Origin of the sequence: Streptomyces showdoensis (assembly GCF_039535475.1) — a bacterium.
GTDB lineage: Bacteria > Actinomycetota > Actinomycetes > Streptomycetales > Streptomycetaceae > Streptomyces > Streptomyces showdoensis.
In genome coordinates this window covers 1,468,755-1,916,509 of sequence record NZ_BAAAXG010000026.1, presented here as the reverse complement: position 1 = coordinate 1,916,509, position 447,755 = coordinate 1,468,755, and the positions used below count along the sequence as shown (strand labels likewise).

Genomic DNA, 447,755 nt, shown 5'->3' with positions numbered 1-447,755 from the left:
ACTCGCGGGTCCGCTCGATCGCCACGACGTCCTTCGGCTCCTCGACCACACAGATGACCGTGAGGTCGCGGCGCGGGTCGCGGCAGATGTTGCACTGCTCCTGCTGCGCCACGTTGCCGCAGACCGCGCAGAACCGGACCTTCTCCTTGACCTCCAGGAGCGCCTGCGCGAGCCGCCGCACGTCCGTGGGCTCGGCCTGGAGGATGTGGAAGGCGATCCGCTGCGCGCTCTTGGGACCGACGCCGGGCAGCCTGCCCAGCTCGTCGATGAGGTCCTGAACCACGCCTTCGTACAACGGAACGCCCTTCTCGGGAGTGCTTGATTCTTACGGTAGTGGCTGGAAACCGGCCTTTGAAGGTGTACGGGAAAGCCGGCCGGGCCGGGGACGGGGCCGCGGGCCCGCCGTCCGGGTCAGAAACCCAGCCCCGGCATGCCGCCCAGACCCTGCGCCAGCGGGCCCATCGTGGCCTGCTGCAGCTGCTGCGCGTTGTCGTTGGCGGCCTGCACGGCGGCCACGATCAGGTCGGCCAGCGTCTCGGTGTCCTCCGGGTCGACCGCCTTCGGGTCGATCACCAGGGCGCGCAGCTCGCCGGCGCCGGTCACGGTCGCCTTGACCAGGCCACCGCCCGCCTGGCCCTCGACCTCGGTGCGCGCGAGCTCCTCCTGGGCGCGGGCGAGGTCCTGCTGCATCTTCTGCGCCTGCTGGAGGAGCTGCTGCATGTTGGGCTGGCCACCACCGGGGATCACGGTCACTCACTCCTGCTGGTCTGCGTACGCGGATACGGATGCGGATGTCGGTAAGCCGAGCCTACGTGGTCCCCGACCGGGGTGCCGACACAACACTTTCGGGTGAGAAACTGCGGGCTCCTCTACCTGATCAAGACCCTCTTGAGGGCGGAAATCCCGGGATTCCGGGCCCGCGGCCCACCATTCGGCGGTAGGAAGGGCAGGCACCACGTGCACCGCACGTCACAGAAGGACACGAGCGCTGAGCTGAACAGAGGAGTTCCCCGGTGAGCCAGCAGCCGGACATGCAGCCGCAGCCGGGGAATCCCGAAGGCCCGGGCAAGGGCGGAGGTCCGGCGCCGGACCGCGACCTGACCGGGGCCCCCTTCCCCCTCGGCGACTGGGGCGAGCCCGCCGAGCGCCTCGACGAGCTCTACCGCTGGGTCGAGTCGAACGCGCTGCGCACCGCCGAGTGGTACCTCTCCGACCGCGTCTGGAAGCGCCGCAGCGCCCGGGCGCTGCGCGTGGGCACCGCCCTCGGGGTGATCGCGGGCGCCGCGCTGCCGCTGCTCGACCTGACCGGGGCCGCCGAGGGCACCGCCGGCTGGGGCTACCTCTCGCTGCTGCTCGGCGCGGCCTGTCTGGCCTGCGACCGGTACTTCGGGCTCACCTCGGGCTGGATGAGGGACGTGGCCACCGCCCAGGCGGTGCAGCGCCGCCTCCAGGCGCTCCAGTTCGACTGGGCCTCGGAGAGCGTGCGCGAGGTGCTCGGTCCGACGGAGGGCACGGCCAGCGAGGCCGCCGAGCGCTGCCTGGGCGTGCTGCGCCGCTTCTCGGAGGACGTGACGGAGCTGGTCCGGGCGGAGACGGCGGACTGGATGGTGGAGTTCCGCTCGGGCCCGGCCCCGCTGGCCCTGCAGGCCGTGGGCACCTCGGTGGCCCGCCCCGAGAGCGGGCACCCCTCGGGCCGCTTCCCGCTGCCCCCGGGCACCCGGCCGAACATGCCGCGGCAGCGGCCGCCGGAGCCGCGCTGAGGCCCGTACGGGGGAATTCCGTACGGGTGGCGGCGGCCCCTGGCCGGATGCCTGCCCGGTGGGGGGTGGGGCGACGCGTGGGGCCGGGTCGGGACCCGTCAGCTCAGGACGATCATCGAGCCCTGGCCCAGGCTGCGGGTCGCCGCCGCGTGGAGGCCGAGCCAGACGTGCCGCTCGCGGGCGAAGGGGCTGTCGTCCTGGTACGGGACGGGGGCGGCGGGCTCCTCCAGGGCGGTGGGCCGCTCCGGGGCCCGGGGCGCGGCGGGCGGGTTGGCCGGGTCGATGCCGATCGCGGGCGCGACGAACTGCAGCTCGCGCAGGAGACCGTGCGAGGAGCCCAGCGGGCCGCCGCCCTCCAGGAGCTCGTCGTTGGAGAGGGGCGCGGGGAAGTCGACCGGCACGTAGGCGCCCGCGTGGTCGTAGTGCCAGACCAGGTGGGACTGCTGCGCGGTGGCCTCGAACATCTCCAGGAGCTGCTCGTAGTCGCCGCCGAGCTCCCCGACCGGCTCGACCGGCAGCCCGCACATCTGGAGCAGGTAGGCGCGGCGCAGGAAGTGCAGGGCCTCGTAGTCGAAGCCGGCGACCGGGGCGACGTCCCCGGTGAGTCCCGGCATGTACGCGTAGACGGGCACGGTCGGCAGGCCGGCCGTGGTGAGGGCGTGGTCGTAGGCGGCGATCTCTTCGGCGAAGGGATTGTCGGCGCTGTGGCACAGCACGTCGACGAGGGGGACCAGCCACAGGTCACAGGCCAAGGGAGGCTCGCTCTCCGTCAGTTGCGGGGTCGGTACGGTCGGTTTGCAGGGACGGCCAGGGTAGTCGGGCCCTCCGCCCGCGCACACCCCGCCCGGGAACTGCCCCCGGAGGAACCGCCTCAACCCGGCACGGACCCCCTCGGCCGGGCCCGACCCGGCCCGGATCCGCCCTGTGCCGGCCGGACCCGCCCGGCTCGGCGCTGCTCGGTCCGGATCAGCCCCGGATCCGCCCGGATCCGCCCGGCTCGGCGCTGCTCGGCGCTGCTCGGCCCGGATCCGCACCTCAGCCGGTGCGCCGCTCCGGGCCCTCCTGGTCCGCCAGCAGGTCCGCCCACTCCAGCGACCGCGCGTTGTACTCCCGTACGACCGCGACGGCGGCCTCCGCGTCGCCGCGGGTGATCGCGTCGACGAGCTCCACGTGCCCGCTCCACAGCCAGCGGGTGAACTCGCGGTCCGCCCGCAGGCGGGGCACCGAGAAGACCCAGGCCTGGACGCGCAGCCGGTGCAGGAAGTCGGCGATGTGGTCGTTGGCGGAGACCAGCCGCCCCAGCTCTCGCCAGTAGCGGATGTCGTAGCCGATCAGGACCTCGAGCTCGCCGGCGCGGGCCGCGCGGGCGGCCGCCTCGCCCCGGCGCCGTATCGAGACCAGCGTGACCCCGTACGACAGGTCGGGTTCGGCGGGCGGGGTGCGGGGGGCGGCGCGGCGGAAGATGCCGTCCACGACGAGCATCCGGGCCTCGACCATGCCCCGGTAGTCGGCCACCGAGAACTGGTGGACGCGGAAGCCGCGGTGCTGGTCGGAGTCGAGGAGGCCCTGGGCGCAGAGGTCGACGAGGGCCTCGCGCACGGGGGTCGCGGACACCCCGTACTGCTCGGCGATCTGTTTGACGGTGAATTCCTCACCGGGCTGCAGACGCCCCGCGAGGACTTCGTCACGCAGCGCGTCCGCGATCTGCTGCCGCAGGGTGTTGCGGGTGACAGCTCCGCTCGCGGGCATGGTGGTCGGCCCCCTCCGTCCGGCTCCCGGACACCCTAGTCCAGTGGAAGGAGGGGGCCGGTCACGTTAGACCGTGTGGGCGTCGGCCACGGTCAGCGCCGCGTCGAGGGCCGCCAGGCCCTCCTTGGCCTCCGCCTCGGAGACGTTGCAGGCGGGGACGGCGTGGGTGCGGTTCATGTTGACGAAGGGCCACAGGCCGTTCTTCTTCGCCTCGGCGGCGAAGGCCGCCATGGGCGCGGCGTCCGCACCGGACGCGTTGTACGGGACGAGCGGCTCGCGGGTCTCGCGGTTCTTGACCAGCTCCAGCGCCCAGAAGACGCCGAGGCCGCGCACGTCGCCGACGGACGGGTGGCGCTCGGCGAGCTCGCGCAGGCCGGGGCCGAGCACGTTCTCGCCGATGTGGGCGGCGTGCTGGACGACCTTCTCGTCCTCCATGACCTGGATGGTCGCGACGGCGGCGGCGCAGGCCAGCGGGTGACCGGAGTAGGTCAGACCGCCGGGGTAGGGCCGCTTGTCGAAGGTCGCGGCGATCTTCGCGCTGATGGCGACGCCGCCGAGCGGGACGTAGCCGGAGTTCACGCCCTTGGCGAAGGTCAGCAGGTCGGGCACGACGTCGAAGTGCTCGGCGGCGAACCACTTGCCGGTGCGGCCGAAGCCGGACATGACCTCGTCGAGGATGAAGACGATGCCGTACTTGTCGCAGATCTCGCGGACGCCGGCCAGGTAGCCGGGCGGCGGGGTCATGATGCCGGCGGTGCCGGGCACGGACTCCAGGATGATCGCGGCGACGGTGTGCGGGCCCTCGAACGCGATGGTGTCCTCAAGGTGCTGGAGGGCGCGGGCGCTCTCCTCGGCCTCGTTCGCCGAGTAGAACGGCGAGCGGTAGAGGAACGGCGCCCAGAAGTGCTTCACACCGGCGGAGGCCGTGTCGGAGGGCCAGCGGCGCGGGTCGCCGGTCAGGTTGATCGCGGTGTTGGTGCCGCCGTGGTACGAGCGGTAGGCGGAGAGCAGCTTCGTCCGGCCCGTGTGCAGACGGGCCATGCGGACGGCGTTCTCGACGGCCTCGGCGCCGCCGTTGGTGAAGAAGATCTTGTCCAGGTCGCCGGGGGTGCGTTCGGCGATCAGGCGGGCGGCCTCGGAGCGGGGCTCCACGGCGAAGGCGGGCGCGAAGGTCGCCAGCTTCCCGGCCTGCTCCTGGATCGCCGCGACGACCTTCGGGTGCTGGTAGCCGATGTTGGTGTAGACGAGGCCGCTGGTGAAGTCGAGGTAGCGGTTTCCTTCGTAGTCCCAGAAGTACGAACCCTCGGCGCCGGCGACGGCGAGCGGGTCGATCAGGCCCTGGGCGGACCAGGAGTGGAACACGTGCGCGCGGTCGGCGGCCTTGACGGCCGCACCGGCCTGGGGGTCGGGCTCGACATGAGGGGTCATGGGGCGAGGGTAAGGAACCGCAGGTGGGGCGGGCCATGGCCATCTTGTCCACCGAGACCGGGACGGACGAGACAGGTTGCCGGACGTTGCCGCGCGGGTCCACGGACGGGTCTGCGGACGACCCCTCTCATTGACAGCAAGCTGTCATAGTGACAGTCTGCTGTCATGGATGCGATGACGAACAGCCCCGAGGCCCCGAAGACCGTCCACCTCGCCGTCTACGACACGCTCGCCGACTGGGAGACGGGCCACGCCACCGCCTGGCTCGCCCGCGCCGGCTACACCGTCCGCACGGTCGGACCGGCCGCCGACAAGCCCGTCACCACGATCGCCGGGATCCGGATCCTCCCGGACCTCTCCCTCGACGCGCTCGACCCCGCCGACAGCGCCCTGCTGATCCTCCCGGGCGCCGAGAAGTACGACGAGGGCGAGGAGCTCGCCCCCTTCACCGCCAAGGCCCGGGCCTTCCTCGACGCCGGCGTCCCGGTCGCCGCGATCTGCGGCGCCACGGCCGGGCTGGCCCGCGAGGGCCTGCTCGACACCCGCCCGCACACCAGCGCCGCCTCCTTCTACCTGGCCGCCACCGGCTACGCGGGCGCCGCCCACTACACCGAGGCCGACGCCGTCACCTCCGGCGACCTCATCACCGCGGGCCCGACCGAGCCGGTGGCCTTCGCCCGCGAGATCTTCGCCCGGCTCGGCGCGTACGAGGGCAGGCGGGACGCCTGGTACCGCCTCTTCCACGACTCGGATCCGGCCGCCTTCGCGGAGCTGAACGCGTGAGCCGCCGCGAGCAGGACGCCCTCTCGCGCACCGCGCTCGGCGTCTTCCGGCTCAACGGCCAGTTCCTCGCCGTCTCCGAGAAGCTGGCCGAACCGGCCGGGCTGACCGCCGCCTGGTGGCAGGTCCTCGGCGCCGTCCTGCCGGAGCCCCTCCCCGTCTCCGGGATCGCCCGCGTCATGGGCATCACCCGCCAGAGCGTCCAGCGGATCGCTGACCTGCTGGTCAAGGAGGGCCTCGCCGCCTACGAGCCGAACCCGGCCCACCGCCGCGCCAAGCTCCTCGCCCCCACCGAGGCCGGCCGCGCCGCCGTCCGCCGCATCGACCCCGGACACGCCGAACTGGCCGCCCGGCTCGTCCGCGAACTGGGCGGCCAGGACGCCTTCGACGAGACCGTACGGGTGCTGGAGCGGCTGATCGGGGCGATGGACGCGCTGGAGGCGGCCGCCCCGGACGGGCCCCCGGCCCCGGACGGCCCCGCCTGATCAGCGCCTGATCCGCGCCCGGTTCAGCACCCGTTTCAGCGCCTCTTTCAGCGCCCCTTTCAGCGCCGGACCATCCGGTCCAGGACCTCGCCGAGGCGGGCCTTCACCGCCTCGGCGTGGCCCAACGGCTCCGGCTCCGCGCCCGGCTCCCCGGGCGCGCGGACGCCCCGGTCCGCGAGGACGTACAGCAGACGGAGGGTGCGCAGGCAGTTGGAGAACTGGGCGGGCACCGGCGTGACGAGCCGGTCGGCGCCGAACTCCGCCTCGACCGCGTCCAGCCAGCCCGTCGCGTCCCGCACGCTCAGGTCGGTCCGGGTGAGCACCCGGGCCACCGCCCGCGCCAGCCGGTCGTCCTCCAGCTGGTCGAGCACGTGCCCGGTCGGCGCCGTCAGCCGCGCCGCGGCCAGCTCCAGCATCCGCACCGGGTCCACCTCGGCGTGCCGCCCGAACCGGTCGAGCAGATCCGCACCGTGCGCGACCGCGTGCAGCCAGCCCAACTCCTCGTCGTGGCCCCGGAGATCCCTCTCCTGCGGGTACCAGCGCGCGAACGCGTCCACCCACTCCGCGCTGAACCCCCCGGCGCTCACCACCATGTCGAGGACGAGCGGGGCGAAGGTACGGGCCTGGACCTCCGGGTCCCCGAACCGGACCGCCATCTCGTCGCCCAGCCCCTGCCGCCGGCGCTCGTCGATCACCCCGCGCCGGAGCCAGGTGGAGAGGACCGCGTACGGCGCCCCGTCACGGACCTCCGGGTCCGGGTCGGCGAGGGCCCGGGACAGCTCTCCCACCAGTTCGCCCAGGTCACGGTCGGCGGGCACGGCGTAATCGGCGTCAACGACGCTGCTCCAGTCGGTCACGCGCGCACGATAATCGGACGGCGTCCGGCCGCGCCGGGAATTACCACTCGGCGTACGGGTCGGCGAAGAGCTCCGTCACCGCGCTCCTGAGCAGTAACGGGTGCACCAGCCGCCCGGGCTCCGTCGGCGGGAAGCGCCACGAGAGCGGCCAGGTCTTCCCCGTCAACGCGGGCACCGGCACGTAACTCACATGGGCCGGAGCCGCATTGAACCGCGTCACGCCCCGCGGCCACGACCGGTGCGTCGTCGAGCCCGGCGGCAGCAGGAAATAGACCCCGCGCCGGCCGTTCGCCTCGACCACGGCGGGCCCCGGATCCCCTCCGGTCAGGGATTCCATCCAGTCGGCGAGACGCCGGCCCTCGTCGCCGTCGACGCGGATGGCGTCGAATTGCACGCCCGCCTTACGAAGCTGGAATCCGGAAAGCGGAATCCAATCACAGGGCACGGAGTTTCGCTCGCTCTTCGAAGCATTCACAGGGACATGGTGGCGGCTCGACGCTAGCGTTTTCCACGACTGCGAGGGCGCGTCGGCAATCCTTTGACCTGCGTCAACACGGCTCGCACGCAGTCGAATTCGGCGGGGAGCGGTTGAGACCGGTTGAGTCCGGTCGAGTTCGATCGAGGAGCTCGAATGGCGCGTGAGGAAAACAGGGAAATCGTCGGCCCGATGGCCCGGATGGCGGCGACACTGGCCAAAAAGATGCGGTTGCGAAAGGGGCTCACTCAGGAGCGGGAAGGGGCGCTCATGGGGTACACCGGCGCGGCGATCAGCGCGATGGAGCGCTTCGTTCACCCGGTGAGCGACGAGATGCTCGTGCACTTGGAGCGCGTACTCGGAGACGGCCTCGGCATCTTCGAGGAGCTGCGGGTGCCGGTGCGGCTGGAGAAGCTGCCGGAGCAGTTCCGCAACTACGCGCTGATCGAGCAGAAGGCACTGGCGCTGTGGCTCTACGCGAACCACATCGTGCACGGGCTGTTCCAGACGGAGGCGTACGCGCGGGCGCTGATCGCGGGCGGGTACCCGAAACCGACACCGGAGCGGGTCGAGGAGCTGGTCCTCGGTCGGATGGCCCGCAAGGCGCTGTACGACCGGACGCCGACCAGCGAGATCGAGCTGGTTCTCGACGAGTCGGTGCTGCTGCGCCCGATCGGCAGCGAGGAGATCATGCACGACCAGCTGCTGTACCTGGCGGAGTGCGCACGGAGGAGCAACGTGAACCTCCAGGTGCTGCCGCTGGATGCCGCCCTGGGAGGCGCGTACGCGGGAGCGCGAGGCGAGCTGAACGTGGTCGAGGGCCCGGACCACAACCACTCGGTGTACCTCGAAATCCAGGACGAGAGCGTGCTCGTGACAGACCGAGCCAAGGTGAGTACGTACATGCAGCGGTATGCAAAGATCCGGGCACAGGCCCTGGACCCGCGCACGTCACTGGGCCTCATCGAGCAGTTGGCGGGAGTACAGAGATGAGCGGCACCCTTCACTGGTTCAAGTCCAGCTACAGCAGCGACAGTGGCGGCAACTGCATCGAGATCGCCTTCGCCTGGCACAAGTCCTCGTACAGCGACAGCGGTGGCGGCGCGTGCGTAGAAGTCGCCGCCTGCCCCCACTCCGTCCACCTCCGTGACTCCAAGGTCCAGGACGGTCCCACCTTCACGGTCGAGCCCTCCGCCTGGAGCTCGTTCCTCGACTGGCAGGGCTGACCTGCCGGGACGGACGAGGGTGCCGTCCGGGACACGTCCCGGACGGCACCCCGCCTTCCGCGGCCCGGTGGCCGCGACAAGAGTGGCGCCCCGTCAGGCCCCGGAGACCCGGGGTCCTCTCACGACGGAGGAGCCATCATGCGTATCCGTAAGCTCGCCGCGGCCGGTGTTCTCGCCGGCGCCATGCTGTCCGCGACCGCTGTGGTGCCCGCCCAGGCGGCCCCCACGGGGGAGACCGCCGGGTGGGTGATGTCGATCGGCGGACCGATCAGGACCTGCGAGAAGGCCAGTTGCGGCGTCGTCTACCAGACCTCGTACGGTCAGGACGTCTACTGGGACTACAGCAGGGTGAACTCCGCGGGCAACCGCTGGTACCACGTGACCTCGCCGGCGTCCGGCTGGATCTACTGCGGCAACGTCAGCGCCCCCTGCTGATCAGCAGGACAGGTTCGCCCCGGCCGGGACGCCCAGGATCTGGGTGAACTGCTGGTACTTGGTGACCCGGCTCTGCACCTGGGCCGGGTTGCCGCCGTTGCACTCCAGGGCGCCGTTGATCGCCCAGATGGTCTGGCCGAAGCCCGCGCCGTTGACCATGGCGTTGTGGGCGGTCATGGTGCCGGGGCCCTTCTGGGTGTTCCAGTACCAGAGGCCGGTGGCCATCGCGATGGCCGGCTCGCGCTCGACGCGCCAGGGGTTGTTGAGCAGGTCGATGCCGAGGGCGTCGCCCGCGGCCTTGTAGTTGAAGTTCCAGGAGAGCTGGATCGGGCCGCGGCCGTAGTAGGCGGCCTGGCCGGCGGGGCAGCCGTAGGGCTGGGTGGCGTCGCAGTAGTGGGGGTAGTTGGCGGTGTTCTGCTCGACGATGTAGTAGAGGCCGCCGGTCTCGTGGCTGACGTTGGCGAGGAAGGCCGCGGCCTCCTGCTTCTTCACGGTGTCGCCGCCGGTGGTGGCGAAGGCCGGGTACGACTTGAGGGCGGCGACGAGGCCGGCGTACGTGTAGAAGGGGTTCCGGTTCGGGAACATCTGGTTGAACTGGGCCTCGGAGACGACGAATCCGGACGGGTCGGGGTTGCCCGGGTCGGTGCCGCCGTCACCGCAGACGCCCTGGTCGGCCCAGACGCCCCACTGCCCGGTGGTACCGGGAGTCTCGTTCTGGGTCCACCATTTGGCCTGCCAGTTGTGGCCGTTGTGCGAGGCGGTCATGCCGCCGGTGTAGACGGCGCCGGAGCTCCAGGGCGCCGCGCACGCGGGAGCGGCGGCGGCCGATGTGGCGGGGAGGAGGACGGCGAGGCCGACGACCGTACAGATCGCGGCGAGGACGGTGAGAAGACGTCGCAGCATGCGCTCTTCCTTCCGGTGGGGGAAGGGCCAGCGAAGCGCGATTGGTCTGGACCTGTCAAGGTCTAGACCAGACGTGATTTTTCTCCGTCCGGGCCGCTTGAACGGGTTCGAAAGTGGCCTTCGGTGTGACGATCACACTGTTACGCTCGCTCTCCGGCCTGCCCCGGGGAACGGGCAGGGGGAAAGAAACGGGGAGGAACCCAGGTGGTTCGCACTACCCTCGCGCGGAGGGCTTCCATCACCGCGCTCGGACTCTCGGTCGCCGCAGGTGGCTTGATACCGATGGCCGCGCCCGCGGCCGCGGACACTCCGGGGGTGCCGCAGGAGCTGGTCGTCCCGGCCGCCGTCAAGAACAACCCCCTCTGGGAGCGGGTCTACCAGGCGGGGCAGGCGGAGTTCGGCGACGCCGACAGCGTCGGCGCCGAGGGCGTCTTCGTCCGCGAGGACGGGCGCACCCAGCCCGTGTGGACGCGCTTCAGCGACGGCAAGACCTTCGACATCCCCGGCATCGCCTCGGCGACCGGCTCGGGCCGCGGCACCGGTACGGACGCCCTCGCCTTCGTGTCCGACGACCGGGTCGAACTGCGCCACGCCGACGGCAGGGTGGACACCCTCACCCTGCCCGCGGGACTGAAGGGCACGAACGTCTACGGGCTGCGGGCGGTCGCGGACGACGCGGCGGGCCGCACCCACATCCTCTCCGCCACGGCCGACGGCGGCACCGCCGACGTGATCGTCGAGGAGCCGGCCGGTGTCGAGTACGGCCCGGCGGTCGCGGGCGACGCGTCCACGATCGTGCTCCAGGGCCCCGACCAGAGCGGCAAGCGGGTCTACACCCTCGTGGACGCCGCGACCGGCAAGGCCCAGGGCCGCCTCCCGGCCGTCCCCGCGAGCTTCTCCCGGGTCCGGATCTCCGGCACGCACCTCCTGCTCGACGGCGACCACCGGGACGGGCGCGTCCTCGTCGCCTCGCGCGCGAACCCCTCGGCCCCGCTCGCCGAGCTGCCGCTCACGGTGTACGGCAACGACGTGGCCCTCGTCGGCGACTGGGTCGTGCACCTCCCCAGCGGCCCGTTCGGCAAGGTCCAGGCCGTCCCGCTCAAGGGCGGCGCGCCCGTCGACCTGCTCACCGGCCAGACCTGGGGCGGCATCGGGCAGGGCGGCGACAGCGCGGTCGTCGTCGGCGGACCGGACAACTCCGACTGGGCGGTCCGGCGCATCACCGCAGGCCCCGACGGCAGGCCCGTCATCTCGGTCCTGAAGAAGGTCCCCGGCAAGACCGTCCCGGTCGAGCGCCTCGCGCTCGCCCAGGGACAGCTCGCCGTCATCGACCGCAGCGACGACTCGTCGGCGAACGGCCGCGCCTGGAGCCGGAACCTGAGCACGAGCGGCGCCCTCACCTACGGCAAGCGCTCCGCCGAGAGCCTCTGGGTGGACCCCTGCCCGGCGGACGACACCGCGTGCGAGGAGTACTGGCCCACCGGCGACGGCGGCTTCCTGACCCACATCGGCGGGAGCGACGGCTACCTCACGGTCCAGGGCTGGGAGGAGGGCGCGTTCCGCTCCACGTACCCCGGCGGCACGGCCCGCGTCCGCGACCTCAGCGGCCCGTACGTGGTCGTGGACGCCAAGAAGGGCACCTCCACGACCCAGCGCGTGCTGCGGATCGAGGCCGACCACGAGAAGACCCAGGTCCTGGAGGAGCGCGCGCCCGTCGCGTCCGCCCTGTGGGGGTCCTGGCTGTGGAGCGCCGGCGCCGACAAGGGCGCGGTGACCGCGAAGGACCTGAAGACCGGCAGGACCGTCGAGACGCTGAACACCGGCGCGCCCTGCGTGCCCGAGGAGCTCCAGGCCGTCGGCCGCTGGCTCTACTGGTCCTGCGGCGCGAGCGGCCCCGCCGGCGTCCACGACCGTACGGAGAAGACGGACCGGACCGTGCCGTCCGGCGAGGCGCTGCTCGGCGACGGCTATGTCGTCACGCACGACAAGGCGGCCGGGAAGCTGGTCCTGACGGGCACGGAGGCCTCCGGGTCCTCGCGCGTCGTCGGCAGCCTCCCCGACACCGGGCACCCGCAGCGGCGGATCACCTGGACCGTCGACAAGTTCGGCGGCCACCTCGCGTACGCCGACGCCGAGGGCCGCGTCCACGTCGTGCCGAGCGGCCTCGCGCGCCAGCCGCAGACGCTGCTCTCCCGGGAGGACGCCGCGAACCCGGTCGTCGACGGCCAGAAGCCCGAGAAGCCGGTCGTCCTCAGCTCGCTGGTCCCCTCCCGGCCCTTCGGCGACTGGACCCTGACGGCCCGCCACCACGGCACCGGCAAGGTCGACACGCTGGCCTCCGGCACGGACGGGCGGGCGCTGCGCCCGTCGTGGAACGGCAAGGACAAGGCCGGCACGCTGATGCCGAACGGCCGCTACACCTGGACGCTGACGGCCCGCCCCGACGGCGCCGCGGGCGCCCCGACGACGGTGACCGGCGATGTCGTCCTGCGGGGCGGCGCCTCGCCGGCCGAGTCCAGCTTCACCAGCCTGCCGCCGCGCCGGGTGCTCGACACCCGTAACGGCACCGGCGTCGCCAAGGCCAAGGTCGGCCCGGGCCGGACGATCACCGTCGACCTCACGGGCACGCCCGGCGTCGACGAGGACACGACCACGTCCGTGGCCCTGCACGTCACCGCGACCAACCCGACGGCCGGCACCTTCGTCTCCGCGTACGACGGCTCCCTCGGCCGCTCGACCGCGTCGAACCTCAACGTGGCGGCGGGCAGGACGGTCTCCAACCTGGTCGTCGTCCCGGTCGACCACGGCAAGGTGACCTTCTACAACCACGCGGGCACCGTCGACCTCGTCGCCGACCTCGCGGGGGCGAACACGGCCCACGACGAGGACGCGCTGTACCGGCCGATGACCCCGTGGCGGGCGCTCGACACCCGCGCCGGGCTCGGCGTGCCCAAGGCGAAGGTCACGGGCGGCTCCCGGGCCAGGCTGTCCTTCAAGGGCACCGAGCTGGACGCCCCGGGCGTCACGGCGGTCGTCCTCAACGTGACGGCGACCAACGTCTCCGCCGGCACCTTCGTCACCGCCCTGCCCAAGGGCGCGGCGGTCGTCGGCTCGCACCTCAACCCCGGTGCGGGCGAGACCCGTTCCAACCTGGTGGTCGTGCCCGTGAAGGACGGCGGCGTCGACCTCTACAACCACGCCGGCGCGGTCGACCTGATCGCCGACGTGGCGGGCTACTACACGAGCGAGCGGGTCGGCTCGCTCTACTCCTCCGTCTACCCGCAGCGCCTGATGGACACCCGCGCCGGCACCGGCGTCGCCAAGGCGAAGCTCGGCGCGGGCGGCACGGTGACCCTGACCGTGGCGGGCAGGGCCGGGGTCCCGGCGACGGGCGCCACGGCGGTCGTCCTCAACGTGACCGCCACGAACACGACGTCGAACACGTACGTCACGGCCTACCCGTACGGCACGACCCGCACCGCCGCGTCGAACCTCAACGTCCCGAAGGGCGCGACGGTCTCGAACCTGGTGATCGTGCCGGTGAAGGACGGGAAGGTGACGTTCTACAACCACGGCGGCACGGCGGACCTGATCGCCGACGTGCAGGGATTCTTCGCGGAGTAGCCCGCCCGTGGTACCCGTCGGGGCGGATCGGGTCCGACCGGACCGGACCAGACCGGACCAGACCAGACCTGGGAGATCGAGCCAGGTCGAGCCAGGTCGGGTCAGGTCAGGTCAGGTCAGGTCAGGTCAGATCAGATCAGATCATCAGGACGATCCGCCCCGGCCGGTGCCCCGACTCCGCCCGCTTGTGGGCCTCGGCCGCCTCCTCCAGGGGCATCACGTCCGCCACCCGGGTGATGAGCTCGCGGGCCGAGACCTGTTCCAGGATCCCGGCCAGGGCGGCCGCGTCGGGGCGGCCCACGACCGTGTGGACCTCGATGTCGCGTTCGGCCGTCGGGGTGCGGTCCGGGGCCAGGGAGACGAAGCGGCCGCCGTCCTTCAGGGCGGCCAGCACCGGGGTGCCGATGAGGGCGCCGTCGAAGACGCCGTCGAAGCGTTCCGGGGCGTGGGCCAGGACGTCCGCGAGGACCTTGGCCGGTTCCCCGCGCGGCACGACGTGCTCGGCGCCGAGCACCTTCAGCTCGCTCTCGTCGCCCTCGTAGGAGACGCCCGTCACCCGCAGCCCGGCCGCCGCCGCCAGCTGGACGGCGAAGCGGCCCACGACGCCGCTGGCGCCCGTGACCAGCAGGGTCGAGCCCTCCGGGAGGTCCAGCTTCGCGAGGCCCTGGCGGGCGGTGATCGCGGCCAGCGGGACCGAGGCGGCGGCCGTGAAGTCCACGTCCTCGGGGATGGGGGCCAGCCACGCCGGGTCCACGCGGACGACCTCCGCGTAGGTGCCCTCGCCGGTCAGCTCGTCGAACCAGGGCATGAAGCCCGCCACCCGGGTGCCCGCCTCCAGGGTGCCCGTCGGACCGGGCGCCGGGTCGAGGAGCCGGCCCGCGAAGTCCGTGCCGAGGACGAAGGGGGGCCGCAGCCCGCCGATCGCGTCGACGTACCGGCCCGCCCTGATCCTCAGGTCCGCCACGGTCACACCGGCCGCCTTCAGCCGGACCCGCACCTTTCCCGGCACGTCCCCGGCCTCGGGTTCCGGGCGACGGGCCATGCTCAGGACCTCGGGTCCGCCGTAGGCGGTCACTTCGACGACACGCATGGGGTCTCTCCTCCTGCGGCAGCCCCCTCGTGGCCATTACACCCACGCCCGGCAGCCCCGGCAACAGGTGTGGGCCCGGACGGCGGCCCCGGCAGGTGACGGAAGGACGAACGCCGGGTGGCGGGCGGACCAGGTCCCGGACCCGGTCGCACGTACGTCCGTACCGTGGCGGCCGTGGACTGGGTCAGCCCCGAGAACGTCATCGCCGTCGTCACCGCGCTGCTCGGCGTCGTGGTGACCTTCGGCGTGCTCGTCATCGAGCGCCGCGTGCCGCGGCGCAAGCGGATCGGCTACCGCGTGCAACTGGACACTCCCGTGGGTGAGCGGGACAACCCCGACGTGGGTCTCTTCCACGGCCAGCCGGACATGGCGGACGCCACCCTCGTGCTGCTGCGGATCGAGAACGACGGCGCCGTCTCCATCGGCCGGGAGGACTACCAGCTGGAGGAACACGGGCTGACCGTGGAGTTCGGCCCCCGGCGGGTACGGGCCGTCGCCGCGACCGAGGCGCCCTTCACCGGCGCCGCCCTGAGCCACGGCGGCAGCCAGGTCCGGCTCCCCAAGGTGCCGCTCAACCGGGGCCAGTACTTCAAGCTGCTCGCCCTGCTCACCGGCGGGCCCGTCGACACCCCCGTCACCATCTCCGGCGGCATCCGCGACGGCGACATCCACACCAACCACAGCACGACCCTGGACGACACCCCGCCCACCTTCAGCCGGGCCGCCCGGGCCGTCACCGTCGTCCTCACCGCCTGCGTCATGGTCCTCGCCACGATCATCGTGATCCGCGACGACGCCCCGCCGCCCATGGGCTGCGCCCACGGCACCCTCACCGTCACCGGCTCCACCGCCTTCGCGCCCGTCCTGCGCGACCTGGCCCGGCAGTACGAGGAGGACTGCGAGGACGCCACCGTCCTCGTCGACGTGCACGGCTCCACCGCCGGCATCCGGGAGCTCGCCGAGCGGGGCGCCGAGGCCGGGAAGACGGCCCCGTCCCTCATCGCGCTCTCCGACGGGCGCAAGCCCGACGGCTACCCGCAGCTGCGGGAGAACATGGTCGCCGTCTCCCTCTTCACCCTCGTCCTCAACGACGACGTGCCCGTACGCGACCTGTCGCTCGACGCGGTACGGCGGATCTACCGCGGCGACGTCGTCAACTGGAGCCAGCTCGGCGGCCCCGACCTCGCCGTCCGGCTGGTCAGCCGCGACGCCAACTCCGGCACCCGCGAGGTCTTCCAGCGGCGCGTCCTGGGCCGCAACGAGCCCGCCAACTCCTCCCGCGACTGCACCCACAAGGACGACACCGAGGCCACGGTGGTGCGCTGCGAACTCGACAGCACCGACCAGGTCCTCGCCACCGTCGCCGCGCTCCCGGGCGCCATCGGCTACACCGAACTGCGCTCCGGCAGCGGACTGAAGGGGCTGCACCGGATCGCCATCGACGGGCGCCACCCGAACGTGGACGAGATCGGCTCCTCGCCCTACCCGTACCGGGAGATCGAGTACGCCTACACCTGGGGCGTGCCACCCGCCGACTCGCTGACCTCCAGCTTCCTCACCTTCCTCAGCAGGGGCGGCGGGCAGAGCGTCATCAGCACCCACGGGCACCTGCCGTGCGCCACCCCCAAGGGGCTGAAGATCTGCGGCGAGGGGTGAGCCGGGGGACCCCGATCGGCCCCCGGTCGGGGTCCCGTTCGCCCCCCGGCCGGGTCCCCGGACGGCCCCCGTCCGCCCTCCCGTCTGGCATTCTCTGTCGACGTGGATCCCTTGAACGCGGAAGACCCGGTCACCATAGGCCCGTTCCGGCTGATCGGCCGGCTCGGCGTGGGCGGCATGGGCCGGGTGTTCCTGGCCCGCTCGGCGGGCGGACGCACGGTCGCCGTGAAGGTCGTGCACGCGGAGCTGGCCGCCCAGGACGAGTTCCGGCGCCGCTTCGCCCGCGAGGTCGCCGCCCTGGAACGGGTCGGCGGCACCGGGACCGCGCCCGTGCTCGGCTCCGACACCGGGGCCGAACTGCCCTGGGTCGCCGTCGGATACGTGCCGGGGCCCTCGCTGCGGACCGTCGTCGGCGACGACTACGGCCCGCTGCCGTCCGACAGCGTCCGCACCCTCGCCTCCGGGCTGGCCCGCGCCCTCGTCCACGTGCACGCCGCGGGGCTCGTCCACCGCGACCTGAAGCCCTCGAACGTCCTGCTGACCGTCGACGGACCGAAGATCATCGACTTCGGCATCGCCCGCGCCGTGGACACCGTCACGGACGGCGGCCTGACCAGCACCGGCGCCGTCGTCGGCTCGCCCGGCTTCATGTCCCCCGAACAGGTGCGGGGCGAGAAGCTGACGCCCGCCTCCGACGTCTTCTGCCTCGGCTCCGTCCTCGCGTACGCGGCGACCGGGCGCACCCCGTTCGGCGGGACCGACAGCGGCGTGCACGCCACCATGTTCCGCATCGCGCACGACGAGCCCGACCTGACGGACCTGGCGCCCGAGCTCAGCGGGCTCATCCGGGCGTGCCTCGCCAAGGACCCCGCCAGGCGGCCCTCCGCGACCGAGCTCGTCGACACCCTCCAGGTCACCGAGCCCTGGCTGCCCGCCGACCTGCTGGCCCGGCTCGGCCGGCACGCGGCGCAGCTCCTGGAGACGGAGGCGGAAGCCACCACCGCGCCCCCGCGCGAGCCGGCCGCCGCGCCGGACCCCGCCCCCACCGCCCCGACCCCCCGGCGCCGCCGCCGGGGCCTGACCGCCGCCCTCACCGCCCTCGCCGTCGCGGGGGGCCGCCGCCCTCGGATACCTCGCCTGGCAGGGGACGGGCGGCGGGACCGGCGGCCCGGACGGCAAGGGGCGCGGCACGGGGAGCTCCGCCTCCGCGCGGCCCGCCGGGATCGTCCCGGCCGCGTTCCTCGGGGCCTGGGAGGGCGTCCTGCGGGGCGCCGCGGACGCCCCGTACGAGACCAGCCGGATCGAGATCGGCCAGGGCGCGGCGGGCAGCAGGACCGCCGTCTACACCCATGTCACCGGGGAGCGGCTGTGCATCGGCCGCGCCGTGCTGCTCTCCGCCACCGATTCCGAACTCGTCCTGGGCGAGGCCGAGATCACCGCGAGCGTCCCGGCCCAGCGCTGCACGCCGGCCGCCCGCCAGACGCTGCGGCTGCGCGCCAACGACGTCGTCGAGTGGAGCTCGGGCGTCGCCAAGAGCACGTTCCAGCGCGCCAGGACCGGCGCGGCCGTCGTCCCGGCCGCGCTGCTCGGCACCTGGAACCAGGTGCCGCTCGGCGGGGTGGCGCCCCCGGAGCCCGACCGCTGGGTCAACCGCCTGACCGTCTCCCAGGGCCCGGTCGGCGCCCCCCTGGTCCGCGTCGAGCAGTCGTACCCGCGCACCGACTCCAACGGCGACAACACCTCCGAGAACGTCCACTGCACCGCCACGGCCCTCGTCGCCGCCGCGGGCCCCCTCCTCGTCGTCGGCCCCCAGACCCGCGACCCGGACAGCTGGGACCCGGACTGCGTCGAGGACGGCTCCACCAACCTGCGCATCGTCCGCTACCAGGGCAAGGACCGGCTCCTGGTCTACGGGATGTCCGCGGACGGGGAGCCGGGGGAGTACCAGCGGGGGTAGGGGCTACGAGGCCGGCGCCGCCGCCGCCGCGGTCGCCGCGCGGGCGTAGTCGTGGACGGCCCGGCGGGGGTCGTCGGCGCGCCAGGCGAGGGCGAAGCGGCATTCCGCGATGCCGTCGACGGGGCGGGTGACGACGCCGCCGCGGGTGAGCAGGGGCGCGTTGCCCGCGGCGACCAGGCAGACGCCGAGGCCGTCGACCAGGGCCTCGTACGTCTCGTCGGTGGAGGCGATCTCGGCGCCGATCCTGGGCGGGCGGCCGCCGCGGGCGTCCACGGCGAGCCAGTGGTCGCGCAGTTCGGGGCTGCCCTCGGGGAGCGCGAGGAAGGGCTCGTCGAGGAGGGCGGCGAAGGGGACGCGGTCGCGGGCGGCGAGCGGGTGGGTCTCGGGGAGGGCGAGCAGGCGGGGTTCGGTGGCGACGACGACCCAGCGGTAGCGCTCGGCGTCGGCGAGCGGCAGCCAGACGAAGGCCACGTCGCTGGTGCCGTCGGCGAGCCCGGCCGTGGGATCCTCCCAGCCCACCTGGCGCAGCCGCAGCCGGGCCTCGGGGTGCCGTTCGGTGAAGCGGGAGCGGATCGCCGGGAGCAGGCCGCCCCGGCCGGGGCTGGTGGACATGCCGATGACGAGCGTGGACCGCCGGGCCGCCAGGGCCTCCCGCAGCGCCGCCTCCCCCTCCGTCCAGGCCGCGAGCACCGCCCGGGCGTGCGGCAGCAGGGCCGTACCGGCGCCGGTGAGCCGGACGGTGCGCCGGTCGCGGTCGAACAGGGCGGTGCCGAGCTGCCGTTCCAGGGCCCGGATCTGCTTGCTGAGCGCGGGCTGGGAGACGTAGAGCCGTTCGGCGGCGCGGGTGAAGTGGAGCTCCTCGGCCACGGCGACGAAGTAGCGCAGGTCCCGGCCGTGCACGTCGAGCGTCGTCATGCCCCCTGGCTATCACGAAGGATCTTGGACGGGCAACGCCCTTTGCCCGCAGTCTTGTTGACAGAGTTCGGACGACGAGGGGAACGGAACACCATGAGCAGGGTCTGGTTGGTCACCGGGGCGAACAGCGGCTTCGGGCGCGCCTTCGCCGAGGCCGCGGTCGGCGCCGGCGACGTCGTGGTCGCCGCCGCCCGCCGTACGGGCACCCTGGACGACCTGGTCGCCGCCCACCCCGACCAGGTCGAGGCGGTCGCCCTGGACGTCACCGACCACGCGGCCGTCGAGCGGGTGGTCCGCGGGGTCGCCGAGCGGCACGGGCGCATCGACGTCCTGGTCAACAACGCGGGCCGGACCCACGTCGGCTCGGTCGAGGAGACGGACGACGCGGAGCTGCGCTCGCTCTTCGACGTGCACGTCTTCGGGCCCGCCGCGCTGACCCGGGCCGTCCTGCCGTACATGCGGGCCCGCCGCTCCGGCGCGATCGTGCAGCTCAGCAGCGTCGGCGGGCAGATGTCGATGGCCGGATTCGGCGCCTACAGCGCGACCAAGTTCGCCCTGGAGGGCCTGTCGGAGGCGCTGGCCGCCGAGGTGAACCCGCTGGGCATCCGGGTCCTGATCGTGGAGCCGGGCGCCTTCCGGACCTCCCTCTTCGGCAACGGCAGCCTCAGCACGGACACCGTCGCCGACTACGCCGACACGGTCGGCGCCACCCGCGCCTTCGTCGAGGGCGGCGACGGCGGGCAGGCCGGCGACCCGGCGAAGGCCGCCGCCGCGGTCCTGGCCGCCCTGGCCGCCGAGGAGCCGCCGCTGCGGCTCGCGCTCGGCCCCGACGCGATCGACGCGATCCACGCGCACCTGGAGCAGGTGCGGGGGGACCTGGCGGCCTGGGAGAAGGTCGGGCGGGAGACGGGCTTCGACGCGTAGGGGCACGGCGACGCGGGACAGAGCGGAGCAGGCCGGGCCAGGCCGGGCCAGGCCGGGCCAGGGCAGGGCAGGGCAGGGCAGGGCAGGGCAGGGCAGGGGAAAGGGCCCGCACCCCTCGGGGTGCGGGCCCTTCCGTCATGCCTGGAGGCCCCGGAGGACCCGGATGGGCCTAGAGGAACGAGTTGATCTCGATCGTCTCGGTGCGGCCCGGGCCCACGCCGATCGCGGAGATCGGGGCGCCGGACATCTCCTCCAGCGCCTTCACGTACGCCTGCGCGTTCTTCGGCAGGTCGCCGAAGGTCTTGGCCTTGGTGATGTCCTCGGACCAGCCCGGCAGCATCTCGTAGATCGGCTTCGCGTGGTGGAAGTCGGTCTGCGAGTAGGGCAGCTCCTCGACGCGCTTGCCGTCGATCTCGTACGCGACGCAGACCGGGATCTGCTCCCAGCCGGTCAGCACGTCGAGCTTGGTGAGGAAGAAGTCGGTCAGGCCGTTGACACGGGTCGCGTAGCGGGCGATGACCGCGTCGAACCAGCCGCAGCGACGGTCACGGCCGGTGGTCACACCGCGCTCGCCGCCGATGCGCCGCAGGGCCTCGCCGTCCGCGTCGAAGAGCTCGGTCGGGAACGGGCCGGCGCCGACGCGGGTCGTGTACGCCTTGAGGATGCCGATGACGCGGCTGATCTTCGTCGGGCCCACGCCCGCACCCGTGCAGGCACCGCCGGCGGTCGGGTTCGAGGAGGTGACGAAGGGGTACGTGCCGTGGTCGACGTCGAGCAGGGTGCCCTGGCCGCCCTCGAAGAGCACGACCTTGTCGTCGTCGAGCGCGTTGTTCAGGATCAGCGTGGTGTCCGCGACGAACGGCTTGATCTGCTCCGCGTACTGGAGCATCTCCTCGACGATCTGGGCGGCGTCGATCGCGCGGCGGTTGTAGAGCTTGGCGAGCAGCTGGTTCTTGCCCTCCAGCGCCGCCTCGACCTTCTGGGTGAGGATCGACTCGTCGTACAGGTCCTGGACCCGGATGCCGACGCGGTTGATCTTGTCGGCGTAGGTCGGGCCGATGCCGCGCCCGGTGGTGCCGATCTTGCGCTTGCCGAGGAACCGTTCCGTCACCTTGTCGAGGGTGACGTTGTACGGCGTGATCAGGTGGGCGTTGCCGCTGATCAGGAGCTTCGACGTGTCGACGCCGCGCTCGTTGAGTCCGCTCAGCTCGGAGAGCAGGACCGCCGGGTCGACGACGACACCGTTTCCGATCACCGGGGTGCACCCCGGGGAGAGGATTCCGGAAGGGAGAAGATGCAGCGCGTACTTCTGGTCGCCTACGACGACCGTGTGGCCGGCGTTGTTGCCGCCCTGGTAGCGCACCACATAGTCAACGGATCCACCGAGGAGGTCGGTGGCCTTTCCCTTGCCCTCGTCACCCCACTGAGCACCGAGCAGCACAAGTGCGGGCACAGGCGTACACCCCTTCCGGGTGGGGCATGTCCAAGGTCAGGGGGCGTACGCCGCCTCACCGGTGTGCCCCGGAATAGACGAAGCCCCTGGCGCAATAGCGCAAGGGGCTCTTGCACAAAGATGCTACCCGAGGAAGGACCGAGGTGTCGGATACCGACCAGCTGCTGGTCATCATCGACCCGGTCGCCCGCCGATTGGACGGCGAGTCCGTGCGCATCGCGAAGGATGTGCTGTCAGCCGGCGCGGAAACGAAGATCTGCCTGCCGGACGGTCCGGAGGAGTTCGCCCGGCTGCTGGCCAGGCGGGGTTCCCGGCGCCCCGTGGTGCTCGGCGACGACCGCGCGCTGCTCCGCACGGTGACCCTGCTCCACCGGGAGCGCGACCCCTCCCGCGCCCCCCTCGCGCTGGTCCCGATCGGCGTCCCCGACCACCTCCGGGTCGCCCGCGCGCTCGGCGTGCCGCCGGGCACGGTGGCGGCCGCCCGGACGGTCCTCGACGGCGTGGCGCGCCGCCTGGACCTGCTCGTGGACGACAGCGGCGGCGTCGTCCTGCACCGCCTGGACGTCCCGGCCTCCCGCGTCCTGGCCACCGCGCCGCCGACCGTCTGGGACACCTGCCGCTCCCTGGTGCGCACGCTGGTCCGCCCGGCGCCCGCGCCCGCGCACGCCGTCGACCGCGCCCACCGGCTGCGAGTGGAGGCGGACGGGGTGCTGCTCAGCGACGTGGACACCCCGCTGGAGGGGCTGACCGTGCGGGCCCTGGGCGGCTCGGCCGCGCTGACCCTCGCCCCCGCCGGCGCCCCGGCCGTGCACGCCACCGCCCAGGTCCTGACGGTGACCGGGCCCGACTTCCGCTACCGCGCCGACGCCACGGTCTCGGGACCGGTGCGGCGGCGGGAGTGGACGGTCCGGGCGGGGGCGTGGGCGCTGACGCTTCCCCGGGAGGCGGGCGCGGTCTAGCCTCCCCGGAGGCACGTGATCATGCGGGGAGCGGGGGGTCGTGGTGGGGTGCGCGCTGGACCGGGAGGAGACCCGGCAGGGGCTGGGGCGGTACCGGGGACAGGCGGTGCGGGGCACGACGGCGGGGGCGGTCCTCACCGCCCTCGGCCTGGTCTTCGCCCTGCTGCCCGTCGAGGCCTCCTGGTCGTCGGAGCCGGCCGCCGGTCTCGGCACGACCGGTCTGATCCTGCTGGCCATCTCCCTCAGCGCCCTGCGGAACGCCGGGCGGATCCGGCGGGCGCTGGCGGCGGGCGCGTGGTCGGCCCACCCCGCCGTGGCGGTCGTCCGCGGGGGCATGGTGCCCCCGTCGGTCGTCCTGGGCGACCGGGCCGCCGGGCGGGCCTGGCCGGTGGACCTGGCGGCGTCGAAGCACCGGTACGAGCGGGTCCTGCCGGGTCCCGACGGCGTCCTGTGGTGGTGCGGCGATCCGGACCGGGGCGGCGTGCTCGCGCCGCCCGGCGGCGGGGATCCGGTCTGGGCGCGGCCGGTACGCGGCCACCACACCCGGCAGCGGACCCTCCACCTGGCAGCGGCCGCGGGCCTCTTCGACCGCCCGTCCCCCGCCCAGCCGCAGGGCCCGGGGACGCGGGACGCGGCAGCGCGGGCCGCCGGGCCGCTCGACACGGACGCCGAGGCCGGGGCCGGGGCCGGGGCCGGGGCGCAGGGCCCCGGGGCCGGGGCGCGGGCCGCCGGGCCGCACGACGCCGCCGAGGCCTGGACCGGCGCCGGCGGCGGGGCCGGGGCCGCCACAGCGGGCACGCCCGGCACCACCGGCACCACCAGCGCCGAAGACTGGGTCCGGGGCCCTCGCCCCCTCACGTACGCGGTCCTCTCCGCCGCCGCCCGGCGGCAGGTCCTGCCCGGGACCGGCCGGCCGCACCGCGAGGCGGACGTGCGCGCGGTGCCGTGGTGGCGGGTGCGCTCGCTGCGGTGGGTGGCGGGCGTGCCGAAGCTGCTGGGCGCGCCGGTCCTCGTGGGGACCGGGCTGCTGATGCTGCTGAGCCGCTCGTCCGACTACCCGGCCGTCGTCGCGTACGCCGTCATCGCGTTCGGCGCGGGCTTCCTCCTGCACTCCGGCCACCGCTTCCTCACCGCCGGCCGCCCGGCCGCCCGGCTGCTCGCGCGGGCCGCGCGGGGCCCCGTGCCCGTGCCGAAGCGGTACGCGCTGCTGTTCGACCCGCACGGCGGCGCTCCGGTCCTGGTGCTCTTCCCGGGCGGCGACGGGGCGGCCGACCTGCCCGAGGCGGTGCTCCCGCTGCGGCTGCCCGGCACCCTGAAGCAGCCCCGGCGCGGGGTCCCGTCGGCCCCGGCCGGCCCGGTCGAGCTGCGCGGCGTGACGGACGGCGCCGGGCGGCCGGTGGTCGTCCCGTGGATCGAGGGGCGCCCGCTGTGGCCCTCCGGGCCGTACGAGGAGCTGCGCGCGGGTGATCGGGCCGCGCGGGAGTACCTGGAGCGGCTCGCGCCGCCTCAGGAGGCGCGGGTCGTCCCGGGGTCCCCCGCGGCCTGAGCCTCCTTGTGGGCCCGCCAGCGGTCCATCAGGCCGAGCATCTCCTTCTGGAGGAACTCGAAGAACTCGGCCGTCTCCGCCGTCCGGGTGCCCGCCGCGGTGTCCGGGCCGAGGATCTCGGAGCCGTCCCGCAGGACCTTCTCCCAGCGGGTGAGGACCTGGTCGCGGCGGGTGAAGGTCTCGTACCAGAGCTCGTTGTGCAGGACGTAGCGCTCGCGGCGGGTCCCGGGGTCGCGCTCGCGGCTGACCATGCTGACCTGGGTGAGGTAGCGGATCGCGCCCGAGACGGCGGCCGGACTGATCTTGAGCTGTTCGGCGAGCTCGGCCGAGGTCGCCGAGGCCGTCTCCGAGGCCAGCAGGGCCGCGAAGACGCGGGAGGCCATGCGCTGCATGCCCGCCTCGGTGAGCTCGGCGGCGAAGCGCTCGACGAAGCGGGAGACCGCCTCTTCGTTGGTCGTCGTCATGCCCTCCACTATGTCACTGACTTTCTATGGTTCCTTAACTTCACAAATTTGTGAAACCCGCGTACGTTCTGAACCATGACGAAGGCAATCACGATGGCCGGGCTCCGCAAGGCGTTCGGGCGCACCCACGCGCTGGACGGCCTCGACCTCGACGTCGCGGCCGGCGAGGTCCACGGCTTCCTCGGCCCCAACGGCGCCGGCAAGTCCACCACCATCCGGGTCCTGCTCGGACTGCTCCGCGCCGACTCCGGGGACGTGCGGCTGCTCGGCCGGGACCCCTGGGCCGACGCCGTCGAGCTGCACCGCCGGATCGCCTACGTACCCGGCGACGTCACCCTCTGGCGCAACCTCTCCGGCGGCGAGGTCATCGACCTGTACGGACGGCTGCGCGGCGGCCTCGACCCGGCCCGGCGGGCCCGGCTGACCGAGCGCTTCGAGCTCGACCCGACCAAGAAGGGCCGGACCTACTCCAAGGGCAACCGGCAGAAGGTCGCCCTGGTCGCCGCCTTCGCCTCCGACGCGGAGCTGTTCGTCCTCGACGAGCCCACCAGCGGACTCGACCCGTTGATGGAGGAGGTCTTCCAGGAGTGCGTCGGCGAGGCCCGCGAGCGCGGGGCGACCGTGCTGCTGTCCAGCCACATCCTCAGCGAGGTCGAGACCCTCTGCGACCGGGTCAGCATCATCCGCAAGGGCCGCACGGTCGAGTCCGGCTCGCTCGCCGAGCTGCGCCACCTCACCCGCACCAGCGTCGTCGCCGAACTCGCCGGCCCGCCGGACGGACTCGCCGGACTCCCCGGCGTCCACGGCCTCGACGTGCGGGGCCACCGGGTGCGGCTCCAGGTCGACACGGACCGGCTCGACGCGGTGCTCCGCTCGCTCACCGGCGCCGGGGTCCGCAGCCTGACCAGCACCCCGCCCACCCTGGAGGAGCTCTTCCTCCGCCACTACGAGGAAGACGGGGCGATGGCCCGATGAGTACGGCCGCCCTCACCGGCACCGGGGCCCTCACCCGGCTCGCCCTGCGCCGCGACCGGCTGATGCTGCCGGTCTGGGTCCTGGTCACCGGCGGCATGGCCGCCAGTGGCGCGGGCTCCCTCGAAGGCCTCTACGGCACCGCCGCCCAGCGCGCCGAACTCGCCGCCTCCATGACCGCCAACAGCTCGATGCGCTCCCTGTACGGCCCGGTCTTCGACGACTCCCTCGGCGCGCTCGTCGCCTGGCGGTTCGGCACCTTCGCCGCCGTGCTCGCCGCCGTCATGAGCCTGATCATCGTCGTCCGGCACACCCGCGAGGAGGAGGAGACGGGCCGTCAGGAGATGCTGTCCGCCGCCGCGGTGGGCCGCCGCGCCCCGCTGACCGCCGCGCTCCTCACCGCGCTCGCCGCCGACGCGGCCGTCGCCCTCGTCGTGACCGCCGGGCTCGCCGGACAGGGCGCGGCCGGGGCGCTCGCGCTCGGCCTCGCGATCGGCGGGACCGGCATGGTCTTCGCGACGCTCGCCGCGATCGTCGCCCAGCTCACCGAGAGCGCCCGGCTCGCCAAGGGCCTGACGGCGGGCCTGCTCGGCCTCGCCTTCACGCTCCGCGCGGCGGGCGACGCGGGGGACCCCTCGGGCGGGGCCGTCCTGACCTGGCTCTCCCCCGTCGGCTGGACCGAGAACGTCCGCGCCTTCGCCGGCGAACGCTGGGGGGTGCTGCTGCTGATCGCCGCGGCCGTCGGCGTCCAGACGGCCGTCGCGTACGGCCTGACGGCCCGCCGTGACGTGGGCATGAGCTTCCTGCCCACCCGCCCGGGCCCCGCCTCGGGCCGGCTCGCGACGGCGGGCGCCCTCGCCTGGCGGCTCCAGCGCGGCACGCTGCTCGGCTGGTCGCTCGGCTTCCTGCTCGGCGGCCTGGTCTTCGGCGGCATGGTCGAGGGGGCGGCCGAGCTCGTCGGCGACAACGAGAAGGCCCGGGAGATCTTCGAGCGGATGGGCGGGCAGAGCGCCCTCACGGACGCCTTCCTCGCCACCATGGTCGGCCTGTTCGGGATGGTCGCCGCCCTGTTCGCGGTCGGCTCGGTGCTGCGGCTGCACGGCGAGGAGACCTCGCAGCGCGCCGAACCGCTGCTCGCCGCCCCCGTCGGCCGGCTGCGCTGGGCGGCCGGTCACCTGGCGGTCGCCTTCGGCGGATCGGCGCTGATCATGCTCCTGAGCGGGCTGGGCCTGGCCCTCGCGTACGGGCACGGCCTCGGCCCGGTCCTGGGCGCCTCGCTCGCCCAGCTCCCGGCCGTCTGGACCCTGGCCGGCCTCGCGGTGCTGCTCTGGGGCGCCGTCCCGAGGGCCGCCGTCGCCGCCTGGGGCGTGGCCGGGGCGTGCCTGGCCCTCGGCTGGATCGGCCCCGCCCTCGACCTGCCGCGGGCCGTCCTGGACCTCTCCCCCTTCGCCCACCTGCCGAAGCTGCCCGGCCAGGAGCTCGCCTGGACCCCGCTGCTCGCCCTCACGGCGCTGGCGGCGGCCCTGACGGCGGCCGGCCTGGCGGGGCTGCGCCGGCGGGACCTGACGAGCTGAGCCGGTACGTACCCGCGAGGACCCCCGCCGGGCCGATCCGACGGGGGCCCTCCCGTACGCCCGGGTGCCCGGGGTCCCGGCCTCAGACCTCGACCAGCAGCTCCTCGAAGCCCCTGATGACGTACCCCGGCTTCCACACCGGCTCCGCGACCAGCCGGAGGCCCGGTGCGCGGCGGAGGAGTTCGCCGAAGACGGCCGTCAGCTCCAGGCGGGCGAGCGGGGCGCCGAGGCAGTAGTGGATGCCGGCGCCGAAGGTGAGGTGCGGGTTGTCGGCGCGGGTGAGGTCGAGCCGGTCGGCGGTGGGGCCGAAGCGGGCCGGGTCGCGGTTGGCGGAGCCGAAGAGCAGGGCGACCTCGGAGCCGCGCGGGATGACCTGGCCGCCGAGCTCGATGTCGTCGAGGACCCAGCGCTCGAACATCTGGAGCGGGGTGTCGAAGCGCAGAAGTTCTTCCACAGCTGTGGACAACTTTTCGGGATCGGGCTCCGGACCGGGGCCGAGCTCCGGGCGGACCCCGTGCGACAGCAGCGTCCACCAGCCGTTGACCGTGGTGTTCACGGTGGCCTCGTGGCCGGCGTTCAGGAGCAGCACGCAGGTGGAGACCATCTCCTGCTCGGTCAGCTCCGCCACGCCGATCAGCGCCGAGATCAGATCGTCCCCCGGGTCCTCGCGGCGCCGGGCGATCAGCTCCCGCAGGTAGTCGGAGAACTCGATCGAGGCGCGGACCGCGCGGCGGGCCGTCTCCTCCGAGGGGTTCAGCTCGAACATGCCGCAGATGTCCGCGGACCACGGCCGCAGCATCCCCCGCTCCTCGTCGCCCTCCGGGATGCCGAGCATCTCGGCGATCACCGCCACCGGGAGCGGCTCGGCGACCGCCGCGAGCAGGTCGCCGCCCCCGTCCGCGACCAGCGCCCCCACCAGCTCCGCCGCGAGCCGCCGCACCGTCGGCGCCAGCCGCTCCACGGTCCGGGGCGTGAACGCCTTGGAGACGAGCCGCCGGATCCTGGCGTGGTCGGCGCCCTCCAGGTCGAGCAGCCCGTGGTCGTTGAGCGTGTGGAAGGGCTCGTGGGCGGCGTCCGGGGCCTCGCGCCCGAACTCCTCGTGGCTGAAGCGGTGGGTGTACGTACGCCCGAGGCGGCGGTCCCGCAGCAGCGCCGACACGTCCGCGTAGTGCGGGACCAGCCACTGGCGGGTCGGCGCGTACCAGTGGGCGCGCCCGGCGGCGCGCAGCTCCGCGTAGGCGGGGTAGGGATCGGCGACGAACTCCGGGGACCAGGGGTCGAAGGCAGCGTCCATGACCGGACGCTACCGGCCCCGCGGCCCCCGGGCCCCCCGTACGGCCTCAGCCGCCGACCTGCACCAGCCGTGCCTCGTACGCGAAGACCGCCGCCTGCGTCCGGTCGCGCAGGCCCAGCTTCACCAGGATGCGGCTGACGTGGGTCTTGATCGTGGACTCGGCCACGACCAGGTGGTCGGCGATCTCCACGTTCGACAGGCCCTGCGCGATCAGCACCAGGACCTCCGTCTCGCGCTCGGTCAGCTCGCCGATCTGCGCCATGGCGGGCGGCCGCGGCGAGACCGCCGAGCGGGCGAACTCGGTGATCAGGCGCTTGGTGACGGTCGGCGCGAGCAGCGCCTCGCCGCTCGCGACCACCCGGACGCCGTCGGCGAGCTGCCGGGCCGAGGCGTCCTTGAGCAGGAAGCCCGAGGCCCCGGCGCGCAGCGCCTGGTACACGTACTCGTCGAGGTCGAAGGTGGTCAGCACGAGCACCTTCGCGTCCGCGTCGGCGGCGACGATCTCGCGGGTGGCCTCGATGCCGTTCAGCTCCGGCATGCGGATGTCCATCAGGACCACGTCGGGGCGGAGCGCGGCGACCTGGGCGACGGCCTCGCGCCCGTTGACGGCCTCGCCGACCACCTCGATGTCCGGCATCGCGCCGAGCAGCACGGAGAAACCCTCGCGGACCATCATCTGGTCGTCGACGATCAGGACCCGGATCGTCATTCGACGACCTCCTCACGGGGGACGGGGATGTACGCGGTGACGGCGTAGCCGCCCTCGTCGGTCGGCTCGGCCGTCATCTCCCCGTTGAGCATGGCGACCCGCTCCCGCATCCCGGTGATGCCGTGCCCGGCACCCATCGAAGGGGGCCGGCGCAGCCCTCCTTCCGGGGTGGTGGCCGGGTGACGGGTGGGCTTGACCAATCCGCGGGCCGGGCCGTTGACGATCCGCAGCCCGATCCCGCCGAGGACGTGGCTCACCTCGACCTTGGCACCGGCGCCGGGCGCGTGCCGCAGCACGTTCGACAGCGCCTCCTGGACGATCCGGTACGCCGAGAGTTCCACGCCCTGCGGCAGCTCGCGCACCTGCCCGGTCACCGTCAGCTCGACGTCCAGACCGGCCTCGCGGACGTTGCCGACCAGGCCGTCCAGGTCGGCGAGGGTGGGCTGCGGGGCGTCCGGCGCCTCGTAGTCCTCCGCGCGGACGACGCCGAGGACGCGGCGCAGCTCGGTCAGGGCGGCGACGGCGTTCTCGCGGATGGTCGCGAAGGCCTGCTCCAGCTCCGGCGGAGGGTTCTCCACCCGGTACGGGGCGGCCTCGGCCTGGATGGCGACCACCGACATGTGGTGGGCGACGACGTCGTGCAGCTCGCGGGCGATGGTGGTGCGCTCCTCCAGGAGCGTGCGCTTCGACCGCTCCACGGCCGTCACCGACTGCTGGGCGGTGACCTCGGCGGCGGCCTCCCGGCGGACCTGGCGGACGGTGACGACCAGCAGGATCAGCGCGGAGAAGAACAGCAGCTGGGGGGCGTCGTTGGTGAGTCCCACCCCCACCCCGAACAGGAAGCTGGCGAAGAAGGCGTAGCCGGCGGTGATCAGCCACATCCAGGCGGCGGTGCGGGGGCGGGTGCGCAGGGCCACGATGGTGAGGACGACCAGGTGGCCGGCGAGCGAGTTCGGCTCCCAGGGCCACATGCCCGAGAACCCGACGTACGCGAGGAACGGGGTCGAGACGAGCGACACCCAGAAGGCGAAGACCGGCCGCACGAGGGTGAGCAGCACCGTCGCGGCGGGGAAGCCGGCGAAGAGCAGTCCCCGCAGGCCGTAGTGGCCGCCGGTCGTGTAGCCGATGCCGAACACGATCACGGCGAGGCCGATGACCAGGGCGTGCGGCAGCAGGCCGGCGTAGATCCGTATCCGCTCCGGCAGGAAGCGGGTCAGGCCGCGCTCCACGTTCATGCGGGGCAGCGGGCGGTAGGCGTTGGCGTCGTCGAGAAGGTCCGCCCGCAGACCGCCGAGCGCCTTCATCGTCAGGCGGAGCTCGGGGCTGCCGCTCGTTTCGGAGGTCCGGGTCGTCGAAGTCACACGAACACCGTACGGGCGGGGCCGCCCGGCGGGCGTCCCGCTGGATACGGATCCTGGCAGGTCCGCCTTGAGGACTACGGCGGCCCCGGGGGCTACCAGGCGAGCTGGGCGATCTCCTCGGCCACCACCGCGCAGGCGTCCGCCGACGGGTCGATCAGCGGGAAGTGGCCCGCGTCCTCGAGCAGCGTGAAGCCGACCGTCTCGCCCGCCCTGGCCGCCGCGTCGACGTAGGCCTCGGCGACGGCGGGCGGGACGACGATGTCCTCGCGCCCCTGGACGACGGTGGTGGCGATGCCGGTCGGGAGGAGCAGCGAAGGGTCGGCGTGCGCGGCACGCGCGGAGAACTCTGCTTCCTCGCCCAGGAGTTGGCCGACGGCGCCGCCGCACACCGCCAGCTCCACCGCGCTCCCGAAGTGCGCGATCGGGGCCAGGGCCACCACCCCGCGCAGGGCCGGCGGGGCCGGCAGGCGCCACGGGGAGCCGGCGGGCAGGACGTGCCGGGCCGCGGCCCACAGCGCCAGGTGGCCGCCGGCCGAGTGGCCGGTCAGCACGATGCGGCGCGGGTCGGCCGCCGGCAGGGCCTCGGCGGCCAGGTCCGGGACGGCGTCGAGCGCCGCGGCCACGTCGTCGAAGGTGTCCGGCCAGCGCCCGGCCACCAGGCCCCCGTTCCCCCGCCGGTACTCGACGTTGGCCACCGCGAAACCGCGGCGGGCCAGGAAGTCCGTGAAGGGCGTCAGGTGCCGCCGGTCGTAGGGGGCCCGCCAGGCGCCGCCGTGCAGGGCGACCACCAGCGGGGCGCTCCGGCGGCCGTCGCGCGGGGCGTAGAAGTCGACGACCTGCTCGGGGTGCGCACCGTACGCGGCGGAGGCGTCCGGGGGGACGGCCGGGTGCGAGAAGGCCGATGCCTCTTCGGCGGCGTCGCGCGCGGCGGGGTCCGGCATGCTGCTTCCAACCTCTCGGATACGAGGCCGAATTGGCCTGACCTGCGGGGACGGTACCAGGAGTCCGGCACCCGCAGATCAGGCGATCATCAGACCTGTGCCGGAGGCAGGTGTGCGGGGACGTCCGCCAGGACCTCCGCGAGCACCCGGGCCGCCCGCTCCGCGTCCGCGAAGCCGACGTACAGCGGGGTGAAGCCGAAGCGGAGGATGTCCGGGCGGCGCAGGTCGCCGACGACTCCGCGCCGGATCAGCTCCGCCATCACCGCGGGCGCCTCGGCGCAGCGCAGCGCGACCTGGCTGCCCCGTTCCCCGTGCGCCTCGGGCGTCACCGAGACGACCCGCCCCGCGGGGACGTACGCCTCGACGCACTCCAGGAAGAAGTCCGTGAGGGCGAGGGACTTGGCCCGTACGTCCTCGATCGCGACCCCGTCCCAGACGTCGAGCGCCGATTCCAGGGCGAGCGTGGACAGGATGTCGGGCGTGCCGACCCGGCCCCGCAGCGCGCCGTCGGCGGCCTGGTAGCCCGGGGTCATCCCGAACGGGTCGGCGTGCGAGTTCCAGCCGGGCAGCGGCGAGTCGAAGGCCGCCTGGTGGCGCTCGGCGACGTACAGGTACGCGGGCGAACCGGGGCCGCCGTTCAGGTACTTGTAGGTGCAGCCGACGGCCAGGTCGACCCCGTGCTCGTCCAGCCCGACCGGCAGGGCGCCCGCGCTGTGGCACAGGTCCCAGACGGCCAGCGCGCCCGCCGCGTGGAGGGCGGCGGTGAGCCCGGGCAGGTCCTGGAGCCGTCCGGTGCGGTAGTCGACGTGGTTGACCAGGGCGAGGGCGGTCCGGGGGCCGGCCGCGGCGGCCATCTCCGCCGGGTCGAGGGGCACGATCCGGTGACCGGTCAGGCGCGCCGCGGACGCCGCGATGTACCCGTCCGTGGGAAAGGTCGTCGCGTCGACGAGGATCTCGTCGCGTCCCTCCCCGGCCAGCCGGGCCGCCGCGACGACCGCCTTGAAGACGTTCACGCTGGTCGAGTCGCCGACCACGATCCGTCCGGGCGCGGCGCCGACGAGCGGGGCGATCCGGTCGCCGATCCGCTCGGGCGCGGTCCACCAGCCGGACTCGTCCCAGGAACGGATGCGCAGCTCGCCCCACTCGCGGGCGAGGACGTCGGCCATCCGGGCGGGCACGTGGGCGGGCAGGGCGCCGAGCGAGTTGCCGTCCAGGTAGACGCCCTCGTCGAGCACGAACTTCTTCCGGTGCACGCCGAGTCCGTCGGCCCGGTCGAGCTCGGCGGCCCGACGCGCGTAGGTGTCAGACATGGCTGCGCGCCGTCCACAGCTCGGGGAACACGTTCTTCTGCGCCCGCTTCTCCAGCCAGGCCACCCCGGCCGAGCCGCCGGTGCCGGTCTTGGCGCCCATCGCGCGCCGGGTCGCCACCAGGTGGTCGTTGCGCCAGCGCCACACCAGCTCGGCGACGTCGCTCAACGCCTCGCCGAGCCGCACGAGTTCGCCGTTCTGGTCGGGGTCGGCGTAGATCCCGGCCCAGATCCGCTCGACCTCGGGGTGCGGCTCGTAGCGCAGCGCCAGGTCGCGGCCGAGGACCTCGGCCGGGACGGGCAGGCCGCGCCGGGCGAGCAGCCGCAGCGTCTCGTCGTACAGGCTGGGCTCCTGGAGCGCCTTCTCCAGCTCGGCGTGGACCCGGGGCGCGCCCCGGTGCGGCACCAGCATGGAGGCCGCCTTCTCGCCGAGCAGGAACTCCATCCGCCGGTACATCGCCGACTGGAAGCCGGAGCCCTCGCCGAGCGCGCCGCGGTAGGCGTTGAACTGGGCGGGGGTGAGCTGGGCGAGCGGCCGCCAGGAGTGGTTCAGCGCCTCCAGCTCGCGCACGGACCGCTTGAGCGCGTCCCTCGCGACGGCCAGGTCGTCCTCGCGCAGAGCCCGGCTCGCGGTCTCCCACTCGTGGACGATCACGGTGAACCACAGCTCCATGACCTGGGTGGTGACCAGGAAGACCATCTCGCCCGGGTCGTCGGAGCGCAGGTGCTGGAGGTGGGTGAGGACGTCCGCCTGGACGTAGTCCTCGTACGGCGTGGTGCCCGCGAAGTCGAGATTCGGCGCATCGGCGACCGAACCGGCTCCGGCATCGGGGAAGGTGGACATTTCTGTCTCCTCGATACGTACTACCGGGTAGCGGTCCGCTCGTCGCCTTCCGGCACGGGAGCCCCGGTCCCCTCGGGAGGCGCGCTTCGTCGCACGGGCTCCCACGCGCATCATGACACGATCGGCCCGGAGATGTAGATCCCCTCTTCGTCATACGGAAACGCGTTCGATCGGCAGCCGTTCAGCCCCTTGATCTGCTGCATCATCACGGGGGCCGGCCTGCCCGGTCCCGGGCAGCCGAGGTGGTTCCGGAGGCCGATCTCGTGACCGACCTCGTGGTTGATGATCAGATGCCGGTACTCGGCGGCCTCGCCCGCGAAGGTCGGGGACCCGAGCACCCACCGCCGCAGATTGACCACGACACCGGCGGTGGTCTCGCAGTTCAGCTCCCCGTGCGTGTCCATGCCGTTCTCCCGGCAGAGCCGGTCGGCGGTGTCCGGGGTGGCGATCCGGATGACGAAGTCGGCGTCCTCGGAGACCAGCTGGAACCGGCCACGTCCGTGCGCCGCCCAGCCGCGCGGGTGCGCGAGGATCCGCTGGATCTCGGCGGCGGCGGCGCGCGCGGAGACGGCGACGCCGTCCTCGACCTCCACGCGGTAACGCCGCAGGGACCCCCCGCTGCCGACGGCGGCACCGGAGGCCCGCGCGACGGTGAAGGTCCCGGTCCCGGACCGCGGCACGGACCGCTTCCCGGAGGCGGCCTCGGGGGTGCGGGTGGGCCCGGGCCTCACCGTGGCCGGAGGCGGCGCGGCGGTCGCACGGCCCGTGGCGGTCCCGGCCCCCGGAGCCGCGGAGCCGGTACGGCTCCCCCGCTCACCGCCGTAACGGGCGAGGGCGACACCCCCGCAGAGCGACACGAGGACGAGCAGGAGCACGGGAAGCCGCACCCCCCGTCCGTTCCGCGGACGGCTCCGCGAGGCGACGCGCTTGCCCAAGACAGCCTTCTCCCCGTGCGTGGGCCGGGACGGGGGGAGAAGGACGTGGGGGGCCTCCGCACCGGCCGCCGGCTCCTGCGGTCCGGAGGATGCTACCGACCCTTCGAACACGCCCGAACACATCGGGCACGACGGCCGGATCTCCCCCGTCCCGCGAGCGGAGGGGGAGATCCCGGCCCGGGGGCCTCAGCCCAGGGTGTCGGCCGCGGTCTGCGAGGAGTCCCGCAGGAAGGTGGCGCAGCGCTCGTGCTCCTCCTTCTCGCCGATGTCGCCGGCCGCGCGGGCCAGGGCGTGCAGGGCGCGCAGGAAGCCGCGGTTCGGCTCGTGCTCCCACGGCACCGGACCGTGGCCCTTCCAGCCGTTGCGGCGCAGCGCGTCCAGCCCGCGGTGGTAGCCGGTACGGGCGTAGGCGTACGACTCGATGACGTTGCCGCGCTCGTACGCGTCGTCGGCGAGCTGCGCCCAGGCGAGCGAGGAGGTCGGGTACTTCGCGGCGACGTCCGCCGGAGCGGCCCCGCCGGCCAGCAGCTCGCGCGGCTCCGGGTCGTCGGGCAGGTGGGTGGGGGCCGGTCCCCCCAGCAGGTTCTCGTGGATGGCCATGCGCCCCAGTCTGCCTCAGGAACCACGCCCGGGAGTCAGCGGCCGACGGGCGCGAGGGGGCCGGGGGCGGAGCGGGGGCAGGGGTGTCCGGACGTGGCGGCGCCCGTAACGAGCGAAGCGAGGTGAAGGTCGCAGTCCGGACACCCCTGCCCCCGCGGAGCCCCCGGCCCCCGGCCCCCGCCGCACCACCGGCTTCAGGCCTTCGCACCGCCCCTGGTGATCAGGCGCCCCCTCCCCGGTGATCAGACCTCCTCCCCCGGATCCAGCGGCGGCGAGGCCATCGCGCAGTGGTACCGGCACTCGGGGTGGCAGCTCAGCCGCGGCGGCGGACGCACGAGGACCCAGGCCAGGACGGCCCCCGCCGCCAGCAGCCCGGCGAGCAGCGGCATCGCGGTGCGGAAGGTGGCGCCGAACTCCTCCGCCGAGCGGTACGCCTCCGGGCTCATCCCCGTCAGCGCGGGCAGCGCGGCCACCGCGAGCAGCCCGGCGGCCCGTGCCGCCGCGTTGTTGATGCCGCTGGCCAGCCCCGCCCGGGTCACCGGCACCGAGGCCAGCACGGTGGCCGTCAGCGGGGCGACCAGCGTGGTCATGCCGAGCCCGAGGACGAGCATCGCGGGCAGCACGTCCGTCAGGTACGAGACGTCCTCCCCGACCCGCAGCATCAGCAGCATCCCGGCCGCGCACAGCAGCGGCCCCACGGTGAGCGGCAGCCGCGGCCCGGTGCGCTCGCCGAGCTCGCCGGACTTGGCGGAGCCCAGCAGCATCAGGACCGTGGTCGGCAGCATGGCCGTGCCGGCGGCGAGCGCCGAGTAGCCGGAGACCACCTGGAGCTGGAGCGCGGCCAGGAAGAAGAACCCGCCGAACGCCCCGTACACGCACAGGGTGACCAGGTTGACCGCGGTGAAGAGCCGGGACCGGAACACCGAGGGCGGCGCCATCGCGTCCTCGCCCCGCCTGCGCTCCACGCCCACGAACGCGCCGCCCAGCACGGCCCCGGCCGCGCCCGCCCACCACACCTGCGCGATCAGCGCGTACGTCACGAGGGCGAGCCCCGCCGCTCCCAGCACCGCCCCGAGCACGTCGAAGCGCCCGTGGGCGGTCTCGTCGCGCGACTCCGGCACGTGCCGCAGCGCCACCGGCACGCAGACCAGCGCGAGCGGCACGTTCAGGAAGAAGACCCAGCGCCAGCCGGGCCCGTCGACCAGCCAGCCGCCCACGAAGGGCCCGACCGCGGCCCCCACCCCGCCGAAGCCGGACCAGAGCCCGACCGCCTTGGCCCGGTCGTCCTCGTGGAAACTTGCCTGGATCAGCGCCAGCGAGCCGGGGGTGAGCAGCGCCCCGCCGACGCCCTGGAGGGCCCGCGCCGCGATGAGGACGCCCGCGTTCGGGGCCAGCCCGCACAGCAGCGAGGCCACCGCGAACCAGACCACGCCGATCACGAAGATCCGGCGCCGCCCGTACCGGTCGCCGAGCGAGCCGCCGAGCAGGATGAGCCCGGCGAGGGTCAGCATGTAGGCGTTGACGGTCCACTGCAGGTCGGCGATGTCGGCGCCCAGGTCCTCGCCGATGTGGGGCAGGGCGACGTTGACGACGGTGGAGTCGAGCAGCGCCATGCCCGAGCCGAGGACCGTGGTGAACACGATCCAGCGCCCCGTGCCCGAGGCGAGCCGGATGTCCATGCCTGCATGGTCCCGCGAACGCGGGAACCCCGCCCACCGGAACGGTGGACGGGGCCCCTGCGAGCTCAACGCACTCAGCGAGTGAAGTTGAAGTACTTCCACGGCCCGTAGACCGTGCTGTTCACGTTGTCGCCCGAGGCGCCGTCGATGTACGACGAGCGGACGCGGAACTTGTAGCCGGCCAGGACCGGGTCGCCCTGGAAGCGCACGTACGCCTTGCCGTACCGGTCGAGCGCGAACCACTCCGGACCGAGGTCGCGCCAGGCGCCCTGGATCCACATCTGGGCGTCGTTGCGGGTCAGGCGGTTCGGGTACGCGTTGTGCCAGGTGGTGATCAGCACGTAGTTCGACGTCCGGTACGTCTGGTAGTTGACGTTGCCGATCTTCGTCCACTTGTAGTGGCGCGAGAGCGTGGTGGACACGCCGGCACGGGTGTAGACGCCCGACACCGCCTGCGCCCAGCCGTTGCGCGCGTCACCGGCGAAGACCGCGGTCACCGTGGTGTCGCGGGACATCCACATGGACGCGGAGAGCTTGCCCTGCGCGTTGACCGTGCCCCGCTTGAGCAGGCGCTTGGGCTCGTAGCCCCACGGGTCGGCCCAGATCTCCACGACGCGGTTCTTGTAGGTCGGGCCGAGGGTGGCCGTGTACGTGACCGTGGTCGCGTAGTTGTGGATGCTCTTGTTCTTGTCGAGCGTGATCGAGGTCTTGTTGTGCGAGACCTTGACCAGCGCGGTACCGGACGCCGCCGAGTGCTGCGCGTCGCCCGCGTACGCCACCTTGTAGGTGACGTTGCCGGCGACGGCCGGGGTGTCGGTGAAGGAGAACGCGCCGTTCGCCCCGAGCGGCTTGGTGCCGAGGGACTTGCCGGCCGGGTTCTCCACGTCGAAGCGGGTCACCGCGAGCGGGGTCCCGGCCGGCAGCGCCAGGGTGGCCGCGACCGAGCCGCTGACCGTCAGCGCCTTCTGCACCGGAGCGGTGGCCGGGACCCGCACGGTGACCGCCGGGGCGGACTTGGTCGGCTCGTCCAGGACGTGCAGGCGGACCATGCCGTTGTAGTTGTTCGTCACCGCGAACAGACGGCTGCCGTTCGGCTCCCAGGCGAGACCGCCGTCGGCGAGGTCGTCCCCGCCGCTGCTGGACCCGGTGCTCGGGAAGTCGTACGTGCGGACCGCGGTCTTGGTGGCCGGCTTGTAGACGAAGACGTCCTTGCCGTACGACGAGTCGGAGCCCGCCGCGACGGTGCCGTCCGGGGCGATCGCCACGGCCGCGCCGTGGTAGTCGCTCGGGAGGGTGTCGACCTCGGTGAGGTCCGAGGTCTGCCACACGTGGTGCACGTTGCCGGCGTTGGCCGTCACCAGACGGGTGCCGTCAGGCGTGAACGCCAGGTCGTTGGTGACGCCGGACAGCGTGCTGTCGTTGCGCGCGGTGCGGTTCGCCGTGCCCGAGGTCACGTCGTACGTGGCGACCTTGAAGCGGTTGTAGTACGAGGACGCCGCGGCGATCGTGTTCGGGTTGCCGGGCGAGGCGACGAGCCTCGGGGCGCCCGAGTAGTTCGTCTCGTCGTCCTGGGCGAGCTTCACGACCGGGTCGGTGCCCGAGAGGTCGAGCGAGCCGATGTCGCCGTGGTCGGTGCCGGTCGGCTCGTAGCCGAACCAGATCTTGCCGCCCGCGAGCGCGAGGTGCTTCGGGTCGGTCTTGTCACCCGTCGCGTAACGGGCCGTCTCGGTGACGGTCGTGGTGTCCACGGCGACGACGGAGTCGGCGCCCGGGACCGCGGCGTACAGGCTCGCGCCGTCCGCGGAGAGCGCGAGGCCGGTGACGCCCGGCAGACCGGTCACGGTCGCGAGCACGCGGCCCGCGTAGTCGGTCGCGACGACCTTGCCGTAGGCAGGGTCGCTGATGAAGATCTTCTGGTGGACGCCGTCCACCACGAGGTCGCCCACGGACGACACCGGCAGGAGCACGCTGCTGTCCGCAGCCGCCGAACCCGCCGTACCCGCGACCAGTGCCGCGGAGCTGAAGAGGACCGCGAGCGACGTCGCGGCCGAGAGAGTGCGCTTACGCACGATGAAGAGACCCCCCAAAAATGGCCTCCGGCCCCCAGAAACGGGGCACGGTGATCCGCAGCCTAGATCACGCCCCCGACAGCGCGCCTCCCGGTATCCGTCAAGCGCTCAACTTCACCGAATGTCGACTTGTCGCCCCTTTCAGCCGCGCAGCCGCGTCGCCGCCCGTACGAGCGCGTCCACCCCCCGCTCGGCCTTGGCCCGGGGGCAGCCGACGTTGAGCCGGACGAAGCCGGGGGTGCCGTAGACCCCGCCCGGCATGATGGCGACCCGCTCGACGGTGACCAGCTCCTCCTGGAGCGCGGACTCGTCGATGCCCAGCGGACGCAGGTCGATCCAGGCGAGGTAGCCGGCCTGCGGCGGGGACCAGACGACGCCCGGAAGGCCCTCGGCGATCCGCTCCTCCACCAGGCGCATCGTCCCGGCGACATAGCCGCGCAGCGCGTCCAGCCAGGGCGCGCCGTGGCGGTAGGCGGCGATGTGGGCGGTGAGGGAGAGCACCGCCGGGGAGGCCAGGCCCTCGCCCGTCTCCATGCGGCGGACGAACGCGACCCGCTCGTCCGGGTCGCCGAGAAAGCCGTAGGAGCCCGAGAGCGCGGGGAAGTTGAAGGCCTTCGTTCCGGAGGTGACCATCGCCCAGCGACGGCCCCGGCCCGGCTCCGCGACGGCCGCCCACGGCACGTGGCGGTGGCCGTCGGCGGTCAGGTCGGCGTGGATCTCGTCGCTGACGACGGCGACCTCGTACCGCTCGGCGAGCCGTGCGAACTCCTTGAGCTCGGCCGCCGTCCACACCCGGCCGGTCGGGTTGTGCGGGGAGCAGAGCAGCAGCATCCGGCTGTCGGGCCGGGCCAGCTCGCGCTCCAGGGCCTCCGGGTCGTCGAGCGGCACCCCGCGCAGCTCGCGCCCGAGACCGGTGACGGCCTTGCGGAAGCCGTCGTAGGTGGGGGTGTGGACGACGACGCCGTCACCGGGCCCGGTCCACATCCGCAGCAGCTGGGAGAGCTGGTTGAGCACCGAGGGCGCGTAGACCATCGCCTCGGGGTCGACGACGGTCCCGTACCGCTCCGCGTACCAGTCCCGGACGGCCTCCCGGAACGCGCCGAGCCGCCAGTCGGTGTAGCCGAAGACGCCGTGGCCGACCCGCTCGCGCAGGGCGTCGAGGACGGCCGGCGGGGAGGCGAAGTCCATGTCGGAGATGGTGAAGGGCAGCAGGTCGGGGTCGCCGAAGCGGTCCGCTATGCCGTCCCACTGCACGGACCAGGTCCCGCGCCGGTCTATCTCCCGGTCGAAGTCGAACTCGGACACCCTGCCTCTTTTCCGGATACGACGAGGGGCCCGGCCCCGTCGGAACGGTGCCGGGCCCTCGTGGACTGCCTGACTGCTGCGGCGTGGTGCCTACTTCAGCTTGGTGCCGGCCGAGCGCAGCGCGACACAGGCCTCGCCGACGCGGGCGGCCATGCCGGCCTCGGCCAGCTTGCCCCAGGTGCGCGGGTCGTAGGTGTTCTTCTTGCCGACCTCGCCGTCGACCTTCAGGACACCGTCGTAGTTGCGGAACATGTGGTCCACGACCGGGCGGGTGAAGGCGTACTGGGTGTCGGTGTCGAGGTTCATCTTCACGACGCCGTTCTCCAGCGCGGTGGCGATCTCCTCGGCGGTGGAGCCGGAGCCGCCGTGGAAGACGAAGTCGAACGGGGAGGCCTTGCCGTACTTCTCGGAGACGCCCGCCTGCAGGTCCTTGAGCAGCTCGGGGCGGAGCACGACGTTGCCCGGCTTGTAGACGCCGTGGACGTTGCCGAAGGACGCGGCCAGCAGGTAGCGGCCCTTCTCGCCCAGGCCGAGGGCCTCGGCGGTGCGGATGGCGTCGTCGACGGTGGTGTACAGCTCGTCGTTGATCTCGTGGGTGACGCCGTCCTCCTCGCCACCGGTCGGGGTGATCTCGACCTCAAGGATGATCTTGGCGGCAACGGCCTTCGCCAGCAGCTCCTGGCCGATGGCCAGGTTGTCGGCGAGGGTCTCGGCGGAGCCGTCCCACATGTGCGACTGGAAGAGCGGGTTCAGGCCGCGGGCCACGCGCTCGGCGGAGATGTCGAGCAGCGGGCGGACGTAGCCGTCCAGCTTGTCCTTCGGGCAGTGGTCGGTGTGCAGCGCGACCGTGATGTCGTACTTCGCGGCGACGATGTGCGCGAACTCGGCCAGGGCGACGGCGCCCGTGACCATGTCCTTGTTGTACTGGCCGCCCAGGAACTCGGCGCCACCGGTCGAGATCTGGATGATGCCGTCGCTCTCGGCCTCCGCGAAGCCGCGCAGGGCGGCGTGGAGGGTCTGGGACGAGGTCACGTTGATGGCCGGGTAGGCGAACTTGCCTGCCTTCGCCCGGTCGAGCATCTCGTTGTAGACCTCGGGGGTTGCGATGGGCATTCGTCCGCTCCTTGTGATGTGCGGGTGTGTGCGTTGCTAGGCCCTGACCTGGGGGCGACGTCATCGTCGCCGTCCATCTTTCCAGACTCCTGTGCGGGCTCCCACGGGCCGTACGGACACAAAGGCGGGGTGTTTCACGTGAAACACCCCGCCTTTGGATAAAACTGCAGGTCAGGACCGTATCTCCGGGGGTCCCGGGACCTAAGTCACGACTTGACGGCGGTTAGGCCAGTCCGAGATCCGAGAGCTGGTAGCCGGTGAGGTACGTCAGCCCGGCCCCGGCGATCGCGTCGGCCGCGCCCCGGTCCACGATGGTCGCCACGGCGACGACCTCGCCGCCCGCCTCACGGACCGCCTCGACGGCGGTCAGCGGCGAGCCGCCCGTGGTGGAGGTGTCCTCCACCACCAGGCAGCGACGGCCCTTGACCTCGGTGCCCTCGATGCGGCGCTGCATGCCGTGGGCCTTCTGGGCCTTCCGCACGACGAACGCGTCCAGGCGCGCGCCGCGCGCGGCCGAGGCGTGCAGCATCGAGGTGGCCACCGGGTCGGCGCCCAGGGTCAGACCGCCCACGCAGTCGAAGTCCAGCTCCGCGGTCAGGTCGAGCATGACCTGGCCGACCAGCGGCGCGGCCTCGCCGTCCAGGGTGATCCGGCGCAGGTCGATGTAGTAGTCGGCCTCACGACCCGAGGAGAGGGTCACCTTGCCGTGCACCACGGCCTTGTCCTTGATCTGCTGGAGCAGCTCAGCGCGTACGTCAGTCATGCTGACGAGCTTAAAGCCGCTCGCTCAGAGGCGACGCCAGCGCCAGGTGGTCGCGAGCTCCAGGGGGTCGATCGGGGTGACCAGCCGCGGGTCGGTGTTGAGGCCGTTCGGGGGGCCGGACTGGGGCTCGACGCAGACCGCGTCCGCCGGCTCGTCGTAGATCACCAGCCACTCGGCCCGGCTGGTCAGGCGCAGCTCCAGCTGCTCCGGCCAGGTGAGGGTGATGTCGACGCCCCCGGGCATCCCGAAGCAGTCGTCCCAGGGCCGGGGCGTCGGCGCGATGCGGCGGCCGGTGGGGAGGTGGTCCTCGCCGCGCTCCTCCTGCCAGCCGGGGGTGAAGTCGAGCTCCACCTCTCGGCCGCCGAGCGTGCGGTGGAACCAGGGGTGCCAGCCGACCTGCGCGGGGAAGGAGTCCGTCAGGGTCTCGATGCCGAGCTGGAGGGTGAGGGAGTCCTCGGTCAGCTCGAAGGTCTGGGTGACCCGGCCGGCGTACGGCCAGGGCTCGGCGAGCTCGGTGGTGAAGGCCGCGGTGGTCTCCGTGACGTGGGCGGTCTTCCACGGGACGTCGCGGACGGTGCCGTGCAGGGCGTGCGGGGCGGCGTGCTCGCTGACGGGGAGCTGGTGGACGGTGCCGCCGTTGCGGAAGCGCCCGTTCGCGGTGCGGCCCGCCCAGGGTGCCATCACGAAGGCCCCGTAGTGCGCTCCCTGGAGCAGCAGTTCGGTGCCTCCGATGCGGAGGCCGTCGATGCGGCAGCCGTGCTCGGGGTCGATGGTCAACTCGGCGTCGCCGGCCGTCAGTCGCGTCAGAGTGCTCACGTCACGACCTTATGGCCTGGCCCGACGCGGCGTCAGCGGCGCCGCCGCCAGGCCCGGCCGACGACGACCGCGGAGGCGATCGCCAGTGCGGCGGCGGGGGCGATCCAGCGCAGCGTGGCGGTGGCGCTGGAGGTCTCGGGGGCCGGGACCGGGGCGTAGCGGCCGCGCGGCGGGGCGTGGTCGACCTCCTCCGCGCTGCGGCCGATCATCGTGCGGCGGGCGTGGGCGGCCTCCGCGGCGGGCGGGGCCAGGGGGTCGGCGTCGGTGCGGGCGGCGCCGCCTTCCAGCGCCTCCGTGATGTCGAGGGCGTCCAGCGCGTCGAGGGTGTCCGCGGGCGGGGGTTCCTCCGCGCCGTCGTCCACCCCGTCGTCGTCCGTGTCGGTCTCGGCGGCCAGCTCCGCCTCCACGTCGGCCACGGCCACCAGCGCCTCCGCGAAACGGTCGAGCAGCCGGGCGCCCGCCGCGCCGCGGGCCTCGGGGTCGGCCTCGGCCAGCCGGCCGGCCGCCTTGACCCGGCCGGTGAAGGTGAGCGTGGTGCCCTCGGCCACCGGGGTGAGCGTGAGGGTCAGCTCCAGGGCCGCGGAGCCCTTGCCGCGGACCTCGCTGCCCTCGCCCTCGACGGCGAAGGCGCCGCCGTCGCGTGCGGTGAGGCGCAGGGCGCCGCGGTAGGTGATGGTGTTGCCGCCGACCCGGACCTTGAGGCGCCCGGCGAGCGGGTCCGCGTCCGTTTCGGCGTCCTGCTGGAGGCCGGGGACGCAGCGCGCGACCCGCGCCGGGTCCGTCAGCGTGGCGCGCAGGACCTCGGCCGGGACCGGGACGAACACCTCATGCTCCATGGGAGCCGAGCCTACTCAGGCGCGGGCCGCCCGTCGCCTGTTTGCGTCCCACCGGGGGCCGGGGCGGCTTCGGGCCGTGCTCAGTAGCGCGGGTGCACGAGGGTCGACGGCGGGAGGCCGGTCCGCTCGGCCGTGCGGGTGCGCTCGATGCGGGTCTCCGCGGTCGTCAGCGAGCCGGGGGTGAGGGAGCGGAGGCGGGGCGCGGTCGGGGACAGGGCGAGGAGCGGGCGGTGGGGGGTCCTGGCGGCCAGCAGGTAGCCCCAGGGGCTCGCGGGGCCGGCCGGGGGCGGGCCGGCGGTCCGCGTCGCCCGGGCGGGCGGAGCCGCGGCCGCGTACGGACGGGTGGCGAAGCCCGCGGCGCGGAGGGTCGCGTCGACGGTCCAGTAGGTGCGGGGGCGGGCGGCCGCCGAGCCGGCGTGGACGACCAGGCGGCCGCCGTCGGCCAGCCGGGCGGCGACGAGGCCGTAGAACTCCGCCGAGTAGAGCTTGGCGCCGGCGGTGAGGCCGGGGTCGGGCAGGTCGGAGATCACCACGTCGTACCGTTCCTGCACGGGCCCGGGCGGCCGCAGCAGGCGGAAGGCGTCGCCGTAGACGACGGTGACGCGCGGGTCCCGGAAGGCCTGCCCGTTGAGCGCGGCCAGTTCGGGGTCGGTGCGGACCAGGTGGACCACTCCGGGGTCGAGCTCGACGACCGTGACCGCGCGGACGTCGGCGTAGCGCAGCACCTCGCGGGCGGCCAGTCCGTCGCCGCCGCCGAGGATCAGCACGCGGGCGCGGGGCCCGTTCATCGCCGGGTGCACCAGGGCCTCGTGGTAGCGGTACTCGTCCCGGCCGCCGACCCGCAGGCGGCCGTCGAGGAAGAGGTCGGGCGGGCCGCCGTGGCCGCCGGTCACCACCACCTCCTGGAGCGAGGTGCGGACGGCGACCCGTACGTCGGGGCCGTAGACGGCGCGGCGCGCGGCCTGCTCGAAGTCGTCCGCGAGGGCGGTCGCCGTGCCGAGGACGGCGAGCACGGCGAGGTTGGCGCCGACGAGCAGCCACCGGGAGCGGGGGGTCAGGTCGCGGCGGAACAGCCAGAGCACGAGGGCGCCGCCCGCCACCGCGTTGACCGCGCCGGTGACGAGGGCTCCGGTGAGCTGGCCGAGCCAGGGCAGGAGGAGGAACGGGAAGGCCAGGCCGCCGACCAGGGCGCCGACGTAGTCGGCGGCGAAGAGGTCGGCGACCGTGCCTGCGGCGTCCTGCTCCCGCCGGGCACCCCGCTGGATCAGCGACATCAGGAGCGGGATCTCCGCCCCGATCAGCACCCCGATGGCCAGCGAGAACGCCACCAGGACGTACCGCGCCTCGCCCAGCCAGGCGAAGGCCGCGTACAGCACCATGGCCGAGCAGCCGCCGATCAGCGCGAGGCCGCACTCGACCAGGCCGAAGCCGACCGCGGCACGGCAGCGCAGCCGCTTGGCGAGCAGGGAGCCGACACCCATCGCGAAGACCATGACGGAGAGCACGACGGACGCCTGGGTGACCGAGTCGCCGATCAAGTAGGAGGCGAGCGCCACCAGTTCCAGCTCGTACACCAGACCGCAGGCGGCGCACACGAACACCACCGCCAGGACCGGGTACCGCACCGCCCGCGGCCGTTCCGGCGGCAACCGCACCGCCCGCTGGGGTGGCGGGGGCGCGGTCACGGGCGGGTCGATCATGCCCGTAACGCTACGTCACGGATCCGTTGCCACTTGTCACCCACACGAGTGCATCCGGGGTGAACGGACGGCGCATCGGAGTGTCGCGGGCTTCGCATCAGAGCATCGCGGGCATACGGGCGCCGATCCGGGTTCTGGTGACCACCAACTGCCCTTCCTGCGGGTACGCGTGCCAGGTGCGCCAGCGCACCTGGCCCTCGTGGCGCTGCGCCAGCATCGCCGTGAAGGCGTGCGGCGAGCCGGGGAAGGTCCCCGCGAGGCCGTGGGGGTGGTCGGCGACGAGCGCGAGCAACTCCTGCGCGCGGCCCGCGAACGAGCCCTGCGTCAGGGTCTCGACGCGCGCCGCGAACTCGTACTCCCACTCGCCCACCCGCTTGGACACCCCCAGCGGCAGTGGCGTGCTGCTGCCGGGCATGCAGGCGACGGTCTCCGAGCAGTTGCGTTCCGCCTCCTCCAGGAGCACCTGGTGGGAGGCGCCGAGCAGCCGCAACTGCAGCTTCGCGCCGGATAGTTCGAGGTCGAGCACGGCGAGCGCGGGCAGCGGGTCGCGCCCCAGCGCCCAGGCCAGGTCGGCCGCGCGCGTGTCGGTGTAGGAGGTCTTCAGGGTCGTGAGCATGGGTCGGCTCCGCAAACACGGTTTGACGGGTGGGCCGGGGGGCGTCCCGGCGAAGGGCTTCGACCGGGAGTGGGGATCGCCGGCTCGGGTCCACACACGGTCCGAGGGCTGGATGTTCTCAACAGCGAGGGAATCATGAACCGCGGGCAGCTCACAGCGTTTTTACCCAACTTGGCGTGGTTTCCATCCCCTCGGGGGCCCCTCGGTTCAACTGTTCAGTCGGAATCGATCGCGTGGTTCCCACACATGCCCAACGGAAGCGCGTACGACCGCCGTTGCGCGCGTCAGCTCCCGCCGCCGCAGCCACCGCCGCCGCCCCCGCCACAGGACGACCCGCAGGAGGACGAGGAGCCGCAGGAGGAACCGGTGCCGCAGCCGCCGCCGCTGCCCCCGCTCGACCAGCCGCCGCGCCGGCGCCGGCGCCGCCTGTTCGACCCGCTCCCCTTCACCGCCGAGGTGAAGCCGATGACCACGATCGCGAAGGCCACGATCAGAAACGCTTCCATGTCGTCCCCCGTACTGGTGTGCCGTTGTCGTGCGCCGTTTCCCGGCGTGCGAGGGGGATTCCCGGCCCGAACCGCGCCCAAAGCACACTTGAGCAAGTCCAGAGCTTCACCCGAGGATGACGGGCATGACACGACCGCTGCTCAACCGCCGGCTCGCGGAGTTCGGCACGACGATCTTCGCCGAGATGTCCGCGCTCGCCACCCGCACCGGCTCGATCAACCTGGGCCAGGGCTTCCCCGACACCGACGGCCCCGAGGAGATCCGCGAGGCCGCGGTCCGGGCCCTGCGCGAGGGCCACGGCAACCAGTACCCGCCGGGCCCCGGCGTCCCCGAGCTGCGCACGGCGATCGCCGAGCACCAGCTGCGCCGGTACGGCCTGGAGTACGACCCCGACAGCGAGGTCCTGGTCACCGCCGGGGCCACCGAGGCGATCGCCGCCGCGCTGCTCGCCCTGGTCGAGCCGGGCGACGAGGTCGTCGCCCTGGAGCCGTACTACGACTCGTACGCCGCCTGCATCGCCATGGCCGGCGGCACCCGCGTGCCGGTCACCCTCCGCCCGCACGACGGCGCCTTCGCGCTCGACCTGGACGAGCTGCGGGCCGCGGTCACCGAGCGGACCCGGCTGATCCTCCTCAACACCCCGCACAACCCCACCGGCACCGTGCTCAGCCGCGCCGAGCTCACCGCGATCGCCGAACTCGCCCAGGAGCGCGACCTGCTCGTCGTCACCGACGAGGTCTACGAGCACCTGGTCTTCGACGGCGCCGAGCACGTGCCGATCGCCTCGCTGCCCGGCATGCGGGAGCGGACCGTCACCATCGGCTCCGCCGGCAAGACGTACTCCTTCACCGGCTGGAAGGTCGGCTGGATCACCGCCACCCCCGAGCTGACCGGCGCCGTCCGCTCCGCCAAGCAGTTCCTGACCTACGTCTCCTCCGGCCCCTTCCAGTACGCGGTCGCCGAGGCGCTGCGCCTGCCCGACGCCTACACCGACGGGCTGCGCGCCGAGCTCCAGGCCAAGCGGGACCTGCTGAGCGAGGGCCTCGCCGCCGCGGGCTTCGGCGTCCACCGGCCGGCCGGCACCTACTTCGTCACCACCGACATCCGCCCGCTCGGCGAGACCGACGGCTTCGCCTTCTGCCGGGCGCTGCCCGAACGCGCGGGCGTCGTCGCCATCCCCAACGCGGTCTTCTACGACCACCGGGAGGAGGGCGCGCCCTTCGTGCGGTTCGCGTTCTGCAAGCGCGTCGATGTGCTCCAGGAGGCGGTGGACCGGCTGAAGGGGCTGGCCTGAGGACGGTCCCGGTGCGCGGGTAGGGTCCCCCTCGCCCTGATCGCGAACGATCACGGCGCCATGACCATGGGGGGTACCCGCACATGTCCACACCGAAGTCCTCACCCAGCCGCAGGGCGACGCTGCTCGCCTTCGCCGGGGTCGCGGCGGGCGGCGCGCTGCCGCTCGCCGCGACGGCCCCGGCGGCCGCCGCCCCGGTCCCCACGGCCGACCCGCCGCTGGTGCCGTCGCCGCTGCCCGGCCTGCCCGACCCCCGGCGCCCGCTGCACACCGATCCGACCGACGCCTGGCACTTCGCCCCGCACCCGGCGGGGCCGCTGACCACCCGCGCGATCGCCGGCGGCCTGGAGGTCAGCGACGGCGCGGGCGTGCTCGCCACGCTCACCACCGGAGCGCGGACGGTGACGGTGCGCGGGCCGAAGCGCTGGTTCACCGAGCAGAAGCAGCCGGTCCTGGACGACTTCGGCCGGGTCCCGCCCAAGGGCGGCTGGGGCATGTCGCCGGGCGGCGGCGGCTGGTCGCACATCAACGGCGCCGACGCCGACTACACGGTGGAGGGCGGCCAGGCCGTCATCACGTTCACCGCCGCCGACAGCAGCCGGTTCTCGCTGCTCCCCGACTACGCCATCGGCGATGTGAACGTCCGCGCCCGGTTCTCCTTCGACAAGCGGCCGGTGGGCGCCAACGTCTCGCTCGGCCTGGTCTTCGGCGCCGAGGACGTGAACAACCACTACCGGGCCCGGCTGGTCCTCACCCCCGCGGGAGAGGTCCAGCTCGTGCTGGAGAAGGAGCTGGCGGACCAGGCGTCCACGCTCGGCGCGGCCGTCACGGTCGGCACCGGCTACGCCGCCGGCGAGCAGTGGTGGGTCCGGGTCGAGCGGACCGGCGACCTGATCCGGGCCCGGGCCTGGAAGGACGCGACCGAGCCGGCCGCCTGGACGCACACCGTCACCGACGCCTCCTTCCCGGTCGGCGCGGTCGGCGTCCGGGGGCTCGCCCACAAGAACGCCACCGTGCCGCTGCGGGCCCGGGTCGACGCGTTCCGGATCGAGACGGCCATCTGGCCCGACCCGCCGCTCGTCACCCACGACACCTGGGTACGGGTCCTCCCGGAGCCCTTCGCGGGCGCCTGGACGACGGCCCTGGAGCAGCGGATCACCGCCTGGGCCGGGGACACCTCGCCCGACGCCCTCGCCTACTGCGCGATGTACCAGCCCTACGCCCCGGCCGTCACCCGGGACGGCCGGCAGGTGCTCGGCACGTCCGAGTACAGCAAGGCCGACCCGGCCACCGGGCTGCGCACGGTCGGCGCCGACTTCCAGGAGTACCTGGGGATCCCCTGGTCCTTCCCCGTCTTCGGGGAGCGCGACCCGGAGCCCGAGTTCTTCCGCTGCCTCGACTGCTCGGGCTTCGTCCGGATGGTCTTCGGCTACCACCTGGGCCTGCCGATGCTCCACGAGTCGGCGGACGCCGGCAGCAGCGGCCTGGCCCGCACGTCCTCGAAACTGGCGGTCGCCGCCCCCGGCGTGAAGATCGCCGAGAGCGCGGTCGGCGAGACCCCGCCGCTCGACGGGCTGCGCATCGGGGACACGGTCTACTTCGACACCGACACGACGACCGACGAGCCGGGCGGCCACGTCGGCATCTACCTCGGCCCGGACGCGTACGGCAAGCGCCGCTTCGTCTCCAGCCGCAAGTCGCCGAACGGGCCGACCCTCGGCGACGTCGGCGGCAAGTCGATCCTCGACGGCCGGCCCAACGTCGTCGAGAACGGAAAGATCGTGAAGAAGGGCGACGTCTACACCGTCACGCTCCGGGTGATCCGCCGCTTCTGACCCGCGCGCCCCCTCCGTGCCGCGGCGTTGATCCGGTAAACCGACTTGTCGGGTATGAACGGATTCCCCGCGCGCACGGAGGTGCCCCCTGTCCGCCGAGACCCTCGACCGCCCGGTGTCCGCCGCCGTCCCGGTGCCGACCGTCCGGCGGGTGCCCCGCTGGCGGGCCTCGCTGCACCGGGCGGCGCCCGCGCTCGGGCTGTTCGCGGCCGCCCGGCTCACCGGGACACTGGTGCTCGCGCTGTGGGCCTGGCACGTGGGGCGGTCGCCGCGGGCGCTGCTCGCCAAGTCCTGGGACTCGGACTGGTACACCCGGATCGCCGCGCACGGCTACGGGCGCACCCTGTTCTGGCCGGACGGGGGCGCCCAGTCGGACCTGGCCTTCTTCCCGCTCTACCCGGGACTCGTGCGGGCCGTGGCGAGCGTGCTGCCGGTCGCGTACGGGACGGCGGGGCTGCTGCTGTCCTGGCTGGCGGCCGGGGCGGCGGCCTGGGGGATCTACCTGGTCACCGAGCGGATCGCGGGGCGGCCGGCGGCCGTCGTGCTGGTGCTCCTGTGGGGGTTGCTGCCGCACGCGGTGGTGCTGACCATGGCGTACACCGAGCCGCTGATGACCGCCTTCGCCGCCTGGGCCCTGTACGCCCTGCTGACCCGCCGCTGGCTGCTGGCCGGCGCCCTCGCCTCGCTCGCCGGGCTCTCCCGGCCGAACGGGGTGGCGGTCGCCTGCGCCGTCCTCGCGGCCGTCGCCCTGGAGCTGTGGCGGCGGCGCGGCCGGGCGGGGTGGCGGCCCTGGGCGGGCGCCGCCCTGGCACCGGTGGGCTGGGCCTCGTACGTGCTGTGGGTGGGGGCGCGGCGGGGCGATCTGCTGGGCGGCTACTTCGCCGTGCAGGAGGGCTGGACCTCGCGCTTCGACTTCGGGCGGGGCGCGCTGCGCTTCGTACGGGACATGGTGGCGAAGGGCCCGACCGAGTTCGGCTTCGTGATGGCGCTGGTGATCACGGGCGTCGGGGTGCTGCTCTTCGCGCTGCTCGCGCTGGTGGAGCGCCCGCCGCTGCCGGTGCTGGTCTACACGGGCGTGCTGGTGCTGATCACCGTGGGCGGTTCGGGCTTCTTCGAGTCGAAGCCGCGCTTCCTGCTGCCGGCCTTCCCGCTGCTGCTGCCGGCGGCCCTGGCACTGACGAGAGCCCGGCCACGCGCCGCGATCCTGGTGGTCGCGGGCCTGGCCGGGCTCTCGTTCGGCTACGGGGTGTACGTGCTCACGCTGGCACGCATGGCCCTGTAGGAGTCAGGAGCGGCGATTCACTCGCCGGCCTCGCCGGACTCCTTGCCCTCCGGGGCCTCCAGACCGAACTGCTCGACGACCCACTTGTCGAACTCGATCGACGCGCGGACCCAGCTGACGGTGGAGGACACGAAGTGCTCCAGCGACACGCCGGTGCCGATCAGCATCTGGGCCTCACCGATGAGACGGAGGGTGGCGGAGCCGTCCTCCTCCTCGTGCAGGTGGGTGTAGACCTTGGGCCACAGGGTGCGCCGGTTCCAGTCGTCGATCGCGTCGAGGACCTTGGCGCGGTCGTCCGCGGCGTGCGGACGGTCGTAGAACGTGCGGACGGAGAAGACCTGCTGGTCGTCCTCGCCGCGGAACATGAAGTACGTGCGGAATTCCTCCCACGGCGCCGCGAGGTCACCCTCGTCGTCGACGACGTACTTCAGCTCCATCTGGTCGAGGAGCTGCTTCACCAGGTCCTGGTCGGGAACGACGGGGCCCGCCGGTCCTGCGGCCTGAGGCTGGGGCTGTCCCCCGAAATTCGGAATCGAGGACGGGTCGATGCTCACCGGGATTTCCCTTCGTACGGATGTGGCCATCCTCCCTCATGCCGGGCGGGGCGTGGCAAGCCCCCACGGCGCGTATCCGCTGCAAGCTGATCCGCGCCGCGGGGGCCGCCCCCGAGGGGCCGCTCAGACCGAGGCCCGCCCCACGATCAGACCGTCCTCGAAGCGGTCCACCCGGACCGTGTCCCCGTCGCGGACCTCGCCGGACAGGATCTCCCGGGCGAGCCGGTCGCCGATCGCGGTCTGGATCAGGCGGCGCAGCGGGCGGGCGCCGTAGGCCGGGTCGTTGCCCTCCTGGGCGAGCCAGGCCAGGGCCTCGGGGGTGACCTCCAGGGTGAGCCGGCGGTCGGCGAGGCGGCGGGCCAGGCGGTCGATCTGGAGCCGCGCGATGCGGCCCAGCTCGTCCTGGTCCAGGGCGGAGAAGACGACGATCTCGTCGAGCCGGTTCAGGAACTCGGGCTTGAAGCTGGCCCGCACCACGTCCAGGACCCGCTGCCGCTTCTCGTCCTCGGGGGTCCCCTGGTCGACCAGGTACTGGCTGCCCAGGTTGGAGGTGAGGATCAGGATCGTGTTGCGGAAGTCGACCGTGCGGCCCTGGCCGTCGGTGAGGCGCCCGTCGTCGAGGACCTGGAGCAGGACGTCGAAGACCTCCGGGTGGGCCTTCTCCACCTCGTCCAGGAGCACCACGCTGTACGGGCGGCGGCGGACGGCCTCGGTGAGCTGGCCGCCCTCCTCGTAGCCGACGTAGCCGGGGGGCGCGCCGACGAGGCGGGCGACGGAGTGCTTCTCGCCGTACTCCGACATGTCGATGCGGACCATGGCCCGCTCGTCGTCGAAGAGGAAGTCGGCGAGGGCCTTCGCCAGCTCGGTCTTGCCGACGCCGGTGGGGCCGAGGAAGAGGAAGGAGCCGGTGGGCCGGTCGGGGTCGGCGATGCCGGCCCGGGTGCGGCGCACGGCGTCGGAGACGGCCCGGACGGCCTCGCTCTGGCCGATCAGGCGGCGGCCGAGCTCGTCCTCCATGCGCAGCAGCTTCTGCGTCTCGCCCTCCAGCAGGCGGCCGGCCGGGATGCCGGTCCAGGCGCCGACGACGTCGGCGATGTCGTCGGGGCCGACCTCCTCCTTGACCATGGTGTCCTTGGCGGCCTCGCGCTCGGCCTCGGTGGCCTCGGCCAGCTCGCGCTCCAGGGTCGGGATCTCCCCGTAGAGCAGCTTGGAGGCGGAGTCGAAGTCGCCGTCGCGCTGGGCGCGCTCGGCCAGGCCGCGGAGCTCGTCGAGCCGCTCCTTCAGCTCGCCGACGCGGTTGAGGGACTGCTTCTCCTTCTCCCAGCGGGCGGTGAGCCCGCGCAGCTCCTCCTCGCGGTCGGCGAGGTCGCGGCGCAGCTTCTCCAGGCGCTGGAGGCTGGCCTCGTCGGTCTCCTTGGAGAGGGCGAGCTCCTCCATCCGGAGCCGGTCGACGGAGCGCTGGAGCTCGTCGATCTCGACGGGCGAGGAGTCGATCTCCATGCGGAGCCGGCTGGCGGCCTCGTCGACGAGGTCGATGGCCTTGTCGGGCAGGAAGCGGGAGGTGATGTACCGGTCGGAGAGGGTCGCGGCGGCCACCAGCGCGGAGTCGTTGATCTGCACCTTGTGGTGGGCCTCGTAGCGTCCCTTGAGGCCGCGCAGGATGGCGACGGTGTCCTCGACGCTCGGCTCGGCGACCAGGACCTGCTGGAAGCGGCGCTCCAGGGCGGGGTCCTTCTCGATCCGCTCGCGGTACTCGTCGAGGGTGGTGGCGCCGACCATGCGCAGTTCGCCGCGGGCCAGCATCGGCTTCAGCATGTTGCCGGCGTCCATGGCGGAGTCGCCGCCGGCGCCCGCGCCGACGACGGTGTGCAGCTCGTCGATGAAGGTGATGATCTGGCCGTCGCTCTCCTTGATCTCGGAGAGGACGGTCTTCAGCCGCTCCTCGAACTCGCCGCGGTACTTCGCGCCGGCGACCATCGCGCCGAGGTCGAGCGAGACCAGCCGCTTGCCGCGCAGCGACTCGGGCACGTCGCCCTTCACGATCCGCTGGGCCAGGCCCTCGACGACGGCGGTCTTGCCGACGCCGGGCTCGCCGATGAGGACGGGGTTGTTCTTGGTGCGGCGGGAGAGGACCTGCACCACGCGCCGGATCTCGTGGTCGCGGCCGATGACCGGGTCCAGCCTCCCCTCGCGGGCGGCGGCGGTGAAGTCGGTGCCGAACTTCTCCAGGGCCTTGTACGAGCCCTCCGGGTCGGCGGTGGTCACCCGGCGGGCGCCCCGGCTCTTCTCGAAGGCGTCCTGGAGCCGGGCGGCGGTGGCGCCCTGCCCGTCGAGGACCTCGCCGGCCCGGCCGCCCTTGGCGGCGACGCCGATGAGCAGGTGCTCGGTGGAGACGAAGTCGTCGCCCAGCTTCTTCGCGCGCTCGGCGGCGTCGGCGATCACCGCGAGGAGCTCGCGGCTGGGCTGCGGGGGCGCGACCGTGGACCCGGTGACGCTGGGCAGGGCGGCGAGCAGCCGCTCCGCGCCGGAGCGCACGGCGGCCTGGTCGGCCTCGACCGCGGCGAGCAGGTCCGTGAGGTTCTCGTTGTCCGTGCCTGCCAGCAGGGCCAGCAGCACATGTGCGGGGGTGAGGTCGGCGTGCCCCTGGGACACGGCGCGGCTGCTCGCCGCGTTCAGCGCGTCCCGGCTCCTGTTGGTCAGTTCGGCGTCCACGTGCGGTGTCTCCTCCTGCGAGCTCTGTGTTCCTTGCCTGACGGTGTTGCCTCATCCAACATACACAAAGTTGAGCCTATTCCGCTCAAGGTATCGGCAAGGGTCTCCGCGGAGGTAGTTTCCGGGCATGGCGACTGACCCGAGGAACCCCGGCGACTCGTATCTCAGCTTCTGGCGCGAGTACCACATGTGCACCCTGACCACCCCCCGGCCGAACGGCACCCCGCACGTGGTGGCGGTGGGCGTCACGTACGACCCGGAGAACGGGCTGGCGCGGGTGATCACCAACAAGCACAGCCGCAAGGTCGCGAACGTCCTGGCGGCGGGCCCGGAGGGCGCGAAGGTGGCGGTCTGCCAGGTCGACAAGGGGCGCTGGGCCACCCTGGAGGGCGTCGCCGTGATCCGCACCGAGGCGGACGTGGTCGCGGACGCGGTGGACCGCTACGCGGAGCGCTACGGCCGGGTCCCGGCCCCGAACCCGGACCGGGTCGTCATCGAGATCGCGCTGACCCGCGCGATGGGCCGGGCCTGAGGCGCGGCCGGGGCGGGCGAGGCGCGCCCGGCACCCGGCACACCCGGCACCCGGCACCCGGCACCCGGCACCCGGCACCCGGCACCCGGCACCCGGCCGGAGATGCACAACGGCGCCATCGCGTTTCAGGTCCGCGATGGCGCCGCTGTGTGGGGGAAGTACCTGAGCGATCTACAACGACGGGGGAATCGCTCAGGCACTGCGGGGGGTGGCGGTGATGGTCTCGGGTTCGACCAGCTGGTGGTCCCGCTGGTCGAGGTTGACGAAGATCATGCCGTACCGGATGGCACAGCGGACGGGCTGCGGGGCGCCTCGGGGCCGACGCAGGCACCGGTAGGCACGGACGTCCTCGTCCTGCTCCCGGGCCACGACGATCGGTTCTCCGAAGAGGGTGACCATCAGCGAGTCGCCACGGTGGGGGATGGCCGTGACGAGATCGACGAAGTGCCACCCGGACCGGTAGGCCGAAGCCATCTCCCGCCGGAAGGTCCGGTCGTCCGGGGGCACGGTCATGCGTCCGCGTCCGCCGGGCTGGAGTCCCACACGGGGTCGAGCTGGCCGGCCGGGGCGAAGTCCCAGACGGGGTCGATCGGTGCCGCGACGACCTTGGCGGGCGTGCTGTCCCACACCGGGTCGCTGACGGCCAGCGCTCCTACTGCCGCCGCCCCAATGAAGACGGAAGCAAGTATCGAGCGAAGCAGTTTCGTGGACATGAGCGGCTTCGACCTCACTTGATGGTTTCCTCTCCCCCGCGTACAAGACGATGGCTCAGTCTTTGCGCTGGCACCACTGGGGCAATGCATCATGTTCCTGAAATACAGGATCCTGGGGGGTGTGCATATGCCGCAGAAACCGACAGACCCGACACATCCTCACGGGCATGTCGACCTCTGTGCAGCCGGAACGGACTTGTACGCAAGTGCGTTGCGGATCGGACGAATAACCAGGAGTGAGGCAGAAGCCGCACCCTGCCTCATGGATCTCGACCTGTTGCATCCGGATCCGGACGATCCGTCCTGGCTGCGACCCGTCCCCCCCTCCGCGGCGCTCGCCCGGCTCGTCCAGCCCCTGGAGCGCGAGATCCAGGACCGCCGGGCCATGGCCATGGGCCTGTCCAGCACGTTCGAGCCGTTCATGGCGATCAGCGCCCAGGACCCCTCGACCACCCACGCCATCACCGTGCTCGAAGGCATCCACCGCATCGACGCCGTCCTCGGCCGGGCCACCGCCGAGTGCTCCCAGGAGCTCCTCACCGTCCAGCCCGGCGGCGGACGCAGCGAACACACCCTCAGCACCGCGCTCAACCGCGTCCAGCCGCTCCTCGACCGCGGCGTGCGGGTGCGCACCCTCTACCAGCACACCGTCCGCCACAGCCCCGGCATGCAGGTCTACCTCGAACGGGCCGGCATGGACCGGCTCCAGGTCCGCACCCTGGAGGAGAGCATCGAGCGGCTCATCATCATCGACCGCTCCGTCGCCCTCATCCCGGCCCGCCAGGACCGCCAGGTCGCCCTGGAACTGCGCCACCCCGGCCTCGTGGAGTACCTGGCGACCGTCTTCGAGCAGTCCTGGGCCCGCGCCACCCCCTTCGGCGAGCAGGTCCCGGGCGCCCAGCGCAGGGACGGCATCAGCGGCGTCCAGCACTCCATCGCCAAGCTCCTCGTCGAGGGCCACGTCGACGAGGCCATCGCCCGCCGCCTCGGCATGAACGTGCGCACCTGCCGCGCCCACATCGCCAAACTCGCCGCCACCCTCGGCAGCGGAAGCCGCGCCCAGCTCGGCTTCCTCATCGCCCAGTCCGGCATGCTCGACGAGGCCCCCTCCGCCGATGGGGAGGGGGCCTCGGGAGCGCTCTGAGGGCGCCGGGAAAAGGCCGCGGAGGGCTGCGAGGGGCTACTCGCCGCGCTTGTGGCCCGGGCGCCAGACGACCAGGGCACTGGCCTGCTGGACGTCCGTGTACGGCACCAGGTCGCGCCGGTACGAGGCGTGGACCTGGGCCTCGCGCTGGCGCATCGCCGCCGCCGCGCCCTCGACCGCGGTCGACAGCTCGGCGATCCGGCTCTGCAGCGCCGCGACCTGGTTCTCCAGTTCGATGATGCGCTTGATGCCGGCCAGGTTGATGCCCTCGTCCTGCGACAGCTGCTGCACCTGGCGGAGCAGCTCGATGTCGCGGGCCGAGTAGCGGCGCCCACGGCCCGCGGTGCGGTCCGGGGACACCAGGCCCAGGCGGTCGTACTGACGCAGGGTCTGCGGGTGCAGGCCGGAGAGCTGGGCCGCCACCGAAATGACGTACACCGGCGTCTCGTCGGTCAGCTGGTACGGGTTGCGGCGGCGGTCCATGTCCTCAAGCTCCCTTCGCGGCCTGGAACAGCTCTGCCCTGGGGTCCTCGTCCGCGGTGGCCTCGCGGTAGGTCTCCAAGGCCTCGCGGGCCTTGTCGTCCAGGTCCTTCGGCACCGCGATCTCCACGGTCACGAGGAGGTCGCCGCGCGTGCCGTCCTTGCGGACGGCGCCCTTGCCACGGGCCCGCATGGTGCGCCCGTTGGGCGTGCCGGCGGGCAGCTTCAGGGTGACCGGGGGGGCCGCCCAGCGTCGGCACCCTGACCTCGCCGCCGAGCGCCGCCTCGTCGAAGCTGACGGGCACCGTGACGGTGAGGTTGTCGTCCCTGCGGCCGAACACCGGGTGGGCGTCGACGTGCACGACGACGTACAGGTCGCCGTTCTGCCCGCCGCGCTCGCCCGGGGCGCCCTTGCCGCGCAGCCGGATCTTCTGGCTGTCGCTCACGCCCGCCGGGATGCGGACCTGCATGGTCCGCGAGGACTTGGCCCGGCCGCTGCCCTTGCAGACCTCGCAGGGGTTCTCCGCGATCAGGCCGCGCCCCTTGCAGTCCACGCACGGGTCGGTCAGCGAGAAGCCGCCGCCGCTGCCCCGCGAGACCTGCCCGGTGCCGACGCAGGTCGGGCACACCCGGGGGGTGCCGTTCTTGTCGCCGGTGCCCGAACACGCCTTGCACGGCTGCTGGCTGGACATCCGCAGCGGCACGGTCGCGCCCTCGATGGCCTCGGTGAAGCTGAGCGTCACCTCGGACTCGATGTCCTGCCCGCGGCGCGGCTGCGTGCGGGTGCCCGCACCGCCGGCGCCCCGGTTGAACAGACCGCCGAAGACGTCCCCGAGACCGCCGCCGCCCCCGAAGCCACCGGCTCCGCCGGGGCCCTGGGCACCGCCGAAGAGGTCGCCCAGGTCGAAGTTGAACGAGCCGCCCGCCCCGCCGGGGCCGGCGCGGAAGCCGCCGTTGCCGAACAGGGCGCGGGCCTCGTCGTACTCCTTGCGCTTCTTGGGGTCGCCGAGGACGTCGTTCGCCTCGGAGATCTCCTTGAAGCGCTCCTCCGCCTTGGCGTCGCCCTTGTTGGCGTCCGGGTGGTTCTCGCGGGCGAGCTTCCGGTACGCCTTCTTGATCTCGGCGTCGGTGGCGTCCTTGGGGACGCCGAGAACCTTGTAGTAGTCCTTCTCGACGAAGTCCTTCGTACTCATCGACGTCCCTCCTTCCGGACGGTCACTGCGTCACCCCTCTTCGGGGGCACCGCTCTCCTCGTCGGCCTTCTTCTCGTCCTTGCCGGCCGGGGCCGCGCCCGGCTGGGGCTCGGCGACGGCCACGCGGGCGGGCCTGATGGTCCGCTCGCCGATCCGGTACCCCGGCTGCAGGATCGCCACGCAGGTCGTCTCGGTGACGTCCGGCGCGTACGAGTGCATCAGGGCCTCGTGGATCGTCGGGTCGAAGGGCTCGCCCTCCTTGCCGAACTGCTGCAGGCCCATCTTGGCGGCGACGGTCTCCAGCGACTCGGCGACCGACTTGAAGCCGCCGAGCAGCTCGCCGTGGTCCCGGGCCCGGCCGATGTCGTCGAGCACCGGGAGCAGCTCGGTCAGGAGGCTCGCCACGGCGATCTCCTTGACCGTCACCCGGTCCCGCTCCACGCGGCGGCGGTAGTTCTGGTACTCGGCCTGCAGGCGCTGGAGGTCCGCCGTGCGCTCGGTGAGCGCCGTACGGGACTGGTCCAGCTGTGCCAGCAGGGCCACATCACTCGCGTCCCCGGCCGGGGCCGCCCCCTCCGCCTTGTCGGCGGGGGCGGCGGCAGCGGCGGTCTCGGGCTCCTCGGGCGTGCCGTCGGCGGGGACTTCGGGCTTCTCCTCGAAGCCCGGGGTCTCCTCCGACATCAGGCAGCGCCGCCCTTCGGCTTCTCGTCGTCGACGATCTCGGCGTCGACGACGTCGTCGTCGGCCTTGGCCTGCTGGGCACCCTCGGCGCCGGCGGCACCCTGGGCGGCCTGGGCGTCGGCGTACATCGCCTGGCCGAGCTTCTGGGAGACGGCCGCGACCTTCTCGGTGGCGGTGCGGATCTCCGCGGTGTCCTCGCCCTTGAGCTTCTCCTTCAGCTCGGCGACGGCGGTCTCGACCTCGGTCTTGACCTCACCGGGGACCTTGTCCTCGTTGTCCTTGAGGAACTTCTCGGTCTGGTAGACGAGCTGCTCGCCCTGGTTGCGGGTCTCGGCGGCCTCGCGGCGGCGGTGGTCCTCCTCCGCGTACTGCTCGGCCTCCTCGCGCATCCGGTTGACCTCGTCCTTCGGCAGCGAGGAGCCGCCGGTGACGGTCATCTTCTGCTCCTTGCCCGTGCCCAGGTCCTTCGCGGTCACGTGCATGATGCCGTTGGCGTCGATGTCGAAGGCGACCTCGATCTGCGGGACGCCGCGCGGGGCCGGCGGGAGACCGGTCAGCTCGAACATGCCGAGCTTCTTGTTGTACGCCGCGATCTCGCGCTCGCCCTGGTAGACCTGGATCTGCACGGACGGCTGGTTGTCCTCGGCCGTCGTGAAGATCTCGGACCGCTTGGTCGGGATCGTGGTGTTGCGCTCGATGAGCTTGGTCATGATGCCGCCCTTGGTCTCGATGCCGAGGGACAGCGGGGTCACGTCGAGGAGCAGGACGTCCTTGACCTCGCCCTTGAGGACACCGGCCTGCAGGACGGCGCCGATGGCGACGACCTCGTCCGGGTTCACGCCCTTGTTGGCCTCGTTGCCGCCGGTCAGCTCCTTGACGAGCTCCGCGACGGCCGGCATGCGGGTCGAGCCGCCGACGAGGACCACGTGGTCGATCTCGGACAGCGCGATGCCGGCGTCCTTGATGACGTTGTGGAACGGGGTCTTGCAGCGGTCCAGGAGGTCCGCGGTCAGCTGCTGGAACTGGGCGCGGGTGAGCTTCTCGTCCAGGTGCAGCGGGCCCTCGGCGGAGGCCGTGATGTAGGGCAGGTTGATCGTGGTCTCCGTGGAGGAGGAGAGCTCGATCTTGGCCTTCTCGGCGGCCTCGCGCAGACGCTGGAGGGCCATCTTGTCCTTGGACAGGTCCACGCCGTGGCCGTTGGCGAACTGCTTCACCAGGTAGTCGACGACGCGCTGGTCCCAGTCGTCACCACCGAGGTGGTTGTCACCGTTGGTGGCCTTCACCTCGACGACGCCGTCGCCGATCTCCAGGAGGGACACGTCGAAGGTGCCGCCACCGAGGTCGAAGACGAGGATCGTCTGGTCGTCCTTGTCGAGGCCGTAGGCCAGGGCGGCCGCGGTCGGCTCGTTCACGATGCGCAGGACGTTGAGGCCCGCGATCTCACCGGCCTCCTTGGTGGCCTGGCGCTCCGAGTCGTTGAAGTACGCGGGGACGGTGATGACCGCGTCGGTCACCTTCTCGCCCAGGTACGCCTCGGCGTCGCGCTTCAGCTTCTGCAGGATGAACGCCGACATCTGCTGCGGGTTGAAGTTCTTCCCGTCCAGCTCGATCTTCCAGTCGGTGCCCATGTGGCGCTTCACGGACCGGATGGTCCGGTCGACGTTGGTGACCGCCTGACGCTTGGCGACCTCGCCGACGAGCACCTCGCCGTTCTTGGCGAAGGCGACGACGGACGGCGTGGTCCTGGCGCCTTCGGCGTTGGTGATGACGGTGGGCTCGCCGCCTTCGAGAACGCTGACGACGGAGTTAGTGGTGCCCAGGTCGATGCCGACCGCACGTGCCATTTCGATTCCTCCAGCTGACTGACTTGAGTGGAACTGACTCAAGGATGCACGAGGACCCGATCCGAGTCAACAGACCTGAGTGGGGTCGACTCAACTCTTCGCCCTCTACATCGCTCAAAGACCCCACTCGAAGGGTCTCAGAGGGCGCGTCATTCCCCGATAAGCACGGGTGGGCCGTGAGAGAGTCCGGACATATCCCATGATTCTCGCCGGAAGGTGTGAGTGCATGACGGCGAAACGCGCGGTCGACGTGGCGGGCGGGCTGACCCTGCTGGCCGTCCTCTCCCCGCTGATCGCCCTCGTCGCCCTCTCCGTCGCCCTCGGGACCAGCAGCACGCGCGGAGTGCTGCGCCGCCGCCCGGTCGCGGGCCGGGGCGGCCGGACCTTCACGATGCTGACCTTCCGCACGAAGAGCCCGCTGGCCACGCTGCCCCTGCTGCTGCACGTCGTACGGGGCGAGATGTCCCTGGTGGGACCGTGCCCGCTGACGCCCGGACACCGGGAGTCCACCGGGGACGGGCGGCGCCGGCTCTCCGTACGCCCGGGGATGACGGGGCTGTGGCAGATCAGCGGGCGCTCGGAGCTGCCCTGGGAGGAGCGCGAGCTGCTCGACCTCCACTACGTGGACCACCACTGGCTCGGCATGGATCTGGTGATCCTTGCGCGTACGCTTCCTGCAGTCCGACGCCGCCGCCACGCGGAACCGGCGGCAAGGGTTGCCTGAGCGACACAGATCACCGTGAGCTCCGCTACAGTGCGGCGTCGCGAGCGGGTAATCTCGGCACGGACTGAATAAGTTACCGCTTAGTAGGCCCGACTGGCCCCCCGCCCGAGGAGCCCCTCATGCAACTCGCCGCGATCATCGTGTCGCTGGCCCTGACCGTGGTCGGCGTTGCCCTGCTCGCTCGCGCCATCGGTCAGTTCGTCCGCTACTTCAAGCTCGGCCAGCCGGTCCCGGCCGGCACCCGGACCGACAACCCCTACCAGCGCAGCGTGACGCTCGTCCGGGAGTTCCTGGGCCACACGCGCATGAACCGCTGGGGCATCGTGGGCTTCGCCCACTGGTTCGTCGCCGTCGGCTTCCTGACCCTGCCGCCCACCCTGGCGCAGGCCTTCGGCCAGCTCTTCCAGGCCGACTGGACGCTGCCGGTCATCGGCGGCTTCCTGCCGTTCGAGCTGTACATCGAGTTCATCGGCGTCATGACCATCCTCGGCATCGCCGTGCTCATGGTCATCCGACTGCTGAGCCTCCCGGGCCGGGCCGGCCGCAAGTCGCGCTTCGCCGGCTCCAAGGCGGGCCAGGCGTACTTCGTCGAGTACGTCATCCTCACCATCGGCCTCGCGATCTACGTGCTGCGCGGCCTCGAGGGCGCGATCCACCACGTGGAGCACTACGAGGCCGCGTACTTCGCCTCGTACCCGCTGGTCCTCGCCTTCAAGGGCCTGAGCGTCGCGACCCTGCAGAACCTGATCTACTTCACCGCCATGGTCAAGATCAGCACCTCGTTCATCTGGATGATCGTGGTCTCGCTGAACACCAACATGGGCGTCGCCTGGCACCGCTTCCTCGGCTTCCCGAACATCTGGTTCAAGCGCAACGCGACCGGCGAGACCGCCCTCGGCGCGCTCCAGCCGATGACCTCGGGCGGCAAGCCGATCGACTTCGAGGACCCGGGCGAGGACGACGTCTACGGCGTCTCCCAGGTCGAGCAGTTCTCCTGGAAGGGCCTGCTCGACTTCTCCACCTGCACCGAGTGCGGCCGCTGCCAGTCGCAGTGCCCCGCCTGGAACACGGGCAAGCCGCTCTCCCCCAAGCTCCTCATCATGTCGCTGCGCGACCACGCCCACGCCAAGGCGCCGTACCTGCTCGCGGGCGGCGGCAAGACCATGGAGGGCGAGGAGAAGGCCTCCGAGGAGCAGCTGAAGGACGTCCCCGCCGCGGCCCTGGCCGAGGCCGAGCGCCCCCTCATCGGCACCGCCGAGGAGAACGGCGTCATCGACCCCGACGTCCTGTGGTCCTGCACCACCTGCGGCGCCTGCGTCGAGCAGTGCCCGGTCGACATCGAGCACATCGACCACATCGTCGACATGCGCCGCTACCAGGTGATGATCGAGTCCGCGTTCCCGTCCGAGGCGGGCACGATGCTCAAGAACCTGGAGAAGAAGGGCAACCCCTGGGGCCTGGCGAAGAAGCAGCGCGTCGAGTGGACCAAGGAGGTCGACTTCGAGGTCCCGATCGTGGGCAAGGACGTCGAGGACCTCTCCGAGTTCGACTACCTCTACTGGGTCGGCTGCGCCGGCGCCCTGGAGGACCGGGCCAAGAAGACCACGAAGGCCTTCGCCGAGCTGCTCAACATCGCGGGCGTCAAGTTCGCGATCATGGGCGGCGACGAGAAGTGCACCGGTGACTCCCCCCGCCGCCTGGGCAACGAGCCGCTGTTCCAGCAGCTCGCGCAGGAGAACGTCGCCATGCTGAACATGGCGTTCGGCGAGGACGACGAGGACGAGTCGACGAAGAAGCCGAAGTCGGCGAAGAAGATCGTCTCGACCTGCCCGCACTGCTTCAACACCATCGCCAACGAGTACCCGCAGCTCGGCGGCGAGTACGAGGTCATCCACCACACCCAGCTGCTCCAGCACCTCATCGACGAGGGCAAGCTGGTCCCGGTGACCCCGGTCGACGGCCTGATCACGTACCACGACCCGTGCTACCTGGGCCGTCACAACAAGGTCTACACGCCGCCGCGCGAGATCATGTCCGCCGTCCCCGGCCTGCGCCAGCAGGAGATGCACCGCCACAAGGAGCGCGGCTTCTGCTGCGGCGCCGGCGGTGCCCGGATGTGGATGGAGGAGCGCATCGGCAAGCGCATCAACACCGAGCGCGTCGACGAGGCCCTCTCGCTCAACCCGGACATCGTCTCCACCGCCTGCCCGTTCTGCCTGGTCATGCTCACGGACTCGGTGAACGGCAAGAAGAACGACGGCAAGGCGAAGGAGAGCCTCCAGGTCGTCGACGTGGCCCAGCTGCTCCTGGAGTCGGTGAAGACCCCGGTCGACCCGGAGCCGGCCGCCGAGCCGGAGCCGGAGCCCGAGCCGGCCGCGTAGCTCCCGTACGAGAAGGGCCGCCCCCGCAGCAGATGCGGGGGCGGCCCTTTCCCGTGTCCGTACGCGGGTCAGTCCCGCTGCGCGCGGCGGTGGTGGAGGGCGAAGCCGAGCCCCGCGGCACCGAGGGCGGCCATGCCGCCGCCCGCGCCGAGCAGGGCGGCCTGGTGGGAGCCCTCGGCGACGTTCTCGGCCCCGGCCCGCACGGCGCCCTTGGGCACGGTGCCGCGCGGCACGACGACGGTGTCCCCCTGCTTCGTCTGCCCCTTGTACGAGGCGACGAGCCGGCCGTCGAAGTCGTACACCCAGCTGTTGCCGCCCTGCTTCGGGGTGTCGACGACGACGAGGCGGTGGACGCCCTTGCCCTGCGGGACGAGCTTGTAGGTCCAGCCGTCGTGGCTCAGGACCGGCTTCTGCCGGTCGAGCGAACCGAACCGGAACTCGACGCGGGGCCCCTTCCTGTAGAGCCTGGCGACGTTCCCGTCGGGCAGGGTGACCCGGGCGTCCGCCTGGTGCGGCGCGGGCTTGGGCTTCGGGGTCGGCTTCGGGTCCGGGGTGGGCTTCGGGTCAGGCGTCGGCTTCGGGTCCGGGGTGGGCACCCGGTCCGTCCAGGAGCGGACGGAACCGTCGGGGTTCAGAACGACGTGCAGCCCGTTGTTCTCGCCGTACGCGGCCCGGCCGCCGGTGCTGGTGAGGGTGTCGAGCAGGGTCCCGCCGGACCGGATCTCGGCCGTGAAGGCGTCCGGGCCGGTCTGGTAGACCTTCGCGACCGACCCGTCGGCGAGCCGGTACGACTGGACGAAGACGCGCTGCCGGCCCTGGTCCTGGTCCTGGTCCTGGCCGACCGGCGCCGGCGCCGGGGCCTCGTCGGCGAAGGCGGCGGCCGCGGGGAGGGCGAGGGCGGCGATGGTGCCGGTGGCGAGGGCGGCGGTACGAAGGGTCCGACGGGCGATGCGCATGGAATGTTCCTTTTGCGTAGCTTGTGCGGCGACATTTCGAAGGTAGGACCCTCATGTGTGGGCATTCCGTCGGATATGTAACGACCCCCGCAGGGCTGTCCATCGGCTCGGTAACCCCTAGGGGATGTCACAGCTCTGCCGCACTCCGGCTCCGAGGAGCGAACGCCCGTCGGGACCGGGTACGTTCATGGACGTGGCTGGATTCAGGAACGGACGCGGCCGGGCCGGTGGCCCCCCGCAGCAACCGCAACAACCGCAGCGCCCTCAGCGCCCGCAGCAGGCTCCGTACGGGTACCAGGCGGCCCCGCCGCCGTACCCGCAGCAGCAGTACCCACCGCAGCAGCAGGCGTACGGCGAGCCCGAGTACTTCGGCGACCCGCACGCGCACCCGCAGCAGCACCAGCAGCCGTACGCGGCGGCGAACAACCCGGGCCACACCCAGATGTTCAGCGTCGACGACCCGTACGCGCAGGGCGGGCCGGCACCCGCGCCCGTGCCGACGGGCCCCCGGCTCCCCTGGAAGCAGCTCCTGAGCGGCATCGTGCTCCGCCCGGCCGACACGTTCCTGCAGATGCGGGACCACGCCGTGTGGGGTCCGGCGCTGATCGTCACGTTCCTCTACGGACTCCTCGCGATCTTCGGCTTCGAGAAGACCGGCGACGAGACGGTCGACCCGACGGTCTCGGCCGCCCTGATCACGGCCCTCGCCTTCGTGCTCGGTGGCCTGATCCTGGGATCGGTGACCCACACCCTCGCGCGCCAGCTGGGCGGCGAGGGGGCCTGGCAGCCGACGGTCGGCCTGTCGATGCTGATCATGTCGATCGCGGACACGCCCCGCCTGGTCTTCGCGGCCTTCCTGGGTGGCGAGAACGGCCTGGTGCAGGTCCTCGGCTGGGCGACCTGGCTGGCGACCGGCGCGCTGTTCACGGTGATGGTGAGCCGCTCGCACGACCTCCCGTGGCCGAAGGCGCTGGGCGCGTCGGCGATCCAGCTGGTGGCACTGCTGAGCCTGATCAAACTCGGCACGCTGTAGACGAGAGAAGGCCCCCGCCGCGATCGGTGGGGGCCTTCTCCATGCCAGGGGGGCTCAGGCGTCGAGGACCTGGCCCTCGCGCTTCACGACGGGCGGCTCGACGCTCCACGGGAAGTTGATCCACTCGTCCGTCTTCTTCCACACGTACTCGCACTTCACGAGGGAGTGCGACTTCTCGTAGATGACGGCGGAGCGGACCTCGGCGACGTGGTCGACGCAGAAGTCGTGGACGAGCTTCAGCGTCTTGCCCGTGTCGGCGACGTCGTCGGTGATGAGCACCTTCTTGTCGCTGAAGTCGATCGCGTCCGGCACGGGGGCCAGCATGACCGGCATCTCCAGGGTGGTGCCGACGCCGGTGTAGAACTCCACGTTCACGAGGTGGATGTTCTTGCAGTCGAGGGCGTAGGCCAGACCGCCGGCGACGAAGACGCCGCCGCGGGCGATGGAGAGCACGATGTCGGGCTCGTAGCCGTCGTCGGCGATGGTCTGGGCGAGCTCGCGGACGGCGGTCCCGAAGCCCTCGTACGTCAGGTTCTCGCGTACTTCACTCATGCCTGCGGCCGCCTCACACCTGGGTCCGATGGAAGTTCATGTAGGAGCGGGAGGCCGTCGGCCCCCGCTGGCCCTGGTACCGGGAGCCGTAGCGCTCGCTGCCGTACGGGAACTCGGCGGGCGAGCTCAGCCGGAACATGCACAGCTGCCCGATCTTCATCCCCGGCCAGAGCTTGATCGGCAGGGTGGCCAGGTTCGACAGCTCCAGGGTCACGTGTCCCGAGAAGCCGGGGTCGATGAACCCGGCGGTCGAGTGCGTGACGAGCCCGAGCCGTCCCAGGGAGCTCTTCCCCTCCAGGCGCGAGGCGATGTCGTCCGGCAGGGTGATGACCTCGTAGGTCGACGCGAGCACGAACTCGCCGGGGTGCAGGATGAACGCCTCGTCCCCCTCCGGCTCCACCTCGCGCGTCAGGTCCAGCTGCTCGATGGCGGGGTCGATGTGGGGGTGGCGGTGGTTCTCGAACACCCGGAAGAAGCGGTCAAGCCTCACGTCGATGCTCGAGGGCTGCACCATGGATTCGTCGTACGGGTCGATGCGCACCCGTCCGGCGTCGATCTCGGCCCGGATGTCCTTGTCTGAGAGAAGCACGCTCCCACGATACGCAGAGGGTGCGGAGCTCCCCCAATCGGGAAGACCCCGCACCCTCCGGACAGGTCAGCGCTGCCCGATCTCCACGGGCACCGCATGCCGCAGCCGCGCGCATCGCGGACACCGGACGAGCCGCCCGGGCCCGATCCGTCCCGCATCGAGATGCTGCAGCGGGAACGAAGCGGTGCTGAAAACGTGCCCCTCGGCACAACGGACGACGGTGCGCTCCATCGAACCCATCAAGTCCCTTCCCCGACAAGTGGTGGACGAGACAGCCACATTAGGGGATCAACGGGACAGCGCTCCACGCGGCACTCCGCGCGGCGGAAGGGGCGCGAGCTTCGCCTCGAGTGGCGCATGGGGTACAGTGTGCAACGATGCCGCACCGATCTTCGGGGCGACCATGCGGATGTAGTTTAATGGTAGAACATGAGCTTCCCAAGCTTATAGCGCGGGTTCGATTCCCGTCATCCGCTCGTGAACGAAGCCCCAGGTCAGCGACCTGGGGCTTCGTCGTTGTTCTCGGGGCCGCTGCTCACCGGCACTCGTCGCCCCCGCGGTGCGTCGGGTCGGGGGCGCACAGCCAGCCGTTGACGGCGAAGCGGCTGTCCTCGTGCTGCTTTCCGGGGCATACGACCGGGCGCACCTCGTGCCAGGCGGTGGGCAGGAAGAAGACGACGCTGTCGTGCTCGGGCTCCCAGTCCCGCCAGGTACGTTCCTCCCACTCCCCGGTGGTCTCGGTGTGCAGCGGCAGGGCGGCGTCGAAGACGCGCAGCTCGCCGCCCCCGAACGGCCGGGGCGTGCGGTGCAGGTAGTACACGAAGGTGAGCAGACGGCGGGGGGAGTACGCGACGCTGGTGTCCTGGTGCGGCCCGTAGAAGTCACCGTCGTTGTGCACGTTGAGACCGTAACTGGGCTCGGCGCGGCGGCAGTCGACTCCCAGAACGTGCTCGACTGCCTCTCGTACGTCGTCGATGGCCGCCAGTAGCTCGGGTGCCTGAAAGTCCGAGCACGACCGGGATCTGCGCAGGTCAGGGGCCAGCTCCCGGTCCCGGACCAGGGAAGGCTTGAGCCGGTCGCCGGTGGAGGCGATGGCACGCTCCAACAGGAGGCCGGCCGTCCTCTCGCCCAGGAACCCGGTGATGCGGCAGACCGTCACCGGGAGCCGCCAGATCGCATCCGTGGACACCGGCGACAGACCCTGCGCCGTCATCGCCCCGCCCCGGACGGAGTGCCCGCCACGGCCTCGCGCAGCACGGCGACTTCGGCCCTGAGATCCTCCACGTGGCGCTGGAGCGCCTGGATGCAGACCAAGGACACGCCGAGGCCGTCGACGACGGGGATCCTGGTGTCGTCCGGGTTGAAACCGAATGCGGCGTGCCAGTCCTGGGCCATCGGCCCGAGGTGACGGACGCCCTCGGGCTCCCAGAGGTAGCGCCAGGTGCCGACCGGCAGCGCGGCCACGGCGTCCAGGACGGCGAAGCCGTTGACCGCGCCGACCGGGGACACGACGATGCTGTCCCGTGGACCTGCCGCAGAAGGGTCCGGAGAGGCGTCGCCGGCCGCCCGGGGCCGCCTGCTGAGGATCCGGATCCGCATCGTCACCGGCTCCAGTCGACAGGGACCACGTCCTGCTTGAGCCCACGGTCACTGCAGAGCGAACACGGGGAGCCCGGCACCCCGGGCCCCTGGTCGGTACCGACGGTGATCGCCCCGTGGGCCCCGACGGGAGCGTGCACGCCGTCGCCGACGAGCGCGGCTTCGTAGCCGCCGAGCAGCTCCTGAAGGGTTCCGGGACCCAGGTTCTCCGGGGCGGTGATCGAGGCCACACCGTCGTAGTCGGTGAAGGCGGCCCCCAGCGTCCGGCCGCCGACGGTGGCGAACACGATCTTCGCTCCCCGGACGGGCTCCCCGGTGATGGCGTCGGAAGCCATCGCGTGGATGTTCTCCAGTTGCATCTGGGTGACGTTCAAGGTGGCCTGGCTGGTCGTGAGCCTGACCGGCTTGAGGCTGGGGCATTCCGCGCCGCTGCACGGCGCGGGCGACGAGGGGGTCGCGGTCGCGGCGACACCGCTTCCCGCCCCCATCGACGCCAGAGCGGCTGCCATCACCGCGACGGTCCTACGACCGACAGAACCCATGTCCACTCCCTGGGAGCCGCTCGGGCGCGCTCCGCACCGGCGTGAAGGCCGGGACGGTCCTGGCGCATGCGGCACTCGACCGATGCCGCCCCCGTGGGACGACGCGAACGACCGTAGCCACACCCGTCCGGCGTGGGTGCCCGATGAACACGAGTACGCACCATCTGATGAATCGCCGACGGCGCCGTGACGAACGCGGACGATTCATACCGGCCGACGGGGGGCCGCCCTGAGCACCGGTCCTGAACCGACGTGCCCCGTGGTTTCCCGCCGCGGGCGTCCCGCACGCACCGGCCCCGCCGTCGCTCCCTCAAGGAGGACGGACACCGGGCGTTGCCGGGTGGGGAGGCCGGCGCGGACCGTGGCCATGGCCGGTTCGTCGGTGCTGGTGTCGACGTAGACGGATTCCAGTTCGCCGATCCCGTGGTCGCCGGGGTCCACCACGTCCTGGTTGCGTCGCTCGCGGATGTCCGCTGCCCGGATCATGCCGCTCCTCCCCGCTCGGTCGCCGACGGGGGAAGCGTGGCACCGAGGAGCTCGGTGGCCTGCGTGATGTTGTCGGCGTGGACCGCGCGGGCCATGGCCGCGCGGGCGGCCTCCGGTGGTGTGTCCGGCGGGACGACCATCAGGGAGAAGTGGTCGTTGTCGCCGCGGGTGATCAGGACGGTGTCGTCGCCGACGGGGAAGGAGTCGAGGTGCACGACCCGGCCGTCGACCACCAGGCGGGTCGGGATGCCGTTCCAGGCGGAGGCGTCCAGGCCGACCCGGGTGACGGGCCCGAGGTACTCGGTCAGGGCGGTGAGCAGCGACGGGAGCTCCCGCTCGACGTCACGCGAGCGCGGCCACCACGCGCCGTCGAGGAGGCTCTGCCGGGATCCCGTCGTCTCCATCCGGAGCAGCGCGGTGCCCGGCCCGACCGACCGGTGGATCTCGTCCGGCAGGAGGCGCTGGGGCGCCGGGACGTGGTGGGGGGAAACGTTCGCGTCGGCCATGGTGGTCCGCCCGTCCACGGGTGTGCCGCTTCCGCCCGGGTCGGTGCCACGGCGGACGCCGGGCCGGCGGGCGGGGCGACGGCCCCGCACTTTCACCGTACTCCGGGAGGACGCGCGGACGCGCAGCTCTCCGTCGGGGAACCGATCGGCTCCCGGGCTTCGGACGTACCGCGGACGTATGGGGCGTACCCGCCTCACTTCGGTCGCCCGGGCAGGCCCCGATGGGAAGGACGGTGACGTCCTGGACCGCAACGAGCCGGACGCCGGAGCCCCGTCGCCGCCGGGGACGCCGAAGTCAGGATCGTCTCCGCCTCCACGGACGCCGCCCGCAGAGTGGCCGACACCCTGCGCCACCGTCTCGCCGACGGTCAGCGGTGCGGCTGACCCGCCCCGGGCAAGGGCACCCGCCTGCGTCTCGCCGTCGACACCACCCGCACCGCCGGGCCGGTCCTGGCTGACCACCGGCCGTCCCCAGCGGGGCACCGGGCCCCACGCCGAGGGACCCTGACCGGGCAGCCGGAGTCGGCGGACGCGCGTGGCGGCCCCGGCCTCCGCGAAGCATCCTGGAAGCCGCACCGCGATACCGCCGGATCGGCCCGTCGGCACCGGTCCACAGTGTCGCCCCGCCGCTCGCCTGGAGGCCCCGGATGACCGTCGGACGGTACGAGGACGGGGATCCCGACCGCTCGGAGAGCTTCGGGGAGATGCTGCTGGGCGGGCTCCTGGACCACGCCCACGCGCTGCCGCCCGACCGGGTGGGGCCGGCTCTCGCGGACGCGATCGTACAGATCGGGGGCCGCGAGGTGCGGATCCTGCTCCAGGACTACGGCCAGCGGAATCTGGTCCCCCTGGCCGGGGACGGACTGGCGGACGGCGATCCCGTGCCCATCGACGGTTCGGCGGCCGGTCGCTGCTTCCTCACCTCGCGTCCGGTCGAGGTACCGGTGGTCGAGGGGGTGCGGGTCCACGTCCCGCTGCTCGACGGCGGCGACCAGGCCGGCGTCCTGGCCGTCACCCTCGACGCGGTCGACGACGACACCCGCCGCCTCCTGCGCAGGCTGGCGGCCCTGGGCTCCGACATCATCCGGACCAAGAACGGCTACACCGACCTCTTCTTCCGCACCCGCCGCGGCGAACCGATGAGCGTCGCCGCCGAGATCCAGTGGTCGCTCCTGCCGCCGCTGGCCATGACGATGCCCCGCGTCGCCGTCGCCGGAGTCCTGGAACCCGCCTACGACGTGGCCGGCGACAGCTTCGACTACGCCCTGAACGACGACGTCCTCCACCTCGCCATGATCGACGCCATGGGCCACGGCCTCGACGCCGCGACCATGGCGACCGTCACCATCGGCGCGTACCGGCACGCCCGCCGCACCAGCGTCGAACTCTCCGAGATCTACCTCTTCATGGACCGGGCCGTCGCCGAACAGTTCGCCCCCGACCACTTCGCCACCGCCCAGATGCTGCGGCTCGACACCGGCACCGGCCGCCTCCAGTGGGTCAACGCCGGGCACCCCGCCCCCATGCTGATCCGCCACCACCGCGTCGTACGCCGCCTCGACAGCCCCACCACCCTCCCCGTCGGCTTCGGCGGAGACCAGCCGCAGGTCAGCGAGGTGGCACTCGAACCCGGGGACCGGATCCTATGCTTCACCGACGGTCTGGTCGAGGAACACGAGAGCGGGCAGGAGGAGTTCGGCGAGGACCAGCTGATCAACTGGGTGAATCAGCTGGACAGGGCGGACCGGGAGGTACACGCGGTGGCGCGGGACCTGTCCCACACCCTCAAGCGGGCACGCGGCGAGGCCACTTCGGACGACGCCACGCTCCTCCTGGTCGAGTGGCGCGGGTGACGGAGGGACGTGCCGCGAGCTGAGGTCACCGACGCCGACCGGGCGGATGCTCCCGGCCCGGGAAGTCGGCCGGACGGACACCACTCGTCCGCCCCCGGCGCGGAGTAGGCTGAAGGTACCGGGAGTAACTCGAACACCCGCTCCCACGCGGACGTCGTTTCCGGCGATCAAGACACTGGGCCGCCCTGCAGGGCGGCCCGGAGACGGGTCTGGCGATCATGACCGCCACCCTCGCACCCTCGTATTCGGCGCGCCTGTCGCTGACGCCGAAGACCACACTCGCCGGTCTCCTGGACGGCGCCTGGTGGCCTCGCTCGCGTGACCTCGCCGCTGAGCTTCCGCCCCTGGTCGACGCGCTGGAAGAGTGCTTCGGACGCATCACACGGGTGACGGTGAACCCCACCCGCTGGCCCGTCGTCCCGCACAAGGTCGCCGTCGCCGGGCACACCGTGCACGTCGGCTGGTTCACCGAACAGGATCCCGACAAGATGATCCTGCTCTCCTACACCGTCGGCCGCGTCGACCTGCTGGTGATACCGCCCGAGACCGAACCCGCCGCGGCCACTCGGCTCATGGCGGCCGCCGCCGTCCCCGGCAGCGTCCTCACCGCCGGTGTCCTGATGTCCGACGAAGCAGCGACCGGCCGCCGCATGCGCGACGCCCGCAGCAGCGAGGACGTCTGGGAGACGGACGGAGGAGCCGCCCTGCCGCCCCTCCGGCACCCGGTCGTCGGCGCGCGGATGATTCCGCTGCCGAAGAACACGCGGTGGTGACGACATGGAGACCCTGATCGCACTCGCGGCCGTCGCCGTGCTGATCACGCTCGGCGCGCGCCTCGTCCACCGGCTCAACGCCCAGCACGACGCACGCATCGCCGCCCGCCACTACAGCGACCCCTTCCCGGCCATCTTCCGACCGCCCGGTCACAGCCCCCAGACGCCGACAGAGCAAGCCGCCCGCCGCAGGGTCATGGGCACCTGGCCCTGACCGCTCCAGAGACCACTCCTCCGGCCGAAGGCCGCGGGTGGGGCACCCGACATCCGGGACAACCCACCCGCCGGCCTCTCGCTCACCCGTGAAGGGACCACGCCCCTTGTACCGCACCGACGCCATCACCCCGCCCTCGGCCGGACAGGCCGAGATCCGCATCGTCGCCGCCACCCCCGAAGCCGCCCGCGCGGTCGCCGAGGTGGTCCGCCGCTCGTTCGCCGGGACGGAACAGCGCAGCTACCCCGTCCTCGACGGCGGCACCCGGCTCCACCTCACCGTCGACACCGAAACCGCCGCAGAGCCCGCCCGCTCCTGGCTCACCGCCAGCAGATCGTCTCCTCTCACCGGCACCCACGTCGACGAAGTCTGAGCGGAATCGGACCTTCACACGACGAAAGGACCCGGTCATGGCCACACTCCACGAGCGACAGCTCTACCGCGAGCGGGTCCTGACCGCCCTCTACGAAGCCACCGAAGGCAACCGCCTCCTCGGCATCACGGGACGGAAGCTGCGCAACGACCTGCGCATCCCGGAGGAAGACCTGGCCGCCGCCTGCACCTACCTCACCGGCGAGGGCCTGATCAGCGTCGACTGGGAACCGGGCAACACACCCGCGATGGTCTCCCTCACCCACCAGGGGATCCTCCGCATGGAGGCCGAAGAACAAGAGCGCGGCTGAGCCGGACCACCCCGACGTCCCGCTCTCGCCCGGCCCGCCCGGGCGAGAAGTCGTACGATTGAACATGGATCGAGCACGCTCACGTGTGGCGATCCGGAAGGGCGGCCCCGACGGAGTGAATGCGCCGGGGCCGTTGTGACGACCGCCGCCAGGCCCGCGCACCCGGCGTCTCGGACGTGGCGCCGGCAGGTGCGTCGGCGCCCGTCGTCCCTCGCGACGCCAGTCCGTCGGTCCGGAGATCCGCCGTCGGGGCCCGCGCGCTGTCGCGGGCCCCAACCCCTTCCGTCGTCTATTGCATGGCGCAGTGGAGCGGGGGCGCCAGGCGGCAGTGGATCAGAGTTCTGCGAGGTGCGGGGCGCGGAGGCGGGGCGGGACGGCGGTGCCCTGGTTCGCACGGTTCCCCGTGTGCAAGGAGAACCGCTGCGAGCATCGGGACGCAGGTCAGGAGCAGGAACGTCATGACCGGCCTGCCGCCGTCAGGGAGCCTGCATGGGCCCGCTGCCGTCGTGCTGGTGCAACGGCGTTCAGAAGGTGCTGAACGGCCCGGGAGGGGTTCGCGAGTCTGAGACGACGTCCCTGCTGGGGCCACCAGTCGAGGACGGCCAGGAAGCCGGAGTCGCAGAAGGTGACCCGGGAGGCGTCCAGGACGAGCCCGGTGCAGCCGTCGTCGGCCGCCGAGGCCAGCAGTGCCCGCAGCGGGGCGGCGGTGAAGTGGTCGATCTCTCCGGCGAGGCGGACGACCAGGGTGGTGCCGAGGGTGGTGCAGGAGTCGACGACTATGACGCCGGGCGCGGTGTCCGCGCCCGAGTCGTGCACGACGGGAGGAGCGGGGGCGGCGAGAGCGGCGGACAGTATCGGTGCGGCGCTTGAAGTACTCACGTCCCCATCAACGCCTCCCGCCCGGGGCCGGGGAACGAGCCACGCGACCCTTTCACCCCATGTGACCAGCACTGATCCCCGACAAGGGGGAAAGATTCCATCCGAACGAGGCAGGCGGACGTCCATGACGCGACCGCTGTCCTCCGGAATCGCCGCGACAGCGCCCCGAGTGGGAGCGGCTGTGAGGGGGAGCGTCTCCCCGGGCACCCTGCGACTGGAGTCCTCGATGGACCGTGGACTTCGGCCGGAGACCTGTTGCGTGCCCCATCCGTGCCCTTCAAGGCGGTGAACAGCGGTCACCAGGAGGCGGGGGGGCGGGCGGAACCCCTCGGAACACCCTGCGAAGATGCTTGCCCGCAGGTCAGAGGCCATGTGGGCGGCCAAGGCGACGGTGATTCCCAAGCTTATAGCGCGGGTTCGATTCCCGTCATCCGCTCTTGCAAGAAGGCCCGGGTCAGCGACCTGGGCCTTTGTTGTTGTCTAGACCTCTCGGGGCCTGGCGCGCCCTCCGCGTGGGAGCCAGACGCCGCCACAGCGGGTCGGGACGCCAGGGCACGGTGGCGCCCCGACCAGCCCATTCCTCGGCGAGCCGCGCGTACAGGGGGGTGTCCGCATCGGCCAGGAGGGCACCCCGAGCCTCCCGGGGCGGGACCAGACGAAGGGCATCGACGTGGGCGTCGAGCCGGGTGAGCCGGCGCTCCAGGAACAGCGCTCGCCAGATCCCGGCGGGTGATTCGTGACGCGGTACGGGGTCAGTGATCGGAGTAGCTGAAGTCGCCCATGGTCCAGGCGCTCACGTCCGCGATCGAGACGCGGTACATCCCGCCCGTCTCCGGGATCCCCACCGTGCCCTGAAGGATCCGCGCCAGGTGGAAGTGCAGATGGGTGGGCGGTCCGTCGTTCCGGGTGGGTGCGGTGAAGACGGCGGAGAACTCTCCCAGGCGGGCGGAGTCCGCCAGGACCTCCGAGACCCGCTGCCTCCATACCGCTTCGGGCGCCAGTCGGCCGGTGATGACCGTGCCACCGACGACCACCGTCAAGGACATCTGATTGCTCTGCCCGGACTCCACCAGGGTGGCAACGTCCACGAGCAGCTCGTCAAGCTTCGCCATGAGAGCCGATACTATTCACGGCTCGTCCCGTCCCCTCAACGGGTCATGCCTTCCGGAGAGAAGGGCCGCCACCGCTTTCCCTTCAGCGGACGTCATGGCCTTCAGGCTCCTGCACCTGCGCCCCGTCCCCGCGACGGTTCCCCCGTCCCTCGCCTGACCATGGGCCACCCGAAGCCTCCAGTTCCGCCGTCGAGGCCGGGGGTACGCATGCGCGGGGCATGGGGGCTGGGGTCGTGCACGGCCACCATGCCGCCCGGACGGGCGGCCAAGTCCAGGACGCAGATGCCGCCGCCGTGCCGCAGGGCATTGGTGACGAGTTCCGAGACCACCAGGACCACGGTGTCGGCGGCCTCGGACGCGAGCGCCGGCATGAGCCCGTCGAGGAAGGACCGGGCCCTGTCACGCGCCCGGGCGATGGAACCCGCAGGGTGGTCGATCGCGATGCCGACGCTCATCGTTTCCATCGGATCCCCCTGGTCTGCGGATCACTCATGCCCGTTCCTCCCCGCCCGCCGCATCTGCCCCGAGAAGCGGCGATCAACCAGGTGCGACCGCCCTGCGCCCCACCCGCGTCATTGCCCGAAGCTGATTACCTCACTGCCAGGCTCGCGAAAATCTATATTGGCCAGAGTAGACATTGGGCAGTGGCGTAGCTATGGTTTCTTCCGTAGCCGAGAAGGACAGCAGGGCCTGGCAGAGACGAACTGCCGGCAAGCAGTACCAGCAGTACAGGTAGTTGCAGTTCGCAGGACGGTGCGGCGGCGGAGTTTCGAAGCCAGGGTTGTTGCAGGACGGCGACGGGACTGGCGGCCGGACCGGGTGGCCCGCAGTGATCAGGGGCCGCCATGAGCGGGACCGCGGTCATGGCAGACGCGGTACCCGTGCGTGCAGTACGCAGTACCCCGCAGTGAAGTCAGTGAGCAGTACCCCTGGTGAAGGCGTCGGCTGCGGGCGCGCGCACCGGGACGTTCGGCAGTGGGGTTCCAAGCCAGAGCAGACGCAGGACGGGCAACGGGGCTGGCTGCCGAAGAGTGGCGCTGACACAGGCCACTGAGCAGTTCGCATCACCAGCAGTACCAGCAGTACCAGCAGTACCAGCAGTACCAGCAGTAGAGCAGTACCAGCAGCACGTAGTACCCCAGTGGTAGGTAGTTGATCACCGAGGGAAGAACGGAGGAACGAAGCACCATCAGGATCGCCCGGACGGAAGACTCGAGTCCGGGTACCGCAGGACATCGATAGTGAGGTGGTCTCCGGTCAAGCAACCGCGATCCCCGCACGCCCGACAGCTACTGGGTCGGGCACGCGGACACGGAAGGCCGACGCAGTATCACGGTCGGCATGTGGTGTAGAAGTTCCTTCGGGGCCCCGGTGCCAGTACGGCACCAGGGCCCCTCCACGCGTTCCAGAGAGAGGTGCAGATGACAGCAGATGACTCGTACGACCGTCTCGACGACGACGACTATCCCGCCTACACGATGGGCCGGGCCGCCGAAATGCTCGGCACCACCCCCGCCTTCCTGCGGGCCCTGGGTGAGCACCGTCTGATCACCCCGCTGCGCTCCGAGGGCGGCCACCGCCGCTACTCCCGCTACCAGCTGCGCATCGCCGCCCGCGCCCGGGAACTCGTCGACCAGGGAACCCCGATCGAAGCCGCCTGCCGCATCATCGTCCTGGAAGACCAGCTCGAAGACGCCCAGCGCATCAACGCCGAATACCGCCGCGCCATCGAAACGGTCCACCCGTCGGCCGCGGCTTGAGGGGGTTGGACCGCGTGGAAGACCTCGTGGAAGCCGAACCAGCGAGGCGAGGGGTCGGGGCGCTGGAGGGCGTAGACGACCGCCCCCGCGCTGTAGAGAAGCCCGCCGGCCCGGCGTGGAGCCAGCCCCTCATCCCACATGGTCTGTCCGGTCGCGTCGCGGTTCCGGTCCTGGTGCCGGCGCCTGGCCGTCCTTTGAGCAGCTCACCTCCTGGAACGGACCCGTCACGGACGTCATGTCCGCCACCGGCGTAGCCCACTCGGCACGGCCCTGTGCGGACCCTTTCGGCGAGCCCCTTCTCGGCTACCACGCGCTGCGGACATGAACAGCCACAACTGATACGCGTGGGCGCATACTGGCAGCAATGACAAAGCCCAGTGCACCGAAGCGCTTCTTGCCCACCAGCCCCTTCAAAGCCCCGGTTACGCCGCCCCCCAAGCAGTTCGCCGTAGGCGACCAGGTCACACACGACGTGCACGGCCTCGGCCGGGTCACCGGCATCGAGGTCGGGATAGCGGCGGTCGTGGATTTCGGCTCAGTGCAAGAGCGGATCCCGAGTCCGTACGCCAAGATGAGCAAGTTGTAGGGCCACCCTGCCCGGTCACAGCGCACCAGATCCATTCACGGACCCCCATGAAGAGGACCCCTGTCATCGACCTGACCTCGCCGTTCTCCGCTCCGGTAGAGACGTCCCCCTGCGCCGCCACAGCATCGCCGCACCCCACCACACATCTCTTCCAGGCGCCCGACTTCGGGGAGATCGAAGCGTTCCTGTTTGACGAGGACGCGCACGTGTCCGCCTCTGGCACGAGTGCGGCTCGACGCGAGGCAGGCTAGCCCCCACCCGTGACGACGGCTTCGGCGTCGGGCGACGAGGCGTATCCGTTTCCGTCTCCACCTGCGGCGTGCGCCGACCGGCTCCGCGCGGGCCCGGACTCTGATGCGTCACCAGACGAGGCGGCGGTTCGCGGGTTCGATTCCCGTCATCCGCTCTTCAATGAAGGCCCAGGTCAGAGACCTGGGCCTTCGTCATTGTCCAGACCTTTTGGGGGCTGTCGTGCCCCGCGGCGGTTCGAAGGGTCGGCGACCCGGGGCTTCGTGGTCGTCCGGGGACGCACTGCCCGACGGGGCTGCGGCGTGGGGGAGTTCGGCGAGGAGGATGTCGGCGGCCCGGGTGACGTTGTCGGCGTGGACCGCGCGGGCCATTGCCGTGCGGGCGGCCTCGGGCGTGGTGGCGGGCGGGACGACCATGAGGGAGAAGTGGTCGTTGTCGCCGCGGGTGATCAGGACGGTGTCGTCGCCGACGGAGAAGGAGTCGAGGTGCACGACCCGGTCGTCGACGGTCAGGCGAGTGGGGAGGCCGTTCCAGGCGGAGGCGTCGAGGCCGACTCGGGTGATGGGCCCGAGGTGTTCGGTCAGGGCGGTGATCAACGGGGGGATCTCCCGCTCGGCGTCGCGCGAGCGCGGCCACCACGCGCCGTCGAGGAGGCTCTGCCGGGATCCCGTCGTCTCCAGCCGGAGCAGCGCGGTGCCCGGTCCGACGGCCCGGTGGACCTCGTCCGGCAGGAGGCGTGACTGCTTGGAGGGAATGCCTGTGTCGGTCATGACCGGTCCGCCCGTCCACGGGTGGTGCCGCTGCCGCCCGGACCGGTCCCCGGCGGACGCCGGGCCGGCGGGCGGGGCAACGGCCCCGTTCTTTCACCGTACTCCGGGAGGCCGCGCGGAAGCGCCGCTCCCGGCCGGGGAACCGGTCGGCGCCGGCGGCTTCGGACGCACCGTGGGCGTACCGAGGCAGTGCCCGCTCCGGGCGTGCGCGGGCGGGTCGCAGCGCAGCCGCACCACCCCGGCGGTGGCACCCGCCTCCCGCGGTCGCTCCTGCCGCCGCCGGCCATGAACGGACACCCCGCCCCCCATGGCCCGGCCGACCGGAGCGTACGGCCGTGACACGCGATCTGTCCCACACGCTCGGACCGGGCCCGCGGCGAGGCCGCCGCCCCCGTCCGGCTCCGGCGCAGAGTACGTTGGAGGTACCGGGATCACCTCGTACACCCGCTCTCACGCGGACGTCGTTCCCGGCGCTCACTAGGCCGGGGCGCCCCGCGCGCCCCGGGGACGGGTCCCGGTCTCATGACCAGCACCACCGCTCCCACCCGCCGGGCCCGCCTGGCCCTGACCCCGAACACCTCCATGGCCGGCCTGCTGGACGGCGCCTGGTGGCCGTACTCACGCGACCTCGCCACCGAGCTGCTCCCCCTGGTGGAGGCGCTGCGGGACCGCTTCGGACGCGTCACGCGCATCACTGCGAACCCGGCTCCCTGGCCTGTCGCCCTGCGCAAGGTCCCCGTCGGCGGCTACGCCGTGCACGTCGGCTGGTTCACCGGCCAGGACCCCGACACGATGATCCTGCTGTCGTACGGCCACGACCGCTGCGACCTGCTCGTGATCCCCCCGGAAACCGGGCCCGCCTCCGCCACGCGCCTGATGGCCGCCGCGTCCGCCCCGGGCAACGTCCACACCACCGGCACCCTGATGTCCGAGGAGAACGCGACCGGTCGGCTCCTTCGGGAGGCAGGGGCCGGTGAGGACGCCTGGGAGACGGACGGCGGCGCCTTCCCGCAGCCCCGTCCCCGCCCCCACCCCGTCGTCGGGGTACGCATGATCTACCCGCCCCAGGGCATGCCGAGATGAGGCCCACGCGGTCGACGAGGGCGCCGGCCCTCCGGAAAACTCCGCTCAGGGTGAATCAATATCTGCGCCCGCGGACCGAGAGTTCAACGACTCCCGCAGGGAGAGTATTTACTCCGACACCCAGAGCGGGAAATTACTTCCGCACCGAATCCCCGTGGCGTGCTACTGTCGATCTCAGTTGCAGTTTTGGTACCCGAAAATCCAGGCATCCCTGTTCGATCTTCATGCGATCTGCGTGACACAGGAGATGCTTTGCACTTCCGGTCATCTTCCGGTCAGGGCATCATCGCGGCGACACCGAGCCCGCACAGTGCGGACTCCGGCGTAATGCCCAAGGGAGAAATAGCATGGCTAATGGCACCGTGAAGTGGTTCAACGCGGAAAAGGGATTCGGCTTCATCGAGCAGGACGGTGGCGGCCCCGACGTGTTCGCCCACTACTCGAACATCGCCGCCCAGGGCTTCCGCGAGCTGCTTGAAGGCCAGAAGGTCACCTTCGACATCGCGCAGGGCCAGAAGGGCCCGACGGCCGAGAACATCGTTCCCGCCTGAAACTGACGCGCAATTCGTAGCTGGGGCCCGCATCCCTCGGGGTGCGGGCCCCAGCTGCACGCATTTTCCGGCAGCGTTCCACCGGCAGGGCGTCCGCCGAAGACCGCTGCCCACGGGCCCGGGGACGACGCCGCTTCGCACGCGTGTCCCGCGGTCGCCCCGGAACCTCGACACCCGTTCGACGGAACTCCTTTTCGCATTTCAGCGCCTGTGCGCCGGCACGAATCACAGGCTCACGGAATTTTTTCCCCATTCCCATCGGCCCGTTCTTGCGGTTCCCCGCACTGCTCCGATCCTGGGGGAATTCCTTGGTGACGTGCCGCATCAAGGAAGGTTCTGGATGAACCCCACCCGTACGAACAGCCGCTCCTCGCGCGGCCGCCGACGCACCGGCGGCTCCGGGTTCGGTCCCACCGCCGCTCCCGTCCGGGCCGGCCGCTTCGGCTCGTCCGCCCTCGGCCGGGCCGGAAGTCCGAGCCGTTCGGGCGGCCACAGCCGACGACCCGCCGCGGTGCAGGGCGAGTTCGCCCTCCCGAAGACGATCACTCCCGCGCTGCCTTCCGTCGAGACCTTCGGCGAACTCGGGATGCCCAGGGAGCTCCTGGCCGAGCTCACCGCGCAGGGCGTGTCCGTGCCGTTCCCGATCCAGGGCGCGACCCTGCCGAACTCCCTCGTGGGTCGTGACGTACTGGGCCGCGGCCGGACCGGCTCCGGCAAGACGCTCGCCTTCGGCCTGGCGCTCCTGGCCCGCACCGCCGGGCAACGCGCCGAGCCCCGTCGGCCGCTCGCCCTGGTCCTCGTGCCCACACGCGAACTGGCCCAGCAGGTGACCGACGCCCTCACGCCCTACGCGCGCGCCGTCAGGCTGCGCCTGGCGACCGTGGTCGGCGGCATGCCCATCGGACGCCAGGCCCGTGCCCTGCGCGAGGGCGCCGAAGTGGTCATCGCCACGCCCGGCCGCCTGGGGGACCTCGTCGACCGGGGCGACTGCGCGCTGAGCCAGGTCGCGGTCTCGGTCCTGGACGAGGCCGACCAGATGGCCGACATGGGATTCATGCCCCAGGTCACCGCCCTCCTGGACCAGGTGCGCGCCGAAGGCCAGCGGATGCTGTTCTCCGCCACCCTGGACCGCAACATCGACCTCCTGGTCCGCCGGTACCTCACCGATCCCGTCGTCCACTCCGTCGACGCCTCCCAGGGCGCGGTCACCACGATGGAACACCACCTCCTGCTCGTGCACGCCGCGGACAAGCACCGGGTGACAACGGAGATCGCGGCGCGCGAGGGACGGGTGATCATGTTCCTGGACACCAAGCACGCCGTGGACCGGCTCACCCAGGACCTCCGCGACAGCGGGGTGCGCGCCGCGGCGCTCCACGGCGGCAAGTCCCAGCCCCAGCGCACCCGCACCCTCGCCCAGTTCAAGACCGGACACGTCACCGTCCTGGTCGCCACCAACGTCGCCGCCCGCGGCATCCACGTCGACAACCTCGACCTCGTCGTCAACGTGGACCCGCCCACCGACCACAAGGACTACCTCCACCGCGGCGGCCGCACCGCCCGTGCGGGCGAGTCCGGCAGCGTCGTCACCCTGGTCACCTCCAGCCAGCGCCGCGGCCTGACCCGCCTCATGGACGACGCCGGCGTCTCCCCCCGGATCACCCAGGTCCACTCCGGCGAGGAAGCCCTCCACCGGATCACCGGCGCCCGGACCCCTTCCGGCGTCCCGGTCACGATCACCGCCCCGGCGCCCGCACCCTCGCCCGAGCGGCGCAAGCGCGGCCCGGTGTCCCGCGGCCGGAGCGGCGCCGCCGCAGCCCGCCGCGCGAGCGCGCAGCGGTCCGGCACGTGAGTCGACGGCGGTCCACGACCGTCCCGGCGGTCCGCGCACCACGTGATCAGGTAACCGACCCCTCTCCGCAGGAGGCATTGTGACGCTCGTTCAGACGCGGTCCCACCCGGTGGACGCCACCCCCGCGGACAGGGAGGCGGACAGGAGGGCGGACTGCGCCACGGACACGGCCGCACCGCGGGTCGGTGACGACATGACCGTGGAAGTGGCCCTGTCCGTCGTGATCAGTGCCCGCACGGAGCATCTGCTCATCTGTGACGACGACGGCCTGTGCACCCGGCTCGTCACCCGGGCCCAGCTCGCCACCGTCCGTGACAGCAGCGCGTACACGGATCGCATCCGGCTGCGCGACATCCCCGGCGACCGCGGGCCGTCCCCGGCGCCCCACACCCCGACGGCCTCCGCCGGACAGCCGACGGGAAACGGCCGGAGCGGCACCCCGCCCGCGTCGGCCGGCCAGGGCCGCGCTCCGGTCGTCCTCGCCCCCGTCTGAACCGACCTCCCTCAGCCGGTCCCCTCTCCCGCTCCTCCTCCCTCTTCTCCCCCTTCTCCCTGTGAGGCAGCATGCGTTGTGTCATCGCCCGGTACCCGTTCGACCTGACCAAGGGCGGCGTCCTGGAGTCCATGAAGGGCGTCAAGCCCGAGCCGGTCACCGGCGCATCCGTGATCATCGGCCGCCGCGCCTACCCCGCCATGCAGGTCGGCCAGGTCATCACCCGCCAGGACCGCCGCGACTTCAGCGCCGGCGAGGTCCTGAGGGCCATGGCCCGGCTCGGCTTCACCTGCCGCGGGCCCCACGAGGCCGGAGCCCCCGCTCCCGGCCTCACCCCGGTCCAGCAGGCATCCACGCTGCTCGGCTCGCCGGCCGTCGCCTGACCGGGCGGCGCGCCACGGCCCGGACCGGTCACGAAGGACTCCCTTCCCCCGCCGTGCGTGAAAATCTATGTCGGCCAGAGTAGACATCCCTGTGTCCCGCGAGTACGGTTTTTCTCGTAACCGAGCGAGACAAGAAGGCTCGGCAGAGATGAACTGCCGGGCAGCAGTACCCGCAGGTGCAGTTGGCAGGACGGTGCGGTAGCGGAGTTCCGAAGCCGGGATCGTTGGAGGATGGCGACGGGACTGGCGACCGGACCGGGTGGCCCGCAGTGATCAGGGGCCGCCGCGAACGGGACCGCTTCATGGAGATCGCGGGCCCGCGAGTGCAGTACGCAGGAGAGCGGGACCAGCAGGACGCCCGCTGGAAAGAGTCGAACGCCGAGGGAAGAACGGAGGGACCGAACGCCATCAGGATCGCCCGGGCGTAAGCCTTGAGCCCGGGTACCGCAGGACATCGATAGTGAGGTGGTCTCCGGTCAAGCAACCGCGATCCCCGGATGCCCGACAGTTTCTCGATCGGGCGCACGGAAACACAAGGCCGGTGCAGTACCGGTACCGGCAGATGGTGTAGTAGTTCCTCGGGGCCCTGGTGTCAGTACGGCACCAGGGCCCCTCCACGCGTTCATCGGAGAGGTGCAAGTGACAGCAGACAACTCCTACGACCGTCTCGACGACGACGACTACCCGGCCTACACGATGGGTCGGGCCGCCGAGATGATCGGCACCACCCAGGGATTCCTGCGCGCACTCGGCGAAGCGCGCCTCATCACTCCGCTCCGCTCCGCAGGCGGCCACCGCCGCTACTCCCGCTACCAGCTGCGCATCGCGGCCCGCGCCCGGGAGCTGGTCGACCAGGGCACCCCCATCGAGGCTGCCTGCCGCATCATCATCCTCGAAGACCAGCTCGAGGAAGCCCAGCGCATCAACGCCGAGTACCGCCGCGCCGCCGAATCCTCCTCCACGCCGCCCTCGGACTGAGTCGAGCGGGCCGGCCGGTACCGCCGAGCGGCCCCGGACAGTCCGCCTCCCCCCTCGGCGTCCGTTCTCTTCGGGCTCGCGCACCGCTGGGGCGGCCGCGGGCGGTCAGAACTCCAGGACCTCGCGGTCGAGCGGGTAGCGCGCACGGTGGGGTCCGTCGTACGGGGAAGGCGTGATCGGGAGGACGCCGGTGGGCTGCAGGCCCAGGTTGTCGTCCCAGATCCGGGGGTCGACGTGTCCGACGACGCGGAACCTCCGGAAGGTGAACGGGGGGCTGTCGGTCGGGAAGAACTCGGGCGTGGTCATCACCTGGAAGTGCAGGTGCGGCGTGGTCGAGTTGCCGCTGTTGCCGATCAGCCCGAGGACCCGGCCGGGTGCGACGTGGTCGCCCTCCCGGACCCTGAGCGAACCGGGCTTCAGGTGCGCGTAGAGGAGGTAGCGGCCCGGGCCGACCTCCACGGTGACGTGGTTGCCGACGGTCTCCTCGATCGGGGGGACCGGCGGCGTGACGGGCGGCGTGTTGTCCGGGATCCCGTCCTGGACCTCCACCACCCTGCCGCCGGCCGCCGCCACGACGGGCTGCCGGTAGCTCAGGTAGCTGGTGAGCCGCGCGGGGTCGCCTTCCCAGGTCCGCCCCCGCTCACCGACCCGGTACCAGTCGATCGCGAAGCGCTGCGGGACGTAGAGGCGTCCGTCGATCGGGCCGAGGCCGCGGCGGTGGTGGGTGTTGCCGCAGCACGACTCGCTGGAGTACCAGGTGCCGGGGCGGACCGGCGCGTTCAGGTCCATCGGCGCGGTGCGGTCGGTCGGAGTGACCTGAACCGTCTCCTCGAACGGGGAGGGGCCGGAGGCCGTGAGGACGGCGCCGGTGAGGTGGTGCTCGAGGAGCTCGGGCACCCGCCGGCCGCGGTCGAGGGCCAGGTCGATCCAGACGACCCACTGCTGGGAGCCCGGGATCACGGTCGGCGTCGGCCCCGGCGGCGCCGGCGTGTACCCGTCCGCACCCGGCAGTGGGTCGCCCACCGGGTTGGCGGCATCGGCCAGCGCCTGCCCGCTCAGCGAGCCCACCACCCGGTGGGTGCGGGCGTCCCGGACCTCGACACGGTCCAGCCGCACCCGTGCGCTGCTGGGCAGCGCGTTCGTGGTGAGCAGTTCGTACGAGAGGTGCGTCGTGCCGTCCGTGGCGTCGAACGGCGCCGGTTCGGTCATCACGGCCGCCGTCAGCGGCGTGAACCGGGGTCCGGGCACCGGCGCGGCCTCGCCGAGGCCGTATCCGGGTGGCGTCGAAGCCGTCAGCAGGCCGACCGCGAGCACGGCGGCGGCGAGCCCGCGACGTAGCGGGCGGCGGCCGGTGCGGTTGCGAGGGTGGCGCTCTGCCATGGTGCTCTTCCAGTCGTCGGGTCCGGGACCGCGAAGGGCACCGGCACGCCCCGCGCCGAGGCGCAGGCCCATGTAATCCGGCGACCCGGCACACCCGGCGCACAGCGCCGGGGCAGGTGCCGAACTACACCCGTCCAGCCGCACCGGCCCCCGGGCCTCGCCTCGCGGAACCCTCGGCCCCGGGTCGGCGACGGCCTACCGCACGCGGGCGCCGGACCTTCATACTGGCGCCCTGGTTTCCGGGTGGGGGAGGCTTGGATGGCGTCGGAGCGCGGTACCGCACGGGTCCCGGACGCGTTACGCGTCGTGGCGCGGGAGCACGGACTGGGGGCCCGCAAGGGGCTGGTGCAGAACGAACCGAAGCGCTTCCCGTGGGGTGGCGTGCTGCCCGTGGGCGTGCTCGGCGCGTTCCTGGGGTGGCTGGCCCTGTCGTACGCGATCGAGGACCAGCGGGAGCAGGGCGCCTGGTACTACTCGCTTCCCCTGCTCGTCCTCGCGGCGATCCCGCTGGGGTTCGTCGGGTACGTCCTCTTCGCCTGGCTGTTCCGTCCCCGGCCGCCCCAAATCTGGGTGGCCTGGTACGAGCACGGCGCCCTCTGGCACGTCGACCGCGGGGGGACGTCGGCGTACACCTGGGACGAGATCGCCTCCGTCACCCGGCAGGACGTCAAGGTGACCAACGGGGTCACCAGCGCCACCACGCACCGGCTGACGGTGACGTCCGAGGACGGTGCCGAGATCGTGGTGGGGGACGAGTTCAGCGGGATCGTCCCGTTCGCCGAGGGGCTCGTCGACGCGTTCAGCCGCGCGCGGGTGCCGCGGGACGCCGCCCGGCTGGAAGCCGGGGAACGGATCGGCTTCGGCGCGGTCGACATCGACGTCTCCGGCGTCGGGCAGGGCAGCCGCCGGATCGGCTGGCGGGAGGTGGAGCGGATCGAGGTGAAGCAGGGCCGCGTGGAGATCCGCCGTCGCGGCGAGCGCAAGCCGTGGATGACGCTCGCGGCTCCCGGCTTCCCCGACCTGCCCGTCTTCCTGACCCTCGCCGACGCGCTACGGCGGCAGCACGAGTCCTGAGGAGCCGTCACGCCCCATCGTGCGCGGGCTTCACGCGCCGACGAGCCGCCGGACCGGTCCGGGCCGGCCCTGCCCCGCGCCGGCCGAGGGTCAGCTCTGCGCGGAGCCGTCGTCCGTCTGCGCGGCCTCCTCGGCCGCGCGGGCCTTCTCGCGCATCTTGCGGACCAGTTCCGCCTTCTGCTCGGCGGCGCCCCGGCGGTCGAGGTTGCGGTGCGGGCCGTTGTTCTGCCGTTCGGCGCGGGACTGCCGCTTGCGCTGGCCGCCGCCCTGGCCCACGGGGTTGTTGATGTTCTTGCTGTCGGTCACGGGTTCTCCCGGTGGTGAGGTGACGTGAGTGCCCTTCGGAGCGGTCGGCAAGGGTCACCGCGGGTGTGGGAAGTGCGTACCGCCGGACCGCCAGCTTACGGCCCGGGCTCGCGCCTGGACGCAGCCCCAGGTCAGCGGCCTGGGGCTACGTCCAGCCCCGGACCTCAGGAGGTGGCGGCCCACCAGGTCGCGGGGGCCGCGACGGCGTAGCCCAGGGACTCGTACAGCGGCCTGCCCAGCTTCGACGCGGTGAGCGTGACCGGCAGGTCCGCCAGGTGGGCGAGGGCGCCGAGCATGACGGCCCGGCCCACGCCGCGGGAGCGGAAGTCCGGCGAGGTGCCGACCCAGTAGTGGCTGCCGACGCCGTCGTCCACGACGCTGACGCAGGCCCCCGCGGCCACGCCCTCGTGCAGGGCGACGAAGACGTCCACGCCCGGCTCCCCGATCAGGGCCGCCGGGAAGAGCTCGCCGGGGCGGTAGGGCTCGAAGCCGGTCAGCTCGAAGCCCGCGATCACGATCCGCTCGGCCGCCCGGAGGTCCTCGGGCCGCCGCACCCGGATCACCTCCAGCGCCGGTTCGGCGACGGGCCCCGGGGTGCGCAGCATCACCGGCATCTGCCAGCTCCGCATGCCCAGGTGGCTCAGGTCGGTCGCGCCGAACGGGTCCTCGGCGTTCACCGGGCCCGCGGCCCGGCGGACCAGCTCGCCCAGCTCGGCCAGCTCGCCCGGGTCCAGGTCGGGCTCCTGGACCAGGACCCGCGTCCCGGCCCGCTCATCGCCCTCGACCGCGACGAACCCGCGGCGCCGGACGACCTCGTGCCCCCGGCTGCGGCCGGTCGCGGTCCAGAGGGCGGCGGAGTTGCGGGCCTGTCGGGTCGGGGCCTCGGCCAGGGACACGGATACGGGGGCGGGGGCGGGGGCGGGGGCCGGTGCAGGGCCGTCAGGAGAAGTCGATCTTGTTGTCATCTCGCCTACGGTAGTGCGCAGTTGACCTCCCCCACAGGCCGATTCCCCGCGAAGCGCCTGGGCCACCCGGCGTTATTGGCCCGGTCTTGGACGTCCGCTGTACGCGGGCTGGACGGGTGCTTGCCCACGGGACGTGAGGCTGGGGACGTTCCGTCGGTCCCTTCCCCCTGGAGTTGCCTTGAGCCGTCGTACGTTCAGCAGGAGTGCCGTCCTCGTCATCGGGGCCGCCGGCCTCGTCGTCGGCACCATCGGTACCGTCGTGGCCACCGCCGAGCCCGCGGAGGCCGGGTCCAGGCCCTCCGAGAAGCAGATCGCGGGCCTCTTCGACACGTGGAACAAGGCCCTGCAGACCGGTGACCCGCAGAAGGTGGCCGATCTCTACGCCGCGGACGGGGTGCTGCTGCCCACCGTGTCCAACCAGGTCCGCACCGACCGCGCCGAGATCGTCGACTACTTCGAGCACTTCCTGCAGAAGAAGCCGGTCGGCAAGAAGGTCGAGACCATAGTCGAGGTGCTCGACAGGAACTCCGCCATCGACACCGGCGTCTACGAGTTCACGCTCACCGACCCGAAGACCGGTCAGAAGAGCACCGTCGCGGCCCGCTACACCTACGCGTACGAGAAGCGCGGCGGCGCGTGGAAGATCGTCAACCATCACTCCTCGAAGATGCCCGAAGGGTGATGACCACCCACAGGCCGCCGCCCGGGGCGTCCCGCAGGGTCACCGTGCCGCCGTCGTCCGTCACCAGCTGCTTGACGACGGCCAGGCCCAGGCCCGAGCCCGAGCGGCCCGTCAGGCCCTGACCGCGCCAGAAGCGGTCGAAGGCGCGGGACTTCTCCTGGTCCGGCATGCCGGGGCCCTGGTCGAGCACGGAGAGCCGCATCGCGGCGTCCCCGGGGTCGATCCGGACGGTGATGGTGCCGCCGTCCGGTGAGACCTCCAGCGCGTTCGAGAGCACGTTGTCCAACACCTGCTCCAGGTGGCCGGGGCCGGCCAGCACCTGCGGCCGGCCGCCCGCCGTCTCGATGAACTCGATGGTGACCGCCCGCTCCTCGGCGGCCGCCCGCCACACCGAGAGGCGCTCCTCCACGACGTCCAGGAGCGGCACCGGCTCCGCCGCCGTCACCTTCGCCTCCGCCCGCGCCAGCACCAGCAGGCCGTTGACCAGGCGGCTCATCCGCACCACCTCCGCGGTCGCCAGCTCCACGTCCTCCCGTACGAACTCGTCGTCGACGCCGTCCGCGATGTTGTCCAGCGAGAGCCGCAACGCCGTCAGCGGGGTGCGCAGTTGGTGCGAGGCGTCGGCGACGAAGTTGCGCTGCGAGGCGATCAGGGTGTCCAGGCGCTCGCCGGCCTGGTTGAGGGTGCGGGCGAGGGTCTGCGTCTCCACGGGGCCCTCCACCGGGGAGCGCGCGGTCAGGTCGCCGTCGCTGAACTTGCTCGCCATGTCGTTGAGCTGGCGCAGCGGCCGGGTCAGCCGGCGGGCCACCATCGCGCCGATCAGGGCGGCCACCCCCAGCACCACCACGGCCAGGCCGGCCCGGAAGCCCCAGATCGTCCACAGCCGGTGGTTGAGGCTCTCGGTCGGGTAGACGATGCGGACGGCACCGACGATCCGGTCCCCGTCCTTCGCGGGGACGGTGACCACCAGGTCGCTGCCCCAGATGAAGTCCGAGCCCCAGTCCGCCGTCGCCCGCCCGTCGTCCAGGGCCCGGTCCAGCGCCGTGCCGGGGGCCGGCTCGGGGAGGTCCGTCGCGCAGGCCGCCGTGGGCGTCACCCGCACCCGGGCGCCGGTCTGCCGCTCGTACGCCCGCGCCATCTCCTCCAGCGCCCGGCAGGAGCTCGCGTTGCCGTTGCCGGCCAGCAGGGCCATGGTCGTCGCCTCGCGCTTGGCGAACGCCTCGGTGTCGTTGCGCAGCTGCGCGGTGAGCGTGAAGGCCACCGGCACGGTGAACAGCAGGATCGCCACGGCGACGAGCAGGATGTAACTGACGATGAGCCGACGGATCATGAGGCGGCGTCGCCCCGGCCCTCGTGCCCGCGCTCGCTCCCGCCCTCACGCCCGCCGTCGGCCCCGCCCTCGTGCACGACGAGCCGGAAGCCGACCCCCCGCACCGCCTCGATGGAGATCGCCCCGGCGAGCTTGCGCCGCAGCGCGGCCACGTGGACGTCCAGGGTCTTGGTCGGGCCGAACCAGTTCGCGTCCCAGACCGCTTCCATGATCTGCTCCCGCGACATCAGCGCGCCGGGTTCCTCGGTGAGGAAGGCCAGCAGGTCGTACTCCTTGGGCGTGAGCGCGACCTCCTCGCCGTCCAGCCGCACCCGGGCCGCCCTGCGGTCCAGGGTGAGCCGGGCGCCGTACCGGTCCTGGACGGCCGCCGCCTGGCCGCCCGCCGGGATCGACGGCCGGGGCTGCGCGCGCCGCATGACCGCCCGTATCCGGGCGATGACCTCGCGCACCCCGAAGGGCTTGGACACGTAGTCGTCGGCGCCCAGCTCCAGGCCGACCACCCGGTCCGTCTCGTCGCTGCGCGCGCTGATCACGATGATCGGTACGTCGCTGCGCTCGCGCAGCGCCCTGCACACGTCGAGGCCGTCGGTGTCGGGCAGCCCGAGGTCGAGGAGGACGACGTCGTACGGGCCCTCGTGGTCCAGCGCGGCGCCACCCGTGGTGACCCACTCGACGGCGAAGCCGTACCGGTTCAGGCCGCGGAGCAAGGACTCGGCGACCGGCTCATCGTCTTCCACCAGAAGTACGCGCACACCGCGCACCATATGTCAGCGCGTCGGCGCGACCCGGGCCGTGGCGGAGACCGTCCCGCCCACGGTCCCCGTCGCCGTCCCGGTCGCCGTATCGGCCGCCTTCGCCGTCCCGGTCGCCAGCCGGGCCGTCGCCGCCGCCAGGAAGCACAGGCCGCCGCCCGCCGCGACGGTGAAGGCCAGGACCGAGGCCGCCGAGGCCAGGAAGCCCGCCAGGACGGCCGCCGGCGCGAGGCGGGCGGCGAGGGCCCAGCCGCGGTGGCCGCGGGCGGCCAGCGGCCGGGCCAGGACCGGGAACGCGGCGCACAGCGCGAGGTAGCCGACCATGCCCGCGGCCATGTGGGCGGCGCCGTGGCCGCTCATCGTCGTCGCGTCGGGGGCCCCGGCGGGAAAGCCCGCCCCGGCGTCGGCCGGGAAGAGCGCGGCGGCCCAGAAGGAGAGGGCGAAGACGCCGACCAGGACCGGGCCCCACGTGCCGCCCGCGGTGCGGCGCAGGCCGGCCGCGCCCACGAGCAACAGGGCGCCGGTCACGAGGAAGTTCACCGTCTGGACCCAGCCCGCGTCGCCGAGGGCGAGCTGGCTGAAGGCGTTGCGCGTGAAGTCGAAGCCGTCCCGGGAGAGCCCCTGCGCGACACCGGCCGCGAGGAAGAGCGGCCCCGCGACGACCAGGCCGAGCACGGGCCCGCGCCGGGCCGGCCGCGCGGCGCGGGGGGTGTCGGTGTCGGGGCGGGCGGTGAGGGTGGCGGGCATGGCGGGCCTCCGTGTTCGGGTCCGGCGGGGCGGTCGGGGCGTACGTACGTATGACCGGCGCCGGACCGCGAACTCATCGGCCGGGAGCGGAAGATCCGGACGGGGCCGAGGGGCGGAGGGGGCGGAGGGGGCGGAGGGGGCGGAGGGGGCGGAGGGGGCGGAGGGGGCGACGGCTCAGACGAACGCGAAGGCGACCGCGGTGCTCGCGCCGAGGGCGGCTCCGGCGATGGTCTGGGCGACCGTGTGGTAGGTCAGGGCGACGCGGGACCAGCACACGGCGATCGTGAGGACGTAGGCGAGCAGCCACCACGGGGAGTGCACCGCGGCCAGCAGGGCGACCACCGCGGAGGCCACGGCGGAGTCGACCGAGATCTTCCAGACGGTGTTCACCGCGAGCAGCCCGATCGTCATCACCCAGAGCGCGAGCATGGCGACCAGGATGGGCGTCGGAGCCCCGCCGAGGAGCATGACCAGCGAACCGGTGCCGAGGGAGCCGAGGATGACGAGGAAGATCGGTGCCCGCTGGGTGCGGTCGACCACGTGCCGGTCGCCCCAGGTGCCCCGCTTGCGCTCCCACTCGATGTAGCCGGCCGGGATCAGTCCGGCGCACAGGGCGCCCAGCAGGCCCCACAGCAGACCGGTCCAGTGGCCGGCCGCGGCCAGCCCGAGGCCGAGCATGCCCGCGAGGAGGGCGTTGCGGGGCTGGAGGACGTCGGTGACCACGCGGGCGACGGTCGTGACGGTGGCGGTGGCGGTGTTCGTCGGGTTCACGCGGCCGGCTCCAGGGCCGCGCCGAGGACCAGGCGGGTGCGCTGTTCCGGTATGCCCTTGTACGCGGCGGCGACCCGGACCAGCCAGGCGACCTCGCCGTCCTGGTCGGTCGCGGGCTTCGTCTCGAAGGCGGCGGCCTTCCCGGCGGCCGCGCCGTCGGCCTTCGCGGCCAGGGCCGCCTTGATCCAGTAGGCGTCGGCGAGCGCGTCGGCCTTGCCGGGGTCCGCGGCCTCGCCGGCGGCGGCCTCCTTGGCGGCGGTCAGCAGGCTGTCCGGCACGTAGTGGCGCAGCTTCTCGACGGCGTCCGCGATGTCGGCGGCCCAGCGGTCGACGCGCAGGTCGGCGGGGGTGTCGAAGCGGGTCAGCTCGCGGGCCAGCGAGGCGGGCGGGGCGAAGGGCTGGTCGGGGAAGGCCGTCATGAGCTCGCGCCACAGGGGGTGCAGGTTGACCTGGGCCCGCCACAGCCTGGCCCGCCGCCAGCCCTTGCTGAAGGCCGGGAGGGAGGCGCCGAGCGCGAAGAAGGCGAAGAGGACGACCTGGGCGGCCTCGGTGGCCTCGTCGAAGGCGAGCGCGAAGCCCTCGCTGGGCTGGTCGATCACGCTGATCCAGAGGAACAGCGTGCGGCTGAGGGTGTAGAAGACCCCGATGAACATCGCGAAGGTCATCATCCCGAGGCCGACCCGGAGGTGGAGCAGCTTGGCGTCGGCGGTGGCCAGGGCCCACTGGTAGGCACAGACGGCGGAGGCGGCGCCCAAGTACAGGTAGAAGACGCTCATGTAGAGCGTGGCGCCCCACTGGCCGGCGTGCTCGGCCACGAAGCGGTCCGCGGGGACGGAGCGGTCCACCACCGTGAAGAAGAGCACGGTGAGGAGGACGAGGGTGACCACCGAGGCCTTGGCCGCCACCTGCTGGACGAGGCGGGCGAAGCGGACGTGGCGGGGGACGGGGCCGCCCTCGGGGAAGTGGCCGTATATGGCGACGATGTAGCTGAGGATCGCCAGGATGGCGATGGTCGAGGTGTAGTGCTTGATCAGCACCGCGAGGTCCACGACCGGGCTGTTGTTGAGGCCGGTGCGGACCACCTGGGTCTTGGTCCACAGGGCGGCGGCGAAGCCCGCGTAGCAGCCCCACAGGGCGCGACGGCGCTTGTCCTCCTCGTCGCCCCAGAGTGCGGCCGGCATCCGCCACAGGGCGACGGCGGTCATCAGACCGGCGATGAGGTAGCCGGCGAGGTCGAGCGCGGTCACGTGGGTTCCTCGGGTGTTCTACGGGGTCGGGGGGCGGAGGTGCGGCGGTGCGGGCGGTGCGGGCGGTGCGGGCGGTGCGGATCGAGGTGGAGTGGGGCCGGCCTGATCGGAAAGACGCGGGCTAGGGGCGGCGGAAGAAGCCCCGGCGGCGGTTGGCCACCGGCCGGGAGAGCGAGTTGGCGAGCCGGCCCACCATGTCGTCGCTGGTGACGTCCCGGGCCATGCGCGGGATCAGGGAGGCGCCGAACTCGGCGACCCGCTCGTCGTGCGTGTCGTACTGGGCGCGGGCCTGGACCGTGTCGGAGGAGAGCACCCGCTTGATCAGCGAGGTGTCGAACACCGGCAGCAGCTGCCGCAGCCGCTCCGCGTCGAGGCTGGTGCCGTGGTCGAACCACTCGTGGCACAGCTCGTGCAGGATCACGTGCTGGGTCTGGTAGGCGGTGGGGCGGCGCCGGTAGAGCACGTAGCTGGTGGTGCCGGACTTCAGGCGCAGGCCGCAGGCGGCGTTGACGCGCGCCAGCCGTTCGGGCAGCTCCTGGAGGACGATGGTCCGGCCGCGGGCCGCCTCCATGTTCGCCACCAGGCCCTCGATGGTGAAGGGGGCGGGTATGGGAAGGTCAGCCAACCCGGCTTCGCACTCTTTGCGCAGTTCACGCAGGGACATTGAGGCCTCTTGGTCGTCGTCACGCGTGTGTGACATGCGGTCGGCGATTTTAGCCAACGCGGGTCGCCGACACGGAGGCGCGTGCGTCAACTCCCGGGATGCGCGTCCCCGGTGCCGCCCGGGCGCTGCTCGGCCTGGGCGTCGGCGAGCAGGGAGAGCGCGAACTCCAGCAGCTCCGGCGGCAGTCCGTCGTCCGCGACGCCCCGGCCCGCGACGCCGCTGATCTCGCCGGTGCGCCGCTTGGCGAGGAAGCGGAGTCCGGCGACCACGTCGCCGACGACCTCCGACTCCTCCTTGAAGAAGCGCCAGTCCACGCCGAAGCCCAGTCCGAGCGCCTTGAGGATCTCCTCGGAGGGCTGGGTGACCTTGCCGGCCAGGATGTTGGAGAAGTAGCTGTGGGAGAGGGAGCCGCCGCGCTCCTTGACCAGCTCGGCGAAGGTCCGTCCGGACACCTTCTGGCCGGGGAAGGTCTTCTCCAGCATGTACTCGACCTTCTGCCGCAACGACTGCAGCTCAGGCACGTGTTCGTCGCCGATGTCCATCCCGGTTACCTACGTTCACATCCCGCACCGGCGCAAGTGCCGGGCTTGCGTAAACACTCTACGTCACTGTTAACTGCAAAAAACACGGCCAGGGCACCACAGGGGAGTGCCCTGGCCGTGCTCGTCTTCCGCGCCCCGCTCCGGTCCGGAGCCGGCCCGCACAGGGGTGTAGCCCTTCGCGACGGGGGATGCGCGAAGGGCTACCCGTGCAGTATGCCAGCCCCCGGCCGCCGCTCCACAGCGCACCCGCCGGGCGCCGGGCGTCGCTCCCCGCACCCCGCCGGAGCACCCGCTCCGCTGTTCCCGATCGTCGCTTCTTGATCATTTCGGCTCTTACCCGCCGAACGCGGAGGAAGCGGAGGGAACCCCGCCGGTTTTCCTCCCGTCATCCCCCAGGGGGAAGAGGTCCGGCGTCCGCCGTAGGAGTGACACAAGGCGGACCTCGCTCGTTTAACAGCCAGACGGTTCACAGGATCCGCACACTGGGGGCGAACGATGAAGGTCCCGACTCAGCCGACGGTCTCCGTTGTCCTGCCTGTCTACAACGCCATGCCCTACCTGCGGCTGACGCTCCGTTCGATCGAGCAGCAGACCGTGGGCCTGGACGCCCTCGAGGTCGTCGCCGTGGACGACGGCAGCACCGACGGCAGCGGCGAGGTGCTCGACGAGTGGGCAGCCCGGCACCCGGGGCGGGTGAAGGTCGTGCACCAGCAGGCCTCCGGCGGCCCCAGCCGGCCGCGGAACGTCGGGCTCGACCACGCCACCGGCCGGTACGTGTTCTTCGTGGACGGCGACGACTGCCTCGGCCCCGAGGCGCTGGAGCGGCTCGTCGCCATGGCCGAGCGGAACGGCTCCGACACCGTCCTCGCCAAGCTGGTCGGGGTCGGACGGCGGGTGCCCAAGCAGGTGTTCGCGAAGAACGTCGACCGGGCCGACCTGTCCCAGGGCGACGTCTACTACACCCTCATGCCGTTCAAGCTGTTCCGGCGCGAGGTCATCGAGCGGCACGGGCTGCGCTTCCCCGAGCACATGCGGATCAGCGAGGACCAGCACTTCGTCGCCCGCGCCTATCTGCACAGCAAGGTCATCTCGATCGTCGGCGACTACGACTGCTACTACGTGGTCAAGCGGGGCGACGACGGCAACATCACCGCCCACGGGATCGAGTTCGAGACCGCCCTCCGGCAGGCCGCCGAGATGGTCGAGCTGGTGAAGGGGCTCACCGGGCCCGGGCCGCTGCGCGACCACCTGGTCGGGCGGCACGTCAACGTCGAGATGATCCGGCGCTTCGACCAGGGCTTCCTCGACGCCGACGCCGACACCCGCAAGCTGCTCGTCGAGCTCGCCCGGCCCTTCGCCCGGGAGTGGATCGGGCCGGGCGTCCTCGCCCGGATGCCCGTCCAGGAGAAGCTGGTCGCGCACTGCCTGCGGGAGGGGCTCGTCGACGAGCTCGCCGAGGTCGTCCGCTGGCAGCTCGCCGGACGGCCCGGCAAGGCGCTCGTCCGGGACGGGCGGATGTACGCCGCCCCGCCGTACCCGCCGGCCGACTCCCCCGCGTACGAGGAGCTGTGCGAGATCACCGGCCAGACGCTCGGCGCCAGCCCGCGCCGCCGGGTCGACCGGCTCGCCTGGCGCGGCACCGTGCTCGACCTCTCCGGATACGCCTACCTCGACCAGGTCGACACCGACGACCTGGTCACCGAGGTGGTCCTGCGGCACACCGCCACCGGCCGGGAGCTCGCCGTCACCGCCGAGCAGACCCCCTCGCCGCACCTCACCGTGAGCCGCGGCAAGGAGACGTACGACTACGGGCGGGCCTGCTTCCGGGCCTCCGTCGACCTGGCCCGCGCCGACGACGGCGGTCCGCTCCCCAAGGGCGACTGGCAGCTCTCCCTGCGCTGCACCGCCCACGGCCTGACCGCCCGCGGCGCGCTGGGCAACGCCCTGGGCGGCAAGGTCAGCAAGCGGGCCGACGAGCACGCGCTCGCCCTGCCCGGCGCGGCCAAGCGCCTGCACACCGTGCGCGTCGGGCCCAGCGGCGGCGAGCTGCTGCTGCGGCTGCGGCCCGCGCCTTCCGCCGTCTCCGCGTACGCGGTGAGCTTCGGCTGGAAGGCCGCGCGGGCCGTCCGCTCCCGGATCAACTGGAAGTGACCGGGCCCCCCCTCGCCGTCCGGGCCGGCACCGGCTCCGTCGGCCGGGGGAGCCGGCGGGGGCGGTGGTGCGGGCGGCGTCGGCGGGGCCGTGCCGGCCGGCTTCCCGCCCGGCTCCTCCGCCAGGAACTCCACCACCGCGAAGGCGAAGAGGAGGGCGAGCGCCAGGCCGACCACCACCCAGCCGGTGGGGTACGACCAGAGGACGTACGCGAGCACCGCGGCCGCCACCAGCACCCAGGTGATCCACGTGCGGTAGCGGCCGAGGAAGGGGCCCACCGGGCCGGTGCGGAAGCCCGCGTGGTCGGCGCTCGTCCGGGCCCCCGAGACGCCCGAGTGCCACACGCCCCGCACGAGGAGGGCGTACTTCCCGGAGCCGGAGAGCCAGGCGGCCAGCGCGACGACCACGCCGAGGACCGCGACCATCCGCACCGAGGTGCGCAGGTAGCGGATGAGGATGTCGTAGACGGAGCCCGCGGCGGCCGGGGAGACCCCGTCGGGCAGGTTGTTGAGGTAGACCGTGCGGAAGACGGTCAGGCCGATCCCGAGGACCAGCGCCCCGGCGACCACGCCGAGGGCCGCGGCGACCAGGCTGCGGCGCCGGTGGGCGGCGAGCAGGACGCCGCCCGCGACGAACAGCACGGCGATCACCGGCAGCCAGAAGCCCATCTTCTGCAGGAGCGCGAAGCCGGTCTTCGCCTTCCCGATGTCGTCGGCCTGGACGAGGGTGAAGTCGGTGTGGACCTCGGGGATCTTGGCGGCCACCGTCAGGCCCGAGTCGACCAGCCGCTGCTTGACCTGGTCGACGACCGGACCGAGGTCCAGCGTCACCGTGTTCTGGTCGATCTTCACCGCGCCCTCGTCGCTGCCGGTGAGGGCCCGGTCGAGGGAGGTGTGGACGGCCCGGTTGGCCTCCTTCCAGATGTTCTCGAACTGGTCGGAGGCCACGACGTCCTGCGCCTTGTCGTGGACGAAGCTGCCGACGGCGCCTTCGAGGGAGTCGCCCAGCTTGCCCAGGGCCTTCTCCAGGACCGGGCGCTGCTCGGGGGCCACTCCTTCGAGGAGGTCCTTGAGGTCGATGCGCGACATGACCTCGTTGGTGACCCGGGTGGCGACGGCCGCCTGCACGTCCGCGTCGGAGGCCAGCGGGGCGACCGTGGCGACGTAGCGGTCGGTGTCGCCGAGCAGGTCCGCCGTCCAGGCGGCGACCAGGCTCAGCGGGGCCAGGACGCAGCCGATCACGATGAGGAGGGCCGAGAAGAAGGAGCGCACCCGGTGGTGGGCGCGGGCCGGCGGGCGGGCCTTCGCCTCCGCCTCCAGGGCGGCCACCCGGGCGCGCAGCACCGAGAGTTCGTCGTCACCACCGGTCGTCATGGAGCCTCCGGAGTCCGTCCGGTCCCCGCCGGGGGAACCAGGGCCGATCATTCCGATTGTGTGCGGGATGCGGACGTCTGTCGCTCCGGGCTGGTCCGTTTGCGATCATCCGGGCATGAAGCTGCGCTGTGCCGTACTCGACGACTTCCAGGGCGTCGCCCTCTCCTGTGCCGACTGGAGCCCGCTGGACGACCGGGTGGAGGTCCGCGTCCTGCGCGAGCACCTCGCCGACCGGGACGCGCTGGTCGCCGCCGTCGAGGACTGCGAGATCCTCGTGGTGATGCGCGAGCGGACCCCGATCGACGCCTCCCTCCTCGACCGGCTGCCCCGGCTGCGGCTGATCGTCACCTCGGGGATGCGGAACGCCTCCATCGACGTGGCCGCCGCCCGCGCCCGCGGGGTCACCGTCTGCGGCACCGCCAGCGGCTCCGAGCCGCCCACCGAACTGACCTGGGCCCTGATCCTGGGCCTGGCCCGGCAGGTGCACACGGAGAGCCGGGCGATGCGCGAGGGCGGGCCCTGGCAGTCGACGCTCGGCCTGGACCTGTCCGGGCGCACCCTGGGGCTCGTCGGCCTCGGCAAGATCGGCGGCCGGGTGGCGCGGATCGGCCTCGCGTTCGGCATGGACGTGGTCGCCTGGAGCCCGCACCTGACCGACGAGCGGGCCGCCGAGCACGGCGTGCGGCGGGCCGGAAGCCTGCCCGCCCTGCTGGGCGCCGCCGACGTGGTCTCCCTGCACATGGTGCTCTCCGACCGCACCCGCGGTCTGCTCGGGGAGCCGGAGCTGCGGGCGATGCGCCCGGGCGCGTACCTGGTCAACACCTCGCGCGCGGGTCTGGTGGACGGGGCGGCGCTGCTGCGGGCGCTGCGCGAGGGCTGGATCGCGGGGGCCGGGCTCGACGTGTACGAGACGGAGCCGCTGCCCGCCGACGACCCGCTGCGGACCCTGCCGAACGTGCTCGCGCTGCCGCACCTCGGATACGTGACGGAGGCGAACTACGCCCGCTACTTCGGGGAGGCGGTCGAGGACGTCGAGGCGTTCCTGGCGGGGGCGCCGGTCCGCGAGCTGGACTGACCGCGGCGGACACGGGGCCGGACGCGCGTCGGCCCCGTACCCCCGGGGCGGGGATACGGGGCCGGTGACCGCGTACGGGACGCGCGGGCTCAGGCGGCCGGGGCCGGCTGCACCGTCTGCGCCGCCGGGGCGGGACGCGGGGCGAGGAGCCGCTCCGCGAGCAGGCCGAAGGCGAGTCCGAAGACCACCCACAGGCCGGCCTGGATGCCCAGGGTGGCGAGCCGGAACTCCCACAGCACGGCGGCAGGGAAGGACGCCTGCACCGCGTCCTCGTTCCCGGGCAGGAACAGGCACGCGACGGTGACCGCGGCGACGAAGCCCGCGCCCGCCACGACGGTCGCGTTCCAGTTGCCGAGGCGCGGGGCGAGCCTGCGGCCCGCGACGACCGCGGCGACGCCGAGCAGCACGCTCAGCAGGATCATCAGGAAGAACAGCGTCGTGCGTTTCCCGATGGTGTCCGGATTGCCGACGGCCGGCGGGGTCGCCGGGTACTTCAGGAACGGCACCAGGTAGACCGTGGTGAAGGCGGCCGCCGCGACGATCGCCGCGGTCGCCTTCGGGGTGAAGCGGCCCACCCGGCCCAGGACGAAGCAGAACGCCAGGGACGCGATGCCGCCGAGGGCGACGCCGTAGACGAGGACGCCGGTGGCGAGACCGGCCGTGGACTGGAGGTCCCGGCTGACGATCTCCTCCTCCTCGGCGGGCTCCGCGGCCTGCCCGTGGCCCGCGCCATGGCTGTGGGCTGCCGCGTGCTCCGCCTTGGCGGCGGCCTCCTCGACGGCGATCGAGGCGTTGACGGACGGTTCACCCGCGACGTAGGCGACGGCGAAGGCGAAGAGACCGGCGATCAGGCCCGCGAGCATGCCGCGGACGAGGAGCCGGCCCACGAGCGAACCCGTGGGCGCGGCAGGGGTGGGGACGGGGGATGGAGCGGTGGATGACATGTGCGCGGTTGCCCCTCAGTGGCAGGGGAAGCCGAGCAGGTGGCGCCCGTCGTGCACCCACTCGTGGACGTCGCTGCCCGCGAACAGGGCCGTGGCGCCCTGCTCGGCACCGACGAAGTAGAGCGCGACGAGCATCAGGATCCCGGCGAACGCCGCCCACGGGAGCACCGCGCGGACCGGCAGGGAAACCGGAACGGCGATGGACGGGGTGGACGTGACGGCGGGCGACGCGATGGCCTCGGCCATGGTGGAACCTCCTCGGGAACTCGCGTCCCATACGGTGGTGCGCGACGACGGTCGTCGGGTCTGACTCACCCGTCCCGGGGGTGCCGGGGCGGGCTCACAGTGGCGCGACCGTGCCGGGCTTGCACCGGACTTCCGTCTCGCCGTCGTCGTTCTGTGGAATTGACGCCTGACCGTACCGCGCCCGTCACTCCGCGCCAAGGGCGTCCGGGAGGCGGGCCGATGAATTGAGGGATGAATCACCCATGACCGTGCGCCCCCTGACCGTACGGCTCACGCTGGTCGCGCCCGCCATGACCACCGCCCTGCGCGAGGCCAGGTTCGACGACGCCGGGCCGGTCGAGGCGGGGCCGGCGGGCCCGCTGACGCTTCCGGCGGGGGTGCGGGTGGTGAGTTCGCCGTCCGGGCGGTGCCGGGCGACCGCCGCGGCCCTGGGTCTCGACCTCGACTCCGTCGCGTCCGAACCGGCCCTCGCGGGCTGTGCGATGGGCCGCTGGCGGGGCCGTCGCCTCGACGAACTGACCGCGGCGGAGCCGGAGTCGGTGGCTGCCTGGCTCGGCGACCCGGCCGCCGCCCCGCACGGCGGCGAGTCCCTGCGGGCGCTGCGCGAGCGGGTCGCCGACTGGCTGGACGCGCTGGAGCCGGGCGCCGTCCACGCCTTCGCCGAACCGGACGTGATCCGGGCGGCCGTCGCCCACGCGCTGGGCGCGCCCGAGTCCGTCTTCTGGCGCCTGGACGTGCGCCCCCTGCACGCGGTGGAGCTGTCGGGGCGGGCGGGGCGGTGGAACGTGCGGCTGGGAACGCCGGTCGGCTGAGGACGCCGACCGGCTGAGGACGCCTGCCGAGCCGCCGTGGCCGGGGCCTCAGTCCAGGGACGTGCGGGCCAGGTCCAGGAACTCCGCGTCCGTGACGCCCAGTCGGCGTGCCTCCGCCACCAGTTCCCGCAGCCCGTCGACCAGTTGGGCGCGCCCGGGGGCGGCGGCGCCCGGCACGATGACGGCGCCGCGGCCGCGGCGGAGCTCGATCAGCCCCTCCTCGCGCAGCCGTTGGTAGCCGCGCAGCACGGTGTGGACGTTGACGCCGAGGGAGTCGGCGAGCTCGCGCGCGGCGGGCAGCCGCTCGCCGGGGACGGCGCTGCCGTCGGCGAGGGCGCCGCGGACGCAGCCGGCGATCTGGTCGCCGAGCGGGACGGAGGAGGCGGGGTCCACCCGGAAGAGCACGGTCAGGCCCCCCGGCTTCCGTCGCGCGCCACGAGCGCGTTGAGCAGCCCCGCGGCGGTCGCCGCGTCGTCCACGGTGACGACGAACTCCCGCCCGTCCCGGCGCCGTACGGCGAGCGCGGGGCCGGAGCGCAGGATCACGCCGCCCGCTCCGGGGCGGACCCGGTAGCCCCAGCCGCCGAACTCGCCGAGCGGGTCGACGTCCCGGGCCGTGGCCCCGGTGATGTCGTCGAGCGGCACCCGCAGCCGCGGCCGGGCCGCCAGCGCCGGCCGGACGGTGAGGCCGCGCCGGTCGGCGGTCACCCGGACCCGGCTCAGCGCGGCGCCGGGCACCCCGACGGCCAGCGGGATCAGCGCGTACGGCCAGGGGGCGAGGAGGAGGACCACGGGGGCGGCGAGCAGGAAGGCCCCGGCGAGCACGCTCATCGGGAGGGAACCCGCGGTCCGCGCCCAGCCGGCGAGCTCGCCGGCGCCGAGGTCGAGCCGGGGCGCGCCGGCGGTCCCGGGGGCCCGCGGTGCCGGGTCCTCCGGGACGAGCCGGGTGAGCGCCCACCCGGCGAGGGCGACGAGCGCGGCGAGCGCCAGGGCCACGGTCAGTCCGGCGAGCGGCAGCCGGGCCTCGGCGGGGTCGGTCACGTCCAGGTTGCCGCGCAGCGTCAGGGCGAGCATCGCGGCGGCGAACCCGGCGGTCGCCCAGGCACCCCACAGCACGCGGCGCCGGACGAAGAGGGTCCAGCCGGCGCCGAGGGCGGCCAGCAGGCCGGAGCTGACGGCGAGGAAGCCGCCGGTGGCGGTGAATCCGTCGGCGCGGCCGTCACCGCCGAAGTGGGTGGCGAGCCGGTCGGGCAGCCGGTCGCGCCAGAGCGCGAACAGCAGCAGGTCGACGGCGAGCGCGAGCAGGAACGGCAGTGCGGCGAGCAGCCGCAGCCGGGTGGCGGCACGGTTCACAGGATCCTCCCCTGGCTCCCATGGGGCATGACTCTTGCTTCGTCTTGCTTCGACGGGCGACATGTTATTCCTCTTGTTTGCATCCTACTAGAACAATTACCCCCTGGCCGCCCTCGCCGCCGCCGTGACCACCGGGTGCAGCGGCGACGACGCGGCGGCCGCGGTCAAGGCGGCGAAGGACGCGAAGAACCGGTAGGGGCGCGGGAGACGGCACGAGGGCCGGGACCGTGACGTACGGGCGGCGGTGTGGGACGGTGGGCGCATGCCGGTACCCGTGATCCTCGACTGCGATCCCGGACACGACGACGCCTTCAACATCCTGCTCGCCGCGGCCCACCCGGCCGTCGACCTGCTCGCCATCACGACCGTGGCGGGCAACCAGACGGTCGAGAAGACCACGCTCAACGCGCGCCGGGTGTGCTCCGTGGCCGGGATCCACGGCGTCCCCGTCGCGGCCGGCCGGGACCGCCCGCTGCACGCCGGACCGTACGGGGGGCCGCGCGTCGCCGAGAACATCCACGGCGACTCGGGGCTCGACGGGCCGGGCTTCGGCGAGGGCGAGCCGCCCGTGCCGCAGGACCCGCGCGACGCCCTGGCGCTGACCCGGGACATCCTGCTGACCCACCCGGCGCCCGTCACGCTCGTGCCGACCGGCCCGCTGACCAATGTCGCCGCGCTGCTGCTCGCCCACCCCGAACTGGCGGCCCGGATCGAGCGGATCGTGCTGATGGGCGGGTCGACCGGGCGGGGCAACACCACGCCGGCGGCCGAGTTCAACATCCTCTGCGACCCGGAGGCGGCAGACCTCGTCTTCCGCAGCGGGATCCCGCTGACGATGTTCGGCCTGAACGTCACCCACCAGGTCCGCGCCACCCCCGAGGTGCTCTCGCGGCTCGCCGGGCTCGGCACCCCGCTGGGCCGGCTGTGCGTCAAGCTGCTGACCTTCTTCGCCGCGACCTACCGCGAGGTGTACGGCTTCGACGCGCCGCCGCTGCACGACCCGCTGACCGTGGCCCATCTGATCGACCCCTCGCTGGTCAGCCTGGTGCGGGCGCCGGTGGCGGTCGAGCTGGCGGGCACGTACACGCGCGGGGCGACGGTGATCGACCTGGACGGGGTGACCGGCCTCCCGGCCAACGCCGAGGTAGGCATCGAGGCGGACGCGGACCGGTTCTGGGACCTGATCGTGGACGCGGTACGGGTCCTCGGGGAGCGGGCCGGGGCGGCCGGGGGCACCGGAACGAACTGACGAGACGCAGCGTCTTGCGGGATGCGCCCGCACGGCGTACGGTGAGCGCATCGAGCTCGCGAGACGATACGTCTCGTCTTGCAGACTCCGATCACGCACCCCGTGATCCGTCCCTGTCGTCCAGCCCGGGAGACCGCCCTTGTTCCGTGTCCATCTCACCGTGGTCACCAAGCGCTTCGACGACCGGATCGTCCTCGACCGCGTCTCGCTCTCCGTCCGCTCCGGCGAACGGATCGGCGTCGTCGGCGACAACGGCTCCGGCAAGTCCACGCTGCTCCGGCTGCTCGCCGGCCGGGAGCACGCCGACGACGGGGCCGTCACCGTCGAGGCGCCCGGCGGCCTCGGCCACCTCGCCCAGACCCTGGACCTGCCCGGCACCGCGAGCGTCGGCGAGGCGATCGACCTCGCCCTCGCCGACGTACGGGCCCTGGAACGGGCCATCCGCGCCGCCGAGGCCGCACTCGCCCGCACCGGCGACCTCGCCGGAGACCTCGACGGCTACGCCGCCCTGCTCGCCGCCTACGAGGCGCGCGGCGGAGCCGACGCCGACCGGCGCGTGGAGAGCGTGCTGCGCCGGCTCGGCGAACGCGAACCGCTCGACCGCACCCGCCCGCTGGACACCCTCTCCGGCGGCCGGCGCTCCCGGCTCGCGCTCGCCGCGACCCTCGCCGCCGACCCCGAACTGCTCCTGCTCGACGAGCCGACCAACGACCTCGACGACGAGGCCGTCGGCTGGCTGGAGGAGCGGCTGCGCACCCACCGCGGGACCGTCGTCGCCGTCACCCACGACCGGGCCTTCCTCGACCGGGTCACCACCGCCGTCCTGGAGGTGGACCACGAGACCCGCACGGTCCGGCGGCACGGCGACGGCTACGGCGGCTACCTCGCCGGGCGGGCCGCCGAACGGGCCCGCAGGGAACGGGAGTACGCGGAATGGCGGGCCGCGTCCGCCCGCCACGCCGCGCTCGCCGACAGCACCATCGACCGCTTCTCCGCCATCCCCCGCAAGGCGCCCGCCGCCTTCAGCGGCGCCGGGGCCTTCCGGGCCCGGTCACGGGCGCACGGCGCGATGAGCCGCATCCGGGCCGCCCGCGAGCAGCTGCGCCGGCTCGCCGAGAACCCGGCGCCCCGGCCGCCCGACCCGCTGCGGTTCGCCGCCCGGATCGAGGGCCGGGCGACGGCGGTCGACCTCGCGGGCGTACGGGTGGACGGGCGGCTGCGGCTGGACGCCCTGCGCCTGGAGCCCGGCGAACGGCTGCTGGTGACCGGCCCGAACGGCGCCGGGAAGAGCACCCTGCTGCGGGTCCTCGCGGGCGAACTCGCCCCGGACGCGGGCACCGTGAGCGCCCCGGCCCGGGCCGGCCTGCTCCGGCAGGACCCGTCGGGGCGGCTCGCGCGGGACCCGCGCACCCTGGCCGCGGCCTTCGGCGAGGGCCGGGAGGAGGAACTGCTGGGCCTCGGGCTCTTCGCCCCGGCCGACCTGGCCGCCCCGGTCCGGACCCTGTCCGCCGGGCAGCGCCGCCGCCTCGAACTCGCCCGGCTGGTCACCGCCCCGGCCGACCTGCTGCTCCTCGACGAGCCGACCAACCACCTCTCGCCCGGCCTGGTCGAGGAGCTGGAGGCCGCCCTCGCGCACTACCCGGGCACCCTGGTGGTCGTCAGCCACGACCGGCGGCTGCGGGCCGGCTTCCGGGGGCGGCGGGTGGAGCTGGAGCCGTGGGCGGGCGCGTCCGCCCCGGTCAGCGCGTGCGCTTCTTGACGCCGCCGGAGCTCCCGGGACGGTACGGCTTCGCCGAGCGTCCGCCGACCCCGGGGGTGATGCGGACCGTCGAGGGCGTCGCGCCCGCGGTCGGGGCGGCCGGGCCCGGTGAGGCGGGCGCGGTCGTCGGGGACGTCGGGGTCGCCGGCTCCGTCGGAGGCACCGCGGGCGCCGACGTCGTGGGGGGCGCGGACGACGGGGCGGTCGGCTTCGGGGGGCGTGCCCCCGCCGCCCGAGCAGCCGGCCACGGCCAGGCCGAGGCCCAGCACCCACACCGTCGTCACCACTCCGCGGGCACGCACGCCCACCACCCCACCCCAGGTCCGGTCCGCCCGCGCGAGCCGCGGGCGGACCGGATCGTAACTCAGGCCCCGTCGCCGTCCGCGGCGCCTTCGAGGTCGCCCTCGGTCTCCAGGAAGACCTGGCGCAGCGCCGCCAGCGTCTCCGGGTCCGGCTTCTCCCACATGCCGCGGGACTCGGCCTCCAGGAGCCGCTCGGCGATGCCGTGCAGCGCCCACGGGTTGGCCTCCTTGAGGAAGGCCTGGTTCTCCGGGTCCAGGACGTACGCCTCGGTCAGCTTGTCGTACATCCAGTCCGCGACCACGCCCGTCGTGGCGTCGTAGCCGAAGAGGTAGTCGACCGTGGCCGCCAGCTCGAACGCGCCCTTGTAGCCGTGGCGGCGCATCGCCTCGATCCAGCGCGGGTTGACCACGCGGGCGCGGAACACCCGGGAGGTCTCCTCGACCAGCGTGCGGGTGCGGACCGTCTCCGGACGGGTGGAGTCGCCGATGTACGCCTCGGGGGCCGTGCCCTTGAGCGCGCGGACGGTCGCCACCATGCCGCCGTGGTACTGGAAGTAGTCGTCCGAGTCGGCGATGTCGTGCTCGCGGGTGTCCGTGTTCTTCGCCGCGACCGCGATCCGCTTGTACGCCGTCTCCATCTCGGCGCGCGCCGGGCGTCCTTCGAGGCCGCGGCCGTACGCGTAGCCGCCCCACACCGTGTACACCTCGGCCAGGTCGGCGTCGGTGCGCCAGTCGCGCGAGTCGATCAGCTGCAGCAGGCCCGCGCCGTACGTGCCGGGACGGGAGCCGAAGATGCGGGTGGTGGCGCGCCGCTCGTCGCCGTGCTCGGCCAGGTCGGCCTGGGCGTGCGCCCGCACGTAGTTGTCCGCGTCGGCCTCGTCCAGACCCGCGACCAGCCGGACGGCGTCGTCGAGCAGCCCGATGACGTGCGGGAACGCGTCCCGGAAGAACCCGGAGATGCGCAGCGTCACGTCGATGCGCGGACGGCCCAGCTCGTCGAGCGGGATCGGCTCCAGGCCGTTCACGCGGCGCGAGGCCTCGTCCCAGCGCGGGCGGACGCCCAGCAGGGCGAGCGCCTCGGCGACGTCGTCGCCCGCGGTGCGCATCGCGCTCGTCCCCCACAGGGAGAGGCCCACGGAGGTCGGCCACTCGCCGTTGTCCGTGCGGTAGCGCTCCAGGAGGGAGTCGGCGAGCGCCTGGCCGGTCTCCCACGCGAGGCGGGACGGCACGGCCTTCGGGTCGACCGAGTAGAAGTTGCGGCCGGTCGGCAGGACGTTGACCAGGCCGCGCAGCGGCGAACCGGAGGGGCCGGCCGGGACGAAGCCGCCGTTCAGCGCGTGGACGGCGTGGGTGAGTTCGTCGGTGGTGCCGGCCAGCCGCGGGACGACCTGCTCGCAGGCGAAGCGCAGCACCGCGTGCACCTCGGAGCCGTACGCGCCGGCCACGGACGCGATCGCGTCCACCGACCAGTCCGCGGCCTCCATGGCCTCGACCAGCTCGCGGGCCTTCGCCTCCGCCTCGTCGGCGGTGGTGCGGGTGGCCGCCGACTCGTCCAGGCCCAGCGCCTCGCGCAGACCCGGCAGCGCCTGCGTGCCGCCCCAGATCTGCCGGGCGCGCAGGATCGACAGGACCAGGTTCACCCGGGCCTCGCCGGCCGGCGCGCCGCCCAGGACGTGCAGACCGTCGCGGATCTGGGCGTCCTTGACCTCGCACAGCCAGCCGTCGACGTGCAGCAGGAAGTCGTCGAAGCCGTCGTCCTCCGGCCGCTCCTCCATGCCCAGGTCGTGGTCCAGCTTGGCCGCCTGGATCAGCGTCCAGATCTGCGCGCGGATCGCCGGCAGCTTCGCCGGGTCCATGCTGCTGATCTGCGCGTACTCGTCGAGCAGCTGCTCCAGGCGCGCGATGTCGCCGTACGAGTCGGCGCGGGCCATCGGCGGCACCAGGTGGTCGACGAGCGTGGCGTGCACGCGGCGCTTGGCCTGGGTGCCCTCGCCCGGGTCGTTGACCAGGAACGGGTAGACCAGCGGCAGGTCGCCGAGGGCCGCGTCCGGGCCGCAGGCGGCGGACAGGCCGGCGTTCTTGCCGGGCAGCCACTCCAGGTTGCCGTGCTTGCCCAGGTGCACCATCGCGTCGGCGCCGAAGCCGCCGTCCTCGGCGCGGGCGGCGATCCAGCGGTAGGCCGCCAGGTAGTGGTGCGAGGGCGGCAGGTCCGGGTCGTGGTAGATCGCGATCGGGTTCTCGCCGAAGCCGCGCGGCGGCTGGATGAGGACCAGCAGGTTCCCGCGGCGCAGCGCCGCGAGCACGATGTCGCCCTCCGGGTTGCGGGAGCGGTCCAGGAACATCTCGCCCGGGGCCGGGCCCCAGTGCTCCTCCACCTGCTCGCGCAGCTCCGCCGGGAGCTCGGCGTACCAGCGCTTGTAGTCGGCGGCCGGGATGCGGACCGGGTTGCGGGCCAGCTGCTCCTCGGTGAGCCAGTCCTGGTCGTGGCCGCCGGCCTCGATCAGGGCGTAGATCAGCTCGTCGCCGTCGCCGGAGACCAGGCCGGGGATCTCCTCGGCCGGGCCGAAGTCGTAGCCCTCCGCGCGGAGCCGGCGCAGCAGGGCCACGGCGGAGGCGGGGGTGTCGAGGCCGACCGCGTTGCCGATGCGGGAGTGCTTCGTCGGGTACGCGGAGAGGACCAGCGCCAGCTTCTTCTCGCCGTTCGGGATGTGCCGCAGCCGGGCGTGCCGGACGGCGATCCCGGCGACGCGGGCGGCGCGCTCGGCGTCCGCCACGTACGCGGGCAGGCCGTCCTCGTCGATCTCCTTGAAGGAGAACGGGACGGTGATGAGCCGGCCGTCGAACTCCGGTACGGCGACCTGGCTGGCCGCGTCCAGCGGCGACAGGCCCTCGTCGTTCTCCTCCCACGCGGCGCGCGAGCCGGTCAGGCACAGCGCCTGCAGGATCGGCACGTCGAGCGCGGCGAGCGCGCCCGCGTCCCAGGCCTCCTCGTCGCCGCCGGCCTGCGCCTCGGCCGGCTTGGTGCCGCCGGCCGCGAGCACGGTGGTGACGATCGCGTCGGCGCCGCGCAGCTCGTCGAGGAGCTCCGGTTCGGGGGCCCGCAGCGAGGCCACGTACAGGGCCTTCGCGCGGGCGCCCTTCGCCTCGATCGCGTCGCACAGGGCGCCGACGAAGGCGGTGTTCCCGCTCATGTGGTGGGCGCGGTAGTAGAGCACGGCGACGGTCGGGCCGTCGGTGACGGAGGCGGTGCGCTCCAGCGGGCCCCAGGTCGGGGCGGCGGCGGGCGGCTCGAAGCCGTGGCCGGTCAGCAGCACCGTGTCGGAGAGGAAGCGGGCCAGCTGGCCGAGGTTGCCCGGGCCGCCGTGCGCCAGGTAGGCGTGGGCCTCGGTGGCCACGCCGACCGGGACGGTGGAGGCCTCCATCAGCTGGGCGTCGGGGGCCTGTTCGCCGCTGAGCACCACCACGGGCTTCCCGGCGGCCAGGACCGTGTCCAGGCCCTCCTCCCAGGAGCGCAGGCCGCCGAGGAGGCGGACGACGACGAGTTCGGCGCCGTCGAGCAGCTCGGGCAGGTCGGCCAGCGGCAGCCGGGCGGGGTTGGCGTACCGGTACTCCACCGGGCCTTCGGCGGCGGCGTTCGCCGCGCGGGCGCTGAGCAGGTCGGTGTCGGAGTGCGACAGCAGCAGGAGCATGGCGAGCTCAGGCCCTTCCTCGGGGTTGTCCGCGCCCCGGGTGGTCGTATGGACGGCGGGAGTTCCTGACTCACCGGCCCGGGACGCGCCCGGACCGGCTCACAGTGGCGGGACCGCGCCGGATTCTCACCGGGCTTCCTCCCCGGGGTCCTGGGACCCCATGCCGCTTGCATCCTAGATCGTTCGCCGTCCCGTCGGGGGGTGGACCGGGGTCGGGCGGATCACACCCCGTGGGGCGGGGTGCGGGGCGGGTGCGGGGAGAGCTTCGCGACGGGGCCGCCGAGTGCCGCGCCGCGCGTTGCGCGGTGCGCTCCGCGGCGGGCTTCGCGCCAGGTGGGGGCGGACCCGGCCGTGGGTATGCTCGCCGCCATGTCGGCCACCCCACGCACCTCGCCCGAACCGGGCGAACCTCTCATACGGGACCGCGGCGACGCCTGTCCGGGTGCGCTGCGACTGCACGCGGCGGATGACGGGCGGCTCGCCCGACTCCGGCTGCCCGGAGGTCTGCTGACGGAGCCTCAGGTCCTCGCGCTGGCCACGGCGGCCGAGGCCCTCGGGGACGGCAGCGTCAGCATCACCTCGCGCGGCAACGCCGAGCTGCGCGGGCTCGGCGAGGACTGCGGCGCCGAGCTGGCCGCGCTCCTCGACCGGGCCGGGCTGCTGCCCTCGCCCACCCACGAACGGATCCGCAACATCGTCGCCTCGCCGGCCGCGGGCCTGGACGGACTCGGCGGCGCGGACGTGCAGTTGTGGGCACGGGAGCTGGACGCCCTGCTGTGCGCGCGGGAGTGGACGGCGGCGCTTTCCGGACGCTTCCTGTTCGTCCTCGACGACGGGCGGGGGGACGTCGCGGGCCTCGGCGGGGATGTGACCTTGCTCGCAGCGGCACCGGCCGCGGCCACGGCCCCGCACGCCCTGCTGCTCCTGGGCGGCCAGGCCTTCCGGGTCGCCGCCGACGAGGCCCCGCGCGCCGCGCTCGCCGCCGCCGACGCCTTCCTGCGGGCCGCCGCGGCCGCCGGGAACGGGGCCTGGCGGGTGCGGGAGCTGCCCGAGGGGTGCGTGCCCGACCTGGCGCAGGCCCTGGCGCGCGCCGGGCTCGCCGCGGAGCCCGTCCCCGGCCCCGTACCGCCGCTGCCCCGGGGCACCCCGCCGCTCCCCGGGCCGCTCGGGCCGGACGCCCTGTACGTCCTCGCGCCGCTCGGCCGGCTGACCGCCGCCCAGCTGCGGGCGCTGCTCCCGGCCCGCGAGGTGCGGTTCACGCCCTGGCGCGGTGCGGTCGTCGCCGCACCGCCCGGCCGGCCCGCCGAGCCGACGGGTCCGACCGGACCGACCGGACCGACCGGACTGACCGGACCGACCGGACTGACCGGACCGACCGGACCGGCCGAGCCGACTCGTCTGGCCGGGCTGGCCGCGGCCGGCCTGATCACCCGGCCCGACGCCCCCGGCACCGGCGTCGGCGCCTGCACCGGGCGGCCCGGCTGCGCCAAGTCCCTCGCCGACGTGCGGCGGGACGCGGCCCTCGCGCCGCCGGGGCGGCTGCCCGTGCACTACTCCGGGTGCGCCCGCCGCTGCGGACACCCGCACGGCGCCTGGGTGGACGTCCTCGCCACCGGGGACGGCGCCTACCTGGTGGACGGCGTCCCCACCCCCCGTACCTCCCTGTCCGAAGCCGTCGCGGCGGCCCGCGGCCCGGCGACACCCACGAGATGAGCGAGAACAACAGGATGTTCGAGTACGAGAAGGACGGGGCGGAGATCTACCGCCGCTCCTTTGCCACGATCCGCGCCGAGGCGGATCTCGCGGGCCTGCCCGCCGACGTCGCCACGGTCGCGGTGCGGATGATCCACGCCTGCGGCATGACCGACCTCGTGCGGGACATCGCCCACTCCCCCGGCGTCGTGGCCTCGGCCCGTGCCGCCCTGCGCGCGGGCGCGCCGATCCTGTGCGACGCCCAGATGGTCGCCAGCGGGGTCACCCGCAAGCGGCTGCCCGCCGACAACGACGTGCTCTGCACTCTCTCCGACCCGGCGGTGCCCGGGCTCGCCGCGGAACTGGGCACCACCCGCTCGGCCGCCGCGATGGAGCTGTGGCGGGACCGCCTGGAGGGCTCGGTCGTCGCCATCGGCAACGCGCCGACGGCGCTCTTCCACCTCCTGGAGATGATCGCGAAGGGCGCGGGGAAGCCCGCCGCCGTGCTCGGCATCCCGGTCGGCTTCATCGGCGCCGCCGAGTCCAAGGACGCGCTGGCCGCCAACGACCTGGGCCTGGAGTACCTGGTCGTCCGGGGCCGGCGGGGCGGCAGCGCCATGACCGCGGCGGCGCTCAACGCCCTCGCGCACGAAGCGGAGATCCAGAAGTGACCTCAGTGACCGGAGAAGCGACCGGAAACGCGACCGGAAAGCTGTACGGGGTCGGCCTCGGCCCCGGCGACCCGAACCTGATGACGGTCGCCGCGGTGAAGGCCATCGCCGGCGCCGACGTCGTCGCGTACCACTCGGCCCGGCACGGGCGGTCCATCGCCCGCTCGATCGCCGCCGAGCACCTGCGCGAGGACCACATCGAGGAGCGGCTGATGTACCCGCTCACGGTGGAGACCACCGACCACCCCGGCGGCTACCGGGGCGCGCTCGACGACTTCTACGAGGAGGCCGCGGCCCGGCTCGCCGCCCACCTCGACGCGGGCCGCACGGTCGCCGTCCTCGCCGAGGGCGACCCGCTGTTCTACGGCTCGTACCAGCACATGCACAAGCGGCTCGCGCACCGCTACGACACCACCGTCATCCCCGGCGTCACCTCCGTCAGCGCGGCCGCGGCCCGCCTCGGGGAGCCCCTGTGCGAGGCCGAGGAGGTGCTGACGATCGTCCCCGGCACGCTGCCGGAGGACGAGCTGACGGCGCGCCTGGCGGGCACCGACTCGGCGGTCGTGATGAAGCTGGGCCGCACCTTCCCCACGGTCCGGCGGGCCCTGGAGCGGGCCGGCCGGCTGGAGGACGCGCGGTACGTGGAGCGCGCGTTCATGGCGGGCGAGCGCACCGGCCGCCTCGACGCGATCGACCCGGACTCGGTCCCCTACTTCTCCGTCGCCGTCCTCCCCTCCCGCATCGACGCGCAGCCGCCGGTACGGGAGCGGGGCGAGGTCGTCGTCGTCGGCACCGGTCCGGCCGGGGCGCCCTGGCTGACCCCCGAGTCGCGCGGCGCGCTCGTCAACGCCGACGTGCTCGTCGGCTACACCACCTACCTCGACCGGGTCCCGGTGCTGCGCGCCGGGCAGATCCGGCACGGCTCGGACAACAAGGTCGAGTCGGAGCGGGCCGAGTTCGCGCTCGACCTGGCCCGGCGCGGCCACCGCGTCGCGGTCGTCTCCGGCGGCGACCCGGGCGTCTTCGCCATGGCGACCGCCGTCCTGGAGGTGGCCTCGGAGGAGCGCTACGCCGACGTGCCCGTCCGCGTGCTGCCCGGGGTGACCGCCGCCAACGCGGCCGCCGCCGCGGCGGGCGCGCCGCTCGGCCACGACTACGCGACCCTCTCCCTCTCCGACCGCCTCAAGCCCTGGGACGTCATCGCCGGCCGCCTGCGCGCCGCCGCCGAGGCGGACCTGGTCCTCGCGATCTACAACCCGGGCTCCAGGTCCCGCACCCACCAGGTCGCCGCCGCCCGCGAACTCCTCCTGGAGCTCCGCGCACCCGACACCCCGGTGGTCGTCGCCCGCGACGTCGGCGGCCCCGAGCAGTCGGTCCGCATCCTGACCCTGAAGACCCTGGACCCGTCCGAGGTCGACATGCGCACCCTCCTCCTCATCGGCTCCTCCCAGACGCAGGTGACCGAGCGGGGCGACGGCCGGACGATCGCGTGGACGCCGCGGCGCTACGGATAGGGGCGGAGGGACCTCGGGACGTCCGGACGCGTGGTCACCGTCCGGACGCCCCCGCTACCGGCTGAACGTCCCCAGCCCCTCCCCGTCCAGGTACTCCACGGTGAACGACGTCCCGTCCGGGGTGAAGGTGACCCCGGTGCGGCCGACGGCGTTCTCGCCCGCGGTCTCGAAGCTGAAGGTGTCGCCGGCGTAGTGCGTCAGCGGGTACGACTGGGGTTTCGGGCCCAGGTGGAGGGTGAGGGTGCCGTCCGTGGCGGCGGTGATCTCGGCGGGGCCGTAGTAGGCGTTCCGGTACGTGCCCGTGTACGTGCCGGCCGCCTGCGCGGGCGCGGCGCCGGACGGCGGGTGGGCGTAGTCGGTCTTCGAACGGCCCTCGTCCGCCTGCTGTTCGTACAGCGCGTCCACGAGGGGGATCCAGTCGCGGGTGGGCTGCCCGTGCTCGGCGATGTCGAAGAAGTCGAGGGCGACCGCGTCGGCGACGCCGGCCGGGGCGGTGTTGGTGAGGACGACGATGCCGAGGTCCTCGCCGGGCAGCATCGTGACGTTGGTGTGCGCGCCGAGGGCGAACGCCCCGGTGTGCGAGAGCTTGAGGCGGCCCGCGTCGTCGTAACTCACGTTCCAGCCCAGGCCGTAGAAGCCGGTCCGGGCGGCCGGGGCGTGCGGCGGGTTGGAGATCGCCTCGGGCCAGTGGGTGCGCTGCAGGGCCTCGGCGTCGATGATCCGGCGCCCGTCCAGCGTGCCGTCGCCGAGCTGCAGCTTCAGCCAGGTCGCCATGTCACGGGCGGAGGAGCTGACCCCGCCGGCCGGGGACTGGGCGTCCGGATCCCGGACGTACTGCGCCTTCCACGTGCCGTCGGCCGCCTTCACGTGCCCGTAGGCGCGGTCCGGGGCGTTCGCGTAGTCCGCGAAGAGCGAGCTCGTGTGGTCCATGCCGGCCGGCCCGTACAGGGTGTCGGCGGCCAGCTTCTCCCACGGCACGCCCTTCTCGTCCGCCACCGCCTGCGCGGCGGCCGTCAGGCCGAAGTTGGTGTACGCGTAGCTCGCCCGGAACGGGGCGAGGGGCTCGTAGCGCAGGTGGGACAGGATGTACGCCCGGTCGTAGCCGAGGTCTTCCAGGAGGTCCCCGGCGTGGTCCGGGAGGCCGCTGCGGTGCGAGAACAGGTCGGCGGCGGTCACGTGCGAGGTGACCCACGGGTCCTTGAGGTGGAAGTCGGGCACGTTCGGGGCGACGGGCTTCGCCCAGCCGTCGACGCCGACGGCCCCGGCGACCACCGTGGAGGCGATCGGCTTCGACACGGACGCGAGCTGGAAGACGGTGTCGGCGTCGACCGCGGCCTTCTCGCCGGCCTTGCGCACGCCGTACCCCTGCAGCTTGACCACCTTGCCGTCGTGGACGACGGCGACGGCCACGCCCGGCACCCCGGTGCGCTTCATGGCCGCCTCGACCACCCCGTCCAGCCGGTCGACGGCCCGCCGCACCTCCGCGTCGTCGAGCTGGGGTGGCGGCTGCGCCGGGGGCGGGGAGGGCCCCGGGGCCGTGGCGCCGAGGAGCGCCGTCAGTCCCGCCGCGGCAAGCCATCGAACGGTACTCATCTCTCCATTGAAGGACCTGCGGCCCGGTCTGTCGCGCGCGGACCGAGGGCCCGGACCCACCCGGCCGCCTCCTCCGGCGTCGCCGCCACCGGCACGCCCTCCGGGACCGGCGGTCGGCGGACGACGACGACCGGGACGCCCGCCTCGCGGGCGGCGGCCAGTTTGGGGGCGGTCGCGGCGCCCCCGCTGTCCTTCGTGACCAGGACGTCGATCCGGTGCCGGGCGAGCAGCTCGCGCTCCCGGTCGAGGGTGAACGGGCCGCGTTCCAGGAGGAGTTCGGTACGGGCGGGCATCGGCGCCTCGGGGGCGTCGACGGACCGGACGAGGAACCACTCGGGGCGGTCGGCGAAGGCCGCGAGCCCCATCCGGCCGGTGGTCAGGAACACCCTGCCGCCGAGGCCGCCGAGGGCCTCGGCGGCCTCCGCCAGCGAGCCCACCTCGTGCCAGCGGTCGCCGTCCACCGGGACCCAGCCGGGACGGCGCAGCGCGAGCAGGGGAACATGGGCGGTGGCGGCCGCCCCGGCCGCGTTGAAACTGATCCGCTCGGCGAAGGGATGGGTGGCGTCGATGACCGCGTCCACGGCGTGCTGCCGCAGCCACGCGGCCAGCCCCTCCGGCCCGCCGAACCCGCCGACGCGCACCTCGCCCGCCGGCAGCCGCGGCGCGGCGACCCGCCCGGCGAGGGAGCTGGTGACCCGGAGGCGTCCGCCGTCGGGACCCGCGGCGCTGTCGGCCCCGTCGGCCCCGTCAGCCCCGACGAGGAGCTCGGCGAGGAGCCGGCCCTCGGTCGTTCCCCCGAGAATGAGTACGTGCATGGGAGTCCATCCGTGAGTGCGGCGAGTTCCGGCGGCGGGCGCGAGGCCCAACTCAAGCACACCGGTCTGCGCCCCGGCTGGACGACCGGTGCCTGCGCGACGGCCGCGACGACCGCCGCGTACACGGCGCTGCTCACCGGCGAGTTCCCCGACCCGGTGACCATCACCCTGCCCAAGGGCCAGACGCCGTCCTTCGCGCTCGCCGTCGAGGAGCTGGGCCCGGACGGCGCGATGGCCGGGGTGGTGAAGGACGCGGGCGACGACCCGGACGTCACCCACGGCGCGCTGATCCGCTCGACGGTGCGGCTCCTGCCGCCGGGCTCGGGCGTCGTCTTCCGGGCGGGTCCCGGGGTCGGCACGGTCACCCTGCCCGGCCTGCCGCTGGAGGTCGGCGAACCGGCGATCAACCCGGTCCCGCGGCAGATGATGCGCGACCACGTCGCCGCGGTCGCGGCGGCGCACGGCGGGAGCGGCGACGTCGAGATCACGATCTCCGTGGACGACGGCGCGGAGATCGCCCGCTCCACCTGGAACCCGCGGATCGGCATCCTCGGCGGCCTGTCCGTGCTCGGCACCACCGGCATCGTCGTCCCCTACTCCTGCTCGGCCTGGATCGACTCCATCCGCCGGGGCGTCGACGTGGCCCGCGCGGCCGGACTCACCCACGTGGCGGGCTGCACCGGCTCCACCTCGGAGAAGACCGTCACCACGCTGTACGAGCTGCCGGAGATCGGCCTGCTCGACATGGGCGACTTCGCGGGCGCGGTGCTCAAGTACGTGCGCCGCCACCCCGTGGACCGGCTGACGATCTGCGGCGGCTTCGCGAAGCTCTCCAAGCTCGCCGCCGGCCACCTGGACCTGCATTCGGCCCGCTCCCAGGTCGACAAGCCCTTCCTCGCCGACCTCGCCCGCACCGGCGGCGCCTCGGACGCCCTCGCCGCCGAGATCGCCGGCGCCAACACGGGCCTCGCCGCCCTCCGCCTCTGCGAGTCCGCCGGCGTCCCCCTCGGCGACCTCGTCGCCACCCGCGCCCGCGACGAGGCCTTGGCGGTCCTGCGGGGCGCGCCGGTGGCGGTGGACGTGGTGTGCATCGACCGGGCGGGGGTCGTGGTGGGCCGCTCGGAGACGGCGGGACCGGAAGACAGGGCCGAGAGGTCCGCGAAGCCCTGAGGGCCGCCGCCCTCCAGCAGCCGCTCGCCGATGTCGTCCGCCCAGGACTGGGCCCACCCGCGCAGGGGGGCGGGGGCCTCGGCCTCTACCGGGTCCGGCTGGAGGGTCTCCGCCTGAGGAGTGGCAACGGCCTTCCCGCTCCGGGCTCGGCACGGCGTCGAGCATCGCCCCGACAGCCGACGTGCGCCCCCCTCCCCCCGAACCTAGGCTTACCAGGGCAAACCCCCGCAGAATCCCCACCAGACCGGGAGGAACGCCATGTCGAAGCGAGGCAACAAGCGCCGGGCGCGGAAGAAGAAGGGCGCGAACCACGGCAAGCGGCCCAACACCTGAGGCCGCTGCCGGTGGCCCCGGGGCCGCTCAGCAGGTGTGGCGGTCCCGGGCCGGGTCGTACAGGTGGCTGTCGCGGAACTCCGAGGCGGCCAGGGTGCGGCCCACGATGATCACGGCGGTCTTGGTGATGCCCGAGGCCTTCAGCTGGTCCGCGATGTCCGCCAGGGTGCCGCGCAGGACGACCTCGTCCGGGCGGCTGGCCATCGCGACGACGGCGGCCGGGCAGTCCTGGCCGTAGTGCGGGACGAGCTCGGCGACGATCCGGTCGGCGTAGCGCGCGGCCAGGTGCAGGACCAGGAGCGCGCCGCTGCGGCCGAGGGTCGCCAGGTCCTCGCCCTCCGGCATGGGGGTGGCCTGCTGGGCGATGCGCGTGAGGATGACGGTCTGGCCGACGGTCGGGACCGTGAGCTCCCGCTTCAGGGCCGCGGCGGCCGCCGCGAAGGCCGGGACGCCCGGCACGACCTCGTAGGGGATGCCCGCCGCGTCCAGGCGGCGCATCTGCTCGGCCATGGCGCTGAAGACGGACGGGTCGCCGGAGTGCAGCCGGGCCACGTCCTGGCCGGCCTCGTGCGCGGCGGCGATCTCGGCGACGATCTGGTCCAGGTCCATGCGGGCCGTGTCGACCAGCTTCGCCTCCGGCGGGCACTCGGCGAGCAGCTCGGTGGGGACGAGCGAGCCGGCGTAGAGGCAGACCCCGCACTTCGCCAGGGTCCGCGCGCCGCGCACGGTGATGAGGTCGGCCGCTCCGGGGCCCGCGCCGATGAAGTAGACGGTCATGTCGGTGTTCAACCCTTCGTTACGGACCATTGCGTGACCGGCATCGCCTGGCGCCAGCCGGTGAAGCCGCCCACCGGCACGGCGGCGGCGACCGCGAGCCGGATCAGTTCGCCGCCGTGGCGGCGGTAGCGCTCGGCGAGCAGCGCCTCGGACTCCAGCGTCACCGTGTTGGCGACGAGCCGTCCGCCCTCGGGGAGCGCGTCCCAGCAGGCGTCGAGCAGGCCGGGGGCGGTCAGGCCGCCGCCGATGAAGATCGCGTCGGGGGCGGGGAGCTCCGCGAGGCCGGCCGGGGCCGCGGCCGTCACCACCCGCAGGCCGGGCACGCCGAGGGCGGCCGCGTTGCGCGCGATGCGGGCCGCGCGCTCGGCGGACCGCTCCACGGCGACGGCCCGGCAGTCGCGGTGGGCCCGCAGCCATTCGATGCCGATGGAGCCGGAGCCGCCGCCGATGTCCCAGAGCAGTTCGCCCGGGGCGGGCGCCAGCGCGGCGAGCGTGGCGGCGCGGACGTACCGCTTGGTGAGCTGGCCGTCGTGCTCGTACGCCTCGTCGGGCAGGCCGGGGGTGACCCCGAGCCGGAGCGTCTCCGGGTCGCGCACGCAGTCGAGGGCGAGCACGTGGAGCGGGTCGGCGCTCGCGTGCGGCCAGTCGGCGGCGGTGCCGTCGAGGAGCGCCTCGCGGGGGGAGCCGAGCTGTTCGAGCACCCGGATCCGGGTGCCGCCCCAGCCGCGTTCGCGCAGCAGGGCGGCGACCCGCGCCGGGCTGTCGGCGCCCTCGCCGAGCAGCAGCAGGCGGCGGCCGTCGTGCAGCCGGGCGGTGAGGGCGTCGAGCGGCCGGGCGACGAGGGAGACCGTCTCGGTGGCCTCCAGGGGCCAGCCGAGCCGGGCGCAGGCGTACGAGACGGAGGACGGGTGCGGCAGGACCCGCAGCCGGTCCGGGCCGAGGATCCCGGCGAGGGTGCGGCCGATCCCGTAGAACATGGGGTCACCGCTGGCCAGGACCGCGACGCGGCGTCCCTCGTGGGCGCCGAGCAGGCCCGGCACGGCGGGCAGCAGCGGGGTGGGCCAGGCGACGCGGGCGCCGGGGCAGTCGGCGGCGGGCAGCAGGTCGAGCTGGCGGGGGCCGCCGATCAGCACCTCGGCGGCGCGCAGGGTCCGGCGGGAGGCCTCGGGGAGTCCGTCCCAGCCGTCCGCGCCGATCCCGACGACCGACACGCCCGCCGAGCCGTCTCCGGGTCCGGCGTCCGGGCCGTCTTCGGGTCGGGCGTCCGGGCCGTCTTCGGGTCGGGCGTCCGGGCCGTCTCCGGGTCCGGCGTCCGCGCCGTCTCCGGGTCCGGCGTCCGCGCCGTCTCCGGGTCGGGCGTCCGGGCCACCCACCCGGGCGTCCACCGGACCGTCGGCCGGGCCGTCCACCGGGCCACCAGCCGGGCCGTCCACCAGGCCGTCCACCGATATCGCAGCGTTCACGCCCGGGACTCTACGTGAGCGCACCCGGGGCCCCGCCCCGCGGTCACTTCCCGGCGTTCTGCCCGACGTAGAAGAGCAGCCACACGAAGCCCGCGAAGGCGTGCGTCGCGAAGACGTACACGAAGACGCGGAGCATCACGCCCCGCTCCTTCCAGCGCTCGTTGTCGGTCGTGTCCTCGGCCATGCCCTCCAGCCTAAGGGCCCGGGAATACCGGGGTGGGGTGCACCGTTGGACGTGATGGTTTAAGATTCAACCACTCGGTGGGAACGCCACCGGGAAACGCGAGAGGTGAGCACGATGCAGTTCGGGATCTTCACCGTCGGCGACGTGACGACCGACCCCACCACCGGCCGTACCCCCACCGAGCACGAGCGGATCAAGAACACCGTCGCCATCGCGCTCAAGGCCGAGGAGGTCGGCCTGGACGTCTTCGCGACCGGCGAGCACCACAACCCGCCGTTCGTCCCGTCCTCCCCGACGACGCTCCTCGGGCACATCGCGGCCCGCACGGAGAACCTGATCCTCTCCACCTCCACGACCCTCATCACCACCAACGACCCGGTGAAGATCGCCGAGGACTACGCCACCCTCCAGCACCTCGCCGACGGCCGCGTCGACCTGATGATGGGCCGCGGCAACACCGGCCCGGTCTACCCGTGGTTCGGGCAGGACATCCGCCAGGGCATCCCGCTCGCGATAGAGAACTACGCGCTCCTCCACAAGCTGTGGAGGGAGGACGTCGTCGACTGGGAGGGCAAGTTCCGCACCGCGCTCCAGGGCTTCACGGCCACCCCGCGCCCGCTGGACGGCGTCCCGCCGTTCGTCTGGCACGGCTCCATCCGCTCGCCCGAGATCGCCGAGCAGGCCGCGTACTACGGCGACGGCTTCTTCGCCAACCACATCTTCTGGCCCAAGCAGCACACCGAGAAGATGGTCCGGCTCTACCGGCAGCGGTACGCCCACTACGGCCACGGCACCCCCGAGCAGGCCATCGTCGGCCTCGGCGGCCAGGTCTTCATGAGGAAGAACTCCCAGGACGCCGTACGGGAGTTCCGCCCGTACTTCGACAACGCGCCGGTCTACGGCCACGGCCCCTCCCTGGAGGAGTTCAGCCGCGAGACCCCGCTCACCGTCGGCTCGCCGCAGGAGGTCATCGAGCGCACCCTGTCCTTCCGCGACTACGTCGGCGACTACCAGCGCCAGCTCTTCCTGGTCGACCACGCCGGTCTGCCCCTGAAGACGGTCCTGGAACAGCTCGACATCCTCGGCGAGGAGGTCGTCCCGGTGCTCCGCAAGGAGTTCGCGAACCTGCGCCCGGCCGACGTCCCCGCCACCGCCCCGCTCCACCCCGCCGTACAGCAGAAGCAGGAGGTCTGAGGTCATGCAGACGTTGAAGCTGGTCGCGGTCTCCGCCGGACTCAGCGCGCCCTCCTCCACCCGGCTGCTCGCCGACCGGCTGCTCCAGTCGGCCCGCTACCGGCTGGCCGAGCAGGAGTACGCCGTCGACGTGGAGGTCGTCGAACTCCGCGACCTCGCCGTCGACATCGCGAAGAACTTCGTCACGGGCTTCCCGTCCGAGAAGCTCCAGGCCGCGATCGACACGGTGACCGGGGCGGACGGCGTCATCGCCGTCACCCCCGTCTTCACCGCCTCCTACAGCGGGCTCTTCAAGTCCTTCTTCGACCTGATCGACCCGGCCGCCCTCACCGGCGTGCCCGTCCTGCTCGGCGCCACCGGCGGCACCGCCCGCCACTCCCTCGTCCTCGACCACGCCCTGCGCCCGCTCTTCGCCTACCTGCGGGCCCTCGTCGTCCCGACCGGCGTCTACGCCGCCTCGGAGGACTGGGGTTCCGGCGGCGACGAGTACACCGAGGGGCTGCCGGCCCGGATCACCCGGGCCGGGTACGAGTTCGCGGACACCGTGGCGGCCCGGCCCGCCCGGAACACCGTCGAGGACGAGATCGTCCCCTTCGAGAAGCAATTGGCCGATCTGCGACTGGATTGATCCGTTTGTTACGTTGGTCGGGAGGCCTCCGCACGGGGCCTCCCGACAGCGAAACCAGCGAAACGGAGGTCGGTCATGGCCGGCGGCAGGATCGTGGTGGGCGTGGACGGCTCGGCGCCGTCCCTGAGGGCACTCAGGTGGGCGGCGGCCCAGGCCGCCCTGACCGGGGACTCGCTCCAGACGGTGATCAGCTGGGAGTACCCGGCCTCCTGGGCCACCCTCATGCCGGGCGTCCCGCCCGAGTTCGACCCGGAACGGCTGGCCAAGCAGATCCTCGACGAGTCCCTCGCCAAGGGCCTCGCCCCCGACACCGCCGCCGCGGCCACCCGCACCATCGTGAGCGGCAACGCGGCCCAGGCACTCATCGACCAGGCCGAGGGCGCGTCGCTGCTCGTGGTCGGCGACCGCGGCTACAGCGGCTTCAAGGCGGCCGTCCTGGGCTCCGTCTCCTCCCACGTCACCCAGCACGCGCCCTGCCCGGTGGTGGTCGTCCGCGGGGAGATCCCGGGCGAGGAGTAGGCGCCCTCCGGCATGCGGCGGGGCGCCGGCGGCCACATGATGCCCCCATGGACATCAAGCTGGAGCTGATCGGCGTTCCCGTCACCGACATCGACCGGGCCAAGGCCTTCTACGAACGGGCCGGCTTCCACGCGGACCACGACGTGACCGTGAGCGAGGAGATCAGGTTCGTCCAGATGACCCCGCCCGGGTCGGCCTGCTCGATCGCCTTCGGGAAGGGCGTCACCGCGATGACCCCGGGCTCCCTCGACAACCTGCAGGTCGTCGTCACGGACATCGAGGAGGCACACGCCGACCTGTCGGCGCGGGGCGTCGGGGTCAGCGCGATCGAGGACCAGCCCTGGGGCTCCTTCGTGTACTTCGCCGACCCCGACGGCAACCGCTGGGCGGTCCAGCAGACCACTCCGCGCGACCGGTAGGAGACGAGCGGCAGGAGACGACCGGCAGGAGACCGGCTCCCCCGTGCGGCGGAGCCGGTCCGGGCGGGCTCGGGTTCAGTAGGGCGCGGGGCGGCCGGCCGCGTCCTCGTGGGTGTAGAAGAGGTAGAAGGCGGCGCCGCCGTTCACCGCGGCCACGATCAGGCCGAGCAGCGAGGACGAGTAGATGCTCGCGCCGGAGAGGCTGTAGAGGAAGCCGATCGCGATGCCGGTGAGGGCGCCCCAGGCCACCGCGCGCAGTTCGCGCCGCAGCCGCCCGCCGTAGCGGCGGAGGGTGTGGATCGAGACCGCGAGGACGACGGCGCTGATCAGGCCGAGCCAGAGCTGGCCCCAGGTCAGCGGGCCGCCGTCGCGGACGATGACCGGGGCGTAGAGACCGTAGGCGATGCCGAGCGTGACGGGCACGCCCCAGCCGTGCGTGCTCAGCTGCCGCCGGGCGGGTACCGCTGCGTGTGCGGCCATGGCAGGAGCTCCTTTCCCCGGAACCGTTCCTGCACCCTCCAGGGCACACCCGCCACCGCCGCACCGCAAGTGGATCAGCCGGTGACCGGGCCCGCCGGGCGGACCGCCACCGCGTCGATCTCGAAGAGCATCCCGGGCAGGGCGAGTGAGGCGACGCCGCTGAGGGTCTGGGCGGGCAGCCGGTCGCCGAAGGCGCCGTGCAGGGCCTTTCCGAGGACCTCCAGTTTGGCGAGGTCGTGCTCGACGACGTACGAGCCGAGACGGACGACGTGCTCGAAGCCGAGGCCTACGCCCTCCAGCGCGAGCCGCAGGTTGGTGAAGGCCAGCTCGACCTGGGCGGCGAAGTCCTCGGCGTGCAGCGGGGAGCCGGTGGCGTCGGAGGCGTACTGCCCGCCGATGAAGACGAGTTCGCCGGGGGCGGAGGCCGCGTGGCTGTAGCCGAAGGGGGCCGGGTCGTGGAGGGTGGCGGGGTTGGTGATCGTGCGCTGGTCGTGGGTCGCGCTCATGAGATGACTTCCTCCCGTTGGCTGGACATTCGATGTCCAGAATCCTGGTGTCCGGAGTGCCGACGTCCGAAGTTCCGATGCCCGGGTGCCGACCTTCGGGTACCGACCTCCGGAGTCTTGGTCCGCGGTCGTGCGGAGGTACCCGGCACCCGCCCGCGCGGTCCCGCTCAGCCCGCGGTCGCGAGCCAGCGGCGGATCCGGTCCGGGGCCCCCGGCGCCTGCCGTTCCGCCTGGAGCCTGACGTCGTCGAGGGTCCGGCCGGCCAGCTCCCGCCGCCAGGCCAGCTCGGCCCGGCCCATCGCGCCCGCGATGGCGCACTCGGCGGAGGGCGGGCCGGCGGCACCCGGTCCCTGGCCGCGGATCTCGGTGCAGCGGAAGGCCTCGTCGGGGCCCTCGATCGCCGTCACCACGTCCATGAGGGTGATCCGGTCCAGCGACCTGGCCAGCCGGAAGCCGCCCTTGGGGCCGGAGACCGAGCCGAGGATGCCGGCCCGGACGAGCGCCTGGAGCTGCTTGTTCAGATAGGCCGCGGGCAGCTCGTGGTACGCGGCGAGCCGCGCCGCCGTGACCGCCCGGTCCCCGCCGATCCAGGCGAGGTTGAGGCAGCTGTGCAGCGCCCACTCGACGCCCTCGTTCATCCTCATATCCTGGATATTAATCATCCAGGATATGAGGGGCAAGTGCCGGCCGGAGCCGACCGCCGCGGGCGTCGCCCTCACCCGAACGGCTCAACTGAAGGTTCGCGGGAGGGCGGGCGCTCCGACGATGGGTCCATGAGCCAGAACACCGCACCACCGCAGAACAAGACCTCGGGCGCCGGCGGCGGCTGGGCCGCCGGAGGCACCCTCTTCGCCGGTGTCCTCATGCTGGTCACCGGCATCATGGACGTCTTCCAGGGCATCGCCGGCATCGCCGAGGACGACGTCTACACCCGGGTCGGCGACTACGTCTTCAAGTTCAACCTGACGACGTGGGGCTGGATCCACCTCATCCTCGGCATCGTCGTCGCCATCGCGGGCTACGGCATCCTCAAGGGCGCCGAGTGGGGCCGGGTCGCCGGTATCGCGCTCGCCTCCCTGAACGTCATCGCCCAGTTCCTGTTCCTGCCCTACCAGCCGTGGTGGGCGCTGTTCTCCATGGCCGTCTCGATCTTCATCATCTGGGCGCTGGCCACGGACGACGCCTACGGCGGCGGGCGCCCGTGAACCGGGCACGCGCCACCGCGGGCACGCTCGCGCTGCTCCTCGGTCTCTCCCTGGCCGCCACCGGCTGCGACCAGGCCAAGGAGGCGGCCGGCGGCATCGTCTCCTCCGCCACGGCGGCGGTCGCCTCCGCCGCCCAGCAGAAGATGGACGAGGTCAAGGACGGGGTGAACGCGACCGGCGACGTCACGGCGGGTCCGACGTCCGTGGACGGGGACCGGACGGTCGCCGAGATCACCGCGACCAACCCCAAGGACAAGACCGCCGACTACACGGTCTGGGTCAACTTCCGCGACACCGACGGCAATCTGCTCGACGCGGTCGTCCTGAACATCGACGGCGTCGAGGCCGGGAAGTCCAAGTCCGGCACGGCCCGCAGCAACCGGAGCCTCTCGGGCGACACGAAGGCCGAGATCCAGCAGGCGCTGCGCCACTGAGCGGAGCGCACCCCCTCCGGCCCGGGTGGCGGTCCGCCGCCGCCCGGGCCGCCGGCGTTCCCGGCCGCCGTGCCCACGGCCGCCGCCCCGGCCTCCTCGACCTGCACGGCGGGCGCCGATCGGCCACGCTGAAGGCATGGACAACGACGAGATCCTCGAGAACATCGGCTCCCTCGTCGAGGAGGAACGGGCGCTCCGCCTGCGCTCCGGCGGCCTCCCGGACGAGGAACGCGCCCGCCTCGCCGAGCTGGAGGTCCGGCTCGACCAGTGCTGGGACCTGCTGCGGCAGCGCCGCGCGAAGAGCGAGTTCGGCGAGGACCCGGACACGGCGGCCGTCCGCCCGGCGGCGGAGGTCGAGGGCTACCGCAACTGACCCGGGCGCCCCGCCGGCGCCCTCGACCCCCGCCCCCGCCCTCGACCCCCGCCCCCGCCTTCGGGTCCACGCCGGCGCCCTCGGCCCCCGCCCTCGGCCCCCGCCTTCGGGACCTCGCCGCCCGCCCGAGGGCCCGCACGCCCCCCTCGTCGGCCGGACCTCCCCCTCGTCCTACGTTGGAAGCATGGCGAAACCCGCACGGATCACCCCGCCCGCCCGGCTCACCCCACCGTCCTGGCTCACCGCGGGACTCCGCCCGCAGCCCACCCCCGTGCCGTGGGCCGCCGTGCTGCGCGCCGCGGTCGCGCTCTCCGCGCCGCTGGCCGTGGGGTTCGCCGCCGGACAGCCCGCGTACGGGGCCCTGGTGTCCATGGGCGCCCTGTCCGGGGTCATCGGTGACACCGCCGACGCGTACCGGATGCGGATCTTCAACATCGCCGTCCCGCAGCTCTTCGGCGCCCTCGGCGTCACGCTCGGCACGCTCGTCTTCGGGCAGGGCTGGCTCGCCGTCGCCGCGCTCACGCTCGTCGCGCTCGTCTCCGGGATGATCTCCTCGATCGGCGCCGTCGCCTCCGTCTCCGGGCTGCTGCTGCTCCTCAACGCCGTCGTGGGCGCGGGCCTGCCGATGCCCGACCCCTGGTGGAAGGCGCCGCTGCTGCTCACCCTCGGCGGCGTCGTGGTCCTCGTCCTCACCCTGCTCGGCTGGCCGCTGCGCGGCGGCGCGCCCGAACGGACGGCGGTCGCCGGGACCTACCGGGCCGTCGCCGAACTCTTCGAGGCCGCGGGCGCCGACACGTACGACGAGAAGCGACAGGCCGTCACCGCCTCCCTCAACCAGTCCTACGACCTGGTGCTCGCCCGCCGCGCCCGCCAGCACGGCCGGGCCCCCACCCTGGTCCGGCTGCTCTCCCAGCTGAACGCGGTCATCCCGCTCCTGGAGGCCGCGCCCGCCGCCCACCTCGCCGCGCGGCGCTTCCACCGGCCGCTGCCGCCCGAGATCCCGGCGGCCGTGCGCGGGCTCGCCGACTCGGTCGACCGGGGCCGCACCGGCGCGCCCGAGCTCGCGCTGCCCGAGCCCCGCCGCCCCTCGGAGCGGGCCGTCGACGCGGCCCTGCGGTACGCGGCGACCGTCGTCCACAAGGCGGAGCCCAACCCGTACAACGTCGACGACCGGCTGGGACGGCCGGCCGCGCTCCGCGTCCGGGTGCGCCGCACCTCCCGCGCCGTGCTGTTCTCGGAGGCGTCCTGGCGCTACGGGCTGCGGCTCGCCCTGTGCATCGGGCTCTCCCAGGCGCTGGTCTCGCTGATCCCGGTGCCCCGCTCGTACTGGATCGCGCTCACCGTCACCTTCGTCCTCAAGCCCGACTTCGGCTCGGTCTTCTCGCGGGCCGTGCTGCGCGCGCTCGGCACCGCCGCCGGGCTGCTGGTCGCCGCGCCGGTGCTCGCGGCGGTGCCGCGGGGCTGGTGGGACGTGCCCGTGATGATGCTGCTCGCCGCGCTGATCCCGGCCTTCTCCGCGAAGGGGTACGCCTTCCAGACCGCGGCCATCACCCCGGTCATCCTGCTCCTCTCCGACCTGCTCAACCACCAGGGCTTCGACCTCGTGCTGCCGCGGCTCTACGACTCGCTGATCGGCTGCGCGATCGCCCTGGTCGCCGGGTACCTGCTGTGGCCCGAGTCCTGGCACACCCGGGTCGCGGACCGGCTCGCGGACGCCGTCGCCGACACCGCCGGGTACGTGGCGCTGGCGTTCTCGCCCCTGGCCGGGGACGACCCCCCGGTGCGGCACCGGGCCCGGCGCAAGCTGTACCGGGACATGTCGGCGGTCCGCTCCGAGTTCCAGCGGGCCCTCACCGAACCGCCGCCGGCCGGGGACCTGGCCGCCGCCTGGTGGCCCCTCGCCATCGCCGTGGAACGCCTCGTGGACGCCACGACCGCCGCCCGCATCCGCGTCGACCACGGCGCGCCCGCGCCCGAACCGGCCGAGGTCGCCGCCGTGGAGGGGCAGTTGCGGGAGCTCGCCGAGGGGCTGCGGTCCAGCGACGTCCTGGTGGAGGTCCGCGTCGATCTCGGCGGCGACGAGGAGGGGGTCCTGGAACCGCTGCGGCAGGAGGTGCGGGCGGCCCGCGCGATCGCCTCCCCGTGAAGCCCCCAGGGGGGCGGCCGAGGCTCAAACCTCGCCAATGGGGCGTACGGAAGCCCTTACCGGCGGTTGCGGAACGGAACCCTCCCACCGCCGTTACCGGAATCCACGCGTACGACTACGATGCGCTCGACTCACCGTGATCCGCGCCCCCTCCCCCTGGCCACAAGCGACCTGGTGGCAGGGTCACTTGCCTGTGTCCGCCGTCCTTCCCCTCCCCGAGGACACCCCCCATGCGCCCCACCTCCGGCAGAGGCCTCCAGCCCAACGCCCTCGGCACCTTCGACACCATCGTGATGGCCGTGGCCGGCAGCGCCCCCGCGTACTCGCTCGCCGCGACGACCGCCGTCCTGTTCGGCGCGGTCGGCCTGGCCGGGCCCGCCGCGCTGCTCTACTGCGCGATACCGATGCTCGGCATCGTCCTCGCGTACGCCCGGCTCGGCCGCATCGACGTCAACGCGGGTGCCGGCTACTCCTGGGTGGGCCGCACCCTCCACCCCTTCCTCGGCTTCCTCTCCGGCTGGGCCCTGGTCTTCGCCGCGACCGTGTTCATGGTCGCCGGATCACTGCCCGCGGGCTCGCTGACGCTCTCCCTCTTCGACGCCGGGCTCGCCGAGAACACCGCGCTGTCCTGCGCCGTCGGGGCCGGCTGGTTCCTGATGATGCTGCTGGTCGTCCTCGGCGGCGCCCGGCTCACCGTCCGGGCCCAACTCCTCATGACCGGCGTCGAGTTGCTGATCCTCCTCGCCTTCATCCTCGGCGCGGTGCTGCACCGCGGCCACGCCACGGCCTTCGACTGGTCCTGGTTCGGCTTCGGCCACTTCGACGGGACCTCCGGCTTCGCGTCCGGCGCGCTGATCGCCGCCTTCTACTACTGGGGCTGGGACGTCACCAGCAACCTCAGCGAGGAGACCCGCGACAGCCGCCGCACCGCGGGGCTGGCCGCGCTGGTCGGCATCGGCGTGGTCTTCCTGCTGTTCGAGGCGTTCACGGTCGCCGTCAACGTGCTGCTGAGCGCGGGGCGGATCGAGACCGCCGGCGCCAACGTCCTCGCCGTCCTCGGCGAGGAGATCTGGCCCGGCGCGGGCGGCAAGCTCCTCGTCCTGGCCGTGCTGCTCTCCACGGTCGCGACCCTGGAGACCACCCTGATCCAGGTCACCCGCTCGCTGTTCGCGATGGGCCGGGACCGCACGATGCCGGCCGCGCTCGGCACCGTGCACCGGCGCTGGAACACCCCCTGGGTGGCCATCGTCGCGGTCGGCGCCGCCGCGCTCCTCATGTTCGGCGCCGCGGCCGCCGCCGGCTCGGTGGAGCGGGTCCTCAAGGACGCGGTCAGCGCGATCGGACTGCAGATCGCGTTCTACTACGGCCTCGCCGGGATCGCCGCCGTCGTCGCCTACAAGTCGCTGCTGCTGAGCTCCGTACGGGACTTCGTCCTGGGCGGACTGTGGCCGCTGCTCGGCTCCGCGTTCATGCTGTGGGCCTTCGTCGAGTCGCTCGGCGAGCTCTCCGCCACCGCCCTCGCCATCGGCCTCGGCGGCCTCGCCGCCGGCGTCGTGCCGATGCTCGTGTACTGGGCCAGGGGCAGCGCCTACTACCGCCCCGCCCGCCTCGACGCGGCCCGCGCGCTCGCCGCCGCCGCGCCCTTCGACTCACCGGACTCGCCGCGCGCCCGCCGCTCGGACGAGTCGCTCGCCACGGACTTCTGACGGCCACGGCCTTCGAAGGAGGAACGGATGGCCGCTCTCCGCAGACCGGGCCGCTCGTCGCGCCCGCCGCGCTTCACACCCGACTTCGACCCGGACCTCGGCGACCGCGCCCTCACCGAGGCCCGCCACGACATGGTCATCGGCCGCTGGCAGGGGGTACGGGACCTGCTGCGGGCCACCGGCGACGACTGGCCGCGCCGCACCCACCGGCTGCGGCTCCTCTCGCACGCCGCCGCGGGCGGCTCCACCGTCGAGGCCTGGCGGGCCGCCGAACCGGGCGACCCGGACGCGGCCGTCCTGCGGGCGGCCACCGAGGTCGTACGGGTCTTCGACGCGGCCATCGCCGCCGGCCGGGGCGGCGCCGTCGACCGCGGCCGGATCGACGCGGCCGTCGACGCCTGCCTCGCGGCGTCCGGGGCGGCCCCCGCCGACCCGATGCCGTGGGTGTCGCTGCTTTCGGTCGCCCGGCTGTACGAGGGCGGGGTGCCGCGCCGCGAACTGCGCCACTGGTTCGACGAGTTGCGGCGCCGCGACCCGTACAACACCGAGGGCCACACCCAGGTGCTGCGCTACTGGTCGGCCCGCTGGCACGGCACGCACGGCGCCATGTACGACTTCGCGCGCGACGCGGCGGGGGTGGCGCCGCCCGGCTCGCCGCTGCCGATCCTGGTGCAGATCGCGCGGGTCGAGGAGTACCGCTACATCGCCGACGGGGCACTCGGCCGGGGCCCGGTGCGCGGCTTCGACCAGCACTGGAAGCACGAGCTCGCGGTGACCGAGCTGCGCCGCACCTACGCCCGCTGGATCGGCGGACGCGAACCGGGACGCCCGGTGGCCCCGGAGGAGGTCGCGGACCTCAACTACCTGGCCCACGCGGCGTGCTACGCGGGCCAGGTCGAGGTGGCGCGGGAACTCCTCGGGCTCCTGGGCACCCGGGCGGCGTGGGTGCCGTGGGTGTACACGGGGGAGCCGGAGGAGCAGTTCGTCCGCTTCAGGGAGGGCCTGGGCGTGGGAACGGGGACGGGGACGGGCTGAGCGGCCCCGCCGCCCGGCCGCCCGCCCCCGCGGCCCGGTCGGGCGTCAGACGCCGATGTCGCGGCCGTCCGCGCGCCACACCGACACGACGGCCGGGCGAACGATCCTGCCGGGCCCGTCGGGCCAGACGGAGGCCGGCTTCTCGACGGAGGCCCCGTCGATCTCGCCCGGGTGCTGGACGGCGACCAGGACCCGGCGGTCCTGCACGATCGGACCGCAGGTCTCGGCGCCGGTCGGGACGGTCAGGAACTGCTTGAGCTCACCGCGCCGCTCGCCGTGCGTGGCGACGCCGAACAGGCCGTCGTGGGAGCCGAGCTGGTTGCCGTCGGTGGAGATCCACAGGTTGCCGTGCGGGTCGAAGGCCACGTTGTCGGGGCAGGAGATCGGGGACACCTTCTCCTTGGGGAAGCCCGCGAAGTAGGTGGCCGGGTCGTTCGGGTCGCCCGCGACCAGGAACAGCCGCCACGCGAAGCCGTCCGACGCCGGGTCGTCCCAGTGCTCGGCCAGCTCCAGGATCTGCCCGTGCTTGTTGAGGTTGCGCGGGTTGGCCTCGTCGGCGGCCGGGTTGGTGCCCTTGCCGCGGTTGGAGTTGTTGGTGAGCGCGACGTACACGCGGCCGGTGCGCGGGGAGGGCTCGATGTCCTCGGGGCGGTCCATCTTGGTGGCGCCCACCTTGTCGCCGGCGAGCCGGGTGAAGACGTACACCTCCTCGGCGGTCATGCCGGGCACGTGCGAGACGGCGCCGGCCGGACCGGCGGTGGCCAGCGGGATCCACACGCCGGAGCCGTCGAACTCGCCGTCGGAGGGCAGCTTGCCGGTGCCGTCGATCTCGGCGGCCGGGCTGTCGCCGGTCAGCTTGGCGACGTAGAGCGTGCCCTCGTCGAGCAGGGTGAGGTTGTGCGCGTGCGCGGCCCTCGACGAGCCCTTCTTCATCTTCTTGCTCGACACGAACTTGTAGAAGTAGTCGAAGCGCTCGTCGTCGCCCATGTAGACGACCGGCCGCCCGTCGGCGGTCAGCCGCGGCTGCGCGGCCTCGTGCTTGAAGCGCCCGAGCGCGGTGCGCTTGCGGGGCGTGGACTCCGGGTCGTACGGGTCGAGCTCGACGACCCAGCCGAAGCGGTGCGCCTCGTTGGGCTCCTGCTTGAGGTCGAAGCGCTTGTCGAACCGCTCCCACTTGCGCTCGCTGGCGCCGGTGCCGATGCCGTAGCGCTTGTCGGTGGCGCTCGACGCGTTGGCGAAGTACTGGTTGAAGTTCTCCTCGCCGTGGAGGGTGGTGCCCCACGGGGTGGTGCCGCCGGAGCAGTTGTTCAGCGTGCCGAGGACGGTACGCCCGGCCGGGTCGGCGGAGGTCCGGACCAGCGCGGCGCCGGCGGCGGGGCCGGTGAGCTCGAACGGGCTGGTGGCGGTCAGGCGCCGGTTGAGCCGGTGGCGGGTGACGGCCGTCAGCTTGCCGCTGCGGTGCTCCTCCTGGACCACGACGACGCCGAGGCCGTGCGCGGCCCAGGCGATCTCGACCTGCTCGCGGGTCGGGTTCTCCGGGTCGTAGCCCCGGAACATCAGCACCTCGTCGGTGTACTCGTGGTTGGCCACGAGGACCTGGCGGTGGTGCTCGCCCGGCAGCGGCAGCAGGGAGAGGAAGTCGTTGTTGTACCCGAACTGCCCGGCCTGCGCCTTGGCCGTCTGCTTCTCCGGGTCGAAGGCCGGCGCGCCGCGCAGGATGGGCTCGCCCCAGCGGATGACCACGTTCTGCTCGTAGCCGGCGGGGACGGTGACCTGGTCGGCGGTGTTCGGCGCGACCGGCTGGAACCGCAGCCCGCGGGCCCCGTCCGTCTTCGGGTTCGGCTTCGGCCTCCCGTGCGCCTCGGCGGCGGGTACGTCTCCGAAGGCGAGCGCGGAACCGGCGGCGGAGGCGACGGTCACGACGGCGGCGGCGCGCATCACGGAGCGGCGCGAGAGCGCCCCCGCTATGACGTCGCCGACGTACTCGTTGGCGCTGGTGTTGGGCACTTCCTGGAAGCAGGCGTCGCCACACCGGAACCGGCACGTCATGGCGGAACGGCCGCCTCCATGCGAGTGGTTGCTCAGCATCGGCAGCAGATTGCGCACTTCGTCCTCCGTGGTGTCGACCGTCGTCCGGCGGTGACGTTATGTGTGCACATCTGCACGCCGGAGGCGCCGGAATGAACGCCGGATGAATGCGCGGCAACCGGGGGCGCCCGGGTCGTAGGGCCGGGGGGACGCGGCCGCTAACCTTACGTGTCCGCCCTGGCCAGGGATGAAGGACGCATAACGCCCAACTCATGCGAAGGGGTTCGCCCATGGGTATTCGGAGCTTGCTGCGCAAGGTATTCGGCCGAGACCGCGCGAACGACGCCGAAGAGTCCTCCGCCCCGGCAACCTCCGTACCGGCCCAGGCGTCGGCCCCGGAGGACCCGTCCTCCGCCGCCGAACGCGCGGCCGCGGACCTGGTGGCCGCCTCCTTCGACAACCCCCAGGTCCCGCCCGCCCGCCGGGCGTCGGACACGGAGGTCGCCGCCGCGGGAGCCGCCGAGGCCGAGCCTGCCGGCGCGGAGGCGGTCGCGTCCGCGCCGGAGGCGGAGCCCGCGCGTACGGAGGCCGAGCCCGCGACGGCGTCGGCGGACGCGGACGCGGACGAGCCGGCCGTGACGGCCGAGGCGACGGACGCGGACGCGCCGGAGTCCCCGGCGGCGGACGAGCCGACCGACGAGCCGAAGGCCGCCGCCGAGGAGCCCGTAGTCGCCGAGGCCGCCGCCGAGGAGCCCGTAGTCGCCGAGGCCGCCGCCGAGGAGCCCGTAGTCGCCGAGGCCCCCGTAGTCGCCGAGGCCGCCGCCGAGGAGCCCGTAGTCGCCGAGGCGGGCGACGCGGAGACGGACGAGCCGGCTGCCGAGGCGACGGTGGAGGCGGACGCACCGGAGACCGCCGCCGAGCCCTCGGCGGACGCCGAGGTGGCCGAGGAGGCGTCGGAGTCCCCGGCGGCGGCCGGCGAGGACACGACCGACGCGGACGCGCCCTCGGCGACGACGGAGCCGTCCGAGCCGAGCGCCGCCACCGAGCGGACGGTGGACGCCGAGGAGCCCGTCGCCGCGGAGGCGGCGGAGGAGACCCCCGCCACCGCCGAGGAGCCCTCGGCGCGGATCCCGGCCGCACGCGAGTCCGCCGAGCAGGCGGAGGAGCCGGCCGCCGCCGCGGAGGCTCCGGTCCCCGCCCCGGCTGAGGAGCCGGTCGCGGCCGACAGCACCCCGGTGGAGGCCCCGGTCGCCGTCGCCGACACCGCCCCCGCCGACGAGCCGACCGCCGAGGTCACCGCGGAGGAGCCGGTCACGGCCGTCACCCAGCCGACCGCCGAGGTCACCGCCGAGGTCACCGCCGCCGAGCCGGCCACCGATGCCCCCGCCGGCCCCGCCCTCTCGCTCGCCAAGGTCAAGGCCGCCGCCCCCCACCTCGCCGACGCCTACAAGGCCGCCGGTGCCGTGCTGAAGAAGCAGGGGCTGGCGGGGGCGCGGGCCGCCGTGTACCTCGTGGTGGACCGGTCGGGGTCGATGCGGCCGTACTTCAAGGACGGGTCCGTGCAGCGGCTCGCCGAGCAGACCGTGGCGCTGGCCGCGCACCTCTCCGAGGACGCGACCGTGACGGCCGTCTTCTTCTCGACGGACATCGACGGCACCGTCGAGCTCCGCCCGGCCGACCTCACCCCGGACCGCATCGAGACGGTCAACGCCTCGCTCGGCCGGCTGGGCCGGACGAACTACCACCGGGCGATCGAGGAGGTCCTCGCCCACCACGAGAAGAACGACCCGGCCCGCCCGGCGCTGGTCGTCTTCCAGACGGACGGCGCCCCCGAGTCCCGTACCGCCGCGACGCAGGCGCTGGCCGAGGCAGCGGACCGCCCGGTGCACTGGCGGTTCACGGCCTGGGGCGAGGAGGACGGCAAGGCCTTCGACTGGCTCCGCAGGCTGGACGCCCCGAAGACCGGCGTCCACCTGGCGGGCCCGGCCCCGCTGGAGACCCCGCACGCGGCCTTCTACCGCGGGCTGCTCGCGGACGCCCCGGCGCTCTGACCCGAGCCGCCCCGACCGGGGCCCGGCGGGCGGGCCGGACGGCCTTCCCACCGGGCCCCGGTTTTAACCGTGTGAGGGGACCCTGTTCCGGCCGTTAAAATTCGCTGCATGGCGGCCACTGGATCCGAGAAGCAGGGCACGAAGGCGTTCTACGTCTCGACCCCCATCTACTACGTCAACGACGCTCCTCACCTGGGCCACGCCTACACGACCGTCGCAGGCGACGTGCTCACCCGCTGGCACCGCCAGCGTGGTGAGAAGGTGTGGTACCTCACCGGCACGGACGAGCACGGTCAGAAGATCATGCGCACGGCCGAGGCGAACAACGTCACCCCCCAGGCCTGGTGCGACAAGCTCGTCGAGGAGGCCTGGAAGCCCCTCTGGGAGCACCTGAACATCGCGAACGACGACTTCATCCGCACCACGCAGAAGCGTCACACCGACCGCGTCCAGGAGTTCGTGCAGGACCTGTACGACAAGGACGAGATCTACAAGGGCGGGTACGAAGGCCCGTACTGCGTGGGCTGTGAGGAGTTCAAGCTCCCCGGCGACCTCATCGAGGCGGAGGACGGCACCAAGCTGTGCCCCGTCCACAAGAAGCCGGTGGAGATCCTCAAGGAGGAGAACTACTTCTTCAAGCTGAGCCAGTACGGCCCGAAGCTGCTGGAGTTCTACGAGGCGAACCCGGGCTTCATCCAGCCGGAGTCGGCCCGCAACGAGGTCGTGAACTTCGTCAAGCAGGGCCTGGAGGACCTCTCCATCTCGCGCTCGACGTTCGACTGGGGCATCCCGGTGCCGTGGGACGCCGAGCACGTGATCTACGTGTGGATCGACGCGCTGCTGAACTACGCGACGGCGGTCGGCTACAACGAGAACCCGGAGAAGTTTGCGGAGACCTTCCCCGCCAACGTCCACCTCATCGGCAAGGACATCCTGCGCTTCCACGCGGTGATCTGGCCGGCGATGCTGATGGCCCAGGGCCTCCCGGTGCCCGGGCGGATCGCGGCCAACGGCTGGCTGATGGTCGGCGGCGAGAAGATGTCGAAGTCGAACCTGACCGGCATCAAGCCGCAGGACCTGACCTCGCACTTCGGCGTGGACGCGTACCGCTGGTACTTCCTGCGCGCGATCGCGTTCGGCCAGGACGGCTCGTTCTCGTGGGAGGACTTCTCCGCCCGCTACACGTCCGAGCTGGCCAACGACTACGGCAACCTCGCGTCGCGCGTGGCGGCGATGGTCGGCAAGTACTTCGGCGGGGAGCTGCCGGCGGCGACGGCGGACGGCGACGCGGAGAAGGCGGTCCACGAGGGCCTGGCCAAGGCCGTCGAGGTGGCCGACCGGAAGATCGGCGAGGAGCTGGACTTCCAGGGCGGCATCCTGGCGATCTTCGACTTCGTGAAGCAGGTCAACGGCTACATCACGGAGCAGGAGCCGTGGAAGGTCGCGAAGGACGAGAGCGAGGAGGGCCGCGCCCGTCTCGCCACGATCCTGTACACGGCCGCCGAGTCCCTGCGCGCGGTCGCGGTCCTGCTCAACCCGATCATGCCGGAGACCTCGCAGGCGCTCTGGGACTCCCTGGGCGCCGAGGCGTCCCTGGGCGCCCTGGCCGCCCAGCCGGTCCAGGACGCGGCGGGCTGGGGCAAGCTCCCGGCCGGCGCGACGGTGACGAAGGGCGCGGTGCTCTTCCCCCGCCTGGAGGACCCGAAGAAGGACTGACCAGGTCTACGACACGGTGGCCGCCGTCCCGCACCGGGGCGACGGCCACCGCCGTACCCGCCGGAGACGTCAGCTGCCGACGGCGTACGAGACGAAGCCCGCCCAAGCGGTCGGCGTCAGGGCGAGCTGGGGACCGCCGAGGTTCTTGGAGTCGCGGACGTGGACGGTGGCGGGGGTGGCGGCGACCTCGACGCACGACTCGCCGTCGGTGCCACCGCTGTAGCTGCTCTTACGCCAGGCGACCTCGATGCAGGAGTCGCCCTCGCTGCTGCTGCTGTAACTGCTCTTGAACCACGCCAGTTCGGAGGCGTCCCCAGCCGAGGTATTGCGGATCATGTCTCTCCCAGCAGTTGCTCAACGAAGGCGATCGACTCACGCGGAGTGAGGGCCTGAGCCCGGATGATGCCATACCGCAACTCCAGGATATGGAGTTGCTTCGGCTCGGTCACCGGCCGCCCGTTGGCCACAGCAGCAGAGCGTCCCACCGCCGATCCGTCACCGAACTTCAGAACCTCGATACCGCCCGCCAGTCCGGCGTGCTCCTCGCGGTCCACCGGCATCACCTGAAGTTCGACGTTCCGCAACTGCCCGACCTCCAACAGGCGCTCCAGCTGTGCCCGCAGCACTACCCGCCCGCCCAGCGGGCGGCGCAGCGTCCACTCCTCCAGGACGAAGCTGATCTCCGGGGCCGGGTCCCTCTGGAAGACGCTCTGCCGGGCCACCCGACCGGCCGCCATCCGCTCGACCTCGTCCTGCGTGTACGCCGGCCGCCGCATCAACAGCAGTCCGCGCGCGTACTCCGGCGTCTGCAAGAGGCCATGGATGTTGAGCGGATCGTAGAGCTGGATCTCGACCGCATTGGCCTCCATCTTCGCCAAGGCGCGGACCTTTTTCGGGTAGCGGACCTTCGCGACGTCGTCCTTCATGGCCGCGATCAACCCACCCGCGCCCAGAACCTCGTCCGCCTTGTCGAGGAACTCGGGCCGGGGGATCCGCTTCCCGCCCTCGATTTTGTAGATCATGTCCTCGCCGTAGCCGGTGGCCACGCCGAGCTCGGCGGCCCTTATGCCCACCGCCTCCCTCCGCAGCCTCAGCTGCCGTCCCACGGTGGCGATGACGGCCAGTCCCCACTCGTCATCCGGATCGACCTCCCACCCCGGCTCGTCCGCCTCGGTCTTGAGTCGCTGCGCCCCGTCGTCCACCGACATACCGCACCCTTCCCTGGCCCCGCTTCATGGCGCGACACCCCTACCCGTGGCGGGGGTGCGGACAGGCCGGACAGCAGTGGACAAGGCCCGGACAGTCACCCTACGCATCGGCGTCGTCACTGTTCACGGTAGCCGGGGGCGGCCACGCTCGGTGAGGTGAACCAGAAGAACCCCATCCAACTCAGCCAGCCCACCCACCACTTCAGCGTCCTGGTGTCCCCCACACCACGCGGGGCCAGGCTCGCCCGGCTGCTCGCCGTGGAGTGGCTGCGGACCTGGGAGCTTCCGTACGGCGTCGTGGACACCGCCGCGCAGGTCGTCGCCGAACTCGCGGCGAACGCCGCCACGCACGGCCGGGTCTCGGGGCGGAACTTCCGTCTCGCGCTCCTGGCGCACGCGGACGCCCTCCGGATCGAGGTCACGGACACCCGGGGAGCCGACCTTCCCCGTCTCCGGACCCGGACCGTCGACGCCGAGTCGGGGCGCGGGCTCCTGCTCGTGGAGGCTCTCGCCGATCGGTGGGGCGTCGAGCTCGGGCCCGCACCCCGGAAGACCGTGTGGGCGGAGCTCGCCTTGTCACGCCCCTGACCAGCAAGAACGACACGTTCACCGGAGTCCGGAAACGTGGGCTCCGGTGGCTCGGGTGGTCTTTCCAAGCAACGACGAGAGAGAAAGAACCTTCACCAAGCCCCACCCCTCCCGCCCCTGATCGGGGCGCTCACTCATGCGGGTGAAGAACACCAACTCCGCTGGATTCCGACCCGGTTGCCTGCTTTACGCTCGGCTCGACCGGCATATGACAGCAGACATACGTCGGCCCTCGCCGGGACGGCAATCCCGATGCGAGGGCCTGACCACGAGGAAGCAGAGACCTTCCCCAATGGGTGTTCAGAACACTAGCGTGCGCCCCCGCACCGAGTCCCGTAACAGCTGGAAAAATCACCCTCCCCGGCGCCCCCACGGGCGCTCGGCGCTCGGTGGCGTCATCCACGACAACGTGCGGCACACCACCCGCTTCACGGTGATCGGCAACCACCTCTGCCAGCACGACGGGATGTCCCTCGTGGCCATCGGTGTCGCCGTGCACATCCAGTCGCTGCCCGCCGGGTCTCCCGTCGACATCAAGACCCTCGCCGCCCGTTTCCCCGAGGGCGCCGTCCGGATCGCCAACGCCCTGCGCGAGCTGGAGCTGTACGGCTATCTGCGCCGGATCCGCGAGCGCGGCGAGGACGGGCGGATCGTCACGCGGACGATCTCCTGCAACCATCCGGGGCGGACCGGCGGTCCGGAGGATCCGGAGCCGGGGACCGAGGCCGGGCGCGGACCGGAACCCGAGGTGAAACGCCCCGCCCGGCGGGCGGCCGATCCGCCGCGCCGCGCCCTGCCCGCCGTACCGCAGCCCGTGTATCCGACGCCCGACCTCCTGCTCACGGCCGTCGACGTCCTCGCCGGCCTCCGCCGTGCGGACCCGCGCCTGTATGTCTCCGCCACCGACGCCGAGCACCTGGCCCCGGGCGTCGCCGCCTGGCTGGAGCGCGAGCTCACCCCCGACGCCGTACGCCGCGTCCTGACCTTCGACCTCCCGGCGGAGCCCCTGCGCCGCCCGGCCGCCCTCCTGGCCCACCGCCTCAACGCCGGACTCCCGCCCCTGCCGCCCTTCCGCGCCCCGGACGAGCCCCCTGCCGTCCGGCACCCCCTCCAGAACTGCGACACCTGCGACCACGCCTACCGCGCCCCCGAACCGGGCACCTGCGGGGCATGCACATCAGCGGGGTAATTCCCGAAACACCGACGCCACCGAATGAGAACGACCGACCCCTCAAGGAACCCCGTGGTCAGCTCCCCGCACGAAGCGATGCACCGCATCTTCCAGCACGACCTGCACCTCTTCAGCCGCCTCTCCGGAGTGCTCGGTTTACCCCTGCCCTCGCCCGTCGAGGTGACCGTCATGCCCACGGACCTCACCGAGGCGAGCCCCGTGGAACGCCGGCTGGACACCCTGCTGCGTCTCGACAGCGCGGACGACGGCTCCCTCCTCCTCGCCATCGAGGCGCAGGGCAAGAAGGACCCCGCGAAGCCCGCGAGCTGGGCGTACTACACCGCGTACCTCTGGACGAAGTACCGGCTGCCGACCGCGCTGCTGGTCGTCTGCCAGGACCGCGCCACCGCCGAGTGGGCCGAGCGGTCGGTGTCCAGCGGACCGCCGCACCTGCCCACCCTCACCCTGCGACCAGCCGTGCTGGGCCCCCACAACATGCCGGTGATCACCGACCCGGACGAGGCCCGCGCGGACCTCGCGCTGACCACCCTCTCGGCCATCACGCACGCGGGCGATCCGGACATCGGTGCCATACTGAAAGCACTGTCCACCGCTCTGCGGGACGTCCCCGAGGACGTCGCCGACCCGATCATCGAATTCACCACCCAAGGGCTGGAGAAGCGACCGGCCCTAGAGCTCTGGAGGAACCTGGTGGCTGTGGACCTCTCCTTCTACACGTCGGTCATCTCCGAGGAGATCCGCGACGAAGGCCGTGCCCAGGCCCATGCCGAGGCCATACTGATCATCCTGGAGCAGCGCGGTCTCACCATCTCCGACGACGCCCGTCAGCGCATCACCGGCTGCGACGATCCCGAGGTCCTGCGCCGCTGGGTCGCCCGTGCCGTCACCGTCTCGTCCGTCGACGAGATCTTCGCCGACGAGGACGCGTAACCCCGCCCACGAACGCCGGAAGGGCCCGGAACCGAGGATCTCGGTTCCGGGCCCTTCCGTCAGGCAGTCAGGCCGTCAGGCTCAGCGCGCCGCGTCCGGGTGGACCGACTCCGTCACCGGGCGGTCGTCCGCGGGCTTCTCCTTCGCGACCGGCTTGCGGAGCTGGATGTTCAGCTCGCGCAGGCGGGTCTCGTCGAGCTCGGTCGGGGCGCCCATCAGGAGGTCCTGGCCGTTGCCGTTGAGCGGGAAGGCGATGATCTCGCGGATGTTCGGCTCGTCGGCGAGGAGCATCACGATGCGGTCCACGCCCGGGGCGATGCCGCCGTGCGGCGGGGCGCCGTACTCGAAGGCGCGGAGCATGCCCGCGAACTCGCTCTCGACCGTCTCGCGCGAGTAGCCCGCGATCTCGAAGGCCTTGAACATGATCTCGGGCTCGTGGTTCCGGATCGCGCCCGAGGAGAGCTCGATGCCGTTGCAGACGATGTCGTACTGCCAGCCGAGGACGTCCAGCGGGTCCTGGGTCTCCAGGGCCTCCAGGCCGCCCTGCGGCATCGAGAACGGGTTGTGCGAGAAGTCGATCTTGCCGGTCTCCTCGTCCTTCTCGTACATCGGGAAGTCGACGATCCACGCGAAGCGGAAGACGTTCTCCTCGAAGCGGCCGGCGCGCTTGGCGGCCTCGACCCGGACCGGGCCCATGATCTTGGAGACCTCGTCGAACTCGCCCGCGCCGAAGAAGACGGCGTGGCCGTCGGCCAGGCCGAGGCGCTCGGTGAGGACCTTGACGTTCTCCTCGGTGAGGAACTTGGCGATCGGGCCGGTGAGCGCGCCCTCCGCGCCGACGCGGACCCAGGCCAGGCCCTTCGCGCCGAGGGAGACCGCGAAGTCGCCGAGGGAGTCGAAGAACTTGCGGGGCTGGTCGCCGGTCTCCGGGACGGCGAGCGCGCGGACGTGCTTGCCGGCGAAGGCCTTGAACTCGGAGTTCTCGAAGACGTCGGTGATGTCGACGAGCTCGAGGTCGGTGCGCAGGTCGGGCTTGTCGTTGCCGTACTTCAGCATCGACTCGCGGAACGGGATCCGCGGGAACGGGGAGCTGACCGGGCGGCCGCCGCCGAACTCCTCGAAGAGCTCCGTCATGAGCTTCTCGATCGGCTGGAAGACGTCCTCCTGCTCGACGAAGCTCATCTCGACGTCGAGCTGGTAGAACTCGCCCGGCGAGCGGTCGGCGCGGGCGTCCTCGTCGCGGAAGCAGGGCGCGATCTGGAAGTAGCGGTCGAAGCCGGAGATCATCAGCAGCTGCTTGAACTGCTGCGGCGCCTGCGGCAGCGCGTAGAACTTGCCCGGGTTCAGACGGGACGGGACGACGAAGTCGCGGGCGCCCTCGGGGGAGGTCGCGGCGAGGATCGGGGTCGCCATCTCGTTGAAGCCCAGGGCCACCATCTTGGAGCGGATGGCGGCGATGACGGCGGAGCGCAGCATGATGTTGCGGTGCATGCGCTCGCGGCGCAGGTCGAGGAAGCGGAACTCCAGGCGCCGCTCCTCGTTCACGCCGTCGTCGGCGTTGATGGTGAAGGGGATCTGCTTGGCCGCGCCCAGGACCTCGACCGTGGCGGCCTCGATCTCGATCTCGCCGGTGGCGAGCTCCGGGTTGACGTTCTCGGCGCCGCGGGAGACGACCTTGCCGTCCACGCGGACGACGGTCTCCTTGGTCAGCTTGTCGAGGACCTCGGCCGCGGCGGTGCCGGGGCGGGCGACGAGCTGGGTGATGCCGTAGTGGTCGCGCAGATCGATGAAGAGGATGCCGCCCAGGTCGCGCCGATTGTGCAGCCAGCCGCTCAGCCGGACGTCGGTGCCGACGTCAGAGGCGCGGAGCTCGCCGCAGGTGTGGGACCTGTACCGATGCATCGTCGTTCATCCAGTTCTTCGGGATCCGTGGGGTCCGCTTGATCTATCAAGCCCACTCAGGGTACCGGGCCACCCAAGATCGCGATTCGAATACTCTCAGTGGCGACCTGCTGTCCGATATTCATAAAGTGGGGCAATGCGCACCGAGGACGTCCTGGCCGCCATCGCGACCGGCCTGTGGCGCTGGGACAACGCGTCCGGGGTGGTCACCCTCGACGCCGAGGCGGCCCGGCTCCTCGGGCTGCCCGCCGAGCCCGCACGGCTCACCGAGGCGGCGGTGCGCTCCCGCTTCCATCCGGTGGACTGGAACGAGATCGACGGCGTGGTGCACCTCGCGGTCGCCGAGGGCACCCTCGCCGAGGCCCGGCTGCGGATCATGGACGAGCAGGGCCGGGTGCTCCGTACCGTACGGAGCAGGTCCAAGCCGCTGATCGAGGGGGGACGACTACCAGCTGGTCGGCACCCTCCAGGAGGTCGCCGAGCCGCAGCCCGGCACCGCCGCCTCCACCCCCATCACGGGCGACTGGCGCCGCTCCCGCGAGGCCTTCCTGCTGGACGCGGGCCGGGCGCTGGCGGAGGCCCGGTCGACGGCCGAGGTGCTGCGGGTGGCCGCCTCGCTGTCCATGCCCGGCTTCTCGCCGGACGGGCTCGCGGTCTTCGGGCTGGCCGGCGACCGGCTGACGATCATCGGGCACCACGGGCACAGCGAGGGCGACGAGGGCCCCTTCACCTCGATGACCCTCGACACCGACTACCCGGCGGCGGAGGCGGCGCGGACCGGGCGGGCGATCTACCTGCCGACGCCCGAGGAGTACCTGCGCCGCTTCCCGATGACCTGGCCGCTCGCCCAGCGCTTCGGACGCCGCTCCTGGGCCTTCGTGCCGCTCGTCGTCGCGGGGCGCACGATGGGCGCGTGGATGGCGGCGTTCAAGCACCCGGTCGCCTTCACGCCCGACGAGCGCTCGGTGCTCACCACGGTGGCCCGGATGCTGGCGCAGGCGCTGGCCCGCGCCGGGGTGGCCGAGTCGGAGCGCGAGCTGTCGCTGGGGCTCCAGCGGACGATGATGCCGGCCCTCGGCCCCGGCATCCCCGGCATCCACGTCGCCGCCCGGTACGTGCCCACGGGCGGCGGTCTCCAGGTCGGCGGCGACTGGTACGACATGATCCGGCTGCCCGGCGGGTCCGGCGCCGGCCGGATCGCCCTGGTGATCGGCGACGTCCAGGGCCACGACGTGCGGGCGGCCGGCCTCATGGGGCAGCTGCGGATCGCCCTGCGCGCGTACGCCTCCGAGGGACACCGCCCGGACGCGGTGCTCTCCCGCGCCTCCCGGTTCCTGTACGGCGTCAACGAGGGCACCGTCGGCGCGGACGGCGACGACACGGCGTTCGGCGGCCCCCGCTTCGCGACCTGCCTGTACCTGGAGGTCGACCTGGAGTCGGGGACGGTGGAGATCGCGCGGGCCGGGCATCCCGATCCGGCGGTGCGGATGACCGACGGAACGGTTCTCCTGAGGCCCACCGCGGGCGGTCTGCCGCTCGGCATCGACCCGGACACCGACTACCCCACCACCCGGCTCACGCTGGAGCCCGGCGAGACCCTGATGATCTGCACCGACGGCCTCCTGGAGACCGGCGGGCACGACCTGGACAGCGGCTGGGAGCGGGTCCGCAAGCTGCTGGAGGCGGACGGCGGCGAGGACCTGGAGGCGCTCGCCGACCGCCTGGTCGAGGCCGTCCACGGGCCCGGCTCGCACCACACCACGGGCCCGCTCGCCGACCGCCGCGAGGACGACATCGCCGTGCTGCTGCTGTCCCGGCAGGGCGCGGCGGCGCTGCCGGGCCCGCGCCGCACGATGATGACGGTCGCCCAGGCGGAGCCGGAGCGGATCGCGGCCGCCCGCGAGCAGCTGCGCCAGCTCCTGCACGACTGGCGGGACGAGGACCAGGTCGACTCGGCGGTCCTGATGGTCTCCGAGATGGTCACCAACGTCCTGGTGCACACCGACGGCGACGCGCTGCTGGTCGCCGAGGTGGTGTGCGCGGAGGGCTCCCGGCGGCTCCGGGTGGAGGTGGCCGACGCGAGCGACGAACTGCCGCACAAGCGGCACCCGGGCGAGATGGCGTCCAGCGGGCGCGGGCTGTGGCTGATGGAGATGCTGGCCCACGCGTGGGGCGTGGACCCGCGGGGCGAGGGCAAGTCGATCTGGTTCGAGCTGCACGAGCCGCCGCCGGGGGACGGCGGCTGACCACGGGGGCCCGGGGGCGGCCCCTCCGTCCTCGCGGGGCGGCCGCCGAGCGGGCGCCCGGTCCCGGGAGGAGACTGGTCTCGTACGGCCGCCGGGGGGACCCGGGAGCCCGCCATGGAAACGCACAAGGTCGGCAGCGACGTCACCGTCCTCGGGGACAGCCTCGACGTGCCGGGGATCGGCCACATCCCCGTCAACGCCTTCGTCCTCACCGCCCGCGAGCCGGTGGTCGTCGACACCGGGCTCTCCGTCGCGGACCGGGACTTCCTCGCCGCGCTCGGCGGCGTCATGGACCCGGCCGACGTGCGCTGGATCTGGCTCACCCACCCGGACCGCGACCACACGGGCGGCCTCTTCGAGCTGCTGGCGGCGGCTCCCCGGGCGCGGGTGGTGACCACCTTCGTCGGCGCGGGGATCATGACCACCGAGCGGCCGCTGCCGATGGACCGGGTGTACTTCCTCAACCCGGGCCAGGGCCTGGACGTGGGCGACCGGGTGCTCGCCGCGTTCCGGCCGCCGCTCTTCGACAACCCGGCCACCGTCGGCTTCTACGACGAGAGGACCCGGATCTGCTTCAGCTCCGACTGCTTCGGCGCCCCGATGCCCACCGAGGAGCTCGCGCGGAGCGGGCACGCCAACGACCTCAAGCCGGAGGAGCTGCGGGCCGCGCAGCTGCTGTGGGCGACGGTCGACAGCCCGTGGGTGCAGATCGTGGACCCGGTGCGGTACGGGGTGTGGGTGGACCTGGTGCGCGGGATGAACCCGGAGATCGTGCTGAGCACGCATCTGCCGCCGGCCGTGCGGATGACCGGCCGGATGATCGAGACGATCACGATGGCGCCGGACGCGGACCCGTTCGTCGGGCCCGACCAGGCGGCTCTCGAGCGGCTGCTCGCCTCCTTCGAGCCGGGCGGCCTGCCGGCCTGATCAGCCGGGGGCGTCCGCCGCCCCGTACCGGCTGCGCAGCTCGCCGATCACCCCGAAGGCCGCGGCCGTCAGGGGGACGGCGAGCAGCATGCCCAGGATGCCGGCGACGGAGGCCCCGGCGGTGATGGCCAGCATGACCACCGCCGGGTGCATCTGCACGGTCCGGCTCTGGACCATGGGCTGGAGGACGTTGCCCTCCAGGACCTGGACGGCGAGGACCACCCCGAGCACCCACAGCGCGATGACGAAGCCGCGGTCGGCGAGGGCGACGAGGACGGCGACCGCGCCGGACAGGAAGGCGCCGAGGTACGGGATGTAGGCGGTGACGAAGACGAGCGCGGCCAGGCCCACCGCGCCGGGCACCTTGAGCACCAGCAGGCCGATCCCGATGAGGACGGCGTCGACGAAGGCGACGAAGGTGGTGCCCCTCATGAAGCCCTCGACCGCCTCGAAGGCCCGCCGCCCCATGGCCTCCACCATGTCGCCGGTGGAGCGGGGGGCGAGCGAGCGCAGCGCGTCGGCGGCCCGGTCGGAGTCGCGCAGGAAGAAGAAGATGAGGAGGAGCGCGAGGACGGCGGTGGCGAGCATCTGGCCGACCACGCTGAGCCCGGAGATGACCCCGGAGGCGGCGGTCCCGCCGAACCGCTCCAGCAGCTTCTTGGCGTTCTTGGCCAGGTCGTCCAGGGAGGTGCCGGCCGCGCCGAGGTGCTCGGCGATGTCGGTGGCGGCCTGCCGGAGCGAGGTGACGATCTGGTCGCCGGTCTCGATGAGGGCGGCGACGACGATGTACGTGGCGCCGCCGACGACCGCGACCACGGCGATCACCGTGAGCCCGGCGGCCAGCGACTTCTGCACCTTCATCCGCAGCAGCCGACGGTAGAGCGGGCCGAGCAGCGCGGTGCCGAGGAGGGCGAGCAGGACGGGGGTCACGGCCGTCTTGAAGACGACGCAGAGCCAGATGAAGACCGCCGCGACCCCGGCGACGAGGAGGGCGACGGCGCACCAGGCGGCGGTGCGGCGGGCACCCTCGGGAAGCAGCGGCGACGGGCGATCGGTGGACACGCGTCCACCGGACCACGCCGCCCGGCGTGTCGTCCTGCGCTGGGAGCCGGACGGGTGACTGCCCGTCAGGACGCCGGGGCACGGAGGCCGTCGCCCCGTCCCGGAGAGGCGTACGGGGAGAGCCGTACGGGCACGGGGGCGGCGCCCCCGTGCCCGTACCGGTCCCGTCGTTACTCGCCCATGCCGTGGACGGCCGGGATGGTGCCGAGGCGGCCGGCCTGGAAGTCCTCGAAGGCCTGGCGGAGTTCGGCCTGGGTGTTCATGACGAACGGGCCGTAGTGCGCCATCGGCTCACGGATCGGCTGTCCGCCGAGGAGCACGACCTCCAGGTCGGGGGTGTTCCCGTCCTGCTTCTCGTCGGCGCGGACGGTCAGCGCGCCGCCCTTGCCGAAGACGGCGGTCTGGCCCATGTGGACCGGGCGCCGCTCGGTGCCGACGGTGCCGCGGCCGGCCAGCACGTAGGCGAGGCCGTTGAAGTCCTCGCGCCACGGCAGGTTGATCTCGGCGCCGGGGCGCAGGGTGGCGTGGATCATCGTGATGGGGGTGTGGGTGATGCCCGGGCCCTGGTGCCCGTCGAGCTCGCCGGCGATGACGCGGAGCAGCGCGCCGCCGTCCGGGGAGGTGAGGAGCTGGACCTGGCCGCCGCGGATGTCCTGGTAGCGGGGGGCCATCATCTTGTCGGAGGCGGGCAGGTTCACCCAGAGCTGGAGGCCGTGGAAGAGGCCGCCGCTCATGACCAGCTGCTCCGGCGGGGCCTCGATGTGCAGGAGGCCGGAGCCGGCGGTCATCCACTGGGTGTCGCCGTTGGTGATGGTGCCGCCGCCCCCGTTGGAGTCCTGGTGGTCGAAGATCCCGTCGATGATGTAGGTGACGGTCTCGAAGCCGCGGTGGGGGTGCCACGGGGTGCCCTTGGGCTCTCCCGGCGCGTACTCCACCTCGCCCATCTGGTCCATCATGATGAACGGGTCGAGGTACTGGTAGTTGATCCCGGCGAACGCGCGGCGCACCGGGAAGCCCTCCCCCTCGAAGCCCGAGGGTGCGGTGGTCACGGCGAGCACCGGCCGGGCGACGGCCTCGGCGGGGGCGGCGACGCGGGGCAGGGTGAGCGGGTTCTCGACAGTCACGGCGGGCATGGCGGGCCTCCATTCGGTACAACCACTTTAGTTGAAGTCCGTACGACTACTTTAGTTGAAGCTTGAACTTTCCGCCACCCGGAACGCGGGACGCCCGGGAGGTATTCCTCCCGGGCGTCCCCGACACCTGCCGGTCCTCGGCCGACACGTACAGCCTCCGTCAGCCGTACATCCGCCGCATCGCGAAGTCGACCATCTGCTCCACGGCCTTCGCGTCGAAGACCATCCGGTGGTCGCCCTCCATGTCGAGGACGAAGCCGTACCCCGTCGGCAGCAGGTCGATCACCTCGGCGCCGGTGATCACGAAGTACTTCGACTCCTTGCCCGCGTACCGCCGCAGCTCCTTCAGCGAGGTGAACATGGGGATCACCGGCTGCTGGGTGTTGTGCAGCGCGAGGAAGCCCGGGTTGTCCCCGCGCGGGCAGTAGACCTTCGAGGTCGCGAAGATCTGCTGGAAGTCCTCGGCCGCGAGCGTGCCGGTCGTGAACGCGCGCACGGCGTCGGCGAGCGACGGCGGCGACGGCTCCGGGTAGAGCGGCGGCTGCTGGGCGTAGCCGCCCTGCATGCCGCCCTGCATGCCGGCCTGCGCGCCGCCCTGCATGCCGCCGTGCATCGGCGGCTGCTGCGGGGGCTGACCGTACTGCTGCTGGGCACCCGGATTCTGGTCGTAGCCGTACATGTGCCCAGACTATCGACCGGCGGCCCGCCCGGGGGGCGCATGGATGCCCCTCGCACTCTTCTTCGCACGGTGCGGACTCTCTTGCTAGGTTCGCGGAAGCAATCCGGCCACCACGGGGGTGAAAGATGGCGCTCAACGCCAAATGGCAGGAACTCATCGGTGAACGGCCCGCGGCGATGAGCCTCGCGGGCCTTCCCGCGCCCGACGGCGGAGGCGGCGGCGGTCCCGATCTCAAGGCGGACGTCGGGCCCTGGCACGGCGCGGGCAACACCGCGGGCGAGCTGAAGACCTCCACCAGCAGCTCGGTCACCGACCTCGACACCGCGAACGAGGGCGTCGCAGGCGGCACCGCGGGCTTCGACTCCACCGCCGCGCTCACCGAGATCCTCGGCACCTGGAAGACCCGCCTCACCAACGTCCGCGACGAGTGCGGGCGGCTCGAGGGCGCGCTCAAGGCCGCCGGGCGGGACTTCGGCGAACGCGAACTGGACACCCAGAAGAAGGTCGCCGCCGAGGGCAGCGGGCCCGGCGCGAAGAAGGAGGGCTGACCGCCGTGCCCACCTGGCAGCAACTCCGCGACGTGAAGCTCAGCGAGTACACCGACGCCGCCGACGGCTGGGGCAAGGTCAGCTCCCGCGCCAACGCGGACAAGGACCGGGTGGACAACCACATGTTCGCCAAGATCCACGAGACCCAGAAGGGCGAGACGGCGGACAAGGCGGGCGGCGACGTCCGGCAGCTCTCCCGCAACTACCAGTACCTGCACACCGAGTGCGGCCTCGTCCGCACCGCGCTCAACGGGCTCGCGGCGGAACTCGCCGCCCCGCAGAAGAAGTTGAAGCAGGCGCTGGAGGACGCGGAGAACCTGAAGTTCACCGTCAAGCCCGACGGTTCGGTCAGCTACCCGACCCAGTCGTACGTCCTCAAGGGCGACCAGACCGCCCACGACGGCGCCCCCTTCCCGTACCTCCCGGGCAAGGCCGAGGGGATCGGGAGCGGCGACGAGAACAAGGGCAAGGCCGAGGACATCGCCCAGCGCATCGGCGACGCGGTCCGCGAGGCCACCGAGATCGACGGCCGCTACGCCGCCGCCCTGCGCCAGCTCAAGGCCGAGCCCGGCCTCACCGTCAGCGACGAGACCCTCGCCGACGCCGCCCGGGACACCAAGGCGATGCAGGGGGCCGCCGGCAAGTACGCCGACGACGACAAGATCCCCCACGGCAAGTCCCCCAAGGAGAACGCCGACTGGTGGAACGGCCTCACCCAGGAGCAGCGCGACGAGTACGCGACGCTCTACCCGGCCTCCATCGGCGCCCTGGACGGCATCCCCTCCGCGGTCCGCGACGACGCCAACCGGATGGTCCTCGCGGAGACCCGCGCCCAGACCCAGCTCGACCTCAACGCCATCCCGAAGCAGCCGCAGGAGTACCTGCCCAACCCCAGCGGCTCCTACCCGGCGGTCATCAAGAACCCCGAGTGGCGGGAGTGGAACGAGAAGTACGGCGACCGGAAGAAGGAGCTGGAGGCCGACCTGAAGGGCATGAACGCCATCCAGGACCGCTTCGACCGCACCGGCCGGGCCGAGAAGCCCGGCGAGAGGCCGCTGCCCGAGGCGTACCTCCTCGGCTTCGACACCCAGGGCAACGGGCACGCGATCGTCGCCAACGGCAATCCGGACACCGCCACCCACACCGCGATGTACGTGCCCGGCACCACCTCCAACCTGGAGGGCATCGGCGGCGACATCAAGCGCATGGAGACCCTCTGGCGGGCCAGCGACAACCTCGCCGGCGGGCAGAGCGTCTCCACCATCACCTGGCTCGGCTACGACGCCCCGCAGGACATCGTGAAGGACGCGCCCTTCAGCCACTACGCCAACGACGGCGCGCCCAAGCTGAACGCCTTCGTGGACGGCCTGCGCGCCACCCACCAGGGCGACGCGACCCACCTGACCGTCACCGGCCACAGCTACGGCTCCACGGTCATCGGCTCCGCCGCCCGCCAGGGCACGCTGCACGCCGACGACATCTTCGTGGCGGGCAGCCCCGGCATGCAGGTGGGCAGCGCCACCGACCTGGACGTCCCCAAGGGGCACGTCTACGCGGCGGAGGCGGACAGCGACCCGTACCTCAAGGGACTGCGGCTGCCCGGCAGCCCGCTCGACATGCTCACCGACGACAAGTACGGCGGCTTCAACATCCCCTTCGTCACCAGCGACCCGGTGCCGGACATCGGCGGCTGGGGCCACGCGCCCAAGAAGGTCGACATCGACGTCCTGCCCTCGTGGATCGACGGCGACGGCCAGAGCGTGGTGAAGACGCTGACGCCCACCAACCCCGACTTCGGCGCCCACATCGTGGCGACGGACGGCTCCCGGGGGCACAGCGGCTACTGGGACAACGGCACCGAGAGCCTGAACAACCAGGCCCGGGTCGTCACCGGCCGCTACAAGGAAGTGACCGCCCAGTGAGCGCACGCACCGGACGCCCGGGCGTCCTGACGGCCGCCGCCACCGCCCTCCTCCTCGCGACGGGATGCAGCACCATGAACGACTCCGCCGCCGACCTGCCGTACGAGCCGCAGGCGAAGAAGGTCGCCGAGGCCAAGGACCTCGTGCGGGCCAGGTCGAGCGAGATCTTCGACGCCGCGGGCCTGAAGCAGGCCGGCAACGGCGCGCCGGACGCCTCGCCCTGCGACGGGGTCGAGGACGGCTACCGCGTCCGGCACTTCTGGTCGATGTACGGGACCGCCGACGCCCTGAAGCAGGCCATGGACCGCCTGCACGAGGGCCTGCCGGCCAAGGGCTGGAAGGTGCTGCGCTTCGAGCCCGCGAAGTCCGAGGCCAAGCAGCTCCAGCTGGACGTGGAGCACGAGCGGGACCACCACACGGCGACGATCGAGCTGCTGCTGCCGTCCACGTACAAGGACGCCTCGAAGTGGGAGAAGCAGCAGAAGGACAGCCTGTCGGTCTCCGTCACCTCTCCGTGCTGGACGGACCCGGCGTACCAGGTGGGCGACTGACCGGCCGCCGCCCGGCCGCAGGCCCTCACTGAGGGGCGTGTCACAGACATAGTGCGCGGATAGGGGTTGCCGTTATTACCGGTGGGTAGCATCATCGTAGAGAGCGTGAGCTACCCGCCGGTAGTCCGTCGTGTACGCGCATGAGAAAACCGCCTCCCCGAGCCTTTACGGAGCCGTCGCCATGGGGCACTACAAGTCGAATCTCCGCGACATCGAGTTCAACCTCTTCGAGGTGCTCGGCCGCGACAAGGTGTACGGCACCGGTCCGTTCGAGGAGATGGACGTCGAGACCGCCAAGAGCATCCTCGACGAGATCCGCCGCCTCGCCGAGAACGAGCTCGCGGAGTCCTTCGCCGACGCCGACCGCAACCCGCCGGTCTTCGACCCGGAGACCAACACCGCGCCCGTCCCGGCCAGCTTCAAGAAGTCCTACAAGGCCTTCATGGACTCCGAGTACTGGCGCCTGGGCATCCCCGAGGGCATCGGCGGCACCGTCTCCCCGCGCTCCCTCGTCTGGGCCTACGCGGAGCTGCTGCTCGGCTCGAACCCGGCCATCTGGATGTACTCCTCCGGCCCGGCCTTCGCTGGCGTCCTCTACAACGAGGGCAACGAGGCGCAGAAGAAGGTCGCGCAGATCGCCGTCCAGAAGCGCTGGGGCTCCACGATGGTGCTCACCGAGCCCGACGCGGGCTCGGACGTCGGCGCCGGCCGCACCAAGGCGGTCCAGCAGGAGGACGGCTCCTGGCACATCGAGGGCGTGAAGCGCTTCATCACCTCCGGTGAGCACGACATGGAGGAGAACATCCTCCACTACGTCCTCGCCCGCCCCGAGGGTGCCGGCCCCGGCACCAAGGGCCTCTCGCTCTTCCTCGTCCCGAAGTACGAGTTCGACTGGGAGACCGGCGAGCTCGGCGCCCGCAACGGCGTCTACGCCACCAACGTCGAGCACAAGATGGGCCTCAAGGCCTCCAACACGTGCGAGATGACCTTCGGCGACCAGCACCCCGCCAAGGGCTGGCTGATCGGCGACAAGCACGAGGGCATCCGCCAGATGTTCCTCATCATCGAGTTCGCCCGCATGATGGTCGGCACGAAGGCGATCTCCACCCTCTCCACGGGCTACCTCAACGCCCTGGAGTACGCCAAGGAGCGCGTCCAGGGCACCGACCTGGCGAACTTCATGGACAAGGCCGCGCCCAAGGTCACCATCACGCACCACCCCGACGTCCGCCGCTCGCTGATGACGCAGAAGGCGTACGCCGAGGGCATGCGCTCCCTCGTCCTCTACACGGCCTCCGTGCAGGACGAGATCGCGATCAAGGAAGCGGCCGGCGAGGACGCCAAGGCCCTGCACGGCCTGAACGACCTGCTGCTCCCGATCGTCAAGGGCTACGGCTCCGAGAAGGGCTACGAGCAGCTCGCGCAGTCGCTCCAGACCTTCGGCGGCTCCGGCTTCCTGCAGGAGTACCCGATCGAGCAGTACATCCGGGACGCCAAGATCGACACCCTCTACGAGGGCACCACGGCCATCCAGGGCCAGGACTTCTTCTTCCGCAAGATCGTCCGCGACCAGGGCGCCTCCCTGAACGCGCTCGCCGAGGAGATCAAGAAGTTCCTCGCGGTCGGCACCGGCGGCGAGGAGCTGTCCGTCGCCCGCGACGCGCTCGCCAAGGCGGCCGTCGACCTGGAGGGCATCGTCGGCAAGATGCTCACCGACCTCACCGCCACCGGCGAGGACGTCAAGAACATCTACAAGGTCGGCCTCAACACCACCCGCCTGCTGCTCGCCTCCGGCGACGTCGTCGTCGGCTACCTGCTGCTGCGCGGCGCGGCCGTCGCCGCCGAGAAGCTGGCCTCCGGTGCCGCCGGCAAGGACGCCGCCTTCTACCAGGGCAAGATCGCGGCCGCGAAGTTCTTCGCCGCCAACGTCCTGCCGGGCGTGACCGCCGAGCGCCTCCTCGCCGAGGGCGTCGACGGCTCGCTGATGGACCTGGACGAGGCCGCGTTCTAAGACGCGCCTCCGTCCACACAGGAACGGCTCGCTCCCGGGGAGGGGAGCGGGCCGTTCTGCCTTCCCTGGGCCCCCTCCCGGTTTCCGGTGCCTCGTCCGGTTTTCCGGGGCGCCCTCCGGCGGGGCCCCGGCGGCCCCCGCCGCCGCCCGGGGGCACCTGCGTAAGGTGAACGGCATGAGTAGCGCAGCTCCCCGGTTCGACCGCGGCCACACCGATGACCTCATGACCTTCCTCGCGGCCTCCCCCTCGCCGTACCACGCGGTGGCGAACACCGCGGAGCGGCTGGAGAAGGCAGGCTTCCGCAAGGTCGAGGAGACCGACGCCTGGGACGGGACGGCCGGCGGTAAGTACCTGGTCCGCGGGGGCGCGATCATCGCCTGGTACGTGCCCGAGGGCGCCGCCCCGCACACGCCGTTCCGGATCGTCGGCGCCCACACCGACTCCCCCAACCTGCGCGTCAAGCCGCAGCCCGACTTCGGCCGCGAGGGCTGGCGCCAGGTCGCCGTCGAGATCTACGGCGGACCGCTGCTCAACAGCTGGCTCGACCGCGACCTCGGCCTGGCCGGGCGGCTCACCCTGCGCGACGGCAGCCACCACCTGGTCAACGTGGACCGGCCCGTGCTGCGCGTGCCGCAGCTCGCCATCCACCTCGACCGGGGCGTCAACGACGGCATGAAGCTGGAGCGCCAGCGCCACATGCAGCCGATCTGGGGCCTCGGCGAGGTCCACGAGGGCGACCTGGTCTCCTTCGTCGCCGACGAGGCCGGGGTCGACGCCGAGGACGTGGCCGGCTGGGACCTGATGGTGCACGCCGTCGAGGCCCCCGCCTACCTGGGCCGCGACGGCGAGCTGCTCGCCGGGCCGCGGATGGACAACCTCATCTCGGTGCACGCCTGCGTCGCCGCCCTGGCCGCCGTCTCCACGCTGCCCGACCTGCCGTACATCCCGGTCCTCGCCGCCTTCGACCACGAGGAGAACGGCTCCGAGGCCGACACCGGCGCCCACGGCCCGCTGCTCGGCAACGTCCTGGAGCGCTCGGTCTACGCCCGCGGCGGCGGCTACGAGGACAAGGCCCGCGCGCTGGCCGGCTCGATCTGCCTCTCCTCCGACGTCGGCCACGCCGTGCACCCCAACTACAGCGAGCGCCACGACCCGACGCACCACCCGCGCCCCAACGGCGGCCCGATCCTCAAGGTGAACGTCAACCAGCGCTACGCCACCGACGGCAGCGGCCGGGCCGTGTTCGCCGCCGCCTGCGAGAAGGCCGGCGTGCCGTGGCAGTCCTTCGTCTCCAACAACGACATGCCCTGCGGCACCACGATCGGCCCGATCACCGCCGCCCGCCACGGCATCAGCACCGTCGACATCGGCGTCGCCTGCCTGTCCATGCACAGCGCCCGCGAGCTCTGCGGCTCGGACGACCCGTACCACCTCGCCAACGCGCTCGTCGCCTTCCTGGAGGGCTGAGCGGGTGCCGGTACCCGCCCCGGAGACCCGGCCCGCGCTCACCGCGGACCTCACGGGAGCCGAGCTCCTGCGCTGGTACTGGACCCTCGCCGAGCTGGCCGGGCTCGCCCGCGCCCTGGGCCTGTCCGCCGGCGGCGGCAAGGCGGCCGTCACGGAGCGGCTCGCCGCCGCCCTCGACGGACGCCCCCTGCCGCCGCCCCCGGCCGCCCGCCGCCGGGCGGGCGGGGCGTCCCGGCAGCTCGCCGCCCCGGTCGACGGGGACACCGTGATCCCCGAGGGCCAGCGCTGCAGCCAGGTGCTGCGCGCCTGGTTCACGGCCGAACTCGGGCCCTCGTTCCACTTCGACGCGGCCATGCGGGCGTACGTCGCCGAGAACGCCGGCCGCACGCTGGCCGACGCCGCCCGCCACTGGCGGGACACCCGGGCCGAGGCGGCCCGTCCACAGGAGATCGGCGCCCAGTTCGAGCTCAACCGCTTCCTGCGGGACTGGCACACCACCCACCCGGCGGGCACGCGCGCCGAGGCCCTCACGGCCTGGCGGGCGCACCGGTCCCGGCCGCGGGACCGGGAGCGGCCGGGGGCGCCGCACGGGGTCGAAGGGCCCGGGGAAACCGGTTGATCTCAGCGCCCCGCACTCCCGTACGATCGAAGATCGGGGCGCGTCTCTTCGACCAACCGTTCTCGCGTGTCGGCGCGCCTCCGGAACCTGTTCGGGGGGACACACCTATGCAGCGCACGACGCGCTCCCTTTCCATCGCCCTGGCCGCCTCCGTGGTGCTGGGCATGCTCGCGGTGCCGGGCACCGCGCTCGCGGCGGGCGGACCGACCCTCCGCTCCGTCTCCGGCGACGCCACGGAGTTCGGCCGCCTCTTCGTCGACGACCTCGCGGCGGACAGCGACATCACCGGGGGTCACCGCCGTCCTGCACCCGACCGGTGACGACGCGGCCGTCGCCACCGTCCAGGACTTCACCCTGACCTCGGGCGACCGCAGGAACGGCGACTGGATCACCGCCGACGACGTCCGGCTCGCCGCCGCCGGCACCTACGCCGTCGACCTCCTGCTCAAGGAGGCGGACGGCGACGAGACCACGCTGAAGAACGCCGGCACGTACGCCTACACCGCCAAGCGGTACCTCGACGGCTTCGGCGTCGACCGGCCGCACCCGACCATCGACGACATGAAGGTCACCGCGAGCGGCCGGCTCATGGAGTGGCAGCCGGTGACGCACGCGCGCACCCCGGTCACCGACGCGTCGGTGATCCTGGACAACGGCTCGTACCGCGAGTACCTGCGGACCGACGCGGACGGCCGCTTCTCCCACTGGTTCATCGCGGACCGCAGGCCCGCGCTCGTCCGGGCCTTCGCCGGCACCGCCCCCGCGCAGAGCGTCGAGGTGGCGCCCCGGGGGCTGCCCGCCCGCGTGACGCTCGACAAGAGCGACTTCAGCGGCGTGTACGGCACCAGGGCCGCGGTCACCGGCACGGTCGAGTACGACCTGAACGGCACGTGGAAGCCCGCCGAGTACGCGGACGTGCGGATCGAGACCACGGCGGGGCTGTACCAGGGCAGCGCCGTCAGCGACGAGAACGGCCGCTTCAGCGCCGAGACGGCGATGCCGTTCGCGGGCGAGAAGCTCGTGCTGAACGTCGGCTACGGCGACTGGTTCGCCAACCGGCCCACCGCCCCGCTCACGTTCCGCACCACCGGGGTGAGCCGCGTCGGGTCCTTCGGCGCCGAGCTCGGCCTCGACTCCCGGCTGACCGTGTCCGGCTTCCTGTACGTCGACGGCGCCCCGCGTCCGCACAACGCGCTCGACATCCAGGTCTCGCCGAACGGCAGGGACGGCTGGAAGAAGCTCGGGACGGTGACGCTCACCAAGGGCGACACCTACTTCCGCACCGCGATCCCCGCCCCGGCCTCCGGCTACTACCGGGCGGTCTACTCCGGCTCCGCCACGGTCAAGGGCACGGTGGGCCCGGTCGTCCGGGCCAGCCGCATCGCCACCCTCATCACCTCGTTCAAGGTCCCGGCGACGGTCAAGAAGGGCGCGAAGTTCGGCGTCTCGGGCCGGCTCACCCACGCGGTGCCGAACTGGCGCTCGTACGCCGGCCAGCCCGTGTACGTCTACTTCTCGCCCAAGAACAAGCCCCAGCAGTCCTTCCAGCTCGGCCTGCTCAAGACGGCCGCCGACGGCACGTTCAAGGCGAGCTTCAAGGAGCGCGGGGACGGCTGGATCTTCGCCAGCCACATCCACTCCGACCCCAAGCACCTGTGGGCGAAGAGCCCGAGGATCTTCGTCGACGTGAAGTGACGCCCCCGGCGGAACGACGAGCGGGCCCCCGGCGAAAGCCGGGGGCCCGCTCGCGTGCCGGCTCGGTCAGGCGCCCGTGCCGGCCGCCTCGTCCATGCCCGCCAGGATCAACGGCAGCCGGGCCGCGCCGCCCTCGACGACGCGGACCGGGACGCCCCAGTCCTGCTGGTGCACGTGGCAGGCCGGGTACTCGTTGGCCGGGTCGTCGTCGCAGGACGCGGCCATCGCCGAGACGTGCAGGACGCCCTCGGTCAGCTCCGGGTTCAGCTCCAGCTCGCGGAACAGGTCCGTGCCCGTGCCCTCGCCCGCGCGCAGCAGCTCCGGCGGGGTCGAGGAGACCAGCAGCCGGGTCGAGGGGCCGTACCGCTCGTCCAGCTTCTGGCCCTTCGGGGCCTGGAAGACCACGTCGAGGCGGAGCCGCCCGGGGCCGACCTCGGTGGCCTCGCGCCGGGTGCGGTGGGCGACCGACTCGACCTGGACGGCCTCCTCGGGCAGCCGCAGCCGGGTCAGCCGGTGCCGGGCCGACTCGACGACCACGACGTCCTCGCCGACGACGACCGCGTCGCTGGGCTCGCGCAGGTCGGTGGCGAGGGTGGTGACCTCGCCGCTCGCCGGGTCGAAGCGGCGCAGGGCGTGGTTGTACGTGTCGGAGACGGCCACCGAGCCGTCGGGGAGCGCGGTCACGCCCAGCGGGTGCTGGAGCAGCGCCTGCCCGGCCTCGCCGTCCCGGTGCCCGAAGTCGAAGAGGCCGGTGCCGACGGCGGTGCGGACGGCGTAGCCGTCGCCCTCCTTCTCCAGGTAGCGCAGGGCGCTCGTCTCGGAGTCGGCCACCCACAGCCGGTCCTCGGTCGCGGCGAGCCCGGAGGGCTGGGCGAACCAGGCCTCGGCGGCGGGCCCGTCGACCAGGCCCTCGTTGGTGGTGCCGGCGGCGACCTCGACGGTGCCGGTGGCGGGGTCGTAGGTCCACAGCTGGTGGACACCGGCCATGGCGATCCACACCTTGCCCTGCCACCAGGCCACGTCCCACGGCGAGGACAGGTCCACGTCGAGGGCGGGACCGGAGGTGGGGGAGCCCTGCCACCACTGGCGGCCGGTGCCGGCGATCCGCTCGGAGGTGCCGTTGGCCGGGTCGAGCAGGCGCAGCGCGTGGTGCACGGTGTCGGCGACGACGACCCGGCCGTCCGGCAGCACCGCGAGCCCCTGCGGCTCCCGGAACTCCCCGTCGCCGATCCGGCGCACCACGGTCTCGCCGTCCGCCTCCAGCTCGACCAGCTGGTGCCGGGTGGTGTCGGAGACCAGGAGGTTCCCGGAGGGCAGCAGGACCGCCTTGCCGGGGAAGCGCAGGTCGGTCGCGACCGGCTCCGGCGGCACGTAGGGCCCGTCGCCGCGGCGCAGCGTCCCCTTGGCGCCGTGCTCGGCCTCCAGCTCCTCGACGAGCGTCCGGAGCGCGTTGGCGTGCCCCTCGCCGGCGTGCTGGGCGACGACGTAGCCCTCGGGGTCGATGACGACGAGCGTCGGCCAGGCCCGTACGGCGTACTGCTTCCAGGTGGCGAGCTCCGGGTCGTCGAGCACCGGGTGGTGCACCTCGTACCGTTCGACGGCGTCGACGACGGCCTGGTGCTCGGCCTCGTGCACGAACTTCGGCGAGTGCACGCCGATGATCACGAGGGTGTCCCGGTGCTTCTCCTCCAGCTCACGGAGCTCGTCGAGGACGTGCAGGCAGTTGATGCAGCAGAAGGTCCAGAAGTCGAGCAGAACGATCTTTCCCCTCAGATCGGCGAGGGTCAGATCGTCTCCACCCGTGTTGAGCCAGCCGCCCTTGCCGATCAGCTCGGGGGCACGGACACGGACACGGCGGGGCGCGGGCGCGGGGGTGGGCGCCGGGGCGGCATCGTTCATGCTTCAAGCTTGCCATCCTGGTGTGAACGCCGGATCACACGCGTACGGCGGCCCCGGCCGCCGCCCGCCCGGGGCCGGACCCTACGGGCGCTACTTCTCCCCGCGACGGGGAAGGCATACCGCCATGAAATACCTGGTACGGGACAAGATCTTCGCGATCGGCGACGACTACTGGATCGAGGACGAGCGGGGCCGCCACGCCTTCCTCGTCGACGGCAAGGCGCTGCGGCTGCGCGACACCCTGGAGCTGAAGGACCCCGACGGGCACGTGCTCATCACGCTGCGGCAGAAGATGTTCAGCCTGCGCGACGCGATGACCGTCGAGCGGGACGAGCGCCCGCTCGCCACCATCCGCCGCAAGCGCCTCTCGCTGCTCCGCAACCACTTCCGCGTCACCCTCGTCGAGGGCACCGAGCTCGACGTCAGCGGCCGGATCCTGGACCGGGAGTTCACCGTCGAGTACGACGGCGAGCTCCTGGCCCACATCTCCCGGCAGTGGTTCCACGTCCGCGACACCTACGCCGTGAACGCGGTCCGCGAGGACGCCGATCCCGCCCTGCTCATCGCGATCGCGGTGTGCGTGATCCGGATGGCCGAGCGGGAACGGGAGGACTGACCGGCGCCCCGGGGGGGCTTGCGGGCCGAGCGGGCCGTGCGGCCTGCGGGCTAGAGCGGGCCGAGCGGCCTGCGGGCTAGAGCGCCTTCTCCAGGGCCTGCTCCAGGTCCGTCCACAGGTCCTCGACGTGCTCGATGCCGACCGAGACCCGCACCGTGCCCGGGCCGATGCCCGCCGCCTCCAGCGCCGCCGCGTCCAGCTGGCGGTGCGAGGTGGAGGCCGGGTGCATGACCAGGGTCTTCACATCGCCGAGCGAGGCGCTCAGCGAGGCCAGCCGGACCCCCTCGACGAAGGTCCGGCCCGCCTCGCGGCCGCCCGCGAGGTCGAAGGAGACGACCCCGCCGCCGCCCCGCGGCAGCAGCCGCGCCGCCACCTCGTGGTCCGGGTGGCCGGCGAGCGCGGGGTGCCGGACGGCGGCGACCGCCGGGTGTCCGCCGAGCCGGGCCGCGAGTTCGGCGGCGTTGGCGCACTGCCGCTCGATCCGCAGCGGCAGCGTCTGCAGGCCGCGCAGGGTCAGCCAGGCGGCGAACGGGTCGGTGGTGGCGCCCTGTTCGACCGCGTAGTGGCGGATGCGGTGGTACGGCTCCTCGTCCTTGAAGACGGCGATGCCGCCGAGGACGTCGGCGTGCCCGGCCAGGTACTTGGTCGCGGAGTGCACGACGATGTCGGCGCCGTACTCGATCGGCCGGCACAGCAGCGGCGAGGCGAAGGTGTTGTCCACGGCGGCCGGGACCCCCGCCTCGTGGGCGGCGGCGATGAGGGCGGGCAGGTCGGAGACGCGGGTGGTCGGGTTGGCGATGGTCTCCAGGTAGAGCAGCCGGGTCTCGGGGCGCAGCGCGGCCCGCACCTCGTCCGCGTCGGTGCCGGAGACGTACGTGACCTCGACGCCCCAGCGCGCGGCGAGATCCTGGAGGAGGGCGTACGTGCCGCCGTACAGGCACCGCTGGGCGACGACGTGGCCGCCGGTGGCGAGCAGCCCAAGCAGCACGCCGTTGATGGCGCCCATGCCGGAGGCGTACGAGAGCGCGGCGGTGCCGCCCTCCAGGCGCGCGACGGCGGTCTCCAGGGCGCGGACGGTCGGGTTGCCCATCCGGCTGTAGAGGAAGGTGTCCGTCGAGTGGAAGGCCTCGGCCATGGCGTCGGCGGTCTCGAAGGCGAAGACGTGCCCCTGGTGCAGCGGCACGCCGAGCGGCCTGCTGCCCTGGATCTCGGGCTGCGGGGAGTGGACGGCGAGGGTCTCGGGACGGGACGCCCCGGGGAGGAAGTCGGCGCTCATGACGTCCAGTCTGTGGACGGCCGGCTTGCTCCCACAGGACCAATCCCGGCAGATTGGTCCGCCGATGGATCCAATGACGCTCTCCGTGGACGAGCTGGTCGCCTGGCTCGGCCGCTGGTCGGCCGGGCGGGGACCGCTCTACCTGCTGCTCGCCGCCCGGGTACGGCAGTTGATCGACGAGGGCCTGCTGCCGCCCGGCGCGACGCTGCCGCCCGACCGGCGGCTGGCGAGCGCGCTCTCGGTCGGCCGGACGACGGTCGTCGCCGCCTACGACACCCTGCGCCAGGAAGGGCGCCTGGTGCGCCGCCAGGGCAGCGGCACGCGGGTGGCACCGGCGGCGCTCGCCCCACCGGGGCCACGGGTCACGGAGACCTCCAACCCGATGTTCCTCCACCTGCTCGAAGCCTCCGACGACGTCATCCTGTTGAGCTGCGCCGCCCCGCCGTCACCGCCGCGCGGGCTGGCCGAGGCGTACGCCGGACTCGTCCTGCCGACGGACGACCTCGGCTACCACCCGGCCGGTCTCCCGGCCCTGCGGGCGGCGATCGCCCGCCGCTACGAGGAGCGCGGCGTGCCGACGGACCCGGCGCAGCTCCTCGTCACCACCGGCGCGCAGCAGGGGATCGCGCTGCTCACCCGGCTCCTGGTGGCGCCCGGCGACGCGGTCCTGGTGGAGGCGCCGAGCTATCCGGGGGCGCTGGACCTGTTCCGGGAGGCCGCGGCGGTGCCGCACCCGGTGGCGGTGGGTCCGGACGGGCTGGACGTACCGGCGGCGATCGCGGTGATGGAACGTCACCGGCCCTCCCTGGCCTATGTGATCCCCCACCTCCACAACCCCACCGGCACCGTCCTGCCGCCGCTGCTCGGGCGGCGCCTGGTCGCGGCGGCGGAGGCGTGCGGGGTGCCGCTCGTCGACGACGAGGTGCTGAGCGAGCTGCGCTTCGACGGGAGCGGACCGCCGCCGCTCTCCTCGTACGGCCGGGAGGTCATCGGCGTCGGGTCGCTCAGCAAGACCGTCTGGGGCGGCCTGCGGATCGGCTGGGTGCGCGGTCCGGCCCCGCTGATCGCGCGCCTCGCGCGCCTGAAGGCCCTGCACGACCTGGGCAGCGACGTGCCGTCCCAGCTGGTCGCGGCCCGGCTGCTCGGCTCCTTCGGACCGCTGCTCCAGGCCCGGGTGGCGGAGCTGCGGTCGGGGCACGACCTGCTGCGGACCGAGCTCGCCCGGCTGCTCCCCTCCTGGGACTGCCCGCCGGCCGCGGGCGGCCAGACCCTCTGGGTCCGGCTCCCGTACGGGGACGGCGTCTCGTTCGCCCAGATCGCGCTGCGCCACGGGGTCGCCGTGCTCCCCGGCTCCACCATGGACGCCCTGGGCGGCAGCACGCGCAGGCTGCGGCTGCACTTCCTCCTGGAACCGGCGCTCCTGTCGGAGGCGGTGCGCCGGCTGGCGGCGGCGTGGGCGGAGTACGCGCCGGGCGCGGCGGCCGGGCACGCCGCCCTGAACGCCCTCGCGGTGTGAGCCGCCGGGCCGCGCCGGGCGGGGCGGCGCGTCAGCCGGGCCGGGGCACCCGCCCCGCCCGGCTGTCGGTCCTACAGCACCCGGTCCTTCAGCGCCGGGAACTGCTCGCGCGTGGCCGTGACCTTCTCCGGGTCCAGGACGACCCGCAGGATCTCCTCGTCCGGGCCGGCCTCCGCGAGGACCTCGCCCCAGGGGTCGACGACGATCGAGTGGCCGGCCTGCTCGACGCCCGCGTGGGTGCCGGCGGTGCCGCAGGCGAGGACGTACGCCTGGTTCTCGACGGCGCGGGCCTGGGCGAGCAGCGTCCAGTGGCCGCGGCGCCGCGCGGGCCAGCCGGCCGGCAGCAGGAAGGCCTGGGCGCCGGCGTCGACGAGGCCGCGGAACAGCTCGGGGAAGCGCAGGTCGTAGCAGGTGGCGACGCCGACGGTGAGCTGCGGGAGGTCGACGGTGACGAGGTCCTCGCCGCGCGCCATCAGGACCGCCTCGCCCTTGTCGAAGCCGAAGCGGTGGATCTTGCGGTAGGAACCGACGAGTTCGCCGTCGGGGGAGAAGACGAGCGAGGTGTTGTAGAGCGCCCCGCCCGCCGCCTCGACGATCGAGCCCGCGTGCAGCCAGACACCGGCGTCCCGCGCGGCGGCGGCCATCGTCCCGTACGTGGGGCCCTTCAGCGGCTCGGCCTCGGCGGCGAACGACTCGTAGGCGAAGGCGCCGACGGGCCACAGTTCGGGCAGGACCACCAGGTCCGCCGCCCCCCGTTCCTCCCGCACCAGGCGCGCGACGCGCGCCCTCCGGTCCTCGACCGGTTCGTCCGGGTCTACCGCGATCTGGATCAGCGAGGCGCGCACACTACCACCGTCCTGGCATTCGAGCCGTCAACACCGGCCTACGATCGTCACACGAAAGCACTGCCGGGGTGCCTGCGGGCAGCGTAACTTAGCCACCGAGCCTCCCACGCAGTCATGTTTTCAGCCCGCCCAGCCGTACCAGCGCCGCCGAGGGGTCCCGTGACCGTCCATCCCAGCCTCCAGAACTACGCCGACGCCTGGACCCACTCCATCGAGGCGATAGCCGAGCTGGTGCAGCCGCTCGCGGAGGGCGAGTGGAACCGCGCCACCCCGTGCCCCGGCTGGTCGGTCCGCGACATCGTCTCCCATGTCATCGGCATGGAGACCGAGATGCTGGGCGACCCGCGCCCGATCCACAGCCTCCCCCGCGACCTCTACCACGTACGCAGCGACTTCGCCCGCTACATGGAGATGCAGGTCGACGTGCGGCGCCACCACACGGCGCCGGAGATGACCTCGGAGCTGGAGTACGTCCTGATCCGCCGGGCCCGCCAGCTGCGCAACGAGAACCGGCAGCCCGACGCGCTGATCCGCGCCCCCCTCGGCGCCGAGCAGACGCTGGAACTGGCCTACCGGATGCGCGCCTTCGACTGCTGGGTGCACGAGCAGGACCTGCGCACCACCCTCGGCGTTCCCGGCAACCTGGACTCCCCCGGCGCGTTCATCACGCGGGACGTGCTGCTGGAGGCGCTGCCGTTCGTGGTCGCGAAGGAGGCGGGCGCGCCCGCGAGTTCGGCGGTCGTGATCGACGTGACCGGGCCGGTGGAGTTCCTGCGGACGGTACGGGTGGACGCCGAGGGCAACGGCTCGGTCGACGGCGCGCCGTCGCTCGGCCCGGCGGTGACGCTGATGACGGACTGGGAGACCTTCGTGCGCCTGGCCTGCGGCCGGGTCCGGCCGGCCGAGGTGGCCGACCGGGTCAAGACCGAGGGCGACGAGGACCTGGCGCGGGCGATCCTGGACCACTTCGCGGTCACGCCCAACTAGGCCCTGCCTTTCGGGTCAGGCCGGGACGTGCACGACCTCCACCCGGCTGGCGACGAGCCGCTCCCGTTCCCGGCGGGCGGTGCGGGACTTGAGGCGCAGGATCTGCACGACCCCGAGGGCTTCGAGGACGAAGACGGAGGAGAAGGCGATCCGGTAGTCGCCGCCGGTGGCGTCGAGCAGGACGCCGACGGCGAAGAGCGTGGTCATGGAGGCGACGAAGCCGCCCATGTTGACGATCCCGGAGGCGGTGCCCTGCCGCTCCGGCGGGTTGGCGGGCCGGGCGAAGTCGAAGCCGATCATCGAGGCGGGCCCGCAGGCGCCGAGGACCGTGCACAGGGTGACGAGCAGCCACATCGGGGCGTGCTCACCGGGATAGACGAGGGTCGTCGCCCACAGGGTGGCGGTCGCGGCGACGGTGCCGAGCGCGAGCGGGGCGCGGGCCGCGTGGTGCCGGGCGATGATCTGCCCGTAGACGAGCCCCACCACCATGTTGGAGGCCACCACCAGGGTGAGCAGCGACCCGGCGGTCTCGCGGCTGAGCCCCTGCGCCTCGACGAGGAACGGCAGGCCCCAGAGCAGCAGGAAGACCATGGCGGGGAACTGGGTGGTGAAGTGCACCCACATCCCGAGCCGGGTGCCGGGCTCCCGCCAGGACTCGCCGATCTGCCGACGGACGAACGCGGCGCCCGCGTGCGGCACCGGCTCGGGCTCGTGCCCCTCGGGGTGGTCCTTGAGGAAGAGCAGCAGCAGGACGAGGACGACCACGCCGGCGGCGGCGCTGCCCGCGAAGGCGGCGGTCCAGCCGAGGCCGTGCAGGAGCCGGGCGATGACGATCGTCGAGACGAGGTTGCCGGCCATGCCGACGAGCCCGGCGAGCTGGGCGACCATCGGCCCGCGGCGGGCGGGGAACCACCGGGTGCCCAGCCGCAGCACGCTGATGAAGGTCATGGCGTCACCGCAGCCGAGCAGGGCCCGGGAGGCCAGCGCCATGCCGTACGTGGGGGAGAGCGCGAAGCCCAGCTGTCCGAGGGTGAACAGCAGGACGCCGATGGTCAGCACCTTCTTGGTGCCGAGCCGGTCGACCAGGAGGCCGACGGGTATCTGCATGCCCGCGTAGACGAGCAGCTGGAGGATGGAGAAGGTCGACAGGGCGGAGGCGTTGACGCCGAAGCGGTCGGCGGCGTCGAGCCCGGCGACGCCCAAGGACGTCCGGAAGATGACGGCGACGAAGTAGACGGCGACGCCGACGCCCCAGACGAGCGCGGCCCGGCGCCCGCCGGGCGGGTCCCCGGGCAGGGTGACGGCGGCCCCGTATCCGTTGCCGCGGCTCACCGGGCCTCACCCCGGACCAGGACCTTGACCCAGCTCAGGTGCTGCCGGACGCAGCCGGCGGCCCCCTCGACGTCGCCGGACTTGATCCGCTCCAGGATCTCGGCGTGCTCGACGATGTTCTTGGCGATCCGGTCGGGCTGGGACTGCATCACGGCCACCCCCATCCGCAACTGCCGGTCCCGCAGCTGGTCGTAGAGCCGGGCGAGGATCTGGTTGCCGGCGTGCTGGACGATCTCGGCGTGGAAGGCCCGGTCGGTGGCGGCGACCTCGGCCAGGTCCCCCGCCTCGGCCCGCCGCTTCTGCTCCTCCAGCAGCTCCTCCAGCCGCTCGACCAGACCGGGCGCGGGGGGCACGGCGCGCCGCACCGCGAACTCCTCGACGAGCAGCCGGGTCTCGACGACGTCGGCGATCTCCTGCGCGGAGACCGCGAGCACGAGGGCCCCCTTCTTCGGATAGAGCTTGAGCAGCCCCTCCATCTCCAGCTTGAGCAGCGCCTCCCGCACCGGCGTCCGCGACACCCCCACCGCCTGGGCGAGCTCCCCCTCGGTGAGCAGGGTCCCCCCTTCGTACCGGCGGTCGAGCACCGCCTGCTTGACGTGCATGTAGACGCGGTCTGCCGCCGGGGGTGCTGATGCCATGGACACAGCTTAGATACAACAGGTGCACAACAGACAGGCCCGTCCGCGATGCGGACGGGCCTGTTTCACGTGAAACGGTCACATGGGGTGTTACGCCCAGGTGATGAGCCGCTTCGGCTGCTCCAGGATCGCGGCCACGTCGGCCAGGAACTTGGAGCCGAGCTCGCCGTCGACCAGGCGGTGGTCGAAGGAGAGCGCGAGGGTGGTGACGTGACGCGGCTTCACCTTGCCCTTGTGGACCCAGGGCTGGAGCTTGATCGCGCCGACCGCGAGGATCGCGGACTCGCCCGGGTTCAGGATGGGCGTACCGGTGTCGACGCCGAAGACGCCGACGTTGGTGATGGTGAAGGTGCCGCCCTGCATGGCCGCCGGGGTCGTCTTGCCCTCTCGGGCGGTGGCGACCAGCTCGCTCAGGGAGCGCGACAGCTCGGGCAGGGTCTGGGCGTGCGCGTCCTTGATGTTCGGCACGATCAGCCCGCGCGGGGTGGCCGCGGCGATGCCCAGGTTCACGTAGTGCTTGAGCACGATCTCCTGGGCGGCCTCGTCCCAGGCCGCGTTGATGTCCGGGTTGCGCTTGGCCGCGACCAGGACCGCCTTGGCGATCAGGAGGAGCGGGTTGACCCGCAGGCCCGCCATGTCCTTGTCGGACTTGAGCTCCTCGACCAGCTTCATCGTGCGCGTGATGTCGAAGGTCACGAACTCGGTGACGTGCGGCGCGGTGAAGGCCGAGCCGACCATCGCCGCCGCCGTGGCCTTCCGTACGCCCTTGATGGGGATACGGGTCTCCCGGGCGCCGGCCTCGACGACCGGAGCCGCCGGCACCGCGGCGGGTGCCGCGACCGGGGCCGCCACGGGCGCCGGCGCCTCGACGGCCGGAGCGGCCGCCGCGTGCACGTCCTCGCGGGTGATGACGCCGTCCGGGCCGGTCGGGGTGACCGTCGCCAGGTCGACGCCCAGGTCCTTGGCCAGCTTGCGCACCGGCGGCTTGGCCAGCGGCCGGCCGGCCGCGGGGCCGTGGCCGTTGAGCTGCTCCGGGACCACCGGGGCGGGGACCACCGGGGCGGCGGGCGCGGCGGCGGCCGGGGCCTCCGCCGTCGTCTTGCGCGCCCGGCGCTTGGTGGAGCTCGCGGCCACGCCGTAGCCGACCAGGACCGGCTGGCGGCCCTGCGGCTCGGACTCCTCGGCGGCGGCCGGGGCCGGGACGGCGGCGGGGACGGGTTCGGCGACCGGGGCCGCGGGGGCCTCCGGGGCCGCGTCTCCGCCCACGTTCACCGAGATGATGACCTGGCCGACGTCGACCGTGGTGCCCTCGGGGAAGCGCAGCTCGTGCACCACGCCGTCGAAGGGGCTCGGCAGCTCGACGGCGGCCTTGGCCGTCTCGACCTCGCAGACGACCTGGCCGTCGGTGACCGTGTCACCGGGCTGGACGTACCACTTGAGGATCTCGGCCTCGGTCAGGCCCTCGCCCACGTCGGGCATCTTGAATTCGCGGATCGTCACGATGCTCTCCTCAGAACGCCAGCGAGCGGTCGACGGCGTCGAGCACGCGGTCCAGACCGGGCAGGTACTCCTCCTCCAGGCGCGCCGGCGGATACGGCGCGTGGTAGCCGCCGACCCGCAGGACGGGGGCCTCCAGGTGGTAGAAGCAGCGCTCGGTGATCCGGGCGGCGATCTCCGCGCCGGAGCCGAAGAAGACCGGGGCCTCGTGGACCACGACCAGGCGGCGGGTCTTCTCCACCGAGGCCTGGACCGTGTCGAAGTCGAGCGGGGAGATCGAGCGCAGGTCCACGACCTCGATCGACTTGCCCTCCTCGGCGGCGACCGCGGCCGCCTCCAGGCAGGTCTTCACCATCGGGCCGTACGCGAGGAGCGTCAGGTCCGTGCCCTCGCGGGCGACCCGGGCCTTGTGCAGCTCGCCGGGGATCGCCTCGGTGTCGAGGTCGCCCTTGTCCCAGTAGCGGCGCTTGGGCTCGAAGAAGATGACGGGGTCGTCGCTCTGGATCGCCTGCTGGAGCATCCAGTAGGCGTCCGAGGAGTTCGCCGGGGTGACCACCTTGAGGCCGGCGACGTGCGCGAAGAGCGACTCGGGGGACTCGGAGTGGTGCTCGACGGCGCCGATGCCGCCGCCGTACGGGATGCGGATGACGATCGGCATCTTCACCGTGCCGAGCGAACGGGCCCGCATCTTCGCCAGCTGGGAGACGATCTGGTCGTACGCCGGGAAGACGAAGCCGTCGAACTGGATCTCCACGACCGGCCGGTAGCCGCGCAGCGCGAGACCGATCGCCGTGCCGACGATGCCGGACTCGGCGAGCGGGGTGTCGATGACCCGGTCCTCGCCGAAGTCCTTCTGCAGACCGTCGGTGATCCGGAAGACACCGCCGAGCTTGCCGACGTCCAGGCCCATGACGAGGACCTTGGGGTCGGTCTCCAGGGCCTTGCGCAGCGACTCGTTGAGCGCCTTCGCCAGGGGAAGCTTCTGAACAGCCATGATTACTCGGCCTCTCCGCCCTCGAAGGACGCCTGGTACGCGGCGAACTGAGCGCGCTCCTCGTCGACGAGCGCGTGCCCGTCCGCGTACACGTTGTCGAAGATCGCCATGTGCTCCGGGACGGGCATGGCGCGGACGACCTCGCGGACGTGCTTGCCCAGCGCCTCGCTCTCCGTCTCCAGCTCCTCGAAGAAGGCGGCGTCGGCGTGGCCCTCGCGCTCCATGTACGCCTTGAGGCGCGCGATCGGGTCCTTGGCCTCCCACTCCTCGCGCTCCGCGTCGCGGCGGTAGCGGGTCGGGTCGTCGGAGGTGGTGTGGGCGGCCATGCGGTAGGTGTAGGCCTCGATGAGCGTCGGGCCCTCGCCGCGGCGGGCGCGCTCGAGCGCCGACCGGGTCACGGCCAGGCAGGCGAGGACGTCGTTGCCGTCGACGCGGACGCCGGGGAAGCCGAAGCCGGCGGCGCGCTGGTAGAGCGGGACGCGGGTCTGCTTCTCGATGGGCTCGGAGATGGCCCACTGGTTGTTCTGGCAGAAGAACACGACCGGGGCGTTGTAGACCGCGGAGAAGACGAAGGACTCGTTGACGTCGCCCTGGCTGGAGGCGCCGTCGCCGAAGTAGGCGATCACGGCGGAGTCCGCGCCGTCCTTGGTGATGCCCATGGCGTAGCCGGTGGCGTGCAGGGTCTGCGAGCCGAGGACGATCGTGTACAGGTGGAAGTTGTTGGTGTTGGGGTCCCAACCACCGTTGTTCACACCGCGGAACATGCCGAGCAGGTTGGTGGGGTCGACCCCGCGGCACCAGGCGACGGCGTGCTCGCGGTAGGTGGGGAAGACGTAGTCGTCGTCGCGGAGGGCGCGGCCGGAGCCGATCTGGGCGGCCTCCTGGCCGAGCAGGGAGGCCCACAGGCCCAGCTCGCCCTGGCGCTGCAGGGCGGTGGCCTCGGCGTCGAAGCGGCGGCTGAGGACCATGTCGCGGTAGAGGCCGCGCAGCTCCTCGGAGCTGAGGTCGATGTCGTACTCGGGGTGCTGGACGCGCTCCCCCTCGGGCGTCAGCAGCTGAACGAGCTCGGGCTCGGCGCTCTGCGCGGCCGTCGCCTTCTTCGTGCTCGCGCTGGCGCTTGCGGTGCGCTTGGTGCCGCTGCTGCGTCGCGTCGTCTTGCGCGCGGCAGTGCTCTCCACGGTCACGTGCGTGCTCCTCCGTCGGTCCGGCCCCCGGGTTCGCCGGTGAGGCCAGTGCGGCTCCGCCTTCACCGTGCCCTTCGCACGGGGTGGGTGCGACGCGGCCGGGGTCGGGCGTGACAGGTGCCCCGGCGAGCGCCCTGTCATAGGCACGTTACCCACAGCGCCGCATTCCTGCGAAACCCCATTTGACCTGCGATTTTGCTTGGATTTCCAAGTAAATCGAGAAAAGGGGGACTCGCCGCTGGTCAGCGGGCGTTGGGGCAGCCCGAAGGGGCCGCCGGAACACCCGGCACGTTATCCCGGCCACCCCGGGCACGGGAAGACCGAATATGTGAGACTGGCTGCGTGCGCGAAGAAGGAAAAATCCGGGTATTTCTGCTGGACGACCACGAGGTCGTGCGGCGCGGCGTCCACGAGCTGCTCTCCGTGGAGGACGACATCGAGGTGGTCGGCGAAGCCGGTACCGCCGCGGACGCCCTGGTCAGGATCCCTGCGACCCGGCCCGACGTGGCCGTGCTGGACGTCCGGCTCCCGGACGGCAGCGGCGTCGAGGTGTGCCGCGAGGTCCGTTCCCAGGACGATTCGATCAAGTGCCTGATGCTCACCTCGTACGCGGACGACGAAGCGCTCTTCGACGCGATCATGGCCGGGGCCTCGGGGTACGTCCTGAAGGCCATCCGCGGCAACGAGCTCCTCAACGCGGTCCGCGACGTCGCGGCCGGGAAGTCGCTGCTCGACCCGGTGGCGACCGCCCGGGTCCTGGAGCGGCTGCGGGACGGCAACAACCCCAAGGGTGACGACCGGCTCGCCAATCTCACCGAGCAGGAGAAGAAGATCCTGGACCTGATCGGCGAGGGCCTGACCAACCGGGCCATCGGCGAGCGGCTCCACCTGGCGGAGAAGACCATCAAGAACTACGTCTCCAGCCTGCTGTCGAAGCTGGGCATGGAGCGGCGTTCCCAGGCCGCCGCGTACGTGGCGAGGATGCAGGCCGAGCGCCACTGAGGCCGGCGGGCTCCCCGGCCCCCGGCCGCTTCACCCGAACGGGTGCGGTCCGGCCGGGAGGCCCGCATTCGGGACCTACGTCCCCGGAGAACGGGGGCAGGGGCCCCTTTCGCGACACGGTGCCGGTGGCGGAGAGTGGAAGCCATGTCCACCGAGGAGATCCGCGCCATCGAGCTGCTGAGCCGTGTGTCGTACGGCCGGGTGGCGACGAGCATGCGGGCGATGCCGTTCGTCGCGCCCGCCCGCCACATCGTGTTCGACGGCGACGTCCTGATCCGGCTCCACCGCGGCCTGGGCTACCACCGGGCCTGCAACGGCAGCGTCGTGGCCTACGGGGCGGACAACTTCGGTTCGTCCGACGACACCGTGTGGTCCGTGCAGTTCACCGGCACCGCCGAGATCATCGAACTCACCGAGGCCCAGCTTGCCGCCTTCGGCCCGGAGCCCCACACCGTGGACGGCGCCCCCTTCGACCCGGTCTTCATGCGCATCGAGCCCCAGTTCGTCACCGTCCACACCCTCGACTACACGTCCGAGCAGCCGGCCCCGGCCCCCGCCGTTCCCTCCATCGAGCGACACCTCCACCACGTAGCGTGATCTAACATCTGCGGAGTGCCGCGCTCATCTGCACCCCTGACCTCCCCCCGGACGTCCTTATCGTCCCCCTCCCCCGCCCCGCCCCTCGGCGCCCTGCTGCGCCGCTACGGGGACGCGGGCGAGCCGCTGTCCTGTGAGCCCGTCGCCCAGGGCCTGCTCAACCGCGGCTACCGGCTCTCCACCACGCGGGGCCGCTACTTCCTCAAACAGCACCTGGACGCTCGTACCGCCGACCGGGACACCATCACCCGCCAGCACCGGGCCACCCTGCGGCTGCACGCCCTCGGGCTGCCCGTCGCCCCGCCGCTGCACGACGCGCGGGGGCGCACCGTCGCCGTCATCGGCGGCCGCTGCTACGCCCTGCACCCCTGGGTCGAGGGCCGGCACCGGGAGGGCGCCGAGCTGTCCACCGCGGGCTCCCACCGGCTCGGCACCCTGCTCGGGCACGTCCACACCAGCCTGGAGCGGGTCATGGACTCCCCGCCGCCGGACGCCGGCCACGAGAGCGCCTGCCCCGAGGAGACGCTCCGGCTGATCGAGGAGCTGTTACGCCTGGTGCGGACCCGCCGGCGGCGCGACGGCTTCGACGAGCTGGCCGAGCACCGGCTCCGCGAGCGCCGGGTGCTGCTCGACCGGCACGCCCACCGCCGCCCGCCGGACGCCACCGCGGGCGGCTGGGTGCACGGCGACTTCCACCCGTTCAACCTGCTCTACCGCGGCGCCCAGCCCGTCGCGATCATCGACTGGGACCGGCTCGGGGTCCGCCCGCGCGCCGAGGAGGCGGTCCGGGCCGCCGCGATCTTCTTCGTCCGGCCGGCCGGCGAGCTCGCCCTGGACAAGGTGCGGGCCTACGCGCGCGCCTACCGGCGGGCGGCCGGCGCGGACCGGGCCGAGCTGGCCGCCGCGGTCGACCGCGTGTGGTGGGAGCGGCTCAACGACTTCTGGACCCTGCGCTGGCGCTACCAGCACCACGACCGCAGGGCCGACCCGCTGTTCCCCGCGCTGTCGGCCCTGGCCGTGTGGTGGACCCGCGAGTACGAGGCGGTACGCGACGCCTTCGCGGGGTGAGACGGGGCGGTGCCGGTCAGCCCGTGCCGGCGGCGGTGCCCGTCGTCGTGCCCGTACCGGTCGAGGTGCCGGTGGAGGTGCCCGTCGAGGTGCCCGTCCCCGTGGACGTCCCGGTCGAGGTGCCCGTGGACGTCCCCGTCGAGGTGCCCGTGGACGTCCCCGTCGAGGTGCCGGTCGAGGAGCCCTCGGTGGTGCCCTCGGTCGTGCCCTCGGTGGTGCCCTCGCTCGTGCCCGTGCCGCCGTCGGCCGTGCCGGTCGGGTCCGTCGACGGCGTGTCCGTCGGCGTCGGGTTCTTCGTCGGTTCGTACGTCGGCTTGTACGTGGGCCGGTAGGTGTGCTGGTTGCCGCCCGAGGACGAGTCCGGCGGCGGGGTCTCCTCCGACGGCTCGTCCGAGGGCTCCGGCGACTGCGACTTGGTGGACGGCGAATCGCTGACCGCCGGCGGCTTCGTGGTGCCGCCGGTGCCCTTGTCGCCCGCCTTGTCGATCGCGTACGCGACGCCCGCGACGATCGCGACCAGCGCGAGCGCCACGAAGAGCAGCAGCTTCGCGCGGCCGCCCCTGCCGCCGCCCTGGTTCCCGTAGCCACCGTCCGGGCCGTAGCCCCCGTGGCCGCCGTGCCCGCCGTCGTAGCCCCCGTCGTCCGGGTTCATCGGGGGCAGGATCGGGCCCTGCGCGGTCTCGTGGTGCATCGGGTGGCCGAGGACGGCCGTCGCGCCGACGCCGCCCATCCCGCCGCCCGGGGTGTGCATCGGGTCGTGCATCCCGTGCATGTCCCGCATGTCGACGGGACCGGTGTTCCACACACCGGTGTGGCCGCCCTGCTCCTGGAGCATCTGCAGCGCGTACTGGATCAGGCCGCGCATCTCCTCGGCGCTCTGGAACCGGTCGTCCGGGTCCTTCGCGAGCGAGCGCATCGCCAGGCCGTCGAGCTCCGGCGGCGCCGCCGGAGCCACCTCGGACGGCGGGATCGGCATGTCCTGGACGTGCTGGTAGACCACCGACAGCGGCGTCTCACCCGTGAACGGGGGCCGCAGCGCGAGCAGTTCGTAGAGCAGGCAGCCCGTCGCGTACAGGTCGGAGCGGTGGTCGACGGCCTTGCCGAGCGCCTGCTCGGGGGAGAGGTACTGCGGGGTGCCCATGACCATGCCGGTCTGGGTCATCGTCGACTGCGCGCCGTGCAGGGCGCGGGCGATGCCGAAGTCCATGACCTTGACCGCGCCGCCGTGCGTGATGATCACGTTCGCCGGCTTGATGTCACGGTGCACGATGCCGTGCTGGTGGGAGTAGGCCAGCGCCTCCAGGACGCCCGAGACGATGATGAGGGCCTGCTCGGGCCCCGGCGCCTCGGCGCTGATCAGCAGGTCGCGGATGGTGCGGCCCTCGACCAGCTCCATCACGATGTACGGCACGGGGCGGCCGTTGACCAGGTCCTCGCCCGAGTCGTAGACCGCCACGATCGCGTGGTGGTTGAGGCCCGCGACGGACTGCGCCTCACGCGTGAAGCGGGCCTTGGAGACCGGGTCCTCGGCGAGGTCGGAACGCAGCAGCTTCACCGCCACGGTGCGCCCCAGGCGCACGTCCTCCGCCGCGAACACCTCGGCCATGCCGCCGCGTCCGAGGCGGTGGGTCAGTCGGTAGCGTCCGTCACCGACCACTCCGCCGACGCCCCAGGACTCGGCAGAAGCGTCCGGCAGACCGCCGCCTGCTCCGGATTCGGGTGCCATCAGTCCTCGCCGTCGTCTCTGGTGCCGTGTCCAGTCGTCACGCTACAGGCTCCGTACGACATCACGGTCCGCGATGGACGGGCCATCCAACTCCCCACGCATACACCTGTGCAAATTCCGTGGCGTTCCTGTCACACCCTCGTCACGCTCCCGGGTCCGGGCAGTGCGGAGGGTCACGGAACGGGTACCGAACGGACACCTGGCTTGACGTGTCACTGCCCTCGGGCAGACTTGGCCGGGAAATTCCGGGATCAGCGCCGCCACGCGCGCGTAGGGGGAAGCACGAGATGAGCCAGGACGGCGCACAGGGCCGCTATGCGGGCGGTTCGGTCGCGGGCGGCCGGTACCAGCTTCGCGACCTGCTCGGCGAGGGCGGCATGGCGTCGGTGTACCTGGCGTACGACAGCGCCCTCGACCGCCAGGTCGCCATCAAGACGCTGCACACCGAGCTCGGCCGCGAACAGTCCTTCCGCGAACGCTTCCGGCGCGAGGCGCAGGCGGTCGCGAAGCTGTCGCACACCAACATCGTGTCGGTCTTCGACACCGGCGAGGACACCCTCGACGGCGCCGTCATGCCGTACATCGTCATGGAGTACGTGGAGGGCCAGCCGCTCGGCTCGGTGCTCGCCTCCGACGTGCACCAGTACGGCGCGATGCCGGCCGACAAGGCGCTCAAGGTCACCGCCGACGTGCTCGCCGCGCTGGAGACCAGCCACGAAATGGGCCTGGTCCACCGGGACATCAAGCCGGGCAACGTGATGATGACCAAGCGCGGCGTGGTCAAGGTCATGGACTTCGGCATCGCCCGCGCCATGCAGTCCGGGGTCACCTCGATGACCCAGACCGGCATGGTCGTCGGCACCCCGCAGTACCTCTCCCCCGAGCAGGCCCTGGGCCGCGGCGTCGACGCCCGCTCCGACCTGTACTCGGTCGGCATCATGCTCTTCCAGCTGCTGACGGGCCGTCTGCCCTTCGACGCGGACTCGCCGCTCGCCATCGCCTACGCCCACGTCCAGGAGGAGCCGGTCGCGCCGTCCTCCGTGAACCGCTCGGTGACCCCGGCGATGGACGCGCTGGTGGCCCGCGCCCTCAAGAAGAACCCGAACGAGCGCTTCCCCAGCGCGGCCGCGATGCGCGACGAGTGCCTGCGGGTGCTGTCGGCCGGCCAGACCGGGGCGCCGATGATCGTCGCGGGCGGCCCGGTGCAGAGCGGCTCGGGCGTCGGCTCCGCCGTCTTCCCGCCGGTCGGCCAGACCCCGCCGCCGTCCGCGCACGGCGTGCAGACCCCGTACCAGCCGACGCCGCAGCCCGGGCCGTACGGGGCGCCGACGCCGGCCCCGTCGTACGGGTACCCGCAGCAGGTCCCGACCCCGCCGCCCGCCTACCAGACGCCGCCGCCGGCGTCCGCCTACCAGGCACCGGCGCCCGTTCCGGGTCCGTACACCGTGCCGCAGCAGCAGGCGGCCGCCCACGTCGTCGGCGGCGGCTCCTCGGCCAACCGGTCGAAGATCGCCCTGGGTGCCATGGCGCTGCTCCTGGTCGCCGGCGTGGTCACCGGCATCGCGCTCTACAACCGCGACCCCGGCGACGAGCCCACCGCGAACGGCCCGAGCCAGAGCAGCAGCGCGGCCCCCGGCCACAAGGGCCCGGACCTCACCAAGACCATCGCCACCAAGAAGTGCACCGAGCCGCGCGAGTCGAGCAGCGACCCGGACAAGTTCGAGGTGCCGGACTTCACGTACAAGAACATCCAGTCGGTGAAGGACTGCCTCCAGGCCGCGGGCTGGAAGGTCAAGTCCGAGTCCTCGGTCGACGAGGCGACCTACGGCCAGGGCACGGTCATCACCCAGTACCCGCGCCAGGGCACGGACATCGCGAAGGACGACGCCGAGTTCGACTTCCAGGTTTCCACGGGCAACCCGCCGCAGTAGTCCCGGCCCGGACCCCCCGGCGGTCCTCGCGACCCGTCGCCCATCCGTCGCCGATCCGTCTCCGATCCGTTGCCGATCCGTCCACGATCCGGACGGATCGGCGACGCCGTTCCCGGCGCGACCCCGTCCGGATGCTCCGGGATGCCGGGGATGTCCCGTCATGTGACGCTGAGTCGAAGAACTCGGCGGCTCGGCACGGGAGGGGGTCACCCGGTGACTCCAGGACTCCGCAGGGCGAGGTCACGGGCGCTCGGACCCGTCCTCGCCTGCTGTCTCACGGCGTACGCGGTGCCGGTCGCCGTGGCCCCGGCCGCGTACGCGTACGGGGCCGAGGCCACGCCCGCCACCAGCGGCGCCCCGGGCGGCGGCACCGGCCGCGGCCCGGCGCCGGCGAACACCCCGCCCGGGAGCACCCGCCCCGCGCACACCCCGCCGCCTGGCGCGACCGGTACGCCCCCGCCGTCCGCCACCACCGCCCTCCCGCGCCCGTCCGCGACCGGCCCCGGTTCCGGCCCCGGCCCCGGTTCCGGTTCCGGGGCGGGGACGGGGGCGCCGTCCGCGACGACCTCCCCCGCGCCCGCGCCGAGCGGTTCCGCCGCCGCGCCGCACGGGCGGCCCGCCCCGAGCGGCTCCGCCTCCCTCGCGGGGCGCCCCGCGGGCGAGGGCCGGGAGCGGCCCGGGCGGCCCCAGGAGCCGAGCTCCCCGGCCGTCACGACGTCGCCGGACGCCTCGGCCGGCCCCTCCCGTACCAAAACCGCAACAGAGGACGGGCCCGCCGTGGAGGCGGACGAGGCGGTCGGAGCGGTACCTGAGACGGAGGTCCCGCCCGCGTCCTCCTCGGCGACGGCGCTGCCGGCCGCGGCGCCGCGGATCGGCGCGGAGGCCGTCTCCACCCTGTCCGACCGGCGGATTCCGGTGCTGACGCTGGGTGTGGGGCTCGCCCTGATGGGGCTCGGGATCGGCTTCCTCGGGGTCCGGATGCGGCGCCGCTGAGCCCGGCCGCCCCCTCCGGGGAGCCCCGGGTCCCCCTTGAGTCGGACCTCAGGGGTCCGCCTCAGGACGCTTGTCGGCTCCGGCATACCCGGTATACATACTGAGTATGTCAATCCGCCACGGGCTTCTCGCCCTCCTCGAACGCGGCCCTCGTTACGGCTCGCAGCTCCGCACGGAGTTCGAGTCCCGCACCGGCTCCACGTGGCCGCTCAACGTCGGACAGGTCTACACGACCCTGGCCCGGCTGGAGCGGGACGGGATGGTCGGCCAGGACGGCGAGGACGAGGCCGGTCACGCGCTCTACGCGATCACCGACAAGGGTCGCGGGGAGCTGCGCGCCTGGTTCGAGAACCCCGTCGACCGCACCAGTCCCGCCCGGGACGAGCTCGCCATCAAGCTGGCGATGGCGGTCGGGGCACCCGGGGTCGACATCCGCGACGTCATCCAGTCCCAGCGCCGGCACACCGTGAAGGCGATGCAGGACTACACCCGGCTCAAGGCGCAGGCCATCACCGCCGTCGAGAGCGGGGGCGCCCGCGAGCGCGACGACGTCGCCTGGCTGCTCGTCCTGGAGCAGCTGATCTTCCAGACCGAGGCGGAGGCGCGCTGGCTGGACCACTGCGAGTCCCGGCTGATCCGGCTCTCGGCGGTCTCGGCGGTCTCGGCCGGCTCGGCCGCCCCGCCCGGGGCCCCGCCGCGCACCGCACCCACCGCCTCACCCCTGCCGGGGGCCACGGGGGTTTCGTAAACCGGCAGGCACCGCTTCCGACCGCTCCGCAAGCAAACCGACCAGACCCAGACCGTACGCAGGGCACGAGCCCCGGCGCCGCACACCGGCACCGGGAGCCGGGCACCGGCACCGGGCACCGCCGAAAGCACCGCCGGCACCACGAAGCACCGCCGGCACCGCCGAAGAACACCGTCGGCACCGACAGCACCGAAGGGGCGCACCGACCGCCGCGCCGGCAGCCGCACAGCTGCCGGGGCGGTCCGGGGCCCGCCAGGCCTGTCCGCGCCGGTTCCGCACGCCACGCCCGCGTACGCCCGAGGGGGATCCCGTCATGTCCATACAGCAGCAGCCCGTGCTGCGTCTGCAGCAGCTGACCCGCGTCCACGGCGCGGGCGCCACCGAGGTCCACGCCCTGCGCGGCATCGATCTCGACGTCTATCCCGGCGAACTCGTCGCCGTGATGGGCCCGTCCGGCTCCGGCAAGTCGACCCTGCTCACCATCGCCGGCGGGCTCGACACCCCCACCTCGGGCCGGGTGATCGTCGAGGACACCGACATCACCTCCGCGAGCGTGAAGCAGCTCGCCGCCCTGCGCCGCCGCAGCATCGGCTACGTCTTCCAGGACTACAACCTCATCCCGGCCCTCACCGCCGCCGAGAACGTGTCCCTCCCCCGCGAGCTGGACGGCGTCTCCGCCCGCAAGGCCCGCACCGAGGCCCTCGCCGCGCTCGCCGAGATGGAGCTCGGCCACCTCGCCGACCGCTTCCCCGACGAGATGTCCGGCGGCCAGCAGCAGCGCGTGGCCATCGCCCGCGCCCTCGTCGGCGACCGCCGGCTCGTCCTCGCCGACGAGCCGACCGGCGCCCTCGACTCCGAGACCGGCGAGTCCGTCCTCGCCCTGCTGCGCACCCGCTGCGACGCCGGTGCCGCGGGCGTCCTGGTCACCCACGAGCCGCGGTTCGCCGCCTGGGCCGACCGGGTCGTGTTCCTGCGGGACGGCGCCGTCGTCGACCAGACCGTGCGCAGCGAGGCCGACTCGCTCCTGACCGGCCGGGCGGCGCAGCAGTGAACCAGTGGCTCCACTCCTGGCGGGCCGCGATCCGCATCGCCCGACGTGACGCCTGGCGCTCCAAGGGCCGCAGCTTCCTCGTCCTCGCGATGATCGCGCTGCCCATCCTCGGCGTGAGCGCCTTCGACCTCACCCTGCGCAGCTCCGAGCTGTCCGCCGAGCAGCGGACGGAACGCGCCATCGGCGCCGCCGACGCCCGCTTCAGAGACGCCCACGTCAGCGGGGTGCCGGTCTACCAGGACCCCGCGGGCGAGCAGACCACCCCGGTCAAGGACTACGACAACGAGCCCTGGCCCGACGGCCCGACCGACGTCCGCAAGAGCATCCCGGCCGGTTCCACCGTCCTCACCGACAGCTCCGGCAACGCCAAGCTGACCACCGCCCACGGTCTGCTCCTGACCGAGGTGCGTGAGCTCAAAGCCGCCGACCCGGTCGCCCGGGGCATCATGCGGATCCAGGAGGGCAGGTTCCCGGAGAAGAGCGACGAGATCGCCGCGACCACGCACTTCCTGGAGTCGAGCGGCCTGCGCGTCGGCTCCGCCGTCACCGCGCGCGGCTTCGACCGCCCGTACCTGATCACCGGCTCCTACGAGCTCCCCAACGAGCTCAAGATGGACCAGGTCAACGCGCTGCCCGGGGCCTTCCTCGCGCCGTACGGCAAGGCCGTCGAGAAGGCCGGCATCCAGGCGCCGGGAGTCTCCACCTCGTACCTGGTGCAGAAGCCGGGTGGTTTCACGTGGAACGCCGTCCAGGAGATCAACGCCAAGGGCGTCGTGGTCGTCTCGCGCGCCGTGGCCCTCGACCCGCCCGCCGACGCCGAGGTGCCGCTCTTCCAGAAGGACGGCTGGGGCAACTACGACACCAGCATGGCCGCGAACGCCGCAGCGCTCGCCGCCGTCGGCACCGTGGTCGGTCTCGCGATGCTGGAGATCTGCCTGCTCGCCGGTCCCGCCTTCGCGGTCGGCGCCCGCCGCTCGCGCCGCCAGCTCGGGCTCGTCGGCGCCAACGGCGGTGCCCGCAGCCACATCCGGGCCATCGTGCTCAGCGGCGGTCTCGTCATCGGCGTCGCCGCGGCCGTCGTCGGCACGGTCCTCGCCCTCATCCTGACCTTCGCGCTCCGCCCGGTCCTGGAGGACGCGATGGGCCAGCGGTTCGGCGGCTTCACCATCCGGCCGCTGGAACTGCTCGGCATCGCCGGGCTCGCCGTCCTCACCGGACTGCTCGCCGCGATCGTCCCGGCCGTCACCGCCTCCCGGCAGACCGTCCTCGCCTCGCTGACGGGCCGTCGCGGCGTGCGCCGCGGCAGCCGGGTGCTGCCCCTGGTCGGCCTCGGCGCCGTCCTGCTCGGCGCGGCGATCGCCCTGTACGGCTCGGTCGTCAGCGACCAGTTCGTCATCGTCGCCGGCGGCTCGGCCATCGCCGAGCTGGGCGTGGTCGCCATGACCCCGGCCCTGGTCGGCCTGTTCGGCCGCACCGGCCGCTGGCTGCCGCTCTCGCCGCGCCTCGCGCTGCGGGACGCCGTGCGCAACCGGGGCCGTACGGCACCCGCCGTCGCCGCCGTCCTCGCCGCCGTCGCGGGCACCGTCGCCGTCGCCACCTACACCGCCAGCAAGGACGCCCAGGGCAGGGCCGAGTACGAGGCGCGCCTGCCGTACGGGGTCGTCGCCGCCCTGGTCACCGAGGAGGGCGGCCGGGACGCGGCCGCGGTCCGCGAGGCCGTCGAGCGCACCTTCCCGGTCGACGTCCGCGCCGACGTCTCCCGGATCGCGGTCGGCAAGCCGGGCTGCGAGCCCTGGGGCGGCGGCAAGGGCTGCGGCCGCTTCGAGGTGATCGTCCCGCGGGCCAACGAGTGCCCCCTGTGGGCCTCCTCGCCCGACGGCTCCGACCCCTCGGAGAAGTTCACCAAGGAGCAGCGCCGCGAGCTCAGCACCAAGGACTGGCGCTGCACGGCGAGCACCGGCAACGGCGTCTACGTCGAGGGCGGTCTGCTCATCGCCGACGCCCCGGTCCTCAAGATCCTCGGCATCGACGACCCCGGCGCCGCCAAGGCCCTCGCCGAGGGCAAGATCGTCAACTTCCTGAAGACGCAGGTCGACCGGAAGACCGGCACCGTCGGCATCAAGCTGATCACCGACACCGAGGCCGCCGACGCCGCCGCCCAGAAGAACCAGCCGGTCCCGGGCGAGGTCAAGACCTTCCCCGCCTACCAGGTGCCGGGTTCCCCGCTCTCGTACGGCGTGCAGAGCGTGCTCAGCCCGGCCGCCGCCAAGGCCGCCGGACTGACCACGGTCCCCATGGGCGCGTACTTCAGCACCGACCGGCTGCCCGACGGCGAGCAGCGGCAGAAGCTGGACGGCGAGATCGCCAAGCTGGGCAGCAACGTCGAGCTCACCCTGGAGGAGGGCTACGTCAGCAAGACCAGCCTCGTGCTCCTCGCGCTGACCGTCTTCGCCGGCCTGGTCACCATCGGCGCGGCCGGCATCGCCACCGGTCTCGCCCAGGCCGACGCGGAGGCCGACCTCAAGACGCTCGCCGCGGTCGGCGCCCCGCCCCGGGTCCGCCGTACGCTCAGCGGCTTCCAGTGCGGAGTCGTCGCCGCGATGGGCGTGGTCCTCGGCTCCGCCGCGGGCGTCCTGCCCGCGATCGGACTGCGGCTCACCGAGGAGCGCGAGCAGCTCCGCTTCTACCAGGAGAACCTGGACAACGGCTGGGCGAGCTCGGACACCCCGCCGTACGTGCCGATCGTCGTCCCCTGGGAGACGCTCGCCGCGCTCCTGGTGGCCGTGCCGCTCGGCGCCGCCCTGCTGGCCGCGGTGGTGACCCGCTCCCGCGGAGCCCTGGCCCGCCGCGCCGCGCACTAGGGCGCCGCCCGGTCGCCCGCACGCGCGTTCGTTGCCATGCCGTGCCCCTGTACGAGGGTGGATCACCCTCGTACAGGGGCACACCGTGTGGTGAGGCATGTGTGCGAGAGAATGGCGGCATGGAGATGCCGAGGAATGACAGGTCGCAGGAGCACCCCCAGGTCCTCATCGTGGGCCAGGACGGGACGGCGCTCGGCGGCACTCAGGGTGACGACGAATCCCGCGAGGTCCCGGTGACGGAAATGGTCGAACAGCCGGCGAAGGTCATGCGGATCGGCAGCATGATCAAGCAGCTTCTGGAGGAAGTCAGGGCGGCGCCTCTCGACGAGGCCAGCCGCGTCCGCCTCAAGGAGATCCACGCCAGCTCGGTGAAGGAGCTGGAGGACGGTCTCGCACCGGAACTGGTGGAGGAACTGGAGCGGCTCTCCCTGCCGTTCACCGACGAGGCGATCCCCTCCGACTCGGAGCTGCGGATCGCGCAGGCCCAGCTGGTGGGCTGGCTCGAAGGCCTCTTCCACGGCATCCAGACGGCGCTGTTCGCCCAGCAGATGGCGGCCCGCGCCCAGTTGGAGCAGATGCGCCGGGCGCTGCCGCCGGGCGCTTCCCACGACGATGACGACGACCACGGCCCCGGCCACGGCCGGGCGGTCGGCTCGGGCCCGTACCTGTAGGCCCGTCGACCGGGCGGTTTCGCTCCGACGGGAGGCCCGGCGCCGGGAACGGCGCCGGGCCTCCGTCATGTGCGGGGCGGGGGTCCGCGTCACGTGCGGGGCGCCGGGCCTCCCGTCACGCGCGGGCCGCCGGGCCTCCCGTCACGTTGGGGGCGGAGTCCCCTCGTGCGGGTGGCGCCGGGCCTTCCGTCGCGTGCGGGGCGGAGTCCCCTCATGCGGGTGGCGCCGGGCCTTCCGTCGCGTGCGGGGCGGGGCGGTTCGCGGGGAAGGCCTCCGTCCCGACGGCTCACTTCCCCGGCGCGACCAGCAGGACCTTGCCGACGTGGGCGCCCGACTCGATCGCCCGGTGGGCGTCGGAGGCGTCCGGCAGCGCCACCGTGCGGTCGACGACCGGCGTGACCGTACCCGCGCCGATCAGCGGCCAGACGTGCTCGCGGACCGCCGCCACGACGGCCGCCTTCTCGCTCAGCGGGCGGGACCGCAGCGTCGTCGCCAGGACCGCCCCGCGCTTGGCCATGAGCGCGCCGAGGTTCAACTCGCCCTTGACGCCGCCCTGGAGACCGATGACGACCAGCCGCCCGTTCACGGCGAGCGCCTTGACGTTCCGCTCCAGGTACTTCGCGCCGACGATGTCCAGGATGACGTCCGCGCCGGTCCCGTCGGTCGCCTTGTGCAGCTCCTCGACGAAGTCCTGCTCGCGGTAGTCGATGAGGATGTCGGCACCCAGTTCGGCGCAGCGCGCCAGCTTCCCGGGACCGCCGGCCGTGACCGCGACCCGGGCGCCGACCGCCTTGGCCAGCTGGATCGCCATCGTGCCGATGCCGCTCGCCCCGCCGTGCACCAGCAGGGTCTCGCCGGGGCGCAGATGGGCCAGCATGAAGACGTTCGACCAGACCGTGCAGGCCACTTCGGGCAGCGCGGCGGCCGTCACCAGGTCCACGCCCTCCGGCTTCGGGAGCAACTGCCCCGCCGGGACGGCGACCTTCTCCGCGTACCCGCCGCCGACGAGCAGCGCGCACACCTGGTCGCCGACCGACCAGCCGGAGACCCCGGGGCCGAGCGCGACGATCCGGCCGGAGCACTCCAGGCCGGGGTACGGGGAGCTGCCCGGCGGCGGGTCGTAGTACCCCTGGCGCTGGAGCAGATCGGCACGGTTGACGGCGCTCGCCACCACCTCGACGAGGACCTCGCCCTCGGCGGGGACGGGGTCGGGCACCTCGGCCCAGACCAGCGCCTCGGGACCGCCGGGTTCCGGAATCGTGATCGCATGCATGGCCGCGAGGCTACTCCGGAGGACGGGGCCAGGGCCGGATCAGGAGCGGATCGGGCCGAGCCTGATCGGGCCGGGACGGGACGGGACGGGCCGAGCCGAGCCGAGCCGGGCCGAGCCGAGCCGGGCCGAGCCGGGCCGAGCCGGGCCGAGCCGGGCCGAGCCGGGCCGAGCCGGGCCGAGCCGGGCCGGGCCGGGCCGAGCCAGCGCCGGACCGGGGCCGGACCGGGGCCGGACCGGGACCCGGCCGTCCCTAGTCGTCGCTCGGGGTGGTGAGCGGGGTGACCGGCGCGGCCCGCACGATGGTGATCACACGGTCCGTCAGCTGGAGCGGACTGGCGGCGGGATCGTCGTACCCGAGCAGCCGGTGGCCGCGCAGCACGCTCACCACCAGGTCGTCGGTCTCCCGGACGCTCCGGCCCGCCTCGGCCTTGGTGACCGGCCGTTCCACGAGGTCGAGCCCGGAGCCCTGCTGGATGAGGTCCTCCATCACGGTGCCCGCGCTCGGGCTGAGCACCGACAGACCGAGCAGCCGGCCGGCGGCGCTGGCGCTGGTGATCACCGCGTCGGCGCCGGACTGGCGCAGCAACGGGGCGTTCTCCTCCTCGCGGACCGCGGCGACGATCTTCGCCCCGCGGTTGAGCTGGCGGGCCGTCAGGGTGACCAGGACGGCCGTGTCGTCGCGCTGGGTGGCGATGACGATCTGACGGGCCCTCTGCACCTCGGCGCGGAGGAGCACGTCGCTGCGGGTGGCGTCGCCGATGACGCCGACGAAGCCGTCGGCGTTGGCCGCCTCGATCACCTTGGTGGAGGGATCGACGATGACGATCTGCTCCTTGCGCAGTCCGGTCGCGCAGAGCGTCTGGATCGCGGAACGCCCCTTGGTGCCGAAGCCGACGATGACGGTGTGATCGCGCAAGGCGGACCTCCAGCGGTTCAGCCGGAACTCCTCGCGGGTCCGCTCCGTGAGGACCTCGAGGGTGGTACCGACCAGGATGATCAGGAACAGCACGCGCAGCGGCGTGACCAGCAGGATGTTCGCCAGCCGCGCCGAGTCGCTGTACGGGACGATGTCGCCGTAACCCGTGGTGGAGAGGGTCACCGTCGCGTAGTAGACGGCGTCGAGGAAGTCGACCGTCTCGTTGGCGTTGTCGTGGTAGCCGGCCCGGTCGACATAGACGATGAAGACGGTCACGATCAGCACGCCCAGCGCCATGAGCAGGCGCTTCCCGACCTGCCGCAGCGGCTTCTCCACCACGCGGCGAGGCAGTTTGATCTTGGAACCCGAGACCTTCTCACCGGCCTCGCGGGCCATCACGTCCCGGCTGGGCAGTTTCACGTGAAACACACTCCTTGGGCTCCGCCGCCCGGACCTTCGGCCGACATGACCTGCCAGGGCAGGTCCAGGATCTCCAGCGGCTGCCCGGGGCGGGCACCCCCCGGCGGGATCACGGCCATGCCGTGGGCTGCGGCGATGCCGCGGAGCATCGCGGGGCCGTTGTAGTGCAGTACTTCGACCCCGTCGCCGCGGTGGACCGCGGGGACGAGCCGGGTGTCGTACGGATGGCCGGGAACCTCCGCGCCCACGGGCAGCCGGTACGGCCCGGGGGCGGGTGAACCGGCCAGGGCGCGCAGCAGCGGCTCGGCGAGCGTGAGGAGCCCGGAGACGGCGGCTAGCGGGTTGCCGGGCAGGCCGACGAGGTGCCGGGCGCCCTCCAGCCGGGCCAGCAGCATGGGATGGCCGGGGCGCACCTTCACCCCGTCGACGAGCAGCGTGGCGCCGGCCTTGTCGAGCACGCTGTGGACGTGGTCGACCGGCCCGGCCGCCGTGCCACCGGTGGTGATCACCACGTCGGCGGCGGAACCGGTGACCGCCGCGAACAGCGCCTCGGCGTCGTCGCCGATCCGGCGGGTGCCCAGCACCTCCGCGCCGAGCGCCGCCAGCCAGGGGCCGAGCATCGGGCCGAGGGCGTCGCGGATCAGGCCCTCGTGGGGGAGGCCCTCGGTGAGCAGCTCGTCGCCGAGGACCAGCACCTCCACGCGGGGGCGCGGGCGCACGGTCAGCTCGTCGTAGCCGGCCGCCGCGGCGAGGCCGAGGACGGCGGGGGTCACCGCGTTCCCGGCGGTCAGCAGCCGGTCGCCGGTGCGGCACTCCTGGCCCCGGGGCCGGATGTCCTGGCCGTGGACGACCGCGCGCAGGGCGTGCAGATGCCCGGCGGCATCGGTGCGGGAGTGCTCGCTGCGGACGACGGCGGTCGCCCCGGACGGCACCCGGGCGCCCGTCGCGATCCGCACGGCGTCCCCGTCGGCGAGCTCGCCGGCGGAACCGTGCCCGGCGAGGACGGCGCCCTCGGGGTCGATCCGCCAGGGCCCGGGGCCGGCGACCGCCCAGCCGTCCATGGCGGAGGTGTCGAAGGAGGGCAGGTCGGTGAGCGCGCGCAGCGGCTCGGCCAGCACCTGCCCGAGTCCCTGGCCGAGCGGCACCCGGACCGGCTCCCGCGCCTCCGCCGCGTCCTTCCCGGCCCGGGCCGCGACGGCGCGGGCCTCGGGCCAGGGGGTGGCGCGGTGGGCCTCCGGCACGGCGGACCCTGCCCGACCGGCGTCGGCACGGGGGGGCGCCCGAGTCCGTACGGGCCCGGCCGAGGAGGGCGAGGGCGTCGTCCACCCCGTCGTCGGGCAGTCGCTCCTTCATCGTCATCCGGCGTCGTCCTGCTCGGCGGCCCAGCGCCGGGCGAGCGCGGCGGCCTTCTGGGTGGCCTCGGCCACGGCCTCGGGCCCGCCGTCGGCGGCCCGGGCCGCCGCGTACCCGACCAGGAAGGTGGTCAGCGGCGCGGCCGGCCGGGCGACGCCGTGGGCGGCGTCACGGGCGAGGTCGAGCAACAGGCCGGTGTCGACGTCCAGGTCGATGCCCAGTTCGTCCTTGACTGCGGTGATCCATTCGTCCAGCACGCTCCCATGCTCCCTGATCCGCGCGCGGGCCGTGACGATGTCCCCCCAGGTGTCGCAGTCGAAGGAGGCCGGGCCCTCCTCGGCGACCCGGACCAGGTCCAGACTCCCGGTGACCAGCCGCAGCGGAAGTCCCGCGAGACCGCCCCGCTCGGCCACGAGATCCCCGATCACCCGCCGCAGCGCCCGCACCCGGTAGGCGGCCACCAGCGGCTGCTCCCGGCCCTCCCCGTCGACGAGCACGGCCCCGTCGGCCCCGCCCCCGGCGCCGAGCGCCGCCACGAGCCGCCGCGCGGTCCCGGCCTCGAAGAAGGGCAGGTCAGCGGAGAGGACGAGGACGACGGGGTCGACGGGGTCGACGGGGTCGACGGGGTCGGTGGAGCTGGTGGGGCCGGTAGGGGTGGTGGAGTCGGCAGGGGCGGTAGGGGCGGTAGGGGCGGTAGGGGTGCTGGGGGCGGCGAGGGCCCCGGAAGGGCCGACGGAGGGAGCGGAGGGGGCGACGCCCCCGGACGGGTCGGCGGTGTCCCGGGACGGGCCGCTCGGGGCCAGCCGGCGCAGGCCCGCGTCGAGGGCGGCGAGGGGGCCGCCGCCGGGCGGGTCCTCCCTGGCCCACGCCACCGGGCGCGCGGTGGCCCGGGGGGCGGCGACGACCACGGTCGTCCCGGCCTCGCGGCAGCCCGCAAGGACCCGGTCGAGCAGGCTCCGGCCGCCGACCCGGACCCCCGGCTTGTCGGCTCCGCCGAGGCGCCGGGCGGCACCGCCGGCGAGCACGATGGCGTCGTACGGGGTCGTCATGCCAGCAGTATCGTCCGCACCCGCGCGGGACCGCCCTACCGGGGCCGGTCGGCACGGGTGGCGCGGACAGCGGCGGCGGGAGGGACATCAGGCAAGAGGCGGGAGCGAAACGTGCGGGAGGCCCGGTAGGCACGGGAGGTGCGGCCGGCCCGCGCCTCGGGGGAGGCGGTGCGGACCGGTCCGCGAGGACGTGTCCGGGACCCGGCGTGGGGTTGGGTCCCGGACGGGGCCGCCGGGAACCGCCGGGGCCCCGTGCCCCGGCCGGCGTCCGCCCCGGCGGAGTCCTGTCACAGCGTGCGCAGCAGCACCGCCGGATTCTCGACGCAGTCGGCGACGTAGCGGAGGAAGCCGCCGGCCGTCCCGCCGTCGCAGACCCGGTGGTCGAAGGTCAGCGAGAGCTGGACCACCTGACGCACCGCCAGTTCGCCCTGGTGCACCCACGGCTTGGGGACGATCCGCCCCACACCGAGCATGGCCGCCTCGGGGTGGTTGATGATCGGCGTGGAGCCGTCGACGCCGAACACCCCGTAGTTGTTCAGGGTGAACGTGCCGCCGGTCAGGTCCGCCGGGGTGAGCGTCCCCTGCCGGGCCGACTCGGTCAGCCGGGCGAACTCGGCGGTCAGCGACTCGGCGGTGCGCCCGCCGGCCTCCTTGACCACGGGGACGACCAGGCCGCGTTCGGTCTGGGCCGCGAAGCCCAGGTGCACGGAGGGCAGCCGGACGATCTCGCGTGCGGCCGTGTCCACCGTGGAGTTGAGCTCCGGGAAGCGGGCCAGGGCGTGGGTGCAGATCCGGGCGAGCAGCGCGAGCACGGATATCTTCGGCCCGCCCGCCGCGTTCATGGCCGCGCGCGCGGCCATCAGCTCGGTGGCGTCGGCGTCGACCCAGCAGGTCGCGTCGGGGATCTCGGTCCGGCTGCGGGACAGCTTGTCGGCCACCGCGCCGCGCACCCCGCGCAGCGGGATCCGCTCGCCCGCCCCGGCCGCGACCGGGGTGCCGGGCGCGGGGGCCGCGGCGGCCGCGTAGGCGGGGACGGGGGCCGGGGCGGGCCGGGCCCGTACGGCGAGGGCGGTCTCGACGTCGGCGCGCAGGATGAGCCCGTCGGGGCCGGAGCCGCGGATCTCGCGGAGGTCGAGGCCCTCGTCGCGGGCCAGCTTGCGCACCAGCGGCGAGATGACGGGAACGGGCCCCTGCGGGACGACGGGTGCCGAGACGGGCACGGCGACGGGCGTGACGGCGGGCGCCGCCGCGGAGACGGCGACGGGCGTCTCCCGGCGGACCCGGCGACGCCGTGCCGCGGGCCCGGCGGTGCCGTAGCCGACGAGCACGTTGCCGGAGTACTCCGACGAGACAGCCGACTCTGCGGAGGCGGAGGCGGAGACTGAGGAAGAGGTGGGGGTGGAGGCTGAGGTGGAGCCCGCCGTTCCCGCCGGCTCGGCCACGGCTCCCTCGGCTCCGCCGACCGCGACCGTCAGGAGGGGTGCGCCGACCGGCAGTTCCGTGCCCTCCTCGCCGAAGCGGGCGGTGACCACGCCCCCGTACGGGCAGGGCACCTCCACCATCGCCTTGGCCGTCTCCACCTCGACGACCGGCTGGTCGATGGCGACGACGTCGCCGACGTTCACCAGCCAGCGGACGATCTCGGCCTCGGTGAGTCCCTCGCCGAGGTCGGGCAGCTTGAATTCGAGCACCTGGGCCATCAGCTCCCCGCCTCCCACTGGAGCCGGGCGACCGCGTCCAGGACCCGGTCCACGCCGGGCAGGTGGTGGCGCTCCAGCATCGGCGGCGGGTACGGGATGTCGAAGCCCGCGACGCGCAGCACCGGCGCCTCCAGGTGGTGGAAGCAGCGCTCGGTGACCCGCGCGGCGATCTCGCCGCCCGGCCCGCCGAAGCCGGCGGACTCGTGGACCACGACCGCGCGGCCGGTGCGCTTCACGGAGGCGGCGACGGTCTCGTCGTCGAACGGGACGAGCGAGCGCAGGTCGACGACCTCCAGGTCCCAGCCCTCGGCCTGGGCGGCCTCGGCGGCCTCCATGCAGACCGGCAGGGAGGGGCCGTAGGTGATGAGGGTGGCGCTGGTGCCGCGGCGGCGCACCACGGCCTTGCCGATCGGCTCCACGGCGGCGGGCGCCTCGGGGGACCAGTCGGACTTCGACCAGTAGAGCCGCTTGGGCTCCAGGAAGACCACCGGGTCGTCGGAGGCGATGGCGGCGCGCAGCAGCCCGTAGGCGTCCTCGACGGTCGCCGGGGTGACGACGTGGAGGCCGGGGGTCGCCATGTAGTAGGCCTCGGAGGAGTCGCTGTGGTGCTCGACCCCGCCGATCCCGCCGCCGTACGGCACGCGGACGACGATCGGCATCGGCATGGCGCCCCGGGTGCGGTTGCGCATCCGGGAGACATGGCTGATGAGCTGCTCGAACGCCGGGTAGGCGAACGCGTCGAACTGCATCTCCACGACCGGCCGCAGCCCGTACATGGCCATGCCGACGGCGGTGCCGAGGATGCCCGCCTCGGCCAGCGGCGTGTCGGTGCAGCGGTCCTCGCCGAACTCCTTGGCGAGCCCGTCGGTGACCCGGAAGACGCCGCCGAGGGTGCCGACGTCCTCGCCGAGCACGTGGACGGTGGGGTCCTCGGCCATCGCGTCGCGCATGGCCCGCTGGAGGGCCTGCGCCATGGTGGCGGGCTTGGCCGCCGCCTTGGCGGCCGGCCGCGCGGTCGCGTGGGTGGTCATCCCGCCTCGCTCTCGGCGTCGAGCTCCGCGCGCAGCTGCTCCGCCTGCTCGCGCAGCTGCGCGGTCCGCTCGGCGTACACGTGGGCGAACAGGTCCATCGGGTCGAGCACGGGGTCGGCGTTCATCCGCTCGCGCAGTGCCGCGGCCATCGTCTCGGCGGCCTCGGCGGCCTCGCGCCGGCCGTCCTCGTCGAGGAGTCCGCGCTCGGTCAGCTCCCGCTCCAGCAGGAGGATCGGGTCGTGGGCGCGCCAGGTCTCGACCTCGCCGTCGCCGCGGTAGCGGGTGGCGTCGTCGGCGTTGGTGTGGGCGTCGATCCGGTAGGTGACGGCCTCGACGAGGGTGGGCCCGCCGCCGCGCCGGGCGCGGGTCACGGCCTCGGTCAGCACCTGGTGGACGGCGACGGCGTCGTTGCCGTCGACGAGCCGGCCCGGCATGCCGTAGCCGACGGCCTTGTGGGCCAGGGACGGGGCCGCGGTCTGCTTGGCGAGCGGCACGGAGATCGCGAAGCCGTTGTTCTGCACGAAGAAGACCACGGGGGCCTGCCACACGGCCGCGAAGTTCAGCGCCTCGTGGAAGTCGCCCTCGCTGGTGCCGCCGTCGCCGACCATGGCGAGCGCGACCACGTCGTCGCCCTTCAGCCGGGCGGCGTGGGCGAGGCCCACCGCGTGGGGGAGCTGGGTGGCGAGCGGGGTGCACAGCGGGGCTATGCGGTGCTCGTGCGGGTCGTAGCCGGTGTGCCAGTCGCCGCGCAGCAGGGTCAGCGCCTGCACGGGGTCGAGCCCGCGGGCGACGGCGGCGAGGGTGTCGCGGTACGAGGGGAAGAGCCAGTCCCGCTCCTCCAGCGCCAGCGCCGCGGCCACCTCGCAGGCCTCCTGGCCCGTCGTGGAGGGGTACACGGCGAGGCGGCCCTGCTTGGTGAGGGCGGTCGCCTGCGCGTTGTACCGGCGGCCGCGGACGAGCTCCGCGTAGAGGCGGCGCAGCAGCTCCGGGTCGGCGTCGGCCACGGCGTCGGTGCCGAGCACGCGCAGCGGCTCGGCGTCCGGCAGCAGCGGGGCGGGGTCGGTGCGCGGCTGCCAGGCCGGCGGCGGGGTGGGCCGGTAGGCGAGAGCGGCACCGGGGGGCTCTTGGACTGTCGAACTGCGCTGTTGCAACGAGTCCACCTCCTCGTGGGAGCGGGCATAAGACCCGAAGGCGGGTGGCGCGAAATGTGGCGCGCCTCACCTACCGATTGTTCGGTCGTGGAGGCATTTTGGCTACAGGCACCTTCAGCCTGTGGACAAACGGTTCTCCACAGCTTGGGATGGGTGCAGGTCGTCCACTGGAGAGAGGCGGGGGGACATGGCGGATGAACAAATGGCCGACGTCGAGGAGCGCACCATCGACGAGCTCCTGAACGCGCCCCCCGGCGCCGCCCCCTCGACGGGCGCTCCGGCGGGCCCGTCCGGATCCCCGCCGGGCCCTGTCATCGTCTCCCCGATGCCGCCGGCCCGCCCGCTGGACGCGATCGACCGGGACATCCTGCGGCTGCTCCAGGCGGACGGCCGCGCCTCGGTGCGTTCGGTGGCCGAGCGGGTCCACGTCTCCCGCGCCAACGCGTACGCGCGGATCAACCGGCTCATCGACGACGGGGTGATCCGCGGCTTCAGCGCCCGCGTCAACCACGAGCGGGCGGGGCACGGTGCCTCCGCCTACATCACGCTCAAGATCGTCCAGAACTCGTGGCGCACCGTCCGCGAGCAGCTCCAGGCCCTCCCGGGGGCCGCGCACATCGCGCTGGTCAGCGGCGACTTCGACGTCCTGCTGCTGGTCCACACCCCGGACAACCGGACCCTGCGGGAGCTGGTGCTCACCCGCCTCCAGTCGATCCCGGAGGTGCTCTCCACGCGCACCCTGCTGGTCTTCGAGGAGACGGACCTCGACCCGGACCCGGACCGGCGGGACTGAGGCCCCCGGCCCCGCCCGCCCCGCCCGTCCCCCGGGCCGGCGGCCCGGACACCCGCCCCGCCGGCCCGGACACCGCGAAGGGCCGGGAGGGAGGCCGAGGTGAACCCCCGAACCCCCTCCCGGCCCTCCTGAAGCCTTTCCCGGCCTCCTGAAGCCCTGCTCCCGGCCCTCCCGTGGAGGGCGCACCGCCTCAGCGGGCGGTGCGCAGCCCTCCGAAGGCCATGCGCACGACGGTCTCCGCCAGCTGCTCCCGCTCCGACGGGGAGTCCGGGTGCGGCTTGTACCACTCGACCAGCGAGTTGATCATGCCGAAGAGCAGCCTGGTCGCCAGCCGGATGTCCAGGTCGGCCCGCAGGTCGCCGTCGGCTGCCGCCGCCTTCAGCAGCTCGGCCACCCGGTGGTCGAACTCGCGGCGGCGTTCCATCGCCCACCGCTCGGTCTTCGTGTTGCCCCGCACCCGCAGCAGCAGCGTCACGTACGGGAGCTCCTCGATCAGCACCTCCACCGTGCGCCGGGTCACGTACTCGACCCGCTCCACGGCCCGGCCACGGCCCGCGCCCGGCTCGTCGAGCACCGCGAAGAGCCCGTCGAGCGCCCGGCTGACCGCACGCCGCAGCAGCTCCTCCTTACCCGCCACGTGGTGGTAGATCGAGGACTTGGAGATCCCGGCCGCCTTGGAGAGGTGCTCCATGGAGGTGCCGTCGTAGCCGCGCTCGTTGAAGACCCGCACGGCGACCGAGAGCAGCGTGTCGGGGGTGTACGTGTCCCGTCTGGCGGTGGTCATCGGCTCTCCTCCGCGTCTGCGACGTCGTCGTCGTATCCACGCCGCACGAGGCCGAGCGAGGGCGCGTAGCGGCCGGTGGGGTAGCGCTCGTGCAGTTCGCCCAGCAGCTCCACCAGGCGCCTGTGGCCCACCTTCGCCGCCCACTCCAGGGGGCCGGCCGGGTAGTTGACGCCGAGCCGCATCGCGGTGTCGACGTCCTCGGCGGAGGCGACCCCCCGGTCGACCGCGTCGGCGGCGAGGTCGGCCAGCATGGCGACCGTACGGGCGACGATCATGCCCGGCACGTCGCCGATCACGGAGACCTGCTTGCCGAGCGCCTGGAAGAGCCCGACGGCCTCCTCCAGGGTCTCCGGGGAGGTGCGCGCGGCGGTGGACAGGACGATCCTGCCCGCCGCGGCGTAGTCGAGGGCGAGGTCGAAGTAGACGATCTCCTCGTCCGTGTACTCGAACGAGGTCTCCCCGTCGGCGAGACCGAGCCGGCCGCCGCCGCTCAGGGCGATGTACCCGTCACCGCGCTTGCGCCGGACCTTCACGCCGGCCTGCTCGAAGAGCTCCGCCAGCACCTTCGCGGGCCCCAGGTCGCCGTGGATCGTGACGGCCTCCGGCGCCTTCGCCGGGGCCGCCGTGTGCGGCTCGGGACGCGCGGCGCCCTCCGCGTACGGGAACCAGCCCTGCCCCGACTTGCGGCCGAACCGGCCCGACTCGACCAGGCGCCGCTGCGCGAGCGACGGCGTGAACTTGGGGTCCTGGAAGAAGGACTCCCATACGGAGCGGGTCACGGCCTCGTTGACGTCCTGGCCGATGAGGTCGGTCAGCTCGAAGGGGCCCATCCGGAAGCCGCCGGACTCGCGCAGCGCCGCGTCGATCGTGGCGGGGTCGGCCGCGCCCTCCTCGTAGACGCGCAGCGCCTCCGCGTAGAAGGGGCGGGCGATGCGGTTGACGATGAAGCCGGGGGTGTCGGCGCAGCGCACCGGCGTCTTGCCCCAGTGCCTGGCGGTCTCGTACGCGCGCGTGGCGGCGGCCGGCTCGGTGGCGAAGCCGCTGACGATCTCGACGAGCGGCAGCAGCGGGGCCGGGTTGAAGAAGTGCATGCCGACGAAGCGCCCGGGCAGCCGCAGGCCGCCCGCGATGGCGGTGACGGAGAGCGAGGAGGTGTTGGTGGCGAGCAGGGTGTCCGCGCCGACGATCTCCTCCAGCTCGGCGAAGAGGCCCTGCTTGACCTCCAGCCGCTCGACGATCGCCTCGACGACCAGGGCGGCGTCGGCCAGCGCGGAGAGCTCGGGCGCCGCGTGCAGCCGGGCGACGGCCGCGTCCCGCTCCGCCGCGTCGAGCCGGCCCTTCTCGACGAGCCGGTCAAGGCGGGCCGCGACGGCGGTCACGGCCTCCTCGGCGCGGCCCGGGACGCTGTCGTGGAGGCGGACGGGATGGCCCGCGAGCAGGGCGACCTGGGCGATGCCCTGGCCCATGGTCCCCGTACCGACGACGGCGACGGCACGGCTCGGATCGATGGGTCCGGCTCCGTCGGCCGACACCGCGTCGCTCCCCTGGACGGTCGTGTTGGCGGTCATAGGAGTGATCCTCCCCGATGGGTTTTCCACAGGATCGACGGACCCCCTTGTCCCGACCGATCGTTCGGTTACTCTAACTCCGTACGCCTGCCCCTGCCCAGCTCATTGAGGAGTTGCGCCCATGGCCGCCGCTCAGCTGACCACCGACCGTCTGGCCGACAAGCACCGGTCCACCCTCGATCAGGCCCTCGACACCATCCGCACGCGCGCGTACTGGTCCCCGTACCCGGAGCACCCCAAGGCGTACGGGGAGGGCGGCTCGCTGGACGCGGCCGCCGGTCTGGACGCCTACAAGGCCCTGCTGGACACCCGCTTCGAGCTCGACCAGCCCGGCACCGACGACTGGACCGGCGCGGAGGTCTCGCCGTACGGCCCGGCCCTCGGCGTCACGTACCCGCACGCCGACATCGACGTCCTGCTGCCCGCGATGCGCGCCGGCATGGGCGCCTGGCGCGACGCCGGGCCCGAGACCCGCGCCCTGGTCTGCCTGGAGATCCTCGCCCGGATCTCCGCCCGCACCCACGAGTTCGCGCACGCCGTCATGCACACGAGCGGCCAGGCCTTCATGATGGCCTTCCAGGCCGGCGGCCCGCACGCCCAGGACCGCGGTCTGGAGGCGGTGGCGTACGCGTACGCGGAGCAGACCCGCACCCCCGCCGGCCGCGCCGACTGGTCGAAGCCGCAGGGCAAGCGCGAGCCGCTGGAGCTCTCCAAGGAGTTCACCCCGGTCGCCCGCGGCATCGCGCTGATGATCGGCTGCAACACCTTCCCGACGTGGAACGGCTACCCGGGCCTGTTCGCCTCCCTGGCCACCGGCAACCCCGTCCTGGTCAAGCCGCACCCCCGCGCGGTCCTCCCGCTGGCCCTCACGGTCCGCGTCGCCCGCGAGGTCCTCGCCGAGGCCGGCTTCGACCCGAACCTGGTGGCGCTCGCCGCCGAGCGTCCCGGCGAGGGCATCGCCAAGACGCTGGCCGTCCGCCCCGAGATCCGGATCATCGACTACACCGGCTCGACCGCCTTCGGCGACTGGCTGGAGGCCAACGCCCGCCAGGCGCAGGTCTACACGGAGAAGGCCGGCGTCAACACGGTCGTCGTCGACTCCACCGACGACTACAAGGGCATGCTCTCCAACCTGGCCTTCTCCCTGTCCCTGTACAGCGGCCAGATGTGCACCACCCCGCAGAACCTGCTGATCCCCCGCGAGGGCATCACCACCGACCAGGGCCCGAAGTCGTACGACGAGGTCGTCGCCGACCTCGCGGGCGCGGTCGGCGGCCTGCTCGGCGACGACGCCCGGGCGAACGCGCTGCTGGGCGCCCTGGTGAACCCCGACGTGAAGGCGCGCCTGGAGGCCGCCGCCGGCCTGGGCGAGGTGGCACTGGCCTCCCGCGAGGTGGCGAACCCGGACTTCCCGCAGGCCGTCGTCCGCACACCGGTCATCGTGAAGCTGGACGGCTCCAAGCCGGACGCGGAGGCGGCGTACCTCTCCGAGTGCTTCGGCCCGGTCTCCTTCGCCGTCTCGGTCGACTCGACCGCCGACGCCCTGGAGCTGCTGCGGCGCACGGTCCGCGAGAAGGGTGCGATGACGGTCGGCGCGTACACGACCTCGGCCGAGACCGAGCGGGCCGTGGAGGAGGTCTGCCTGGAGGAGTCGGCGCAGCTCTCGCTGAACCTGACGGGCGGGGTCTACGTGAACCAGACGGCCGCGTTCTCCGACTTCCACGGCTCGGGCGGCAACCCGGCGGCGAACGCGGCGCTGTGCGACGGCGCCTTCGTCTCCAACCGCTTCCGCGTGGTGGAGGTCCGCCGCCAGGCCTGACCCCGCCCGCCGGGCCGGGGCGGGGGACCGGATCCCCCGCCCCGCCCCGTCAGTCGATCTCCGCGTACCGCTGCACCCAGGCGTGCATGGCGACCGCGGCCGCCGCGCCCGCGTTGATCGACCGGGTCGATCCGAACTGGGCGATCGAGCAGACCATCGCCGCGTGCTCCCGGGCCTCCTCGGTGAGCCCCGGTCCCTCCTGCCCGAAGAGCAGCACACAGCGGCGCGGCAGCACGGTGCGCTCCAGCGGCACCGAGCCCGGCAGGTTGTCGATGCCGATGATCGGCAGGTTCTCGGCCGCCGCCCAGGCGGTCAGCGACCGGGTGTCCGGGTGGTGCCGCACGTGCTGGTAGCGGTCGGTGACCATGGCCCCGCGCCGGTTCCAGCGCCGCCGCCCCACGATGTGGATCTCCTTGGCGAGGAAGGCGTTCGCGGTGCGCACCACCGAGCCGATGTTGAAGTCGTGGCCCCAGTTCTCCACCGCCACGTGGAAGTCGTGGCGGCGGGTGTCCAGGTCCTCGACGATCGCCTCCCGCGTCCAGTAGCGGTAGCGGTCGACGACGTTGCGCCGGTCGCCGCCGGCCAGCAGCTCGGGGTCGTAGCGCTCGCCCCGCGGCCAGGGCTCCGGGTGCGGCCCGACGCCGACCTCGGGGGCGAAGCCCTCGTCGTACTGGACCGGCTCGCTCTGCTGTTCCTCGGTGGTGCTCACCCGACGAGGGTACGGGGAGGCGGCGCGGGCACCGCTTCCACCGGCGGCTTCCGCCGCAGCAGCCGGTCCCGGCCCCGCGCCGCCCGCGCGCCCAGCCACAGCAGGAACGCCGTCGGCAGGAAGACCGCGTCCGCGGAGATCATCGCGAGCGAGAAGAAGGGGAGCCCCAGCAGCACGGCGATGCCCGCATGCTCCAGCATCATCACGGCGAGCAGGACGTTCTTGACCTTGCGGTTGAAGAGCGTGAAGGGGAAGGCGACCTGGACGATCACGGTGCCGTAGGTCAGCAGCAGCACCATCACCCCGCTCGCCCCCAGCAGGTCGGAGAGGGCCGGCCAGGGGGAGAAGTAGTCCAGCTTGAGCGGGTAGTACAGCGCGGTGCCGTCCTGCCAGCGCGAACCCTGGATCTTGTACCAGCCGGCCGTGGCGTAGATCAGACAGACCTCCACCATGATCACGACGAGGGCGGCGTTGTGGGTGAGGTTGGCGATGACGTCGAGCAGGGTGCGCGGCTCGTCGTCGGCGTACCGGCACACCAGCCACCACAGCCCCTGCCCCAGCCACAGCACCCACATGAGCACCACGAGCCACCACTCGCCGGTGAGCTCGGAGAACCAGGTGGCGGCGAGGAGGAGGCCGCCGAGGACCGTCCACAGCAGCGGTCCCACCAGGTCGCGGTCCGGGCCGCGCTCCGCGCCGCCACCGCTGCGCCCGCGCCGGGCCGCCCGCCGGGCGTCGAGCGACCAGACCTGGCCGCAGCGGGTGAGGACGAGGTAGAGCGCCATGATGTGGACGACGTTGTCGCCGCCGTCGCCCATGAAGATGGACCGGTTCTGCAGGGACAGCACGCCGGCCATGAAGACCACGGACACGGCCCGGGTGTGCCAGCCGAGCAGCAGCAGCACGGAGGAGAGCACCGCGAGCCCGTAGACGAGCTCGAACCAGAGCCGCCCGTCGGACCACATCAGGGCGGTGAAGGCGTGGTTGTCGGCGATCAGCCGGCGGCCCATCTCCCAGGACCAGGGGCCGTCGGGCCCGTACAGCTCCAGCCGGTGCGGCCACTCGCGCAGCAGGAACAGCAGCCAGGTGAGCGAGAAGCCGATCCGGACGATCGCCGTCTGGTACGGGCCGAGGGCCTCGGCCGTGACCTTCTGGACGGCCCGGGCGAGCCGCCGGTCGAAGGGGACGCGGGGCTGCGCGGGGGCAGCGGGGGTGCGGCTCATCGGCCGGCCTCCGTACGGTTCGGCGCGAGGCCCCGGGCCTCGGCGTCCGCGGCCCCGGCGGGCCGGTCGGCATCGGTGATCCGCCACCACGGGTAGCTGCGGAAGGCCGGCTGCGCGCCGGTCTTCTCGCCGCTCCACGGGGGCGGAGGGACGGGCGTGGTCACGGAGCGCAGCTGGATCCGCTCGACCGTGCCGCCGAGATCCCGCTCGTCGAGGCGCAGCATCACGATCCGCCGCATGTAGCTCTCGGAGAGCTCTCCGCGCAGCCCGTTGGGGCGGTGGTCGTCGGTGTGGGAGTTCAGGTAGAAGTCCCAGGCCCGGCGCAGCTCGTTCTGCTCGGTGTGGCTCGGCAGCAGGCTGCCTCGGATGTCCGCGGCGTCCTGGGCGGAGAGGTCGATCCAGCCGGTGGTCCTGCGCCCGCCGTCACCGGCCACCTGGGCGCGCACCTGGACGGCGATGTTCTGCTGGAGCGGGTTGGGGGCGAAGAGCTTCCAGTTCTGCTCGAACTCGGGGTAGATCCAGTCGTCGACGGCCTCGCCGTGCTGCTTGGTCAGCGTGTTCGACGGGGCGACGTGCAGGAACACCATCGCGACGTGGACGCAGGCGAAGACGCCCAGGACGGCGAGCGCGACGGCGGCGACGACCTGGTACGGCAGCGACAGCCCGGCGATCCCGGCCCCGGACCGCCGGGCCGGCGGCACGGACCCGTCGTGGCGCTCCGGGGCGTCCGGCCCCGCCGGCTCGTCCGGCCCCGCCGGCTCGTCCGGGGGCGCGGGCTCGTCCTGGGCTGCGGTCTCGGTGGCGTCCTCGCGCACGCCCCTGTCGTCGTCCGAGTCCATCGCGCCCCGCTCCCGATCGGCCCAAGCAGTTATCCACAGAGGTTGACACCATACGGGCCGCCGAACGACCATTGAAGTCATTCAACCGAACGATCGGTCGGTAGGGGGTCCGATGACCGCAGGCACGGCAGAGACGACAGCGACACCGGTGACGGCAGAGACGGCGACACAGGCCGCCCTCGAAGCGGTGTTCGACGCCGCCGTCGCCGCCGACGAGCGCATCGAGCCCCGCGACTGGATGCCCGACGCCTACCGCGCCGGCCTGGTCCGCCAGATCGCCCAGCACGCCCACTCCGAGATCATCGGCATGCAGCCCGAGGCGAACTGGATCACCCGCGCCCCCTCCCTCCGGCGCAAGGCCATCCTCATGGCCAAGGTCCAGGACGAGGCCGGCCACGGCCTCTACCTCTACAGCGCCGCCGAGACGCTCGGCACCAGCCGCGACGAGCTCCTCGACAAGCTCCACTCCGGCCGCCAGAAGTACTCGTCGATCTTCAACTACCCCACGCTGACCTGGGCCGACGTCGGCGCCATCGGCTGGCTCGTGGACGGCGCCGCCATCACCAACCAGGTCCCCCTCTGCCGCTGCTCCTACGGACCGTACGCACGCGCCATGGTCCGGGTCTGCAAGGAGGAGTCCTTCCACCAGCGCCAGGGGTACGAGGCCCTCCTCGCCCTCTCCCGCGGCACCGAGGCCCAGCACGCCATGGCCCAGGACGCGGTCGACCGCTGGTGGTGGCCCTCCCTGATGATGTTCGGCCCGCCGGACGACGAGTCGACCCACTCCGCCCAGGCCATGGCCTGGAAGATCAAGCGCCACTCCAACGACGAACTGCGCCAGCGCTTCGTCGACATCGCCGCCCCGCAGGCCGAATCCCTCGGCCTCACCCTCCCCGACCCCGACCTGAAGTGGAACGAGGAGCGCGGGCACTACGACTTCGGCCCCATCGACTGGGCCGAGTTCTGGGACGTCCTCAAGGGCAACGGCCCCTGCAACGAGCAGCGCCTCACCAAGCGCCGCCAGGCACACGAGGACGGCGCCTGGGTCAGGGAAGCCGCCGCGGCCTACGCGGAGAAGCACACTGCGAAGCAGCACACGGACGGGGAGGCACGGGCATGACCACCGACGGATGGCCGCTGTGGGAGGTGTTCGTGCGCTCGCGCCGCGGACTGTCCCACACCCACGCCGGCAGCCTCCACGCACCGGACGCCGAGATGGCCCTGCGCAACGCCCGCGACCTCTACACCCGCCGCAACGAAGGCGTGTCGATCTGGGTCGTCCCCTCCACCGAGATCACCGCCTCCTCCCCCGACGAGAAGGACCCCTTCTTCGAGCCCTCGGCGGACAAGCCCTACCGCCACCCCACCTTCTACGAGATCCCGGACGGGGTGAAGCACCTGTGACCGCACAGCCAGCCACCACCCCGGCCGCCGCCCTCGCCCTCGGCGACGACGCCCTCGTCCTCGCCCAGCGCCTGGGGGAGTGGGCCGGCAGCGCCCCCGTCCTGGAAGAGGAGGTCGCCCTCGCCAACATCGCGCTCGACCTCCTCGGCCAGGCCCGCATCCTGCTCTCCCTCGTCGGCGACGAGGACGAACTGGCCTACCTCCGCGAAGAGCGCGCCTTCCGCAACTGCCAGCTCGTCGAACAGCCCAACGGCGACTTCGCCCACACCATCGCCCGCCAGCTGTACTTCTCCACCTACCAGCGGCTCCTCTACGGCGCGCTCGCCGCCGGCGACGGCCCCCTCGCCGGACTCGCCGGCAAGGCCGTCAAGGAAGTCGCCTACCACCAGGACCACGCCGAGCACTGGACCCTGCGCCTCGGCGACGGCACCGAGGAGAGCCACCGGCGCATGCAGCAGGCCTGCGACGCCCTCTGGCGGTACACCGGCGAACTGTTCCAGCCCCTCGACGGCCTGGACCTCGACACCGCCGCGATGGAGCGCACCTGGCTCGACTCCGTCACCGCCGTCCTCGAAAAGGCCACCCTCACCGTCCCCACGGGCCCGCGCACCGGCGCCTGGAAGGCCGGCGCCGGCCGCGAAGGCCTGCACACCGAGTCCTTCGGACGGATGCTCGCCGAAATGCAGCACCTGCACCGCAGCCACCCGGGCGCGTCATGGTGACCACCACCCCGGCCACCGACCCGGCCACCGCGCCGACCGCGCTCGAAGAGGACCTGGCCCGCATCGCCGGCGCCGTCCCCGACCCCGAGCTGCCCGTCCTCACCCTCGCCGAACTCGGCGTCGTCCGAGGCGTCCACGTCCTCGCGCCCGGCCGCGTCGAGGTCGAACTCACCCCCACCTACACCGGCTGCCCCGCCATCGAGGCGATGTCCTCCGACATCGAACAGGCCCTCCACGCACACGGAGTACCCGAGGTCACCGTCATCACCGTCCTCAGCCCCGCCTGGACGACCGACGACATCACCGCCGAAGGCCGCCGCAAACTCACCGAGTTCGGCATCGCCCCGCCCCGCCCCCAGGGCCCCGCCGGCGGACCGGTCCCCCTCACCCTCGCGATCCGCTGTCCCCACTGCGGCTCCACCGACACCGAACTCCTCAGCCGCTTCTCCTCCACCGCCTGCAAGGCACTCCGCCGCTGCACGGCCTGCCTCGAACCGTTCGACCACTTCAAGGAGTTGTAGATGCAGTCCTCAAAGACCGGACGGGCCGGATTCCACCCGCTCCGGGTCAGCGAGGTCGAGCAGCTCACGGACGACTCGGTGGCCGTCACCTTCGCCGTCCCGCCCGAGCTGCGCGAGACCTACCGCCACACCCCCGGCCAGCACCTCGCCCTGCGCCGCACCGGAGCCCACGGCGAAGAGATCCGCCGCACCTACTCCATCTGCGCCCCCGCAGCCCCCGAAGGCGAGACGCCCGTCCTCCGCGTCGGCATCCGCCTCGTCGACGGCGGCGAGTTCTCCACCTACGCCCTCAAGGAACTCGCCGTCGGCGACACCGTCGAGGTCATGGAACCCATGGGCCGCTTCGTCCTCGCCCCCCGGCCCGGACACTTCGCGGCCGTCGTCGGCGGCAGCGGCATCACCCCGGTCCTGTCGATGGCCGCCACCCTGCTCGCCCGGCAGCCCGACGCCACCTTCTGCCTCGTGCGCAGCGACCGCACCGCGGCCTCCACGATGTTCCTCGACGAGGTCGCCGACCTCAAGGACCGCCACCCCGACCGCTTCCAGCTGGTCACCGTCCTCTCCCGCGAGGAACAGCAGTCAGGACTCCCCTCCGGCCGGCTCGACCACGAACGGCTCACCACCCTGCTGCCCGCGCTGCTCCCCGTCGACGGCATCGACGGCTGGTTCCTGTGCGGCCCCTTCGGCCTGGTGCAGAGCGCCGAGCGGGCCCTGCGCGAGCTCGGCGTCGACCGGACACGCGTCCACCAGGAGATCTTCCACGTCGACGACGGCTCCGCCCCCGCCCCGGCCCCCTCGGCCGACGCCCCCGCGCACGCGACCCTGACCGCCACCCTGCACGGCCGCTCAGGCAACTGGCCCGTCCAGCAGGGCGAGACGCTCCTGGAGACCGTGCTGCGCGCCCGGGCGGACGCCCCGTACGCCTGCAAGGGCGGCGTGTGCGGCACCTGCCGCGCCTTCCTCGTCTCCGGCGACGTGCGGATGGACCGCAACTTCGCCCTGGAGCCCGAGGAGACCGACGCCGGATACGTCCTGGCCTGCCAGTCCCACCCGGCGACCCCCGAGGTGGAGCTCGACTTCGACCGCTGACAGGCGGATCCCGCCCATTCCCTTCCGGTAGAACCTGTTCTATCTTGACGATCCGTCAGATCGACAGGGCCGGAAGGGACAGGGCAGTGGACTTCACCTTCACCGAAGAACAGCACGCCGCCGTCGAGGCGGCCAAGGCCGTCTTCTCCGACGTCGCACCCGACGCCGTACCCAGCCCCGCCCTCACCCCCGGCGCGGTCTCCGACGACTACGACCGCCCCCTATGGGCCCGCCTCGCCGCAGCCGACCTCCTCGGCCTGCTCCTCGACCCCGCCCACGGCGGCGCCGGACTCGACGCCATCGCGCTCTGCCTCGTCCTGCGCGAATCCGCCCGCGTCCTCGCCCGCGTCCCCCTGCTCGAAACCACCGCGGTCGCCGTCACCCTCCAACGGGACGCCCCCGCCGAAACCGCCGCGGCCCTCCTCCCCCGTGTCGCCCGCGGCGAACTCGTCCTCACCGCCGCCACCCACGGCAGCACCGGCCACGACCCGGCCCCCCTCGCCGTCACCGCACACCAGGACGCCACCGGCTGGACCCTCGACGGCCACACCGGAGCGGTCCCCTGGGCCCACCGGGCCGACCTCATCGCCGTCCCCGCGCACACCCCCGACGGCAGGACCGTCCTCGCCCTGCTGCCCCGCACCCACCAGGGACTCACCCTCGCCGACCAGTACGGCACCCACGGCGAACTCCTCGCCGAACTCCACCTCGACGGCGTCCGCCTCGACCCCGCCGACGTCATCGACACCGACGGCGCCTGGGAACGGCTCCGCGACCTCCTCGCCACCGGAACCTGCGCCCTCGCCCTCGGCCTCGGCGAACAGGTCCTCACCATGACCAGCCAGTACACCGGCAAGAGGGAACAGTTCGGCCACCCCGTGGCGACCTTCCAGGCCGTCGCCGTCCAGGCCGCCGACCGCTACATCGACCTGCGCGCCATGGAGGCCACCCTGTGGCAGGCCGCCTGGCGCCTCACCACCGACGCCGGCGGACCGCTCCCCGCCGGCGGGGACATCGCCGTCGCCAAGATCTGGGCCTCCGAAGGCGTACGCCGCGTCGTCCAGACCGCCCAGCACCTCCACGGCGGCTTCGGCGCCGACACCGACTACCCGCTGCACCGCTACCACGCCTGGGCCAAGCACCTCGAACTCGCCCTCGGCCCCGCCGCGGCCCACGAGGAGGAACTGGGCGACCTGCTCGCCGCCCACCCCCTCGCCTGAACTACAGCACGTACGCGGGGCTCCCGCCGTCCGCCACCATCGGGCGCCCCGCACCGTCCCAGGCCAGCATCCCGCCGTCCACGTTCACGGCGTCGATGCCCTGCTGCACCAGATACTGCGTGACCTGAGCCGAACGGCCACCCACCCGGCACATCACGAACGCACGCCGGCCCTCGGCCACGGCCTCCGTGACCTCACCGAACCGCGCGACGAACTCGCTCATCGGCACGTGCAGCGCACCCTCGACATGACCGGCCGCCCACTCGTCGTCCTCCCGGACGTCCAGCACCAGGGCATCGGCCGGCACGGAGGCCGCGTCCACCGACGGCAGCGGGGCGAAATTCATGGGTCAGGCCTTCTCTCTCGCACGACGGTGGCACTCCGCGAACGCGGGCGCCGAACCATCGAAACCTACTGCACCGGCCGCACCAGCACGGCGAGCTCCGCCTCACGCTCGGAGACCTGCGCGAGCAACTGCTCGGCGATCTCCTCCAGCAGCCGGTCCGGATCGTCCGGAGCCATCCGCAGCATCGCGCCGATCGCGCTGTCCTCCAGCTCCCGGGCCGCCCCCGACAGCATCTCCTTGCGGTCCGACAGCCACTCCAGCCGCGCGTACAGCTCCTCGCTCTCGCTCAGCCGCACCTCCGCCACCGGCCCGGCCGCCCACTCCTCGGACAGCTCCCGCAGCAGAGCCTCGTCCCCACGGGCGTAGGCCGCGTTCACCCGCGTGATGAACTCCTCACGCCGCTGCCGCTCGCCCTCTTCCCGGGCCAGATCCGGATGCGCCTGCCGCACCAGCTCGCGGTACAGCTTGCGCACCTCGTCGGACGGCCGCACCCGCTTCGGCGGCTGCACCGGCCGGTCGGTCAGCATCGCCGCCGCCTCGGCCGACAGCCCGTCGGAGTCCACCCAGTCGTGGAACAGCTCGTCCACCCCGGGCATCGGCATGACCGCGGCCCGCGCCTCCTGGGCACGCCGCAGGTCCTCCGGGTCCCCGGTCCGCGCCGCCCGCGCCTCCGCGATCTGCGCGTCCAGCTCGTCGAGACGGGCGTACATCGGACCGAGCCGCTGGTGATGCAGCCGGGAGAAGTTCTCCACCTCGACCCGGAAGGTCTCCACCGCGATCTCGAACTCGATCAGCGCCTGCTCCGCCACCCGCACGGCCTGCTCCAGGCGCGCCTCGGGCCGCTCACCCTCGGACCCGCCACCCACGCCCTGGTCCACGCTCACGTCCACGCCCGTCCACGTCCTCGTTCCGGCTCGTCCCATCCAGCCTACGGTCCCTCCGGGGGGGCTCCCCCCTCCCTCCCCCTCCCCCTCCCCTCCCGCTCTCTCCCCCCCGCCCCGCCCCCTATGAAGACGGTCCGGACGTCAGACGCCCAGCTCCGCCGTTATGCGGCCCGTTCGGATCGCCGACAGCAGGTCCTCGTGGTCCGCGGTGGTGCGGTCCGCGTAGGCGACGGCGAAGGCCGCCACGGCCTCGTCGAGCTCCTCGTTCTTGCCGCAGTAGCTGGCGATCAGCCGCGGGTCCGCGCTGTGGGCGTGGGCCCGGGCCAGCAGGGCGCCGGTCATGCGGCCGTAGTCGTCGACCTGCTCGGCGGTCAGGGCGGCCGGGTCCACGCTGCCCTTGCGGTTGCGGAACTGGCGCACCTGGTACGGCCGCCCCTCGACGGTCGTCCAGCCGAGCAGGATGTCGCTGACGACCTGCATCCGCTTCTGCCCGAGCACCACGCGCCGTCCCTCGTGCCCCGCGTCCGGGACCGCGAAGCCGGCCGCCGGAAGGTAGGGCAGCAACGCCGAGGGGCGGGCCTCCTTGACCTGGAGGACCAGCGGCTCGCCCCGGTGGTCGAGGAGCAGCACCACGTAGGAGCGGGTGCCGACGCTGCCGGTGCCGACCACGCGGAAGGCCACGTCGTGCACCGCGTACCGGGCGAGGAGCGGCAGCCGGTCCTCGGACACGGTCTCCAGGTACTCGCCGAGCGCGGCGGCCACGGCCGCCGCCTCCTCGTCGGGCACCCGGCGCAGTACGGGCGGCGCGTCGACGAAGCGTCTGCCGCCGCCCTCCTCGTCGGTGACGGCCTCGGTGGAGCGGGCCGCGAACCGCGCGCTGGTGTTGTTGCGGGCCTTCGCCGAGACCCGTTCCAGGGTGCCTATGAGGTCGCGGGCGTCGGTGTGGGAGACGAGCTCCTCGTCCGCGATGGCGTTCCAGGCGTCGAGTGCGGGGAGCCGGGCGAGCAGCCGCATGGTGCGGCGGTAGGCGCCGACGGTGTCGAAGGCGGCGGCCCGGCACATCTCCTCGTCGGCGCCCACCTCGCGCCCGGCCAGCACGAGGGAGGTGGCGAGCCGCTTGAGGTCCCACTCCCAGGGGCCCACGACGGTCTCGTCGAAGTCGTTGAGGTCGATGACGAGCCGGCCTCGGGCGTCCCCGTAGAGGCCGAAGTTGGCGGCGTGCGCGTCGCCGCATATCTGGGCGGTGATGCCGGTGACGGGTGAGCCGACGAGGTCGTGGGCCATGAGCCCGGCGGAACCGCGCAGGAACGCGAAGGGGCTCGCCGCCATCCTGCCGACCCGTATCGGTGCGAGGGCGGCGACCCGGCCCCGGCTGGACTCCTCCACGGCGGACACGGCGTCGGGCCGCCCGGGGGCGAGGACGAGCGTGCCATGCGAGGACCGGGGGACGCTGCGCCGCAGCTCCTTGCCGCGCTCCTTCGCCGAGGCGGAGGCGGAGCCGGCGGCCTCGGCCGACGGCTCGGTCCCGCCCGCCGCGCGCCGTGCGAACCCGGCCACGTGCGGGATGCGCCCGCTTCCGTGGGTCGTGTGCTCACGCTGTCCCGGAACCGCTGTCCTGATCTCGTCCATGGGACGGCCTCCCCCGACTCTCGCCTGCCTGCCAACATCAACTTCGTCGACTGGGCATGACGGTACCGCCGGGGCCGTCAGGCCGTCTTCCCCTGTGGACAACGACCTGTGGACAACTCTTCCCCACCCGGGGTCGGACTGCTCCGGGGCCGGTCAGACCCCGACGGCCTCCTCGATCTCCTCCTCGATGTCCTCCTCGATCTGCGCCTTGGCGCCCTGCTCGGACCGTCCCCGGGCACCGGCCGCCGACACCGCCGACGCCCTCGACGCCACCGGCGCCGCGGCCGCCGCGCGCCTCCCCTCGGTCCTCCCCGCGGCGACGGTGAGCACCGCCCCGGCGAGGAACCACAGGGCGAGCACGAGGACGTTCCGGCCGAGTCCCTGCCCGTCGAAGTAGACGTGGCCGCGGACGCCCTCGACGAAGCCCGCGCCGTTCCAGAACGCGTGCAGCGAGCCGAAGAAGCCGGGCTGGAGCTCGGGGCGGTAGATGCCGCCGGAGCTGGTGAAGTTGAGCATCACGAACAGGACCATCACGCCGAGGGTGGTCCAGCGCTTGAGGTAGGTGTGCAGTCCGACGCCGACCAGGAGGATGCCGGCACAGTACAGCCAGGCGAGGGCCCAGACTCCGCCGAGTCCGCGGTCGACGAGGTGGAAGAGCGGTCCGGCGAAGACGGCGCCGATGAGGCTGACGACGAGGGACGTCCCCGCGGCGAGCAGGGCCCTGATCCGCATGGGGAGTACGGCTCCGGCGCCGCCGATGACGGCGACGGAGGCGTACGAGCCGATGCTGAGGGCGACGAGGAGGAAGAAGACTCCCTGTCCGGTGGGGTCGCCGGGGGAGACGGGGGCGACGTCGGTGACCTTCAGGGGTTCGCCCTGGGTGGCGGCGACCTTGGTGAAGACCTTCTCGGCGGCCATGGCGCTGGTGTCGGAGGAGGCGGAGGCCACGAGGAGTTCGGGCCCCGGGGAGGCGTCGGCAGCCGGCCCGCCGCCCGTCGTCCCGTCGGCCACGTGACGGGCGCCCGTAGCCCCGCTGGCCGCCTGTCCGCCGCCGGGCAGGTACGCGCCGAAGCTGGACCGGTCGCGCAGGTGCGCGGTGGCGGTGGCGCGATCGGGGACGGTGCGGACGTCGAGGGCGCCGGCGGTCTTGTCCTGGAGGGTCTGAGCGAGGACCTGGGCGTGCGGACCGGAGCCGACGATGTCGACGCGCAGGTCGTGGGGTGCGGGGGCGTGGAAGGCGCCCAGGTAGGCGAGGCCCATGCCGACGCACATCAGCAGGGGGGTGAGCAGATGCCCGAGGACGTGGCGCAACGCTCCCTTGGTGGTCGGTCCTGCGGACACCGGAACCTCCATGGTTGGCTTTTACAACTAAATAACCGTTGTACTATACAACCGAAGGCTCGGAGCGGACCACCGCGCCCGGCCACCGGATCCCTGGTGACAAGGAGCGCACCATGAGCGACGGCGCGCGGGAGACATCCCTCGACACCATCGAGCGGGAGCTGACCGCCTTCGCCCGCCGGGCGCGGGCCGCGGCGGCCCGGCTCCATCCGGAGCTGCCGCTGGTCTCCTACACGCTCCTCGCCCACATCGACGACCAGCAGGGCTGCCGGGCCACGGACCTGGCCGCGCACTACCTCCTGGACAAGTCGACCGTGAGCCGCCAGGTCGGCGGCCTGGAGAAGCTCGGGCTGGTCGAGCGGCGGCCCGACCCGGACGACCACCGGGTCCAGGTGCTGCACCCCACCGAGCGGGGCACCCGGCTCCTCGCCTCCACCCAGGCCAGCCGCCAAGCCGCCTACGAGGAACGCCTCAAGGACTGGTCGCCCGACGACCTCGCCCGCTTCGCCGCCTATCTGCTCCGCTACAACGCGGCGGGCGGCACCGGTCTCCCCGGCACCACGGGCTGAGCCGGCCGGGTCGAGCGGACGCGTCGGAGCGGATACGTCGGACCCGACCGCGTCCAGACCCGACCGCGTCCAGACCCGACCGCGTCCACATCCGACCGCGTCCAGATCCGACCGTGTCCGGGGGCGCCGCGTCGGAGCGGACGCGTCAGAGGCGGGCGTCCCGCGCCAGCAGGGCCGCCTGGACCCGGTTCTCGCAGCCCAGTTTGGCGAGGATGCGGCTCACATAGGTCTTCACCGTCGCCTCGCTCATGTGCAGGCGCCGCCCGGCGTCCGCGTTGGACAGCCCCTCGCCGAGCAGGGCCAGCACCTCGCGCTCCCGCTCGCTGAGCGCCGTCAGCCGGGTCCGCGCCTCCTGCGCCCGGGCCGCCTCCCGGCCGGAGGCCAGCTGCTCGACCACGTGCCGGGTGGCGGCGGGGGAGAGATACGCGTCGCCCGCGGCCGCTGCCCGTACGGCGCGGATGAGTTCGGCCGGTGCGGTGTCCTTGAGCAGGAACCCGGCACCGCCGTGCTCCAGCGCCCGCAGCACGTTCTCCCGCTCGCCGAAGGTCGTCAGCACGATCACCCGCGTCGACGGGGCCGCCCGGCGCAGCTCCGGCAGGGCGGAGAGCCCGTCGAGCACGGGCATCTGGATGTCGAGCAGCAGGACGTCGGCGGCGTGGGCGCGGGCCAGGTCGACCGCCTCCCGGCCGTTCGCCGCCTCCGCGACGACCTCGATCTCCGGGTCCGAGGTGAGGATCATCCTGATCCCTGCCCTGATCAAGGGTTCGTCATCGGCGATCACGACCCTGATGTGCCGGCGCCCTGCCACAGCCACAGCCACTCCCCAACGGCGAACGATACGGACCCGGGCTCCCGCCCGCGCCCCGCCGACGCCCGCACCGGCGCCGGCACGTGGCCCCGCGCTAGCGCACGACCTCGTACGACTTCTTCTCGATCAGCTTGCCGTCCTTGAAGCAGAACCGGAAAACGGGCTCGCTCTCCATGCTCTCGCCCGTCTCCGAGCTCATCAGCACCAGGCAGCTGGAACCCTCGGGCTCCTTGGGGCCCTTTCCGTGCAGGCCGGTGGTGGCGATGGTGTCACCCGAAGGAAGCCGCTCGCGCACCTCCTTCTCGCTCTGGCCGACCTTCACGGCGTCGTACTCGCCCGGGCCGATCATCCCGTCCTGCATCGACCCCATCAGGAAGTAGATGCCGAAGCCGCCCGCCACCAGCAGCAGCACGAGGGCCGCGAAGGCGATCCCGCACCCGATCGCTATCCCGCCGCCCGTGCTCCTGCCCCTGCCCGCGCGCATCGCCATCGCCCACTCCCGTTCGGTCACCGTCCAGTCGGGCCTTCCGACCACGGCCCGACCACCGTCCCGCGAGCGGGGCCACCGCGACTGCTGTCGGAAGTCGTCGGCCGCATCGACGAAAGGATCGACGGGAGAACCGGGGGCGGCACCGTGCGGACCGTTCGGGGTGCCGGGCGGGGAACCGGGCGCGGAGCCCGCGGGCGTGACGCCCAGTTCGAGGCCGGCCGTCACCAGGTCCGGCTCGACGTACGGAGCGGCCTCCACCGCCCCGTACGGCAGGACGCCCGCGACCCGGAAGCCCCCGCCGTCCGCCGGGCCCGCGTGCACGATGCCGCCGACCAGCCGGGCCCGCTCGTGCAGTCCGGTGAGGCCCTGTCCGCCGCTGACGACGCCGGTGGGCTCGGCCGCCGCCGGCTCGTTGAAGACCTCGACGACGAACGCGTCCGGCTCGTAGCGCACTTCGACCGCGATGGCTGCACCGGGCGCGTACTTGTAGGCGTTCGTCAGGCCCTCCTGGACGATCCGGTACGCGGCGTGGTCGACCGCCGGCGCGAGCGGCCGCGCGTCGCCGTGACGGGCGAGCTCGATCGTGGTCCCGGTGGACCGGGCGGCGGCCACCAGCCCCTCGATGCCGGCGGTCCCCCGGGCCGCCTTCCCCGTCTCGTCCCCGGGCCGCACCACCGGTACGCCCCCCGTCTCGTCGGGCGCCTCCACCCCGTCCCGCAGGATGCCGACGACCTCGCGCAGCTCGTGCATGGCGTCCACCGACGCGTTCCGCAGCACGCCGACGGCCTCGCGCTGCCGGTCGGTCAGGTTCGGGTCGACCTCCAGGGCGCCCGTGTGCACCGATATCAGCGCCAGTTGGTGGCCGAGGCTGTCGTGCATGTCCTGCGCGATCCGCTGCCGCTCGCGCAGCCTCGCCTGCCCGGCGATCATCACCCGCTCCCTGATCAGCTGGGCGTTGCGCTGCTGAAGGGCGTGCAGCAGGGTCCGGCGCTGGGTCCAGTAGCGGTGGGCGAGGCCGGGCGCGAGCGTGGTGGCCAGGAAGTACAGGGTGGTGATGAAGGCGAGGGTGAGGATCATGCGCTGGTCCCAGGCCTCGATCACCGTGCCCAGGAGGTTCAGCACGTACGCGGCGGTGAACGCGGCGAGGGCCCGCCCGGCGCCCGCGATGTAGCGTCCCGCGGACCAGCCGATGAGGATCAGGAGCGCCAGGAAGCCCGGTATGAAGGGCGCGAGGAACGACGTGACGACGAGCACGGTCGCGGGCAGCCTGCGGCGCAGCAGCGACAGGACCGCGGAGCCCAGGGCGACGCCCGCGAGGGCCCAGCCCTCGCCGGCGCGGAACACGTCCTCGGCGCCGGCGGCCAGCAGCGCCATGACGAGGGCGAGGACCACCTCGCCCGCGGTCCTGCGGCGCGACCACTGGCCGGGCACCACGAACCACTGCCAGGCGGCGCCGGGCCATGACCTGATCTTCGTAGGAGCTTCCACGCCCGCACGATAGGCGGCGCCGCGGCCGGTCCGCCGTCCTCTTTCGTCGCGCCTCGCACCGACGAACGTCGCAGCGGTTTCGTGACGTCCCGCACCGACGGACGTCGCAGCGGCGGTCGCGACCGGCCGGGGCAGCCGCCGGCCTCACCGCCGTACACAACGCGGAAGCCCCGTAGATCTTTCGATCTACGGGGCTTCCGTCTGGTGCGCGAGGGGGGAGTTGAACCCCCACGCCCTTTCGGGCACTGGAACCTGAATCCAGCGCGTCTGCCTATTCCGCCACCCGCGCATTGGGTGATCTCCGAGCTTCTTGGCTTTTTGGCCCGTCCGCCTGGCGACATCTGAAGATTAGCACGTCGGCGGCGGTGGATTCACATCCGTTGTTTCGCCCCCGCCTGGGATGACGAGGAGAGGGGAGGGAGAGGGAAGGAAGAGGGAAGGGCGAGCCGGCAGAGCCGGGGAGGCCGGGGCGAGACGAGGAGACACGGACGGGACGGGCGAGGCGGGCAGCGGAGAGGCGGGCAGCGGAGAGGCGGGCAGCGGAGAGGCGAGGAGAGGCGGGCAGCTGTGAGGCGGACGGGAGGAAGCGGAGTGCGGGGACGGCCGCGAGGGCCGCGAGGGGGACGAGTGACGCAAGGGGCCCTCCTGCTCCGAGGCCGCGTGCGGGACACTGTCCACAGGCCGCCTCTACGATCCGTGGGGAAGGTCCGCCGAAAGTCTGCGAAAGGTCTGCGGAAGGTCTGTGAGAGGTGACACTCGTCCACAGGGCAGAGAAGGGGAACCAGCCGATTTCCCGACGCGTGGATACGATCAGTAAGCAGTACCAGGACGACAACGACGGAGGAGGTGCCCCATGGGAGTCCTGAAGAGGTTCGAGCAGCGACTCGAAGGTCTGGTCAACGGCACCTTCGCCAAGGTCTTCAAGTCCGAGGTCCAGCCCGTCGAGATCGCCGGCGCGCTCCAGCGCGAGTGCGACAACAACGCGACGATCTGGAACCGCGAGCGGACCGTCGTCCCCAACGACTTCATCGTGGAGCTGAGCGCGCCGGACTACGAGCGCCTCAGCCCCTACTCGGGTCAGCTCGGCGACGAGCTCGCCGGTCTGGTCCGGGACTACGCCAAGCAGCAGCGGTACACCTTCATGGGGCCGATCAAGGTCCACCTGGAGAAGGCCGAGGACCTCGACACCGGTCTGTACCGGGTGCGCAGCCGTACGCTCGCGTCGAGTTCGTCACAGCAGCAGCCGCCGCAGAACGCCGGCGGGGGCTTCCCGCAGGCGCCGCAGGGTCACCAGCAGCAGCCGGCCCGCGGGGGCTACGGCTACCCGCCCGCCGGCGGGCCGGCCGGTGCCCCGCCGATGCCCGCGGCTCCGCCGCCGGGTGCCCCGGCCATGCCCGGGCACCGTCCGACGGCTCCGGCCACGGCCCGCCCCGGCGGCCCGGCCGCCGCGTCCGGCGCGGCGGGTGCGGGCGGCCAGGTGCGCCGCTGGATCGAGATCAACGGCACCCGTCATCAGATTTCCCGCCCGACTCTGGTCCTCGGCCGCAGCACCGACGCGGACGTGAGGATCGACGATCCCGGCGTCTCCCGCCGGCACTGCGAGATCCGGACCGGAACGCCCTCGACGATCCAGGATCTCGGGTCCACCAACGGCATCGTGGTGGACGGGCAGCACACCACCCGCGCTACGCTCCGCGACGGCTCGCGGATCGTCGTGGGCAGCACCACCATCGTTTACCGGCAAGCCGAAGGGTGAAGCGGGGGCAATGTCAGAGCTGACCCTGACGGTCATGCGGTTGGGTTTCCTGGCCGTTCTGTGGCTGTTCGTGATCGTGGCCGTCCAGGTCATCCGTAGTGACCTGTTCGGCACGCGGGTCACCCAGCGCGGTTCGCGCCGCCAGGAGGCGCGTCCGCAGCAGAACGCGCGGCAGGCGGCGCCTCCGCAGCAGCGCGGCCAGCAGCAGGCCGCGAGCGGCGGTGGCGGGCGGCAGCGCCGCGGCGCCCCGACCAAGCTCGTCGTCTCCGAGGGCACCCTCACCGGCACGACGGTCGCCCTGCAGGGGCAGACCATCACGCTGGGCCGGGCCCACGACTCGACGATCGTGCTGGACGACGACTACGCCTCGAGCCGGCACGCCAGGATCTACCCGGACCGGGACGGCCAGTGGATCGTCGAGGATCTCGGGTCCACGAACGGCACGTACCTCGACCGGACCCGTCTCACCACCGCGACGCCGATTCCGCTGGGCGCGCCGATCCGCATCGGCAAGACCGTCATCGAGCTGCGGAAGTAGTGCTACATCATGAGTGAGCGCGAACGGAGCATGCGCGCCGGGACGGTCCCCACGACGGACCGCCCCCGGCAGCGTCTGGCGGCCCGGGCAGCGGGCCAGGGCGGGTACGGGCTCCCGACCGGAGGGTGGGCAGTGTGGCTCGAGACCGGCGGCACCCCGAGGCGGCGCCGACAGGGCAGGTGCGCATGAGCCTGTCACTGCGTTTCGCCGCGGGCTCGCACAAGGGCATGATCCGCGAGGGCAACGAGGACTCCGGTTACGCCGGTCCCCGGCTGCTCGCCATCGCCGACGGCATGGGCGGCCAGGCCGCCGGTGAGGTCGCCTCGTCCGAGGTGATCTCCACCCTGGTGACGCTCGACGACGACGTCCCCGGCTCCGACATCCTCACCTCGCTCGGTACGGCGGTGCAGCGCGCCAACGACCAGCTGAGGATGATGGTCGAGGAGGACCCGCAGCTGGAGGGCATGGGCACGACGCTCACCGCCCTGCTGTGGACGGGCCAGCGCCTCGGCCTGGTGCACGTCGGCGACTCGCGCGCCTATCTGCTGCGCGACGGCGTGCTCACGCAGATCACGCAGGACCACACCTGGGTGCAGCGGCTCGTCGACGAGGGCCGGATCACCGAGGAGGAGGCGACGACGCATCCGCAGCGTTCGCTGCTGATGCGGGCGCTGGGCAGCGGCGATCACGTCGAGCCCGACCTCTCCATCCGTGAGGTGCGGGCCGGTGACCGCTACCTGGTCTGCTCCGACGGCCTGTCGGGCGTGGTCTCGCACCAGACGCTCGAGGAGACCCTCGCCAGCTACCAGGGCCCGCAGGAGACCGTGCAGGAGCTGATCCAGCTCGCGCTGCGCGGCGGCGGCCCGGACAACATCACGGTGATCGTCGCCGACGTCCTGGACGTCGACGGCGGCGACACCCTCGCCGGTCACCTCAGCGACACCCCCGTGATCGTGGGCGCGGTCGCCGAGAACCAGGCGCAGCTGAACGACGGCGGTGCGATGCACACGCCCGCGGGCCGTGCCTCCGGGCTCGGCCGGCCGGCGCCGCACCAGCAGCCGCCGGCCGGCGGCTTCGGCCCGCCCGGCAGCGGTGACGACCACGGGTACGGCGGGATGCCGCCGCAGGGTTCCTTCGGTGCGTACGTCGACGACGACTTCGTGAAGCCGCGGTCCGCGGGCCGTAGATGGCTCAAGCGGTCCTTCCTGCTGGTGCTGGCACTCGCCGTGGTCGGCGGTGCGCTGTACGGCGGGTGGCGCTGGACGCAGACGCAGTACTTCGTGGGCTCGAAGGACGAGCACGTGGCGCTGTACCGGGGCATCAGCCAGGACCTGGCGTGGGTGAAGCTCTCGGAGGTCGAGAAGGACCATCCCGAGATCGAACTCAAGTACCTGCCGGAGTACCAGCGCAAGCAGGTCGAGGACACCATCGCCGGCGGCAGCCTCGGCAAGGCGCAGACGAAGATCTCCGAGCTCGCGGTGCAGGCCTCGGCCTGCAAGAAGACGGAGGAGCGCCGCAAGGCCGCCGCCTCCGCCGCGGACAAGGCGAGCACGCCGCCGCCCACCACGGACGGCGCCGCGTCCCCGAACTCCAAGCCCACCACAGCCGCACCGTCCCCGGGTCCGACCCTGTCCGCGGAGGAGCAGAAGCTGGCCTCGAACTGCGGCAAGCAGTAGGCAGACCCGTAGGGGGCCTTTCACCACCATGAGCGTTGTCACCAACACGACCACGATCGGCGCCATCGAGGCGCCGAGCCGCCGGAACACCGAGCTGGCGCTGCTGGCGTTCGCCGTCGCCATCCCGGTCTTCGCGTACCTGAACGTCGGTCTGGCGATCGACGGCAAGGTGCCGCCCGGCATGCTCGGTTACGGGGCGGGCCTGACCCTGCTCGCGGGCGTCGCGCACCTCGTGGTGCGCAAGTTCGCGCCGTACGCCGACCCGCTGCTGCTGCCGCTGGGCACGCTGCTCAACGGGCTCGGCCTGGTCCTGATCTGGCGGCTGGACCAGTCGCCGCGGCTGATCCAGCGGGCGACGAGCGCGTACGGCTCGTTCAGCCCGGACGCGCCGAAGCAGATGCTGTACTCGGCGATCGGCATCGCCATGTTCGTCGGCGTGCTCCTGGTCCTGAAGGACCACCGGGTGCTGCAGCGCTACACGTACATCTCGATGGTGGCGGCCCTGGTGCTGCTGCTGCTGCCGCTGGTGCCGGGTCTCGGTTCTGACGTCTTCGGCGCCAAGATCTGGATCAACGTCGCCGGTTTCTCCATCCAGCCCGGTGAGTTCGCGAAGCTGGTCCTGGCCGTGTTCTTCTCCGGCTATCTGATGGTGAAGCGGGACGCGCTGGCGCTGGCGAGCCGCCGGTTCATGGGGCTGTACCTGCCGCGTGGCCGTGACCTCGGTCCGATCGTGACGATCTGGGCGGTCAGCCTCCTCATCCTGGTCTTCGAGAACGACCTGGGTACGTCGCTGCTGTTCTTCGGCATGTTCGTGATCATGCTGTACGTGGCGACGGAGCGGACCAGCTGGATCGTCATCGGTCTGCTGATGTCCGCGGGCGGTGCGGTGGTCGTGGGTTCGACCGCGAGCCACGTGCAGTCGCGTGTGGCCGCCTGGCTGGACCCGTTCGGCTGCCTGAAGACGGCGCCCGAGGGCAGCAACATGGCCAACGCCTGTGACCAGATGACGCAGGTGCTGATGTCCTTCGGTTCCGGCGGCATCCTCGGCACCGGTCTCGGCCAGGGCAACTCGGACCTGATCGGCTTCGCCGCGAACTCCGACTTCATCTTCGCCACGGTCGGCGAGGAGCTGGGTCTGGCTGGCGTCATGGTCTTCCTGCTGCTGTACGGCCTGATCATCGAGCGCGGTGTGCGCACGGCCCTCGCGGCCCGCGACCCGTTCGGCAAGCTCCTCGCGATGGGTCTGTCCGGCGCGTTCGCGCTGCAGGTCTTCGTCGTCGCCGGCGGTGTGATGGGGCTCATCCCGCTGACCGGTATGACGATGCCGTTCCTCGCTTACGGTGGTTCGTCCGTGATCGCCAACTGGGCGCTGATCGGTGTGCTGATCCGGATCAGCGACACCGCGCGGCGTCCCGCGCCCTCCCCCGCCCCGAACCCCGACGCCGAGATGACGCAGGTGGTCCGTCCGTGAACAAGCCGCTGCGCCGGGTCGCGATCTTCTGCGGCCTGCTGGTCCTCGCCCTGCTGCTGCGGGACAACTGGCTCCAGTACGTCCGTGCCGACGAGCTCAACGCGCACCCGAAGAACAAGCGGGTCACGATCGAGCGGTACTCCAACAAGCGGGGCAACATCATCGTGGACGGCAAGCCGATCACCGGCTCCGTCGACTCCGGTGACAACTTCTACGCGTACAAGCGGACGTACGTGGACGGCGCCATGTGGGCGCCGGTGACGGGGTACGCCTCGCAGGCCTTCGACGCCAACCAGATCGAGAAGATCGAGGACGGCATCCTCACCGGCAACGACGACCGGCTGTTCTTCGACCGCACGCTGGCGATGTTCACGGGCGAGAAGAAGAAGGGCGGCGACGTCGTCACGACCCTGAGCGGGGCCGCGCAGCGGGCCGCGTTCAAGGGGCTCGGCAACAAGACGGGCGCGGTCGTCGCGATCGAGCCGTCGACGGGCAAGATCCTGGCGCTGGCCTCCACCCCGTCGTACGACCCGGCCTCCTTCGCCGGCTACCACGACAAGGACGCCAAGGCGTGGCAGGCGCTGGAGAAGGACAAGAACAAGCCCAAGCTGAACCGCGCGCTGCGCGAGATCTACCCGCCCGGCTCCGTCTTCAAGGTCGTCACGGCCGCGGCGGCGCTGGAGAGCGGCAAGGTCACGGACATCAACGCGCCGACGGACACCCCCGAGGGCTGGAAGATCCCGCTCTCCACGCTGCCGATGAAGAACCACGCCGGCGGCTGTGCCAACGCGACGCTGAACGACGCGCTGAGGGTCTCCTGCAACTCGGTGTTCGCGAAGCTCGGTGACGACGTCGGCCGCGACAAGATGGTCGAGATGGCGGAGAAGTTCGGTTTCAACGCCGAGCAGTTCACGCCGGTCCGCTCCGCCGCCTCCGTGTACGACAAGAAGGCCGACCGCGGTGGCAACGCGCTGTCGTCGATCGGCCAGTTCAACACGGCGACGACCCCGCTGCAGATGGCGATGGTGACGGCGGCGATCGCCAACGACGGCAAGCTGATGAAGCCGTACATGATCGACCAGCTGCGGGCGCCGAACCTGGACATCATCAAGAAGAACGAGCCGGAGGAGCTGAGCCGTCCGGTCTCGCAGCGCACCGCGCAGCAGCTGCAGGAGATGATGGAGAACGTCGTCGAGAACGGCACCGGCGGCAACGCGGCGCTGGACATGGACGGCGTGAAGGTCGGCGGCAAGACGGGTACGGCGCAGCACGGCGAGAAGAACGCCAAGCGTCCCTACGCGTGGTTCATCTCGTACGCCAAGACGGCCCAGGGTTCGCCGGTCGCCGTGGCGGTCGTGGTGGAGGACTCGGCGGGTACGGACCGTGAGGACATCTCCGGTGGCGGCCTGGCCGCCCCGATCGCGAAGGCCGTGATGAAGGCGGTCCTGAAGAGCAAGGGCTGAGCCGGTCCCGCGGTCCGGGGCCGGATACCGGTCGGGTATCAGGTGGCGGCCGACGGACGAAGCGTCGTCCCGCGGCCGGTAGCGTATGCGCGAACAGCACACACCGCCGGACCACACACGGGTGCGGTCGGGACAGACGGAGAGGGCTGGAGTAGCTATGGAAGAGCCGCGTCGCCTCGGCGGCCGGTACGAGCTGGGCTCGGTGCTCGGCCGTGGTGGCATGGCCGAGGTCTACCTCGCGCACGACACCCGGCTCGGCCGCACCGTCGCCGTGAAGACGCTGCGGGCGGACCTCGCCCGTGACCCGTCCTTCCAGGCCCGGTTCCGCCGGGAGGCCCAGTCCGCCGCCTCGCTCAACCACCCGGCGATCGTCGCGGTCTACGACACCGGCGAGGACTACGTCGACGGCGTCTCCATTCCGTACATCGTGATGGAGTACGTGGACGGCTCGACGCTGCGTGAGCTGCTTCACTCCGGGCGCAAGCTGCTGCCCGAGCGGACGCTGGAGATGACCGTCGGCATCCTCCAGGCGCTGGAGTACTCGCACCGCGCCGGGATCGTGCACCGGGACATCAAGCCGGCGAACGTGATGCTGACCCGCACCGGTCAGGTCAAGGTCATGGACTTCGGCATCGCCCGCGCCATGGGCGACTCGGGCATGACGATGACGCAGACCTCCGCGGTGATCGGCACGGCCCAGTACCTCTCCCCGGAGCAGGCCAAGGGCGAGCAGGTCGACGCCCGCTCCGACCTGTACTCCACCGGTTGCCTGCTGTACGAGCTGCTGACGGTGCGGCCGCCGTTCATCGGCGACTCGCCGGTCGCCGTCGCGTACCAGCACGTGCGGGAGGAGCCGCAGCCGCCGAGCGTCTTCGACCCCGAGATCACGCCCGAGATGGACGCCATCGTCCTGAAGGCGCTGGTCAAGGACCCCGACTACCGCTACCAGTCCGCCGACGAGATGCGCGCCGACATCGAGGCCTGCCTCGACGGCCAGCCCGTCGCGGCGACCGCCGCCATGGGCGCGGTCGGCTACGGCGGCGGCTACGGCGGCTACCCGGAGGACCAGCCGACGACGGCCCTGCGCCAGGCGGACCCGGCCGGCCAGACGACGATGCTGCCCCCGGTGAACGGGGACGACGGCGGCTACGGCGGGTACGACGACCGCCGGGGCGACCGGCGCCGGCAGAAGAAGTCCAACACCTCGACGATCCTGCTGATCCTGGCGGGGCTCCTGGTGCTGGTGGGTGCGATCTTCATCGGTGTCTCGATCTTCGACAAGAAGGACGGGGCCCAGCAGGTCGTGATCCCGCAGTTCGTCGGCAAGACGCTGAAGGAGGCGGAGCGCCTCGCGCCCAATGCGCAGGTGAAGGTCGCGCAGTCCGGCACCGAGCGCTGCGACCAGCCGAAGGGCACGATCTGCAGCCAGACGCCGGTGGCGGACGGCACGGCGAAGATGAACGTCGACGAGACCATCTCCGTCGTCGTCTCCGAGGGCGCGCCGCAGATCGAGGTCCCTGACGTCACGGAGAAGCAGCAGGCGAACGCCGAGGAGGTACTGCGCGGCAAGGGCTTCCAGGTCGTCGTGCAGACCGAGGAGTCCGACGAGGACCCGGGCAAGGTCCTGAAGCAGGACCCCCAGGGCGGTACGCCGGCGGAGAAGAACTCCAAGGTCACGATCACGGTGGCGAAGAAGCAGAAGTCGCAGCTGCCGGACGTCACCAGCCGCACGTACGACGTGGCGGTGCAGCAGCTCCAGGTGCTCGGCTTCACGAACGTCTCCCGCCAGGACGTGGACTCGGACCAGCCGATGGGCACGGTCATCAGCCAGAGCCCGAACGGGAACACGGACCAGCCCAAGGACGTCCAGGTCGTGCTGAAGGTCTCCAAGGGCCCGCAGCAGCAGACCCAGCCGATCCCGCTGGTCACGGGCATGACCCTGGACCAGGCCCGGGCGACGCTCGCGGCCTTCGGCTACCAGCTCGGCAACGTGGACGGCCCCAACAGCGGCGACGCCCGGGTCAAGGAGCAGGACCCGCAGCCCGGCGCGCAGGGCCAGCCGAACCAGGCGATCAACGTGAAGACGGAGAAGGACGGCGGCGGCGGCTGGTTCGGTTAGGACCCCGCACGCACCACCGCATGACGTAAGCCCCGGCATCCTGGATGCCGGGGCTTACGTCGTCGGCAGCGGGTGCCGGGCGGGCGTTCCGTGCGCGCTAGCGCAGCTCCGCCGGCGGGGTGCGGTTCGCGTCGACCTTCTCGGTGCGCTCCAGCTCGCCCCAGACGATGTAGCGGTAGTCCGAGGTGTACATGGGGGTGCAGGTCGTCAGGGTGATGTAGCGGCCCGGGCGGGTCTTGCCGGACTCCTTGGGGACGGGCTGGAGGACGTCCACGTTGTACTTCGTGGTCTCCGGGAGCGTCTTGTAGACCTTGTAGACGTACCAGGTGTCCTTGGACTCGAAGACGATCGAGTCGCCGTTCTTCATCTTGTGGATGTTGTGGAACTTCGCGCCGTGCCCGTCCCGGTGCGCGGCGAGCGTGAAGTTGCCCTGCTTGTCCTGCGGCAGCGCCGACTTGATCGGGTCGGTGTAGTAGCCGGCGACGCCGTTGTTGAGGACCTCGCTGTCGGTGCCCTTCTTCACGAGCACCTCGCCGTCGCCCATGGCCGGGACGTGCAGGAAGCCGATGCCGTCCTTGGTGTCGAGCGCGCCGGGGCCACTGGCCCAGTGGTCGCGGACCTGGTCGCCGTCCTTGTCGGCGGCGCGGTCGGCGATGACGTTGGTCCACCACAGCGAGTAGACGACGAAGAGGCCGAGGACCAGGCCGGCGGTGATGAGGAGTTCGCCGAAGAGGCTGATCAGCCCGGCGATCCGGTTGCGCGCACGTGACACTGGGTCGTCCCGTCGAAAAAGTGGGTGGTCTCGGTGGGGCTCAGCCTACGAGCGCGTCCGGCTTCCCCTTGCTGCGCGGGCGTTCGTCGACCAGCTTTCCCCACACGATCATGCGGTACGTGCTCGTGAACTCGGGCGTGCAGGTGGTCAACGTGATGTAGCGGCCCGGCTTCGTGAAACCGGAACCCTTCGGGACGGGTTCGATGACCGAGACGTTCGACGGCGAGGTCTGCGGCAGGATGCTCGCCATCTCGTACGTGTAGTACGCGTCCTGCGTCTCGACGACGATCGGGTCGCCGGGCTTGAGCTGGTTGATGTACCGGAACGGCTCGCCGTGGGTGTTGCGGTGGCCGGCGACGGCGAAGTTGCCCTGCTTGTCGCCGGGCATGGCGGTCTTCAGCTTGCCCTCGCCGTAGTGGCCGACCAGGCCCTTGTCGAGGACCTTGGTCTTGCTGATGCCCTCGGCGATGGGGGCGACCACGTCCAGCTTGGGGATGTACATGATGGCGAAGCCCTGGCCGGGCTCGAAGGCGTCGGGGCGGCTCTCGCCCTGCTGCCAGGAGTTCTCGATCTGCGCCTTGGCCCGGTCGGTCTGCTGGCCGGCGCGGACGTTGGTCCACCACAGCTGGTAGGTGACGAAGAGCAGCATGACGACGCCGAAGGTGATGAAGAGCTCGCCGACGACCCGGCTGAGGACGACGCCGATGCTGTCCTTGGCGGCGCGGGCGGCCCGCCGGGCCTCGACCCGGGAGAGCGGGGCCGCGGTCTGCTGGGGCGCGGCGTCGGGCTCGGGGGCGCGTCCCTTGCGGCGGGCGGCGCGGCGCCGTTCGGCGCGGCCGGGCCCGGGCAGCGGAGCGGCGCCCTCGTCGGCGGGGCGGGGGTCGGCCGGCCCGTCCGGGGCCGGGGCGTCGTCGTAGTCCGGTGCCTCGTACGTCGGCGCCTCGTACGCCGGAGCGTCGTGGGCGGGGGTGTCGTAGGCCTGCCGGCCATGGGTCGGCCGGTCATAGGCCGGCGGGTCGTAGGCCGCGGTGTCGTAGGCAGGAGTGTCGTACGTCGGGGTGTCGTACGTCGGGGTGTCGTACGTCGGGGTGTCGTACGTCGGCACCTCGCGCACCGGCTCGTAGGACCCCGCGTAAGCCCCCTCGTACGCCCCCTGGGGCGTCTGGGGCGGCTGGGGGCCCAGATGTGCCTCGGGGCCCGGTATCGCCTCGTAGACGGCCGTCTCGGCCTCGTACGCGGGCGGTACGGGTCCGGGGGCGTAGCCGTGCGGGGGTACGGGTGCGGGGGCGGGCGTCCCCTGGGGGTACGGCTCGCCCTCCGGTCCGTCCGTCGCCCGGAACCACGGCGACCCGCTCGTCACGCGACGGCCTTGCCCACCACCGGCGCGAGTCCCGCCGACCTCGCCACGGCCCCCTTGTCGCCGCACTGCTCCAGCCAGTTGGCGAGCATCAGGTGACCGTGCTCGGTGAGCACCGACTCGGGGTGGAACTGCACGCCCTCGACCGCCAGTTCACGGTGCCGCAGCCCCATGATGATGCCGTCCTCGGTGCGCGCGGTGACCTCCAGCTCGGCCGGCAGCGCGGCGGGCTCGGCGGCCAGCGAGTGGTAGCGGGTCGCGGTGAACGGCGAGGGCAGCCCGGCGAAGACGCCCTTGCCCTCGTGGCTGACCGGGGAGGTCTTGCCGTGCAGCAGCTCGGGCGCGCGGTCGACGACCCCGCCGTAGGCGACGGCCATCGACTGCATGCCGAGGCAGACGCCGAAGACCGGCACCCCGGTGGCGGCGCAGTGGCGGACCATGTCGATGCAGACCCCGGCCTGTTCGGGCGCGCCGGGCCCGGGCGACAGGAGCACGCCGTCGAAGCCGTCCTGGGCGTGGCTCAGTTCGACCTCGTCGTTGCGCAGCACCTCGCACTCGGCACCGAGCTGGTAGAGGTACTGGACGAGGTTGAAGACGAAGCTGTCGTAGTTGTCGACGACGAGAATCCGTGCGCTCACTGGCCGTCCACCGTCACATCGTTGAACGGAAGCAGCGGCTCCGCCCAGGGGAACACGTACTGGAAGAGGACGTAGACGGCCCCGAGGACCAGCACGACCGAGATCAGTGCCCTTATCCAGGCGTTGCCCGGCAGATGCCGCCAGATCCATCCGTACATGACGTCCGCTGCCCCTTCCGTTCGTTACGGGGACCAGAGTACGGGGCGCGGGGGCGGCCGGGGGTCAGCTGTCCAAAGCCTGTGGACGGCCGTCGGTCACCGGCTGGGTGGCGTCCAGGTGCGCCCAGGCGATCAGACGGTGGCTGCTGCCCCACTCGGGGTCGCAGGTGGTGAGGGTGAGGTAGCGGCCGGGCCCGTCGAAGCCCGACTTCCCGGGCACCGGGTCGATGACGCCGATGTCGGTGGGCACCGTCCGGTAGGGCTCGCGGTCGATCCGGTACGTGTACCAGGTGGTGCCGTCGGTGAGGACGACGGCGTCGCCGCGGCGCAGCCGGGGGAAGTCCTTGAAGGGGTCGCCGTAGGTGCGCCGGTGGCCGGCGACGGCGAAGTTCCCGGTGCCGCCGAGGCGGGCGGTGCCGGCGTAGTGGCCGAGGCCCTTCTTCAGGGTGCCGGCCGCGGTGCCCTCCAGGACGGGCCACTCCCAGTCCCTGCCGAGCCGGGGCACGTACATCACGGCGAAGCCCTTGCCGGCCGTGTACGGCTTCGGGGGCGCCGCCGCGCGGGGGGCGGCGGGCGCCTCGACCGGGCGGTCGACCCACTCCCGCTGGAGGGTGTCGAGCTGGCCCGCGGTGGCGGTGCCGGCCTGCACGCCGGTCCAGTACAGGACGTAGACGACGAAGAGGACGATCACGGCGCCGACGGTGATGCACAGCTCGCTGAAGCTCCGTACGGCCAGGCGCAGCGCCCGCGCCCCGGCCGGCCCGGCGGCCGGTCGCCCGGCGGTCCGCGCCCTCGTCCCCGCCGTCACGGCACCCCGGCTCCCCCCGGTCGGCGGACCGGTCAGCTCACCGGCTTCGCGTAGTGGAGGTCCACTGTGCCCGAGTAGCCGGGCAGAGTCACCGCCTTGTGCTCGTCGACTTTCCAGCCGAGGCCGTAGGCCTTCACGTACAGCCGGTAGTTCTGGATGGCGGGGGAGTCGGCGAGGGCCTTGTTCAGCTTGCCGCGGTCACCGACGGCGGTGATCTTGTAGGGCGGCGAGTAGACGCGGCCCTGGAGGATCAGGGTGTTGCCGACGCAGCGGACGGCGCTGGTGGAGATGAGCCGCTGGTCCATGACCTTGATGCCCTTGGCGCCGCCCTGCCAGAGCGCGTTGACGACGGCCTGCAGGTCCTGCTGGTGGATGACCAGGTCGTTGGCCTGCGGCTCCGGATAGCCGGGGGCGGCCTGGGCGTTCGGCGGGGCGTCGTCGAGGGTGACGGTGAGGCCGGGACCCGCGGTCTCGGCGGTGCCCGCGGAGGCCTCAAGGGCGCGCAGCCGCTCGTCCTGGGCCTCGGTGGAGCCGTCGTCGCGGGCGGCGAGGGCGTCCACCTGGCGGCGCAGGGCGGCGGTGGTCTCGTCGAGGCCGGCGTTCTTGTGGCTGCGCTCCTCGATCAGGTCCGAGAGCCTCAGGAGGGAGGCGTCGGTGCGCAGGTTGGTGCCCTTGGCGGTGTTGAAGCTGGTGACGAAGATCAGTCCGGCGAGGGCGAAAACGGCAGCGGTGAGCACCCGGACGGGGCGCCACCTCGTGGTTCGGCCCGGCCCTGCGGGAGTGTCGGCGGAATTGCTCAACGTACCCTGATCCCCTTCGGTGCCGCGGAACCACTACGCTAACGGACGCCCGGGGGACGCAGCGGTCCTCCTGCGTCACATCCCGGCGCCAGCCACAGTTCCCTGCGCGGTCACGCAGCGCATCGACAGGAGAGTCCCTCGTGCCGAAGTCACGGATCCGCAAGAAGGCCGACTACACGCCGCCGCCCGCCACCAAGCAGGCCGCCTCCATCAAGCTGACCAACCGCAGCTGGGTGGCGCCCGTGATGCTGGCGCTCTTCGCCATCGGGCTGGTGTGGATCGTGGTCTTCTACGTCACCGACGGCACGCTGCCGGTCAAGTCCATCAACAACTGGAACATCGTGGTCGGCTTCGGCTTCATCGCCGCGGGCTTCGGCGTCTCGACGCAGTGGAAGTAGCGGCTCACCCCGCCCCTCGTCAAGCTCTGCCCTGAGGTTATCCACAGCGTTGTGCACAGCACTGGATAACTTACGAAGATCTGTGGATAACTCCCACGGGGTTGACGCCGGTACGACCGCGAGAACGCCATCCGGGAAAGCTTTCGCCCCCCACTTCTGAGAGAAAACACCTGCTCAGAAGTGGGGGGCGTAGTCATGTCCAGACCAGAGTGGCCAAGCGGCCACGCACTGTGGATAACTCTGGGGAAAGCTTTCCCCGCGGCCCGTCCACAGCTCATCCACAGGCCGTCCGGCTCAGGTGAGCGCGGCGGTCCGGGCCAGCACGATCCCCAGGTCGATCAGCAGCACCAGCCCGCAGACCCCGTACTGCACCAGCTCCCGCCGTTCCCGCGGCGCGTGGACCATGGCGAAGGTGACCAGCGCTCCCCCGACCAGACCGCCGATGTGGGCCTCCCAGGAGATCCCCGGGCGGGTGAAGGTCAGCAGCAGCGACAGCGCCACGAAGAGGAAGACCGGGCGCATGTCGTAGCGCCGCCGACGGGCGAGCACCACCCAGGAGCCGATCAGGCCGTAGACGATGCCCGAGGCGCCCAGCGAGGCCTGGTTCGGGGCGTCGACCAGATAGACGAGCGCCGAGCCCGAGAGGCCCGAGAGCAGGCAGAGCAGGGTGTAGCGGATCCGGCCCAGCTCCGGCTCCACGATCCCGCCGATGACCCACAGGCCGATCATGTTGAAGAGGAAGTGCGGGATCTCCTGGTGCAGGAAGGCCGAGGTCAGCAGCCGGTACCACTCGCCGTCAGCGACCCCGACGACCTCGCCGAGCAGCGGGTTGTAGGCGTAGCCGATCATCACCAGCTGGTCCGTGAACCGGTCGCCGAGCACCTGGACCGCGATGAACAGCGCCAGGTTGATCCCGATCAGGATCTTGGTGACGAGCCGCCCGTCCGTCTCCACCCGGCCGCCCGCGAGCGTCCTGGGCCGGTTGGCGTCGGGCGCGTGACCGGTGCCGGAGCCGTTGCGCACGCAGTCGGGGCACTGGAAGCCGACGGACGCGGAGACCATGCACTGCGGGCAGATCGGCTTCTCGCAGCGGGTGCAGCGGATCCCGGTCTCGGTGTCCGGGTGGCGGTAGCAGCGCGGCAGACCGGACTGCGGGTCCATGAGGCGTCCTCCCGAGGACGAGGCGACTGGCGCGGGCGGGTGCGGCGGGTGCCACGGGTGTGGCGGGGCCAACAGACCGCCCCGCCCTCCAGACGGACGGGCGGGGCGCCAAGGTTCCCGTACACGGGGGGGGTACGGGCACGCACGGACCTACGACCACGAGCAGGTGTACGAGTACGGGCCGCCGGTCAGCGCGCCGGCAGCCGGCTTCAGCGCTTCTCGACGACGACGGACTCGATGACGACGTCCTCGACCGGGCGCTCCGTGCGCGGGTTGGTCTCGGCGGTCGCGATCGCGTCCACGACCTTCTTGCTCGCCTCGCCGACGACCTCGCCGAAGATCGTGTGCTTGCGGTTGAGCCAGGTCGTCGCGCCGACCGTGATGAAGAACTGCGAGCCGTTGGTGCCCGGTCCGGCGTTGGCCATCGCGAGCAGATAGGGCTTGTCGAAGAAGAGCTCCGGGTGGAACTCGTCGGCGAACTCGTAGCCGGGTCCGCCCGTGCCGTTCCCCAGCGGGTCGCCGCCCTGGATCATGAAGCCCTTGATCACCCGGTGGAAGACCGTGCCGTCGTAGAGCGGGGCCGTGGTGAGCGCGCCGGTCGCCGGGTCGGTCCACTCGCGCTCGCCCGTGGCGAGCTCGACGAAGTTCCTGACCGTCTTCGGGGCGTGGAACGGCAGCAGCCGAATCTCGATGTCACCCTGGCTGGTCTTCAGAGTCGCGTACAGCTGCTCGGCCACGATCCGCCTTCCTCCACACCTGTGCACCGGCGCGTCTGCGCCCGCGGGTCCGATCCTCGCATGCCCCGGATGCCAGCCCCGCATGCCGGACAGCGGTCGGACAGGCATGATTCCGAAAAGGATGGAAAGGTGAAAAACCGACATCGCCACCGAGGAGGAGGAATCCTGTGACCCGCATGGACAGCGTGCGCGCCGCGACAGGTTCGGCGAAGGAGAGCGTCCTGCACGCCGCGGAAGTGGTGGCGCCGTACGCGGAATCGGCCAGAGACCAGGCCGTGCAGTATGCGCAGGATGCGCGCGACAAGCTGGGCCCGAAGGTCTCGAAGGCCGCGTCGCAGGCTCGCGCTCAGGCGCGTCACCAGTACGACTGCCATGTCGCACCGCATGTACCGCCGCGGGTCGACGAGGCCGCGCATCGTGCGGCGGCCGTGACCCGCAAGGCCGCCCGTCAGGCGACCGACTACACCGTGCCGCGCGTCGAGCACGCGGTCGCCGCGACCGGTCCGGTCCTCGACGAGGCCGGGGCGCGTTCCGTCGCCGCCTGGGCCGCGCTGCGCGGGCAGGTGACGCCGAGGGACATCGAGAAGATCGTGAAGCATCAGGAGCGTCGGGCCAGGGCCGGACGCCTCGCCAAGGGTGTCGTGATCCTCGGCGTGCTGGCGGTGGGCGCGTTCTGCGCCTGGAGGTGGTGGGACAAGCAGGCCAACCCCGACTGGCTGGTCGAGCCGCCCGCTCCCACCGAGGTGGACGAGGAGACCGGGCTGTCGTCCGTCGACGACGGCGGTTCGTCACTCGATCCCGAGGTGGCGGCCAAGGAGGCCGACGCGGAGGCCACGGACCGCGACGAGGAGCGTCGCTGATCGCCGGCCGGTCGCCGTGCGGAGTACGGACGGACGCGGAGGGCGCGCGGATGATCCCGCGCGCCCTACGCGGCCGTCGCGGTCCGGTCGGCCTGCGTCGTGAGCGCCGCTCCGGTCAGGCCGTCGGTGCCGCGGGAGCCGGCCGGCTCCGTGCCGGTGAGCGGGGAGTCGGCGCGCAGGTGGCGGACGGCGGGGGAGGAACCGTGCGCCTCGGCGCCGATCCGCTGCTTGATGGTCGGCGGCAGGGCGCGGCCCTGCGTCGTGCGCCACTGATGGCTCCGCTGTGCCGGTACGGAGACGGCGGGACGCGCGGCGGTGGCGGTCCCGGCGCCACCGGCGACGGCCGGCTCCTCGCCCTGCTGGAGGGCGGGCTGCTGGGCGGCGGTGGCGGGGCTCGCCAGGCCGAGGGAGGCGAGCAGGGCGAAGAGGACGGAGATGAAGGCGGTCCAGAACTGCTTGACCTTGGCGGTTGCCATGACCCCTCACTTTCGTGACGTTGTGGGCGGTATCCGATTTCTCGGATGGTTCATTTCGGATTGCGCGCTTTTCGTACCTTCCTCATGATGTGTACGGGCGCCGCGATTCCCCGGAGCGACGCCGCGTCCGCGCAGTTCTTCCGATGAACACCACCCGTCCGGCTCAGCGGACCCCGGCCGGCTCCCCCACGCCCGGAAGCGCACCCGCAAGCGCACCCGGCACCGCGTCCGCCGCCCGCACGCGCTCCGCCCAGCGCACCGCCGGCCCCGTCGCCAGGCCCGCCACCAGGAAGATCCCGCCCAGGACCAGCCAGCCGGCCGCTCCCCAGCCGATCAGCAGCGTGGTGACGAGCAGCGGCCCGAGGGTCCTGGCGACGGGCACGCCGGTGCCGTAGAAGCCCTGGTACTGGCCGATCCGGTCGGCCGGCGCGAGTCCCAGCCCGATCTGCCACGACCCCGCCGAGTGGCGCATCTCCGCGACCACCTGGAGAACGGCGCCCAGCACGAGCACCGCGACCGTCGGGCCGGGCCCGAGGCCCACCGCCGTCACCGCGAACACCGCGCACGAGGCGAGCATCACCAGGCCGGAGCGCCCCACCGCCCGGGTGGCCTCGGCCGGCCCCGTCACCGAGCGCGCGGCCCGCACCTGGAAGAGCATGACCGCGCCCGTGTTGAGGACGAAGAGCGCCGACACCGTCCAGCCGGGCGCCGTGGTGCGCTCCACGATCCACAACGGCAGCGCCAGGCTGAGCAGCGGCAGCCGGAGCAGCAGCAGCGCGTTCAGGAGCGTGAGCAGGGCGTACGGGCGGTCCCGCAGCACCACCAGCCGGGCCGGGCCGCCGGCCGCGGCCCCCGTGCCCGGCACCGGCGGGAGCGCGCGCAGCACCAGGGCGCAGACGAGGAAGCCCAGCGCGTCGAGCGCGAGGACGGCGAGGTACGCGCCGCGCGTGCCGGCGTGCAGGGCGAGGCCGCCGAGCGCGGCGCCGACCGCGAGCCCCGCGTTCAGCGTGGCCTGCACCCTGGCCAGCATCCCCACCCGGGCGGCCGGCTCGACCAGCCCCGCGAGCAGGGCCTGGCGGGCGGCGGCGAGCCCGCTCTGGGCGGTGGCGTACACCGCGGCGGCGAGCAGGAAGGGCAGGAAGGAGCGGATGAGCAGGAAGGAGGCGACGGCCCCCGAGGTCGCCAGGGCGAGCCACACCGAGGTGCCGCGCGGCCCGCGCCGGTCGGCGAGGTGGCCGAGGGGCACCCCGGCGACCGAGCCGATGCCCCAGGCGAGGGCGAGCCCGGCGCCGATCTGCGCGGCGGAGAGCCCGACGACCAGGGAGAAGTAGAGGGCCGAGGTCACGTAGAAGGCGCCGTCGCCGACCGCGTTGGCGAGCTGGGCGAGGAGCAGCGCCCGGTGGGTTCGGGCGGAGGGCGTGGGCTTCGTCCCGGTGTTCGGCATGGACACGACGTTAGGGCCCGGTGGCCCAGGGGTCCCGGTCCATTCGCCCGCTCTCGAAGTGGGCCACTCACCCGCCCTCGAGGGCCTACGAGAAAACCCCTCCCGACCCACGTACGCGCAGGTCGGAAGGGGTCTCTCGATGAACTTCCGGAGTGGAGCCTAGGGGAGTCGAACCCCTGACATCTGCCATGCAAAGACAGCGCTCTACCAACTGAGCTAAGGCCCCGGAACGACAACAGAGTACCGGGTCACCCCCCGTATCCCGCAAAAGGATTGGGACTCCCCGTCGGCGACCACGCTCCGTAAGATGCTGATCGAGGTTCGCAGTGGCGAACCGCAGGGATGGGGAGAAGTAATGGATACAGCGCAGCAGGAAGCCACGGCCAGAGCCAGGGAGCTTCAGCGCAGTTGGTACGGGGAGCCGCTGGGGGCGCTCTTCCGTCGTCTGATCGACGATCTCGGGCTGAATCAGGCCAGGCTCGCGGCCGTGCTCGGTCTGTCGGCGCCCATGCTCTCCCAACTGATGAGCGGCCAGCGGGCCAAGATCGGCAACCCCGCGGTCGTCCAGCGCGTCCAGGCCCTCCAGGAGCTCGCCGGCCAGGTCGCCGACGGCAGCGTCAGCGCCGCCGAGGCCACCGACCGGATGGACGAGATCAAGAAGTCCCAGGGCGGCTCCGTCCTGACCGCCAGCGGCTCGGCCACGACCGGTGCGGGGGCGCCGACCGTGCGCCGGGTGGTCCGCGAGATCCAGTCACTGCTGCGCTCGGTCTCCGCGGCCGGCGACATCATCGACGCGGCGGACTCCCTCGCCCCGGCCCACCCCGAACTGGCAGAGTTCCTCCGGGTGTACGGCGCCGGGCGCACCGCGGACGCGGTCGCGCACTACGAGGCGCACCAGAACTGACGCCGGACGGCGGGGCGCCGCACGGCAGGGGGGGGCGGGCGCGGCGCCATGGGTGAGGTCTTCGCCGGTCGGTACGAGCTGATCGACCCGATCGGACGGGGCGGGGTGGGTGCGGTCTGGCGTGCCTGGGACCACCGGCGCCGCCGCTACGTGGCGGCCAAGGTGCTCCGGCAGAGCGACGCCCACACCCTCCTGCGCTTCGTCCGCGAGCAGGCGCTCAGGATCGACCACCCGCACGTCCTCGCCCCGGCCAGCTGGGCGGCCGACGACGACAAGGTCCTCTTCACGATGGACCTCGTGGCGGGCGGCTCGCTGGCCCACGTCATCGGGGACTACGGCGCCCTGCCGCCCCGCTTCGTGTGCGGTCTGCTGGACCAGCTGCTGTCCGGGCTCGCCGCGGTGCACGCGGAGGGGGTCGTGCACCGCGACATCAAGCCCGCCAACATCCTGCTGGACGTCACCGGAACCGGACGGCCGCACCTGCGGCTGTCCGACTTCGGCATCTCCATGCGCAAGGGCGAACCCCGGCTCACCGAGACCGACTACGTGATGGGGACGCCCGGTTACTTCGCGCCGGAGCAACTGAAGGGCGCCGAGCCGGACTTCGCCGCCGACCTGTTCGCCGTCGGCCTGGTCGCGCTCTATCTGCTCCAGGGCCGCAAGCCGGACGCCCAGGCCCTCGTGGAGTACTTCCTGGCGCACGGCACCCCGGGCGCCCCCCAGGGCATCCCGGAGCCCCTGTGGCAGGTCCTGGCCGGGCTGCTCCAGCCCGACCCGCAGGCCCGCTTCCGGACGGCCACGGGCGTGCGCAAGGCGCTGAGCGCGGCGGTGGAGCTGCTGCCCGAACCCGCCGGGCCCGACGAACCGGTCGAGATCTTCGACCAGATAGGCCCGCTGCCCGCCGGCTTCGGCCCGAACGGCCCCGAACCCGCGCGGTCGCCGCAGCCGCCGTCGCTGCCGCCGTCACTGCCCGGGTCACTGCCCGGGTCGCAGCCGCCGTCACTGCCGCCGTCACTGCCTGAGTCGCAGCCGGGGTGGCTGCCGGGCTCGCAGCCGCCGCAGCAGCAGGAGTCGCTGCCGGAATCGCCGTCGCTGCCGTCGCTGCCGTCGGCACGGATACCGCCCCCGCCGCCGCGGACACCGACCCAGCCGGTCTCCGTGCCGCCACCCGCCCCGGCGTACGCTCCGGCGCTCGCCCCCAGACCGACGCCACAGACGCCACAGACGCCACAGACGCCACAGACGCCACAGACGCCACAGACGCCACAGACGCCACAGACACATCAGACGCCACCAACGCATCAGCCGCCGCAGCCGCAGCCGCCCCACACGCTGCCCTACACCGTCCTCCAGGCGGCCCCCGGCGTCGCCCCCGACGCACCCCCCGCCCACCGCACGGGGCCGCCCGCGAAGGTGGCCGTCCCCGTGCTTCTCGTGGCGATGGTCTGCTTCGCCGTGGGGATATGGGCGCTCATCCAGGCCTAGACCCGGCACCCTCCGTCGGCCCGGCAGGCCGCCACACCCCCAGGCGCTTCGCAAGAGCAACCAATTCATTCGCTCCAGCGAACAGCACGAGGCCCCGGCCGCTCACAGCGGCCGGGGCCTCGCACACACAGACTGTTGGGTCTCACACACCCGAACCTGCGGGCACGGAGTCGGTCGCCTCCGTCCACAGGTCCTGCTCGGCGCGATCCGCCTGGATCTGGCGGTACACGAGGAGCCCGCCGATGGCGGCCAGTGCAACCAGGAGCAGCTTCTTCACCGCGCGACCTCGTCTTTCGTTGACGTAGGAGACTTCTGACGCCCACTCTACACACCGACCGATACCGATCAGTGACCTAGGCCGACAACGCGTCCGACACAACAATCGGGCCGGACGGGTGAACCGTACGAGCCGCTCACCGGCCCTGCGACAGATCCTTCGTGAGGTAGTGGCGATGGGCCTCGTCGAAGGCGTTCAGCGCCCGGCCGAACTCCAGGCCGACCTCGGCCGCCGTCATGGGCGGACGCCCCTCGCCCACGTGCCAGTCGCGCTCCCCGCTCGTGTCGTGGACGGAGTCGGCGCGGGCGTGCGCGACCTCGGCCACGGCCAGGAGCGCGTGTTCCATGTCCTCGCCGACCTCGGGGCCGAACTTCTCGTGCACGACGCTCAGGGACTCCAGGGCCTGCTCGACTCGGCGCTCCACGGTACGGAGGTCGTCACCGGCCAGGTGCGTGTCCCGCGCGATCTCGACGGACACGGCGGCGTGCTCGACGTCGACGACGGCGGTCCTGAACTCGATCAGGACGGAGCGGTACGCCTCCCGGGTCGCCTGTTCCTGCTGGATCCAGGTGGCCCGGTCCGCGGCCTTCACCGCCGCCAACTCGGCCCGTTCCGCGGCCGCGGCCGACCGCTCCGAAGCGGTCGCCGACCGGCGCGCGGGGACGAGCGCCACGACGGCCACGCCCAACGCGAGGACCGCGACGGCGAGGGAGAGCAGAGCGATGGTGTCCGCGTTCAATGCGTCCTTCCAGGGGTACGACGAAGGCCCTGTAGAACCAAGGGTTCTACAGGGCCTTCTGGCCTTCGAAAGGCCTTCTGTGGGGCTAACAGGATTTGAACCTGTGGCCTCATCCTTATCAGGGATGCGCTCTAACCAACTGAGCTATAGCCCCGCCGCGCTTTGCGGTGTGTGTCCCGCGCGCTGACTCCTGAAGATTAGCGCACGTGGGGGCCAGTCCCAAAATCGGTTACCGACCGGCCCCCTCCGGGCTCACTCGTCCTCGGCGAGCGTCAGCTCCACACCGCCCACGAAACCGGCCGACAGGTTGTAGATGAACGCCCCCAGCGTGGCCAGCGCCGTCATCAGGACGACGTCGATCACGGCGATGATCGAGGTGAACATCAGCACCCGCGGCAGCGACAGGAACGACTGCAGGTCGAAGCCGTTGGACTCGTTGGAGCCGGTGGCCTCGCTGATCGTGCCGCCCACGGTCGAGAAGACGCCCATGGCGTCCATGACCATCCACAGCACCGAGGCCGCCACCACCGTGCAGATGCCCAGCGCGATGGAGAGCAGGAAGCTCACCTTCATCACCGACCACGGATCGGCCTTCGCCACCCGCAGGCGCGCCTTGCGCGTGCGCGGAGTGGTCCGCGCGCCCGTGCGCGGCTTGCGCACGGCGGCCGTGTTCTGGCCGCCGGCCGTGCCGCCCTGCGCCGGGGCGCCGTAGGCCTGCGGCGGGTGGTACGGCCCGCCCTGCTGCGGCTGGCCCCCCGCCCGCTCGCCGGGCAGCGGCCCGTTGTACGTCTCGTACGAGGGCCCCTGCCCCCGGGTGTCCGTCACCGTATTCCCCCTACCTTCGGCGGGGGTGCCCCCACCCTGGGAGTCCGTGGCGGAGCCACGGGCACCGCTCGATCCTGCGGACCGGCCGTCGGCCGAACCGGCGCCCGTGGCTCCACTCACGCTCTACTCCTCGTGCTCCCCGGTCGCGGGCTCCGTGCCCTCGACCGCCTCGACCGCATCGGCGCCCTCGGCCACCTCGGCGTCGACGTCCTCGTCCTCGCCGCCGGCCTCGGCGTTGCGCGCGATGCCGACGACGGCGTCGCGCTTGCCCAGGTTGATCAGCTGGACGCCCATGGTGTCACGGCCGGTCTCCCTGACTTCATTGACTCGCGTACGAATCACACCGCCGGACAGCGTGATGGCGAGGATCTCGTCGGTCTCCTCGACCACCAGCGCGCCCACGAGCGAGCCGCGGTCCTCCACGATCTTGGCGGCCTTGATGCCGAGGCCGCCGCGACCCTGGACGCGGTACTCCTCGACCGGCGTGCGCTTGGCGTAGCCGCCGTCGGTCGCGGTGAAGACGAAAGTACCCGGCCGGACGACATTCATCGAGAGAAGCTCGTCGTCCTCGCGGAAACTCATCCCCTTGACACCCGACGTCGCGCGTCCCATCGGGCGCAGCGCGTCGTCGGTGGCGGTGAAGCGGATCGACTGCGCCTTGCGCGAGACCAGCAGCAGATCGTCCTCCGCCGAGACCAGCTCGGCACCGATCAGCTCGTCGTCGCCGCCACCCTCCTGCTCCCGCAGGTTGATCGCGATGACACCGCCGGAACGCGGCGAGTCGTAGTCCTTCAGCGCCGTCTTCTTGACCAGACCGGCCTTGGTGGCGAGCACCAGGTACGGCGCGGCCTCGTAGTCGCGGATCGCCAGGATCTGCGCGATCTGCTCGTCCGGCTGGAAGGCCAGCAGGTTGGCCACGTGCTGGCCGCGGGCGTCCCGGCCGGCGTCCGGCAGCTCGTACGCCTTGGCCCGGTAGACCCGGCCCTTGTTGGTGAAGAAGAGCAGCCAGTGGTGGGTGGTGGAGACGAAGAAGTGGTCGACGATGTCGTCCTGCTTCAGCTTCGTGCCGCGCACGCCCTTGCCGCCGCGCTTCTGCGAGCGGTAGTCCTCGGTCTTGGTGCGCTTCACATAGCCGCCACGGGTGATCGTGACGACGATGTCCTCCTCGGCGATGAGGTCCTCGATGGACATGTCGCCGTCGAAGGGCACCAGCTTGGAGCGGCGGTCGTCGCCGAACTTCTCGACGAGCGCGGCCAGCTCCTCGCTGACGATCGCGCGCTGGCGCTCCGGGGAGGCCAGGATCGCGTTGTACTCGTTGATCTTCGCCTGGAGCTCGTCGTGCTCGGCGACGATCTTCTGGCGCTCCAGGGCGGCGAGCCGGCGCAGCTGCATCTCGAGGATGGCGTTGGCCTGGATCTCGTCGATCTGGAGCAGGCCCATCAGGCCCGTGCGCGCGACCTCGACGGTCTCGCTGCGGCGGATGAGCGCGATGACCTCGTCGATCGCGTCGAGCGCCTTGAGGAGGCCGCGCAGGATGTGGGCGCGCTCCTCGGCCTTGCGCAGCCGGAACTTCGTCCGGCGGACGATGACCTCGATCTGGTGCTGCACCCAGTGGCGGATGAACGCGTCGATCGACAGGGTGCGCGGCACCCCGTCCACCAGCGCCAGCATGTTCGCGCCGAAGTTGGTCTGCAGATCGGTGTGCTTGTAGAGGTTGTTCAGCACGACCTTGGCGACGGCGTCGCGCTTGAGCACGATCACCAGGCGCTGGCCGGTCCGGGACGAGGTCTCGTCGCGGACGTCGGCGATGCCGCCGATCTTGCCGTCCTTCACCAGGTCGGCGATCTTCTGCGCGAGGTTGTCCGGGTTGGTCTGGTACGGGAGCTCGGTGACCACCAGGCACTGGCGGTTCTGGATCTCCTCGACCTCGACGACCGCGCGCATCGTGATGGAGCCGCGACCGGTGCGGTACGCCTCCTCGATGCCCTTGCGGCCGACGACGAGCGCGCCGGTCGGGAAGTCGGGGCCCTTGATCCGCTCGATCAGCGCGTCGAGGAGCTCCTCGTGGCTGGCGTCGGGGTGCTCCAGCGCCCACTGGGCACCGGCCGCGACCTCGCGCAGGTTGTGCGGCGGGATGTTGGTGGCCATGCCGACCGCGATGCCGGCGCTGCCGTTGACCAGCAGGTTCGGGAAGCGGGCCGGCAGGACCGTCGGCTCCTGGTTGCGGCCGTCGTAGTTGTCCTGGAAGTCGACGGTCTCCTCGTCGATGTCCCGGAGCATCTCCATGGCCAGCGGCATCAGCTTGCACTCGGTGTAGCGCATGGCGGCGGCCGGGTCGTTGCCCGGGGAGCCGAAGTTGCCGTTCGAGTCGACCAGCGGCATCCGCATCGACCAGGGCTGGGCGAGGCGGACGAGCGCGTCGTAGATCGAGGAGTCGCCGTGCGGGTGGTACGTACCCATGACGTCGCCGACGACGCGGGCGCACTTGTAGAAGCCCTTCTCGGGCCGGTAGCCGCCGTCGTACATCGCGTACAGCACGCGCCGGTGCACGGGCTTGAGGCCGTCCCGGACGTCGGGCAGCGCGCGGGACACGATGACGGACATCGCGTAGTCGAGGTACGAGCGCTGCATCTCGGTCTCGAGCCCGACGGGCTCGATCCGCAGCACGGGTTCGTCTTCGGTGGTGCCGGTCGGGGTGTTTTCGTCGGCCATTGCTGGTCGTCAGTCCTTTCGTACGGTCAGCTGAGACCGACTCAGATGTCGAGGAAGCGAACGTCCTTGGCGTTGCGCTGGATGAACGAGCGCCGCGCCTCGACGTCCTCGCCCATCAGCACCGAGAACAGGTCGTCGGCCTGGGCGGCGTCGTCCAGGGTGACCTGGCCGAGCACGCGGTGCTCGACGTCCATGGTGGTGACGCGCAGCTCCTCGGCGTTCATCTCGCCGAGACCCTTGAAGCGCTGGATCGAGTCTTCCTTGATCCGCTTGCCGTTCTGCTTGCCCAGCTCGACCAGCGCGTCGCGCTCGCGGTCCGAGTACGCGTACTCGAAGTCGTCCCGGCCCCACTTGATCTTGTAGAGCGGCGGGCGGGAGAGGTAGACGTGACCGGCCTCGACCAGCGGGCGCATGAAGCGGAAGAGGAAGGTCAGCAGCAGGGTGTTGATGTGCTGACCGTCGACGTCGGCGTCCGCCATCAGGATGATCTTGTGATAGCGGAGCTTCTCGATGTCGAAGTCCTCGTGCACACCGGTGCCGAAGGCGGAGATCAGCGCCTGGACCTCGGTGTTCTGCAGGATCTTGTCGACGCGGGCCTTCTCGACGTTCAGGATCTTGCCGCGGATCGGCAGGATGGCCTGGTACATCGGGTTGCGGCCGGACTTGGCCGAGCCGCCGGCGGAGTCACCCTCGACGATGAAGATCTCGCACTTGGTGGGGTCGTTCGACTGGCAGTCGGACAGCTTGCCCGGCAGCGAGGCGGACTCCAGCAGGCCCTTGCGGCGGGTCAGGTCGCGCGCCTTGCGCGCGGCCACGCGCGCGGTGGCGGCCTGGATGCCCTTGCGGATGATGTCCGCGGCCTCGTTGGGGTTGCGGTCGAACCAGTCCGTGAGGTGCTCGAAGACGACCTTCTGGACGAAGGTCTTCGCCTCGGTGTTGCCCAGCTTGGTCTTGGTCTGGCCCTCGAACTGCGGCTCGCCGATCTTGACCGAGATGATCGCGGTCAGACCCTCGCGGATGTCGTCGCCCGTGAGGTTGTCGTCCTTCTCGCGGAGCAGCTTCTTCTCGCGCGCGTACTTGTTGACGAGGGTCGTCAGCGCGGCGCGGAAGCCCTCCTCGTGGGTACCGCCCTCGTGGGTGTGGATCGTGTTCGCGAAGGAGTACACGCCCTCGGAGTACGAGGAGTTCCACTGCATCGCGATCTCGACCGAGAGCAGGCGCTCCTTGTCCTCGGCCTCGACGTCGATGACCGTGGGGTGGACCAGCTCGCCCTTGCGCGAGTTGAGGTACTTCACGAAGTCGACGATGCCGCCCTCGTAGTGGTACTTCACCGTGCGCGCGGCGGGCTCGGCACCGGCCTCGGCGTCCGGGTCGTCGGCGCCGACGGTGGCCTTGGCGGACTCGCGCTCGTCGGTGAGCGTGATCGTCAGGCCCTTGTTGAGGAAGGCCATCTCCTGGAAGCGCCGCGAGAGCGTCTCGAAGGAGTACTCGACCGTCTCGAAGATGTCCGGGTCGGACCAGAACGTGACCGAGGTGCCGGTCTCGTCGGTCGCCTCGTGCTGCGCGAGGGGCGCGGTCGGGGCGCCCATCTTGTAGTCCTGCGTCCAGCGGTGGCCGTCGGTCTTGATCTCCACCGCGACCTTGGTGGAGAGGGCGTTGACGACGGAGACGCCGACGCCGTGCAGACCGCCGGAGACCGCGTAGCCGCCGCCGCCGAACTTGCCGCCCGCGTGGAGGACGGTCAGCACGACCTCGACGGCCGGCTTGCCCTCGGACTCGACGATGCCGACGGGGATGCCGCGGCCGTTGTCGACGACGCGCACGCCGCCGTCGGCCAGGATCGTCACGTCGATGGTGTCCGCGTGACCGGCCAGGGCTTCGTCGACCGAGTTGTCGACGACCTCCTGCACCATGTGGTGCAGGCCGCGCTCTCCGGTCGAGCCGATGTACATGCCGGGGCGCTTGCGCACCGCATCCAGACCCTCGAGTACCTGGATGTTGCTGGCGGTGTACTGGTTGTTCTCGTTGGGGTTGCCGGAATCGGCCACGAAGCGCCCTTTCTGGCACAGCACAGGCCGTTCTCCGGGCATACGGGAGCGGCTGCGTCGTTCGACATGTTCCGCAGGGTGGCGGGATTGCCTCCCAGTCTACCGGTACCACTGACACTCATGGGGGTTTGCCGGTACCTGAATGCTCATGTGCCGCCCTCGACGGGCGCGAGACGACTCCCCATATCCGGGGAGGGGCTTCAGAGGCCTCTGGCGGCCACCTAGCGCTTCGGGTCGTAGCGCGCAGTGGGCACCGGGACGGAGGGCCTACCCGTAGGTGTCGCCGGGCCCGGTCGACCCCGGCGCCCGCAGCGGTCCGTACCCCCGCCGCGGCCCGCCCGGCCCCAGGACCTTGATCATCCGCACGGTGCCGTGCCCCAGGTCCTCGTTGAGCCGCGCCACCAGCCGCGGCGCCAGCAGCCGCAGCTGCGTGGCCCAGGCCGTGGAGTCGCACTGCACGGTGAGCACCCGCACCTCGGGGTCCTCGTCGTACTTCAGCGGTACGCAGTGCTTGGCCAGGTCCTCGCCGACGATCTGCGGCCAGCGGCCCATGACCCCGCCGACCGCGGCCGGCGTCTCCCAGCCCCGCTCGGTGATCAGCCGGTTGATGGCGGCGCCGAGCGCCATCGGGTCGCGCCCGTCCGCGCGGGCGCCGGAGCGCAGCCCGCCGCCCCGCCGCGCCTGCTTCTTCTGCTGGGCCGCCGCGCCCCGCGCCTTCGCCTGCTCCTTGGCGGCGCGCAGCGCGACCCGCGCGAGGTCGACACCCGAGGGCTCGGGCGCCGCCGGCTTGTCCACAGGCTGGGGAGAAGAAGTCCGCGGGGAGGATTCGCCGTTCGCGCCCGTCATGCCCGTCACACCCGTTCCACTGTCCCGCCGGAGACCGCGTACCGCGTTCCCGCGAGCACGCCCGGCACGTCGTCGTCCACGGCGGCCGTCACCAGCACCTGCTCGCCGGGCGCCACCAGCTCCGCGAGCCGTTCGCGCCGGCGCGCGTCGAGTTCGGCGAAGACGTCGTCGAGGACGAGGACCGGCTCGTTGCCCTCGGCACGCAGCAGGTCGTACGAGGCGAGCCGCAGCGCCAGCGCGTACGACCAGGACTCGCCGTGGCTCGCGTACCCCTTGGCCGGCAGGTCGCCCAGCTTGAGCAGGAGCTCGTCGCGGTGCGGCCCGACCAGCGTGACGCCCCGCTCGATCTCCTGCTTGCGGACCTCGGCGAGCGCGGCGGTCAGCTGCTCGTACAGCTCCTCGCGGGTGTGCCCGGAGCCGGGCGCGGACGGCTTGTACTCCAGGTGTACGGGGCCGCCGCCGGGGGCCAGCTGCTCGTACGCCTTGTCGGCGAGCGGGCGCAGCACCCCGATGAGGTCGAGCCGCTGGGCGAGCAGCTCGGCGCCCGCGCGGGCCAGGTGCTGGTCCCAGACGTCGAGCGTGGACAGGTCCATGAACCGGCCGCCGTGCCGGCGGGCCATGGCGGCGGACTTCAGGAGCGTGTTGCGCTGCTTGAGCACCCGCTCGTAGTCCGAGCGCACGCCCGCCATGCGCGGCGCGCGCGCCGTGATCAGCTCGTCGAGGAAGCGCCGGCGCTCGCCCGGGTCGCCCTTGATCAGCGCCAGGTCCTCCGGCGCGAACAGCACCGTCCGCACGATCCCCAGGACGTCACGGGGCCTGACCTGCGAGGACCGGTTGATCCGGGCCCGGTTCGCGCGGCCCGGGTTGAGTTCGAGCTCGACCAGCTGGGAGCGCTCGCCCTGGGTGACGGCGGCCCGGATGACCGCCCGCTCGGCGCCCATCCGCACGAGCGGGGCGTCGGAGGCGACGCGGTGGCTGCCGAGGGTGGCGAGATAGCCGACCGCCTCGACGAGATTGGTCTTGCCCTGCCCGTTCGCCCCCACGAACGCGGTGACGCCCGGGTCGAGCGGGACCTCGACCCGGGCGTACGAGCGGAAGTCGGCCAGCGACAGATGCGTGACGTGCATGGTGGGCGCCGACCTTCTTCCCCCGGCGGCTGTGCACCGCGGGGTGCACAGCCTGTGGATTACTTCTTCGTCTCGACCGCGTGGCCACCGAACTGGTTGCGCAGCGCGGCGATCATCTTCATCTGCGGGGAGTCGTCCTGACGGGAGGCGAACCGCGCGAACAGCGAGGCGGTGATCGCCGGCAGCGGCACGGCGTTGTCGATGGCGGCCTCGACCGTCCACCGGCCCTCGCCGGAGTCCGACGCGTAGCCGCGCAGCTTGTCCAGGTGCTCGTCCTCGTCGAGGGCGTTGACCGCGAGGTCCAGCAGCCAGGAACGGATGACCGTGCCCTCCTGCCAGGAGCGGAAGACCTCGCGCACGTCGGTGACGGAGTCGACCTTCTCCAGGAGCTCCCAGCCCTCGGCGTAGGCCTGCATCATCGCGTACTCGATGCCGTTGTGGACCATCTTCGCGAAGTGGCCGGCGCCGACCTTGCCGGCGTGCACCGAGCCGAACTCGCCCTCGGGCTTGAGCGCGTCGAAGATCGGCTGGACGCGGGCCACGTGCTCGGCGTCGCCGCCGTACATCAGCGCGTAGCCGTTCTCCAGGCCCCAGACGCCGCCGGAGACACCGCAGTCGACGAAGCCGATGCCCTTGGCCGCCAGCTCCTCGGCGTGCTTCTCGTCGTCGGTCCAGCGGGAGTTGCCGCCGTCCACGACGATGTCGCCGGGGGAGAGCAGCTCGGCCAGCTCGTCGATGGTGGACTGGGTCGCGGCACCGGCCGGGACCATCACCCACACGACCCGCGGACCCTGGAGGCCGTCCACAAGCTCCTGGAGGCTGTGGACATCGGCGAGGTCAGGGTTGCGGTCGTATCCGACGACGGTGTGGCCTGCGCGGCGGATGCGCTCACGCATGTTGCCGCCCATCTTGCCGAGACCGACGAGACCGAGCTCCATCAGATGATTCCTTAAGCGTCGTGTGCGGTTCGTACCCGCGTCCGAGCCTACGCCCGGACGCGGGTGCACACCTGTGGGGTCAGCCGCTCAGGCGTACCGGCATGATCAGGTACTTGTAGGCCTCGTCCGCCTCCGCGTCGAGCGCCGGCTTGCCGCTCAGCAGCGCCGGCTTCGTGGAGGTCGTGAAGGAGAGCTGGGCGACCGGGGAGTCGATCGCGCTCAGGCCGTCCAGCAGGAAGGTCGGGTTGAAGGCGATCGAGATGTCGTCGCCGTCCAGCTGCGCGTCCACCCGCTCCACAGCCTGTGCGTCGTCGCTGGAGCCGGCCTCCAGGATGAGCACGCCCTGCTCGAAGCTGAGCCGGACCGGGGTGTTGCGCTCGGCCACCAGGGCCACGCGCTTGACGGCCTCGACGAAGGGGGCGGTCTCGATCACCGCGACCGAGTTGAACTCGGTGGGGAAGAGCGTCCGGTACTTCGGCAGGTCGCCCTCGAGCAGCCGGGTGGTGGTGCGGCGGCCGGCGCCCTCGAAGCCGATCAGGCCCTCGCCCTTGCCGGAGCCGGAGAGCGCCAGGGTGACCGTGTCACCGCTGGTCAGGGCCTTGGCGGTGTCCAGCAGGGTCTTCGCGGGCACCAGGGCGACCGCGGAGGCGTCCGGGGACTCCGGCTTCCACAGGAACTCGCGGACGGCGAAGCGGTAGCGGTCGGTGGAGGCCAGGGTGACGGTGTCGCCCTCGATCTCGATGCGCACACCGGTGAGCACGGGCAGCGTGTCGTCGCGGCCGGCGGCGATGGCCACCTGGGCGGCGGCGGAGGCGAAGACCTCACCGGGGACGGTGCCGGTGGCGGTGGGCATCTCCGGCAGCGACGGGTACTCCTCCACAGGCAGGGTGTGGAGGGTGAAGCGGGAGGAGCCGCAGACCACGGTCGCCCGTACACCGTCTGTGGAGATCTCCACCGGACGGTTGGGGAGGGCGCGGCAGATGTCGGCGAGCAGGCGGCCGGAGACCAGGACGGTGCCGTCCTCCTCGACCTCGGCCTCGACGGAGACGCGGGCCGAGACCTCGTAGTCGAAGCTGGAGAAGCTCAGCGCGCCGTCCTCGGCCTTCAGCAGAAGGCCCGCGAGCACGGGAGCCGGCGGACGGGCCGGGAGGCTGCGGGCCACCCAGGCCACCGCCTCGGCAAGTACGTCGCGCTCCACCCGGATCTTCACCGGAACCGCCTCCTGCTTGTTGCTGGCTCTTCGTCGACTGCGGGAACCAGTCTGACGTACGCCACCGACACTCGGTGCGGCTCGGGGTCAAGTCGCGACAAGAGGTCGCCGAGGCTCCGGGCTCGAGTTGTGCACAGGCCCCGCTTCGAAGCGGATTCCTAGCTAACTCTCTGTGGGAGTAGTAGTAGGGGCTGTGGAAACCGTGGATAACGCTGTTCGCGCAGGTCAGCGCCGCTTTTTTGTCCACCGACCCTGTGGGTGGAGCCCGTGGACAACCGGGCCGTTCTGTGGACACGCGAAAGTTCTGCACACCCGATTCACAGGGCATGGGGAGTTCTCCCCAGTGCTGTCCCCAGCTTTCCCCAGGTTCCCCACAGCCCAAACGTCTCCCTTGGTGTGACCGCTTTCACTCGGTGCGGTGAGACCGGGTGTTTCGTTGCCGAACAGTGGACAGCAGTGTGGAGAAGCTGTGGGCAACCGCCCGGACCCTGTGGGCGGCCGGTGGACAACCGAGCCGGGCGCTTGTGGACAGATTTTTCATCCACAGGCTGTGGAGATCGTTTGCCAACAATTCCACAGGCCTCTGACCTGGAGTGATGATCTGTCAGCCGGTCCCCCTGTGGATGCAATCCGGATAACTTCGCAGTCCCCACCCTGTGGACGGGAGATCATCCCCCAATCTGTGGAGAACCCGCCACCGGAACGGAGTAATCGAACAGCGGGGTCTCGTACACAGGTGTGCACGGGGCTCGGTCAGCGGCCGCGGACCGCCCGTGGACCGCCCTCAGGCAGCTTCCCGACCCCCCTCGGGCAGCCCTGGGACCGCTTTCGGGCCGTCCGCGGAGCGTCCACAGACCCACCGGGAAGGGCTTCAGGAAGGCTTCGGGGAAGGCGTCGGGGAAGGCTTCGGGGAAGGCTTCGGGAACGCCGAAGGGCGCCCCGGGACATCTCCCGGGGCGCCCTTCGGCGAGGTGCTACGCGGCGTCTCAGCCGTTCTTGATGCGGTTGGTCAGCTCGGTGACCTGGTTGTAGATGGAGCGGCGCTCCGCCATCAGGGCGCGGATCTTGCGGTCGGCGTGCATGACCGTGGTGTGGTCACGGCCGCCGAACTGCGCGCCGATCTTCGGCAGCGACAGGTCCGTGAGCTCCCGGCACAGGTACATGGCGATCTGTCGGGCCGTGACCAGCACCCGGCTGCGGGAGGAGCCGCACAGGTCCTCCACGGTCAGCCCGAAGTAGTCCGCCGTGGCCGCCATGATCGCGCCGGCGGTGATCTCCGGCGCCGAGTCCTCGCCGCCCGGGATCAGGTCCTTGAGGACGATCTCGGTCAGACCGAGGTCCACCGGCTGCCGGTTGAGGCTCGCGAAGGCCGTCACCCGGATCAGCGCGCCCTCCAGCTCGCGGATGTTCCGCGAGATCCGCGAGGCGATGAACTCCAGCACCTCCGGCGGGGCGTTCAGCTGCTCCTGGACCGCCTTCTTGCGCAGGATCGCGATGCGCGTCTCCAGCTCCGGCGGCTGCACGTCGGTGGTCAGGCCCCACTCGAAGCGGTTGCGGAGCCGGTCCTCCAGGGTCACCAGCTGCTTGGGCGGCCGGTCCGAGGAGAGCACGATCTGCTTGTTGGCGTTGTGGAGCGTGTTGAACGTGTGGAAGAACTCCTCCTGCGTCGACTCCTTGCTCGCGAGGAACTGGATGTCGTCGACCAGCAGGATGTCCACATCGCGGTAGCGCTTGCGGAAGGCGTCGCCCTTGCCGTCGCGGATCGAGTTGATGAACTCGTTGGTGAACTCCTCCGAGCTCACGTACCGCACCCGCGTGCCCGGGTAGAGGCTGCGGGCGTAGTGACCGATCGCGTGCAGCAGATGGGTCTTGCCGAGCCCCGACTCCCCGTAGATGAAGAGGGGGTTGTACGCCTTCGCCGGCGCCTCGGCCACCGCGACGGCGGCGGCGTGGGCGAAGCGGTTCGAGGAACCGATGACGAAGGTGTCGAACAGGTACTTGGGGTTCAGCCGCGCGTGCTGCTCGCCGGGCGCGCCGGAACCGGCACCCGGCCCGGAGGGACCGCCCATGCCGGGGCCGCCGCCGGTGGGACCGGTGCCCATCGGGCCGGGGACGGGGCGCCCGCCGGGGCCGCCGCCCGGCCGCTGCGGCTCCGGCAGCTCGCCGCGCTCGGGCCGCTGCGGCTGCTCGTACGCCGGGGGCCGCTCGTCGTACCGCGGCTGCGGCTGCTGGGGGCGGGCCGTCGCGTACGGGTCGCGCTCCTGGAAGCCGCCGAGCCGCTGCTGCTGCCAGGACAGGTCCTCCTGGGCGCGCGGCCAGGAGCCGGGCTCCGGACGCTGCTGCTGGTACTCGGGGTAGGCGGGCCGGGCGGTCGGCAGACCGTCGTCCGGCAGCGGGCGCCCGTACTCGTCGTACTTCTCGTACTTCTCGTACTTTCCGTACGGCTCCGCCGACGGGCGCTCGTCGTAGCGCTGCGGCGGCTGGGGCTGCGGCGCCTGCCGGACGGGCGGCGCGGGCGGGGTCGGCTCGCCGACCGAGTCGTCGACGGTGATCGCGATCCGGATCGGACGTCCGCAGGCGTGGCTGAGGGCCTCGCTGATCAGCGGGGCGAGCCGGCCCTCGAGGACCTGCTTGCCGTACTCGTTGGGGACCGCGAGCAGGGCGGTGTCGGCCACCAGCGCGAGCGGCTGGCAGCGCTCGATCCACTGCCGGTCCTTGCCCTCGATGCCCTGCTGGCCTTCGCCGAGAAGCTGTTCCAGCACGCGCGGCCACACTGCGGCAAGATCGGCAGGTACGTCAGCCACGGGGCACGCTTCCTCGCAGGTCCCACGAATGTGTGGTTCTCGGGACGGTTGGTCGAAGTCCTGAAGGACAGGTAAGGACAGAACGGAAAAGATTGCGGAGTCCAGCCACGGTAGTCGCGGCGGCTGACGTGGTTCAAGTTGTTGTCCACAGCCTGTGCACAATGGACCCCGGTGACCGGCCGGTTTGACCGGATGGCGTAGCCGCGCGTACCGTAACCAGGTCGAGTTGTCGATGGCTGCTGCCGCCTGCCTCCGATGGGCGAAGATCACCATATGTGATCGCGAAGCGGTGCACTCGGGCGTATTGCGAGCTTCTCGTGGGCGCACGGTGACAGCCAGGCGATGTCCCGCCACCAACGAATCATTTCTGGAGCCCCCGAGTGAGCAAGCGCACCTTCCAGCCGAACAACCGTCGTCGCGCGAAGACCCACGGCTTCCGCCTGCGCATGCGCACCCGCGCCGGCCGCGCCATCCTGGCGAACCGCCGTGCCAAGGGTCGCGCTGAGCTGTCCGCCTGATCTGACTAATCAGGTCATGACGTGCTGCCTACCGAGAATCGGCTGAGGCGGCGCGAGGACTTCGCGACCGCGGTACGCCGAGGACGCCGGGCCGGACGCCCGAGCCTCGTCGTCCACCTACGCAGCGGTAAAACGGACCCGCACGCGCCTGGGGAGAGCGCTCCCCCGACGCGTGCGGGTTTCGTCGTGAGCAAAGCCGTTGGCGGAGCGGTCGTCCGCAATCAGGTGAAGCGTCGTTTGCGCCATCTCGTGCGTGAACGGCTCACCGAGCTGCCCCCCGGTAGCCTGGTGGTGGTACGGGCGTTGCCCGGAGCCGGCGACGCCGATCATGCACAGCTGGCCCGAGACCTGGACGCCGCTCTTCAGCGGCTCCTGGGAGGGGGCACGCGATGAAGTACCCGCTGCTGGCCCTCATCAAGCTGTACCAGTGGACGATCAGCCCGCTCCTGGGCCCCGTCTGCCGGTACTACCCGTCGTGTTCCCGCTACGGATTCACGGCCATCGACCGGCATGGCGCGATCAAGGGCACAGCCCTGACCGCCTGGCGCATCCTGCGGTGCAACCCGTGGTCGCCGGGCGGCGTGGACCATGTTCCCCTGCGCAAGCGGCCGCGCTGGCACGAGATGCTGCGCGCCGCCCTGCGCGGAGACAAGGGCGGGATCTCCGCCGAGACGAGCCCGGTCGGAGAGACCTCGCCCAAAGCTCAAGGAGCCTGATTAGTGGACACGATTGCCAGTCTGTTCAGCTTCATCACCACACCTGTCTCATGGGTGATCGTCCAGTTCCACAAGATGTACGGGGCGATCTTCGGCCCTGACACGGGCTGGGCCTGGGGTCTGTCCATCGTGTCCCTCGTGGTGCTGATCCGTATCTGCCTGATCCCGCTCTTCGTGAAGCAGATCAAGTCGACGCGGAACATGCAGGCGCTCCAGCCGAAGATGAAGGCGATCCAGGAGCGCTACAAGAGCGACAAGCAGCGTCAGTCCGAAGAGATGATGAAGCTGTACAAGGAGACGGGCACCAACCCGCTCTCCTCGTGCCTTCCCATCCTGGCCCAGTCGCCGTTCTTCTTCGCGCTGTACCACGTGCTCTCCGCGATCGCCTCGGGCAAGACGATCGGCGTCATCGACCAGCCGCTGCTCGAGAGCGCCCGGCAGGCCCACATCTTCGGTGCCCCGCTGGCCGCCAAGTTCACGGACAGCGCCGAGAAGGTCGCCGCCCTCGACGCCTCGCTGACCGATGTCCGCATCGTCACCGCGGTCATGATCATCCTGATGTCGGCCTCGCAGTTCTTCACCCAGCGCCAGCTGATGATGAAGAACGTCGACCTCTCGGTGAAGACCCCGTACATGCAGCAGCAGAAGATGCTCATGTACATCTTCCCGGTGATCTTCGCCGTCATGGGCATCAACTTCCCCGTCGGTGTCCTCGTCTACTGGCTGACCACCAACGTGTGGACCATGGGCCAGCAGATGTACGTGATCAACCAGAACCCGACGCCGGGCAGCAAGGCCCAGGACGCCTACCTGCAGCGCCTACTCAAGGGCGTCACCCACCACGGCGAGGTCCGCGGCCGTCGGCGGAAGAACATCGTCAAGGCGATCGTCGCCAAGGGCAGCGACCGCAACGAGAACGAGCGCCGCTTCTTCACGGGCCTGGCCAAGGCCGGCTTCGCCGCCCAGGCCGACGGCACCGTGATCAAGAGCGACACCGCGGTCGCCGAGGCGGAGGGCGGTGCCGGTACGCGGCGCCAGCAGCCCAAGCGCCAGACCAAGGCCCAGCGCCAGTCCGGTGGCGGCCAGCAGACCACGGCGAAGGAGGCCGAGGACTCGGCCCCGGACGCCGAGGACGCCGCCGACGCCACTGCTGACGTCGCTGACGAGAAGGCGGCTCCCTCGCTGGAGAAGAAGCCGCAGTCGGAGGCCAAGGGCACCAAGGCCGGCTCCCCGGACGCGGGCGACAAGCCGACGCGCCAGCGGGCCAACTCCGGTGGCTCCCGCCAGCGCAAGGGCCAGCAGCGGCCCAAGCACCCCTCCTCCAAGAAGTAAGCCTCCACGAAGCAAGAAGGAGTCCATCCGTGACGGAAGGCACCACCTCCGCCGCCGAGGGTGGCGACACCCTGACCCGCCTGGAGCAGGAGGGTGAGATCGCGGCCGACTACCTCGAAGGCCTGCTCGACATCGCCGATCTCGACGGCGACATCGACATGGACGTCGAGGCGGACCGGGCTTCGGTCTCGATCATCAGCGACTCGAACAGCCGTGACCTGCAGAAGCTGGTCGGCCGTGACGGCGAGGTGCTGGAGGCCCTTCAGGAGCTCACCCGACTGGCCGTGCACCGGGAGACCGGTGACCGCAGCCGTCTGATGCTCGACATCGCCGGCTTCCGGGCCAAGAAGCGCTCCGAGCTCGCCCAGATCGGCGCCAAGGCCGCCGACGAGGTCAAGTCCAGCGGCCAGCCCGTCAAGCTGGACCCGATGACCCCGTTCGAGCGCAAGGTCGTGCACGACGCGGTCGCCGCCGCCGGTCTGCGCAGCGAGTCCGAGGGCGAGGAGCCGCAGCGCTTTGTCGTCGTGCTCCCTGCCTGAACCCTCTCGTAGTGTCGGCCCCGTCTGTTCGCAGGCGGGGCCGAATTTTGTCAGCCTGATAGTCAGCCACACAGTGCGCTCGCACGTCATGCGTGCGGTACGGAAGGACGGTTCCCCGTGACGGAGGCAGCGGAGCTTCCCCAGGCGCCGGAGCAGGCGCGGACGGTCTTCGGCGAGTACTTCCCGGAGGCCGTGCGGTACGCGGAGCTCCTCGCGGACGCGGGAGTGAAGCGTGGCCTCATCGGCCCACGTGAGGTGCCCCGGCTGTGGGAGCGCCACATCCTGAACTGCGCCGTGCTCTCCGAGGTCGTCCCCGAGGGCGTCACGGTGTGCGACGTCGGTTCCGGTGCCGGCCTGCCCGGCATCCCGCTGGCGCTGGTGCGCCCGGACCTGAAGATCACCCTTCTGGAGCCGCTGCTGCGCCGGACGAACTTCCTCCAGGAGGTCGTCGAGCTGCTCGGCCTCGACCACGTGACGGTGGTCCGCGGTCGCGCCGAGGAGATGCTGGGCAAGCTCCAGCCCGTGCACGTCGTCACCGCCCGCGCGGTCGCGCCGCTCGACCGGCTGGCCGGCTGGGGCGTCCCGCTGCTGCGTCCCTATGGCGAGATGCTGGCGCTCAAGGGCGACACGGCGGAGGAGGAGATCAGCGGTGCCCGTGCCGCCCTCTCCAAGCTGGGAGTGGTCGGCACCTCCGTCCTCCAGGTGGGCGAGGGGATCGTCGATCCGCTGTCCACGGTGGTCCGGGTCGAGGTCGGCGAGAGCCCGGGCGGTGTGAGGTTCGCCGCCAAGCGTGCCAAGGCGGCCAGGACCAGCCGGTCCCGCCGCGGCGGCCGCTGAGCCTGTCCACTGATCCGTACAAGCTGCGATACGTACAGATTTCGGAGTGTCGAGCGGTCCCGGCCCTGCGGCGCGTGCATCGTGTTTCACGTGAAACGTCGCTCACTGCTGCAGGGGATCATCAGCCGCGGCCGCGCGGCTGCCACGCCCTGGGACCGCACACCTCCGGCGAAACCCCCCGTGAGGGTTAAGGGGTTGTCCACAGAGGTGGATTCCTCCACAGAACCACGGGCCTCGCTGGTTCACGACCCCGAAAGCATGGCAGGCTCTGTTCATCGCGAGCCTGAAGCCGAGGAGAGTGAATCCTTGCGGTCCGACGCCAACATCGCGGGACCGATGACCGATCCGGTCCCCGGTCCCCGAACCGAATCGGCGGGGGAGGATGTTTCACGTGAAACACCGCCCCCGATGGACGACACCCCCATTGGCCGTGCAGCCCAGCTGGCCGTAGAAGCCCTGGGTCGTGCGGGTGAGGGGCTTCCCAGGCCTGCCCAGACCCGCGTGATGGTGGTCGCCAACCAGAAGGGCGGAGTGGGCAAGACGACCACGACGGTCAACCTTGCCGCCTCCCTCGCCCTGCACGGTGCCCGAGTCCTGGTCATCGACCTCGACCCGCAGGGCAACGCCTCCACGGCGCTCGGCATCGACCACCATGCCGAGGTCCCCTCGATCTACGACGTCCTCGTCGAGAGCCGGCCTCTCTCCGAGGTCGTCCAGCCGGTCCAGGACGTCGAGGGCCTCTTCTGCGCCCCCGCCACCATCGATCTCGCCGGTGCCGAGATCGAGCTGGTGTCGCTGGTGGCCCGAGAGAGCCGCCTGCAGCGGGCGATCCAGGCGTACGAGCAGCCGCTCGACTACATCCTGATCGACTGCCCGCCGTCGCTGGGCCTGCTCACGGTCAACGCCATGGTGGCGGGGGCCGAGGTGCTGATCCCCATCCAGTGCGAGTACTACGCGCTGGAGGGCCTGGGGCAGCTCCTGCGGAACGTCGACCTGGTGCGCGGGCACCTGAACCCCGGGCTGCATGTCTCGACGATCCTGCTCACCATGTACGACGGCCGGACGAGGCTCGCCTCGCAGGTGGCCGACGAGGTGCGCAGCCACTTTGGCAAGGAGGTGCTGCGGACCAGCATCCCGAGGTCCGTGCGCATCTCGGAGGCGCCGAGCTACGGGCAGACCGTCCTCACGTACGACCCGGGCTCCAGCGGCGCCCTGTCGTACCTGGAGGCGGCCCGTGAGATCGCCCTGCGCGGTGTCGACGTCCACTATGACGCCACCCACGCCCCTGCCGGCCAGCCGGCCATGGGCCACCAGAACAGCCAGCGAATGTCGGAGGGGATCCAGTGAGCGAGCGACGTAGGGGGCTGGGGCGCGGACTCGGTGCGCTGATCCCCGCTGCTCCCCAGGAGCGACAGGTCCCGGCGGTGGCCGTGGCCGGAGGCCAGGGCGCGGGCTCTCCGGGTGCCGTTCCGGCGCTCGGCTCGGAGCGGGGGGTGGCCGCGGCGAAGCTGGCGACCCTTCCGGCGAGCCCGCAGTCGCCCGACTCCGTGGTGCCGGTGCCCGAGCCCGAGGCCCTTCCGGAGTCCCCCGCCGGGGCGCACTTCGCGGAGCTGCCGCTGGACTTCATCACGCCCAACCCGCGCCAGCCCCGTGAGGTGTTCGACGAGGACGCGCTGGCCGAGCTGATCACCTCCATCAAGGAGGTGGGTCTGCTCCAGCCCGTCGTCGTCCGTCAGCTGGGCGCCGAGCGCTACGAGCTCATCATGGGTGAGCGTCGCTGGCGGGCCTGCCGTGAGGCCGGTCTGGAGCGCATCCCCGCCATCGTGCGGGCCACCGAGGACGAGAAGCTGCTGCTCGACGCCCTCCTGGAGAACCTGCACCGGGCGCAGCTGAACCCGCTGGAGGAGGCCGCCGCCTACGACCAGCTCCTCAAGGACTTCAACTGCACCCATGACCAGCTGGCGGACCGGATCGGCCGCTCGCGGCCCCAGGTCTCCAACACGCTGCGTCTGCTGCGGCTCTCCCCGCCGGTGCAACGTCGGGTCGCCGCGGGTGTCCTCTCGGCCGGCCACGCCCGTGCCCTGCTCTCGGTCGACGACCCCGAGACGCAGGACAAGCTGGCGTACCGGATCGTGGCCGAGGGGCTCTCGGTGCGGGCGGTCGAGGAGATCGTCACGCTGATGGCCTCCGAGCCCTCCTCTCCGGTCAAGCCCAAGGGCCCGCGCGCGGGTGCCCGGGTCTCCCCGGCCCTGAGCCAGCTGGCGACCCGGCTCTCGGACCGCTTCGAGACCCGGGTGAAGGTCGACCTGGGGCAGAAGAAGGGCAAGATCGTCGTCGAGTTCGCCTCGATGGAGGATCTGGACCGGATCCTGTCGACGCTGGCCCCGGGCGAGGGCCGGGTCATGGACCAAGGAAACGGCGAGCAGGGCGAGGACGGTCAGGACTCCGAGGGCTGATCCCTCTCTTCTCCTCCCAGGGCGGGGCGTGTTGCCGGCATTCACCGGAACACGCCCCGCCCTTTGCCTGCGCGCGGTATCGCCCTGATCGCCCCCTCGTTACGATTCTGAGAGGCGTATTCGTACGGCAAAGGCCGAGGGAAACGAGGAGCAGCCGTGGGGCGTCGGCTCGTACCGCTCACGCTGGACAACCTTCCGGACCTCCCCAAGCGGTGCCGCTCCTGTGTCTTCTGGGAGCTCGATCCGGTGAGCGGAGAAGCCGCCGTGAAGGCTGGCCGGCCGGAGCTGGAGAAGGAGGCCTGGATCTCCGCCGTCCTCCTGGAATGGGGCTCCTGCGGCCGAGTGGTCTATGTCGACGAGGTGCCGGTCGGCTTCGTGCTCTACGCGCCTCCGGCGTATGTGCCCCGCTCCACCGCCTTCCCCACGAGCCCGGTCTCGGCGGACTCGGCCCAGCTGATGACCGCCTGGATCATGCCGGGCTACCAGGGGCAGGGACTCGGGCGGATGATGGTGCAGACGGTGGCCAAGGACCTGCTGCGGCGGGGCTTCAAGGCGATCGAGGCCTTCGGTGACGCCCGGTGGAAGGAGCCGGCCTGTGTCCTTCCGGCCGAGCACCTGCTGGCCGTGGGCTTCAAGACCGTACGGCCGCATCCGACCTTCCCGCGCCTGCGGCTGGAGCTGAGGACGACGCTCTCCTGGAAGGAGGACGTCGAGCTGGCCATCGACCGGCTGCTGGGAGCCGTACAGAAGGAGCCGGCACTGCGGCCTCTCTGACGCGCAAGGAATCCCTGCGGAGACGACGGCGGCCCGCCCCCTCGGAAGGGGGCGGGCCGCTGCTGTTTCACGTGAAACAGGAAGTGCGTCAGCCTTACTGGCCGATGAAGGGGTCCAGGTCGCGCTCGATCGCGGCCTTCGGCTTGGCACCGACGATCGTCTTCACGACCTCGCCGCCCTGGTAGACGTTCAGGGTCGGGATGGACATGACGCCGTACTTGGCGGCCGTGCCCGGGTTCTCGTCGATGTTGAGCTTCACGATCTCGATCTTCTCGCCGTGCTCGGCGGCGATGGCCTCCAGCGACGGGGCGATCTGGCGGCACGGCCCGCACCACGCGGCCCAGAAGTCCACCAGGACGGGCTTGTCGCTGTTGAGGACGACCTCGTCGAAGTCAGCGTCGGTCACGTTCTTCAGGGCGCCGGCCACGGCGGCCTCCTTAATTCGCGGGGTGTGGGGTGATGAGGCGGAGAGGGTCAGACCGCGGGGGTCTCGGCCAGCTTCTCGCTGTCGGCGAGGGCGGCCAGGAAGCGCTCGGCGTCGAGGGCGGCCGAGCAGCCGGTGCCGGCGGCGGTGATCGCCTGGCGGTAGGTGTGGTCGACGACGTCGCCCGCACCGAAGACACCCGTGACGTTGGTGCGCGTGGACGGGGCGTCGACCTTGAGGTAGCCCTCCTCGTCCAGCTCCAGCTGGCCCTTGAAGAGCTCGGTGCGCGGGTCGTGGCCCACGGCGATGAAGAGGCCCGTCACCGGGAGCTCGCTGGTCTCGCCGGTCTTGGTGTTGCGCAGGGTCAGACCGCTGAGCTTCTGGTCGCCGTGGATCTCGGCGACCTCGTTGTCCCAGGCGAACTTGATCTTCGGGTCGGCGAAGGCGCGCTCCTGCATCGCCTTGGAGGCGCGCAGGGAGTCACGGCGGTGGACGATGGTGACCGACTTGGCGAAGCGCGAGAGGAAGGTGGCCTCCTCGATCGCGGTGTCGCCACCGCCGACGACGGCGATGTCGTGGTCCTTGAAGAAGAAGCCGTCGCAGGTGGCGCACCAGGAGACACCGCGGCCGGAGAGGGTGTCCTCGTTCGGCAGGCCGAGCTTGCGGTGCTGGGAGCCGGTGGTGACGATGACGGCCTTGGCGCGGTGCACGGTGCCGGCGGTGTCGGTGACGGTCTTGATCTCGCCGGTGAGGTCCACGGCGACGATGTCGTCCGGAACCAGCTCGGCGCCGAAGCGCTCCGCCTGGGCACGCATGTTGTCCATCAGGTCCGGGCCCATGATGCCGTCACGGAAGCCCGGGAAGTTCTCCACGTCGGTCGTGTTCATCAGGGCGCCACCGGCGGTGACCGCACCTTCGAAGACGAGCGGGTTCAGCGACGCGCGGGCCGTGTAGAGCGCAGCGGTGTAACCCGCGGGCCCGGAGCCGATGATGATCACGTTACGGACGTCGCTCACGGGTTTCTTCCTCGTCTCTGCAGACTGCCTACTGCCTACGGGGGGCGATCGGGTCGGTCACTCTCACCCCACCCAACCGATCCTACGGGGCAAGCATTCCCGAGACCGCCGCCTGGCACGGCGCAGAGCTCACGAGCGTGGGACGGATTCCTTCAGCAGCACCTCGGCCCGTGCTTTCACGCCTCCCGAGGCGCATGCGGCATCGAGCACATAGACCTGCACCCGGGTGCTGTCCGTGGTGTCGGGGAGGACGACGAGGTAGGCGGACCGTCCCTGGTAGTCGCCCTGACGGAAGCCGAGGACCTTGTCCTGGCGTTCGGTGCCGGCCTTGACGCACTCGGGGAGGACAGCGGCGAGGGAGCGCTTCTGGCCGCCGCCGTTGTCGGAGGAGAGCGCCTCGGGACCGATGTCCTCGGGGGCCTTGAAGGTGCTGTCCTGCTGGAGCAGGGCCTGAGTGGCGGCCTCGATCGGCATACCGTCGAAATGCGCGGAGCCGGCGGCGCTCACGGCGGTGTCGGACTTGGTGTCGGCACCGGAACCGCCCACGTCCAGCACACCGGACTGGACGAAGAACAGGCTCAGCCCGAGGGCTGCGGCGCCGAAGGCCGCGCCCAGCACGGCGACCCGGCGCCGACGGCGCCCACGGGGCCGGCCGGGCCCGGTGGCGGCGGAGGAGCGTCCGGCGGGCCGGTCGGCGGCCGGAGCGGTCTCGTCCGGGCGGCCGCGCGATGTTTCACGTGAAACATGCACGGCGGTGTCCGGCGCGGTGGCGTTCAGGAGCGCTTCGGCGGCCAGGGCGGCGTCGATCCGTCCGGCGATCTCGGCCGGCATCCGAGGCGGTCCGGGCAGGGTGCCCAGCAGGCCCCGGATCTCCTCCAGGGAGGTCCGCACATCGGCGCAGAGGGAGCAGGCGTCGAGATGGAGCCGTACGGCGGTGCTGCGGGAAGGCGAGAGGAGACCTTCGGTGAGGTCGGAGATCTCCGAGACGTCGGGATGCTGAGTCGTGTCGGCCGTGGAAGTCACGCGCGCCCACCTCCGCCCTTCACAGCAGCTGGATTGCTCGGTCCGGTGTCCTTCGGTCCCGACACCGGTGGGACGGATGCCCCCGGCGTCCGGTTCCTTCCCCCGTCGGGGCTCTCGTTACCCACCGTGTCCCCGCGCAGATGAGTGAGCATCGGCAGGAGTCTGGCCCGCCCCCGCGCACAGCGGCTCTTCACCGTTCCGGTGGGGACATCGAGGATACGAGCGGCCTCTGCCACCGGATATCCCTGCATGTCGACCAGGACGAGCGCGGCGCGCTGCTCCGCCGGGAGCGTGGCGAGGGCGGCCAGGAGCTGGCGGTGCAGGTCCTGACGCTCGGCGGGGGCCTCCGCGGACTCGTGCGGTTCGAGGAGCTGTTCGAACCGGGTGGTGTCGTCCACCGGGGAGGTCCGGCGGGAGGCCGTCTTCCGTACCCGGTCGAGACAGGCGTTCACGGTGATCCGGTGGAGCCAGGTCGTGACGGCCGACTGGCCCCGGAAGGTATGGGCGGCCCGGAAGGCCGACACGAGGGCGTCCTGGACGGCGTCAGCGGCCTCCTCGCGGTCGCCGAGCGTCCGCAGGGCCACCGCCCACAGCCGGTCCCGGTGCCGGCGGACGAGCTCACCGAAGGCGTCCTGATCGCCGGCCACATGGCAGGCCAGGAGTTCCTGGTCGCTGCGCTCGTCGCGTATGGCGTCGTCCAACGGTGAGCCCCTCCCCCCGGCGCGGGTCAACTGGTGATCTTGATGTCCGAGATCTGGCCCTTGTAGCCACCGCCGCCGACCGGCAGGTCGGTCAGCCAGACGAGCACGTAGCGCGTCATGACCGGCTTGGCCGGAGCGAGCGAGACCTGGGTACCGGTGCCGGATGCCTGCGTGGTGTAGCCGCCGGGCTGCTCGGGCTGGGACGAGTCGTTCTCGGGCGCCGTCCGCAGCTCGACGGAGGTGCTGCCCACGAACGTCACGTCGACCTTGGCGACCTGCTGGGCCTTGCCGAGGTCCAGGACGATACCCACACCGCTCTTCAGCCTGCCGAACTTCGAGTACCCGTCGTAGCGCATGGTCGGCCACGAGGTGCTCGGGTCGCCGTCGTAGGCGTTCTTTATCTGGTCCGGGTTCTCCGCGCCGTCGCCCTGCGGGTCGAAGTCATGGGCGCCGACGATGGCGACCGGCTTGCCGTTCGGCTTGTCCTTCTCGTCCTCGCCCGTCTGCGGCTGGGTGACCGGAGGGTTGTCGGTGCTCTTCGTCTGGTTCAGGAGCCGGTCCGCGATCTGCCAGCTGCCCAGGCCCAGGGCGGCGATCAGCAGCGCCGACACGGCCCACTTCAGCGCCTTGCCCGTGCGGCTCTGCAGCGGTGGCGGCGGAACCACGACCGGCTGCGTGACATGCGGGCGCGGCTGGGGGCGCCCGTACGTCCCCTGCTGGTAGGTGGTGCGCTGGTACTCGGGCGGCGTCGGGATCGGGAAGGCCGGCTCCGGCGGGCGGATGCGGGGCATCGCCGCCACGGCCTTGGCGAGCTCGTCCGGGGTGGTGCAGGGCGGCTCCTGGCGCGAGGCCGTGGCCCCGTCGTTGGCCAGGGCGCGCATGGCGATCTCGGAGAGACCGCGGTGGACGCCCGCGCGGACCTGGTCGGGCGGGAGCAGACCGACGCCCTTGGGGAGCCCCGAGAGGCCGTAGGCGTCGTTCTCGTACGGCCAGCGCTGGGTGAGCGCCGCGTAGAGCAGGGCGCCGATCGCCTCGGTGTCCGTGCGCTGCGGGCGGTCGGCGACGATGCCGCGCAGGGCGGCGTTCACGGCGAGGCCGCGGATGCGGTACTGGCCGGTGGAGCTGCGCAGCACGGCACTCGGCGTGAGCCGGAGGTGCGAGAGACCCTCGCGGTGCGCCGCGGCCATGGCCTGGGAGACCTGGGTGACCAGCTGGTAGGCGTCGTGCGGCTCCATCGGTCCCGCGGCGAGGAGCGCGGTCAGCTCGGTGGAGTCGGGCAGCCATTCGTGGACGACGTAGACGAGGTCGTTCTCCTCGACGGCGTCGAGCACCTGGACGAACCGGGGGTCGCCGAGCAGCGCCGCGGAGCGGGCCGCGGCCAGCACCGAGCGTGCTCTCGGGTGGTCGGCGGGCAGGATGTGCACGCCGACGGCGCGCCGGAGTTTCTCGTCGACGGCACGCCAGCTGCTGAAGCCGTCCAGTCGGGTGACGCACTCCTCCAACCGGTAGCGTCTCGCCAACTTGTGGCCGCTGTGCAGCTCCGGTGCCGTGATGGAGGGCTGTTCGCCGCTCTTTGGTTCGCCCGCCTTGTTCTCCGTGGCCTCGGCGGTCGTGTCCGCCTTCTTCTGCGCTTCCGCCACCCCGTCGGTCGCGGCCTTGTCCGCCTTGGCGGTCAGCGGGTCGTCACCGCTGTTGTCGGCCACGTCGACGGCAGCCGTGCTACGTTCCGCCACCGTCGTTCCTGCCTCCCCATCCGTTGCGCCACTTCCAACAGCCATGCCAATTGTGCCCACAGTCCGACGCTATGCACGACACGCGTCGGCAGGCGATGGTTGTGCGAACCCTGTTCGTCAGCGTCCCAGACGCCCGCGGACCATGCCGACCATGGAGTTGAGCTCCGCGATCCGCATCCGCTTGGCGGCGACGAAGAAGACGCCGAGCAGGACGGCACCGCCCACCAAGAGGGCCACCAGCGAGCCGAGGGCCCCTTCGCCGAGCACCTTCAGAAGGGCGAAACCGACCCCTCCGGCGACGATCGCGGCCGGCAGGGACGCGAGGCACAGCCGGGCGTAGGTACGCATCACATGGGCGCCGTCGAGGTCGCCGCCGAGGCGGTTGCGCAGGCGTCGCCAGGCGACGCCGACGCCGACCGCGTAGGCCAGGCCGTAGGAGGCGGCCATGCCGACCACGGCCCACTGGGCCGGGAGCACGACGTAACAGACGGCCGAGGCGGCCGCGTTGACCGCGGCGACGATGACGGTGTTGTAGAAGGGCGTCCGGGTGTCCTCGTAGGCGTAGAAGCCGCGGAGCACGACGTACTGGACGGAGTAGGGGATCAGTCCGAGGCCGAAGGCCATCAGGATGAAGCCCATGCCCTGGGCGGCCTGCACGCCGCTGGACGCGTAGAGCAGGGTGCACATCGGGACGCCGAGCGCCAGGAAGGCGAAGGAGACCGGCACGATCGCCACGGCCGAGTTGCGCAGTCCCTGCGAGATGTCGTCGCGGACGGCGCCAGGGTCGTTGTCGGAGGCGGCGCGCGAGATGCGCGGCAGCAGCGCGGCCATGACGGAGACGGTGATGATGGCCTGCGGCATGCCCCAGATCAGCTGGGCGTTGGAGTAGGCCAGGAAGCCCGCGCCGTTCTTACCGGACTCCTCACCGGCCGCCGTGGCGAGCTGGGTGACGACCAGGACGCCGGCCTGGTTGGCGAGCACGAAGAGCACGGTCCACTTGGCCAGCTTGACCGTCTTGCCGAGGCCGTGGCCCTTCCAGTCGAAGCGGGGACGGAAGCGGAAGCCGGTCTCGCGCAGGTACGGGATCATCGCCAGGGCCTGGACGGCCAGGCCGAGCAGGGTGCCGATGCCGAGCAGTCGGACGCCTTCGTCGGGGATGGTCTGGACGCCCATGTGGGACTCGGCGGAGGTGCCGTAGACCCAGATGAACAGGCCGAACGTGGCGATCATGACGATGTTGTTGAGGACCGGGGTCCACATCATCGCGCCGAACTTGCCGCGGGCGTTGAGGATCTGACCCATCACCACGTGCACACCCATGAAGAAGATGGTGGGCAGGCAGTAGCGGGCGAAGGTGACGGCGACGCTGTTGGCCGCCGCGTCGTCGGCGATGGTGTTCGACATCAGCCGGATCAGCACCGGGGCCGCGAAGACGGCGATGGCGACGATCGCGCCGAGTGCGACCATCACGAGGGTCAGCAGGCGGTTGGCGTAGGCCTCGCCGCCGTCCTCGTCGTTCTTCATCGAGCGGACCAGCTGCGGCACGAACACCGAGTTGAGGCCGCCGCCGACGGTGAGGATGTAGATCATCGTCGGCAGGGTGTACGCGACGGTGAAGGTGTCACCGAGCAGCGCGGCGCCGAGGGCGCCGGTGATCACCAGGCTGCGGACGAAGCCGGTGAGGCGGGAGACCAGGGTGCCCGCGGCCATCACGGCGCTCGACTTGAGCAGGCCGGAGGCGCGGCCGGACTTCTTCGGGGCGGGCGCGGGCATGGGGTTCGGCTCCGAGGAGGGCGGAGGCACCTGGCCGGGCGTCTGCTGGTCCCGGTAGAGGTGGGCGAAGGCGTCCGGTTCAGGATCCTCCTCCCCTGCCCGGGTCACCAGGTCGTCGACGCCGGTGAACTGGACCGTGCGGGCGTCGTCGCCGTACGGCAGGTGCCGCGACGGCCCGTCGGGCTCGGGTGCCGGGGTCTGCGCCCACACCCGGGGGTCCGGCGCGTGCGGGGGCGCGGCCGGCTGCTGGTAGAGCGGCTGGGGATCCGCGTAGGTGCCGGGCGGGGGCGGCGGGTGCGCGGCGCGGTCGTAGAGCGCCTCGGTCACCGGGTCCTGCACGGAGAGGTCCTGACCCTGGTACGGGTCCTGGGCGTAGGCGTCCTGGACGTACGGATCCTGGGCGTACGGGTTCTGCTGGTTCGGTGCGTACGGGTCAGGCACGGGCTGCTGCGGCGGCGGCACCGGCATGGGGCCGGGTGCCGGTGCCGCGGGCGTCCCACCGGCGGGCGCGGTGCCGCCCGCGGCCTGACCGCGGTCACCGTCGTACGGCGCGTTCATGGTTACCCCACCTCATCGTCCCCGGCCGACCGGCCACGACATCGCTCAACGGTCCACTTTCTCACCCGGGCCCGACGGGTCGCCGCTTTCGGGACCGGTGTCCGGTGTCGGGTCACTCGGCTGCCCGGGATCGGCGTCCTCGGGGGCTTCGGTGCCCGTCTCCGGGCCCGTTTCGGCCTCGGCCTCGGCCGTGGCCTCCGCTTCCGCTTCGGCCTCCGCTTCCGCTTCGGCCTCCGCTTCCGCTTCGGCCTCCGCTTCCGCGTTGCGGGCGGCGGCCCGCTTGCGCTGGGAGTACATCCGCACGCCGGCGAGGACCAGCAGGAGCACACCGCCGGCGATGACCAGCATCACCGTGGGGGTGATCTCGGAGACCTTCACGGTGAAGGTCATCGGCGGGCCGTAGGGCGTGCCGTCCTCGGTGTAGAGCTGGGCCGTCATCGGGACCGGTCCGTTGGCGTTGGCCGAGGCGGTGAACTTCACCGACTGGCTGTGCCCGCCCTCGATCTTCACCGGCAGCTCCGCGACGGCGTCCCCGCCGTTCAGCTTCAGGCGGGTCCTGTTGCCGGAGGTCAGCCGCAGCACCAGGTGGTCCACACCCTGGAGCAGCTTGTTCTGCACCGTCACCGGGATGGTCGCGCTCCGGCCGGAGAGCACGAGGTCCGACTTCTCGATCAGCTGCACCTCCCGGGTCAGGCTCGCCAAGTACTGCTGGACTTCCTGGCGGTAGAGCGAGGCCGAGGCCTTCTGACCGCGCCAGGAGGTCGACATCTCGCGGCTGATCGCGTTGGTGAAGGGCGGTACGACGCGGTCCGGGGCGGTCAGGATGACCTTGAAGTCGTCCAGCCTGTCGCGGGTCCGCTTCATCTGCTTGAACGCCGCGGCGTCGAGCTCCTGGGCGCGCAGCCGCTTCGGGTAGGCGCCGCTGCCCGGCACCCGGGACGCGGCCGGGTCGGACTCGACCGTCGTGGCGGCGGCCAGCAGATCCGTGGGCTGCGTCCAGCGCTTGGCCGCCCCCTGCAGCACCGACGCCATGGCCTGCGCCTGCGCGGCGGTCGGCATGCGCTGCGGGGCGACCACGACGCTCCGCTGGTCCTCGGGCCGCTCCAGGGTCACCGCGAGCGACTGGGCGAGGAAGTACTGGGCGGCGAGGGTGGCGCTCTCGGCCCGGATCAGATCGCCCTCGAAGGCCGTCGACAGCTCGGCGTCGCTGACGACCGCGGTGGTGCCGCCACCGACCGGGCGCGCAGCGTTCGGCGTGTACGGCAGGTCGTCGCGGAAGCTGTCGCTGCGGGCGATCACGTTGTGCGCGCCGGCGGAGGTGGCGACGGACATGATCGAGGGGTCGACCGCGCCGTCGACGGGCCAGGAGAAGTCCGTGGAGGGCTTCACGTGGAGGACGGTCTCGACCGTGGTCGAGGCGAGTGCCGTCGCCTGCTGGAGGTGGCTGAGCGAGCCGGGGACGTCCTTGCCGTGGTGGGCCAGGGAGGCGAGGTCGGGGTCGGCGAAGGGCAGGGCGACGACCTTCCGGCCCTGGACCGCCTTCTCCAGGGAGTCGAGCCACTGCTCGGCGACCTTCTGGTTCTTGCCCGCGATCTCGGTCTTGCCGCTCTTGATCCGGTAGGGCCTGGTCATGGCGTCGACACTGGCCAGCAGGTCGGGGTCGATGACCCAGGTGACCGGGAGGTTCTTGCCGAGGCTGACCATCTCGTGGAGGCGGCCGCCGGGGGCGAGCTCGGCCGCGAGGTCGTCGTTCTCGAAGACCGGTGTCTGCTGGAGGTCCGGTCCCGTCTCCGCGGAGACATGGGTGGTGGAGATCAGCGGCCAGAGCGCGGTGAGCTGGGTCTTCTTGTCGGCGTCCTCGGGCTGGTACGGCAGGAAGGTCCGCTCGATGCCCAGCACCCGGCCGTAGGACTGGCTCCCGGTCTGCCCCGTCAGGGAGACCCCGAGCTGGTAGACGCCGGGGTCGTCCAGGCCCAGCTTGGAGACGGGGACGGAGAGCGTGAAGTCCCGGCTGAGCCCGGCTCCCAGCTTCGGGATCTTGACCGTGTAGCTGCCGCCCAGCGGATACGGGTCGGTGCCGTCCCGGTAGCCCTTGCGGTCGGCCACGTCGTCGATCTCGCTGCGGCTGGTCATCCGGGGGCCCACGCGCAGGTCGACGGTTGCGTTGGTCACGGCCTGCTTGCCGTTGTTGGTGACCGAGCCGGTGAGGGTGAGGGTGTCGCTCTCCACGGGGGCGCTCGGCGTCAGGGTGTCGACCGACACATCGACGCTTCCGGCGCCGCTCGCGCTCTCGGCGGCCTGCGCCGCGGGAGCGGTGAGGCCCGGCAGGAACCCGGCCAGCAGCGGAGCCGCGACGGCGAGGGTGACCAGGCGCCGCAACCGGCGGCGGGCAGGTGAGGGACCGATCCCCTGGATAGCTGCCGCCTCGGCCACGCGTCGCCCGTCCTCGTCGTTGTCTGTGGTGTGTGTGGTGTCGGTGGTTCCCGGTTGCTGTGTCCAGGCATGGTAACGAGGCACGCGGCGGCCAAGTGCCGGGGACTGCTCCAGCCGATCGGGCGAAGGGTGCCGGTGGAGAGCGCAGGGCCGCCGGGACCGTGGGAAAACGGGGCCATCGGTACGAGCTGAGGCACGTACCCTTTTCTGTTGTGCCGAACGCCAACGAAGAGACCTCGACCGCACTGAGCCAGGTGCAACAGCGCGCAGTCAGCGAACTACTGCGTGTGTCCCCCGTCGCCGACGACCTCGCCCGCCGCTTCAAGGAGGCCGGGTTCAGTCTCGCGCTGGTCGGCGGCTCGGTCCGCGACGCCCTCCTCGGCCGTCTCGGCAACGACCTGGACTTCACGACCGACGCCCGCCCCGAGGACGTACTGAAGATCGTCCGCCCGTGGGCCGACGCGGTCTGGGAGGTCGGGATCGCCTTCGGCACGGTCGGCTGCCAGAAGGACGCGCGTGTCGGCGATGCGGTCCAGCGGTTCCAGGTGGAGGTCACCACCTACCGCTCCGAGGCGTACGACCGCACCTCGCGCAAGCCCGAGGTCTCGTACGGCGACTCCATCGAGGAGGACCTGGTCCGGCGCGACTTCACGGTCAACGCCATGGCCGTGGCGCTCCCCGAGAAGGACTTCATCGACCCGTACGGCGGTCTGGCGGACCTGGCCTCGCGGGTCCTGAGGACCCCGGGGACGCCGGAGGAGTCCTTCTCCGACGACCCGCTGCGCATGATGCGTGCCGCGCGGTTCTCCGCCCAGCTGGACTTCGAGGTGGCTCCCGAGGTCGTCACCGCCATGACGGAGATGGCCGCACGGCTCGAGATCGTCTCCGCCGAGCGGGTGCGTGACGAGCTCAACAAGCTGCTGCTCTCCGCGCACCCCCGCAAGGGCCTGGGGCTGCTCGTGGACACCGGCCTCGCCGCCTATGTGCTGCCCGAGCTTCCGGGGCTGCGGCTGGAGAGCGACGAGCACCACCGGCACAAGGACGTCTACGAGCACTCGCTGACCGTCCTCGACCAGGCGATCGACCTGGAGGAGGACGGCCCGGACCTGGTGCTGCGCCTGGCCGCCCTGCTGCACGACATCGGCAAGCCCCGCACCCGCCGGTTCGAGAAGGACGGTCGGGTCTCCTTCCACCACCACGAGGTGGTCGGGGCCAAGATGACGAAGAAGCGCATGACGGCGCTCAAGTACTCCAACGAGATGATCAAGGACGTCTCGCGTCTGGTCGAGCTCCACCTGCGCTTCCATGGCTACGGCACGGGCGAGTGGACCGACTCTGCCGTCCGTCGCTACGTCCGTGACGCGGGCCCGCTGCTCTCCCGGCTGCACAAGCTGACCCGCTCCGACTGCACCACGCGCAACAAGCGCAAGGCCTCCGCGCTCTCCCGCGCCTACGACGGGCTGGAGGAGCGCATCGCGCAGCTCCAGGAGCAGGAGGAGCTGGACTCGATCCGCCCCGACCTCGATGGCAACGAGATCCAGGAGATCCTGGGGATCCGCCCCGGTCCGGCCGTCGGCCAGGCCTACAAGTTCCTGCTGGAGCTGCGGCTGGAGAACGGGCCGATGGGGCACGACGAGGCTGTCGCCGCGCTCAAGGAGTGGTGGGCGACTCAGGGCGCTTAGCGCGAGTGCCGCTGTGTCACGGGCGATGTTTCACGTGAAACAAGCGGCCCACCGGCACCGGTGAGGGGCGATGTTTCACGTGAAACATCGCCCCTTCGTCATGCGTGCGCGGACCTCCGGGCGCTCCTCGCCAGCGCGAGCGCGGTGCCGGCGTAGAGAACGGCCACGAGGATCACCAGCAGGGCGGACCGGCCGTCCGGGGGCAGCACGAGGGCCGCGACCCCGGCCGCCCCGACGAAGGCGACGTTGAAGAGCACGTCGTAGAGGGCGAAGACCCTCCCCCGGTAGGCGTCGTCCACCGAGGTCTGGACGACCGTGTCCGTCGCGATCTTCGCCCCCTGGGTGATCAGCCCGAGCAGGAAGGCGGCCACGAGGAAGGGGGCCCGGGCGAAGGTCAGCCCGAGGGCCGGCGTGAGGAGGGCGGCCGCTCCCGCGCACAGGGTCATCCAGCCGAACGGCCCCAGCTTCCCGACCGTCCAGGGCGAGAGGACGGCTGCCGCGAAGAACCCGGCTCCGGAGGCGGCGACGGCGAGGCCGAGTACGGCCAGGCCCTGCGACTCGGTCGAGCTCCAGGCGTACCGGCAGAGCATGAGCACGGTCACGAAGAGTGCTCCGTAGCAGAAGCGCATCACGGCGACCGCGGCGAGCGCCCTGGCGGCGGGGCGCCGCTCGGAGAGATGGCGCAGCCCGCTCGCCAGTCCTCGCGCGGTGGACCGCAGCGCGGTGGCCAGCCGGGGCTGAACGCGGTCCGGGTCCGGGCCGAGGAGCTCGCGCGGCATGCGCAGCGAGACGAGCGCGGAACAGAGATAGAGGACGGCGCCGAGGAGGACGACGGCGGCGTCGGAGCCGTCGGCGACCAGACGGACGCCGAAGGCCAGCCCGCCGCCGAGGGTCGCGGCGAGGGTGCCGGCGGTCGGGGAGAGCGAGTTGGCGATGACCAGCCGCTCGTCGTCGACGACCCGGGGGAGGGCGGCGGAGAGTCCCGCCAGGACGAAGCGGTTGACGGCCGTGACGGAGAGGGCGGAGGCGTAGAAGAGCCAGTCGGGCGGGGAGGCCAGGACGAGCAGCGCGGTGCCGCAGGCGAGCAGGGCGCGCAGCAGGTTGCCGTAGAGGAAGACCTGGCGTCGCTGCCAGCGGTCGAGCAGGACGCCGGCGAAGGGTCCGACGAGGGAGTACGGGAGCAGCAGCACCGCCATGGCGGAGGCGATGGCCGCGGGGCTGGTCTCCTTCTCGGGGGAGAAGACGACGTACGTGGCCAGGGCGACCTGGTAGACGCCGTCGGCGCACTGCGAGAGCAGGCGTACGGCGAGCAGGCGGCGGAAGTCCCGCAGGCGCAGAAGGACGCGCAGATCACGCACGACGGACATGGCAGCAAGACTCACACAAGAAGAGGGCCCCCGGGCAGTGCCACGGGGACCCTCGTCAGCGAGCCGGACGACCGTCAGGTCAGCGCTCGACCTCGCCCTTGATGAACTTCTCGACGTTGGCCAGGGCCTCGTCGTCGAAGTACTGCACCGGCGGGGACTTCATGAAGTACGAGGACGCGGAGAGGATCGGGCCACCGATGCCCCGGTCCTTGGCGATCTTCGCGGCGCGCACGGCGTCGATGATGACACCGGCCGAGTTCGGGGAGTCCCACACCTCGAGCTTGTACTCGAGGTTCAGCGGGACGTCACCGAAGGCACGGCCCTCGAGGCGGACGTACGCCCACTTGCGGTCGTCGAGCCAGGCCACGTAGTCCGAGGGGCCGATGTGGACGTTCTTGTCGCCCAGCTCGCGGTCGGGGATCTGCGAGGTGACGGCCTGCGTCTTCGAGATCTTCTTGGACTCGAGGCGGTCGCGCTCGAGCATGTTCTTGAAGTCCATGTTGCCGCCGACGTTGAGCTGCATGGTGCGCTCAAGACGGACACCGCGGTCCTCGAACAGCTTGGCCATCACGCGGTGCGTGATGGTGGCGCCGACCTGGGACTTGATGTCGTCGCCGACGATCGGGACACCGGCCTCGGTGAACTTGTCCGCCCACTCCTTGGTGCCGGCGATGAAGACCGGGAGGGCGTTGACGAACGCGACCTTGGCGTCGATGGCGCACTGCGCGTAGAACTTCGCGGCGTCCTCGGAGCCCACGGGCAGGTAGCAGACGAGCACGTCGACCTGCTGGTCCTTGAGGACCTGGACGACGTCCACGGGAGCCTCGGAGGACTCCTCGATGGTCAGGCGGTAGTACTTGCCGAGGCCGTCGAGGGTGTGACCACGCTGGACCGTGACGCCCTTGTTCGGGACGTCGCAGATCTTGATGGTGTTGTTCTCGCTGGCGCCGATGGCGTCGGAGAGGTCGAGGCCGACCTTCTTCGCGTCCACGTCGAACGCGGCCACGAACTCCACGTCGCCGACGTGGTAGTCGCCGAACTGGACGTGCATCAGGCCGGGCACCTTGGTCGCCGGGTCGGCGTCCTTGTAGTACTCGACGCCCTGGACCAGCGAGGCGGCGCAGTTGCCCACGCCGACGATGGCTACGCGAACCGAACCCATTCCGGTTGCTCCCTGTGTGTCGTGGAAGCCCTGCTGACGCAGGGTTTCACTTTGCGGTGTCGTCGGACGGATCCGGCCGGGTACTGCCCCCGTGCCGGGGCAGGCCGCCCGTTTCTCCAGAATCGTTGTCGTGCCGAGCGGCGCCCTCGGGGCGGGATCGCTGATCCCGGCCCGCTCGCTCGCTCTCGATGAGCTCGTTCAGCCAGCGCACTTCGCGCTCCACGGACTCCATTCCGTGGCGCTGGAGCTCAAGCGTGTAGTCGTCGAGGCGCTCGCGCGTCCGGGCCAGAGAGGCGCGCATCTTCTCCAGGCGCTCCTCCAGCCGGCTGCGGCGGCCCTCCAGCACCCGCATCCGCACGTCGTGCTCGGTCTGGCCGAAGAAGGCGAAGCGGGCGGCGAAGTGCTCGTCCTCCCAGGCGTCGGGGCCGGTGTGGGAGAGGAGCTCCTCGAAGTGCTCCTTACCTTCGGCCGTCAACCGGTAGACGATCTTGGCGCGGCGTCCTGCGAGTGAAGCGGCCAGCGCGTCCTCGGGGGCGCTGCCCGGCTCCTCGATCAACCAGCCGTTGGCGACCAGCGTCTTGAGGCAGGGGTAGAGGGTCCCGTAGCTGAAGGCCCGGAAGATGCCCAGCGAGGTGTTGAGCCGCTTGCGCAGTTCGTAACCGTGCATCGGGGCCTCGCGGAGCAGACCGAGAACGGCGAACTCAAGGATTCCTGAGCGCCTGCTCATTCGTCGCCTCCTCCGCTCTCGGGACTCGTCTCTCGGGACCACGAAACTCTTATGCCGAGCCGATGTGCCGCACTGATGTATCGACTCGATACATCCCGACGATAGAACGGCCCCTCTGCTGCGACAAGTGGGGCGCGGGTGACCGGCGTCACATCGTCAATTCACAGCGTTCGACTTGCCGGATTTGGGGTGAAGTCCGGCCCTAGGTGGGTTTTGGCCGTGCGTAGTCTGTGCGGCATGCAGACCACCGGGAACCGAGAGATGCCGCCGGGCGTCAGTGAAGCGGGTGACCGGCTGCGGCACGGTGGGGCTTCTTCCGAGGTCCCGCCGTGTGCATTTCGGGGGGACCGGAACTCAACTGCCGCTTCCAGGCGTACGCGCCTGCCCGAGGAGTAGTCGTTCGATGAGCGAGCATCGTCGCAAAATGCAGCAGCCGCAGCCGCCGAGTGGCGGTCGCGCTGCGGCCCGGCGCGCCGCCCAGCAGCCGATGGGCCGCGGGCCGGCCCAAGGCCATGACGTCGGTTCGGGGTCCCCTTCGGACTCCTACGGACCGCCTTCCGCCTATGGGGAGGAGCAGCGCCCCTACGGAGGGCGTGCCGAGGCACGGCGGGCCGCCCAGCGGGGCGGTCGCAGGCGTGCGCCGGAGGCCGGCGGCCCCGGCGGCCCCAGCGGCCCCGGAGGAGGGCGTCGCGGTGGTGGCGGCGGTCAGGGCGGCGGCCCCGGGCGTGGCCGCGGCGGACGTCCGCCCGGCAAGAAGCGGTTCATCGACTACCCGCGCTACGGCAAGTACGGCTGGCGTCGCTGGGTGCCCTCGTGGAAGCTGGTCACGGGCCTCTTCCTGGCCTTCTGCGGCGGCCTCCTGGGCGCTGCCTCCCTCGCGTACGCCATGGTGGGCATTCCGGACGTCGACAAGACGGCCGTCGCGCAGAACAACGTCTTCTACTGGTCCGACGGCACGGTGATGGCCGCGACCGGCGGTGAGGTCAACCGGCAGATCGTCGGCATCGACCAGATCCCGAAGGTCATGCAGAACGCGGTGGTCTCGGCCGAGAACAAGACCTTCTGGACCGACTCGGGCATCGACCCGATGGGCATCGGCCGCGCCGTGTGGAACATGGCGAAGGGCGGCGAGACCCAGGGCGGCTCGACCATCACCCAGCAGTACGTGAAGAACAACCGGCTCAACGACCAGTCGCAGACCGTGACCCGCAAGGTGAAGGAACTCTTCATCTCGATGCGTGTGGGCAACGAGCTGGAGAAGCCCGACATCATGGCGGGCTACCTCAACACCTCGTACTACGGGCGCGGTGCCTACGGCATCCAGGCAGCGGCCCGCACGTACTTCAACAAGAACGCCAGGGACCTCAACGCCAGCGAGTCGGCCTTCCTCGCCTCGCTCCTCAAGGGCGCGACCTACTACGACCCGGCCGGCTCCCCCGAGATCGACCCGGCGGCCGATGCCAAGTCGAACCGCGAACGCGCCGAGAAGCGCTGGAAGTGGATCCTCGACGAGATGGTCAAGGACGGGAACCTGCCGGCCGCCGAGCGCGCCAAGTTCACCACCTTCCCCAAGGTGAAGGGCCGCACGCAGGGCGCCCAGCTGAGCGGCCAGGTCGGTTACCTGGTGCGCACGGCCGAGGCGAACTTCCTCAACAAGAACGACCAGAACATCGGCGCCCAGCAGCTCGCGCAGGGCGGCTTCGAGATCCACACCACCTTCGACAAGAAGAAGGTCAAGGCCCTCGAGGCGGCCGTCAAGAAGGTCTACGACGAGCACATCAAGCCCGACAAGCGCCCGAAGACGGACACCCACGTCCAGTTCGGCGGTGCCTCGGTCGACCCGAAGACCGGCGCGATCGTGGCGATCTACGGCGGCACGGACGCCACCAAGCACTTCACCAACAACGCCGACCAGACGGGTGCCCAGGTCGGCTCGACCTTCAAGCCCTTCGTGCTGGCCGCGGCGATGCGCGACGGTGTGCGGGACAAGAAGCTGGGACCGGAGCAGGGACCGTCCTCGCGGACGATCGTCGACCCCGACAAGAGCATCTACAACGGCCAGAACAAGCTGAGGATCAAGAACTACAACGGCACGATCTGGCACGACGAGAACGGCAACGAGTGGCTCCAGACCAATGACGACCAGGCGAGCTACAAGAACATGACGCTCCGCGAGGCCATGGAGCGCTCCGCCAACTCGCCGTACGTGCAGCTCGGCATGGACGTGGGCATCGACCAGGTCCGCAAGGCGGCCGTCGACGCCGGTCTCCTGGAGTCCTCGCTGATCAAGGCCAACGTGCCGTCGTTCTCGCTCGGTATCTCCTCCCCGAGCGCGATCCGCATGGCCGGCGCCTACTCGACCTTCGCGAACAACGGTGAGCACAACGACCCGTTCTCCGTCACCAAGGTGCTGCAGAAGGGCGAGGTCATCTACAAGCACGAGGCCGCGCCCAAGCGCGCGTTCTCCACGGCCGTCGCCAGCAACGTCACCGACGTGCTGAAGGACGTCGTCAAGAAGGGCACCGGCAAGAAGGCCGCGCTCGACGACCGCGAGGCGGCCGGCAAGACCGGTACGACCGACGGCAACAACTCGGCCTGGTTCGTCGGCTACACCCCGCAGCTGTCGACCGCCATCGACATGTACCGCTTCGCGGACGACGAGTCGATCAAGGACCGTAAGTTCGAGTCCATGTTCGGCACCGGCGCCCAGCCGAAGATCCACGGTTCGTCGTTCCCGTCGCAGATCTGGCACGACTACATGACCGAGGCCCTGAACGGCACCGACCCGATCGACTTCCCGTCGCCCGAGGACCTGGGCGCCGAGGCGGTCTTCGGCGGCGGCGCGGTCAGCCCGACGCCGACGCCGACCGAGACCGAGTCCGAGACGCCGTCCGCCACCGCGACGACGCAGACGCCCACGACGAAGCCGACCAAGACGGCGGACCCGGGCAAGACCTGCTCCGTCTGGGACTGGCCGTGCGACCCGAACAACGGCGGCACCAGCAACGGGAACGACAACGGTGGCGCGTCCAGCGGAGGCGCCACCACGACACCCCCGCCGACCTCGACGGACTCCCCCTCCACCGATCCCGCGGCCGCGGGCGGCGGGGGCGGAAGGCCCAACGGCGGCGGCAGCATGGGCGGCCTGGGCGGCTGATCCGCCCGCCGGCCCGTGAGGCCGAGCGGTCACTTCGAGGGCCGCCGCGCCCGGCCCGTACCCCGTGTACGGAACCGGGCGTGGCGGCCCTCACCGTTTTCCGGGGCCCGTACGGCAGGATGTCCCCCATGCCGAGCCTCCAGAAGACGAGCCCTCCACGGGAACCGGCGGTGGTCTGCCCCACGCGCAGCGACGACGTGGCCGCCGCGGGCAGCGAACTGATCGGCGGGCCGATCGGCCGAAGGGCGCTGCTGGGCGCCGGACAGTTCACCCCGGTGCGCGTGGTGGCGCTGGTCGCCATCGGGATGTTCGCGCTCGGCATGGTGCAGAAGCTGCCCTGCTACAACTGGGCCTGGTTCCGCGGCACCACCTCGCAGTACACCCACGCCTGCTACTCCGACATCCCGCACCTCTTCTCCGGGCGCGGATTCGCGGACGGTCTGGTGCCCTACTTCGACCGGATCGGTGGCGACATACCGTTCCTGGAGTACCCGGTGCTGACCGGGCTCTTCATGCAGGTCGCGGCCTGGCTGACGCCCGGGGGCGTCCTGTCGGAGCGGGAGCAGGCCTACTGGATGGTCAACGCGGGCCTGCTGATGGTCTGCACGGCGGTCCTCGCGGTCTGTGTGGCCAGGACCCACCGCCGGCGCCCCTGGGACGCCCTCCTGGTGGCCCTCGCGCCGGCCCTGGCGCTGACCGCCACGATCAACTGGGACCTGCTGGCGGTCGCCCTGACCGCCGCCGCGCTGCTGATGTGGTCGCGTGGCCGGGCCCTCGGCGCCGGTGTGCTGCTCGGGCTCGCCACGGCCGCCAAGTTCTATCCGATACTGCTCCTCCTCCCCCTGCTCCTGCTCTGCTGGCGGGCCGGGAAGTGGCGCGCGTTCGGCACGGCGCTGCTCGGGTCGGTGGGCGCATGGCTGGCGGTCAACCTGCCGGTGATGCTGCTCGCGCCCGAGGGGTGGAAGCAGTTCTACGTCTTCAGCACGGACCGGAACGTCGACTTCGGCTCCATCTGGCTGCTCCTGAGCCAGACCACCGGCCGACAGGTGCAGCCGACGACCGCCAACGTCTGGGCGCTGGTCCTGATGGTGCTGGCGGCCGTCGGCCTCGCGATCCTGGCGCTCAGTGCGCCCCGCAGGCCCCGGCTGGCCCAGCTGGCGTTCCTGATCGTGGCCGCGTTCGTGCTCACCAACAAGGTCTACTCGCCGCAGTACGTGCTGTGGCTGATCCCGCTGGCCGCGCTCGCCCGGCCGCGCTGGCGCGACTTCCTCGTCTGGCAGGCCTGCGAGGTCATGTACTTCCTGGCCATCTGGTTCTACCTGGCCTACACGAGCAGCGGGAACAAGCAGGGCCTGCCGACCGACGGCTACCAGTTCGCGATCGTCCTGCACGTGCTCGGCACGCTGTACCTGTGTGCCCTGGTGGTGCGCGACATCCTCGCGCCGGACCGGGACCCGGTGCGGCGGGACGGCTCGGACGACCCCTCGGGGGGTGTTCTGGACGGTGCCGAGGACGTCTTCGTCCTGGGCGGCGCGGCGCGGCCCGCGCGGCACGCGGCTCCGGCGACGGAGGGCCCGCGGGTCGAGTGGGGCGGCCCCGGGAGCGTCCACGGCGGCGACCCCTGGGCGGCGCCGGGGAGCGCCTCACGGGAGTGAGCGGAGCGCAGACGTGAAAGAGGCCCCCGGGATCACCCGGGGGCCTCTCACGTGGGCGTGTGCCGCCCGGTGGCTCAGCGCTCGACGAGCCGGTCGTACTGGGTCGTGGTGTGGCGCAGATGGGCGACGAGCTCGTCGCCGACCTTCGGCTCCTGGGCGTCGGAGGGCACGAACAGGATCGACACCTGCATGTGCGGAGGCTCGGCGAACCAGCGCTGCTTGCCGGCCCAGACGAACGGGGAGAGGTTCCGGTTGACGGTCGCGAGACCGGCACGGGCCACGCCCTTGGCGCGCGGCATCACGCCGTGCATCGCCTTGGGAGCCTCCAGGCCCACGCCGTGCGAGGTGCCGCCGGCGACCACCACGAGCCAGCCGTCGGAGGCGGCCTTCTGCTGGCGGTAGCCGAACCGGTCCCCCTTGGCGACGCGGGTGACGTCGAGGACCGCGCCCCGGTAGTCCGTGGCCTCGTGGTCGCCCAGCCACAGCCGGGTGCCGATCCGGGCCCGGAAGCGGGTCTGCGGGAACTGCTGCTGGAGCCGGGCCTGCTCGTCGGCGCGCAGGTGGCTGACGAACATGGTGTGGAGCGGCAGGCGGGCGGCCCGCAGCCGGTCCATCCAGGCGATGACCTCCTCGACGGCGTCGGTGCCGTCCGGGCGGTCCAGGGGCAGGTGCAGGGCGAAGCCTTCGAGCCGGACGTCCTCGATGGCGGCGTGCAGTCGGCCGAGGTCCTCCTCGTGGACGCCGTGGCGCCGCATCGAGCTCATGCACTCGATGACGACGCGGGCGCCCACCAGGCCGTGCACGCCGTCCACGGAGGACACCGAGCGGATCACCCGGTCCGGCAGCGGCACCGGCTCCTCGCCGCGCCGGAACGGGGTGAGCACCAGCAGGTCGCCGCTGAACCAGTCCTTGATCTTGGCGGCCTCGTACGTGGTGCCCACCGCGAGCATGTCGGCACCGAAGCGGGCGGCCTCGTCGGCCAGCCGCTCGTGGCCGAAGCCGTAGCCGTTGCCCTTGCAGACCGGGACGAGACCGGGGAACTGGTCGATGACCGTCTTCTGGTGCGCCCGCCAACGAGCGGTGTCGACGTAGAGGGAGAGCGCCATGGCCGGCCCGGAACCTTTCTGGTGGCTGCGGTGTGTCAGCTGCGGTGGATCAGAGGTGTGCACGTGTGTACGAGACTACGCAAGCCTCGGTCGGGACGTCAGCGGCGCGACATGTAGATGTCCAGCGCCTTGTGCAGGAGCTTGTTGAGCGGGAAGTCCCACTCGCCGACGTACTCGACGGCCTCGCCGCCCGTGCCGACCTTGAACTGGATCAGGCCGAAGAGGTGGTCGGTCTCGTCCAGCGAGTCGGAGATGCCCCGGAGGTCGTAGACGGTGGCGCCCATCGCGTAGGCGTCGCGCAGCATCCGCCACTGCATGGCGTTCGACGGGCGGACCTCGCGGCCGATGTTGTCGGAGGCGCCGTAGGAGTACCAGACGTGGCCGCCGACGACGAGCATGGTGGCGGCGGAGAGGTTCACGCCGTTGTGCCGGGCGAAGTAGAGCCGCATGCGGTTGGGGTCCTCGTTGTTGAGGACGGTCCACATGCGCTGGAAGTACGAGAGCGGGCGCGGCCGGAAGTGGTCGCGGACGGCCGTGATCTCGTACAGCCGCTGCCACTCGGCGAGGTCCTCGTAGCCGCCCTGGACGACCTCGACGCCGGCCTTCTCGGCCTTCTTGATGTTGCGGCGCCACAGCTGGTTGAAGCCCTTGAGGACGTCGTCGAGCGAGCGGTTGGCCAGCGGGACCTGGAAGACGTAGCGGGGCTGGACGTCGCCGAAGCCGGCGCCGCCGTCCTCCGCCTGCTGCCAGCCCATCTTCCGCAGCCGGTCGGCGACCTCGAAGGCGCGCGGCTCGATGTGGGTGGCCTCGACGTCCTTCAGGCGCTTGACGTCCGGGTCCTGGATGCCGGACTTGATCGCGGCCGCGTCCCAGCGGCGGATGACGACCGGGGGGCCCATCTTCACGGAGAAGGCGCCCTGCTGCTTCAGGTGCGCGAGCATCGGCTGCAGCCAGTCGTCGAGGTTCGGGGCGTGCCAGTTGATGACCGGGCCCTCGGGCAGGTAGGCCAGGTAGCGCTTGATCTTCGGCAGCTGGCGGTAGAGCACCAGGCCGACGCCGACGAGCTCACCGGCCTTGTCGAACCAGCCGAGGTTCTCCGAGCGCCACTCGGTCTTCACATCCGCCCACGCCGGGACCTGGCAGTGGCTCGCCGCGGGCTGGCTCTGGATGAATGCCAGATGCTGCTCACGGCTGATGGTCCTCAGGGTCAGGCTCATGCGGGGCGCTCCTCGGCAGGTGTGTCCCCATCGGTCAGGGGCTCCGGCTCTCGCGCCGAAGCCTACTGTGGCCGTGGAGCGCCCCTGAGGGGACGTATGTCCCTAGACCGGCCTTCCGGCCCCGCGGATCAGGCGAGGCCTCCGTAGAACATGCCGAGGTAGAAGCCCACGGCAGAGGCGCCGAGGCCGACGATCAGGACGAAGCGCTCCCTGGTGGTCACGGAGATGAACTGTCCGTACGCACCGGTCAGGATGCCGATCAGTCCCGCCCAGGACGCCAGCACGTGCAGGCTGTGGAACTGGGCCGTGATGACGGACAGGAGCCCGAGGAAGAGCGTGATCCCCATCAGGGTGTCCTGGAGGGGGTGGGGCTTGCCGTCCGTGGCGAAGAGGGAGTGTCCGGGGTCGGGTCGCATTGCCTGTGCCATGGGGCACCTCCTGGCGTGGCTGCGGGAAGGCGGCGCACTGTGACGCCGCCGACATCCGTTGTGTACAGATTGCGTCCCCTCACCACCGGATTTCAACCGCAGGGCGATGTGCGGGTACTCTGTACGGTCTGCACCGGTGTCTGCCCAGGTCCATCCAGGACCCCGACGGAACCCTCGCTCGTCGAGGGGGACTGTCAGTGGTGGCGGATACCGTTGCTTACGCATCACGACCCTCCTGCCACGGAACGACCGTGGCCGCTGAGTCCAAAGGAGGTGGGTTCCACATGCGTCACTACGAGGTGATGGTCATCCTCGACCCCGATCTCGAGGAGCGCGCTGTCTCCCCGCTGATCGAGAACTTCCTCTCCGTCGTCCGTGAGGGCAACGGAAAGGTCGAGAAGGTCGACACCTGGGGCCGTCGTCGTCTCGCCTACGAGATCAAGAAGAAGCCCGAGGGCATCTACTCGGTCATCGACCTGCAGGCCGAGCCTGCGGTCGTCAAGGAGCTCGACCGCCAGATGAACCTGAACGAGTCGGTCCTCCGGACCAAGGTCCTCCGTCCCGAGACCCACTGAGCTTTCCGCTCACAGGTTTTCGGGTTCGAGTAGCACTAAGCAGCCAGAAGCAATCCCGCCGAGAGGTTCACCCATGGCAGGCGAGACCGTCATCACGGTCGTCGGCAATCTTGTCGACGACCCCGAGCTGCGCTTCACCCCGTCCGGTGCGGCGGTCGCGAAGTTCCGTATCGCGTCCACTCCCCGCACCTTCGACCGTCAGACCAACGAGTGGAAGGACGGCGAAAGCCTCTTCCTGACCTGCTCGGTCTGGCGTCAGGCGGCGGAGAACGTCGCCGAGTCGCTTCAGCGAGGCATGCGCGTCGTCGTGCAGGGCCGCCTGAAGCAGCGGTCCTACGAGGACCGCGAGGGCGTCAAGCGCACGGTCTACGAGCTGGACGTCGAGGAAGTCGGCCCCAGCCTGAAGAACGCCACGGCCAAGGTCACCAAGACCACGGGTCGCGGTGGCCAGGGTGGTTACGGCGGCGGGCAGCAGGGCGGCGGCGGTGGCGGCGGTAGCTGGGGTGGCAACTCCGGCGGCGGCCAGCAGGGCGGCGGAGCTCCCTCCGACGACCCCTGGGCCTCCAGCGCCCCGGCCGGCGGTCAGCAGCAGGGCGGCGGTAGCTGGGGTGGCAACTCCGGCGGCGGCTACTCGGACGAGCCCCCCTTCTAGGGCACTGCCCAGGAAGCAGCTCGTACCCAAACTTCTTGATCACACAGGAGAAACACCATGGCGAAGCCGCCTGTGCGCAAGCCTAAGAAGAAGGTCTGCGCATTCTGCAAGGACAAGGTCACGTACGTTGACTACAAGGACACGAACATGCTGCGGAAGTTCATTTCCGACCGCGGCAAGATCCGTGCCCGTCGCGTGACCGGCAACTGCACGCAGCACCAGCGTGACGTCGCCACGGCCGTCAAGAACAGCCGTGAGATGGCGCTGCTGCCCTACACGTCCACCGCGCGATAAGGGAAGGGTGACCGAAAAATGAAGATCATCCTCACCCACGAGGTCTCCGGCCTCGGTGCCGCTGGCGACGTCGTCGACGTCAAGGACGGCTACGCTCGCAACTACCTGGTCCCGCGTGGTTTCGCGATCCGCTGGACCAAGGGTGGCGAGAAGGACGTGGCGCAGATCCGCCGCGCCCGCAAGATCCACGAGATCGCGACCATCGAGCAGGCCAACGAGGTCAAGGCCCAGCTCGAGGGCGTCAAGGTCAAGCTGGCCGTTCGCTCCGGCGACGCCGGCCGCCTCTTCGGCTCCGTGACCCAGTCCGACGTCGCCTCGGCGATCAAGGCTGCGGGCGGCCCGGACGTGGACAAGCGTCGTGTCGAGCTCGGTTCGCCGATCAAGACCCTGGGCGCGCACCAGGTCTCCGTGCGTCTGCACGCCGACGTGGTCGCGAAGCTCGGCGTCGAGGTCGTCGCCGCGTAACGCTGCCTTCGGCAGTCTGCGCTCAGCAGTGAGGAAGGGCCGCACCCCTCGGGGTGCGGCCCTTCCGCCGTTTCACGTGAAACATCGGGTCAGCGGGTGGCCCCGGTGACGATCCAGCGGCCGGAGCGGGCGCGGAGCCAGAGGGTCGCCAGGCGGACCGTCATCATCAGCGTCATCGCACCCCAGAGCGCGGTCAGGCCGCCCCCGAGGGCGGGGACCAGCAGGGCGACGGGGGCGAAGACGGCCAGGGTCAGGAGCATGGCCCAGGCCAGGTAGGGGCCGTCACCCGCACCCATGAGGACGCCGTCGAGGACGAAGACCACCCCGGAGACGGGCTGGGAGAGCGCCACCACCAGGAGGGCGGGGAGCAGGGTGTCCTGGACCGCGGGGTCACTCGTGAAGAGCGGGATGAAGAGCGGGCGGCCGAGGATGAGCAGGAGCCCGAGCACGATCCCGGAGACCACGCCCCACTGCACCATCCGGCGGCAGACCTGCCGGGCGCCCTGGGGATCCTCGGCGCCGAGGTAGCGGCCGATGATGGCCTGGCCGGCGATGGCGATGGCATCGAGGGCGAAGGCCATCAGGCTCCACAGGGACAGGATGATCTGGTGCGCCGCGACATCGGCGTCACCGAGCCGGGCGGCCACCGCCGTGGCGATCATCAGGACCGCGCGCAACGAGAGCGTGCGGACCAGGAGCGGGACACCGGCCTGGGCGCTGGCCCGGATGCCGGCGGCGTCGGGGCGCAGGGAGGCTCCGTGGCGCCGCGCCCCGCGGACGACCACGACCAGATAGGCGGCGGCCATGCCGAACTGGGCGATGACCGTGCCCCAGGCGGATCCGGCGATGCCGAGCCCAGCTCCGTAGACCAGCCCGACGTTGAGGACGCCGTTGGCGGCGAAGCCGGCGATGGCGACGTAGAGCGGGGTCCTGGTGTCCTGGAGGCCGCGCAGGACGCCGGTGGCGGCCAGGACGACGAGCATGGCCGGGATGCCGAGGATGGAGATCCTCAGATAGGTGATCGCGTAGGGGGTGGCGGTGTCGGAGGCGCCGAAGACGTCCACGAGCCACGGGGCGGTGGGCAGCGTGAGCGCGACGACGCCGGCGCCCAGGAGCAGCGCGAGCCAGATGCCGTCGATGCCCTGCCGGATGGCGGACGGGAGGTCGCCCGCGCCGACGCGGCGGGCGACGGCCGCCGTGGTGGCGTAGGCGAGGAAGACGAAGACGCTGACGGCCGTGGAGAGCAGGGCCGAGGCGATGGCGAGGCCGGCGAGCTGGGGCGTGCCGAGGTGGCCGACGATGGCGCTGTCGGCGAGCAGGAACAGGGGCTCGGCGACGAGTGCGCCGAAGGCCGGGACGGCGAGCGAGACGATCTCGCGGTCGTGTTGCCGTCGAACGGCCTTGGGGGGCGCGGGGGCCTGATGCATGGGGTCAATCTAATCTTCCACAGGTAAGAGATGCAATGACCTTGCAACCCTTACTTGAGGAGGGAGTGGACCTTCGGGTGTGCGCCGTTTGTTCTGATCTTGGTCCGGACGGCGAAGTTTTTCTCCCCCACAGCCGGTGGATGGAAAAACCGCAGGTCAGAGTGGTTCGATCGTGGGTGGTATGAGTTTGTCCACATGGCTGTCCCCCGGTCCGTGCACAGGTTCCGGGGAGTTCTCCACAGCATCCGGGCCTTCACCCACAGGCCCTGTGGATAACCAGATTGGCTGACGGTGCCCGCGGGCCTACCGTGGTCCGGCGCACGACGCGCCAGAAGCGGAGTCAAAGCCTCTCGTTTGTCGGAGCCGTGGCGTAAGAAAGAGTGGCACGGCGAGGTCCGCGGAGCGGACGGGAGGAGGTGGCTTGGTGAGCAGTCCCGAGCCCATGGACGATCCCTGGGCCGACAGCGGACCAGGTGACCGGCTGCCCACCCGTACCCGCGGCGAAGGCCGGGGCCGGGGGCGCGGTCGTGAGGACCAGCACGAGCGAGGCAGCGAGGACTCCTGGGACTCCGGACTCTCCGGTTTCGAGCGGGTCCCCCCGCAGGACCTGGACGCCGAGCAGTCCGTCCTCGGCGGCATGCTGCTGTCCAAGGACGCCATCGCCGACGTCGTCGAGATCCTCAAGGGCCACGACTTCTACAAGCCGGCCCACGAGACGGTCTACGCGGCGATCCTCGACCTGTACGCGAAGGGCGAGCCCGCCGACCCCATCACGGTGGGCGCCGAGCTCACCAAGCGCGGCGAGATCACCCGCGCCGGCGGCGTCTCCTACCTGCACACCCTCGTGCAGTCGGTGCCCACCGCCGCCAACGCCTCCTACTACGCGGAGATCGTCCACGAGCGGGCCGTGCTGCGGCGCCTCGTCGAGGCCGGCACCAAGATCACGCAGATGGGATACGCGGCCGACGGCGACGTCGACGACATCGTCAACCGCGCCCAGGCCGAGATCTACCAGGTCACCGAGCAGCGGACCACCGAGGACTACCTGCCGCTCGGCGACATCATGGAGGGCGCGCTCGACGAGATCGAGGCGATCGGCTCCCGCAGCGGCGAGATGACCGGTGTGCCCACGGGCTTCACCGACCTGGACGCGCTCACCAACGGACTGCACCCCGGCCAGATGATCATCATCGCGGCCCGTCCCGCCATGGGTAAGTCCACGCTCGCCCTGGACTTCGCCCGGGCGGCCTCGATCAAGCACAACCTGCCCAGCGTCATCTTCTCCCTCGAAATGGGGCGCAACGAGATCGCGATGCGTCTGCTCTCGGCGGAGGCCCGGGTCGCGCTGCACCACATGCGCTCCGGCACCATGACCGACGAGGACTGGACCCGGCTGGCCCGCCGGATGCCGGACGTCTCGCAGGCCCCGCTCTTCATCGACGACTCGCCGAACCTGTCGATGATGGAGATCCGGGCCAAGTGCCGCCGCCTCAAGCAGCGCAGCGGGATCAAGCTGGTCATCATCGACTACCTCCAGCTGATGCAGGCCGGCGGCTCGAAGCGGTCCGAGAGCCGTCAGCAGGAGGTCTCGGACATGTCGCGAAACCTGAAGCTGCTGGCCAAGGAGCTGGAGCTCCCGGTGATCGCGCTCTCCCAGCTGAACCGTGGCCCCGAACAGCGCACGGACAAGAAGCCGATGGTCTCCGACCTGCGTGAGTCGGGCTCCATCGAGCAGGACGCGGACATGGTCATCCTGCTGCACCGCGAGGACGCCTACGAGAAGGAGTCCCCGCGCGCCGGCGAGGCCGACATCATCGTGGGCAAGCACCGTAACGGTCCGACCGCGACCATCACCGTGGCCTTCCAGGGCCACTACTCGCGCTTCGTGGACATGGCACAAACCTGATCGAGATCTCCGGGGCCGCGCGGCATGATCACCGTATGACCTCCTTCGAAGCCCTGCTTCCCAGCACCGAACGCGCCCTGCTGCACCGGGTCGCCGTCGCACAGGCCGAGGGCCGCTCGCCGTCCTTCGCCGCCGGAGTGGTCCGGGACGGCGAGACCGTCTGGTTCGGGTCGCGAAGCTGCGTCGACGGGCACGCCCCGGAGGCCGAGACGCAGTACCGGATCGGCTCGATCACCAAGGTGTTCACGGCGGTTCTGGTGATGCGGCTGCGGGACGAGGGGCTGCTCAGCCTGGAGGACCCGCTGGAGAAGCACCTGAAGGACACCGGTGTCGGCGAGGTGACGATCGCTCAGCTGCTCGGCCACAGCGCCGGGCTGGCGGCCGAGACCCCGTCGCCGTGGTGGGAGCGGACGCCGGGGACGGTGCGGCCCCTGCTGACCGACGTCCTGGGGGAGCGGCCGCAGCCCCACCCCGCCGGGCGGCTGCACCACTACTCCAACCCCGGCTACACCCTGCTGGGTTCCCTGGTCGAGGCGCTGCGCGGACGGTCCTGGGCGGAGGCGCTGCGGATCGAGATCCTGGAGCCGCTGGGGCTGCGCCGCACCACGGTCCAGCCGGTCGCCCCGCACGCGGGCGGCTTCGCCGTGCACCCGTGGGCCGATGTGATGCTGCCCGAACCCGCGCAGGACCTCGGGATCATGGCCCCGGCCGGCCAGCTCTGGTCGACCGTCGGCGACCTCTGCCGGTTCGCCGCGTTCCTCGCGGAGGGCGACGACCGGGTGCTCTCCCGGGCCTCCGTCGAGGAGATGAGGGTGCCCGCCGCTCCCTCGGCCGCCGGTGACGGGGAGTCGGGCTACGGCCTCGGCCTCCAACTGCTGCGCAAGGACGGCCGGACGCTCATCGGGCACACGGGATCGCTGCCGGGCTTCGTGGCCTGTCTCTGGGTGAGCGTCGACGACGGGCTGGCGACGGTGGCGCTCGCGAACGCCACCTCGGGGCCCCTGACGGCCCTTGTGGCCGCCGATCTCCTCCGGATCGTGGCCGAGGCCGAGCCGCGCATCCCGGAGCCCTGGCGCCCCCTTCCCGCGGCCGAGGTCGACCACGAGCTCCTGGCGCTCACCGGCCCCTGGTACTGGGGCACCTACGCCTACGGGCTGAGGGTCGGTCCCGCGCGCGGGGTGACCCTGGAGCCGCTGCGCGGCGTGGGGCGCCGGGCGAGCTTCCGGGCCCTGCCGGAGGGCGGCTGGGTGGGCCTCGACGGCTACTACGCGGGGGAGACGCTCCGGGTGGTGCGCCGGGCGGACGGTTCGGTGAGCCATCTCGACCTCGGGTCCTTCGTCTTCACCCGTGAGCCGTACGAGCCGGGGGACGCCGTCCCGGGTGGCGTGGACGAGGCGGGCTGGCGCGGCCTGTGAGCGGATGCGCGCTGTTTCACGTGAAACAGCGCGCTCTCCTTCCTCGGCCCGGGTCTCCGTCGTGGGCCCGACGTGCCCTCAGAGGCTCAGCTTGAAGCCGAGATGGGAGGCCTCGAAGCCGAGTCGCTCGTAGAAGCGGTGGGCGTCGGTGCGGGTGACGTCGGAGGTCAGCTGCACCAGTCGGCAGCCCTCGGCGCGGGACTCCTCGACGGCCCACTCGATGAGCCGGGTGCCGAGGCCGCTGCCGCGCTCGTCGGCGTGGATGCGGACCCCTTCGATGATCGACCGGGTGGTGCCCTTCCGGGAGAGCCCGGGAATGACCGTCAGCTGCAGCGTGCCGACGACCCGGCCCTCGCGCTCGGCGACGACCAGATGCTGGTTCGGGTCCCGGTCGAGCCGGAGGAAGGCTGCGGTGTACGGCGTGAGGTCCTCGGGGGACTCGCGCTGGGAGCCCAGGGGGTCGTCGGCCAGCATCGCGATGATGGCGGGGAGGTCGTCCTGGCGGGCGGGCCGTATCTCAAGATCGCTCATGAAGGGCAGGCTACGTCCCGCCCGGCGGGTCAGACGGGAACGCCGAGCCCTTCGACGACCCGGACCAGCGGGGCCAGCTCCGGGTTCTCGGCCGCCGCGTCCAGGGCCTCGCGCAGGGCCCCGTCGTTGGTGGGGCGGGCTTCGGCGAGGAGCTTCTGGCCGGCCTCGGTGACATCGGTGTAGATGCCGCGCCGGTCGGTGGCGCACAGGTACCGGGTGAGCAGCCCGCGGTCCTCCAGCCGGGTGACGAGCCGGGTGGTGGCGCTCTGGCTGAGCACGACGGCGTCGGCGACCTGCTTCATCTGGAGGTGTCCGCCGGGTCCGTCGTGCTGGCGGCTGAGCACGTCGAGGAGCGAGTACTCGCGCACGCTCAGACCGTGCCGGGACTCCAGCGCCCGCTCGATGTGCGACTCGATCCTGCCGTGCAGCAGGGAGAGGGCGCACCAGCCCTGGGAGAGGGCCGTCAGTGCGGGGTCCGTCGCGGTCATGGTCTCTCCTCGGTCTCCTCGTCCGGAGCGGCTACGTACCAGGGTAGACGATGGAGCGCAAAAATCCGCGTGTGCAAGTAATTGTCCGGGGGTGACCGGTCCGGCTATCCCGCCGCGACGGTGAGCGGGGCGAAGCGGCGGCGCCAGTCGCCCGGGAGCTCGGGGAGGGAACGGACCATGACCGTCGTGGTGGCGATCTGCTCCAGACCGTTCGCCTTCAGCCAGGTCGTCAGCGCGCCGTGCCGGTCGTCGACGTCCGTGCGCAGCGGGCGGTCCGAGGCGGCGGCCAGCGAGGCGACCAGGGCCTGTGCCGTGGCGGTGTCGCGGGCGATCAGCGGGCCGATGACATGGGTGTCCATGTTGGGCCAGATCGCGGCGAAGCCGGTGATCTCGCCGTCCTGCTCCGCGACGCGCAGCTGGTCGGCGAAGGCCGGCAGGCGGGCGATCATCGCGGTGCGGTCGACGCCGAAGATCTCCTGGTCGAGGCGCAGGACAGCCGGGAGGTCCTCCGCGGTCGCGGGGCGGACAGGAAGGGCGGGGGCCGGCTCGGTGAGGGTGAAGTGCCCCCGGAGCATCTCCGCCCGACCGATGTCGGTGAAGCCCAGCTCCTCGTAGAGCGGTCGGCCGTTCGACGTCGCGTAGAGGGTGAGCGGGGTGTCCCCCGCCTCGGCGAGGACGTGCCGCATCAGCCGGCGCCCGATGCCCTGGCGGGCGTACCGCGCGGAGACCAGGACCATGCCGATGGCGGCCAGCCCCGGTCCGTACGAGGTGACCACGCAGGCGGTCACCAGTCCCTTGCCGGAAGGGTCGTCGATGCCGTACCCCACGCCCGCGGCGAGCAGCAGCCCCCACTTGTACTCCTCCCGCTGCCATCCCCGGTCCTCGGAGAGGTCGGCACAGGCGAGGACGTCCTCCGTGGTGAGACGCCGGATGGGGAGCTGGTCGAGCGGGGCGTGTGAAGAGGGCATGGGGTTCAGGCTCTCCGAAGCGGCGCGGGCGCGTCCACCGCTTTACCGGAGCGGGCCGCCTCCCGCAGCCGGCGTCCGCGCCGGGTGAGTCCCCAGGGCTTGAGCACCGAGATCGCGGTCATGAAGAGATAGGCGCTGGTGGAGACCACGGGGGCAGCGACCAGGCTGGAGTCGGGGACGCCGGACGCCGCCGCGTGGGTGATCTCCGGGCGGAGTGCGAAGACCGTCGCGGCGGCCGTGGCCAGGGTGATCCAGAACTTGATCCAGACCCAGCGGTGCCTGGCCAGTCCCCAGGGCGTTCCCAGCGAGAGCACCAGGCCGCTGCCCAGGGTCGGCAGCGCGACCGGGGCCAGGAGCCAGTCCGCGAACACCTTCATGACGCGGTAGGCCGCTTCGGTCAGGGTGGGGTCCTGGGTCGTGTAGGCGGTGATGCCGAGGGTGAGCAGACCCAGGCTGAGGCCGAGCCAGGCCACGGAGACGGAGACATGGACGACGAGAAGTGCCCGCCGTGCGGGCCGCCGGAGATGTTTCACGTGAAACACGGTGCCGTTCGGACACCTGCTTCCGCGTCCGGCCGGGGGAGTAAGCGCCCGTACTAGCCTCGGCGTACATGACGACCTTCCACGGCAGCGGCAGGCTCCACCTCTTCGACCTCGACGGCACCCTCATCCGGGGATCGGCCGCCGCGGTGGAGATCTCGCGGCAGCTCGGACTGGGCAAGGAGATCGCGGAGCTGGAGCAGGGTTTCCTGCTGCACGGCCTCACCCCCGACGAGTTCGCGGTGCGGGCCCGGGCGCTCTGGTCGGAACTCACCCCGGGACAGGTGACGGCGGCCTTCGAAGGGGCGCCCTGGCTGGCCGGCATCCGGGAGGTCTGGGCGGGGATCCGGGCCGAGGGCGGCCACTGCGCCGTGATCTCGCTGTCGCCCGACTTCTTCGTCGAACGGCTGCTGGACTGGGGCGCGGACGCGGCCCACGGCTCCGCCTGGCCCGCCGTGCCGTTCACGGAGCCGATCCATCGCCCCGGGATCCTCGACGCCTCGGCCAAGGTGCGGATCGCCAAGGAGCTCTGCGAGCGCTTCGGAGTCCGACTGGATGCCTGCGTGGCCTACGGGGACTCGATGTCCGACGCGGAGCTCTTCGCGGTGGTGCCCGAGACGGTGGCCGTGAACGCGGACCACCACCTCGCTGATCTGGCCCGGCACCGCTACACCGGAGGGGATCTGCGCGAGGCCCACGCACTGGTCCGAAAGAACGCAGCCTAGTCGCCGAGGGGGCATGAGAGGCCGGAAATTCCGCTTTCTGCCCGAGCTTCGCGCCGGACTGTCATCCTGCGAACACGGAAGGCGACCACGGCGGTCGGCTGCGGGGAGGCGAGACATGACGGATGCTCTGGCTACGGCCACGGACGCGTCACCGCCTCGAATACCCCCGGAGGAGAGCGAGGCGCCCTCGCCGGACGCGGTGCTGGTGCGCCGCACGATGGTCGAGATCGCCCCGGTCGCCGACCGGGTGACCTCGTACTTCTACGCGCTGCTCTTCACCCACCATCCCGATCTGCGGGCGATGTTCCCGGCCGCGATGGACACCCAGCGCGACCGGCTGCTCAAGGCGTTGCTCACGGCGGCCGAGCACATGGACGACGTGCCCGTCCTCACCGAGTACCTCCGCAACCTCGGCCGCGGGCACCGCAAGTACGGCACCCAGCCCGCCCACTACCCGGCGGTCGGCGAGGCCCTGATCGGCGCCCTGGTCCGGTACGCCGACACCTGGGACGAGGAGACCGAGGGGGCCTGGGTCCGCACGTACACGACGATCTCGCAGATCATGATCGACGCGGCCGCGGAGGACGAGCAGCACGCGCCGGCCTGGTGGCAGGCCGAGGTGGTCTCGCACGACCTGCGGACCCCGGACATCGCCGTGATCACCCTGCGGCCCGACCAGCCGTACCCGTTCCTCGCCGGGCAGTACACGAGTCTGGAGACGCCGTGGTGGCCGCGGATATGGCGGCACTACTCCTTCGCCTCGGCCCCCCGCCCGGACGGCCTGCTCACCCTGCACGTCAAGGCGGTGCCGGCCGGCTGGGTCTCCAACGCCCTGGTCCACCGCGCCCGTCCGGGCGACGTCCTGCGCCTCGGGCCGCCCGCGGGCTCGATGACCGTCGACCACTCCACCGACAACGGGCTGCTCTGCCTCGGCGGCGGGACGGGCATCGCCCCCATCAAGGCGCTGGTCGAGGACGTGGCCGAGCACGGGGACCGGCGGCGCGTCGAGGTCTTCTACGGCGCCCGCAGCGGCCACGACCTCTACGACATCGACACGATGCTGCGGCTCCAGAAGACCTTCCCCTGGCTGGCCGTCCGCCCCGTCACCGAGGACCAGGGCAGGCTCCCGGACGCCGTGCGCCAGTACGGGCCGTGGGCCGAGTACGACGCCTATCTCTCGGGGCCGGTCGGCATGGTCCGCAGCGGGGTGGACGCCCTGAAGGGCGCCGGCATCCCCACCGATCGGATCCGCCACGACTTCCTGGCGGAGCTGGTCCCGCAGCCCTAGGGCGCGTCCGTGTGGTCGCGCCCGGCCCGAGCCGGCCCCGTCCTAGCCCAGGTCGGGGGCGTGCATCGCGCGGACGCCCTCGATGTTGCCGTCCAGGTAGTGGCGCAGGGAGAGCGGCACCAGGTGCACGGCGGCGATGCCGACCCGGCTGAAGGGCACGCGGACGATCTCGTACTCGCCCAGCGGCTCCTCGATCTCGGGGCCGTGGCGCAGCGAGGTGTCCATGGACTCCAGCCGGCAGACGAAGAAGTGCTGCACCTTCACGCCCGAGACCCCGCCGTCGACGATGTGCTCGACGGTGTCGACGAAACAGGGCACCACGTCGGTGATCTTGGCGCCCAGCTCCTCGTGCACCTCGCGGTGCAGGGCCTGGACGACGGTCGGGTCCGAGGGCTCGACCCCGCCGCCGGGCGTGAGCCAGTAGGGATCCACCCCGGGCTTGGTCCGCTTGATGAGGATGAGGTCGTCCCCGTCGAGCAGGATGGCGCGTGCGGTGCGCTTGACCACTGGTCGTTCGGTCATGGGAAGAAAATGGCCCGTCCCAGGTGTCCTGAAACTCACCAGCCCCCGGCGGTCCGCAGCAACCACTCATGAGCCCGTGCCAGATGCGGCAGCGCGAGCGTGCCGGTGCGGACGACCAGGAAGTAGGTGCGCAGCGGCGGCACCGGCGGGTCGAGGAGCGCCACGAGCCGGCCGCTGTCCAGGGCCTCCTCGCACAGATAGCGCGGCAGCACGGCGAGCCCCGCGCCAGCGGCGGTGGTCTCCAGGACGGCCCGCAGGTCCGGGGCTATCACCGTGGCGGCCGCGGCCGGCTTGGACTCGAAGACGGCGGCCCAGTAGCGGGAGACGAAGGGCAGCGACTCGTGCACCTCGACCACGGGCAGCTGCTCCAGGACGACCGCGCCCTTGCTGAGCAGCACCCCGGGGGAGAGTCGGGCGGCCCAGCGCGGGGCGGCGACCAGGACGTGCTCCTCGTCGCAGAGCGGGGTGGCGGCGAACAGACCGCCGCGGGGCCGGGCGGTGGCGACGGCCAGATCGTGGTGCCCGGCGGCGAGTCCGTCCAGGGTCTCCTCCGCGTCGCCGAGGAACGAGGCGCGGAGCGTGAGGCCCTGGGCGACCAGCGGGGTCAGGGCGGGCAGCACCCGGATCGCGGTGAACTCGGGCGGCCCGGCGAGATGGAGGGTGCGGATCCCGCTCTGTTCCTCCTGCCCGGTCTCGGCGATCTCGACGAGCGCGTCCAGATGCGGGGCGGCGCGGTGGGCCAGCTCGTCGCCGATGGTGGTGGGGGTGACCCCACGGGCCTGTCTGAGGAAGAGCGGGCGGCCGAGCTGTCGTTCCAGGGTGCGGATCTGGCTGGTGACCGCGGGCTGGGAGAGCCCGAGGAGGGCGGCGGCGCGGGTGAAGGAGCCGGCCCGGTGCACCGTGACGAACGTGCGCAGCAGGGCCAGATCCATGTCCGCCCCCTCCCGGCCGCGAGGGCCGTTCGACTCAGGCGGTCCGCTGACGGCGCCTCAGGACCGTCCAACTATAAATAAGTCGATAGGTCGCTGTCGCTACCGTGATTGGACACTGACGCAGAGTCAACTAGCCTTGTCCAGGCGGTTGTCCGCCGGGGGGAAGGGGGCGTTCCGAGCCACGAGGGGGGAGGTTCGGAACGTCCCGTCACGCGTGCGTGCCCGCTATCCGGTGCCCGCTATCCGGTGCCCGCGAGGCCCTCGTCGGCCGGGTCGCCCTTGGCCGCCGTGTCGAGCGCCCGAAGGACGTCGTCGATCAGGTCCTCCGGGTCCTCCGCGCCCACCGAGAAGCGGATGAAGCCCTCGGGCACGGCGTCCCCGCCCCAGCGTCCGCGCCGCTCGGCGGTGGACCGGACCCCGCCGAAGCTGGTCGCGTCGTCCACCAGCCGCAGCGCGTCCAGGAAGCGGTCCGCCCAGGCGCGGTCCGGCAGGACGAAGGAGACGACGGAGCCGAAGCGCCGCATCTGGCGGGCGGCGACCTCGTGAGAGGGGTCGCCCGGCAGCCCGGGATGGCGCAGCCCGGACACGTCCGGATGCGCGACGAGGGCCTCGGCGAGGGTCAGCGCGGTGCCGCACTGCCGGTCGAGGCGCAGCTGGAGGGTGGCCAGGGAGCGGTGGGCGAGCCAGGCCTCCATCGGCCCCGGGACGGCCCCGACGATCTTCCGCCAGCGCCGTACCTCGGCGGCCCTCAGCGGGTCGCGGCAGCTGACGTGCCCGAGCAGGATGTCGCCGTGGCCGGTCATGCCCTTGGTGTCGCTGGCGACGGAGAAGTCGGCACCGAGCTCCAGGGGGCGCTGGCCGAGCGGGGTGGCCAGGGTGTTGTCGACCGCGACCAGGGCCCCCGCCTCGTGGGCGGCCCGCACCAGGCGGCGCACGTCGCAGACGTCGAGCCCGGGGTTGGACGGCGTCTCGATCCACAGCAGCTTCGCCCCGTCCAGGACGGTGAGCTGGGCGTCGCCGCGGGTGGGCGCGGTGCGCACCTCGATGCCGTACGCCCGCAGCTGCTCGTGCAGCAGCGGCAGTGCCTGGTAGGCATCGTCGGGGAAGACGACGGCGTCGCCGGCGCGCAGCTGCGAGAGGACGACGGCGGAGATCGCGGCCATCCCGGAGGCGAAGACCAGGGTCTCGACCCCGGTCTCCCCCGGGGCCTCCAGCTCGCCGATGGCGCGTTCCAGGAGGGTCCAGGTGGGGTTCTCGTCGCGGCCGTAGGTGTAGGGGCCGGTGGGTTCGCCGGGCAGGTGGAAGTGGGCGGCGAAGACCGGGCCGGGCAGGGTGGGCTCGTACTTCACCGGTTCGGGCAGTCCGGCCCGGACCGCCCGGGTCCCGTCGCCGATCCGGCCGGGCCCCTCGGCCGGGGTGCCGTCGCCGCCGTCGGTGCCGCTCATCGGGTCCGCTCCTCCACCTCGTCGCGTACCGCGGCGAGCAGTCCCTCGCTCGCGGCCTCCACCATCTCCAGGCACTCCTCGAAGCCCTCCCGGCCGCCGTAGTAGGGGTCGGGCACGTCGAGCCGGTCGCCCGCACCGGGGTCGTAGGAGCGCAGCAGGCGTATCTTCGCGGCGTCCTGGGGGGTGGGGGCCAGCCGCCGCAGTTCGCGCAGGTGCCCCTCGTCGAGGGCGATCACCAGGTCCAGCGCCGGGAACCAGGAGGTGCGGAACCGGCGGGCGGAGTGCCCGGAACCGTATCCGTGCTCCTCCAGTACGTCCACGGTGCGCGGGTCGGCGGGGTCGCCCTCGTGCCAGCCGCCGGTGCCGGCGCTGTCCACCACGACCGCCTCGGCCAGACCGGCCTCGGCCACGCGGGCGCGGAAGACGTGCTCGGCCATCGGCGAACGGCAGATGTTGCCCGTGCAGACGAAACAGACGCGGTACGTCATGGCGGGGCCCTCAGTCGCCGTCGGGGAGGACGACGTTCAGCGCCCAGGAGACGACGGAGATGATCAGGCCGCCGAGGACCGCGGTCCAGAAGCCGTCCACGTGGAAGCTGAGGCCGAGCTGGTCGGACAGCCAGGAGGTCAGCAGCAGCATGAGGGCGTTGACGACCAGGGTGATCAGACCGAGCGTCAGGATGAAGAGCGGGAAGGTGAGCAGCTTCACGACCGGCTTCACCAGGAAGTTGACCAGGCCGAAGACCAGGGCGACCAGGACCAGGGTCCAGACCTTGTTCGCGGTGCTGTCGCCGGTGAGGGTGATGTCCGGCTGGAGGATCCAGACGGCCACCGCCAGGGCCCCCGCGTTCGCGAGCGTCTTGACTACGAAATTCTTCATGTGTCAGATCGTGGCAGACGTGATCGAGCCAAGGCAGGGGCGAAGGAACCATGAAGGCATTCCGACTGGACGAGCTGGAGGCGGAGCGAGCCGCCAACGAGGGTGCGTACCTCCAGTTCCTGCGGGAGCGGAACATGTCGGTCGGGCTGTACGCGCTCGACGCGGGGCAGCTCGACCCGCAGCAGCCGCACGGGCAGGACGAGGTGTACTTCGTGGTCAGCGGCCGGGCCGCGATCACGGTCGGGGACGAGACCACCCCGGTGGCGCGGGGCAGCGTGGTCTACGTGCCGGCCGGGGTGCCGCACAGGTTCCACCACATCACCGAGGACCTGCGGGTCATGGTGGTCTTCTCGCCGCCGGAGGCCTGACGCGCGGGCATCCGGGGTCCGAGGCGGCCTGGGGGTCCCCGGTCCGCGCCCCCTAGGGGTCGGGTCAGGGAAGAGCGGGGGCCGTGGGGCCCCCGCTCACCAGGTGCGCGCGCCTAGCATCGAGGGTGTCGGCGGCACCGGAAACGGCGGGCGCCGACACCCCCGGGGTCCGGACGGATCCCGCGGGACCGGACTCTTCGGGAGATGAGGTAAGCGCAATGGCGGTGAAGGAGATTCTCGCGGGGATGCCGTGGTGGGTGAAGTGGGTCGCCATACCCGTTCTCGCGCTCGTCGTCTTCGGCGGACTGATCACGAGCGTCCTGACCTTCGTGGTCGGCCTGCTCTTCAAGGTGCTGCTGTTCGTGGCGCTCGTCGGTGGCCTGATCTTCGTCGTACGGAAGTTCACCTCGTCCTCCGGCTCGCGCGAGGACTGGTAGCACGAGTTACCCGTTGGTATGGGCCAACCGGCGGGGATTAGCCCGGCCGGGGGAACGCGCCGGTTGAAACCGGCCGGGCCCCGTGGCCTGCCATTAGAGTGGAAACCTCTGCCGCCCCAGGAGCAACAGGCGTAGACCCGGCGGTCCCAGGTCGCGGTGGGCGCGCGGGGGCGGCCCCCGCGGGCGGATGCGGCGCATCCGTCACTCGCCTGGGGGTGACCTTTGGCCACGGCTTCGCAGACCGCTGCTCCTACCCTGATCGGATCGGTGCAGAGGGCGCTGAGACTTCTGGAGGCCGTGGGCTCCCATGAGGACGGGGCGCCCGCCAAACAGCTCGCCCGCGAAGCGGGGCTCCAGCTTCCCACCGCGTACCACCTGCTCCGCACCCTGACGCACGAGGGATATCTGCGTCGTGAGAAGGGTGTGTTCGTCTTCGGCGACGCCGCCGGCCGTCTGGTCGGCGGCGGAGTTCTGCAGAATCGTCGCACCAAGGTGGAGGACTCCCTCGCGCACTGGCGCGACGCCATCGGCGTCCCCGTCTACTTCGCCATCTACCGCGAGGGCGAGATCGAGCTGGTCGCCGTCGCCGACACCCCCGCGGCCCCCGCGGTCGAGGAGTGGGCCGACTTCCGAGAGACCGGCCACGCGCACGCCATCGGGCAGTGCCTGCTGAGTCAACTCGATCTGAAGAGCCGTCAAGACCACCTCGACCGCCATCCGGTGGAAGCCATCACCCCGTATACGGTGCGTAATCGCCATGCCCTTTTGGACCGTTTGGGCGGAATGGGGCGAATGGAGCCCCTGGTGGAGCGTCAGGAATATGCGCTCGGCACGGTCTGTGCGGCCATCCCCATCACGGCGGGGTCCACGGCGGCCGCCATGGCCATTTCCGTACCCCTTCACCAGGAAGAACGGTTGCTGCCTGCTATCGCGCAGCTACAGAACGAGATCGGAAGGCTCTTCAGTTCGCTCGCCTTCTCTATCAGTATCTGAAAAATCACTCCTTGTGATCTGCTAGCGCGTACAGCACGATTGCGTCAAGAGGGCCATGGGGGATCATTCCTGGCCGTTTCGACCACAGCTTTCAGCAGCGTGTTTACACAACCGCTTCGTCTACTGGTTCGGGGTACATGATGCGAGAGACGGTTCAGGCCGAAGTCCTGATGAGCTTCCTCGTCTCCGAGGAGCTCTCCTTCAGGATCCCGGTGGAACTGCGATACGAGGCCCGCGACCCCTATGCGGTGCGGATGACCTTCCACCTTCCCGGAGACGCGCCCGTGACCTGGGCGTTCGGCCGGGAACTGCTGCTCGACGGGATCAACAGGCCCAGCGGGGACGGGGACGTGCACATCGCCCCGACCGACCCGGACGGGCTCTCCGACGTGATCATCCGGCTCCAGGTCGGCGCCGACCGGGCCCTGTTCCGGGCCAGCGCGCCGCCGTTGGTCGCCTTCCTCGACCGCACGGACAAGCTCGTCCCGCTCGGTCAGGAGCGGACGCTCGGCGACTTCGAGGACCACTTGGAGGCGGAACTCGGCCGGATCCTCGCGGAGGAGAACGCCGGCTGAGGCCCACGGGGGCCCACCCGGCCCCCGGCCTCCCGGTATCGGGTCCCCGGGCCCATGCCCACGGCCACGCCCACGTCCGGCTCCGGCTCCGACTCTGGCCAGGCCCCCCGGCACCCGCGGCTCGGTCGGTCACTTGGCCCGTCGGCGGCGGCCGCCCCTGCCCGGGCGCTGCGCATCGGCCCCCGGCCGGTCGGCGGAGACCACCAGCGCCGCGAGGGCGGTGGTGACGGGCACCGAGGCCACCAGGCCGATCGAGCCGATCAGCGTGCGGACGATCTCCTCCGCGACCAGCTCGCTGTTGGCCACCGTCCCCACGCTGCTCTGGGCGATCGAGAAGAGCAGCAGCAGCGGCAGGGCGGCACCCGCGTAGGCGAGGACCAGGGTGTTCACGACCGAGGCGATGTGGTCGCGGCCGATCCGGATGCCGGCCCGGTAGAGCGCCCGCGGACCCATCCGCGGATCGGCCTGGTGCAGCTCCCAGACCGCAGAGGTCTGGGTGACCGTCACGTCGTCGAGCACGCCGAGCGAACCGATGATGACGCTCGCGAGCAGCAGGCCCGACATGTCGATGTTCGGGTAGAGGCCGTGGATGAGACCGGTGTTGTCGTCGGTGTTGCCGGTGAGCGAGGCCCAGCCGATGAAGAGCGAGCCGAACAGCCCGATCAGCAGCAGCGAGATCAGGGTGCCGAGCACCGCCACCGAGGTCCGGGCGGAGAGGCCGTGACACAGGTAGAGCGCGATGAGCATGATCGCGCTCGCTCCGACGATGGCGACCACCAGCGGATTGGAGCCCTGGAGGATCGCCGGCAGGATGAAGAGGGTCAGCACCAGGAAGCTCGCGCCGAGCGCGATCAGCGCCATCACGCCGCGCATCCGGCCGACGGCCACGACCACCAGCGCGAAGATGCCGGCCAGCACCGCGAGGGGCATCTTCCGGTTCACGTCGGTGACCGAGTACTGCAGGTCGTGCGGTGCGTCCGGGGCGTAGGCGACGACCACGCCCTGGCCGTCGTGGAGTTGCCGCGGCGCGTCCGGCTGCACGATCTCGGTGAAGGTGCGGCCCTTGTTCGGGCCCGAGGCGACCTCGATCGTCGCCTTCGCGCACTGTCCCCGCTGGGAGTTGACGGCCTCGCGCCCCTCAGGCGTGGAGGTGTCGCCGGTCGGCGGGACCTGGGCGACGTTCACGTCCTTGCAGTCGACCTGCTCGACGGCGACGACCCGGCCCTGCTCGGTCTGCCGGTCGAAGCCGACGCCGGTGCGCTCGTGCGCCGGGGCGCCGCCGGGCCACAGCACCACCAGGCCGATCAGCACGGCGGCGCCGAAGGGGATCAGGACCGCGGCGATGACCTTGCGCAGATGGCGCGAGACGGGTGCGGCCGGCCCGTGGCTGTGCGCGTGCGAGTGGCCGTGGCCCCCGCCGTGCCCTCCGCCGCTTCCGCCGTCGTGGCCGTGTCCGCCGGGGCCACCGTGGCCGTCGTGCCCGCCCGGGCCGTGCGAATCGGGGGTCTGCTGCGTGGAAGTCACCGACCGATCATCGCAAGAACGCGGGGGACCCACTGTTCAGCACGCCAGGGATGGCGCTAGCGTGGTGACACCTTTGCACACGCGGGAGCTCGGAGCACCGGGCTGAGAGGGCGCTGATCACCGTACGCGCGTACTGGACGTACGTACGGGAGGAGGCTGCGCCGACCGCCGAACCTGTTACCGGGTAATGCCGGCGTAGGGAGATTCGGTCTCATGACCATTCAGGATGCACGCACGCCTGCCTCCGACCAGAACGGCCCGCAGGAGCGCACGCCGGGCTGGCACAAGGGATACGTCGAGGGCTCCCGCCCCGACCTCCGGGTGCCGGTCCGCCAGGTGCACCTCACCAACGGCAAGGACGTGACGCTGTACGACACGTCCGGTCCGTACACCGACCCCACCGTCGAGACCGACGTCCGGCGCGGACTGTCGCCGCTGCGCGAGAACTGGATCATCGCGCGGGGCGACACCGAGGAGTACGCGGGCCGCCCGGTCCGTCCCGAGGACGACGGGATCAAGCACACCTCGCCGCGCGGCGGCGGCCTCAGGAACCTCGACGCGGTCTTCCCCGGCCGGCCGCGGCTGCCCCGCCGGGGCCGCGACGGCCAGGCGGTGACGCAGCTCGCGTACGCCCGCCGGGGCGAGATCACCCCGGAGATGGAGTACGTCGCGATCCGCGAGAACGTCTCCCCCGAGGTCGTACGGGAGGAGATCGCCGCGGGTCGCGCGGTGCTGCCGGCGAACGTCAACCACCCGGAGATCGAGCCGATGATCATCGGCAAGCGGTTCCTGGTGAAGGTCAACGCCAACATCGGCAACTCCGCGGTCACCTCCTCCATCGAGGAGGAGGTGGAGAAGATGACCTGGGCGACCAAGTGGGGCGCCGACACGGTCATGGACCTCTCCACCGGCCGCAACATCCACACCACCCGCGAGTGGGTGCTGCGCAACTCCCCCGTGCCGATCGGCACCGTGCCGCTCTACCAGGCCCTGGAGAAGGTCGACGGCAAGGCCGAGGAGCTGACCTGGGAGATCTACAAGGACACGGTCATCGAGCAGGCCGAGCAGGGCGTCGACTACATGACGGTGCACGCCGGCGTGCTGCTGCCGTACGTGCCGCTGACCGCCCGCCGCAAGACCGGCATCGTCTCGCGCGGCGGCTCGATCATGGCCGCCTGGTGCCTCGCGCACCACAAGGAGAACTTCCTCTACACGCACTTCGAGGAGCTCTGCGAGATCCTCGCGGCGTACGACGTCACGTACTCGCTCGGCGACGGCCTGCGGCCCGGCTCGATCGCGGACGCCAACGACGCGGCGCAGTTCGCCGAGCTGAAGACGCTCGGCGAGCTCAACACCATCGCCAAGCGCCACCACGTGCAGACCATGATCGAGGGCCCGGGCCACGTCCCGATGCACAAGATCAAGGAGAACATCGACCTCCAGCAGGAGATATGCGAGGAGGCGCCGTTCTACACGCTCGGCCCGCTGACCACCGATGTGGCGCCCGCCTACGACCACATCACCTCGGGCATCGGCGCGGCGATGATCGCGTGGTGGGGCACGGCGATGCTCTGCTACGTGACGCCCAAGGAGCACCTGGGCCTGCCCAACAAGGACGACGTGAAGACCGGCGTCATCACCTACAAGATCGCGGCGCACGCGGCGGACCTCGCCAAGGGCCACCCGGGCGCGCAGGAGTGGGACGACGCCCTGTCGGACGCGCGCTTCGAGTTCCGCTGGGAGGACCAGTTCAACCTGGCGATGGACCCGGACACGGCACGTGAGTTCCACGACGAGACGCTGCCGGCGGAGCCCGCGAAGACGGCGCACTTCTGCTCGATGTGCGGGCCGAAGTTCTGCTCGATGAAGATCTCCCAGGACATCCGGCGTGAGCACGGCGGCGACCTGAAGGCGGACGAGATCGAGGCGGGCATGGCCGAGAAGTCGGCCGAGTTCGCGGCGGCCGGCAACCGGGTGTACCTGCCGCTGGCGGAGTAGCCGGGGAGCGGCCGGCGCAGTCGTACGCACCGGCGCACGCCGGGGACCGGCCCGCGACCCATGGGGGGAGCCGCGGGCCGGTCTCCTTTTCGTGCGCCCGGGAGCGTGCCCCGCGCGTGCCCCGGCGTGCTGTCCCGGCGTGCTACTCCGGCGCGCTGCCCCGGCGCCCTACTCCGGGTGGTGCTCCGGCGGGCCGAAGTCCGGGCTGGTGAAGTCCGGGCTCGAGAAGCTCGGCCGGGGGGCCGGGGCGCCCTCGGACGGGCTGGTGAAGTCCGGGCCGCTGTAGCCGACCTTGGGGATGCGGCCGGTCGGCGGCGGGGGCTTCGGGAGGGGCGGGGGAGCCGGGGCGGCGAGGGCCTCGCGGACGAAGGGCAGGATGCCGCGGTCCACGAGGGCGCGGCCCCAGGCCTGTCTCGCGCGGGACAGCTCGTCGTCCGGTGTCTCGGCCGGGACCTCCGTGGCGCTGTTGCGCAGGGCCGTCACCAGCAGGCCGGCGGCCGCGCAGAGCAGCCCCGCCGCGGCGACGGCGCCGAACATCAGGCCGGCGGTCAGCAGGGTGTCGGCGAAGACGGGCGGCGGGTCGAGCATCTTCAGGATCGCGCCGACCAGGAGGAGGGCCACGGCCGCGGTGCCCGCGAGGATCGGCGCGAGGACGGTGACGATCGCGACGACACCGGCGCCGCCCTCCTCGTGCAGGGCCTCGCTCGTACCGCCGATGCCGGCGGCTCTCGCCGCGCGGAGCTGTTCGCGGACCTTCACGAAGTGGTCGTACTCGACGGCGGCGGCCGCCGTGATCAACGCCGTCGCGTTCAGCGCCATCTCGCGGAGCTGCGCGGTCGTGAGCCGGGCGTCGTGATCGGCGAGTCCCGGCCGTTCGTGCGCGGTGCGCAGTGCCTCGTCGAGGACCCGCTCGAACTCGGCGCGATCCTCGGTCAGCAGGTGCGGAGCCACGTTCATGTGCATCCCCCGATGCTCCGTAGGGCCGTAACGGCCCTGGTGAAGCGGCCGGTTGGGCGGAAACGGAGGAGAGCCTGCTACGGATGAGCCGATGGTATTGCGGTTTCGGCACGCGGTGACAGGGTGTTTCGGGAAATCGACTTCCCCGGATGCGTACGGTTATGCGTCAGGCGGGCAGCGGGAGTTGCACGACCAGCAGCTTTCCGGCCATGGTCACTCCGCCGTCCATCGCGATCGCCAGACCGTCCGCGTAGACGTGCGGGCCCTCGACGGGCGGGCGCTCGCCCTCCTCGCCGTCCTCCGTGCCGACCTGGCCGAGGAGGTACGGGATGGGGCTGTGACCGTGCACGATCCGGCGGCCGCCGTAGGTGCCGAGCAGCTCCTGGACGGCGAGCGGTCCGGCGGCCTCGTCGCGGAAGGCGAAGCGCTTGGTGAACTTCCGGAAGAGGTCCCAGACCTCGTCCGCGTCGTTCCGGTTGAGGATCTCGTGGACGGTGTCGTTGACGTCCTCGATCGTCTCGCCGTACTCCAGGTACGCGGTGGTGTCCGAGTGCAGCAGGAGGTGGCCGTCCTCCTCCACCACGGCGTCCAGCCGGGACATCCACTGGAGGTGGACGTCCTGGAGGCGGTCCATGTCGTGCTTCTGGCCGCCGTTGAGCAGCCAGGCGGCCTGGAAGGTGGCCGTGCCGGCGCCCGAGCTGACGGGGGTGTCGCCGAACCGCTTGGCGCCGATGAGCAGCAGCTCGTGGTTGCCCATGAGGGCCTTGCAGTAGCCGCCGGCCGCGGCGGCCTCGGCGGAGAGGCGCATCACGAGGTCGATGACGCCGATGCCGTCGGGGCCGCGGTCGGTGAAGTCGCCGAGGAACCAGAGGCGGGCGTTGCCCGCGGCCCAGCCGCCGTTCTCGTCGATCAGGCCCTGGGCGCGCAGGGCGTCGAGGAGCTCGTCGAGGTAGCCGTGGACGTCGCCCACGACGAAGAGCGGGCCGGGGCCGTCGCCCGTGGGGACGGCGGGCTGCGGGACCGGGGTCACGTGGACCTGGACGGTGTCGCCGCGGTTGATGACCGGGAGGTCGCGCTCGGTGGGCGTGTAGCCCTCGGGCGGCTCGCCCTCGGGGTACGCGTTGCCGGGATGCCCGGTGGCCACGGAGACGATCGAGGAGCCGGTGTCGCCGTCGTACGGCTCGTAGGCATCGGGGTGCCCGCCCGGCTCGACGGCCGGGGCCGGCTCGCCCTGCTCGGCCACGGCGGCGGGTGCCGCGGGGGCGGTGCCCAGGTGGAGGGTGGCGTCGGCGGGTGCCGGGGGTGCCGCGGGGGCGGCCGGCGCGTCGGCGGGGAACGGCTCGGGCGCGTGTCCCTGGACGGGCACACGGGCGTACGGAGGTACACGGAAGTCACGCAATGTCGCCGTGCGCACCACGGGTTCCTGCCCGGCCCCCTGAGTCATCGACCCCTCCACCACCGTCGCGATGCCCTGCACATCGCGGACCGGCCTGGTCGGGGTGGTCCGCGGTGTCGTCCGCCCATCATAGGAATGAGCGTCCTCCTGTGTGACGCACCAGGGGTGGTGAATCCGGGTCCACTCCGGGTTCACCGGTTGTTTCGCCCGAATTGGGAAGGTCTAGGCCAGGGATCGGGCCGGGCCGCCCCGAGGTTTCGCCTCGAAGCGGCCCTTGAAGCGTGTCAGTCCTTCGAGGGAGACCTCGGCGGGCTGACCGTCGTCCGCGGCGAACGGCGCTGCGAGGAGGTGCGGACGATCAGCTCCGTCGGTATCACCTGCTCGACCGGTCCGTCCGTCTCGATCCCCTCGATGGCGTCGATGAGGAGCTGGACGACGGCGGTGCCGATCCGGCGCGGTTTGAGCGAGAGGGTCGTGATGGGCGGTTCGGTGTTGGCGTAGACGGTGGACTCGCTGCAGCAGACCAGCAGCAGGTCGTCCGGGACCCGCAGCCCGTAGCGGCGGGCGGCCGCCAGCAGGTCGGTGCCGTTGGGGTCGAAGAGGCCGTAGACGGCGTCGGGCCGGTCCGGGCGGGCGAGCAGCCGGTCGGCCGCGACGGCGCCCGCGCACGGATCGTGCGCCGGATAGGCCTCGTAGACGGGGTCCTGGCCGACCCGCTCGCACCAGTTGAGGTAGGCGGTGGTGGACAGACGGGTGTAGGTGTCGGTGGTGGTGCCGGTGAGCAGGCCGATCCTGCGGGCGCCGGCGGCGGCGAGGTGGTCGAGCAGGTCGAGGACGGCCGCCTCGTGGTCGTTGTCGACCCAGGCGGTGACCGGCAGGGTGCCGGCCGGGCGCCCGTCGGAGACGACGGGCAGTCCTTGGCGGACGAGTTCGGTGACGACGGGGTCGTGGTCGGAGGGGTCGATGACGACGGTTCCGTCGAGGGCGACGTTCGACCAGACGTCGTGACGGGAGGTGGCGGGGAGGATGACCAGGGCGTAGCCCCGGGCGAGCGCGGCCGAGGTGGCGGCTCTGGCCATCTCCGCGAAGTACGCGAATTCGGTGAAGGTGAAAGGTTCATCCCCGTACGTGGTCACGGTCAGGCCGATGAGGCCCGACTTGCCGGTACGGAGCGTGCGGGCCGCTGCGGAAGGGCGATAGCCCAGCCGGTCTGCGACCTCGCGGACGTGGCGGCGGGTGGCGTCCGGGAGCCGGCCCTTGCCGTTGAGCGCGTCGGAGACAGTCGTGATGGAGACCCCGGCGGCGGCGGCCACGTCCCGGATGCCCGCTCGGCCCTGCCGGCTTCCCCGGGTCTGTGCCCGGCTCACCTGGTGCTTCCCTGCTGCTGTCATGGCGAGCCGATAGTAGGGCGAGGGGGGTGGGTTGGGCCGATCGCATATGCGCGCATTGACAGGCACGTTTCTGCATGATCAAAAACCCCTAACGCCATGGGAAACAAAGGGTGTTCGGGCGATATTCGTGGGTCCTATCGCCTTCGGTAGGCGTGAGCCTGGCGAGGGTGCGAGGTCTCGAAGAGGTCTCAACTCACCTCTACGGGGGATGCGCGCCACGGCGCCCGCCACCGGCGCGCGCCACCCCTGGGCGCGCTCCCCCCGTTGCCGCTCCGTTGTCCACAGGCCATTCGCAGGGGAGCCGAATCCTCATAAGGTGAGGAGTATTGGCGGTACGGACGGTCGAGGAGGCCACACTGTGAGCGAGACCAGCGGGACGAGCACCGGCAGCCCGAAGCTGCGCGCCGAGCTGGACGGCATCCCCACCTACAAGCCGGGCAAGCCGGCCGCCGCGGGCGGACCGGTCGCCTTCAAGCTCTCCTCCAACGAGAACCCCTACCCGCCGCTGCCGGGGGTCATGGAGAGCACGCTGGCCGCGGCCGCGAACTTCAACCGCTACCCGGACATGGCCTGCACGGGGCTGATGAACGAGCTGGCCGACCGCTTCGGCGTCCCGGTCTCGCACATCGCCACCGGCACCGGCTCGGTCGGTGTCGCCCAGTCGCTGATCCAGTCGACGGCGGGCCCGGGCGACGAGGTCATGTACGCCTGGCGGTCCTTCGAGGCATACCCGATCATCACCCAGATCAGCGGGGCCACCTCGGTGCAGGTGCCGCTGACCGAGGGCGATGTGCACGACCTGGACGCGATGGCCGCGGCGATCACCGACCGGACCCGGCTGATCTTCGTCTGCAACCCCAACAACCCCACGGGCACCGCGGTGCGCCGGGCGGAGCTGGAGCGCTTCCTGGACCGGGTGCCCTCCGACGTCCTCGTGGTGCTCGACGAGGCGTACCGCGAGTTCGTCCGCGACACCGAGGTGCCGGACGGCGTGGAGCTCTACCGCGACCGGCCGAACGTGGCGGTGCTGCGGACCTTCTCGAAGGCGTACGGCCTGGCCGGGCTGCGGGTCGGTTTCGCGATCGCCCACGAGCCGGTGGCCGCGGCGCTGCGCAAGACGGCGGTGCCGTTCGGTGTCAGCCAGCTCGCGCAGGACGCGGCGGTGGCCTCGCTGCGGGCGGAGGACGAGCTGCTCGGGCGGGTCGGCTCGCTGGTGGCCGAGCGCGCGCGGGTCCATGCGGGGCTCGTGGCCCAGGGCTGGACCGTGCCGGACACCCAGGCGAACTTCGTCTGGCTGCGGCTCGGCGAGCGGACCATGGACTTCGCGGCGGAGTGCGAGCGGCACGGCGTGGTGGTGCGTCCGTTCGCGGGTGAGGGCGTCCGCGTCACGATCGGTGAGTGCGAGGCGAACGACCTGTTCCTGAAGGCGGCGGAAGGATTCCGCGGCCGGATCTAGGTACCGGAGCTAACCGACGCGTTCCACCCGGATCGGGTCGCCGTCCCGCACGGTGGCCAGAATCCGCGGGTCGCCGTCCAGCGTGCCCAGGATGTTGCACGGACTGGCGAGTCGCGGCTCGTCCCCCAGCGAGATGGGGGTCGGGCCGTAGGGGAGGGCGAGCGCGTCGCCCTCCGTCCAGAAGGCCACCGTGCCCGGCGCGACCACCTGTCGGGCGTCGGACTCGACGGGGACGCTGACCGGAGTGTCGAAGTAGACCTCCTCGCCCCAGGTCCGGGCGGTGGAGACGATCGGGAGAGCCCCCACGAGCGCTGCGCTCGTGGGGGTTTCCTCGATGGTGGCGGTGGTGTGGCCGGCGGGCCAGGAGACGCGTATCCGAAGGGTCATGGGCCGGATTCAACAATATGTTGAAGGGCTTGGGAAGGGGTGACCTTCGGTAGGGGGACCCCGATCGAAGGTACGGATTTCGTATGAGCCATAATGCTTGTGAATGTGAACGCGTTCACAAGCGTGTCCCTGTTCCTCCCGAGATAGGTGGGATTAAAGGGGCAAACTGCCGTCGTGACCACGGCGATGTAAGGAGACGACGACGTGGACCTAGCTTTGGCGCCGGAGACGCTGGCGCGCTGGCAGTTCGGCATCACCACCGTCTATCACTTTCTCTTCGTCCCGCTGACGATCTCCCTCGCCGCGCTGACCGCCGGTCTTCAGACCGCCTGGGTGCGCACCGAGAAGGAGAAGTACCTCAAGGCGACGAAGTTCTGGGGCAAGCTCTTCCTCATCAACATCGCGATGGGTGTCGTCACCGGCATCGTGCAGGAGTTCCAGTTCGGCATGAACTGGTCCGACTACTCCCGCTTCGTCGGCGACATCTTCGGCGCGCCCCTGGCCTTCGAGGCGCTGATCGCGTTCTTCTTCGAGTCCACCTTCATCGGCCTGTGGATCTTCGGCTGGGACAAGCTCCCCAAGAAGATCCACCTCGCCTGCATCTGGATGGTGTCGATCGGCACGATCCTGTCCGCGTACTTCATCCTCGCCGCGAACTCCTGGATGCAGCACCCGGTCGGCTACCGGATCAACGCCGAGCGGGGCCGGGCCGAGCTCACCGACTTCTGGCTGGTGCTCACCCAGAACACCGCGCTCACCCAGTTCTTCCACACCATCACGGCGGCCTTCCTGGTCGGCGGCGCGTTCATGGTGGGCATCTCCGCCTTCCACCTGGCGCGCAAGCGGCACATCACGGTGATGCGGACCTCGCTGCGGGTCGGCCTGATCACCCTGATCATCGCCGGCCTGGGCACCGCGATCAGCGGTGACCTGCTCGGCAAGGTCATGTTCAAGCAGCAGCCCATGAAGATGGCCGCGGCCGAGGCGCTCTGGGACGGCCAGGCACCCGCACCCTTCTCCGTGTTCGCCTACGGCGACGTCGAGAAGGGCCACAACACGGTCGCCATAGAGATCCCGGGCCTGCTGTCCTTCCTCGCGAACGACGACTTCAGCTCGTACGTCCCGGGCATCAACGACGTCAACAAGGCCGAGCAGGAGAAGTTCGGTCCCGGCGACTACCGGCCGAACATCCCCGTCGCCTACTGGGGCTTCCGCTGGATGATCGGCTTCGGCATGGCCTCGCTGACCATCGGGCTGGTGGGCCTCTGGCTGACCCGCAAGAAGTTCATGCTGGCGCCAGGGCTGCGGACCGGTGAGGACGAAGTGCCGAATCTGGTGCTGTTCAAGCGGAAGGCGCTCAGCCCCCGCCTGGGCAAGTGGTACTGGATCATCGCCCTGTGGACCATGGCCTTCCCGCTGATCGCCAACTCCTGGGGCTGGATCTTCACCGAGATGGGCCGCCAGCCGTGGGTGGTCTACGGCGTGCTGCGCACCCGTGACGCCGTCTCCCCCGGGGTCTCCACGGCCGAGGTGCTCACGTCGATGATCGCCTTCACGCTCCTCTACGCCGTGCTCGCCGTGATCGAGGTGAAGCTCCTGGTCAAGTACGTCAAGGCCGGCCCGCCCGAGCTCACCGAGGACGACCTCAACCCGCCCACCAAGATCGGCGGGGACCGCGACCCCGACCGGCCCATGGCCTTCTCGTACTGAGGCTCAGGAGATCGAGGCATGGAACTCCACGACGTCTGGTTCGTACTCATCGCCGTCCTCTGGATCGGCTACTTCTTCCTCGAAGGCTTCGACTTCGGGATCGGGGTCCTCACCAAGCTGCTCGCCCGCGACCGCACCGAGAAGCGGGTCCTCATCAACACCATCGGTCCCGTCTGGGACGGCAACGAGGTGTGGCTGCTGACGGCCGGCGGCGCGACCTTCGCCGCCTTCCCCGAGTGGTACGCGACGCTGTTCTCCGGCTTCTACCTGCCGCTGCTGATCATCCTGCTCTGCCTGATCGTCCGTGGCGTCGCCTTCGAGTACCGGGCGAAGCGGCCCGAGGAGAACTGGCAGCGCAACTGGGAACAGGCCATCTTCTGGACCTCTCTCATCCCCGCGTTCCTGTGGGGCGTGGCCTTCGGCAACATCGTGCGCGGGGTGAAGATCGACCGCGAGATGGAGTACGTCGGCACCTTCTGGGACCTGCTCAACCCGTACGCCCTGCTCGGCGGACTGGTCACGCTCACCCTGTTCACCTTCCACGGTGCCGTGTTCGCGGCGCTCAAGACCCTCGGCGACATCCGCACCCGGGCGCGGTCCCTCGCGCTCAAGCTGGGGCTGGTCACCGCGGTGCTCGCGCTGGCCTTCCTCGTCTGGACCCAGGTCGACAAGGGCGACGGCTGGAGCCTGCTCGCGATGGTGATCGCGGTGGTCTGCCTGGTCGGGGCGATCGGGGCGATCCAGCTCGGACGGGAGGGCTGGTCCTTCGCGCTCTCGGGCATCACGATCGCCGCCGCGGTGGCGATGCTCTTCCTGACGCTCTTCCCGAACGTCATGCCCTCCTCGCTCGACCCGGCGTGGAGCCTCACGGTGACGAACGCGTCGTCGAGCCCCTACACGCTCAAGATCATGACCTGGTGTGCGGCCATCGCGACCCCGCTGGTGCTGCTCTACCAGGGCTGGACCTACTGGGTGTTCCGGAAGCGGATCGGCACGCAGAACATCGCCCAGGCCCACTAGGGCCGTCCGACAGGCCGTAGCCGGACCCGCACCGGCCTCCTCAGGGGAGCATGTTTCACGTGAAACCGATCGATCCGCGGCTGCTCCACCACGCCCGCGCCACCCGGTTCTTCCTCGCGGCGGTGGTCGTCCTCGGCCTCGTCGGGGCGGCGCTGGTGATCGCCCAGGCGATGCTCATCGCCGAGGTCGTGGTGGGGGCCTTCCAGAAGGGTCTGCCGGTTTCCGGGCTCACCACGCCCCTGCTGCTGCTCGTCGGAGTGGCGGTGGGGCGGGGGCTGGTCGCCTGGCTGACCGAGCTCGCCGCCCACCGGGCGAGCGCGGCGGTCAAGTCCGAGCTGCGCGGACGGCTGCTCCAGCGGGCGGCCGGGCTCGGGCCGGGGTGGCTGAGCGGGCAGAAGGCCGGTTCGCTGGCCGCGCTCGCGACGCGGGGCGTGGACGCCCTCGACGACTACTTCGCCCGCTATCTGCCGCAGCTGGGGCTCGCGGTGGTGGTCCCGATCGCGGTCCTCGCCCGGATCGTCACCGAGGACTGGGTCTCGGCCGCGATCATCGTGGTGACGCTGCCGCTCATCCCGATCTTCATGATCCTGATCGGCTGGTACACCCAGGCCCGGATGGACCGTCAGTGGAAGCTGCTCTCCCGGCTCTCGGGACACTTCCTCGACGTGGTGGCCGGTCTTCCCACGCTCAAGGTCTTCGGCCGGGCCAAGGCCCAGGCCGAGAACATCCGGTCGATCACCGCCGACTACCGGCGGGCGACCATGCGGACGCTGCGGATCGCGTTCCTCTCCTCCTTCGCGCTCGAACTGCTCGCGACCCTCTCGGTCGCCCTGGTCGCGGTGACCATCGGCATGCGGCTGGTCCACGGCGACTTCGACCTGTACACCGGCCTGGTCATCCTGGTCCTGGCGCCCGAGGCCTATCTGCCGCTGCGGCAGGTCGGGGCGCAGTACCACGCGGCCGCCGAGGGACTGGCCGCCGCGGAGGAGATCTTCGAGGTCCTGGAGAACCCGGTGCCGGACGGCGGTACGGGGCCGGTGCCGGCCTCCGTGCGGCTGGAGCTCGACGGGGTGACGGTACGTCACGCGGGGCGCGCGGAGCCCTCGCTCGACGCGGCCACGCTCACCGTGGAGCCCGGCGAGACGGTGGCCCTGGTGGGGCCGAGCGGGGCCGGGAAGTCGACGCTGCTCGACGTGGTCCTCGGCTTCGCGACGCCGGAGCCGGGCGGTTCGGTCCGGGTCGGCGGTGCCGAACTGGCCTCGCTGGACCTGGAGGAGTGGCGGTCCCGGATCGCCTGGGTGCCGCAGCGCCCCTACCTCTTCGCCGGAACCATCGCCGAGAACGTGCGCTTGGCCCGGCCGGACGCCTCCGACGCGGCGGTCCGCCAGGCCCTGCGGGACGCGGGCGCCGAGGAGTTCGTCGCGGAGCTGGCCGAGGGCGCGGAGACCGTCCTGGGCGAGGACGGCGCAGGGCTTTCGGCCGGCCAGCGCCAGCGGCTCGCGCTGGCCCGGGCGTTCCTGGCCGACCGGCCGCTGCTCCTCCTGGACGAGCCGACGGCCGCGCTGGACGGCGAGACCGAGGCGGCCGTCGTGGACGCCGTCCGCCGGCTCGCCGCCGGCCGTACCGTCCTGCTCGTCGTGCACCGGTCGGCGCTGCTCGCGGTCGCGGACCGGGTGGTGCGGATCGAGGGCGCCACGACGGCCGACGAGACGCCCGTCGCGGACTCCCCCGTCGCGGCGGCCCGGCTCACCGACGACCTGGGCGAGCCGCTCCCGTCGAGCGCGAACGACACGGCCGGGGAGCTCCCGTCCGCGGACCCGCGGCCGGCCGACCGCTCCGGCTCCCCCGCGCGCACGGTCCTCGGCCGGGTCCGGGACATGGCCGGGGAGCTCAGGGGCCGGATGGCGCTCGCCCTGCTGCTCGGCAGCCTGGCGCTCGGCTCCGCCGTCGGGCTCATGGCCGTCTCCGGCTGGCTCATCTCCCGGGCCTCCGAACAGCCGCCCGTGCTCCATCTCATGGTCGCGGTCACCGCGACCCGCGCCTTCGGCATCGGGCGGGCCGTCTTCCGCTACGCCGAGCGGATCGTCTCGCACGACGCCGTGCTGCGGATGCTCGCCGACCTGCGGGTGGCCGTCTACCGGCGGCTGGAGCGGATCGCCCCCGCCGGACTGCGCCGCACCCGGCGCGGCGACCTGCTCGCCCGCCTGGTCCAGGACGTGGACGCCCTCCAGGACTACTGGCTGCGCTGGCTGCTGCCCGCGGGCGCCGCCGTGGTCGTCGGCGCCGGTTCGGTCGGGTTCACCGCCTGGCTGCTGCCCGAGGCCGGTGCCGTGCTCGCCGGGGGGCTGCTGCTCGCCGGAGTGGGCGTACCGCTGATCGGCGGCGCGCTCGCCCGGCGCGCCGAACGACAGCTCGCGCCCGCGCGCGGCGCGCTCACCACCGCCGTGGTCGACCTGCTGCGGGGCTGTGCCGAACTGACCGTCGCCGGGGCCCTGAAGGGCCGGGTCGAGCGGGCCGCCGCGGCCGACCGGACGCTGACCGGCATCGCGTCCCGGCAGTCCGCCGCCACCGCGCTCAGCGCCGGGCTGTCCGCCCTGATCTGCGGCCTCACCGTCGCCGGAGCCGCGCTGGTGGGCGTGCAGGCGGTACGGGACGGGCGGCTGGACGGGGTCGCGCTCGCGGTCCTGGTGCTCACCCCGCTCGCCGCCTTCGAGGCCGTCACCGGGCTGCCGCTGGCCGTCCAGTACCGCCAGCGCGTGCGCCGCAGCGCCGAGCGGGTCTTCGACGTGCTCGACGCGCCCGTGCCCGTACACGAGCCGGAGCGCCCCGCGACGCCGCCGGCCGGCCCGTTCCCGCTGGAGCTCGCCGGGCTCACCGCCCGGCACGCCGGTCAGGTCCGGCCGGCGCTCGACGGCTTCGGGCTCACCCTGGAGGCCGGGCGGCGGGTCGCCGTGGTCGGCACCTCCGGCTCCGGCAAGACCACGCTCGCCCAGGTGCTGCTGCGCTTCCTGGACGCCGAGACCGGCACGTACCGGCTCGGCGGCACCGAGGCGGCCGCCCTCGACGGCGACGAGGTCCGGCGCTTCGTCGGCCTGTGCGCCCAGGACGCCCACCTCTTCGACAGCTCCATCCGGGAGAACCTGCGGCTCGCCAGGACCGGGGCGTCCGACGACGAGCTGCGCGGCGCGCTCGGCCGGGCCCGGCTCCTGGAGTGGGTGGACGGGCTGCCAGCCGGGCTCGACACCCTCGTGGGCGAGCACGGCTCGCGGCTCTCCGGCGGCCAGCGCCAGCGGCTCGCGCTGGCCCGGGCGCTCCTCGCCGACTTCCCCGTCCTCGTCCTCGACGAGCCGGCCGAGCACCTGGACCTGGCCACCGCCGACGCGCTCACCGACGACCTGCTGCGGGCCACCGAGGGCCGCACGACCGTCCTGATCACCCACCGCCTGCACGGCCTGGACGCCGTGGACGAGGTCCTCGTCCTGGACCGGGGCCGGACCGTGCAGCGCGGGACGTACGCGGAGCTCGCGGCGGCCGAGGGGCCGCTGCGCCGGATGCTGGATCAGGAGCGGGAGAGCGATCTGCTGCTGATCCCCGACCACACCCCGACTTTTCTTGGCAAATAGGACTAACTAGGCTCTGCTCCATGACCGCCGCCGTGCCCGACGCCCCGGACCCGCTCGAAGCCGCGACCCAGGCCACGCGCAGCCTGCACGGCCTCTCCACGGAGCTGACCGCCCGCGTGCCCCAGCTGCTGGAGGCGATGCGCTCGGTCGGCACCGGCCTGGAACTGCACTCCACGCTCGACCGGATCTGCGAGACCGCGGCCGAGCTGGCCGACGCCCGGTACGCCGCGATCGGCGTGGTCGACGAGGAGGGCGACGGGCTCTCCGACTTCGTCACCTACGGCGTCGGGGACGAGGTGGCCCGCCGGATCGGGCGCCGCCCCGACGGGCACGCCGGACTGCTCGGCGCGCTCATCCGGGACCCGCAGACGATCCGGCTCGCCGATCTGTCGGCCGACCCGCGCGCGGCCGGCTTCCCGCCGGGGCACCCGCCGATGCGCACCTTCCTCGGGGTGCCGATCCGGGTGCAGGGCGAGATCTTCGGCAACCTCTACCTCGCCGAGAAGAACGGCGGCGGCGAGTTCAACGACTACGACGTCCACATGGTCCGGGTGCTCGCCACCGAGGCCGGGATCGCGATCGGCAACGCGCGCCTGTACGAGGCCGCCCGGCAGCGTGAGCGCTGGATCGACGGCTCGGTCGCCGTCACCACGGCGCTGCTCTCCGGCGGCGACGCCGACGACGCCCTCGCCGTCGTGGCCGAGCAGGCCCGCCGGCTCGCCGACGCGGCGGCCGGCATCGTGCTGCTGCCGGCCGAGGAGGGCGGTCTGGAGATCGTCGCCGTCTCCTCGCCGCACCCCTCCAAGTCGCTCGGGGTGGTGATCCCGCCCGAGAGCCCGGTGGTGGAGCAGCTGATGGAGGGCGAGGCGGTGTTCGTCGCCGACGCCTCCTCGGACGTGCGGATGGTCCACAAGCTCTCCGCCCAGTACGGGCCCGCGATGCTGCTCCCGCTCCAGAGCGGCGGCCGGGTGCTGGGCGCGCTCGCCACGCCCCGGGCCCGGGGCACCCGGCAGTTCACGGAGGCCGAGCGGACCCTGGCCACCCAGTTCGCCTCGCAGGCGGCGCTCGCGCTGATGATGGCCGAGGCACAGCGGGACCGGGAACGGCTCGCGGTCTACGAGGACCGCGACCGGATCGCGCGTGACCTGCACGACCTGGTCATCCAGCGGCTCTTCGCCACCGGGATGATGCTGGAGAGCGCCCAGCGGAAGTCGATCGTGCCGGCCGTGCAGGAGGGCGTCGGCAAGGCGGTGGACGAGCTGGACGTGACCATCCAGGAGATCCGTACCGCGATCTTCGCGCTCCAGCAGGGGCCGGCCGAGGCCCCCTCGGGGCTGCGCACCCGGGTGCTGCGGGAGATCAACATGGCGGCGGTACCGCTGGGCTTCAAGCCCTCCCACCGCTTCCTCGGGGCGATCGACGCGACGGTCGGCGAGCTGACCGGAAAGAACCTCATCGCCGCCCTGCGCGAGGCCCTGTCGAACGCCTTCCGGCACTCGGGGGCGAGCCGGATCGAGGTGGTCGTGGACGCCACCGTCACGCTGCCGGACGGCACCCCGGGCGTCCGGCTCTCGGTCGCGGACGACGGCGTGGGCATCCCCGAGGGCGGCCGGCGCAGCGGCCTGCGCAACCTGGCCCGGCGGGCCGAGTCGCTGGGCGGGGCGAGCTGGTGCGGCCCGGGGGTCGGCGAGGACGGCGGCGGTACGACGGTGGTGTGGGAGGCCCCGCTCTAGGTCGTGTCCGGCGGGTCAGGCCGGGCGGCCCCGGGGGGCGTCCGGCGGTCAGGCCGGGCTCCGCGGGCCGGCCTGACCCGGAAGACGGGGCCTAACGCCCCTGGGTGGCCTCGGCGACGAGCTGTTCGATGATCACGGCCACGCCGTCCTCGTTGTTGCCGACGGTCCGACCGGAGGCGGCGGTGATCACGTCGGGGTGGGCGTTGCCCATCGCGTAGGAGCGGCCGGCCCAGCTGAGCATCTCGATGTCGTTCGGCATGTCGCCGAAGGCCACGACCTCCTGCGGGGTGATGCCGCGCTCGGCGCAGCAGTGCGCGAGGGTGGAGGCCTTGGAGACGCCGAGGCCGCTGATCTCGATGAGGGCGGTGGGGCTGGAGCGGGTGAACGAGGCCAGGTCGCCGGCGGCCTCGCGGGCGGTGGCCAGGAAGACGTCGGGGTCGAGCTCGGGGTGCTGGGCGAGCAGCTTGAGCACGGGCGCGGCGGCCCCGGGGGCCTCCTCGAACAGCAGCTTCTCGGCGGTGGCGACGGTGGCGCCGGGGTCGAGGAAGAACGGCGGGTACAGCGGCTCGTAGTGGATCCCGGTGGTGAGCTCGACCGCGAACGAGGTGCCGGGCGCGGCGGCGCGCAGGGTCCGGACGACCTCCAGGGCGACCGGCCGCTCCAGCGGCCTGACCTCCAGGAACGTGCCGCCCGCGTGCAGGTCGACGACGGCCGCGCCGTTGGCGCAGATCGCCAGGCCGTGACCGTGGACGTGGTCGCTGACGACGTCCATCCACCGGGCCGGCCGGCCGGTGACGAAGAAGACCTCGATGCCCGCCCGCTCGGCGGCGGCGAGGGCCGCGACCGTGCGCTCCGAGACGGACTTGTCGTCCCGCAGCAGGGTGCCGTCGAGGTCGGTGGCGATCAGCCGGGGGGCCGGGGTTTCGGTGCGCGCGAGGGGTGAGGTCACCGATCCATTGTTCCGCAGAAAGTGCACGGGCGTGCGAGGGGGTGCACATCTGAGTGCGAAGGAGTGCGGCGGAGAGCGAAGGAGTGCGGCGGGAGCGAAGGAGTGCGGCGGGAGCGACGGAACGCGACCGGGTTGTCGCGGGTGCCGTGCCCGGACGGGGCCCGCTCCGCCCGATGGCGCGGGCGGAGCGGGCTGCCGTTCAGGAGGAGAGGCGGTTCAGCGCTGCCTTGGCGATGCCTTCGAAGGAGGCCGGGGCGGGCCGGCCGGTGAGCTCGACGACGGCGACCTTGGTGCCGCTGCGCAGGACCGCGACCCCGCCGCTGACGGCGCCGTCGCCGTTGTAGGCCGGGTACCAGCGGGCGGTGCCGCCGGTGGTGGTCAGGGTGTGGGCCGCGCCGTAGCGCCAGTGGCCGGCGGGCTCGTCCTGGCAGTCCTGGACGAGCCCGACGAGCTGCTTCTCCCAGGTGGCGGCCGTGGCCTTGGCGGGGGCGTTCGCGGCCGACTCGGTCAGCTGGGCGTCGGTGGTGAAGGTCCAGTTCACGGACGCGTACGCGGTGGCCTTGCCCTTGGTCAGGTCGCGCATCGTCTCCTCGCCGGAGCACGCGGACAGCGCCTGGCGTCCGGTCAGCGTGACGGTCGCGGCGACCGGCTTCAGGCCCTGCCGGACGTAGTCCTCGCTCTGGACGAGATGGGCGGAGCCGAGTCCGGGCGCGGCGGCCGCGGCCGTGCGTGCGGCGGCAGCGGTGCCGCGGAAGGCCCCGTCGGCGGTGGCCGACTGGGTGCCGACGACGGTGGCCGTGACCAGTGCGGCGGCGACGCAGGCCGCGGCGGCGAAACGGTTGCGGCGGACGGACTTCTGCTGGACGGTCTGGTTCTCGGTCATCTTGTCCCCCTGCTGGTCGGGACGCCTGCTGCGTCCTCGTACAACCGGGGGAGATGCCGCGGGAGGAGGGAAAGTTGGAGCTCTGACCCGCTGTTTCACAGCTGTGACAGAGCGGTCCTGACGACGCGGTCCATCGCGGCCGTCCCCAGGCAGGCGTTGACCTCCAGCACGCCGTAGTGGGTGCCGCTGCGCAGCACGGCGATGCCGCCGCAGGGCTCCTTGCCCTCGGGCGCCGTGCCGGTGGTGTTGAGGGAACCCGGGTACAGGCCCATCCAGCTCGCGGTGACGTCCGGGGCGAGCCGCAGGGTCGTGGTCCTTCCGTAGACCCAGTGCCCCGGCGTCTCCTCCTGGCAGGGCACCTGTTCCAGCAGCAGGCGCTGGGCGAAGTTCTCCGCCAGGGAGGGGGTCCTGGCCTCGGCGGCGACCTCGCGGGCGACCTGGTCGGCGCCGTCCAGGGCCAGCGTGGGGTCGCCCGGGTCGGTGCGGGTGCCGGTCATCAGTCCCCGGAAGTGGGCGCCGGGCCCGCCCAGGGTCTCCTCCAGGGTCTTCTCCCCGGTGCAGGCCGCGTTGGCGTAGTGCCCGTCGCCGAAGCGGTCGGTGACGTGGATCTTCCCGAGGCCGGAGTCCGGGCCGAACGCCGCGGGTCCCAGGAGGTTCGCCGCCGTCACCGGCCCCGTCGCACCCGTCGGAGCGGTCGCACCCGTCGGAGAGGCGGAGCCGGAGCCGGAGGCCGAGGGCGTCGGGGTGGACGCGCCGGGCGTCGCGGGAGCGGACGCGCCGTGGGACGCCCCGCCGACCGCGGCACCCGGCCGCGCCGACGGGTCCGCGTCGGATCCGGGCGGCGCCGGCAGCACGAACCGGCCGGTCACCAGCCCGAGCGCGGCGGCCGCCACCAGGGCGGCGACGGCGGTGCGGGGCCGGACCGCGGTGCGGCCGGCGCCCCTCGCGGGACCGCCGTTCACGGACCGGTGACCAGGCGCTCGCGCATGAAGCGGCGGGCCTGGTGGATCCGGTCCTTGATCGTGCCCAGCGGGGCGTCCAGCTGCTCGGCCACCTGGACGTAGGTCAGGTCGCCCAGGTCGCGCAGCACGAAGGACTCCACCAGGGCGGGGTGCTGCCGCTCCAGCGCGCCCAACGCCTCCATCAGGTCGAGCCGGCTCCCGGCGATGACGCTCGTGGTGCGCGGGTCGACGGACTCGGGGAGGTCGGCGTGGCTGTCCTCGGCGCGTCGGCGCATCGAGCGGTAGGTGGACCGGGCGGCGTTCGAGGCGATCACCGTCACCCAGCCCAGGAAGGAGCCGTGGCCGCCGTACTCGCGCAGATGCGTGCTGATGGACAGCAGGGCGTCCTGCGCGGCCTCCTCCGCGTCGGCGTGGTGGGGCAGGAAGCGCGAGCAGCGGCGCAGCACCAGTGGCCGCAGCTTGGCCAGGAGGTAGTCCATCGCCCCCGGGTCGCCCGCCTGAGCAGCCGTCACGAGCCGTTCCAGCTCGCCTTCGTCGAACACCCGGATCCCCCGTTTCGTCCCGCTTGGCATCCCGCCCGCCGAACGGGAGTTCCCCACTCCCCCCGACTCCGGCAGAATGCTGCCACATGCGCAAGCTCGGCCGTTACCTCCTCCTGGAGCGGCTCGGAGCCGGCTCCTTCGCGACGGTCTGGAAGGCCTACGATCCGGAGCTCGACACCGAGGTCGCGGTGAAGGTGCTGGCCGACAACTGGGCCGCCAACGCCGACGTGCGCGAGCGGTTCCTGGCGGAGGCGAGGCTGCTGCGCCGGATCGCCAGCCCGCGGGTGGTCCGCGTGCACGACGTCGGGGTGCAGGAGGACCGGCCCTACTTCGTCATGGACTACGTACGCGGCGGCACCCTGGAGGACCGGGTCGGGCGGTGCGACCCGCAGGAGGCCCTGCGGCTGGCCGCGGAGGCGGGCCACGCGGTCCAGGTCCTGCACGAGGCGGGCGTGGTGCACCGTGACGTCAAGCCGTCGAACCTGCTGCTCGCCGACGGCCCCGCGCCCGCCGCGGTGCTGGTGGCGGATCTGGGCAGCGCGAAGCAGCTGGCCGACGCGTCCGGGCTGACGGTGACCACGGGCACGCCCGCGTACATGGCGCCGGAACAGGCCTTCCAGACCGGTGGGTTCGACGGGAGGGCCGACGTGTACGCGCTGGCCGTCGTGGCCTACGAGCTGCTGACCGGGAAGAAGCCCTTCGGTCCGGGCGGGCGTGCCACGGCCCTGATGACCGACCAGCCGACCGCCTCGACGCTGCCGGCGCTCCCGGCCGAGGCGCAGCTCCCGCCGCACGTCGCCCTGCTGCTACGGGCCGCGATGTCCGTCGAGCCGGCGGACCGGCCGCCGACCGCCCAGGCCTTCGCGGACGCGCTGCTGGCTCCGGTGCCGCAGTCCCAGCCCCTGGAAGGCCCCGGGTCGCTGACCCCGCGCGCCGTCTGTCTGGCGTCGGGCGCGGTGTTCACGGCGGCGACCCTGCTGAGCTGGCTGCTGCGCTGAATCCGACGGGGGCCCGATCCCATCCCACCCCCTCCCCGCCCACCTGATCCCCGCCCACTCCCTCCCCGCCCACCTGATTCCCGCCCGCCCCTTCCCCGCCCACCTGATCCCCGACCGTTGCGCCGACGGTTCCCGTAGGGTCGGTGGCATGCGTCTGAGCACGGTGATCCTCCCCATCCACCGGTGGGCCGAGGGACAGAAGATCTGGCGGCGGGCCGAGGACCTCGGCTTCCACACCGCGTACACCTACGACCACCTGTCCTGGCGGACCTTCCGCGACGGTCCGTGGTTCGGGGCGATCCCGACCCTGACCGCCGCCGCCGGGGCCACCGAGCGGCTGCGCCTGGGCACGCTCGTGACCTCGCCGAACTTCCGGCACCCGGTGACGCTCGCCAAGGAGCTGATCTCGCTCGACGACATCTCGGGCGGGCGGATCACCCTGGGCATCGGCGCGGGCGGCAACGGCTTCGACGCGACCGCGCTGGGGCAGGAGGCGTGGACGCCGAAGGAGCGGGCGGACCGCTTCGCCGAGTTCGTCCCGCTGCTGGACCGGCTGCTCACCGAGGACGCGGTCTCCGAGCGGGGCACGTTCTACTCGGCGGAGGAGGCCCGCACCATCCCCGGCTGCGTGCAGCGCCCCCGGCTGCCGTTCGCGGTGGCGGCGACCGGCCCGCGCGGACTGAGGCTGGCCGCGCGGCACGGGCAGGCGTGGGTGACGACGGGGGACCCGAAGCTGTTCGAGGCGGGCACCCCGGAGCAGTCCGTCGAGGCGCTGCGCGGGCAGATCGCCAAGCTGGGCAGGGCCTGCGAGGAGATCGGCCGGGATGCCGCGCCGATGGAGAAGGTGCTGCTCACGGGCTTCACCCCGGACCGTCCGCTGGACTCCCTGGACGCCTTCGTGGACTTCGCGGGGACCCACTTCGCGCTGGGCTTCACCGAGCTGGTGGTCCACATGCCGATCGCGGACTCGGTGTTCGCGGCCGACGAGTCGGTCTTCGAGAAGATCGCCACGGAGGCGCTGGACCAGCTGCGCTGAGGCGCGGCGGGGGGGCCGGGTCAGCGGATCCGGCCGGCCAGCCACGGGGTGAGCGTGACCCCGGTGACGAGCTCCTTGTAGGTCTCGTCGCCGGGGAGCGGGACGATCAGCCACCAGCCGGGCGGGAAGAAGCGGCCCTTCACACGGGCCAGGCCGCCGTGGGCGGAGCGGAGGAAGGCGGGGACCTCGTCGCGGGGGACGTCGGCGAACTCGACGCCCTCGACGGTGATCTTCGCGTCGCCCTCCGGGTGCAGCCGGACGGTGACCGAGGGGGCGCCGCCGAGCTCGACGAAGGCCTCGTGGGGGAGCGAGCCGTCCGGGTCGAGGACGTTGAAGGCGCCCGCGGAGGTGCGCCGGGAGGTCTGGTCGGCGCCGATGTCGTCGGTGACGGTCATCTCCAGGTTGAACTCCCGGGCGATCTCGCGGATCGCGGTGACGGCCGATTCGGTCGTGGGCAGATGCGGGTGTCCCATGGGAACGATCATGCCTCAGCCCGGGAAGCGGATGAACCGCGCCGGGACGGCGTCGGTGAGCCAGACGCCGTTGGCGCTCACGTGGAAGACGTGTCCGGCCCGGTGCATCGCCCCGGCGTCGACGCTCAGCACCACCGGCCGGCCGCGCCGGGCGCCGACCCGGGTGGCGGTCTCGCGGTCCGGTGAGAGGTGCACGTGGTGGCGGGCCATGGGGCGCAGGCCCTCGGCCCGGATGGCGGGCAGCACGGCGGCGACCGTACCGTGGTAGAGGTACGCGGGCGGCTCGGCGGCCGGCAGGTCCAGGTCCACCGCGACGGTGTGGCCCTGGCTGGCCCGGATGCGCGTCCCCTCGATCGCGAAGCGCTTCTTGTCGTTGACGGCGACGACGTGGTCCAGCTCGGCGCGGGTGATCGGGAATCCGTGGGAGGCGGCGGCCCGCAGCAGGGCGTCGATCTCCGTCCAGCCGTGCGGGTCGAGGACGAGTCCGATGCGTTCGGGCTGGTGGCGCAGGTGTTTCGACAGGTATTTCGACACCTTCACGGTGTGTTTCTCGTCGTTCATGAATTCATTGAAGCCGCAGGTTTGATCCACAGCCAAGTGGGTTTATCCACAGGCTACTTGGCGATTCTGTGGACAACACATCTTTATCCTCAGGTGGATTGATCGATTTGCCTGCTATTTGCGGTATTTGACGTGAGAGTGTCCAATGTCCTCTTCTGTACCTCTCGTTCGGTCGCCGCAGCGATGAAAGCGGACACGTTCTGCGGGCCAACGAGCCGCTGTACGGCCCGAATCGTCTCGGGCGAGAGCGCCACCGCGCGGGGCTCCTCACCCCTCGGCAGAGGGGTGTCCGCCACGAGGTGCTGCTGGAGGTGAAGGGTGGCGAACAGGCGCATCGCCCGAGCCAGTTCGGCGTCGACGGTCTGCTGGGCCAGCGGGCGGAGCCGCCGGACCATGCTCGCCGCCTCGGCCGCGTCCGCGTCCGTCGGCGGCCGGTGCTCCAGATAGCGGGCGAAGACGTGCTCGGTCGTGAACTCCAGGAAACGGGAGGCTATGTGCTCGACCTGGCCGCGAAGTTCCCTCAGATGACCGGTGATCGCGGCGAGCGGGACCCCCGCCGCGTACAACTCGGCTGCCACCGCCAGCTCTTGGGGGCTGGGGACCAGATACTCCTCGGTCTCCCGGTCGGGGATGCGCTCCAGGACGCCGAGCTCGATCGCCTCCCGGACCGCCTCCTCGTCCGGTCGACCGCCGAAGCGCGCGTCCAGCTCGGCCCGCGAGATCCGGTCCGCCTCCTCGTCGGTCCACGGGCCGTCGACCTCGGCGACCAGACCGAGCACCCCGCCGAGACCGCGGCCGGCGTCCCAGGCCTCCAGCAGCTCCTTGATGGAGGCCAGGGTGTAGCCGCGGTCCAGCAGGTCGGCGATCTGCCGCAGCCTGGCCAGATGCGTGTCCCCGTACACGTTCGACCGGCCGCGCCGCTCGGGGCGGGGCAGCAGGCCGCGGTCCTGGTAGGCGCGGATGGTCCGGACCGTGGCCCCGCTGTGATGGGCCAGATCCTCGATCCGGTACTCCGGATGTGCTGCCTGCTCCGACGAATGCACCGACGAACCCACTCCCACCGACCGCTCCCTTCCGTCCTGCGAGGGATGGTACGACCGCCCCGGTACGGTCGCCCCGCCCCCGTCCCCGCCCGGCCCCTACGCCGGCGGCTGCCAGCGGGCCAGCGCGCGCAGCAGGCCCGGGGAGAACCGGGAGGCCAGGTGCGCGCCCCGGGCCTCCGGGGTCACCGGGACGACGGCCCGGTCGTGCAGCACCGCGCGCAGGATGGCGTCCGCGACCTTCTCCGGCGGGTAGTTGCGCAGCCCGTACAGCCGGGAGGCCTTCTTCTGGCGGCGCTTCTCCTCCGCCGCGTCCGTGACGCCGGCGAACCGGGCCGTGGACGTGATGTTGGTGTTGACGATGCCGGGGCATATCGCCGAGACCCCGATGCCCTGGTCCGCGAGCTCGGCCCGCAGGCACTCGCTCAGCATCAGCACGGCCGCCTTCGACGTGCTGTACGCGGGCAGCGCACGGGAGGGCTGGAAGGCCGCCGCGGAGGCCGTGTTGACGATGTGGCCGCCCTGGCCGCGCTCGGCCATCTGCGCGCCGAAGACCCGGCAGCCGTGGATGACGCCCCACAGATTGACGTCGAGGACCCGCTTCCACTCCTCGCTCGTCGTCTCGAAGAAGGAGCCGGTCAGGCCGATGCCCGCGTTGTTGACCAGCACGTCGACCACGCCGTACTCGCTCGCCACCTTCGCGGCCAGCTTCTCCATCGCCGCCTCGTCGGCGACGTCGGCGGTCTCGCCCCAGGCCTCGGGCGCGCCGATCAGCCGGGCCATCTCGGCCGTACGGGCCGCGCCTTCGGCGTCCCGGTCCACCGCCACGACCCGGGCGCCGGCCTCCGCGAACGCGAAGGCGGTGGCCCGGCCGATCCCGCTGGCCGCGCCGGTCACCAGGACCAGCTGGCCGCCGAAGCGCTCCGCGTACTCCGGCCGCACGCCGCTCTTGGCCGCCGTCTTCGGGGCCCTGGTCGCCGGGTCCTCGTTGGCCTCGACGAACTCGGATATCCAGGCGGCCAGTTGGTCGGGCCGGGTGCGCGGCACCCAGTGCTTGGCCGGCAGGGTGCGCCGGGTCAGGTCCGGCACCCAGTCGGCGAGGTCGTCGTAGAGCCGCTCGGAGAGGAAGGCGTCCCCGGTCGGGGTGATCAGCTGCACCGGCGCGTGCGCGAAGGCGTCGGCCCGCGGCCGGGACAGCCGCGCCCGCACGTTGTCCCGGTAGAGCCAGGCGCCGTGCGCCGCGTCGCTGGGCAGGGACGGCGTCGGGTAGTCGCCCGCCGGGATCCGCTCCAGCCGCTCCAGGAGGCGGGGCCAGCGCTTGCCGAGCGGCCCGCGCCAGGCGAGCTCCGGCAGCACGGGGGTGTGCAGCATGTACACGTACCAGGACTTGGCGCCCTGGCCGAGCAGCTGGCCGACCCGGCGCGGGGTGGGCCGGGTCATCCGGCTCTTGATCCAGTGCCCGAAGTGGTCGAGGGACGGGCCGGACATCGAGGTGAAGGAGGCGATCCGGCCCTCGGTGCGGGAGACCGTCGCGAACTCCCAGGACTGCACCGAGCCCCAGTCGTGGCCGACCAGGTGGACCGGGCGGTCCGGGCTGACGGCGTCGGCGACGGCCAGGAAGTCGTCGGTCAGCTTCTCCAGCGTGAACCCGCCGCGCAGCGGGGTCGGCGCCGTCGACCGGCCGTGGCCCCGGACGTCGTACAGCACCACGTGGAAGCGCTCGGCGAGCCGCGACGCGACCTCCGACCAGACCTCCTTGGAGTCCGGGTAGCCGTGCACCAGCAGCACGGTCGGCCGGCCCTCGTCCCCCAGCTCGGCCACACACAGCTCGATCCCGCCCGTACGGACCCAGCGCTCGCGCACCCCATCGGCCGTCACGCCGCCACCTCTTCCTCGTTCCAGCGCCGCACGTGCGGCAGGTCGTCGTCCAGCCAGAACGCGCTCTGCTCGGGGTCCCGGGAGTCGGTGACGACCAGGATCTCCTCGAACTTCGCGCCCGTACCCCGGAATCCGAGGTGCGGCTCGACCGCCCACAGGCCCGGCTGGGGCGGGTGGTCGGAGAACCGGTACGGCGACCACAGCGGCGACCAGCCGTCCCGGTGGCCGTGCAGGGCGTCGCTCGCCAGGCCCTTGAGCGCCTGGGTGCCGAAGCCGAACAGCGTCGGCGACCAGCGGCGCTCCTTCACCCGGTCGATCTTGTGGGCGATGACGCCGAAGGGATAGGCCCGGTGCCGGTTCGCGTATCCCTGGCGGACCATCAGGCGGTCCACGTCCTCGTAGATCTCCCGCAGCGTGCGGCGCTCGCGCACCTCGCGCAGGATCAGCTCGCGGTGCTCCCGGAGGTCGGAGAGCAGCTTGTCGTGCACCGGGTTCAGGCCGAGGCAGCCGGAGTAGCCGACGTCCGCCGTGAAGCCCTTGTGGACGGGCGCCATGTCCAGGATGAACGGCATCCCGGCCTCCAGGCGCCGGTCGGTCGGGAAGAACTGCAGCGGGATCTTGAAGTCGACGAAGGCCGTGCGGTCCCCGAACCAGGCGAACGGCCGGTGGAACCAGTCCCGGACGCCCCGGGCGTACAGCCACTCGCGCTGCATCCGGGCCGCCTCGCGCTCGGTCACGCCCGGCTTGAGCTGGGCCGCCACGGCCTCCGCGCACTCGTACGAGAGGCGCTGCACCTCTCTGAATCCCCGCAGCTCCGCGGTGAGCTCGCGCGTCCCTGCCGTGCCTGCTGATGTCATGCCACCCGCCCGTCCCGTGTGAGCGCCGGCCGCGCTACCCGTCCGTAACTTGACATCGATGAATGTGACAATGCCCGGCGGCTGCGTCAAGGGGTCCGGCACGGCCTGTGGAAAACCGTGGCCGGAACAGCAGGTCGGAGGGGCGCGGAACGACTTTGGTCTCGACTCCCCTACGGGCTTGTACGTCTGGAGTCGGAGAGGGATCGAGCCGTTGGGCTGACGACCGCTGTGGCGCACGCCACTACCGTCGTAGGCGTGACTGTGATCGCGACCGAAAGCCTCAGCAAGCGGTTCCCCCGGGTGACCGCTCTCGACCGGCTCTCCCTGGACATCGGGCCCGGTGTGACCGGACTTGTGGGTGCCAACGGAGCCGGCAAGTCGACGATGATCAAGATCCTTCTTGGTCTGTCCCCGGCCACGGAGGGCCGCGCCGAAGTCCTCGGACTCGACGTCGCGACCTCCGGCGCCCAGATCCGTGAGCGCGTCGGCTACATGCCGGAGCACGACTGCCTGCCGCCGGACGTCTCGGCGACCGAGTTCGTCGTCCACATGGCGCGCATGTCCGGTCTGCCCGCGACCGCCGCCCGCGAGCGGACCGCGGACACCCTGCGCCACGTCGGCCTGTACGAGGAGCGCTACCGCCCCATGGGCGGCTACTCGACCGGCATGAAGCAGCGCGTGAAGCTGGCCCAGGCCCTCGTCCACGACCCGAAGCTGGTCCTGCTCGACGAGCCGACCAACGGCCTCGACCCGGTCGGCCGCGACGACATGCTCGGCCTGATCCGGCGGGTGTGGACGGACTTCGGCATCTCGGTCCTGGTCACCTCCCACCTCCTCGGCGAGCTGGAGCGCACCTGCGACCACGTCGTCGTCATCGACGGCGGCAAGCTGCTCCGCTCCAGCTCCACCAGCGACTTCACCCGCACGACCACCACCCTCGCGGTCGAGGTCACCGACTCCGACGCCCACCCCGACGGCACGGAGGCGCTCCGCGCCGCCCTGGCCGCCGCCGGAGTGACCCTGCACGGCGGCGTGGAGGAGGGACTCCCGGGCGCCGGGCACATCCTGCTCCTGGAGGCCGCCGGCGAGGAGACGTACGACCTGGTCCGCGACACCGTCGCCGACCTCGGCCTCGGCCTGGTCCGTATGGAGCAGCGCCGGCACCACATCGCCGAGGTCTTCAAGGCGCAGCAGCAGGAGGAGGTGCCGACGCGATGAGCTCCCAGGCCACTGACGACACGGCGAACACCCGGATCCACAACATCGGCTACCGCGGCTACGACGGACCGCGCCTCGGCCGCGCCTCCGCGCGCCGGGCGCTGTTCTCCCAGTCGCTGCGCGGCGCGTACGGACTGGGCCGCAGCGCCAAGTCCAAGGTGCTGCCGATGCTGCTCTTCGCCGTGATGTGCGTGCCCGCGCTGATCATCGTCGCGGTCGCGGTCGTCACCAAGTCGTCGAAGCTGCCGATCGAGTACACGCAGTACGCGATCTTCCTCCAGATGGTCATCGCCATCTTCCTGGCCTCCCAGGCCCCCCAGTCGGTCTCCCGGGACCTCAGGTTCCGCACCGTCCCCCTCTACTTCGCCCGCCCGATCGAGCGCGTGGACTACGTGCTCGCCAAGTACGGGGCGATGGCCTCCGCGATGTTCGTCCTCACCGCCTCCCCGCTGCTGATCCTCTGGATCGGCTCGCTGCTCGCCAAGATGGACTTCGCCGAGCAGACGAAGATGCTCGGCCAGGGCCTCGTCTCCGTGACGCTGCTCTCGCTCCTCTTCGGCGGCATCGGCCTCGTCATGGCGGCCCTCACCCCGCGCCGGGGCTTCGGCGTCGCCGCCGTCATCGCCACCCTGGTGATCTCGTACGGAGCGGTCTCCACGCTCCAGGGCATCGCCTACGGCACGGACAACGTCGGCGCGGTCAAGTGGATCGGCCTGTTCTCGCCGATCACCCTCATCGGCGGTGTGCAGGACGCGTTCCTCGGCGCGCCCACCGCCGCCCCGGGCGGGGAGGCCGCCGCGCCCGGCACCGCGGTCGGCGCGCTCTACGTGCTGGTCGTCCTCGCGCTGATCGCCGGGTCGTACGGCGTGCTGATGCGCCGCTACCGAAAGGTCGGACTGTGACCACGCTCAACATCGACCACGCCTCGCGCTGGTTCGGCAACGTCGTGGCCGTCAACGACGTCACCATGACCGTCGGTCCGGGCGTCACCGGCCTGCTCGGCCCCAACGGCGCCGGGAAGTCCACCCTGATCAACATGATGGGCGGCTTCCTGCCGCCCTCCACCGGCACGGTCACCCTCGACGGCGAGGCGATCTGGCGCAACGAGTCGGTCTACCGGACCATCGGCGTCGTCCCCGAGCGGGAGGCGATGTACGACTTCCTCACCGGCCGCGAGTTCGTCGTCGCCAACGCGGAGCTGCAGGGCCTCGGCGACGAGGAGGCCCGGCGGGCCCTCGCCACGGTCGAGATGGAGTACGCCCAGGACCGCAAGATCTCCACGTACAGCAAGGGCATGCGGCAGCGCGTGAAGATGGCCTCGGCCCTCGTCCACGAGCCGTCCGTGCTGCTGCTCGACGAGCCCTTCAACGGCATGGACCCGCGCCAGCGCATGCAGCTGATGGATCTGCTGCGCCGGATGGGCGCCGAGGGCCGCACGGTCCTCTTCTCCTCGCACATCCTGGAGGAGGTCGAGCAGCTCGCCTCGCACATCGAGGTGATCGTGGCCGGACGGCACGCCGCCTCCGGCGACTTCCGCCGCATCCGCCGGCTCATGACGGACCGGCCGCACCGCTATCTCGTCCGCTCCAGCGACGACCGGGCCCTGGCGGCGGCGCTGATCGCCGACCCGTCGACGGCCGGCATCGAGGTCGACCACACGGCCGAGGGCGGACTGCGCGTCCAGGCCGTCGACTTCGGACGGTTCACCGAACTGCTGCCGAAGGTGGCCAAGGAGCGGGGCATCCGGCTGCTCACGGTCTCGCCCTCGGACGAATCCCTCGAATCGGTCTTCTCGTATCTCGTAGCGGCCTGAAAGGAGCCCGACCGATGTACAACCCCACAGTCGCCCGGCTCACCTACCGGGCCCTGCTCGGCCGCCGACGGGCCCTGATCCTGTTCGGGCTGCCGGCCATGCTGATCGTGATCGCCGTGGCGGTCCGCCTGTTCAACGGAGCCGACGACCAGGTCGCCGCCGACGTCCTCGGCGGTTTCGCCCTGGCCACGATGGTGCCCCTGATCGGCGTGATCGCCGGCACCGGCGCCATCGGCCCGGAGATCGACGACGGCTCGATCGTCTACCTGCTGGCCAAGCCGGTGAAGCGGCCCACGATCATCTTCACCAAGCTGATCGTCGCCGTCGCCGTGACGATGGTCTTCTCCGCCGTGCCCACGCTGATCGCCGGATTCATCCTCAACGGCAACGGGCAGCAGGTGGCGGTCGCCTACACGGTGGCGGCCCTGGTGGCCTCCATCGCGTACAGCGCGATGTTCCTCCTGCTCGGCACGGTCAGCCGCCACGCGGTCGTCATCGGCCTGGTCTACGCCCTGGTGTGGGAGGCCCTGTTCGGCTCCCTGATCGCGGGCGCCAAGACCCTGAGCGTCCAGCAGTGGGCGCTGGCCCTGGCGGAGAAGGTCACCGGCGACGGCCTGATCAGCTCCGAGGTGGCGCTGCCGACCGCGGTGATGCTGCTGGTCGCCGTGACGGTCGGGGCGACCTGGTTCGCCGGCCACAAGCTGCGGTCGATGACCCTGGCGGGCGAGGAGTAGCCGCCCCGGCCCGTGAGGGCCCCGCCCCGGAGCCGTACGTGTCCTCGGACCGTACGGCTCCGGCGTGTCCGTGTCCTCGGACCGTACGGCTCCGGCCTGTCCGAGTCCGTTTCCTCGGGGGCGTCCGGCGCCGCCGGCGTCCTCAGACCGTGCGGTTGCGGGCCGCCAGCAGTCCGACCGCGAGCGCCGCCGCGCACACGCCGAGCACGGCGAGGATCGGCGGCGTCCAGGAGCCGGTGGCCTGGTGCAGGGCGCCCGCGGCCAGCGGCCCCGCGGCGGCCAGCAGATAGCCCACGGTCTGGGCCATGCCGGACAGCCGGGCGGCCGTCACCGCGTCGCCCGAACGCAGCACGATCAGGGTGAGCGCGAGCCCCACCGCCCCGCCCTGACCCACGCCGAGGACCGCCGACCAGAGCCAGGCGCCCTGCACCGGGGCGACCATCAGCCCGGCGTATCCCGCCGCGACCAGCGTCGTCACCAGCACGATCAGCGGGCGCTGGCTGCGCATCCGCCCGGCGAGCAGCGGCACGGCGAAGGCGCCGGCCACCTGGATGAGGTTGTTGAAGGCGAAGACGACGCCCGCCGTCGAGCGGCTCATCCCGTGGTCCGTGAAGATCGTCGGCATCCAGGCGATCAGGACGTACGACCACAGCGACTGCAGCCCCATGAACAGCGTCACCTGCCAGGCCAGCGGCGAGCGCCAGACGGACCGGACGGGGGCGGCGGCCGGGCCCGCGGCCCGCAGCTCGTGCCCGGTGCGGCCCCGGGCGATCAGCACCTGCGGCAGCCAGGCCAGCGCCGCGACCGCCGCGAGCAGCGACCAGAAGCCGAGCGAGGCCTGCCAGCCACCGAGCACCCGCTCCAGCGGCACCGAGGAGGCCGCGACGACGGTGGCGCCCGCGATCATCGAGCCCGTGTAGACGGAGGTCATCGACGCGGCCCGGTCCGGGAAGTCCCGCTTGATGAGACCGGGCATCAGGACGTTCAGCAGGGCGATGGCGGTGCCGACCAGGACGCCGCCGCAGTACAGCGCGGCCGACGAGGGCAGCACCCGCACCAGGATGCCGGCGCCGAGCAGCAGCAGCGCCGCGAACAGCACCCGCTCCGCGCCGAAGCGCCGTCCGAGCCAGGGCGCGACCAGCGCGCCGAGCCCCAGGAAGAGCACCGGCACCGAGGTCACCAGGGAGGACGCGGCCGCCGACAGGCCGTACGCCTCGGATATCTCGCTCACCAGCGGCGACACGCTCGCGAGCGCGGCGCGCATGTTGACCGAGGCCAGCACGATCCCGACCAGGAGCACCACCGGACGGGCGAGCAGCGCCCGCCGGGCCGCCGCCCCCGCGGCGGAGGGCCGGACATCGGCCTCCGCGTCGACGAGGACGGGCGCCACGACCGGGGCCTCGGAGGTCTCCCGGCTCATCGCGACCCCTCCGTCAGCGCGGCGACGGTCTCCATCGGGACCCGCAGCAGTTCGCGCGCCTGCGCCTCCGCCGCCTCCGGGTCGGCCGCCTCGATCGCCGCGACCAGCGCCTCGTGGGCGTCGATGTCGACCGGTGGCATGGCGCGGTCGCCCAGCGCCTCCACCAGGGACTCGTGCACCTGGGCGGAGAAGAAGCGGTAGACCTCGCGGAAGGCCGCGTTGTGGGTGGCCTCGACGACCGCGAGGTGGAAGGCGACGTCCGCGTCGGCGTCCCGGTCGCCCTGTTCGCGCAGGGTGGTCAGGGCCGCCCGCAGCCGCAGCAGGTCGTGGGTGTCCCGGCGGACGGCCGCGAGGCGCGCCGCCTCCGCCTCCAGGGCGACCCGCAGCTCCAGGACGTCCAGCGCTCCGGCGTGCCGCACCCCGCGCAGGACGGCGGCCGGGTCGGCGGTGGACCTGACGAAGGTGCCGTTGCCCTGCCGGGACTCCAGGAGCCCGGCGTGGACCAGGACGCGGACGGCCTCGCGCACGGTGTTGCGGCCGACGCCGAGGAGTTCGGCGAGCTCGTGCTCGGTGGGGATGCGGTCGCCGACGGCCCACTCTCCCTCGGTGAGCTGCGTGCGCAGCTGTTCCACCACGGAGTCCACCAGCGAGACCCGTCCCGCCGCCTTCAGCGCCATCACCGCTCCTTGATTCGCCCGGTTGCCCAGTCATCCTACAACTGCCCTTCCCGTTGCCCCCGCCGCGCCGCAGCGGCGGGACTACTGTGGGCTCGTACGTGGACTCGTACGTGGACCGAACACCCTCACCACCCTCGGGAGTCAGTCATGTCAGACCGCTTCGACGTCGTCGTACTCGGAGCTGGCCCCGGCGGCTACGTCGCCGCCATCCGCGCCGCCCAGCTGGGCAAGCGGGTCGCGGTCGTCGAGGAGAAGTACTGGGGCGGTGTCTGCCTGAACGTCGGCTGCATCCCCACCAAGGCGCTGCTGCGCAACGCCGAGCTGGCCCACATCTTCACCCACGAGGCCAAGACCTTCGGCATCAAGGTCGACGGCACGGTCTCCTTCGACTACCGCGAGGCGTTCAACCGCAGCCGCACGGTCGCGGACGGCCGCGTCAAGGGCGTCCACTTCCTGATGAAGAAGAACGGCATCACCGAGTTCGACGGCCGGGGCACCTTCCTCGACGCGAACACGCTGCAGGTGAACAAGGCCGACGGCACCGCGCAGACGATCAGCTTCGACCACTGCATCATCGCCACCGGCGCCACCCCGCGCCTGCTGCCCGGGACCGCGCTGAGCGACCGGGTCGTCTCGTACGAGCAGCAGATCCTCGCCGAGGACGCCCCGAAGTCGATCGTCATCGCCGGCGCCGGCGCGATCGGCATCGAGTTCGCGTACGTGCTGAACAACTACGGCACCAAGGTCACCATCGTCGAGTTCCTGGACCGGATGGCCCCCCTGGAGGACGAGGAGGTCTCCAAGGAGCTCGCCAAGCAGTACCGCAAGCTCGGCATCGACGTCCTGACCTCCACCCGCGTCGAGGCCATCGACGAGTCCGGCCCGCAGGTCCGCGTCACCGTCACCGGCAAGGACGGCGCGCAGAAGGTCCTGGAGGCCGACAAGGTCCTGCAGGCCATCGGCTTCGCCCCGAACGTCTCCGGCTACGGCCTGGAGAACACCGGCGTCGCCGTGACCGAGCGCGGTGCCATCGACGTCGACGGCCGCTGCCGCACCTCCGTGCCGCACATCTACGCCATCGGCGACGTCACCGCCAAGCTGATGCTCGCGCACACGGCCGAGGCCATGGGCGTCATCGCCGCCGAGACCATCGCGGACGCCGAGACCATGGAGCTCGACTACGCGATGATCCCCCGCGCGACCTACTGCCAGCCGCAGATCGCCAGCTTCGGCTACACCGAGGCGCAGGCCCGCGAGAAGGGCTACGACGTCAAGGTCTCGAAGTTCCCCTTCATGGCGAACGGCAAGGCGCACGGCCTCGGCGACCCGACCGGCTTCGTGAAGATCGTCGCCGACGCCAAGTACGGCGAGATCGTCGGCGCCCACCTCATCGGCCCCGACGTCACCGAGCTGCTGCCCGAGCTCACCCTGGCGCAGCAGTGGGACCTCACCGTCCACGAGGTCGCCCGCAACGTGCACGCCCACCCGACGCTGGGCGAGGCCGTCAAGGAAGCGGTCCACGGCATCGCCGGACACATGATCAATTTCTGAGGTTCCTCACAGGTATCACCCGGCTCGGGGTGATAGGCACATATACGTGCCACGTGAAACCCCGTCCCATGCCCCGGGTGGCGAACCGTCCCGGCCGATCAGGTCGTGGGTGCGTTCGTCACCCGGCACGCATGTCTGGCTGGCCGTCATCGCGATCACCAGCCTCTGCATCGCCCTGTCCCCGGACGGGCTGGACCACTATCTGCTGCACCGCAACAGCAGCAACCTGTACGAGCTCTCCCGCCACCCGATGCAGGCGCTGCTCGGCAGCGCGTTCTGGATCGAGAACCCGGCGAGCCTGCTGCTCTACGCGGTCCTCTTCGAGGTCTTCCACGCGCCGGTGGAGCGCTGGCTCGGCACGGTGAAGTGGCTGGTCGTCGTGGCGACGGCGCACATCGCCGCCACCCTCATCAGCCAGAAGGTGGTCCTGGAGGCGATCCAGGACCACGACGTGCCGCGCAGCATGGCGCACGTCGTCGACATCGGGGTGAGCTACGGCCTCGCCGCCTCGGTCGGCATCCTGACCTATCGGCTGCCCCGGCCCTGGCGCTGGTTCTACCTGGCGGGGGCGGTGGCCTTCTTCGCGGTGCCGCTGGTCACCAACCACACGTACACCGACCTGGGGCACGCGATCTCGCTGCTCATCGGGCTCGCGTTCTGGCCGCTGACCCGGCACGTGCCGGATAAACCGGTGGTCCACGCGGGGGCGTCCGACCCACACTAGGGAGACGGGAACGGGGCGGCCGCTTCGAGCGCGCGGGGGCGAACCGCGCGGGCCGCCCCGCTCCTCATGTCCGGTACTACGCCTCCAGCAGGCGCTCCAGGACGAGCGCGATGCCGTCCTCCTCGTTGGACGCGGTCACCTCGTCGGCGACCGCCCGCAGCTCCTCGTGGGCGTTGCCCATCGCGACGCCGCGCGCGGCCCAGCCGAACATCGGGATGTCGTTGGGCATGTCGCCGAAGGCGATCGTCTCCGCGGCCTTCACGCCCAGCCGGCGCGCGGCGAGCGAGAGCCCGGTCGCCTTGCTCAGGCCGAGCGGGAGGACCTCGACGATCCCCGGTCCCGCCATGACGACGTCCACGAGCCCGCCGACCGTCTGGCGCGCGATCCGGGTCAGCTCGTCGTCGCCGAGCGTCGGGTGCTGGAGGTAGAGCTTGGTCAGCGGGGCCGCCCACAGCTCCGCCGGGTCCTCGTACGGGACGTACGGCAGCGGGCCCTCCTGGACCCGGTAGCCGGGGCCGATCAGGACCTCGCCCTCCAGACCGTCGCGGCTCGCGGCGAGCGCCAGCGGGCCCACCTCGGCCTCGATCTTCGACAGGGCGAGCCCGGCGAGCTGCCGGTCCAGGGTCAGCGAGGTCAGCAGCCGGTGCTCACCGGCGTGGTAGACCTGCGCGCCCTGCCCGCACACCGCGATCCCCTCGTAGCCGAGGTCGTCGAGGATGTGCCGGGTCCAGGGCACCGCCCGGCCCGTGACGACGATGTGCGCGGCGCCCGCCTCCGTGGCGGCGGCGAGCGCGTCCCGCGTACGGTCCGAGACGGACTCGTCGGCACGCAGCAGCGTGCCGTCGAGGTCCGTCGCCACCAGGCGGTAGGGGAAGGTGCTCACTTGGAGATCGGCTCCAGGACCTCACGGCCGCCGAGGTAGGGGCGCAGCACCTCGGGCACGCGCACCGAGCCGTCCGGCAGCTGGTGGTTCTCCAGGATCGCCACGATCGTGCGCGGGACGGCGCACAGCGTGCCGTTCAGGGTGGCCAGCGGCTGCACGGTCTTCTTGCCGCCCTGCTCCTCGCGCATGCGGACGGACAGGCGGCGGGCCTGGAAGCCGTCGCAGTTCGAGGCGGAGGTCAGCTCGCGGTACTTGCCCTGGGTGGGGATCCAGGCCTCGCAGTCGAACTTGCGGGAGGCGGAGGAGCCCAGGTCGCCGGTGGCGACGTCGATCACCTGGAAGGGCAGCTCCAGGGAGGTCAGCCACTGCTTCTCCCAGTCCAGGAGCCGCTTGTGCTCGGCCTCGGCGTCCTCCGGGGCGACGTACGAGAACATCTCGACCTTGTCGAACTGGTGGACGCGGAAGATGCCGCGGGTGTCCTTGCCGTAGGTGCCGGCCTCGCGGCGGAAGCACGGCGAGAAGCCGGCGTAGCGCAGCGGCAGCTTGTCGGCGTCGATGATCTCGTCCATGTGGTACGCGGCGAGCGGGACCTCGGAGGTGCCGACCAGGTAGTAGTCGTCCTTCTCCAGGTGGTACACGTTCTCCGCGGCCTGGCCGAGGAAGCCGGTGCCCTCCATGGCGCGCGGGCGGACCAGCGCCGGGGTCAGCATCGGGATGAAGCCGGCCTCGGTGGCCTGCGCGATCGCCGCGTTGACGAGGGCGAGCTCCAGGAGCGCGCCGACGCCGGTCAGGTAGTAGAAGCGCGAGCCGGAGACCTTGGCGCCGCGCTCGACGTCGATGGCGCCGAGCGCCTCGCCGAGCTCCAGGTGGTCCTTGGGCTCGAAGCCCTCGGCGGCGAAGTCGCGGATGGTGCCGTGCGTCTCGAGGACGACGAAGTCCTCCTCGCCGCCCACGGGCACGTCCGGGTGGACGATGTTGCCGAGCTGGAGGAGGAGCGTACGGGCCGTCTCGTCGGCCTCGTTCTGCTCGGCCTCGGCGGCCTTGACGTCGATCTTGAGCTGCTCGGCCTTCTGCAGGAGCGCGGTGCGCTCCTCGGGGGAGGCCTTGGGGATCAGCTTGCCGAGCGCCTTCTGCTCGGATCGGAGCTCGTCGAAGCGGACGCCGGACGACCTGCGCCGCTCATCGGCGGAGAGCAGGGCGTCGACGAGCGCGACGTCCTCTCCACGGGCGCGCTGGGAGGCGCGAACACGGTCGGGGTCCTCACGGAGCAGGCGAAGGTCAATCACCCCACCAGGCTACCGGTGCGGGCTCGTGCGACCCCACCCCATATAGCCTTGCGTGTCACTTTGCCCGAATTGCTTTGTTTTTCCATTCTTTTCCCATTCGGAGTTCTCCACAGGAATACGGGACTCCGAAGGGTTATCCACAGGCTGTGTGGAAGATCTGTGGACCACGATGACCGCCGGCATTTTCCCACTCATTCGAGTGGGAATGCCTCGCCCCGAAGAGTGGGTCCCCGGAGCAGGGGTGACGACGATTTGTCGACCATGCCGGGCATGCGGTGACACGGGGTCGGTGCGCTTGTCGACTTGTCCCCAGGTCGAGACGCAAGCCTGTGGATAACTTTGTGGGAAACCGCCCGCCGGTGGCTACGCCCGGCCGTCCTGGGCCCGCGCCAGCCAGTCCGAGGCGTCCGTGAACTCCGCGTCAGAGGTGCCGCGCCGCAGCGCCCGCACGTCCTCGACCGCCACGCCCGCCCGCGGATACGAGCCGAGGAAGCGCACCTTCGGACAGATCCGCTTCAGCCCCATCAGGGCCTCGCCGACCCGCCGGTCCGAGATATGTCCCTCGGCGTCCACCGCGAAGCAGTAGTTCCCGATCCCGGCCCCCGTGGGACGGGACTGGATCAGCATCAGGTTGACTCCGCGGACGGCGAATTCCTGGAGGAGTTCGAGGAGCGCACCGGGGTGGTCCTCGCCCAGCCACAGCACGACCGAGGTCTTGTCCGCACCCGTCGGCGCCGCGGGCCGGGCCGGCCGGCCCACCAGCACGAAGCGCGTCTCGGCGTTCTCGGCGTCGTGGATCTCGGTGACCAGGGCCTCCAGACCGTAGGTCGCCGCCGCGAACTCGCCCGCGAAGGCCGCGTCGAAGCGGCCCTCCTGGACCAGCCGGGCCCCGTCCGCGTTGGACGCGGCGGACTCCCAGACCGCCTCCGGCAGATGCGCCCGCAGCCAGTTCCGCACCTGCGGCTGGGCCACCGGGTGACCCGTGACGGTCTTGATCTCCGACAGCTTCGTCCCCGGCCGCACGAGCAGGGCGAAGGCGATCGGCAGCAGCACCTCGCGGTAGATCATCAGCGGCTCGCCCGAGGCCAGCTCGTCGAGAGTCGCCGTCACCCCGCCCTCGACCGAGTTCTCGATCGGCACCAGCGCGGCCGCGGCCTCCCCGTTGCGCACGGCGTCCAGCGCCGCCGGGACCGAGACCATCGGGACGAGCTCCCGCGTCGCGGCCTCGGGCAGCGTACGCAGCGCGGCCTCCGTGAAGGTGCCTTCGGGACCGAGATACGTATACCGGGTGGCTGACATACGGTCACCCTAATGGCAGCCGCTCACCGGCGACGCGCCTACGACTCCAGCAGCCGCTCACCGGCGACGCGCCTACGACTCCAGCAGCCGCTGACCCACGTACTCGCCCTCCGCCGCCCCGCCCGGCACCGCGAACAGGCCGCTCGCCTCGTGCCGGACGAACGGCGACAGGGCGTCGCCCCGGTCCAGCTTCCGCTGCACCGGCACGAAGCCCCGCAGCGGATCGGCCTGCCAGCAGACGAAGAGCAGACCGGCGTCCGGGGTGCCGTCCGCGGCGATCCCGTCGTGGAAGGAGAAGGGCCGCCGCAGCATCGCCGCGCCGCCGTTCTGTTCGGGGGCGGAGATCCGGGAATGGGCGTTGTCCGGGATCACGGTCTTGCCGTCCGGGCCGAACTTGTCCAGGTCCAGCGGGGTGGTCTCGCTCCCGCCGGTCAGCGGCGCCCCGTCCGCCTTCCGCCGGCCGATCACCTTCTCCTGCTTCTCCAGGGACAGCTTCTCCCAGTCGTCCAGCAGCATCCGGATCCGCCGGACGACCGCGTACGAGCCGCCGGCCATCCACTCCTGGGCGCCGGCAGCGCCCTGGCCGCCCCGCGGGACGAAGATGCGGCGGTCGAAGTCGGCGTCCGTCGGCTTCGGGTTGCCGGTGCCGTCGACCTGCCCCATCAGGTTCCGGGCGGTCATCGGCCGGGCCGTGGCCCCGGCCGAACGGTTGAAGCCGTTCATCTGCCAGCGCACCCGCGCCGCCCCGTCCGCGTCCTTCTGCAGCGCCCGCAGCGCGTGGAAGGCGACGAGCGCGTCGTCGGCGCCGATCTGCACCCACAGGTCGCCCTCGGAGCGCTTCGGGTCGAGCGCGTCGGAGGAGAACGCGGGCAGCGGGTCCAGCTGCTGCGGGCGCCGCGCGGTGAGCCCGGTCCGGTCGAAGAAGCTGCGGCCGAAGCCGAAGGTCACGGTCAGCGAGGAGGGCCCGGCGTCGAGCGCGATGCCCGTGTCCCCGGTCGAGGGCCTGCCCGCCATCACCGCCTTCGCCGTGGCCGACCAGCGCCGCAGCAGCGCGGCGGCCTCCTTGCGGCCCGCGCCCGGGGCGAGGTCGAAGGCGACCAGATGCCCGCGGGCCTGAAGCGGAGTGGTGATCCCCGCTTGATGTTTCCCGTGAAACATCACCTCGGTCGCGCCCACCGAGGTGAGCGCGGAGGCGTCGGCGGTGCCGGAGCCGTCCCCCGCCGCCGCGATGCCCGCGCCGCCGGCCGCGCCGATCAGGAGACCGGTCGCGCCCGCGGCGCCGACGGTGCCGAGCAGGCGCCGCCGGGAGATGTCGATGGTGCCGTCGTCCACGGAGTCGTCCACGGAGTCGTTCACGGCGTTGCTCACGGAGGCGTTCACGGGGTCGTTCACGGAGGTCAGCCGATCTTCACGTTCTTGTCGATGGTGATCTGGTCGATGTCGGAGGTGCGCACGGTGATCTGCATCTGCCACTCGCCCGCCATCGGGAGCTGGACGCCGGTGGCGGTCCAGTGGCCGGTCTGGATCCGGTCCGGCAGTACCGGCAGCGGGCCGATCTGCTTCTCCTTGAGGGTGAAGGCGACCTTCACCTCGGGTACGTCCAGGGCCCGCCCGTTGGGCCGCAGCACGTAGATGTGCAGCGCGTTGGCGCCGGTGCGCCCGGGGGACAGGGTCAGCTGCACGGTGCCCTTGCCGTCCACGCCGCCGGTGTCGAAGGGCATCCGGACGTCGATCGGCCGGTTGGGCACGGCGGAGGAACCGGACGAGGCCTTGAGGCGGCCCGCCTCCTCCTCCGTACGGGCCGGCTCGGTCGAGGTCAGCACGGTCGTCACGGCGAGCAGCACGACCGCGACGGCGGCCTCGGTCAGCACCGAGCGGCGCAGCCCGGCCCGCTCGGGGTCGGCGTCCCGCTCCCGCTTGCGCCGGGCGGTGGCGACGGCGGCCCGCTGCCGTGCGAGCTGCGCGGAACGAGCGTCGTCGACCTCGGCGCCGGAGCCCTCGGAGCCCTCGGAGCCCTCGGAGCCCTCGGCGCCGGAGCCCTCGGAGCCCTCGGAGCGCTCAGAGCCCTCGGAGTCCGTGGAGTCCTCGGGAGCAGCCGCCTCGGAGGGCTCGGACACGTCGGCCGCCTCGGAGGGCTCGGACGCCCCGGCGGTCCCGGCGGTCCCGGTGGTCTCCGTGCCCCCGGCGTCCCCCAGCCGCCGCACCCACCGGCGCGACACCCAGGCGATCCCCACGAGGACGGCGACCAGGCCGATCTTCACCAGGAGCAGCTGCCCGTACCGCGTGTCCGTCATCGCGGACCAGGTGCCGACCTGCCGCCAGGACTGGTAGATCCCGGTGACGACGAGGACGACGACCGAGCCGAACGCGAGCTTCGAGTACCGCTCGACCGCGGACCGCTCGACCGAGGGGTCCCGGTACAGCGCGACCAGCAGCGTCGTCAGGCCGCCGAGCCAGACGGCCACCGCGAGCAGGTGCAGGATGTCGACCGGCATCGCGATGCCCGGCTGCAGCCCGGTCGAGGCGTGCTCGGCGAGCGCCCACGTACCGGCGATGCCGGCCGCGACGACGGTGCCGCCGAGCGCGAGGCCGAAGGTGAGGTCCTTGTGCTCCTTCTCGTCGGTGCGCCGGGCGTACGCGCCGAACAGCACGGCCACGAACAGCGCCGCCGCGCCGAGGAGCAGCATGCGCGAGGAGAGCGCCGCCCCGGTCTTCGTCGCCAGGACGGACTGCAGCCCGGCCAGGTCGAAGACGTCGGCGAGCTTCCCCGAGCCGGTGTACGGCGAGCGGAGCAGCAGCATCGCGAGGGTGGCGCCGGTCAGCGTGAGCCAGCCGCGCACCACGAGCTTCTGCACCGGCCGCACGCCCGCCCCGCGCGGCCAGCAGGCCAGGACGAAGGCGCCGCCGCCGACGAGGACGACGAAACCGGCGTACGAGAGGTAGCGCGCGATCCCGTACAGGGCGCCGACGACCCCGCCGCCCGCGCTCTGTTCGGGCAGGGCGACCGTGGTCGTGGAGGGGGCGCCGACCGAGAAGGTGAAGGCGCCGGAGACCGGGTGGCTGTCCGCGGAGACGGTCTGCCAGGCCACCGTGTAGGTGCCGTCGGGCAGTCCGGGCAGCAGCTCGACGCCGTAGCGGACGATCGAGCCGCTGCACATGTCGCGGATCTCTCCGGTGTCGACCCGCTTCCCCGACGGGTCGAGGACCCGGATCGAGTCGGTGCCCATGGCGACCTGCTCGGAGAAGGTGAGGTTGACGTCCTTGGGGGCGGTGGCGACCACCGCCCCGTCCTGCGGGTCGCTGCCGGTCAGGGCCGCGTGCGCGGACGCGGGGCCCGCCGTGGCGAGCAGCGTGCCCAGGAGCGCGGCCACGACGAGCAGCAGCCGGGTCACGGCCGGCCCGAGGCGCGGGGCGGTGGTGGTCATCGTCCTGTTCTCCCTCGACTAGCTCAGTGCTGCTTCGGGTTGTGGTTCGGCGCCTCGACGGGAAGGTCGACCTTGATCGGGCCGGACTTCTCGAAGTGGAGCTCGATGCTCACCTTCTCGCCCTGCTTCGGCTGCTTCTTCAGCTCCATGAACATGATGTGGTTGCCACCGCGTTCGAGCTTGAGCTCGCCGTTCGCCGGGATGTCGAAGGCCTTCACCTCCTGCATCTTCTGGTTCTTCGTCTCGTGCATCGTGACGTCGTCCGAGAGACCGCTGGTGACGGAGGTGAGCTTGTCGGCGACGTCGCCGCCGTTGGTGATGGTGAGGAAGCCGCCGGCCATGTCCATCACGGGCTGCGGCATGAACGCGCCGCTCACCTTGAGCGCGGGCGCGTCGGCGTCCGCGGACGAACAGCCCGTCAGCACGAGCGCTGCGGTGAGCGCGACGGCGGCGGACAGGGCGGTGGTGCGGCGGTTCACGGGTTCTCCCCCTTGATGAGCTTCGGCAGGTCCTTGGCGTAGTCGTCGGCGCTGGTGCTCTCGCCGTACAGGACGTAGCCCTGGTCGGTGGTCGGCGAGAACGCGATCACCTGTGCTCCGTGCATGGAGACGACCGAGCCGTCCTTCTCCTTCTTCGCCGGGTCGATGCCGATGCCGATGGAGCGGGCGCCCGCCTGGATGGTCTTGAAGTCGCCGGTGAGGCCGATGAAGGACGGGTCGCCGGCGGCCGGCAGCCACTTGCCGAGCTCCGCGGCGGTGTCCCGCTCGGGGTCGGTGGTGACGAAGACGACCTGGAGCTTGTCCTGGTCCGCCTTGGGGAGCTGCTTGCGGGCGATGGCGATGTTGCTCATCGTCAGCGGGCAGACGTCGGGGCAGTGGGTGTAGCCGAAGTAGACGAGCGTCGGCTTGCCCTTGGTGGCCGCGCGCAGGTCGTACTTCTTGCCCTGGGTGTCGGTGAGGACGAGGTCGGGCTTGGCGAACGGCCGGTCGAGGACGGTGGCGGCCTTGTCGCTGTCGCTGCCGCCGGAGACCTCGGCGACCGGCCCGCTGGTGGTGCCGGGCTTCTTGTCGCCGTCGCCGAGACCGACCGCGGCCGTGATCCCGAGCGCCGCGACGATGGCCACGGCGGCGGCGATCAGCGGGGCCCGGCGGCCGGGGCGGCCGCCGTCCTTCGCTTCGACGGCACCGGGCTGGACGGCTTTCTTGCTGTCGGACATGGTGTTTCTTCCGGGTTGGGGGATCGGCCGTCAGGCCGAGCGGCGGCGTCCGGCGAGGACACCGAAGGCGATGCCGGCGAGGCCCACGAGGATGCCGACCACGCCGAGCACACGGGCCGCGCTGTCGGTCGAGCTCGCGGCCTCCTCGTGGCCCGCGGCCTTCTCGTCGTGACCGGCCTTCTCGTCGTGGTCGGCGGCCTTGTCGTCGGCGGCCGGGGCGGCGCCACCGTGGTGGTCACCGGTCGCCGCGGACAGCTTCAGCACCGGGGCGGGGTTCTCCGGCTCCGGCGCGCCGTCCTTGGGCTCCTCGATCCAGCGCACGACCTCGTTGTTGTCGTAGGTCTGGACGGCCTTCAGGACGAGCCGGTCGGCGTCCTCGGGCAGCTGGCCGAGGGAGAGCGGGAACTGCTGGAACTGGCCGGGGCCGATCTTCGAGCCGTCCGCGGTCCAGGTGACCTTGGCGACCGCCTCGTTGATCTTCTTGCCGTGCAGCTCCAGCGGCTTGGCCAGCTTGGCCTTGGTGACCTCGACCTTCCAGCCGGGGACCGGCTGCGGCATCACGGAGGCCAGCGGGTGGTCGGTGGGGAAGTTGACCTCGACCTTGACGGTGGAGGCGTTGTCGCGCTCGTTCGGCACCTTCACGTTGACGGTCGCGTAGCCGCCCTTGGCGGCCTCGCCCTGCGGCTGGACGCCGACGTGCGCGGAAGCGGTGCCGGCCAGCAGCAGGACGGAGGCGACGGCGGCGCCGCCGGTGAGGACGGCGCGGGAGAGGTGGGTACGGGAAACGCTCATGGCAGAAGACACTCCAGCTCGAAGGAGAAGTCGGAAAACCGGACGCCGTGACGTGCCGTGGAACCGGCACGTCAGGGATGCGGCGCATCGTCCGGGGGGCCGTCCGGCGCACGGACGACCGCGGATCCGCTCCCTCCGAGCGGTCCGCGTCAGGCTGCGAGGACGCAGGATGCGGCCGGGGGGCCGCGCCTGATCACGGTGTGCTGGAGTGCCTCGGCCACCGGCGGCGGCGAGGAGTCGAAGGCGGTGCGGGCGGGGCCGCGCGGCCCGGTGGCCGGAACCCCCGGCAGCCCGGCGAGCAGGGCCCGTACGAGGGAGAGCGCGGCGCGCAGCGAGCGGACGAGCGCGCAGGCGGCGAGCTCGGTGGCGCCCTGCGCGGAGAGCCGGACCAGCCGGGTCAGCGCGAGGTCGCCGCGGCGCAGCAGCCAGCCGGTGGCCAGCGCGGCCAGCAGGTGGCCGAGCAGCATGGGCAGGCTGGGCACCAGTTCGGCCGCCCGGGCGGCGGTGGTCGCGGCGCTCGTGCCGCTCATGCCGGCCATGTGGCCGTGCCCGGTGGCGGCGGCCGGGGCGAGCCCCGCGTCGCTGACGATCCGGGCCGCGTCGGCGGGGCTCAGGGACGTGCCGCCCTGGCCGCAGACGAGCTTGGCGGCCATCCGGACGAGGGCCTGGTCGGCCTCGGCGCCCATGGCGAGCCGGCGCTGGCCGAACCCGAAGAGGGCGTGCAGGCCGAGCTGTCCGACCGTCAGCGCACCGACGATGGCGGGCAGCGAGCGCTCGCGTCCGGTGAAGAGCACGGTGATGCCGAAGACGCCGAGGAAGCCGGCGGCCATCGACCACAGCGCGATCCCCGCGCAGGCGGCCAGCGCGTGGCCGAGCGCGGACAGCACGACACAGACCGCGGTGAACACCGCGGCCCTCAGCATGCGTGGCGCTAGCGCGGGGGCAGACATGGCGGGCCCATCATCGCACCAGCCCCACCCCTCCCATACGGCAGGTCCGGAAGGTCACTCTTGGGCGCGTTAGGGGTGACATACACCGGCGCACGGGAGGAGTGCATCCGCCGAACGGGCGCTCTTGACGGGGCTCGGGGCTTATGGACCACGCGGGACGGCAATACGTATCGGTATGTCGTGCCGCAGCATGTCGAGCCGCAGCCAGGAGGCTGGAGCATGAGCATCTGGTGGTCCCTGCATCTGCGGCGCGAGGCTGCGAGCGTGCCGCTCGCCCGGCGGCTGCTGCTCGGCACGATGGAGACCGCGGGCGTCGACCCGGACGTGTCGTACGAGCTGTCGGTGGCCCTGACCGAGGCGTGCGCCAACGCCGTCGAGCACGGCGGCACGGTGGACCGGGGCGAGGGTTCGCAGGCGTACCGGGTCACCGCCTATCTCGACGGCGAGACCTGTCGCATCGAGGTGGCCGACTCGGGCCCCGGCTTCGCCCCGGCCCCCGAGCGGCGTCCGGCGGCGCCCGACGCCGAGAACGGGCGGGGGCTGCGGCTGATCGAGGAGCTCGCCGACCACGTCCACTTCGGGCGTACCGGCCGGGGCGGCGCGCTGGTCAGCTTCGACAAGATCATCAAGTGGCGCCCGGACGCCCCGCTGGCGCTGACCTGACCCTCGGCCCCCTGCCCCCTGCCCCCTGCCCCCTGCCCCCTGCCCTCTGCCCTCTGCCCTCTGCCCTCTGCCCCCTGCCCTCTGCCCCTTTGACCCGCATCCGCATCCGGACGCGCGAGGGCCCCGCCGACCGGAGTCGGCGGGGCCCTGTCCGTGCGTACGGTCAGCCCTTCAGGCCGGCCATCCACGCCTCGACCTCGTCGGAGCGGCGCGGCAGCGCGGCCGAGAGGTTCCGGTTGCCGTCCTCGGTGACCAGGATGTCGTCCTCGATCCGGACGCCGATGCCCCGGTACTCCTCGGGCACGGTCAGGTCGTCGGCCTGGAAGTAGAGACCCGGCTCGACGGTCAGGCACATGCCCGGCTCCAGCGTGCAGTCGACGTACGCCTCGGTGCGCGCGGCGGCGCAGTCGTGGACGTCCATGCCGAGCATGTGGCCGGTGCCGTGCAGGGTCCAGCGGCGCTGCAGGCCCAGCTCCAGGACGCGCTCGGCCGGGCCCTCGACGAGGCCCCACTCGACCAGCTTCTCGGCCAGCACGCGCTGGGCCGCGTCGTGGAAGTCGCGGTAGGAGGCGCCCGGCTTCACCGCGGCGATGCCGGCCTCCTGGGCCTCGTACACCGCGTCGTAGATCTTGCGCTGGATCTCCGTGTACCGGCCGTTGACCGGCAGGGTGCGGGTGACGTCGGCGGTGTAGAGCTCGGTGGTCTCCACGCCGGCGTCGAGCAGCAGCAGGTCGCCGGAGCGGACCGGGCCGTCGTTGCGGACCCAGTGCAGGGTGCAGGCGTGCGGGCCGGAGGCGCAGATGGAGCCGTAGCCGACGTCGTTGCCCTCGACCCGGGCGCGCAGGAAGAAGGTGCCCTCGATGTAGCGCTCGCTGGTCGCCTCGGCCTTGTCGAGGACCTTGACGACGTCCTCGAAGCCGCGGGCGGTGGAGTCGCAGGCCTTCTGGAGCTCGGCGACCTCGAAGGCGTCCTTCACGAGGCGGGCCTCGGAGAGGAAGACGCGCAGCTCCTCGTCGCGCTCGGCGGTGACCTTGTCGGTCAGCGCGGCCTCGATGCCGGCGTCGTGGCCGCGCACGTTGCGGACCGGGCCGGTGGCCTCCTTGAGCCGCTCGGGCAGCTCGCGGACGTCCTTCGCCGGGATCCCGAGCAGCTGCTCGGCCTCGGCGAGGGAGTTGCGGCGGCCGACCCACAGCTCGCCCATGCCGTCCAGCCAGAACTCGCCGTTCTCGCGGTTGGAGCGGGGCAGCAGGTAGATCGTGGCCTGGTGGCCGTCCTCGGACGGCTCCAGGACGAGCACGCCGTCGTGGGTCTGGTCACCGGTGAGGTACGCGTACTCGGTGGAGGCGCGGAAGCCGTACTCGGTGTCGTTGGACCGGGTCTTCAGGTTGCCGGCCGGGATCACCAGGCGCTCGCCCGGGAAGCGGGCGGACAGCGCGGCGCGACGGTCGGCGGTGTGCCCGGCCTGGGCGATCGGCGCCAGGTCGTGCAGCTCGGTGTCGGCCCAGCCGGACCGCATGTTCTCGGCGAGCTCGTCGGAGACGCCCGGGTACAGGCCGTTCTTCCGCTGCTTGATCGCCTGCTCTTCGGACTCCTCCGGGGTCTCCGGGGTGTCCGGCGTGAGCTCATCGGCCACGGGTCTGCCTCCTCTGGTACGACACTGAACCGTTCCCATCGTACGGTCGTGCGGAAGGGGGCCCAGAGCCGGAAGACCCATTACCGGCGGGTCAGGACGGTGGCGGTTCTCACTCGAAACGCGCGGCGAGCAGCACGACGTCCTCGTCCGCGGCACCCGGACCGCCCGGTCCGCCGGGTCCGCCCGGTCCCTCGGGCAGTACGGTCCGCAGCACGTGATCGGCGACGGCGCCCGGATCGGCCCGGTCCGCCTTCGGTACGCCCGCGGCGGCGGCGTGCAGCCGGGCGAAGGCCCGGTCCATGGGCTCGCCGGTGCGCCGGAGCAGCCCGTCCGTGTACAGCAGCACCGTTTCTCCGGGCTGCGGGGAGAGCTCCACGCTCGGCGCCTCCCAGCAGGCCAGCATGCCCAGCGGGGCGGAGAGCGAGGTCTCGACGTACTCGGTGCGCTGTTCGCCGACGACCAGGGGCGGGGTGTGGCCGGCTCCGGCGAGCACGATCCGGCGGGCCTGCGGCTCGCAGTAGGCGAAGAGCGCGGTCGCCGAGCGCGCGGGCTCGGTCAGCCGGAGCAGCAGTTCCAGGTCGGAGAGGACGGCGACCGGGTCCTCGCCCTCCATCACCGCGTACGCGCGCAGCGAGGCGCGCAGCCGTCCCATGGCGGCCAGGGCGCTCGGCCCGGCGCCCGTGACGGAGCCGACGGCCAGCCCGAGGGCGCCCTCGGGCAGCGGCAGCGCGTCGTACCAGTCGCCGCCGCCCCGGGGGCCGGTGAGGTGGCGGGCGGCGAGCTGGACGCCGGGGACCCGGGGGAGGCGGCTGGGCAGCAGTTCCTCGGCGACGGTGGCGACCCGGGCGCGGGCCCGCTCGACCTCCAGGAGGCGGGCCAGGTGCTCGGTGGCGAACCTGCCGTACAGCTGGACGAGGTGGCGCTGGCGCTCGACGGGCTCCGCGGGCTCGTCGTAGAGCCAGACGACGGCGCCGAGCCGGCCGGCCTGCTCGGTGGCCAGCGGCAGCGCGTAGCTGGCGGCGTAGCCGAGGCGGGCGGCGACCTCGCGGTGGCGCGGGTCGAGGTCCTCCTCGCCGCGCAGGTCGGGGATGGCGATCGGGCGGGGCAGCGAGCCCTCCGGCAACGGGTCGAGCCCGTCGAGGATGCGTCCGTAGGAGGTGACGCTGCGCGGCACGGTCTCGATGGTGCCGAGGTCGGCGTGGGCGAGGCCGAGACCGACGGTGGCGGCCGGGCCGAGACCGTCGGCGGGTTCGAGGACGGCCATCCCGCGGCGGGCTCCCACCAGGGTGGCTCCGGCGCGCAGCAGCTCGTGCAGGGCGTCGTCGAGGCATCCGGTCCTGATCAGGGACTCGGTCAGTTCATGGAGGAGGGTGAGGTCCGAGACCCAGCCGGCCAGGCGGTCCTGGAGCGGGCCGTCGGTCGGGCCCGGCGGGGCGGACACGGCGGGCCCCGGCGGCTGAGGAACGGCCGCAGTGTGCGGGGGAAGGGAAACAACGGAATCGATTCCGGCCACTTTCGGCGCACGCGGCGTACTCATGGCACGCGGCTTTCCGACCTGCGCGTTTCATGCAATAGCATCGCAAACCCCCAAGTCATTCTGCGCCGCTACCCAGGGATCCACATCTACACGCACATGTAGATCGATGTCCAGCATTGTCACCTTGGGACTTGTGGTGTCCGTGAGATGCGGCGAGAGGGTTGAAGACTAGGGGAAGTTGGCTGAAAATTGCCCCCAGCGTGCACCATTTGCGGTCGACTGGCGTCGTTTGAAAGCGCGTCATTTTGAGCGGGACGGGTACGTAATCGGTGACGGGCAGGGGCAGTTGGACACGCCCCTGAATACGGACGCGGAACCCGGGCGTCCTCATCACCGCAGGCCGCACCCTCCAACCGAGTGGCGGGGAACCTCCACCGCCAGGACCGGCCGGCAGCGACTGCCGAGCCTGGATGCAGCTCGTACGCGCTGAGATGCATGCTGAGACGCACGCTGAGATGCACAGTGATACGCACGGTGAAGAGATCCGCACGTGGAGTCACGCACGTGGTGTGATGTGGATTCGGCGTTCAACGGAAAGGAACGAGCGCTCATGCGCGAGATCCTCGGAAGGCGACGCAGGCTCCGGTTCCGGCGCAAGGCGCGCGAGGAGCGCGAGACGGCCGTCGCCCAGCTCGACGCGGCGCTCCGGTGCGCCACCGAATGGGACTGGCCCGTGCTGCCCGGCGCGGGACTGCGGACCGCGGGGCCGAAGGCGACGGGGGCGCGCGCCCTGCTCGGCGCGCCGGCCGCCGTGAGCTGCGCCTGCCCCGACCCCCAGTGCGTCGTGCCCGGAGCGCACCCCTTCGACCCCGGCCTGCTCGCGGCCACCACCGACGCCCGCATGATCCGCTGGTGGTGGAGCGGCCGGCCGACGGCGCCGGTCCTGCTCGCCACCGGCGGCCGGGCCCCCTGCGCGGTGAGCCTGCCGGCCGTCGCGGGCGCCAGGGCCCTGGCCGCACTGGACGCGCTGGGGATGCGGCTCGGCCCGGTCGTGGCCTCGCCCACCCGATGGGCGATCCTCGTCGCCCCGTACAGCCTCGAACGGCTCGGCGAGCTGCTCTACACGAAGGACAGCGTGCCCAGTTCGCTGCGCTTCCATGGAGAGGGCGGCTATCTGCCGCTGCCGCCCTCCGTCATCGGATCCGGGCAGGTCCGCTGGGAGCGGGCGCCTCTGGAGGGTTCGGCCCGGCCGTGGCTGCCGGACGTGGAGGCGGTCGTGGACGCCCTGGTCGAGGCGAGCACGAGCATGCCGGGCGGCGGCAGCAGACTCGCGTACTGAGGACGGCGCCCCGGCGGGGCGTCGCTTGCGCCGGCGCGGGCGTTCACCCGAACGGGTGTGGAGCACCCCGGCATCCAGGGGAAACGGGCGCGCGGCCCGTCGCCCGCCCGCCGGCCGCCGCTATCTTCGCCCCGAGGGGTCGTTCCGGAGGAACAGGTGGCTGCGGCATGGGGCAGATGAGTCCGGCGAAGCTCCGCGCGATCGGGCTCGGGACCGCGGTGGTCATCGCCGTCCTGGTGCCGATCGCGGCGACGGCGGGTCCCGCGGGGACCCCGTCCGGTCCCGCCGCCACGGGAACCGGTTCCGGCGGTTCCGGCGGTTCCGGCGACGCGAAGCCGAAGGACCTCCTCGCGGAGCTAGGACTGGGCCCGGGACGCCCGGCGGCCGCCGGCCCGGCTCCCGCTGCCGCTGGAGCCGTCGCGTTGCCCTCCGCCACCCGCTGCGGACCCGAACTCGCCTCCCCCGACGGGGTCGAGGCGCAGACCTGTGTGGTGACCGAGGGCGCGGACATCCGGGCGCGCACGTACTACCGCAACGCCACCGGTCAGGAACTCGACGCCGTCCTCACCCTGATGGCCCCCGGAGGCCGCACCGTGCAGGTGCGCTGCGCGGTCGCGGCGCAGGACGAACCGGGGGCGTGCGAGACGCCGCGGGAGCCGGTCAGGGGTGGCCCCGAGGGATATTCGGCGGTGTCGGAATTCGCCGGTGCGGGGGAGGGTGACAGCACTCCGCTGCTGCTGCGCTCGGGGAGCAACGCGGCCGGACCGGACGGTAGTTGAACCGTACGCGGGCATGAGAAGGCCCGATCGCTGGCGACGGGGGGATGCACCAGCGACCGGGCTTCCAGAACGGTAACAAGAGATCTGCCGTTCGCAAATTCGATCTCGGTTATTCGGACAGGGATTTAGGCCTGCGAACGAGGGGTTGTGGCGGAAGTCACCGACTGGTCGGTCTGTCCGTCACGGATACCACCTGGGGTATCAGCTGAGCGTGACCTGACGGTTGGTGAGACCGCCCCGGGCCCGGCGCTCCTCGATGCTGAGCGGCGCGTCCGAGGCGAGCGCCCCGGCCAGCCGCTCGGCGAACTCGGCCGCCGGCTTCTCGCAGTCCTCCGCCGTCATCCCGGTCGGCAGGTCCCAGACCGGGACCATCAGGCCGTGCGCGCGGAAGGAGCCGACGAGCCGGGTGTCCGGGCCGAGCGAGGACGTGCCGGCTGCCTGGAGCCGGGCCAGCGCGTCGAGCAGCTTCTCCTCGGCGTGCGGCATGACCCAGCGCAGGTGGTTCTTGTCCGGGGTCTCGCACCAGTAGGCCGCGTCCACGCCGGTCAGCTTGACCGTGGGGATGGCGGCGGCGTTGGCGCGCTCCAGGGAGGCGCTGACCTCCGGGCTGGAATTGTCCGAGGACTCCGGAATCCAGAATTCGAAACCGGTGTGCACGTCCGGCGCGAAATCGCTGTTCGGGTCGAGCAGGTCCTGCAGGCGCGGACCCTCCGGCGTCACCCGGTGGGGGGCGACCGGCGTGCCGGGCTCCGCCTCCAGGGCGCGCTGCAGGGTGTCGGCGAGGTCGCGGGCGAGGTCGCCGGAGGACGAGTCGTTCTGCAGCGCGAGCAGCACGGAGCCGTCGTCGCGGCGCAGCGCGGGCCAGGCCATCGGGAGCACGGTCGCCAGGGTCACCGACGGAACGCCCTCGGGCAGTCCGTCCTTGAGGGTGAGCGGCACGGTGGCGGCGGGCACCAGCTCGCGCAGCGCGACCCAGTCGCACTCGCCGGGCAGCCCCTCGAAGGGGCGCTGGACGAGCTCGGTCACGGCGTGCGCGGCGGCCCGCCCGTGACACGCCTTGTAGCGGCGGCCCGAACCGCAGGGGCACGGCTCGCGCGCGCCGACGACCGGGATCTCCCCGCTGGTGACCTGTGCCTGGCCGGCCTTGCCGGGCTTCGTCTGGGGGCGCTTCTTGGCCATGGTGTGGCTTTCTCCCGATCGCGGCGGTGCTGTCTCGGGCGCGAGCCTAGCCGCACGGGATCCCCGGTGCCGGGATGCGTGCCGCGATACGGCCGCCGCCGGGCTCCCGCCCGGCCGGGATCTGGACGGCATCCGGCCGGGATCTGGACGGCATCCGGCCGGCATCCGGCCGGGATCTGGACGGCATCCGGAGGGAATCCGGAGGGAATCCGGAAGGCATCCGGACGGTCGCGCCGACCCGGACCGGGGTCCGGGACGTCGTCCGGATGACGACTCCGCAGGGGGCCGCGCTCGGCCGTGGCCGTGGCCCGGGATCCCGCCATGGGTGCACCGGGGCCGGGGTCCGGCGATGGGCACCTCTCGCGGTCCGCCGGGCCCTGGGGCCTGGGTCCTGTCACGATGCGCCGGGCCGTGGACCCTGACCCCAGTCACGATGCGCCGCGCCGTGGACTCTGGCTCCTGTCGCGGTGCGCCGGGACCCCGCCTACTCCAGCTCGTCGTACGCGTCCAGGAAGTCCAGTCCGGAGCCGCCGCCGACCCGTGCCGCGAAGTCCTCGCGGCGGTGGCCCTCGGTGACGACCACCCAGACCGTGACCTCGCCGGTCGCGCTGTCCCGTACGCCCCAGTCCTGTGCCAGCGCGCTGATGATGTTCAGCCCGCGGCCGCCGCGCGCGGTGACCGAGGGCGTGGCGGGAACGGGCCTGGTCGGGCCACCGCCGTCCGTCACCTCGACGGTCAGTCCGCCCGCTCTGTCGATGCTCCAGGCCGCCCGCACGTCGCCGTCGCCCACGTCCGCCCGGCCGAGCGGTCTGCCGTGCCGACACGCGTTGCTGAGCAGTTCGGAAAGGATCAGCACCGCGTCGTCGACGACCGTTTCGGACATCCCGCTGCGGTGCAACTGCTCCCGCATCCGGTGTCGCGCCTTGCCCACGCCCGCAGGGCCATGGGGTACGGCCATGCTCGACGACGTGGGCACCTCCTGTGCCACCACCAACGCCACCCCCGAGACCTCCTTTGCCCCACGCCACGGTGTGAATGCCCCAATGGCCTGGACCGGAAACCGGCCAGTACGGGTCCGGTGACGCACTCGTGACGATCGCGTACGTCCCGAACGCGCCGGGGCACACCCCGTACCCCTGTGACAGGCGGGACGCAGGGGGTTAAACGCGGCCCAACTGGGACAGCACGAGCTTCGGCCGGTTGGTGATGATCGCGTCGACGCCGAGCCGCTCGCACAGCTCCACGTCCTCCGGCTCGTCGACGGTCCAGACGTGCACCTGGTGGCCGGCCTTCTGGAGCCGCAGGATCACGGCGGGGTGGTGCCGGACGATCCGGATCGAGGGTCCGGCGATCCGCGCGCCCGCGGGCAGCCGCCCGTCGCGCAGGCGCGGGGTGACGAACTGGGCGAGGGAGACGGTGGGCAGGGTCGGCGCGGCGGCGGCGATGCGGTGCAGGGAGCGGGCCGAGAAGCTCATGACGCGCACGGGGGAGTCCTCGGGCGCGGCCGGCGCGGCCAGCCCGAAGCGGTCGAGCAGCTGGAGCAGCTTCTCCTCCACCTGGCCGGCCCAGCGGGTGGGGTGCTTGGTCTCGATGGCCAGCTCGATCCGCCGCCCGGCGTCGGAGACCAGCTCCAGGAGCCGCTCCAGGGTGAGGACGGAGGTGGCTCCGGGGTCACCCCAGTCGGGGCTCTCGCCGGCCTCCTCGCGCCCCTTCCAGGTGCCGAAGTCGAGCGCGGCGAGATCGGCGAGCTCCAGGGCGGAGACGGCGCCGCGGCCGTTGGAGGTGCGGTTGACGCGCCGGTCGTGGACACAGACGAGGTGCCCGTCGGCGGTCAGCCGTACGTCGCACTCCAGGGCGTCGGCCCCGTCCTCGATGGCCTTCACATAGGCGGCCAGAGTGTGTTCCGGGGCGTCCTCGGAGGCCCCGCGGTGGGCGACCACCTGGACGGGGAGGCGGTTCGGTTGCTGCGGTGCGTGGGTCACCGCGACATGGTAAGGCTGTGTCTGATATGCCCCCATATAAAGAAGAGGGGTGCGGACACACAGCTCCGGCTTACAGTGGCCTGACGCCCGGTGGGAAAAGCTGAGCACAGCACCTTGGACCAGGCATCCACCCACCCACACCCGTGCAGTGAACGAGGAGAGAGCTGTGAGCACCGAGAACGAGGGCACGGCGGTTCCGGCGGACCGGAGTGCCCCGTCCGCCCCTCCCACGCCTCCCACGCCTCCCGCCCCGCCCGTGGCCCCTCCGACGCCTGCCGCCGCCGCGGAATCGCCCGAGCCGCCGCGCGCCGAGCCCCAGGGCGGGGCCCAGGAGCACCCCCAGGCCCAGGAGCAGCCTCCCGCTCCTGCCGCCTCCCCCGCCCCTGAGCCCACCCCGGCCCCGGCCCCTGAGCCGGCTCCGGCCCACACCCCCGCCTACGGCTCCACTCCCGCCCACGCACCCGCCCATGCCCCCGTCCCCGCGCCCGACGCGGCCGGCGGCGGCTGGCCCCCCGCCCCGCCCGCGGTCCCGTCCTGGGGCGCGCCCGTGCCGCCGGCCCCCGAGCCCCCGCGCAGGCGCGCGGGCGGCCTGGTGGCGGCCGTCCTGGTCGCCGCGCTGGTCGCGGGCGGCGTCGGCGGCGGCATCGGCTACTGGGCGGCGACGCAGCGCGACGACGACCCGACCGCCTCGACCACCGTCTCCTCGGGCGACTCCCCCGCCTCCTTCAAGCGCGACCCCGGCACGGTCGCCGCGGTGGCGGCGAAGGCGCTGCCGAGCGTGGTCACCATCCAGGCGAAGTCCGGCGGTGCCGAGGGCGAGGGCGGTACGGGCACCGGCTTCGTCTACGACAAGGAAGGCCACATCGTCACGAACAACCACGTGGTGGCCTCCGCGGCGGACGGCGGCACGCTCTCCGTGACGTTCTCCAACGGCAAGACGTACGACGCCGAGGTGGTCGGCCGCGCCGAGGGCTACGACGTGGCCGTGATCAAGCTGAAGAACGCGCCGTCGAACCTGACGCCGCTGCCGCTGGGCGACTCCGACCGGGTGGCGGTCGGCGACTCGACGATCGCGATCGGCGCGCCCTTCGGCCTGTCGAACACGGTGACCACCGGCATCATCAGCGCGAAGAACCGTCCGGTCGCCTCGGGCGACGGCTCCAGCGGCAAGAACTCGTACATGAGCGCCCTGCAGACCGACGCCTCGATCAACCCGGGCAACTCGGGCGGCCCGCTGCTCGACGCGAGCGGCGCGGTGATCGGCATCAACTCCGCGATCCAGTCGGCCGGCAGCGGCTACGGCCAGTCGCAGGCGGGCTCGATCGGACTCGGCTTCGCGATCCCGGTCAACCAGGCCAAGAACGTGGCCGAGCAGCTGATCAAGACGGGCAAGCCGGTCTACCCGGTGATCGGCGCGACGGTGAACATGCAGGAGAAGGGCGAGGGCGCCACCATCGCCGCGCAGGGCTCCGGCGGCACCCCGTCGGTCACCCCGAACGGCCCGGCGGCCAAGGCGGGCCTGAAGGCGGGCGACGTGATCACGGCCTTCGACGACCACCCGATCGACAGCGGCCCGACCCTCATCAGCGAGATCTGGACCCACAAGCCCGGCGACACGGTCAAGATCACCTACGAGCGCGGCGGCAAGACCGCCACGGCCACGGTCACCCTCGGCGAACGCACGGGCGACAGCTGATCCTTTGCGGTCCCGGTACTCTGTAGCTCGCTCCGCCCTCCGTGGGCGGGCGAGGGTGGGTTGCCCGAGCGGCCTAAGGGAACGGTCTTGAAAACCGTCGAGGCAGCGATGTCTCCGTGGGTTCAAATCCCACACCCACCGCGGGACCTGGAACGGCCCCCGACCGGTAGTCACCGGTCGGGGGCCGTTCTGTCTTCCGGCTCGGAGGCCGTTCCGTTTCGGGCGGAAGGGCAGATTGGCTGAAAAGCTGCCGAAACGCTTCACCTCTTGGGGGAGCCGGGTTTCCGCGCCGTTTCGCGCCCTCCTGGGCGGTGAGCTGGGGCTTTGCCGTGGTCGAGGGGGTTTATCGACTTGTCCTCACGCTTGCGGGGGAATCGGGCGCTAGGGGGTGGTTCGACGGGGATTCGGTGGGCAACTCTGATCTCGCGACGTCGAGCAGGAAACGACCGAGGCGGACGGCCAACCGCCTTGGAATGAGCAGCAGTTCGCAGCATTCAGAGAGCTTTCAGTTCCCGGAGGAACAGACATGGCAAGCATCCGTACCGCCCGCGTCATCGCCGCTGTCGCCGCCCTGCCCCTGGCCGCCGCCCTCTTCACCGGCGTGGCCCAGGCCGACAACGGAGGATTCGCGGACAACGGATCGAACACCAGCGTCGCCACGATCATCGGCAGTGGTGTGGGTGGCAACAACCACGGCAACTCCACCACGACGCAGCAGGTGGCGACCGGTTCCGGTGCCTCCAATCAGAACAACACCGCGAGCGTGAACGGCTCGGCCTTCACCCACATCGACCAGTCCAACGTCAACACGGTGGTCAACTTCTATCCGTGGTGGTAACCGGCCCGACGGGGGGAACGTCCGCGGGGTGAACGACGGCCTGTGCGGCGGCGCTTCGGCGCCGGCGCGCGGGCCGTCCTCCGTTGCGCCGCCTCGCGCGCCCCCGCCGGTGCGCGGGCGGGCTTCCGAGGGCGCCGTGACCTTGACAGGCGGACTAAATCTGACGGACAGTCAGAAACCTTAGGTGGAAGTCCTGTCCCGACGAGAGGCGTCGCCGTGCACCTCGCCCCGACCGAACGGCAACTGCGGCTGCGCGCCGAACTCCGCGCGTACTTCCGCGACGTGATGCCCGACGGGCCCCCGCCCCCCGCCGACTCCGCCGCCCAGCGCCGGCTGCTGCGCCGCATCGGTGACGACGGCATGCTCGGGCTCGGCTGGCCCGAGGAGTACGGCGGCCAGGGCCGCGGCCCCGACGAGCAGTTCGTCTTCTTCGACGAGGCCTACCGGGCCGGCGCCCCCGTCTCCATGGTCACCCTCAACACCGTCGGCCCGACCCTCATGAAGTACGGCACCGAGGAGCAGAAGGCGTACTTCCTGCCCCGCATCCTGCGCGGCGAGACCGTCTTCGCGATCGGCTACAGCGAGCCCGAGGCCGGCACCGACCTGGCCTCGCTGCGCACCCGGGCCGTCCGGGACGGCGACTCCTGGCTGATCGACGGGCAGAAGGTCTTCACCTCGAACGCCCAGAACGCCGACTGGATCTGGCTCGCCTGCCGCACCGACGCCGACCCCGGCACCCTCCGCCACCGGGGCATCTCGATCGTCCTCGTCCCGACCGACGCGCCCGGATTCTCCTGGACCCCGATCGAGACCGTCGGCGGGCTCACCACCACGGCCACCTACTACGACTCCCTCCGCGTCCCGGCCGGCAACCTCGTCGGCCCCGAGAACGGCGGCTGGGGGCTCATCACCAACCAGCTCAACCACGAGCGGGTCGCGCTCGCCGCGATCGGCATGCAGGCCGAGGACTTCTTCGCGGCGGCGCTCCGGCACGCCCGCACCCCCGACCCCGTCACCGGGGAGCGCCGGATCGACGAGCCGTGGGTCCGCATCCGCGCCGCCGAGGCCCACGCCCGGCTCGCCGCCACCCGCCTGCTCAACTGGCGGCTGGTCGGCGAGGTCGGGGCGGGCCGGCTGGCCCCCGGGGACGCGAGCGGCGTGAAGTTCGCGGGCACCGAGTCGGCGGTCGAGGTCTACCGGATGTGCCAGGAGATGGCGGGCGGCGCCGGACTGGTCCGGGCGGGATCGCCGGGCGCCCTCGGCGACGGCGAGCTGGAGCGGATGAACCGGGCCGCCCAGATCAACACCTTCGGGGGCGGGGTGAGCGAGGTGCAGCGCGAGATCGTCGCGACGATGCGGCTCGGCATGAAGGGCAGGGGACGGCGATGACCCAGGACCGGCCCGGGACGGCCGCCGCGCCCACCCCGCCCACCCCGGCAGACGACTCCCTCTACCCGCGCCTGAAGGCGTACGAAGGGCGGCCGGCCGCCGTCGGCGGCACCGGCAAGGACCCCGTCAACGAGCCGATGATCCGCCACTGGTGCGAGGCGATGGGCGACACCGGCCCCGCCTACCGGGGCCCCGACGCCGTCGCCCCGGCCACCATGCTCCAGGCGTGGACCATGGGCGGCCTGTCCGGTCACACCGACCGCTCGGGGGCGTACGACCAGCTGTCGGCCCTCCTCGACGGCGCCGGGTACACCTCCGTCGTCGCCACCGACTGCGAGCAGGAGTACCTGCGGCCGCTGCGCCCCGGGGACGCGATCACCTTCGACGCCGTCATCGAGTCCGTCTCGCCGCGCAAGACCACCAAGCTGGGCACCGGCCACTTCGTCACGACCCGGATGGACGTACGGGCGGGCGGCGAGCTCGCCGGGACCCACCGGTTCCGCATCCTCAAGTACGCGCCCGCCGCACGCCCCGCGACCCCGGAGGCGAACGGGGTGAAGGGGGTGAACGGGCTGAAGGAGGCGAAGGGGGCGAAGGAGGCGAAAGAAGCGGCCAAGGCCAGGCGGCCCCGCCCCGTCGTCAACCGCGACAACGCAGGCTTCTGGGCGGGCGTGGCCGAGCACCGGCTGCTCATCCAGCGCTGCGGCGACTGCGCGACCCTCCGCTTCCCCTGGCTGCCCGGCTGCAACGCCTGCGGCTCCCGCCACTGGGACACCGTCGAGGCGAGCGGCGAGGGCACCGTCTACTCGTACGTGGTGATGCACCACCCGCCCTTCCCGGCCTTCGACCCCCCGTACGCGGTCGGGCTCATCGAACTGGCCGAGGGCGTGCGGATGGTCAGCAACGTCGTCGGGGTGCCCTACGACAAGGTGCGGATCGGGATGCCGGTCCGGCTGGAGTTCCTGAAGGCGGACGAGGAGCTCGAACTCCCCGTCTTCCGCGCGGGAGGCGAGGACTGACATGGACTTCACGCCCACGGAGGAGCAGCAGGCCGCGCGGGAGCTCGCCGCGCGGATCTTCGGCGACCTCGCCACCCCCGAACGGCTCGCGGCCGCCGGCACCGGCGCCGACGCCGAGCTCTGGAAGGCCCTGTGCGCCTCCGGACTGCCCGGCGCCGTCGAGGAGACCGGGCTCCTCGGCCTCGTCCTGCTCGCCGAGGAGCAGGGCCGCACGACCGCGCAGGTGCCCTTCACGGCGACCTGCGTGTACGGGCTGCTCGCCGTCTCCCGGCACGGCACCGGTGAGCAGCGCGCCCGGCTGCTGCCCGGTCTGCGCGACGGCACGACGGTGGTGACCGGCGCCTTCCCGGCGCTCGCCGGAGCGGGAGCGGTACGGGCGGACGCCGAGGGCCGGCTCACCGGCACCCTGGACCGGGTGCCCTGGCTGCGGGACGCCACCCACGTCCTGGTCCCGGCCGCGGACCGGTCGCTGTGGCTGGTCCGCACGGCGGACGCCGGCCGTCCCGTCGAGCCCGTCGAGCTCACCGCGCCCTGGTCCGCAGGACGCCTGGTCCTCGACGGGGTCCCGGCCGAGCGGCTCGGGGAGCGGCGGGACGGGGAGCGGCCGGTCGGGGCACGGTCGGACCGGGCGACCGCCGAGGGCGCCGACGACCCGCCGTACCGGGCGACGGCCGCCGAGGGCGCCGACGACTCGCCGTACCGGGCGACGGCCGCCGAGGGCGCCGACGACTCGCCGTACCGGGCGACGGCCGCCGAGGGCGCCGACGACTCGCCGTACCGCGATCCCTACGACGACGTGCTCGCCGCCGCCAGGATCGCCTTCGCCGGGCTCCAGGCCGGGGTCTGCGCCGGGTCGCTGGCGCGCGCGGTCGCCCACACCTCGGAGCGGCAGCAGTTCGGACGTCCGCTCTCCTCCCACCAGGCCGTGCAGCTGCGGGCCGCCGACGCCCACATGGACACCGAGTCCATCCGGGTCACCGCCTACGAGGCGGCCTGGCGTCACGACGAGGACCTGCCCGTGGGCGAGCACGCCCTGACGGCGGCCTGGTGGGCCGCCGAGGCGGGCAAACGGGTCGTGCACGCCGGCCAGCACCTGCACGGCGGGCTCGGCGCCGACCTCGACCACCCCGTGCACCGGCACTTCCTCTGGGGCCGGCAGCTCGACGCGTACCTGGGCTGCGGCACCGAACTCCTCGCCGAACTGGGCGACCTGCTCGCGAAGGGAGCGGACGCGTGACCGCCGACCGTGTGACCGCCGCCGTGCGGGCCGGGGACGAGCTGGCCCCGCTCGTCGTGCCGATCACCCGCACCCTGATCGTCGCCGGGGCCGTGGCCTCCCGCGACTACCAGGACGTGCACCACGACGCCGAGCTCGCCCGGGCGAAGGGCTCCCCGGACATCTTCATGAACATCCTCACCACCAACGGCCTGGTGGGCCGGTACATCACGGACCGCTTCGGCCCGGGGGCCGTGCTCCGCAAGGTCGCCATCCGGCTCGGCGCGCCCAACTACCCGGGGGACACCATGACGCTCACCGGCACGGTCACGGAGGTCGACGGCGGCACCGTCCTGGTGCGGGTGGTGGGCGCCAACGGGCTCGGTCACCACGTCACCGGGACCGTGACGGTGGAGCTGCCGGCGCCGGGAGAGGAGCGGGCCCGATGAGCGTCCGCGGCCGGGACTCCCTCGGCGGCCGGGCCGCCATCGCCGGGATCGGGGCCACCGAGTTCTCCAAGGACTCGGGCCGCAGCGAGCTCACCCTCGCCGTCGAGGCCGTGCACGCGGCGCTCGACGACGCGGGGCTCACCCCCGCCGACGTCGACGGCCTGGTCACCTTCACCATGGACACCAGCCCCGAGATCACCGTCGCCCAGGCGGCCGGCATCGGCGAGCTGTCCTTCTTCTCGCGCGTGCACTACGGCGGCGGCGCCGCCTGCGCCACCGTCCAGCAGGCCGCCCTCGCCGTCGCCACCGGCGTCGCGGACGTCGTCGTCTGCTACCGGGCGTTCAACGAGCGTTCCGGCCGCCGCTTCGGCTCCGGGGTGCAGCAGCGCGAGCCGTCCGCGGAGGGCGCGGCGCTCGGCTGGCAGCTGCCCTTCGGGCTGCTCACGCCCGCCTCCTGGGTGGCCATGATCGCCCAGCGCTACCTCCACGCGTACGGGCTGACGCCGGAGGCCTTCGGCCACGTCGCCGTCACCGACCGCCGCCACGCGGCCCGCAACCCCGCCGCGTACTTCCACGGCAAGCCGATCACCCTGGAGGACCACGCCGCCTCCCGCTGGATCGCCGAGCCGCTGCGGCTGCTCGACTGCTGCCAGGAGACCGACGGCGGCCAGGCCCTCGTCGTCACCTCCACCGAGCGCGCCCGCGACCTGCGCCGCCCGCCCGCGGTGATCGTGGCCGCCGCCCAGGGCGCGGGGCGCAACCAGGAGGCGATGACCAGCTTCTACCGGGACGACCTGACCGGGCTCCCGGAGATGGGCGTGGTCGCCCGGCAGCTGTGGCGCAGTTCGGGGCTCGCGCCCGACGACATCGACGTGGGCATCCTCTACGACCACTTCACCCCGTTCGTGCTCATGCAGCTGGAGGAGTTCGGCTTCTGCGGGCCGGGGGAGGCGGCGGCGTTCGTCGCGGCGGACGCGCTGCCGCTGAACACCCACGGGGGCCAGCTGGGGGAGGCGTACCTGCACGGGATGAACGGCATCGCGGAGGCCGTCCGGCAGATGCGCGGCACCTCCGTGAACCAGGTGCCCGGGGCGGCCAGGACTCTGGTGACGGCGGGCACCGGGGTTCCCACGTCCGGGTTGATCCTGGGCACGGACGGCTGAGGACGGGGCCCCAGCGGTGGCCGTGCGGGCCGCGGCGCTCTTCACTCGCGCCATGGACGCCATGGACGCACCGGAGACGCCCGCCCCGCCCGCGCCCCGCCGCCGGACCGGCCGCCGGGTCAGCCGCCTGGGCACCCGCCGGGACGGCGGCCGCACCCGCATCCCGACCCGCCGCCGCGACAGCCGCCGGGCCGGGAGCCGAGACAGCGCCCGCGACAGCCGCCGGGTGGGCGGCCGGGTCGGCCGCCGTGACAGGCGCCGGGTCGGCCGCCGCGACAGCCGACGGTTCGGTCCCCGGGCCGGCCGCAGGGTCCTCGCGGTCCCGGCCGTCGTCGCGGTCCTGGCGGTCGTCGTGCTGCTGGCGGGGCCGGGGCAGGGGGCCCGGGCCGTCGCCCCCGCGGCCCCGACCACCCCCCGCTCCTTCGCCGGCCGCGCCTTCGACACCTGCGACGCCCCGTCCCTCGCCGTGATGCGGGCCTGGCGGGCCTCGCCGTACGGGGCCGTCGGCGTGTACTTCGGCGGACGCGGGCGGGGCTGCCGCGCGCAGCCGCAGCTCACCCCCGGCTGGGTCGCCTCCGTGCACGCGCTCGGCTGGCGGCTGCTGCCGCTCTTCGTCGGCTCGCAGGCCCCCTGCGTGCTCGCGGAGGCCAAGCGGAAGTACGCGATCGGCCGCACCCCGTGGACCCAGGGCACCAGCGAGGCCGGGGAGGCGGTGCGGGCGGCCCGGGCCCTCGGGATCGACGCGGCCAGCCCGCTCTACCTGGACATGGAGGCGTACCGGAGCGACGACGCCGACTGCGCCGCGACGACCCTGCGCTTCGTCCGGGCCTGGAACCGGGAGGTCCGGCGGCTCGGCTACCTGCCCGGCTTCTACAGCAGCGCCGATACGGGCGTGCGGCACATGGAGCGGGAGCGGCGGGCGGGTACGGCGGACCTGCCGGCGGTGATGTGGTTCGCGCGCTGGCGGGGCCTGCCCTCGCTCGACGTGGAGGCGGCGCTGGCCGCGACGGCCTGGCAGCCGCACGCCCGCATCCACCAGTACGCGGGGAACGTCTCCGAGTCGTACGGCGGACGGCGGCTGCGGATCGACCGCAGCGCCGTCGACGCCCCGGTCGCCCGGATCCGACCCTGACCCGGTCGGAGGGGGGCTCCACCTGAAGGAGGTCCAGCAGGCCCCACCCCTACAACCTGAGGCGGAGTGCGGTTCGGGACCTGGGGCCGATCCCCGGGACGGGTGGCCGCTCATAGCGTTGAGCCATGACTCCGCCACCTTCTGGCCCCGTCTGTGCCGGTGCCTCGCAGTACGCGACGTACCCGACGAACACGGCGTACCCGTCGTTCACTTCGTACGTGCGGGCCCGCGGGCCCGTGCTCCTGCGCACCGCCCGCTCGCTGACCGCGAACCCGTGCGACGCGGAGGACCTGCTCCAGACGGCGCTGGCCAAGACCTTCGTCGCCTGGGAGCGCATCGAGGACCACCGCGCCCTGGACGGCTACGTCCGCCGCGCGCTGCTGAACACCCGTACGTCCCAGTGGCGCAAGCGCAAGGTCGACGAGTTCGCCTGCGACGAGCTGCCGGAGCCGGCCGGGCTGCCGGAGTCGGACCCGGCCGAGCGCCAGGTGCTGCACGACGCCATGTGGCGCGCGGTGATGAAGCTCCCCGACCGCCAGCGGGCGATGGTCGTCCTCAGGTACTACGAGGACCTGAGCGAGGCGCAGACCGCCGAGGTGCTCGGGGTCTCCGTCGGCACGGTCAAGAGCGCGGTCTCCCGGGCGCTCGGCAAGCTGCGCGAGGACCCGGAGCTGACGCCCGTCCGCTGAGAAACGCCCCGTCCTCTGGCCCCTCCCTCCGCGTTACCCTCGGTCACGCCAGTGATCACTGGCAAATTCGTACTCCTGGGTAGTGACATACCACGTGGTACGTGCGCAGAATCGGCACATCCTTACTGCCGCGTAGCGCCCTCGGGAGGACGCCCGTGCTCAGCACCATGCAGGACGTACCGCTGACCGTGACCCGCATCCTGAACCACGGGATGACCATCCACGGGAAGTCCACCATCACCACGTGGACCGGGGAGGGCGAGCCGCAGCGCCGCACCTTCGCCGAGACCGGTGCCCGGGCCGCCCAGCTGGCCAACGCCCTGCGCGACGAGCTCGGCGTCACCGGGGACGAGCGCGTCGCGACCCTCATGTGGAACAACGCCGAGCACGTCGAGGCGTACTTCGCGATCCCCGCCATGGGCGCGGTCGTCCACACCCTCAACCTGCGCCTCCCGCCCGAGCAGCTGGCCTGGATCGTCAACCACGCCGCCGACCGCGTGGTCCTCGTCAACGGCTCGCTGCTCCCCCTCCTCGCCCCGCTGCTGCCGCACCTGCCGACCGTCGAGCACATCGTCGTGGCCGGCCTCGGCGACCGCTCCCTCCTCGACGGCGTGGCCCCGCGGGTGCACGAGTACGAGGAGCTGCTCGCCGGCCGCCCCACCACGTACGCCTGGCCCGAGCTGGACGAGCGCTCGGCCGCCGCCATGTGCTACACCTCCGGCACCACCGGCGACCCCAAGGGCGTCGTCTACTCCCACCGCTCGATCTACCTGCACTCCATGCAGGTGAACATGGCCGAGTCGATGGGCCTGACCGACAAGGACACCACCCTCGTCGTGGTGCCGCAGTTCCACGTCCTGGCCTGGGGCCTGCCGCACGCCACCTTCATGACCGGCATCAACATGCTGATGCCGGATCGTTTCCTTCAGCCGGCCCCGCTGGCCGACATGATCGAGTCCGAGAAGCCGACCCACGCCGCGGCCGTCCCCACCATCTGGCAGGGCCTGCTCGCCGAGGTCACCGCCCGCCCGCGCGACCTGACCTCGATGGCCCAGGTCACCATCGGCGGCGCGGCCTGTCCGCCCTCCCTCATGGAGGCGTACGACCGACTGGGCGTCCGCCTCTGCCACGCCTGGGGCATGACGGAGACCTCCCCGCTCGGCACGATGGCGCACCCGCCGGCCGGCCTCACGCCCGAGGAGGAGTGGCCGTACCGCGTCACCCAGGGCCGCTTCCCCACCGGCGTCGAGGCCCGGCTGGTCGGCCCCGGCGGCGAGTTCCTGCCCTGGGACGGCGAGTCCGCCGGTGAGCTGGAGGTCCGCGGCAACTGGATCGCCGGCGCCTACTACGGCGGCGCCACGGGCGGCGAGCTGCGCCCCGAGGACAAGTTCAGCGCGGACGGCTGGCTCAAGACCGGCGACGTCGGCGTCATCAGCCCCGACGGCTTCCTCACCCTCACCGACCGCGCCAAGGACGTCATCAAGTCCGGCGGCGAGTGGATCTCCTCCGTCGAGCTGGAGAACGCCCTCATGGGCCACCCGGCCGTCGCCGAGGCCGCCGTCGTCGCCGTACCGGACGAGAAGTGGGGCGAGCGCCCGCTCGCGACCGTCGTGCTCAAGGAGGGCGCGAGCGCGGACTACGAGGAGCTGCGGGCCTTCCTGGCGGCCGAGGGCGGCATCGCCAAGTGGCAGCTCCCGGAGCGCTGGGCGATCGTGCCGGCCGTCCCGAAGACGAGCGTCGGGAAGTTCGACAAGAAGGTGATCCGCAAGCAGTACGCGGAGGGCGAGCTGGACGTCACCCAGCTCTGATCCCCCGGTCCACGGTCTGCACCGACCGGGCGCTCACCGCGCCTAGTTGGTGCCGATCTTCGCGAGCAGGTCCACGATCCGGGCCTGCACCTCGGCGCTGGTCGAACGCTCGGCGAGGAAGAGCACCGTCTCGCCCGAGGAGAGCGTGGGCAGTTCGGCCTCGTCGAGGCCGGCGGAGGTGTAGACGACGAGCGGCGTGCGGTTCAACTGCCCGTTCGCGCGCAGCCAGTCGATGATCCCGGCCCGGCGGCGGCGCACCTGCATCAGGTCCATCACCACCAGGTTCGGCCGCATCTGCGCGGCCAGCGTGACCGCCTCGGTGTCGGTCGCCGCCCGCGCCACCTGCATCCCGCGCCGCTCCAGCGTCGCCGCGAGCGCCTGCGCGATGTCCGGGTGCTCCTCGATCAGCAGGACGCGGGACGGGTGCTGCTCGCTGTCCCGCGGCGCCAGCGCCTTGAGCAGGACCGCCGGATCGGCGCCGTACGCCGCCTCCCGGGTGGCCTGCCCGAGCCCGGCCGCGAGCAGCACCGGCACCTCGGCGGCCACGGCCGCCTGGCGCAGCGACTGCAGCGCGGTACGGGTGATGGGCCCGGTCAGCGGGTCCACGAACAGCGCGGCCGGGAAGGCGGCGATCTGCGCGTCGACCTCCTCGCGGGAGTGCACGATCACCGGCCGGTAGCCGCGGTCGCTCAGCGCCTGCTGGGTGGAGACGTCCGGCGCGGGCCAGACCAGCAGCCGGCGCGGGTTGTCCAGCGGCTCCGGGGGCAGCTCGTCGTCGACGGGCTGGGGCAGCGGCTGGTTCGACACCTCGACCGCGCCGCCCGGCCCGTCCAGCGGCTCCGGCCCCTCGGCCGAGCCCTCGGCGGGCGCCCCTATGGCGTACGCGCGGCCCTCGGGGGCTGCGGCGGGCGCGGGGATCGGGCCGAGCTTCGGGACGGCGGGGACGGAGGGGACGGGCGGGGTCAGGGGCGAGGAGGCGGACGCCGGCGCGGGCAGCGGGTGCGGCTTGGCGGCGGCGTCCGGGGCGCCGGCCGTGGCCGGGCGGCTCTCCTCGGCCGGGTTGCCGAGCTTGCGACGACGACCGGAGGGCCCGGGCTGCCCGGCGGCGGGCTGGGCCGGAACCGGGGACGGCGCGGTGGCCGGGGCCGGGGTCGGGGCCTGCGTCGGGAGCGGCGCCTGGGGCAGGCCCTGGGACCGAGCCTGCGCCGGGCCCGGAGGGGCCTGAGGGGGCTGCGTGGCCTGAGAGGGCTGCGGAGGGGCGAACGGCACGCCCTGGCCGAGGGTGCGGACGCTGAAGGCCCGCCCCTGCGTCGAGTCCTTGCCGGTCGCCGAAGCGGCGGCCGGGACCTCCGGCGGCAGCGGCACGGACCCCGTACCGGTCCCGCTCGTGGTCTCCTGCGGTCCACGGCGCCGCCCGGGCAGCGGATGCGGCTGCGGCGGGGTGTGGTCGTCCTCGGGCAGCGCCCGTACGGCCTCGTGGCGCTCGCCGTGCTCCGGCTGTCGCGGCTGCTCCGGCGCGGGGACGCCCGTGGGCTCCAGGAGGTCCTCGGCGGCGCGGTCCGCCTCGGCGGGACCCAGCGCGAACGGCGTGCGCGGACCGGCCTCCGCCGCCGCGGCGCGCTCCTGCGCGGCCGCGAGCGCCCGGCGCCTGCGCCCGGTGGGCCGGGCCTCCTCGGTGGACGCGACGGCGGGCAGCGCGAGCGCCGGGGCGAACGCGTTGCCCTGGGGCGCCTGGGAGCTGTGGGGTGCGTGGGGTGAGTGGGGGGCCGTGGGGCGCGTGGCCGTCGACCGGCACGCCCTGCGGGGGCACGGCGGCGCCGAGCGCCGGCCGGGCCTGCGCGCCCTCGGCGGCCGTCACGACGGACCCTTCGGCGGGCCGCCCACGACGCCGTCCGGTCCCGGTCGGCTCGGCGGACCCGGCGTTCTGAGCCGGGATCAGCTCACCCGGCCCACCCGCCGGGGTACCCGTGGCGGGCGTGTCGTCCGTACGGCCGCGGCGGCGTCCGGTCGGCTCGGGCGCGGCGCCGTCCTCGGGCACCAGCGGGCTCTCCAGGAAGGCGTCCGTGGAGGCGCGGCGGGCGCGTCGGCGCCCGCTGCCGTTGGTGCCGTCGGGGGAGGGCGCGAGCTCGGGGCCCGCGCTCGCGTCCGGGACCCCGGAGTCGGAGGAGGCCTGCGAGGGAAGCGCGGGCAGGGCGGGCAACGCACGCGCGGCCCCGGCCCCGGCGTCGCTCCCGCCCTCGCCCGCACCCTCCGGCGCCGGCGGGGCGGCGACGGTGCCGCGCCCGGCGCCGAGGGGGAGCTCGACGACGTACGCGCCGCCGGTCGTCCCCGGCACCTCGTGCGTCTGGACCACACCGTCGTGCGCGTCCACGATCCCGCGCACGACCGGCTGGTGGACGGGGTCGCCGCCCGCGTACGGGCCGCGGACCTCGATCCGGACGACGTCGCCGCGCTGTGCGGCCGCGACGACGATCGTGGAGTCGGCGTGGCCGCTCGTCTGCGCGGCCTTGTTCTTGCCGGTGGCGTCGACCCCGGCCACGTCGGCGACGAGGTGGGCCAGCGCGGTGACGAGCCGTCCGGCGTCGACCTCGGCCTCGATCGGCGGGGCGTGGACGGCGAACTGGGCCCGGCCGGGCCCGATCAGCTCGACGGCGTGGTCGATGCCGGCCGTCACGACCCCGTCCAGCAGGACGACGTCCTTGGCGAGCGCCTCGGCGCCGGCGTCGAGGCGCTGGTAGCCGAGCACGTTGTCGACGAGGGTGGTCATCCGGGCGTATCCGGCGGCCAGATGGTGCAGCACCTGGTTGGCCTCGGGCCACAGCTGCCCGGCGTCGTCGGCGGCGAGGGCGCCGAGCTCGGTGCGCAGCTCCTCCAGCGGCCCGCGCAGGGACTCGGCGAGGACGGCCGTCAGCTGCTCGTGCCGGGCGGCGAGCGCGGTGTACCGCTCCCGCTGCTGCTCCAGCTCGGCCAGGTGCCGCTCGGCCCGGTCGGCGACCTCGCCGGCGTGCTTCTCGACGAGCTGCTCGTACGGCCTGCGGTCGGTGAAGGTCATGACGGCGCCGACGAGCTGGTCCCCGTCGCGCACCGGCGCGGTGGTGAGGTCGACCGGCACCCGGTCGCCGTTCTTCGCCCAGAGGACCTGGCCGCGGACGCGGTGCTTGCGGCCGGACTTGAGGGTGTCGGCGAGCGGCGACTCGGCGTACGGGAAGGGCTCGCCGTCCGGGCGGGAGTGCAGCACCAGGGTGTGCAGCTCCTTGCCGCCGAGGTCGGTGGCGCGGAAGCCGAGGATCTGCGCGGCGGCCGGGTTGACGAGGACGACGCGCCCGTCGGTGTCGGTGCCGACGACGCCCTCGGCCGCCGCCCGCAGGATCATCTCGGTCTGGCGCTGCGAACGGGCCAGCTCCGCCTCGGTGTCGAGGGTCCCGGTGAGATCCCGTACGACCAGCATGAGCAGCTCGTCGCCGGTGTAGCCGCTGTACGAGTCGTAGGCCTCGCGGCCGTCCTCCAGGCTGGCGCTGGTCACCTCGACGGGGAACTCGCTGCCGTCCGTACGGCGGGCGATCATCCGGGTCGGCTTGGTGCGGCCCCGCTCGTCCGCGGCCTCGGGCCGGCGCATGGAGCCCGGGATGAGGCGCGAGTCGAACTCGGGGAGCAGATCGAGCAGCCCGCGCCCGACGAGCGCGGTGCCGGGGGTCTCGAACATGCCGAGCGCGATCGTGTTGGCGTTGACGACCGTGCCGTTGCAATTGACGAGCACGAGGCCGTCCGGGAGGGCGTCGAGTATGGCTGCGAGGCGAGCAGCGCCTCGGGATGGCCTGCTGCTCACGACGACGGTTCCTCCCTGACCCACTGCACTTGCCTATCGCCTGTGCCTATCGCCTGTCGGCCGGGCCCATCTTGCCCCTCGGGTCGCGGCCTGTCACGGAGGGAGTCTAAGGGAGGCGATCCCTCCGTTCCCCGGGGATCACCCCGGGCGCCCCTCTAGACGCGCGGGAGGACGGGTCGCAGGTTCTCCCAGCGGGAGATCTCGCAGCCGTCGGCGCGGGAGAAGCGGGCGTCGATGCTGCGGCCCTGCCAGGTGCCGGTGACGCGGGCGGTGGCGGGCCCGCCGTACTGCTGCGTGCACAGCTGATCGGCGGGGACGGGGGCGAAGGGATCGCTTCCGGCGGCGGCGATCTGCTCGAGCCGCTTGCAGGCGTTCTCGGCGGCGGGGTGGGTCCCGCCGGGCGTACCGCCGCACTCCAGCCGGAAGGACCCGTCGGCCTCCGCGTTCCCGGAACGTTCGACGACCACGGTCAGGGAGTCGGGAGTGGAGAGCAGGGGCAGCGGGGGCAGCGGCCCCAGCCCGGTGGCCGAGGCGGCGGTGGCGCCGAGGGCGAGCGGGGCGACGGCGAGCGGGGCGAGGGCGGCGAAGGCGAGGCGGCGCGGCATACGAACTCCATGACGGGGCGGGCGTGCGAGCGACGGACGTCGGGGTGGTGCGTCCCCACCTCTAACGCTCGGCGTCCCGCTCCGTTGCGCAACCGGGACGCGCCGGGCGGGGGCGCGAGGGCGCGAGGGCTTTGCTCTGGGCCCCCGGGGCCTAGTACGGTGATAAGCGATTGGTGGCGCGGTGCTCGTCTGTGTCATCATCTGCACGCACCACTCGCGTACGCGCGAGGTGCGAGGAGGCGTCGCCTAGTCCGGTCTATGGCGCCGCACTGCTAATGCGGTTTGGGTCTTAAAGCCCATCGAGGGTTCAAATCCCTCCGCCTCCGCCCCACCGAAGCCCCGGCCCCAAGGCCGGGGCTTCGCTCGTTCCCGGGGCCGGACTGCCGGACTGCCGGACTGCCGGACTGCCGGGCGTCGGGCGTCGGGCGCTGGACTGATCGGGTGCCGGACTGCCGGAGCGCTGAGCGCCGGAGAACCCGCGCGCGATGCCCGGACGGCCTCGTTCCGCCCCAGACCCCCACGCCCGTGTGACCCCGGTCTCTTTCGGCCCGCTCCAGCCCTGTCGGCCCCCGCCGCCACCTCGGCCCCGCTCGCGCCCCGTCTGGCGTTTTCGCAGGTCACAAGGGGTGTGGTCAATGGATTTCACATGGCGGCGGCAGTCATGTAATGTTCTTCCTGTCGCCGCGAGCGGGCCGAAAGGCCGGGGAGCGAAGACGAAAAACAAAACAAGCACTCGTAGCTTAACGGATAGAGCATCTGACTACGGATCAGAAGGTTGCAGGTTCGAATCCTGCCGAGTGCACACAGGTGAGAGGCCCGGACGAGAGTCCGGGCCTCTTGCGTTTCCGGGGCGTACAGCAGCGAAGTACAGCAACCGCTCCAACCACCACCCTCAGCCGGTGGCGGTACCGCCCATTGCGTCGGACAGCCTGCCGATCGCGTTGCGCACCTCTTCCTCGCTGGCCTCCGCGTAGACCTCCATCGTCATGGCGATCTGCGAATGCCGCAGGATCCGCTGTGCCACCTTCGGGTGCACCTTGAGAGCGACGAGGAGCGAGCTGCACGTGTGGCGGGTGTTCCGGAGCGGGATCACGCGGACGCCGGCGCGACGGGCCCGCAGGGCGAACATGCGCGTCAGGTTCCCGGGCTCGATGGGCGTCCCGTACTTCGTGGTGAAGACGAGCCCGCGCGTGTCCTGCCACAGCTCGCCGGCGGCCTTCCGGTCCCCGAGCTGCTGAGCGCGCCGCATCCGGAGGGCCTTGAGGCAGACGGCGGGGAGAGGCAGGAAGTCGTCGGACTCCTCCGTCTTGGTCTCCCGGTGGAGGAGCTGCCGCCCGGCCCGCTGGATCTGGTGGTCCACGTACAGCTCACCGGTCTCGAAATCGATCGACTGCCATGTCAGGCCCAGGACCTCACCCCGACGGAGCCCGAGGCACAGCACGAGCATCCAGGCAGCGAAGAGGTGATCCGCCCGGGCGACCGCGTCCGCGAGGAACTGCCCTGCCTCGGCGACGGACCACGGCTTGATCCGACGCCGCCGCGGCTTGGGGACCTTGACGAGGGAGGCGACGTTCTTGCCGATCTCCTCCTCGGTCACGGCGTGCGTGAGCGCGGCCCGGAGGGCGTCACGAGCCCCCTGGACGACCCGGCGGGACGCGTACGCCTCGCAGCACTCCCCGCCGGCGCAGCACTTCCGACGGCCCGGCTCCCGCTTGGCGTCCTTCCCTTGCGCGCAGCACTGGCAGATGGTCGCGAGCTTCGTCAGCCACTCGCGGACGTCCCGGACGGTCAGCTTGTCGAGCCGCTTCGTGCCGAGGTGCGGGGCGATGTAGAGGCGGACGTAGCCCTCGTACGAGACGTAGGACAGCGGGGCCAGGTTGGGCTTCACGATCGAGTCGAGCCAGTAGGAGAGGAACGCGGCGAGGGTGCGGTGGCGGGTGGCGACCGGCCCCTTCTTCGCCTCGGCGTGGAGCAGGAGCCACTTCTCGTGGACCTCCTCCCGGGTCTTGCCGTAGGCGTACTTGCGGGCCCGCTTGCCGTCCGGCTTGGTGACCCAGACGTAGGCCGCGTAGCCGTTCTTGTACGGGTAGATGGACCCCTCGCCGTTCCCGCGCTTCCCGCTCATGCGGCCCACTCCTCGGTGCCGGCGGTGGCGACGCGCTCGATGTACTCGTCGACCCAGGCGGGGAGGATGCGGCGGTTCCGGCCGACCTTGACGGACCGGATCTCACCCGTGAGCACGAGCATCTTCGTCTTGGACAGCCCGAACTTGAGCATGGCGGCGACCTCAGCGGTCGTGTGCCACTTGGGCTGGATCACGGTCGTCGTCATGCTCCCGTTCCTTCGAGGTCGAGTTGGTCGCGGAGCGCTTCGCGGGCGGTCTCGCGGTTGAGGTGGATGTCCCGGGCGATGGTGGCGGCGAGGGCGGCTTCGCCGGGGGTGTGGCCTTGGCCGGCGTACGTCCAGGAGGTGAGGACGAGGACGGTGTCCGGGGCGATGTCGTCCAGGCCGCGGGCGGTGCGTTCCTGGGCGGCGCGGTAGTCGGCGCGGGTCTGGCGGAGTTCGGTCAGGGTGGTGGAGTACTGGCGGGACTTGGTGGAGAAGTGGCCGCGGAAGCCGAGCATGTGGGCCCAGGCGGAGAGGCGGCGCTCCGGGTAGACCAGGTCGAGGTCGAGGCAGGCTTCGACCAGGCGTCGGGTGTGGTCGGGGACGCCGAGGAGGAGCAGGGCTTCGCGGTTGCCGATGCGGCGGTCGAGGCTGCCGGTGGTCTCCGCGGCCTTGGTGGCGTACTTGGCGATGTAGGAGGCGACGGCCTGTTCGGTGATGTCGGAGCCGTCGCCGAAGACCTTCACAGGGCGGACGTCGAGCTGGGCGCCCCAGCGGAGGCGGCAGGCGGGGTGGGCGCCGGCGGCGGGGACGGTGACGGTCGTGTACGCGTGGGTGGCGGCGGCGCGGATCGCGTCGGTGAGGCGGTCAGTGGTCACCCAGGGCGGCGGGGGCGAGTCAGGGCCGTCCGGGCCGTCGATGCGTACGACGGCGTGGAAGTGGACTGCGCCGCGCTTCTGGAACTCGGCGACCTTCCCGTACGAGATCCGGGCGACCGCCCGCAGCTCCCTCTGCGAGAGTCCGGCCGTGGCGGCGATCTCGCGGCGGAGGCGGGTGGTGAAGCGCTGCCAGAGCTGTCCAGCGTGGTTGTTGAAGAGGACGGCGGCGGTGTAGTCGTACGAGTCGGGGTCGAGCGGTGTGCCGAGGGTCTGGTCGTCCTCGTTGTGCCGGGTGCCGCAGTGGCAGGGATGGGCGCCGGGGCGGTTGTGGACCGGGCCGAAGGACGGGGCGGTGAGGGTGAGGAAGACGCGGGGGTGTTCGCGGACGGCGGCGGGGATATCCCGGGTGGAGTCTCCGGCGAGGCCAGCGCGGATGAGGTGGTAGGTGTCGCCCGCGTACGTCCAGGCGCAGGCGGGGCAGCGGGAGGCCCGGCGGTTGCCGCAGGCGATGCGAAGGCGTCCGCCCGGTTCGGTTTCGGTGGAGTAGCGGTGCAGGGTCTCGCCGGTGGTCTTGTCGCGGGTGAGGGTCCAGCCGGTGAGGTGGATGGGGTGGGAGCAGCCGCCGGTGCGGTGGATCTGCTCGCGCCAGCGGTCGAAGTCGGGGGACCCGGCCACCCGGAGCATGTCGCTCAGGGTGGCGGTGTCGAAGCCCGACGGCGAGGTGGCCGCGTCGGTCATCATGGGGCGGTTCCTTCTGGTTCTGCGAACTGGGCAGGGGCGGGGCTCCCGGGCGGCGGAGACTTGGCGGTTGAGCCGCCCGGGGGCCCGACTAGTGGTGCCGGTGCTGGCCGTTGAGGAGCGAGCGCAGGACGACGGCGCACACGGCGACAGACGCGGCGGTGACGGCGACGGCCAGCAGCATGGAGACCAGGACCGTGCCGACGACCAGGACGGCTCCGGCGCCGCCGGCGATGGCCAGGGCGAGGCCGGCCGGAGTGAAGCGCGCGGCGGAGGAGCGGGTCGGGCTCGGGGCCGGGGCGTGGTGGTGGTTGCAGACCGGCAAGTGGGCGGCCGTGTGATGGGGCTCGATGGCGCTGACGCTGGTCGGCTGGACGAGCGGGGTCACGATGCCGGTCGGGAGCGGGTTGACGGGGATGCGCGGCCGGAGCATGGCGGTTCTCCCTACTTGTTGATCGTGTGGTCGATGAGCGGGGCGATGACGCTGTCGGCGAGGAGGTAGCCGCCGAGGAGGATCACGGCGACGAGCCACCAGGGCGGGCGGATCAGCTTGATTCCGAGGCCGCCGACGACGATCAGGGCGAGCCAGAGCGGGACGTCCATGACGCGGGGCTCCTTCGAGTTCAGCGGGGCTTGCAGCGGTGGGTGCGGGCGGCGAGCTGGGCGGCGGCGGGGGAGGAGTACGGGGCGGACCAGCCGCAGCCGTCGGCGGTGCAGACCGCGGTGTGCTTGGTGCGGCCGTGGCGGTCGCGGTGGGTGCCGATCTGCACCGGACCGATCCGGATCACGGAGTGGAAGTGGTCGCGAGCGGCCATGAGGAGCTCTCCCTTCAGGCGAGCTGGGCGGCGATGGCATTGGCCATCTGGGGCGGGACGCCGAGGCGGGTGCGCAGGGTGTCGGCGTCGATGGGCGATCCGGTGCGGGTCCGGTGGTCGTCGGCGATCTTGCGGGCGTGGGCGACCAGGGCGGGTGGGACGGCTACCGGGGCCGGTTCTGCTGGTGCCGGTTCGGGCGCGGGCTCCGGAGTGGTGGGCGGCGGGGTGGGTTCGGGAGCGGGTACGGGGATGGGCGTGGGCTCAGCCTCCGGCTGGGCGGGGGAGTGGACGAGGAGGGTGCCGCCGAGGAACGCGAGGGCGGGCCAGCCGGCGACGAGGATGCGGAGCCAGGCGGGTACGTGGCCGAGGTCGAGGAGACCGGCGGTGGCGACGTTCGCGCCGAGCGACGCGGCCAGGGCGACCGCGAACCAGGTCCAGGCCGAGTGGGCAGGCATACCGGCGGCCCGTGCGGTCCGCAGCCGGTGCCAGGCGGCGACGAGGAGGAGGTCGACGGAGACCGGGTAGGCCCAGGCTTTCCAGCCGGTCTGTCCGGCCGCCGCGGCCAGGTCGTGCAGGTGGGCGAAGGACAGGGCGCCGGCGATGACGGCTTGTACGAGGACTGCGTCCGGTCGGCGGGTGGGACGCATCGCGGGTCCTCCTTCCGGTTTCGGGCATGGGCGGGGTAGGGACTCGGCGTGAAGCGGTCACGCCGCCGTGGAGCGAGGGGGAGCAGGGCTCAGGCGATTGCGGGAGCCGTGGCGGCCGAGGGCGTCGCGGCCTTGCCCAGGGGCGGCAGGACGGGCCGGAAGGCGTCCAGCGCGGGGATCTCCGGTGTGCGGTGGGCGTGGGAGTTCGCGATGTTCACGGCCCGCCGTAGCGTGAGGTGGGGCGTACGGATGCGGACCCAGCCGCCGGAGGAGTCACCGGCGACGGCGGTACCGGGCCGGTCGGTGCGGATCTGGACCGTGGCGAGTACGGCGTCCGGGGCGATGTCGCCGAAGGCCATGTTGGCGCTGGTCTCGTCGTTGACGCGGTGTGCGGTACGGCCGGTGAGCTGGGCGCGGAGCATGGTGATGCCCTTGCCGAGCTCGGAGCCGAAGCGCTGCCCGCAGATCTCCAGGTAGATGCCGGCGGCGCGGCCGAGCTGGGCGAGCCGGACGAGGTCGGTGATGATCCGGTCGCGGCGCTTCTCTTCGTCCTTCGTGGCGTAGAGGGCGAGCTCGGCGACTTCGTCGACCAGGAGGACGATCGGGGTGGGGCGGAGGTGGTCGGGCAGGTCCCAGATGTCGGCGGTGATCTCCGCGTCCGGCAGGTCGGCGCTCAACCTCTGTTCGCGGCGGATCAGTTGGTAGACCTCCTGCATGTGCTCGACGAGCGCGTCGAGGAGGTCGGCGGCGGCATCGGGGTTGTCGGCCAGGGCGGTGAACCGCCGGGCGAGTGGCGCGAGTTCGACGCCCTGCTTGCAGTCGATCCCGACGAGGGCGACGTCCAGCGGGGCGAGCGCGGCGACGAGGCCGCGTTGGTAGACGGACTTGCCGGACTGGGTGGCACCGATGTTCAGAGCGTGTGGGGTCTGGCGGTAGTCGCGGTGGTAGACCTCCCCGTCCTCCCGCATCGCGACCGGGACCCGCATCACCCCGCTTCGGCCGGCCGCAGGCATCTGCACCCGCTTGAGGACGTCGTAACCGGTCATCCGCAGCTCGACCACACCGGAGCGGACCTCCCGGGCGGAGACGTTCTGAATGACGAACGAGTGCCGGAGCCGGTCCGAGGCCGCGGAGAAGTCGAAAGCGTCCTGGCCGGGCCGGAGCTTCACCCGCAGGACGAGCCCGGTACGTGTCGGCCGCAGCCGCAGAATCCGGGGCGCCCGAGACTCGGGGATGGGCCGGCCGGTCATCCGGGCCAGTGCCAGGCGCCAGCGGGAGGGCGGGACGGTGAGCCCGCAGGCGTCCATGACCGACGCGTACCGGGTGAGGATCCGTACGACGGCGAAGACGATGCCGAAGCTCATCCAGTACCAGGCCGGACGCTGCCAGCGCAGCAGCAGTGCGACTGCGGCGACCAGGGCGAGGGCGACCGATAAGGCGGTCACGGGTCAGCCGACCTTCGCGGCGACGAGCGAGGTGACGGCGACGGCGCGGAAGCTGATGCCGTGGCGCTTCTGGCCGTTGAACTCGTTCTCCCAGGGCCGGGCGACGACGCCGGTGAGGGCGACGGGCGTGCCCATGGACAGTTCCTCGGAGATGCCGGTGTTCGGCACGGTCAGGTTGAGGATCTCGGCGTTGCCGTCCATGACGAACATGACGTCGACCGTCATCAGCGGGGCGCCGGTCTCGCGGTCGGTGGCGATCTCGCCGGTCTGACGGTTCGCGATCTTCGGGGCGGGCGGCTGGGCCACCATCACCATCGCGGCGGAGGTGTCGACGGGGATCTGACGCACAGTGGATCACTCCTCTATAGATGCTGATCTCCTTCACTCATGTACATGAGTGACATGAAGAAGAGTGCACCACTCCTATACATGAGTCAACCCGCCGCGGAAGGAAACCGCAGCGGGCTGTGGGGAGTTGAGCGAGCGTCAGTCGGTCGCGGGGATCCGGTACTGGAAGACGAACTGGTCAGCGGCCATGAGGGTGTCGCACACCTCGACGACGCGCCCCTTCTTCGTCACGGCATCCCGCAGCAGGTGCACGACCGGAGCCCCGGGGCTCAGGGCCAGCTCGGATGCCTCAGCCTTGGCGGCCGGCCGAGCCTGGAGCGTCTCGACGAACTCGGCGAAGGTGTGGCCGTGGTCTTCGAGCCGGGCGTAGATGCCGCCGGGGCCGGGGTTCTCGGCGAACAGCTCGGGGATGTCCTTCACGACGTCCCACGGCAGGTACGAGGATGCCGTCTCGACGGGCGTCCCGTTCCGGAAGTACAGCCGCCGCCGCGCGAGCACCTGCGTCCCGACGTCGACACCAAGCCTCTCGGCGATGTCCGCCGGTGCCTCCATAGGCCCGATGTAGAGAACGCTCACCTTCGCGGTGGCGCCAGACTGCTCGGACTCGGCGAGGTAGGCGGCCTTGCCGCCACGGCGGTGCGAGGCCCGGAAACGGTCGGAGGACCGGAGCCGTACGGGAGGCCGATCTTTAACGATCGATCCCTTCCCGTGGCGAGTGTCGACGAGCCCGCTGGCCCGCACTTCGACCATGGCCTTACGGATGGTCCCGCCGGCGACCCCGTACCGCTCGACGAGCTCGGACTCGCTGGGCACCGTGTCGCCGGGCTTCAGTACACCGCCCCGGATCTGCTGGACGATGTCGTCCGCGATCTGCACGTACCGAGGTACGGCCTTACCGGCTCCTGCTGGAGTTCCCACGGTCCTATTCACTCTCCTATGCTCCTGTACATGAGTAACGGGAGCGCGGGAACAAAGTCAACGCCACTCCACTCGGTGTCTGTAGCCGGAGCGGTAGTGCGCGAAGACGGCCGCCTTCTGGCGATCCGCCGAGCGGACAACGGCACTTGGGAGCTCCCGGGCGGCGTCCTCGAACTCACCGAGGCCCCAGAGGCGGGCGTAGCCCGCGAGGTCCTGGAGGAGACAGGTATCCACGTGGACGTGGATGAGCTGACGGGCGTCTACAAGAACACGACCCGCGGCATCGTCGCCCTGGTCTTCCGCTGCAAGCCGTCCGGCGGCGCCGAGCGCACCTCAGCCGAGTCCACCGCGGTCGACTGGCTGACGCCGGCGGAGGTCGAGGAGCGCATGGCCGAGGTCTACGCGATCCGCCTCCTGGACGCGCTCGACGGAAACGGCCCCCACGTCCGAAGCCACGACGGCCGCCAGCTGATCACGCAGCTGTGACCGCGCAGCCGGCAGGGCGGATGCCCCGTGATGAAGCGATCCTCCTGGTCCAGCGCCTGATGAACGCAGAGGCATCCGAGGATGAGGCGGACGAGATCCTGGCCAACCTCGAACGAGGCCTGGCCTGCCCGCACATCAGCGATTACATCTTCTGGGACCTGGACCCCGAGCTGACTGCCGAGAAGGCAGTGGACAGGGCCCTGGCCTACAAGCCGATCGCCCTCTGAGGGCAGCGCGGTAAGACTTTCTCTACTTCATCAAGGCGCCCGCCGCGCACGGCGCGGCGCGCGCGGCCCGTCGCCCGGGCCTGCGCTCCTGTCTCCGCCCCGCTCCAGCCCGACCGCCGGCCGCACGTCTGACGGCTCGGGTTGATGGGTGGTGAACCCCTCTGTGGCTGGGGCGGTCGGCTCCGCGGCTTTAGGCAGCCACTTTGGGGCGAGCCTCTAAGATCATGGCCCCAACGTCGTGCTTTATCGGGCAGGTCCACAGACTGCCCGACGCGCCATCAGCTTACGGGGCCATGATCACTCGCCCCAAAGCAGCTCCAGCCCAAAGCCGCTCCACCGCCCTGTCGCCTCTCCTCCTGTGCATTCAGGAAACAAGTCCACGTACCAACTCCGCCATTTCTGAAGGAATTTCATCGCGTTTCATCTCTTGTGCGATGCGAAGCGCGTCATGGCGCTTGTTGAAGCGCTGGCCAAATCGCTGGAAAACCCTGTCGAGCAGCTCGTCTCCGGGAACCATTTCAGTTTTTCGTACTGCCCAGTCGGCGTGAACTTCTGCACTGCATTCCTCTCTGATCCTCTCAACTTCAGAAGAAAGTTCGGAAATCTTATCTAGTGCTAGTTTCAACTGTTCTTGTAGTGCTGTATCGAATTCCTGATCGCCTCGATTGATGACTGGACGACGGTCGGGAATTACAGGGCGGCAAACGCGCTTCAGTACCCTTCGCTCGATAGCTGAGGGGAGCAGCTCATCGCAGACCTCGCTGACGGCTGATTCTACTTCTTCCGGAGTCGGAGAGCTTACGCCGTTTGATTTGACGCGAATGAACCTGGACAGCGTTGAGGGATTTAGGAGGTAGTTCTCCAGCTCTCGTCTCTGCAGAAGCTGAACCTCGCTAATTCCTCCTACTCTGCTTTGCAGGTCTTCCAGATCCTTCAAATCTCGCTCGTCGCGGTCGAGGACGAATACTGTTCTGACATTTCGGCGCCGCAAGAACGAAAGTGTTGCGGCGGTAGCGTAATGAGTGAAATTGCGGGCGCCGCCGGTTGTGACGAATCCGAGTGAAGCCTGCCCGAAGCTCAGGCTCAAGGTGTCCGCAAACGTGCGGAGGAGCTGCTCATCCGAAGGCCCTTCCACAAACACGAGGCGGTCGAACATGAAGAGAGAGCTGAGGCGCAGACCCAGCTCTTCTGGAATTGCCTCCTCGGCTCCCGCGACGTCGAGCTGCTGGACTACTGTCTCGGCGCCCTTTCGAATCAGGTATACATTTTCGAGCGACCCGACGTCTAGGAAGTTTGTTGAATGAGTTGTTAGGAAAACTTGAGAGTTTGAGCTGATGTTCTTGAGGTACTGCATTAGCGCCGTCTCGAGTGCCGGGTGTAGGTGCACTTCTGGTTCCTCTACGAGGAGGATTTCGGGGCGCTCAAACTCGTAGTCTAGGATAAGTCGCAGAGCCTCTCGGATTCCCGACCCGTTAACCTGAACTAGGAATTCGTCCACGTCTAGCTCTGCAGACAAGCCGTTAGGGCGGGAAGAAGGAGTGTCGGAGCTGAACGCATCGATTTCTACGCCAAGGAGGTTCGAAACTACCGACTGTATCTCCCGCAGGACCGACCCCTGTCCACGACTCGTCTTTAGTTTGAGAATTCGGCTCGCTTCTTCCTCGCCGATTGGCTTCCTCTGTTCCGAGAGGTGATGAACACTCGTTTGTGCAACTCTTCGCACAAAGTCAGTGACGTAGTCGGGGACGGTGGTTGAGTCCCCAGAGAACGTAATCACTGGGTGAGAGATCTCCGCAGCCATCGCCAGTTCGCGCTGCTGTTCAAGTTCATTTATGCGGTCCCGGCATTGGTCGACAAATTCGCTATGCGAAGAGGCTCCCTGGATGATTCGAGAGATGCGGCGGAGCTCCGACTGATCCGCACCGGAGCTGTGGCCCAACACGCTGCGAAGAAATGCTGTGCTGGTAGCCCTCTCGGAGAGCATACGCCATTCTTCAGCGGGAATGCGGGCCATGACTCTCTCAAGCACGCTCTTCTCGTGTGAGTAGTTCTTCGCCTTCGAGAAGTTGTTGGCGATGTCCAGTGCACCCTCTGGGCTCATGGCGAAGATTACGGTTTCCTCGAAGGGGCCGTCGCCTCCAAACGCGATGCGCGAAATGTAGCCGACTTGCATTTCTGCCCGCAAGAAGCTGAGTGTCACGGCGGCTAGGTTACCCAGTTTGTCGCCAGACAGTGCGTTACGCACCTGCGGCATCTCGGCGGAAATCGACTCGACTAGAACTTGGAGTTCGAGGTCTGACAATTCCAGAATGACTTTAATTTCGATTGGATGTTCCGAGTCCTTCGCATGCCAGTCAGTCAGGCGGAAGATTCCCGGGGAGATGGTTGCGACTGCGCCGCTACTTTGGAAGAATTCGAAGAAGAGCTTGATCGCTGAAAGCAAGTTGGACTTGCCGGAATTGTTTTTCCCAATTAGAACGTTAAGGCTTCCGCAATCATCCAGCGCCGCGTCGCGGAGGCTGCGAAAACGGACGCCCTGCAAGCTTGACACGCGCATGATGCGATACCCCCTGCCACCGTCACTCTGACGGCCCTGGCGGGGAAGAATATCCGGAAGCCCCGGGTACTGTCCGGCGTTCGTCTACTCGTGACTATGGTCGGGCAATCAGAGTTGCGGTCGGGTAGGCCACTCGTCGGTGCCGGCGACCAAGGAGGAGCCCCGGACTTGGTCCGGGGCTCCTCTGTCGAGGGATGCGCGTAGCTGCTAGCCGAAAGCGGCCGCTGGCAGCTGAGGGCCCTCGCCGACTTCTCCGAGGGTAGAGGGCTCCGTCGTCGGCAGACGGTGGCCGCGGCTCGCCGCTACGCGGAGCACGTCTCGCAAGGTTTCCGTCAGGTCCGTCGCCAGGAGCCGGAGTTCTTCTGGATCCGACTCCTGGTCGGTGAGTACGTCCAGGGCGTGCTCCAGGAGCTCGGCTCCGGCTTCGAGTTGGGTGGCTTCGGTCTGATCAGCCAGGCGGGAGACGGGGCCGCCGTTGTTGTCGGTGCTCAGGAAGCAGGGTTTGCCGTCCGGGCCCGGCCACGGGAGGAGGCGGAGCTCGTTGTGGGGCGTCATCCTTCCGCCCTCCTGTCTTTGGCCGAGAGGTGAGTGGTGAAGACCGCTTCGGCGCGGTCGCCCGGGAGGGTCAGGAGCGCCACCTCGACGATGTGGCCGGTGGTGTCGGCTGTCACGCGGGTGATCGCGAGAACGGCGAGGGTCGAGCTGATGCGGAGCGTCGCTGCTTCCGTCGGGGTGGGGAGGCGAGCGCAGATGCTCTCCTGGACCTTGAACAGTGGGAGGCGGGGTTCGGCCAGCAGTGCTGCCGCCGCCCCCTTGGGCCCGGGCGACTCGCCAGGCGTGGCGGCTGGCGCCAGGTCGCGAGGGATGTAGATGCGGACCAGGCTGTGCGGCGATTTACCTGCCTGGCTCAGGTAGAGGAACTCGGTCAGGGGAGTGCCTGCCGCAACCTGGAGCAGGTTGGTCAGATGCCCTCGTGCCCGGACCTTGGTGGTGCGGACGCTGACGTCCAGAGTCGTATTCGACACCGTGTGACCGCCGCCCACGTACGTGATTCTGGGGAGGGGGTGACGGATGAAGTTCCCCTTGCCGTGGACCTTCTCGACAAGGCCTTCGGCCTGGAGGAGCGCGAGGGCGTTGCGGAGGGTCGGTGTGCTGACCGTGTAGTGGGCGGCGAGTTGGGCTTCGGAGGGGAGCCGTTCACCAGGCTTGATGTGGCCGGTTGAGATCTGGGTCCTGAGGTCATCGGCGATGGCGTGACGGCGAGAGGCCACGGAACGGTTCACCGCCTCTCTGCGTCCGCAGGGCGATGAGCCTGGTTCGGGCATGCATGGTCAGGAGCTCGCCCGACTCGAAGCGGAGTCGCTTCGCCCCGCCCGGCAGTTGGAGGAGGTCGGCTACGCGGCACGGCTGGCCGCCGATCTGGATGACGTCGCCCCGCTGGACGTTGGTCGAGGTGATCTCGATGTTGTGGGCCAGTGCGCCGCTGGGCACCCAGAGCTTCACGACGGCACCTCCGTCGGTGCGATGCGATCGGCCATCGGGTGGCAGGGGCAGTCGCACGCCTCGTAGATCACGGGGATGCCGACCGGCGCCGAGGTGGGCGAGGACTGCGCGCACTCGTGGTGCGTGCCGATTCGGCACGAGCTCGATCGGTAGGGGGTGGCTTTCGCGTGCATCAGAAAGCCTCCGACGGCGCGAGGCGACGTGCGGTGTTCCAGCGGCGCGAGGCGCGTTCCTCCGCAGTCAGCACGTACGGACGGACGAGGGCGGTCTCCTCGCCGGCCAGGAGGTCCGCGGTGGGCGTGGGGCGGGTGGGCGGTAAGGGGCGGCTGTGCCTGCCCTTCGCAGCGTGGCGCTCTCTGGTGCGCCTCACGGCGCGGCGGATACGGTTGAACACGCTGATCAGCTCCTATCGCTGATGGCCAGGTCCCCGGACATCGCCCGTCGCGGGGACCGTTCTGCGTACGGCGGCCCATAAGGTGCGGCCGTTCAAGCTGCTGGCCTGGAGCCCGAATCGATCGGCCTCCGCCACTACCTCCAGGGCCTCCCGCCACTTCTCGGCGGGGAGTAAGTCCGGTACCTCCGCTTCGATCGATGTGTGGTTGGTGTGCTGCTGCACGTGCGTGGTGAGTCCGAGGGCGGACAGCCGGCTGGCGATGTCCTCCGCGCTTGCTCCCGAAGCGGGCACAGCAGGGCCTCCGTCGCCAGTGGTCACGGTGCGTAAAGCTAGTTAACTAGATTAGAGCTAGTGGACTAGATTTTCCATATGCCTGAGCAGCCGCCGTACCTCCGCATCGCTGACGAACTCCGGCGGCGGATCGCGGAGCACGAGTGGGAGCCCGGAGATCGGCTGCCCTCACGTGCCCAGATCGGTCAGGAGTGCGGTGTCGGGGAGAACGTCGTCCGGCGGGCGCAAGAGCTGCTGATCGCCCAGGGAGTGTTGGAGGGGCGCGCGGGTTCTGGAACGTATGTTGCGGAGCCGCGGCAGCGTGTACGCGTGGTTCGATCCTCGGCGCGCGAGCAGGGTGGCGGTTCGCCATTCCGTGCCGACATGCAGGCCCTGGGGGAAGTCGGGGGACTGGGAGAGTCGGACCGAGGCCAAGGTTCCGGCACCAGCGGAGATCGCGGCGCGGCTCGGGATCGCCGTGGGCGACCTGTGCGTTCGCACCGTGTATGAGTTCCTCGCCGATGGCCGTCCCGTGCAGCTCTCGACGAGCTGGGAGCCGTACGACCTCACCGCCGGCACCCTTGTCGTACTTCCCGAGGGTGGGCCGCATGCCGGGGCGGGTGTCGTGAACCGGATGGCCGAGATCGGCATCACGGTCAGCCACGCTGTAGAGCAGCCGGAGCCGCGGCAGGCGAGCGCCGAGGAAGCGTCGCTCCTGGGAATTCAGAAGGCCGCTCTCGTCACGCACATCCGGCGGACGTACTACAGCGACCAGGGGCGGCCCGTGGAGACGGCGGACATTGTCGTGCCCGCAGCGCTGTGCGAGATCGTGTATGAGGTTCCCGTCGGTCGCTAGTGGGGCACCCCGGCGCGGTGCTGGCCCAAAGGTGTTCCGCCGACCCATATGCCGTTCGAAAGTGGCGATTTTTTGCCACGTAAAATTCGGGCGAAACGGCATAAGTGAGGAAAGTTCGATATAGTTTTCTCGTTCATCGAGAGCCGTTTGTGCTGGTCATCGCGCTGGTGGCGAGTGCTCGCAGTCGATACAGCCGTATCGTTCGTGGCTGGGTCTTTCCCTGGGCTGATGGCGAGTTCCTGATCCCTTGCTACATTCGCGGACATGGCAAAGCGCCCCGTCCGCGACTGGGAAATCGAGAGGTCGGGGCGCTGTGCCAGTCGTCAATCATCAAACGACTGAACCCGACGAGCTCAGGGGATTCCGTGAACCAGCCGGAGAATGAAAGTTTCGAATCTGAACTTGAAGTCGAACCCTCGAATTGCGATGAGAAACCTGAATCGCAAGTCGGAGATTCGAATCATGGTCAGGATACTCAGCGAGGAAACGGCGTCAACTATACGGCCTGGATCGTTGCCGCCGCTGCAGTGGTGAGCGCTAGCGCTACCGTGATCACCGCGCTCAAGTAGCTGTACAGCAGCGCAGTACCGCAACCCCAGCACCCACCCCCGTCCGGTACCGTCCCTCCCGGGCCCCGTAGCGGCCGGAATGGTCGCTGGTGACCGATCCGGCTAGAGCTACGGATCAGAAGGTTGCAGGTTCGAATCCTGCCGAGTGCACACAGGTGAGAGGCCCGGACGAGAGTCCGGGCCTCTTGCGTTTCCTGGTGTTCGCGATGATGTGCGTCATTGCTTGGCATGTACGAGACATGGGAGGCGGGGGCGTATGGCTGCCGGTCGGTATGGGCGGGCGCGGTGGGCGGTCGTGGGGGTCGGGGTCACGGTTCTCGTGGCCGGCTGTTCCGTCTACCCGGTCTCGGTGGAGGCCGGTGGGGTGACGGGGGTGTGGTCGTCGTACGGGAGCGAGGCGACGGTCGAGTTCAAGGACGACGGCACGTTCGTCGGCACGGGCTTGGACGCGTCGGACGTCGGCACCCGCTGGTGTTCCGGGATCGCCGGCCGACAGCAGGGGAAGTGGACCCCCTCCGGGGAGTTCGCCGAGGTCAGCTTCGACGGCGTGGACTGCGAGGACGTCGACTTCGCCTTCTACGGCTCCCCGGAGCACTACATCGCCTGCTTCACCCGGGACGTGACGGCCGGGTGCACGGAGGAGTTCAGGCGGGAGGAGGGGCGGAACGAGGGGGCCGGGAAGGGAGGGTGATCGCGCCTTCGGTACCTTCCCTGCCTGGCCGCCCATGTGGCCGGAGTGGTCCGTGATGAGGGTGGGTGTGTTGTGGCTGTGGGGATTCTGCTGCTGGTGTTCGGGGTGGGCGCCGCCGGCTGGGGGGGCCATGTTCCTCTTCGACCTGCGGGGGGCGACCGGGAAGGCCGTGGCCCGGCGGAACGCCGTGCGGGCCGTCACCGGGGCCCGGAACCTGGACCTGAGGCTCACCGAGCCGTCGCGTCTCGGGGCCTGGTTCTTCAGGGTCGTCGGGGGCATCGGGCTGCTCGGGGGACTGTTCCTGGGTTTCATCGGGCTCGCGCTGACGCTGGCGGAGTGAAGGAGGGGCGTCGAGCCGGTTCCGGTTCCGGTCGGCGGGGGGAAGGTCCTGATTCCCACACGTTTGGGTGAACCGGGCTGATTTCCATGTCAGTTGAATATGCCCTCGGCCTAGCTTGCAGGTGGAGGTGATGTTCGATGAACGCCCACGTCAACGCCGACGCCATTGACATCGACGACTTCGTTTTTGCCGCCACCGGCATCCGGCTGCGCCGGCTCACCCTGGCCGACGGGACGCACTGGTTCCCCGCCGCGGACGTGGCCGGAGCGCTCGGGCACGGCGACGTGCGCAAAGCCCTCCGCGCCCACGTCGGCAAGGCCATGCAGGCGACCCTCGGCGAACGGATGGTCAACCTCGAAGGGCTCGTCCAGCTCGTCGCCGCCTCCACCGCGGCCCGCGTCGGCCCCTTCCGGGCCTGGATCGCCGAAGTCGTCTGCGCCGTGCAGCGCCACGGCGCCTACGGCCTCGAACCCTCCCCCGTGCCCGGCGCGTTCGTGGTCCCGTCGCCCGTGCGCGACGAGGTCGTCCGGCTGGAGGCGGACGAGCTCGACGACCGGAGCCTCACCCGGCTCGCCGAGGCCGCCGACCTGCTCGCCGTCCCCGTCCAGCGGGCCCTCCCCGAGCCGTACGCGGATCCTTACGCCGACCCGTACGCCGAGCCGCAGCCCGGTGCGTACGCCGGCCCCGCCCTCACCCCGCAGGACCTCCTCGCCTCCTGGTACGAGCGGAACGTCGTGCTCGACGCCGACGTCCGGGCCGTCGCCGCCTGCCTCGCCCCCGAGCTCGTGCGCGGCGGGGTCCGCTACCGCCTGGAGGAGGTCGCCCGGCTCACCGGGCTCCCCTCCGACCGGGTCCGCGACTGCGTCCGCATGCTCGTCGAGCGCGGGTGCATGCGGCACGCGGGAGGAGACGGGGGAGAGGGCGGGGACGAGGGGCTGCTCTATCTGCTGCCCTGACGAGCCTGACCCCTCGTCTGTCAGTGGTGTCGATCAGACTGGTCCCATGGTGTGGCGGAGTGCCGGAGTGTCCTGGCGGGACGGCGTCCCCGGGCTGCGCTGGGACGGCGGGCGCGCGGGGAGCCGGGTCAGCGCGCTCGGGTACGGGCGGGTCATCGGGTTCCGTGCGGTCGGCGAGCGGCGGTGTCCCGGGGCGCGCGGGAACGTCTGCCCGCTGGGCGCCCTCGTCGGCGGGCGGAGCACCGGGGGACGGTGCGCCGAGTGCGCCCGGCTCGACCGCGCGCACTCCGTCGCCGCCGACACCCTCCTCGACGACCCCCGCCCGTACCGCGTCTACCTCGCCTGGTTCGGGCCCGGACTCGTCAAGGTGGGCATCACCCGCGAGGAGCGCGGGGACGCGCGGCTCCTGGAGCAGGGGGCGGTCGCCTTCAGCTGGCTCGGACGAGGGCCGCTGATGGCCGCGCGCCGGACCGAGGAGGTGCTGCGGCACGCGCTCGCCGTGCCCGACCGCATCCCGTACGCCCGCAAGCGCGCCGTCCGCACCGCCCTCCCGCCCGCCGCGGAGCGGGAGGGGGAGGTCGCCGAGCTGTACGCGCGCGCCGTCGGCGTCGGCGCCTGGGCCGAGACGCTGGAGCGGCTGGAGTGCGAGGTGCACGACCACGTGGCGGCGTTCCGGCTCGACGGGCTGCCGCCGCTCGACGCGAGCGTCGTCGAGCTCGTCCCCGACGGGGTCGTCGCCGGGCGGCTGCTCGCCGCCGCCGGGCCCGACCTCCACCTCCTCGACCGGGACGGTCGGCACCTCGCCCTCGACACCCGGCTGCTGAGCGGGTGGGGGATCGAGAGCGCTCCGGCCGGGCTTCCCGTCTCCGTTCCCCTCGGGTTCGGGGACGGGCAGGAGCAGTTGTTCTGAGGGAAGGGAGGGGCAGACGGGGGAGCGTAAAGACTTGGATCCCTTCGGGGGGCATCCATGGACAGGGGCGAGGACCCCGGACCAGGGTGATCACATGACCCAGAGCCTCGTCGGCGGCTTCGAACCGCCTTACTACACCGCTGTCTTCACCGCGATCAGGCCCGACGCCCCCGAGGGCTACGCCGAGACCGCCGCCACCCTCCACGCGCTGGTCCGGGACATCCCCGGCTTCCTCGGCTACGAGTCCGCGGGCACCCCCGGCGGCATCGGCATCACCGTCGCCTACTTCCGCGACCTCGAAGGGCTCACCGCCTGGCAGCACCACCCCGAGCACCTGGAGGCGAAGCGGCGCGGGCGGGCGGAGTGGTACGACAGCTACCGCGTCCACATCGGCAAGGTGGAGAGGACGTACGGCTTTGACCGCGACCGGGACTGATCTGCCGCCGCACTCCGCCGGGGGCAGCGAGGGCAGCGAGGGCAGCGAACGCCGCGATGGCCGCGACGGGCGCGACGGCCGCGTCGGTCCTGAGGGCCGTGAGGTCCGGGCCTGGGCCGGGCGGCTCGGGCTGCCGGGGCTCGTCGACGTCCACACCCACTTCATGCCGCGGAACGTCCTCGACAAGGTGTGGGCCTACTTCGACTCCGCCGGGCCCCTGACCGGCGTCGAGTGGCCCATCACCTACCGCGAGGAGGAGGACCGCCGGGTCGCGCTGCTGCGCGAGTTCGGGGTGCGCGCCTTCACCTCGATGCTCTACCCGCACAAGGCCGGCATGGCCGCCTGGCTCAACGACTGGGCCGACGACTTCGCCCGCCGCACCCCCGACTGCCTGCACACCGCCACCCTCTTCCCCGAGCCCGGCGCCCCCGGCTACGTCCGCGCCGCGCTCGACCGCGGGGCCCGGGTCCTCAAGGTGCACGTGCAGGTGGGCGGGTTCGATCCGAACGACGAGCTGCTGGACGAGGTGTGGGGGACGGTCGCCGAGGCCAGGACGCCCGTCGTCATGCACTGCGGCTCCGGTCCCGCCCCCGGAGCCTTCACCGGGCCCGGACCGGTCGGCCGGCTGCTCGCCCGCCACCCCCGGCTGCGGCTGATCGTCGCCCACATGGGCATGCCCGAGTACGCGGACTTCCTCGGCCTCGCCGAGCGCTACGAGGGCGTCCACCTCGACACCACCATGGCCTTCACCGACTTCAGCGAACGCCTCGCGCCCTTCCCCGAGGACGGGCTCAAGCGGCTCCAGGGGCTCGGCGACCGGATCCTGCTCGGGACCGACTTCCCGAACATCCCCTACCCGTACGTCCACCAGCTCCACGCCCTCGAACGGCTCGGGCTCGGCGACGACTGGCTGCGGGCGGTCTGCCACGACAACGGGGCCCGGCTGTTCGGGCTGCCGCCCGTCCCGTAGGCCCTCCGGCGCAGCGTGCGCGCCCAGGGCATTCTCAGGAATTTCACAGGGAAGCGAAAGAACGGTCTCAGTAGCGGCGGACACCGTGTTCCCATGACTGCGACCACTCCCCGTTCGCGAACCGATCTGCTCCGGCCCGACGGCACCGCCGTCCGCGTGCTCGTCGTCGACGACGAGGCCTCGCTCGCCGAGCTGCTCTCGATGGCCCTGCGCTACGAGGGCTGGCAGGTGCACAGCGCGGGCGACGGGGCCGGGGCCCTGCGGATCGCGCGGGAGTTCCGGCCCGACGTCGTCGTGCTCGACATGATGCTGCCCGACATGGACGGGCTCGCCGTCCTGGGGCGGCTGCGGCGCGAGCTGCCCGAGGTGCCGGTGCTGTTCCTCACCGCGAAGGACGCCGTCGAGGACCGGATCGCCGGGCTCACCGCGGGCGGCGACGACTACGTCACCAAGCCGTTCAGCCTGGAGGAGGTCGTCGCCCGGCTGCGCGGGCTGATCCGCCGTTCCGGGGCCGCCCAGGCGCGCAGCGAGTCGCTGCTCACCGTCGGCGACCTCACCCTGGACGAGGACAGCCACGAGGTCACCCGGGGCGGCGAGTCCGTCCACCTCACCGCGACCGAGTTCGAGCTGCTGCGCTACCTGATGCGCAACCCGCGCCGGGTGCTCAGCAAGGCGCAGATCCTGGACCGCGTGTGGTCGTACGACTTCGGCGGCCAGGCCAACGTGGTCGAGCTCTACATCTCCTACCTGCGGCGCAAGCTGGACGCCGGGCGCAGCCCGATGATCCACACCCGGCGGGGGGCCGGCTACCTCATCAAGCCCGGCGAGTAGTCCGCCGTGCGCATCCGTTCCCGGGCTCCCCAGGGGCCTCGGGGTTCTCGGGCTCCCCGGGTGTCCCGGGGACCCTGGTCGCTGCGGACCCGGCTGGTCGTCTCCGCCGTCGCGCTGATCGCCGTCGTGTGCGCGGTCATCGGCACGGTGACGACGATCGCCTTCCGGTCCTACCTCTTCGACCAGGCGGACACCCGCCTCCAGGAGGTCGCCAACCGGGCGGCCGGGCCGCCGCCGTCGGCCGCCGTGCCCTCGCCGGACGGCTTCGAGGCCCCGCTGGGCTTCATCATCGGGCCCGGCGCCCCGCTCGGGACGGTCGGTGCGCGGGTGGTGGACGGGGAGCTGACCGAGGCGAGCGTCTCCGTACCGCCGGAGGACGGCGTGTACGGGCGGCACTACGAGAAGCGGGAGCTGAGCGCCGCCCAGTCCGCCGCCCTCGCGGCCGTGCCCCGTGACGACGCCCCGCACACCGTGTCGCTGCCCGGCGGCCTCGGCGACTACCGGGTGCGGTACGCCGCCGGCAAGAACGGCGACTACCTCATAGGGATACCGCTCTCCGAGGTCCAGGACGCCCTGTCGACGCTGATCGTCGTCGAGCTGAGCGTCACCGGCGCCGGGCTCGTCGCCGCCTCGCTCGCCGGGACCGTGCTCGTACGGGTCGCCCTGCGGCCCCTCCGGCGGGTCGCCACGACCGCGGCGCAGGTGTCCCGGCTGCCGCTGCACAGCGGCGAGGTGGCCCTGGACCACCGGGTGCCGGAGGCGCAGGCCGACCCGCGGACCGAGGTGGGGCAGGTGGGCGCGGCCATCAACCGGATGCTGGACCACGTCCATTCGGCGCTCGACGCGCGCCAGCGGAGCGAGACGCGGGTCCGCCAGTTCGTCGCCGACGCCAGCCACGAGCTGCGCACCCCGCTGGCCTCGATCCGGGGGTACGCCGAGCTGACCCGGCGCGGGCGCGAGGAGTGCGGACCCGACACCCGGCACGCCCTCGGCCGGATCGAGTCCGAGGCCACCCGGATGACGGGCCTGGTCGAGGACCTGCTGCTGCTCGCCCGGCTGGACTCCGGACGCCCGCTCTCGTACGAGAGCACCGATCTCGCCCTGCTGGTCGTGGACGCCGTCTCCGACGCCCGCGCCGCCGGGCCCGAGCACCACTGGCGCCTCGACTTCCCCGACGCCGAGCCCACCGCGGCGGTGCGGATCCCCGCCGACGGCGCGCGGCTCCACCAGGTGCTCGTCAACCTCCTCGCCAACGCCCGTACGCACACCCCGCCCGGCACCACCGTCACCGCGCGGCTGCGGACCGGCCCGGCCCATGTGGTCGTCGAGGTCGAGGACGACGGGCCGGGCATCGCTCCGGAGTTGCTGCCGTCCGTCTTCGAGCGCTTCGCCCGCGGCGACGCCTCCCGCTCCCGGCACGCCGGCAGCACCGGGCTCGGCCTCGCCATCGTCCGGGCGGTCACCCTCGCCCACGGCGGCGAGGTGCACGTCGACAGCGGGCCGGGGCGGACGCGGTTCGCGGTCAGGCTGCCGAAGCAGCTCTGACGAGGGGGAGGGGCCGGGGCGGCTCCCGTACCTCCCGTCCTCCCCGACTCACAGCCGCACCACAGCTCCACCACACCGCCGTGACAGCGGCCCTGGCGAGGGTCGGGGCATGCAGATGTCACCGTCCGCCGAAACCCTTCCCGCCCGGGAGCACCTCCCCGTCGGCGCGGCCGGCCGGCCCGTCCTCGACGTGGTGATCCCCGTGTTCGACGAGGAGAAGGACCTGGAGCCCTGCGTGCTGCGGCTCCACGAGCACCTCTCCCGCACCTTCCCGTACGACTTCCGCATCACCGTCGCCGACAACGCCTCCACCGACTCCACGCCGGAGGTGGCGCGTTCGCTGGCCGCCCGGCTGCCCGGCGTACGTTCCGTACGGCTGGAACAGAAGGGGCGCGGGCGCGCGCTGCGGACCGTCTGGTCGGCGTCCGAGGCGCCGGTCCTCGCGTACATGGACGTGGACCTGTCCACCGACCTCAACGCCCTGCTGCCGCTCGTCGCGCCGCTCATCTCCGGTCACTCCGACCTCGCGATCGGCTCGCGGCTCGCCCGGTCCTCGCGCGTGGTGCGCGGACCGAAGCGGGAGTTCATCTCCCGCGCCTACAACCTGATCCTGCGCGGCTCGCTCGCCGCCCGCTTCTCCGACGCGCAGTGCGGCTTCAAGGCGATCCGGCGGGAGGTCGCCGAGCGGCTGCTGCCGATGGTCGAGGACACCGGCTGGTTCTTCGACACCGAGATGCTGGTGCTCGCCGAGCGGGCCGGGCTGCGCATCCACGAGGTGCCGGTCGACTGGGTCGACGACCCCGAGTCGACCGTCCACATCGTGCGGACGGCCACCGACGACCTGAGGGGCGTGTGGCGGGTGGGGCGGGCGCTCGCGACCGGTTCGCTGCCGCTGGACCGGCTGGCCCGGCCCTTCGGCGACGACCCGCGCGACCGCGAACTGTCCGGCGTCCCGGGCGGCCTGGCCCGCCAGCTGGTCGGATTCTGCGTGGTCGGGGCGCTGTCGACGCTCTTCTACCTGGCCCTCTACTCCCTCTTCCGGCTCGGCGTCGGCCCCCAACTCGCCAACGCAGGGGCCCTCCTTGTCTCCGCCGTCGCCAACACGGCCGCCAACCGGCGGCTCACCTTCGGCGTGCGGGGCCGGGAGCGGGCCGCCCGGCACCAGGCGCAGGGGCTCGTCGTCTTCGGCATCGGCCTCGCCCTGACCAGCGGCTCCCTCGCCGCGCTGGGCGCGGCGACGGGCGATCCGGCGCACTCGACCGAACTCGCCGTACTGATCGTCGCCAACCTCGCCGCGACCGTCGTGCGCTTCCTCCTCTTCCGGCTCTGGGTCTTCCCGGAGCGCTCCCTGACTAGGACGACCAGCTGATGAACTCCCTGATCCGACCGCAGCGGGTGTGGCGCGGCCGACCCGAGGACGCCCCCTGGGTGCGTCCCGCCTTCCTCGGCCTGCTGCTCGTCACCGCGGTGCTCTACCTCTGGAACCTCGGCGCCAGCGGCTACGCCAACTCCTTCTACTCCGCCGCCGTGCAGGCCGGCAGCGAGAGCTGGAAGGCCTTCTTCTTCGGCTCGCTCGACGCGGCCAACGCCATCACCGTCGACAAGCCGCCGGCCGCCCTGTGGCCGATGGCCCTGTCCGTCCGCCTCTTCGGTCTCGGCTCCTGGCAGATCCTGCTGCCCGAGGTGCTGATGGGGGTGGCCACGGTCGGCGTCCTGTACGCGGCCGTCCGGCGCCGTTTCGGCGCGGGCGCGGGCCTGATCGCGGGCGCGGTGCTCGCGCTCACCCCGGTCGCCGCGCTGATGTTCCGCTTCAACAACCCGGACGCGCTGCTGGCGCTGCTGATGACCGTCGCCGTCTACTGCGTGCTGCGCGCCCTGGAGCTCGACGAGGGCGCGGCGCGCTGGCTGGTGTGGGCGGGCGTCGCGCTCGGCTTCGCGTTCCTCGCCAAGACCCTGCAGGCCTTCCTGATCCTGCCGGTGCTCGCGCTCGTGTACGTGGTGTGCGCGCCGGGCGGGATCGGGCGCCGGTTCGGGCGGCTCGGCCTCGGCGGGCTCGCGATGCTCGTGTCGGCGGGCTGGTGGGTGGCCCTGGTCGAACTGTGGCCGGCGTCCTCCCGCCCGTACGTCGGCGGCTCGCAGAACAACAGCTTCCTGGAGCTGACCTTCGGCTACAACGGCCTCGGCCGGCTCAACGGCGACGAGGTCGGCAGCGTGGGCGGCGGCGGTGCGCGCGGGGGCGGCGCGTCCATGGAGCTGCCGGCGGGCGTGGACCTACCGGCCGGGATGGAGCTGCCCGGGCGGGGCGGCGGCCGTGGCGGTGGCGGCTGGGGCGAGACCGGTCTGGGCCGGATGTTCGACGAGCAGGTCGGCGGCCAGATCTCCTGGCTGCTCCCGGCCGCGCTGCTGCTGCTCATCGCCGGTCTCGTGGTGACCTGGCGGGCCTCGCGGACGGACACGGCCCGCTCGGCGTTCCTGGTGTGGGGCGGTTCGCTGCTGGTGACGACGGGCGTCTTCAGCTTCATGGCCGGCATCTTCCACGAGTACTACACGGTGGCGATGGCCCCGTACCTCGCCGCCCTGATCGGCATGGGCGTGGCGGTGCTGTGGGAGGAGCGGACGCGGTTCCTCGCCTCGGCGGCCCTCGCGGCCTCCGTCGCGGTGACGGCGGTGTGGGCATGGGTGCTGCTCGGCCGGACGCCGGACTGGCTGCCGTGGCTGCGCTGGGCGGTGCTCGTCGCGGGCTGCGCGGCGGCGCTGGGGCTGGTGCTCGCGGGGCGGATGACGAGCGGCGCCCGGCGGACGGGCCTGGCGGCGGCGGGCCTCGGCCTCGCGGCCGGTCTCGCGGGGCCCTTCGCGTACACCCTCGCCACGCTGGCGGACGGGCACCAGGGCTCGATCGTGACGGCGGGTCCGGCGGGCATGGCCGGGCCGGGCGGGATGCGCGGCGGAGGGATGGGCGGGGGCCGGATGCTGTTCGGGGAGGGGCATGGCGGTCAGGGGATGGGCCAAGGCCGGTTCCCCGGCGGTGGGCAGTTCCCCGGCGGTGGGCAGTTCCCGGGGGGTGGGCAGTTCCCGGGGGGTGGGCAGTTTCCGGGGGGTGGGCAGTTCCCGGGCGGCGGGCAGGCGCCCTCGACCTCCGGCGAGAACGCCCGTCCCGGCGGCGCCGGCGGGCTCCTGAACGGTGCCAGCGTCGGTGCCGAGGCCAAGAGCAAGCTGCTCGCCGACGCCGACGCGTACACCTGGGTCGCTGCCGCCATCGGCGCCCAGAACGCGGCCAGCTACCAGCTCGCCACGGAGAAGCCGGTGATGGCGATCGGCGGCTTCAACGGCAGCGACCCGTCGCCGACGCTCGCGCAGTTCAAGCGGTACGTGGCCGAGGGGAGGATCCACTACTTCCTCTCGTCCGGCGGCGGCATGGGCGGCGGACCCGGCGGTGGCGGAAGCAGCGAGATCAGCTCCTGGGTCGAGTCCACCTTCGAGAAGACGACCGTGGACGGCACCACCTTCTACGACCTGACCAGCAAGAAGTGACTCCGCTCCGGGGCCGCGCGGGGCCGCGCGGGGCCGCGCGGGGCCGGGAGCGGTCCCGGAGCAGCCGCGAAGAAATAATCGCTATACAGCGTAAGAGGATCCTTATACGGTGTACGAGACTCGCCTCGTACACCGTATAAGGAGTTCCCATGACGGCGCCGAACGCCACCGCCACCACCGGGGGCGGCCACCCACAGCGCTGGCTGATCCTCGGCGTCATCTGCCTCGCCCAGCTCACGGTCCTGCTCGACAACACCGTGCTCAGCGTCGCCATCCCCTCGCTGACCACCGAACTGCACGCCTCCACCAGCGACATCCAGTGGATGATCAACGCCTACTCGCTGGTCCAGTCCGGCCTGCTGCTCACCGCGGGCAACGCCGCCGACCGCTACGGCCGCAAGAAGCTCCTCGCCGTCGGTCTCGCGCTCTTCGGCCTCGGCTCGCTCGCCGCCGGCCTCGCCGACTCCACCGCGCAGCTGATCGCCGCCCGCGCGGGCATGGGCGTCGGCGGCGCGCTCCTGATGACCACGACCCTCGCCGTCGTCATGCAGATCTTCGACGACTCCCAGCGGGTCAAGGCCATCGCCATCTGGGCCACCATCAGCTCCCTCGGCTTCGCCGCGGGCCCGCTGATCGGCGGCGCGATCCTCAACCACTTCTGGTGGGGAATGATCTTCCTGATCAACATCCCGGTCGCCGTCATCGGCCTGGTCGCCGTCATCAAGCTGGTCCCCGAGTCCAAGAACCCCCAGGGCGACCGCCCCGACCTGCTCGGCGCACTGCTCTCCACCATCGGCATGACCTCGGTCGTCTTCGCGATCATCACCGGTCCGGAGCACGGCTGGACCTCCGGCCAGGTGCTGCTCCCGGCGCTGCTCGGCGTCGTCGTCCTCGCCGCCTTCGCCTGGTGGGAGCTGCGCATCCCGTACCCGATGCTCGACATGCACTTCTTCCGCAACCAGAAGTTCGTCGGCGCCGTCGCCGGCGCGATCCTGGTCATGCTCGGCATGGGCGGCTCGCTCTTCCTGCTCACCCAGCACCTGCAGTTCGTCCTCGGTTACGAGCCGCTGGAGGCGGGTCTGCGGATGGCGCCGCTGGCGCTGACCATCGTGGTCCTCAACCTCTCCGGCATCGGGCCGAGGCTGGTCATGAAGATCGGCACCCCGGCCTCCGTGGCGCTCGGCCTGTCCCTGGTCGCGGGCGGTCTCACCTCGATCGCCCTGATCGGCGGCGGCACCGACGGCACGTACGGCGGCATGCTGCTCGGCCTGATCCTCATGGGTGCGGGCATCGCCCTCTCCAACCCGGCCATGGCCAACGCCATCATGAGCGCGATCCCGCCGGAGAAGGCCGGCGTCGGCGCCGGCGTCAACGGCACGCTCGCCGAGTTCGGCAACGGCCTCGGCGTCGCCATCCTCGGCGCCGTCCTCAACGCCCGCTTCGCCGCCCTCGTCACCGTCACGGCCACCTCCCTGCCGGCCGCCCTGGCCGCGGCGGGCAGCGACGCCGAGCGGCAGCAGATCTCCGACGCCTTCGCCTCCGGCCTCCAGACCAGCCAGCTGGTCGGCGCGATCGCGGTCTTCGCGGGTGGACTGCTCGCCGCGGCCCTGCTCCAGCGGGCCGAACGGGCGGAGCTGCGCCGGCAGGAGTCGGAGAAGCTAGAAGTCGCTGCATAGCATGGGCGCGGAAGGCTGATCGGACGGAGGAACGCGGTGGTCAAGGCAACGGACCGGGCCAAGAACCCGGCGCGTTCCAGCGTCTGGCTGGAGAACCGGGCCGCCCGCAGCGGCGGCGGCCCGGCCGGGCTCGACCGGGACCGGATCGTCGCCGCCGCCATCCGGATGCTCGACGAGGAGGGCCTCGCCAAGCTGTCGATGCGCAAGCTCGCGACCGAGCTCAACGTCACCGCGATGTCCCTCTACTGGTACGTCGACACCAAGGACGACATCATCGAGTTCGCACTCGACGCCGCCCACCAGGGGATCGACCTGGAGGCCGTCGAGGCGGCCCGGAGCTGGCAGGACCGGCTCCGGCTGATGGCGAACGACTACCGCCGGATGCTGGTCGCCCACCCCTGGGTCTCGTCGATCTCGGGCACGTACCTCAACGTCGGTCCGCAGGCGGTCGCCGTCGCGAAGGGCATCTACCAGGTGATCGCGTCGACCGGGCTGCCCGCGGACGGCCAGCCCGGGGCCACCTCGGCCGTCTTCCAGTTCGTCTACGGATTCGGCACGGTCGAGGGGCACTTCGAGCGGCGGGCCGCCGAGACGGGCATGACGCAGGAGGAGTACTACCGGGAGGCGGTCGACGCCTTCGTGGACGAGCCGAGGTTCGCCGAGGACCTGAAGCTCATGCGGCCCGTCATCGAGGAGCGGGCCAGCCGCCGGATGGACGACCTCTGGGACCGCGACTTCGACTACGCGCTGGACGTGCTGATCGCTGGCATCGAGGTCATGGTTTCCCGCGCGCAGGAGAAGCAGCAGAAGCAGGAGACACCGGAGACACCGGAGACGCAGCGGATGCAGGAGATGCAGGAGAAGTAGGCGGGAGTACGGAGAAATGACGGAGCGGCGGGCCGTCCCCTGCCCGCCGCTCCGTACCGGACCCGGCCGCGCCTCCGCTCGAAGCGCGGCCGGGAGCTCTTCTACCTGGCGTCCGCCGTGGCGCTCGCCGTGGTGTCCGCCGTGGCGTCCTCGGCCTTGACGGTGTTGCTCTTCAGCGCGACCTCCTTGATGAACAGCGTCACGATGAAGGCCAGCAGCGCGAAGGGCGCCGAGTAGAGGAAGACGTCGCCGACGCCGTGGCCGTACGCGCTCTCCATGACCGTACGGATCGGGGCGGGCAGCTTGTCCATGTCCGGGATGCCACCGCCGCCGCCCTGGCCCATGGCCGCCGCGGCCTTCGGGCCGAGCTCGGCCAGACCGTCCTTGACGTAGTCGGTGACCCGGTGGGCCATGACCGCGCCGAGCGCCGAGACACCGATCGCACCGCCCAGGGAGCGGAAGAAGGTGACGACGGAGGAGGCGGCGCCGAGGTCGGAGGGGGCGACCTGGTTCTGGGTGCAGAGCACCAGGTTCTGCATCATCATGCCGAGGCCCAGGCCGAGCACCGCCATGAAGATCGCGATGTGCCAGTACTCCGTGTCGTACCGGATGGTGCCGAGCAGACCGAGGCCGCCGGCGGCGAGGGCGCCACCGCTGACCAGCCAGGCCTTCCAGCGGCCGGTCTTGGTGATGATCATGCCGGAGACGGTCGACGAGACGAACAGGCCGCCGATCATCGGGATGGTGAGGACGCCGGACATCGTCGGCGACTCGTTGCGGGCCAGCTGGAAGTACTGGCTGAAGAAGACCGTGCCGGCGAACATCGCGACACCCACGAAGAGCGAGGCCAGCGAGGCCAGCGTGATCGTGCGGTTGCGGAAGAGGCGCAGCGGGATGATCGGCTCGGAGGCCCGGGACTCGACGAACAGGAACACCGCGCCGAGCAGGACCGATCCGCCGACCATGGCGGCGCTCTGCCAGGACACCCAGTCGTACTTGTCGCCCGCGAAGGTGACCCAGATCAGGAGCAGCGAGACGGCGGCGCTGATGAAGAGGGCGCCGGCCCAGTCGACCTTGACCTCGCGCTTCACCACGGGGAGCTTCAGCGTCTTCTGCAGCACGATCAGCGCGATCAGCGCGAAGGGCACGCCGACGTAGAAGCACCAGCGCCAGCCGAGCCAGTCGGTGTCGGTGATGACGCCGCCGAGCAGCGGGCCGCCGACGGTGGCGACGGCGAAGGTGGCGCCGAGGTAGCCGCTGTACCGGCCGCGCTCACGCGGGGCGATCATGGCGGCCAGGATGATCTGGGAGAGGGCGGTCAGACCGCCGACGCCGATGCCCTGGACCACGCGGCAGGCGATCAGCATGCCGGTGTTCTGCGAGAGGCCGGCGACGACCGAACCCGCGACGTAGATGATCAGGGCTATCTGGACCAGCAGCTTCTTGGAGAAGAGGTCCGCCAGCTTGCCCCAGAGCGGGGTGGTCGCCGTCATCGACAGGAGGGCGGCGGTGACGACCCAGGTGTAGGCGGACTGGCCGCCGCCGAGGTCGGTGATGATCTGGGGGAGGGCGTTCGAGACGATCGTCGAGGACAGGATGGCGACGAACATGCCGAGCAGCAGCCCGGAGAGCGCCTCCATGATCTGCCGGTGCGTCATCGGGGCACCGGAGTTGTCGGTCCGGCCTTCCCGTACACCCGTGGCAGGTGCGGTGGTAGCCATGAGGTTCCTTTACGTGTACGTGGGTGTCCGAGGGTGTACGGGCGTGTACGTCGGCGTACGTGGCTGTGCGTGACGTCCGCTGCGGTCGGATGCCGGGCCGGGCGGGCGGGGTCGTTCGGGCGTGGTGCGGGTGCCGGTCGTGCGGTGCCGGGTGGGGCGGGTGCCGGTCAGGCGTGCGGGGCCCGGCAGTCCCCGAAGGCGTCCCGCAGCCGGGAGAGCATGGTCGTGAGCAGTGCGACGTCTTCGTCGGACCACTCCGCGAGGTGGCGGGTGAAGGCCTCGGCGACCCGGCGGTCGAGCTCGCCGAGCATCGCGTAGCCCTCGGTGGTGAGCCGCAGGATCCGGGAGCGCTTGTCGTCCGGGTCGGGCAGTCGCTCGATCCAGCCGTGCTCCACGGTGTGCGTCACATGACGGCTGCACACGGACATGTCGACGGCCATGAGTTCGGCCAGCCGGCTCATCCGCATGTCGCCGTGGTGCTTGACGAGGGCGAGTACGGCCGCCGCGCCGCCCTGGCAGTGGGCGGGCAGCACCCGGGCCACACCACGCTTGACGGCGCCGATGGCGCTCACCGCCCTGGCGAGCTCCTCGTACCGGCTCAGCGTCTCCATCGAGCTCCCCTGACATCTTGTTGCTTAGGGCAACCATAGAGATCGATGGTTGCTCCAGGCAAACTAAATCGGTCAAAGCGCGCTAAAGAATCGGCAAAGCGGGGCCTGGGGAGGGGCGAGAGCGGGGCCCCGGGGGCGGGGGAGGTCCAGGGAGGAGGGTGGGGCTTGGGCCCGGAACCACACCTTCGCTAGGGTCCGGGCCATGGCACACAACCCCCAAGCACCGTACGGCCAGGGCGGCCAGGGCCCCGAGGGCTCCTACGACCCCGCCGGCAGCACCCAGATGTTCCGCGCCTTCGTCGACGAGGGCGCCCCCCAGCAGCAGCCGGGCCAGCGGCAGCAGTACCAGGCCGCGACCACCCACTCCTCCGGCCCGCGCGTCGGCGTGATCGTCGGCGTGATCGTCGCGATCGCCGTCCTGGCGGGCGTCGCCTGGCTGGCGCTCGGCTGAGCCGACCACTCCGTCCCGGAGAGGGCGGTCGCGGCGGGAGTCCGACGGGCTCCCGCCGCGGCCGCCCTCTTTCCGTGTGCGGCGACCCCGATGTGGGCGACCCCGATGCGGGCGACCACCCGTGTGCGACCACCCGTGTGCGGCCGGCCGGTGTGCGGTCGACCGTCCTCCCCGGCGCCCCCGACATACGCTGAAACCCGCCCACGAGACACCGCCCACCAGACACCGCCCACCGGACACCAGACACCAGACACCAGACACCAGGAGGACACGGTGGCCCCGACGACCGGACCCGGGACGACGGTCGCCGAGGTGATGGCCGAGCTGGCCGCGCTGGAGGACCCGAAGGCCCGCGCCGTCAACGAGAGGCACGGCGACGACCACGGCGTGAACCTCGGCAAGCTCCGCGCGCTCGCCAAGCGGCTCAAGACCCAGCAGGACCTCGCCCGGGACCTCTGGGCCACGGACGACACGGCCGCCCGGCTCCTCGCCCTCCTCATCTGCCGCCCCAAGGCCTACGACCGCGACGAACTGGACGCGATGCTGCGCCGGGCCCGCGCCCCCAAGGTCCACGACTGGCTCGTGAACTACGTGGTCAAGAAGAGCCCGCACGCCGAAGCACTGCGCCTCGCCTGGACCGCCGACCCGGACCCCGTCGTCGCCAGTGCCGGGTGGGCCCTCACCACCGACCGCGTCGCCAAGAAGCCCGAAGGCCTCGACCTCCCCGCCCTCCTCGACGTCATCGAGGCCGAGATGAAGGACGCCCCCGACCGCCTCCAGTGGGCCATGAACCACTGCCTGGCCCAGATCGGGATCGAACACCCCGAGCACCGCGCCCGCGCGATCGGCATCGGCGAGCGCCTGGAAGTCCTCAAGGACTACCCGACCTCACCGGGCTGCACCTCCCCGTTCGCGCCGGTCTGGATCGACGAGATGGTCCGCCGCCGGCAGACGGCCTGACCGACCCCTCCCCCGGGCCGCGCCGTCCCCCCTACGGTGGCCCGCATGACTCGCCGCCCGCTGCTCCACCGGCACTGGCCTGCGCTCGCCGACACCCTGCCGTACCTGCCGCTCGGCTCCGGCCCCACCCCCGTACGCCCGCTGACCGGCCCCGGCTCGCGGACCCCGGTCTGGGTGAAGGACGAGAGCGGTTACGGCGAGGGCGGCTGGGGCGGCAACAAGGTCCGCAAGCTGGAGTGGCTCCTGCCGCAGGCCCTGCGCGGCGGCGGCCCCCGCACCCTCCTCAGCGTCGGCGGCCTCGGAACCAACTGGGGCCTGGCCGCCGCGCTCTACGCCCGCGAGCAGGGCATCGACGTGGCCCTCGCCCTGATCGACCAGCCGGTCGACGCGCACGTACGGGCCCAACTCGCCCGGCTGCGCGCCTCCGGCGCCACCCTGCACTTCCCGCACACGAAGGGCCGGCTGATCCTCTCGCTGCCCTGGCTGCTGGCCCGCCATACGCGGGGCCTGCGCCTCCCGTACGTGCTCCCCGCGGGCGGGTCCTCGCCGCTGGGGACGCTCGGGTACGTCGAGTGCGCGCTGGAACTGGCCGAGCAGGTCGAGGAGGGGCTGCTGCCGGAGCCCGCCTGGATCGTGACGGCGGTCGGTTCGGGCGGCACCGCCGCCGGACTGGCCCTCGGACTGCGGCTGGCCGGGCTGCGCACCCGGGTCCTGGCGGTCGTCGTGAACGACACGCTGCGCCTGGACGCCGCCCGGCTCACGGCACTCGCGGGGAAGGCGGAACGCCTGTTGCGGGCGCGGGGCGCCGAGCTGCCGCCGACGCCGGTACGGCTCGGGCCGGAGGACATCGTCACGGAGTACGGGTGGCTCGGCGAGGGTTACGCCCACCCGACGGAGCCGGGCGCGCGGGCCCTGCGCTGGGCGGCCGAGGAGGCGGACCTGGAGCTGGAGCCGGTCTACACGGCGAAGGCACTGGCGGCCCTGCTGGCCCTGGCGGGGGAGGGGGCGGAGGGGGCGGAGGGGGCGGAGGAGCTGGGGGGAGCCGAGGGAACAGAAGGGTGCTTCGGGGGCGGGCCGGTGGTCTTCCTGAACACCTTCGGGCCGAGGCCGGACGGCTCCTAGGAGCGGGCGCTCCGGGCGGGCTCCTGGTGCGGCCGCCCTCTTTCCGAGTGTTGCCCCCTCCACCACCGCGTCAAGGGCGCTCCCTGCGGTCGCGTCGCTGCGCGATGGCCTACGGCCACCCTTGACCCGGCGCCTCCGGGGGCCCTTTCACACTCGGAGGGCGGCCGGGGGCGGGGCCGCGCGGCCTTCCCGGGAGGTGGCGGGGGTCGACGGGCGGCCGCCGGGCCGGTGGGTGGGGAGGCCGGGTATCGGCCGGGGCGGAGTGCCGTCCGGCGGGCTGGGTGGGTGGGGGCGCCGGTTTGTGGCCGGGGCCGGGAGTCCGCTCCGGTGGGTCGGTGGTGCGCGGCAGTGAAATGGGGCTGCCGGGCAGGGCTCAGCGACGAGCGGCCGCTGGGCGGCCGGGCTTCAAGCCCCGCTGGTCACTGCCGGAAGGCCGAGGGGCGGCCCGGTTCGGCTGCTTGGTTAGGCTCGGGGGTATGCCGAAGACACGTCGCCGAGCCCTGGTGGAGGGCTTCTGGGCTCTTGACCGTTTCCTGGGAGGCAAGCTGCCCCCGACGCGCGTCCAGCTCTTCGTCGGGCGGCATCCCCTGGCCCTGGCCGCCGCGATCGGGCTGGCCGTCTTCGCCGTGTTCGCCGCACCCCCGGACACGCAGGCCGTGGACATCCAGGCCGGCCTCGTCTTCGGCGCCCTGCTCGGCCTGACGTACTACGGCACGGCGACGTACGAGCGCGCACGCCAGCGCCGCCTGATCCGGGACGGCATCTGGGAGCCCCGAACGACGACCACGACGTCGGAGCGGTAGCGGGGCGGCGTTTGTGCGCGGGGAAGGCTGGGAGCCGCCTCCCCTGTCACATCACGCCCCTCCCGCCCCATCGAGGCCCGCGAGGCGGGACTTTGCATCGGCGGGCGGGCGGAACGCCCTCAAGTCGCTGAGCTTCGCGGCCGGGGAGGTCCGGGGGGCACCTCCCCCGTCACAGGAGTCTTTTCCTGTCCCATCGCGGGCGGCGAGACCGGACTTTGCACGGTGGGTTGGCCAGGGGGCGTGAAGACGCGGGGCTTCGCGCGTGGGGAGGGACGAGGGTCGTCTCCCCTGTCACAGGAGTCCCTTCCTGTCCCATCGAGGGCCGCGAGGCGGGGGTTTGCATGGCGGGGTGGTCAGGGGGGACGTGAGAACGCGGAGCTTCGCGCGTGGGGAGGGCCCGGGGTCGTCTCCCCCGTCACAGGAGTCCCTCCCCGCCCCATCGAGGCCCGCGAGGCGGGACTTTGCACGGCAGGCGGCCAAGGGGACGTGAAAGCGCTGTGCTCGCGCGAGGAGAGCCGGGGGTCGACTCTCCCGTCACACAAGTGGCTTGCCGTCCCCTCGGGGCCCGCGAGACCGGACTTTGCACGCCCAGGGTGACCAGCGGGGCTTGAAGCCCGGCCGCCCACCGGCCGCTCGTCGCTGAGCCCTGCCCGGCAGCCCCATTCCACTGCCGCGCACCACCGGCCCACCGGACTTCGCCCCCGGCCCCGGCCACAAACCGGCGCCCCCACCCACCGGCCCGGCGGCCGCCCGCCGACCCCCGCCACTTCCCGGCCTCTTCGCGTGGCCGCGCCCCCGGCCGCCCTCCGAGAGGTCTTTCGCACCTGGAGCCGCCGGGTCAAGGGTGGCCGTAGGCCATCGCGCAGCGACGCGACCGCAGGGAGCGCCCTTGACGCGGTGGTGGAAGGTGCGACTCTCGGAAAGAGGGCGGCCGCACGGTGCCCTATTCCAGGCCGTTCAGCACGACGTGGCCGTGTGCACCAAAAAACTTCCGCCCACTCGTCACACCTCCGCCGACCGCGGTGTCAGAGGGATAGAGCGAGCGAGAAGCGCCCGCCACAGCCCCTCCGAGGAGCCCCCGATGTCCACCACCGCCATCGTCGTCACCGCCGTCGCCGCCTTCATGGCCGGGTTCTCGGGTGCCTCGATCTTCTTCAAGGCGAAGTTCACCGTCGAGCCCCTCGCCGAGTACGGCGTCCCGCGCGCCTGGTGGAACTGGCTGGGTGCCGCCAAGGCGGCCGGCGCGGTCGGCCTGCTCGTCGGCTACGCAATCCCCGCGATCGGGATCGCCGCCGCGATCGGCCTGGTCCTGTACTTCCTCGGCGCCGTGATCACGGTCCTCCGCGCCAAGGCGTACGCCCACGCGGCCTTCCCGCTCGTCTACATGGCCCCGGCGGTCGCCGTCCTGGCCCTGGCGGCGTGAAGCTCAGAGGCTGCGGACGAACGAGTCCCACACGGCACGGTCGAAGACGACAGCAGGGCCCTCAGGGGCCTTGCTGTCACGTACGGGGACGAGGCCGGGGAATCCGGGGGCGACTTCGAGGCAGTTTCCGCCGTTGTCCCCGCTGTAGCTGCTCTTGATCCAGGTCGCCACGCTCAGATCGTGCCGTTCCATGGTGCCCGTACCCTTCCATCAAGTCGCTGATCAGAGCGCCGGATTCGCGGGCCGAGAGAGCGTCGGCCCTCAGCCCATGATAGGTCCGGGTATGGCGTGACAGGACGGCAGGATCATCATTGAAATGCCCGCTGTCGAGCGATTCTGAGTAGATCCATTCGTGCCCGTCGGGCAGTCGGATCAAGGACATCGGCGCGTTGGGCCGGTGCAGTTCCGCGTTCTGAGCCGGTGCTACCTGGATGAAGACGTTGGGCAGTCTGCCGACACGCAGTAGGTGGGCGCACTGGGTGCGCATGACGTCCGCATTGCCGATCACGGTCCGCAGGCAGCTCTCGTCCAGGACGACCGTGTACAGAGGGCCATCCTCCGAAAGGAATCGTTGCTGGCGGCTCAGCCTCGCACGGACGCGTTCCTCCAGTTCGTCACCGTTCATGGCACGGGCGAACAGGGCATGCACGTACTCCGGGGCCTGGAGCAGGCCCGGCACGACCCCCACCTGGTACTCGTGAAGCGCCACCGCCTCCGCGTCCATCTCCGCCCGCCGCTCGAACCAGTCCGGATGCTGCACCTCCGGGTACCAGTCGATCCGCCCCCACAGCCGCAGTAACACCCCGCCCGTGCCCAGGATCTCGTCGCACGCCCTCGCGAACGTGTCCGTCGGGACCCGTTTCGCCGCCTCCACCCTCGCCACCTGCGAGCGGTCGCAGGGGATCAGGCGGGCCAGGGCCTCCTGGGTCAGGCCCGCCGACTCGCGGTAGTGGCGGAGGAGTTCGCCGAACATCTGCGCCGTCGTGGCGGCGAGCTCGCTTGCCGCCGGGTTCCTCTTGGTCACTCCGTCCCCCTCGTGACAGCACTCCTTGGCACGCCGCAGACGTTGTGGCCGCCTCTTCCATTGAGCAACGCTGAGGGCACGGAGAGTAGTCGCCCGATCGGGTGAGCGTGAGACGAGGAGTGAGGAATGGCAGGGCACCAGGAGTGCGGCGCGTACCTGTACGACCCGGCGGCGCGGAAGGTCGGCGAGTACCGGGGGCAGGCCGGGCCGTACGCCATGCTGCGGCCGCTCGGGGGCGGGCGGGAGTGGCAGGCGGATCCGGAGCTCGTGCGGCCCGCGACGCAGGACGAGCGGCTCAGCGCCGGTGTGCGCGCCGTGAACGAGCGCGCGGCCGCCGCGTACGGGCTGGGCCGGCCGCCCGTTCCCGTGCCGCACTGCGCCGAGTGCGCCGAGCTCGACGCCTCGCGCGCCGGCGCCCGCGCCCGGTTCGACTGGAGCGCCGAGACCGACGCGAACGTCCTGCTGCGGCGGCACCTCCAAGCGGGTCACCCCGAGTGACGTGCGGGTCCCGTGGTCGTTGGCCTCGCCGTGACCATGAAGAAGCTGGCCGTCGCGGCCACCCTCGCCCTCGCCGCCCTCGCCCTCGCGGCGCCCGCCCACGCCGACACCGACAGCGACTTCGGCGCGGGCGCCGGGTGTCTCCAGGAGCTGGCGGAGATGCCCCTGTTCGGCGAGGTGTCGGGCAACTATCAGCGGGACTGCTCCAGCGGGAACGTCGTCGAGTACTCGGGGTCGGGCTTGGGGGCAGGGTCGGGCTCGGGGGCGGGCTCGGGCTCGGGTCGGTAATTCCCGAGGCGACTTCTTCCTAGGGGTGCTAGCTTTCAGGCTAGATCCTCTAGGAAGGAGTCCCGCCCATGGTCCGCGTCGGCATCACCGTCGACCGTCTCGTCCGGGCCGCCGCCGAGCTGGCCGACACGGACGGCCTCGACAAGGTCACCGTCTCCGCCCTCGCCCGCCGCTTCGGCGTGAAGGACGCGAGCCTCTACTCGCACGTCAAGAACCTCCGCGAGCTGCGCGTCCGGCTCGCCCTCCTCGCCTCCGCCGAGATGAACGAGGCCATCGGCGCCGCCGTCGCCGGGCGCTCCGGCAGGGACGCGCTCGTCGCCTTCGCCGACGCCTACCGCGGCTACGCGCTCGCGCACCCCGGCCGCTACGCCGCCACCCAGCAGCGGATCGAGCCGGAGGAGGTCACCGACCCCGCGGTCGTGCTGCGCAGTGTCGAGCTGACCCAGGGGATGCTCCGGGGCTACGGGCTCGCCGAGCCCGGGCTCACCGACGCCGGGCGGCTGCTCCGCGCCACCTTCCACGGCTACATCCACATCGAGCTGAGCGGCGGCTTCCACGCCTCCCGGCCCGTCGACGACTCCTGGGCGCGCTCGCTCGACGCCCTCCACCGCCTCCTGGAGAACTGGTCGTGAACCCTGCCGTGCACACCGGCACGCTGTCCGTCCCCGGCGCCACCCTCCGCTACGAGTCGCGCGGCAGCGGGCCCGTCCTGCTGCTCATACCCGGCGGCGCGGGCGACGCCGGGCTCTACGAGGGGATGGCGGACCTCCTGGCCGCCGCCGGGTACACCGTCGTCTCCTACGACCAGCGCGGCCTCTCGCGCAGCCCGCTCGACGGTCCGCCCGCCGACCAGCGGGTCGAGGAGTGGGCCGAGGACGCCCGCGCGGTCCTCGACGCGGTCCTGCCGGACGGCGAGGCCGCGTACGTGTACGGCGGCAGCTCCGGCGGCATCGTCGCCCTCGCCCTGCTCGCCGCCCACCCCGGCCGCCTGCACCGGGTCGTCGCCCACGAGCCGCCCCTGGTGGAACTGCTCGCCGAGCCCGGCCCGTACCGCGCGCACTTCGCCGAGGTGCGCGAGCTGCACCGTACGCGGGGGCTCGGTCCCGCGATGGCCCGGTTCGCCGAGACGCCCGACGGGCGGAAGCCGGCGGGCGAGCGACGGTCCGCCGAACTGCCCGCCGTCCTGCGGCCCATGGCCCCCCGCATGGCCGCCAACATGCCCGTCTTCCTGGAGCACGTCCTGTGCCCCTTCTCCTCCTCCGGCCCTGATCTCGACGGGCTGAGCGCCGCCGCCGGGAAGCTGGTCCTGGGCGTGGGGCGGGAGTCGGACGGTCAGGAGGCGCTGGTGGGGCCCGCCCGGCGGATCGCCGCGCTGACCGGGGCGTCCGTCGTGGAGTTCCCGGGCGGGCACCTCGGGTGCGTCGAGCGCCCGGAGGAGTTCGCCGGGGTGCTGCTCACTGCCATGAGGCCGTGACGCTCCTGGTGTCCACGCGCATGCCCAGCGGCACCCGCCAGGAGTCCACGCACACCGTGTAGGTCTGCGTACGGGCCGTCCCGGGGGCGATCGGCGCCGGCAGGGGCTGGCTGGAGCGGATGGTCGCCCAGTCGACGCCGAGCGCGCCGATGATGTGCGTCGCGAAGCCGACCGTGCCCGAACGGGCTGCCGTCCCGCCGGTGTTGCGGATGGTGACGGTCACGTTCTCGCACCAGCGCCGGTCCGTGTCGGCGAGCGAGGGCGCGGAGAGGGTGAGCGCGGCGGGGACGGGCGCGGTCGTGGGGCCGGGGCGCGGTGTGGCGGGCGTGCCCGGGCCGGTCGGGCCCGGGGGCTTCGGGCCCGGGGCCGGCGGTGTCGTGGCCGGGGCGGGCGTCGCCGGTGCGCCCGGGGTACGGGACGGCGGTGGTGCCGTGGTCGTGCGCGGGTCGCCCGGGGTGCCGGCCCGGGCCGGCCCGTCCGGTGCTCCCGCAGCCGTACCGCCCGGAGGCGTGCCCGTACCGCCCGGTGGGCGCGGCGACGGGGAGGACGTGCTGGAGGTGTCCCCGGTGCGTTCCGGGTCCAGGGGGACCAGCGTGACCGATCCGCTGGGCGCGACGGCGCCCTTCGGGGAGGAGCCCGCGCCGACGGCCGCGTACCCCTCGTCCTCGCCGCCCGATCCGCAGGCGGTGAGCGCTCCGCCGAGGCAGAGCGCGAGCACCACGAGTCCCGGCCGCTTCCTTCGCCACGAGCTCACCATGGCCGCCAGTGTGGCTGATGGATCATCAGGAAGAAAGCGGGTCGGCCTGGTTCAGTCGGCGATCAGGCCCTCGCGGAGCTGGGCGAGGGTGCGGGTGAGGAGCCGGGAGACGTGCATCTGGGAGATGCCGACCTCCTCGCCGATCTGCGACTGGGTCATGTTCGCGAAGAAGCGGAGCATGATGATCTGCCGCTCGCGGGGCGGGAGTTTGGCGAGCAGCGGCTTCAGCGACTCGCGGTACTCGACGCCCTCCAGGGCCGTGTCCTCGTAGCCGAGGCGGTCCGCCAGGGAGCCCTCGCCGCCGTCGTCCTCGGGCGACGGGGAGTCGAGGGAGGAGGCGGTGTACGCGTTGCCGACGGCGAGGCCGTCGACGACGTCCTCCTCCGACACCCCGAGGACGGCGGCCAGTTCGGGCACGGTGGGCGAGCGGTCCAGCTTCTGCGCGAGCTCGTCGCTGGCCTTGGTGAGGGCGAGGCGGAGCTCCTGGAGGCGGCGCGGGACGCGGACGGACCAGGAGGTGTCGCGGAAGAAGCGCTTGATCTCGCCCACGACCGTCGGCATCGCGAAGGTCGGGAACTCCACGCCCCGTTCGCAGTCGAAGCGGTCGATCGCCTTGATCAGGCCGATGGTGCCGACCTGGACGATGTCCTCCATGGGCTCGTTGCGGGAGCGGAAGCGGGCCGCCGCGTACCGCACGAGGGGGAGGTTGAGCTCGATGAGGGTGTCGCGGACGTAGGTCCGCTCCGGGCTGTCCGCGGCCACGCCCTCGTCGTCCAGGGCGCGCAGCCGCAGGAACAGGGAGCGCGAGAGGGTGCGGGTGTCGATGGCCTCCGGCGTGACGGCCGGCGGGGCGACGAGGGGCTCGTCCGTCCCGGTCGCCGAGTCCGCGGCGGTGGGTGCCGTCGTCTGGACGGGCACGGCCCCCGGCACGGGCGGCTGCGCCGGAACGGCCGTCGGCACGGAGACGGGCGTCTGCACGGACGCGGGCATGGGCGTGAGCGTGAGCACCTTCGAGCTGCCCTGTTCTGCGGACATGCCACCCCCTTGAGGTCGCGGACGGTCGTGGCGGCCACGACCATCTGAGGAACGCAGCCTCCACCTGAATACCGGAGGCGGGGCCGCGGCAAACTCGGTTTCTGCAGAATGTCACATGTCGGCAACACGCTGTAGTGACTTGTCGACAAGTGCAGGGTGCATATCCGCAGGAAACAAGGGGTGTGCGGCATTTGAGGTGCCGAAAAACTGCTCCGAAACGGTCTACCCGTCCCAGCTACGCTTCGATCCGATTTGCGGATCTCAGCCGGGCGAAGCTCCGGGCGAGGAGCCTTGACACGTGCATCTGCGAGACCCCGAGCTCCTGGCTGATCTGAGACTGGGTCAGGTTGCTGTAGTAGCGGAGCATGAGGATCCGCTGCTCGCGCTCGGGCAGTTGGACGAGCAGGTGCCGTACGAGGTCGCGGTGCTCGACCCCGGCGAGCGCCGGGTCCTCGTAGCCGAGCCGGTCGAGCAGTCCGGGCAGCCCGTCGCCCTCCTGGGCCGCCTCCAGGGAGGTGGCGTGGTAGGAGCGGCCGGCCTCGATGCAGGCCAGCACCTCGTCCTCGCCGATCCTCAGGCGCTCGGCGATCTCGGCGGTGGTGGGGGAGCGGCCGTGAGCCGTCGTCAGGTCCTCGGTGGCGCCGTTGACCTGGACCCACAGCTCGTGGAGCCGGCGGGGCACGTGGACCGTGCGCACGTTGTCGCGGAAGTAGCGCTTGATCTCGCCGACGACGGTCGGCATGGCGAAGGTCGGGAACTGCACGCCCCGGTCGGGGTCGAAGCGGTCGATCGCGTTGATCAGGCCGATCGTGCCGACCTGGACCACGTCCTCCATCGGCTCGTTGCGGCTGCGGAAGCGGGCCGCGGCGTACCGCACGAGGGGCAGGTTGGCCTCGATCAGGGCCCCGCGCACCCGGTGGTGCTCCGGGCTGCCCGGCTCCAGGTTCTTGAGCTGCCCGAAGAGCACCTGGGTCAGGGCGCGGGTGTCGGCACCACGGGTGCTCTGGGGGCGGGGGCGCGGGGTCTCCGGGGCCCCGGCCTCGTTCTGGGGCGGGACTTGAGGCGCTGCACTGGCCGGCACGTTCACGCCACCCCTTCATGTCAACTTCGTCGACTCATCCGTCAAAAGCGGTCATAGCATCACAAGACATGTCCACTGTGTGCAAGCACCGTATAACCACGTGTTGAGGGCAAGTTGGGCGGGTAAAAATCCGGGCCCCCCGCCGGAGGTCGGCGAGGGGCCCGGGAAGGCTCGGGGTGGGGGCGAGGCGGGGCTCAGCCCTCGAACGGGTAGTCGGCGATCACCCAGGTCGCGAACTCGCGCCACTGGGCCACGCCCGCCTGGTGCGCCGGGTGCTCCAGGTAGAGCTTGAGCGCGTCCGCGTCCTCGACGGCCGAGTTGATGGCGAAGTCGTAGGCGATCGGGCGGTCCGAGATGTTCCAGTCGCACTCCCAGAAGCGCAGCTCCGGAATCTGCGAGCCGAGGGCGCGGAAGGCCTCGACGCCCGCCACCACGCGCGGCTCGTCGCGCTGCACGCCGTCGTTGAGCTTGAAGAGGACCAGATGGCGGATCACGGGCGGTACTCCTAGTTGACGAGCTCGGTCATGAACTGGCCGACGCCTTGAGCGGCGCTCGATATGCCCTCGAACCCTACCTGGACGAGGTCCGCCGCCCGGGCCGGGGACGTGATGATCGTGTAGAGCACGAACACCACGACCGCATAGAGAGCGATCTTCTTCGCCTGCGCCATCCGCTCCGCCCTCCCCTGGCCGCCTCCGCCGCGCGGTCGCCGAGTCTAACCCAGGCCCTCCTCACGGGGCCTTTATGGACCAAGGGCCCTGCGATCGGGGCCTTTTGCCGCCGTCCGGAGGGGCGGCGGAGGAGCAGTATTGATCTCGAGCCCGGCGGATCTGGCAGGAATCCGCAGGGCCGAGGAACCGGCCCTCACTGCGGGGTCCGCGCCGCGAGCTTCCCCCCTGACTGCGGCGCAGGACTTGCAGGACCGGTTCTCATCGGGGGGAGCGGCTTGTCCCCCCGATGCCGCTCCCCCCGTCCTAAGCCTTCGTCAGCCCGCCATGATTGTCAGGTGCATGACATTACTCCCCGGGGTTCGGGGGTGGGCATGAAAAAACCTCCCCGGACCGAGGTCCGGGGAGGTTTCCTGGCGGTAGCGGAGGGATTTGAACCCTCGGTGAGTTTCCCCACACTCGCTTTCGAGGCGAGCTCCTTCGGCCGCTCGGACACGCTACCGAGAGAGAGCTTAGCCCAAAGGTGCCCAGGACTGAAATCCATATGTCCGCGCAGGTGGGAGGGGGGTGGGAAGGCGGTGGGGAGGGGGTGCCGAGAGGGGCGGGGAGCCGGTGCCGGGTGCCGTCAGCGGTCTCGGAAGAAGGCCGTCAGCTGACGGGAGCACTCCTCCTCCAGGACCCCGTGGACGACCTCGGGGCGATGGTTGAGCCGCCGGTCCCGGACGAGGTCCCACAGGGAGCCGGTCGCGCCCGCCTTCTCGTCGAAGGCGCCGAAGACCACCCGTTCGACCCGCGACTGGACGAGTGCGCCCGCGCACATCACGCAGGGCTCCAGGGTCACCACGAGCGTGCAGCCGGTCAGCCGCCACTCGCCGGCCGCCGCGGCCGCCCGCCGCAGCGCCAGGACCTCGGCGTGGGCCGTGGGGTCGCCGGTCGCCTCGCGCTCGTTGTGGCCGAGGGCGAGGACCGTGCCGTCCGGGGAGAGCACGACCGCGCCGACCGGTACGTCACCGGCCAGCGCGGCCTTGTCCGCCTCGGCGAGGGCCAGCCGCATCGGATCCCGCCAGGGGTCCCGTACGGGATCGGCGCCCGCACCGGGGCCTCGTGCTGCCAGGGGCACTAGCGCACGGCCTCCAGGACGGCGGAGGCGCCCAGGATCTCCGCGATCTCCCCGAGGGCGTCGCTCTCGAGCGCGAGCAGCTCCCGCTCGGGGAGGCCCAGGTCGGCCAGGATCTGCCGGTCGCCGACGGGGGCGGCGGGCACGCCCGTCTCCTCGTCGTCCTCGCCGGCCAGGGCGTCGGCGGGCTCGCCGTCCTCCGTGCCGTCCAGGTCCAGCGCGTCCACGTCGGTGTCAGCGTTGCGCGGGTCGTCGCCGAGGATCTCCGAGGTGAGGATCTCCCCGTACGAGGAGCGGGCCGCCGCGGCCGCGTTCGAGACGAAGACCCGGGGGTCGTCCTCGCCGTCGACGCGGACGACGCCGAACCACGCGTCCTCCTGCTCGATGAACACGATCACGGTCTCGCTGTCGTCCGCCGCGGCCTCCCGGGCCAGATCGGCGATGTCCGACAGGGTCTCCACACTGTCGAGCTCTGTATCGCTCGCTTCCCACCCGTCTTCGGTGCGCGCGAGCAGTGCGGCGAAGTACACCTGACTCTCCCACTGATCAGAGGTGTGACGATCCGGCGGCGCGCTCCTGATGCCCCGCCCAATCGGCATCGTGGCAGAAACGGAGGCCTCAGGAGAGGTCTTCGGCTCTTGCGTCGTGCATCAGTCTGAACGACACCGCGATCGGGCGGGCGTGCGACCCCGGCGCACAGAGGGGGCGCACGGCCACCCGTCATCGGGCCGCCACCCGTACGTCCCCGGGTGCGTCACCCGTACGTCACCGGCGGGCGCGCGCGGGTGCGTCTCCGGCGGCCCGTGGGTCGCCCGTGGGCCGTCCGCGAGTCGTCCGTGGCGCGTCCGCGGGCCGTCCGCGAGTCGTCCGCGGGTCGCCCGTGGGTCGCCCGTGGCGCGTCCGTGGCGCGTCCGTGGGTCGTCCGTGGCACGTCCGCGAGTCGCCCGTGGCGCGTCCGCGGGTCGTCCGCGGGTCACCAGCGGAAGGTGCGCATGCGCATGGCCTGCCGCATCCGGGCCGCCCGGGCGCGCCGGGGCTGGACGCGGTCGCGCAGCGCCTTGGCCTCGTTCAGCTCGCGCAGGAACTGCGCGCGGCGTCTGCGGCGCTCCGCGTCGGTCTCCGGGCGGCGCTCCCCCTCGGGAGCCGCTCCGCCGGCCTTGCCTTCCAGGTCGGGCATGCCACACCACCCCAGGACTCCGGTCCGGTACCTGTGTCCCCACCTTCCCTCGGCGGCATGGTTCGACGCCAGTCCCGGCTACTGTGGAGGCATGCGTCTCCACGTCGTCGATCACCCGCTGGTCGCCCACAAGCTCACCACGCTGCGCGACAAGCGCACGGACTCCCCGACCTTCCGCCGGCTCGCCGACGAGCTGGTCACGCTGCTCGCCTACGAGGCGACCAGGGACGTGCGCACCGAGCAGGTCGACATCGAGACCCCCGTCACGCCGACGACCGGTGTGAAGCTGTCGTACCCGCGGCCGCTGGTGGTCCCGATCCTGCGGGCCGGCCTCGGCATGCTCGACGGCATGGTGCGGCTGCTGCCGACGGCCGAGGTGGGCTTCCTCGGCATGATCCGCAACGAGGAGACGCTGGAGGCGTCCACGTACGCCTCGCGCATGCCGGAGGACCTCTCCGGCCGCCAGGTGTACGTCCTGGACCCGATGCTGGCGACCGGCGGCACGCTGGTGGCGGCGATCCAGGAGCTCATCAAGCGCGGTGCCGACGACGTGACCGCGGTCGTGCTGCTCGCCGCCCCGGAGGGCGTCGAGATCATGGAGCGCGAGCTGGCGGGCACGCCGGTGACCGTCGTGACGGCCTCGGTCGACGAGCGCCTCAACGAGAACGGCTACATCGTCCCGGGCCTGGGCGACGCGGGCGACCGCATGTACGGGACCGCCGACTAGTCCGAGCGGGATCGCCCGAGCGGGATCGCCCGCTCCGGACCGCCCGGGCGGGGATCGCCCGGGCCGTTCGGCCGCCGGACCCGAGCGGACCGGCTAGCAGCGTCCGGGCAGCGGCTGCTTGGGCTTGTTCAGGGCCACGAGCGCCGCGTCCGCCGCGGCCTTCGGGTCGAGCGTCTTGAAAGCCGTACCGATGATCAGGTCGACGTCCGCCGTGGTGCGGGCGTCGACCTTCGTCGTGGCGCCCTTCAGCTGGGTGCCGAGCACGGAGAAGCTGCCCTTGGTGGCCGCGGGGGCGCCGAGCAGTATCCCGGCGCCGGGGACCTTCTTGTCGTAGGCGGCCGGGGCGTTGCCCACCTTGCCGATGGCGAAGCCGCGCTTCTTCAGCTCGTCCGCGGTCGTCTTGGCGAGCCCGGCGCGCGGGGTCGCGTTGTAGACGTTGACCGTGATCTGGGCGGGCTTGGGCAGAGCGGTGGCGGGCTGCGCGGAGGCCTTGGCGACGGGCTTGCAGTCGGCCTGCTTCCCGGCGGCCGTGGTGGTCTTGCCGTCGCCGCCGGTGAAGACCTCGACCAGCTGCAGCGTCCCCCAGCCCGCCGCGCCGAGCACGAGCGCTCCGGCCGCGGCTCCGAGGATGATCCTGCGCCGGCGGTGGGGGCGGCGCATGCGCGGGTAGACATCGCCCGTGATGCGGTACTTTCCGCCCATTCCGGGGGGAGTGAGCATGCTCATGAACGCAGCGTAATGCCGCCCGTGGGCGATGCCTACTGGATGATCATGTGATCGCGTCCGGATGGGGGCGAAGAGGCCCCGAAAGGATCAGCCGGCGGGGGCGCCGTCGGCTCCTGGAGGGTCAGTCCATCTCCAGGACGCGGGCGTGCAGCACCTGGCGCTGCTGGAGCGCGGCGCGGACCGCGCGGTGGAGTCCGTCCTCCAGGTAGAGGTCGCCCCGCCACTTCACGACGTGCGCGAAGAGGTCGCCGTAGAAGGTCGAGTCCTCGGCGAGCAGGGTCTCCAGGTCCAGCTGGCCCTTGGTCGTCACCAGCTGATCGAGGCGGACCGGGCGCGGGGCGACGTCCGCCCACTGCCGGGTGCTTTCCCGGCCGTGGTCGGGATACGGCTTTCCGTTACCGATGCGCTTGAAGATCACACGGAAAGCCTACCGGGCGACCGGCTCCCGGCGCAGCCACGCACACCCGGTGCGATGCTGGGGCAAACCATCACAAAACCTTGCGCAACCGGGACAGGGGTCGTCATGAGCGTGAGCGAACAGCCGCCCGGCGGGGCGCCCGGCGGGGCGCCGGGGGAGGCGTCCGGCGAGGCGTCCGGCACGGCCCCCTGGGCGCAGATCGCCGCCGGGTACGCCTTCGACGGAGCGGCACTCGATCTGGGGGCGCTGCTCTGGGACGGGCGGTGTCACCCGGACGCGCAGATCCGCATCCCGCTGCCGATGCTGAACCGGCACGGCCTGGTCGCCGGCGCGACCGGCACCGGCAAGACCAAGACGCTCCAGCTGATCGCCGAGCAGCTGTCCGCGCACGGGGTGCCGGTCTTCCTCGCCGACATCAAGGGCGACGTCTCCGGCGTCTCGGCGCCCGGCGCCGACGGCGAGAAGGTCCGGGAGCGGGCAGGGCAGGTCGGGCAGGAGTGGACGGCGACCGGCTACCCCTGCGAGTTCTACGGGCTCGGCGGCACCGGACCCGGCATCCCGGTCCGGGCCACCGTGACCAGCTTCGGCCCGGTGCTGCTCTCCAAGGTGCTCCAGCTCAACCAGACGCAGGAGCAGTCGCTCGGCCTGATCTTCCACTACGCGGACGCCAAGGGCCTGGAGCTGGTCGACCTGAAGGACCTGCGGGCGGTGGTCGCCTTCCTCGTCTCGGACCTGGGCAAGGCCGAGCTGAAGGGGATCGGCGGGCTCTCGACGGTGACGGCCGGGGTGATCCTGCGTGCGCTCACGGCCTTCGAGCAGCAGGGCGCGGGCGGCTTCTTCGGGGAGCCGGAGTTCGACACGAGCGAGTTCCTGCGCACGGCGGCGGACGGCCGCGGCGTCGTCTCCGTACTGGAGCTGCCCGCCGTGCAGGACAAGCCGCAGCTGTTCTCGACCTTCCTGATGTGGCTGCTGGCGGACCTGTACGGGGACCTGCCGGAGGTCGGCGACGTCGAGAAGCCGAAGCTGGTCTTCTTCTTCGACGAGGCGCACCTGCTGTTCAACGGGGCCTCGAAGGCCTTCCTGGAGTCGATCACGCAGACGGTGCGGCTGATCCGGTCCAAGGGAGTCGGGGTCTTCTTCGTGACGCAGACCCCCAAGGACGTGCCCGCGGACGTGCTGGCGCAGCTCGGCAACCGGGTGCAGCACGCGCTGCGCGCGTTCACCCCGGACGACGCCAAGGCGCTGAAGGCGACGGTGCGGACCTTCCCGAACTCGGGGTACGACCTGGAGGAGGTGCTGACCGGGCTCGGCACGGGCGAGGCGGTGATCACGGTCCTGAGCGAGAAGGGCGCCCCGACCCCGGTGGCGGCGACCCGGCTGCGGGCGCCGCAGTCGCTGATGGGCCCGATTCCGGCGGAGGAGCTGGAGGCGGCGGTGAAGGGCTCGCTGCTGTACGGGCGGTACGCGGAGGCGGTGGACCGCGAGTCGGCGTACGAGAAGCTGACGGCCGAGCAGCAGGAGGCGGAGGCGGCGGCGCTGCGTGCGGTGGCGGAGAAGGAGGCCGCGGCGGCCGAGAAGGCGGCCGCCAAGGAGGCGGCGAGGGCTCCTCGGCAGAAGGAGGAGCCCTCGCTCACCGAACAGGTCGTCGGCAGTGGGATCTTCAAGTCCCTCGCGCGGTCGATCGGGACCCAGCTGGGCCGGGAGATCTCCCGGTCGATCTTCGGGACCGCGCGCCGCCGGAGGTGACGGTCACCCGGTGGTGATGGTCACCCGGAGGCGACGGTCACCCGGCGGCGACTGTCACCCAGGGAAGGCTGTCACGGAGGTGACGGAGGTGACGGAGGTGACGGAGGCGACGGTGGTGACGGTTACTCGGTGACCTCGTCGTGGTCGGCGTGCAGGCCGCCGCCGCTGCCCGCGTCGCCGGTGGTCGGGACGGAGACGACCGGGCGCTTCAGGGAGCTGATGTCGTGGGCGTAGGTGCCCACGGCGTTGGCGATGACGTCGATGTTGACGTCGAAGGCCGTCATGTTGATGTTCGAGAGGTTGTCGCCCTTGGCGTGGTAGTTCACGTCGTACGCGACGCCCGCCTGGCCGCCGAACTTCGCCGCCTGGCCCGCGGTCTTGATGCCCTCGGCGCCGGTGAAGGTGCCGCCGGAGGCGATGCCCGCGTCGACGAACGGGCCGTAGTCGGAGCGGCCGGTGAAGTCGGTGCCCTCGTGCGGGATCCCGCGCTGGTCGAGGAAGTCGTTGATGTCGCGCTCCAGCTGGGCGGAGCCCTCGGGGCCCGCGCCCGCGCCGACGCCGTCGGAGTTGTCGCCGTCGTAGACGAAGAGTCCGTAGTTCGGCGAGGCGATCATGTCGAAGTTCAGGTAGAGCTTGATCTCCTTCTTGCCGAGCTCGCTCAGGTTGGCGACGTAGTGCTCGGAGCCGAGGAGGCCGTTCTCCTCGGCGGACCACCAGGCGAAGCGGACCTTGTTGCGGACCTTGTCCTTCGACTTGGCGAGCTCCAGGGCGGTCTGCAGGAGACCGGCGGAGCCGGAGCCGTTGTCGTTGATGCCGGGACCGGCGGTGACGGAGTCGAGGTGGGAGCCGAGCACCACGGTGTTGGCGGCGTTGCCGCCGACGGTCTCCGCGATGACGTTGTTGGTGGAACGCTTCTCCTGGAGCTGGCGGACCTCGAAGGAGATGTTCACCGGGCCCTTGGCGAGGTCGGCGACGAGCGCCTCGCCCTCGGCCTTGGTGATGCCGCCGGTCGGGACGCCGGTGGCGGAGGGCTCGCCCAGGGTGCCGGAGAGCACGCCCTCGGCGTTGTTGTAGACGATCGCGCCGGCGGCGCCGGCCGTGGCGGCGTTCTTCTGCTTGACGTCGAAGGCGCAGCCGCCGCGCTTGATGAGCGCGACCTTTCCGGTGTAGCGGCCGGCGGCGAAGTCGCCGGGCTCGCAGCCGGTGGTGCCGTCCGCGTCCACCGGGACGGCGACGAGCTCGGTCCTGACACCGCCGACGGGGGTCGACTTGGTGTAGGTCATCGCCTTGATCGCCAGGTCGCGGGCGGTGGGGGAGAGGACGGAGGCCTTCTCGGCGAGCGTCTCCGTGTAGATGAAGTCGAACTTCTGGTAGGTGACGGCGTAGCCGGCCTTCTTCAGCTGCGTGTAGACGTACGCGGCGGAGGCGTCGTGGCCGAGGGTGCCGGCCGCGCGGTTGCCGTTGGCCGAGTCGGCTATCGCCTGGAACTTCTGGAGGTGCTTGTAGGCGTCCTGCGCGGACGTCTCGCGGACCAGCTTCTTCGCCAGCTTGGCGGCGTCGCGGGCGGCCGCGGCCCCGGGGTCGGGGGTGGCGGTGGCGGGGGCGGCGAGCACCAGCGGGGTGGCGAGTGCGGCGGCGGCCAGAACGGCGGCGGCTCTGCGCTGGGTTGCGTTCACAGAAGTCCTTCCCGATTCGTACGAGGTGGAAGGGAAGTTAGCGACGAGTGGTGGATTCTGTGAACACATCTGGCGCAATTCCTGTCAGGTTGAACAGGATTGACATCTGGAATTATCAATTCCTGGTTGTTTTGCTGGATTTCGTCGCCCGGGCCGGACGGGCCGGGGTGGCCGTCCCGCCGGCCTTGGCGGCCTTGGCCGCCGCCTTCATCTCCTGCTTGTGGGCGCGCACCTTCGCCAGCGACTCCGGACCGGTGATGTCGGCGGCCGAGCGGTAGCAGTTCGCCTCGCCGTACGGGCCGGCCGCCTCCCGCCACCCCTCGGGGCGCACCCCGTACTGCTTGCCGAGCAGCGCCAGGAAGATCCGCGCCTTCTGCTCGCCGAACCCGGGCAGCGCCTGCAGCCGGTCGAGCAGCTCCGGCCCCGTCGCCGCGTCCCGCCAGACCGCCTCGGCGTCGCCGCCGTACTCGTCGACGAGGAAGCGGCACAGCTGCTGGATCCGCTTGGCCATCGAGCCCGGGTAGCGGTGCACGGCCGGCTTCTCGGAGAGCAGCGCGGCGAAGGCCTCCGGGTCCCGGGCGGCGATCTCGTGCGCGTCCAGGTCGTCGTGGCCCATCCGGGTCGCGATCGTGTACGGGCCGGAGAACGCCCACTCCATCGGCACCTGCTGGTCGAGCAGCATGCCGACCAGCGCGGCGAGCGGGGAGCGGCCGAGCAGCTCGTCGGCCTCGGGCTGCTGGGCGAGGTGGATCTCGGGGCTCTCTGGGCTCCTGGGGCTCATGACCGGATCATCCCGCCCGCGCTCCCCGTCCGCGCGGCGGTTCACCCCTTTGCGAAGCGTTCGAGGGCGGTGAGCAGGTGCGCCCGGGTCTCCCCGTCGCCCAGGTGGCCCGCCCGCTCCACCACCCGCAGCTCCGCGTCCGGCCAGCCGCGGGTCAGCTCCCAGGCGGTGGTGAGCGGCCCGCCCATGTCGACCCGGCCGTGCACGAGGACGCCGGGGATGCCGGCCAGCCGGTGCGCGTCCCGGATCAGGACGCCCTCCTCCAGGAAGGCGCCGTGCGCGAAGTAGTGCGAGCAGATCCGGACGAAGGCGAGCCGGGTGGCGTCGACCCGGTCGGTGTACGGGGTGCCCTGGCCCTCCATCGACAGGACGGCGTCCTCCCAGGCGCACCAGTCGGCCGCGGCCTTCTCGCGCACGGCGGGGTCGGGGTGGTTCATGAGGGCGGCGTAGGCGGCGACGAGTTCCGCCGCCCCTGAGGCCCCGGAGACGGCCCTTTCGGGACCGGCGGCGTGGGGACCGGCGTGGGGACCGGCGTCGGGACCGGCGGCGTCGGGACCGGCCGCGCCCGCGCGGAAGCGCTCGTGCGCCTCGGGGAAGAAGCGGGCGACACCCCCGTACAGCCAGTCGGTCTCGGAACGGCGGGTGGTGGTGACGGCGGCGATGACGATCTCGGTGACCCGCTCGGGGTGGGCCTGCGCGTACGCCAGGATCAGCGTGGAGCCCCACGAACCGCCGTACAGCAGCCAGCGGTCGACGCCCAGGTGGACCCGGAGCCGTTCCATGTCGGCGACCAGGTGGGCGGTGGTGTTGACCGAGAGGTCGGCGGCCGGGTCGCTCGCGTGCGGGGTGGAGCGCCCGCAGCCGCGCTGGTCGAACTGGACGATCCGGTACCGCTCCGGGTCGAAGAGCCGCCGCGCCCCCGGCGAGGACCCGGAGCCCGGCCCGCCGTGCACGACGAGCGCGGGCTTGCCTTCCGGGTTGCCGGCGACGGACCAGTACACGTGGTTGCCGTCGCCGACGTCGAGCAGGCCCTCGTCGTAGGGGTCGATCTCGGGGAAGCGCTGGGGGGCGGCCTCGGGGGCTCCGTACGTGGGCATCCGCCCGACGCTAGCGGTTGGCGCCCACCCGCGCCGCCGGGTTTTCGCACCACTCCAGGACCGCGGGCCACTCCCCGTACCCCGAGTCCGGGGTCAGATGGGCCCCGCCGGGCACCTCGTCCGTGTCGAGGCCGAGCGGCGTGCCGTAGTGCGTGCCGGCGCCCTCGGGGCAGTACGGGTCGCCCGCCGCGTACACCAGCCGCGCGGGCGCCTTCAGCGGTACGGAGCCGAGGTCGAGCCCGTCGGCGAAGCCGGCGATCTCGGGGATGGAGGCGGTGACGCCGGGGGAGGGCGGGGCGACCAGGAGCACCCGGTCCGCGTCCGGCGCCCGCCCGGCCGCCGCGGCGCGCAGCCACAGCAGCACGCCCAGGCTGTGCGCGAGGACCACGAACTCGCCCTCGTCGGGCCGCCGGCCGTGCTGTTCCAGGGCGTCCAGCCAGTCCGCGAGCACCGGCGCGTCCGGCTCCGGGAGCTGCGGGTAGCGCACCTCGTGCCCGCGCTCGCGCAGCGCGCCGGCGAGCCAGTGGTGCCAGTGGCCGGGCGGACGGTGGTTCTGGTAGCCGTGCAGGATCAGATACGTGGTCATGGCGCCGATCGTGCGTCCTGGGCGGGCTTCCGGTCCACCGGCGTCCACGGGGCGGGCGGGACGGCCGGGACGGCCAGGACTCCCGGGCCTGTCAGACGACTGGGGCTGCCGGGCCTGTCAGGACGACTGGGGCTGCCGGGTCTGCCGGGGCCGGCGGGGCTGCCAGTGGTCGGCGGGTAGGCGGGGCTGCCGGGGCTGTCAGTGGCGGGTGGGCAGGCGGGGCTACCGGGGCTGTCAGTGGCGGGCGGGTGGGCAGGCGGGTGGCCGGCCCGGCGGGCGGGGCTCAGTGCGCGGCGGCGGGCTGTAGGCGCAGCAGCTGCCGCATGCCCGACTTGAGCTCGCCGGCGGAGAGCCCCTTGTCCACCGAGAGGTGGTGGATCAGGCTCGGCGAGAACGGCGCGAGCAGCAGGTGCGCCAGGAGGGGGGCGTCGAGCCCGGGGCGGGCCTGGCCGACCAGCAGCGTCAGGTGCAGGTGCATCGCCAGGTAGGCGCCGTTGCCGTAGCGGGCCACGGGCCCTGCGGTCTGGGCGGCGAGCAGGATCTCGCGCTGCTCGACGGACCGGTCGACGAGTGCGTCGAGGAAGGCGTCGAGCCGTTCGTCGGCGGGGGCGCCGGGACCGAGGGGCGGCGGGCCGTTGAGGTAGGCCTCCTGGAACTGCCGCTCGCGGTCGTCGAGCAGCGCCAGGAGCAGCTGGGCGACGTCGCCGAAGCGGCGGTAGACGGTCCCGACGCCTATACAGCTGGCGTGGGCGACCTGGTTCATCGTGACGGCCTCGGGGCCCTCCTCGGCCACGATCCGGGCGGCGGCGTCGAGGATCTTGCGCCGGTTCCGGGCGGCGTCGGCGCGCTCGGGCGGCGGGCCTCCGGCGATGGGCAGCAGGTTGAGCATCGGCGCCGACCCATCTCTGGCCTGCGGATTCTTCGTGCTCATCTGCGACTGCCTCCCTTGTGGCGCGTGTCCCCCTCGGTTCGTTCCTGGCCACGAGCATAACGTTCCCCTTGCGAATCGGATAGCTGTCCGCTTAGCCTCGGAGAGTCGAATCGGAAAGCAATCCGCTTAGCTCGATCGAGGAGCCCGCCATGCCCGTCAAGGTCGCCGTCGTCTACTACTCGTCCACGGGGAACGTGCACCAGCTCGCCCAGGCCGTCGCCGAGGGCGCCGAGAAGGCCGGCGCGGAGGTCCGCCTCCGCCGGGTCCCCGAGCTCGCCCCCGACGCGGCCATCGACGCGAACCCGGCCTGGCGCGCCCACGTCGAGGCGACCGGTGACGTCGAGATCGCCACGCTCGAGGACCTGGAGTGGGCGGACGCGTACGCGCTCGGCTCGCCGACCCGCTTCGGCAACGTCGCGGCCCAGCTCAAGCAGTACATCGACACCGCGGGCGGGCTGTGGCAGCAGGGCGTGCTGGCCGACAAGCCGGCCACCGCCTTCACCAGCGCGTACAACACGCACGGCGGCAACGAGTCGACGCTGCTCGCGCTCTACAACACGTTCCACCACTGGGGCTCGGTCATCGTCTCCCCCGGCTTCACCGACCCGTCCGTGTACGCGGCCGGCGGCAACCCCTACGGCACCTCGCACGCCAGCACCAACGGCGCCCCCGAGGAGAACGTCCTGGCGGCCGCCCGTCACCAGGGCGAGCGCCTCGCGAAGATCGCCAAGCGGCTGAAGGGGCTCGCGGACGCCTGATCGCGGGCGCGCGGAACGAGACGTACCCCCGGGGTGACACCTCCCGGGGGTACGTCCGTGCGTGCGGGGCTCAGGCCAGGGACAGGAAGAGCTTCTCCAGGCGGGCGCGCATCTGGTCGCGGTCCTCGTCCGTCTTGCGGCCGTCCTCGATGTCCGTCAGGCACTGCTGCAGTCCGGTCGCGATGATCGCGAACCCGGCCCGGTCGAGCGCCCGGGACGCGGCGGCGAGCTGGGTCACGACCTCCTCGCAGTCCCGGCCCTCCTCGATCATCCGGATCACGCCGGAGATCTGGCCCTGGGCCCGGCGCAGCCGGTTCAGCACGGCCTTGAGCTCGGCGCCCGCGAGATCCAGTTCCACAACCACTCCTCCATGGATACCCCAGGGGGTAATCTTCTCCCCGCCTCGGGGTCCTGTCGAAGACCAAGGATGGCACCTGCCGATTTATTGCCGGGGCTCGAAGACCGTCCGTGGGAAGACCGGCGGGGACGGTGAGCGGCTCACGGCGTGCTCGGCGGGTGGGCGTCACGGATCCAGGCGGGCCGCGCGGGTCTGGAGGTAGCGGCGTTCCGGGAGGCTGAGGGTGCGGCGGGCGGCGGTGCGGTAGGCGTCGGCGGCGGCGCGGCGGGCGCCGGTGCGTTCGAGGAGGTGGGCGCGGACCGCGGGCAGGCGGTGCGAGTCGGGGAGGCGGGGCTCCAGGGCGGTCAGCGCGGCGAGTCCGGCCTCCGGCCCCTCCACCATCGCCAGGGCGACCGCGCGGCCGAGCTCCGCCATCGGGTCGGGCGTCTTGGTCACCAGAACGTCGTAGAGGGCGAGGATCTGTGGCCAGTCGGTGGCCCCGGGGTCGGGGGCCTCGTCGTGGAGGGCGGCGATCGCGGCCTGGAGCTGGTACGGGCCGGGCGGGCCCTCGGTCAGGGCCTCCTCCACCAGGGCGGTGCCCTCGGCGATGGCCGCCCGGTCCCAGCGGCCGCGGTCCTGCTCGTCCAGCGGTACCAGCTCGCCGTCCGGGCCCGTGCGGGCCGCGCTGCGGGCCTCGGTGAGCAGCATCAGGGCCAGCAGACCCGATACCGCGCCCTCGCGGGGGAGCAGCCGGCGGGCCGCGCGGGTCAGCCGGATGGCCTCGCGGGCCAGGTCGGCGCGGTGCAGGGCGGGTCCGGAGGTGGCGGTATAGCCCTCGTTGAAGATCAGGTAGAGCACCTGGAGCACGGAGGCGAGGCGCGCGTCCCGGTCCCGCGGCGCGGGCGGGTGGAAGGGGTGGTCCGCTCCGGTCGCGCGCAGCTTCGCCTTCGCCCGGCTGATCCGCTGGGCGATGGTCGCCTCCGGTACGAGGTGGGCGCGGGCGATCTCCGCCGTCGTCAGGCCGCCCACCGCCCGCAGCGTCAGCGCGATCCGGGCGGCGGGCGCGAGCACCGGATCGCAGCAGAGGAAGAGCAGGGTGAGCGTGTCGTCCTCGGCGGGCGCCGCGCGCGGGTCCCGCGGTTCGAGCCGCACCGCGGCCTCCTCCCGGCGGGCACGCGCCTCCTCGGCCCGCAACGCGTCCGCGAGCCGCCGCGACGCCACCCGGATCAGCCACCCGCGCGGATTGCCCGGCACCCCGTCCAGCGGCCACTGCCGGGCGGCGGCCAGCAGCGCCTCCTGCACGGCGTCCTCGGCGGCGGCGAAGTGCCCGTAGCGCCGCACGAGCGCACCGAGGACCTGCGGCGCGTGCAGGCGCAGCAGGTCCTCGACGGCGGGGCCGCCCGGGGGATCAGGCTCGCCGGAGCCGGAGCCGGAGCCGGAGCCGGGGCCGGAGCCGGGGCCGGAGCCGGGGCCGGAGCCGGGGCCAGGGCCAGGGCCAGGGCCGGAGCCGGGGCCAGGGCCGGGGCCGCCGGGCGCAGCGGGCTGCGCGGGGCGGTTGCGCGGGTCGGCCGGGTCGGCCGGGTCGGCCGGGTCGGCCGGGTCGGCCGGGTCGGCCGGGTCGGCGGGGTCGGCGGGGTCGGCGGGGTCGGCGGGGTCGGCGGGGTCGGCGGGGTCGGCGGGGTCGGCGGGGTCGGCGGGGTCGGCGGGGTCGGCGGGGTCGGCCGGATCCGCTGGAGCGCCCGGGCGGCTCGGGTCCGGGAGGCTCAAGCGGTCTTGCCTCCGGCGAAGTCGCTCCCGCCCGCCTCGTCGATCGGGCGGATCACCACGGGGAAGACCGGCGAACCGGCCGGCACCGGGCACCGCGCCACCCGCACCGCGATCTCGGTGACCCGGTCCAGGCTCGCGCAGTCCAGCACCCAGTACCCGGCGAGCACCTCCTTCGTCTCCCCGTACGGCCCGTCCGTGACGACCGGACGCCCCTCGGCGTCGACCGTCACGAAGCGGGTCCTGGCCGGTTCGACCAGCCCCTGCGCGTCCACGTACTCCCCGCTCTCGGCGAGGTCGTCGTTGATCGCGTTCATGTGGGCGAACATCGCCCTGAGCTCCTGCTCGCTCCAGGACGGGCTGTGAGCGGACGGCTTTCCGTTCATGGCGTCGTAGTCGGCCTGCGCGCCCTGCACCATCACCAGGTACTTCATGACGTTCTCCTCGTCCGGCTGGTCACGGGGGCTCGTGCGGATCGTGCGGATCGTGCGGATCGTGCGGAGCCCTTTCACAGGAGACGTCGGAGCCGGTCCGCGTTTCTCGACACCTCGCCGGAGCTCACCTGTACGGGTTCCGCCGGAGGAAGCAACGGGGCCGGCAGGGCGGCAGGACGGCCGGCCGGGGCGACGGGCCAGGCCGCAGGCCCGGGGCGGGGCGACGGGCTCAGGTCCCGGCGGCCAGCTCCCGCTCCAGCGGCGTGCGGAAACGCGGGGTCACGCGGACCTCGCCGACCCACTCGGCGAGCCGGGCGGCCTCCGCCTCGACCGCGCGGACCGCCTCGGCGCCGACGTCGGTGAGGAACCGGTGGACGATCACGCCGTCCGGGCGCTGCGCCCAGCCGCCCACGATCCGGCCGTCCCACCAGACGGTCGGCCCGATGTTGCCGCTGCGGTCGAAGAGCGCGGGCCGGTGGTCCGGATCCAGGTACCAGTCGCGGGCCTGCCACCCCATCGGCGTCGGATCGAGCGCGGGGAGCAGGGCCGCCCAGGGGCCGGCGGCATCGGGCCGTACGGGATCGAGGTCGTCGGGCAGGAGATGGCCGACCGTCCCGTCGTCGAGGGCGACCGGCTCCGCGCCGAGCGCGGCCAGGGCGTGGCGGACGTCGGTGACCTTCCAGCCCGTCCACCACTTCAGATCGGTCTCGGTCGCCGGACCGTACGCGGCGAGCCAGCGCCGCACCAGCTCCGACCGGGCCTCGGCGGGCGGGAGTTCCTCGTGGGCCGGGGTCAGCGCCCACCGGAACCGGCTCGACGTCCAGGACCCCTGCGGCCGGCCCCGGGCGATCCGGCCCTCCATGCCGAGGACCCGCAGCACCCGGGTGGACACCGACTGCGGGCCCTCCTGGGCGGTGCCGACGCCGTACACGTACTGCTCCCGCAACCGCGGTACGGCGGTGCCGAGTTCGGCGCCCGTCGCCTCGCCCCGTTGCGCCAGCTCGGCCAGGACCAGGCGCTCGGTCTCGGCCAGCCAGGCCGCGTCGAGGTCGCTGCCGGCCGCCAGCTGCTTGAGGAGGGAGGCGCGTTCGCGGGCGGCCGCGGCGGTGGAGGTGGAGGAGTGGACGACGGCGGCGAGACCGGAGGGGACGACGAAGACGGTGTGCCGCATGCCGTGCATCCGGGTCAGCGTCCGCTCCCCGTACAGCGCCCGCTCCACCTCGGCCACGGGGTCCGGGCCGTCCACGAGCCGCGCCCCCGCCGCCAGGAACACCGTCGCCGGGTCGGTCGCGTGCAGCGCCACCAGCGCGCCGGCGACCTCCTCGGCCGTCGCCGCCCGCGCGCCCCCGGCCAGCCGGTGGCGCAGCGCGAGCCGGGCCCTGCGCTCCTCGGGACCGACGGTCCTCGCCTGCTTCTTCTCGCCTCTGCTCATGGCCTCAGCATGGCCCGGGCGGGGGCCCGGAGGCTTCAGACGGGCAGGAAGTCCGTGACCGTCTTCACGAACTCGTCCTCCTTCTCGAAGAAGAGGACGTGCCCCGCGTCGATCTCCGCGTACGCGCTGCCGCCGATCGCCGCCGCCAGCTCCCGGCTGTTCTCCACCGGCACGGTCGCGTCCCGCGTGGCGCCGATCACCAGCGTGGGCGCCGTGATCCGGGGCAGCAGCGCCCGGACGTCCACCGCCAGGTCCACGGCGACGTGCCGCAGGGTGCCGGGCGTGGGCGGCATGTTCGGGATCAGGGCCTCGACCTGCTCGCGGCCGATCGCGTTGAGGAAGCCCCGGCTGAACCCGGTCATCGTCACGCTCCGCCCGAAGCCGGCCGGGTCGTGCCTGCCCAGCCGCTGCCACAGGGTGAACAGGTTGCGCAGGTACTCGTCGCCGTCCGTGTGCGCCCATCCGGCCACCAGGACCAGCCGGTTCACCAGGTCGGGGCGGAGCGCGGCGACGGTGGCGGCCACCGGGGCGCCCATGGAGAAGCCGAGCAGGTCGACCGGGCGGCCGCCGGCGTCCTCGATGACGGCGACGACCTGTGCGGCGAGCACCCCGACGCTGAGCGGCGCGCCGTCGTCGGTGGTCCGGTCGGCGCCGGACAGGTCCGGGGTGATGACCGTCCGCTCGCCGGTGAAACGGGGTGCGGTCCGGCCCCAGTTGATGACGGCGCCGCCGGATCCGGTGCCGTGGACGAGGAGGAGGGCGGGGCCGGTGGCGCCGGGGGCCTCGTGGAGGTCGTAGTGGACGTGGGCGGTGCCGACGGTGACGGTGGGCATGGGGGTTACCTCCGGGGCGGGCGGGCGGGCGGACGGGACGGGGCGGGGCGGGACGATCGGTGATTCGGTGATTCGGTGTCCCGCGATTCAGGGGCGTCGTCGGGCTGCTGGGCTGCTGGGCTGCTGTTCTGCCGGGCCTCTGACCTGCTGGCCGCTGCTGTGGGCTGCCGTGCTGCCGTGCTGCCGCGCTGCCGTGCTGACACCGAGGACTCTGCCGCCGTGCGGAACGCCCCGGGAGAGCCCTTCCGACCCTGGGATCGGCAGTCCCTGGTTCCGCTCTGGATCCCGCGCCGCCCGCCCGGCACCATGATCCGTATGAAGATCGACCGCCGCGAACTCGCCGATTTCCTGCGCCGCTCCCGGGACCGGATCCGTCCCCAGGACGCCGGTCTCCCCATGGGCCCGCGGCGCCGTACGCCCGGCCTGCGGCGCGAGGAGGTCGCGCAGCTCGCGGGGATGTCGGCCGACTACTACATCCGCCTGGAGCAGGCCCGCGGCCCGCAGCCCTCGCCGCAGATGCTGGCGGCGCTGGCCCGGGCGCTGCGGCTGAGCCACGACGAGCGCGACCACCTCCACCTGCTGGCCGGCCACCGCCCGCCGGCGGGTCCCGCGGCGGGCGACCACGTGGCGCCGGGCCTGCTGCACCTGCTCGACAGCCTGCCCACGACCCCCGCGCAGATCCTGAACGACCTCGGGGACGTGCTGGCGCAGAACGCCCTGGCCCGGGCGCTGCTCGGCGGGGTGTGCACGGTCTCGGAGCACGGCCGCAACGTGGTGTGGCGGTGGTTCGCGGACCCCGCCGCGCGCACTGCGTACCCGGCGGAGGAGCACCCGTACTACAGCCGTCTCCATGTCGCGGACCTGCGCGCCGCGTTCGGCCGCCGAGGTGGCGACCCGGCGGTGACCCGGCTGGTGGAGCGGCTGCGCGGGGCGAGCGAGGAGTTCGCGGAGCTGTGGGAGCTGCATGAGGTGGCGGTCCGCAGGCACAGCCGGATGCGGGTGCTGCACGCGGTGATCGGCCCGGTGGACCTGGACTGCCAGGTGCTGCTGGCCCCGGAGGGCGAGCAGCGACTGGTCCTGTTCACCCCGCCGCCGGGCACGGACACGGGGGAGCGGCTGGCCCTGCTGGGAGTGGTGGGGACGGAGCAGTTCGCGGGGGCGGAGTAGAGCCGGCGGGCCACCGCCCCGGCAGTTCGCCCGGGCTGGCCGTGCGGCTCGTTCCGCCCGGCTCGTTCCGCCCGGGCTGGCCGTGCGGCTCGTTCCGCCCCTGCAGTCCGCCCCGGCAGTTCGCCCGGCTCAGTCCGGCCCGGAAGTCCGTCCCGGAAGTCCGTCCCGGCTGTCAGTCCGCAGCGGCCCGTTCGCCCACCGGCCGCCGTCGCAGGGAGGGGTCGGTCAGGGCCTCGGGGAGCCAGACGCCGTCGGCCCGGTAGAGGTCGGTGCCGGGCGGGACGATCGCGTCGATGCGGTCCATGGCCTCGTCCGTGAGGACCACGGAGGCGCCCTTGAGCAGCCCCTCCAGCTGCTCCATGGTCCGCGGCCCGAGGATGACCGAGGTAACGGCGGGGTGCGCGGCGGCGAAGGCGACGGCCAGTTCCGGCAGGGTGCAGCCGAGGGAGTCGGCGACGCCGACGAGTTCCTCGACGGCGGCCAGCTTGGCCTGGTTGCCGGGGAGGGCGGGGTCGAAGCGGTGCGGGGTGAGCGCGGCGCGCCCGCGGGTGAGGTCGACGGACCGCCCCTGCCGGTAGCCGCCGCTGAGGAACCCGGACGCCAGCGGGCTCCAGGTCAGCACCCCCATCCCGTAGCGCTGGGCGACGGGCAGGACGGAGGTCTCGACGCCGCGGGCGAGCAGCGAGTACGGGGGCTGTTCGGTGCGGAAGCGGCGCAGACCGCGCCGTTCGGCGACGGCGTGCGCCTCGACGATCCGCTCCGCGGGGAAGGTGGAGCAGCCGAAGGCCCGGATCTTGCCCTGGGAGACGAGGTCGCCGAGGACGTCGAGGGTCTCCTCGATGTCGGTGCGGTGGTCGGGCCGGTGGACTTGGTAGAGGTCGATCCAGTCGGTGCCGAGCCGCTTGAGGCTGTTCTCGACGGCGAGGGTGATCCAACGGCGCGATGAGCCGCTGCGGTTGGGGCCCTCGCCGCCGACCGGGAAGTACACCTTGGTCGCCAGGACGGTGTCCTCGCGGCGGCGCGGGTCGCGCAGCGCCTTGCCGACGATCTCCTCGGACTCGCCCGCCGAGTACATGTCGGCGGTGTCGACGAAGTTGATCCCCCGGTCGAGGGCGGCGTGGATGATCCGTACGGCCTCCTGGTGATCGGGGTTGCCGACGGCCCCGAACATCATCGTGCCGAGGCAGTAGGTGCTGACTTCCATCCCGGTCCCGCCGAGTACCCGATAGCGCATGCGCCGCACCCTAGGGGCTGGAGTCCACTCCAAGGCAAGGGCCTGGAAAGGGAGTTCAGCGCAGTTCCTCCCCGAGGAAGCGGGAGACGAGGTCGTACAGCGCTTCCGGCCGTTCCAGGTGCAGGTCGTGCCCGGTGCCGGGGACGCAGGCGCCCCGGAGCCCGGCGGGCAGCCGCGCCGCCATCCCCTCGTACTCCGCCTGCTCGATGATGCCGTTCTCGCCGAGGACGGCGAGCAGCGGGACGCCGATCGCGGCCCACTCCTCCCACCAGTCGCGCCCGGTGTTCTCGGCGAGGGAGGCGACCATCACCTCGGGGTCGAACCGGGGCCACCAGCCCCCGTCCCGCTCCTCCAGGCCACCGGCCCAGCCGTCCCCCACGGGCCCGCCGCCGAAGTACGCGGCTGCCGCCTCCCGCGAGGGGAAGGGCACGGGCCAGGACCTGAGCCAGTCCCCGATGCCGTCCAGGGTCCCCGGCTCCGCGCCGCCGGGCCCGGCCTCGACGAGGACGGCTCCGGAGAGGCGCGCGGGGTGCGCGGCGGCGGTGAGGAGGGCGGCGTGCCCGCCGTACGACTGCCCGATGAGCACGGGCGGCCGGCCCCCGGGACCGGACGCCAGGCCGAGGCCGGGATCGTCGAGTACGGCGATGACGTCGGCGACGTACGCGGCGCGCGAGGTGTCGGCGGGGTGCCGCTCGCTCGCGCCGTGACCGCGCTGGTCGAGGGCGACGACCCGGTGCCCGTCGGCGCGCAGGAGCCGGGCGAGCGCGTCCCATTCGCCGGACTGCCCGGCGAGCCCGTGGAGCAGGAGGAGGGAGTGACGGGAGCCGCCGTGCCCGTGGCCGTGCCCGTGGCCGTGCCCGTGGCCGTGGCCGTCGCCTGCGTCGCCCGCGCTGTCCCCGCTGTCCCCCCTGTCCCCGCCGCCCCAGTCGCGGCAGGAGAGCCGTACTCCGTCCCGTATGAGGACGTGCTCGGTCCACTCGGAGGAGGGCGGCGTGGCGGGGGCGGTCACGGCGGTGGTCATACGGGTTCCTCCGTAGGGCAGAGCAGGCTGTCGGCGACGGCGGTGCGGGCGTAGAGGACGGACCGGCCGCTGCGGTGGGCGGTGACCAGGCCGGCGTTCTTGAGGGCGATGAGGTGCTGGGAGACACCGGCCGCCGACAGCCCCGAGGAGGCGGCGAGTTGGGTGGTCGAGGCGGGGGTGTCGAGCTCGGCGAGGAGCAGGGTGCGGGAGCGTCCGAGGACGGCGGCGACGGCCTCGGTCGCGGTGCCGGCGGTGCGGGGCTCCCACAGGTTGCCGATCCCTCGCGCGGGATAGGCGAGTTGGGGCGGGTCGGGGGCGACGGAGCGGGTGAGGACCCGCGGCCAGGCGAAGGCCGAGGGGATCAGCAGCAGCCCGGAACCTGCCTGGTCGCGGGTGAGCGCGCAGGCACGCCGGACGAGCCGCAGGGTGCCGTCGTCCCACCGTACGGTCTCGTGCAGTTCACTGAGCACGCGCGCGGAGCCGTGCTCGGCGACCTGGCGGGCGCGATGGAAGACGTCGGCTTCCAGGAGGCTGCGGATGCGGGCCCAGTAGGGGGCGAGGGCGAGCTCCCAGTAGGTCCGGATCTCGGCGGTGAGCCGTTCGAGGTCGAGAGCGGTGTGGGCGTCCGTGCCCGCTTCGCCCGAGAGGGCGGCACCCGTGCGCCTGCCTGCTCCTGCTCCTGCTCCTGCTCCTGTTCCTGCCCCTGCTCCCGGGCCGGCGACGCGCGTGCCCGCGTCGTCCGCGTCCCGGCCGCCGAGGAGGCCCAGATCGCGGGCGATCTGCTCGGGCGGGGTCCGCAGGATGGCGTCGAGTTCGGCTTCCAGGGTGGGGAAGGGCCCGGTGGGGGTGGGGTTGAGGAAGTCGGCGAGGTAGCCGCGGGCGGGGACGAGCGCGGCGAGCCGGCCGCGGTCGAGCCCGGCACGGACGATCCGGGGCCGGACCTGGGCGGCCCAACGGCGGTGGAGCGGCGGTTCGGAGGCGTCGCGGAGGAGACGGAAGCTGGTGACGACCTCCCACATGGGGGAGACGGCGAAGCGGGTCTGGGCGAGATCGGCGGCGGAGAAGCTGAGTCCGGACTCCACGCGTACCCCCAAGGTCGGATGTGGATTCGGTCTGAGCTTAATCATTGGAGGCCGGAGGGGAGGGGGAGCAATCTCCCCCTCATGCCCACCACACCAGCGAAGCCCACCCCGCCCCCGCACTCTTCCCCGTCACCCGTCGCGCGCTCCGCGCCCGCCGCGCCCCTCGCGCCTGCCGCGCCCTTCGCCCCCTTCAAGAACCTGCCGCCGGTGGTCTGGACGCTCTTCGGCGGCACGGTCGTCAACCGCCTCGGCTACATGGTCACGCCCTTCCTGGTCTTCTTCCTCGCCTCGCGCGGAGTGACCGGTACGGAGGCGTCGTACGTGCTCGGCGCACTCGGCGCCGGCAACCTGCTCGGCCCGGCGGTCGGCGGCGTCCTCGCCGACCGGGTCGGCCGCCGTCCCACGATGCTCGTGGGCCTGCTGGGCGCGGCGGCGGCCCAGGGCGCGCTGTTCGTGGCGCCGGGGGTGTGGACGATGGCCGCGGCGGCGCTGCTGATCAGCGCGACGGGCACGCTCGTCGCCCCCGCCGCGTTCGCGCTGATGGCGGACGCCGTCGACGCGGAGCGCCGGCAGCGGGCGTACGCGCTCTTCGGCTGGGGCGTGAACATCGGCACGGCCGTGGCGGGCGTGCTCGGCGGCGTCCTCGCCGCGCAGGGCTACTGGCTGCTGTTCGCGGTCGACGCCGGGACGATGCTGGTGTACGCGGTCGTCGTCGCCGTCCGCCTGAGCGAGCCGGCGCGCGGCCCGCGCCCGGAGAAGGACGGCCTCGGCTACGGGGTGGTGCTGCGCGACCGGCTCACGCTGCTCCTGCTGCCCCTCTTCGGCGTCCAGTTGTTCGTCTACTCCCTGACCGAGGTGGCCCTGCCGCTCGCCATCCACGACAGCGGCCTCTCGCCCGCGGTGTACGGGGCGATGGCGGCCGTGAACGCGGTGCTGGTCGTCGCCCTCCAGCCCTTCGCGACCGCTCGGCTGGCCCGGTTGCCGCAGCTGCGGGTACAGGCCGTGGGCAGCGTCCTGATCGCGGCGGGCGTGGCGCTGACGGGGGTCGCCGACGGCATCGTGGGCTTCGCCGTCTCGGTCGTGGTCTGGTCGCTGGGCGAGGTCGTCGTCGCGGGCATCGCGGCGGCCGTCATCGCGAACCTGGCCCCGGCGCACGCCCGCGGCCGCTATCAGGGGGCCTTCAGCTGGACCTGGGGGGTTGCCCGTTTCGGGGCGCTGACCCTGGGCGTCACCGTGTACACGGGCCTCGGCGGCCCGGCCCTGTGGTGGTCCGCCCTGGCCGCCGGCCTGACCGCGGCGGCCGCGACCCTGGCCCTGACGGGCCGGGTCACGCGGCGCACGGCCCGGCAGGCCCTACTTGCCGCCGGCGAGCGCGTGGGCGACGAGGGCGTTGGCGTGGCCGTGACCGAGCCCGTGCTCGGACTTGAGCCAGGCGACGAGCTCCATGTGCTTGACGAGCGGGGAGCTCTCGATGAGCCCGAGCCAATCGGAGACGGGACGCCCGTACTTCTTCTCGATGGAGGGGAAGTAGCTGGCGGGGCCCTTGACGGGGGGAGTGGCGGACATGGGACGGCCTCTTCTCTGCGCGGGTCGGTGTGCTGAACCGGGCGCCCCGGCGGCTGTCGGGGTGTCACCGGGGGTACCGAGAGTAGAGACCGGGGCCCCGCCGAGAACTCATCGGCGGGGCCCCAAGTTTTTTCGGATTCCGGCCGGTGCACTGCCTCCGGCGGCCTTCGCCCGTGGCCGGGCCCATTCCCGGACCCCAGCTTCTGGCCCGGTCGGGCCCATGCCACAGGCCTCTTCCTCAGGCCCGGCTTCCGGCCCGGGCCTCAGGCTTCTTCCTCAGGCCCGGCTTCCGGCCCGGGCCTCAGGCTTCTTCCTCAGGCCCCGGCTTCCGGCCCGGGCCTCAGGCCCCTGCCTCAGGCCCCTGCCTCAGGCCCCGGCTTCCGGACTGGTCGGGCCCCAGGCCCCGGCCTCAGTCCCGGCGAATGTGCTCGGGATCGACGTGCCGCCGTACGAGCGGCAGCGAGGCCAGCCCGCCGACCACCAGCACCCCCAGCGCCGACACGATCAGCAACGGCAGTCCGGCCCAGTCCCAGTGGACGGCGCCGCCGCCGGTGATCAGGTAGCTGGACTCGGCCAGCCACCCGGTGACCACGGCCGCCGTGAGCCCCACCCCGAGCGGCAGCACGACCTGCGCGCACTGCGCGAGCCGCAGCGTCCCGCCCCGCGCCCCCAGCAGGGCGAGCGCGGCGACCTGCCCGCGCCGCTCCATCGCCCGGTCGGCCACCGAGACGACGAACGCTGCGACCCCGACGACGAGTCCGAGCACCATGCCGGCGGCCAGGAGGCTGCGGATGACGGTGAGCTGGTGCAGCGAGCTGACGACGATGCCGACGGGCTCGACCTCGGCGGTGGGCGCGATGGCGCCGATGGCGTCCAGGGTGGTGCGGACGGTGGTGGGGTCGGAGGCGGTGACGAGACTGAGGGTGCCGTCGACCGGGACGGTGCCCGGAGGGAGGAGGGACGGCGGGATGAGGACGTCGATGCCAGAGAACGCCGACGGCTGCCAGGCAGCCACCGTCACCCTCTCCTGCGGTACGACGATCCTGATCTTCCTTCCGTCGTCGAGGAGGAAGGGGAAGCCGCGGCCGGGCTGGCTGTCCTCGTTCCGCAGAGTCTCCGGCTCGTCGACACGGAGAACCTTCCCATCGACGCAGCCGCTGGACGACTTCGTGAAGGAGGCGAGTTGTGCACAGGTCGCGACGGCCGCAGTGATCCGTGGGGTGTCCTCGTCGAGGGAGCGGACCCACGAGTCGGTGGTGAGTGCCTGCCCTGCGATCCCTTCCGCCGAACCGAGACGGGCTCGCTGCTGGGCGTCGAGGGCGGTCACGGACAGGGCGTACTCCTGGACGGGCGCGGTACGTCGGCTCACCTGGTCCAGCTCGACGAGTACGCCCTGCGTCAACGACGCCGCGTACACGAGCAGGACGAGCCCGGTCACGACGCGCAGTGCGCTACCGGGCTCGACCTCGGCCCGGCGCATCGCGAGGGTGAGCGGCAGCGACCGCACGCGGCCGGCCAGCCGCCGGGCCAGCCAGGTGGTGACAGGCGCGAGCCCGAACACCAGCCCCGCACCGGTCAGGAGCACCGCCCCGGGGATGAGCACGGCGCTCGCGCTGCCCCCGGACGGGTCCCGCCCGAGGACGCTCAAAGCGGAGTATCCGCCGATGACGCCGAGTCCCGGCACCAGCAGCAGCGTCCCGTACTGCCTCGGCGGCTTGCGCTGCGCGGTCCGGCGGACGTTCAACGGGGTGAGCGCCGCCTCGCGGGAGGACTGCCGGCCGATGAACCAGGCGAGCGCGGGGCAGAAGACCAGGCACACGGCGAGAGTGGCGGTACCCGGCCGCCCGTCGGCCGGGTACCAGTGCAGGCCGGGCAGACCGATCCGCGCCATGACCTCGTTGAAGCCGAGATATCCGACCACCCCGAACACCGCACCGAGGAATGCGGCGGCCACCGTTTCCCCGGCGTTGACCCGCAGGGTGTCCTTCACGCTCAGCCCGACCAGTCGCAGCGCGGCCAGCCTGCGCGCCCGCGACTCAGCGGAGAGCTGGGCACAGACGGACAGGAACACGGCGAGCGGGAGCAGGACGACGCAGGAGAGGGTGAAACGCAGGATGTCGAGCGTGGACTCATCCACGGCGGGATACGGATCGAACGAGGAACCGAACGACTGGAGTCCGGAAGCGTCCGACGGAAGCTGCTGGTGCGTCCGTCCCACGTACGCGTAGAGGTCGTCCTGCCCCGCCAACCCCTGCGGCCCGATGACTCCGATCACCTTCCCGGGCAGGAGCCCGGCGATGCCCGGCTCCTCGGCGAGAATCTCCCGCAGCCGCGGAGAGACGAGCACTTCGCCGGTTGAGGGAAGCCGATCCACTCCGGGCGGCAGCGGAGTGGCACCAGGCCGCATGCGGGCCACGAACACCCGGTAGAACGGCTCGGATCCGTACGCGTCCCGGCGCATCGCGTACGCGATGGTGGCGGAGCGCGTCGAGGACGTGTCCTCCATGGCCGGGCGAGGGTTCCGGGCGCTGGACCGGGCCTCGTGCGCACCGATGATCGCCGGAATGGTCAGAACGGCGGCCAGACACGCCACCCCCAGCGCGCAGCCGCCCGTCATCAGCAGGAAGCGGGCCCGCCCCCGGCGCCCGCCGCGCCACAGCAGCCGCAGTCCGAACAGGAAGCAGTTCACTTCAGGACTCCGTCGGACATCGTGTACCGGACGTCGGCATGTGCGGCCACGCTCTCGTCGTGCGTGACGATGACGACCGCCGTGTCCTGGTCACGGGCCAGCCGCAGGAACTCCTCCAGTACGGCGGTGGCGTTGGCGCTGTCGAGGGCGCCGGTCGGCTCGTCCGCGAACACGACGGCCGGCCGGTGCACCAACGCCCGTGCCACGGCGACCCGCTGGCTCTGCCCGCCGGACAGCTGGGAGGTCCTGCGCTGGAGCAGCTCGGTCATCCCGAGCCGCCCCAGCACCTCCCCGGCCGCCGCGTGGGCGGGTGCCTTGCGCTGCCCGGCGAGACGGAGCGGGAGCGCCGCGTTCTCCTCGACGGTCAGCTCGGGCAGGAGCTCGCCGTACTGGAAGACGAACCCGAACCGTTCGCGGCGCAGCGTGCTCAGCTCGTCGTCGTCGAGGGACGCGAGGTCGACGCCGTCGAAGACGACGCGCCCGCCGGTGGGTGCCAGAACCCCGGCCAGGCAGTAGAGCAGTGAGGACTTGCCGGATCCACTGCTCCCCATGACGGCGGCGATTTCTCCGCGCCGCAGCGTGAAATCGGCGCCGCTGACTGCCCGGTGGGCCCCGTAGGAGAGGTCTACGCTCTCGGCGCGGAGAACGGCGTTCATGGTGATGTGCGCTCCTCGCCGTCAGTTCTTCCGGTGGTAGGAGAGCTCGGGGGAGCAGTTGTCCGGCCGCAACGAGCCGCGATCACGGCACACGCGAATCGCGGCATCCGTGGAGTACAGGGCCGCACCGTCGTACACCACCTGGTCCAGGTGGACGGTCTTGCGCTGGACGCCGTTGAAACGGTTCCAGCCGTACCCCTGGACCTTCGCCTGCACGTACACGTTGTGTCCGTCGTTGGGGAAGGTGTCGACGAGGTCGCCCTTGAAGTGGAAGCCTCCATGATTGCTGCTCTTTGGCTCCCAGAGGTACTTCGCGTCGCGGAACTTGGAACCGTCCGTGGACCGAGGCTTGATCTCCTGCCACGAGTCCGCCACCGCTGCACCGATTCCCCCGACGAACAGCCCGGCGGCCACCGCCACCGACACCCACTTCCGCACAACGCCTCCACTCAGAGCACCAAGGGATCTTGTGGCCCTGAGTATTGAGGTTGTTGCTCAGCGTAGTGAAATGGTGGATCGTTTCCTTCCTACCATCTGGTGAATCGACGACCGGATCGTCAACAACCGCACCCCCACCGCCCGCTCAGTCCGCGAGCCCGTCCAGGAACCCCCGCACCCGCGCCGTCAGCAAGCCCGCCGCCTCCGCGTCGTACCCCGCGAGTCCCGGGTCCGCGAACAGGTGTCGGTCCCCCGGGTAGAGGAACAGCTCCCCGCGCCCCGCACCCGCCCCCGCGACCAGCGCCCGCGCCGCCTCCACGTCCCCCTCGCCCGCGAAGAACGGGTCGGCGTCCATCCCGTGGACCTGGACCGGCACCCCCGCGGGCCATCCCCCGCCGAACTCCTCCACCGGCACGCACGCCTCGAAGAGCAGCACGCCCGCCGCGCCCTCACGGGTCTGGGCCAGCTTCTGGGCGGGGAGGACGCCGAGGGAGAAGCCGGCGTAGACGATCCGCCCGGGGAGGGACTCGGCCGCGCGGACGCCCCGCTCGACGATCGTGCCGAAGCCGACCTCCTGCGCGTAACCGGCACCGGCCTCCAGGGTGTCGAACATCCGGCCCTCGTAGAGGTCGGGCACGTGCACCGTGTGCCCGCAGCCCCGCAGCTCCTCGGCGAAGGCGAGGACGCCAGGGGTGAGTCCGTGTGCGTGGTGGAAGAGCAGTACCTCGGCCATGCGAGCGGGTCCCCGTTTCTCGTGCACGTTCTCGTGCTCGTCGAATTCCTCGACGCCGCTCATCATCCAGGCCCCCACTGACAACACCGCTTCACGGCGCCTTACGGCGGCTCGCCGAGCCCTACGCGGTGGTCACGCACTGCTCCCGACACCCCCGGAACTCCGCCGGGCCACCCGCCCCGCCAGCCGCCCCAGCATCCGCTCCCTGCACGCGGGCCATTCCGCATCCGTGACGGAGAAGATCGCCGAATCGCGCAGCTTCCCCTCCTCGCCCGGCGCCCAGGACCGGGACCAGTTGCGGAGGACGCCCTCGAAGTGGGCACCGGTCTTGGCGATGGCGGCGCGGGAACGGGCGTTGCGGGCGTCGGTCTTGAGGTCGAGGCGGGACACCTTCCAGTGTTCGAAGGCGTGCCGGAAGAGCAGGTACTTGGCCTCGGTGTTCACGCCGGTGCCCTGGGCCGACGCCGCGAGCCAGGTGAACCCGACCTCGATCGCCTGGAGCGCGTCCCCCGACTCCCGCAGCCTCGGGTCCCAGAAGGACGTGACGCCGACGGCCCGCCCGGTGTCCTTGCGCACCTGCGCGTACGGCGCGAGCGTCCCGGCGGCGACCCGCCCGAGCTGGGTGTCGATGTACGCGCCGACCTCGGCGGCCGCGGGCACCCACGTGTACGCGTACGAGCCGCGGTCCTCGTCCACCGCCACCGCGAGGTCCGCCGCGTGGCGGTGGCCCAGCGGTTCGAGGCGCACGAGTTCGCCTTCCAGTACGGGTCCCTTGAGTACGAACGTCATCGATCCCCCGGTCTCGGTCGTCATCTCCGGAGCGCAGGCTCGCAGGGTCGCAGAGCCGGCGATCTCGTGTCGCACCATTTCGGCGCGGGCGGGCTCCTAGGCTCGGAACGTGAAGGAGAACGAGATCAAGCTCAAGGCCATCGCCGCTCTGACGGCGCTGCGCGGAGGAGTGGACGAGAGCCTCGTCTCGGACCTGCTCGGCGAGGTGATCCCACGGGAGTTCTCGGTGCCGGAGGGGGCGACCGCCGAGGAGGCCGGGCTCGCCGTCCTCGCGCAGCTCTCCGAGCCGCTGAGCGCGCTCGTCAACGGCTTCATCCTCGCCTTCGACGCGGTGGCCGACGCCCATGACGAGGCGGGCGCGGAGCCCGGCACCGAGACGATCCTCCAGGGACTCGCGCTCCGCCTGGCCAGCGACAACTTCGACTGACCGGGGGGGCCGGCCCGTCCGGCCGGCCCCCCTTCAAGCGATACTCACGCCTTCAGCGCGGCAGCCGGCAGCCCGTACGCGTGGTCCGTCTCCGACGTCAGCGCGGCCTCGATCTCGGCGTCCGTACGCCCGGCCAGGGTGAGTTCCTGGATCCGGCGGAACATCCGTACATGCGCCGCGTCAACGACGCGCTCGGCTACCTCTCGACCCACGAGGCCCACGAGTTCCAGCGCGGCCTGTAACCGCTCTTGCTGTCCCTTCTGCTCCTCTTGCTGTCCCTTCTGCTCCTCCTGCTGTCCCTTCTGCTCCTCTTGCTCCTCCCGCCCCTCCTGCTGCTCCCGCTCCTCCCATCTCTCCCTCCCTCTCCCGCCTGCTCCCGCCCGCTCCTGGTTCTCCCTCCCTCCCCCCACCCGGCCCCGGCCCCCGCACTGAACGGGTGAAGGCGAGGTGTCGCTGACGCGTGGGCGGTCGGGGGCGGCCGCATGGTGAGCGCGTCGGCTGGAGGTGTCGGCGACCCTGCGGGCGGTCCGGCCCGCTCGCGTGAGAGGAGCGCGTATGCCCGCCCTGGACCCCCGGCCCGGCACCCGCCGGCTACCGGCCCTGCGAAGACCACCCGCCGCGGTGGCCGCCCTGGTCACCGCCTTGGTCACCGCCCTGGCGGTGCCCGCCTTCGGGCTGCCGGCCCTGTCCGCGCTGTCGGCCCTGTCGGCCCTGTCCGTCGCGTCCCCCGCCTACGCCGACGACGCGGGGGAGCAGGGGGCGCGGGGCGCGCGGGACATCCGGCAGGCATCGCCGGGCACCGCCCTCGCCTGGGGGTCCAACGTCTCGGGTGAGCTCGGCGACGGTACGACGGCCGGGAAGGGCGCCGTCCCCGGGCGGGTCTGTGAGACGGCGCCGTGCACCGAGCCGCTGGACGAGGTCGTGAAGGTGGCGACCGGTGACGGGCACAGCGTCGCCCTGCTGGCGGACGGTTCGGTCGTCGGCTGGGGGAAGAACGCGGACGGCCAGCTCGGCGACGGCACGACCACGGACCGGTCGACGCCGGTCCGGGTGTGCGCGGTGGGCGGGACCGCGCCGTGCGGGTCGTTCCTGACCGGCGCGGTGTCCGTGGCGGCGGGTGACCTGCACAGCTCCGCGCTGCTCGCCGACGGGACCGTCGTGTCCTGGGGCAGCAACGCCGTGGGCAGGCTCGGCGACGGCACGACCACCGACCGGCCCACGCCGGTCCGGGTCTGCGCCCTGTACAAGGCGGCGCCGTGCACGTCCTTCCTCAGCAACGTCACCAGCCTCTCGTCCGGCTACCAGCACACCCTGGCGACCCGGGCGGACGGCACCCTGGTCTCCTGGGGCTACAACGGCAACGGCCAGCTCGGGGACGGCACCCTCACCACCCGCACCACCCCGGTACAGGTGCTCGGCCTGTCCGACGTGGTGAGCGCGGCCGCGGGGGAGTTCTTCAGCCTGGCCGGCCACGGCGACGGCACCGTCCACAGCTGGGGGGCCGGTGACGCGCTCGGCGACGGCACGGGCATCCGGACCCCCAGCCCGGTCCAGGTCTGCGCCGTCGGGCAGACAGCGCCCTGCACCTCGTTCCTGACCGGCGTCGGGTCGGTGGCCGCGGGCGCGTTCCACGGCCTGGCGGCGCGCACCGACGGCACCGCCGTGGCCTGGGGCGGCAACAGCTCCGGCCAGCTCGGCGACGGCACGACCACGAACAGGAAGGTTCCGGTCCAGGTCTGCGCGCCCGGCAGTTGTGCCACGCGTCTGAGCGGGGTGACCGCCGTCGCGGCGAGCACCACCGGTTTCCACAGCGTGGCGCTGCGCTCCGACGGCACGGTCCGCGCCTGGGGCTCCAACGTCGTCGGCCAGCTCGGGGACGGCACGTCGGGCACCAACGCCGTCACGCCCGTCCGGGTCTGCGCCCTCGGCCAGAAGGCGCCGTGCGCCCGGCTCCTCGACGGCGTGACGTCGATCGCCGCCGGCGCCGCCCACACCGTCGCGGTCTTCCGGCCGAGCGCCGATCTCTCGACGTCGGTCTCCGCGAGCCCCGAGCCGGTGGCGGACGGGGCGACCCTCACGTACACGGTCCGGGTCCACAACCACGGTCCGACCGCGGCGGAGGGCGTGGTCCTCACCGACCGCCTGCCGGCCAGCGGCCGGTTCGTCAGCGCCACCCCGTCCACGGGAACCTGTGACAAGCCGCCGCCGGGTTCCACGGACACCGTGACGTGTTCCTTCGGCACGCTGTCCAGGGGCGGCGACGTGACCGTCACGATCGAGGTGAAGGCGCTGCTGACGTACCTGCCGCAGATCACCAACTCTGCCGAGGCCACCAGCACCACACCCGACCCGAGGCCGGGGAACAACGCGGCGACCATCGACACCCGGCTGGGCTGAGCCCTCCGGGAAACGTCGAAGGGCCCCACCGCGAACGGTGGGGCCCTGCGACATCGTGCCCGGTGAGGCACTGGCGGAGGATACGAGATTCGAACTCGTGAGGGGTTGCCCCCAACACGCTTTCCAAGCGTGCGCCCTAGGCCACTAGGCGAATCCTCCGGGGAGAACATTACATGACCGGAGGGGGTGCTCGCGCACACGATTCCGGGGCGGGGGTCGGCGAAGGACGCAGGTCGACGGGGGTGGCGGGGGAGGGGTCCGGATCGGGTACTCTGGGCGGAGCCCCTCACGTGGCGCTATCTGACTGAACTCCCCCAGGGCCGGAAGGCAGCAAGGGTAGGTCGGCTCTGGCGGGTGCGTGGGGGGCGCTTGCGTTCCCGGGCCGCCATGCCCGGGTTGTCGGTGGGCGCCTATAACCTCGTATACGTGTCGTCTCTCGCGCTGTACCGCCGCTACCGCCCCGAGTCCTTCGCCGAGGTCATCGGGCAGGAGCATGTCACCGACCCGCTGCAGCAGGCGCTGCGGAACAACCGGGTCAATCACGCGTACCTGTTCAGCGGGCCCCGTGGATGCGGCAAGACGACCAGCGCGCGGATCCTGGCGCGCTGTCTGAACTGTGAGAAGGGTCCCACCCCCACCCCGTGCGGGGAGTGCCAGTCCTGCCAGGACCTGGCGCGCAACGGGCCGGGCTCCATCGACGTCATCGAGATCGACGCGGCTTCGCACGGTGGTGTGGACGACGCCCGTGACCTGCGGGAGAAGGCCTTCTTCGGGCCCGCCTCCAGCCGGTACAAGATCTACATCATCGACGAGGCGCACATGGTCACCTCGGCGGGCTTCAACGCCCTGCTGAAGGTGGTCGAGGAGCCGCCGGAGCACCTCAAGTTCATCTTCGCGACCACCGAGCCCGAGAAGGTCATCGGCACCATCCGGTCGCGTACGCACCACTACCCCTTCCGTCTGGTGCCGCCCGGCACCCTGCGGGAGTACCTGGGCGAGGTCTGCGGCCGCGAGGGCATCCCCGTCGAGGACGGCGTGCTGCCGCTCGTCGTCCGGGCCGGCGCCGGTTCGGTGCGTGACTCGATGTCGGTGATGGACCAGCTGCTCGCCGGCGCCACCGACGCCGGTGTGACGTACGCGATGGCGACCTCCCTGCTCGGCTACACGGACGGGTCCCTGCTCGACTCGGTGGTCGACGCCTTCGCCGCCGGTGACGGTGCCGCCGCCTTCGAGGTCGTCGACCGGGTCATCGAGGGGGGCAACGACCCCCGGCGGTTCGTCGCCGACCTCCTGGAGCGGCTGCGCGACCTCGTGATCCTCGCCGCCGTGCCGGACGCCGCGGAGAAGGGGCTCGTCGACGCGCCGGTCGACGTCATCGAGCGCATGCAGGCGCAGGCCTCCGTCTTCGGCGCCGCCGAGCTCAGCCGCGCCGCCGACCTGGTCAACGCCGGTCTGACCGAGATGCGCGGCGCCACCTCGCCGCGGCTCCAGCTGGAGCTGATCTGCGCGCGCGTGCTGCTGCCCGCCGCCTTCGACGACGAGCGCTCGATGCAGGCGCGGCTCGACCGGCTGGAGCGCGGCGCCGCCGCGGCCCCGCCCGCGGCGGTGTTCACGACGAGCTCGCCGGCCCCGCAGATGGGGTACGTGCCGACGGCCGAGGCACATGTCCCGCCGCCCGCCCCGGTCCCCGCCGCCCCTGCCGCGCCCCCCGCTCCCACCGCCCCCTTCCAGGCCGCGCCGCCCGCCCAGCCCGAGCCCGCCCCGTTCCAGCAGGCCCCCGCGGCCCCCGCGGCCGCCGAGGCGCCGCGTCCCGGTGCGTGGCCCGGGGCCGCCAAGCCCGGCGGTGGTGCGCCCGGCGCCTGGCCGGGAGCCGCCACGCCCGCGGCCGCGCCCGTCCCGCAGGCCCAGGCCCCCGCCCCGCAGGCCGCCGCCCAGTCCGCCGCCCCGGCGGCCGGCGGCAGCATGGCCGCGGGCGCCGCCCAGGTGCGCGCCATGTGGCCGCAGATCCTGGAGGCCGTCAAGAACCGGCGCCGCTTCACCTGGATCCTGCTCTCGCAGAACGCCCAGGTCGCGGGCTTCGACGGCACCACCCTCCAGCTCGGCTTCCTCAACGCGGGCGCCCGCGACAACTTCGCGAGCAGCGGCAGTGAGGACGTCCTGAAGGCCGCCCTCTCCGAGCAGTTCAACGTGAACTGGCGCATCGAGGCGATCATCGACCCGTCCGGCGGCGCCGCCCAGCCGCCCACAGGCGGTGGCTTCTCCGGTGGCGGCTTCTCCGGCGGGGGATCGCCCGCCGGCGGCTTCGGTGGCGGCGGCTTCGGCGGAGGCGGAGGCGGTGGCGGTTTCGGCGGCGCCCCCTCGGCGCCCGCCCCCGCTCCCGTCCAGGCCGCGCCGCCCGCCCAGCACTCCGCGGCCCCGGCCCCCGCTCCCGTACAGGCCCCGTCGCCCGCCCGGCAGGAGCCCGCCCCCGTCCACACCCCCCAGGCCCCGCCGCCCGTCGCGCCCGAGGACGACGTGCCGGAGGAGGACGACCCGGACCTCGTGGACTCGGCGCTCTCGGGCCACGAGCTGATCGTCCGCGAGCTCGGCGCCACGGTCCTGGAGGAATACACCAACGAGTAGCGGCGTCTCGCTCGGTGGCCCGCACAAAGGGCACGCTGCCCCGCGGGCTACCCTGGCTGACGTGAAGGTCCTCGTCATCGGCGGCGGCGCCCGCGAACACGCCCTGTGCCGCTCCCTCTCCCTCGATCCCGACGTCACCGCTCTGCACTGCGCGCCCGGCAACGCCGGAATCGCCGAGGTCGCCGAGCTGCACCCCGTCGACCAGCTCGACGGCGACGCCGTCGCCCGCCTGGCCACCGAGCTCGGTGCCGAACTGGTCGTCGTCGGCCCGGAGGCCCCGCTCGTCGAGGGGGTCGCCGACGCCGTCCGCGCCGCCGGCATCCCCGTCTTCGGCCCGTCCCGGGAGGCGGCGCAGCTGGAGGGCTCCAAGGCGTTCGCCAAGGACGTCATGGCCGGGGCCGGCGTCCCGACCGCCCGCAGCTACGTCTGCACCACCCCCGAGGAGATCGACGAGGCGCTGGACGCCTTCGGCGCTCCGTACGTCGTGAAGGACGACGGCCTCGCCGCCGGCAAGGGCGTCGTGGTCACCGAGGACCTGGAGCAGGCCCGGGCGCACGCGCTCGCCTGCGACCGCGTCGTGATCGAGGAGTTCCTGGACGGCCCCGAGGTCTCCCTCTTCGCCATCACCGACGGCACCACCGTCCTCCCGCTCCAGCCCGCGCAGGACTTCAAGCGCGCGCTCGACGGCGACGAGGGCCCGAACACCGGCGGCATGGGTGCCTACTCGCCGCTCCCGTGGGCCGACCCCAAGCTGGTCGACGAGGTCCTGGCCACGGTCCTGCAGCCGACCGTCGACGAGCTGCGCCGTCGCGGCACCCCGTTCTCCGGCCTGCTGTACGCGGGCCTGGCGATCACCAGCCGCGGCGTGCGGGTCATCGAGTTCAACGCGCGCTTCGGCGACCCGGAGACCCAGGTCGTGCTGGCCCGCCTCCGGACCCCGCTGGCGGGCGTGCTGCTGAACGCCGCCAACGGCACCCTGGACGACCAGTCGCCGCTCGCCTGGCGCGACGACGCCGCCGTGACCGTGGTCGTGGCCTCGCACAACTACCCGGGCACCCCGCGCACCGGCGACCCGATCGAGGGCCTGGCCGAGGTGGCGGCGACGGACGCCCCGGAGGCGTACGTGCTGCACGCCGGCACCAAGCGGGACGGCGACGCCGTCGTCAGCGCCGGCGGCCGCGTCCTTTCGGTGACCGCCACCGGTACGGACCTGGCGCAGGCCCGTGAGCGGGCGTACGCGGCAGTCGGCCGCATCCGCCTTGACGGTTCGCAGCACCGTACGGACATCGCGCTCAAGGCCTCCGGAGCCTGAGCGGACCGGAAAGAACCGGAAAGAAGCGGATTCACGCCGTTTCGAGCGACACGAAGCGCGGCCGTGCAGTGAACAGCACGGCCGCGTTGTCGTCATCACCTTTAGCCAAAGCCATTCCATCGAGTGACGAATCGCCTGTGTGGATGACGCCCGCCGACGCCCCAACTAGGGTGCGGCGAAGGCGTTCCGACGGTGTTCCGGCACTTGGCCCACCGGCATTGCGATGTCGGTGGCGGATGCCACAGTGGGGGAGTGAGCAACACCGCCACGGGTAGTCCCGACAAGGGCAGGAGGGGGTGATGGACGGCGTGTCCGGTACCGGATCGGTCATCGGCGACGAACTCGGCGCGCGCGCCGCGCGGGCCCGCGCCCTGGCCGTGCTCCGCGTCCGCGGCAGGGCTCTGGGGGCCGCCGTGCTCCCCGCGGCCGTCGCCGTCGTCCTCTACGCGGGCGGCGTCACCGACCACTTCACGGGCCCCGGCTGGGACACCGCCCGCTGGGTGGCCACCGTCCTCGCCGTGGTCGTGCTCCTCGCCGCGACCGCCGTCGCCCTGGTCGTCGCGCGGGCCCGCCCGGCCGTGACGCCGACGGTGGAGCTCGCCGAGACCTCCGCCCCCGACCTCTACCGGATGGTCCGCGACCTCGCCGACCGCCTCGGGGTCCCCGCGCCCTCCGCGATAGCCCTGACCCCGGACTGCGACAGCTGGCTGGAGGACCGCTCCCACCCGGCGCACGGCCGGCACCGCGGCGGCGACGCGCCCGTCCTCGTCATCGGCTCGCCCTTCCTGTGGTGGATGCGCGTCGGCGAGCTCCGCGCGGTCCTGGCCCCCGTCGTCGCCGGTACGGGCCCGGCGGCCCACCCCGACATAGCCGCGGCCCGCCGGTTCGTACGGGGCCTGGACGCGGCGGTCGCCGTGCCCCGGCGCCCCGGCCTCGACCCGGTCCGCAAGCTCGGCGCGGCCGGCGTCGGCCGACTGGCCCGGATCATGCTCGTGGGCTGCCGGACGCACGCCGCGGAGATGGAGCGGGGCGTGGCCGCGGCCGGCTCCGAGCGCGCGCAGGCCGTGGACTACGGGGTGCGCATCGTCGCCCAGGAGCAGGTCGGCCTCGCCTACGCGGGCTGGGACCGGCTGCTGACCCGGGTCGCCCTGCCCGCCTGGCGGATGGGCCGCTGGCCCGCCCGTCTGGACGCGGGCGTGGTCTCCGCCCTCACCGAACTCTCCCGCCGCGACCGCCTGGCCGAGGGCTACACCTCCCGGCTCGGCGAGCGCCCCGCCTGCGACCTCCTGGAGGAGCCGGGCGCGGTCGACGCGGCCACCTCGCTGCTCGCCGCCCGCCTCTTCCACGGCGGCCCGGCCGAGCCGGGCCCGGACTGGGCCCCGGTCGAGTGGAGCGAGTATCCGGAGGAGGTCGTCGACCGCAAATGGCGCGCCGACGCGGCCCGCCTCCACCAGGTCCTCGACCGCCTCGGCCCGGCCTGCCCGCCGGCCGGGCCCCACGGCCCCGAGCACCCGGCTCCGTGCACGGCCGCCGACGGCCCCACCCTGTCCCGCGTCATGGCCCGCCTCACGGCCCCGCAGCCCTCCACCGGGGACGCGGCCGCCGCGGCGCCCGGAGCCGCGGTCGACGACGGCCGGGCCACCCGTACCACCGCCGTCGGCGACGACGACCGGGAAGCCGGGGACACCGCCGTCGGCGACGACCAAGACGCCCGGGACACCGCCGTCGGCGACGACCGGGAAGCCCGGGACACCGCCGCCACCGCCGCCCAAGACGCCCGGGACACCGCCGCCACCGCCGCCCAAGACGCCCGGGACACCGCCGCCACCGACGCGACTGTCCTTGCCCCGGTCCCGACCGCCGAGGCCGATCCGTCCCCGGACATCGCCGCGATCGCCGCCACCGACGCGGACCTGCCCCCCGGGGCAGACCCGGGCCTCGACCACGGCCCGGGCCTCGACCCCGACCTCGACCCCGACCCCGCAGGCAACCCCGCCGCCGACGTGCTCGCCGCCGCGCTCACCGCGCAGGCGGCCCGTGAGGAGGCGCTGCGGCCGGTCGTGCCCGAGGTCGAGGGGCCCGACGGAGGGCTGCCGCTCTTCCCGCTCCAGCCGCCCCGCACCGGCCGGGACCTGCTCGCCGACCACGTGGCGGCCATGGTCTGCTGCGCCGCCGTGGACACGGCGGAGGCGGCCCCGGGCCTCGACTGGCTCGACGGGCCCGCCCTGCTGGTCGCGGGGGAGCGCAGCACCGATCTGAACGGCGTGGTCCTCGCCCTCGTCGAGGACGGCGACCCCGAGCCGCTGCGCGCCTGGCTGGCCAGGACCGGAGTGCGCCCGGAGAAGCCGGTCCGACTGGTCTGAGGCACCCGCCCGGCCGGCCCGCGCCGGCCCGCGGACCACACCGGACGGGCTGCTTCCACTCTCGTCAATTCGCGACGAACGGTGACGGAGTGCGTGCGTTATGTGATGTGCTGGAGACCGGCACTGACAGAGGCTTAATCCAGAGGCACTGACCAGCCGACCGGGGGAGTCGAGGGAGGGCGCAGCATGGGGGCGGAGCAGATCAGGCGGTGGGAATCGGGCGCGCTCGCCCATGCCGTGTCGGATCCCTTCGGCCAGGGCCCGCTGCCCTGGCTGCGCGGCTCGGAGAACTACTTCGACGACACGGGTCAGATGGTGCCCTGGTACGCCGACGAGACCCTGGCCCGCGGGGGCGGCGGCGGGCCCCGGACCGCGGACGACGTGCACGGCCAGATCAAGGGCTTCGTGTCGAGCGGCGCCGTCGCGCCCGGCGAGGCGATCGATTTCCACATCACGGTGGACCCGCCGCAGCAGTTCTCGGTCGACATCTACCGGATCGGGCACTACGGCGGCGACGGAGCCGCCAAGATCACCACGAGTCCGCGGCTCTCCGGGATCGTCCAGCCGGCCCCGCTGACCGCCGACCGGACCGTCTCCTGCCACCACTGGTGGCAGTCCTGGCGGCTGCAGATCCCGTCGTACTGGTCGATCGGCGCCTACGTCGCCGTCCTCACCACCGTCGGCGGTTACCGCTCCCACATCCCGTTCACGGTCCGCGACAGCCATCCGGCGGACCTGCTGCTGGTCCTGCCGGACGTGACCTGGCAGGCGTACAACCTCTATCCGGAGGACGGCCGGACGGGCGCCAGCCTCTACCACGCCTGGGACGAGGAGGGCCGGCTGCTCGGCGAGGAGGAGGCCGCGGTCACGGTCTCCTTCGACCGCCCGTACGCGGGCGCGGGCCTGCCGCTGCACGTGGGCCACGCCTACGACTTCATCCGCTGGGCCGAGCGCTACGGCTACGACCTCGCGTACGCCGAGACCCGCGACCTGCACGCGGGCCGGGTGGACCCGAGCCGCTACCGGGGGCTGGTCTTCCCGGGCCACGACGAGTACTGGTCGGCGCCCATGCGCCGCACCGCCGAACTCGCCCGGGACCAGGGCACCTCGCTGGTCTTCCTCTCCGCCAACACCATGTACTGGCAGGTGGAGCTGGGCCCGTCGCCGTCCGGGGCCCCGGACCGGCTGCTCACCTGCCGCAAGCGCCGCGGCCCCGGCCGCCCGGCGCTGTGGCGCGAGGTCGACCGCCCCGAGCAGCAGCTGCTCGGCATCCAGTACGCGGGGCGGGTGCCCGAACCGCACCCGCTGGTCGTGCGGAACGCGGACCACTGGCTCTGGGAGGCCACCGGCGCGGGCGAGGGGGACGAGATCCCGGGCCTGGTCGCGGGCGAGGCGGACCGCTACTTCCCGCGCACCGCCCTGCCCGAGCACCAGGGCCGCATCCTGCTGGCGCACTCGCCCTACCGGGACAGCGAGGGGGCGCTCCGGCACCAGGAGACGAGCCTCTACCGGGCCCCGTCGGGCGCCTGGGTGTTCGCCGCCGGCACCTTCGCCTGGTCCCCGGCGCTGGACCGGCCGGGCCATGTGGACACCCGGGTCCAGCGCGCCACGGCGAACCTCCTGGACCGGATCTGCAAAAGGGACTGACCGGGTGCGGCGGGCGGCCGGGGCGGGGCACGTCACAGGGCCCGGGGCTCGGCTCCGGCCGGATGTGCGAGAGAATCGGACACGCTCCTGGATCAACCTACGCGGAGGAACCGTGTCCGGATTCGTAGAAAAGCCCGAGCCCGTCCAGGTCCCGGGCCTCACCCATCTCCACACGGGCAAGGTCCGCGACCTGTACCGCAACGAGGCGGGCGAGCTCGTGATGGTGGCGAGCGACCGCATCTCGGCCTTCGACTGGGTGCTGCCCACCGAGATCCCCGACAAGGGCCGGGTGCTGACCCAGCTCTCGCTCTGGTGGTTCGACCAGCTCTCCGACCTGGTCCCGCACCACGTGATCTCGACCGAGCTGCCGGCCGGCGCCCCCGCCGACTGGGCGGGCCGCACCCTGATCTGCAAGCCGCTGGACATGGTCGCGGTCGAGTGCGTGGCCCGCGGCTACCTCACCGGCTCCGGCCTGCTGGAGTACAACGACTCCCGTACGGTGTGCGGCCTCGCTCTCCCGGAGGGTCTGAGCGACGGGTCCGAGCTGCCCGCCCCGATCTTCACCCCGGCGACCAAGGCCGCCGTCGGCGACCACGACGAGAACGTGTCGTACGAGGAGGTCGCGCGTCAGGTGGGCGCCGAGACGGCGGCGCTGCTGCGCCGGACGACCCTCGACGTCTACGCCCGGGCCCGGGACATCGCCCGCGAGCGCGGGATCGTCCTGGCCGACACGAAGTTCGAGTTCGGCTTCGAGAGCACCCCGGAGGGCGCCCGTCTGGTCCTCGCCGACGAGGTGCTCACCCCGGACTCGTCCCGCTTCTGGCCGGCCGACCAGTGGCAGCCGGGCCGCACCCAGCCCTCGTACGACAAGCAGATCGTGCGGAACTGGCTGCTGTCGCCGGAGTCCGGCTGGGACCGCGCGAGCGAGCAGCCGCCGCCGGTCCTCCCGCAGGAGGTCGTGGAGCGGACCCGCGCCAAGTACCTGGAGGCGTACGAGCTGCTGACCGGAAAGTCCTGGAGCCAGGAGACGCGGTAGGGAACGAGAAAGCCCCCGGTCGATTCGACCGGGGGCTTCTTCATGGAGCGGACGACGAGATTCGAACTCGCGACCCTCACCTTGGCAAGGTGATGCTCTACCAACTGAGCCACGTCCGCATGCGCCGTAGCGCGCTGCTAACTATACCCAATGTTCCGGGGGCCGATGACACGGTTTTCCGGGCCTCCGGTTGTGGCGGTCGCCACAGATCGACCGCGCGGGCGACAGGTCCGCAGCGCGTACGACGAAGGCCCCGGTTCTGATGAACCGGGGCCTTCGTTCCCTGAGCGGACGACGAGATTCGAACTCGCGACCCTCACCTTGGCAAGGTGATGCTCTACCAACTGAGCCACGTCCGCATTGCCTCCGCTCGGCTTTCACCGGGCGGCGCGAGCACCACTCTACCTGATGCACCGGAGTGCTCGGTAACGCGATGCAGAGCGGGTGACAGGGATTGCACACTGCGCCTTCCCCCTGGAAGGGGGCTGTTCTGCTACTGAACTACACCCGCACGCTGCGTGAGGTCCGGGGCCTTTCGGCCTCGCCCCTCGGCGTGCTCCAGACTCTAGCGGATCATGGGGGGTGGGATGCAAATCCGGGGTCGGACGCGCTGTCAGCCCGCGGCGCGGAAGGCCTCGTAGACCCGCTTCGGGATGCGCCCCCGGGCGGGCACGTCCATCTTGTTGGACTGCGCCCAGGCGCGGACCGCGGCCGGCGCCGGGGCGAGCGCGGTGTGTTTGAAGCCACCCTCGGGCACCGTCCTGGGGCTGCCGGCGGTGCGGCCGCTCTGCTTGCGGCCCGCGGCGAGGTAGGGCGCGAGCGCCTTGCGCAGTTTCTTTGCATTGGCGGGATTCAGGTCGATCTCGTACATCTTCCCGTCCAGTCCGAACGCGACTGTTTCCGCTGCTTCTCCGCCGTCGATGTCATCGGAGAGGGTGACCACCACACGCTGAGCCACGGATATCGGTCCTTTCCTGCGGATCGCCGTGTCGTCTCGACGTTCATGCCGCTCTGACGTGCGGAGATGCCGATGTTGCGGCTCCCCGGCGGGGCAATGCTGCGCTTGTCTCGTGCTCGTCGGAGATCGTCCGTGTTCGCCGGTGGCCACTGAAGCCGCCGATGCCCGCCGAAGTATTTTCTCCGCATTCCCTTTGTACAGTGACGGGTGGCGCATTGTGAAGCCCAGGCAATTGTTTCCGCGTGTCCCGGTCGGCGGAAGATATTCCGCTTGAATTCATCGGAGCGGTGCCAGTGGGCCCTTTGTAGGATCCTTCAGACTTCTACCCGCGTAGAATTTGGAGGCAGGTACGCTGAGGGAACCGCCCACGCAACACCACCACCGGGAGTGCCAGTGGCACGCGTCGTAGTCGACGTCATGCTCAAGCCGGAGATCCTCGACCCCCAGGGACAGGCGGTGCAGCGTGCACTGCCCCGCCTCGGATTCGAGGGCATCGCCGACGTCCGCCAGGGGAAGCGCTTCGAGCTCGAGGTGGAGGGACCGGTCGACGAGGCCGCCCTCGCCCGCATCCATGAGATGGCCGAAACCTTCCTTGCCAACACCGTGATCGAAGACTTCACCGTGAAGGTGGAGTCGTGACCGCACGCATCGGCGTCGTCACGTTCCCCGGAACGCTCGACGACCAGGACGCGCTGCGCGCCGCCCGCCTCGCGGGCGCCGAGCCCGTCTCGCTCTGGCACCGCGACAAGGACCTCAAGCAGGTCGACGCCGTGGTCCTGGCCGGCGGCTTCTCCTACGGCGACTACCTGCGGGCCGGCGCCATCTCCCGCTTCTCGCCGGTGATGGAGTCGATCATCGAGCAGGCGAAGGCGGGCATGCCCGTCCTCGGCATCTGCAACGGCTTCCAGATCCTCACCGAAGCCCACCTGCTGCCGGGCGCCATGCTGCGCAACAACCACCTCCACTTCATCTGCCGCGACCAGAAGCTGCGGGTGGAGAACGCGGAGACCGCCTGGACCTCGGACTACACCGTGGGCCAGGAGATCGAGGTCCCGCTCAAGAACATGGACGGCCGTTACGTCGCCGACGAGCGCACGCTCGACGAGCTGGAGGCCGAGGGGCGGGTGGCCTTCCGCTACCTGGACGTGAACCCCAACGGCTCGCTGCGCGACATCGCGGGCATCACCAACGCCGCGGGCAACGTGGTCGGCCTCATGCCGCACCCGGAGCACGCCGTCGAGCCGCTGATCGGCACCGGCAAGACGGACGGCCTCGGTTTCTTCACCTCGATCCTCAAGAAGCTGGTCAACGCCTGATGACTCTGGACACGGTCAAGCACGCGACCGAGACGCCCGACGTCGAGCAGCCCTGGAAGGAACTCGGCCTCAAGCAGGACGAGTACGAGCGCATCCGCGAGATCCTCGGCCGCCGTCCCACCGGCGCCGAGCTCGCCATGTACTCCGTCATGTGGTCCGAGCACTGCTCCTACAAGAGCAGCAAGGTCCACCTGAAGCAGTTCGGCGAGAAGACCCCCGAGAACGACGCCATGCTCGTCGGCATCGGCGAGAACGCGGGCGTCGTCGACGTCGGCCAGGGGTACGCGGTCACCTTCAAGGTCGAGTCGCACAACCACCCCAGCTACATCGAGCCCTACCAGGGCGCGGCCACCGGCGTCGGCGGCATCGTCCGCGACATCCTCGCCATGGGCGCCCGCCCGGTCGCCGTGGTCGACCCGCTGCGCTTCGGCGCCGCGGACCACCCCGACACCCGGCGCGTGCTGCCCGGCGTGGTCGCCGGCATCGGCGGCTACGGCAACTGCCTCGGCCTGCCGAACATCGGCGGCGAGGTCGTCTTCGACGAGTGCTACCAGGGCAACCCGCTGGTCAACGCCGGCTGCATCGGCGTGATGAAGCACGAGGACATCCACCTGGCCAAGGCCTCCGGCCCCGGCAACAAGGTGATCCTCTACGGTGCCCGCACCGGTGGCGACGGCATCGGCGGCGTGTCCGTGCTGGCCTCGGAGACCTTCGACGACACCAAGCCGACGAAGCGTCCCGCGGTCCAGGTCGGCGACCCGTTCCAGGAGAAGCTCCTCATCGAGTGCACCCTGGAGATCTTCCGGGAGAAGCTGGTCGCGGGCATCCAGGACCTCGGCGGCGCCGGCCTGTCCTGCGCCACCTCCGAGCTGGCCTCGGCCGGCTCCGGCGGCATGCGCGTGGAGCTCGACCGGGTCCACCTGCGCGACGCGACGCTCTCGCCCGAGGAGATCCTCATGAGCGAGTCGCAGGAGCGCATGTGCGCGATCGTCG

General features: G+C 72.3%; 417 protein-coding genes, 12 tRNA genes, 1 other RNA gene, 11 pseudogenes and 1 riboswitch (2 of these 442 cut by a window edge). Of the genes and pseudogenes, 200 read left to right on the top strand and 241 right to left on the bottom strand.

The features are described from left to right. Together recR and ABD981_RS21735 are read right to left on the bottom strand one after the other, a co-directional pair. Window positions 1-295, bottom strand: partial view of a recombination mediator RecR gene (gene recR, locus ABD981_RS21740; protein ID WP_046911841.1) — the beginning only. 305 nt of this gene lie to the left of the window's left edge; only the first 295 of its 600 coding nucleotides appear in the window; the start codon lies at window positions 293-295; its stop codon lies off the left edge, out of view. Between the two features lie 116 nt (window positions 296-411). Beyond that, entirely contained in the window at window positions 412-747 is a 336-nt protein-coding gene (locus ABD981_RS21735; RefSeq protein ID WP_046911861.1) for a YbaB/EbfC family nucleoid-associated protein, read from the bottom strand. Between the two features lie 284 nt (window positions 748-1,031). On the opposite strand from ABD981_RS21735, the gene ABD981_RS21730 reads away from it, so the two are divergent. Further along, a complete protein-coding gene (locus tag ABD981_RS21730; protein WP_046911862.1) occupies window positions 1,032-1,760 on the top strand; it encodes an SLATT domain-containing protein in 729 nt (242 codons plus the stop codon). A gap of 98 nt (window positions 1,761-1,858) precedes the next feature. On the opposite strand, the gene ABD981_RS21725 is transcribed toward ABD981_RS21730, so the two are convergent. The 3 genes from ABD981_RS21725 to ABD981_RS21715 form a co-directional block, all read right to left on the bottom strand. Then, on the bottom strand, window positions 1,859-2,512 hold the full coding sequence (locus ABD981_RS21725; RefSeq protein ID WP_046911842.1) for a hypothetical protein: 654 nt from the start codon (window positions 2,510-2,512) through the stop codon (window positions 1,859-1,861). Window positions 2,513-2,795: 283 nt separating this feature from the next. Next, window positions 2,796-3,509, bottom strand: a complete 714-nt coding sequence (locus ABD981_RS21720) for a GntR family transcriptional regulator (RefSeq protein ID WP_046911843.1) — start codon at window positions 3,507-3,509, stop codon at window positions 2,796-2,798. 66 nt (window positions 3,510-3,575) lie between these two features. Further along, entirely contained in the window at window positions 3,576-4,937 is a 1,362-nt protein-coding gene (locus tag ABD981_RS21715) for an aspartate aminotransferase family protein (protein WP_046911844.1), read from the bottom strand. A gap of 174 nt (window positions 4,938-5,111) precedes the next feature. Here ABD981_RS21715 and ABD981_RS21710 point away from each other — a divergent pair, with 174 nt between their 5' ends. Then, window positions 5,112-5,720: a DJ-1/PfpI family protein gene (locus ABD981_RS21710; protein WP_046911845.1), complete on the top strand. Its 609-nt coding sequence runs from the start codon at window positions 5,112-5,114 to the stop codon at window positions 5,718-5,720. Continuing rightward, complete coding sequence (locus tag ABD981_RS21705) at window positions 5,717-6,202, top strand: MarR family winged helix-turn-helix transcriptional regulator (RefSeq protein WP_046911846.1); 486 nt, start codon at window positions 5,717-5,719, stop codon at window positions 6,200-6,202. The genes ABD981_RS21710 and ABD981_RS21705 overlap by 4 nt, the downstream gene beginning before the upstream one ends. 59 nt (window positions 6,203-6,261) lie before the next feature. Here ABD981_RS21705 and ABD981_RS21700 read toward each other — a convergent pair whose 3' ends face one another. Together ABD981_RS21700 and ABD981_RS21695 are read right to left on the bottom strand one after the other, a co-directional pair. Beyond that, a complete protein-coding gene (locus ABD981_RS21700; protein ID WP_046911847.1) occupies window positions 6,262-7,059 on the bottom strand; it encodes a DUF2785 domain-containing protein in 798 nt (265 codons plus the stop codon). 40 nt (window positions 7,060-7,099) lie between these two features. Continuing rightward, entirely contained in the window at window positions 7,100-7,534 is a 435-nt protein-coding gene (locus ABD981_RS21695; RefSeq protein WP_240495476.1) for a hypothetical protein, read from the bottom strand. 156 nt (window positions 7,535-7,690) lie between these two features. Here ABD981_RS21695 and ABD981_RS21690 point away from each other — a divergent pair, with 156 nt between their 5' ends. From ABD981_RS21690 to ABD981_RS21680, 3 genes are all read left to right on the top strand, one after another. Then, window positions 7,691-8,527 (top strand): helix-turn-helix domain-containing protein, encoded by an 837-nt coding sequence (locus tag ABD981_RS21690; protein WP_046911849.1) that lies wholly within the window; start codon window positions 7,691-7,693, stop codon window positions 8,525-8,527. Next, window positions 8,524-8,760, top strand: coding sequence for a DUF397 domain-containing protein (locus ABD981_RS21685; protein WP_046911850.1), 237 nt, complete (start codon window positions 8,524-8,526; stop codon window positions 8,758-8,760). Before ABD981_RS21690 ends, ABD981_RS21685 begins: the two co-directional genes overlap by 4 nt. Before the next feature lie 138 nt (window positions 8,761-8,898). Further along, entirely contained in the window at window positions 8,899-9,195 is a 297-nt protein-coding gene (locus tag ABD981_RS21680) for a hypothetical protein (protein WP_046911851.1), read from the top strand. On the opposite strand, the gene ABD981_RS21675 is transcribed toward ABD981_RS21680, so the two are convergent. Next, window positions 9,196-10,098: a glycoside hydrolase family 19 protein gene (locus tag ABD981_RS21675; protein ID WP_046911852.1), complete on the bottom strand. Its 903-nt coding sequence runs from the start codon at window positions 10,096-10,098 to the stop codon at window positions 9,196-9,198. A 282-nt stretch (window positions 10,099-10,380) separates the two neighbouring features. On the opposite strand from ABD981_RS21675, the gene ABD981_RS21670 reads away from it, so the two are divergent. Next, entirely contained in the window at window positions 10,381-13,722 is a 3,342-nt protein-coding gene (locus tag ABD981_RS21670) for a flagellar hook assembly protein FlgD (RefSeq protein WP_123955188.1), read from the top strand. Between the two features lie 136 nt (window positions 13,723-13,858). Here ABD981_RS21670 and ABD981_RS21665 read toward each other — a convergent pair whose 3' ends face one another. After that, window positions 13,859-14,812 carry an NADP-dependent oxidoreductase gene (locus ABD981_RS21665; protein WP_046911853.1) on the bottom strand — a complete coding sequence of 318 codons (954 nt, stop codon included), beginning with the start codon at window positions 14,810-14,812 and terminating at the stop codon, window positions 13,859-13,861. 174 nt (window positions 14,813-14,986) lie between these two features. On the opposite strand from ABD981_RS21665, the gene ABD981_RS21660 reads away from it, so the two are divergent. From ABD981_RS21660 to ABD981_RS21650, 3 genes and pseudogenes are all read left to right on the top strand, one after another. Further along, on the top strand, window positions 14,987-16,468 hold the full coding sequence (locus tag ABD981_RS21660) for a substrate-binding domain-containing protein (RefSeq protein ID WP_046911865.1): 1,482 nt from the start codon (window positions 14,987-14,989) through the stop codon (window positions 16,466-16,468). Between the two features lie 177 nt (window positions 16,469-16,645). Further along, window positions 16,646-17,317, top strand: a pseudogene (locus ABD981_RS21655) (serine/threonine-protein kinase); the annotation flags it as partial. A 535-nt stretch (window positions 17,318-17,852) separates the two neighbouring features. Next, the gene (locus ABD981_RS21650; RefSeq protein WP_345530195.1) at window positions 17,853-18,425 is read left to right on the top strand and encodes a hypothetical protein; all 573 of its coding nucleotides are present in this window, start codon (window positions 17,853-17,855) and stop codon (window positions 18,423-18,425) included. Between the two features lie 3 nt (window positions 18,426-18,428). Here the strand turns inward: ABD981_RS21650 and ABD981_RS21645 are convergent, their stop codons facing one another. Next, window positions 18,429-19,340, bottom strand: coding sequence for a LysR family transcriptional regulator (locus ABD981_RS21645; protein ID WP_046911855.1), 912 nt, complete (start codon window positions 19,338-19,340; stop codon window positions 18,429-18,431). 93 nt (window positions 19,341-19,433) lie between these two features. On the opposite strand from ABD981_RS21645, the gene ABD981_RS21640 reads away from it, so the two are divergent. Then, entirely contained in the window at window positions 19,434-20,264 is an 831-nt protein-coding gene (locus tag ABD981_RS21640) for an oxidoreductase (protein ID WP_046911856.1), read from the top strand. A 169-nt stretch (window positions 20,265-20,433) separates the two neighbouring features. On the opposite strand, the gene ABD981_RS21635 is transcribed toward ABD981_RS21640, so the two are convergent. Continuing rightward, a complete protein-coding gene (locus tag ABD981_RS21635) occupies window positions 20,434-21,717 on the bottom strand; it encodes an adenylosuccinate synthase (RefSeq protein WP_046911857.1) in 1,284 nt (427 codons plus the stop codon). Between the two features lie 143 nt (window positions 21,718-21,860). Here ABD981_RS21635 and ABD981_RS21630 point away from each other — a divergent pair, with 143 nt between their 5' ends. Both ABD981_RS21630 and ABD981_RS21625 read left to right on the top strand, forming a co-directional pair. Further along, on the top strand, window positions 21,861-22,676 hold the full coding sequence (locus ABD981_RS21630) for a diacylglycerol kinase family protein (protein ID WP_046911858.1): 816 nt from the start codon (window positions 21,861-21,863) through the stop codon (window positions 22,674-22,676). A gap of 40 nt (window positions 22,677-22,716) precedes the next feature. After that, complete coding sequence (locus tag ABD981_RS21625) at window positions 22,717-24,222, top strand: hypothetical protein (RefSeq protein ID WP_345530192.1); 1,506 nt, start codon at window positions 22,717-22,719, stop codon at window positions 24,220-24,222. Here the strand turns inward: ABD981_RS21625 and ABD981_RS21620 are convergent. Further along, window positions 24,183-24,686, bottom strand: coding sequence for a GbsR/MarR family transcriptional regulator (locus ABD981_RS21620; protein ID WP_046910350.1), 504 nt, complete (start codon window positions 24,684-24,686; stop codon window positions 24,183-24,185). The genes ABD981_RS21625 and ABD981_RS21620 overlap by 40 nt on opposite strands. Before the next feature lie 75 nt (window positions 24,687-24,761). Between ABD981_RS21620 and ABD981_RS21615 the strand changes: the two genes are divergently transcribed. Both ABD981_RS21615 and ABD981_RS21610 read left to right on the top strand, forming a co-directional pair. Continuing rightward, a complete protein-coding gene (locus tag ABD981_RS21615; protein ID WP_046910349.1) occupies window positions 24,762-25,661 on the top strand; it encodes an ABC transporter ATP-binding protein in 900 nt (299 codons plus the stop codon). Further along, window positions 25,658-27,232: an ABC transporter permease gene (locus tag ABD981_RS21610; protein WP_046910348.1), complete on the top strand. Its 1,575-nt coding sequence runs from the start codon at window positions 25,658-25,660 to the stop codon at window positions 27,230-27,232. The genes ABD981_RS21615 and ABD981_RS21610 overlap by 4 nt, the downstream gene beginning before the upstream one ends. An 82-nt stretch (window positions 27,233-27,314) precedes the next feature. Here the strand turns inward: ABD981_RS21610 and ABD981_RS21605 are convergent, their stop codons facing one another. From ABD981_RS21605 to ABD981_RS21520, 18 genes are all read right to left on the bottom strand, one after another. Then, entirely contained in the window at window positions 27,315-28,526 is a 1,212-nt protein-coding gene (locus ABD981_RS21605) for a cytochrome P450 (protein WP_046910347.1), read from the bottom strand. A gap of 46 nt (window positions 28,527-28,572) precedes the next feature. Beyond that, window positions 28,573-29,235 (bottom strand): response regulator, encoded by a 663-nt coding sequence (locus ABD981_RS21600; protein ID WP_046910346.1) that lies wholly within the window; start codon window positions 29,233-29,235, stop codon window positions 28,573-28,575. Continuing rightward, complete coding sequence (locus ABD981_RS21595; protein ID WP_123954930.1) at window positions 29,232-30,539, bottom strand: sensor histidine kinase; 1,308 nt, start codon at window positions 30,537-30,539, stop codon at window positions 29,232-29,234. The genes ABD981_RS21600 and ABD981_RS21595 overlap by 4 nt, the downstream gene beginning before the upstream one ends. A gap of 149 nt (window positions 30,540-30,688) precedes the next feature. After that, the gene (locus ABD981_RS21590; RefSeq protein ID WP_046910344.1) at window positions 30,689-31,537 is read right to left on the bottom strand and encodes an alpha/beta hydrolase family protein; all 849 of its coding nucleotides are present in this window, start codon (window positions 31,535-31,537) and stop codon (window positions 30,689-30,691) included. Window positions 31,538-31,626: 89 nt separating this feature from the next. Then, the gene (kynU, locus tag ABD981_RS21585; RefSeq protein WP_046910343.1) at window positions 31,627-32,847 is read right to left on the bottom strand and encodes a kynureninase; all 1,221 of its coding nucleotides are present in this window, start codon (window positions 32,845-32,847) and stop codon (window positions 31,627-31,629) included. Further along, a complete protein-coding gene (locus ABD981_RS21580; protein ID WP_046910342.1) occupies window positions 32,840-33,688 on the bottom strand; it encodes a tryptophan 2,3-dioxygenase family protein in 849 nt (282 codons plus the stop codon). The genes kynU and ABD981_RS21580 overlap by 8 nt, the downstream gene beginning before the upstream one ends. Window positions 33,689-33,798: 110 nt before the next feature. Continuing rightward, complete coding sequence (locus ABD981_RS21575; protein ID WP_240495385.1) at window positions 33,799-34,575, bottom strand: DUF3152 domain-containing protein; 777 nt, start codon at window positions 34,573-34,575, stop codon at window positions 33,799-33,801. A 234-nt stretch (window positions 34,576-34,809) separates the two neighbouring features. After that, window positions 34,810-35,223 (bottom strand): DUF3151 domain-containing protein, encoded by a 414-nt coding sequence (locus tag ABD981_RS21570; RefSeq protein ID WP_046910340.1) that lies wholly within the window; start codon window positions 35,221-35,223, stop codon window positions 34,810-34,812. Window positions 35,224-35,465: 242 nt separating this feature from the next. Beyond that, the gene (locus ABD981_RS21565; protein WP_046910339.1) at window positions 35,466-36,902 is read right to left on the bottom strand and encodes an MFS transporter; all 1,437 of its coding nucleotides are present in this window, start codon (window positions 36,900-36,902) and stop codon (window positions 35,466-35,468) included. Window positions 36,903-36,976: 74 nt separating this feature from the next. Further along, on the bottom strand, window positions 36,977-38,971 hold the full coding sequence (locus ABD981_RS21560; protein WP_046910363.1) for a hypothetical protein: 1,995 nt from the start codon (window positions 38,969-38,971) through the stop codon (window positions 36,977-36,979). Between the two features lie 141 nt (window positions 38,972-39,112). After that, a complete protein-coding gene (locus tag ABD981_RS21555; RefSeq protein ID WP_165590993.1) occupies window positions 39,113-40,276 on the bottom strand; it encodes a MalY/PatB family protein in 1,164 nt (387 codons plus the stop codon). A 90-nt stretch (window positions 40,277-40,366) separates the two neighbouring features. Continuing rightward, the gene (fbaA, locus tag ABD981_RS21550; protein WP_046910337.1) at window positions 40,367-41,389 is read right to left on the bottom strand and encodes a class II fructose-bisphosphate aldolase; all 1,023 of its coding nucleotides are present in this window, start codon (window positions 41,387-41,389) and stop codon (window positions 40,367-40,369) included. Window positions 41,390-41,612: 223 nt separating this feature from the next. Continuing rightward, window positions 41,613-42,152 (bottom strand): orotate phosphoribosyltransferase, encoded by a 540-nt coding sequence (pyrE, locus tag ABD981_RS21545; RefSeq protein ID WP_046910336.1) that lies wholly within the window; start codon window positions 42,150-42,152, stop codon window positions 41,613-41,615. A gap of 24 nt (window positions 42,153-42,176) precedes the next feature. Then, complete coding sequence (locus ABD981_RS21540) at window positions 42,177-42,968, bottom strand: aldose epimerase family protein (protein ID WP_046910335.1); 792 nt, start codon at window positions 42,966-42,968, stop codon at window positions 42,177-42,179. A gap of 32 nt (window positions 42,969-43,000) precedes the next feature. Further along, window positions 43,001-43,804, bottom strand: coding sequence for an SRPBCC family protein (locus tag ABD981_RS21535; RefSeq protein WP_046910334.1), 804 nt, complete (start codon window positions 43,802-43,804; stop codon window positions 43,001-43,003). Window positions 43,805-43,884: 80 nt separating this feature from the next. After that, window positions 43,885-45,504 carry a polyamine aminopropyltransferase gene (locus tag ABD981_RS21530; protein WP_123954929.1) on the bottom strand — a complete coding sequence of 540 codons (1,620 nt, stop codon included), beginning with the start codon at window positions 45,502-45,504 and terminating at the stop codon, window positions 43,885-43,887. A gap of 97 nt (window positions 45,505-45,601) precedes the next feature. Beyond that, complete coding sequence (locus ABD981_RS21525; protein ID WP_046910333.1) at window positions 45,602-46,120, bottom strand: DUF2617 family protein; 519 nt, start codon at window positions 46,118-46,120, stop codon at window positions 45,602-45,604. A 284-nt stretch (window positions 46,121-46,404) separates the two neighbouring features. After that, window positions 46,405-46,626 carry a hypothetical protein gene (locus tag ABD981_RS21520; RefSeq protein ID WP_123954928.1) on the bottom strand — a complete coding sequence of 74 codons (222 nt, stop codon included), beginning with the start codon at window positions 46,624-46,626 and terminating at the stop codon, window positions 46,405-46,407. Window positions 46,627-46,751: 125 nt separating this feature from the next. Here ABD981_RS21520 and ABD981_RS21515 point away from each other — a divergent pair, with 125 nt between their 5' ends. The 3 genes from ABD981_RS21515 to ABD981_RS21505 all read left to right on the top strand — a co-directional run bounded on the left by ABD981_RS21515 (window position 46,752) and on the right by ABD981_RS21505 (window position 51,038). Further along, window positions 46,752-47,921: a pyridoxal phosphate-dependent aminotransferase gene (locus tag ABD981_RS21515; protein WP_046910332.1), complete on the top strand. Its 1,170-nt coding sequence runs from the start codon at window positions 46,752-46,754 to the stop codon at window positions 47,919-47,921. Between the two features lie 83 nt (window positions 47,922-48,004). Beyond that, the gene (locus ABD981_RS21510) at window positions 48,005-49,756 is read left to right on the top strand and encodes an NlpC/P60 family protein (RefSeq protein WP_123954927.1); all 1,752 of its coding nucleotides are present in this window, start codon (window positions 48,005-48,007) and stop codon (window positions 49,754-49,756) included. Between the two features lie 115 nt (window positions 49,757-49,871). Further along, window positions 49,872-51,038 (top strand): glycosyltransferase family 39 protein, encoded by a 1,167-nt coding sequence (locus ABD981_RS21505; RefSeq protein WP_382748455.1) that lies wholly within the window; start codon window positions 49,872-49,874, stop codon window positions 51,036-51,038. Between the two features lie 17 nt (window positions 51,039-51,055). On the opposite strand, the gene ABD981_RS21500 is transcribed toward ABD981_RS21505, so the two are convergent. Further along, window positions 51,056-51,592, bottom strand: a complete 537-nt coding sequence (locus ABD981_RS21500) for a type III secretion system chaperone family protein (protein ID WP_046910331.1) — start codon at window positions 51,590-51,592, stop codon at window positions 51,056-51,058. Window positions 51,593-51,715: 123 nt separating this feature from the next. Continuing rightward, the gene (gene clpB, locus ABD981_RS21495; protein WP_046910330.1) at window positions 51,716-54,304 is read right to left on the bottom strand and encodes an ATP-dependent chaperone ClpB; all 2,589 of its coding nucleotides are present in this window, start codon (window positions 54,302-54,304) and stop codon (window positions 51,716-51,718) included. A gap of 127 nt (window positions 54,305-54,431) precedes the next feature. Between clpB and ABD981_RS21490 the strand changes: the two genes are divergently transcribed. Beyond that, window positions 54,432-54,836: a pyridoxamine 5'-phosphate oxidase family protein gene (locus ABD981_RS21490; protein ID WP_046910329.1), complete on the top strand. Its 405-nt coding sequence runs from the start codon at window positions 54,432-54,434 to the stop codon at window positions 54,834-54,836. 192 nt (window positions 54,837-55,028) lie between these two features. Here ABD981_RS21490 and ABD981_RS21485 read toward each other — a convergent pair whose 3' ends face one another. Then, window positions 55,029-55,349, bottom strand: coding sequence for a Rieske (2Fe-2S) protein (locus ABD981_RS21485; protein ID WP_046910328.1), 321 nt, complete (start codon window positions 55,347-55,349; stop codon window positions 55,029-55,031). After that, on the bottom strand, window positions 55,346-55,549 hold the full coding sequence (locus ABD981_RS21480; RefSeq protein ID WP_131723916.1) for a hypothetical protein: 204 nt from the start codon (window positions 55,547-55,549) through the stop codon (window positions 55,346-55,348). The genes ABD981_RS21485 and ABD981_RS21480 overlap by 4 nt, the downstream gene beginning before the upstream one ends. Before the next feature lie 127 nt (window positions 55,550-55,676). On the opposite strand from ABD981_RS21480, the gene ABD981_RS21475 reads away from it, so the two are divergent. After that, window positions 55,677-56,693, top strand: coding sequence for a helix-turn-helix transcriptional regulator (locus ABD981_RS21475; protein WP_205628260.1), 1,017 nt, complete (start codon window positions 55,677-55,679; stop codon window positions 56,691-56,693). 36 nt (window positions 56,694-56,729) lie between these two features. On the opposite strand, the gene ABD981_RS21470 is transcribed toward ABD981_RS21475, so the two are convergent. The 4 genes and pseudogenes from ABD981_RS21470 to dnaK form a co-directional block, all read right to left on the bottom strand. Continuing rightward, window positions 56,730-57,176, bottom strand: a complete 447-nt coding sequence (locus ABD981_RS21470; RefSeq protein WP_046910326.1) for a heat shock protein transcriptional repressor HspR — start codon at window positions 57,174-57,176, stop codon at window positions 56,730-56,732. 4 nt (window positions 57,177-57,180) lie between these two features. Beyond that, window positions 57,181-58,366: pseudogene (dnaJ, locus tag ABD981_RS21465) on the bottom strand (molecular chaperone DnaJ). A 30-nt stretch (window positions 58,367-58,396) separates the two neighbouring features. Next, a complete protein-coding gene (gene grpE, locus ABD981_RS21460; RefSeq protein WP_046910324.1) occupies window positions 58,397-59,047 on the bottom strand; it encodes a nucleotide exchange factor GrpE in 651 nt (216 codons plus the stop codon). Continuing rightward, complete coding sequence (gene dnaK, locus ABD981_RS21455; RefSeq protein WP_046910323.1) at window positions 59,047-60,891, bottom strand: molecular chaperone DnaK; 1,845 nt, start codon at window positions 60,889-60,891, stop codon at window positions 59,047-59,049. The genes grpE and dnaK overlap by 1 nt, the downstream gene beginning before the upstream one ends. A gap of 226 nt (window positions 60,892-61,117) precedes the next feature. Here dnaK and ABD981_RS21450 point away from each other — a divergent pair, with 226 nt between their 5' ends. Beyond that, on the top strand, window positions 61,118-61,615 hold the full coding sequence (locus ABD981_RS21450; RefSeq protein ID WP_046910322.1) for a sugar transferase: 498 nt from the start codon (window positions 61,118-61,120) through the stop codon (window positions 61,613-61,615). A gap of 119 nt (window positions 61,616-61,734) precedes the next feature. Next, the gene (locus tag ABD981_RS21445; RefSeq protein ID WP_046910321.1) at window positions 61,735-63,996 is read left to right on the top strand and encodes a heterodisulfide reductase-related iron-sulfur binding cluster; all 2,262 of its coding nucleotides are present in this window, start codon (window positions 61,735-61,737) and stop codon (window positions 63,994-63,996) included. Window positions 63,997-64,064: 68 nt separating this feature from the next. Here the strand turns inward: ABD981_RS21445 and ABD981_RS21440 are convergent, their stop codons facing one another. After that, on the bottom strand, window positions 64,065-64,952 hold the full coding sequence (locus ABD981_RS21440) for a hypothetical protein (RefSeq protein WP_046910320.1): 888 nt from the start codon (window positions 64,950-64,952) through the stop codon (window positions 64,065-64,067). 124 nt (window positions 64,953-65,076) lie between these two features. Between ABD981_RS21440 and ABD981_RS21435 the strand changes: the two genes are divergently transcribed. Further along, window positions 65,077-65,985 (top strand): Yip1 family protein, encoded by a 909-nt coding sequence (locus tag ABD981_RS21435; protein ID WP_123954925.1) that lies wholly within the window; start codon window positions 65,077-65,079, stop codon window positions 65,983-65,985. Between the two features lie 54 nt (window positions 65,986-66,039). On the opposite strand, the gene ABD981_RS21430 is transcribed toward ABD981_RS21435, so the two are convergent. Both ABD981_RS21430 and dcd read right to left on the bottom strand, forming a co-directional pair. Further along, complete coding sequence (locus ABD981_RS21430; RefSeq protein ID WP_024755952.1) at window positions 66,040-66,537, bottom strand: phosphoribosyltransferase; 498 nt, start codon at window positions 66,535-66,537, stop codon at window positions 66,040-66,042. Between the two features lie 13 nt (window positions 66,538-66,550). Beyond that, window positions 66,551-67,126 carry a dCTP deaminase gene (gene dcd, locus ABD981_RS21425; RefSeq protein ID WP_046910319.1) on the bottom strand — a complete coding sequence of 192 codons (576 nt, stop codon included), beginning with the start codon at window positions 67,124-67,126 and terminating at the stop codon, window positions 66,551-66,553. A 405-nt stretch (window positions 67,127-67,531) separates the two neighbouring features. On the opposite strand from dcd, the gene ABD981_RS21420 reads away from it, so the two are divergent. Next, a tRNA-Gly gene (locus tag ABD981_RS21420) sits at window positions 67,532-67,602 on the top strand. Window positions 67,603-67,661: 59 nt separating this feature from the next. On the opposite strand, the gene ABD981_RS21415 is transcribed toward ABD981_RS21420, so the two are convergent. The 5 genes and pseudogenes from ABD981_RS21415 to ABD981_RS21395 all read right to left on the bottom strand — a co-directional run bounded on the left by ABD981_RS21415 (window position 67,662) and on the right by ABD981_RS21395 (window position 70,259). Next, on the bottom strand, window positions 67,662-68,315 hold the full coding sequence (locus tag ABD981_RS21415) for a 2OG-Fe(II) oxygenase (protein WP_046910357.1): 654 nt from the start codon (window positions 68,313-68,315) through the stop codon (window positions 67,662-67,664). 20 nt (window positions 68,316-68,335) lie between these two features. Next, window positions 68,336-68,635, bottom strand: a complete 300-nt coding sequence (locus ABD981_RS21410) for a tail fiber domain-containing protein (RefSeq protein ID WP_240495383.1) — start codon at window positions 68,633-68,635, stop codon at window positions 68,336-68,338. A gap of 92 nt (window positions 68,636-68,727) precedes the next feature. Further along, entirely contained in the window at window positions 68,728-69,234 is a 507-nt protein-coding gene (locus ABD981_RS21405; RefSeq protein ID WP_240495382.1) for a hypothetical protein, read from the bottom strand. 324 nt (window positions 69,235-69,558) lie between these two features. After that, window positions 69,559-69,753: pseudogene (locus ABD981_RS21400) on the bottom strand (PRC-barrel domain containing protein); the annotation flags it as partial. Continuing rightward, window positions 69,750-70,259 carry a DUF5994 family protein gene (locus tag ABD981_RS21395; RefSeq protein ID WP_046910354.1) on the bottom strand — a complete coding sequence of 170 codons (510 nt, stop codon included), beginning with the start codon at window positions 70,257-70,259 and terminating at the stop codon, window positions 69,750-69,752. The pseudogene ABD981_RS21400 and the gene ABD981_RS21395, both read right to left, overlap by 4 nt. A 647-nt stretch (window positions 70,260-70,906) precedes the next feature. Here ABD981_RS21395 and ABD981_RS21390 point away from each other — a divergent pair. From ABD981_RS21390 to ABD981_RS21370, 5 genes are all read left to right on the top strand, one after another. Next, complete coding sequence (locus ABD981_RS21390; protein ID WP_046910317.1) at window positions 70,907-72,112, top strand: PP2C family protein-serine/threonine phosphatase; 1,206 nt, start codon at window positions 70,907-70,909, stop codon at window positions 72,110-72,112. Between the two features lie 218 nt (window positions 72,113-72,330). Beyond that, on the top strand, window positions 72,331-72,885 hold the full coding sequence (locus ABD981_RS21385) for a DUF5994 family protein (RefSeq protein WP_046910316.1): 555 nt from the start codon (window positions 72,331-72,333) through the stop codon (window positions 72,883-72,885). Window positions 72,886-72,889: 4 nt separating this feature from the next. Further along, window positions 72,890-73,099 carry a hypothetical protein gene (locus ABD981_RS21380; RefSeq protein ID WP_046910315.1) on the top strand — a complete coding sequence of 70 codons (210 nt, stop codon included), beginning with the start codon at window positions 72,890-72,892 and terminating at the stop codon, window positions 73,097-73,099. A gap of 106 nt (window positions 73,100-73,205) precedes the next feature. Then, window positions 73,206-73,472, top strand: a complete 267-nt coding sequence (locus ABD981_RS21375; protein ID WP_046910314.1) for a hypothetical protein — start codon at window positions 73,206-73,208, stop codon at window positions 73,470-73,472. A 37-nt stretch (window positions 73,473-73,509) separates the two neighbouring features. After that, window positions 73,510-73,782, top strand: a complete 273-nt coding sequence (locus tag ABD981_RS21370; RefSeq protein WP_046910313.1) for a hypothetical protein — start codon at window positions 73,510-73,512, stop codon at window positions 73,780-73,782. Between the two features lie 456 nt (window positions 73,783-74,238). Here ABD981_RS21370 and ABD981_RS21365 read toward each other — a convergent pair whose 3' ends face one another. From ABD981_RS21365 to ABD981_RS21350, 4 genes are all read right to left on the bottom strand, one after another. Further along, entirely contained in the window at window positions 74,239-74,661 is a 423-nt protein-coding gene (locus ABD981_RS21365; RefSeq protein ID WP_165590991.1) for an STAS domain-containing protein, read from the bottom strand. 752 nt (window positions 74,662-75,413) lie between these two features. Then, window positions 75,414-75,773, bottom strand: a complete 360-nt coding sequence (locus ABD981_RS21360; RefSeq protein ID WP_046910312.1) for a hypothetical protein — start codon at window positions 75,771-75,773, stop codon at window positions 75,414-75,416. A gap of 101 nt (window positions 75,774-75,874) precedes the next feature. Next, window positions 75,875-76,237: an ATP-binding protein gene (locus ABD981_RS21355; protein ID WP_046910311.1), complete on the bottom strand. Its 363-nt coding sequence runs from the start codon at window positions 76,235-76,237 to the stop codon at window positions 75,875-75,877. Between the two features lie 600 nt (window positions 76,238-76,837). Further along, complete coding sequence (locus tag ABD981_RS21350; RefSeq protein ID WP_276205602.1) at window positions 76,838-76,963, bottom strand: hypothetical protein; 126 nt, start codon at window positions 76,961-76,963, stop codon at window positions 76,838-76,840. A 231-nt stretch (window positions 76,964-77,194) separates the two neighbouring features. Here ABD981_RS21350 and ABD981_RS21345 point away from each other — a divergent pair, with 231 nt between their 5' ends. Continuing rightward, the gene (locus ABD981_RS21345) at window positions 77,195-77,533 is read left to right on the top strand and encodes a MerR family transcriptional regulator (RefSeq protein ID WP_046910310.1); all 339 of its coding nucleotides are present in this window, start codon (window positions 77,195-77,197) and stop codon (window positions 77,531-77,533) included. An 8-nt stretch (window positions 77,534-77,541) separates the two neighbouring features. On the opposite strand, the pseudogene ABD981_RS21340 reads toward ABD981_RS21345, so the two are convergent. Next, a pseudogene (locus ABD981_RS21340) lies at window positions 77,542-77,673 on the bottom strand (hemolysin III family protein); the annotation flags it as partial. A 224-nt stretch (window positions 77,674-77,897) separates the two neighbouring features. Between ABD981_RS21340 and ABD981_RS21335 the strand changes: the two are divergent. Further along, window positions 77,898-78,119 (top strand): ATP-binding protein, encoded by a 222-nt coding sequence (locus ABD981_RS21335; protein WP_046910309.1) that lies wholly within the window; start codon window positions 77,898-77,900, stop codon window positions 78,117-78,119. Window positions 78,120-78,562: 443 nt separating this feature from the next. Here the strand turns inward: ABD981_RS21335 and ABD981_RS21330 are convergent, their stop codons facing one another. Further along, window positions 78,563-79,138 carry a DUF5994 family protein gene (locus tag ABD981_RS21330; protein ID WP_046910307.1) on the bottom strand — a complete coding sequence of 192 codons (576 nt, stop codon included), beginning with the start codon at window positions 79,136-79,138 and terminating at the stop codon, window positions 78,563-78,565. Between the two features lie 522 nt (window positions 79,139-79,660). Between ABD981_RS21330 and ABD981_RS21325 the strand changes: the two genes are divergently transcribed. The 6 genes from ABD981_RS21325 to ABD981_RS21300 all read left to right on the top strand — a co-directional run bounded on the left by ABD981_RS21325 (window position 79,661) and on the right by ABD981_RS21300 (window position 84,478). Further along, window positions 79,661-80,221: a DUF5994 family protein gene (locus ABD981_RS21325; protein ID WP_046910306.1), complete on the top strand. Its 561-nt coding sequence runs from the start codon at window positions 79,661-79,663 to the stop codon at window positions 80,219-80,221. Between the two features lie 347 nt (window positions 80,222-80,568). After that, entirely contained in the window at window positions 80,569-80,772 is a 204-nt protein-coding gene (locus tag ABD981_RS21320; protein WP_046910305.1) for a cold-shock protein, read from the top strand. Between the two features lie 340 nt (window positions 80,773-81,112). Continuing rightward, a complete protein-coding gene (locus tag ABD981_RS21315; protein WP_046910304.1) occupies window positions 81,113-82,624 on the top strand; it encodes a DEAD/DEAH box helicase in 1,512 nt (503 codons plus the stop codon). Between the two features lie 193 nt (window positions 82,625-82,817). After that, window positions 82,818-83,117: a hypothetical protein gene (locus ABD981_RS21310; RefSeq protein WP_382748451.1), complete on the top strand. Its 300-nt coding sequence runs from the start codon at window positions 82,818-82,820 to the stop codon at window positions 83,115-83,117. Between the two features lie 71 nt (window positions 83,118-83,188). Then, window positions 83,189-83,500 carry an SCO5918 family protein gene (locus ABD981_RS21305; protein WP_046910302.1) on the top strand — a complete coding sequence of 104 codons (312 nt, stop codon included), beginning with the start codon at window positions 83,189-83,191 and terminating at the stop codon, window positions 83,498-83,500. Window positions 83,501-84,139: 639 nt separating this feature from the next. Further along, entirely contained in the window at window positions 84,140-84,478 is a 339-nt protein-coding gene (locus tag ABD981_RS21300; RefSeq protein WP_046910300.1) for a MerR family transcriptional regulator, read from the top strand. Between the two features lie 105 nt (window positions 84,479-84,583). Here the strand turns inward: ABD981_RS21300 and ABD981_RS21295 are convergent, their stop codons facing one another. Next, on the bottom strand, window positions 84,584-85,858 hold the full coding sequence (locus tag ABD981_RS21295) for a M23 family metallopeptidase (RefSeq protein WP_046910299.1): 1,275 nt from the start codon (window positions 85,856-85,858) through the stop codon (window positions 84,584-84,586). A 258-nt stretch (window positions 85,859-86,116) separates the two neighbouring features. On the opposite strand from ABD981_RS21295, the gene ABD981_RS21290 reads away from it, so the two are divergent. Beyond that, window positions 86,117-86,932 (top strand): DUF6585 family protein, encoded by an 816-nt coding sequence (locus ABD981_RS21290; RefSeq protein ID WP_046910298.1) that lies wholly within the window; start codon window positions 86,117-86,119, stop codon window positions 86,930-86,932. A 90-nt stretch (window positions 86,933-87,022) separates the two neighbouring features. Here the strand turns inward: ABD981_RS21290 and ABD981_RS21285 are convergent, their stop codons facing one another. Together ABD981_RS21285 and ABD981_RS21280 are read right to left on the bottom strand one after the other, a co-directional pair. After that, complete coding sequence (locus ABD981_RS21285; RefSeq protein WP_046910297.1) at window positions 87,023-87,238, bottom strand: DUF6243 family protein; 216 nt, start codon at window positions 87,236-87,238, stop codon at window positions 87,023-87,025. Window positions 87,239-87,402: 164 nt separating this feature from the next. Beyond that, entirely contained in the window at window positions 87,403-88,203 is an 801-nt protein-coding gene (locus tag ABD981_RS21280; RefSeq protein ID WP_123954921.1) for a GNAT family N-acetyltransferase, read from the bottom strand. A 178-nt stretch (window positions 88,204-88,381) separates the two neighbouring features. Between ABD981_RS21280 and ABD981_RS21275 the strand changes: the two genes are divergently transcribed. Next, window positions 88,382-88,885 carry an SgcJ/EcaC family oxidoreductase gene (locus ABD981_RS21275; RefSeq protein WP_046910295.1) on the top strand — a complete coding sequence of 168 codons (504 nt, stop codon included), beginning with the start codon at window positions 88,382-88,384 and terminating at the stop codon, window positions 88,883-88,885. Here the strand turns inward: ABD981_RS21275 and ABD981_RS21270 are convergent. From ABD981_RS21270 to ABD981_RS21240, 7 genes are all read right to left on the bottom strand, one after another. Continuing rightward, window positions 88,851-90,215, bottom strand: a complete 1,365-nt coding sequence (locus ABD981_RS21270) for a sensor histidine kinase (protein WP_046910294.1) — start codon at window positions 90,213-90,215, stop codon at window positions 88,851-88,853. The two genes, ABD981_RS21275 and ABD981_RS21270, sit on opposite strands and share 35 nt — an antisense overlap. Beyond that, window positions 90,212-90,967, bottom strand: coding sequence for a response regulator transcription factor (locus ABD981_RS21265; protein ID WP_205628259.1), 756 nt, complete (start codon window positions 90,965-90,967; stop codon window positions 90,212-90,214). The genes ABD981_RS21270 and ABD981_RS21265 overlap by 4 nt, the downstream gene beginning before the upstream one ends. 15 nt (window positions 90,968-90,982) lie before the next feature. Continuing rightward, the gene (locus tag ABD981_RS21260) at window positions 90,983-91,714 is read right to left on the bottom strand and encodes a DUF998 domain-containing protein (protein ID WP_123954920.1); all 732 of its coding nucleotides are present in this window, start codon (window positions 91,712-91,714) and stop codon (window positions 90,983-90,985) included. A gap of 174 nt (window positions 91,715-91,888) precedes the next feature. Then, window positions 91,889-92,392, bottom strand: a complete 504-nt coding sequence (locus tag ABD981_RS21255; protein ID WP_382748460.1) for a phosphatase PAP2 family protein — start codon at window positions 92,390-92,392, stop codon at window positions 91,889-91,891. An 89-nt stretch (window positions 92,393-92,481) separates the two neighbouring features. Then, window positions 92,482-93,732: an MAB_1171c family putative transporter gene (locus tag ABD981_RS21250; RefSeq protein ID WP_046912161.1), complete on the bottom strand. Its 1,251-nt coding sequence runs from the start codon at window positions 93,730-93,732 to the stop codon at window positions 92,482-92,484. 121 nt (window positions 93,733-93,853) lie between these two features. Further along, complete coding sequence (locus tag ABD981_RS21245) at window positions 93,854-94,396, bottom strand: hypothetical protein (RefSeq protein ID WP_046912162.1); 543 nt, start codon at window positions 94,394-94,396, stop codon at window positions 93,854-93,856. 86 nt (window positions 94,397-94,482) lie between these two features. Beyond that, window positions 94,483-94,938, bottom strand: a complete 456-nt coding sequence (locus tag ABD981_RS21240; RefSeq protein ID WP_046912163.1) for a hypothetical protein — start codon at window positions 94,936-94,938, stop codon at window positions 94,483-94,485. 495 nt (window positions 94,939-95,433) lie between these two features. Between ABD981_RS21240 and ABD981_RS21235 the strand changes: the two genes are divergently transcribed. Beyond that, on the top strand, window positions 95,434-97,089 hold the full coding sequence (locus tag ABD981_RS21235) for a glycosyltransferase family 2 protein (protein ID WP_123955229.1): 1,656 nt from the start codon (window positions 95,434-95,436) through the stop codon (window positions 97,087-97,089). 1,488 nt (window positions 97,090-98,577) lie between these two features. Beyond that, window positions 98,578-99,537 carry a D-2-hydroxyacid dehydrogenase family protein gene (locus ABD981_RS21225; protein ID WP_046912165.1) on the top strand — a complete coding sequence of 320 codons (960 nt, stop codon included), beginning with the start codon at window positions 98,578-98,580 and terminating at the stop codon, window positions 99,535-99,537. 89 nt (window positions 99,538-99,626) lie between these two features. Here ABD981_RS21225 and ABD981_RS21220 read toward each other — a convergent pair whose 3' ends face one another. Then, a complete protein-coding gene (locus tag ABD981_RS21220; RefSeq protein ID WP_123955230.1) occupies window positions 99,627-100,481 on the bottom strand; it encodes a CbtA family protein in 855 nt (284 codons plus the stop codon). A 15-nt stretch (window positions 100,482-100,496) separates the two neighbouring features. Further along, complete coding sequence (locus ABD981_RS21215; protein ID WP_046912166.1) at window positions 100,497-100,727, bottom strand: CbtB domain-containing protein; 231 nt, start codon at window positions 100,725-100,727, stop codon at window positions 100,497-100,499. Between the two features lie 242 nt (window positions 100,728-100,969). Here ABD981_RS21215 and ABD981_RS21210 point away from each other — a divergent pair, with 242 nt between their 5' ends. Next, window positions 100,970-101,539, top strand: coding sequence for a histidine phosphatase family protein (locus ABD981_RS21210; RefSeq protein WP_382748450.1), 570 nt, complete (start codon window positions 100,970-100,972; stop codon window positions 101,537-101,539). 48 nt (window positions 101,540-101,587) lie between these two features. Here the strand turns inward: ABD981_RS21210 and ABD981_RS21205 are convergent, their stop codons facing one another. Next, window positions 101,588-101,944: a GntR family transcriptional regulator gene (locus ABD981_RS21205; protein WP_046912167.1), complete on the bottom strand. Its 357-nt coding sequence runs from the start codon at window positions 101,942-101,944 to the stop codon at window positions 101,588-101,590. A gap of 2 nt (window positions 101,945-101,946) precedes the next feature. Next, entirely contained in the window at window positions 101,947-102,891 is a 945-nt protein-coding gene (locus ABD981_RS21200) for a DUF1648 domain-containing protein (protein WP_046912168.1), read from the bottom strand. A 262-nt stretch (window positions 102,892-103,153) separates the two neighbouring features. On the opposite strand from ABD981_RS21200, the gene ABD981_RS21195 reads away from it, so the two are divergent. Both ABD981_RS21195 and ABD981_RS21190 read left to right on the top strand, forming a co-directional pair. After that, window positions 103,154-104,140: a nucleoside hydrolase gene (locus tag ABD981_RS21195; RefSeq protein ID WP_046912169.1), complete on the top strand. Its 987-nt coding sequence runs from the start codon at window positions 103,154-103,156 to the stop codon at window positions 104,138-104,140. Window positions 104,141-104,279: 139 nt separating this feature from the next. Continuing rightward, on the top strand, window positions 104,280-105,899 hold the full coding sequence (locus ABD981_RS21190) for an ABC-F family ATP-binding cassette domain-containing protein (RefSeq protein ID WP_046912170.1): 1,620 nt from the start codon (window positions 104,280-104,282) through the stop codon (window positions 105,897-105,899). 364 nt (window positions 105,900-106,263) lie between these two features. Here ABD981_RS21190 and cobN read toward each other — a convergent pair whose 3' ends face one another. Continuing rightward, window positions 106,264-109,890: a cobaltochelatase subunit CobN gene (cobN, locus tag ABD981_RS21185; protein WP_046912172.1), complete on the bottom strand. Its 3,627-nt coding sequence runs from the start codon at window positions 109,888-109,890 to the stop codon at window positions 106,264-106,266. A gap of 40 nt (window positions 109,891-109,930) precedes the next feature. Beyond that, window positions 109,931-110,070, bottom strand: a riboswitch (cobalamin riboswitch). 189 nt (window positions 110,071-110,259) lie between these two features. Here cobN and ABD981_RS21180 point away from each other — a divergent pair. Genes ABD981_RS21180 through ABD981_RS21170 form a run of 3 tightly spaced genes read left to right on the top strand, consistent with a single transcriptional unit; the run spans window position 110,260 to window position 113,767 of the window. After that, complete coding sequence (locus tag ABD981_RS21180; protein WP_345530143.1) at window positions 110,260-111,603, top strand: cobalamin biosynthesis protein CobG; 1,344 nt, start codon at window positions 110,260-110,262, stop codon at window positions 111,601-111,603. Further along, window positions 111,600-112,253: a precorrin-8X methylmutase gene (locus ABD981_RS21175; protein WP_123954721.1), complete on the top strand. Its 654-nt coding sequence runs from the start codon at window positions 111,600-111,602 to the stop codon at window positions 112,251-112,253. Before ABD981_RS21180 ends, ABD981_RS21175 begins: the two co-directional genes overlap by 4 nt. Continuing rightward, window positions 112,250-113,767 (top strand): precorrin-2 C(20)-methyltransferase, encoded by a 1,518-nt coding sequence (locus tag ABD981_RS21170; RefSeq protein WP_046909395.1) that lies wholly within the window; start codon window positions 112,250-112,252, stop codon window positions 113,765-113,767. The genes ABD981_RS21175 and ABD981_RS21170 overlap by 4 nt, the downstream gene beginning before the upstream one ends. 54 nt (window positions 113,768-113,821) lie before the next feature. On the opposite strand, the gene ABD981_RS21165 is transcribed toward ABD981_RS21170, so the two are convergent. Beyond that, entirely contained in the window at window positions 113,822-115,360 is a 1,539-nt protein-coding gene (locus ABD981_RS21165; RefSeq protein ID WP_046909394.1) for a serine hydrolase, read from the bottom strand. Next, a complete protein-coding gene (locus ABD981_RS21160) occupies window positions 115,357-116,175 on the bottom strand; it encodes a cobalt-precorrin-6A reductase (RefSeq protein WP_046909393.1) in 819 nt (272 codons plus the stop codon). The genes ABD981_RS21165 and ABD981_RS21160 overlap by 4 nt, the downstream gene beginning before the upstream one ends. Before the next feature lie 12 nt (window positions 116,176-116,187). Here ABD981_RS21160 and ABD981_RS21155 point away from each other — a divergent pair, with 12 nt between their 5' ends. Together ABD981_RS21155 and ABD981_RS38935 are read left to right on the top strand one after the other, a co-directional pair. Next, a complete protein-coding gene (locus tag ABD981_RS21155; protein ID WP_046909392.1) occupies window positions 116,188-117,345 on the top strand; it encodes a cobalt-precorrin-5B (C(1))-methyltransferase in 1,158 nt (385 codons plus the stop codon). Window positions 117,346-117,603: 258 nt separating this feature from the next. Continuing rightward, window positions 117,604-117,678, top strand: a complete 75-nt coding sequence (locus ABD981_RS38935) for a 50S ribosomal protein bL37 (RefSeq protein WP_372460710.1) — start codon at window positions 117,604-117,606, stop codon at window positions 117,676-117,678. Between the two features lie 27 nt (window positions 117,679-117,705). Here the strand turns inward: ABD981_RS38935 and cobM are convergent, their stop codons facing one another. From cobM to ABD981_RS21140, 3 genes are all read right to left on the bottom strand, one after another. Continuing rightward, window positions 117,706-118,455, bottom strand: coding sequence for a precorrin-4 C(11)-methyltransferase (cobM, locus tag ABD981_RS21150; protein WP_046909407.1), 750 nt, complete (start codon window positions 118,453-118,455; stop codon window positions 117,706-117,708). A gap of 8 nt (window positions 118,456-118,463) precedes the next feature. Then, window positions 118,464-119,666, bottom strand: coding sequence for a bifunctional cobalt-precorrin-7 (C(5))-methyltransferase/cobalt-precorrin-6B (C(15))-methyltransferase (locus ABD981_RS21145; RefSeq protein WP_046909406.1), 1,203 nt, complete (start codon window positions 119,664-119,666; stop codon window positions 118,464-118,466). Window positions 119,667-119,961: 295 nt separating this feature from the next. After that, entirely contained in the window at window positions 119,962-120,102 is a 141-nt protein-coding gene (locus ABD981_RS21140; RefSeq protein ID WP_165590973.1) for a DUF6126 family protein, read from the bottom strand. 114 nt (window positions 120,103-120,216) lie between these two features. Here ABD981_RS21140 and ABD981_RS21135 point away from each other — a divergent pair, with 114 nt between their 5' ends. The 4 genes from ABD981_RS21135 to ABD981_RS21120 all read left to right on the top strand — a co-directional run bounded on the left by ABD981_RS21135 (window position 120,217) and on the right by ABD981_RS21120 (window position 122,862). Further along, window positions 120,217-121,296, top strand: coding sequence for an LLM class flavin-dependent oxidoreductase (locus ABD981_RS21135; RefSeq protein ID WP_046909391.1), 1,080 nt, complete (start codon window positions 120,217-120,219; stop codon window positions 121,294-121,296). Window positions 121,297-121,300: 4 nt separating this feature from the next. Then, a complete protein-coding gene (locus tag ABD981_RS21130) occupies window positions 121,301-121,924 on the top strand; it encodes an FMN reductase (RefSeq protein ID WP_046909390.1) in 624 nt (207 codons plus the stop codon). Window positions 121,925-121,999: 75 nt separating this feature from the next. Then, entirely contained in the window at window positions 122,000-122,443 is a 444-nt protein-coding gene (locus tag ABD981_RS21125) for a universal stress protein (protein WP_046909389.1), read from the top strand. 47 nt (window positions 122,444-122,490) lie between these two features. Next, window positions 122,491-122,862, top strand: a complete 372-nt coding sequence (locus ABD981_RS21120; RefSeq protein ID WP_046909388.1) for a VOC family protein — start codon at window positions 122,491-122,493, stop codon at window positions 122,860-122,862. A gap of 75 nt (window positions 122,863-122,937) precedes the next feature. Here ABD981_RS21120 and ABD981_RS21115 read toward each other — a convergent pair whose 3' ends face one another. The 3 genes from ABD981_RS21115 to ABD981_RS21105 all read right to left on the bottom strand — a co-directional run bounded on the left by ABD981_RS21115 (window position 122,938) and on the right by ABD981_RS21105 (window position 124,486). After that, window positions 122,938-123,342 carry a hypothetical protein gene (locus ABD981_RS21115; RefSeq protein WP_046909387.1) on the bottom strand — a complete coding sequence of 135 codons (405 nt, stop codon included), beginning with the start codon at window positions 123,340-123,342 and terminating at the stop codon, window positions 122,938-122,940. Between the two features lie 74 nt (window positions 123,343-123,416). Beyond that, window positions 123,417-123,848: a RidA family protein gene (locus tag ABD981_RS21110; protein WP_046909386.1), complete on the bottom strand. Its 432-nt coding sequence runs from the start codon at window positions 123,846-123,848 to the stop codon at window positions 123,417-123,419. 167 nt (window positions 123,849-124,015) lie between these two features. Next, a complete protein-coding gene (locus ABD981_RS21105) occupies window positions 124,016-124,486 on the bottom strand; it encodes an RrF2 family transcriptional regulator (protein WP_123954718.1) in 471 nt (156 codons plus the stop codon). A 135-nt stretch (window positions 124,487-124,621) separates the two neighbouring features. On the opposite strand from ABD981_RS21105, the gene ABD981_RS21100 reads away from it, so the two are divergent. The 6 genes from ABD981_RS21100 to ABD981_RS21075 all read left to right on the top strand — a co-directional run bounded on the left by ABD981_RS21100 (window position 124,622) and on the right by ABD981_RS21075 (window position 130,747). Beyond that, window positions 124,622-125,053: a DUF7144 family membrane protein gene (locus tag ABD981_RS21100; protein WP_046909384.1), complete on the top strand. Its 432-nt coding sequence runs from the start codon at window positions 124,622-124,624 to the stop codon at window positions 125,051-125,053. Next, window positions 125,050-125,487 carry a hypothetical protein gene (locus ABD981_RS21095; protein ID WP_046909383.1) on the top strand — a complete coding sequence of 146 codons (438 nt, stop codon included), beginning with the start codon at window positions 125,050-125,052 and terminating at the stop codon, window positions 125,485-125,487. Before ABD981_RS21100 ends, ABD981_RS21095 begins: the two co-directional genes overlap by 4 nt. A gap of 136 nt (window positions 125,488-125,623) precedes the next feature. Then, the gene (locus ABD981_RS21090; protein ID WP_046909382.1) at window positions 125,624-125,860 is read left to right on the top strand and encodes a DUF2630 family protein; all 237 of its coding nucleotides are present in this window, start codon (window positions 125,624-125,626) and stop codon (window positions 125,858-125,860) included. Between the two features lie 184 nt (window positions 125,861-126,044). Next, window positions 126,045-128,006, top strand: coding sequence for an FUSC family protein (locus tag ABD981_RS21085; RefSeq protein ID WP_046909381.1), 1,962 nt, complete (start codon window positions 126,045-126,047; stop codon window positions 128,004-128,006). Between the two features lie 230 nt (window positions 128,007-128,236). Then, a complete protein-coding gene (locus ABD981_RS21080) occupies window positions 128,237-129,712 on the top strand; it encodes an APC family permease (protein ID WP_046909380.1) in 1,476 nt (491 codons plus the stop codon). Between the two features lie 27 nt (window positions 129,713-129,739). Then, window positions 129,740-130,747 carry a hypothetical protein gene (locus ABD981_RS21075; RefSeq protein ID WP_046909379.1) on the top strand — a complete coding sequence of 336 codons (1,008 nt, stop codon included), beginning with the start codon at window positions 129,740-129,742 and terminating at the stop codon, window positions 130,745-130,747. Window positions 130,748-130,792: 45 nt separating this feature from the next. Here ABD981_RS21075 and ABD981_RS21070 read toward each other — a convergent pair whose 3' ends face one another. Beyond that, entirely contained in the window at window positions 130,793-132,853 is a 2,061-nt protein-coding gene (locus ABD981_RS21070; RefSeq protein ID WP_046909378.1) for a PhoX family protein, read from the bottom strand. 227 nt (window positions 132,854-133,080) lie between these two features. Between ABD981_RS21070 and ABD981_RS21065 the strand changes: the two genes are divergently transcribed. Both ABD981_RS21065 and metG read left to right on the top strand, forming a co-directional pair. Beyond that, window positions 133,081-134,826, top strand: coding sequence for a VWA domain-containing protein (locus ABD981_RS21065; protein ID WP_240495316.1), 1,746 nt, complete (start codon window positions 133,081-133,083; stop codon window positions 134,824-134,826). Window positions 134,827-134,934: 108 nt separating this feature from the next. Beyond that, window positions 134,935-136,542 carry a methionine--tRNA ligase gene (gene metG / locus ABD981_RS21060; protein WP_046909376.1) on the top strand — a complete coding sequence of 536 codons (1,608 nt, stop codon included), beginning with the start codon at window positions 134,935-134,937 and terminating at the stop codon, window positions 136,540-136,542. A gap of 69 nt (window positions 136,543-136,611) precedes the next feature. Here the strand turns inward: metG and ABD981_RS21055 are convergent, their stop codons facing one another. After that, window positions 136,612-136,878, bottom strand: coding sequence for a DUF397 domain-containing protein (locus ABD981_RS21055; RefSeq protein WP_046909375.1), 267 nt, complete (start codon window positions 136,876-136,878; stop codon window positions 136,612-136,614). Then, entirely contained in the window at window positions 136,875-137,750 is an 876-nt protein-coding gene (locus tag ABD981_RS21050; RefSeq protein ID WP_046909374.1) for a helix-turn-helix domain-containing protein, read from the bottom strand. The genes ABD981_RS21055 and ABD981_RS21050 overlap by 4 nt, the downstream gene beginning before the upstream one ends. Before the next feature lie 156 nt (window positions 137,751-137,906). On the opposite strand from ABD981_RS21050, the gene ABD981_RS21045 reads away from it, so the two are divergent. The 3 genes from ABD981_RS21045 (at window position 137,907) to ABD981_RS21035 (ending at window position 140,460) form a co-directional block, all read left to right on the top strand. After that, complete coding sequence (locus ABD981_RS21045; protein WP_046909373.1) at window positions 137,907-138,338, top strand: ATP-binding protein; 432 nt, start codon at window positions 137,907-137,909, stop codon at window positions 138,336-138,338. 292 nt (window positions 138,339-138,630) lie between these two features. Further along, window positions 138,631-139,527 (top strand): hypothetical protein, encoded by an 897-nt coding sequence (locus tag ABD981_RS21040; protein ID WP_046909372.1) that lies wholly within the window; start codon window positions 138,631-138,633, stop codon window positions 139,525-139,527. Window positions 139,528-139,581: 54 nt separating this feature from the next. Then, on the top strand, window positions 139,582-140,460 hold the full coding sequence (locus ABD981_RS21035) for a DUF4780 domain-containing protein (RefSeq protein WP_240495315.1): 879 nt from the start codon (window positions 139,582-139,584) through the stop codon (window positions 140,458-140,460). Between the two features lie 81 nt (window positions 140,461-140,541). Here ABD981_RS21035 and aspS read toward each other — a convergent pair whose 3' ends face one another. Then, window positions 140,542-142,362, bottom strand: coding sequence for an aspartate--tRNA ligase (gene aspS, locus ABD981_RS21030; RefSeq protein WP_046909371.1), 1,821 nt, complete (start codon window positions 142,360-142,362; stop codon window positions 140,542-140,544). Window positions 142,363-142,498: 136 nt separating this feature from the next. Here aspS and ABD981_RS21025 point away from each other — a divergent pair. Together ABD981_RS21025 and ABD981_RS21020 are read left to right on the top strand one after the other, a co-directional pair. Then, window positions 142,499-144,608, top strand: a pseudogene (locus tag ABD981_RS21025) (ATP-binding SpoIIE family protein phosphatase). Window positions 144,609-144,722: 114 nt separating this feature from the next. Next, window positions 144,723-145,535 (top strand): MBL fold metallo-hydrolase, encoded by an 813-nt coding sequence (locus ABD981_RS21020; RefSeq protein WP_046909369.1) that lies wholly within the window; start codon window positions 144,723-144,725, stop codon window positions 145,533-145,535. Here ABD981_RS21020 and ABD981_RS21015 read toward each other — a convergent pair whose 3' ends face one another. The 3 genes from ABD981_RS21015 to ABD981_RS21005 all read right to left on the bottom strand — a co-directional run bounded on the left by ABD981_RS21015 (window position 145,536) and on the right by ABD981_RS21005 (window position 148,409). After that, window positions 145,536-146,597: an AI-2E family transporter gene (locus ABD981_RS21015; protein WP_205628218.1), complete on the bottom strand. Its 1,062-nt coding sequence runs from the start codon at window positions 146,595-146,597 to the stop codon at window positions 145,536-145,538. It abuts the gene before it with no gap. A gap of 170 nt (window positions 146,598-146,767) precedes the next feature. After that, entirely contained in the window at window positions 146,768-147,730 is a 963-nt protein-coding gene (locus ABD981_RS21010; protein ID WP_046909368.1) for a pirin family protein, read from the bottom strand. 160 nt (window positions 147,731-147,890) lie between these two features. Next, entirely contained in the window at window positions 147,891-148,409 is a 519-nt protein-coding gene (locus tag ABD981_RS21005; protein WP_046909367.1) for an SseB family protein, read from the bottom strand. A gap of 125 nt (window positions 148,410-148,534) precedes the next feature. Between ABD981_RS21005 and ABD981_RS21000 the strand changes: the two genes are divergently transcribed. From ABD981_RS21000 to ABD981_RS20965, 8 genes are all read left to right on the top strand, one after another. Then, window positions 148,535-148,957: a hypothetical protein gene (locus ABD981_RS21000; RefSeq protein ID WP_046909366.1), complete on the top strand. Its 423-nt coding sequence runs from the start codon at window positions 148,535-148,537 to the stop codon at window positions 148,955-148,957. 5 nt (window positions 148,958-148,962) lie between these two features. Next, window positions 148,963-150,879 carry an alpha/beta hydrolase gene (locus ABD981_RS20995; protein ID WP_046909365.1) on the top strand — a complete coding sequence of 639 codons (1,917 nt, stop codon included), beginning with the start codon at window positions 148,963-148,965 and terminating at the stop codon, window positions 150,877-150,879. After that, a complete protein-coding gene (locus tag ABD981_RS20990) occupies window positions 150,876-151,430 on the top strand; it encodes a hypothetical protein (protein ID WP_046909364.1) in 555 nt (184 codons plus the stop codon). Before ABD981_RS20995 ends, ABD981_RS20990 begins: the two co-directional genes overlap by 4 nt. Before the next feature lie 181 nt (window positions 151,431-151,611). Beyond that, on the top strand, window positions 151,612-153,441 hold the full coding sequence (locus ABD981_RS20985) for an acyl-CoA dehydrogenase (protein WP_046909363.1): 1,830 nt from the start codon (window positions 151,612-151,614) through the stop codon (window positions 153,439-153,441). A 175-nt stretch (window positions 153,442-153,616) separates the two neighbouring features. Continuing rightward, on the top strand, window positions 153,617-154,909 hold the full coding sequence (locus tag ABD981_RS20980) for a M18 family aminopeptidase (RefSeq protein WP_046909362.1): 1,293 nt from the start codon (window positions 153,617-153,619) through the stop codon (window positions 154,907-154,909). Window positions 154,910-154,913: 4 nt separating this feature from the next. After that, window positions 154,914-155,528 carry a DUF6434 domain-containing protein gene (locus ABD981_RS20975; RefSeq protein WP_046909361.1) on the top strand — a complete coding sequence of 205 codons (615 nt, stop codon included), beginning with the start codon at window positions 154,914-154,916 and terminating at the stop codon, window positions 155,526-155,528. A gap of 107 nt (window positions 155,529-155,635) precedes the next feature. After that, the gene (locus ABD981_RS20970; RefSeq protein ID WP_345530120.1) at window positions 155,636-155,848 is read left to right on the top strand and encodes a hypothetical protein; all 213 of its coding nucleotides are present in this window, start codon (window positions 155,636-155,638) and stop codon (window positions 155,846-155,848) included. Between the two features lie 241 nt (window positions 155,849-156,089). After that, window positions 156,090-157,223: a hypothetical protein gene (locus tag ABD981_RS20965; RefSeq protein WP_345530118.1), complete on the top strand. Its 1,134-nt coding sequence runs from the start codon at window positions 156,090-156,092 to the stop codon at window positions 157,221-157,223. A gap of 66 nt (window positions 157,224-157,289) precedes the next feature. Here ABD981_RS20965 and ABD981_RS20960 read toward each other — a convergent pair whose 3' ends face one another. Further along, entirely contained in the window at window positions 157,290-159,122 is a 1,833-nt protein-coding gene (locus ABD981_RS20960) for an NHL domain-containing thioredoxin family protein (protein ID WP_046909359.1), read from the bottom strand. Window positions 159,123-159,246: 124 nt separating this feature from the next. On the opposite strand from ABD981_RS20960, the gene ABD981_RS20955 reads away from it, so the two are divergent. Beyond that, window positions 159,247-159,738 (top strand): LURP-one-related/scramblase family protein, encoded by a 492-nt coding sequence (locus ABD981_RS20955; RefSeq protein WP_046909358.1) that lies wholly within the window; start codon window positions 159,247-159,249, stop codon window positions 159,736-159,738. 76 nt (window positions 159,739-159,814) lie between these two features. Here ABD981_RS20955 and ABD981_RS20950 read toward each other — a convergent pair whose 3' ends face one another. Then, a complete protein-coding gene (locus tag ABD981_RS20950; RefSeq protein WP_046909357.1) occupies window positions 159,815-161,014 on the bottom strand; it encodes a trans-sulfuration enzyme family protein in 1,200 nt (399 codons plus the stop codon). A 73-nt stretch (window positions 161,015-161,087) separates the two neighbouring features. On the opposite strand from ABD981_RS20950, the gene ABD981_RS20945 reads away from it, so the two are divergent. Continuing rightward, window positions 161,088-162,530, top strand: coding sequence for an aminotransferase-like domain-containing protein (locus ABD981_RS20945; RefSeq protein ID WP_240495314.1), 1,443 nt, complete (start codon window positions 161,088-161,090; stop codon window positions 162,528-162,530). Window positions 162,531-162,601: 71 nt separating this feature from the next. On the opposite strand, the gene ABD981_RS20940 is transcribed toward ABD981_RS20945, so the two are convergent. Continuing rightward, the gene (locus tag ABD981_RS20940; protein WP_046909355.1) at window positions 162,602-163,375 is read right to left on the bottom strand and encodes a carbon-nitrogen family hydrolase; all 774 of its coding nucleotides are present in this window, start codon (window positions 163,373-163,375) and stop codon (window positions 162,602-162,604) included. A 159-nt stretch (window positions 163,376-163,534) separates the two neighbouring features. Here ABD981_RS20940 and ABD981_RS20935 point away from each other — a divergent pair, with 159 nt between their 5' ends. Further along, window positions 163,535-164,362 carry a maleylpyruvate isomerase family mycothiol-dependent enzyme gene (locus ABD981_RS20935; RefSeq protein ID WP_046909354.1) on the top strand — a complete coding sequence of 276 codons (828 nt, stop codon included), beginning with the start codon at window positions 163,535-163,537 and terminating at the stop codon, window positions 164,360-164,362. A gap of 15 nt (window positions 164,363-164,377) precedes the next feature. On the opposite strand, the gene ABD981_RS20930 is transcribed toward ABD981_RS20935, so the two are convergent. From ABD981_RS20930 to pdhA (ABD981_RS20910), 5 genes are all read right to left on the bottom strand, one after another. Then, window positions 164,378-165,694: an MFS transporter gene (locus tag ABD981_RS20930; RefSeq protein WP_046909353.1), complete on the bottom strand. Its 1,317-nt coding sequence runs from the start codon at window positions 165,692-165,694 to the stop codon at window positions 164,378-164,380. After that, complete coding sequence (locus ABD981_RS20925; protein WP_046909403.1) at window positions 165,691-166,332, bottom strand: GntR family transcriptional regulator; 642 nt, start codon at window positions 166,330-166,332, stop codon at window positions 165,691-165,693. Before ABD981_RS20925 ends, ABD981_RS20930 begins: the two co-directional genes overlap by 4 nt. 90 nt (window positions 166,333-166,422) lie before the next feature. Next, complete coding sequence (locus ABD981_RS20920; RefSeq protein ID WP_046909402.1) at window positions 166,423-167,811, bottom strand: dihydrolipoamide acetyltransferase family protein; 1,389 nt, start codon at window positions 167,809-167,811, stop codon at window positions 166,423-166,425. Between the two features lie 31 nt (window positions 167,812-167,842). Beyond that, a complete protein-coding gene (locus ABD981_RS20915; protein ID WP_046909352.1) occupies window positions 167,843-168,823 on the bottom strand; it encodes an alpha-ketoacid dehydrogenase subunit beta in 981 nt (326 codons plus the stop codon). A 2-nt stretch (window positions 168,824-168,825) separates the two neighbouring features. Next, window positions 168,826-170,007, bottom strand: coding sequence for a pyruvate dehydrogenase (acetyl-transferring) E1 component subunit alpha (pdhA, locus tag ABD981_RS20910; protein ID WP_046909351.1), 1,182 nt, complete (start codon window positions 170,005-170,007; stop codon window positions 168,826-168,828). Window positions 170,008-170,349: 342 nt separating this feature from the next. Here pdhA (ABD981_RS20910) and ABD981_RS20905 point away from each other — a divergent pair, with 342 nt between their 5' ends. The 3 genes from ABD981_RS20905 (at window position 170,350) to ABD981_RS20895 (ending at window position 172,674) form a co-directional block, all read left to right on the top strand. After that, window positions 170,350-171,009: a response regulator gene (locus tag ABD981_RS20905; protein ID WP_046909350.1), complete on the top strand. Its 660-nt coding sequence runs from the start codon at window positions 170,350-170,352 to the stop codon at window positions 171,007-171,009. 144 nt (window positions 171,010-171,153) lie between these two features. Beyond that, a complete protein-coding gene (locus tag ABD981_RS20900) occupies window positions 171,154-171,606 on the top strand; it encodes a pyridoxamine 5'-phosphate oxidase family protein (protein WP_046909349.1) in 453 nt (150 codons plus the stop codon). Window positions 171,607-171,621: 15 nt separating this feature from the next. Then, the gene (locus tag ABD981_RS20895) at window positions 171,622-172,674 is read left to right on the top strand and encodes a phosphotransferase (protein WP_046909348.1); all 1,053 of its coding nucleotides are present in this window, start codon (window positions 171,622-171,624) and stop codon (window positions 172,672-172,674) included. 16 nt (window positions 172,675-172,690) lie between these two features. On the opposite strand, the gene ABD981_RS20890 is transcribed toward ABD981_RS20895, so the two are convergent. Then, complete coding sequence (locus tag ABD981_RS20890; protein WP_046909347.1) at window positions 172,691-174,400, bottom strand: protein kinase domain-containing protein; 1,710 nt, start codon at window positions 174,398-174,400, stop codon at window positions 172,691-172,693. Window positions 174,401-174,687: 287 nt separating this feature from the next. Here ABD981_RS20890 and ABD981_RS20885 point away from each other — a divergent pair, with 287 nt between their 5' ends. The 6 genes from ABD981_RS20885 to ABD981_RS20860 all read left to right on the top strand — a co-directional run bounded on the left by ABD981_RS20885 (window position 174,688) and on the right by ABD981_RS20860 (window position 182,655). Continuing rightward, window positions 174,688-176,331 (top strand): protein kinase domain-containing protein, encoded by a 1,644-nt coding sequence (locus ABD981_RS20885; protein WP_046909346.1) that lies wholly within the window; start codon window positions 174,688-174,690, stop codon window positions 176,329-176,331. A gap of 213 nt (window positions 176,332-176,544) precedes the next feature. Further along, window positions 176,545-177,324 (top strand): hypothetical protein, encoded by a 780-nt coding sequence (locus tag ABD981_RS20880; RefSeq protein WP_240495313.1) that lies wholly within the window; start codon window positions 176,545-176,547, stop codon window positions 177,322-177,324. A 106-nt stretch (window positions 177,325-177,430) separates the two neighbouring features. Next, window positions 177,431-178,072 carry a PadR family transcriptional regulator gene (locus tag ABD981_RS20875; RefSeq protein ID WP_046909345.1) on the top strand — a complete coding sequence of 214 codons (642 nt, stop codon included), beginning with the start codon at window positions 177,431-177,433 and terminating at the stop codon, window positions 178,070-178,072. Window positions 178,073-178,385: 313 nt separating this feature from the next. Next, window positions 178,386-179,123 (top strand): ABC transporter ATP-binding protein, encoded by a 738-nt coding sequence (locus ABD981_RS20870; RefSeq protein ID WP_046909344.1) that lies wholly within the window; start codon window positions 178,386-178,388, stop codon window positions 179,121-179,123. After that, window positions 179,120-181,984 (top strand): ABC transporter permease, encoded by a 2,865-nt coding sequence (locus ABD981_RS20865; protein ID WP_046909343.1) that lies wholly within the window; start codon window positions 179,120-179,122, stop codon window positions 181,982-181,984. The genes ABD981_RS20870 and ABD981_RS20865 overlap by 4 nt, the downstream gene beginning before the upstream one ends. Window positions 181,985-182,103: 119 nt before the next feature. After that, window positions 182,104-182,655 (top strand): bacterial proteasome activator family protein, encoded by a 552-nt coding sequence (locus tag ABD981_RS20860; protein ID WP_046909342.1) that lies wholly within the window; start codon window positions 182,104-182,106, stop codon window positions 182,653-182,655. Window positions 182,656-182,941: 286 nt separating this feature from the next. On the opposite strand, the gene ABD981_RS20855 is transcribed toward ABD981_RS20860, so the two are convergent. From ABD981_RS20855 to pdhA (ABD981_RS20825), 7 genes and pseudogenes are all read right to left on the bottom strand, one after another. After that, window positions 182,942-183,928, bottom strand: coding sequence for an NAD(P)H-quinone oxidoreductase (locus ABD981_RS20855; RefSeq protein ID WP_046909341.1), 987 nt, complete (start codon window positions 183,926-183,928; stop codon window positions 182,942-182,944). 250 nt (window positions 183,929-184,178) lie between these two features. Then, entirely contained in the window at window positions 184,179-185,264 is a 1,086-nt protein-coding gene (locus ABD981_RS20850) for a potassium channel family protein (protein WP_046909340.1), read from the bottom strand. Then, a pseudogene (locus tag ABD981_RS20845) lies at window positions 185,261-186,577 on the bottom strand (molybdopterin molybdotransferase MoeA); the annotation flags it as partial. The pseudogene ABD981_RS20845 and the gene ABD981_RS20850, both read right to left, overlap by 4 nt. Window positions 186,578-186,619: 42 nt before the next feature. Next, entirely contained in the window at window positions 186,620-187,666 is a 1,047-nt protein-coding gene (locus ABD981_RS20840) for a DUF6457 domain-containing protein (protein WP_046909338.1), read from the bottom strand. 287 nt (window positions 187,667-187,953) lie between these two features. Beyond that, window positions 187,954-189,366, bottom strand: coding sequence for a dihydrolipoamide acetyltransferase family protein (locus tag ABD981_RS20835; RefSeq protein WP_046909400.1), 1,413 nt, complete (start codon window positions 189,364-189,366; stop codon window positions 187,954-187,956). Then, on the bottom strand, window positions 189,366-190,397 hold the full coding sequence (locus ABD981_RS20830) for an alpha-ketoacid dehydrogenase subunit beta (RefSeq protein ID WP_046909337.1): 1,032 nt from the start codon (window positions 190,395-190,397) through the stop codon (window positions 189,366-189,368). Before ABD981_RS20830 ends, ABD981_RS20835 begins: the two co-directional genes overlap by 1 nt. Next, window positions 190,394-191,557: a pyruvate dehydrogenase (acetyl-transferring) E1 component subunit alpha gene (gene pdhA, locus ABD981_RS20825; protein WP_046909336.1), complete on the bottom strand. Its 1,164-nt coding sequence runs from the start codon at window positions 191,555-191,557 to the stop codon at window positions 190,394-190,396. Before pdhA (ABD981_RS20825) ends, ABD981_RS20830 begins: the two co-directional genes overlap by 4 nt. Before the next feature lie 178 nt (window positions 191,558-191,735). Between pdhA (ABD981_RS20825) and ABD981_RS20820 the strand changes: the two genes are divergently transcribed. Beyond that, window positions 191,736-192,341 (top strand): Lrp/AsnC family transcriptional regulator, encoded by a 606-nt coding sequence (locus ABD981_RS20820; RefSeq protein ID WP_123954716.1) that lies wholly within the window; start codon window positions 191,736-191,738, stop codon window positions 192,339-192,341. A 190-nt stretch (window positions 192,342-192,531) separates the two neighbouring features. Here the strand turns inward: ABD981_RS20820 and ABD981_RS20815 are convergent, their stop codons facing one another. Beyond that, the gene (locus ABD981_RS20815) at window positions 192,532-193,125 is read right to left on the bottom strand and encodes a TetR/AcrR family transcriptional regulator (protein ID WP_046909335.1); all 594 of its coding nucleotides are present in this window, start codon (window positions 193,123-193,125) and stop codon (window positions 192,532-192,534) included. Beyond that, a complete protein-coding gene (locus ABD981_RS20810) occupies window positions 193,122-194,693 on the bottom strand; it encodes a 3-hydroxyacyl-CoA dehydrogenase (RefSeq protein ID WP_046909334.1) in 1,572 nt (523 codons plus the stop codon). Before ABD981_RS20810 ends, ABD981_RS20815 begins: the two co-directional genes overlap by 4 nt. 121 nt (window positions 194,694-194,814) lie before the next feature. On the opposite strand from ABD981_RS20810, the gene paaN reads away from it, so the two are divergent. Next, window positions 194,815-196,512 carry a phenylacetic acid degradation protein PaaN gene (paaN, locus tag ABD981_RS20805; RefSeq protein WP_046909333.1) on the top strand — a complete coding sequence of 566 codons (1,698 nt, stop codon included), beginning with the start codon at window positions 194,815-194,817 and terminating at the stop codon, window positions 196,510-196,512. Window positions 196,513-196,561: 49 nt separating this feature from the next. Here the strand turns inward: paaN and ABD981_RS20800 are convergent, their stop codons facing one another. From ABD981_RS20800 to ABD981_RS20790, 3 genes are read right to left on the bottom strand one after another with little or no spacing between them, the layout of a single operon-like run. Continuing rightward, complete coding sequence (locus tag ABD981_RS20800) at window positions 196,562-197,221, bottom strand: TrmH family RNA methyltransferase (protein WP_046909332.1); 660 nt, start codon at window positions 197,219-197,221, stop codon at window positions 196,562-196,564. Next, window positions 197,218-198,444 carry an HTTM domain-containing protein gene (locus ABD981_RS20795; RefSeq protein ID WP_046909331.1) on the bottom strand — a complete coding sequence of 409 codons (1,227 nt, stop codon included), beginning with the start codon at window positions 198,442-198,444 and terminating at the stop codon, window positions 197,218-197,220. Before ABD981_RS20795 ends, ABD981_RS20800 begins: the two co-directional genes overlap by 4 nt. Then, window positions 198,441-199,283, bottom strand: coding sequence for a DUF5819 family protein (locus ABD981_RS20790; protein WP_046909330.1), 843 nt, complete (start codon window positions 199,281-199,283; stop codon window positions 198,441-198,443). Before ABD981_RS20790 ends, ABD981_RS20795 begins: the two co-directional genes overlap by 4 nt. A gap of 112 nt (window positions 199,284-199,395) precedes the next feature. On the opposite strand from ABD981_RS20790, the gene paaA reads away from it, so the two are divergent. From paaA to ABD981_RS20760, 6 genes are all read left to right on the top strand, one after another. Then, on the top strand, window positions 199,396-200,403 hold the full coding sequence (gene paaA / locus ABD981_RS20785; RefSeq protein WP_046909329.1) for a 1,2-phenylacetyl-CoA epoxidase subunit PaaA: 1,008 nt from the start codon (window positions 199,396-199,398) through the stop codon (window positions 200,401-200,403). Then, entirely contained in the window at window positions 200,400-200,687 is a 288-nt protein-coding gene (paaB, locus tag ABD981_RS20780; protein ID WP_046909328.1) for a 1,2-phenylacetyl-CoA epoxidase subunit PaaB, read from the top strand. Before paaA ends, paaB begins: the two co-directional genes overlap by 4 nt. Next, entirely contained in the window at window positions 200,684-201,409 is a 726-nt protein-coding gene (gene paaC, locus ABD981_RS20775) for a 1,2-phenylacetyl-CoA epoxidase subunit PaaC (protein ID WP_046909327.1), read from the top strand. The genes paaB and paaC overlap by 4 nt, the downstream gene beginning before the upstream one ends. Next, window positions 201,403-201,930: a 1,2-phenylacetyl-CoA epoxidase subunit PaaD gene (paaD, locus tag ABD981_RS20770; RefSeq protein WP_046909326.1), complete on the top strand. Its 528-nt coding sequence runs from the start codon at window positions 201,403-201,405 to the stop codon at window positions 201,928-201,930. Before paaC ends, paaD begins: the two co-directional genes overlap by 7 nt. Then, on the top strand, window positions 201,931-203,019 hold the full coding sequence (locus tag ABD981_RS20765; protein ID WP_046909325.1) for a 2Fe-2S iron-sulfur cluster-binding protein: 1,089 nt from the start codon (window positions 201,931-201,933) through the stop codon (window positions 203,017-203,019). It begins immediately after the preceding gene. Window positions 203,020-203,105: 86 nt separating this feature from the next. Then, on the top strand, window positions 203,106-204,239 hold the full coding sequence (locus ABD981_RS20760) for an acyl-CoA dehydrogenase family protein (protein WP_046909324.1): 1,134 nt from the start codon (window positions 203,106-203,108) through the stop codon (window positions 204,237-204,239). A 1-nt stretch (window position 204,240) separates the two neighbouring features. Here ABD981_RS20760 and ABD981_RS20755 read toward each other — a convergent pair whose 3' ends face one another. The 4 genes from ABD981_RS20755 to ABD981_RS20740 form a co-directional block, all read right to left on the bottom strand. Next, window positions 204,241-204,585, bottom strand: coding sequence for a rhodanese-like domain-containing protein (locus tag ABD981_RS20755; protein ID WP_046909323.1), 345 nt, complete (start codon window positions 204,583-204,585; stop codon window positions 204,241-204,243). A 65-nt stretch (window positions 204,586-204,650) separates the two neighbouring features. Next, window positions 204,651-205,475, bottom strand: a complete 825-nt coding sequence (locus ABD981_RS20750) for a hypothetical protein (RefSeq protein WP_123954715.1) — start codon at window positions 205,473-205,475, stop codon at window positions 204,651-204,653. 135 nt (window positions 205,476-205,610) lie between these two features. Beyond that, a complete protein-coding gene (locus ABD981_RS20745) occupies window positions 205,611-207,098 on the bottom strand; it encodes a DUF2252 domain-containing protein (RefSeq protein WP_046908715.1) in 1,488 nt (495 codons plus the stop codon). Window positions 207,099-207,251: 153 nt separating this feature from the next. Next, window positions 207,252-208,451, bottom strand: coding sequence for an ABC-2 transporter permease (locus ABD981_RS20740; protein WP_123954604.1), 1,200 nt, complete (start codon window positions 208,449-208,451; stop codon window positions 207,252-207,254). Between the two features lie 101 nt (window positions 208,452-208,552). Here ABD981_RS20740 and ABD981_RS20735 point away from each other — a divergent pair, with 101 nt between their 5' ends. After that, a complete protein-coding gene (locus ABD981_RS20735; RefSeq protein ID WP_046908713.1) occupies window positions 208,553-209,008 on the top strand; it encodes a MarR family winged helix-turn-helix transcriptional regulator in 456 nt (151 codons plus the stop codon). 145 nt (window positions 209,009-209,153) lie between these two features. On the opposite strand, the gene ABD981_RS20730 is transcribed toward ABD981_RS20735, so the two are convergent. From ABD981_RS20730 to ABD981_RS20720, 3 genes are all read right to left on the bottom strand, one after another. Then, window positions 209,154-209,816, bottom strand: a complete 663-nt coding sequence (locus ABD981_RS20730) for a response regulator (RefSeq protein WP_046908712.1) — start codon at window positions 209,814-209,816, stop codon at window positions 209,154-209,156. A gap of 94 nt (window positions 209,817-209,910) precedes the next feature. Further along, window positions 209,911-211,794 carry a sensor histidine kinase gene (locus ABD981_RS20725; protein WP_240495280.1) on the bottom strand — a complete coding sequence of 628 codons (1,884 nt, stop codon included), beginning with the start codon at window positions 211,792-211,794 and terminating at the stop codon, window positions 209,911-209,913. A 202-nt stretch (window positions 211,795-211,996) separates the two neighbouring features. After that, window positions 211,997-212,083: transfer RNA gene (locus ABD981_RS20720), tRNA-Leu, on the bottom strand. A gap of 564 nt (window positions 212,084-212,647) precedes the next feature. Between ABD981_RS20720 and ABD981_RS20715 the strand changes: the two genes are divergently transcribed. The 6 genes from ABD981_RS20715 to pknB all read left to right on the top strand — a co-directional run bounded on the left by ABD981_RS20715 (window position 212,648) and on the right by pknB (window position 220,817). Continuing rightward, window positions 212,648-213,550: an FHA domain-containing protein gene (locus ABD981_RS20715; RefSeq protein WP_046908711.1), complete on the top strand. Its 903-nt coding sequence runs from the start codon at window positions 212,648-212,650 to the stop codon at window positions 213,548-213,550. A gap of 10 nt (window positions 213,551-213,560) precedes the next feature. After that, window positions 213,561-214,088, top strand: coding sequence for an FHA domain-containing protein FhaB/FipA (locus ABD981_RS20710; protein ID WP_046908710.1), 528 nt, complete (start codon window positions 213,561-213,563; stop codon window positions 214,086-214,088). 185 nt (window positions 214,089-214,273) lie between these two features. Beyond that, the gene (locus ABD981_RS20705; protein ID WP_046908709.1) at window positions 214,274-215,764 is read left to right on the top strand and encodes a Stp1/IreP family PP2C-type Ser/Thr phosphatase; all 1,491 of its coding nucleotides are present in this window, start codon (window positions 214,274-214,276) and stop codon (window positions 215,762-215,764) included. A 28-nt stretch (window positions 215,765-215,792) separates the two neighbouring features. Continuing rightward, window positions 215,793-217,235 (top strand): FtsW/RodA/SpoVE family cell cycle protein, encoded by a 1,443-nt coding sequence (locus ABD981_RS20700; RefSeq protein WP_046908708.1) that lies wholly within the window; start codon window positions 215,793-215,795, stop codon window positions 217,233-217,235. Then, complete coding sequence (locus ABD981_RS20695; protein ID WP_046908707.1) at window positions 217,232-218,698, top strand: peptidoglycan D,D-transpeptidase FtsI family protein; 1,467 nt, start codon at window positions 217,232-217,234, stop codon at window positions 218,696-218,698. The genes ABD981_RS20700 and ABD981_RS20695 overlap by 4 nt, the downstream gene beginning before the upstream one ends. Before the next feature lie 157 nt (window positions 218,699-218,855). Beyond that, window positions 218,856-220,817, top strand: coding sequence for a Stk1 family PASTA domain-containing Ser/Thr kinase (gene pknB / locus ABD981_RS20690; RefSeq protein WP_046908706.1), 1,962 nt, complete (start codon window positions 218,856-218,858; stop codon window positions 220,815-220,817). 97 nt (window positions 220,818-220,914) lie between these two features. Here pknB and ABD981_RS20685 read toward each other — a convergent pair whose 3' ends face one another. The 6 genes from ABD981_RS20685 to ABD981_RS20660 all read right to left on the bottom strand — a co-directional run bounded on the left by ABD981_RS20685 (window position 220,915) and on the right by ABD981_RS20660 (window position 225,350). After that, a complete protein-coding gene (locus tag ABD981_RS20685; RefSeq protein ID WP_046908705.1) occupies window positions 220,915-221,589 on the bottom strand; it encodes a class E sortase in 675 nt (224 codons plus the stop codon). A 40-nt stretch (window positions 221,590-221,629) separates the two neighbouring features. Continuing rightward, window positions 221,630-222,949 carry a class E sortase gene (locus ABD981_RS20680; protein ID WP_046908704.1) on the bottom strand — a complete coding sequence of 440 codons (1,320 nt, stop codon included), beginning with the start codon at window positions 222,947-222,949 and terminating at the stop codon, window positions 221,630-221,632. Further along, window positions 222,946-223,584, bottom strand: a complete 639-nt coding sequence (locus tag ABD981_RS20675; RefSeq protein ID WP_046908703.1) for an aminodeoxychorismate/anthranilate synthase component II — start codon at window positions 223,582-223,584, stop codon at window positions 222,946-222,948. The genes ABD981_RS20680 and ABD981_RS20675 overlap by 4 nt, the downstream gene beginning before the upstream one ends. After that, a complete protein-coding gene (locus tag ABD981_RS20670) occupies window positions 223,581-223,742 on the bottom strand; it encodes a hypothetical protein (RefSeq protein ID WP_046908702.1) in 162 nt (53 codons plus the stop codon). The genes ABD981_RS20675 and ABD981_RS20670 overlap by 4 nt, the downstream gene beginning before the upstream one ends. Before the next feature lie 64 nt (window positions 223,743-223,806). After that, entirely contained in the window at window positions 223,807-224,484 is a 678-nt protein-coding gene (locus ABD981_RS20665) for a class E sortase (RefSeq protein ID WP_046908728.1), read from the bottom strand. A 98-nt stretch (window positions 224,485-224,582) separates the two neighbouring features. After that, the gene (locus tag ABD981_RS20660) at window positions 224,583-225,350 is read right to left on the bottom strand and encodes a DUF881 domain-containing protein (protein ID WP_205628196.1); all 768 of its coding nucleotides are present in this window, start codon (window positions 225,348-225,350) and stop codon (window positions 224,583-224,585) included. A gap of 140 nt (window positions 225,351-225,490) precedes the next feature. Here ABD981_RS20660 and crgA point away from each other — a divergent pair, with 140 nt between their 5' ends. After that, a complete protein-coding gene (gene crgA / locus ABD981_RS20655; protein WP_046908700.1) occupies window positions 225,491-225,748 on the top strand; it encodes a cell division protein CrgA in 258 nt (85 codons plus the stop codon). Window positions 225,749-226,042: 294 nt separating this feature from the next. On the opposite strand, the gene ABD981_RS20650 is transcribed toward crgA, so the two are convergent. Together ABD981_RS20650 and ABD981_RS20645 are read right to left on the bottom strand one after the other, a co-directional pair. Continuing rightward, window positions 226,043-226,909, bottom strand: a complete 867-nt coding sequence (locus ABD981_RS20650) for a rhomboid family intramembrane serine protease (protein ID WP_046908699.1) — start codon at window positions 226,907-226,909, stop codon at window positions 226,043-226,045. A 209-nt stretch (window positions 226,910-227,118) separates the two neighbouring features. Further along, entirely contained in the window at window positions 227,119-227,646 is a 528-nt protein-coding gene (locus tag ABD981_RS20645) for a peptidylprolyl isomerase (protein ID WP_046908698.1), read from the bottom strand. A 167-nt stretch (window positions 227,647-227,813) separates the two neighbouring features. Here ABD981_RS20645 and ABD981_RS20640 point away from each other — a divergent pair, with 167 nt between their 5' ends. Beyond that, entirely contained in the window at window positions 227,814-228,506 is a 693-nt protein-coding gene (locus ABD981_RS20640; RefSeq protein ID WP_046908697.1) for a DUF5324 family protein, read from the top strand. A gap of 65 nt (window positions 228,507-228,571) precedes the next feature. Here the strand turns inward: ABD981_RS20640 and ABD981_RS20635 are convergent, their stop codons facing one another. The 3 genes from ABD981_RS20635 to ABD981_RS20625 form a co-directional block, all read right to left on the bottom strand. Then, window positions 228,572-228,982, bottom strand: a complete 411-nt coding sequence (locus tag ABD981_RS20635) for a DUF6344 domain-containing protein (protein ID WP_046908696.1) — start codon at window positions 228,980-228,982, stop codon at window positions 228,572-228,574. Between the two features lie 163 nt (window positions 228,983-229,145). Continuing rightward, window positions 229,146-230,426 carry an MFS transporter gene (locus ABD981_RS20630; RefSeq protein WP_046908727.1) on the bottom strand — a complete coding sequence of 427 codons (1,281 nt, stop codon included), beginning with the start codon at window positions 230,424-230,426 and terminating at the stop codon, window positions 229,146-229,148. A gap of 153 nt (window positions 230,427-230,579) precedes the next feature. Continuing rightward, window positions 230,580-230,652 (bottom strand) — tRNA-Ala (locus tag ABD981_RS20625). Window positions 230,653-230,781: 129 nt separating this feature from the next. On the opposite strand from ABD981_RS20625, the gene ABD981_RS20620 reads away from it, so the two are divergent. Both ABD981_RS20620 and ABD981_RS20615 read left to right on the top strand, forming a co-directional pair. Continuing rightward, window positions 230,782-231,330 carry a helix-turn-helix domain-containing protein gene (locus ABD981_RS20620; protein WP_046908695.1) on the top strand — a complete coding sequence of 183 codons (549 nt, stop codon included), beginning with the start codon at window positions 230,782-230,784 and terminating at the stop codon, window positions 231,328-231,330. Window positions 231,331-231,378: 48 nt separating this feature from the next. Beyond that, window positions 231,379-232,815 carry a serine/threonine-protein kinase gene (locus ABD981_RS20615; RefSeq protein WP_046908694.1) on the top strand — a complete coding sequence of 479 codons (1,437 nt, stop codon included), beginning with the start codon at window positions 231,379-231,381 and terminating at the stop codon, window positions 232,813-232,815. Window positions 232,816-232,957: 142 nt separating this feature from the next. On the opposite strand, the gene ABD981_RS20610 is transcribed toward ABD981_RS20615, so the two are convergent. The 11 genes from ABD981_RS20610 to dnaA all read right to left on the bottom strand — a co-directional run bounded on the left by ABD981_RS20610 (window position 232,958) and on the right by dnaA (window position 246,341). Further along, on the bottom strand, window positions 232,958-233,092 hold the full coding sequence (locus ABD981_RS20610; protein ID WP_003958712.1) for a DLW-39 family protein: 135 nt from the start codon (window positions 233,090-233,092) through the stop codon (window positions 232,958-232,960). A 136-nt stretch (window positions 233,093-233,228) separates the two neighbouring features. Then, a complete protein-coding gene (locus tag ABD981_RS20605; protein WP_046908693.1) occupies window positions 233,229-233,831 on the bottom strand; it encodes a hypothetical protein in 603 nt (200 codons plus the stop codon). Between the two features lie 80 nt (window positions 233,832-233,911). Continuing rightward, window positions 233,912-233,985, bottom strand: a tRNA-Ile gene (locus ABD981_RS20600). Window positions 233,986-234,083: 98 nt separating this feature from the next. Next, window positions 234,084-234,776, bottom strand: a complete 693-nt coding sequence (locus ABD981_RS20595) for a DUF3566 domain-containing protein (protein WP_165590950.1) — start codon at window positions 234,774-234,776, stop codon at window positions 234,084-234,086. A 3-nt stretch (window positions 234,777-234,779) separates the two neighbouring features. Then, the gene (gene gyrA / locus ABD981_RS20590; protein WP_046908691.1) at window positions 234,780-237,368 is read right to left on the bottom strand and encodes a DNA gyrase subunit A; all 2,589 of its coding nucleotides are present in this window, start codon (window positions 237,366-237,368) and stop codon (window positions 234,780-234,782) included. Window positions 237,369-237,409: 41 nt separating this feature from the next. Next, window positions 237,410-239,440 carry a DNA topoisomerase (ATP-hydrolyzing) subunit B gene (gene gyrB / locus ABD981_RS20585; protein ID WP_046908690.1) on the bottom strand — a complete coding sequence of 677 codons (2,031 nt, stop codon included), beginning with the start codon at window positions 239,438-239,440 and terminating at the stop codon, window positions 237,410-237,412. Between the two features lie 243 nt (window positions 239,441-239,683). Next, window positions 239,684-240,262, bottom strand: a complete 579-nt coding sequence (locus ABD981_RS20580; RefSeq protein WP_046908726.1) for a DciA family protein — start codon at window positions 240,260-240,262, stop codon at window positions 239,684-239,686. Between the two features lie 5 nt (window positions 240,263-240,267). Further along, window positions 240,268-241,389: a DNA replication/repair protein RecF gene (recF, locus tag ABD981_RS20575; RefSeq protein ID WP_046908689.1), complete on the bottom strand. Its 1,122-nt coding sequence runs from the start codon at window positions 241,387-241,389 to the stop codon at window positions 240,268-240,270. Window positions 241,390-241,448: 59 nt separating this feature from the next. Then, window positions 241,449-242,330 carry a phosphogluconate dehydrogenase (NAD(+)-dependent, decarboxylating) gene (gnd, locus tag ABD981_RS20570; protein ID WP_478074267.1) on the bottom strand — a complete coding sequence of 294 codons (882 nt, stop codon included), beginning with the start codon at window positions 242,328-242,330 and terminating at the stop codon, window positions 241,449-241,451. Between the two features lie 76 nt (window positions 242,331-242,406). After that, window positions 242,407-243,537: a DNA polymerase III subunit beta gene (gene dnaN / locus ABD981_RS20565; protein ID WP_046908687.1), complete on the bottom strand. Its 1,131-nt coding sequence runs from the start codon at window positions 243,535-243,537 to the stop codon at window positions 242,407-242,409. A 986-nt stretch (window positions 243,538-244,523) separates the two neighbouring features. Then, entirely contained in the window at window positions 244,524-246,341 is a 1,818-nt protein-coding gene (gene dnaA / locus ABD981_RS20560; protein WP_205628195.1) for a chromosomal replication initiator protein DnaA, read from the bottom strand. 380 nt (window positions 246,342-246,721) lie between these two features. On the opposite strand from dnaA, the gene rpmH reads away from it, so the two are divergent. The 9 genes from rpmH to ABD981_RS20515 all read left to right on the top strand — a co-directional run bounded on the left by rpmH (window position 246,722) and on the right by ABD981_RS20515 (window position 253,513). Then, window positions 246,722-246,859 carry a 50S ribosomal protein L34 gene (rpmH, locus tag ABD981_RS20555; protein WP_046908686.1) on the top strand — a complete coding sequence of 46 codons (138 nt, stop codon included), beginning with the start codon at window positions 246,722-246,724 and terminating at the stop codon, window positions 246,857-246,859. A 21-nt stretch (window positions 246,860-246,880) separates the two neighbouring features. Further along, window positions 246,881-247,252 (top strand): ribonuclease P protein component, encoded by a 372-nt coding sequence (rnpA, locus tag ABD981_RS20550; protein ID WP_123954602.1) that lies wholly within the window; start codon window positions 246,881-246,883, stop codon window positions 247,250-247,252. Beyond that, window positions 247,249-247,575, top strand: a complete 327-nt coding sequence (yidD, locus tag ABD981_RS20545) for a membrane protein insertion efficiency factor YidD (RefSeq protein WP_046908684.1) — start codon at window positions 247,249-247,251, stop codon at window positions 247,573-247,575. Before rnpA ends, yidD begins: the two co-directional genes overlap by 4 nt. A 3-nt stretch (window positions 247,576-247,578) precedes the next feature. Continuing rightward, window positions 247,579-248,907, top strand: a complete 1,329-nt coding sequence (gene yidC / locus ABD981_RS20540) for a membrane protein insertase YidC (RefSeq protein WP_046908683.1) — start codon at window positions 247,579-247,581, stop codon at window positions 248,905-248,907. 29 nt (window positions 248,908-248,936) lie between these two features. Then, window positions 248,937-249,446: a Jag family protein gene (locus ABD981_RS20535; protein WP_046908682.1), complete on the top strand. Its 510-nt coding sequence runs from the start codon at window positions 248,937-248,939 to the stop codon at window positions 249,444-249,446. Window positions 249,447-249,563: 117 nt separating this feature from the next. After that, window positions 249,564-250,283, top strand: a complete 720-nt coding sequence (rsmG, locus tag ABD981_RS20530; protein WP_046908681.1) for a 16S rRNA (guanine(527)-N(7))-methyltransferase RsmG — start codon at window positions 249,564-249,566, stop codon at window positions 250,281-250,283. 258 nt (window positions 250,284-250,541) lie between these two features. Then, the gene (locus ABD981_RS20525) at window positions 250,542-251,630 is read left to right on the top strand and encodes a ParA family protein (RefSeq protein ID WP_123954601.1); all 1,089 of its coding nucleotides are present in this window, start codon (window positions 250,542-250,544) and stop codon (window positions 251,628-251,630) included. Next, window positions 251,627-252,739: a ParB/RepB/Spo0J family partition protein gene (locus tag ABD981_RS20520; RefSeq protein ID WP_123954600.1), complete on the top strand. Its 1,113-nt coding sequence runs from the start codon at window positions 251,627-251,629 to the stop codon at window positions 252,737-252,739. The genes ABD981_RS20525 and ABD981_RS20520 overlap by 4 nt, the downstream gene beginning before the upstream one ends. Before the next feature lie 156 nt (window positions 252,740-252,895). Beyond that, window positions 252,896-253,513 carry a GNAT family N-acetyltransferase gene (locus tag ABD981_RS20515; protein WP_046908679.1) on the top strand — a complete coding sequence of 206 codons (618 nt, stop codon included), beginning with the start codon at window positions 252,896-252,898 and terminating at the stop codon, window positions 253,511-253,513. A gap of 94 nt (window positions 253,514-253,607) precedes the next feature. Here the strand turns inward: ABD981_RS20515 and trxA are convergent, their stop codons facing one another. From trxA to ABD981_RS20480, 7 genes are all read right to left on the bottom strand, one after another. Then, window positions 253,608-253,940: a thioredoxin gene (trxA, locus tag ABD981_RS20510; protein WP_046908678.1), complete on the bottom strand. Its 333-nt coding sequence runs from the start codon at window positions 253,938-253,940 to the stop codon at window positions 253,608-253,610. 47 nt (window positions 253,941-253,987) lie between these two features. Next, complete coding sequence (gene trxB, locus ABD981_RS20505) at window positions 253,988-254,953, bottom strand: thioredoxin-disulfide reductase (protein WP_046908677.1); 966 nt, start codon at window positions 254,951-254,953, stop codon at window positions 253,988-253,990. 129 nt (window positions 254,954-255,082) lie between these two features. Beyond that, window positions 255,083-255,976 carry a hypothetical protein gene (locus ABD981_RS20500; protein ID WP_046908676.1) on the bottom strand — a complete coding sequence of 298 codons (894 nt, stop codon included), beginning with the start codon at window positions 255,974-255,976 and terminating at the stop codon, window positions 255,083-255,085. Further along, window positions 255,973-256,677, bottom strand: a complete 705-nt coding sequence (gene sigM / locus ABD981_RS20495; protein ID WP_046908675.1) for an RNA polymerase sigma factor SigM — start codon at window positions 256,675-256,677, stop codon at window positions 255,973-255,975. The genes ABD981_RS20500 and sigM overlap by 4 nt, the downstream gene beginning before the upstream one ends. Window positions 256,678-256,703: 26 nt before the next feature. Next, window positions 256,704-258,410 carry a protein kinase family protein gene (locus ABD981_RS20490; RefSeq protein WP_046908674.1) on the bottom strand — a complete coding sequence of 569 codons (1,707 nt, stop codon included), beginning with the start codon at window positions 258,408-258,410 and terminating at the stop codon, window positions 256,704-256,706. A gap of 117 nt (window positions 258,411-258,527) precedes the next feature. Beyond that, window positions 258,528-260,741: a murein biosynthesis integral membrane protein MurJ gene (gene murJ / locus ABD981_RS20485; RefSeq protein WP_046908673.1), complete on the bottom strand. Its 2,214-nt coding sequence runs from the start codon at window positions 260,739-260,741 to the stop codon at window positions 258,528-258,530. Between the two features lie 45 nt (window positions 260,742-260,786). Beyond that, window positions 260,787-263,174 carry a DUF6049 family protein gene (locus ABD981_RS20480; protein ID WP_165590949.1) on the bottom strand — a complete coding sequence of 796 codons (2,388 nt, stop codon included), beginning with the start codon at window positions 263,172-263,174 and terminating at the stop codon, window positions 260,787-260,789. A 212-nt stretch (window positions 263,175-263,386) separates the two neighbouring features. Here ABD981_RS20480 and ABD981_RS20475 point away from each other — a divergent pair, with 212 nt between their 5' ends. Next, window positions 263,387-264,856 carry a CCA tRNA nucleotidyltransferase gene (locus ABD981_RS20475; RefSeq protein WP_205628194.1) on the top strand — a complete coding sequence of 490 codons (1,470 nt, stop codon included), beginning with the start codon at window positions 263,387-263,389 and terminating at the stop codon, window positions 264,854-264,856. A gap of 98 nt (window positions 264,857-264,954) precedes the next feature. On the opposite strand, the gene ABD981_RS20470 is transcribed toward ABD981_RS20475, so the two are convergent. From ABD981_RS20470 to ABD981_RS20460, 3 genes are all read right to left on the bottom strand, one after another. Further along, a complete protein-coding gene (locus ABD981_RS20470; RefSeq protein ID WP_046908672.1) occupies window positions 264,955-266,223 on the bottom strand; it encodes an MFS transporter in 1,269 nt (422 codons plus the stop codon). Between the two features lie 79 nt (window positions 266,224-266,302). Further along, window positions 266,303-267,385 carry an inositol-3-phosphate synthase gene (locus tag ABD981_RS20465; RefSeq protein ID WP_046908671.1) on the bottom strand — a complete coding sequence of 361 codons (1,083 nt, stop codon included), beginning with the start codon at window positions 267,383-267,385 and terminating at the stop codon, window positions 266,303-266,305. Between the two features lie 46 nt (window positions 267,386-267,431). Then, window positions 267,432-268,112: a PadR family transcriptional regulator gene (locus ABD981_RS20460; protein ID WP_046908670.1), complete on the bottom strand. Its 681-nt coding sequence runs from the start codon at window positions 268,110-268,112 to the stop codon at window positions 267,432-267,434. A gap of 403 nt (window positions 268,113-268,515) precedes the next feature. Here ABD981_RS20460 and ABD981_RS20455 point away from each other — a divergent pair, with 403 nt between their 5' ends. Both ABD981_RS20455 and ABD981_RS20450 read left to right on the top strand, forming a co-directional pair. Continuing rightward, window positions 268,516-271,269, top strand: a complete 2,754-nt coding sequence (locus ABD981_RS20455; protein ID WP_046908669.1) for a transglycosylase domain-containing protein — start codon at window positions 268,516-268,518, stop codon at window positions 271,267-271,269. A gap of 128 nt (window positions 271,270-271,397) precedes the next feature. Next, window positions 271,398-272,924 carry a glycosyltransferase family 87 protein gene (locus ABD981_RS20450; RefSeq protein ID WP_046908668.1) on the top strand — a complete coding sequence of 509 codons (1,527 nt, stop codon included), beginning with the start codon at window positions 271,398-271,400 and terminating at the stop codon, window positions 272,922-272,924. Window positions 272,925-272,998: 74 nt separating this feature from the next. Here the strand turns inward: ABD981_RS20450 and ABD981_RS20445 are convergent, their stop codons facing one another. The 3 genes from ABD981_RS20445 to ABD981_RS20435 all read right to left on the bottom strand — a co-directional run bounded on the left by ABD981_RS20445 (window position 272,999) and on the right by ABD981_RS20435 (window position 275,675). Continuing rightward, a complete protein-coding gene (locus tag ABD981_RS20445) occupies window positions 272,999-274,030 on the bottom strand; it encodes an alanine racemase (RefSeq protein ID WP_046908667.1) in 1,032 nt (343 codons plus the stop codon). A 98-nt stretch (window positions 274,031-274,128) separates the two neighbouring features. Further along, window positions 274,129-275,247, bottom strand: coding sequence for a lipid II:glycine glycyltransferase FemX (locus ABD981_RS20440; protein ID WP_046908666.1), 1,119 nt, complete (start codon window positions 275,245-275,247; stop codon window positions 274,129-274,131). 128 nt (window positions 275,248-275,375) lie between these two features. After that, on the bottom strand, window positions 275,376-275,675 hold the full coding sequence (locus ABD981_RS20435) for a hypothetical protein (protein ID WP_046908665.1): 300 nt from the start codon (window positions 275,673-275,675) through the stop codon (window positions 275,376-275,378). 284 nt (window positions 275,676-275,959) lie between these two features. Here ABD981_RS20435 and rpsF point away from each other — a divergent pair, with 284 nt between their 5' ends. From rpsF to rplI, 4 genes are all read left to right on the top strand, one after another. After that, window positions 275,960-276,250, top strand: coding sequence for a 30S ribosomal protein S6 (gene rpsF, locus ABD981_RS20430; RefSeq protein WP_004950685.1), 291 nt, complete (start codon window positions 275,960-275,962; stop codon window positions 276,248-276,250). A gap of 73 nt (window positions 276,251-276,323) precedes the next feature. Beyond that, on the top strand, window positions 276,324-276,902 hold the full coding sequence (locus tag ABD981_RS20425) for a single-stranded DNA-binding protein (RefSeq protein ID WP_046908664.1): 579 nt from the start codon (window positions 276,324-276,326) through the stop codon (window positions 276,900-276,902). Between the two features lie 57 nt (window positions 276,903-276,959). Beyond that, the gene (rpsR, locus tag ABD981_RS20420) at window positions 276,960-277,196 is read left to right on the top strand and encodes a 30S ribosomal protein S18 (protein ID WP_003949403.1); all 237 of its coding nucleotides are present in this window, start codon (window positions 276,960-276,962) and stop codon (window positions 277,194-277,196) included. A gap of 18 nt (window positions 277,197-277,214) precedes the next feature. Beyond that, window positions 277,215-277,661, top strand: coding sequence for a 50S ribosomal protein L9 (gene rplI / locus ABD981_RS20415; protein ID WP_046908663.1), 447 nt, complete (start codon window positions 277,215-277,217; stop codon window positions 277,659-277,661). Between the two features lie 89 nt (window positions 277,662-277,750). Here rplI and ABD981_RS20410 read toward each other — a convergent pair whose 3' ends face one another. Next, the gene (locus tag ABD981_RS20410; protein WP_046908662.1) at window positions 277,751-279,088 is read right to left on the bottom strand and encodes an MATE family efflux transporter; all 1,338 of its coding nucleotides are present in this window, start codon (window positions 279,086-279,088) and stop codon (window positions 277,751-277,753) included. Between the two features lie 442 nt (window positions 279,089-279,530). Between ABD981_RS20410 and dnaB the strand changes: the two genes are divergently transcribed. Beyond that, window positions 279,531-280,994: a replicative DNA helicase gene (gene dnaB, locus ABD981_RS20405; protein ID WP_046908661.1), complete on the top strand. Its 1,464-nt coding sequence runs from the start codon at window positions 279,531-279,533 to the stop codon at window positions 280,992-280,994. A gap of 35 nt (window positions 280,995-281,029) precedes the next feature. Further along, window positions 281,030-282,409, top strand: coding sequence for a serine hydrolase domain-containing protein (locus ABD981_RS20400; RefSeq protein ID WP_046908660.1), 1,380 nt, complete (start codon window positions 281,030-281,032; stop codon window positions 282,407-282,409). A 78-nt stretch (window positions 282,410-282,487) separates the two neighbouring features. On the opposite strand, the gene ABD981_RS20395 is transcribed toward ABD981_RS20400, so the two are convergent. The 4 genes from ABD981_RS20395 to ABD981_RS20380 all read right to left on the bottom strand — a co-directional run bounded on the left by ABD981_RS20395 (window position 282,488) and on the right by ABD981_RS20380 (window position 284,929). Continuing rightward, on the bottom strand, window positions 282,488-282,940 hold the full coding sequence (locus ABD981_RS20395; protein ID WP_046908659.1) for a GNAT family N-acetyltransferase: 453 nt from the start codon (window positions 282,938-282,940) through the stop codon (window positions 282,488-282,490). A gap of 29 nt (window positions 282,941-282,969) precedes the next feature. Then, window positions 282,970-283,428 (bottom strand): MarR family winged helix-turn-helix transcriptional regulator, encoded by a 459-nt coding sequence (locus ABD981_RS20390; RefSeq protein ID WP_046908658.1) that lies wholly within the window; start codon window positions 283,426-283,428, stop codon window positions 282,970-282,972. A 104-nt stretch (window positions 283,429-283,532) separates the two neighbouring features. After that, on the bottom strand, window positions 283,533-284,396 hold the full coding sequence (locus ABD981_RS20385) for a GNAT family N-acetyltransferase (protein ID WP_046908657.1): 864 nt from the start codon (window positions 284,394-284,396) through the stop codon (window positions 283,533-283,535). Between the two features lie 5 nt (window positions 284,397-284,401). Further along, window positions 284,402-284,929: a hypothetical protein gene (locus ABD981_RS20380; protein ID WP_046908656.1), complete on the bottom strand. Its 528-nt coding sequence runs from the start codon at window positions 284,927-284,929 to the stop codon at window positions 284,402-284,404. A gap of 77 nt (window positions 284,930-285,006) precedes the next feature. Between ABD981_RS20380 and ABD981_RS20375 the strand changes: the two genes are divergently transcribed. Together ABD981_RS20375 and ABD981_RS20370 are read left to right on the top strand one after the other, a co-directional pair. After that, a complete protein-coding gene (locus ABD981_RS20375) occupies window positions 285,007-285,660 on the top strand; it encodes an HAD family hydrolase (protein WP_046908655.1) in 654 nt (217 codons plus the stop codon). Between the two features lie 13 nt (window positions 285,661-285,673). After that, on the top strand, window positions 285,674-286,948 hold the full coding sequence (locus ABD981_RS20370; RefSeq protein ID WP_382748443.1) for a globin domain-containing protein: 1,275 nt from the start codon (window positions 285,674-285,676) through the stop codon (window positions 286,946-286,948). Between the two features lie 42 nt (window positions 286,949-286,990). Here the strand turns inward: ABD981_RS20370 and ABD981_RS20365 are convergent, their stop codons facing one another. From ABD981_RS20365 to ABD981_RS20345, 5 genes are all read right to left on the bottom strand, one after another. Beyond that, window positions 286,991-287,470, bottom strand: coding sequence for an NUDIX domain-containing protein (locus ABD981_RS20365; protein WP_046908654.1), 480 nt, complete (start codon window positions 287,468-287,470; stop codon window positions 286,991-286,993). Between the two features lie 35 nt (window positions 287,471-287,505). Next, window positions 287,506-288,402: a LysR family transcriptional regulator gene (locus tag ABD981_RS20360; RefSeq protein ID WP_046908653.1), complete on the bottom strand. Its 897-nt coding sequence runs from the start codon at window positions 288,400-288,402 to the stop codon at window positions 287,506-287,508. 239 nt (window positions 288,403-288,641) lie between these two features. Further along, complete coding sequence (locus tag ABD981_RS20355; RefSeq protein ID WP_046908652.1) at window positions 288,642-289,847, bottom strand: cystathionine gamma-lyase; 1,206 nt, start codon at window positions 289,845-289,847, stop codon at window positions 288,642-288,644. Continuing rightward, the gene (locus tag ABD981_RS20350) at window positions 289,844-290,335 is read right to left on the bottom strand and encodes a low molecular weight protein-tyrosine-phosphatase (protein ID WP_046908651.1); all 492 of its coding nucleotides are present in this window, start codon (window positions 290,333-290,335) and stop codon (window positions 289,844-289,846) included. The genes ABD981_RS20355 and ABD981_RS20350 overlap by 4 nt, the downstream gene beginning before the upstream one ends. Window positions 290,336-290,345: 10 nt before the next feature. Next, window positions 290,346-290,726 carry a phage holin family protein gene (locus tag ABD981_RS20345; protein WP_046908650.1) on the bottom strand — a complete coding sequence of 127 codons (381 nt, stop codon included), beginning with the start codon at window positions 290,724-290,726 and terminating at the stop codon, window positions 290,346-290,348. A 50-nt stretch (window positions 290,727-290,776) separates the two neighbouring features. Between ABD981_RS20345 and ABD981_RS20340 the strand changes: the two genes are divergently transcribed. From ABD981_RS20340 to ABD981_RS20325, 4 genes are all read left to right on the top strand, one after another. Next, window positions 290,777-291,094 (top strand): cupin domain-containing protein, encoded by a 318-nt coding sequence (locus tag ABD981_RS20340; protein ID WP_046908649.1) that lies wholly within the window; start codon window positions 290,777-290,779, stop codon window positions 291,092-291,094. A gap of 218 nt (window positions 291,095-291,312) precedes the next feature. Next, window positions 291,313-291,531 (top strand): DUF5326 family protein, encoded by a 219-nt coding sequence (locus tag ABD981_RS20335; protein ID WP_205628193.1) that lies wholly within the window; start codon window positions 291,313-291,315, stop codon window positions 291,529-291,531. A gap of 255 nt (window positions 291,532-291,786) precedes the next feature. Next, window positions 291,787-292,524, top strand: coding sequence for an IclR family transcriptional regulator (locus tag ABD981_RS20330; protein ID WP_123954605.1), 738 nt, complete (start codon window positions 291,787-291,789; stop codon window positions 292,522-292,524). A 140-nt stretch (window positions 292,525-292,664) separates the two neighbouring features. After that, the gene (locus tag ABD981_RS20325; protein ID WP_046908718.1) at window positions 292,665-293,099 is read left to right on the top strand and encodes an SsgA family sporulation/cell division regulator; all 435 of its coding nucleotides are present in this window, start codon (window positions 292,665-292,667) and stop codon (window positions 293,097-293,099) included. 129 nt (window positions 293,100-293,228) lie between these two features. Here the strand turns inward: ABD981_RS20325 and ABD981_RS20320 are convergent, their stop codons facing one another. After that, window positions 293,229-294,656 (bottom strand): YibE/F family protein, encoded by a 1,428-nt coding sequence (locus ABD981_RS20320; protein ID WP_046908648.1) that lies wholly within the window; start codon window positions 294,654-294,656, stop codon window positions 293,229-293,231. A 180-nt stretch (window positions 294,657-294,836) separates the two neighbouring features. Between ABD981_RS20320 and thiC the strand changes: the two genes are divergently transcribed. Then, entirely contained in the window at window positions 294,837-296,621 is a 1,785-nt protein-coding gene (gene thiC, locus ABD981_RS20315) for a phosphomethylpyrimidine synthase ThiC (protein ID WP_046908647.1), read from the top strand. A gap of 168 nt (window positions 296,622-296,789) precedes the next feature. Here thiC and ABD981_RS20310 read toward each other — a convergent pair whose 3' ends face one another. From ABD981_RS20310 to ABD981_RS20300, 3 genes are all read right to left on the bottom strand, one after another. Next, complete coding sequence (locus ABD981_RS20310) at window positions 296,790-297,584, bottom strand: hypothetical protein (RefSeq protein ID WP_205628191.1); 795 nt, start codon at window positions 297,582-297,584, stop codon at window positions 296,790-296,792. A 160-nt stretch (window positions 297,585-297,744) separates the two neighbouring features. Then, the gene (locus tag ABD981_RS20305; protein WP_046908716.1) at window positions 297,745-299,022 is read right to left on the bottom strand and encodes a metallophosphoesterase; all 1,278 of its coding nucleotides are present in this window, start codon (window positions 299,020-299,022) and stop codon (window positions 297,745-297,747) included. A 236-nt stretch (window positions 299,023-299,258) separates the two neighbouring features. Further along, window positions 299,259-300,365 (bottom strand): LacI family DNA-binding transcriptional regulator, encoded by a 1,107-nt coding sequence (locus tag ABD981_RS20300; protein WP_046908646.1) that lies wholly within the window; start codon window positions 300,363-300,365, stop codon window positions 299,259-299,261. 358 nt (window positions 300,366-300,723) lie between these two features. On the opposite strand from ABD981_RS20300, the gene hisC reads away from it, so the two are divergent. Next, entirely contained in the window at window positions 300,724-301,821 is a 1,098-nt protein-coding gene (gene hisC / locus ABD981_RS20295; RefSeq protein WP_046908645.1) for a histidinol-phosphate transaminase, read from the top strand. A 9-nt stretch (window positions 301,822-301,830) separates the two neighbouring features. Here the strand turns inward: hisC and ABD981_RS20290 are convergent, their stop codons facing one another. Then, a complete protein-coding gene (locus ABD981_RS20290; RefSeq protein ID WP_046908644.1) occupies window positions 301,831-302,208 on the bottom strand; it encodes a cyclophilin-like fold protein in 378 nt (125 codons plus the stop codon). Window positions 302,209-302,412: 204 nt separating this feature from the next. Here ABD981_RS20290 and ABD981_RS20285 point away from each other — a divergent pair, with 204 nt between their 5' ends. From ABD981_RS20285 to ABD981_RS20270, 4 genes are read left to right on the top strand one after another with little or no spacing between them, the layout of a single operon-like run. Beyond that, entirely contained in the window at window positions 302,413-303,918 is a 1,506-nt protein-coding gene (locus tag ABD981_RS20285) for a cytochrome ubiquinol oxidase subunit I (RefSeq protein WP_046908643.1), read from the top strand. A gap of 18 nt (window positions 303,919-303,936) precedes the next feature. After that, window positions 303,937-304,938 (top strand): cytochrome d ubiquinol oxidase subunit II, encoded by a 1,002-nt coding sequence (cydB, locus tag ABD981_RS20280; RefSeq protein WP_046908642.1) that lies wholly within the window; start codon window positions 303,937-303,939, stop codon window positions 304,936-304,938. 59 nt (window positions 304,939-304,997) lie between these two features. Continuing rightward, on the top strand, window positions 304,998-308,561 hold the full coding sequence (gene cydD, locus ABD981_RS20275; protein WP_046908641.1) for a thiol reductant ABC exporter subunit CydD: 3,564 nt from the start codon (window positions 304,998-305,000) through the stop codon (window positions 308,559-308,561). Window positions 308,562-308,581: 20 nt separating this feature from the next. Further along, window positions 308,582-310,294, top strand: a complete 1,713-nt coding sequence (locus ABD981_RS20270) for a GAF domain-containing sensor histidine kinase (protein ID WP_046908640.1) — start codon at window positions 308,582-308,584, stop codon at window positions 310,292-310,294. A 91-nt stretch (window positions 310,295-310,385) separates the two neighbouring features. Here ABD981_RS20270 and ABD981_RS20265 read toward each other — a convergent pair whose 3' ends face one another. The 4 genes from ABD981_RS20265 to ABD981_RS20250 form a co-directional block, all read right to left on the bottom strand. Further along, window positions 310,386-311,243, bottom strand: a complete 858-nt coding sequence (locus ABD981_RS20265; RefSeq protein ID WP_046908639.1) for a Cof-type HAD-IIB family hydrolase — start codon at window positions 311,241-311,243, stop codon at window positions 310,386-310,388. A gap of 199 nt (window positions 311,244-311,442) precedes the next feature. After that, window positions 311,443-312,126, bottom strand: coding sequence for a hypothetical protein (locus ABD981_RS20260; protein ID WP_046908638.1), 684 nt, complete (start codon window positions 312,124-312,126; stop codon window positions 311,443-311,445). Between the two features lie 95 nt (window positions 312,127-312,221). Next, a complete protein-coding gene (locus tag ABD981_RS20255; protein ID WP_046908637.1) occupies window positions 312,222-313,088 on the bottom strand; it encodes a hypothetical protein in 867 nt (288 codons plus the stop codon). Further along, window positions 313,085-313,630 carry an RNA polymerase sigma factor gene (locus ABD981_RS20250; RefSeq protein WP_240495277.1) on the bottom strand — a complete coding sequence of 182 codons (546 nt, stop codon included), beginning with the start codon at window positions 313,628-313,630 and terminating at the stop codon, window positions 313,085-313,087. The genes ABD981_RS20255 and ABD981_RS20250 overlap by 4 nt, the downstream gene beginning before the upstream one ends. 86 nt (window positions 313,631-313,716) lie before the next feature. On the opposite strand from ABD981_RS20250, the gene ABD981_RS20245 reads away from it, so the two are divergent. Together ABD981_RS20245 and ABD981_RS20240 are read left to right on the top strand one after the other, a co-directional pair. Further along, a complete protein-coding gene (locus ABD981_RS20245; protein WP_046908635.1) occupies window positions 313,717-314,628 on the top strand; it encodes a serine/threonine-protein kinase in 912 nt (303 codons plus the stop codon). A 148-nt stretch (window positions 314,629-314,776) separates the two neighbouring features. Next, on the top strand, window positions 314,777-315,664 hold the full coding sequence (locus ABD981_RS20240) for an LLM class flavin-dependent oxidoreductase (RefSeq protein ID WP_046912020.1): 888 nt from the start codon (window positions 314,777-314,779) through the stop codon (window positions 315,662-315,664). A gap of 20 nt (window positions 315,665-315,684) precedes the next feature. Here ABD981_RS20240 and ABD981_RS20235 read toward each other — a convergent pair whose 3' ends face one another. The 5 genes from ABD981_RS20235 to ABD981_RS20215 all read right to left on the bottom strand — a co-directional run bounded on the left by ABD981_RS20235 (window position 315,685) and on the right by ABD981_RS20215 (window position 320,473). Further along, window positions 315,685-316,137 carry a hypothetical protein gene (locus tag ABD981_RS20235; protein WP_046911999.1) on the bottom strand — a complete coding sequence of 151 codons (453 nt, stop codon included), beginning with the start codon at window positions 316,135-316,137 and terminating at the stop codon, window positions 315,685-315,687. A 15-nt stretch (window positions 316,138-316,152) separates the two neighbouring features. After that, the gene (locus ABD981_RS20230; RefSeq protein ID WP_046912000.1) at window positions 316,153-316,698 is read right to left on the bottom strand and encodes an RNA 2'-phosphotransferase; all 546 of its coding nucleotides are present in this window, start codon (window positions 316,696-316,698) and stop codon (window positions 316,153-316,155) included. Window positions 316,699-316,787: 89 nt separating this feature from the next. Continuing rightward, window positions 316,788-317,741 carry a MerR family transcriptional regulator gene (locus ABD981_RS20225; RefSeq protein WP_046912001.1) on the bottom strand — a complete coding sequence of 318 codons (954 nt, stop codon included), beginning with the start codon at window positions 317,739-317,741 and terminating at the stop codon, window positions 316,788-316,790. A gap of 96 nt (window positions 317,742-317,837) precedes the next feature. Beyond that, complete coding sequence (locus ABD981_RS20220) at window positions 317,838-319,616, bottom strand: SDR family oxidoreductase (RefSeq protein WP_046912002.1); 1,779 nt, start codon at window positions 319,614-319,616, stop codon at window positions 317,838-317,840. Next, a complete protein-coding gene (locus tag ABD981_RS20215) occupies window positions 319,613-320,473 on the bottom strand; it encodes a M24 family metallopeptidase (RefSeq protein WP_046912003.1) in 861 nt (286 codons plus the stop codon). Before ABD981_RS20215 ends, ABD981_RS20220 begins: the two co-directional genes overlap by 4 nt. Window positions 320,474-320,734: 261 nt before the next feature. On the opposite strand from ABD981_RS20215, the gene ABD981_RS20210 reads away from it, so the two are divergent. Genes ABD981_RS20210 through ABD981_RS20195 form a run of 4 tightly spaced genes read left to right on the top strand, consistent with a single transcriptional unit; the run spans window position 320,735 to window position 324,238 of the window. Continuing rightward, on the top strand, window positions 320,735-321,691 hold the full coding sequence (locus ABD981_RS20210; protein ID WP_046912004.1) for an ABC transporter ATP-binding protein: 957 nt from the start codon (window positions 320,735-320,737) through the stop codon (window positions 321,689-321,691). Then, window positions 321,688-322,593, top strand: coding sequence for an ABC transporter permease (locus tag ABD981_RS20205; protein WP_046912005.1), 906 nt, complete (start codon window positions 321,688-321,690; stop codon window positions 322,591-322,593). The genes ABD981_RS20210 and ABD981_RS20205 overlap by 4 nt, the downstream gene beginning before the upstream one ends. Then, window positions 322,590-323,504, top strand: a complete 915-nt coding sequence (locus tag ABD981_RS20200; RefSeq protein ID WP_046912006.1) for an ABC transporter ATP-binding protein — start codon at window positions 322,590-322,592, stop codon at window positions 323,502-323,504. The genes ABD981_RS20205 and ABD981_RS20200 overlap by 4 nt, the downstream gene beginning before the upstream one ends. A gap of 14 nt (window positions 323,505-323,518) precedes the next feature. Then, window positions 323,519-324,238, top strand: a complete 720-nt coding sequence (locus ABD981_RS20195; protein ID WP_046912007.1) for an ABC transporter permease — start codon at window positions 323,519-323,521, stop codon at window positions 324,236-324,238. Between the two features lie 142 nt (window positions 324,239-324,380). Here the strand turns inward: ABD981_RS20195 and ABD981_RS20190 are convergent, their stop codons facing one another. Together ABD981_RS20190 and ABD981_RS20185 are read right to left on the bottom strand one after the other, a co-directional pair. Continuing rightward, window positions 324,381-325,658 carry a CynX/NimT family MFS transporter gene (locus tag ABD981_RS20190; RefSeq protein WP_046912008.1) on the bottom strand — a complete coding sequence of 426 codons (1,278 nt, stop codon included), beginning with the start codon at window positions 325,656-325,658 and terminating at the stop codon, window positions 324,381-324,383. Continuing rightward, complete coding sequence (locus ABD981_RS20185) at window positions 325,655-326,335, bottom strand: FadR/GntR family transcriptional regulator (RefSeq protein WP_046912009.1); 681 nt, start codon at window positions 326,333-326,335, stop codon at window positions 325,655-325,657. The genes ABD981_RS20190 and ABD981_RS20185 overlap by 4 nt, the downstream gene beginning before the upstream one ends. A 147-nt stretch (window positions 326,336-326,482) precedes the next feature. On the opposite strand from ABD981_RS20185, the gene lpdA reads away from it, so the two are divergent. After that, a complete protein-coding gene (gene lpdA / locus ABD981_RS20180; RefSeq protein ID WP_046912010.1) occupies window positions 326,483-327,886 on the top strand; it encodes a dihydrolipoyl dehydrogenase in 1,404 nt (467 codons plus the stop codon). 109 nt (window positions 327,887-327,995) lie between these two features. Continuing rightward, a complete protein-coding gene (locus ABD981_RS20175) occupies window positions 327,996-328,610 on the top strand; it encodes a rhomboid-like protein (RefSeq protein ID WP_382748441.1) in 615 nt (204 codons plus the stop codon). 76 nt (window positions 328,611-328,686) lie between these two features. Here the strand turns inward: ABD981_RS20175 and ABD981_RS20170 are convergent, their stop codons facing one another. From ABD981_RS20170 to ABD981_RS20130, 9 genes are all read right to left on the bottom strand, one after another. Beyond that, the gene (locus ABD981_RS20170) at window positions 328,687-329,493 is read right to left on the bottom strand and encodes an HAD family hydrolase (protein ID WP_046912012.1); all 807 of its coding nucleotides are present in this window, start codon (window positions 329,491-329,493) and stop codon (window positions 328,687-328,689) included. Next, on the bottom strand, window positions 329,490-330,779 hold the full coding sequence (serS, locus tag ABD981_RS20165; RefSeq protein ID WP_046912013.1) for a serine--tRNA ligase: 1,290 nt from the start codon (window positions 330,777-330,779) through the stop codon (window positions 329,490-329,492). Before serS ends, ABD981_RS20170 begins: the two co-directional genes overlap by 4 nt. A 363-nt stretch (window positions 330,780-331,142) precedes the next feature. Then, complete coding sequence (gene pheA, locus ABD981_RS20160; RefSeq protein WP_046912014.1) at window positions 331,143-332,078, bottom strand: prephenate dehydratase; 936 nt, start codon at window positions 332,076-332,078, stop codon at window positions 331,143-331,145. 72 nt (window positions 332,079-332,150) lie between these two features. Continuing rightward, window positions 332,151-333,446 (bottom strand): iron uptake transporter deferrochelatase/peroxidase subunit, encoded by a 1,296-nt coding sequence (efeB, locus tag ABD981_RS20155; protein WP_046912021.1) that lies wholly within the window; start codon window positions 333,444-333,446, stop codon window positions 332,151-332,153. Between the two features lie 29 nt (window positions 333,447-333,475). Further along, on the bottom strand, window positions 333,476-335,503 hold the full coding sequence (locus ABD981_RS20150; RefSeq protein WP_046912015.1) for a copper resistance CopC/CopD family protein: 2,028 nt from the start codon (window positions 335,501-335,503) through the stop codon (window positions 333,476-333,478). A 23-nt stretch (window positions 335,504-335,526) separates the two neighbouring features. Continuing rightward, on the bottom strand, window positions 335,527-335,982 hold the full coding sequence (locus ABD981_RS20145; protein WP_046912016.1) for a copper chaperone PCu(A)C: 456 nt from the start codon (window positions 335,980-335,982) through the stop codon (window positions 335,527-335,529). Continuing rightward, the gene (locus ABD981_RS20140) at window positions 335,979-336,719 is read right to left on the bottom strand and encodes an SCO family protein (RefSeq protein WP_123955208.1); all 741 of its coding nucleotides are present in this window, start codon (window positions 336,717-336,719) and stop codon (window positions 335,979-335,981) included. The genes ABD981_RS20145 and ABD981_RS20140 overlap by 4 nt, the downstream gene beginning before the upstream one ends. Window positions 336,720-336,749: 30 nt before the next feature. Continuing rightward, a complete protein-coding gene (locus tag ABD981_RS20135) occupies window positions 336,750-337,511 on the bottom strand; it encodes a YcnI family copper-binding membrane protein (RefSeq protein ID WP_046912017.1) in 762 nt (253 codons plus the stop codon). A 149-nt stretch (window positions 337,512-337,660) separates the two neighbouring features. Further along, complete coding sequence (locus ABD981_RS20130; protein ID WP_046912018.1) at window positions 337,661-338,461, bottom strand: hypothetical protein; 801 nt, start codon at window positions 338,459-338,461, stop codon at window positions 337,661-337,663. 219 nt (window positions 338,462-338,680) lie between these two features. Between ABD981_RS20130 and ABD981_RS20125 the strand changes: the two genes are divergently transcribed. After that, window positions 338,681-339,124, top strand: a complete 444-nt coding sequence (locus ABD981_RS20125) for an ATP-binding protein (RefSeq protein WP_345530036.1) — start codon at window positions 338,681-338,683, stop codon at window positions 339,122-339,124. A 163-nt stretch (window positions 339,125-339,287) separates the two neighbouring features. Here the strand turns inward: ABD981_RS20125 and ABD981_RS20120 are convergent, their stop codons facing one another. Next, window positions 339,288-340,757 carry an aminopeptidase P family protein gene (locus ABD981_RS20120; protein WP_046912403.1) on the bottom strand — a complete coding sequence of 490 codons (1,470 nt, stop codon included), beginning with the start codon at window positions 340,755-340,757 and terminating at the stop codon, window positions 339,288-339,290. A gap of 109 nt (window positions 340,758-340,866) precedes the next feature. After that, window positions 340,867-342,294 (bottom strand): PP2C family protein-serine/threonine phosphatase, encoded by a 1,428-nt coding sequence (locus ABD981_RS20115; RefSeq protein ID WP_123955283.1) that lies wholly within the window; start codon window positions 342,292-342,294, stop codon window positions 340,867-340,869. Between the two features lie 550 nt (window positions 342,295-342,844). Here ABD981_RS20115 and ABD981_RS20110 point away from each other — a divergent pair. Then, window positions 342,845-343,573 (top strand): bifunctional DNA primase/polymerase, encoded by a 729-nt coding sequence (locus tag ABD981_RS20110; RefSeq protein WP_046912405.1) that lies wholly within the window; start codon window positions 342,845-342,847, stop codon window positions 343,571-343,573. 167 nt (window positions 343,574-343,740) lie between these two features. Next, entirely contained in the window at window positions 343,741-344,352 is a 612-nt protein-coding gene (locus tag ABD981_RS20105) for a hypothetical protein (RefSeq protein WP_338058664.1), read from the top strand. A gap of 201 nt (window positions 344,353-344,553) precedes the next feature. Here ABD981_RS20105 and ABD981_RS20100 read toward each other — a convergent pair whose 3' ends face one another. From ABD981_RS20100 to ABD981_RS20090, 3 genes are all read right to left on the bottom strand, one after another. Beyond that, window positions 344,554-345,531: a DUF5926 family protein gene (locus tag ABD981_RS20100; RefSeq protein ID WP_046912406.1), complete on the bottom strand. Its 978-nt coding sequence runs from the start codon at window positions 345,529-345,531 to the stop codon at window positions 344,554-344,556. A 484-nt stretch (window positions 345,532-346,015) separates the two neighbouring features. Next, window positions 346,016-346,618, bottom strand: coding sequence for an ATP-binding protein (locus tag ABD981_RS20095; protein ID WP_123955285.1), 603 nt, complete (start codon window positions 346,616-346,618; stop codon window positions 346,016-346,018). Between the two features lie 73 nt (window positions 346,619-346,691). Further along, window positions 346,692-347,513 (bottom strand): glycerophosphodiester phosphodiesterase, encoded by an 822-nt coding sequence (locus ABD981_RS20090; RefSeq protein WP_046912408.1) that lies wholly within the window; start codon window positions 347,511-347,513, stop codon window positions 346,692-346,694. A gap of 166 nt (window positions 347,514-347,679) precedes the next feature. Here ABD981_RS20090 and ABD981_RS20085 point away from each other — a divergent pair, with 166 nt between their 5' ends. From ABD981_RS20085 to ABD981_RS20035, 11 genes are all read left to right on the top strand, one after another. Continuing rightward, window positions 347,680-349,209: a S1C family serine protease gene (locus ABD981_RS20085; protein WP_345530031.1), complete on the top strand. Its 1,530-nt coding sequence runs from the start codon at window positions 347,680-347,682 to the stop codon at window positions 349,207-349,209. Between the two features lie 54 nt (window positions 349,210-349,263). Continuing rightward, window positions 349,264-349,350, top strand: a tRNA-Ser gene (locus ABD981_RS20080). A 385-nt stretch (window positions 349,351-349,735) separates the two neighbouring features. Continuing rightward, window positions 349,736-350,047: a hypothetical protein gene (locus tag ABD981_RS20075; RefSeq protein WP_046911295.1), complete on the top strand. Its 312-nt coding sequence runs from the start codon at window positions 349,736-349,738 to the stop codon at window positions 350,045-350,047. Between the two features lie 216 nt (window positions 350,048-350,263). Beyond that, window positions 350,264-351,436 carry an acyl-CoA dehydrogenase family protein gene (locus ABD981_RS20070; RefSeq protein WP_046911296.1) on the top strand — a complete coding sequence of 391 codons (1,173 nt, stop codon included), beginning with the start codon at window positions 350,264-350,266 and terminating at the stop codon, window positions 351,434-351,436. Continuing rightward, complete coding sequence (locus ABD981_RS20065; protein WP_046911297.1) at window positions 351,433-352,455, top strand: bifunctional MaoC family dehydratase N-terminal/OB-fold nucleic acid binding domain-containing protein; 1,023 nt, start codon at window positions 351,433-351,435, stop codon at window positions 352,453-352,455. The genes ABD981_RS20070 and ABD981_RS20065 overlap by 4 nt, the downstream gene beginning before the upstream one ends. 1 nt (window position 352,456) lies before the next feature. Further along, the gene (locus ABD981_RS20060) at window positions 352,457-353,692 is read left to right on the top strand and encodes an acyl-CoA dehydrogenase family protein (RefSeq protein ID WP_046911298.1); all 1,236 of its coding nucleotides are present in this window, start codon (window positions 352,457-352,459) and stop codon (window positions 353,690-353,692) included. Window positions 353,693-353,715: 23 nt separating this feature from the next. Then, complete coding sequence (locus ABD981_RS20055; protein WP_046911329.1) at window positions 353,716-354,120, top strand: MaoC family dehydratase; 405 nt, start codon at window positions 353,716-353,718, stop codon at window positions 354,118-354,120. After that, window positions 354,117-355,283 carry a lipid-transfer protein gene (locus ABD981_RS20050; protein ID WP_046911299.1) on the top strand — a complete coding sequence of 389 codons (1,167 nt, stop codon included), beginning with the start codon at window positions 354,117-354,119 and terminating at the stop codon, window positions 355,281-355,283. The genes ABD981_RS20055 and ABD981_RS20050 overlap by 4 nt, the downstream gene beginning before the upstream one ends. Window positions 355,284-355,623: 340 nt before the next feature. Next, window positions 355,624-356,415 (top strand): DUF1906 domain-containing protein, encoded by a 792-nt coding sequence (locus ABD981_RS20045; RefSeq protein WP_046911330.1) that lies wholly within the window; start codon window positions 355,624-355,626, stop codon window positions 356,413-356,415. Window positions 356,416-356,540: 125 nt separating this feature from the next. Then, window positions 356,541-357,104 carry a SigE family RNA polymerase sigma factor gene (locus ABD981_RS20040; protein ID WP_046911300.1) on the top strand — a complete coding sequence of 188 codons (564 nt, stop codon included), beginning with the start codon at window positions 356,541-356,543 and terminating at the stop codon, window positions 357,102-357,104. A gap of 155 nt (window positions 357,105-357,259) precedes the next feature. After that, the gene (locus ABD981_RS20035) at window positions 357,260-358,912 is read left to right on the top strand and encodes a long-chain fatty acid--CoA ligase (RefSeq protein WP_046911301.1); all 1,653 of its coding nucleotides are present in this window, start codon (window positions 357,260-357,262) and stop codon (window positions 358,910-358,912) included. Here ABD981_RS20035 and ABD981_RS20030 read toward each other — a convergent pair. Both ABD981_RS20030 and ABD981_RS20025 read right to left on the bottom strand, forming a co-directional pair. Then, window positions 358,902-362,738 (bottom strand): annotated as a pseudogene (locus tag ABD981_RS20030) (PAS domain-containing protein); the annotation flags it as partial. The gene ABD981_RS20035 and the pseudogene ABD981_RS20030 overlap by 11 nt on opposite strands. Before the next feature lie 155 nt (window positions 362,739-362,893). Next, window positions 362,894-363,343, bottom strand: a complete 450-nt coding sequence (locus ABD981_RS20025) for an SSI family serine proteinase inhibitor (RefSeq protein WP_046911303.1) — start codon at window positions 363,341-363,343, stop codon at window positions 362,894-362,896. 235 nt (window positions 363,344-363,578) lie between these two features. Between ABD981_RS20025 and ABD981_RS20020 the strand changes: the two genes are divergently transcribed. Then, window positions 363,579-363,669: transfer RNA gene (locus ABD981_RS20020), tRNA-Ser, on the top strand. A 403-nt stretch (window positions 363,670-364,072) separates the two neighbouring features. After that, window positions 364,073-364,145 (top strand) — tRNA-Arg (locus ABD981_RS20015). A gap of 90 nt (window positions 364,146-364,235) precedes the next feature. On the opposite strand, the gene ABD981_RS20010 is transcribed toward ABD981_RS20015, so the two are convergent. The 10 genes from ABD981_RS20010 to ABD981_RS19965 form a co-directional block, all read right to left on the bottom strand. After that, entirely contained in the window at window positions 364,236-365,468 is a 1,233-nt protein-coding gene (locus ABD981_RS20010; RefSeq protein ID WP_046911304.1) for a site-specific integrase, read from the bottom strand. Continuing rightward, complete coding sequence (locus tag ABD981_RS20005; protein ID WP_046911305.1) at window positions 365,465-365,674, bottom strand: excisionase family DNA-binding protein; 210 nt, start codon at window positions 365,672-365,674, stop codon at window positions 365,465-365,467. The genes ABD981_RS20010 and ABD981_RS20005 overlap by 4 nt, the downstream gene beginning before the upstream one ends. Further along, window positions 365,671-367,065, bottom strand: coding sequence for a replication initiator protein RepSA (gene repSA / locus ABD981_RS20000; protein ID WP_123955102.1), 1,395 nt, complete (start codon window positions 367,063-367,065; stop codon window positions 365,671-365,673). Before repSA ends, ABD981_RS20005 begins: the two co-directional genes overlap by 4 nt. Window positions 367,066-367,156: 91 nt before the next feature. Beyond that, on the bottom strand, window positions 367,157-367,498 hold the full coding sequence (locus ABD981_RS19995) for a hypothetical protein (RefSeq protein ID WP_046911307.1): 342 nt from the start codon (window positions 367,496-367,498) through the stop codon (window positions 367,157-367,159). An 11-nt stretch (window positions 367,499-367,509) separates the two neighbouring features. Further along, entirely contained in the window at window positions 367,510-367,668 is a 159-nt protein-coding gene (locus ABD981_RS19990) for a hypothetical protein (RefSeq protein WP_123955097.1), read from the bottom strand. A 20-nt stretch (window positions 367,669-367,688) separates the two neighbouring features. Continuing rightward, entirely contained in the window at window positions 367,689-367,880 is a 192-nt protein-coding gene (locus ABD981_RS19985) for a mobile element transfer protein (RefSeq protein WP_046911308.1), read from the bottom strand. Window positions 367,881-367,894: 14 nt separating this feature from the next. Then, window positions 367,895-368,527: a DUF2637 domain-containing protein gene (locus tag ABD981_RS19980; protein ID WP_046911309.1), complete on the bottom strand. Its 633-nt coding sequence runs from the start codon at window positions 368,525-368,527 to the stop codon at window positions 367,895-367,897. 89 nt (window positions 368,528-368,616) lie between these two features. Then, the gene (locus ABD981_RS19975) at window positions 368,617-369,972 is read right to left on the bottom strand and encodes an FtsK/SpoIIIE domain-containing protein (RefSeq protein WP_046911310.1); all 1,356 of its coding nucleotides are present in this window, start codon (window positions 369,970-369,972) and stop codon (window positions 368,617-368,619) included. A gap of 3 nt (window positions 369,973-369,975) precedes the next feature. Continuing rightward, on the bottom strand, window positions 369,976-370,320 hold the full coding sequence (locus tag ABD981_RS19970) for an SCO3933 family regulatory protein (protein WP_046911311.1): 345 nt from the start codon (window positions 370,318-370,320) through the stop codon (window positions 369,976-369,978). 138 nt (window positions 370,321-370,458) lie between these two features. Further along, a complete protein-coding gene (locus tag ABD981_RS19965) occupies window positions 370,459-371,196 on the bottom strand; it encodes a GntR family transcriptional regulator (RefSeq protein WP_123955098.1) in 738 nt (245 codons plus the stop codon). A 60-nt stretch (window positions 371,197-371,256) separates the two neighbouring features. On the opposite strand from ABD981_RS19965, the gene ABD981_RS19960 reads away from it, so the two are divergent. Together ABD981_RS19960 and ABD981_RS19955 are read left to right on the top strand one after the other, a co-directional pair. Further along, window positions 371,257-371,724 (top strand): NUDIX hydrolase, encoded by a 468-nt coding sequence (locus ABD981_RS19960; protein ID WP_046911312.1) that lies wholly within the window; start codon window positions 371,257-371,259, stop codon window positions 371,722-371,724. After that, window positions 371,721-371,951, top strand: a complete 231-nt coding sequence (locus tag ABD981_RS19955) for an e9imm peptide (protein WP_338058654.1) — start codon at window positions 371,721-371,723, stop codon at window positions 371,949-371,951. Before ABD981_RS19960 ends, ABD981_RS19955 begins: the two co-directional genes overlap by 4 nt. A gap of 364 nt (window positions 371,952-372,315) precedes the next feature. On the opposite strand, the gene ABD981_RS19950 is transcribed toward ABD981_RS19955, so the two are convergent. The 5 genes from ABD981_RS19950 to ABD981_RS19930 all read right to left on the bottom strand — a co-directional run bounded on the left by ABD981_RS19950 (window position 372,316) and on the right by ABD981_RS19930 (window position 376,696). Then, window positions 372,316-374,502 carry an AAA family ATPase gene (locus tag ABD981_RS19950; protein WP_165591017.1) on the bottom strand — a complete coding sequence of 729 codons (2,187 nt, stop codon included), beginning with the start codon at window positions 374,500-374,502 and terminating at the stop codon, window positions 372,316-372,318. Between the two features lie 213 nt (window positions 374,503-374,715). Next, on the bottom strand, window positions 374,716-375,063 hold the full coding sequence (locus ABD981_RS19945; protein ID WP_046911313.1) for a hypothetical protein: 348 nt from the start codon (window positions 375,061-375,063) through the stop codon (window positions 374,716-374,718). Continuing rightward, complete coding sequence (locus ABD981_RS19940; RefSeq protein ID WP_240495445.1) at window positions 375,060-375,791, bottom strand: GntR family transcriptional regulator; 732 nt, start codon at window positions 375,789-375,791, stop codon at window positions 375,060-375,062. The genes ABD981_RS19945 and ABD981_RS19940 overlap by 4 nt, the downstream gene beginning before the upstream one ends. Next, window positions 375,748-376,011, bottom strand: a complete 264-nt coding sequence (locus ABD981_RS19935; protein ID WP_046911315.1) for a hypothetical protein — start codon at window positions 376,009-376,011, stop codon at window positions 375,748-375,750. The genes ABD981_RS19940 and ABD981_RS19935 overlap by 44 nt, the downstream gene beginning before the upstream one ends. Window positions 376,012-376,417: 406 nt before the next feature. After that, the gene (locus ABD981_RS19930) at window positions 376,418-376,696 is read right to left on the bottom strand and encodes a hypothetical protein (RefSeq protein WP_046911317.1); all 279 of its coding nucleotides are present in this window, start codon (window positions 376,694-376,696) and stop codon (window positions 376,418-376,420) included. Between the two features lie 78 nt (window positions 376,697-376,774). Here ABD981_RS19930 and ABD981_RS19925 point away from each other — a divergent pair. The 14 genes and pseudogenes from ABD981_RS19925 (at window position 376,775) to ABD981_RS19860 (ending at window position 390,853) form a co-directional block, all read left to right on the top strand. Further along, window positions 376,775-377,531: pseudogene (locus ABD981_RS19925) on the top strand (GntR family transcriptional regulator). 149 nt (window positions 377,532-377,680) lie between these two features. Beyond that, on the top strand, window positions 377,681-378,100 hold the full coding sequence (locus ABD981_RS19920; RefSeq protein WP_131723931.1) for a hypothetical protein: 420 nt from the start codon (window positions 377,681-377,683) through the stop codon (window positions 378,098-378,100). 295 nt (window positions 378,101-378,395) lie between these two features. Further along, entirely contained in the window at window positions 378,396-378,791 is a 396-nt protein-coding gene (locus ABD981_RS19915) for a hypothetical protein (RefSeq protein ID WP_345530010.1), read from the top strand. Between the two features lie 130 nt (window positions 378,792-378,921). Next, window positions 378,922-379,131 carry a hypothetical protein gene (locus ABD981_RS19910; RefSeq protein WP_345530008.1) on the top strand — a complete coding sequence of 70 codons (210 nt, stop codon included), beginning with the start codon at window positions 378,922-378,924 and terminating at the stop codon, window positions 379,129-379,131. 137 nt (window positions 379,132-379,268) lie between these two features. Further along, window positions 379,269-380,087, top strand: coding sequence for a BRO family protein (locus ABD981_RS19905; protein ID WP_046911321.1), 819 nt, complete (start codon window positions 379,269-379,271; stop codon window positions 380,085-380,087). A gap of 46 nt (window positions 380,088-380,133) precedes the next feature. Next, on the top strand, window positions 380,134-380,997 hold the full coding sequence (locus tag ABD981_RS19900; RefSeq protein ID WP_046911322.1) for a DUF2797 domain-containing protein: 864 nt from the start codon (window positions 380,134-380,136) through the stop codon (window positions 380,995-380,997). 94 nt (window positions 380,998-381,091) lie between these two features. Further along, entirely contained in the window at window positions 381,092-381,433 is a 342-nt protein-coding gene (locus ABD981_RS19895; RefSeq protein WP_046911323.1) for an antibiotic biosynthesis monooxygenase family protein, read from the top strand. Between the two features lie 130 nt (window positions 381,434-381,563). After that, complete coding sequence (locus ABD981_RS19890; protein ID WP_240495446.1) at window positions 381,564-382,403, top strand: amidohydrolase family protein; 840 nt, start codon at window positions 381,564-381,566, stop codon at window positions 382,401-382,403. Between the two features lie 93 nt (window positions 382,404-382,496). Next, window positions 382,497-383,234: a response regulator transcription factor gene (locus tag ABD981_RS19885; RefSeq protein WP_046911325.1), complete on the top strand. Its 738-nt coding sequence runs from the start codon at window positions 382,497-382,499 to the stop codon at window positions 383,232-383,234. Window positions 383,235-383,294: 60 nt separating this feature from the next. Continuing rightward, on the top strand, window positions 383,295-384,779 hold the full coding sequence (locus ABD981_RS19880) for a sensor histidine kinase (RefSeq protein ID WP_046911326.1): 1,485 nt from the start codon (window positions 383,295-383,297) through the stop codon (window positions 384,777-384,779). Between the two features lie 109 nt (window positions 384,780-384,888). Further along, window positions 384,889-386,148: a bifunctional glycosyltransferase family 2/GtrA family protein gene (locus ABD981_RS19875; RefSeq protein ID WP_046911327.1), complete on the top strand. Its 1,260-nt coding sequence runs from the start codon at window positions 384,889-384,891 to the stop codon at window positions 386,146-386,148. Further along, window positions 386,148-388,310, top strand: a complete 2,163-nt coding sequence (locus tag ABD981_RS19870) for an ArnT family glycosyltransferase (protein WP_345530003.1) — start codon at window positions 386,148-386,150, stop codon at window positions 388,308-388,310. Before ABD981_RS19875 ends, ABD981_RS19870 begins: the two co-directional genes overlap by 1 nt. A 149-nt stretch (window positions 388,311-388,459) precedes the next feature. Continuing rightward, window positions 388,460-389,986, top strand: a complete 1,527-nt coding sequence (locus ABD981_RS19865; protein WP_046911654.1) for an MFS transporter — start codon at window positions 388,460-388,462, stop codon at window positions 389,984-389,986. A gap of 36 nt (window positions 389,987-390,022) precedes the next feature. Next, entirely contained in the window at window positions 390,023-390,853 is an 831-nt protein-coding gene (locus ABD981_RS19860; RefSeq protein ID WP_046911655.1) for a TetR/AcrR family transcriptional regulator, read from the top strand. Between the two features lie 122 nt (window positions 390,854-390,975). Here the strand turns inward: ABD981_RS19860 and ABD981_RS19855 are convergent. Together ABD981_RS19855 and ABD981_RS19850 are read right to left on the bottom strand one after the other, a co-directional pair. Then, window positions 390,976-392,511, bottom strand: a pseudogene (locus tag ABD981_RS19855) (MDR family MFS transporter); the annotation flags it as partial. A gap of 230 nt (window positions 392,512-392,741) precedes the next feature. Further along, window positions 392,742-393,185, bottom strand: coding sequence for a MarR family winged helix-turn-helix transcriptional regulator (locus tag ABD981_RS19850; RefSeq protein WP_046911657.1), 444 nt, complete (start codon window positions 393,183-393,185; stop codon window positions 392,742-392,744). Window positions 393,186-393,387: 202 nt separating this feature from the next. Between ABD981_RS19850 and ABD981_RS19845 the strand changes: the two genes are divergently transcribed. The 5 genes from ABD981_RS19845 to ABD981_RS19825 all read left to right on the top strand — a co-directional run bounded on the left by ABD981_RS19845 (window position 393,388) and on the right by ABD981_RS19825 (window position 397,944). Then, complete coding sequence (locus ABD981_RS19845; protein WP_046911658.1) at window positions 393,388-393,636, top strand: hypothetical protein; 249 nt, start codon at window positions 393,388-393,390, stop codon at window positions 393,634-393,636. A gap of 315 nt (window positions 393,637-393,951) precedes the next feature. Further along, on the top strand, window positions 393,952-394,596 hold the full coding sequence (locus ABD981_RS19840) for a DNA alkylation repair protein (RefSeq protein WP_046911682.1): 645 nt from the start codon (window positions 393,952-393,954) through the stop codon (window positions 394,594-394,596). A gap of 45 nt (window positions 394,597-394,641) precedes the next feature. Then, complete coding sequence (locus ABD981_RS19835) at window positions 394,642-395,718, top strand: 1-aminocyclopropane-1-carboxylate deaminase/D-cysteine desulfhydrase (RefSeq protein WP_046911659.1); 1,077 nt, start codon at window positions 394,642-394,644, stop codon at window positions 395,716-395,718. 476 nt (window positions 395,719-396,194) lie between these two features. Further along, the gene (locus ABD981_RS19830; protein WP_131723942.1) at window positions 396,195-396,521 is read left to right on the top strand and encodes a hypothetical protein; all 327 of its coding nucleotides are present in this window, start codon (window positions 396,195-396,197) and stop codon (window positions 396,519-396,521) included. 1,081 nt (window positions 396,522-397,602) lie between these two features. After that, window positions 397,603-397,944: a DoxX family protein gene (locus ABD981_RS19825; protein ID WP_046911660.1), complete on the top strand. Its 342-nt coding sequence runs from the start codon at window positions 397,603-397,605 to the stop codon at window positions 397,942-397,944. Between the two features lie 3 nt (window positions 397,945-397,947). Here ABD981_RS19825 and ABD981_RS19820 read toward each other — a convergent pair. After that, a pseudogene (locus tag ABD981_RS19820) lies at window positions 397,948-398,052 on the bottom strand (DUF397 domain-containing protein); the annotation flags it as partial. Continuing rightward, window positions 398,021-398,917 (bottom strand): helix-turn-helix domain-containing protein, encoded by an 897-nt coding sequence (locus ABD981_RS19815; protein ID WP_205628309.1) that lies wholly within the window; start codon window positions 398,915-398,917, stop codon window positions 398,021-398,023. The pseudogene ABD981_RS19820 and the gene ABD981_RS19815, both read right to left, overlap by 32 nt. 177 nt (window positions 398,918-399,094) lie before the next feature. On the opposite strand from ABD981_RS19815, the gene ABD981_RS19810 reads away from it, so the two are divergent. From ABD981_RS19810 to ABD981_RS19795, 4 genes are all read left to right on the top strand, one after another. Next, the gene (locus ABD981_RS19810; RefSeq protein WP_046911662.1) at window positions 399,095-399,466 is read left to right on the top strand and encodes a hypothetical protein; all 372 of its coding nucleotides are present in this window, start codon (window positions 399,095-399,097) and stop codon (window positions 399,464-399,466) included. Between the two features lie 12 nt (window positions 399,467-399,478). Then, on the top strand, window positions 399,479-399,754 hold the full coding sequence (locus ABD981_RS19805) for a hypothetical protein (protein WP_240495471.1): 276 nt from the start codon (window positions 399,479-399,481) through the stop codon (window positions 399,752-399,754). 68 nt (window positions 399,755-399,822) lie between these two features. Then, on the top strand, window positions 399,823-400,386 hold the full coding sequence (locus ABD981_RS19800) for a TetR/AcrR family transcriptional regulator (protein WP_046911663.1): 564 nt from the start codon (window positions 399,823-399,825) through the stop codon (window positions 400,384-400,386). Then, window positions 400,383-401,228, top strand: a complete 846-nt coding sequence (locus tag ABD981_RS19795; protein WP_046911664.1) for an alpha/beta fold hydrolase — start codon at window positions 400,383-400,385, stop codon at window positions 401,226-401,228. Before ABD981_RS19800 ends, ABD981_RS19795 begins: the two co-directional genes overlap by 4 nt. Here ABD981_RS19795 and ABD981_RS19790 read toward each other — a convergent pair. The 9 genes from ABD981_RS19790 to ABD981_RS19750 all read right to left on the bottom strand — a co-directional run bounded on the left by ABD981_RS19790 (window position 401,209) and on the right by ABD981_RS19750 (window position 407,063). Then, window positions 401,209-401,985, bottom strand: coding sequence for a hypothetical protein (locus ABD981_RS19790; RefSeq protein ID WP_046911665.1), 777 nt, complete (start codon window positions 401,983-401,985; stop codon window positions 401,209-401,211). The genes ABD981_RS19795 and ABD981_RS19790 overlap by 20 nt on opposite strands. 51 nt (window positions 401,986-402,036) lie before the next feature. Further along, a complete protein-coding gene (locus tag ABD981_RS19785) occupies window positions 402,037-403,020 on the bottom strand; it encodes an RNA polymerase sigma factor SigF (RefSeq protein ID WP_046911666.1) in 984 nt (327 codons plus the stop codon). Window positions 403,021-403,255: 235 nt separating this feature from the next. Then, a complete protein-coding gene (locus ABD981_RS19780; protein ID WP_046911685.1) occupies window positions 403,256-404,101 on the bottom strand; it encodes an RNA polymerase sigma factor SigF in 846 nt (281 codons plus the stop codon). A 194-nt stretch (window positions 404,102-404,295) separates the two neighbouring features. After that, complete coding sequence (locus ABD981_RS19775) at window positions 404,296-404,595, bottom strand: Dabb family protein (protein ID WP_046911667.1); 300 nt, start codon at window positions 404,593-404,595, stop codon at window positions 404,296-404,298. A gap of 11 nt (window positions 404,596-404,606) precedes the next feature. Next, window positions 404,607-404,771, bottom strand: coding sequence for a hypothetical protein (locus ABD981_RS19770; protein ID WP_164986384.1), 165 nt, complete (start codon window positions 404,769-404,771; stop codon window positions 404,607-404,609). 412 nt (window positions 404,772-405,183) lie between these two features. After that, window positions 405,184-405,271, bottom strand: a tRNA-Ser gene (locus tag ABD981_RS19765). Window positions 405,272-405,394: 123 nt separating this feature from the next. After that, window positions 405,395-405,823 carry a tRNA adenosine(34) deaminase TadA gene (gene tadA, locus ABD981_RS19760; protein WP_046911668.1) on the bottom strand — a complete coding sequence of 143 codons (429 nt, stop codon included), beginning with the start codon at window positions 405,821-405,823 and terminating at the stop codon, window positions 405,395-405,397. A 65-nt stretch (window positions 405,824-405,888) separates the two neighbouring features. Further along, a complete protein-coding gene (locus ABD981_RS19755) occupies window positions 405,889-406,416 on the bottom strand; it encodes a tRNA adenosine deaminase-associated protein (RefSeq protein WP_046911669.1) in 528 nt (175 codons plus the stop codon). A gap of 443 nt (window positions 406,417-406,859) precedes the next feature. Beyond that, window positions 406,860-407,063: a hypothetical protein gene (locus ABD981_RS19750; RefSeq protein ID WP_046911670.1), complete on the bottom strand. Its 204-nt coding sequence runs from the start codon at window positions 407,061-407,063 to the stop codon at window positions 406,860-406,862. Between the two features lie 91 nt (window positions 407,064-407,154). Between ABD981_RS19750 and upp the strand changes: the two genes are divergently transcribed. Beyond that, the gene (gene upp, locus ABD981_RS19745; protein ID WP_046911671.1) at window positions 407,155-407,790 is read left to right on the top strand and encodes a uracil phosphoribosyltransferase; all 636 of its coding nucleotides are present in this window, start codon (window positions 407,155-407,157) and stop codon (window positions 407,788-407,790) included. Between the two features lie 93 nt (window positions 407,791-407,883). Here the strand turns inward: upp and ABD981_RS19740 are convergent, their stop codons facing one another. Next, window positions 407,884-408,516 carry a LytR C-terminal domain-containing protein gene (locus ABD981_RS19740; RefSeq protein WP_046911672.1) on the bottom strand — a complete coding sequence of 211 codons (633 nt, stop codon included), beginning with the start codon at window positions 408,514-408,516 and terminating at the stop codon, window positions 407,884-407,886. 121 nt (window positions 408,517-408,637) lie between these two features. Then, window positions 408,638-408,934, bottom strand: coding sequence for a type II toxin-antitoxin system VapB family antitoxin (locus tag ABD981_RS19735; RefSeq protein WP_017240525.1), 297 nt, complete (start codon window positions 408,932-408,934; stop codon window positions 408,638-408,640). 105 nt (window positions 408,935-409,039) lie between these two features. Here ABD981_RS19735 and ABD981_RS19730 point away from each other — a divergent pair, with 105 nt between their 5' ends. Continuing rightward, window positions 409,040-410,680 (top strand): helicase HerA-like domain-containing protein, encoded by a 1,641-nt coding sequence (locus ABD981_RS19730; RefSeq protein ID WP_046911673.1) that lies wholly within the window; start codon window positions 409,040-409,042, stop codon window positions 410,678-410,680. Between the two features lie 122 nt (window positions 410,681-410,802). Here ABD981_RS19730 and ABD981_RS19725 read toward each other — a convergent pair whose 3' ends face one another. The 5 genes from ABD981_RS19725 to ABD981_RS19705 form a co-directional block, all read right to left on the bottom strand. Continuing rightward, window positions 410,803-412,356, bottom strand: coding sequence for a M28 family metallopeptidase (locus tag ABD981_RS19725; RefSeq protein WP_046911674.1), 1,554 nt, complete (start codon window positions 412,354-412,356; stop codon window positions 410,803-410,805). A gap of 115 nt (window positions 412,357-412,471) precedes the next feature. Then, window positions 412,472-413,137, bottom strand: a complete 666-nt coding sequence (locus ABD981_RS19720; protein WP_046911675.1) for an HhH-GPD-type base excision DNA repair protein — start codon at window positions 413,135-413,137, stop codon at window positions 412,472-412,474. 41 nt (window positions 413,138-413,178) lie between these two features. After that, complete coding sequence (locus ABD981_RS19715; protein ID WP_046911676.1) at window positions 413,179-414,234, bottom strand: alpha/beta fold hydrolase; 1,056 nt, start codon at window positions 414,232-414,234, stop codon at window positions 413,179-413,181. 10 nt (window positions 414,235-414,244) lie between these two features. Then, a complete protein-coding gene (locus ABD981_RS19710) occupies window positions 414,245-414,820 on the bottom strand; it encodes an RBBP9/YdeN family alpha/beta hydrolase (protein ID WP_046911677.1) in 576 nt (191 codons plus the stop codon). A 283-nt stretch (window positions 414,821-415,103) separates the two neighbouring features. Continuing rightward, complete coding sequence (locus ABD981_RS19705; protein ID WP_046911678.1) at window positions 415,104-415,751, bottom strand: TetR/AcrR family transcriptional regulator; 648 nt, start codon at window positions 415,749-415,751, stop codon at window positions 415,104-415,106. Window positions 415,752-415,900: 149 nt separating this feature from the next. On the opposite strand from ABD981_RS19705, the gene wrbA reads away from it, so the two are divergent. Continuing rightward, a complete protein-coding gene (gene wrbA / locus ABD981_RS19700) occupies window positions 415,901-416,509 on the top strand; it encodes an NAD(P)H:quinone oxidoreductase (protein ID WP_046911679.1) in 609 nt (202 codons plus the stop codon). 70 nt (window positions 416,510-416,579) lie between these two features. Here the strand turns inward: wrbA and ABD981_RS19695 are convergent, their stop codons facing one another. From ABD981_RS19695 to ABD981_RS19675, 5 genes are all read right to left on the bottom strand, one after another. Beyond that, on the bottom strand, window positions 416,580-416,867 hold the full coding sequence (locus ABD981_RS19695) for a metal-sensitive transcriptional regulator (protein WP_046911680.1): 288 nt from the start codon (window positions 416,865-416,867) through the stop codon (window positions 416,580-416,582). Window positions 416,868-417,032: 165 nt separating this feature from the next. Further along, a complete protein-coding gene (locus tag ABD981_RS19690) occupies window positions 417,033-418,226 on the bottom strand; it encodes an RNA polymerase sigma factor (protein WP_046911681.1) in 1,194 nt (397 codons plus the stop codon). A 383-nt stretch (window positions 418,227-418,609) separates the two neighbouring features. Further along, window positions 418,610-419,044, bottom strand: a complete 435-nt coding sequence (locus ABD981_RS19685; RefSeq protein ID WP_046912189.1) for a YciI family protein — start codon at window positions 419,042-419,044, stop codon at window positions 418,610-418,612. A gap of 229 nt (window positions 419,045-419,273) precedes the next feature. After that, window positions 419,274-420,476: a winged helix DNA-binding domain-containing protein gene (locus tag ABD981_RS19680; protein ID WP_046912178.1), complete on the bottom strand. Its 1,203-nt coding sequence runs from the start codon at window positions 420,474-420,476 to the stop codon at window positions 419,274-419,276. A 35-nt stretch (window positions 420,477-420,511) separates the two neighbouring features. After that, window positions 420,512-421,309, bottom strand: a complete 798-nt coding sequence (locus tag ABD981_RS19675; RefSeq protein ID WP_046912179.1) for an alpha/beta fold hydrolase — start codon at window positions 421,307-421,309, stop codon at window positions 420,512-420,514. Between the two features lie 306 nt (window positions 421,310-421,615). Between ABD981_RS19675 and ABD981_RS19670 the strand changes: the two genes are divergently transcribed. Next, window positions 421,616-422,476 carry a helix-turn-helix transcriptional regulator gene (locus ABD981_RS19670; protein ID WP_205628327.1) on the top strand — a complete coding sequence of 287 codons (861 nt, stop codon included), beginning with the start codon at window positions 421,616-421,618 and terminating at the stop codon, window positions 422,474-422,476. A gap of 172 nt (window positions 422,477-422,648) precedes the next feature. Here ABD981_RS19670 and ABD981_RS19665 read toward each other — a convergent pair whose 3' ends face one another. Genes ABD981_RS19665 through ABD981_RS19655 form a run of 3 tightly spaced genes read right to left on the bottom strand, consistent with a single transcriptional unit; the run spans window position 422,649 to window position 425,813 of the window. Further along, on the bottom strand, window positions 422,649-423,710 hold the full coding sequence (locus ABD981_RS19665; protein WP_046912181.1) for an aldo/keto reductase: 1,062 nt from the start codon (window positions 423,708-423,710) through the stop codon (window positions 422,649-422,651). Between the two features lie 55 nt (window positions 423,711-423,765). Beyond that, window positions 423,766-424,731, bottom strand: coding sequence for an alpha/beta fold hydrolase (locus ABD981_RS19660; protein ID WP_046912182.1), 966 nt, complete (start codon window positions 424,729-424,731; stop codon window positions 423,766-423,768). Further along, the gene (locus ABD981_RS19655; RefSeq protein ID WP_240495487.1) at window positions 424,728-425,813 is read right to left on the bottom strand and encodes an ArsR/SmtB family transcription factor; all 1,086 of its coding nucleotides are present in this window, start codon (window positions 425,811-425,813) and stop codon (window positions 424,728-424,730) included. The genes ABD981_RS19660 and ABD981_RS19655 overlap by 4 nt, the downstream gene beginning before the upstream one ends. Before the next feature lie 18 nt (window positions 425,814-425,831). Here ABD981_RS19655 and ABD981_RS19650 point away from each other — a divergent pair. Next, a pseudogene (locus tag ABD981_RS19650) lies at window positions 425,832-427,010 on the top strand (MFS transporter); the annotation flags it as partial. A gap of 156 nt (window positions 427,011-427,166) precedes the next feature. Here the strand turns inward: ABD981_RS19650 and ABD981_RS19645 are convergent. The 6 genes from ABD981_RS19645 to ABD981_RS19620 all read right to left on the bottom strand — a co-directional run bounded on the left by ABD981_RS19645 (window position 427,167) and on the right by ABD981_RS19620 (window position 432,684). Next, the gene (locus ABD981_RS19645; protein ID WP_123955234.1) at window positions 427,167-427,379 is read right to left on the bottom strand and encodes a DUF4287 domain-containing protein; all 213 of its coding nucleotides are present in this window, start codon (window positions 427,377-427,379) and stop codon (window positions 427,167-427,169) included. Between the two features lie 409 nt (window positions 427,380-427,788). Then, the gene (locus ABD981_RS19640; RefSeq protein ID WP_046912184.1) at window positions 427,789-430,068 is read right to left on the bottom strand and encodes an FtsX-like permease family protein; all 2,280 of its coding nucleotides are present in this window, start codon (window positions 430,066-430,068) and stop codon (window positions 427,789-427,791) included. Continuing rightward, on the bottom strand, window positions 430,065-430,724 hold the full coding sequence (locus tag ABD981_RS19635) for an ABC transporter ATP-binding protein (protein ID WP_046912185.1): 660 nt from the start codon (window positions 430,722-430,724) through the stop codon (window positions 430,065-430,067). The genes ABD981_RS19640 and ABD981_RS19635 overlap by 4 nt, the downstream gene beginning before the upstream one ends. Before the next feature lie 21 nt (window positions 430,725-430,745). Then, window positions 430,746-431,162, bottom strand: a complete 417-nt coding sequence (locus ABD981_RS19630; RefSeq protein ID WP_240495488.1) for a hypothetical protein — start codon at window positions 431,160-431,162, stop codon at window positions 430,746-430,748. Between the two features lie 145 nt (window positions 431,163-431,307). Then, window positions 431,308-431,895, bottom strand: a complete 588-nt coding sequence (locus tag ABD981_RS19625; protein ID WP_046912192.1) for a dienelactone hydrolase family protein — start codon at window positions 431,893-431,895, stop codon at window positions 431,308-431,310. 132 nt (window positions 431,896-432,027) lie between these two features. Further along, entirely contained in the window at window positions 432,028-432,684 is a 657-nt protein-coding gene (locus ABD981_RS19620; protein ID WP_046912193.1) for a GNAT family N-acetyltransferase, read from the bottom strand. 109 nt (window positions 432,685-432,793) lie between these two features. Here ABD981_RS19620 and ABD981_RS19615 point away from each other — a divergent pair, with 109 nt between their 5' ends. Together ABD981_RS19615 and ABD981_RS19610 are read left to right on the top strand one after the other, a co-directional pair. Beyond that, window positions 432,794-433,111, top strand: coding sequence for a hypothetical protein (locus ABD981_RS19615; protein ID WP_046912186.1), 318 nt, complete (start codon window positions 432,794-432,796; stop codon window positions 433,109-433,111). 555 nt (window positions 433,112-433,666) lie between these two features. After that, window positions 433,667-435,508, top strand: coding sequence for an RCC1 domain-containing protein (locus tag ABD981_RS19610; RefSeq protein WP_123955232.1), 1,842 nt, complete (start codon window positions 433,667-433,669; stop codon window positions 435,506-435,508). Between the two features lie 71 nt (window positions 435,509-435,579). On the opposite strand, the gene ABD981_RS19605 is transcribed toward ABD981_RS19610, so the two are convergent. Further along, window positions 435,580-435,667: transfer RNA gene (locus tag ABD981_RS19605), tRNA-Ser, on the bottom strand. A 118-nt stretch (window positions 435,668-435,785) separates the two neighbouring features. On the opposite strand from ABD981_RS19605, the gene ffs reads away from it, so the two are divergent. The 6 genes from ffs (at window position 435,786) to ABD981_RS19575 (ending at window position 444,488) form a co-directional block, all read left to right on the top strand. Further along, window positions 435,786-435,884: signal recognition particle sRNA small type (gene ffs, locus ABD981_RS19600), an RNA gene on the top strand. 50 nt (window positions 435,885-435,934) lie between these two features. Then, complete coding sequence (locus ABD981_RS19595; RefSeq protein ID WP_345529975.1) at window positions 435,935-438,130, top strand: DNA polymerase III subunit gamma and tau; 2,196 nt, start codon at window positions 435,935-435,937, stop codon at window positions 438,128-438,130. A gap of 61 nt (window positions 438,131-438,191) precedes the next feature. Next, the gene (purD, locus tag ABD981_RS19590) at window positions 438,192-439,442 is read left to right on the top strand and encodes a phosphoribosylamine--glycine ligase (RefSeq protein ID WP_046909011.1); all 1,251 of its coding nucleotides are present in this window, start codon (window positions 438,192-438,194) and stop codon (window positions 439,440-439,442) included. Between the two features lie 299 nt (window positions 439,443-439,741). Beyond that, complete coding sequence (locus ABD981_RS19585; protein WP_046909012.1) at window positions 439,742-441,805, top strand: M48 family metalloprotease; 2,064 nt, start codon at window positions 439,742-439,744, stop codon at window positions 441,803-441,805. Window positions 441,806-441,991: 186 nt separating this feature from the next. Then, window positions 441,992-443,452, top strand: coding sequence for a N,N-dimethylformamidase beta subunit family domain-containing protein (locus ABD981_RS19580; protein WP_046909013.1), 1,461 nt, complete (start codon window positions 441,992-441,994; stop codon window positions 443,450-443,452). A 112-nt stretch (window positions 443,453-443,564) separates the two neighbouring features. Beyond that, on the top strand, window positions 443,565-444,488 hold the full coding sequence (locus ABD981_RS19575; RefSeq protein WP_046909014.1) for a phosphoribosylaminoimidazolesuccinocarboxamide synthase: 924 nt from the start codon (window positions 443,565-443,567) through the stop codon (window positions 444,486-444,488). A 43-nt stretch (window positions 444,489-444,531) separates the two neighbouring features. Here the strand turns inward: ABD981_RS19575 and ABD981_RS19570 are convergent. From ABD981_RS19570 to ABD981_RS19555, 4 genes are all read right to left on the bottom strand, one after another. Continuing rightward, window positions 444,532-444,607: transfer RNA gene (locus ABD981_RS19570), tRNA-Gly, on the bottom strand. Between the two features lie 167 nt (window positions 444,608-444,774). Further along, window positions 444,775-444,847, bottom strand: a tRNA-Gly gene (locus ABD981_RS19565). Window positions 444,848-444,927: 80 nt separating this feature from the next. Then, window positions 444,928-444,999, bottom strand: a tRNA-Gly gene (locus tag ABD981_RS19560). 102 nt (window positions 445,000-445,101) lie between these two features. After that, a complete protein-coding gene (locus tag ABD981_RS19555) occupies window positions 445,102-445,446 on the bottom strand; it encodes a histone-like nucleoid-structuring protein Lsr2 (protein WP_205628208.1) in 345 nt (114 codons plus the stop codon). Between the two features lie 393 nt (window positions 445,447-445,839). Between ABD981_RS19555 and purS the strand changes: the two genes are divergently transcribed. The 3 genes in view from purS to purL are tightly spaced (each overlapping or abutting the next) and all read left to right on the top strand, a layout consistent with a single transcriptional unit that may run on beyond the window. Further along, complete coding sequence (gene purS, locus ABD981_RS19550; protein ID WP_046909015.1) at window positions 445,840-446,085, top strand: phosphoribosylformylglycinamidine synthase subunit PurS; 246 nt, start codon at window positions 445,840-445,842, stop codon at window positions 446,083-446,085. Then, window positions 446,082-446,762 carry a phosphoribosylformylglycinamidine synthase subunit PurQ gene (purQ, locus tag ABD981_RS19545; RefSeq protein ID WP_046909016.1) on the top strand — a complete coding sequence of 227 codons (681 nt, stop codon included), beginning with the start codon at window positions 446,082-446,084 and terminating at the stop codon, window positions 446,760-446,762. The genes purS and purQ overlap by 4 nt, the downstream gene beginning before the upstream one ends. Continuing rightward, window positions 446,762-447,755 carry the 5' portion of a phosphoribosylformylglycinamidine synthase subunit PurL gene (purL, locus tag ABD981_RS19540; protein WP_046909017.1) on the top strand. It continues 1,256 nt past the right edge of the window, so 994 of the gene's 2,250 nt are visible here — the first part of the coding sequence; its start codon is at window positions 446,762-446,764; its stop codon lies off the right edge, out of view. Before purQ ends, purL begins: the two co-directional genes overlap by 1 nt.

Excerpts from the sequence above, each read along its gene's own strand:
- ABD981_RS21730 (WP_046911862.1), top strand. The coding sequence starts at position 1,032 with ATGCAGCCGCAGCCGGGGAATCCCGAAGGCCCGGGCAAGGGCGGAGGT.
- ABD981_RS21720 (WP_046911843.1), bottom strand. The coding sequence starts at position 3,509 with ATGCCCGCGAGCGGAGCTGTCACCCGCAACACCCTGCGGCAGCAGATC.
- ABD981_RS21715 (WP_046911844.1), bottom strand. The coding sequence starts at position 4,937 with ATGACCCCTCATGTCGAGCCCGACCCCCAGGCCGGTGCGGCCGTCAAG.
- ABD981_RS21710 (WP_046911845.1), top strand. The coding sequence starts at position 5,112 with ATGACGAACAGCCCCGAGGCCCCGAAGACCGTCCACCTCGCCGTCTAC.
- ABD981_RS21690 (WP_046911849.1), top strand. The coding sequence starts at position 7,691 with ATGGCGCGTGAGGAAAACAGGGAAATCGTCGGCCCGATGGCCCGGATG.
- ABD981_RS21685 (WP_046911850.1), top strand. The coding sequence starts at position 8,524 with ATGAGCGGCACCCTTCACTGGTTCAAGTCCAGCTACAGCAGCGACAGT.
- ABD981_RS21680 (WP_046911851.1), top strand. The coding sequence starts at position 8,899 with ATGCGTATCCGTAAGCTCGCCGCGGCCGGTGTTCTCGCCGGCGCCATG.
- ABD981_RS21675 (WP_046911852.1), bottom strand. The coding sequence starts at position 10,098 with ATGCTGCGACGTCTTCTCACCGTCCTCGCCGCGATCTGTACGGTCGTC.
- ABD981_RS21670 (WP_123955188.1), top strand. The coding sequence starts at position 10,381 with ATGGCCGCGCCCGCGGCCGCGGACACTCCGGGGGTGCCGCAGGAGCTG.
- ABD981_RS21665 (WP_046911853.1), bottom strand. The coding sequence starts at position 14,812 with ATGCGTGTCGTCGAAGTGACCGCCTACGGCGGACCCGAGGTCCTGAGC.
- ABD981_RS21645 (WP_046911855.1), bottom strand. The coding sequence starts at position 19,340 with ATGACGACGCTCGACGTGCACGGCCGGGACCTGCGCTACTTCGTCGCC.
- ABD981_RS21640 (WP_046911856.1), top strand. The coding sequence starts at position 19,434 with ATGAGCAGGGTCTGGTTGGTCACCGGGGCGAACAGCGGCTTCGGGCGC.
- ABD981_RS21620 (WP_046910350.1), bottom strand. The coding sequence starts at position 24,686 with ATGACGACGACCAACGAAGAGGCGGTCTCCCGCTTCGTCGAGCGCTTC.
- ABD981_RS21615 (WP_046910349.1), top strand. The coding sequence starts at position 24,762 with ATGACGAAGGCAATCACGATGGCCGGGCTCCGCAAGGCGTTCGGGCGC.
- ABD981_RS21610 (WP_046910348.1), top strand. The coding sequence starts at position 25,658 with ATGAGTACGGCCGCCCTCACCGGCACCGGGGCCCTCACCCGGCTCGCC.
- ABD981_RS21605 (WP_046910347.1), bottom strand. The coding sequence starts at position 28,526 with ATGGACGCTGCCTTCGACCCCTGGTCCCCGGAGTTCGTCGCCGATCCC.
- ABD981_RS21600 (WP_046910346.1), bottom strand. The coding sequence starts at position 29,235 with ATGACGATCCGGGTCCTGATCGTCGACGACCAGATGATGGTCCGCGAG.
- ABD981_RS21595 (WP_123954930.1), bottom strand. The coding sequence starts at position 30,539 with ATGAAGGCGCTCGGCGGTCTGCGGGCGGACCTTCTCGACGACGCCAAC.
- ABD981_RS21590 (WP_046910344.1), bottom strand. The coding sequence starts at position 31,537 with ATGCCGGACCCCGCCGCGCGCGACGCCGCCGAAGAGGCATCGGCCTTC.
- kynU (WP_046910343.1), bottom strand. The coding sequence starts at position 32,847 with ATGTCTGACACCTACGCGCGTCGGGCCGCCGAGCTCGACCGGGCCGAC.
- ABD981_RS21580 (WP_046910342.1), bottom strand. The coding sequence starts at position 33,688 with ATGTCCACCTTCCCCGATGCCGGAGCCGGTTCGGTCGCCGATGCGCCG.
- ABD981_RS21570 (WP_046910340.1), bottom strand. The coding sequence starts at position 35,223 with ATGGCCATCCACGAGAACCTGCTGGGGGGACCGGCCCCCACCCACCTG.
- ABD981_RS21565 (WP_046910339.1), bottom strand. The coding sequence starts at position 36,902 with ATGGACATCCGGCTCGCCTCGGGCACGGGGCGCTGGATCGTGTTCACC.
- fbaA (WP_046910337.1), bottom strand. The coding sequence starts at position 41,389 with ATGCCCATCGCAACCCCCGAGGTCTACAACGAGATGCTCGACCGGGCG.
- pyrE (WP_046910336.1), bottom strand. The coding sequence starts at position 42,152 with ATGACTGACGTACGCGCTGAGCTGCTCCAGCAGATCAAGGACAAGGCC.
- ABD981_RS21535 (WP_046910334.1), bottom strand. The coding sequence starts at position 43,804 with ATGGAGCATGAGGTGTTCGTCCCGGTCCCGGCCGAGGTCCTGCGCGCC.
- ABD981_RS21530 (WP_123954929.1), bottom strand. The coding sequence starts at position 45,504 with ATGATCGACCCGCCCGTGACCGCGCCCCCGCCACCCCAGCGGGCGGTG.
- ABD981_RS21525 (WP_046910333.1), bottom strand. The coding sequence starts at position 46,120 with ATGCTCACGACCCTGAAGACCTCCTACACCGACACGCGCGCGGCCGAC.
- ABD981_RS21520 (WP_123954928.1), bottom strand. The coding sequence starts at position 46,626 with ATGGAAGCGTTTCTGATCGTGGCCTTCGCGATCGTGGTCATCGGCTTC.
- ABD981_RS21515 (WP_046910332.1), top strand. The coding sequence starts at position 46,752 with ATGACACGACCGCTGCTCAACCGCCGGCTCGCGGAGTTCGGCACGACG.
- ABD981_RS21510 (WP_123954927.1), top strand. The coding sequence starts at position 48,005 with ATGTCCACACCGAAGTCCTCACCCAGCCGCAGGGCGACGCTGCTCGCC.
- ABD981_RS21490 (WP_046910329.1), top strand. The coding sequence starts at position 54,432 with ATGGCGACTGACCCGAGGAACCCCGGCGACTCGTATCTCAGCTTCTGG.
- ABD981_RS21485 (WP_046910328.1), bottom strand. The coding sequence starts at position 55,349 with ATGACCGTGCCCCCGGACGACCGGACCTTCCGGCGGGAGATGGCTTCG.
- ABD981_RS21480 (WP_131723916.1), bottom strand. The coding sequence starts at position 55,549 with ATGTCCACGAAACTGCTTCGCTCGATACTTGCTTCCGTCTTCATTGGG.
- ABD981_RS21475 (WP_205628260.1), top strand. The coding sequence starts at position 55,677 with ATGCCGCAGAAACCGACAGACCCGACACATCCTCACGGGCATGTCGAC.
- ABD981_RS21470 (WP_046910326.1), bottom strand. The coding sequence starts at position 57,176 with ATGGACCGCCGCCGCAACCCGTACCAGCTGACCGACGAGACGCCGGTG.
- grpE (WP_046910324.1), bottom strand. The coding sequence starts at position 59,047 with ATGTCGGAGGAGACCCCGGGCTTCGAGGAGAAGCCCGAAGTCCCCGCC.
- dnaK (WP_046910323.1), bottom strand. The coding sequence starts at position 60,891 with ATGGCACGTGCGGTCGGCATCGACCTGGGCACCACTAACTCCGTCGTC.
- ABD981_RS21450 (WP_046910322.1), top strand. The coding sequence starts at position 61,118 with ATGACGGCGAAACGCGCGGTCGACGTGGCGGGCGGGCTGACCCTGCTG.
- ABD981_RS21445 (WP_046910321.1), top strand. The coding sequence starts at position 61,735 with ATGCAACTCGCCGCGATCATCGTGTCGCTGGCCCTGACCGTGGTCGGC.
- ABD981_RS21440 (WP_046910320.1), bottom strand. The coding sequence starts at position 64,952 with ATGCGCATCGCCCGTCGGACCCTTCGTACCGCCGCCCTCGCCACCGGC.
- ABD981_RS21435 (WP_123954925.1), top strand. The coding sequence starts at position 65,077 with ATGTCACAGCTCTGCCGCACTCCGGCTCCGAGGAGCGAACGCCCGTCG.
- ABD981_RS21430 (WP_024755952.1), bottom strand. The coding sequence starts at position 66,537 with ATGAGTGAAGTACGCGAGAACCTGACGTACGAGGGCTTCGGGACCGCC.
- ABD981_RS21405 (WP_240495382.1), bottom strand. The coding sequence starts at position 69,234 with ATGGCAGCCGCTCTGGCGTCGATGGGGGCGGGAAGCGGTGTCGCCGCG.
- ABD981_RS21395 (WP_046910354.1), bottom strand. The coding sequence starts at position 70,259 with ATGGCCGACGCGAACGTTTCCCCCCACCACGTCCCGGCGCCCCAGCGC.
- ABD981_RS21390 (WP_046910317.1), top strand. The coding sequence starts at position 70,907 with ATGACCGTCGGACGGTACGAGGACGGGGATCCCGACCGCTCGGAGAGC.
- ABD981_RS21385 (WP_046910316.1), top strand. The coding sequence starts at position 72,331 with ATGACCGCCACCCTCGCACCCTCGTATTCGGCGCGCCTGTCGCTGACG.
- ABD981_RS21380 (WP_046910315.1), top strand. The coding sequence starts at position 72,890 with ATGGAGACCCTGATCGCACTCGCGGCCGTCGCCGTGCTGATCACGCTC.
- ABD981_RS21370 (WP_046910313.1), top strand. The coding sequence starts at position 73,510 with ATGGCCACACTCCACGAGCGACAGCTCTACCGCGAGCGGGTCCTGACC.
- ABD981_RS21360 (WP_046910312.1), bottom strand. The coding sequence starts at position 75,773 with ATGGCGAAGCTTGACGAGCTGCTCGTGGACGTTGCCACCCTGGTGGAG.
- ABD981_RS21355 (WP_046910311.1), bottom strand. The coding sequence starts at position 76,237 with ATGGAAACGATGAGCGTCGGCATCGCGATCGACCACCCTGCGGGTTCC.
- ABD981_RS21350 (WP_276205602.1), bottom strand. The coding sequence starts at position 76,963 with ATGGTGCTTCGTTCCTCCGTTCTTCCCTCGGTGATCAACTACCTACCA.
- ABD981_RS21345 (WP_046910310.1), top strand. The coding sequence starts at position 77,195 with ATGACAGCAGATGACTCGTACGACCGTCTCGACGACGACGACTATCCC.
- ABD981_RS21335 (WP_046910309.1), top strand. The coding sequence starts at position 77,898 with ATGACAAAGCCCAGTGCACCGAAGCGCTTCTTGCCCACCAGCCCCTTC.
- ABD981_RS21330 (WP_046910307.1), bottom strand. The coding sequence starts at position 79,138 with ATGACCGACACAGGCATTCCCTCCAAGCAGTCACGCCTCCTGCCGGAC.
- ABD981_RS21325 (WP_046910306.1), top strand. The coding sequence starts at position 79,661 with ATGACCAGCACCACCGCTCCCACCCGCCGGGCCCGCCTGGCCCTGACC.
- ABD981_RS21320 (WP_046910305.1), top strand. The coding sequence starts at position 80,569 with ATGGCTAATGGCACCGTGAAGTGGTTCAACGCGGAAAAGGGATTCGGC.
- ABD981_RS21315 (WP_046910304.1), top strand. The coding sequence starts at position 81,113 with ATGAACCCCACCCGTACGAACAGCCGCTCCTCGCGCGGCCGCCGACGC.
- ABD981_RS21310 (WP_382748451.1), top strand. The coding sequence starts at position 82,818 with ATGACCGTGGAAGTGGCCCTGTCCGTCGTGATCAGTGCCCGCACGGAG.
- ABD981_RS21305 (WP_046910302.1), top strand. The coding sequence starts at position 83,189 with ATGCGTTGTGTCATCGCCCGGTACCCGTTCGACCTGACCAAGGGCGGC.
- ABD981_RS21295 (WP_046910299.1), bottom strand. The coding sequence starts at position 85,858 with ATGGCAGAGCGCCACCCTCGCAACCGCACCGGCCGCCGCCCGCTACGT.
- ABD981_RS21290 (WP_046910298.1), top strand. The coding sequence starts at position 86,117 with ATGGCGTCGGAGCGCGGTACCGCACGGGTCCCGGACGCGTTACGCGTC.
- ABD981_RS21280 (WP_123954921.1), bottom strand. The coding sequence starts at position 88,203 with ATGACAACAAGATCGACTTCTCCTGACGGCCCTGCACCGGCCCCCGCC.
- ABD981_RS21270 (WP_046910294.1), bottom strand. The coding sequence starts at position 90,215 with ATGATCCGTCGGCTCATCGTCAGTTACATCCTGCTCGTCGCCGTGGCG.
- ABD981_RS21260 (WP_123954920.1), bottom strand. The coding sequence starts at position 91,714 with ATGCCCGCCACCCTCACCGCCCGCCCCGACACCGACACCCCCCGCGCC.
- ABD981_RS21255 (WP_382748460.1), bottom strand. The coding sequence starts at position 92,392 with ATGCTCGGCCTCGGGCTGGCCGCGGCCGGCCACTGGACCGGTCTGCTG.
- ABD981_RS21245 (WP_046912162.1), bottom strand. The coding sequence starts at position 94,396 with ATGTCCCTGCGTGAACTGCGCAAAGAGTGCGAAGCCGGGTTGGCTGAC.
- ABD981_RS21240 (WP_046912163.1), bottom strand. The coding sequence starts at position 94,938 with ATGGACATCGGCGACGAACACGTGCCTGAGCTGCAGTCGTTGCGGCAG.
- ABD981_RS21235 (WP_123955229.1), top strand. The coding sequence starts at position 95,434 with ATGAAGGTCCCGACTCAGCCGACGGTCTCCGTTGTCCTGCCTGTCTAC.
- ABD981_RS21225 (WP_046912165.1), top strand. The coding sequence starts at position 98,578 with ATGAAGCTGCGCTGTGCCGTACTCGACGACTTCCAGGGCGTCGCCCTC.
- ABD981_RS21220 (WP_123955230.1), bottom strand. The coding sequence starts at position 100,481 with ATGTCATCCACCGCTCCATCCCCCGTCCCCACCCCTGCCGCGCCCACG.
- ABD981_RS21215 (WP_046912166.1), bottom strand. The coding sequence starts at position 100,727 with ATGGCCGAGGCCATCGCGTCGCCCGCCGTCACGTCCACCCCGTCCATC.
- ABD981_RS21210 (WP_382748450.1), top strand. The coding sequence starts at position 100,970 with ATGACCGTGCGCCCCCTGACCGTACGGCTCACGCTGGTCGCGCCCGCC.
- ABD981_RS21195 (WP_046912169.1), top strand. The coding sequence starts at position 103,154 with ATGCCGGTACCCGTGATCCTCGACTGCGATCCCGGACACGACGACGCC.
- cobN (WP_046912172.1), bottom strand. The coding sequence starts at position 109,890 with ATGCTCCTGCTGCTGTCGCACTCCGACACCGACCTGCTCAGCGCCCGC.
- ABD981_RS21180 (WP_345530143.1), top strand. The coding sequence starts at position 110,260 with ATGTCGGCCACCCCACGCACCTCGCCCGAACCGGGCGAACCTCTCATA.
- ABD981_RS21175 (WP_123954721.1), top strand. The coding sequence starts at position 111,600 with ATGAGCGAGAACAACAGGATGTTCGAGTACGAGAAGGACGGGGCGGAG.
- ABD981_RS21165 (WP_046909394.1), bottom strand. The coding sequence starts at position 115,360 with ATGAGTACCGTTCGATGGCTTGCCGCGGCGGGACTGACGGCGCTCCTC.
- ABD981_RS21160 (WP_046909393.1), bottom strand. The coding sequence starts at position 116,175 with ATGCACGTACTCATTCTCGGGGGAACGACCGAGGGCCGGCTCCTCGCC.
- cobM (WP_046909407.1), bottom strand. The coding sequence starts at position 118,455 with ATGACCGTCTACTTCATCGGCGCGGGCCCCGGAGCGGCCGACCTCATC.
- ABD981_RS21140 (WP_165590973.1), bottom strand. The coding sequence starts at position 120,102 with ATGGCCGAGGACACGACCGACAACGAGCGCTGGAAGGAGCGGGGCGTG.
- ABD981_RS21135 (WP_046909391.1), top strand. The coding sequence starts at position 120,217 with ATGCAGTTCGGGATCTTCACCGTCGGCGACGTGACGACCGACCCCACC.
- ABD981_RS21130 (WP_046909390.1), top strand. The coding sequence starts at position 121,301 with ATGCAGACGTTGAAGCTGGTCGCGGTCTCCGCCGGACTCAGCGCGCCC.
- ABD981_RS21125 (WP_046909389.1), top strand. The coding sequence starts at position 122,000 with ATGGCCGGCGGCAGGATCGTGGTGGGCGTGGACGGCTCGGCGCCGTCC.
- ABD981_RS21120 (WP_046909388.1), top strand. The coding sequence starts at position 122,491 with ATGGACATCAAGCTGGAGCTGATCGGCGTTCCCGTCACCGACATCGAC.
- ABD981_RS21115 (WP_046909387.1), bottom strand. The coding sequence starts at position 123,342 with ATGGCCGCACACGCAGCGGTACCCGCCCGGCGGCAGCTGAGCACGCAC.
- ABD981_RS21110 (WP_046909386.1), bottom strand. The coding sequence starts at position 123,848 with ATGAGCGCGACCCACGACCAGCGCACGATCACCAACCCCGCCACCCTC.
- ABD981_RS21105 (WP_123954718.1), bottom strand. The coding sequence starts at position 124,486 with ATGAACGAGGGCGTCGAGTGGGCGCTGCACAGCTGCCTCAACCTCGCC.
- ABD981_RS21100 (WP_046909384.1), top strand. The coding sequence starts at position 124,622 with ATGAGCCAGAACACCGCACCACCGCAGAACAAGACCTCGGGCGCCGGC.
- ABD981_RS21090 (WP_046909382.1), top strand. The coding sequence starts at position 125,624 with ATGGACAACGACGAGATCCTCGAGAACATCGGCTCCCTCGTCGAGGAG.
- ABD981_RS21085 (WP_046909381.1), top strand. The coding sequence starts at position 126,045 with ATGGCGAAACCCGCACGGATCACCCCGCCCGCCCGGCTCACCCCACCG.
- ABD981_RS21080 (WP_046909380.1), top strand. The coding sequence starts at position 128,237 with ATGCGCCCCACCTCCGGCAGAGGCCTCCAGCCCAACGCCCTCGGCACC.
- ABD981_RS21075 (WP_046909379.1), top strand. The coding sequence starts at position 129,740 with ATGGCCGCTCTCCGCAGACCGGGCCGCTCGTCGCGCCCGCCGCGCTTC.
- metG (WP_046909376.1), top strand. The coding sequence starts at position 134,935 with ATGGCGGCCACTGGATCCGAGAAGCAGGGCACGAAGGCGTTCTACGTC.
- ABD981_RS21055 (WP_046909375.1), bottom strand. The coding sequence starts at position 136,878 with ATGATCCGCAATACCTCGGCTGGGGACGCCTCCGAACTGGCGTGGTTC.
- ABD981_RS21050 (WP_046909374.1), bottom strand. The coding sequence starts at position 137,750 with ATGTCGGTGGACGACGGGGCGCAGCGACTCAAGACCGAGGCGGACGAG.
- ABD981_RS21040 (WP_046909372.1), top strand. The coding sequence starts at position 138,631 with ATGGGTGTTCAGAACACTAGCGTGCGCCCCCGCACCGAGTCCCGTAAC.
- aspS (WP_046909371.1), bottom strand. The coding sequence starts at position 142,362 with ATGCATCGGTACAGGTCCCACACCTGCGGCGAGCTCCGCGCCTCTGAC.
- ABD981_RS21020 (WP_046909369.1), top strand. The coding sequence starts at position 144,723 with ATGGAAACGCACAAGGTCGGCAGCGACGTCACCGTCCTCGGGGACAGC.
- ABD981_RS21010 (WP_046909368.1), bottom strand. The coding sequence starts at position 147,730 with ATGCCCGCCGTGACTGTCGAGAACCCGCTCACCCTGCCCCGCGTCGCC.
- ABD981_RS21005 (WP_046909367.1), bottom strand. The coding sequence starts at position 148,409 with ATGTACGGCTACGACCAGAATCCGGGTGCCCAGCAGCAGTACGGTCAG.
- ABD981_RS21000 (WP_046909366.1), top strand. The coding sequence starts at position 148,535 with ATGGCGCTCAACGCCAAATGGCAGGAACTCATCGGTGAACGGCCCGCG.
- ABD981_RS20985 (WP_046909363.1), top strand. The coding sequence starts at position 151,612 with ATGGGGCACTACAAGTCGAATCTCCGCGACATCGAGTTCAACCTCTTC.
- ABD981_RS20980 (WP_046909362.1), top strand. The coding sequence starts at position 153,617 with ATGAGTAGCGCAGCTCCCCGGTTCGACCGCGGCCACACCGATGACCTC.
- ABD981_RS20970 (WP_345530120.1), top strand. The coding sequence starts at position 155,636 with ATGCAGCGCACGACGCGCTCCCTTTCCATCGCCCTGGCCGCCTCCGTG.
- ABD981_RS20965 (WP_345530118.1), top strand. The coding sequence starts at position 156,090 with ATGAAGGTCACCGCGAGCGGCCGGCTCATGGAGTGGCAGCCGGTGACG.
- ABD981_RS20960 (WP_046909359.1), bottom strand. The coding sequence starts at position 159,122 with ATGAACGATGCCGCCCCGGCGCCCACCCCCGCGCCCGCGCCCCGCCGT.
- ABD981_RS20955 (WP_046909358.1), top strand. The coding sequence starts at position 159,247 with ATGAAATACCTGGTACGGGACAAGATCTTCGCGATCGGCGACGACTAC.
- ABD981_RS20950 (WP_046909357.1), bottom strand. The coding sequence starts at position 161,014 with ATGAGCGCCGACTTCCTCCCCGGGGCGTCCCGTCCCGAGACCCTCGCC.
- ABD981_RS20945 (WP_240495314.1), top strand. The coding sequence starts at position 161,088 with ATGACGCTCTCCGTGGACGAGCTGGTCGCCTGGCTCGGCCGCTGGTCG.
- ABD981_RS20925 (WP_046909403.1), bottom strand. The coding sequence starts at position 166,332 with ATGGCATCAGCACCCCCGGCGGCAGACCGCGTCTACATGCACGTCAAG.
- ABD981_RS20920 (WP_046909402.1), bottom strand. The coding sequence starts at position 167,811 with ATGCCCGACGTGGGCGAGGGCCTGACCGAGGCCGAGATCCTCAAGTGG.
- ABD981_RS20915 (WP_046909352.1), bottom strand. The coding sequence starts at position 168,823 with ATGGCTGTTCAGAAGCTTCCCCTGGCGAAGGCGCTCAACGAGTCGCTG.
- ABD981_RS20900 (WP_046909349.1), top strand. The coding sequence starts at position 171,154 with ATGTCCACCGAGGAGATCCGCGCCATCGAGCTGCTGAGCCGTGTGTCG.
- ABD981_RS20890 (WP_046909347.1), bottom strand. The coding sequence starts at position 174,400 with ATGGCACCCGAATCCGGAGCAGGCGGCGGTCTGCCGGACGCTTCTGCC.
- ABD981_RS20885 (WP_046909346.1), top strand. The coding sequence starts at position 174,688 with ATGAGCCAGGACGGCGCACAGGGCCGCTATGCGGGCGGTTCGGTCGCG.
- ABD981_RS20875 (WP_046909345.1), top strand. The coding sequence starts at position 177,431 with ATGTCAATCCGCCACGGGCTTCTCGCCCTCCTCGAACGCGGCCCTCGT.
- ABD981_RS20870 (WP_046909344.1), top strand. The coding sequence starts at position 178,386 with ATGTCCATACAGCAGCAGCCCGTGCTGCGTCTGCAGCAGCTGACCCGC.
- ABD981_RS20860 (WP_046909342.1), top strand. The coding sequence starts at position 182,104 with ATGGAGATGCCGAGGAATGACAGGTCGCAGGAGCACCCCCAGGTCCTC.
- ABD981_RS20855 (WP_046909341.1), bottom strand. The coding sequence starts at position 183,928 with ATGCATGCGATCACGATTCCGGAACCCGGCGGTCCCGAGGCGCTGGTC.
- ABD981_RS20840 (WP_046909338.1), bottom strand. The coding sequence starts at position 187,666 with ATGACGACCCCGTACGACGCCATCGTGCTCGCCGGCGGTGCCGCCCGG.
- ABD981_RS20835 (WP_046909400.1), bottom strand. The coding sequence starts at position 189,366 with ATGGCCCAGGTGCTCGAATTCAAGCTGCCCGACCTCGGCGAGGGACTC.
- ABD981_RS20830 (WP_046909337.1), bottom strand. The coding sequence starts at position 190,397 with ATGACCACCCACGCGACCGCGCGGCCGGCCGCCAAGGCGGCGGCCAAG.
- ABD981_RS20820 (WP_123954716.1), top strand. The coding sequence starts at position 191,736 with ATGGCGGATGAACAAATGGCCGACGTCGAGGAGCGCACCATCGACGAG.
- ABD981_RS20815 (WP_046909335.1), bottom strand. The coding sequence starts at position 193,125 with ATGACCACCGCCAGACGGGACACGTACACCCCCGACACGCTGCTCTCG.
- ABD981_RS20810 (WP_046909334.1), bottom strand. The coding sequence starts at position 194,693 with ATGACCGCCAACACGACCGTCCAGGGGAGCGACGCGGTGTCGGCCGAC.
- paaN (WP_046909333.1), top strand. The coding sequence starts at position 194,815 with ATGGCCGCCGCTCAGCTGACCACCGACCGTCTGGCCGACAAGCACCGG.
- ABD981_RS20795 (WP_046909331.1), bottom strand. The coding sequence starts at position 198,444 with ATGAGCCGCACCCCCGCTGCCCCCGCGCAGCCCCGCGTCCCCTTCGAC.
- ABD981_RS20790 (WP_046909330.1), bottom strand. The coding sequence starts at position 199,283 with ATGGACTCGGACGACGACAGGGGCGTGCGCGAGGACGCCACCGAGACC.
- paaA (WP_046909329.1), top strand. The coding sequence starts at position 199,396 with ATGACCGCAGGCACGGCAGAGACGACAGCGACACCGGTGACGGCAGAG.
- paaB (WP_046909328.1), top strand. The coding sequence starts at position 200,400 with ATGACCACCGACGGATGGCCGCTGTGGGAGGTGTTCGTGCGCTCGCGC.
- paaD (WP_046909326.1), top strand. The coding sequence starts at position 201,403 with ATGGTGACCACCACCCCGGCCACCGACCCGGCCACCGCGCCGACCGCG.
- ABD981_RS20765 (WP_046909325.1), top strand. The coding sequence starts at position 201,931 with ATGCAGTCCTCAAAGACCGGACGGGCCGGATTCCACCCGCTCCGGGTC.
- ABD981_RS20755 (WP_046909323.1), bottom strand. The coding sequence starts at position 204,585 with ATGAATTTCGCCCCGCTGCCGTCGGTGGACGCGGCCTCCGTGCCGGCC.
- ABD981_RS20745 (WP_046908715.1), bottom strand. The coding sequence starts at position 207,098 with ATGGACGAGATCAGGACAGCGGTTCCGGGACAGCGTGAGCACACGACC.
- ABD981_RS20740 (WP_123954604.1), bottom strand. The coding sequence starts at position 208,451 with ATGGAGGTTCCGGTGTCCGCAGGACCGACCACCAAGGGAGCGTTGCGC.
- ABD981_RS20735 (WP_046908713.1), top strand. The coding sequence starts at position 208,553 with ATGAGCGACGGCGCGCGGGAGACATCCCTCGACACCATCGAGCGGGAG.
- ABD981_RS20715 (WP_046908711.1), top strand. The coding sequence starts at position 212,648 with ATGGGAGTCCTGAAGAGGTTCGAGCAGCGACTCGAAGGTCTGGTCAAC.
- ABD981_RS20710 (WP_046908710.1), top strand. The coding sequence starts at position 213,561 with ATGTCAGAGCTGACCCTGACGGTCATGCGGTTGGGTTTCCTGGCCGTT.
- ABD981_RS20705 (WP_046908709.1), top strand. The coding sequence starts at position 214,274 with ATGAGCCTGTCACTGCGTTTCGCCGCGGGCTCGCACAAGGGCATGATC.
- ABD981_RS20700 (WP_046908708.1), top strand. The coding sequence starts at position 215,793 with ATGAGCGTTGTCACCAACACGACCACGATCGGCGCCATCGAGGCGCCG.
- pknB (WP_046908706.1), top strand. The coding sequence starts at position 218,856 with ATGGAAGAGCCGCGTCGCCTCGGCGGCCGGTACGAGCTGGGCTCGGTG.
- ABD981_RS20670 (WP_046908702.1), bottom strand. The coding sequence starts at position 223,742 with ATGTACGGATGGATCTGGCGGCATCTGCCGGGCAACGCCTGGATAAGG.
- ABD981_RS20650 (WP_046908699.1), bottom strand. The coding sequence starts at position 226,909 with ATGGACCCGCAGTCCGGTCTGCCGCGCTGCTACCGCCACCCGGACACC.
- ABD981_RS20635 (WP_046908696.1), bottom strand. The coding sequence starts at position 228,982 with ATGGCAACCGCCAAGGTCAAGCAGTTCTGGACCGCCTTCATCTCCGTC.
- ABD981_RS20630 (WP_046908727.1), bottom strand. The coding sequence starts at position 230,426 with ATGCCGAACACCGGGACGAAGCCCACGCCCTCCGCCCGAACCCACCGG.
- ABD981_RS20620 (WP_046908695.1), top strand. The coding sequence starts at position 230,782 with ATGGATACAGCGCAGCAGGAAGCCACGGCCAGAGCCAGGGAGCTTCAG.
- ABD981_RS20615 (WP_046908694.1), top strand. The coding sequence starts at position 231,379 with ATGGGTGAGGTCTTCGCCGGTCGGTACGAGCTGATCGACCCGATCGGA.
- gyrA (WP_046908691.1), bottom strand. The coding sequence starts at position 237,368 with ATGGCCGACGAAAACACCCCGACCGGCACCACCGAAGACGAACCCGTG.
- ABD981_RS20580 (WP_046908726.1), bottom strand. The coding sequence starts at position 240,262 with ATGACGGGCGCGAACGGCGAATCCTCCCCGCGGACTTCTTCTCCCCAG.
- recF (WP_046908689.1), bottom strand. The coding sequence starts at position 241,389 with ATGCACGTCACGCATCTGTCGCTGGCCGACTTCCGCTCGTACGCCCGG.
- yidD (WP_046908684.1), top strand. The coding sequence starts at position 247,249 with ATGAAGTACCCGCTGCTGGCCCTCATCAAGCTGTACCAGTGGACGATC.
- ABD981_RS20525 (WP_123954601.1), top strand. The coding sequence starts at position 250,542 with ATGGCAGGCTCTGTTCATCGCGAGCCTGAAGCCGAGGAGAGTGAATCC.
- murJ (WP_046908673.1), bottom strand. The coding sequence starts at position 260,741 with ATGAACGCGCCGTACGACGGTGACCGCGGTCAGGCCGCGGGCGGCACC.
- ABD981_RS20470 (WP_046908672.1), bottom strand. The coding sequence starts at position 266,223 with ATGTCCGTCGTGCGTGATCTGCGCGTCCTTCTGCGCCTGCGGGACTTC.
- ABD981_RS20465 (WP_046908671.1), bottom strand. The coding sequence starts at position 267,385 with ATGGGTTCGGTTCGCGTAGCCATCGTCGGCGTGGGCAACTGCGCCGCC.
- ABD981_RS20460 (WP_046908670.1), bottom strand. The coding sequence starts at position 268,112 with ATGAGCAGGCGCTCAGGAATCCTTGAGTTCGCCGTTCTCGGTCTGCTC.
- ABD981_RS20455 (WP_046908669.1), top strand. The coding sequence starts at position 268,516 with ATGAGCGAGCATCGTCGCAAAATGCAGCAGCCGCAGCCGCCGAGTGGC.
- ABD981_RS20450 (WP_046908668.1), top strand. The coding sequence starts at position 271,398 with ATGCCGAGCCTCCAGAAGACGAGCCCTCCACGGGAACCGGCGGTGGTC.
- ABD981_RS20445 (WP_046908667.1), bottom strand. The coding sequence starts at position 274,030 with ATGGCGCTCTCCCTCTACGTCGACACCGCTCGTTGGCGGGCGCACCAG.
- ABD981_RS20440 (WP_046908666.1), bottom strand. The coding sequence starts at position 275,247 with ATGAGCCTGACCCTGAGGACCATCAGCCGTGAGCAGCATCTGGCATTC.
- ABD981_RS20435 (WP_046908665.1), bottom strand. The coding sequence starts at position 275,675 with ATGGCACAGGCAATGCGACCCGACCCCGGACACTCCCTCTTCGCCACG.
- rpsF (WP_004950685.1), top strand. The coding sequence starts at position 275,960 with ATGCGTCACTACGAGGTGATGGTCATCCTCGACCCCGATCTCGAGGAG.
- ABD981_RS20425 (WP_046908664.1), top strand. The coding sequence starts at position 276,324 with ATGGCAGGCGAGACCGTCATCACGGTCGTCGGCAATCTTGTCGACGAC.
- rpsR (WP_003949403.1), top strand. The coding sequence starts at position 276,960 with ATGGCGAAGCCGCCTGTGCGCAAGCCTAAGAAGAAGGTCTGCGCATTC.
- rplI (WP_046908663.1), top strand. The coding sequence starts at position 277,215 with ATGAAGATCATCCTCACCCACGAGGTCTCCGGCCTCGGTGCCGCTGGC.
- ABD981_RS20410 (WP_046908662.1), bottom strand. The coding sequence starts at position 279,088 with ATGCATCAGGCCCCCGCGCCCCCCAAGGCCGTTCGACGGCAACACGAC.
- dnaB (WP_046908661.1), top strand. The coding sequence starts at position 279,531 with ATGGACGATCCCTGGGCCGACAGCGGACCAGGTGACCGGCTGCCCACC.
- ABD981_RS20400 (WP_046908660.1), top strand. The coding sequence starts at position 281,030 with ATGACCTCCTTCGAAGCCCTGCTTCCCAGCACCGAACGCGCCCTGCTG.
- ABD981_RS20395 (WP_046908659.1), bottom strand. The coding sequence starts at position 282,940 with ATGAGCGATCTTGAGATACGGCCCGCCCGCCAGGACGACCTCCCCGCC.
- ABD981_RS20390 (WP_046908658.1), bottom strand. The coding sequence starts at position 283,428 with ATGACCGCGACGGACCCCGCACTGACGGCCCTCTCCCAGGGCTGGTGC.
- ABD981_RS20385 (WP_046908657.1), bottom strand. The coding sequence starts at position 284,396 with ATGCCCTCTTCACACGCCCCGCTCGACCAGCTCCCCATCCGGCGTCTC.
- ABD981_RS20375 (WP_046908655.1), top strand. The coding sequence starts at position 285,007 with ATGACGACCTTCCACGGCAGCGGCAGGCTCCACCTCTTCGACCTCGAC.
- ABD981_RS20370 (WP_382748443.1), top strand. The coding sequence starts at position 285,674 with ATGAGAGGCCGGAAATTCCGCTTTCTGCCCGAGCTTCGCGCCGGACTG.
- ABD981_RS20365 (WP_046908654.1), bottom strand. The coding sequence starts at position 287,470 with ATGACCGAACGACCAGTGGTCAAGCGCACCGCACGCGCCATCCTGCTC.
- ABD981_RS20360 (WP_046908653.1), bottom strand. The coding sequence starts at position 288,402 with ATGGATCTGGCCCTGCTGCGCACGTTCGTCACGGTGCACCGGGCCGGC.
- ABD981_RS20355 (WP_046908652.1), bottom strand. The coding sequence starts at position 289,847 with ATGAGCGGCACCGACGGCGGCGACGGCACCCCGGCCGAGGGGCCCGGC.
- ABD981_RS20350 (WP_046908651.1), bottom strand. The coding sequence starts at position 290,335 with ATGACGTACCGCGTCTGTTTCGTCTGCACGGGCAACATCTGCCGTTCG.
- ABD981_RS20345 (WP_046908650.1), bottom strand. The coding sequence starts at position 290,726 with ATGAAGAATTTCGTAGTCAAGACGCTCGCGAACGCGGGGGCCCTGGCG.
- ABD981_RS20340 (WP_046908649.1), top strand. The coding sequence starts at position 290,777 with ATGAAGGCATTCCGACTGGACGAGCTGGAGGCGGAGCGAGCCGCCAAC.
- ABD981_RS20335 (WP_205628193.1), top strand. The coding sequence starts at position 291,313 with ATGGCGGTGAAGGAGATTCTCGCGGGGATGCCGTGGTGGGTGAAGTGG.
- ABD981_RS20325 (WP_046908718.1), top strand. The coding sequence starts at position 292,665 with ATGCGAGAGACGGTTCAGGCCGAAGTCCTGATGAGCTTCCTCGTCTCC.
- thiC (WP_046908647.1), top strand. The coding sequence starts at position 294,837 with ATGACCATTCAGGATGCACGCACGCCTGCCTCCGACCAGAACGGCCCG.
- ABD981_RS20310 (WP_205628191.1), bottom strand. The coding sequence starts at position 297,584 with ATGCACATGAACGTGGCTCCGCACCTGCTGACCGAGGATCGCGCCGAG.
- ABD981_RS20305 (WP_046908716.1), bottom strand. The coding sequence starts at position 299,022 with ATGACTCAGGGGGCCGGGCAGGAACCCGTGGTGCGCACGGCGACATTG.
- ABD981_RS20300 (WP_046908646.1), bottom strand. The coding sequence starts at position 300,365 with ATGACAGCAGCAGGGAAGCACCAGGTGAGCCGGGCACAGACCCGGGGA.
- ABD981_RS20290 (WP_046908644.1), bottom strand. The coding sequence starts at position 302,208 with ATGACCCTTCGGATACGCGTCTCCTGGCCCGCCGGCCACACCACCGCC.
- cydB (WP_046908642.1), top strand. The coding sequence starts at position 303,937 with ATGGAACTCCACGACGTCTGGTTCGTACTCATCGCCGTCCTCTGGATC.
- ABD981_RS20270 (WP_046908640.1), top strand. The coding sequence starts at position 308,582 with ATGACCGCCGCCGTGCCCGACGCCCCGGACCCGCTCGAAGCCGCGACC.
- ABD981_RS20260 (WP_046908638.1), bottom strand. The coding sequence starts at position 312,126 with ATGACCGAGAACCAGACCGTCCAGCAGAAGTCCGTCCGCCGCAACCGT.
- ABD981_RS20245 (WP_046908635.1), top strand. The coding sequence starts at position 313,717 with ATGCGCAAGCTCGGCCGTTACCTCCTCCTGGAGCGGCTCGGAGCCGGC.
- ABD981_RS20240 (WP_046912020.1), top strand. The coding sequence starts at position 314,777 with ATGCGTCTGAGCACGGTGATCCTCCCCATCCACCGGTGGGCCGAGGGA.
- ABD981_RS20235 (WP_046911999.1), bottom strand. The coding sequence starts at position 316,137 with ATGGGACACCCGCATCTGCCCACGACCGAATCGGCCGTCACCGCGATC.
- ABD981_RS20230 (WP_046912000.1), bottom strand. The coding sequence starts at position 316,698 with ATGAACGACGAGAAACACACCGTGAAGGTGTCGAAATACCTGTCGAAA.
- ABD981_RS20215 (WP_046912003.1), bottom strand. The coding sequence starts at position 320,473 with ATGACATCAGCAGGCACGGCAGGGACGCGCGAGCTCACCGCGGAGCTG.
- ABD981_RS20205 (WP_046912005.1), top strand. The coding sequence starts at position 321,688 with ATGAGCTCCCAGGCCACTGACGACACGGCGAACACCCGGATCCACAAC.
- ABD981_RS20195 (WP_046912007.1), top strand. The coding sequence starts at position 323,519 with ATGTACAACCCCACAGTCGCCCGGCTCACCTACCGGGCCCTGCTCGGC.
- ABD981_RS20190 (WP_046912008.1), bottom strand. The coding sequence starts at position 325,658 with ATGAGCCGGGAGACCTCCGAGGCCCCGGTCGTGGCGCCCGTCCTCGTC.
- ABD981_RS20185 (WP_046912009.1), bottom strand. The coding sequence starts at position 326,335 with ATGGCGCTGAAGGCGGCGGGACGGGTCTCGCTGGTGGACTCCGTGGTG.
- lpdA (WP_046912010.1), top strand. The coding sequence starts at position 326,483 with ATGTCAGACCGCTTCGACGTCGTCGTACTCGGAGCTGGCCCCGGCGGC.
- pheA (WP_046912014.1), bottom strand. The coding sequence starts at position 332,078 with ATGTCAGCCACCCGGTATACGTATCTCGGTCCCGAAGGCACCTTCACG.
- ABD981_RS20150 (WP_046912015.1), bottom strand. The coding sequence starts at position 335,503 with ATGACCACCACCGCCCCGCGCCTCGGGCCGGCCGTGACCCGGCTGCTG.
- ABD981_RS20140 (WP_123955208.1), bottom strand. The coding sequence starts at position 336,719 with ATGTCCGACAGCAAGAAAGCCGTCCAGCCCGGTGCCGTCGAAGCGAAG.
- ABD981_RS20135 (WP_046912017.1), bottom strand. The coding sequence starts at position 337,511 with ATGAGCGTTTCCCGTACCCACCTCTCCCGCGCCGTCCTCACCGGCGGC.
- ABD981_RS20130 (WP_046912018.1), bottom strand. The coding sequence starts at position 338,461 with ATGTCTGCCCCCGCGCTAGCGCCACGCATGCTGAGGGCCGCGGTGTTC.
- ABD981_RS20125 (WP_345530036.1), top strand. The coding sequence starts at position 338,681 with ATGAGCATCTGGTGGTCCCTGCATCTGCGGCGCGAGGCTGCGAGCGTG.
- ABD981_RS20115 (WP_123955283.1), bottom strand. The coding sequence starts at position 342,294 with ATGAGTACGCCGCGTGCGCCGAAAGTGGCCGGAATCGATTCCGTTGTT.
- ABD981_RS20110 (WP_046912405.1), top strand. The coding sequence starts at position 342,845 with ATGCGCGAGATCCTCGGAAGGCGACGCAGGCTCCGGTTCCGGCGCAAG.
- ABD981_RS20105 (WP_338058664.1), top strand. The coding sequence starts at position 343,741 with ATGGGGCAGATGAGTCCGGCGAAGCTCCGCGCGATCGGGCTCGGGACC.
- ABD981_RS20100 (WP_046912406.1), bottom strand. The coding sequence starts at position 345,531 with ATGGCCAAGAAGCGCCCCCAGACGAAGCCCGGCAAGGCCGGCCAGGCA.
- ABD981_RS20075 (WP_046911295.1), top strand. The coding sequence starts at position 349,736 with ATGGCAAGCATCCGTACCGCCCGCGTCATCGCCGCTGTCGCCGCCCTG.
- ABD981_RS20065 (WP_046911297.1), top strand. The coding sequence starts at position 351,433 with ATGACCCAGGACCGGCCCGGGACGGCCGCCGCGCCCACCCCGCCCACC.
- ABD981_RS20060 (WP_046911298.1), top strand. The coding sequence starts at position 352,457 with ATGGACTTCACGCCCACGGAGGAGCAGCAGGCCGCGCGGGAGCTCGCC.
- ABD981_RS20050 (WP_046911299.1), top strand. The coding sequence starts at position 354,117 with ATGAGCGTCCGCGGCCGGGACTCCCTCGGCGGCCGGGCCGCCATCGCC.
- ABD981_RS20040 (WP_046911300.1), top strand. The coding sequence starts at position 356,541 with ATGACTCCGCCACCTTCTGGCCCCGTCTGTGCCGGTGCCTCGCAGTAC.
- ABD981_RS20025 (WP_046911303.1), bottom strand. The coding sequence starts at position 363,343 with ATGCCGCGCCGCCTCGCCTTCGCCGCCCTCGCCCCGCTCGCCGTCGCC.
- ABD981_RS20010 (WP_046911304.1), bottom strand. The coding sequence starts at position 365,468 with ATGAGCGGGAAGCGCGGGAACGGCGAGGGGTCCATCTACCCGTACAAG.
- ABD981_RS20005 (WP_046911305.1), bottom strand. The coding sequence starts at position 365,674 with ATGACGACGACCGTGATCCAGCCCAAGTGGCACACGACCGCTGAGGTC.
- repSA (WP_123955102.1), bottom strand. The coding sequence starts at position 367,065 with ATGACCGACGCGGCCACCTCGCCGTCGGGCTTCGACACCGCCACCCTG.
- ABD981_RS19995 (WP_046911307.1), bottom strand. The coding sequence starts at position 367,498 with ATGCTCCGGCCGCGCATCCCCGTCAACCCGCTCCCGACCGGCATCGTG.
- ABD981_RS19990 (WP_123955097.1), bottom strand. The coding sequence starts at position 367,668 with ATGGACGTCCCGCTCTGGCTCGCCCTGATCGTCGTCGGCGGCCTCGGA.
- ABD981_RS19985 (WP_046911308.1), bottom strand. The coding sequence starts at position 367,880 with ATGGCCGCTCGCGACCACTTCCACTCCGTGATCCGGATCGGTCCGGTG.
- ABD981_RS19980 (WP_046911309.1), bottom strand. The coding sequence starts at position 368,527 with ATGCGTCCCACCCGCCGACCGGACGCAGTCCTCGTACAAGCCGTCATC.
- ABD981_RS19960 (WP_046911312.1), top strand. The coding sequence starts at position 371,257 with ATGCTCCTGTACATGAGTAACGGGAGCGCGGGAACAAAGTCAACGCCA.
- ABD981_RS19945 (WP_046911313.1), bottom strand. The coding sequence starts at position 375,063 with ATGACGCCCCACAACGAGCTCCGCCTCCTCCCGTGGCCGGGCCCGGAC.
- ABD981_RS19910 (WP_345530008.1), top strand. The coding sequence starts at position 378,922 with ATGTTCCTCTTCGACCTGCGGGGGGCGACCGGGAAGGCCGTGGCCCGG.
- ABD981_RS19905 (WP_046911321.1), top strand. The coding sequence starts at position 379,269 with ATGAACGCCCACGTCAACGCCGACGCCATTGACATCGACGACTTCGTT.
- ABD981_RS19900 (WP_046911322.1), top strand. The coding sequence starts at position 380,134 with ATGGTGTGGCGGAGTGCCGGAGTGTCCTGGCGGGACGGCGTCCCCGGG.
- ABD981_RS19895 (WP_046911323.1), top strand. The coding sequence starts at position 381,092 with ATGACCCAGAGCCTCGTCGGCGGCTTCGAACCGCCTTACTACACCGCT.
- ABD981_RS19885 (WP_046911325.1), top strand. The coding sequence starts at position 382,497 with ATGACTGCGACCACTCCCCGTTCGCGAACCGATCTGCTCCGGCCCGAC.
- ABD981_RS19875 (WP_046911327.1), top strand. The coding sequence starts at position 384,889 with ATGCAGATGTCACCGTCCGCCGAAACCCTTCCCGCCCGGGAGCACCTC.
- ABD981_RS19870 (WP_345530003.1), top strand. The coding sequence starts at position 386,148 with ATGAACTCCCTGATCCGACCGCAGCGGGTGTGGCGCGGCCGACCCGAG.
- ABD981_RS19865 (WP_046911654.1), top strand. The coding sequence starts at position 388,460 with ATGACGGCGCCGAACGCCACCGCCACCACCGGGGGCGGCCACCCACAG.
- ABD981_RS19850 (WP_046911657.1), bottom strand. The coding sequence starts at position 393,185 with ATGGAGACGCTGAGCCGGTACGAGGAGCTCGCCAGGGCGGTGAGCGCC.
- ABD981_RS19845 (WP_046911658.1), top strand. The coding sequence starts at position 393,388 with ATGGCACACAACCCCCAAGCACCGTACGGCCAGGGCGGCCAGGGCCCC.
- ABD981_RS19840 (WP_046911682.1), top strand. The coding sequence starts at position 393,952 with ATGGCCGAGCTGGCCGCGCTGGAGGACCCGAAGGCCCGCGCCGTCAAC.
- ABD981_RS19835 (WP_046911659.1), top strand. The coding sequence starts at position 394,642 with ATGACTCGCCGCCCGCTGCTCCACCGGCACTGGCCTGCGCTCGCCGAC.
- ABD981_RS19830 (WP_131723942.1), top strand. The coding sequence starts at position 396,195 with ATGCCGAAGACACGTCGCCGAGCCCTGGTGGAGGGCTTCTGGGCTCTT.
- ABD981_RS19825 (WP_046911660.1), top strand. The coding sequence starts at position 397,603 with ATGTCCACCACCGCCATCGTCGTCACCGCCGTCGCCGCCTTCATGGCC.
- ABD981_RS19815 (WP_205628309.1), bottom strand. The coding sequence starts at position 398,917 with ATGTTCGGCGAACTCCTCCGCCACTACCGCGAGTCGGCGGGCCTGACC.
- ABD981_RS19810 (WP_046911662.1), top strand. The coding sequence starts at position 399,095 with ATGGCAGGGCACCAGGAGTGCGGCGCGTACCTGTACGACCCGGCGGCG.
- ABD981_RS19800 (WP_046911663.1), top strand. The coding sequence starts at position 399,823 with ATGGTCCGCGTCGGCATCACCGTCGACCGTCTCGTCCGGGCCGCCGCC.
- ABD981_RS19790 (WP_046911665.1), bottom strand. The coding sequence starts at position 401,985 with ATGGTGAGCTCGTGGCGAAGGAAGCGGCCGGGACTCGTGGTGCTCGCG.
- ABD981_RS19785 (WP_046911666.1), bottom strand. The coding sequence starts at position 403,020 with ATGTCCGCAGAACAGGGCAGCTCGAAGGTGCTCACGCTCACGCCCATG.
- ABD981_RS19770 (WP_164986384.1), bottom strand. The coding sequence starts at position 404,771 with ATGGCGCAGGCGAAGAAGATCGCTCTCTATGCGGTCGTGGTGTTCGTG.
- tadA (WP_046911668.1), bottom strand. The coding sequence starts at position 405,823 with ATGCGGCTGGCCCTCGCCGAGGCGGACAAGGCCGCGCTGGCCGGTGAC.
- ABD981_RS19750 (WP_046911670.1), bottom strand. The coding sequence starts at position 407,063 with ATGCCCGACCTGGAAGGCAAGGCCGGCGGAGCGGCTCCCGAGGGGGAG.
- upp (WP_046911671.1), top strand. The coding sequence starts at position 407,155 with ATGCGTCTCCACGTCGTCGATCACCCGCTGGTCGCCCACAAGCTCACC.
- ABD981_RS19740 (WP_046911672.1), bottom strand. The coding sequence starts at position 408,516 with ATGAGCATGCTCACTCCCCCCGGAATGGGCGGAAAGTACCGCATCACG.
- ABD981_RS19730 (WP_046911673.1), top strand. The coding sequence starts at position 409,040 with ATGAGCGTGAGCGAACAGCCGCCCGGCGGGGCGCCCGGCGGGGCGCCG.
- ABD981_RS19720 (WP_046911675.1), bottom strand. The coding sequence starts at position 413,137 with ATGAGCCCCAGGAGCCCAGAGAGCCCCGAGATCCACCTCGCCCAGCAG.
- ABD981_RS19715 (WP_046911676.1), bottom strand. The coding sequence starts at position 414,234 with ATGCCCACGTACGGAGCCCCCGAGGCCGCCCCCCAGCGCTTCCCCGAG.
- ABD981_RS19710 (WP_046911677.1), bottom strand. The coding sequence starts at position 414,820 with ATGACCACGTATCTGATCCTGCACGGCTACCAGAACCACCGTCCGCCC.
- ABD981_RS19705 (WP_046911678.1), bottom strand. The coding sequence starts at position 415,751 with ATGAGCACGAAGAATCCGCAGGCCAGAGATGGGTCGGCGCCGATGCTC.
- wrbA (WP_046911679.1), top strand. The coding sequence starts at position 415,901 with ATGCCCGTCAAGGTCGCCGTCGTCTACTACTCGTCCACGGGGAACGTG.
- ABD981_RS19685 (WP_046912189.1), bottom strand. The coding sequence starts at position 419,044 with ATGAAGTACCTGGTGATGGTGCAGGGCGCGCAGGCCGACTACGACGCC.
- ABD981_RS19680 (WP_046912178.1), bottom strand. The coding sequence starts at position 420,476 with ATGAGCAGAGGCGAGAAGAAGCAGGCGAGGACCGTCGGTCCCGAGGAG.
- ABD981_RS19675 (WP_046912179.1), bottom strand. The coding sequence starts at position 421,309 with ATGCCCACCGTCACCGTCGGCACCGCCCACGTCCACTACGACCTCCAC.
- ABD981_RS19670 (WP_205628327.1), top strand. The coding sequence starts at position 421,616 with ATGATCCGTATGAAGATCGACCGCCGCGAACTCGCCGATTTCCTGCGC.
- ABD981_RS19665 (WP_046912181.1), bottom strand. The coding sequence starts at position 423,710 with ATGCGCTATCGGGTACTCGGCGGGACCGGGATGGAAGTCAGCACCTAC.
- ABD981_RS19660 (WP_046912182.1), bottom strand. The coding sequence starts at position 424,731 with ATGACCACCGCCGTGACCGCCCCCGCCACGCCGCCCTCCTCCGAGTGG.
- ABD981_RS19645 (WP_123955234.1), bottom strand. The coding sequence starts at position 427,379 with ATGTCCGCCACTCCCCCCGTCAAGGGCCCCGCCAGCTACTTCCCCTCC.
- ABD981_RS19635 (WP_046912185.1), bottom strand. The coding sequence starts at position 430,724 with ATGAACGCCGTTCTCCGCGCCGAGAGCGTAGACCTCTCCTACGGGGCC.
- ABD981_RS19625 (WP_046912192.1), bottom strand. The coding sequence starts at position 431,895 with ATGGCCGAGGTACTGCTCTTCCACCACGCACACGGACTCACCCCTGGC.
- ABD981_RS19620 (WP_046912193.1), bottom strand. The coding sequence starts at position 432,684 with ATGACGTTCGTACTCAAGGGACCCGTACTGGAAGGCGAACTCGTGCGC.
- ABD981_RS19610 (WP_123955232.1), top strand. The coding sequence starts at position 433,667 with ATGCCCGCCCTGGACCCCCGGCCCGGCACCCGCCGGCTACCGGCCCTG.
- ABD981_RS19585 (WP_046909012.1), top strand. The coding sequence starts at position 439,742 with ATGGACGGCGTGTCCGGTACCGGATCGGTCATCGGCGACGAACTCGGC.
- ABD981_RS19580 (WP_046909013.1), top strand. The coding sequence starts at position 441,992 with ATGGGGGCGGAGCAGATCAGGCGGTGGGAATCGGGCGCGCTCGCCCAT.